General features: G+C 40.6%; 381 protein-coding genes, 18 tRNA genes, 1 other RNA gene, 4 riboswitches and 1 other annotated feature (1 of these 405 running past the window's edge). Of the genes, 58 read left to right on the top strand and 342 right to left on the bottom strand.

Annotated elements, in window-relative coordinates; all coding sequences use genetic code 11:
* Positions 1 to 386 (bottom strand): saccharopine dehydrogenase NADP-binding domain-containing protein (locus tag H8692_RS08060; RefSeq protein ID WP_187525411.1); only part of this gene is annotated, 386 nt, incomplete at its 3' end.
* Between the two features lie 365 nt (positions 387 to 751).
* Here H8692_RS08060 and H8692_RS08055 point away from each other — a divergent pair.
* Complete coding sequence (locus H8692_RS08055; RefSeq protein ID WP_177267833.1) at positions 752 to 1,696, top strand: cation efflux transmembrane domain-containing protein; 945 nt, start codon at positions 752 to 754, stop codon at positions 1,694 to 1,696.
* Between the two features lie 64 nt (positions 1,697 to 1,760).
* Here the strand turns inward: H8692_RS08055 and H8692_RS08050 are convergent, their stop codons facing one another.
* The 11 genes from H8692_RS08050 to H8692_RS08000 form a co-directional block, all read right to left on the bottom strand.
* Positions 1,761 to 4,067: a cation:proton antiporter gene (locus H8692_RS08050; protein ID WP_177267834.1), complete on the bottom strand. Its 2,307-nt coding sequence runs from the start codon at positions 4,065 to 4,067 to the stop codon at positions 1,761 to 1,763.
* Between the two features lie 22 nt (positions 4,068 to 4,089).
* The gene (locus H8692_RS08045) at positions 4,090 to 5,055 is read right to left on the bottom strand and encodes a sensor histidine kinase (RefSeq protein WP_177267835.1); all 966 of its coding nucleotides are present in this window, start codon (positions 5,053 to 5,055) and stop codon (positions 4,090 to 4,092) included.
* Entirely contained in the window at positions 5,052 to 5,741 is a 690-nt protein-coding gene (locus H8692_RS08040; protein ID WP_177267836.1) for a response regulator transcription factor, read from the bottom strand. Before H8692_RS08040 ends, H8692_RS08045 begins: the two co-directional genes overlap by 4 nt.
* Positions 5,742 to 5,809: 68 nt before the next feature.
* Entirely contained in the window at positions 5,810 to 7,480 is a 1,671-nt protein-coding gene (locus tag H8692_RS08035; protein WP_187525410.1) for a Na/Pi cotransporter family protein, read from the bottom strand.
* A 187-nt stretch (positions 7,481 to 7,667) separates the two neighbouring features.
* Positions 7,668 to 9,356 (bottom strand): Na/Pi cotransporter family protein, encoded by a 1,689-nt coding sequence (locus H8692_RS08030; protein WP_187525409.1) that lies wholly within the window; start codon positions 9,354 to 9,356, stop codon positions 7,668 to 7,670.
* 115 nt (positions 9,357 to 9,471) lie between these two features.
* Positions 9,472 to 9,948 (bottom strand): 6,7-dimethyl-8-ribityllumazine synthase, encoded by a 477-nt coding sequence (gene ribH, locus H8692_RS08025; protein ID WP_177267839.1) that lies wholly within the window; start codon positions 9,946 to 9,948, stop codon positions 9,472 to 9,474.
* 40 nt (positions 9,949 to 9,988) lie between these two features.
* Complete coding sequence (locus H8692_RS08020; protein WP_177267840.1) at positions 9,989 to 11,188, bottom strand: bifunctional 3,4-dihydroxy-2-butanone-4-phosphate synthase/GTP cyclohydrolase II; 1,200 nt, start codon at positions 11,186 to 11,188, stop codon at positions 9,989 to 9,991.
* 21 nt (positions 11,189 to 11,209) lie between these two features.
* Positions 11,210 to 11,863 carry a riboflavin synthase gene (ribE, locus tag H8692_RS08015; protein ID WP_187525408.1) on the bottom strand — a complete coding sequence of 218 codons (654 nt, stop codon included), beginning with the start codon at positions 11,861 to 11,863 and terminating at the stop codon, positions 11,210 to 11,212.
* On the bottom strand, positions 11,848 to 12,987 hold the full coding sequence (gene ribD / locus H8692_RS08010; protein WP_243206943.1) for a bifunctional diaminohydroxyphosphoribosylaminopyrimidine deaminase/5-amino-6-(5-phosphoribosylamino)uracil reductase RibD: 1,140 nt from the start codon (positions 12,985 to 12,987) through the stop codon (positions 11,848 to 11,850). Before ribD ends, ribE begins: the two co-directional genes overlap by 16 nt.
* A gap of 212 nt (positions 12,988 to 13,199) precedes the next feature.
* A riboswitch (FMN riboswitch) is annotated at positions 13,200 to 13,344 on the bottom strand.
* Positions 13,345 to 13,425: 81 nt separating this feature from the next.
* Positions 13,426 to 14,583, bottom strand: a complete 1,158-nt coding sequence (locus tag H8692_RS08005) for a P-loop NTPase family protein (protein ID WP_187525407.1) — start codon at positions 14,581 to 14,583, stop codon at positions 13,426 to 13,428.
* An 83-nt stretch (positions 14,584 to 14,666) separates the two neighbouring features.
* Positions 14,667 to 15,365, bottom strand: a complete 699-nt coding sequence (locus H8692_RS08000) for a ClpP family protease (protein ID WP_187525406.1) — start codon at positions 15,363 to 15,365, stop codon at positions 14,667 to 14,669.
* A 54-nt stretch (positions 15,366 to 15,419) separates the two neighbouring features.
* Here H8692_RS08000 and H8692_RS07995 point away from each other — a divergent pair, with 54 nt between their 5' ends.
* Positions 15,420 to 15,668 (top strand): YlmC/YmxH family sporulation protein, encoded by a 249-nt coding sequence (locus tag H8692_RS07995; RefSeq protein ID WP_177267845.1) that lies wholly within the window; start codon positions 15,420 to 15,422, stop codon positions 15,666 to 15,668.
* Positions 15,669 to 15,673: 5 nt separating this feature from the next.
* On the opposite strand, the gene H8692_RS07990 is transcribed toward H8692_RS07995, so the two are convergent.
* From H8692_RS07990 to H8692_RS07870, 25 genes are all read right to left on the bottom strand, one after another.
* Entirely contained in the window at positions 15,674 to 16,612 is a 939-nt protein-coding gene (locus tag H8692_RS07990; protein ID WP_187525405.1) for a metallophosphoesterase, read from the bottom strand.
* A gap of 433 nt (positions 16,613 to 17,045) precedes the next feature.
* Positions 17,046 to 17,354, bottom strand: coding sequence for a hypothetical protein (locus tag H8692_RS07985; protein ID WP_187525404.1), 309 nt, complete (start codon positions 17,352 to 17,354; stop codon positions 17,046 to 17,048).
* Positions 17,355 to 17,384: 30 nt separating this feature from the next.
* Positions 17,385 to 18,770 carry an APC family permease gene (locus tag H8692_RS07980; RefSeq protein ID WP_187525403.1) on the bottom strand — a complete coding sequence of 462 codons (1,386 nt, stop codon included), beginning with the start codon at positions 18,768 to 18,770 and terminating at the stop codon, positions 17,385 to 17,387.
* Positions 18,771 to 18,965: 195 nt separating this feature from the next.
* A complete protein-coding gene (rbr, locus tag H8692_RS07975) occupies positions 18,966 to 19,502 on the bottom strand; it encodes a rubrerythrin (protein WP_177267849.1) in 537 nt (178 codons plus the stop codon).
* Between the two features lie 76 nt (positions 19,503 to 19,578).
* Positions 19,579 to 19,953 carry a Fur family transcriptional regulator gene (locus H8692_RS07970; protein ID WP_177267850.1) on the bottom strand — a complete coding sequence of 125 codons (375 nt, stop codon included), beginning with the start codon at positions 19,951 to 19,953 and terminating at the stop codon, positions 19,579 to 19,581.
* A 164-nt stretch (positions 19,954 to 20,117) separates the two neighbouring features.
* Entirely contained in the window at positions 20,118 to 21,353 is a 1,236-nt protein-coding gene (locus tag H8692_RS07965) for an MFS transporter (RefSeq protein WP_177267851.1), read from the bottom strand.
* A 149-nt stretch (positions 21,354 to 21,502) separates the two neighbouring features.
* Complete coding sequence (locus H8692_RS07960) at positions 21,503 to 22,288, bottom strand: ABC transporter permease subunit (protein WP_187525402.1); 786 nt, start codon at positions 22,286 to 22,288, stop codon at positions 21,503 to 21,505.
* Complete coding sequence (locus tag H8692_RS07955) at positions 22,285 to 23,196, bottom strand: ABC transporter ATP-binding protein (RefSeq protein WP_187525401.1); 912 nt, start codon at positions 23,194 to 23,196, stop codon at positions 22,285 to 22,287. Before H8692_RS07955 ends, H8692_RS07960 begins: the two co-directional genes overlap by 4 nt.
* Before the next feature lies 1 nt (position 23,197).
* Positions 23,198 to 24,316: a helix-turn-helix domain-containing protein gene (locus tag H8692_RS07950; protein ID WP_187525400.1), complete on the bottom strand. Its 1,119-nt coding sequence runs from the start codon at positions 24,314 to 24,316 to the stop codon at positions 23,198 to 23,200.
* Between the two features lie 106 nt (positions 24,317 to 24,422).
* Positions 24,423 to 25,100 carry an MmcQ/YjbR family DNA-binding protein gene (locus tag H8692_RS07945; protein WP_187525399.1) on the bottom strand — a complete coding sequence of 226 codons (678 nt, stop codon included), beginning with the start codon at positions 25,098 to 25,100 and terminating at the stop codon, positions 24,423 to 24,425.
* A 47-nt stretch (positions 25,101 to 25,147) separates the two neighbouring features.
* Complete coding sequence (locus H8692_RS07940) at positions 25,148 to 25,555, bottom strand: cupin domain-containing protein (RefSeq protein ID WP_243206942.1); 408 nt, start codon at positions 25,553 to 25,555, stop codon at positions 25,148 to 25,150.
* A gap of 125 nt (positions 25,556 to 25,680) precedes the next feature.
* Positions 25,681 to 28,302 carry a pyruvate, phosphate dikinase gene (gene ppdK / locus H8692_RS07935; RefSeq protein ID WP_177267858.1) on the bottom strand — a complete coding sequence of 874 codons (2,622 nt, stop codon included), beginning with the start codon at positions 28,300 to 28,302 and terminating at the stop codon, positions 25,681 to 25,683.
* A gap of 29 nt (positions 28,303 to 28,331) precedes the next feature.
* Positions 28,332 to 29,735, bottom strand: a complete 1,404-nt coding sequence (locus H8692_RS07930) for a glycine--tRNA ligase (protein ID WP_177267860.1) — start codon at positions 29,733 to 29,735, stop codon at positions 28,332 to 28,334.
* Between the two features lie 25 nt (positions 29,736 to 29,760).
* Positions 29,761 to 30,483: a DUF4342 domain-containing protein gene (locus H8692_RS07925; RefSeq protein WP_177267862.1), complete on the bottom strand. Its 723-nt coding sequence runs from the start codon at positions 30,481 to 30,483 to the stop codon at positions 29,761 to 29,763.
* A 26-nt stretch (positions 30,484 to 30,509) separates the two neighbouring features.
* On the bottom strand, positions 30,510 to 31,256 hold the full coding sequence (recO, locus tag H8692_RS07920) for a DNA repair protein RecO (RefSeq protein WP_187525398.1): 747 nt from the start codon (positions 31,254 to 31,256) through the stop codon (positions 30,510 to 30,512).
* 9 nt (positions 31,257 to 31,265) lie between these two features.
* Entirely contained in the window at positions 31,266 to 32,165 is a 900-nt protein-coding gene (gene era / locus H8692_RS07915) for a GTPase Era (protein WP_187525397.1), read from the bottom strand.
* Between the two features lie 23 nt (positions 32,166 to 32,188).
* Positions 32,189 to 32,584, bottom strand: a complete 396-nt coding sequence (cdd, locus tag H8692_RS07910) for a cytidine deaminase (RefSeq protein WP_187525429.1) — start codon at positions 32,582 to 32,584, stop codon at positions 32,189 to 32,191.
* Between the two features lie 17 nt (positions 32,585 to 32,601).
* Positions 32,602 to 33,063, bottom strand: a complete 462-nt coding sequence (gene ybeY, locus H8692_RS07905) for an rRNA maturation RNase YbeY (protein WP_177267869.1) — start codon at positions 33,061 to 33,063, stop codon at positions 32,602 to 32,604.
* Between the two features lie 7 nt (positions 33,064 to 33,070).
* Positions 33,071 to 34,063 (bottom strand): PhoH family protein, encoded by a 993-nt coding sequence (locus tag H8692_RS07900; protein ID WP_465250896.1) that lies wholly within the window; start codon positions 34,061 to 34,063, stop codon positions 33,071 to 33,073.
* 86 nt (positions 34,064 to 34,149) lie between these two features.
* Positions 34,150 to 35,382 (bottom strand): sporulation protein YqfD, encoded by a 1,233-nt coding sequence (locus H8692_RS07895; protein WP_187525396.1) that lies wholly within the window; start codon positions 35,380 to 35,382, stop codon positions 34,150 to 34,152.
* Positions 35,330 to 35,593: a YabP/YqfC family sporulation protein gene (locus H8692_RS07890; protein ID WP_177267873.1), complete on the bottom strand. Its 264-nt coding sequence runs from the start codon at positions 35,591 to 35,593 to the stop codon at positions 35,330 to 35,332. The genes H8692_RS07895 and H8692_RS07890 overlap by 53 nt, the downstream gene beginning before the upstream one ends.
* A 61-nt stretch (positions 35,594 to 35,654) precedes the next feature.
* On the bottom strand, positions 35,655 to 37,193 hold the full coding sequence (locus H8692_RS07885) for an NAD(P)/FAD-dependent oxidoreductase (protein WP_187525395.1): 1,539 nt from the start codon (positions 37,191 to 37,193) through the stop codon (positions 35,655 to 35,657).
* The gene (locus H8692_RS07880; RefSeq protein WP_187525394.1) at positions 37,190 to 38,269 is read right to left on the bottom strand and encodes an NAD(P)/FAD-dependent oxidoreductase; all 1,080 of its coding nucleotides are present in this window, start codon (positions 38,267 to 38,269) and stop codon (positions 37,190 to 37,192) included. Before H8692_RS07880 ends, H8692_RS07885 begins: the two co-directional genes overlap by 4 nt.
* Complete coding sequence (locus H8692_RS07875) at positions 38,256 to 38,942, bottom strand: HdeD family acid-resistance protein (protein WP_177267879.1); 687 nt, start codon at positions 38,940 to 38,942, stop codon at positions 38,256 to 38,258. Before H8692_RS07875 ends, H8692_RS07880 begins: the two co-directional genes overlap by 14 nt.
* Before the next feature lie 15 nt (positions 38,943 to 38,957).
* On the bottom strand, positions 38,958 to 39,107 hold the full coding sequence (locus tag H8692_RS07870; RefSeq protein WP_177267881.1) for a hypothetical protein: 150 nt from the start codon (positions 39,105 to 39,107) through the stop codon (positions 38,958 to 38,960).
* Positions 39,108 to 39,319: 212 nt separating this feature from the next.
* On the opposite strand from H8692_RS07870, the gene H8692_RS07865 reads away from it, so the two are divergent.
* Entirely contained in the window at positions 39,320 to 39,853 is a 534-nt protein-coding gene (locus tag H8692_RS07865) for a hypothetical protein (protein WP_177267883.1), read from the top strand.
* 282 nt (positions 39,854 to 40,135) lie between these two features.
* Positions 40,136 to 41,368, top strand: coding sequence for a DNA polymerase IV (dinB, locus tag H8692_RS07860; RefSeq protein ID WP_177267885.1), 1,233 nt, complete (start codon positions 40,136 to 40,138; stop codon positions 41,366 to 41,368).
* 51 nt (positions 41,369 to 41,419) lie between these two features.
* On the opposite strand, the gene phnX is transcribed toward dinB, so the two are convergent.
* From phnX to H8692_RS07815, 9 genes are all read right to left on the bottom strand, one after another.
* Positions 41,420 to 42,205, bottom strand: coding sequence for a phosphonoacetaldehyde hydrolase (gene phnX, locus H8692_RS07855; protein ID WP_177267887.1), 786 nt, complete (start codon positions 42,203 to 42,205; stop codon positions 41,420 to 41,422).
* 30 nt (positions 42,206 to 42,235) lie between these two features.
* Positions 42,236 to 43,396 carry a saccharopine dehydrogenase C-terminal domain-containing protein gene (locus tag H8692_RS07850; protein WP_187525393.1) on the bottom strand — a complete coding sequence of 387 codons (1,161 nt, stop codon included), beginning with the start codon at positions 43,394 to 43,396 and terminating at the stop codon, positions 42,236 to 42,238.
* Positions 43,393 to 44,511 (bottom strand): 2-aminoethylphosphonate--pyruvate transaminase, encoded by a 1,119-nt coding sequence (gene phnW / locus H8692_RS07845; RefSeq protein ID WP_187525392.1) that lies wholly within the window; start codon positions 44,509 to 44,511, stop codon positions 43,393 to 43,395. The genes H8692_RS07850 and phnW overlap by 4 nt, the downstream gene beginning before the upstream one ends.
* Positions 44,486 to 46,168 carry a putative 2-aminoethylphosphonate ABC transporter permease subunit gene (locus H8692_RS07840; RefSeq protein ID WP_187525391.1) on the bottom strand — a complete coding sequence of 561 codons (1,683 nt, stop codon included), beginning with the start codon at positions 46,166 to 46,168 and terminating at the stop codon, positions 44,486 to 44,488. Before H8692_RS07840 ends, phnW begins: the two co-directional genes overlap by 26 nt.
* Before the next feature lie 2 nt (positions 46,169 to 46,170).
* Positions 46,171 to 47,172, bottom strand: coding sequence for an ABC transporter ATP-binding protein (locus H8692_RS07835; RefSeq protein WP_187525390.1), 1,002 nt, complete (start codon positions 47,170 to 47,172; stop codon positions 46,171 to 46,173).
* Positions 47,173 to 47,214: 42 nt separating this feature from the next.
* Positions 47,215 to 48,279 (bottom strand): putative 2-aminoethylphosphonate ABC transporter substrate-binding protein, encoded by a 1,065-nt coding sequence (locus tag H8692_RS07830; RefSeq protein WP_187525389.1) that lies wholly within the window; start codon positions 48,277 to 48,279, stop codon positions 47,215 to 47,217.
* A gap of 169 nt (positions 48,280 to 48,448) precedes the next feature.
* Positions 48,449 to 49,330, bottom strand: a complete 882-nt coding sequence (locus H8692_RS07825) for a MurR/RpiR family transcriptional regulator (RefSeq protein ID WP_187525388.1) — start codon at positions 49,328 to 49,330, stop codon at positions 48,449 to 48,451.
* Positions 49,331 to 49,736: 406 nt separating this feature from the next.
* Complete coding sequence (gene pfkA / locus H8692_RS07820) at positions 49,737 to 50,696, bottom strand: 6-phosphofructokinase (protein ID WP_187525387.1); 960 nt, start codon at positions 50,694 to 50,696, stop codon at positions 49,737 to 49,739.
* A gap of 24 nt (positions 50,697 to 50,720) precedes the next feature.
* Positions 50,721 to 54,278, bottom strand: a complete 3,558-nt coding sequence (locus H8692_RS07815) for a DNA polymerase III subunit alpha (protein WP_207722970.1) — start codon at positions 54,276 to 54,278, stop codon at positions 50,721 to 50,723.
* 187 nt (positions 54,279 to 54,465) lie between these two features.
* On the opposite strand from H8692_RS07815, the gene H8692_RS07810 reads away from it, so the two are divergent.
* The gene (locus H8692_RS07810; RefSeq protein ID WP_187525386.1) at positions 54,466 to 55,863 is read left to right on the top strand and encodes a L,D-transpeptidase family protein; all 1,398 of its coding nucleotides are present in this window, start codon (positions 54,466 to 54,468) and stop codon (positions 55,861 to 55,863) included.
* 73 nt (positions 55,864 to 55,936) lie between these two features.
* Here the strand turns inward: H8692_RS07810 and trpA are convergent, their stop codons facing one another.
* From trpA to typA, 16 genes are all read right to left on the bottom strand, one after another.
* Positions 55,937 to 56,710, bottom strand: a complete 774-nt coding sequence (trpA, locus tag H8692_RS07805; protein WP_177267903.1) for a tryptophan synthase subunit alpha — start codon at positions 56,708 to 56,710, stop codon at positions 55,937 to 55,939.
* The gene (gene trpB / locus H8692_RS07800; RefSeq protein ID WP_187525385.1) at positions 56,703 to 57,887 is read right to left on the bottom strand and encodes a tryptophan synthase subunit beta; all 1,185 of its coding nucleotides are present in this window, start codon (positions 57,885 to 57,887) and stop codon (positions 56,703 to 56,705) included. The genes trpA and trpB overlap by 8 nt, the downstream gene beginning before the upstream one ends.
* Position 57,888: 1 nt before the next feature.
* Positions 57,889 to 58,506, bottom strand: coding sequence for a phosphoribosylanthranilate isomerase (locus H8692_RS07795; RefSeq protein ID WP_177267907.1), 618 nt, complete (start codon positions 58,504 to 58,506; stop codon positions 57,889 to 57,891).
* A 5-nt stretch (positions 58,507 to 58,511) separates the two neighbouring features.
* A complete protein-coding gene (gene trpC, locus H8692_RS07790; protein WP_177268023.1) occupies positions 58,512 to 59,354 on the bottom strand; it encodes an indole-3-glycerol phosphate synthase TrpC in 843 nt (280 codons plus the stop codon).
* Between the two features lie 17 nt (positions 59,355 to 59,371).
* Complete coding sequence (gene trpD, locus H8692_RS07785; RefSeq protein WP_187525384.1) at positions 59,372 to 60,382, bottom strand: anthranilate phosphoribosyltransferase; 1,011 nt, start codon at positions 60,380 to 60,382, stop codon at positions 59,372 to 59,374.
* Positions 60,360 to 60,953, bottom strand: a complete 594-nt coding sequence (locus H8692_RS07780; protein WP_187525383.1) for an anthranilate synthase component II — start codon at positions 60,951 to 60,953, stop codon at positions 60,360 to 60,362. The genes trpD and H8692_RS07780 overlap by 23 nt, the downstream gene beginning before the upstream one ends.
* Positions 60,950 to 62,437, bottom strand: coding sequence for an anthranilate synthase component I (trpE, locus tag H8692_RS07775; protein ID WP_187525382.1), 1,488 nt, complete (start codon positions 62,435 to 62,437; stop codon positions 60,950 to 60,952). Before trpE ends, H8692_RS07780 begins: the two co-directional genes overlap by 4 nt.
* Before the next feature lie 484 nt (positions 62,438 to 62,921).
* Entirely contained in the window at positions 62,922 to 64,058 is a 1,137-nt protein-coding gene (locus tag H8692_RS07770; protein ID WP_187525381.1) for a toxic anion resistance protein, read from the bottom strand.
* Positions 64,059 to 64,075: 17 nt separating this feature from the next.
* Positions 64,076 to 65,335, bottom strand: a complete 1,260-nt coding sequence (locus tag H8692_RS07765) for a 5-bromo-4-chloroindolyl phosphate hydrolysis family protein (protein WP_187525380.1) — start codon at positions 65,333 to 65,335, stop codon at positions 64,076 to 64,078.
* A gap of 306 nt (positions 65,336 to 65,641) precedes the next feature.
* Complete coding sequence (locus tag H8692_RS07760) at positions 65,642 to 66,145, bottom strand: hypothetical protein (protein ID WP_177267919.1); 504 nt, start codon at positions 66,143 to 66,145, stop codon at positions 65,642 to 65,644.
* Between the two features lie 16 nt (positions 66,146 to 66,161).
* A complete protein-coding gene (locus tag H8692_RS07755) occupies positions 66,162 to 66,599 on the bottom strand; it encodes a cell wall hydrolase (RefSeq protein ID WP_177267921.1) in 438 nt (145 codons plus the stop codon).
* Between the two features lie 51 nt (positions 66,600 to 66,650).
* On the bottom strand, positions 66,651 to 68,048 hold the full coding sequence (locus tag H8692_RS07750) for a spore germination protein (protein ID WP_177267923.1): 1,398 nt from the start codon (positions 68,046 to 68,048) through the stop codon (positions 66,651 to 66,653).
* A gap of 183 nt (positions 68,049 to 68,231) precedes the next feature.
* A complete protein-coding gene (locus H8692_RS07745) occupies positions 68,232 to 71,675 on the bottom strand; it encodes a pyruvate carboxylase (RefSeq protein ID WP_177267924.1) in 3,444 nt (1,147 codons plus the stop codon).
* A 144-nt stretch (positions 71,676 to 71,819) separates the two neighbouring features.
* Positions 71,820 to 72,464 carry a Crp/Fnr family transcriptional regulator gene (locus tag H8692_RS07740; protein ID WP_187525379.1) on the bottom strand — a complete coding sequence of 215 codons (645 nt, stop codon included), beginning with the start codon at positions 72,462 to 72,464 and terminating at the stop codon, positions 71,820 to 71,822.
* A 138-nt stretch (positions 72,465 to 72,602) separates the two neighbouring features.
* The gene (locus tag H8692_RS07735) at positions 72,603 to 73,442 is read right to left on the bottom strand and encodes a mechanosensitive ion channel family protein (RefSeq protein WP_187525378.1); all 840 of its coding nucleotides are present in this window, start codon (positions 73,440 to 73,442) and stop codon (positions 72,603 to 72,605) included.
* Positions 73,443 to 73,445: 3 nt separating this feature from the next.
* Positions 73,446 to 75,335: a translational GTPase TypA gene (gene typA / locus H8692_RS07730; protein ID WP_187525377.1), complete on the bottom strand. Its 1,890-nt coding sequence runs from the start codon at positions 75,333 to 75,335 to the stop codon at positions 73,446 to 73,448.
* Positions 75,336 to 75,543: 208 nt separating this feature from the next.
* Between typA and H8692_RS07725 the strand changes: the two genes are divergently transcribed.
* The 4 genes from H8692_RS07725 (at position 75,544) to H8692_RS07710 (ending at position 78,375) form a co-directional block, all read left to right on the top strand.
* Positions 75,544 to 76,092 (top strand): N-acetylmuramoyl-L-alanine amidase, encoded by a 549-nt coding sequence (locus tag H8692_RS07725; protein WP_177267932.1) that lies wholly within the window; start codon positions 75,544 to 75,546, stop codon positions 76,090 to 76,092.
* A 79-nt stretch (positions 76,093 to 76,171) separates the two neighbouring features.
* A complete protein-coding gene (locus H8692_RS07720; RefSeq protein ID WP_177267934.1) occupies positions 76,172 to 77,323 on the top strand; it encodes a class I SAM-dependent methyltransferase in 1,152 nt (383 codons plus the stop codon).
* A 36-nt stretch (positions 77,324 to 77,359) separates the two neighbouring features.
* Complete coding sequence (locus H8692_RS07715) at positions 77,360 to 78,058, top strand: AzlC family ABC transporter permease (protein WP_187525376.1); 699 nt, start codon at positions 77,360 to 77,362, stop codon at positions 78,056 to 78,058.
* Complete coding sequence (locus H8692_RS07710; RefSeq protein ID WP_187525375.1) at positions 78,058 to 78,375, top strand: AzlD domain-containing protein; 318 nt, start codon at positions 78,058 to 78,060, stop codon at positions 78,373 to 78,375. The genes H8692_RS07715 and H8692_RS07710 overlap by 1 nt, the downstream gene beginning before the upstream one ends.
* A 5-nt stretch (positions 78,376 to 78,380) precedes the next feature.
* On the opposite strand, the gene H8692_RS07705 is transcribed toward H8692_RS07710, so the two are convergent.
* Positions 78,381 to 79,052 (bottom strand): uracil-DNA glycosylase, encoded by a 672-nt coding sequence (locus H8692_RS07705; protein ID WP_177267940.1) that lies wholly within the window; start codon positions 79,050 to 79,052, stop codon positions 78,381 to 78,383.
* Positions 79,053 to 79,149: 97 nt separating this feature from the next.
* On the opposite strand from H8692_RS07705, the gene H8692_RS07700 reads away from it, so the two are divergent.
* Positions 79,150 to 79,857, top strand: coding sequence for a DUF6873 family GME fold protein (locus H8692_RS07700; RefSeq protein WP_177267942.1), 708 nt, complete (start codon positions 79,150 to 79,152; stop codon positions 79,855 to 79,857).
* An 8-nt stretch (positions 79,858 to 79,865) separates the two neighbouring features.
* On the opposite strand, the gene H8692_RS07695 is transcribed toward H8692_RS07700, so the two are convergent.
* Positions 79,866 to 81,107 carry a polysaccharide deacetylase family protein gene (locus H8692_RS07695; protein WP_177267944.1) on the bottom strand — a complete coding sequence of 414 codons (1,242 nt, stop codon included), beginning with the start codon at positions 81,105 to 81,107 and terminating at the stop codon, positions 79,866 to 79,868.
* Positions 81,108 to 81,199: 92 nt separating this feature from the next.
* Here H8692_RS07695 and H8692_RS07690 point away from each other — a divergent pair, with 92 nt between their 5' ends.
* From H8692_RS07690 to H8692_RS07680, 3 genes are read left to right on the top strand one after another with little or no spacing between them, the layout of a single operon-like run.
* Positions 81,200 to 82,237: an elongator complex protein 3 gene (locus H8692_RS07690; protein WP_177267947.1), complete on the top strand. Its 1,038-nt coding sequence runs from the start codon at positions 81,200 to 81,202 to the stop codon at positions 82,235 to 82,237.
* A 46-nt stretch (positions 82,238 to 82,283) separates the two neighbouring features.
* Positions 82,284 to 82,547: an ACT domain-containing protein gene (locus H8692_RS07685; RefSeq protein ID WP_177267949.1), complete on the top strand. Its 264-nt coding sequence runs from the start codon at positions 82,284 to 82,286 to the stop codon at positions 82,545 to 82,547.
* Positions 82,548 to 82,573: 26 nt separating this feature from the next.
* Positions 82,574 to 83,932, top strand: coding sequence for a PFL family protein (locus tag H8692_RS07680; protein WP_187525374.1), 1,359 nt, complete (start codon positions 82,574 to 82,576; stop codon positions 83,930 to 83,932).
* A 65-nt stretch (positions 83,933 to 83,997) separates the two neighbouring features.
* Here the strand turns inward: H8692_RS07680 and H8692_RS07675 are convergent, their stop codons facing one another.
* The 14 genes from H8692_RS07675 to H8692_RS07610 form a co-directional block, all read right to left on the bottom strand.
* Positions 83,998 to 84,753, bottom strand: a complete 756-nt coding sequence (locus tag H8692_RS07675; protein WP_177267953.1) for a Rossmann-like domain-containing protein — start codon at positions 84,751 to 84,753, stop codon at positions 83,998 to 84,000.
* A gap of 3 nt (positions 84,754 to 84,756) precedes the next feature.
* A complete protein-coding gene (locus tag H8692_RS07670) occupies positions 84,757 to 86,469 on the bottom strand; it encodes a hypothetical protein (RefSeq protein ID WP_187525373.1) in 1,713 nt (570 codons plus the stop codon).
* A gap of 92 nt (positions 86,470 to 86,561) precedes the next feature.
* On the bottom strand, positions 86,562 to 87,353 hold the full coding sequence (locus H8692_RS07665) for an ABC transporter ATP-binding protein (RefSeq protein WP_187525372.1): 792 nt from the start codon (positions 87,351 to 87,353) through the stop codon (positions 86,562 to 86,564).
* A 5-nt stretch (positions 87,354 to 87,358) separates the two neighbouring features.
* Entirely contained in the window at positions 87,359 to 88,753 is a 1,395-nt protein-coding gene (locus H8692_RS07660) for an ABC transporter substrate-binding protein (RefSeq protein ID WP_187525371.1), read from the bottom strand.
* On the bottom strand, positions 88,753 to 89,766 hold the full coding sequence (locus tag H8692_RS07655) for a FecCD family ABC transporter permease (protein ID WP_187525370.1): 1,014 nt from the start codon (positions 89,764 to 89,766) through the stop codon (positions 88,753 to 88,755). Before H8692_RS07655 ends, H8692_RS07660 begins: the two co-directional genes overlap by 1 nt.
* Positions 89,767 to 89,778: 12 nt before the next feature.
* Complete coding sequence (locus tag H8692_RS07650; protein ID WP_187525369.1) at positions 89,779 to 91,998, bottom strand: hypothetical protein; 2,220 nt, start codon at positions 91,996 to 91,998, stop codon at positions 89,779 to 89,781.
* On the bottom strand, positions 91,967 to 92,884 hold the full coding sequence (locus H8692_RS07645) for an ABC transporter ATP-binding protein (RefSeq protein WP_187525368.1): 918 nt from the start codon (positions 92,882 to 92,884) through the stop codon (positions 91,967 to 91,969). The genes H8692_RS07650 and H8692_RS07645 overlap by 32 nt, the downstream gene beginning before the upstream one ends.
* Positions 92,885 to 92,886: 2 nt before the next feature.
* On the bottom strand, positions 92,887 to 94,107 hold the full coding sequence (locus tag H8692_RS07640; RefSeq protein ID WP_187525367.1) for a hypothetical protein: 1,221 nt from the start codon (positions 94,105 to 94,107) through the stop codon (positions 92,887 to 92,889).
* Between the two features lie 20 nt (positions 94,108 to 94,127).
* The gene (locus tag H8692_RS07635) at positions 94,128 to 94,940 is read right to left on the bottom strand and encodes a hypothetical protein (protein WP_187525366.1); all 813 of its coding nucleotides are present in this window, start codon (positions 94,938 to 94,940) and stop codon (positions 94,128 to 94,130) included.
* A gap of 576 nt (positions 94,941 to 95,516) precedes the next feature.
* A complete protein-coding gene (locus H8692_RS07630) occupies positions 95,517 to 95,792 on the bottom strand; it encodes a hypothetical protein (RefSeq protein WP_187525365.1) in 276 nt (91 codons plus the stop codon).
* 60 nt (positions 95,793 to 95,852) lie between these two features.
* Positions 95,853 to 96,008 (bottom strand): hypothetical protein, encoded by a 156-nt coding sequence (locus tag H8692_RS07625; RefSeq protein WP_177267973.1) that lies wholly within the window; start codon positions 96,006 to 96,008, stop codon positions 95,853 to 95,855.
* 102 nt (positions 96,009 to 96,110) lie between these two features.
* Positions 96,111 to 96,911 carry a delta-lactam-biosynthetic de-N-acetylase gene (gene pdaA / locus H8692_RS07620; protein ID WP_243206940.1) on the bottom strand — a complete coding sequence of 267 codons (801 nt, stop codon included), beginning with the start codon at positions 96,909 to 96,911 and terminating at the stop codon, positions 96,111 to 96,113.
* A 70-nt stretch (positions 96,912 to 96,981) separates the two neighbouring features.
* Complete coding sequence (locus tag H8692_RS07615) at positions 96,982 to 99,513, bottom strand: heavy metal translocating P-type ATPase (RefSeq protein ID WP_187525364.1); 2,532 nt, start codon at positions 99,511 to 99,513, stop codon at positions 96,982 to 96,984.
* 13 nt (positions 99,514 to 99,526) lie between these two features.
* The gene (locus H8692_RS07610) at positions 99,527 to 99,829 is read right to left on the bottom strand and encodes a metal-sensing transcriptional repressor (RefSeq protein WP_177267979.1); all 303 of its coding nucleotides are present in this window, start codon (positions 99,827 to 99,829) and stop codon (positions 99,527 to 99,529) included.
* A 147-nt stretch (positions 99,830 to 99,976) separates the two neighbouring features.
* On the opposite strand from H8692_RS07610, the gene H8692_RS07605 reads away from it, so the two are divergent.
* Complete coding sequence (locus H8692_RS07605; protein ID WP_187525363.1) at positions 99,977 to 101,014, top strand: YeiH family protein; 1,038 nt, start codon at positions 99,977 to 99,979, stop codon at positions 101,012 to 101,014.
* Positions 101,015 to 101,020: 6 nt separating this feature from the next.
* Here H8692_RS07605 and H8692_RS07600 read toward each other — a convergent pair whose 3' ends face one another.
* From H8692_RS07600 to H8692_RS07580, 5 genes are all read right to left on the bottom strand, one after another.
* Positions 101,021 to 101,776, bottom strand: a complete 756-nt coding sequence (locus H8692_RS07600) for an exodeoxyribonuclease III (RefSeq protein ID WP_177267983.1) — start codon at positions 101,774 to 101,776, stop codon at positions 101,021 to 101,023.
* Positions 101,777 to 101,811: 35 nt separating this feature from the next.
* A complete protein-coding gene (locus H8692_RS07595; RefSeq protein ID WP_207722969.1) occupies positions 101,812 to 102,744 on the bottom strand; it encodes a SufB/SufD family protein in 933 nt (310 codons plus the stop codon).
* 6 nt (positions 102,745 to 102,750) lie between these two features.
* Positions 102,751 to 103,485, bottom strand: coding sequence for an ABC transporter ATP-binding protein (locus H8692_RS07590; RefSeq protein ID WP_177267985.1), 735 nt, complete (start codon positions 103,483 to 103,485; stop codon positions 102,751 to 102,753).
* Positions 103,486 to 103,552: 67 nt separating this feature from the next.
* Positions 103,553 to 104,272 carry a peptidoglycan editing factor PgeF gene (gene pgeF, locus H8692_RS07585; RefSeq protein WP_187525362.1) on the bottom strand — a complete coding sequence of 240 codons (720 nt, stop codon included), beginning with the start codon at positions 104,270 to 104,272 and terminating at the stop codon, positions 103,553 to 103,555.
* Positions 104,273 to 104,300: 28 nt separating this feature from the next.
* Positions 104,301 to 104,762, bottom strand: a complete 462-nt coding sequence (locus H8692_RS07580; protein ID WP_177267989.1) for a low molecular weight protein-tyrosine-phosphatase — start codon at positions 104,760 to 104,762, stop codon at positions 104,301 to 104,303.
* A 154-nt stretch (positions 104,763 to 104,916) separates the two neighbouring features.
* On the opposite strand from H8692_RS07580, the gene H8692_RS07575 reads away from it, so the two are divergent.
* Complete coding sequence (locus H8692_RS07575) at positions 104,917 to 105,456, top strand: flavin reductase (RefSeq protein ID WP_177267991.1); 540 nt, start codon at positions 104,917 to 104,919, stop codon at positions 105,454 to 105,456.
* On the opposite strand, the gene H8692_RS07570 is transcribed toward H8692_RS07575, so the two are convergent.
* The 3 genes from H8692_RS07570 to H8692_RS07560 all read right to left on the bottom strand — a co-directional run bounded on the left by H8692_RS07570 (position 105,443) and on the right by H8692_RS07560 (position 106,882).
* Complete coding sequence (locus H8692_RS07570; RefSeq protein ID WP_177267994.1) at positions 105,443 to 105,607, bottom strand: hypothetical protein; 165 nt, start codon at positions 105,605 to 105,607, stop codon at positions 105,443 to 105,445. The two genes, H8692_RS07575 and H8692_RS07570, sit on opposite strands and share 14 nt — an antisense overlap.
* A 101-nt stretch (positions 105,608 to 105,708) precedes the next feature.
* The gene (locus H8692_RS07565) at positions 105,709 to 106,149 is read right to left on the bottom strand and encodes a hypothetical protein (protein ID WP_177268011.1); all 441 of its coding nucleotides are present in this window, start codon (positions 106,147 to 106,149) and stop codon (positions 105,709 to 105,711) included.
* A gap of 1 nt (position 106,150) precedes the next feature.
* Positions 106,151 to 106,882: a helix-turn-helix domain-containing protein gene (locus H8692_RS07560; RefSeq protein ID WP_187525361.1), complete on the bottom strand. Its 732-nt coding sequence runs from the start codon at positions 106,880 to 106,882 to the stop codon at positions 106,151 to 106,153.
* Positions 106,883 to 107,149: 267 nt separating this feature from the next.
* Here H8692_RS07560 and H8692_RS10880 point away from each other — a divergent pair, with 267 nt between their 5' ends.
* A complete protein-coding gene (locus H8692_RS10880) occupies positions 107,150 to 107,353 on the top strand; it encodes a hypothetical protein (RefSeq protein ID WP_283242300.1) in 204 nt (67 codons plus the stop codon).
* A gap of 29 nt (positions 107,354 to 107,382) precedes the next feature.
* On the opposite strand, the gene H8692_RS07550 is transcribed toward H8692_RS10880, so the two are convergent.
* The 6 genes from H8692_RS07550 to H8692_RS07525 form a co-directional block, all read right to left on the bottom strand.
* Positions 107,383 to 109,041: a recombinase family protein gene (locus H8692_RS07550; RefSeq protein WP_465250895.1), complete on the bottom strand. Its 1,659-nt coding sequence runs from the start codon at positions 109,039 to 109,041 to the stop codon at positions 107,383 to 107,385.
* Positions 109,042 to 109,159: 118 nt separating this feature from the next.
* Positions 109,160 to 109,687, bottom strand: coding sequence for a DUF6870 family protein (locus H8692_RS10785; RefSeq protein ID WP_242828773.1), 528 nt, complete (start codon positions 109,685 to 109,687; stop codon positions 109,160 to 109,162).
* A 207-nt stretch (positions 109,688 to 109,894) separates the two neighbouring features.
* Positions 109,895 to 110,137, bottom strand: a complete 243-nt coding sequence (locus H8692_RS07540; RefSeq protein ID WP_002604473.1) for a helix-turn-helix domain-containing protein — start codon at positions 110,135 to 110,137, stop codon at positions 109,895 to 109,897.
* Positions 110,121 to 110,558: a sigma-70 family RNA polymerase sigma factor gene (locus H8692_RS07535; RefSeq protein WP_003508282.1), complete on the bottom strand. Its 438-nt coding sequence runs from the start codon at positions 110,556 to 110,558 to the stop codon at positions 110,121 to 110,123. The genes H8692_RS07540 and H8692_RS07535 overlap by 17 nt, the downstream gene beginning before the upstream one ends.
* A 473-nt stretch (positions 110,559 to 111,031) precedes the next feature.
* A complete protein-coding gene (rlmN, locus tag H8692_RS07530; RefSeq protein ID WP_002584956.1) occupies positions 111,032 to 112,015 on the bottom strand; it encodes a 23S rRNA (adenine(2503)-C(2))-methyltransferase RlmN in 984 nt (327 codons plus the stop codon).
* A gap of 16 nt (positions 112,016 to 112,031) precedes the next feature.
* The gene (locus tag H8692_RS07525) at positions 112,032 to 112,217 is read right to left on the bottom strand and encodes a cysteine-rich KTR domain-containing protein (RefSeq protein WP_003431289.1); all 186 of its coding nucleotides are present in this window, start codon (positions 112,215 to 112,217) and stop codon (positions 112,032 to 112,034) included.
* A gap of 398 nt (positions 112,218 to 112,615) precedes the next feature.
* Between H8692_RS07525 and H8692_RS07520 the strand changes: the two genes are divergently transcribed.
* The 3 genes from H8692_RS07520 to H8692_RS07510 all read left to right on the top strand — a co-directional run bounded on the left by H8692_RS07520 (position 112,616) and on the right by H8692_RS07510 (position 114,798).
* A complete protein-coding gene (locus H8692_RS07520; RefSeq protein ID WP_002584957.1) occupies positions 112,616 to 112,972 on the top strand; it encodes a helix-turn-helix transcriptional regulator in 357 nt (118 codons plus the stop codon).
* Positions 112,973 to 113,173: 201 nt separating this feature from the next.
* Entirely contained in the window at positions 113,174 to 113,503 is a 330-nt protein-coding gene (locus H8692_RS07515; RefSeq protein WP_002584958.1) for a plasmid mobilization protein, read from the top strand.
* Positions 113,464 to 114,798, top strand: a complete 1,335-nt coding sequence (locus H8692_RS07510; protein ID WP_003508281.1) for a relaxase/mobilization nuclease domain-containing protein — start codon at positions 113,464 to 113,466, stop codon at positions 114,796 to 114,798. The genes H8692_RS07515 and H8692_RS07510 overlap by 40 nt, the downstream gene beginning before the upstream one ends.
* A gap of 199 nt (positions 114,799 to 114,997) precedes the next feature.
* On the opposite strand, the gene H8692_RS07505 is transcribed toward H8692_RS07510, so the two are convergent.
* The 17 genes from H8692_RS07505 to H8692_RS07425 form a co-directional block, all read right to left on the bottom strand.
* Positions 114,998 to 115,207, bottom strand: coding sequence for a transposon-transfer assisting family protein (locus H8692_RS07505; RefSeq protein ID WP_003508273.1), 210 nt, complete (start codon positions 115,205 to 115,207; stop codon positions 114,998 to 115,000).
* A 4-nt stretch (positions 115,208 to 115,211) separates the two neighbouring features.
* Positions 115,212 to 118,607, bottom strand: a complete 3,396-nt coding sequence (locus H8692_RS07500; RefSeq protein ID WP_003508272.1) for a YodL domain-containing protein — start codon at positions 118,605 to 118,607, stop codon at positions 115,212 to 115,214.
* A gap of 124 nt (positions 118,608 to 118,731) precedes the next feature.
* Positions 118,732 to 119,100, bottom strand: coding sequence for a cysteine-rich VLP domain-containing protein (locus H8692_RS07495; RefSeq protein WP_007860200.1), 369 nt, complete (start codon positions 119,098 to 119,100; stop codon positions 118,732 to 118,734).
* The gene (locus H8692_RS07490) at positions 119,097 to 121,172 is read right to left on the bottom strand and encodes a type IA DNA topoisomerase (protein WP_003508269.1); all 2,076 of its coding nucleotides are present in this window, start codon (positions 121,170 to 121,172) and stop codon (positions 119,097 to 119,099) included. Before H8692_RS07490 ends, H8692_RS07495 begins: the two co-directional genes overlap by 4 nt.
* Positions 121,169 to 121,900, bottom strand: coding sequence for a DUF4366 domain-containing protein (locus H8692_RS07485; RefSeq protein ID WP_003508267.1), 732 nt, complete (start codon positions 121,898 to 121,900; stop codon positions 121,169 to 121,171). The genes H8692_RS07490 and H8692_RS07485 overlap by 4 nt, the downstream gene beginning before the upstream one ends.
* Positions 121,890 to 122,156 carry a DUF4315 family protein gene (locus H8692_RS07480; RefSeq protein ID WP_003508256.1) on the bottom strand — a complete coding sequence of 89 codons (267 nt, stop codon included), beginning with the start codon at positions 122,154 to 122,156 and terminating at the stop codon, positions 121,890 to 121,892. Before H8692_RS07480 ends, H8692_RS07485 begins: the two co-directional genes overlap by 11 nt.
* A gap of 21 nt (positions 122,157 to 122,177) precedes the next feature.
* Positions 122,178 to 124,145 carry a C40 family peptidase gene (locus tag H8692_RS07475; RefSeq protein WP_003508254.1) on the bottom strand — a complete coding sequence of 656 codons (1,968 nt, stop codon included), beginning with the start codon at positions 124,143 to 124,145 and terminating at the stop codon, positions 122,178 to 122,180.
* Positions 124,142 to 125,098 (bottom strand): DNA-methyltransferase, encoded by a 957-nt coding sequence (locus H8692_RS07470; protein ID WP_003508252.1) that lies wholly within the window; start codon positions 125,096 to 125,098, stop codon positions 124,142 to 124,144. The genes H8692_RS07475 and H8692_RS07470 overlap by 4 nt, the downstream gene beginning before the upstream one ends.
* Positions 125,095 to 127,491, bottom strand: a complete 2,397-nt coding sequence (locus H8692_RS07465) for a VirB4-like conjugal transfer ATPase, CD1110 family (protein ID WP_003508249.1) — start codon at positions 127,489 to 127,491, stop codon at positions 125,095 to 125,097. Before H8692_RS07465 ends, H8692_RS07470 begins: the two co-directional genes overlap by 4 nt.
* Positions 127,451 to 127,843: a PrgI family protein gene (locus H8692_RS07460; RefSeq protein ID WP_003508247.1), complete on the bottom strand. Its 393-nt coding sequence runs from the start codon at positions 127,841 to 127,843 to the stop codon at positions 127,451 to 127,453. The genes H8692_RS07465 and H8692_RS07460 overlap by 41 nt, the downstream gene beginning before the upstream one ends.
* 1 nt (position 127,844) lies before the next feature.
* Positions 127,845 to 128,741, bottom strand: coding sequence for a radical SAM protein (locus tag H8692_RS07455; RefSeq protein WP_187372648.1), 897 nt, complete (start codon positions 128,739 to 128,741; stop codon positions 127,845 to 127,847).
* Between the two features lie 16 nt (positions 128,742 to 128,757).
* A complete protein-coding gene (locus H8692_RS07450) occupies positions 128,758 to 129,609 on the bottom strand; it encodes a VirB6/TrbL-like conjugal transfer protein, CD1112 family (protein WP_003431220.1) in 852 nt (283 codons plus the stop codon).
* Between the two features lie 82 nt (positions 129,610 to 129,691).
* Positions 129,692 to 129,838, bottom strand: a complete 147-nt coding sequence (locus H8692_RS11045; RefSeq protein WP_187525427.1) for a Maff2 family mobile element protein — start codon at positions 129,836 to 129,838, stop codon at positions 129,692 to 129,694.
* A gap of 36 nt (positions 129,839 to 129,874) precedes the next feature.
* Positions 129,875 to 131,485, bottom strand: coding sequence for a recombinase family protein (locus H8692_RS07440; protein WP_055222985.1), 1,611 nt, complete (start codon positions 131,483 to 131,485; stop codon positions 129,875 to 129,877).
* A 111-nt stretch (positions 131,486 to 131,596) separates the two neighbouring features.
* Positions 131,597 to 131,785: a transposon-encoded TnpW family protein gene (locus tag H8692_RS07435; RefSeq protein ID WP_118411736.1), complete on the bottom strand. Its 189-nt coding sequence runs from the start codon at positions 131,783 to 131,785 to the stop codon at positions 131,597 to 131,599.
* A complete protein-coding gene (locus H8692_RS07430) occupies positions 131,782 to 132,639 on the bottom strand; it encodes an ATP-binding protein (RefSeq protein ID WP_118411737.1) in 858 nt (285 codons plus the stop codon). Before H8692_RS07430 ends, H8692_RS07435 begins: the two co-directional genes overlap by 4 nt.
* Positions 132,636 to 133,385 carry a phage replisome organizer N-terminal domain-containing protein gene (locus H8692_RS07425; protein ID WP_117854429.1) on the bottom strand — a complete coding sequence of 250 codons (750 nt, stop codon included), beginning with the start codon at positions 133,383 to 133,385 and terminating at the stop codon, positions 132,636 to 132,638. Before H8692_RS07425 ends, H8692_RS07430 begins: the two co-directional genes overlap by 4 nt.
* 37 nt (positions 133,386 to 133,422) lie before the next feature.
* Here H8692_RS07425 and H8692_RS11040 point away from each other — a divergent pair, with 37 nt between their 5' ends.
* Positions 133,423 to 133,683: a hypothetical protein gene (locus H8692_RS11040; protein ID WP_187305733.1), complete on the top strand. Its 261-nt coding sequence runs from the start codon at positions 133,423 to 133,425 to the stop codon at positions 133,681 to 133,683.
* Positions 133,684 to 133,772: 89 nt separating this feature from the next.
* Here the strand turns inward: H8692_RS11040 and H8692_RS07415 are convergent, their stop codons facing one another.
* The 6 genes from H8692_RS07415 to H8692_RS07390 all read right to left on the bottom strand — a co-directional run bounded on the left by H8692_RS07415 (position 133,773) and on the right by H8692_RS07390 (position 138,668).
* Positions 133,773 to 135,404, bottom strand: a complete 1,632-nt coding sequence (locus tag H8692_RS07415; protein ID WP_465250894.1) for a relaxase/mobilization nuclease domain-containing protein — start codon at positions 135,402 to 135,404, stop codon at positions 133,773 to 133,775.
* A complete protein-coding gene (locus H8692_RS07410; RefSeq protein WP_002569238.1) occupies positions 135,367 to 135,765 on the bottom strand; it encodes a plasmid mobilization protein in 399 nt (132 codons plus the stop codon). The genes H8692_RS07415 and H8692_RS07410 overlap by 38 nt, the downstream gene beginning before the upstream one ends.
* 622 nt (positions 135,766 to 136,387) lie before the next feature.
* Entirely contained in the window at positions 136,388 to 136,591 is a 204-nt protein-coding gene (locus H8692_RS07405) for a helix-turn-helix domain-containing protein (protein WP_003505336.1), read from the bottom strand.
* Entirely contained in the window at positions 136,581 to 137,027 is a 447-nt protein-coding gene (locus H8692_RS07400; protein ID WP_003505338.1) for an RNA polymerase sigma factor, read from the bottom strand. Before H8692_RS07400 ends, H8692_RS07405 begins: the two co-directional genes overlap by 11 nt.
* A 204-nt stretch (positions 137,028 to 137,231) precedes the next feature.
* On the bottom strand, positions 137,232 to 137,999 hold the full coding sequence (locus H8692_RS07395; RefSeq protein ID WP_003505400.1) for a class I SAM-dependent methyltransferase: 768 nt from the start codon (positions 137,997 to 137,999) through the stop codon (positions 137,232 to 137,234).
* Positions 138,000 to 138,212: 213 nt separating this feature from the next.
* Positions 138,213 to 138,668, bottom strand: coding sequence for an XRE family transcriptional regulator (locus H8692_RS07390; RefSeq protein WP_003505401.1), 456 nt, complete (start codon positions 138,666 to 138,668; stop codon positions 138,213 to 138,215).
* A 510-nt stretch (positions 138,669 to 139,178) separates the two neighbouring features.
* Here H8692_RS07390 and tet(32) point away from each other — a divergent pair.
* Together tet(32) and tet(40) are read left to right on the top strand one after the other, a co-directional pair.
* Positions 139,179 to 141,098: a tetracycline resistance ribosomal protection protein Tet(32) gene (gene tet(32) / locus H8692_RS07385; RefSeq protein ID WP_187525360.1), complete on the top strand. Its 1,920-nt coding sequence runs from the start codon at positions 139,179 to 139,181 to the stop codon at positions 141,096 to 141,098.
* A 286-nt stretch (positions 141,099 to 141,384) separates the two neighbouring features.
* A complete protein-coding gene (tet(40), locus tag H8692_RS07380) occupies positions 141,385 to 142,605 on the top strand; it encodes a tetracycline efflux MFS transporter Tet(40) (RefSeq protein ID WP_109215034.1) in 1,221 nt (406 codons plus the stop codon).
* 142 nt (positions 142,606 to 142,747) lie between these two features.
* On the opposite strand, the gene H8692_RS07375 is transcribed toward tet(40), so the two are convergent.
* The 6 genes from H8692_RS07375 to H8692_RS07350 form a co-directional block, all read right to left on the bottom strand.
* Complete coding sequence (locus H8692_RS07375) at positions 142,748 to 142,921, bottom strand: Maff2 family mobile element protein (protein WP_465250893.1); 174 nt, start codon at positions 142,919 to 142,921, stop codon at positions 142,748 to 142,750.
* A gap of 30 nt (positions 142,922 to 142,951) precedes the next feature.
* Positions 142,952 to 144,736, bottom strand: a complete 1,785-nt coding sequence (locus tag H8692_RS07370) for a VirD4-like conjugal transfer protein, CD1115 family (RefSeq protein WP_187525359.1) — start codon at positions 144,734 to 144,736, stop codon at positions 142,952 to 142,954.
* Entirely contained in the window at positions 144,733 to 145,209 is a 477-nt protein-coding gene (locus H8692_RS07365; RefSeq protein ID WP_003508226.1) for a PcfB family protein, read from the bottom strand. The genes H8692_RS07370 and H8692_RS07365 overlap by 4 nt, the downstream gene beginning before the upstream one ends.
* Before the next feature lie 36 nt (positions 145,210 to 145,245).
* The gene (locus tag H8692_RS07360) at positions 145,246 to 146,190 is read right to left on the bottom strand and encodes a DUF6017 domain-containing protein (protein ID WP_003508224.1); all 945 of its coding nucleotides are present in this window, start codon (positions 146,188 to 146,190) and stop codon (positions 145,246 to 145,248) included.
* Positions 146,191 to 146,452: 262 nt separating this feature from the next.
* Complete coding sequence (locus H8692_RS07355) at positions 146,453 to 147,280, bottom strand: collagen-like protein (RefSeq protein WP_187525358.1); 828 nt, start codon at positions 147,278 to 147,280, stop codon at positions 146,453 to 146,455.
* Between the two features lie 130 nt (positions 147,281 to 147,410).
* On the bottom strand, positions 147,411 to 148,490 hold the full coding sequence (locus tag H8692_RS07350) for a tetratricopeptide repeat-containing glycosyltransferase family 2 protein (protein ID WP_187525357.1): 1,080 nt from the start codon (positions 148,488 to 148,490) through the stop codon (positions 147,411 to 147,413).
* A gap of 162 nt (positions 148,491 to 148,652) precedes the next feature.
* On the opposite strand from H8692_RS07350, the gene H8692_RS07345 reads away from it, so the two are divergent.
* On the top strand, positions 148,653 to 149,480 hold the full coding sequence (locus H8692_RS07345; RefSeq protein ID WP_177268823.1) for a DUF2238 domain-containing protein: 828 nt from the start codon (positions 148,653 to 148,655) through the stop codon (positions 149,478 to 149,480).
* Here the strand turns inward: H8692_RS07345 and H8692_RS07340 are convergent.
* From H8692_RS07340 to H8692_RS07260, 17 genes are all read right to left on the bottom strand, one after another.
* Positions 149,465 to 149,998, bottom strand: a complete 534-nt coding sequence (locus tag H8692_RS07340; RefSeq protein WP_243206939.1) for a GNAT family N-acetyltransferase — start codon at positions 149,996 to 149,998, stop codon at positions 149,465 to 149,467. The genes H8692_RS07345 and H8692_RS07340 overlap by 16 nt on opposite strands.
* The gene (locus H8692_RS07335; RefSeq protein WP_177268827.1) at positions 149,979 to 150,791 is read right to left on the bottom strand and encodes a prolipoprotein diacylglyceryl transferase family protein; all 813 of its coding nucleotides are present in this window, start codon (positions 150,789 to 150,791) and stop codon (positions 149,979 to 149,981) included. The genes H8692_RS07340 and H8692_RS07335 overlap by 20 nt, the downstream gene beginning before the upstream one ends.
* Positions 150,788 to 151,120, bottom strand: coding sequence for a DUF4064 domain-containing protein (locus tag H8692_RS07330; RefSeq protein ID WP_187525355.1), 333 nt, complete (start codon positions 151,118 to 151,120; stop codon positions 150,788 to 150,790). The genes H8692_RS07335 and H8692_RS07330 overlap by 4 nt, the downstream gene beginning before the upstream one ends.
* 81 nt (positions 151,121 to 151,201) lie before the next feature.
* Positions 151,202 to 151,477, bottom strand: coding sequence for a DUF2321 domain-containing protein (locus H8692_RS07325; protein ID WP_177268829.1), 276 nt, complete (start codon positions 151,475 to 151,477; stop codon positions 151,202 to 151,204).
* A gap of 105 nt (positions 151,478 to 151,582) precedes the next feature.
* Positions 151,583 to 154,447: a molybdopterin-dependent oxidoreductase gene (locus H8692_RS07320; protein WP_177268831.1), complete on the bottom strand. Its 2,865-nt coding sequence runs from the start codon at positions 154,445 to 154,447 to the stop codon at positions 151,583 to 151,585.
* Between the two features lie 198 nt (positions 154,448 to 154,645).
* A riboswitch (molybdenum cofactor riboswitch) is annotated at positions 154,646 to 154,769 on the bottom strand.
* 184 nt (positions 154,770 to 154,953) lie between these two features.
* Positions 154,954 to 156,096 carry an acyltransferase family protein gene (locus H8692_RS07315; protein ID WP_187525354.1) on the bottom strand — a complete coding sequence of 381 codons (1,143 nt, stop codon included), beginning with the start codon at positions 156,094 to 156,096 and terminating at the stop codon, positions 154,954 to 154,956.
* A gap of 133 nt (positions 156,097 to 156,229) precedes the next feature.
* Positions 156,230 to 156,538: an MGMT family protein gene (locus H8692_RS07310; protein ID WP_177268835.1), complete on the bottom strand. Its 309-nt coding sequence runs from the start codon at positions 156,536 to 156,538 to the stop codon at positions 156,230 to 156,232.
* The gene (locus H8692_RS07305; protein WP_177268837.1) at positions 156,538 to 157,326 is read right to left on the bottom strand and encodes a hypothetical protein; all 789 of its coding nucleotides are present in this window, start codon (positions 157,324 to 157,326) and stop codon (positions 156,538 to 156,540) included. Before H8692_RS07305 ends, H8692_RS07310 begins: the two co-directional genes overlap by 1 nt.
* Before the next feature lie 152 nt (positions 157,327 to 157,478).
* Complete coding sequence (locus tag H8692_RS07300; protein ID WP_177268839.1) at positions 157,479 to 159,368, bottom strand: heavy metal translocating P-type ATPase; 1,890 nt, start codon at positions 159,366 to 159,368, stop codon at positions 157,479 to 157,481.
* Positions 159,369 to 159,568: 200 nt separating this feature from the next.
* Positions 159,569 to 159,841, bottom strand: a complete 273-nt coding sequence (locus H8692_RS07295) for a metal-sensing transcriptional repressor (protein WP_177268847.1) — start codon at positions 159,839 to 159,841, stop codon at positions 159,569 to 159,571.
* A gap of 110 nt (positions 159,842 to 159,951) precedes the next feature.
* Complete coding sequence (locus H8692_RS07290) at positions 159,952 to 160,755, bottom strand: protein-ADP-ribose hydrolase (RefSeq protein WP_177268849.1); 804 nt, start codon at positions 160,753 to 160,755, stop codon at positions 159,952 to 159,954.
* A gap of 30 nt (positions 160,756 to 160,785) precedes the next feature.
* Positions 160,786 to 161,703 carry an SIR2 family NAD-dependent protein deacylase gene (locus tag H8692_RS07285; RefSeq protein ID WP_187525353.1) on the bottom strand — a complete coding sequence of 306 codons (918 nt, stop codon included), beginning with the start codon at positions 161,701 to 161,703 and terminating at the stop codon, positions 160,786 to 160,788.
* 19 nt (positions 161,704 to 161,722) lie between these two features.
* Positions 161,723 to 162,160, bottom strand: a complete 438-nt coding sequence (locus tag H8692_RS07280) for a PPC domain-containing DNA-binding protein (protein ID WP_187525352.1) — start codon at positions 162,158 to 162,160, stop codon at positions 161,723 to 161,725.
* 18 nt (positions 162,161 to 162,178) lie between these two features.
* The gene (locus H8692_RS07275; protein WP_187525351.1) at positions 162,179 to 162,919 is read right to left on the bottom strand and encodes an ATP-binding cassette domain-containing protein; all 741 of its coding nucleotides are present in this window, start codon (positions 162,917 to 162,919) and stop codon (positions 162,179 to 162,181) included.
* Entirely contained in the window at positions 162,916 to 163,803 is an 888-nt protein-coding gene (locus H8692_RS10935) for a glycine betaine ABC transporter substrate-binding protein (RefSeq protein WP_177268857.1), read from the bottom strand. Before H8692_RS10935 ends, H8692_RS07275 begins: the two co-directional genes overlap by 4 nt.
* Before the next feature lie 20 nt (positions 163,804 to 163,823).
* Positions 163,824 to 164,462: an ABC transporter permease subunit gene (locus tag H8692_RS10930; protein WP_187525350.1), complete on the bottom strand. Its 639-nt coding sequence runs from the start codon at positions 164,460 to 164,462 to the stop codon at positions 163,824 to 163,826.
* Between the two features lie 213 nt (positions 164,463 to 164,675).
* A complete protein-coding gene (locus tag H8692_RS07260; RefSeq protein WP_187525349.1) occupies positions 164,676 to 165,545 on the bottom strand; it encodes a nitroreductase family protein in 870 nt (289 codons plus the stop codon).
* Positions 165,546 to 165,801: 256 nt separating this feature from the next.
* Here H8692_RS07260 and H8692_RS07255 point away from each other — a divergent pair, with 256 nt between their 5' ends.
* Both H8692_RS07255 and H8692_RS07250 read left to right on the top strand, forming a co-directional pair.
* Positions 165,802 to 166,137, top strand: a complete 336-nt coding sequence (locus H8692_RS07255; protein ID WP_187525348.1) for a winged helix-turn-helix transcriptional regulator — start codon at positions 165,802 to 165,804, stop codon at positions 166,135 to 166,137.
* 152 nt (positions 166,138 to 166,289) lie between these two features.
* Complete coding sequence (locus H8692_RS07250) at positions 166,290 to 168,470, top strand: hybrid sensor histidine kinase/response regulator (protein WP_187525347.1); 2,181 nt, start codon at positions 166,290 to 166,292, stop codon at positions 168,468 to 168,470.
* Positions 168,471 to 168,485: 15 nt separating this feature from the next.
* Here H8692_RS07250 and H8692_RS10875 read toward each other — a convergent pair whose 3' ends face one another.
* From H8692_RS10875 to H8692_RS07225, 6 genes are all read right to left on the bottom strand, one after another.
* Positions 168,486 to 168,617 (bottom strand): hypothetical protein, encoded by a 132-nt coding sequence (locus H8692_RS10875; protein ID WP_283242299.1) that lies wholly within the window; start codon positions 168,615 to 168,617, stop codon positions 168,486 to 168,488.
* Positions 168,618 to 168,713: 96 nt separating this feature from the next.
* Positions 168,714 to 170,036: an MATE family efflux transporter gene (locus H8692_RS07245; protein ID WP_187525346.1), complete on the bottom strand. Its 1,323-nt coding sequence runs from the start codon at positions 170,034 to 170,036 to the stop codon at positions 168,714 to 168,716.
* Positions 170,037 to 170,113: 77 nt separating this feature from the next.
* Positions 170,114 to 171,154 (bottom strand): macro domain-containing protein, encoded by a 1,041-nt coding sequence (locus H8692_RS07240; protein WP_207722968.1) that lies wholly within the window; start codon positions 171,152 to 171,154, stop codon positions 170,114 to 170,116.
* Between the two features lie 35 nt (positions 171,155 to 171,189).
* Positions 171,190 to 171,477 (bottom strand): TfoX/Sxy family protein, encoded by a 288-nt coding sequence (locus tag H8692_RS07235; protein WP_187525345.1) that lies wholly within the window; start codon positions 171,475 to 171,477, stop codon positions 171,190 to 171,192.
* A 94-nt stretch (positions 171,478 to 171,571) separates the two neighbouring features.
* Complete coding sequence (locus H8692_RS07230; RefSeq protein WP_187525344.1) at positions 171,572 to 172,720, bottom strand: aldo/keto reductase; 1,149 nt, start codon at positions 172,718 to 172,720, stop codon at positions 171,572 to 171,574.
* Positions 172,721 to 172,758: 38 nt separating this feature from the next.
* Positions 172,759 to 173,412: a cyclic nucleotide-binding domain-containing protein gene (locus tag H8692_RS07225; protein ID WP_187525343.1), complete on the bottom strand. Its 654-nt coding sequence runs from the start codon at positions 173,410 to 173,412 to the stop codon at positions 172,759 to 172,761.
* A gap of 90 nt (positions 173,413 to 173,502) precedes the next feature.
* Between H8692_RS07225 and H8692_RS07220 the strand changes: the two genes are divergently transcribed.
* The 3 genes from H8692_RS07220 (at position 173,503) to rd (ending at position 174,797) form a co-directional block, all read left to right on the top strand.
* Entirely contained in the window at positions 173,503 to 174,204 is a 702-nt protein-coding gene (locus H8692_RS07220) for a 4Fe-4S binding protein (protein WP_177268875.1), read from the top strand.
* Between the two features lie 25 nt (positions 174,205 to 174,229).
* Positions 174,230 to 174,550, top strand: a complete 321-nt coding sequence (locus H8692_RS07215; protein WP_417494716.1) for a cupin domain-containing protein — start codon at positions 174,230 to 174,232, stop codon at positions 174,548 to 174,550.
* 85 nt (positions 174,551 to 174,635) lie between these two features.
* Positions 174,636 to 174,797, top strand: coding sequence for a rubredoxin (gene rd / locus H8692_RS07210; protein ID WP_177268879.1), 162 nt, complete (start codon positions 174,636 to 174,638; stop codon positions 174,795 to 174,797).
* Positions 174,798 to 174,947: 150 nt separating this feature from the next.
* Here rd and H8692_RS07205 read toward each other — a convergent pair whose 3' ends face one another.
* From H8692_RS07205 to H8692_RS07150, 12 genes are all read right to left on the bottom strand, one after another.
* Positions 174,948 to 175,421 carry a flavodoxin gene (locus H8692_RS07205; protein ID WP_187525341.1) on the bottom strand — a complete coding sequence of 158 codons (474 nt, stop codon included), beginning with the start codon at positions 175,419 to 175,421 and terminating at the stop codon, positions 174,948 to 174,950.
* A 377-nt stretch (positions 175,422 to 175,798) separates the two neighbouring features.
* Entirely contained in the window at positions 175,799 to 176,818 is a 1,020-nt protein-coding gene (locus H8692_RS07200) for a RhuM family protein (RefSeq protein ID WP_187525340.1), read from the bottom strand.
* Between the two features lie 203 nt (positions 176,819 to 177,021).
* Positions 177,022 to 177,402: a hypothetical protein gene (locus H8692_RS07195; protein ID WP_187525339.1), complete on the bottom strand. Its 381-nt coding sequence runs from the start codon at positions 177,400 to 177,402 to the stop codon at positions 177,022 to 177,024.
* Positions 177,403 to 177,410: 8 nt separating this feature from the next.
* A complete protein-coding gene (locus H8692_RS10995; protein ID WP_187525338.1) occupies positions 177,411 to 177,614 on the bottom strand; it encodes an HNH endonuclease in 204 nt (67 codons plus the stop codon).
* 65 nt (positions 177,615 to 177,679) lie between these two features.
* Positions 177,680 to 177,925 (bottom strand): 23S rRNA methyltransferase, encoded by a 246-nt coding sequence (locus tag H8692_RS07185; protein WP_187525425.1) that lies wholly within the window; start codon positions 177,923 to 177,925, stop codon positions 177,680 to 177,682.
* Positions 177,891 to 179,489, bottom strand: coding sequence for a 23S rRNA (uracil(1939)-C(5))-methyltransferase RlmD (gene rlmD, locus H8692_RS07180; RefSeq protein ID WP_187525337.1), 1,599 nt, complete (start codon positions 179,487 to 179,489; stop codon positions 177,891 to 177,893). Before rlmD ends, H8692_RS07185 begins: the two co-directional genes overlap by 35 nt.
* 12 nt (positions 179,490 to 179,501) lie before the next feature.
* Entirely contained in the window at positions 179,502 to 180,365 is an 864-nt protein-coding gene (locus H8692_RS07175) for a magnesium transporter CorA family protein (protein WP_187525336.1), read from the bottom strand.
* A gap of 4 nt (positions 180,366 to 180,369) precedes the next feature.
* Positions 180,370 to 181,311, bottom strand: coding sequence for a DNA-binding protein WhiA (gene whiA / locus H8692_RS07170; RefSeq protein ID WP_177268887.1), 942 nt, complete (start codon positions 181,309 to 181,311; stop codon positions 180,370 to 180,372).
* An 86-nt stretch (positions 181,312 to 181,397) separates the two neighbouring features.
* Positions 181,398 to 182,243 carry an RNase adapter RapZ gene (rapZ, locus tag H8692_RS07165; RefSeq protein WP_177268889.1) on the bottom strand — a complete coding sequence of 282 codons (846 nt, stop codon included), beginning with the start codon at positions 182,241 to 182,243 and terminating at the stop codon, positions 181,398 to 181,400.
* Entirely contained in the window at positions 182,240 to 183,001 is a 762-nt protein-coding gene (locus H8692_RS07160) for a PHP domain-containing protein (protein ID WP_187525335.1), read from the bottom strand. Before H8692_RS07160 ends, rapZ begins: the two co-directional genes overlap by 4 nt.
* On the bottom strand, positions 182,994 to 183,905 hold the full coding sequence (gene murB, locus H8692_RS07155; protein ID WP_177268893.1) for a UDP-N-acetylmuramate dehydrogenase: 912 nt from the start codon (positions 183,903 to 183,905) through the stop codon (positions 182,994 to 182,996). The genes H8692_RS07160 and murB overlap by 8 nt, the downstream gene beginning before the upstream one ends.
* A gap of 2 nt (positions 183,906 to 183,907) precedes the next feature.
* Entirely contained in the window at positions 183,908 to 185,155 is a 1,248-nt protein-coding gene (locus tag H8692_RS07150) for an AI-2E family transporter (RefSeq protein ID WP_177268895.1), read from the bottom strand.
* A gap of 205 nt (positions 185,156 to 185,360) precedes the next feature.
* Here H8692_RS07150 and H8692_RS07145 point away from each other — a divergent pair, with 205 nt between their 5' ends.
* From H8692_RS07145 to H8692_RS07120, 6 genes are all read left to right on the top strand, one after another.
* Positions 185,361 to 186,629, top strand: a complete 1,269-nt coding sequence (locus H8692_RS07145; protein WP_177268897.1) for an argininosuccinate synthase — start codon at positions 185,361 to 185,363, stop codon at positions 186,627 to 186,629.
* A complete protein-coding gene (gene argH, locus H8692_RS07140; protein WP_187525334.1) occupies positions 186,580 to 187,956 on the top strand; it encodes an argininosuccinate lyase in 1,377 nt (458 codons plus the stop codon). The genes H8692_RS07145 and argH overlap by 50 nt, the downstream gene beginning before the upstream one ends.
* A 1-nt stretch (position 187,957) precedes the next feature.
* Positions 187,958 to 188,659 (top strand): response regulator transcription factor, encoded by a 702-nt coding sequence (locus tag H8692_RS07135; protein WP_187525333.1) that lies wholly within the window; start codon positions 187,958 to 187,960, stop codon positions 188,657 to 188,659.
* A gap of 107 nt (positions 188,660 to 188,766) precedes the next feature.
* On the top strand, positions 188,767 to 189,684 hold the full coding sequence (locus tag H8692_RS07130; protein ID WP_177268903.1) for an ABC transporter ATP-binding protein: 918 nt from the start codon (positions 188,767 to 188,769) through the stop codon (positions 189,682 to 189,684).
* On the top strand, positions 189,677 to 190,516 hold the full coding sequence (locus H8692_RS07125; protein ID WP_187525332.1) for an ABC transporter permease: 840 nt from the start codon (positions 189,677 to 189,679) through the stop codon (positions 190,514 to 190,516). The genes H8692_RS07130 and H8692_RS07125 overlap by 8 nt, the downstream gene beginning before the upstream one ends.
* Positions 190,517 to 190,552: 36 nt before the next feature.
* Positions 190,553 to 191,437, top strand: a complete 885-nt coding sequence (locus tag H8692_RS07120) for a sensor histidine kinase (protein WP_346727762.1) — start codon at positions 190,553 to 190,555, stop codon at positions 191,435 to 191,437.
* Here H8692_RS07120 and H8692_RS07115 read toward each other — a convergent pair whose 3' ends face one another.
* Both H8692_RS07115 and H8692_RS07110 read right to left on the bottom strand, forming a co-directional pair.
* Positions 191,438 to 192,175 carry a Fic family protein gene (locus tag H8692_RS07115; RefSeq protein WP_177270450.1) on the bottom strand — a complete coding sequence of 246 codons (738 nt, stop codon included), beginning with the start codon at positions 192,173 to 192,175 and terminating at the stop codon, positions 191,438 to 191,440. It lies immediately after the preceding gene.
* Between the two features lie 5 nt (positions 192,176 to 192,180).
* Positions 192,181 to 192,615, bottom strand: a complete 435-nt coding sequence (locus H8692_RS07110) for a GTP 3',8-cyclase MoaA family protein (protein WP_187525331.1) — start codon at positions 192,613 to 192,615, stop codon at positions 192,181 to 192,183.
* Between the two features lie 94 nt (positions 192,616 to 192,709).
* Between H8692_RS07110 and H8692_RS07105 the strand changes: the two genes are divergently transcribed.
* The gene (locus tag H8692_RS07105; RefSeq protein ID WP_187525330.1) at positions 192,710 to 193,258 is read left to right on the top strand and encodes a metallophosphoesterase; all 549 of its coding nucleotides are present in this window, start codon (positions 192,710 to 192,712) and stop codon (positions 193,256 to 193,258) included.
* A gap of 137 nt (positions 193,259 to 193,395) precedes the next feature.
* Here H8692_RS07105 and H8692_RS07100 read toward each other — a convergent pair whose 3' ends face one another.
* Positions 193,396 to 195,630: a M28 family peptidase gene (locus tag H8692_RS07100; RefSeq protein WP_187525329.1), complete on the bottom strand. Its 2,235-nt coding sequence runs from the start codon at positions 195,628 to 195,630 to the stop codon at positions 193,396 to 193,398.
* A gap of 307 nt (positions 195,631 to 195,937) precedes the next feature.
* On the opposite strand from H8692_RS07100, the gene H8692_RS07095 reads away from it, so the two are divergent.
* A complete protein-coding gene (locus H8692_RS07095; RefSeq protein ID WP_187525328.1) occupies positions 195,938 to 197,677 on the top strand; it encodes a sensor histidine kinase in 1,740 nt (579 codons plus the stop codon).
* A 27-nt stretch (positions 197,678 to 197,704) separates the two neighbouring features.
* Entirely contained in the window at positions 197,705 to 198,466 is a 762-nt protein-coding gene (locus H8692_RS07090) for a response regulator (protein ID WP_187525327.1), read from the top strand.
* A gap of 19 nt (positions 198,467 to 198,485) precedes the next feature.
* Here the strand turns inward: H8692_RS07090 and H8692_RS07085 are convergent, their stop codons facing one another.
* The 12 genes from H8692_RS07085 to H8692_RS07030 form a co-directional block, all read right to left on the bottom strand.
* On the bottom strand, positions 198,486 to 199,319 hold the full coding sequence (locus H8692_RS07085; protein WP_187525326.1) for a TerC/Alx family metal homeostasis membrane protein: 834 nt from the start codon (positions 199,317 to 199,319) through the stop codon (positions 198,486 to 198,488).
* Between the two features lie 100 nt (positions 199,320 to 199,419).
* Positions 199,420 to 199,608, bottom strand: a complete 189-nt coding sequence (locus H8692_RS07080; RefSeq protein ID WP_177270430.1) for a hypothetical protein — start codon at positions 199,606 to 199,608, stop codon at positions 199,420 to 199,422.
* A gap of 120 nt (positions 199,609 to 199,728) precedes the next feature.
* Complete coding sequence (carB, locus tag H8692_RS07075) at positions 199,729 to 202,929, bottom strand: carbamoyl-phosphate synthase (glutamine-hydrolyzing) large subunit (protein ID WP_177270428.1); 3,201 nt, start codon at positions 202,927 to 202,929, stop codon at positions 199,729 to 199,731.
* A complete protein-coding gene (gene carA, locus H8692_RS07070; protein ID WP_465250892.1) occupies positions 202,922 to 204,046 on the bottom strand; it encodes a glutamine-hydrolyzing carbamoyl-phosphate synthase small subunit in 1,125 nt (374 codons plus the stop codon). Before carA ends, carB begins: the two co-directional genes overlap by 8 nt.
* A gap of 135 nt (positions 204,047 to 204,181) precedes the next feature.
* Positions 204,182 to 204,658 (bottom strand): PaaI family thioesterase, encoded by a 477-nt coding sequence (locus tag H8692_RS07065; RefSeq protein WP_177270426.1) that lies wholly within the window; start codon positions 204,656 to 204,658, stop codon positions 204,182 to 204,184.
* 144 nt (positions 204,659 to 204,802) lie between these two features.
* On the bottom strand, positions 204,803 to 205,522 hold the full coding sequence (locus H8692_RS07060; RefSeq protein ID WP_187525325.1) for a peptidoglycan-binding protein: 720 nt from the start codon (positions 205,520 to 205,522) through the stop codon (positions 204,803 to 204,805).
* Between the two features lie 2 nt (positions 205,523 to 205,524).
* Entirely contained in the window at positions 205,525 to 205,824 is a 300-nt protein-coding gene (locus H8692_RS07055) for a phage holin (protein WP_177270416.1), read from the bottom strand.
* Between the two features lie 147 nt (positions 205,825 to 205,971).
* Positions 205,972 to 206,850, bottom strand: coding sequence for an alpha/beta hydrolase (locus H8692_RS07050; protein ID WP_187525324.1), 879 nt, complete (start codon positions 206,848 to 206,850; stop codon positions 205,972 to 205,974).
* 17 nt (positions 206,851 to 206,867) lie between these two features.
* Complete coding sequence (gene ilvD, locus H8692_RS07045) at positions 206,868 to 208,562, bottom strand: dihydroxy-acid dehydratase (protein WP_177270412.1); 1,695 nt, start codon at positions 208,560 to 208,562, stop codon at positions 206,868 to 206,870.
* Between the two features lie 32 nt (positions 208,563 to 208,594).
* The gene (locus H8692_RS07040) at positions 208,595 to 209,482 is read right to left on the bottom strand and encodes a DUF6282 family protein (protein WP_243206937.1); all 888 of its coding nucleotides are present in this window, start codon (positions 209,480 to 209,482) and stop codon (positions 208,595 to 208,597) included.
* A 30-nt stretch (positions 209,483 to 209,512) separates the two neighbouring features.
* The gene (locus H8692_RS07035; protein WP_187525323.1) at positions 209,513 to 210,328 is read right to left on the bottom strand and encodes a carbon-nitrogen hydrolase family protein; all 816 of its coding nucleotides are present in this window, start codon (positions 210,326 to 210,328) and stop codon (positions 209,513 to 209,515) included.
* Positions 210,321 to 211,418, bottom strand: a complete 1,098-nt coding sequence (locus tag H8692_RS07030) for a YkvI family membrane protein (RefSeq protein WP_177270408.1) — start codon at positions 211,416 to 211,418, stop codon at positions 210,321 to 210,323. Before H8692_RS07030 ends, H8692_RS07035 begins: the two co-directional genes overlap by 8 nt.
* A gap of 174 nt (positions 211,419 to 211,592) precedes the next feature.
* Here H8692_RS07030 and H8692_RS07025 point away from each other — a divergent pair, with 174 nt between their 5' ends.
* The gene (locus tag H8692_RS07025) at positions 211,593 to 212,534 is read left to right on the top strand and encodes a LysR family transcriptional regulator (RefSeq protein WP_187525322.1); all 942 of its coding nucleotides are present in this window, start codon (positions 211,593 to 211,595) and stop codon (positions 212,532 to 212,534) included.
* A 132-nt stretch (positions 212,535 to 212,666) separates the two neighbouring features.
* Here H8692_RS07025 and H8692_RS07020 read toward each other — a convergent pair.
* The 24 genes from H8692_RS07020 to sfsA all read right to left on the bottom strand — a co-directional run bounded on the left by H8692_RS07020 (position 212,667) and on the right by sfsA (position 238,547).
* Positions 212,667 to 212,742: transfer RNA gene (locus H8692_RS07020), tRNA-Met, on the bottom strand.
* A 34-nt stretch (positions 212,743 to 212,776) separates the two neighbouring features.
* Positions 212,777 to 212,865 (bottom strand) — tRNA-Leu (locus H8692_RS07015).
* 42 nt (positions 212,866 to 212,907) lie between these two features.
* Positions 212,908 to 212,982: transfer RNA gene (locus H8692_RS07010), tRNA-Asn, on the bottom strand.
* 123 nt (positions 212,983 to 213,105) lie between these two features.
* Positions 213,106 to 214,215, bottom strand: coding sequence for a tetratricopeptide repeat protein (locus tag H8692_RS07005; RefSeq protein ID WP_177270404.1), 1,110 nt, complete (start codon positions 214,213 to 214,215; stop codon positions 213,106 to 213,108).
* Positions 214,216 to 214,231: 16 nt separating this feature from the next.
* Entirely contained in the window at positions 214,232 to 215,104 is an 873-nt protein-coding gene (locus tag H8692_RS07000; protein WP_177270402.1) for a radical SAM protein, read from the bottom strand.
* A gap of 20 nt (positions 215,105 to 215,124) precedes the next feature.
* Positions 215,125 to 216,837 (bottom strand): arginine--tRNA ligase, encoded by a 1,713-nt coding sequence (argS, locus tag H8692_RS06995; RefSeq protein ID WP_177270400.1) that lies wholly within the window; start codon positions 216,835 to 216,837, stop codon positions 215,125 to 215,127.
* A 38-nt stretch (positions 216,838 to 216,875) separates the two neighbouring features.
* The gene (locus H8692_RS06990; protein WP_187525321.1) at positions 216,876 to 219,245 is read right to left on the bottom strand and encodes an endonuclease MutS2; all 2,370 of its coding nucleotides are present in this window, start codon (positions 219,243 to 219,245) and stop codon (positions 216,876 to 216,878) included.
* Between the two features lie 6 nt (positions 219,246 to 219,251).
* A complete protein-coding gene (locus tag H8692_RS06985; protein WP_177270396.1) occupies positions 219,252 to 219,815 on the bottom strand; it encodes a cell division protein ZapA in 564 nt (187 codons plus the stop codon).
* A gap of 11 nt (positions 219,816 to 219,826) precedes the next feature.
* On the bottom strand, positions 219,827 to 222,298 hold the full coding sequence (pheT, locus tag H8692_RS06980; RefSeq protein WP_187525320.1) for a phenylalanine--tRNA ligase subunit beta: 2,472 nt from the start codon (positions 222,296 to 222,298) through the stop codon (positions 219,827 to 219,829).
* A 12-nt stretch (positions 222,299 to 222,310) separates the two neighbouring features.
* The gene (pheS, locus tag H8692_RS06975; RefSeq protein ID WP_187525319.1) at positions 222,311 to 223,333 is read right to left on the bottom strand and encodes a phenylalanine--tRNA ligase subunit alpha; all 1,023 of its coding nucleotides are present in this window, start codon (positions 223,331 to 223,333) and stop codon (positions 222,311 to 222,313) included.
* Positions 223,334 to 223,345: 12 nt separating this feature from the next.
* Positions 223,346 to 224,122 (bottom strand): TrmH family RNA methyltransferase, encoded by a 777-nt coding sequence (locus tag H8692_RS06970; protein WP_177270390.1) that lies wholly within the window; start codon positions 224,120 to 224,122, stop codon positions 223,346 to 223,348.
* Positions 224,123 to 224,184: 62 nt separating this feature from the next.
* The gene (gene ftsZ, locus H8692_RS06965) at positions 224,185 to 225,297 is read right to left on the bottom strand and encodes a cell division protein FtsZ (protein ID WP_177270388.1); all 1,113 of its coding nucleotides are present in this window, start codon (positions 225,295 to 225,297) and stop codon (positions 224,185 to 224,187) included.
* Positions 225,298 to 225,465: 168 nt separating this feature from the next.
* The gene (locus tag H8692_RS06960) at positions 225,466 to 226,218 is read right to left on the bottom strand and encodes a cell division protein FtsQ/DivIB (RefSeq protein ID WP_187525318.1); all 753 of its coding nucleotides are present in this window, start codon (positions 226,216 to 226,218) and stop codon (positions 225,466 to 225,468) included.
* A complete protein-coding gene (murA, locus tag H8692_RS06955; RefSeq protein ID WP_177270384.1) occupies positions 226,208 to 227,464 on the bottom strand; it encodes a UDP-N-acetylglucosamine 1-carboxyvinyltransferase in 1,257 nt (418 codons plus the stop codon). Before murA ends, H8692_RS06960 begins: the two co-directional genes overlap by 11 nt.
* Before the next feature lie 58 nt (positions 227,465 to 227,522).
* Positions 227,523 to 228,632 carry an undecaprenyldiphospho-muramoylpentapeptide beta-N-acetylglucosaminyltransferase gene (murG, locus tag H8692_RS06950; RefSeq protein ID WP_187525317.1) on the bottom strand — a complete coding sequence of 370 codons (1,110 nt, stop codon included), beginning with the start codon at positions 228,630 to 228,632 and terminating at the stop codon, positions 227,523 to 227,525.
* Positions 228,633 to 229,787, bottom strand: a complete 1,155-nt coding sequence (gene ftsW, locus H8692_RS06945) for a putative lipid II flippase FtsW (protein WP_243206936.1) — start codon at positions 229,785 to 229,787, stop codon at positions 228,633 to 228,635.
* Between the two features lie 9 nt (positions 229,788 to 229,796).
* Positions 229,797 to 231,176 (bottom strand): UDP-N-acetylmuramoyl-L-alanine--D-glutamate ligase, encoded by a 1,380-nt coding sequence (gene murD, locus H8692_RS06940; protein WP_177270380.1) that lies wholly within the window; start codon positions 231,174 to 231,176, stop codon positions 229,797 to 229,799.
* Between the two features lie 27 nt (positions 231,177 to 231,203).
* Positions 231,204 to 232,172 (bottom strand): phospho-N-acetylmuramoyl-pentapeptide-transferase, encoded by a 969-nt coding sequence (gene mraY / locus H8692_RS06935; protein WP_187525316.1) that lies wholly within the window; start codon positions 232,170 to 232,172, stop codon positions 231,204 to 231,206.
* 8 nt (positions 232,173 to 232,180) lie between these two features.
* Positions 232,181 to 233,575 (bottom strand): UDP-N-acetylmuramoyl-tripeptide--D-alanyl-D-alanine ligase, encoded by a 1,395-nt coding sequence (locus H8692_RS06930; protein WP_187525315.1) that lies wholly within the window; start codon positions 233,573 to 233,575, stop codon positions 232,181 to 232,183.
* Positions 233,576 to 233,585: 10 nt separating this feature from the next.
* Complete coding sequence (locus tag H8692_RS06925) at positions 233,586 to 235,577, bottom strand: penicillin-binding transpeptidase domain-containing protein (RefSeq protein WP_187525314.1); 1,992 nt, start codon at positions 235,575 to 235,577, stop codon at positions 233,586 to 233,588.
* Positions 235,578 to 235,690: 113 nt separating this feature from the next.
* A complete protein-coding gene (locus H8692_RS06920; protein WP_177270372.1) occupies positions 235,691 to 236,143 on the bottom strand; it encodes a cell division protein FtsL in 453 nt (150 codons plus the stop codon).
* Between the two features lies 1 nt (position 236,144).
* Positions 236,145 to 237,086, bottom strand: coding sequence for a 16S rRNA (cytosine(1402)-N(4))-methyltransferase RsmH (rsmH, locus tag H8692_RS06915; protein WP_177270458.1), 942 nt, complete (start codon positions 237,084 to 237,086; stop codon positions 236,145 to 236,147).
* Positions 237,076 to 237,519: a division/cell wall cluster transcriptional repressor MraZ gene (gene mraZ / locus H8692_RS06910; RefSeq protein WP_177270370.1), complete on the bottom strand. Its 444-nt coding sequence runs from the start codon at positions 237,517 to 237,519 to the stop codon at positions 237,076 to 237,078. The genes rsmH and mraZ overlap by 11 nt, the downstream gene beginning before the upstream one ends.
* Before the next feature lie 314 nt (positions 237,520 to 237,833).
* Positions 237,834 to 238,547, bottom strand: a complete 714-nt coding sequence (gene sfsA / locus H8692_RS06905) for a DNA/RNA nuclease SfsA (protein ID WP_187525313.1) — start codon at positions 238,545 to 238,547, stop codon at positions 237,834 to 237,836.
* A 149-nt stretch (positions 238,548 to 238,696) separates the two neighbouring features.
* Between sfsA and H8692_RS06900 the strand changes: the two genes are divergently transcribed.
* Entirely contained in the window at positions 238,697 to 239,188 is a 492-nt protein-coding gene (locus tag H8692_RS06900; RefSeq protein WP_187525312.1) for a hypothetical protein, read from the top strand.
* 101 nt (positions 239,189 to 239,289) lie between these two features.
* On the opposite strand, the gene H8692_RS06895 is transcribed toward H8692_RS06900, so the two are convergent.
* From H8692_RS06895 to metF, 7 genes are all read right to left on the bottom strand, one after another.
* Positions 239,290 to 239,430, bottom strand: coding sequence for a CDIF630_02480 family spore surface protein (locus tag H8692_RS06895; RefSeq protein WP_177270365.1), 141 nt, complete (start codon positions 239,428 to 239,430; stop codon positions 239,290 to 239,292).
* 68 nt (positions 239,431 to 239,498) lie between these two features.
* Positions 239,499 to 240,590 carry a redox-regulated ATPase YchF gene (gene ychF, locus H8692_RS06890; RefSeq protein ID WP_177270362.1) on the bottom strand — a complete coding sequence of 364 codons (1,092 nt, stop codon included), beginning with the start codon at positions 240,588 to 240,590 and terminating at the stop codon, positions 239,499 to 239,501.
* A gap of 312 nt (positions 240,591 to 240,902) precedes the next feature.
* Complete coding sequence (gene lgt, locus H8692_RS06885; RefSeq protein ID WP_187525311.1) at positions 240,903 to 241,649, bottom strand: prolipoprotein diacylglyceryl transferase; 747 nt, start codon at positions 241,647 to 241,649, stop codon at positions 240,903 to 240,905.
* A gap of 28 nt (positions 241,650 to 241,677) precedes the next feature.
* Positions 241,678 to 242,112, bottom strand: coding sequence for a TFIIB-type zinc ribbon-containing protein (locus tag H8692_RS06880; protein WP_243206935.1), 435 nt, complete (start codon positions 242,110 to 242,112; stop codon positions 241,678 to 241,680).
* Positions 242,109 to 244,526: a homocysteine S-methyltransferase family protein gene (locus tag H8692_RS06875; protein WP_346727761.1), complete on the bottom strand. Its 2,418-nt coding sequence runs from the start codon at positions 244,524 to 244,526 to the stop codon at positions 242,109 to 242,111. The genes H8692_RS06880 and H8692_RS06875 overlap by 4 nt, the downstream gene beginning before the upstream one ends.
* Positions 244,516 to 245,157 (bottom strand): vitamin B12 dependent-methionine synthase activation domain-containing protein, encoded by a 642-nt coding sequence (locus H8692_RS06870; protein ID WP_177270359.1) that lies wholly within the window; start codon positions 245,155 to 245,157, stop codon positions 244,516 to 244,518. Before H8692_RS06870 ends, H8692_RS06875 begins: the two co-directional genes overlap by 11 nt.
* Positions 245,158 to 245,168: 11 nt before the next feature.
* Positions 245,169 to 246,035, bottom strand: a complete 867-nt coding sequence (metF, locus tag H8692_RS06865) for a methylenetetrahydrofolate reductase [NAD(P)H] (RefSeq protein WP_177270357.1) — start codon at positions 246,033 to 246,035, stop codon at positions 245,169 to 245,171.
* 164 nt (positions 246,036 to 246,199) lie between these two features.
* Between metF and deoC the strand changes: the two genes are divergently transcribed.
* On the top strand, positions 246,200 to 246,865 hold the full coding sequence (gene deoC / locus H8692_RS06860) for a deoxyribose-phosphate aldolase (RefSeq protein WP_187525310.1): 666 nt from the start codon (positions 246,200 to 246,202) through the stop codon (positions 246,863 to 246,865).
* On the opposite strand, the gene H8692_RS06855 is transcribed toward deoC, so the two are convergent.
* The 6 genes from H8692_RS06855 to H8692_RS06830 all read right to left on the bottom strand — a co-directional run bounded on the left by H8692_RS06855 (position 246,866) and on the right by H8692_RS06830 (position 251,902).
* Positions 246,866 to 247,735 (bottom strand): MBL fold metallo-hydrolase, encoded by an 870-nt coding sequence (locus H8692_RS06855; RefSeq protein ID WP_177270353.1) that lies wholly within the window; start codon positions 247,733 to 247,735, stop codon positions 246,866 to 246,868.
* 20 nt (positions 247,736 to 247,755) lie between these two features.
* Complete coding sequence (hypE, locus tag H8692_RS06850; RefSeq protein ID WP_177270351.1) at positions 247,756 to 248,736, bottom strand: hydrogenase expression/formation protein HypE; 981 nt, start codon at positions 248,734 to 248,736, stop codon at positions 247,756 to 247,758.
* An 11-nt stretch (positions 248,737 to 248,747) separates the two neighbouring features.
* Positions 248,748 to 249,794, bottom strand: a complete 1,047-nt coding sequence (gene hypD, locus H8692_RS06845) for a hydrogenase formation protein HypD (protein ID WP_177270349.1) — start codon at positions 249,792 to 249,794, stop codon at positions 248,748 to 248,750.
* Positions 249,795 to 249,798: 4 nt separating this feature from the next.
* Positions 249,799 to 250,014: a HypC/HybG/HupF family hydrogenase formation chaperone gene (locus H8692_RS06840; protein WP_177270347.1), complete on the bottom strand. Its 216-nt coding sequence runs from the start codon at positions 250,012 to 250,014 to the stop codon at positions 249,799 to 249,801.
* A 278-nt stretch (positions 250,015 to 250,292) separates the two neighbouring features.
* Positions 250,293 to 250,400, bottom strand: a complete 108-nt coding sequence (locus tag H8692_RS06835) for a methionine/alanine import family NSS transporter small subunit (protein ID WP_177270345.1) — start codon at positions 250,398 to 250,400, stop codon at positions 250,293 to 250,295.
* The gene (locus H8692_RS06830; protein ID WP_187525309.1) at positions 250,397 to 251,902 is read right to left on the bottom strand and encodes a sodium-dependent transporter; all 1,506 of its coding nucleotides are present in this window, start codon (positions 251,900 to 251,902) and stop codon (positions 250,397 to 250,399) included. Before H8692_RS06830 ends, H8692_RS06835 begins: the two co-directional genes overlap by 4 nt.
* Positions 251,903 to 252,118: 216 nt before the next feature.
* Here H8692_RS06830 and H8692_RS06825 point away from each other — a divergent pair, with 216 nt between their 5' ends.
* Genes H8692_RS06825 through H8692_RS06805 form a run of 5 tightly spaced genes read left to right on the top strand, consistent with a single transcriptional unit; the run spans position 252,119 to position 256,882 of the window.
* Positions 252,119 to 252,475: a molecular chaperone Hsp90 gene (locus H8692_RS06825; protein WP_187525308.1), complete on the top strand. Its 357-nt coding sequence runs from the start codon at positions 252,119 to 252,121 to the stop codon at positions 252,473 to 252,475.
* Positions 252,476 to 252,507: 32 nt separating this feature from the next.
* Entirely contained in the window at positions 252,508 to 252,849 is a 342-nt protein-coding gene (hypA, locus tag H8692_RS06820) for a hydrogenase maturation nickel metallochaperone HypA (protein ID WP_177270339.1), read from the top strand.
* Between the two features lie 33 nt (positions 252,850 to 252,882).
* On the top strand, positions 252,883 to 253,551 hold the full coding sequence (gene hypB, locus H8692_RS06815) for a hydrogenase nickel incorporation protein HypB (protein WP_177270337.1): 669 nt from the start codon (positions 252,883 to 252,885) through the stop codon (positions 253,549 to 253,551).
* Positions 253,509 to 255,920 (top strand): Kae1-like domain-containing protein, encoded by a 2,412-nt coding sequence (locus H8692_RS06810; protein WP_187525307.1) that lies wholly within the window; start codon positions 253,509 to 253,511, stop codon positions 255,918 to 255,920. The genes hypB and H8692_RS06810 overlap by 43 nt, the downstream gene beginning before the upstream one ends.
* A gap of 20 nt (positions 255,921 to 255,940) precedes the next feature.
* Entirely contained in the window at positions 255,941 to 256,882 is a 942-nt protein-coding gene (locus tag H8692_RS06805; RefSeq protein ID WP_187525306.1) for a helix-turn-helix domain-containing protein, read from the top strand.
* A gap of 20 nt (positions 256,883 to 256,902) precedes the next feature.
* Here H8692_RS06805 and H8692_RS06800 read toward each other — a convergent pair whose 3' ends face one another.
* The 3 genes from H8692_RS06800 to nifJ form a co-directional block, all read right to left on the bottom strand.
* A complete protein-coding gene (locus H8692_RS06800) occupies positions 256,903 to 258,549 on the bottom strand; it encodes an APC family permease (protein WP_187525305.1) in 1,647 nt (548 codons plus the stop codon).
* Between the two features lie 13 nt (positions 258,550 to 258,562).
* Positions 258,563 to 260,281 carry an amidohydrolase gene (locus H8692_RS06795; protein ID WP_187525304.1) on the bottom strand — a complete coding sequence of 573 codons (1,719 nt, stop codon included), beginning with the start codon at positions 260,279 to 260,281 and terminating at the stop codon, positions 258,563 to 258,565.
* 230 nt (positions 260,282 to 260,511) lie between these two features.
* On the bottom strand, positions 260,512 to 264,054 hold the full coding sequence (gene nifJ / locus H8692_RS06790; RefSeq protein WP_187525303.1) for a pyruvate:ferredoxin (flavodoxin) oxidoreductase: 3,543 nt from the start codon (positions 264,052 to 264,054) through the stop codon (positions 260,512 to 260,514).
* A 406-nt stretch (positions 264,055 to 264,460) separates the two neighbouring features.
* On the opposite strand from nifJ, the gene H8692_RS06785 reads away from it, so the two are divergent.
* Positions 264,461 to 266,215 (top strand): hypothetical protein, encoded by a 1,755-nt coding sequence (locus H8692_RS06785; protein WP_187525302.1) that lies wholly within the window; start codon positions 264,461 to 264,463, stop codon positions 266,213 to 266,215.
* A gap of 137 nt (positions 266,216 to 266,352) precedes the next feature.
* On the opposite strand, the gene tuf is transcribed toward H8692_RS06785, so the two are convergent.
* The 23 genes from tuf to H8692_RS06670 form a co-directional block, all read right to left on the bottom strand.
* Positions 266,353 to 267,546, bottom strand: a complete 1,194-nt coding sequence (tuf, locus tag H8692_RS06780) for an elongation factor Tu (RefSeq protein ID WP_177267439.1) — start codon at positions 267,544 to 267,546, stop codon at positions 266,353 to 266,355.
* An 87-nt stretch (positions 267,547 to 267,633) separates the two neighbouring features.
* Positions 267,634 to 269,700, bottom strand: a complete 2,067-nt coding sequence (gene fusA / locus H8692_RS06775) for an elongation factor G (RefSeq protein ID WP_177267440.1) — start codon at positions 269,698 to 269,700, stop codon at positions 267,634 to 267,636.
* A 48-nt stretch (positions 269,701 to 269,748) separates the two neighbouring features.
* Complete coding sequence (gene rpsG / locus H8692_RS06770) at positions 269,749 to 270,219, bottom strand: 30S ribosomal protein S7 (RefSeq protein WP_177267441.1); 471 nt, start codon at positions 270,217 to 270,219, stop codon at positions 269,749 to 269,751.
* A 207-nt stretch (positions 270,220 to 270,426) separates the two neighbouring features.
* On the bottom strand, positions 270,427 to 270,840 hold the full coding sequence (gene rpsL, locus H8692_RS06765; RefSeq protein ID WP_187525301.1) for a 30S ribosomal protein S12: 414 nt from the start codon (positions 270,838 to 270,840) through the stop codon (positions 270,427 to 270,429).
* Positions 270,841 to 270,999: 159 nt separating this feature from the next.
* Positions 271,000 to 272,379, bottom strand: a complete 1,380-nt coding sequence (locus tag H8692_RS06760) for an MATE family efflux transporter (protein ID WP_187525300.1) — start codon at positions 272,377 to 272,379, stop codon at positions 271,000 to 271,002.
* Between the two features lie 62 nt (positions 272,380 to 272,441).
* Positions 272,442 to 272,552: riboswitch (FMN riboswitch) on the bottom strand.
* Positions 272,553 to 272,743: 191 nt separating this feature from the next.
* Complete coding sequence (locus H8692_RS06755) at positions 272,744 to 273,205, bottom strand: hotdog fold domain-containing protein (RefSeq protein WP_177267444.1); 462 nt, start codon at positions 273,203 to 273,205, stop codon at positions 272,744 to 272,746.
* Positions 273,206 to 273,354: 149 nt separating this feature from the next.
* Positions 273,355 to 274,707: an aldehyde dehydrogenase family protein gene (locus tag H8692_RS06750; protein WP_177267445.1), complete on the bottom strand. Its 1,353-nt coding sequence runs from the start codon at positions 274,705 to 274,707 to the stop codon at positions 273,355 to 273,357.
* Positions 274,708 to 274,969: 262 nt separating this feature from the next.
* A complete protein-coding gene (gene rpoC, locus H8692_RS06745; protein ID WP_177267446.1) occupies positions 274,970 to 278,689 on the bottom strand; it encodes a DNA-directed RNA polymerase subunit beta' in 3,720 nt (1,239 codons plus the stop codon).
* A 17-nt stretch (positions 278,690 to 278,706) separates the two neighbouring features.
* Positions 278,707 to 282,420: a DNA-directed RNA polymerase subunit beta gene (gene rpoB / locus H8692_RS06740; protein WP_177267447.1), complete on the bottom strand. Its 3,714-nt coding sequence runs from the start codon at positions 282,418 to 282,420 to the stop codon at positions 278,707 to 278,709.
* Between the two features lie 229 nt (positions 282,421 to 282,649).
* Complete coding sequence (locus tag H8692_RS06735; protein WP_187525299.1) at positions 282,650 to 284,344, bottom strand: APC family permease; 1,695 nt, start codon at positions 284,342 to 284,344, stop codon at positions 282,650 to 282,652.
* 618 nt (positions 284,345 to 284,962) lie between these two features.
* Positions 284,963 to 285,328, bottom strand: coding sequence for a 50S ribosomal protein L7/L12 (rplL, locus tag H8692_RS06730; RefSeq protein WP_177267449.1), 366 nt, complete (start codon positions 285,326 to 285,328; stop codon positions 284,963 to 284,965).
* A 174-nt stretch (positions 285,329 to 285,502) separates the two neighbouring features.
* Positions 285,503 to 285,994 carry a 50S ribosomal protein L10 gene (gene rplJ, locus H8692_RS06725; protein WP_177267450.1) on the bottom strand — a complete coding sequence of 164 codons (492 nt, stop codon included), beginning with the start codon at positions 285,992 to 285,994 and terminating at the stop codon, positions 285,503 to 285,505.
* A 32-nt stretch (positions 285,995 to 286,026) separates the two neighbouring features.
* Positions 286,027 to 286,150: a sequence feature (ribosomal protein L10 leader region), on the bottom strand.
* A gap of 9 nt (positions 286,151 to 286,159) precedes the next feature.
* The gene (rplA, locus tag H8692_RS06720) at positions 286,160 to 286,855 is read right to left on the bottom strand and encodes a 50S ribosomal protein L1 (RefSeq protein ID WP_177267451.1); all 696 of its coding nucleotides are present in this window, start codon (positions 286,853 to 286,855) and stop codon (positions 286,160 to 286,162) included.
* 63 nt (positions 286,856 to 286,918) lie between these two features.
* Positions 286,919 to 287,344 carry a 50S ribosomal protein L11 gene (rplK, locus tag H8692_RS06715; RefSeq protein ID WP_147593182.1) on the bottom strand — a complete coding sequence of 142 codons (426 nt, stop codon included), beginning with the start codon at positions 287,342 to 287,344 and terminating at the stop codon, positions 286,919 to 286,921.
* A 67-nt stretch (positions 287,345 to 287,411) separates the two neighbouring features.
* Positions 287,412 to 287,969 (bottom strand): transcription termination/antitermination protein NusG, encoded by a 558-nt coding sequence (gene nusG, locus H8692_RS06710; RefSeq protein ID WP_177267452.1) that lies wholly within the window; start codon positions 287,967 to 287,969, stop codon positions 287,412 to 287,414.
* Between the two features lie 49 nt (positions 287,970 to 288,018).
* On the bottom strand, positions 288,019 to 288,282 hold the full coding sequence (gene secE, locus H8692_RS06705; RefSeq protein ID WP_177267453.1) for a preprotein translocase subunit SecE: 264 nt from the start codon (positions 288,280 to 288,282) through the stop codon (positions 288,019 to 288,021).
* 12 nt (positions 288,283 to 288,294) lie between these two features.
* Positions 288,295 to 288,444, bottom strand: a complete 150-nt coding sequence (gene rpmG / locus H8692_RS06700) for a 50S ribosomal protein L33 (protein ID WP_177267454.1) — start codon at positions 288,442 to 288,444, stop codon at positions 288,295 to 288,297.
* Positions 288,445 to 288,627: 183 nt separating this feature from the next.
* The gene (locus H8692_RS06695) at positions 288,628 to 289,482 is read right to left on the bottom strand and encodes a 4Fe-4S binding protein (protein ID WP_187525298.1); all 855 of its coding nucleotides are present in this window, start codon (positions 289,480 to 289,482) and stop codon (positions 288,628 to 288,630) included.
* A 10-nt stretch (positions 289,483 to 289,492) separates the two neighbouring features.
* Positions 289,493 to 290,611 (bottom strand): hydrogenase large subunit, encoded by a 1,119-nt coding sequence (locus tag H8692_RS06690; protein ID WP_465250891.1) that lies wholly within the window; start codon positions 290,609 to 290,611, stop codon positions 289,493 to 289,495.
* Entirely contained in the window at positions 290,593 to 290,952 is a 360-nt protein-coding gene (locus tag H8692_RS06685; protein WP_177267457.1) for an NADH-quinone oxidoreductase subunit C, read from the bottom strand. Before H8692_RS06685 ends, H8692_RS06690 begins: the two co-directional genes overlap by 19 nt.
* Positions 290,952 to 291,422 carry an NADH-quinone oxidoreductase subunit B family protein gene (locus H8692_RS06680; protein ID WP_177267458.1) on the bottom strand — a complete coding sequence of 157 codons (471 nt, stop codon included), beginning with the start codon at positions 291,420 to 291,422 and terminating at the stop codon, positions 290,952 to 290,954. Before H8692_RS06680 ends, H8692_RS06685 begins: the two co-directional genes overlap by 1 nt.
* A 13-nt stretch (positions 291,423 to 291,435) precedes the next feature.
* Positions 291,436 to 292,305, bottom strand: a complete 870-nt coding sequence (locus H8692_RS06675; protein ID WP_177267459.1) for a respiratory chain complex I subunit 1 family protein — start codon at positions 292,303 to 292,305, stop codon at positions 291,436 to 291,438.
* Complete coding sequence (locus H8692_RS06670) at positions 292,305 to 294,233, bottom strand: NADH-quinone oxidoreductase subunit 5 family protein (protein ID WP_177267460.1); 1,929 nt, start codon at positions 294,231 to 294,233, stop codon at positions 292,305 to 292,307. Before H8692_RS06670 ends, H8692_RS06675 begins: the two co-directional genes overlap by 1 nt.
* 200 nt (positions 294,234 to 294,433) lie before the next feature.
* On the opposite strand from H8692_RS06670, the gene H8692_RS06665 reads away from it, so the two are divergent.
* On the top strand, positions 294,434 to 295,435 hold the full coding sequence (locus tag H8692_RS06665) for an NAD(P)/FAD-dependent oxidoreductase (protein WP_243206934.1): 1,002 nt from the start codon (positions 294,434 to 294,436) through the stop codon (positions 295,433 to 295,435).
* 30 nt (positions 295,436 to 295,465) lie between these two features.
* Here H8692_RS06665 and H8692_RS06660 read toward each other — a convergent pair whose 3' ends face one another.
* The 12 genes from H8692_RS06660 to H8692_RS06605 all read right to left on the bottom strand — a co-directional run bounded on the left by H8692_RS06660 (position 295,466) and on the right by H8692_RS06605 (position 309,193).
* Positions 295,466 to 295,738, bottom strand: a complete 273-nt coding sequence (locus H8692_RS06660) for a pro-sigmaK processing inhibitor BofA family protein (protein ID WP_243206933.1) — start codon at positions 295,736 to 295,738, stop codon at positions 295,466 to 295,468.
* A 98-nt stretch (positions 295,739 to 295,836) separates the two neighbouring features.
* Positions 295,837 to 296,436, bottom strand: coding sequence for a recombination mediator RecR (gene recR, locus H8692_RS06655; RefSeq protein WP_177267461.1), 600 nt, complete (start codon positions 296,434 to 296,436; stop codon positions 295,837 to 295,839).
* A gap of 3 nt (positions 296,437 to 296,439) precedes the next feature.
* Positions 296,440 to 296,793: a YbaB/EbfC family nucleoid-associated protein gene (locus H8692_RS06650; protein ID WP_177267462.1), complete on the bottom strand. Its 354-nt coding sequence runs from the start codon at positions 296,791 to 296,793 to the stop codon at positions 296,440 to 296,442.
* A gap of 20 nt (positions 296,794 to 296,813) precedes the next feature.
* Positions 296,814 to 298,406, bottom strand: coding sequence for a DNA polymerase III subunit gamma/tau (dnaX, locus tag H8692_RS06645; RefSeq protein ID WP_187525297.1), 1,593 nt, complete (start codon positions 298,404 to 298,406; stop codon positions 296,814 to 296,816).
* Between the two features lie 99 nt (positions 298,407 to 298,505).
* Positions 298,506 to 298,605, bottom strand: an RNA gene (gene ffs, locus H8692_RS06640) — signal recognition particle sRNA small type.
* 93 nt (positions 298,606 to 298,698) lie between these two features.
* Positions 298,699 to 299,700 carry an AIR synthase family protein gene (locus tag H8692_RS06635; RefSeq protein WP_187525296.1) on the bottom strand — a complete coding sequence of 334 codons (1,002 nt, stop codon included), beginning with the start codon at positions 299,698 to 299,700 and terminating at the stop codon, positions 298,699 to 298,701.
* A gap of 4 nt (positions 299,701 to 299,704) precedes the next feature.
* On the bottom strand, positions 299,705 to 301,675 hold the full coding sequence (gene ligA, locus H8692_RS06630) for an NAD-dependent DNA ligase LigA (RefSeq protein WP_346727759.1): 1,971 nt from the start codon (positions 301,673 to 301,675) through the stop codon (positions 299,705 to 299,707).
* An 8-nt stretch (positions 301,676 to 301,683) separates the two neighbouring features.
* On the bottom strand, positions 301,684 to 303,885 hold the full coding sequence (locus tag H8692_RS06625; RefSeq protein WP_187525295.1) for an ATP-dependent helicase: 2,202 nt from the start codon (positions 303,883 to 303,885) through the stop codon (positions 301,684 to 301,686).
* 16 nt (positions 303,886 to 303,901) lie between these two features.
* On the bottom strand, positions 303,902 to 304,618 hold the full coding sequence (locus H8692_RS06620; RefSeq protein ID WP_177267473.1) for a site-2 protease family protein: 717 nt from the start codon (positions 304,616 to 304,618) through the stop codon (positions 303,902 to 303,904).
* 245 nt (positions 304,619 to 304,863) lie between these two features.
* A complete protein-coding gene (locus tag H8692_RS06615; protein WP_187525294.1) occupies positions 304,864 to 306,516 on the bottom strand; it encodes an amidohydrolase in 1,653 nt (550 codons plus the stop codon).
* A complete protein-coding gene (locus tag H8692_RS06610) occupies positions 306,509 to 307,876 on the bottom strand; it encodes an APC family permease (protein ID WP_187525293.1) in 1,368 nt (455 codons plus the stop codon). Before H8692_RS06610 ends, H8692_RS06615 begins: the two co-directional genes overlap by 8 nt.
* A gap of 654 nt (positions 307,877 to 308,530) precedes the next feature.
* Positions 308,531 to 309,193, bottom strand: a complete 663-nt coding sequence (locus tag H8692_RS06605) for a DUF4097 family beta strand repeat-containing protein (protein WP_187525292.1) — start codon at positions 309,191 to 309,193, stop codon at positions 308,531 to 308,533.
* A 147-nt stretch (positions 309,194 to 309,340) separates the two neighbouring features.
* Here H8692_RS06605 and H8692_RS06600 point away from each other — a divergent pair, with 147 nt between their 5' ends.
* Positions 309,341 to 310,123 (top strand): MerR family transcriptional regulator, encoded by a 783-nt coding sequence (locus tag H8692_RS06600; protein ID WP_187525291.1) that lies wholly within the window; start codon positions 309,341 to 309,343, stop codon positions 310,121 to 310,123.
* 66 nt (positions 310,124 to 310,189) lie between these two features.
* Here H8692_RS06600 and H8692_RS06595 read toward each other — a convergent pair whose 3' ends face one another.
* The 24 genes from H8692_RS06595 to larC form a co-directional block, all read right to left on the bottom strand.
* The gene (locus H8692_RS06595; RefSeq protein WP_177267478.1) at positions 310,190 to 310,963 is read right to left on the bottom strand and encodes an ABC transporter ATP-binding protein; all 774 of its coding nucleotides are present in this window, start codon (positions 310,961 to 310,963) and stop codon (positions 310,190 to 310,192) included.
* A complete protein-coding gene (locus H8692_RS06590) occupies positions 310,956 to 311,888 on the bottom strand; it encodes an ABC transporter permease (protein ID WP_187525290.1) in 933 nt (310 codons plus the stop codon). The genes H8692_RS06595 and H8692_RS06590 overlap by 8 nt, the downstream gene beginning before the upstream one ends.
* Position 311,889: 1 nt before the next feature.
* Positions 311,890 to 312,930, bottom strand: a complete 1,041-nt coding sequence (locus H8692_RS06585; RefSeq protein WP_243206932.1) for an ABC transporter substrate-binding protein — start codon at positions 312,928 to 312,930, stop codon at positions 311,890 to 311,892.
* A gap of 686 nt (positions 312,931 to 313,616) precedes the next feature.
* Complete coding sequence (locus tag H8692_RS06580; RefSeq protein WP_187525289.1) at positions 313,617 to 315,575, bottom strand: bifunctional metallophosphatase/5'-nucleotidase; 1,959 nt, start codon at positions 315,573 to 315,575, stop codon at positions 313,617 to 313,619.
* Complete coding sequence (sppA, locus tag H8692_RS06575) at positions 315,576 to 316,742, bottom strand: signal peptide peptidase SppA (RefSeq protein WP_187525288.1); 1,167 nt, start codon at positions 316,740 to 316,742, stop codon at positions 315,576 to 315,578. It abuts the gene before it with no gap.
* 48 nt (positions 316,743 to 316,790) lie between these two features.
* Complete coding sequence (gene thrS / locus H8692_RS06570) at positions 316,791 to 318,536, bottom strand: threonine--tRNA ligase (RefSeq protein ID WP_187525287.1); 1,746 nt, start codon at positions 318,534 to 318,536, stop codon at positions 316,791 to 316,793.
* A gap of 14 nt (positions 318,537 to 318,550) precedes the next feature.
* On the bottom strand, positions 318,551 to 319,636 hold the full coding sequence (locus H8692_RS06565; RefSeq protein WP_177267484.1) for a D-alanine--D-alanine ligase family protein: 1,086 nt from the start codon (positions 319,634 to 319,636) through the stop codon (positions 318,551 to 318,553).
* Between the two features lie 17 nt (positions 319,637 to 319,653).
* Positions 319,654 to 321,186: an LCP family protein gene (locus tag H8692_RS06560; RefSeq protein WP_177267485.1), complete on the bottom strand. Its 1,533-nt coding sequence runs from the start codon at positions 321,184 to 321,186 to the stop codon at positions 319,654 to 319,656.
* Between the two features lie 113 nt (positions 321,187 to 321,299).
* On the bottom strand, positions 321,300 to 323,330 hold the full coding sequence (locus H8692_RS06555; RefSeq protein ID WP_187525286.1) for a GtrA family protein: 2,031 nt from the start codon (positions 323,328 to 323,330) through the stop codon (positions 321,300 to 321,302).
* Between the two features lie 5 nt (positions 323,331 to 323,335).
* Positions 323,336 to 325,057, bottom strand: a complete 1,722-nt coding sequence (locus tag H8692_RS06550; RefSeq protein ID WP_187525285.1) for a glycosyltransferase — start codon at positions 325,055 to 325,057, stop codon at positions 323,336 to 323,338.
* 18 nt (positions 325,058 to 325,075) lie between these two features.
* Positions 325,076 to 326,101 (bottom strand): alcohol dehydrogenase catalytic domain-containing protein, encoded by a 1,026-nt coding sequence (locus tag H8692_RS06545; protein ID WP_177267488.1) that lies wholly within the window; start codon positions 326,099 to 326,101, stop codon positions 325,076 to 325,078.
* Between the two features lie 13 nt (positions 326,102 to 326,114).
* Positions 326,115 to 326,822 (bottom strand): IspD/TarI family cytidylyltransferase, encoded by a 708-nt coding sequence (locus H8692_RS06540; protein ID WP_187525284.1) that lies wholly within the window; start codon positions 326,820 to 326,822, stop codon positions 326,115 to 326,117.
* 2 nt (positions 326,823 to 326,824) lie between these two features.
* Positions 326,825 to 328,789: an O-antigen ligase family protein gene (locus tag H8692_RS06535; RefSeq protein ID WP_187525283.1), complete on the bottom strand. Its 1,965-nt coding sequence runs from the start codon at positions 328,787 to 328,789 to the stop codon at positions 326,825 to 326,827.
* A complete protein-coding gene (locus H8692_RS06530; RefSeq protein WP_187525282.1) occupies positions 328,779 to 330,167 on the bottom strand; it encodes an O-antigen ligase family protein in 1,389 nt (462 codons plus the stop codon). The genes H8692_RS06535 and H8692_RS06530 overlap by 11 nt, the downstream gene beginning before the upstream one ends.
* Complete coding sequence (locus H8692_RS06525) at positions 330,149 to 331,276, bottom strand: CDP-glycerol glycerophosphotransferase family protein (protein ID WP_187525281.1); 1,128 nt, start codon at positions 331,274 to 331,276, stop codon at positions 330,149 to 330,151. The genes H8692_RS06530 and H8692_RS06525 overlap by 19 nt, the downstream gene beginning before the upstream one ends.
* 52 nt (positions 331,277 to 331,328) lie before the next feature.
* Positions 331,329 to 332,879, bottom strand: coding sequence for an oligosaccharide flippase family protein (locus H8692_RS06520; RefSeq protein ID WP_177267493.1), 1,551 nt, complete (start codon positions 332,877 to 332,879; stop codon positions 331,329 to 331,331).
* Between the two features lie 242 nt (positions 332,880 to 333,121).
* Positions 333,122 to 333,742 carry a single-stranded DNA-binding protein gene (locus H8692_RS06515; protein WP_177267494.1) on the bottom strand — a complete coding sequence of 207 codons (621 nt, stop codon included), beginning with the start codon at positions 333,740 to 333,742 and terminating at the stop codon, positions 333,122 to 333,124.
* A gap of 96 nt (positions 333,743 to 333,838) precedes the next feature.
* A complete protein-coding gene (locus H8692_RS06510; RefSeq protein ID WP_177267495.1) occupies positions 333,839 to 334,291 on the bottom strand; it encodes a GNAT family N-acetyltransferase in 453 nt (150 codons plus the stop codon).
* A gap of 23 nt (positions 334,292 to 334,314) precedes the next feature.
* A complete protein-coding gene (locus H8692_RS06505) occupies positions 334,315 to 335,235 on the bottom strand; it encodes a YegS/Rv2252/BmrU family lipid kinase (RefSeq protein WP_177267496.1) in 921 nt (306 codons plus the stop codon).
* Positions 335,228 to 336,535: a bifunctional folylpolyglutamate synthase/dihydrofolate synthase gene (locus tag H8692_RS06500; RefSeq protein WP_187525280.1), complete on the bottom strand. Its 1,308-nt coding sequence runs from the start codon at positions 336,533 to 336,535 to the stop codon at positions 335,228 to 335,230. The genes H8692_RS06505 and H8692_RS06500 overlap by 8 nt, the downstream gene beginning before the upstream one ends.
* A complete protein-coding gene (locus tag H8692_RS06495; protein WP_177267498.1) occupies positions 336,532 to 339,228 on the bottom strand; it encodes a valine--tRNA ligase in 2,697 nt (898 codons plus the stop codon). Before H8692_RS06495 ends, H8692_RS06500 begins: the two co-directional genes overlap by 4 nt.
* A 13-nt stretch (positions 339,229 to 339,241) precedes the next feature.
* Positions 339,242 to 339,715 carry a hypothetical protein gene (locus H8692_RS06490; RefSeq protein WP_187525279.1) on the bottom strand — a complete coding sequence of 158 codons (474 nt, stop codon included), beginning with the start codon at positions 339,713 to 339,715 and terminating at the stop codon, positions 339,242 to 339,244.
* Positions 339,716 to 339,732: 17 nt separating this feature from the next.
* A complete protein-coding gene (locus tag H8692_RS06485; protein WP_187525278.1) occupies positions 339,733 to 340,197 on the bottom strand; it encodes an SseB family protein in 465 nt (154 codons plus the stop codon).
* Positions 340,198 to 340,228: 31 nt separating this feature from the next.
* Positions 340,229 to 340,915: a nickel pincer cofactor biosynthesis protein LarC gene (gene larC / locus H8692_RS06480; protein WP_177268942.1), complete on the bottom strand. Its 687-nt coding sequence runs from the start codon at positions 340,913 to 340,915 to the stop codon at positions 340,229 to 340,231.
* A 198-nt stretch (positions 340,916 to 341,113) separates the two neighbouring features.
* On the opposite strand from larC, the gene H8692_RS06475 reads away from it, so the two are divergent.
* Positions 341,114 to 341,917 (top strand): helix-turn-helix transcriptional regulator, encoded by an 804-nt coding sequence (locus H8692_RS06475; protein ID WP_187525277.1) that lies wholly within the window; start codon positions 341,114 to 341,116, stop codon positions 341,915 to 341,917.
* A 255-nt stretch (positions 341,918 to 342,172) separates the two neighbouring features.
* Positions 342,173 to 343,792, top strand: coding sequence for a Na+/H+ antiporter NhaC family protein (locus H8692_RS06470; RefSeq protein WP_177268938.1), 1,620 nt, complete (start codon positions 342,173 to 342,175; stop codon positions 343,790 to 343,792).
* Between the two features lie 89 nt (positions 343,793 to 343,881).
* Here H8692_RS06470 and H8692_RS06465 read toward each other — a convergent pair whose 3' ends face one another.
* The 10 genes from H8692_RS06465 to H8692_RS06420 all read right to left on the bottom strand — a co-directional run bounded on the left by H8692_RS06465 (position 343,882) and on the right by H8692_RS06420 (position 354,200).
* Positions 343,882 to 344,733 (bottom strand): bifunctional 5,10-methylenetetrahydrofolate dehydrogenase/5,10-methenyltetrahydrofolate cyclohydrolase, encoded by an 852-nt coding sequence (locus tag H8692_RS06465; RefSeq protein WP_177268936.1) that lies wholly within the window; start codon positions 344,731 to 344,733, stop codon positions 343,882 to 343,884.
* Positions 344,734 to 344,736: 3 nt separating this feature from the next.
* Positions 344,737 to 345,369, bottom strand: a complete 633-nt coding sequence (locus H8692_RS06460; RefSeq protein ID WP_177268934.1) for a cyclodeaminase/cyclohydrolase family protein — start codon at positions 345,367 to 345,369, stop codon at positions 344,737 to 344,739.
* Between the two features lie 8 nt (positions 345,370 to 345,377).
* Positions 345,378 to 347,054, bottom strand: coding sequence for a formate--tetrahydrofolate ligase (locus H8692_RS06455; protein ID WP_207722966.1), 1,677 nt, complete (start codon positions 347,052 to 347,054; stop codon positions 345,378 to 345,380).
* 56 nt (positions 347,055 to 347,110) lie between these two features.
* A riboswitch (ZMP/ZTP riboswitch) is annotated at positions 347,111 to 347,195 on the bottom strand.
* A 106-nt stretch (positions 347,196 to 347,301) separates the two neighbouring features.
* A complete protein-coding gene (locus H8692_RS06450; protein ID WP_187525276.1) occupies positions 347,302 to 347,964 on the bottom strand; it encodes a ribonuclease HII in 663 nt (220 codons plus the stop codon).
* A 31-nt stretch (positions 347,965 to 347,995) separates the two neighbouring features.
* Complete coding sequence (gene ylqF / locus H8692_RS06445; RefSeq protein WP_187525275.1) at positions 347,996 to 348,841, bottom strand: ribosome biogenesis GTPase YlqF; 846 nt, start codon at positions 348,839 to 348,841, stop codon at positions 347,996 to 347,998.
* A 40-nt stretch (positions 348,842 to 348,881) separates the two neighbouring features.
* Positions 348,882 to 350,030, bottom strand: a complete 1,149-nt coding sequence (locus H8692_RS06440; protein WP_187525274.1) for an ABC transporter permease — start codon at positions 350,028 to 350,030, stop codon at positions 348,882 to 348,884.
* Complete coding sequence (locus H8692_RS06435) at positions 350,020 to 350,778, bottom strand: ABC transporter ATP-binding protein (protein ID WP_177268926.1); 759 nt, start codon at positions 350,776 to 350,778, stop codon at positions 350,020 to 350,022. Before H8692_RS06435 ends, H8692_RS06440 begins: the two co-directional genes overlap by 11 nt.
* 121 nt (positions 350,779 to 350,899) lie before the next feature.
* Positions 350,900 to 351,247, bottom strand: a complete 348-nt coding sequence (gene rplS / locus H8692_RS06430) for a 50S ribosomal protein L19 (RefSeq protein WP_177268924.1) — start codon at positions 351,245 to 351,247, stop codon at positions 350,900 to 350,902.
* Positions 351,248 to 351,384: 137 nt separating this feature from the next.
* Positions 351,385 to 352,920, bottom strand: a complete 1,536-nt coding sequence (locus H8692_RS06425) for an ABC-F family ATP-binding cassette domain-containing protein (RefSeq protein ID WP_187525273.1) — start codon at positions 352,918 to 352,920, stop codon at positions 351,385 to 351,387.
* A gap of 398 nt (positions 352,921 to 353,318) precedes the next feature.
* Positions 353,319 to 354,200, bottom strand: a complete 882-nt coding sequence (locus H8692_RS06420) for a site-specific tyrosine recombinase (RefSeq protein ID WP_187525272.1) — start codon at positions 354,198 to 354,200, stop codon at positions 353,319 to 353,321.
* Positions 354,201 to 354,487: 287 nt separating this feature from the next.
* Here H8692_RS06420 and H8692_RS10990 point away from each other — a divergent pair, with 287 nt between their 5' ends.
* The gene (locus H8692_RS10990) at positions 354,488 to 355,042 is read left to right on the top strand and encodes a stage II sporulation protein M (RefSeq protein ID WP_412265072.1); all 555 of its coding nucleotides are present in this window, start codon (positions 354,488 to 354,490) and stop codon (positions 355,040 to 355,042) included.
* On the opposite strand, the gene H8692_RS06410 is transcribed toward H8692_RS10990, so the two are convergent.
* Genes H8692_RS06410 through proB form a run of 3 tightly spaced genes read right to left on the bottom strand, consistent with a single transcriptional unit; the run spans position 355,008 to position 357,202 of the window.
* Entirely contained in the window at positions 355,008 to 355,556 is a 549-nt protein-coding gene (locus tag H8692_RS06410) for an NUDIX domain-containing protein (protein ID WP_207722965.1), read from the bottom strand. The two genes, H8692_RS10990 and H8692_RS06410, sit on opposite strands and share 35 nt — an antisense overlap.
* The gene (gene proC, locus H8692_RS06405; protein ID WP_177268916.1) at positions 355,553 to 356,368 is read right to left on the bottom strand and encodes a pyrroline-5-carboxylate reductase; all 816 of its coding nucleotides are present in this window, start codon (positions 356,366 to 356,368) and stop codon (positions 355,553 to 355,555) included. The genes H8692_RS06410 and proC overlap by 4 nt, the downstream gene beginning before the upstream one ends.
* 27 nt (positions 356,369 to 356,395) lie before the next feature.
* A complete protein-coding gene (gene proB, locus H8692_RS06400) occupies positions 356,396 to 357,202 on the bottom strand; it encodes a glutamate 5-kinase (RefSeq protein WP_177268914.1) in 807 nt (268 codons plus the stop codon).
* Between the two features lie 162 nt (positions 357,203 to 357,364).
* On the opposite strand from proB, the gene H8692_RS06395 reads away from it, so the two are divergent.
* Complete coding sequence (locus H8692_RS06395) at positions 357,365 to 358,258, top strand: YitT family protein (protein WP_187525271.1); 894 nt, start codon at positions 357,365 to 357,367, stop codon at positions 358,256 to 358,258.
* A gap of 57 nt (positions 358,259 to 358,315) precedes the next feature.
* Here H8692_RS06395 and H8692_RS06390 read toward each other — a convergent pair whose 3' ends face one another.
* A complete protein-coding gene (locus H8692_RS06390) occupies positions 358,316 to 358,576 on the bottom strand; it encodes a stage V sporulation protein S (RefSeq protein WP_147593236.1) in 261 nt (86 codons plus the stop codon).
* Between the two features lie 359 nt (positions 358,577 to 358,935).
* Here H8692_RS06390 and H8692_RS06385 point away from each other — a divergent pair, with 359 nt between their 5' ends.
* Together H8692_RS06385 and H8692_RS06380 are read left to right on the top strand one after the other, a co-directional pair.
* The gene (locus H8692_RS06385) at positions 358,936 to 359,916 is read left to right on the top strand and encodes a ribonuclease H-like domain-containing protein (RefSeq protein ID WP_187525270.1); all 981 of its coding nucleotides are present in this window, start codon (positions 358,936 to 358,938) and stop codon (positions 359,914 to 359,916) included.
* Complete coding sequence (locus H8692_RS06380) at positions 359,913 to 361,208, top strand: glutamate-5-semialdehyde dehydrogenase (protein WP_243206929.1); 1,296 nt, start codon at positions 359,913 to 359,915, stop codon at positions 361,206 to 361,208. Before H8692_RS06385 ends, H8692_RS06380 begins: the two co-directional genes overlap by 4 nt.
* 86 nt (positions 361,209 to 361,294) lie before the next feature.
* Here the strand turns inward: H8692_RS06380 and H8692_RS06375 are convergent, their stop codons facing one another.
* From H8692_RS06375 to H8692_RS06365, 3 genes are read right to left on the bottom strand one after another with little or no spacing between them, the layout of a single operon-like run.
* On the bottom strand, positions 361,295 to 361,708 hold the full coding sequence (locus H8692_RS06375) for a DUF3842 family protein (protein WP_177267595.1): 414 nt from the start codon (positions 361,706 to 361,708) through the stop codon (positions 361,295 to 361,297).
* Positions 361,709 to 361,740: 32 nt separating this feature from the next.
* A complete protein-coding gene (locus tag H8692_RS06370; protein ID WP_187525269.1) occupies positions 361,741 to 362,268 on the bottom strand; it encodes an FmdE family protein in 528 nt (175 codons plus the stop codon).
* Position 362,269: 1 nt separating this feature from the next.
* Entirely contained in the window at positions 362,270 to 363,352 is a 1,083-nt protein-coding gene (locus tag H8692_RS06365) for a PTS sugar transporter subunit IIC (protein WP_177267593.1), read from the bottom strand.
* A 211-nt stretch (positions 363,353 to 363,563) separates the two neighbouring features.
* Between H8692_RS06365 and H8692_RS06360 the strand changes: the two genes are divergently transcribed.
* Positions 363,564 to 364,115 (top strand): transcription repressor NadR, encoded by a 552-nt coding sequence (locus tag H8692_RS06360; protein WP_187525268.1) that lies wholly within the window; start codon positions 363,564 to 363,566, stop codon positions 364,113 to 364,115.
* On the opposite strand, the gene H8692_RS06355 is transcribed toward H8692_RS06360, so the two are convergent.
* The 5 genes from H8692_RS06355 to H8692_RS06335 all read right to left on the bottom strand — a co-directional run bounded on the left by H8692_RS06355 (position 364,105) and on the right by H8692_RS06335 (position 372,504).
* A complete protein-coding gene (locus tag H8692_RS06355) occupies positions 364,105 to 365,439 on the bottom strand; it encodes an MATE family efflux transporter (RefSeq protein WP_187525267.1) in 1,335 nt (444 codons plus the stop codon). The genes H8692_RS06360 and H8692_RS06355 overlap by 11 nt on opposite strands.
* A gap of 88 nt (positions 365,440 to 365,527) precedes the next feature.
* Complete coding sequence (locus H8692_RS06350) at positions 365,528 to 366,883, bottom strand: aspartate aminotransferase family protein (RefSeq protein ID WP_177267590.1); 1,356 nt, start codon at positions 366,881 to 366,883, stop codon at positions 365,528 to 365,530.
* Between the two features lie 32 nt (positions 366,884 to 366,915).
* Complete coding sequence (locus H8692_RS06345) at positions 366,916 to 368,706, bottom strand: sigma-54-dependent Fis family transcriptional regulator (protein ID WP_177267589.1); 1,791 nt, start codon at positions 368,704 to 368,706, stop codon at positions 366,916 to 366,918.
* A gap of 113 nt (positions 368,707 to 368,819) precedes the next feature.
* Entirely contained in the window at positions 368,820 to 370,496 is a 1,677-nt protein-coding gene (locus H8692_RS06340) for an MBL fold metallo-hydrolase RNA specificity domain-containing protein (RefSeq protein ID WP_177267588.1), read from the bottom strand.
* 109 nt (positions 370,497 to 370,605) lie between these two features.
* A complete protein-coding gene (locus tag H8692_RS06335; protein ID WP_187525266.1) occupies positions 370,606 to 372,504 on the bottom strand; it encodes an AraC family transcriptional regulator in 1,899 nt (632 codons plus the stop codon).
* A 181-nt stretch (positions 372,505 to 372,685) separates the two neighbouring features.
* Here H8692_RS06335 and H8692_RS06330 point away from each other — a divergent pair, with 181 nt between their 5' ends.
* Both H8692_RS06330 and H8692_RS06325 read left to right on the top strand, forming a co-directional pair.
* Positions 372,686 to 374,179, top strand: a complete 1,494-nt coding sequence (locus tag H8692_RS06330; RefSeq protein ID WP_177267586.1) for a carboxylesterase/lipase family protein — start codon at positions 372,686 to 372,688, stop codon at positions 374,177 to 374,179.
* A gap of 53 nt (positions 374,180 to 374,232) precedes the next feature.
* A complete protein-coding gene (locus tag H8692_RS06325) occupies positions 374,233 to 375,672 on the top strand; it encodes an MFS transporter (protein WP_187525265.1) in 1,440 nt (479 codons plus the stop codon).
* A gap of 158 nt (positions 375,673 to 375,830) precedes the next feature.
* Here the strand turns inward: H8692_RS06325 and H8692_RS06320 are convergent, their stop codons facing one another.
* The 25 genes from H8692_RS06320 to H8692_RS06200 form a co-directional block, all read right to left on the bottom strand.
* Entirely contained in the window at positions 375,831 to 378,395 is a 2,565-nt protein-coding gene (locus H8692_RS06320) for an Ig-like domain-containing protein (protein WP_187525264.1), read from the bottom strand.
* A 456-nt stretch (positions 378,396 to 378,851) separates the two neighbouring features.
* Positions 378,852 to 379,151, bottom strand: a complete 300-nt coding sequence (locus tag H8692_RS06315) for a DUF4491 family protein (RefSeq protein ID WP_177267583.1) — start codon at positions 379,149 to 379,151, stop codon at positions 378,852 to 378,854.
* A gap of 65 nt (positions 379,152 to 379,216) precedes the next feature.
* Positions 379,217 to 380,491 (bottom strand): histidinol dehydrogenase, encoded by a 1,275-nt coding sequence (gene hisD / locus H8692_RS06310; protein ID WP_187525263.1) that lies wholly within the window; start codon positions 380,489 to 380,491, stop codon positions 379,217 to 379,219.
* A 72-nt stretch (positions 380,492 to 380,563) separates the two neighbouring features.
* Positions 380,564 to 381,925 carry an MFS transporter gene (locus H8692_RS06305; protein ID WP_177267581.1) on the bottom strand — a complete coding sequence of 454 codons (1,362 nt, stop codon included), beginning with the start codon at positions 381,923 to 381,925 and terminating at the stop codon, positions 380,564 to 380,566.
* 55 nt (positions 381,926 to 381,980) lie between these two features.
* Complete coding sequence (spoIVA, locus tag H8692_RS06300; RefSeq protein WP_177267580.1) at positions 381,981 to 383,459, bottom strand: stage IV sporulation protein A; 1,479 nt, start codon at positions 383,457 to 383,459, stop codon at positions 381,981 to 381,983.
* 85 nt (positions 383,460 to 383,544) lie between these two features.
* Positions 383,545 to 385,392, bottom strand: coding sequence for a DUF975 family protein (locus tag H8692_RS06295; protein WP_177267579.1), 1,848 nt, complete (start codon positions 385,390 to 385,392; stop codon positions 383,545 to 383,547).
* 36 nt (positions 385,393 to 385,428) lie between these two features.
* On the bottom strand, positions 385,429 to 386,766 hold the full coding sequence (gene miaB, locus H8692_RS06290) for a tRNA (N6-isopentenyl adenosine(37)-C2)-methylthiotransferase MiaB (protein ID WP_187525262.1): 1,338 nt from the start codon (positions 386,764 to 386,766) through the stop codon (positions 385,429 to 385,431).
* Between the two features lie 4 nt (positions 386,767 to 386,770).
* Positions 386,771 to 387,769, bottom strand: coding sequence for an NAD(P)H-dependent glycerol-3-phosphate dehydrogenase (locus tag H8692_RS06285; protein ID WP_207722964.1), 999 nt, complete (start codon positions 387,767 to 387,769; stop codon positions 386,771 to 386,773).
* Entirely contained in the window at positions 387,770 to 388,393 is a 624-nt protein-coding gene (plsY, locus tag H8692_RS06280; protein WP_207722963.1) for a glycerol-3-phosphate 1-O-acyltransferase PlsY, read from the bottom strand.
* A complete protein-coding gene (der, locus tag H8692_RS06275; RefSeq protein WP_187525261.1) occupies positions 388,386 to 389,711 on the bottom strand; it encodes a ribosome biogenesis GTPase Der in 1,326 nt (441 codons plus the stop codon). The genes plsY and der overlap by 8 nt, the downstream gene beginning before the upstream one ends.
* A complete protein-coding gene (ftsY, locus tag H8692_RS06270; protein WP_177267576.1) occupies positions 389,704 to 390,603 on the bottom strand; it encodes a signal recognition particle-docking protein FtsY in 900 nt (299 codons plus the stop codon). Before ftsY ends, der begins: the two co-directional genes overlap by 8 nt.
* Positions 390,604 to 390,627: 24 nt before the next feature.
* Positions 390,628 to 394,164 (bottom strand): chromosome segregation protein SMC, encoded by a 3,537-nt coding sequence (gene smc / locus H8692_RS06265; protein WP_187525260.1) that lies wholly within the window; start codon positions 394,162 to 394,164, stop codon positions 390,628 to 390,630.
* A 3-nt stretch (positions 394,165 to 394,167) separates the two neighbouring features.
* Entirely contained in the window at positions 394,168 to 394,854 is a 687-nt protein-coding gene (gene rnc, locus H8692_RS06260) for a ribonuclease III (RefSeq protein ID WP_177267574.1), read from the bottom strand.
* A gap of 8 nt (positions 394,855 to 394,862) precedes the next feature.
* Positions 394,863 to 395,885, bottom strand: coding sequence for a phosphate acyltransferase PlsX (gene plsX, locus H8692_RS06255; protein ID WP_177267573.1), 1,023 nt, complete (start codon positions 395,883 to 395,885; stop codon positions 394,863 to 394,865).
* A 36-nt stretch (positions 395,886 to 395,921) separates the two neighbouring features.
* Positions 395,922 to 396,575 carry a ribulose-phosphate 3-epimerase gene (gene rpe, locus H8692_RS06250; RefSeq protein ID WP_187525259.1) on the bottom strand — a complete coding sequence of 218 codons (654 nt, stop codon included), beginning with the start codon at positions 396,573 to 396,575 and terminating at the stop codon, positions 395,922 to 395,924.
* A gap of 25 nt (positions 396,576 to 396,600) precedes the next feature.
* On the bottom strand, positions 396,601 to 397,545 hold the full coding sequence (gene rsgA / locus H8692_RS06245) for a ribosome small subunit-dependent GTPase A (RefSeq protein ID WP_187525258.1): 945 nt from the start codon (positions 397,543 to 397,545) through the stop codon (positions 396,601 to 396,603).
* Complete coding sequence (gene pknB, locus H8692_RS06240; protein ID WP_177267570.1) at positions 397,529 to 399,280, bottom strand: Stk1 family PASTA domain-containing Ser/Thr kinase; 1,752 nt, start codon at positions 399,278 to 399,280, stop codon at positions 397,529 to 397,531. Before pknB ends, rsgA begins: the two co-directional genes overlap by 17 nt.
* Before the next feature lie 20 nt (positions 399,281 to 399,300).
* A complete protein-coding gene (locus H8692_RS06235) occupies positions 399,301 to 400,029 on the bottom strand; it encodes a Stp1/IreP family PP2C-type Ser/Thr phosphatase (RefSeq protein WP_177267569.1) in 729 nt (242 codons plus the stop codon).
* A gap of 32 nt (positions 400,030 to 400,061) precedes the next feature.
* Positions 400,062 to 401,354, bottom strand: coding sequence for a 16S rRNA (cytosine(967)-C(5))-methyltransferase RsmB (gene rsmB, locus H8692_RS06230; RefSeq protein ID WP_187525257.1), 1,293 nt, complete (start codon positions 401,352 to 401,354; stop codon positions 400,062 to 400,064).
* Positions 401,354 to 402,058, bottom strand: coding sequence for a zinc metallopeptidase (locus H8692_RS06225; RefSeq protein ID WP_177267567.1), 705 nt, complete (start codon positions 402,056 to 402,058; stop codon positions 401,354 to 401,356). The genes rsmB and H8692_RS06225 overlap by 1 nt, the downstream gene beginning before the upstream one ends.
* Before the next feature lie 24 nt (positions 402,059 to 402,082).
* On the bottom strand, positions 402,083 to 403,009 hold the full coding sequence (fmt, locus tag H8692_RS06220; RefSeq protein WP_243206928.1) for a methionyl-tRNA formyltransferase: 927 nt from the start codon (positions 403,007 to 403,009) through the stop codon (positions 402,083 to 402,085).
* The gene (def, locus tag H8692_RS06215; protein ID WP_177267566.1) at positions 403,006 to 403,485 is read right to left on the bottom strand and encodes a peptide deformylase; all 480 of its coding nucleotides are present in this window, start codon (positions 403,483 to 403,485) and stop codon (positions 403,006 to 403,008) included. Before def ends, fmt begins: the two co-directional genes overlap by 4 nt.
* 12 nt (positions 403,486 to 403,497) lie before the next feature.
* The gene (gene priA, locus H8692_RS06210) at positions 403,498 to 405,522 is read right to left on the bottom strand and encodes a replication restart helicase PriA (RefSeq protein WP_187525256.1); all 2,025 of its coding nucleotides are present in this window, start codon (positions 405,520 to 405,522) and stop codon (positions 403,498 to 403,500) included.
* 3 nt (positions 405,523 to 405,525) lie between these two features.
* Positions 405,526 to 406,536: an aspartate--ammonia ligase gene (gene asnA, locus H8692_RS06205; protein ID WP_177267564.1), complete on the bottom strand. Its 1,011-nt coding sequence runs from the start codon at positions 406,534 to 406,536 to the stop codon at positions 405,526 to 405,528.
* A 1-nt stretch (position 406,537) separates the two neighbouring features.
* Positions 406,538 to 407,176, bottom strand: a complete 639-nt coding sequence (locus tag H8692_RS06200; protein ID WP_346727756.1) for an epoxyqueuosine reductase QueH — start codon at positions 407,174 to 407,176, stop codon at positions 406,538 to 406,540.
* A 79-nt stretch (positions 407,177 to 407,255) separates the two neighbouring features.
* Here H8692_RS06200 and mnmL point away from each other — a divergent pair, with 79 nt between their 5' ends.
* On the top strand, positions 407,256 to 408,215 hold the full coding sequence (gene mnmL, locus H8692_RS06195) for a tRNA modification radical SAM protein MnmL/YtqA (protein ID WP_187525255.1): 960 nt from the start codon (positions 407,256 to 407,258) through the stop codon (positions 408,213 to 408,215).
* On the opposite strand, the gene H8692_RS06190 is transcribed toward mnmL, so the two are convergent.
* From H8692_RS06190 to dprA, 25 genes are all read right to left on the bottom strand, one after another.
* Positions 408,205 to 408,789 (bottom strand): thymidine kinase, encoded by a 585-nt coding sequence (locus H8692_RS06190; protein WP_177267561.1) that lies wholly within the window; start codon positions 408,787 to 408,789, stop codon positions 408,205 to 408,207. The two genes, mnmL and H8692_RS06190, sit on opposite strands and share 11 nt — an antisense overlap.
* A gap of 17 nt (positions 408,790 to 408,806) precedes the next feature.
* Positions 408,807 to 409,196 (bottom strand): small multi-drug export protein, encoded by a 390-nt coding sequence (locus tag H8692_RS06185; RefSeq protein WP_187525254.1) that lies wholly within the window; start codon positions 409,194 to 409,196, stop codon positions 408,807 to 408,809.
* Positions 409,197 to 409,304: 108 nt separating this feature from the next.
* Positions 409,305 to 409,380: transfer RNA gene (locus H8692_RS06180), tRNA-Phe, on the bottom strand.
* Positions 409,381 to 409,400: 20 nt separating this feature from the next.
* Positions 409,401 to 409,477, bottom strand: a tRNA-Ile gene (locus H8692_RS06175).
* Positions 409,478 to 409,494: 17 nt separating this feature from the next.
* A tRNA-Pro gene (locus H8692_RS06170) sits at positions 409,495 to 409,571 on the bottom strand.
* A 17-nt stretch (positions 409,572 to 409,588) separates the two neighbouring features.
* Positions 409,589 to 409,664: transfer RNA gene (locus H8692_RS06165), tRNA-Trp, on the bottom strand.
* Positions 409,665 to 409,703: 39 nt separating this feature from the next.
* Positions 409,704 to 409,794, bottom strand: a tRNA-Ser gene (locus tag H8692_RS06160).
* Positions 409,795 to 409,857: 63 nt separating this feature from the next.
* Positions 409,858 to 409,946: transfer RNA gene (locus H8692_RS06155), tRNA-Ser, on the bottom strand.
* 59 nt (positions 409,947 to 410,005) lie between these two features.
* Positions 410,006 to 410,081: transfer RNA gene (locus tag H8692_RS06150), tRNA-Lys, on the bottom strand.
* Positions 410,082 to 410,085: 4 nt separating this feature from the next.
* Positions 410,086 to 410,161 (bottom strand) — tRNA-Gln (locus tag H8692_RS06145).
* An 11-nt stretch (positions 410,162 to 410,172) separates the two neighbouring features.
* Positions 410,173 to 410,249 (bottom strand) — tRNA-Arg (locus H8692_RS06140).
* 9 nt (positions 410,250 to 410,258) lie between these two features.
* Positions 410,259 to 410,332, bottom strand: a tRNA-Gly gene (locus tag H8692_RS06135).
* Positions 410,333 to 410,337: 5 nt separating this feature from the next.
* Positions 410,338 to 410,412 (bottom strand) — tRNA-Gly (locus H8692_RS06130).
* A 6-nt stretch (positions 410,413 to 410,418) separates the two neighbouring features.
* A tRNA-Tyr gene (locus H8692_RS06125) sits at positions 410,419 to 410,503 on the bottom strand.
* A gap of 77 nt (positions 410,504 to 410,580) precedes the next feature.
* Positions 410,581 to 410,655: transfer RNA gene (locus tag H8692_RS06120), tRNA-Thr, on the bottom strand.
* A 24-nt stretch (positions 410,656 to 410,679) separates the two neighbouring features.
* Positions 410,680 to 410,756 (bottom strand) — tRNA-Asp (locus tag H8692_RS06115).
* A 49-nt stretch (positions 410,757 to 410,805) separates the two neighbouring features.
* Positions 410,806 to 410,881 (bottom strand) — tRNA-Val (locus tag H8692_RS06110).
* A gap of 71 nt (positions 410,882 to 410,952) precedes the next feature.
* Positions 410,953 to 411,591, bottom strand: coding sequence for a YigZ family protein (locus H8692_RS06105; protein WP_187525253.1), 639 nt, complete (start codon positions 411,589 to 411,591; stop codon positions 410,953 to 410,955).
* Positions 411,592 to 411,593: 2 nt separating this feature from the next.
* Positions 411,594 to 412,880, bottom strand: coding sequence for a GTPase HflX (hflX, locus tag H8692_RS06100; RefSeq protein ID WP_177269224.1), 1,287 nt, complete (start codon positions 412,878 to 412,880; stop codon positions 411,594 to 411,596).
* Positions 412,881 to 412,904: 24 nt separating this feature from the next.
* Positions 412,905 to 413,570 carry a sporulation protein YunB gene (gene yunB / locus H8692_RS06095; protein WP_177269222.1) on the bottom strand — a complete coding sequence of 222 codons (666 nt, stop codon included), beginning with the start codon at positions 413,568 to 413,570 and terminating at the stop codon, positions 412,905 to 412,907.
* Between the two features lie 99 nt (positions 413,571 to 413,669).
* Positions 413,670 to 414,443 carry a GTP-sensing pleiotropic transcriptional regulator CodY gene (gene codY, locus H8692_RS06090; RefSeq protein WP_187525252.1) on the bottom strand — a complete coding sequence of 258 codons (774 nt, stop codon included), beginning with the start codon at positions 414,441 to 414,443 and terminating at the stop codon, positions 413,670 to 413,672.
* A 247-nt stretch (positions 414,444 to 414,690) separates the two neighbouring features.
* Positions 414,691 to 416,124: an ATP-dependent protease ATPase subunit HslU gene (gene hslU, locus H8692_RS06085; protein WP_177269218.1), complete on the bottom strand. Its 1,434-nt coding sequence runs from the start codon at positions 416,122 to 416,124 to the stop codon at positions 414,691 to 414,693.
* 10 nt (positions 416,125 to 416,134) lie between these two features.
* Positions 416,135 to 416,674 carry an ATP-dependent protease subunit HslV gene (gene hslV / locus H8692_RS06080; RefSeq protein WP_177269215.1) on the bottom strand — a complete coding sequence of 180 codons (540 nt, stop codon included), beginning with the start codon at positions 416,672 to 416,674 and terminating at the stop codon, positions 416,135 to 416,137.
* A gap of 43 nt (positions 416,675 to 416,717) precedes the next feature.
* Positions 416,718 to 418,775, bottom strand: coding sequence for a type I DNA topoisomerase (gene topA, locus H8692_RS06075; protein WP_177269213.1), 2,058 nt, complete (start codon positions 418,773 to 418,775; stop codon positions 416,718 to 416,720).
* Between the two features lie 57 nt (positions 418,776 to 418,832).
* Positions 418,833 to 418,970: the 3' portion of a DNA-processing protein DprA gene (dprA, locus tag H8692_RS06070; RefSeq protein WP_187525251.1), read on the bottom strand. It continues 735 nt past the right edge of the window; 138 of the gene's 873 nt are visible here — the last part of the coding sequence; its start codon lies off the right edge, out of view; the stop codon is at positions 418,833 to 418,835.

The following is a 418,970-nucleotide window of genomic DNA, read 5'->3' as shown; positions in this document are numbered from 1 at the left end:
TTTCCGATCTCTGCGAATTTCTTGCCATAATCATTGTACATGATCTCTACGCATGTAGGCCACCATGGATCCAGTACGTCTGTAGCCGCAAAGTCCTGATAGTTTGCCTTTACTGCCAGCGCCGCATCAAGTACTTTTGGTGCGAATCTAATTGGCAGTGCGTTTACGATAAGGTCTACACCTTCTGCTGCCTTCTTGATGCTTTCAACATCATCTGCATCTACGTAAGCTCCTTCTGCTTTCTTTAAGATCTTTACAAGCTCATCTACTGCTTTGTGATCGGCATCTGCACAGATAATCTTTTCAACATTTGCTTCTTCATCCATTCTCTGTGCTACTGTTGAACCCTGCGCGCCTGTTCCTAATACCAGTATTTTCTTACCCATTTTTGCTTTCTCCTTTTCTTTTTTCAGTTCATTGATTATGATTATTACCAACTTACAATGACTTCTCTATTAATAACAATACCACACTTATTATATCTAATGCAAGTCTTCCCTCCTTAATGGAAGACTGTACATCAGAAGCCCCTTAATGCCTTGATTTTATGCAATCAGAGGAGATTTTTCAATAACACTATAGTGTTATCTGCAGATTTGCAGCAATCTTATTTCTTTTTCTGCACAAAAAAATTATAATAATCATATTGCTGAAAAGCGCGCAACGCTTTTCAGCAATATAGTATTAAAATACAGCAATATAATAATATATGCACGATGTATAATTTATACTTGTAGAAAGGAGTGAAATTGTGGATGACAGTACGACATCACAAGATCTTAATTTAAAACAAAAACTAAAATCAGAAAAAAAAATTCTCAGATTATCTTTCATAGGCAGTACTCTCTTTCTCTTATCGGAATGCGCTGCCGCTTTCTTCACACATTCTCAAGCAGTCCTCATGGACTGCGTATACGATCTGGTGGATCTGGCCATGCTTGGGCCGTTCATGATACTTGTCCCCAAGCTATATAAACCTGTAACTGAAAAATGGCCATATGGTTTTGCTCAGATGGAATCTCTTTTTATAATAATAAAATGCGGAATTCTGTTTTTTCTCGATATACAGCTTCTCATTGACAGTGCTAAACTTATTTTGGACGGAGGTCATATTGTAAACGCAGGTGCTATAGCTGCATTCGAATTGTTCATATCAGTATCATGTATAGCCATGTATTTCATATTAAGGCATATGAACAGACATTTCTCATCACCTACGGTAAGCGCCGAGCTATATATATGGAAACTGGATGCTTACAGTACAGGCGGAGTAGGCCTGGCCTTCCTAATACAACTTCTTCTTCAGATAACACCTTTATCATGGATAGTCCCATATATCGATCCGGCCATAGCCATCATAATGGCTCTTCTTCTGGCAAAAGAACCTATAACTATGATATGGGATGCATTAAAAAGCCTTGTATTGATTGCGCCGGAAAAGGAAGTTGTCAGTGATATACGAACTGCCGCCAATGAAACTCTTGAAAGCTTTGACTTATATATTGATTTCCTTGATGTAGTAAAAACAGGAAGAAAGGTATGGGTAGATATATATATCACACAAAAGGATGATCTTATAAGCATAAATGCGCTTAAGCAGGCTCATAACGAAATAATCGAAAAACTGAAACCTCAATATCATGATATATTTGTCGAACTTATCCCCGAAATCGATCCTGATACGACACCCGCTTAAACATTATCATGTATAAAAAATAACGCAGCATTTTAAACTGCGTTATTTCTATATTTATTTTTCTTCACTGATCATCGAAGACTTTGCCCTTTACAAGAGAATCTGCCATTCGTTTGTTTCCCAGAGCCCATATGAGATCTCTCGGCTGTATTATCGTTTCCACATCAGGACTTATTATAGTCAGATTCCCTCTTTCTATACCTATTATTGTTCCTCTGTATTTCTCACGGATCCTTGAATGTTTTATAGATTTTTTACTGAATTCAGAACCCGGTTCAACATTTATAGGACAACAGATCAATTGTTCTTCAGGTGTGATACCATAGAAAGTTTGTCTGTATATATAATCTTTCAGGATTATATCGTCCTTATCGGTGTACTCGATACACTCATCCTTCTCCAAAAGTATAGTACATGCATCAATCTCGGCTTCTGTGCCCATCATATGAAGTATATCTCCCTCCATTACAGGTTCTGAAGATGTAGGGAGATTTATGTATTTATCCCCTCTTATGATCTTGATTATGGTTACTCTGAAAGCTCTGCTCTTTGTAAAATCATGAATAGTTTTATTTTCCACCGTATCTGTAACTTGGAATTCAGCTACTAACAATTCTTCATTAAGCCAGTGATACTCTCCTCTTATACCTCTTTCCCTTTTTTGTTTGGCCAAAGCTCTTTCTGAAAAGTTTTCAGTAAAACGCATTTCCATATTAATAGTCATTCCCTTTATATATTCAGATCTTACTATCAATATAATGCAGGCCAATGCGATGATCAAAAGTATTATAAACGGTATATGATATATTTTTCTGAGAACCATAGCCACAAATCCTGCCGCAATCAGTATTCTCACAGCCTTTAGAGTTAAAAGCGGAAGACGATTCGATCTCTGTTTCAACCATAACTTTGTAAACAGAGCATCATCAGCTCCATTCATAAGACTTACGAAAGGTACCATAGCTGCGCATATTACAACTGCTGTTACAAGATCAGCAAATATATCTGAAGAAATATACTGCAAAGCGATGGGCCTCAGCTGCTGTATGCCGAGCCAGTAAATTATATACATCACTACAGAACAGATCAGTGTTCTTGACAACACTTTCTTTATATAGGAAAACCAGTCCTTATCCTTATCCTTATTGCTTCTGTTTTCGGAAGTATTTTTCTTTATAAACACCCATAGGCCGTCAGGCAGTTTTTCATCCAAAAATTTATACACTTTTTCTGAGTTCTTTATGAACAGCGGCGTAGTAAACGTCGTTATTACGGATACACATACAACAACAGGATACAGAAAATCACTTATTACTCCTAAACTTGTTCCCAAAGTTGCGATAATGAAAGAAAACTCACCTATCTGAACCATACTGAATCCGCCTCTTATAGCTGTGTTGAGAGACTGTCCGGAAAGCAGTATGCCTATGGTTGCAAATACCATCTGTCCTAAAATAGTCACTATAGTAATTATGAGAATAGGAACTATATATTCCATAAGCAGATCCGGTTCAATCATCATTCCCACAGAAACAAAAAATATGGCGCCGAAAAGATCCTTTATGGGATTTATAAGTCTTTCTATATATCCAGCCTTGACTGTTCCTGCCAATATAGAACCAGCGACAAATGCTCCCAGAGCTTCTGAAAATCCTATAAAATTAGCTATGACCACCATACCCAGACAAATAGCTATGGATATTATAAGCATCATCTCATCATTCATCAGCCCTGAGATCTTTTTCAAAAGACTTGGTATCAGATATATACCTAAAAGCAGCCATATCACCAGATACATGAGAAGCATACCGATCTCCTGAAACATGGCAGCACCTGACACGCTCTGACTGACGGATATAGTGGAAAGTATTATCATCATAAATATCCCGACGATATCTTCTATCACCAGGGTACTTAAAACAAGCTGTGCAAACTTTTCATTTTTTAAATTATACTCTTCGTAAGCCTTTAGAATTATCATCGTAGAAGACATAGAAAGCATACTGCCTAAGAAAATACAGTCCATTTTGTCCCAGCCGAGAAGACTTCCCACACCGGTGCCTATTAAAATCATGGCCGTCATAACGGTCAATGCGACTATAAAAGCACTTCCGCCCACCGTTGCTAATTTTTTAAAGCTGAACTCAAGACCAAGTCCAAACATCAGAAATACTACACCTATATTAGCCCATACGTGTATGTCTGCAGATTCCACAACCGTAGGCATATATGAAAAATTAGGGCTTATCAGAAAACCCGCAACTATATACCCGAGTACTACGGGCAGCTTTATCTTCTTAAATATAAGAGTGACAACTCCCGCAGCAATAAGAATCAATGCTAAATCAGAAATCAAATAATCAAGATGCAATAAAGTTCTCCTTTCTGTTTATTTAAGTAATATCTTCTTCCTCCTTTTCAAATATGACAAAAAATGTCGTTCCCTTCCCCATCTGACTTTCAACTTTAAGTGATGCTCCGAAAAGAACAGCAATATGCTTTACTATGGACAGCCCCAGCCCGGTACCTCCGGCTTTTTTTGATCTCGACTTATCAACTCTGTAGAATCTTTCAAAAAGTCTTTCGTGATGTTCTTTCGATATGCCTATTCCTTCGTCCTTAACGCTTACAACCTTTTTCTCTCCGTCAAAAAAAGCGTTTACCCAGATATATTTTCCGTCATCTGAATATTTTATAGCATTTTCTATAAGGTTCATCATCATCTGTCGAAATCTGTCAACCGAACCGGTAATATCCATCATCTCATCCAGATCTGTCAGTATCGTTATATTTTTATGAGCTGCTATAGGTTTCAATGTTTCTACTGTACTTTCCACAGCAGTTTTTACATTAAACTCATCACAGCCTACGATTTTCTTATTCTCTATGTCAGACAGTACCAAAAGATCCTGTATAAGTCGTTTAAGTCTGGACGTTTCTATAGCTATTATATCTATGAATTTCGTACGTATCTCAGGATCATCAGCTGCTCCTGCCTGCAAAGTTTCTATGAATCCTGAAATGGAAGTAAGCGGTGTCTTAAGCTCATGACTCACATTAGCCACAAACTCTTTCCTTATAGCCTCGGACTTATTACTCTCCTCCACTGATTTTTCCATCTCGGATAACTTATCGGAATAAGGTTTTATTATGCAAAAATAGCCTTGGATACCTATCAAGGCCATAATTACTATATATATGATCGCAATAAATTTAACACCATTTCCGGTCAGTTCTAAAACATTGTCTGCCTGCTGGCTGCCAAATCCCGGTACAAAATAAAGTTTCCAAATAAGAAATACAGCCAATAAGTTTACTGCAGCAGCTTCTGCTATCAAAGCAATGTATTTGTTTTTCATCTGACTTTATAACCTTTTCCTCTAATGGTTTCTATATATTGCTCTTCATTTTCTCCATCTGAAAGTTTTTGTCTCAGATGTCTTATATGGACATCCACAGTCCTGGTTTCCCCTGCATAATCTATCCCCCAGACATTATTCAAAAGCTGGTCTCTGGTAAACACATGACCTCTGTTTTCCACCAGATATCTGAGAAGCTCAAACTCCTTTAGCGTAAGATCTATATGCCTTTCTCCTACTTTTACTTCATGACATTCCACATTCATACACAAATCGCCGACAGAAACAACAGTATCACTGCTCATATTGGTATCCGCTGTTACCTCATATCTTCTGAGGACAGCCTTTATCCTTGCCATAAGTTCACGTATACCAAAAGGTTTTGAAATATAATCATCAGCTCCGAACTCCAGTCCCAAAACTTTATCGACTTCTTCCGTCTTGGCAGTTATCATGATAATAGGCGTATTATTGCCTTCTTCCCTAAGCTCTCTACATATATCATATCCTGTCTTTCCGGGAAGCATTATATCCAGTAATATAAGATCAGGTTTTTCTCTGTGGACCATGGTTATACCCATTATACCATCTTCCGCAGCAATTCCGTCATATCCGTTAGTCTTTAAATTATAAAGTATAAGCTCCCTTATATTAGGCTCATCCTCTATAATAAGTATCTTTTTCATATTCGTATATCTCCTTGATGTACTCCGGAAGTCCACTATCTGATATTATTGTACCACGGTTTTTAAATTTACTCAACTTTATGATTCTCAATAACAGCATCTGCTATATTATTACAGTAATCGCCTATTTTCTCTATGTCATGTATAACATCAGTATATATAACTGTAAATTCCGGCGAACACTTTTTCTGTGTAAGTCTTTCCATGTGATGGGCTCTGAGTTCCTTCTCTCTTGTGTCCATCTCTGTTTCCATGATTCTCACACCTTTTGCTCTCTCCAAATCATCATTTTCAAGAGAAGATATGCTGTCTTCAGCCATTTTCTTGGCAAGATCAAAACAACTGTATATTTCAGAATATGCCTCTTCAGAAAATTCATACGAATTTTTTATTTTAGCATCTGCAAACTCTGCTATATTCTTACAATGATCACCTACATGCTCTATATCCGCAGCCACATGCATGAGCCCTGATATTTCAGCTCCCTGCTCTTCAGTCGTCTTTTCTCTGGAAACCATCGCTGAAAGATAATTTAATATTTTCCCCTGCAATTCATCTACTGTATCTTCTGTTTCCATAACCTTCTTTACAGCATCACTGTCATTGCCTATAAAGGCTTTCTGAGCAGAAACAATCATATCAAACGACATCCTCCCCAGTCTCACCAGTTCTTTTGTAGCAAGATGTATCGCCGCAAAAGGCTGTTCCAGCACATTGTAGTCAAGATAAACGGGATCTGCCGGCAGTTTGTCCAGTTCTTTTCCCGGTATTATTTTTGTGACCACTTTCACAAGAACTCCTATAAGAGGGATAAACCAGATAGTATTAAACAAATTAAATCCGAGATGCGCATTTGCTATCTGTCTTGAGATAACATCAACCTCTGCACCTTGTGGAGATATATACTGAATAAATTTAGCATAGTAAGGAATAAACCAGACAAACAACAATGTTCCTGTAAGATTGAATATAACGTGAGCCGCCGCTGTTCTTTTTGCCGTTACTGACGCTCCTATTGATGCCAGCACTGCTGTTATCGTGGTACCTATATTATCTCCAAACAATATAGGAAGAGCACCCTGAAGCCCTATTATACTGGTGATACCGTCAGGGCCTGCAGTTGAAGCAAGATTCTGAAATACTGCTATTGTAGCAGAACTGCTCTGTACTATCACAGTCATACAGGTTCCCAGTAAAACCCCCAGCACAGGTATATCCTGCACCTGCATCATAAGATCTACAAAAACCTGTGAACTTGCCAGCGGCTCCATGGTATCTCCCATAATATTTATACCGACAAACAGCACGCCAAAGCCAAATGTAGTCTGGCCTATATAAGAAATAAATTCTTTCTTCTTCATAAAGAAATACAATATAAATCCTACCGCCACGAAAGCCCATGCGTAATCGCCTATATTAAAAGCTATGAGCTGCGCTGTTATCGTCGTTCCTATATTTGCGCCCAGTATTATACTGATAGCCTGAGGAAGCTTCATAAGTCCCGCACTCACAAATCCGATCACCATAACTGTGGTAGCGCTGCTGCTCTGGAGTACAGCTGTTACAAGAGCTCCCGCTACAACTCCCAGTACGGGATTTTTCGTGAGCAAAGCCAGTATACTTCTCATTTTATCTCCCGCAGCTTTTTGAAGACCGTCACTCATAAAGTTCATACCAAATATGAACAGAGCTAATCCCCCGACTAATGTCATGATCATCTGTACCGTTTCGCCGTTCATTTTCTCTTTACTTCTCCTTCTTGATATTTCTTTCATATATTATTAATTAAACTTACTATTCTATGGTATATTTGTTAAATGTAAAGGAAAAGTGACTTAAAGTTAAATAAACATTAAGTTTTTGTAAAAAATTCAACAAAAAACGACAACCATTAGATGGCTGCCGTTTTATATCTTCCATATATCGTTATTCTTTTTCACCTATATCTTTGAAATTTATATCTCTCAAAACCGCATTCGCTATATTGTCGCAGCTGTCCCCAATCTTTCTTATATTTGCAATGACATCTGTATATATGACAGAAAATTCAGGTGAACATTTTTTAGTATTTAAACGTTTCATATGCATATGTCTTAATCTCTCTTCAAAGTCCTCCATAGCTTCCTGCTGTTCCTTAACATGTCTTGCAAGTAAAGTATTGCCGGTATTAAGAGCTTCTATAGAATCGCTCACCATCTTGCTTCCGTAATCAAAACACTGGTATATCTCTGCATATGCCGAATCCGAAAATTTATAGCCATAAGTTATCTTATCTATAGCAAATCCCGCAATATCCTTACAGTCATCTCCTATATGCTCCACATCTGATACCACATGCATAAGTCCCGAAATTGTCACCGACTGATGTTCTGTTACCGTTTCCACAGGAAATATAGATGAAAGATATTTTACTACCATATCCCTAAGGTGATTTATTACTTTATCTGTTTCAATGACATTATTTGCAGCCTCAAGATCATTGGCAAGAAACGCCTTTTTTGTGTCTACTATCATTCCCGAAGTTATCTCAGCCATTCTGGAGATTTCCTTGGTTGCCAAGTGTATAGCTGCGAAAGGCTGTTCCAGCACATTATAATCAAGATACACTGTTTCCATAAGAGTTTTTTCTTCATCTGTACCCGGAACAAGTTTTGTAACTACTTTCGCCAGTACATTTATCAGCGGCAGAAAAAGTATAGTCGTTGCCACATTAAAACAGAGATGCGCATTAGCTATCTGCCTCGAAATCACATCTAGCTGATGACCGCTTGGAGATATCATAGTGACAAAATCCGCTATATATGCAGTAAGCCAGATAAATATCAAAGTCCCGACCACATTAAAAATAGTGTGAGAAATCGCAGTACGTTTAGCGTTTACAGTTCCTCCTATAGATGCCAAAAGAGCTGTAGTAGTGGAACCTATATTAGTTCCGAAAAGAATAGGGATTGCACCTGTCAGCCCTATGAGACTTGTAACTCCGTCAGGCCCTGCTGTGCTTGCCAAATTCTGCAGTACCGCAATGGAAGCTGAACTGCTCTGAACTATAGTAGTCATTATAGCGCCTGCAATTATTCCCAAAATAGGAACATCCGCCACCTTCAGCATGAGATTTGAGAAAAATTCACTCTGAGCCAACGGCTCCATTGCAGCCGCCATTATATTAAGCCCTGAAAACAGAATACCAAAAGCAAATATAGCCTGTCCAAAATCTCTTATCTTCTCATACTTAGAAAGGAAAAAGTACATAATAAACCCGACGATTACAAATGCCCACGAATAATCTCCGATCTGAAATGCCACCAGCTGAGCTGTTATACATGTTCCTATATTAGCCCCCATTATTATGCTGATTGCCTGTTTAAGCGTCATAAGTTTTGCTGAAACAAAACCTATAACCATTACTGTCACTGCACCGCTGCTCTGAAGCACGGCTGTAGCTGCCGCACCCGCCAAAACACCGATAAATACATTCTTCGTGAGAAGGGCCAGTATACTCTTCATTTTGTCCCCGGCAGCCTTTTGTAATCCGTCACTCATGAAATTCATTCCATAGATAAATAATGCCAGTCCGCCCAACAGCTGCAATATGATCTTTAATATTTCAGTATTCATTCCTCCACCATTACATATACAAAATCTAACTGCTATAATATTATGTTGCTTTTATTATATTGTTAATTCTATATTAAATAAAGTATCGCAATGTTAAGGTTATGTTAAGGTTATGTTAACTATGTGAAGATGATATTTCTCTGAGAAGATTGACCATTTCTATGGCGCTTTCTGCACAATCAGCACCCTTATTTCCTGCTTTCGTTCCTGCCCTCTCCACAGCCTGCTGTATATTCTCTGTAGTCAAAACACCAAACATAACAGGAACTCCACTGGAAAGCGAAACTTGTGATATTCCCTTGGACACTTCACTGCACACATAATCATAATGAGTCGTATTACCTCTGATTACTGCTCCCAGACATATAACAGCATCATATTTTCCAGTTCCGGTCATTTTTGATGCCGCAAGAGGTATTTCAAAGGCTCCCGGAACCCATGCCACATCAATATCATTATCTTTCACATCATGCCTTTTTAAAGTGTCAAGAGCTCCCGAAAGCAGCTTTGAAGTTATAAACTCATTAAATCGTGCTGCTATTATTCCTACTTTTATTCCTTTTGAAACAAGTTTTCCTTCATATACTTTCATTTCTATTCTCCTTTTCTTTTTTATCAATGAAATATTCCCGTTAATAGTTGAGAATATGCCCCATACGTCTCTGTTTTGTTTTAAGATAAAACAAATCGTTTTCTGTAGCATCCATCTGTATGGGGACTCTTTCAATGATTTCCATACCATAATCAGAAAGCTGATATACCTTATCAGGATTATTAGTAAGAAGTCGCAGCTTCCTTGCTCCCAGATCCTTTAATATCTGTGCTCCTATAAAATACTCTCTCATATCTGCCGGAAAGCCCAGCTTCAGATTGGCATCTAAGGTGTCCATTCCCTTATCCTGTAATTCATATGCTCTAAGCTTATTTATAAGACCAATCCCCCGGCCTTCCTGTCTCATATAAAGGATTATTCCTCGGCCTTCCCGTTCCACCTGAGTCATAGCACTGGCAAGCTGCTGACCGCAGTCACAGCGTGCAGAACCGAATGCATCACCTGTAAGACATTCTGAATGCACACGGCACAAAAGATTTTCACCGCTTCCTATATCTCCCTTAACTAAGGCCATGTGATGTTCTCCGTTAAGTTTATTGACATAACCATATGCCATAAAATCGCCGTATTTTGTCGGCATTTTTACAACAGCTTTTCTTTCTACAAGCTTTTCATATTTTTTTCTGTAATCCTGAAGCATTTTTATAGTTATAAACTTCATATTATATTTTTCGGCAAGCTGAAATAAATCGCTTTTCCTCATCATAGTACCGTCGTCTTTCATGACTTCACAGCAAAGGCCGCATTCTTTCAATCCCGCCAGTCTGAGCAGATCTACAGTTGCCTCAGTATGTCCGTTTCTCTCAAGAACTCCGTTCTTTTTTGATTTAAGAGGAAACATGTGACCGGGCCGTCTGAAATCCTGAGGTTTTGCATTTTCTTTTGTACACGCTCTGGCTGTAAATCCCCGTTCCTGCGCCGATATACCTGTGGAGGTATTTATATGATCTATGGAAACAGTAAATGCAGTTTCATGATTATCAGTATTCTCACTTACCATCTGAGGAATCTGAAGCCTGTGACAAAACTCTTCACTCATAGGCATACATATAAGACCTTTTGCAACACTTGCCATAAAATTAACATTCTCTGTAGTAGCAAACTGAGCTGCGCATACCATATCCCCCTCATTTTCTCTGTCCTCATCATCTGTAACAAGTATTATCTTTCCTTTTCTCAGCTCATCAAGTGCCTCTTGTATCGTATTGAATTTCTCCATAATAACTTTCTCCTTTTCTTTCTAAAACCCATTTTCCATCAAAAATTTTTCTGTAATTTCCCTGTCTTCCTTCATATTAAGTACAGTATTATTAAACATCATTTTTTCCACATATTTTCCTATAGTATCATTTTCGAGATTCACTTTATCCCCTTCTTTTTTTACAGAAAATATGGTATTTTCCACTGTATGAGGTATCACCGAAACAATGAAGCTTTGTCTTTCGCACCGCACTACAGTCAGACTCGCTCCATCTATCGCCACAGATCCTTTCTCAACTATATATCTCATGATTTTTTCCGAAGTCTGTATTGTATACCAAATTGCATTATCATCAAGAGAAATGTCTGTTATTATTCCTGTCCCATCTATATGTCCCGATACTATATGTCCTCCAAACCTTCCTCCGGCTTTAATCGCTCGCTCAAGATTGACGAAACTTCCCGTTTCCAAATCTCCCATAGAGGATCTTTCGATAGTCTCATGCATAACATCCGCCTCAAATTGGCTGTCCGTCAGATCAGTGACTGTAAGGCAAACACCATTTACAGCGATACTGTCCCCCGGTGCCGTATCTTCCAGTATTTTATCGGCAGCAACAGTAAAAACCGCTGACGCTGGCCCCTTTTTTATCTCTTTTATTTTCCCTATCTCCTCTACTATTCCTGTAAACACTTTTTCATGACCTCGCTTTCCAACAGTATATCGTCATTAAAAAACGTTATTTTAGGCGGCGATGCCATAAAAGCCGCCGCCGGCATACTGACTCCTTTGCCGCCTATAGGAGACGGAGCTCTTCCTCCGCCAAATAATTTTGGAGATATATATACCTGTATCTTATTAACTATATCTGCTTCAAGCGCCGCCCAGTTAATAGTGGCTCCTCCCTCCAGCAAAACACTGTCTATATTTATTTCGCCAAGTTTTCTCATAAGTTTTTTAAGATCTATATGCCCGTTCTTTACAGGAATATGAAATATTTCACATCCTGCCTGCTGTATTTTCCGGTATTGTCTTACATCATTGGAAGCTGTAGCTATGATAGTTCTGATTTCTCGAGAAGTTTTTACTATCTGCGAATCTTCAGGAATCCTGAGGTCTGTATCGCATACTATCCTTATGGGATTTCTTCCTCCGGCAATCCTGCAAGTTAAAAGAGGATCATCTTTAAGAACAGTGCCTATTCCCACCATGACAGCACTATACCGGTTTCTGTCACGATGTACCTGTTTTCTCGCTTCTTTACCTGTTACCCACCTTGATTCTCCTGTGCGTACAGCGATCTTTCCATCCATAGTCATAGCATATTTCATTACCACATATGGAAATCCTGTACTTATAAAATTAAAAAACACATAATTCACAGAGTCACATTCCTCTCTCAAAAAATTTTCCGTCACCTTTATTCCATGTTCCTTCAACATTTGTATCCCTTTTCCTGAAACAAGAGGATTAGGATCATAAGACCCTACTATCACATGTTTTATCCCTGCCTGTATTATAGCCTCTGTACATGGCGGCTGCTTTCCCTGATGACAGCATGGCTCAAGAGTTACATACATATCTGCGCCCTCCGGGCATTCACAGCATGAAGAAATAGCTTCCCGTTCTGCATGAAAGCCTCCATATTCCATATGATATCCCTTACCTATCACTTTGCTGTTTTTTACTATCACAGCTCCTACCAGAGGATTGGGGTTTACCTTTCCGCAGCCTTTTTCCGCTAAATTCAGCGCCAGACGCATATATTTTTCATCCTTCATCTTAAATCCTTTCAAAATAAAAACTAATTTTATCATTTCTTTTCAGCATCAGATTTTTCAACGTTCAGCCAATCTCATAAAGCAATATTCACCTCATAAAAAATACCCTGAACATTTTTCAGGGTATTACAAAAAATATAGCCAAATCACTGTTCATGCCATATTTAACAACCAAAATATAAAAAACTCTGAAACAAAAATAGTTTCAGAGCCAATGGTTACACAAATATACGCATAAACTGCGTTTATCATATCTTCTCCCATCCAGACTATACTGTCGGTTTTGGAATCTCACCAAATCCTGATTCAGACAAAATATCTGCTGAATCCTGTGCTTTCACACTCGCGGACTTTACCGCCGATCGGGAATTTCACCCTGCCCTGAAGATAATATTCAATTATGTATAATATATTAGTCCTGTAAAGCATATCTGTCAAGAATTATTTAAAAAAATATTCTATCTGATACATACATCACTTTTCAGGTTCTGTAAGTTTTTCTACAAGTCTTTTAATACTGTTTCCGAATTTTCCGTCCAGAAATATGCGCATGATCTCCCCTTCCTGTAAAAATGTACTGCTTCGGTTTATGCATATGTCTGCATCTATCATGCAATTCTTTTCCCCGGAAATTTTATCTGTATTCGAAATCCCAGTTTTCAGATTTTCTACCTTTATTATTTTATCTATGACCTCTTCTCCACAGCGATATATGAGATGCTGCAGATATTGATTTTCTCTTGCGCCATTTCCCTGTCCTTTAGATACGAGACATATCCTTTCGCACATTTCCATACATGTTATATCAGTTTCAGACAGATTATCGCCCATATCTATTATAATAAAATCATATCGTCCGATATCTATGAGTGATGCCATAAAGACATTGAGCTCCTCATCCGTAATATCTCTTAAAGGATTCCTTCCAGCTGTAGGAGCAAAGGCCTCCACTCCGAAATCATCATGTACAAGATAACCTTCTACAACAGGGTACTCATTATCCCCGATGCCGTCTGATTTTATTACAGAAGACGAATTCTTAAAAAGATGATATAGATATACGCCCACTCCTTTTACTCCGATAGGACTTTCTATAAATTCACCTGTTGATTCTATTTCCTCAAAAGAAAGATACAAAACACGACTACCTCTGAAACGGCACAATTCCTGAGCTGCCGCCATTGCGGTTACAGTGCATCCTGAACCTCCCATCCATGAGGAGAAAACAAGTATACGTACTTTCTGACGCTGTATGTTAACCATACGCCGTCCTATCAAAAAACTGTATATCTCAAACAAAGACGCCGCTATGCACTGAGCCTGACTGTATTTGTAAATACAGAATTTTCCTTCATTAAAATCTTTTACAGACATAACCGGTTTCTCAGACAAAAGTATAATTCTGCCTCCGTAAGATGATTCTGCTTCTGCTCCATCCCATAATATCAAATCTACAGATTCAAGGAAAGATACTTCATCCTTCTCATTACCGTATTCCCTCATCTTTGAGAAAAACTCACTCTTTCCTATCATCTGTATTATCATACCTACACATAGGTGAATCAAAGCTTTACTCAGTGCCCTGCCATACGCTTTGTCATCTGTGACAATCATCAATGAAATATTTTCCATAATTCTCCTTTCAAATTAATGCATTATATGGAAATTAATTCCTTTTAATATAATACATCTTATGGAAAATATTGTCAATAATTTTATTTTTCTTCTATTCTTTTTCTCAGCTCTGCTATCGCCTGAGATACTCCTCCGATTTGATCGATTATACCAGTTTCCACAGCTTCTTTTCCGAAAAGTACAGTTCCCACATCATTAGACATATTGTCATTGCTGTTCATAAGCCGTATTATTTCATCACGTTTGGCTTTTGAATGTTCCTCTATAAAATTGATCACACGTTCTTGCGTTTTTCTCATATAATCAAAAGTAGTCTCTGATGTGATCACTATTCCGGTAGTTCTGATAGGATGCAGCGTCATGGTGGCAGTTTTGGCTATAAATGAATAATCCGTAGCTGTTGCAAGCGGTATGCCTATGCTGTGTCCGCCTCCCAGAACAAGAGATACAGTCGGTTTTGATAAAGTAGATATCATTTCTGCAAGGGCAAGCCCCGCTTCAACATCACCTCCTACAGTATTCAAAACAACCAAAAGACCTTTAAGCTTAGGATTTTCCTCTACAGCTATAAGCTGGGGTATTAGATGTTCATATTTTGTAGCCTTGTTATCAGGCGGAAGAACATTATGCCCCTCTATGCTGCCTATAATATTTATATATTGAACATCGCTTTCAAAATCCGTTCCGGTAGTTAAAAGGCCAAGCTCTGTAATAAGATCTCTCGTACTGTTTTCCTGCTCAGCAGTCTTTTTTTCTTTTTTTTCCTCTTTCACCTTCATAATCTCCTCTTAAACTTAATATCATTAATATTATCTGTATTTAAGGAGTATATTATGCGGTTAAGTGAAATCGGAAATAAAGAAATCGTTGATCTTTCAACGGGATGCAGTCATGGTCAGCTTTGGGATGCCGAAATGATTTTTGACAAAAAAACAGGGAAAATAAAATCAGTGCTTGTCCCGTCTATGGAAAGCACCGGTATTTTCAGAAAAAGCATAGGAGATATGTGTGAACTGCCGTGGAGCAGTATAGTGATAATAGGAGAAGACATGATAATATTCCAGTCTTCTCCTCCATGCTGATATCATTATCTCAAATCAATATCTATAACAGCAATCTCACTGTCGGTACCTACTCTCATAGCCGGTCCCCAGACTCCCACACCGGAAGTAACTATGGAATACATATCACCAACTTTAAGAAGACCATAAGGATTATCCCAGAAAAAATTTATAGTTATATTTCCAGGAAAAATCTGCCCGTCGTGAGTATGTCCGCAAAGATCAAGATCAACTCCCGCCGAGGCTTTTTCCTGAAGCTGGGAGGGCTGATGATCTATGCATATTATAAGTTTTTTCCTGTCAAGATCCTCAGTCAGTTGATCTATAGAAGCTCTTTTCCCGCTGCTGCTGTTTGGTTTGGATGCATCATATCTTCCCAGCAGGATAATATCGCCTGCCACAGTTTCAGATTCATCCTGAAGTATTTTTATCCCTGCCCTTTGAACAAATTCTTCAACTTCCGGAGGTATCTTTGCCTCTTCATCTAAAGATACAGTAAATCCTCCGATCAAAGTCTCTTTTACATCATGATTGCCATAGCATCCATAAACACCATATTTTGAATTTATGCGCGACAATGTTTCTGCAGTTTTTTCTGCATCAGACACTGCATAATAATCATTATCAACTATATCTCCGGCGAATACCACAAGATCTGGTTTCTGCCGGTTTATCAGATCCACCATCTCAGACATCATATCATTTCCCACAGAATAGCCGAGATGAGTATCTGCCACAAGAACAATTCTCATAGAATCACCAGCATGTGATGATTTGTCTATATCGATTTCATAATTATTTACTTTTATATTCTGATAATGAAACACTCCATATAGACTGAAACTTATCACCAGCAAGACTACTGCAGTTCCTCGCATAACAATATACCTGCGATAACCGTCATATCCCTTTCTCATCTTTTTAAAAGCCCATAGAATAAATGTGACAATTTCCGCAGCAGCCACAAAAATTAAAGCGTAAATAAATATTCCTATCCACACATTATTTATATATTTAAAAAAAGCCGTCCATATTGGATCATCGAAAATTACCCATATCCATATGCTATTTAAAAAAAACAGATATAACAAAGTAAATACAATCATAATCCACTTGTTTCCAAAAAAACCGTGGATATTTTTAAGAAGCCTTATAACTCTATGCCATAAGAAAAAATTTACCGCCAAATAAACCGCAGCCAATAATATCAAAAACCACATCTTTTATCCTACCCTCTGCTTTTTCACACTCTCATACCCTCTTTATTCCATATTCATGACTTTTTTCAGGCTGCCTCTGAAAGGAAGCCGACATATCCCTTGTTCTGTTAATATAGCTGTCATCTGTGACATCAAATGTGAAATTATAACATTTTACAGTTTTTGGAGCAACATATTTTCATAAAAACTTTCTTTTATTTCTCCTGTCCAAGCTATATAGGTATACAGTTTCCCTGCATTTACAAGCTCGTAAGAAAGCAGACCTTTCCTTCCACTGTGAAATATCCTTACATATTCGTATATCTTTCTCATGAATTTTCACCGCTTCTTTATTCATGATCTCTACTATGTCTTCTGCTTCGTCAATGTCATCTGAGGATTTGTTTTCAAAAATATCATAAGCCTTCTTCATTACTTTGTCCACTGTCCACGTCAAATTTACAGCAGTAAATCTCGATGATTTCAGATATTCAGCCGGCTTTTTCATTTTCCCTCAGTTTCACCTTTTCCATATATACTACATTTCACGTTTTTGATATCTTGCTCTATTCCCCTTTCTGCTTATTAACACCCCTGCAAACATTACTGCAGCGAAAACTATAAGATAGAACAATACATCTTTTTTATGAGAAACTACCGCCGCGACCATCATAAATATACAGCCGCATATAGAAGCCGCTGGCATCACAAATCTCTTAAACATTCCCCATTTTTTTTCTTTTTTCATTACCATTATGAATATTGGTATATAAAAAGCATATATGGTTATGATCGGCAACTCCGAACTGTCAAAAGAAAAAGGTCCGAACCACTCATTACTGAGATTGGCTCCGTAAAAGTACAAAAGCCATACGCTGCACAGCAGCACTCCTATGACAGCAGAATTAGTCGGCATATTAATAACCGGGTCCACCTGTCGGAATATATCTGGCCGCGGACCTTCATTCCTTACACCCAGAGCATACATCCCGCGTATACAGCCTAACATGAGCCCATTTAATGTTCCGAGACAGGATATAATGATAAACACGAACAAAGCCACTCCTCCGACCTGTGAAAATGCATTAATAAAGGCCAGCCTCGCTCCTGCTTCTCCACCTGCCATCATGATTTTATTTTCTACCGCGCCGGAAAGACCTATATAATAAACGACATACGTCAGCATAACTATAAAAGTTCCTATCACAAGGGCTTTAGGGAGAGTTTTCTTGGAGTCCTTAAGTTCCGAATTTATAGATGTGGCGATTATCCAGCCATCATAGGCAAACGCTGTAGCGCATACAGCGGTAAACAATATGTGTCCCGTACCTCCCAACTCCTTTGCCGGCACTACAACTTGTGTAAAATTCTCTATCATAAGACCGCTGGCAAGTCCTTTTACAGTCCCTATTACGGCCATAAATACAAGAGGAATCATTTTTACAATTGTAGTTGATACCTGAAATCTACCTGCAAGCATAGGAGATAAAGCATTTAAGGCATAACTCGCAATAAGACAGAACCCCGCTACTGCCATACAGGCGCCTCCTTTTATATCCCACCCTATGAGAACACAAATATATTTTGCAGATACCCATGCCAACACAGATGTCATAGCAGGATAATACATGACAGCCAGAAACCACGCTATATAATATCCATACTGGGATCCCAGCATTTCTTCAGCATAATCAACCACACCGTTAACCCTTTCATATTTTGCAGCCAGATTAGCAAATGTATATGCGCATACGATCATAATACTTCCTCCTATGATCCATGCGATTATGCCTATAGGAGTATTGCCTCCTGTACAGTTCAATATTTTTTCAGCTTTAAAAAAAATACCGCTGCCGATTGCGATCCCGACGACCATAGTGATTGCTGTCACCAATCCATAACGTTTTTCAAGTCTGTTTTCCATTTGATTTCTTTCCCAGTATATCTTTTTTCTGTTGACCTTAAAAATACTTTTATAAGTTTACTATATATTTTTCCGGAAAACAATCGACTTTACTCATATCACATAAAAAACAGTTACGGCTTTTTCTTTTATCAAGAATATAAAAAGAACATCCCACACAGGATGTTCTTTTCAAAAAAAACTATATACTTATTCCTAATAGTTTTCAGCATGTACTTCGAAATAGCTCTTAGGATGTCTGCAAGTAGGGCAGATCTCCGGAGCCTTAGTTCCTACTATGATATGTCCGCAATTACGACATTCCCAAACTTTTACTTCACTCTTTTCAAATACTGCTGCTGTTTCTACATTCTTAAGAAGAGCTCTGTAACGTTCTTCATGGTGCTTCTCAACAGCTCCTACAAGACGGAATCTTGCAGCTAATTCAGGGAATCCTTCTTCTTCTGCAGTTTTAGCAAATCCATCATACATATCTGTCCATTCGTAATTTTCACCTTCTGCGGCAGCTTTCAGATTCTGAGCAGTATCGCCGATACCTTCCAGTTCCTTAAACCACATCTTTGCGTGTTCCTTTTCATTTTCTGCCGTCTTGAGGAATAAAGCTGCAATCTGTTCGTAGCCTTCTTTTTTGGCAACAGATGAAAAATATGTATACTTATTCCTTGCCTGTGATTCTCCTGCAAAAGCTTCCATTAAATTCTTTTCTGTCTGTGTTCCTGCATATTTACTCATTACTCCCTCTTTTCTGCGCTGCTTCTGGCTTGTCTCGTAATGCGCATAACAGCGCTGATAAACGCATTACACCGGCTCAATGCTCTGGTGATGATTTCCCTCGGCACTTTTCACAAAGATAATGGATATTAAGATCATACGATACAATAGGCATTCCTATATCACGTTCTAATCTATTGGATAAATCATCCAGATGAATATCTGACAGCTTACCACATTTATCACAGATCAGATGATCGTGACGTGTAGGCTTATCGTAACGATCGGGACTGCCGTCAAGAGTTACACGCCTTATCAGTTTCTTATCAACAAGTCTTTTCAGATTGTTATATACTGTAGCCAGTACAATCTTAGGCGCCTTCTCCTTTGCCTGTATAAAGATCTGTTCAGCAGTCAGATGTTCCGCAGATTCATAAATGATCTCCATTATCATCTTTCCGTTTTTGGTCATGTCATCGCCTCTTTTAGAATTATTCTATTTTTAATTATATGCTTTTTACCTTTTTTGTCAACATGTTTTTCAAAAAATATTAGCATAATTTGCCTTTGTATATTAGAAAAAATTCCTTAATATATACAATACAGTTGATTCAGCCCTTTTATAAGGATCAAAAGTTATCTCTTTAATCGGCCAAACAGCCGCTCAGCCATTATTTTCTTTTTTACAATTATAATCCATATCAGTAAAGCCGCTGACATACAGCCTATACATATGACTGACAAAGCTGTAATATAACTGCTCCAACTTAGAGTTGCAAGTGATGCACCCACAGTACCTACGATGTTAAGTATGAAATTAATCATAGCGCTGGCAGCTCCTGCAACGCGGGAATACTGTTCCAGCAAAACGACCATTCCCAACGCACGTATCATTCCTTCAGCTACGATAAACGGCAACGTCGATAAGAGGAACAATATAGGGGCGCGGCCGCCTATCGCCACCAGCAGTATACCTGACATCAATATAAGCCCCAAGCATACTTCACAGGCTCTGCCGGTAGAAAACCGCTTCGTTATTACCATGTAAAGAAATGGTGATATACAGGAAACTCCCGCTCCCAGAGCATATAAAACACCATACTGCATATTGGAAACACCAAAATCAGTAATATAAATATACGAGCAAACTGAAATATATGCCCACATAGGAATGGTAAGTATCGCCATAACTGCGGCAAACATGGCAAAAGGTTTATCTTTAGCTGTGTTCAGTGTTTCTTTGATGGCCGTCAGCGTGCTGTCAGAAACTCTATGTTCTTTAGGCCATGTTTCTCTGGACATCAAAATAAAAACAGAAGGTATCACCGAAACCACGGCTATGAATACAAACATCCATCTCCAGCTGAGACAGCTTATAATTAAAGAACCCACAGAAGGCGCCAGAATAGGACCTATAATAGCTGCTGACTGTAAAACCGTCATCACGCTTTTAAACTTACTTCCGGAGAAAGTATCTTTTATCATTGCAGTTGTCACCGTCAGAATAATACCGTTACCCATACCGGCAAGACCTCTTACTACAATGAGAAACTCAACACTGCCTGCAAAAGTACACAAAAACGTAAAAACAAAACTTAATGTAATTCCCACTGAAAAAACAGGCTTTCTTCCATATTTATCGCTGAAGGGACCTCCGATCAGAGTACCTACAGCAGTAGTAATTATCCCTATAGTCAGTGTTAAATTCAAATAACTCGCCGATACATCAAAAACCTCTTTCAATATAGGCAGCGCCGGAAGATAAATATCTAAAGCCATCCATACTACCGCCGTTAAAATCATAATAGAAACAGAAAACAGCCTTACCCCAAGCTTAGGCTGCTCCATTATTACATCGTTTTTCTTTTTCATATTACCTCCATGATGTATTTCTTTTATTTCTACATTTTTAGTATAACATAAATTTATGATTTTGAAATCCATTGAAAAGGCAAGATATTTCACAAAAACCTTCCGAAAATTTTTATTTTTCAGAAGATTTGCAATCTCATCACATAACTTTATTTCAAAAGCATTTCATATGTGAAACGTCCCATACATTTTTTAAGAAGCAGCCATGCCAGAAGAGCACATACTGCTCCAATCCCTAAAAGAATCCATTTATTAAGAAGCAATACCCCTGTAAACTGTCCTGCAATCAGTAGAATAAGGGGGATGATAAGAAATACGGCACTTTGCTGTGACTCTTCCACACTCTGAGCCTTAGCAGATACACGAACTATCAGCGTCACCGCAATCAATGAAACAGCCGGAGAAACGATAAGAAGAATGATCAGCCAGTTTACACTGGGCAAAAGTAAATTTCCCATAAGAAAAAATGTCTCAAACTCAAGCACCAATATCATAGCTAAAAATGAAATCAAAGATACTGTCATGCTCAGTATAAATGATGCCGCAACCTTTGAACGAAAAATCTGCTTTACAGACATAGGACAATAAAGAAGCGTCTCCAGAGTATGTTTCTCTTTTTCTCCTACAAAAGAGCTGGCAGCCATAATGGAAGCTGTCATTATGGGGATTATCAAAAAGAAAACTGGAAGAATAAAGTTTAGAATCATTCCGGCAACCGTAAGTTCCAAACTGCCATATTGAGCCGACTGAGGCAGCAACTCCAAAAGTTTCTGTATATCAGGATCATTTGGATTAAAATAGATCAGAAATACAAACACAGAAGGCAGAATTATAGTAAGTACAAGAGGAACAACTAAAAGCCCCGTAAACAAATGTTTGTTAGTTGTAACACCGCGAAAATCTTTCTTGATGAGAGCCATCATAGAATCTCTCATAATATCTCCTCCTCTCTTGTCGTAAGAGCAAAATAAATATCCTCCAGCGAGGGCCTTTGAGCCGTAACAGAATAAATATCTCCTCCTCCCTCAACAATATTGCGAACAATTTTCGGAATTTCATCATCAGACCGTATAACTGTTTCATATTGATGCGTTCCTATTTCTTGGAGTGATGTTCCTTTTGGCACATTATCAGCATATATTTTTACTGCGGCACCGGGCTTCACCTTTTTCCGCAGTTGATCTAATGTTCCTTCAGCAAGCAATTTTCCCTCCTCGATCAAGCCATATTTGGTGCAGATCTCTTGAGCATACCGAAGCTGATGCGTACATAAGAAAATAGTAACTCCTTCCTGCTTCGCCATATTCCGAATCAGTCTGTTAACATTTTGAGCGCTTTCAGGATCAAGTCCCGAAGTCGGCTCATCTAAAAAAAGTACCTGAGGTCTATGGATCAGAGCCCTTGCCATGGAAAGTCTCTGTCTCATGCCGGTTGAATAAGTAGACAACCTCATGTTACCTGCTTCCTCCAGATTCAGCTGTTCCAGTAAAACTTCCGCACGCTTTAGAGAATCAGTTTTACAGACTCCATAAATAGAAGCGAAAAAAATCAGATTCTGCATACCGGTGAGATTATCATACATCTGAGCATGTTCTGTTACTACACCTGACAAAGCATGAACTTTTTCCGGCTTTTCCGCAGGATCAAATCCCATGACACTGCAATTTCCTTCTGAAGGAACAAGCATACCATTCAGCAATTTTACTGTTGTTGTTTTTCCTGCACCATTAGGTCCAAGAAAACCAAATACTTCGCCCCGTTCTAAAGACAGAGAGATCTGTTTAACCGCCTGCTTTCCTCCTGAATAAGTTTTTGAAAGATTTTGTAAAGTTATTGCCTTCATATCATTTCTTCCTTTCACTATCTTTTAATCGTGAAACCATTTCCTGAAAACGAGAATCTGTCCTCAGGCTTTTAAATGCCGGATTTGCTGTGAGAGCCTGTGTCATGCTCCGACGAATCACAGATTCATCTCTGGGCGGATAATTTCCCAGATTCGAAACCTCCCCAAGCCACTCATCAATCATATTAAAAAATATATCGCCATGCAGCCTCAAAGGATAAATATCTCCTGTTGCCAGATCAGTATATTTTTCTAAAAAAAGAAAAGCTCTATCTGATTTTCCCCGGACTGCCCAGCCCTGTGCCATCGCAAGATAACATGGAAGAACTATACCGGGATGTAATTTATCTAAATTAAAAACATCTGAAATTGCCTGAAATCGTTTGCATATCCCGTCAAATATCCCATCATCACTCTGAGACATGTTCATATAAGAAGAAAACAAATTACAAAGAGAAACTATATTCTTATAAATTCCAATCTGCAATATTTTTCCGGATTCCGTAAGATTACCCGTCATCTGATATGCCGCTGCCATCAGCGGTTCATTGCTTCCAAACCCATCCTCACCTTTATCCATAATCTCCAATGCTTTTTCAGGACATTTAAGAGCCAGCCAGCAATATGCTTCCATTTGAAGAACCTTTTTGCCAAGGCCGGGATCATCTGTTCCATTTTTCACATGCTGAAAAAATCCTCTTGCTTCTTCCAGAGCCCTCCGAGACTTCTCAATAGTCTCAGCAAGCATAAAATGATTAACCAGCAGAATACCAATATGAAACAAAAACAGATAACAAGAATAATATTTTCTTGCCATCCGGAGGCAATGTTCCAAAACTTCATCAAAGGGTAAATCAGAAAATTCCTTAGTAAATCTGCAATACCATTCTCTGATTTCTTCCTTTGTCATTTGCGGTCTATAGCCCATAAGCTCATCAATACTTATATCAAAATACGCTGCTAAGCGCGGCAGCAAAGCAATATCAGGATATGTCATTTGCGTTTCCCATTTTGAAACCGCAGCCTTAGAAACACCTATATATTCAGCAAGCTCCTCTTGCGTAATCCCCTTTTTATGACGATTCTCAATCAAAATACGTCCAATATTAATCTCTTTCACTATCCTTACCTCTTTCATACATAATAACAGGTCAGAAATCTGAGAACAATGGAGTCTTTTTTGACTTATTTTATAAAAATCAACCACCAGTAAACCATATACACTGCTATTTATCACCAACACATTCAAAACTGGACGAAATCAGAGAAAAAATGATATCATCCGAAATACTTTCATCTAAAAATACAGTGAACCAATGTTTTTTGTTCATATGATAAGCTGGATAAAACCCTTTTTCATCCAGCAAACATTTCACATAATGAGGATCTGCCTTCAAATCTATTATCTCAGCATTCTCATGTTTTGAGAAACCTAACTTGGCTTTATCTACTGTCATAATAAGAGCAAACCACTTATCGTTATCATATCTTCTGAAAACAGCATAATCAGGATACCTATCCCATAAAAACTCAGGCTCCGTTTCATGCTTTGACCTGATAAAATCAAGAATTCTCTTTGTCTGTTCTCCTTTGAACATTTCAGTATCAAAACACTTTTGTGATATTTCCAGCAAAAACTTCTCGCAAGCCTCGCGTATCTTTCCGATAAAGCTGCCTTCTGCACTTTTTACACTGACCGGAATATACTCTTCCCGTTCTTCTGTATCTACTACTTTATACTGTACAGACCCATCAGCATATATTGTAATAATCATATTAAATTTATTCCCTATAATAGGTATTTCTTTAATAAATCCAAAATTCGTTTTTTTAAAACCATAATCCAATAGCTTTAATTCATTTATCACCTTGTATTTAAAAATATCATTTATATCGATTATCATCTATTTCATCTTCCTTTTCGCAATATCAGATATAATAAAATCCAAAATTATCGTTCTGTTACCACTGTGAGAAGAACTAAATCCTCGCTTCCTGTATTCATAATACTGTGCTGAGAACCCTTTTTACATATGTGACACGATCCTGCTGTTAAAACCTCATCATTTCCGTCACAAGTTGCAAGCCCTGTGCCGGAAATAACATAATTGATATCATCGCTTGTCTTATGTATATGCAGACCTATAGATCCTCCGGGATGGATACAGCAAAAAATTATCTTCCCCTGTTGATCAGCAAACATTTTAGCAGTTATTTCTCCGTCTCCGCCATTCATTCCTGTGATAGTTCTTCCAGCCATTTCATTAAATTCTATAAGCATATCTATTCTCCCTTTTTTATTTTTCCTGATAATATTCAGTTGAAAATGTTGATTGATCTCTTCGTCATTATACTTCATATGTTGCAACATTTCTATATATTATCTCCGCTTCAATGTATATCTGTAAATATAACATTTGCCGCACAAAAAAAGCGTACCGCCATTTCTAATGGTACGCTTTTGATCTTTTAAATTATTTGAATCTATTTCTGTGCAATAGCTGCCTGTGCTGCCGCAAGTCTTGCAATAGGAACTCTGAACGGCGAGCATGATACATAATGAAGACCTATTTCATTACAGAATGCTATAGACTTAGGATCTCCTCCGTGTTCTCCGCATATTCCCAGCTTAATATTAGGTCTCGTTTGCTTTCCGAGATCCACAGCCATTCTTACCAATTTGCCTACACCTACTTGATCTATACTCTGGAACGGATCTTCTTCAAAGATACCCTTGTCTATATATTCCTTGATGATATTACCTGTATCATCTCTTGAGAATCCAAACGTCATTTGAGTGAGATCGTTCGTTCCAAAAGAGAAGAATTCCGCTTCCTGCGCTATCTCATCAGCAGTGAGAGCTGCTCTTGGTATCTCAATCATTGTACCTACCAGATAGTCAAATTTCACGCCTTCCGCTTCCATCACAGATTCTACGGTTTTGACAACTGTAGCCTTGACATCAGCCAGCTCTGACTTAAGGCCAATCAGTGGTATCATAATCTCAGGAACTATATCCAGACCCTTTTCCGCTCTGACTTCTATAGCAGCCCTTATGATAGCTTCTGCCTGCATCTCAGCAATCTCTGGATATGTTACTGCAAGTCTGCAGCCTCTATGCCCAAGCATAGGGTTGAATTCATGAAGTTCTTCTGCCTTTTTTGCCAATTTTTCATATGAAACATTTATCTGCTTTGCCAAATCATGAAGTTCTTCGTCTGTATGAGGAATAAACTCATGAAGCGGCGGATCCAACAGTCTTATAGTCACAGGTCTGTCACCCATAGCTTCGTATATTCCCTTGAAATCACCTTTCTGATACGGAAGGAGGAATTTAAGCGCTTCTCTTCTCTCTGCTTCTGTGTCAGCCATAATCATCCTTCTGATGGCAGGTATTCTCTCTTCTTCAAAGAACATATGCTCTGTTCTGCACAGACCTATACCCTCTGCACCAAACTCCACAGCCTGCTTAGCATCTCTCGGATTGTCGGCATTTGTTCTGATCTTCAGCGTTCTTATCTCATCAGCCCATGACATGATTTTCCCAAAATCTCCAGAAAGTTCAGGTGGAACAGTCTTTATCTGCCCTTTAAGCACATCGCCTGCACTTCCGTTAAGTGATATGTAATCTCCTTCAACAAATGTATACTCACCGATTCCCAGTTTCTTATTATCTTCATCAACCTTAATCTCTGAGCATCCTGACACGCAGCACTTACCCATTCCCCTGGCAACTACCGCAGCATGAGATGTCATTCCGCCTCTTGCTGTAAGTATACCTTCTGCAGCAACCATACCTGCAAGATCTTCAGGTGATGTTTCAAGTCTTACCAATATTACCTTCTCGCCATTGGCTGCAGCTGCTTCTGCATCTGATGCATTGAAGTAAATCTTACCTGTAGCCGCTCCCGGAGATGCCGGAAGTCCCTTTGCAAGTTTTTCCGCCTTAGCCAGCTCTGCTTCATCAAACATAGGGTGCAAGAGCTGATCTATCTGTGCAGGTTCTATTCTCATAATGGCAGTTTCCTTATCTATAAGGCCTTCTGCCTCCATATCAACTGCTATTTTTACAGCCGCAGGAGCTGTCCTCTTCCCGTTTCTTGTCTGAAGCATGTAGAGTTTTTCCCTCTCAACGGTAAACTCCATATCCTGCATATCTTTATAGTGGTTTTCAAGGAGTTCTGCAATCCTCACAAATTCTTTGTATACTTCAGGGAACGCCTGCGCCATTTCAGCGATCGGCTGAGGTGTTCTGATACCCGCAACAACATCTTCTCCCTGAGCGTTAACCAGAAATTCTCCAAACAGCGCCTTCTCACCGTTAGCAGCATTTCTTGTAAATGCAACACCTGTTCCGGACGTATCGCCCATATTTCCGAACACCATAGACTGTACATTTACTGCGGTACCGATGCTGTCAGGTATTTCATTGAGTTTTCTGTAAAGTATAGCTCTGTCGTTGTTCCATGATCTGAATACTGCCATTATGGCTTCCATCAGCTGATCTTTAGGCTGCTGCGGGAAGTCTCTCCCCATTTCTTCTTTAACAAGAGCCTTATACCCTGATATGATATCCTTAAGATCATCTGTTGTAAGATCTACATCAAACTCACATCCTCTTTCTTCCTTCTTTCCGTCGAATATAGCATCAAACTTTCTTTTGTCGATTTCCATAACTACATCGCCGAACATCTGAATAAATCTTCTGTAGCTGTCATATGCGAAACGAGGGTTTTCAGTAAGTGTTGCCAACCCTTCTACTGTCTCATCATTTAAACCCAGGTTCAAAATAGTATCCATCATTCCAGGCATTGATATCTTAGCTCCGGAACGAACTGAAACCAGCAGCGGATTGCCTACATCGCCGAACTTCTTGCCTGTCACGTTTTCAAGCTCTTCCAGCTTTTCGAAAATGGATTCTACGATATCATCTCCGATAGTCTTTCCTTCTTCATAATATCTGTTGCATGCTTCAGTAGTTACTGTGAATCCGAAAGGTACAGGCAGGCCGATCTTCGTCATCTCTGCCAGATTTGCGCCCTTTCCGCCCAACAAGTCCTTCATGTCCTTTGAGCCTTCATTAAATGAATAAACAAATTTTTTCATTTTTCCTTTTACTCTCCTCGCTTTAATAATTAAAAGACTAATCTTTGTTCTATATATTCTTTGACCTGTTCTACAGGTATGCGAATCTGTTCCATTGTATCTCTGTCTCTTATTGTTACACAACCGTCTGTCTCAGTATCAAAGTCAACACAGATAGAGAATGGGGTTCCTATCTCGTCTTCTCTCCTGTATCTTTTCCCGATAGATCCTGTAACATCATAATCAACAGGAAAATATTTTACAAGTTCTTCATAAATAGGTTCCGCAACAGGAGCCAGTTTCTTTGCCAGAGGCAGTACTGCAGCCTTAAACGGAGCCAGAGCAGGGTGAAGTCTAAGTACTGTTCTCACATCCTCTTTGCCTTTGCTGTCTGTGAGAACCTCCTCGTCATATGCATCTGTAAGGAATGCCAGAGCCACACGATCTGCTCCCAGAGACGGTTCTATACAATATGGCACATATTTTTCATTTGTTTCCGGATCAAGATAGCTCATATCCTGACCTGAATGTTCCATATGCTGCCTAAGATCAAAATCTGTTCTGTCAGCTATGCCCCAAAGCTCTCCCCATCCAAACGGGAATCTGTATTCTATATCTGTAGTAGCATTGCTGTAATGTGAAAGCTCTTCCTCATCGTGGTCTCTGAGCTTTATATTTTCTTCCTTCATTCCCAAAGATTTAAGGAAGTTTACACAATAGTCTTTCCAATAAGCAAACCACTGAAGATCTGTTCCGGGAGCGCAGAAGAATTCGAGCTCCATCTGTTCAAATTCCCTTGTTCTGAAAATAAAATTGCCCGGTGTTATTTCATTTCTGAAAGATTTTCCTACCTGAGCTATTCCAAAAGGCACTTTCTTTCTTGAAGTTCTCTGTACATTTTTGAAGTTTACAAATATTCCCTGCGCAGTTTCAGGTCTGAGAAAAATCTCTGCCTTTGAATCCTCAGTAACACCCTGAAACGTTTTAAACATCAAATTAAACTGTCTGATTCCCGTAAAATCGGCTTTTCCGCATTCAGGACACTTGATGCCTTTTTCTTCGATAAAAGACTGCAGCTTTTCATTTGACCATCCGTCTACAGTGATATCATCCATACCCTGATCTTTCAGCCATCCTTCGATGAGCTGATCTGCCCTGAATCTGGATTTACAGCTCTTACAGTCAATCAGAGGATCTGCGAAACCTCCCACGTGACCTGAAGCCACCCATGTTTGCGGATTCATCAATATTGCTGCATCAAGACCTACATTATATTTTGATTCCTGCACGAATTTTTTCCACCAGGCTTTCTTGATATTATTCTTGAATTCCACTCCCAGCGGACCGTAATCCCATGTATTGGCAAGGCCTCCGTAGATCTCTGAGCCGGGATATATAAATCCTCTGTTCTTTGCAAGGGCTGTAAGCTTCTCCATTGTTACTTCTCTGCTCATGTTTTATTACTTCCTTCTTTTCGTCTTATTTTTCTTCTTCCTGTTTTAAAGATTCTTCTGCCGACTCGCCTTCTGTCTTTGTGTCAGCAGTCGGATCTTCAGCCGTATCAGAAGCACTTTTCTCAACATCTATGCTGTCAACATCTTCATCCTCTGCCTTTATCTCCACATCCGAATCATTTTCCTCAAAACACTCTGAGAAATCAAACTCTTCAGTATCTTTCTTCATGCGACTCATGGCTTCTTCAGCCTTTTCTTTTCCCTTCTGATATATCTGTGAACTTTTTTCCTTCACTTCATCCACGACAGTACTGCTCTTTTCAACTACCGTTCCCATGGCATCAGTGACTGCATCGCTTACATCTATAATAGTCCCGTCATCTTTAATTACTTCTATGGTACACTTAAATCCAAATGCGGCGACTACTGCGACTACAGAAGCTAAAGGGGCTATCACTACTCCTACTATTCCTGCGTTTACGGGAACATTGAGAACTATTTCACCCTCCCTTTTCACCTGTATCTTTGAAACGTTTCCTTTGCTCACAAGTGCTTTGATACTTTCAAACAAGGCTTCTCCTTTTTTCCCGAAACCTCTCTTTTTCTGCCCTGCGTTTATTGTCTCCTCTATAGCTATTATTGCATCTACCACACTGCCGTCAGCCTCTTCCAATGCTGCTTTGGCCTCGGCATATGTTACCCCCGTTCTATCTTTCACCAATTCTATCTTCTCTAATGTGATTTCCATATTTTACCTCCTGTTCATATTTATACTTATATAAGTTTTTCACTTTTCAAATCCGAAGCATCCAGATAATATGCCGCATAATCTCTTATTATCTTCTGCAGCAGCTTACCTGCGTCTTCTTTCAATGCAAGGTTTTCCAGTTTTTTTAACGGATTCGCCGTAAAATACTTCAATATATCTAATATACCAAATTTAACATCATAAATCAATGTATGACGTTCTAAATTTTCAATACTTTGAAGGCAGTCACCACATACTATACCGCCCTCCTTCACACTGAATTTAACCGCAGCTTTCTTCTCTCCGCACACCGCACATCGTTCAAGCTGAGGCATAACTCCTGAATATTTAAAAACTTTCGTTTGATATGCCAGTACAAGTGTTCCGATTCCCTTTTTTCTCATTTCAAGCAAATCAAAAAAATCAATAAGAAGATTAAATATCGCAGGAGCAGGTACCTCTTCCGACAATACCCGTTCGGTAAATTCCAAAACATAAGCTCCGTTCATATATTTATCCACATCTTCTCCTATGCCGTAGTAGCTTTTTAGGACATCTGCGCTGTTTATATTATAACTGTCTCTGTTTTTAAACAGCTCATATCTGCCATAAGTAAAAGGTCTCAAAGCCAGAGAACTTTTATTTTTTCCTCTTTCGGCTATACTGGTCCCTGCACTTATCTTACCGTACTTTTTGGAAAAGAGAAGTATCATGCGCCTTCCATATGAAGTTTTCACTTGTCTGAGCACAATGCCCTCTGTATCCGTAAGCAATGTCCCCACCTACTCCTTATATCCAAAATTGGAAAGTGCGATATCGCTGTCTCTCCAGTTTTCTTTGACTTTTACCCAAAGTTCTAAAAATACTTTCTCTCCCAGCAGAGCTTCTATTTCTTCTCTGGCGCTTTTCCCTATTCCTTTCAGCTTTCTTCCGCCTTTTCCAATTATCATTCCTTTATGAGACTTTTTCTCACAGTATATTACCGCACTGATCTTTGTGATACTGCTTTCTTCTTTAAACTGCTCAATTTCCACGGCAACACCATGAGGGACTTCTTCCTGAAAATACATCAGAATCTTTTCCCTTATGATCTCGCTTACTATAAATCTCTCCGGATGCTCAGTGACCATGTCATCAGGAAAAAACATAGGTCCCTCTTCCATAAAACCCAGAGCGCATTTTATCACATCATGAACATTTATGCCTTCTTTTGCAGAAACGCCGAATATATTTTCAAATATCTCAAGCTGGTCATACTCATTGTATATCTTCTCAAACACATCAGGCTCCATCTTGTCAATTTTATTTATTACCAAAATCTTGGGAGTTGTCACCTCATTAAGCATATCTACTATATATTTGTCTCCCGGCCCTGCCGACAGTCTATCATCCACTATAAAAATAACAGCTTCTACTTCTTTAAAAGTATTGACTGCCGAATCTGTCATATATTTTCCGAGTTTTGTCCTCGGTTTATGGATGCCGGGCGTATCTATGAATACCATCTGAGTATCCTCGTTTATATTATCATCAGCATAATGAGTGTATATACCTCGTATGGCATTTCTCGTAGTCTGAGGCTTATCTGTGGTTATGGCTATTTTCTCACCCAGAATTGCATTAAGCAATGTGGATTTTCCTACATTGGGCCTTCCTACAATACCTACAAAACCTGTCTTCATAAATAATCTCCTGTTCTTTCACATCAGCGCTTTAAGACAAATCCAACAGGGAAAAGCTGACTAAGCTTTCTCACATTTAGATTTTCTCTATCTGTACCTGTAATAATATATAATTCACTTCCGAATTCATACATAAACTGTCTGCATATCCCACAAGGAAAAGATTCCGTACTGCCGGCCGCCACAGCAATGGCGACAAACTCTCTTTCTCCTTCCGATATGGCTTTGACAAAGGCGGTCCTCTCTGCACATATTGCGGCTCCGTAAGACGAATTCTCCACATTCACCCCGGTATATATACTTCCGCTTGAAGTTAAAAGAGCAGCGCCTACTTTAAAGCCGGAAAAGGGAGCATAAGCGTTTTCCGATATCTTTGAGGCAGTATCATATAATAATTTTTCCATTTTACTGCTGATCATTTTTTCTGTATTTTCTTTCACTTCATCTTCCTCTCAAGGCCCAGCTCAGACATGATCTCTTCTTCTCTTTTTCTCATATCCGCCTTTTCCTGTTCATTCATGTGATCATACCCCAGAAGATGCAAAACACTGTGAACAAACAGATACACGAATTCTCTCTCCTCACAGTGACCGTATTCTTCTGCCTGCCTCTTTGCCTGTTCCGTACAAATCACCACATCTCCCAAAAGTATCTCTTCACCATCATGTATCAGGTTGAAATCTTCAATCATAGGAAATGACAGCACGTCTGTATAATTATCTATATTTCTGTACATTTTGTTAAGTCTTTGGATTTCTTCCTGAGATACAAAACTCAGACTGATTTCTGCATTGATCGGAGACAGACCTTCTCCCTCCATACACAATGAAGCGGCTTTTGTAAATATATCCATAATCCTGCTGTTTTTTTCTATTTCACTGCTGCATAAGATTCTCATATGACTGTTATTCTTCCTCCTTAGGCGGATGAGCTTTGTAATATACATCATAAGCATTGATTATTTTCTTAACAAGCTGATGCCTCACAACGTCCACATCCTTCATATAACAGAAACTGATTTCTTTTACATCTTTAAGAATTCTTGAAGCCTCTATAAGACCTGATTTCTTTCCTCTGGGAAGATCTATCTGAGTAACGTCCCCTGTCACTACTACTTTTGATCCAAAACCCATTCTTGTAAGAAACATTTTCATCTGTTCCGGAGTAGTATTTTGAGCCTCATCCAATATTATAAATGAATTATCCAGAGTTCTTCCTCTCATATAAGCAAGAGGAACCACTTCTATCACTTCTTTTTCCTTCAGTCTCAGAGCACTTTCTCTTCCCAGCACATCATACAGAGCATCATACAGAGGTCTCAAATATGGATCCACCTTTTCCTGAAGATCTCCCGGAAGAAACCCCAGACGCTCTCCCGCTTCAACGGCAGGTCTTGCAAGTATTATCTTCTGCACTTCCTTATTCTTAAAAGCGTTTACTGCCATAGCTACAGCGATGTACGTCTTACCCGTTCCCGCAGGACCTATCCCAAATACGATATCTTTTTTCCTTATGCAGTCAACATAGACCTTCTGTCCTATGGTCTTGGGTCTTAACGGTTTTCCTTCATGAGTAAAACAGATTATATCTCCGCCGACGTTCTCCTTTTTATATGAGATTCCGTTATGACTCAGATCTGCAATATAGTTTATCTTCTGCTCGTCCAACTTTTCTCCTCTTTCCAAAACACCCATCATCTCTCTGATTATCTTTTCTGCTTGAGATGTATTGGCGCCCTTTAATATCAACTTATTGTCTCTTTGTATTATATCTACATTCAAATTGTCTTCTATCAATTTGAGATTCTTGTCAAGCCCGCCAAAAAGCTCTCCCCTGTCTATGGTATCGCTTATATCGACATTCACCATATCAGCTTTTTTTCCTTTGTGATCTTCCAAATAAATTCTCCTTTTGACATAAAATCCTTATTCCGTAATATTACACATTCTTATTATATTTTCTTACAGAGGAAAATTCAAACTATTTATTCCTCTAACTGATTTTCTTCTGTTTTTTCTTCTTCTTTAACCTTTATTATTTTTTCTGCTCCTATTTCTTCCAGCACTTCCAAAAGAACATCTGCCTTTATAACACCCTGACTTTCTGAATAATCTATATTCTGTGCCAAAATTTCTTCGCCTTCTTTCAGATTATCTTTCTGGTACTGCCTCACAGCAGCTTCCACTACTTCTTTAACCTTATTCATATCACGATGCCGCTCTTTTATTTCAACTTCTTGTATTTTAATAAGTGATATCTTTACAGGCAGAGGTTTCACAATATCAAGGATTTTTATTTCTTCTCTTTCCGAGACTTCATATTTATTTAACCCTGCTGCTGTATCTACCTCTGCATCACCGAATTTTATATATATACCGGGAATAAATTTCCCTGTTTTGTCTTTTATTCTCTGATTTTTCTCAACATAATATGTGAGTCTGAGAGGAGCTTTAGCATATACCTGTCCTGATGCATGACTGTACATTGTAAAAATATCATCTCCCCTGCTGTAATCACTGCTCTGATATTCAAAAGCTCCGCTTATAAGAACATCTCCTTTATTGACATATTCTCCTTTCTGAACACATGCATTGCCTTTCAGCGGAAGAATTTTCTCTATCATACCTGCCCGGTCTGCTACGATATCTACAGGAGTCTCATCTTCCACTTCAGCTTCTTCCTGTTTAGACGCCTCTGAAATATCGACTTCCACAAGTCGGCCATCTTCATATACACTTACCCATGTTATCTGCCCGAATTCTCTGTACAAGGCCTCTTTGATATGATTATAATCCTCAGACTTTCTGGCTCCCTCATAAAGGCCTGCATCAGCAATGACTTTCCGTAAGCTTTCCTCGCTTATACTTCTGTAACCGTCTATTCTTATTTCAGCAACAAACAGACTCTGATAAAAAATAAAAGCACCCAGTAAAAAGGCGCCTACAATTGCTGTTATATTGGCTTTCATGCTTTTGAAAAGTGGAATAACTCCGCCCTCTTTTAAAACAGTCACTTTATATGAATGTCCCGCCGTTTTTTTTAGCCCCTGAAAATCCTCCCCCTTTATCTCAACGGTAGATTCCAGGGGATCTTTCCACTTTAGGTTTCTCATAGAGATCCCGTTTTTCATGCACTTGTTGACAATACCATTTAGGTCAGTACCTTCAACCTTTATCTTCTTGTAATGACGCAAAAAACCGAATTTCTTCAACTTCACCTGACACCAGCATCCTTCCCTCTTTAAGTTCAGTTATGACAAACCCATCCCCTGTGACAGAAGTATACTTCTGTCCGTTAAAAACGACTATCTGACTGTCGGTCAGCAGCATCACTTTCTTAACATTGTCCAGTACAGTGGTTTTTCCTGTTACCAGAACCCTCGGCATATTCAGCGCAAAGTCAAACAGCAGCTCTTCCTTGATGGACATGGCATCTCCTTGATTTCGTATTTGCTAACACTCATATAGCATGATAAATTATATTCAGTTTTTAAAGAAATATCACATTCAATATTTTCTCTGCCGTCTTTATTCCATCGACTGCAGCAGACATTATGCCTCCTGCATATCCCGGCCCTTCACCGGCAGGAAAAATACCTTTTATATCAGACTGATGATCACTGTCTCTCAATATCCTCACAGGTGACGAACTTCTGGTTTCCACCGCTGTCAAAACAGCTTCATCACTGTCAAAGCCCAAAAGTTTTTTTCCGAAAAACGGCATGGCTTCTATTATCGATTCAGCAGCAAATTCCGGAATACTTTTTCTTACTGCATCATTATTATTTTCACGAAAATTTTTGTACTTAGTCTTAGGAAGATTTCCCTTTCCGTTTTCATATGCAAGTCTCTCATATTTTCTCTGAAACTCGACTCCCGCCAGAGGATGCTCCGATGGAAAATCTTCTCTCAATACATCCACAAGAAGCCCGCTGTTTGCATATATGCCCTTTCTGTCACTGTTGCTCATTCCGTTTGTCACGGCAGTATGTCTTTCAGATGCCGCATTTATCACTGATCCGCCGGGACACATACAAAAAGTGTACACACCTCTGCCGTTTTGACATCTGTGATTCAGCTTATAATCTGCTGCTCCCAGCGTTTCTGCCAATACTGCACTTCCGTACTGAGCTCTGTCTATATCCTTCTGAAGATGTTCTATCCTCACCCCTATGGAAAAAGGCTTCTGCTCCATTTTAAAACCTTCACGGAAAAGCATCTCGAATGTATCTCTGGCACTGTGGCCTATGGCGAGAACAAGGCTGTCTGTTTCCAGTTCAATGATTCCCGCTCCACGCTGCAAAAGCTTCACACCTTTAATCCGTCTTCCTTCGGCGCTTTCCTCTGTTATGATACCATCAAGCCTTGTATCAAAAAAAATATTGCCACCCAGAGACTCTATTTTATGTCTTATGTTCTTAACAATATCTCTCAGCTTGTCCGTTCCTATATGAGGTTTCTGCTTGTAAAGTATTTCCTCATGGGCTCCTGCCTCTGTAAATTCCTTCAAAACCTTAGATATCCTAATATCTTTTATTCCTGTAGTCAGTTTGCCGTCAGAAAACGTTCCCGCGCCTCCTTCTCCAAACTGAACATTTGATTCAGGATCCAAAACGCCTTCACTCCAGAATTTTTCAACAGACTTTACTCTCTCATCCACCGATTGTCCCCGCTCTATCACCACAGGCCTTTTTCCCGCCTCGGCCAGTATGAGAGCGGTAAACATTCCACACGGTCCAAAGCCTGCTATAACAGGTCTTTTGTCGTAATCCCACGGTCCTGTCTTTTTTGCCATACTGTCATAATCTCTGTTTGAAGGACTCTCAAGACTAAGCTTTTCCCTGCACGAAAAATCAACGGTGTACACCAGCCTGATATCGTGCTTCTTTCTGGCGTCTACCGATTCCTTTACAATCTGCATATCGTATATTTTAAGCTCTGGCTTTCTCAGCTTTTTTCTTATTGCCTTTGGGATATCATCCCTGCTCTGACCTACGTTAAGCTTTATCTGGTTTATTCTGTATCTCATTTCAACCTTCCATTCAAAGTTTCAGCGGCTCTTATTGCTGTCTCCCACGCATTCTGCAGATTATATCCTCCACACGGTCCCTGAACATTTATAATCTCTCCGGCAAAAAACAGCCCCTTTACTATCTTTGATTCCATGGAATCCATATATATCTCATTAAGGCATACGCCTCCCGCTGTACATTGGGCATTTTTCCAGCCTTTGACTCCTTTGACGGGAATCCTCCATCTTTTTATATTATCAAGGCTCACACAAGATGCCAGTTTATCCGATAATATCCCAAACGATCCTGATCTTTTCTCCAACTGTTCCTGTGTAAAATCAGGCGCCAAATCAAGCTCCAGCACATACCGCTTTAAAGCGGTATGAAACTGCTCTCCCTCATCAGCTTTTATATAAGGTGTAATATTAAATACACATATACCTGAAATCCCATCTTCGGTAAACTGTATTTCTCCTGTCTGTCTGCAGATCATATCTCCATCCTTATAAAGGCTAACTGTACCTCTGGCTCTTACACCTTTAATCGTCCTGAAATCTCCACACTGTATCGGCGCTAATATCGGATATACTTTTTCTATACTATGTCCCAATGACTTAGCAATGGAATATCCGTCACCCGTAGTTCCGAACTGGGGAGCTGCTTTTCCTCCCATAGCCATAATCACATTATCCGCCAATACACATTTCCCTTTTTCATAAGAAACAAAAAAATAGCCCTTACTGCATGAGATCCCGTCGACGCAAATATCCGTTATGAGATCCGCCCCTTTCCCTTTGATTGCTCCGAGCAATATTTTAACCACATCAGGAGCATGATTTGAATAGGGAAAATATCTGCCCTCATTATCACTGTAGGTTTCAAGTCCCAGCGATTTAAAAAAATCCAGGGTCAGATCTTTGCCCTCACAGGCGGCGTTAGTAATATTACATCGTCCTCCTCCTGTCGCCATGATCTTTTTCCCCGGAATCTCGTTCTTTTCCAGCATACAAATACTTATACTGTTATTTAAAGAGGCAGCGGCAGCCAAACCGGCAGCCCCACCCCCTATAATACATACATCATATTTTTTCATCTGTCCGCGCCTCTCCTGATCCTCCGTCAGTTTCAGATTCGGCAGCTTCTCTCATTTTAAGCCGTTCTGTAACTTTTTCGGGAGTCTCGTCTTCATCGGTGATCTTAATAGGTTCACGCTTTCTTTTATATATTTTTACATATGATTTCTTTTCATGAGGCATATGAATACCCAGCTCTATGATATTGACTCCTTGCATTACCATAAACATTCCCAGAAGCACTGCTGTAGTCATCCACATCACCAGAGGATTTATGAAGCCGAAAATTCCCACCAATACAGTAAGTACTCCTGTCGCCATAGTTACTCTGAAGTTACTGCGTTTCTTCTCTTTATTGATATGTGTAGCTGCTTCCACACGAAGAATTCCCGATACAAGCATCCACATTCCAAATACCATGGGAATCGCCGTATCAGCCACCAGCTGATTGCACAATACGAGTATCCCAAGAAGAAGTGTTATCAACGCGTCAGTCAGTATCCAACCATTGTTGTCTCCCTTGTTGTAAAGACCTCTTCCGATAAAATAAGCAAGCGCATGTATAAGGCCGTTTAAAACCATAACCAATCCAACGATGAAAGCCAGAGACAGAAAAGTCTGTCCGGGATTCATAAAACAAAACGCTCCCGTCAATACCATAAGGATACCGCTTAATATTGTCCAGATTCTCATATGTTACTTACTCCTTTACCAAATGTCATCAAATTCTTTCGTCTGGAAGCCGTCTTTTTCAGATTTTTTCTCGATCTTATTCTTTTCTGTCAGCTTAAAAACAAAAAACAGAGCTCCTGCAGCCAACAAAACTATTCTCATAATCCTGTTTATCTTTGCAAACATAATCGCTACCTCTCTTACTAACTTAGTCCAATACTTTTTTTAATTATAACACAAATCTCCTTTCAAGAAAAAGAAGATTATGTGTTTTCCCATAATTATCCTTTACGTTCATTCTTTCTCCCATCATACTAATAAAAACTGTAGATTTATGATGGATACATGATATAATTATTCAGAAAATATATAAACATTGAAAATGGAGGATAGAAGAAGTGTATATTACAAAAAAAGCAGACTTATCCGAAAAAAAACGCGGTATGATAGTCTGGGGCTATATAATAGGTATTATGGGCGTCATAAATCTGGCAATGGCGTTTTCAGATCCTCAGGCACGGAAGACTATACCTGTATCGATAGCCTTCATCGTTATCGGAGCATTCATGATATTGCGAGGCAGGAAAAACAATAATGAAAGAGTCAAATTAATCAATCTGGCAAAAGAGCTCAATATCTTTTTTCTCAACGAAGAAAATTATTCGATACCTCTTGCTAAAGTTGCCTCAGCTATATCAATGTCCAGAGATGAAGCCAGAGATGTACTGAAAGAACTCATAAATCAGGAATATATTACTAATCTTTATATAGATAATCTTAACAGTCAGGTAATATTGACCGCAAGCAAAACTGCTCAGGGCCATCCACATTTACAGGCCATCAGTGTCACATGCCCGAACTGCGGCGCTTCCTGCACTGTGATACAGGGGCAGAAAAACAAATGTGAATACTGCGGAACAATACTTGTATAATTTTTAGAGGAAGATATTTCGGTATCATCGTCCAATGGCAAAATATACACGGTATCACAATAATTCATATGGGAATTTCATCTGTACTGCCGATATATGGGAGACTGAAAACAGTAAAGAAGTCATCTAACTTCAGAAATCCCTTCAGAAATAAAAATTTAAAAATAACAGGATATGCCGATACCATAAATGCATATCCTGTTATTTTATCAAACGCGCTGCTTTCTCCTTTTTTTGATCATAATAACATTAAATAATTCAAAACATAAAGGAAACAAACTCATGGACAGAATCATACTTCACTGCGATATGAACGGGTTTTATGCATCTGTCGAACTTATCGACAAACCGCATTTAAAAAACAAACCCATGGCGGTATGCGGAAACCCTGAAAACCGCCATGGAATCATACTGGCAAAAAATGAAATAGCAAAAAAATACGGAATCATGACAGCGGAAACCCTGTGGCAGGCGAGAAAAAAATGCCCCGCCCTTCAGGTGGTCCCTCCTAATCACAATAAATACAGGCATTACAGTAAACTGATAAACAAAATATATCTCAAATATACCGATATGGTTGAGCCTTTTAGTATAGACGAATCCTGGCTGGATGTAACAGGAAGCACCAATCTGTTCGGAAGCGGCAGTCATATAGCCGATACCATCAGATCCACCGTGAAAGAACAACTCGGTCTTACCCTTTCAGCAGGAGTTTCTTTCAATAAAATCTTTGCAAAAATGGGAAGTAATTATAAAAAACCCGACGCTACTACAGTAATAACAAGAGAAAATTTCAGGAATATCCTCTGGCCCATGAATGTCAGGGCTATGTTCTTTGTCGGAAAGGCCACAGCTAAGAAACTCCATGAGTTCGGAATAAATACCATTGGACAACTGGCCATGTCAGACAAAAGCATGATATCAGATATATTAGGCAAGCAGGGCAGTGTAATACACGATTATGCCAATGGGCGTGACACTACTCCCGTACTGCATTACAATCAGCTGGAACAGATAAAATCCATCGGCAACGGAACTACTTTCAGAAGAAACCTTCAAGGTATGGAAGATATAAGAGTTGCCGTTATGGGTCTTGCCGATACTGTAGCCACACGCCTCAGAAAACATAAAATGAAAGCATTCGGAGTAAAAGTAGATATCAAAGATCCCAGCCTTAAAATCATTTCAAGACAGCAGCAGCTCAACAATCCGACGAACCTTACAGAAATCATATCAGACTGCGCTGTATCTATAATAAAAAAATCATGGAGACTGAGAGACCCCATCAGAATGCTGACCATAACAGCCATCAATCTTTGTGATGAAAACCAGGCCCAGCAGCTTTCCCTGTTTTCCGATGAAAATATAAACGTAGAAAAGAGCGAAAAAGCAGAGAGGGCGATGGACAGCATACGGGAAAAATTCGGATCGGGAGCCATCAATTTCGGATCAATCATCAACAATGACATAGGCCTGGATGTAAGCACCCTTCCTGATAAAGACACTAACGATTAGCAAAATACCGGTCTGCAAACAACATATCTTTTTGCAAACCGGCATATTTTTTTATTGTTTTTCTATTGTTTCTATCAACGCCGTAAGACTGCTCATATTATCTATGACATAATCAGCTCCTGCGGATAAATAAACTTCCGCGATTCTTGCCTTTTCTTTTTCCTTTTCTGCATCAGCCATCTGATTATATTCTTCTTCAGACATTCCCATAACCGAGCTGCCTTCAATAATACCTATAGATATCAGTCCGGCATTTTTCCCTTCTGTTATGTCTGCTACAGTATCTCCCACCTTTATGGCTGCTTCTGCCGAAGAAACTCCCAGCCTTTCCATGTTGCGAAATATCATGTAAGGATATGGCCTTCCCTTTCCTTCTGTATCATCAGGTGTAAAACAGGCATCAGGCTTATAGCCTTTTTTCGCAGCCTCTGCAGCAACTATCTTCATCATTTCCGCATTATACCCTGTAGTGGAACCGATCTTTATCCCTTTAGCTCTGAGCTCTGTCACAGCCTCCGTCACATATGGCTTTGGGGTGCCAAATTCAGAAAGTATATCCATGATAAGCTCCTCACTGAGCTTATATATGCGGTCCACATCACTGATTTCCCACGGTCTTCCTTTTATGCGAAGCCACTCCCCGGAAATCCTCGGCATCTGCATCACTGTATGAACATGATCCCACTTGGGAAGTCCCATAGGTTTTCTCACTTCATCAAGAGACGGCGTAATTCCAAACTGCTGAAATGCTTTTAAAAATGCCTGCACAGGAGCTATTGAACCAAAATCAACTGTAGTTCCTGCCCAGTCAAATATTACAGCTTCTATCCTTTTCATTCTTTCCTCCAAATCCTTATGGCCGGCTATCTACATATCCCACCATTCTTCATGCATGAAAATATCCCGCTTTTTTAACTCCTTAAAAATAATTTCAGGCTCAAAAGCATTCTCAGGTATCAAGATACCGCTGCTTTTTACCTTACCCTGCGCCAGCAGCTGAGCAGCTATGGAAAGAGGTATTCCCACATTTTTAGTGTATGCTCTAAGCCCCTCCCAATCCTTTACAGAACCGTCAGAGGCAGGATGCGTATGATATATGATACCGCGTTTTTTCACTCCGTCCTTTATGCCTGCCACCTCGACGTGAAGGCTGTAGCCGTAAAGTTCCGTCTTCTTACCCTCTTCACTGTTTACGAGATAATCTCCTATAAGAGTCATCAGTCCCACCTTCTGATTGCCCACCTGTATTTCAGGATTTCTAAGTATACCGTAATCGTAAAGTCCTCTGACCAGTGTCATATTCTGCTTAGGCCATGTGCCTCTTACCTCTATCAGTCTTACTCCCTTGTCCTTTAACGCCTGTGACAGGGTTATGGTTTCGGAATGAGGAATTATGTACTGGACAGTGTCCCCGTAAGGCTGAGGAAGCTTTATCTCCCTGGGTCTTGCAAAAGGCGGAACCTGAATAAATTCCCCGTCTTCAAAGACTACTCTCGATTTTAGCTCCGGGTCATACTCATATGTGGTAGTTTCCGTAATGGACTTGGAAAATGCGAAGGGTCTGAAGGCTCCGTGTGATACGTATACCTCCTCCACCGTGTCCAACTGATTGGAAAGGTGCATAGCCATCATCTGGGTTACTCCCGGCGTCATCCCAAAGCCCGGAACACAAGCCTTTCCTGCCGACTCAAACAGCTCATTCCACTGATTTTCCTCGCCGAATCCGTTGAGATTCACTCCACTGCAGCCTGCTTTGGCTATACACTCAGTTGATCTACCGTTAAGGGTTATTTGTGTGCCGTCCATGACGACATCGTATCCCCTCATAAGCTGGGCTGTTGCCTCAACATCATTGACATCCGCCTTTACAACATCAACTCTGTCATCATCAAGCCACTGTGCTACCTTTTCGGCTTCCTCAACATTATAATCTCCGATGGTTATTGTATCAAAATCCGAATACTGTACAAGATCCATTACAGACTCCCTGCTTATTCTTCCTGCTGCTCCCAAACAAAAAACCTTCACGCTGTTACCTCCCTGACTGCCTTAAGCAATCTTTCTATATCTTCGCTGTAAACCTCCCCTATATTTCCGATACGAAAGGTTTCGGCATCAGAAACCTTTCCCGGATATAGGACAAATCCCTTTTCCTTCATCTTTTCATAAAAATCCTTAAACTCAAAGGAGCTGTCAGGATAGCAAAACGCTGTTATTATAGGAGACTGCATACCCTCATCAAGCAGAGTCTCGTATCCTATTTCCTTCATACCCTCTCTGAGTCTTTGCTGATTCTTGCTGTAGCGACTGTATCTCTTCTCTATTCCGCCTTCCTTATCCAGCTCATTCAATGCCTGCTGAAAAGCCCTTACTGTATGAGTGGGAGATGTAAATCTCCACTTTCCTTTTTTATCCATGGTCTTCCACTGATCGTATACATCCAGACTGTGGGAATGAGCATTGCCTTCACATAAAGCAAGCTTTTGTACAGAAGCTATGATGAAACTGAATCCCGGCACGCCCTGTATGCATTTATTTGATGAGCTTATGAGATAATCTATCCCCCAGCCCTCCATATCCATAGGAATCCCGCCAAAGGCGCTCATGGCATCTACTATTGTCATCTTTTCTTTTTCCTTTGCCAAAAGACAGATTTCTCTCACTGGATTTAAAATGCCTGTAGTCGTCTCACAGAAAACCATTGCTACATGGCTTATTTCCTTATCCTTATCCAAAATCTCATTGACCTTATCTATGTCAGGCTGTTCTGTTTCAGAAAACTCTGCCAGTACATACGAACGTCCCATGGTCTGCATAAAGCTGACCATACGTCTGCCATAAGCTCCGTTTGCTATTATCAAAAGCTTGCCGTCTTCCGGTACCGCAGTTCCCAAACAGGCCTCAACCCCGAACGAGCCGCTTCCCTGCATGAGAACAGCCGTATATTTTTCAGGCTGTGATGTGGCATACTCTGTAAGCCTTGTTCTTATATCCTGAACTACTCCTATGTTATAATCCTCATCCCACGTACACCAATCCCTGAGCATGGCATTTCGTACTGCCGCAGATGTGGACAGCGGTCCCGGTGTAAGCAGAATATACGGATTGTCCGGAATATCAGACAACACTTTTTCTGTTTTCATTTGTTGATTCACCTTTCTTTCTTATCTTATATACAACTATTTCATACAATCCTCTGGCTATGATATTCACAAGAAGTATCAGCAGACTCATAGCAGCTGCCTGAGCTATATCTCCTGCCTCCTCCATGTGGGTTATAGCTATAGACGCCACCTTAAACTGCGCGCTGTAGAGAAATACCACAGCCGAAACAGTGACCATTGAATTCATAAAATAGTATAGGAATATCTCCAGTATAGCCGGCAGAGAAAGGGGAACTATGACTTTGGTAAAACTCTTCCATGCCGGAATCTTCATACTGTCTGCTACATTTTCATAATCCCTGTCATGTTTTTTTAGTGCACTGCTTGCTGTCACAAAAGGAACCGAATAAAAATGAACTATATTAGCAAGCACCAGAATGATAACTGTACCATATATGAAATTCAGCGGATTACTCTTACTGTTAAAGAAAAATATGAAACTGAGGCCTATCACCATCCCCGGCAGCGCCAAAGGAACAGAGGAAAGCAATCTGCCGATATTTTTCAGCACACGCGAACTTTTGCTTCTCTCTATTAAATAGGCATATACGAAGACAAATATAGTTCCCAATACCGCCGTCAAAAGACTCATGACGATGGAATTTATGAAACTCTGTATGCCGCCTGTCGATTCGCTGAATGAAAAATGCTCAAAGGTAAAGCCCATCTTATATGGGTAATATTCTGTAAATGCTCCCATAAACAAAACGCCTACCATGATGAACAGACACAGACTCATACCTCCGCACACGATATAAAAAACAAGATCTCTTGATACAGATTTTTTTATTTTAAGAGTGCTGGCCTTTGAACTTATACTGTCATCTGCTCCTCTTGATGTCAATCTGTCTATACCGAAGCTTATAATCGCAGGTATCAAAAGTAATGTTCCTACCACTGCGCCCATGTTCATGTCAAATTGTCCTGCCACCTGCTTGTATATATCTGTAGCCAGAACATTATAGCTTCCTCCCACAACCTTTGGGGCTCCGAAATCAGTAAATGCCAAGGTGAAACAAACAAAAAGACAATTTATAAGCGTATACTTCACCGACGGCATTGTTATGTATCTGAACTTTTTAAAATTGCCGCAGCCCATGGTCTCAGCCGCATCATAAAGTCTGCCGTCAGTATATCTGAATGCTATGTAAAACATTAGGAACGCCTGAGGGAATGTATAGATTATTTCCGAAAGAATTATTCCTGTGCGTCCATAAAGCTCTATATCCCATCCCATGTCTGTTATCACTCCCTGGGTTCCAAACAGGTATACGAGACTGAGCCCGTGTACTACAGTAGGAAGAAAAAGAGGTATAAGGGCTGTATATCTAAAAAATTGCTTTCCCTTTATATTAGTCCTCGTAAGCCCATATGCGTATACAAATCCGAGAATGGTGCTTATTAATGCCGTAGATACTGATACATTTATGGTATTTCCTATGGATACCGACAGAGATGGAGTTGAGAAATATTCTATGTAATTCTCAAGCCCCACAAATGTCCCATCAGCTGCAAGAAATGCTTTTGAAAAAAGGCTGTACAGCGGGCATACTAATATGACAACAAAACACATCGTCATCACTGTCATGGTTATACTCCCCGGTTTCAGCCCGCCAGTACCGTCAAGACGTCTCATAATCAACCCACCTCATTATTGACATATCTCAGAATGCCTGTTTTGGGTATCTGAAAAAATATCTCATCCTCTGAACGAAGCGCCAGCTTCTTTACAGTCTCCGATGATATATCCACACAGATAGGATCCTTTGAAGTAAGCTCTCCGTATACTCTTGTAAGAGGGCCTCTGAATTCTACTTCTTTTACCCTGCCCTCCCAGCTCTCTGCTCCGGAATTAGAAATTTCTCTTGATATACCTATTTTCTCAGGTCTTACACCAAGCATCTCTCCGTCGCTTGCTCTGTAAAGATTCATGGTTCCTATAAAATTGGCTACAAATATAGTTTTCGGATCGTTATAAATCTCATGAGGTGTACCGATCTGTTCTACCTGAGCGTTATTCATTACAACGATCTTATCAGCCATGGTCAGCGCTTCTTCCTGGTCATGGGTAACCATGATAGTGGTTATTCCCAGCTTTTTCTGTATGTGGCATATCTCGGTTCTAAGCTTTACCCTTACTTTGGCATCAAGAGCCGACAGTGGTTCGTCAAGGAGAAGATATTCCGGCTTAAGAGCTATAGCTCTTGCCAAAGCTGTTCTTTGCTGCTGCCCACCCGAAAGTTGTGACGGATATTTTTTCCTGTGACCCTCAAGATCCACCATTCGTATCACTTCTTCACATCTTGAACGTCTTTCCTCCTTGCTTAAGGCCTTCTGCTCTTTGAGTCCGAACATTATATTTTGCTCTACTGTCATATTGGGAAACAGTGCATAGGACTGAAACACTATCCCAAAATTTCGCTTTGAAGGAGGCAGTTTAGTACAGTCTCTTCCGTTTATCACAATTTTTCCGCCCGATGGCTGCTCAAGCCCTGCTATTATCTTAAGCAATGTAGTCTTGCCGCAGCCGGAAGGACCTAAAATGCTCACCATTTCTCCCTTTTCTATATCCACCGATACGTCCTTTAACACTGTCTGATCGCCGAAGCTTTTATTAACATTTTGAATAGATAAAAACATATGTCTTATTCTCCCTTCTTTTCTCCGGCTGAAGAGAATTTACTACTCCTCAGCTTCTGACTTAGCATCATACTTTTCCATCCATGTTTTCAGAATATCGTCTCTGCTTGAGGCTGCCCATGAGAAATCATTTTCTATCAGCTGCTCTAAAGGGTCTCCCTCGTATCCTTCGTATTCGCCTACGTCATTTGTAGTTATTATAGGATAATTCTCTTTATAAAGAGCCATGGCGCTGTCGGAAATAGCCCAGTCAAGGAATGTATAAGCCACAGGGTTTATCTCGTCCTTATTAATCAGTGCATTAGCTTCAAGATCCCAGCCTGACCCTTCCTCAAGGAAGATTACCTCTACAGGAGCCCCATCCTCTTTCTGGCTGAGTCCGGCATATCCAAAGCTTATTCCTACTGCACATTCTCCTGACGATGCCATCTTTGCAGGTTTGGACCCTGAATGAGTATACATAGCTATATTTTCATCAAGCTTATCCAGATACTCCCAGCCCTCATCTTCACCCATAAGCTGCAAAACAGCTGACACTGTAAGGAACCCTGTCCCTGATGAATTGGGATTTGACATTACTATATGACCTTTAAAAGCTGGATCCAGCAAATCATCATATGATTTTATCTCAGGCAAATTGAGCTTTTCAGCCTCTTCCGTATTCACTACGATTGCAGTTTCCCACGCATCTATGCCTACCCACGTAGGAGTGTCTTTATCCGACTTGAATTCCGGAAGAATTCTCTCTACTCCCTCGGGAGCATACCCTTTAAGCCCCCCTTGATCATCCAGCACCATCATAGATGAAGCGGCTGTTCCCCAGACAACGTCAGCCTGCGGATTGTCTTTTTCTGCAATCAGCTTAGCGGTGATTATTCCCGTAGATTCACGTACAACATTCACTTTTATATCAGGGTACTTCTTATTAAAATCTTCCAAATACGTACTGACCTGCTCGTCTTCCAGAGCTGTATATACTGTTAACTCTCCCTCCGTGGCCTTTTCATCTGTATTTCCGTTTTTATCTTTATCGGAACATGCCGTAAATGACAGAGCCGAAGCTAAAACTGTCACAGATAAAAGAACGCTGAGTAATTTCTTCTTCATTTCTTTATTTCCTCCTAAATGTCTTAAAATATGATCATGACATGAACACATCAAAGTTCATTGATCCTTACAGCTGCATTTTATCTTTTACTTTTGCTTCAAACAAGCAAGGATATGTAAAGCTTCTGTCAATTAAAGAATTCCGCCGGTTGTTTTTTATGTAACTTTTCTACATTAAAGGCTCTTTTTCTAAAGAGATCTCTTCCGATATACGGCTTTGCCGTTTTATTTTTTCTGAGTATTTTTCATAATCTGACGAGAGAATACCACAGTAAATCATATCCACTACGGCAAGCTGGCTGCATCTTGAATAAAGCGTATTACTGTATAAATGCTGTTGGTTGCCTGTGCATAAAATAATATCTGCATACCTGTTTATAAGTGAATCTTCAAAATTTGTGATTGCCACCGTTGCTGCGCCTGCATCTCCGGCTCTTCTCAAAGCTTTTACCGTGCATGAAGAATATCCCGTATATGATATGCCTACAGCTGCGTCACCCTCCGTCAGGCTGCCGGCAGCCATACTCTGCCTGTAAATATCCTGATGATACACAGCGTTGATTCCCAAATATATAAGCTTACTGGCCAGATCTTCCGCAGCAGCGGATGAATTTTCGGCTGCCAATATCAGTACCTGCTTGCTTGCTGACATGATTTTTGAAGCCTTCATAAGTTCAAATACCGACAGATTCTTCAGAGTATCCTCCATTTGTCTGATACTGGCACTTATCACTTTCATAGGAATATCTATAAATTTTTCTTTAGGAGAAATATTAAATGTAAGAGATTTTTCAATCTCAAGCTCTTCTTTTTCTGCCATAATACTTTCTTTCATTAAAACTGTTTTTACTTCCTTAAAGCCAGACAGTCCCATGGCCTTTGCAAAACGTATAACCGTGGGCTGGCTTACTTTTGCAGACTCTGAAAGTCCTTCAATAGTAAGCTTAGATGGATCAAAACCTCCTTTTATTATTTCATCTGCCACTTTTCTTTCTGAAGGACGAAACAAACAATAATTCTTTCTTATCTTGATAATAAATTCCGTGCTCATATATGTACCTTTCTTACAAAACTTAACTCTATTTTATCTCCGCATGTCACAGAACTGTTCACGTAACAGCTCCTCAGTACAACATAACGGTTTGTTTTAAAGAAAAAACAACGATCTTTTGTTAATTATAGATTCTTACGGTTAAATCCCCGTCTGTTCTACATTAAATGTAGGTAAAATAAAATAATAAAAACTTTGCAACTAAAGATATAAAAAAAGGCTGTCAAATTAAGGAAAATCTAAGCAATTCCCTAATTCGACGCCTTTTTCTTTAATGTCTGTAATTCTGTTGTCATCATCTGTTTCGGCTTTATTTTCTATATTCAGGAGCTGCCATAGTGTAAATCATTATAACAATTCCGTACTTTTTAATCATTTTTTTCACATTTTGCCCCTTTTATCATATCTATGCCAGAGTCTCGGCTATTTCATAAAGATCAGCTCTGAAATGCTTCTTCATAGACAAAGCCTCTTCCAAATCATATGCGATTATCTCATCGTTGCACGTACCTATCGCTTTGCTTTCCTCATCATCGTAAAGGAGCTTAATAGCCCTTGCTGCCATCATACTGGCAAGCATCCTGTCACGTCCTGTAGGTGTGCCTCCTCTCTGTATATATCCCGGCACAACCGCCCGAGCTTCACGCCCTGTACGCTCCTGCACTGTTTCAGCCAGCTGATGTGAACTTATTTCAACGCCTTCTGCCTTAACTATTATGCTGTGAAGCTTACCCGACTGCTGACCTCTGAGAACTCTTCTGCACACAGAGTTTATATCAAACTCCATCTCAGGCAGCAAAATCACATCAGCTCCTCCGGCAAGCCCTGAATAAAGAGCTATATCTCCGCACTCTCTTCCCATAACCTCTACTATAGTAGTTCTTTCGTGAGCTGAAGCTGTATCTCTGAGATTCGATATCATAGATAAAACAGTATTCACCGCTGTATCAAAACCGATAGTATAATCTGTATATGCCAGATCGTTATCTATGGTCCCCGGCACCCCCATAACGGTAATGCCGAGTGCGGCAAGCTCAGATCCGCCTCTAAAAGATCCGTCACCGCCTATTACTACAAGCCCCTCTATTCCAAAAGTTTCAAGAATATTAACTCCATGTTTTCTTCCTTCTTCTGTTCTGAATCTTTCACTGCGAGCAGTCCTAAGTATGGTCCCTCCACGCTGCAGAATATCACCTACAGACTGCCACTGCATCCTTTCTATCTCTCCGTCCAGCAAGCCTTCGTAACCTCTCTTTATGCCATACACTTCCATCCCCATGGAAATACCTGTTCTCACAGCTGACCGTACAGCTGCATTCATACCCGGAGCATCTCCTCCACTGGTGAGTATACCGATCCGTTTCATATCGCTTTCCTTCCTTAGTCTCTTTCAGCCTTTGTAATTTTCTTCTCCCACTATATTTATGACAGCCGTTCTAAACTCCATATCAGGGTTTACCCACAGCTCCGGCTCAGTTCTGAATGACCCTCCTGTAGGCATATATACGATAGTCTGATACATTCCTTTATGATTTCTCATGATCTGCTTGATATCTTCCAGCATAACAGAAACATCACCCGAAGGAAGCTTTATCTTCACCAGCCCCGCAGGCTCTGTTTTTTCCGGTTTCGATACGGTGAAATTCATTCTTTTCTTCCTCGGCTCCTCTCTGTCAGATGATAAACCGCTTATTTCCTTAAGATCGGTTATCCTGTCAGCCAGAAGTTTAGGTACTTCCCCTTCTTTGAAATTTATAGTTCCCGAAATAGATATTATTCTGTCTTCCGAAACAAATTTTGCGTATCTTTCATATACGTTAGGGAAAACCACCACTTCCACAGTTCCGTAAAGATCTTCCATATCTATGAAGGCCATCATCTTGTTGTTTTTTGTTATCAGCGTTTTCTTTCCTGTTATTATTCCCGCCATAACTACATGCATACCATCTGTGATAAAACTGTGACTCTCACCGCTTTCTTCACTTTCCAGTACATCTGCCAAATCCTGCGCCGTCACGGTAACTGATTTCTCTATGATTTTTTCATATTCTTTCAAGGGATGTTCTGTGATATATACCCCAAGCATTTCTTTTTCCTGCGCTATAAGCATCTCTTTTTCAAAATTCTTCACATCCGGAAGTCTTTTTACCGTTTCATTTTCCTCCATAGCCTCGGCATTTATCTGAAAAAGAGTTATCTGCCCTTCTATTGTATTTTTGGCATTTGACTGAGCCGACTCCACGAGCTGCTCATATACAGCCATATGAGCAGCTCTGTTATCATTGAGACGATCCAGTGCTCCTGCTTTTATGAGACTCTCCAGCGCCTTTTTATTAATCTTATGGATATCAAGATTATCTATAAATTGAAAAATATCCTTCGGCTCGCCTTTTTCCTCTCTTGCTTCTATTATGGCATCGATAGGCGCTTCTCCTACATTTTTTACACCCATCAGTCCAAATCTTATTTTTCCGTTAGAAACAGAGAATTTCTTATGACTTTCGTTTATATCAGGCGGAAGAACTTCTATACCCATTTCACTGCAGTTTCTTATGTATTTTGCTGTCGAATCCGGATCTCCCATTACACTTGTCAAAAGCGCCGCCATAAATTCTACAGGATAATGCACCTTAAGATATCCCGTTTCATAAGCAACCACTGCATAAGCTGCAGCATGCGATTTATTGAAAGCATATTCTGCAAAACTTACCATTTGGTTAAATATTTCCTCAGCAGCCTCTCTCGGCACACCGTTGTTCACACATCCGGCAATCTCAACATTCCCGTCTTCATCTGTCTTGCCATTTATAAAATATTCCTTCTCTTCCAGCATAACATCCATCTTCTTCTTACTCATAGCACGACGAACAAGATCCGACCTTCCATAAGAATAACCGCCCAAATCTCTTACAATCTGCATTACCTGTTCCTGATATACCAGACAGCCGTAAGTGACAGACAGTATAGGTTTCAGGCTCTCATGGATATATTGTATGTTTTCGGGATGTTTTTTATTGTCAATATACGTAGAAATCGAAGACATCGGACCCGGTCTGTAAAGAGAAATACCTGCGACTATGTCTTCAAAACAGTCAGGTCTGAGATTTTTCATAAATTGAGTCATTCCTCCGCTTTCAAGCTGAAATATTCCCTGTGTGTTTCCTTTTGCAATCATATCGAAGACATCTGCATCGTCATAATCCATCGATGAAAAATCTATCTTGACTCCATGGTTTTTCTCTATCATCTCCAGAGCATCTCTGATTATAGTGAGATTCCTCAATCCGAGAAAATCCATCTTCAAAAGCCCCAGTTCTTCTATAGTCGTCATATTAAACTGGGTAGAAAGCCCCTTATCCGCAAGATAAAGCGGCACATATTCGTCTATACTTTCCTTGGAAATAACAACCCCGGCCGCATGAGTAGAAGCATGCCTTGGCATACCTTCTACGGCCCTTGCCATATCTATGACTTTTCTTGTAGTCTCCTCGTTATCATACTTTTCCTTGAGTTCCGGACTCGTCTCCAATGCCTTATCTATAGTCATCTTAAGGGCAAACGGTATTGCCTTAGCAATGGCATCTGTCTCCGGATAGCTTACGTTTAGAACTCTTCCCACATCACGGACCGCCTGTTTAGCCTTCATTGTTCCGAATGTAATTATCTGAGAAACTTTATCTTCTCCATACTTTTCTATGACGTAATCTATGACTTCTCCTCTTCTTTCATAACAAAAATCTATATCTATATCAGGCATGCTGACTCTCTCCGGATTCAGAAATCTTTCAAATATCAATCCATATTTTATAGGATCTATATCCGTGATACGCAAAGTATAAGCCACTATACTGCCTGCTGCCGATCCTCTTCCCGGACCTACCATTATTCCCTTGTTCTTGGCATAATTTATAAAATCCCATACTATAAGAAAATACTCTACATAACCCATATTTTCTATAGTAGAAAGCTCATAATCCAGCCTTACCTGAAGCTCCTTCATATCATCTGCAGCCGCATCTTTATATCTCTGTTTCAGACCGTCTTCACACAATTTTCTCAGATATTCTCTGTTGGACATTCCGTCAGGAGCTTTAAAATCAGGCAAGTGAAGCTTGCCAAACTCAAAAGTAACATTACATCGCTCTGCTATCTTAGCTGTATTATCACATGCTTCCGGTATCGATGAAAAAATTTTTCTCATTTCATCTTCCGATTTCAGATAAAACTGATCGTTGGGAAATCTCATTCTGCCTTCTTCATCTATGGTTGCTGCCATCTGTATGCACATGAGTACATCCTGTGCCACAGAGTCCTCTTGTCTTACATAATGAACATCATTGGTGGCGACAAAAGGAATCCCTGTTTCTTTATGAAGACGCTTCATATCCGGAAGAATCCGCATCTCTTCTTCCAGCCCCTGATCCTGAAGCTCAAGGAAAAAATTATCCTCTCCGAATATATCGCGCATCTCAAGAGCCTCTCTTCTGGCCCCATCATAATCCCCATTGAGAAGCCTATGCTGTATCTCTCCGGCAAGGCAGGCAGATAAAGCTATTATCCCTTCGCTATACTTCCTGAGAACGTTCTTATCTATTCTCGGCTTATAATAAAATCCATGGCGGTATCCTTCTGACACTATTTTCATAAGATTTCTGTAGCCTTTATTGTTTTCAGCCAAAAGAACCAAATGTCCCATATGCTTATCTTTCTCTGAATCCTTGTCAAACAATGTTCTTGCCGCCGTATAAACTTCACAGCCTATGACAGGCTTTATGCCTTCTTTCAAACATTCTCTGTAAAAATCAATAACGCCGAACATCACTCCGTGATCGGTTATAGCTACAGAATCCATTCCCAACTCCTTGGCACGTGAGACAAGATCAGCAATACGTGATGCTCCGTCAAGTAAACTATATTCTGTATGTACATGAAGATGTGTAAATGCCATATCAATTCCTTCTTTTTATATGCAAAAAATATTTCGTTTATATAACTTATTTCTGTAATAATTATACCTTATTAGGTAAAAAAATCATACCGTAAAAAATTTTAAATGATTTCCCGGGAAAATGTATTTTTTTCCTTTAAAACTTATATTAAATAGAGTAGAATAAAAAAAGGTTTAAGGAGAAGATATGAAAAAATTTGTTATAACCATTTCCATAATTATTTTAATAATTATCATCGCATTCACCTGTGCAACGATAGCGTATTCAAAGACAGATTCTTATGAAAACAGTAGCTTCCCCGACAATACAACGATAAACGGTATCGACTGTTCAGGACTTACTTACGAAGAAGCTGAATCAAAACTTACAAAAGAATGGAACTCAAAACACATCGTGATAACAGGCCCGTTAAGCGATGACATGGCTACCTTCACGGATTTTGACTGCACATATGATATAATGAAAGATTTAAAAAAATCAAAAACTCATTATATGGTATTCGCTGCAGCTAACCATTTTGCCAAAACTCCACTGGTTATTCAGTTTCCTATGGTAGTCAAGGATTACGGACAGCAGTTCAAAGAACGTGTTATTTCTTCATCTTTCCTCAATCAGGAAAAAGCAAGTGCCAGCAAAGACGCATATGTGGATCTTTCCGATCCCGATTTTCCCATAGTTCCCGAAAAATACGGAGATAAACCTAATGCGGAAAAGTTCTTTACAGATCTGCTTCACCATATTCAGACCGGTGAAATAAAATTCATGTACGAAGAAAAAGATTATTATACACTTCCGAAAATAACTGCAGAAGATGAAAGCCTCAAAGAATATCAGAAATACTGCAAGAAATATCTCAGTCAGAAAATTACATATGATATGGGAGATGAAACTTTTACCATATCAGCTGAACAACTTGCCAGTCTTATGAAAGATAATAAATCAGGAAAAGCAGATAAGGAAGCTGTAAAAAAATATGTTGCTTCCTTGGCGGAAAAATACGATAATATAGGAGCCCAGAGAAACTTCACATCACTGAGCGGAAGACAAATCAACGTAAGCGGCGGTACTTACGGATGGAAAATAGATCAGGAAAAAGAAGCGGAACAGCTTACAGCTGACATTAATTCTCATAAAGATATCACTCGCGAACCGCTATTCTCCGAAAAAGGATACGGTAAATATTCCACAGATGTGGGAAATACATATATAGATGTAGATATTTCCGGACAGATTGTTAAATTATACAAAGACGGAAAGCTCCAGTTCAGTGCGAACTGTGTCACCGGATGCAAAACAGATGGAACCACCACAGATACAGGTACCTTTTACGTTCTCAACAAAGTACGGGATGTAGTATTAAAGGGAGATAATGCCGACGGCAGTAAATATGAAAGCCCTGTTAAATACTGGCTGGGTGTCACATGGGGAGGTCAGGGACTTCATGACGCAGACTGGCGAAATACTTTCGGCGGAAGTATCTGGATACGCGGGGGCAGCCATGGCTGTATAAACATGCCGCCAAATAAGATGCCTTCACTCTACAACGCAGCTGAAGTCGGAATGCCTGTAGTAATGCATTACTGAAGAATAAAAAGGACGCATATACTCGTCCTTTTTTATTACACACAGCACACCGTTACCGATGATTTTACTCTTTCTAAAGAAGAGACTTCTTCATTTTCTTTACATATTCTCTAATATAAAACACACTCTTATCTCCGTATTTTTCACATATTTTAACGATAGCCGAACCTACTATGGCTCCATCGCTTTTTTCCGCCATATTTTTTGCCTGCTCCGGCGTTGATATACCGAATCCGACAGCGCAGGGCAGATCACTATTCTCCCTGACCAGCTTTACCATTGTTTCCACATCTGTAGTTATATCTGAGCGCATTCCTGTAACACCTAACGACGAAACACAATATATAAATCCTCTGGCCTCTTTAGCTATCATCGCAATCCTGTCATTAGACGTAGGAGCTATCAGAGATATAAAGTCTATATTGTACTGTCTGCATACATCATCAAATTCTCTCTTTTCCTCAAAAGGTACATCAGGTAATATTATTCCGTTCATTCCAGCCTCTGCTGCTCTTTTTACAAACTTTTCAATCCCATAAGAAAATACTACATTAGCATAAGTCATAAACACCATAGGAATATCAGTATTTTTTCTTATCCTCTCTACCATTTTGAATATCTTATCAGTAGTAACTCCTCCTGACAGTGCTCTGACATTCGCCGCCTGTATCACAGGCCCTTCAGCTGTAGGATCTGAAAAAGGTATACCCAGTTCTATAAGATCAGCCCCCGCCTCTTCCATGGCATATACAATCTGCTCTGTAGTTTCCAAAGAAGGATCTCCGCATGTTACGAAAGGTATAAAAGCCTTTCCGTTTTTGAATGCATCTGCTATATTTTTACTCATATATATCCTCCCCTCTGTATCTGGCTATAGCTGCGCAGTCTTTATCACCTCGGCCCGATATCGTTATAACCACTATTTGATTTTTATCCATATGAGGAACTATTTTTCTCGCATATGCCACAGCATGCGCACTCTCTATAGCAGGTATTATCCCCTCCTTCTGTGAAAGATACTCAAAAGCCTCCACGGCCTCCTCATCAGTAACCGGTACATATTCAGCCCTCCCTATATCATGCAGATATGCATGCTCAGGCCCTATCCCCGGATAATCAAGCCCTGCCGATATAGAGTAAACCGGAGCAATTTGACCATACTTATCCTGACAAAAATAAGATTTCATTCCATGAAATATACCAAGGCTTCCCACAGATATAGTAGCCGCCGTTTCAGCAGTATTTATCCCTCTGCCTGCCGCCTCACATCCTATTAATTTCACAGACTCATCTTCTATAAAATGGTAAAAAGTTCCTATGGCATTCGAACCTCCTCCTACGCATGCCATAACTACATCCGGAAGTCTTCCCTCTTTTTCCATCAGTTGCTCTTTTATTTCCTTGGAAATAACAGCCTGAAAGTCTCTCACAATAGTGGGAAATGGGTGAGGTCCCATTACTGATCCCAGCACATAATGTGTATCCTCTATCCTATTGGTCCATTCTCTCATAGTTTCCGATACAGCATCCTTTAATGTGGCAGTTCCTGAAGTCACCTCATGCACGCAGGCTCCTAAAAGTTTCATTCTGTAAACATTTAAAGCCTGTCTTTCTGTATCTTCTCTTCCCATAAATATTTCGCATTCCAATCCCATCAGAGCCGCTGCAGTAGCTGTGGCCACACCATGCTGTCCCGCTCCTGTTTCTGCTATTACTCTCTTTTTTCCCATCTTTTTTGCTAAAAGAACCTGCCCCAAAACATTATTTATCTTATGAGATCCTGTATGGTTGAGATCTTCTCTTTTTAAATATACTCTGGCTCCTCCAAGATCTTTTGTCATATGAGCCGCGAGATACAGTCTTGACGGCCGTCCCGCATATTCATTGAAAAGTTCCGTTAATTCACTGTTAAACTGAGAATCATCTTTATATCTGTTATAAGCGTCTTCCAGTTCCAGAACCGCATTCATAAGTGTTTCCGGTATATACTGCCCTCCGTGAACACCAAATCTTCCTCCTGTCATATTATTTCCTCCTGTCATATTCCCGTACTGCTTCAACTGTTTTAATTATTTTCTTCCTGTCTTTTATGCCTTCTGTTTCAAGACTGCTGCTCAAATCCACGGCATAAGGCTCCAGTCTGGATATAGCTTCTTTTAGGTTATATAAATCAAGTCCTCCCGCAAGAAAAAATTTTCTGCCTGCGCTTTCAGCTAAAGACCAATCAAACGTTCTGCCGCTTCCTCCACTCCCCTGATCGAGCAGTATATAATCTGCGATACTGGATATGGCTTTTTCAATATCCTGCCTGCCAGTCACAGAAAAAGCTTTAATTATCTTTCCATCAGTCATTGATCTCAGACTGCGAATATATCTTTCGTCCTCATGTCCGTGAAGTTGTGCTACTGATATAATTCCGGCATTCATAAGCCTTGCCGGAAGCTGAAGCGGTGCATCTGCGAATACACCTACAGGCATTATATTCTTATCCAGCTTTTCCGCAAGTTTCGCTGCCTTCTGATAAGAAACAGATCTGTGACTCTTTGAAATCTCTATCACAAATCCGGCATAATCAGGTTTTGCCTCGTTGACATATTCTATATCCTCAAACCTCTTAAGGCCACATATCTTTATTTTAGTCATGGTTATTACCTCTCTGCCGCAGTCTTTGCTTTCCCACCTGCGTCAAGGCCGCCGCTCAGTTCCTTAAGGGCTGCTTTCTTATCGCTGCTTCTCATTAAAATTTCTCCTATAAGAACAGCATCCACATTATTGTGTCGAAGTTTTCGAATATCATCATTTGATCTTATACCGCTTTCTGATACAAATATGATGTTTTCCGGAACCAAGCTCCTCAGTTTGACACTGTTTTCCATATCTACCCTGAAACTTCTCAGATCACGGTTGTTGATTCCTATTATATTTGCTCCGGCATTTACCGCCTTTTTTACTTCTGCTTCATCATGAGCTTCTACTAAAGCATCCATCCCCAAATTCTGTGACAAACGTATATATTCAGACAATTTTTCTTCAGTCAATATAGAACATATTAGAAGTACAGCCGAAGCTCCGAGAGTTTTGGCTTCATATATCATATAATCGCTGACAACAAAATCTTTACGCAAAACAGGTATATCCACTGCTTCTGATATTTCCGCAAGATATCTGTCATCTCCCATGAAATAAAAAGGTTCCGTAAGGCACGATATAGCAGCTGCTCCCGCAGCCTCATATTCCATCGCTATATCAAGATATGGAAAATCATCTGTTATAATACCCTTAGACGGAGATGCCTTTTTCACTTCGCATATATAAGACATCCCCTCTTTCATCAGAGCCTCTCGGAAAGTTATCTTCGGTTTTTTCAACGTATCCTGACATATAGCTTCCGCTCTCATTTTTATTTCCTGCGGTGAAACAAACTCCTTCTTCTTTCTGACTCTTCCTCTTGCTTTTGCCGTTATCTGATCCAATATATTTTCTGTTTCCATCGTTATGTCCCTCGCTGTCATTTGTTGCTCTTCTCAATAAACTGATGCAGTTTTCTAAGTGCAGAGCCATTATCTATAAGATCCTCAGCATATCTTACCCCATCTTTTATGGAAGATACTGCTCCGGTTATATAAAGCGACGCACCTGCATTAAGACATACTGCATGTCTTTTCGCCCCCTTTTCCCGTCCTTCCAATATATCTAAAGTTATTGACGCATTTTCCTTCGGGCTTCCTCCTGTAAGCTGATCCCTGCCGCATCTTTCATACCCAAACTGCTCAGGCGTCAATTCATATGACTGAAACCATCCGTCCTTTATCTCACACACAGATGTAGGCGCACATATAGAGATCTCATCGAGTTTATCCCGACCGTATACTACCATTCCTCTCTGCACTCCCAGTTTTGCCATTACCTGCGCCAAAGGCTCTACCAGCGATTCATCAAATACACCCATGAGTTCCATATTCGCACCTGCCGGATTGCTGAGCGGACCCAATATATTAAAAACCGTCCGTATTCCCAGTTCCTTTCTTATAGGGGCCACATATTTCATAGCTACGTGGTAATTCTGTGCAAAAAGGAAACAGATATTTATCTCTTTCAAAAGTTCTGCACTTCTTTCCGGCGATATTGCAATATCCACTCCAAGAGCTTCCAGCACATCCGCCGCTCCTGACTTTGAAGATGCAGCTCTGTTTCCATGCTTGGCCACAGAAACTCCTGCCGATGCAATAACAAGAGATGCCGTCGTAGATATATTAAAAGAATTGGAACCATCTCCGCCTGTCCCCACTATTTCAAGAACATCCATATCATGAAGTAATTTTATACAATGAGACCTCATCCCTGCTGCCGACGCAGTAATCTCATCTATGGTTTCACCTTTCAAAGACAAAGCGGTCAAATATGCCGACATCTGTACCGGCGTAGCCTCCCCACTCATGATCTCGTCCATCACTTCTTCTGCCATTTTATATGTAAGGTCTTCTTTTTTAGCCAGTTTAAATATCGCTTCTTTGATCATTTCTCACTACCTCCATAAAATTTTCTATCATTTTCCGTCCATCAGGCGTCATCACCGATTCAGGATGAAACTGCACACCGAATATAGGATACATTCTGTGTTCCAAAGCCATTATCTCTTCATCATCAGCCTCCGCTGTTACCTCAAGCTCCTCCGGAAAATCATCTTCAAGTGCTGCCAGAGAGTGATACCTCGCAGCTTTAAATTGTGGCCCCAGCCCTTGAAATAACCTTCCTTTTCCTCCCTGATAAACTTTGCTCTGTTTACCATGCATCAACTTTTTTGCATACAAAACAGTTCCTCCGAAAGCTTCACATATCGCCTGATGTCCCAGACATACACCTAATATAGGTATCTTCCCTGTAAAATGCCTAATGGCTTCTATACATATACCGGCGTCTTTCGGTTTTCCCGGTCCGGGGGATAATATAAGCGCCTCAGGCTCCATATCTTCTATATCTTTAAGTGAACATTCATCATTTCTTACTACTTTTATATCTCTTTCCACTGTTCCTATAAGCTGATACAGATTATAGGAAAAACTGTCATAATTATCTATCAGCAAAATCATTTCAAGCCCTCCTTCGCCTTTTCTATGGCATTTATGACCGCTCTTGCTTTATTACCGCACTCTTTGAACTCATTTTCTGCAATACTGTCGGCCACCACTCCTGCACCTGCTCTTATGCATATTTTACCGCGCTTTTTATACACAAGCCTTATAGCTATACAGGTATCCATATTCCCTGTAAAATCCAGATACCCTATTGCTCCGCCATAAACACCTCTTTTATCTCCTTCCAATTCTTCTATTATCTGACAGGCTCTGAATTTAGGCGCTCCCGATAGTGTTCCTGCCGGAAGGATTGCATCAACCGCATCTATAGCATCTTTATCTTTGCGAATAGTTCCTGTAACCGTTGAACCTATGTGCATTACATGAGAAAACTTTTCTATAGAAAGATATTTCTCTACCTTAACGCTTCCTATCTCACTCACCTTTCCGAGGTCATTCCTTCCCAGATCTACCAGCATATTATGCTCTGCAAGTTCTTTCTCATCTGCAAGAAGCTCTTGTTCAAATGCTTTATCCTTCTTTTCGTTCTCTCCTCTCGGTCTTGTTCCAGCCAACGGGAAAGTACTGAGTCTACCATCATCAAGTTTTGCAAGAGTTTCCGGAGATGCTCCGGAAAGTTCAATATCATCACTTGAAAAATAAAACATATATGGAGACGGATTTTCTGTTCTCAATACCCTGTAAGTATCGAAAAGACTGCCTTCTGCCTCAGCCTGCATGGGATTGGAAATGACTACCTGAAAAATATCTCCTTCATGTATATGCTTTTTTGCTTTTTCTACCATACTGCAGTATTCTTTCTCTGAGAAATATGGTTTTATCTCCGATTTCAGAATAAGCGGATCAAATACTTCCTTTTCACCATTACTTATCAGTTCGGCCATATCATTCAGTGTCTTCTCTGCATTTTTGTAAGATCTCTCTATATCATCAGTCATAACTCCTGCTATAAGAAGAAGCTTCTGTCTGTAATGATCAAAAGCAATCACTTTATCAAAAAGCATAAGATCCATATCTCTAAAATCCTGATCTTTCTTTGATGCAAATTTAAGTTTAGGTTCACTATACTTTATGTAATCATATGAAAAATACCCTACCAGCCCTCCTGTAAATGTTGGCAATCCATTCATTACAGGTGCCTTGTATCTTTTAAGAATCCCTCTTAATATATCCCCTGGATGATTTACCTGAATAATCTTTTTCTGCTGACTGCCATCGTCCATAACTTCTCTTATAGTCAGTTCGCCATCAGTACAGGTGATCTCCATTCGAGGATCATATCCAAGAAAAGAATATCTTCCCCAGACCTCCTGCCTTCCGGCACTTTCCAAAAGATAGCAATGCCTACTGACTTTCCTCAATATCCTCATCACCTCTACAGGAGTACAGCTGTCTGAAAAAATCTCTCTGCAAACCGGTATCCTCTTATACTTCCCTGATGCGGCTATTTCTCTTATCTTGTTTAATGTCGGATACATGATACCTTACCTCCTTTAAATATCTTATTAATTGTAAACCACAGAGCACTGTAAAATCAGTACACTTTGAAACCCTCTGATTTTTGTGTTTGTCCTTACGCCAAAACAAATTTTTAAGCATGCTGCAATAAAAAACTCGCCCTCGACAGAATATAAATTCCATCAAGGACGAGTAAATACCCGCGGTGCCACCTTAATTCATGGTATGACCCATGCTTCTCTACGGAATACCAACATATTCCTGACAACTGACGTATGTCCTACGTCGCAGAATACTCAGCCTCCGTATAATTGTCTTCCGGCCTTTGACTGCGCCCTCAGCGGTCCATTTGGCAATCTGCTTTTCCGTCCGGCTCTCACCATCCCAGACTCTCTGTGGGTGCATTATTGCTTTGATCTCCGCTTCATCGGTTTACTATTTTCATTAAAAATATCATAAATTTATGTGTGTGTCAACAATTTTTTACTGTATGCCACAACTGACTTATTTATTCTCCACAACTTCCAGAAGTTTATTTTTAAGCTCATTTTCCATTTTTCTCAGTTCCGTCTCAGCCTCTGCCCTTTTCTGACGGCCTTCCTGCTGTATCGTCATCACCTCATCAAGGGTTGATATCAGGGTTTCATTAGTATGCTGAAGAGTTTCTATATCAACTATTCCCCTTTCTGTTTCTCTGGCAGTATCTACAGTTGCCATTTTCAAAGTTTCAGCATTCTTTCTAAGAAGCTCGTTAGTCATATCAGTAACTTCTCTCTGAGCTTTCACAGCTTCCCCTGAATGCGCAACTCCAAGAGCAAGAACCATTTGACTCTTCCATAAAGGTATAGTGTTTACAAGAGTAGACTGTATCTTCTCTACCATCATCGTATCATTGCCCTGTACCATTCTTATCTGAGGAGCAGTTTGTATTGATATCGTTCTTGTCAGTTCCAGATCATATAGTTTCTTTTCGAAACGCTGACATTTTGATTCAAGGTCTTTTGCAGCCTGCACATCTTCGGGAAGACCACTTACTTTAGCTTTCTGCGTCATCTCGGCAAGCTGCCCTGCATTAATTTGCGCAAGCTTCTTTTTCCCGGCAAGAATATACATGGTCAGTTCTTTAAAATATGTCAAATTGGCATCATACATCTTATCAAGAACCGCAATATCTTTTAAAAGCTGTACTTGATGATTCTCCAACACTTTACATATACTTTCAACATTAGTTTCAACCTTGGCATATCTTGCCTTAAGAGCCTCGATCTTATTCTTTCCTTTTTTAAAAAAGCCAAACAAGCCCTTTTCCTCTGTAGTATCAAATCCCTTAAGTTCCGTTACAACACCTGTAAGAAGGTCTCCTACTTCTCCCAAGTCCTTTGATTTGACCTTTTCAAGAGCCGTTTCTGAAAAATCAGCCATTTTCTTTTGAGTTCCCGCTCCATACTGAAGTATCGTCGCTGAATCTTCCAAATCAATTTGCTGCGCGAAATCATCTACTATCTTTTGCTCTTCAAGTGACAGCACATTGTCATCCATAGCCTCCGGTTCAGCAGCCTTCACCGGATTCACCTTCTCGGATTCCTTAAAAGGATCCAGTGTCAGCGTAGGTGTCGATGCTTCTTTAAATTCCATATCCATTTTTCTCTCCAATCTGTTTACTTATTAATAAAGCCGTCATCTGTCAGCCCTTCCTGTGCAAGCATAGTCTGCAATACTGAAATATCAGAGGAAACATCCCACGCCGTATCCTGAAATAAACTGTCCAGCAGTTTTTCAAAAGCAATATTCAACGTATCCAATGTACCTTCTATTTCATTTTTAGATTTTAAAATATTTTCTCCCTGGACAGGCTGTCCGTCAAGTTCTTCGTATGCCTTCAGCAATTTTACCGTCATTGGAAGATAATACTCCATCAGTTTCCTGAGATCCTGAGCATTTTCAGGATGAGCCTCCGTCTGACGAAATATACGTCTCACAAGCATCTCCATTCTGTATATCTTCTCCGATATCTGATCGCCGGGTATAGCATCATTACTTTTTCGTATACTTTCTATGTACTCATTGCCTTTTTTTATTATAGCCCTGACCTCAGGAGTCAGTCCTCCGTTTCGCCTTGCTTCCTCTTCCGCTTTTCTTCGAGTTTCCTCTTTTCTGATCTTTGCATTTTTCATAGTATCAAGATACTGTTCATACGCTTCATTGGTCACCATAAAACACTTTTCTCCGTCGTCAAAATGACCCTGAAGAAACCATCCTTTACGCATCATTTTCTTCAGCTCTTTTACAACATCTTTCTCCGTTCTGTGACAATAAAGAGAAAGCTTTTTTACATCGGCATAAGTATCCCCTCCGAGGCTTCTTATGTGCTGGTCAAATCGTGATGCAAGCCGCATTCCCAAAATCCCTTTTGTGATAAGTATTCCGCCTGATAAAATCATCAGAATAAATAATATCGAAGATCCTATCCCCATACTGTCTATATGCATTACAGCGCCTAACATAAACGTGACAAGAGGAACCAGACTAAATATCGCAAGCAATACCCCTCCTATGAGCATTGCCAATGACCCTGCCTTTCTCTTGCTGCCGCTGGCAAAGATCTTTACATCAAGATGTCCTGTATTTCGAAATGAATCTCTTCCACGTGTTCCAGTTCCCGAGTTCTTTTTATCATTGGCACTCTTAAAGTCGCTACTTTTCCATTGACTGTTTTTTATCGGCTGCCTGTCTTTCTTTTTGCTTAAGTCAAAATCCCATCCATCATTACTTCTGAACTCTTCTCCTGATCCTGGAAAAGCTTCCCGGATCGTATCATTTATGCTTTCATTAAGATGACCGAAATTCCCCATATGCACAGCATTTTCTATTATCCTGTTTAAATCATTTCCTAAATTGTTCCAATCTTGTCCCTTCATACTCCCTCCATCAGTTATCGTAAATGCTATATTAAAGAAAAATCTTTCTTTGTGTGCTTACCGGATCAAATCTCCTCACAATTAAAAAAAACAGATCCTCCTGCAGTTACAAGTATGTTATTTATTATATCTTACCCAATATTAAAAAGCAAGAAATCACCGATTCTCCGGATCTATAGATTAATCTCATTTATCTTTATCTGATTATACAGCAAAACAAGCCCCGGAGCATCCTGATTCGGTATGCTTTCCGAGACTTGCTTCTTCTTGAGTTAACTTTGTCGTATCACGAATGTTTAAAAAATTTTATTCGGTACTGCTTCTGTATGGATTCGTAATCTCTGCATAATAAACATACATACTCTTTATTCCGTAAATATCCAGAACCCTGATATTACCGTTAGCATAATCTTGCAATATGATGTAATTGATCCCCACTCCTATGAGAAATCCCTCATGATCCTCTAAAGTATTGGAACCCACTAACTGCTGCACTCTGACATATCTTCCGATCTGTGTCCTGAAAAAACCATTTAAGTACTGAAGAGAATTGTAATCTAAAAATTCACTGTACTCCTCCGGCAAAAGCGGATTTGCCGGTACTCTGAATACGGGACTGTTAGGGAAGATCATTGGGAATGTATTAATTTGATCAAGATCCCCTGTGGAAAGTATGTTTGTACCTGTAATATCGGATATAGGGATATCCCCTTCTTCTCTCTGCGGAACCTCTGTTCTGTCAGTATTCTGCATTACCTGAGTCATATCAGAACGCTCCAGCTGTGTGGCAACATTTTGTTCTACAGCCATTTAATCACCTCTTTATTTAAGTCTGCGCATAATAAACGGTCGGAATGTAAAAGCAGTGGTCGTTTATCCTATTGTGGATAACACCTACCCTGGTAGGAAAATACGTAGGGCAGACAGGGTTATACGGGTTATGGAAAAACAGCGAATGATCTACTCCTGCCAGTTTGCCTCCCTGCATAGCCCAATCTACTATATCATAATGTTCCTGCAGTGGAGTCATGTTATAAACGTTCTGAGGATTATAGCTTCCTCCCACAGAAGTTTTCATACAGGTAAACTGATTCTGCTGCTCTATTACATTCCTTATATTGCCTCCTTCATTTATCCTTGCAAACTCTCCGTAAGTGATAGTTGCTCTGTTCATTATAACCGTTGCGACGCCTTGCATTCCGGGATATCCTTCTCCTCCTGCCTCACATTGCACCAATCGTGCAAAAAGTTCCCTTGTATCCATTGCTCTTTGATTCCACCTTTCAATTATCGCTACGGTATTATATGCAAAAGGTTATTTTTTGGTTCTGAATATTAATTTCTTCAGTTTACTTCCATTCCACGGTATTACGGGATACAGATACGATGTTCCAACGATTGTTTTCGTAGTAGCCATTGCGATTATGGACAGCACAAAAGCCGCCGCCATGCCGGGCCAGCCAAAGACATGAGCTCCTATGAGCATCAAAACTCTTATAAATTTGATACCGTATCCAAGCTCTATACTTGGCTGTGTAAAGCTGGCAAGAGCTACAACTGCCATGCAAAGTATCGTCTGTGGTATAAACCAGCCCGATGAAACAGAAAACTCACCTAATATGAGTGCACCTATTACAGACAGTGACATTCCTAAAGATTCAGGTGTATTTAAGGATGCAAGCTTCAATCCATCTATAGCCAGTTCCAAAAGCATGAACTGCCAGAAGACACTTATTGCAAAATCTTCTTCTGTTATAAAAAATTTGATAGATTCATGCACCGGTATATCTCCCTCAGCAAACAGCAGATATACCGGTGTTGCAAACAATATCACCAACATGTTTGCTATACGAAGCATTCTGAAATAATTGCCTGTAAGCATAGGGAAATAATAATCATCCACATCTTGCACAAAGTCAAAGATTCCTGCCGGAACAAGAATAACTGTGGGTGAATTATCAACTATTATAGCTATCTTTCCTTCCTCGACATGCGCTGCTATTACGTCAGGACGCTGAGTATATCTAACCCTCGGAAACGGATTGAACCTTCCAAGCTTCTTGCCTATAAGCCTTTCCACAAGAGTTTGTTCCGTCACCGTAAGACCTTCTATCTTAAGTTTTTTAAGTTCTCCGTCAAGTTTCTTTACCATGCTCATGTCGGTTTTATCCTTCATATACGCTATTGAAACATCAGACTTAGTCAAGCTTCCCACAGAATATATCTTGAATATAAGATTATTATCACGTATACGCCTTCTTATAAGCGCTATATTTGTCATCATGGACTCTACAAACCCATCTTTGGAACCTCTAAGTGATTTTTCTTTTGACGGTTCGTTTATTCCTCTTAAGGGGTAACTCCTGCAGTCTATTATTATTATTCCGCCATACCCTGAAATAAACAAAGGAACAAGACCTGAATAAAGAAAAGTTATAGCCTGCTGCAGATCCTCTGTAACCATGGCATCAAGAAAAGGCATATTGCTTTCAAGAAATTCCTGAGCATTTTTTGCATTTTCTACCTGCTCAGGTTTCAGTGAAAATAAACTGAATATAACTCTCTGCATCATCCCTCCGTCCACCAGCCCGTCAACAAAGAACATGCTGGCTGATTTCCCGCCTATTTTCAGTTTCCTCTCCAGCAAGTCAAAACTTTCCCCGACAGGAACCTGTCTTCTAATTTTTTTAATCAATTCATTATATTTATCCATAAAAAAAACCTCGCATAATTTTGATATTATTTTTTACCAAAACTCTTAATATATGCGAGGTGTTTTTATCATTGAATGAATATCTCTTTTGATATCCACATAATACAGAAAATCTGCCGCCGTCTTTGGGCAGCAGATTTTCTTCATTTGTTTTTGCTCATATCTGATTCAGCAAAAAACGATCTACTTAAGCTTCGCGATAAGCTCGCCTGCTTTAACCTGCTGTCCTTCTTTTATGTAAATCTTGTCGACCACACCCTTGATAGGAGCAAGTATATTAGTTTCCATCTTCATAGCTTCTATTACGGCAATAGGCTGTTTTTCATCAACTTCATCACCTTCATTTATAAGTACTTTAATGATATTTCCCGGGATATTGGCGCCTATTTCCGTAGGATCATCTGCATCAGCATATACTATCTGTGACGCTGCTCCTGCCATGTTAGCCGCTTCATCCTTTATCTTTACAGCACTTCTGTTGCCGTTAACTTCAAACACAACATTTCTGAAACCTTCTTCATCAGTTTCTCTGATATCTGAAAGTCTTACCACCAGTTCCTTGCCTTCCGCAATCTTAACTTCACAAGTTTCGCCTTCGGCAAGTCCATGGAAGAATATATCGCTTCCCATAAGTCTGAAATTACCGTCCTTTTCAAGACTCTTGAGATAATCTTCAAATACCTTAGGATATAACGCATAACTCAGCGCTTCTTTTTCTGTTCCTTCCAAACCATACTTTTCCTTGAGATCTTTCTTTATCGCATCAAAATCCTCATCAGGCAGAAGTTCTCCCGGTCTGCATGTAATCGGTTCTTTTCCGTGAAGCACAAGTTTCTGAAGCTTCTCAGGGAATCCGCCTTCAGGCTGTCCCATCATACCCTCAAAATATGACACTATTGAATCAGGGAAATCCATATTGGCTGCTTTTTCATAGATATTTTCAGGAGTAAGCTCATTCTGTACCATGAAAATAGCCATATCTCCTACAGCCTTTGAAGAAGGCGTAACCTTTACGATATCTCCCAGCATTTCATTTACTGCCTTATACATTTCCTTAACATCATTGAATTTGTGACCGAGGCCAAAGCTTTCAACCTGTGACTTAAGGTTGGAATACTGTCCTCCCGGCATCTCGTATTTGTATATCTCTGCAGAGCCCGTCATCATGTCGGATTCAAATTCTTTATATACAGGTCTTACCGCCGCCCAGTAATCAGATATCTTCTGAATACCATCAGGTTCAATACCCGTATCTCTTTTGGTTCCTTCCATAGCTGCAACGATAGAATTGAGAGCCGGCTGACTTGTAAGTCCAGACATACTGTTAAATGCTGCATCTATAATGTCAACTCCTGCCGCACCCGCCATCATAAGAGCTGCAACGCCGTTTCCGCTCGTATCATGAGTATGTAAATGAATAGGAATAGATATCTCATTCTTAAGAGCATCTATCAGCTTCTTGGCCGCAACAGGTTTGATAAGTCCCGACATATCCTTGATTCCAAGTATATGAGTTCCTCTCTTCTCCAGTTCCTTCGCCATTCTTACGTAGTAATCCAGATTGTATTTATCTCTGCTTGAATCCAAAATATCTCCTGTATAACAGATACATGCCTCTGCCACTTTACCCTGGTTGAGAGTTTCATCAAGAGCTACTTCCATACCCTGTATCCAGTTAAGCGAGTCGAAAATTCTGAATACGTCTATACCCGATGCTGCAGATTCTTTAACGAATCTTCTTATTACATTATCCGGGTAATTCTTATATCCCACGCCGTTGGCTCCTCTTATAAGCATCTGGAACATAATATTAGGTATCTTGGCTCTGAGCGTTTCAAGTCTTTCCCATGGTGATTCCTTTAGGAATCTGTAAGCTGTATCAAACGTAGCTCCGCCCCACATTTCCAGTGAAAACAGATTCTGTCCATATAATGCCACCGCAGGAGCAATTTTCTCCATATCTACTGTTCTTACTCTTGTAGCCATCAAAGACTGCTGTGCGTCTCTCATAGTGGTATCTGTAATGAGCAGCCTTTTCTGATCTTTAATCCATTCAACAAGACCTTCAGGACCTTTCTCATCCAGGATCTGTTTGGTGCCTCTCAGCTTATTTATTTCATCCTGCTTGATTCTCGGGAAAACAGGAACGTCAAACTGAGGCTTGATTCCTCTGTTTCCGTTTACAAACTTTTCTCCCAGGAACGTAAGGACTTTCAATTCCTTATCTTCACGAACCATGATATTGAGAAGCTCAGGATTATCGGCAATGAATCCGGTATCACAGTTTCCCGCTCTGAAAGTAGGATGATTCAGCACGTTAAGCAGGAATGTCCTGTTTGTCTTAACACCTGTTATCTTCATCTCCTTTAGTGCTCTCTTCACTTTGTTTGCAGCATCCTCAAAACTTCTGGCCCATGAAGTCACTTTTACCAGCAAGCTGTCATAATAAGGCGAGATATTGGCATTCACATAAGCATTGCCCGCATCAAGCCTTATTCCGTATCCTCCGGCACTTGTGTATTTGGTAATAACACCTGTATCGGGTGCAAAACCGTTTATAGGATCCTCCGTAGTAAGCCTGCACTGGATAGCATATCCTCTCGGCTTTATATCTTCCTGACTTTTGATATTAATCTTATCTGAATCGAGACTGTATCCTTCGGCTATTAAGATCTGCGCCTGCACAATATCTATACCTGTAGTCATCTCTGTAACAGTATGTTCTACCTGTATCCTCGGATTCATCTCTATAAAATAGTGATTTCCTTCGTGATCCACCAAAAACTCAACTGTTCCGGCGCTTCTGTAATTCACTGCCTTTGCAATCTTCAAAGCATCAGAACATATATTCTGCCGCTGTTCTTCGGTTATTGAAAGCGCAGGAGTGAATTCCACTACTTTCTGATGCCTTCTCTGTATTGAACAGTCACGTTCATATAAATGTACCACATTGCCGTAACTGTCTCCCAAGATTTGAACCTCTATATGCTTTGGCCTTTCAAGATATTTCTCAATAAAAATATCATCAATACCGAATGCTTTCTTAGCCTCGCTTTTGGCACTTCTGAACTGATCCGGCATTTCTTCCTTGCTTCTTACAATTCTCATGCCTCTGCCGCCGCCGCCTGCAGCTGCCTTAAGCATTACAGGATATCCACATTCTTCTGCAAATTTAAGAGCCACTTCTTCCGATGGGATAGTTTCTGTTATTCCCGGTATAGTAGGTGCCCCCACCTTGTTTGCAACTATCTTGGATTTTACCTTATCTCCCAGATTGTCCATCATGTTGTAATCAGGTCCGATAAATACGATTCCTTCTTCTTCACATGCTTTGGCAAACTCCACATTTTCAGCCAAGAAACCATAGCCCGGGTGGATAGCATCAACGCCTTTTGCTTTCGCAAGTTCGATGATCTCATCTATCGCCAGATAAGCGTCTACCGGAGATTTTCCTCTCCCTACCTGATACGCTTCATCCGCTTTTGTTCTGAATAATGTGTTTTTATCCTCTTCAGAATAAATTGCAACACTTCTTATTCCTAATTCTTTGCAGGCTCTGAATATTCTAATGGCTATTTCGCCTCGGTTGGCTACCAATACTCGTTTAAACTTTCTGCCTTGCTTCATATTCCGAGTCTCCTTTCCTCTCGTTTATAATGTTTAGTCACTTGATTTTTTGCACACAAATAAAATGTCTATCGTGTTATTGTATCACTTTTCACAATTTTTTTCCACTCTATATTTATTATTTATGATGTTTTTGTGGTATTTTCACAGAAATCTAAACTGATCTTTCTCAAAATCTATAATTTTTTCCCGCTTCATCTTATTAAGCTCATTAGACAGGGCACTCCTGTTAACACAAAGATATTGTGCCAATTGTTCTCTGCTCATTTTAACACTTACTGTATCTGAACCCGCTTTTGTCCTGAGTATTTCAAGATACATCAGGATCCTTTTTCTCAGTCCTTTTTCCGCAAGTATCTCTATCTTGTGCATCTTCTTAATATTATCGCTGGCCATCTGCTGCATAAGAACTTCATATATCTGCTTGCTGAATCTTGAATTATTGATATTTTTTAAAGAAATAAACACAATCGTACTATCCTCATTGCAGATGTAATCAATGGGAGCTGTACGCTTTCTGGATACAGCTGTCTCTATTCCGAACACAGATCCCTCATCGTAAATCTGTATTATATGAAGCTCTCCGTTTGGATATGCCTTCTCACCTCTTACGCTTCCTCTGTCAATGATACATATTTTATTAACTTCATCGCCTTCACGGAATATAACATCATCTCTTCTCATGTTTTGTCCGATCACATTCAGCTCTTCAAAGGCTTGCAAATAATCAGATTTGCTCAGATTTTCGAATATTCCGCTGTCTATTGTAGTCCCCAGATATTTCATCATTTTTCCATTGCACAGATAACTTTTCTGTTTTTCCTTCTCTTTTATAATTTTTATGGCATTATCAAATCTTTAACACAATGATTGTATATTTTACCATATTTGCTTCCAGAAAAATGTTTTCAGGACAACGTTTTTCTCTTATTTATCATCCTTCTTCTCTATATGGATATCCATCTGAGGGTAAGGTATAGCTATATTGTTTTCATCAAAGACATGCTTCACCTCTTCTTCGAGAAAATACTTCAGAGTCCAATAATCATCAGTATGACACCATGCAAGAAGATCCATTATAACTGCGCTTTCTCCATGATCAGAAACTCCTATAACAGGTTCCGGATCCTCCAGAACCATATCGCTTCTGTCACAAATATCTTTCATAAGTTGTTTAGCCAGTACAATATCGCTGGAATATCCAATGTTGAACTTACAGTCCACACGCCTTATATCCTCTTTGCTGTGGTTTATCAATATAGATGTATTAACCAGTCCGTTAGGTACAGTTATCGTCTTATTATCATAAGTCATCAAAGTAGTTATAAAAAGATCAATGTCCTTGACTTTTCCCGATACATTCCCTATATCTATATAATCATCTCTGTTAAAAGGCTTCGTCACTATTATCATGACGCCCCCTGCTATATTGGCAAGACTATCCTTTAAAGCAAGGGCTATTGCCGCGCCTGCCGCGCCTATCACTGCTATTATTGTACTCATCTGAACTCCCAAAAGTCCCAGACACATAGTTATGAGTATGATAACAGCCACTGTTTTTATAGCGTTTATTATAAATGTATACAAGACCACATCAAGACTGCTTCTGTCCAGCGCCTTACGTGTTATTTTCAATATTATTTTCAGAACTATCAATCCCGCCAGCACCATTACGGCAAGTTTTATCATTACGGCAGCCAGATCCCACAGTTTATCGGATTCAAAGAACTTGCCGATAATTTTCTCGGCCCTCGTAAGCTCATCCATAGATTATTCCTCCGTTTTTATTTTCTTTCCGAGCCGTCTTCTTTCCAACTCTTTAAGATATTTTTTTCTGAGTCTTATATCGTCGGGAACTATTTCTACTAGCTCATCATCATCAATGAATTCAAGAGCCTCCTCAAGAGAAAAGACTCTGGCAGGCGCAAGTTTAATATTTTCATCGCTTCCCGCAGCCCTCATATTACTTGCCTTTTTTACTTTGCATGGATTGACCACCATGTCTTCTCCCCGGGCGTTCATACCTATTATCATTCCTTCATATACTTTTGTCCCCGGCTCTATAAACATCTGTACTCTTTCACTTATATTAAAAATAGCATACGGTGTAGAAACGCCTTCTTCTTGTGCTATGGCAACACCATTAACTCTTCCCGCTATATCTCCCATATATTCGTCAAACTTTTCGAATCGTCTGACCATTGTCCCCTCGCCTCTCGTATCATTAATGAATTCACTTCTGTACCCCAGAAGGCCTCTCGTAGGCACCAGATATTCCAGCCTTGTGAAACCATTTTCACTTTTCATCTCCTGCATCATACCTTTTCTGAGATTAAGCTTGGAAATGACCGATCCGGAATATTCATCAGGCACCGAAAGCACTACTTCTTCAACAGGCTCAAGCACCTTATTGTTCTCACCTCTTTGCATTATGACTTCAGGTTTTGAAACTGCCAGCTCATACCCTTCCCTTCTCATATTTTCTATCAATATGGAAAGATGAAGCTCTCCTCTTCCAGAAACTTTGAAACTGTCAGTGGAATCAGTTTCTTCCACTTTAAGTCCTACATTTACTTCCAGTTCTTTATCCAAACGCTCTCTCAAATGCCTAGATGTAACAAATTTACCTACTTTTCCCGCAAAAGGGGACTTGTTGACCATAAAATACATAGAAAGTGTAGGTTCTTCAATCTTAATCATCTCCAGAGGATGGGGATCTGAAGGATCACAGATAGTCTCTCCTATGGAAATGTCAGGTATGCCGGAAACAACGACTATATCTCCGGCTTCAGCCTGATCCACTGCCACCCGCTTAAGCCCTCTATATACAAAAACCTGATTTATCTTTTTCTGCTCTATCTGTCCATCGCCTCTTGCAACAGCAATAGTGCTTCCGGATTTCACTATACCCTTTGTTACACGTCCTATTCCCAGTCTCCCTATATAGTCGTCATATGCCAGCGCTGATATTTGCAACTGAAGAGGCTCTTCATTATAGTCAGGATATGGTTTTACATGGTTGATTATAGTTTCGAACAAAGGTGTGATATCAAAACCATTCATGCCTTTTGCGGATTTCTTTATCTTGCTTTCTCCGCCCTCTACATGTATATCCCTAATATCGTCAGGATCGTAAACCACTATACCCTGCCTTGCTACACCGTATAAAATAGGAAAATCCAGCTGCTGATCATTAGCCTCCAAATCCATAAACAACTCATATACTTCATCTACCACTTCATCTATACGGGCATCTTTCTTATCAATCTTATTTATCAAAAGTATTGGATTAATACCTTGTTCCAGCGATTTTTTAAGAACGAATCTTGTCTGAGGCATTGGTCCCTCACTTGAATCTACCAGCAATATAACAGTATCCACTGTTTTTATAATACGTTCGACTTCCGACGAAAAATCGGCGTGTCCCGGTGTATCCACGATATTTATCTTAACATCCCCATGCATGACAGAGCAGTTCTTGGAATAAATAGTTATCCCTCTTTCTCTTTCGATATCATCACTGTCCATGACACAGTCAACTACCTGCTCGTTATCTCTGAAAACTCCGCTTTGATTGAGAAATGCATCTACAAGAGTAGACTTTCCCGCATCTACATGAGCTATTACAGCAATATTTATTATCTTCTGTTTATCTGACATAAATTTCTCCTGCTTTCCGTTATTTTAACAATATATTATAGAATAATATCGTGACTGTGTCAAAAAATCTCTAAATCTATGAAATAACCTACAATATCTGATACTTATTATATCGCCAACTGTTTCGCGAAATCTTTAATATATATCAAACAGAAAAGGTCACAGCCTCCGGCATGCCAACATATGATAAAGGAAAAAGGAGATTTTTATGCCTAATTTATTTTTAAGTCCCTCCGTCCAGCAGTACAATCCATACATCAACGGACTGGGAAGTGAAGAATATTATATGAATCTCATAGCCGATGCCATGGAGCCATATTTGTATGCGTCAGGAATAACCTTTACACGAAACAATCCAGATGATACGCTTTCTCAAGCCATAGCACTCTCCAATGCGGGAAACTACGATTTTCATCTTGCGCTTCATTCAAATGCAGCTCCGGCCAATCTGTCAGGACAGATCCAAGGGCCAGACATCTATTATTATTCCACCAGCACCGAGGGAAAAAGAGCAGCTGAAATATTTCAAGAAAACCTAAAGGTGATATACCCCGATCCAAACCTTGTAAATACCATACCTAATACGACTCTGGGCGAGCTGAGACTTGTAAAAGCACCTTCCAACTTGATCGAACTTGCATACCATGACAATCTGGAAGATGCTATGTGGATAATAAACAACATAAATGTTATTGCCAGAACGCTGGTATTGTCTCTTACAGAATATTTCGGTATTCCTTTTGTCGATCCTTATTAACTTCCAACTTTATCTTTTCTGTGATAATATAATCAAAGCGGTTTCTTTTAACCCCTCAAATATATGAAAGGCACAAATCATGGAAAAAATAATTCAAACTCTGTATTCAGCTGTAAGCAGCGATAAACTGGTAAAAATCATCATAGCTGGGAAGCGCAGAAAATCGGTCCCTCAAAAAAAAGTAACTTTAAGACCTGTGGATATTAAAGGTGAATATATGTATCAGGCAGAATTCCATTTTGATAAAAAAGTCACCCACAAGAATATTCCATACTTTGAAGTCATAGATTTTGCAGAAAACTTGATACAAAAAGATTTCAAACAAATAAATATACTTATGGAAAATGAAGACATACAGATTCTTGCTGCCAAAGCGGATAACCCCAAAATAACCAGAAAACCATCTATACGTAAGGCAGGAGATCTGTCTCACGACAGAAAAAAACAATATATCATAAACGACGGAACACCTTGTGATTTTCTCATTGAGCTGGGCGTCATGTCCCCTGAAGGAAAAGTATATAAAAAACATTACTCAAAGTTCAGACAGATAAACAGATTTCTTGAAATAGCCGATGACTGTTTTGATTATCTTCCTAATCAAGGAACCCTTCGGATCATAGATTTCGGGTGCGGAAAAAGTTATCTTACCTTTGCGCTTTATTACTACCTCAAAATTCAAAAAAACCGTGATGTGGAGATTATAGGTCTCGATCTGAAAGAGGATGTCATAAACTTCTGCAGTGACACAGCCCGAAAGCTGAAATATGACGATCTGCATTTCATCACAGGAGACATTGCAGACTACGAGAGTGACGGAGCCGATATGGTCGTCACTCTCCACGCATGTGACACCGCCACAGACTTCGCGCTCATTAACGCTGTAAAATGGCACAGCAAAGTAATACTTTCCGTACCCTGCTGTCAACATGAACTCTTTTCTCAAATAAAAAACCATATAAATGAGCCGATGCTCAAATACGGTATAATAAAGGACAAGTTCACGGAGCTTCTAACAGATGCTTTGAGGGGACTTAGACTTGAAGCGGCAGGATATGAAGTCAACATGACAGAGTTCACATCTTTGGAACATACAGCAAAAAATATCATGATAAAAGCTGTAGTCCCTGAAAAGTCAAATAAATCTGCTGAAAAAAAAGCTTTGGATGAATACGAAGCACTCAAAGATTTTTACCATGTCTCTCCTGCCATAGATCATCTGAAACTTTAACGTTTTCCATTTTTTAAGAAAGGATATCCGATAATAATGAGTTTAAAAAAAGGTTTAGAAGACGGGATTCCTATTGCATTAGGTTACTTTTCCGTGTCCATAGCCTTTGGTCTCATGGCCGTCCAATGCGGCTGCACATGGATCGAAGCTCTCCTTATATCATTTACAAATCTCACCTCAGCAGGGCAGTTTGCCGGAGTCACAGTAATAGCTGGCATGGGATCATATATTGAAATGGCGGTTACTCAGCTTGTCATAAATTCAAGGTATGCCCTAATGGGAATTGCTCTTTCACAGAAAACCGACAGCAAATTCCACGGTTTATGGAGGGCTGTGTTAGGTTTCGCCATAACAGATGAAATCTTTGCCGTAGCAATAGGCCATGACAGCGAAATAGGCAGACGATATTTTGCAGGCCTGGCCTTCTTTCCCATAATAGGCTGGTCAGCAGGCACCCTCTGCGGTTCTGTGCTTGGAAATATAATGCCTGATATAGTGACAAACGCTCTGGGCATAGCACTCTATGGAATGTTTATAGCAGTAGTAGTTCCTAAGGCAAAAGAAAATGTCCATGTACTTATAGTTGTATGTATTGCCGTTGCCGTAAGCTCTGCCCTTTATTACATTCCGATATTTTCCGTCATATCGTCAGGATTCTCAATAATATTATGTGCTGTAGCGGCTTCTGTAGCTGGTGCAATACTTTTTCCTGTAGATGAAAAGGAGGCCGAATAATGGATTTTCTGAGATTTCTCCCCTATCTGTTTATAATGGCAGGTGTCACATATCTCATACGAGTGATACCTTTTCTTCTTATAAATAAAAAAATAGAGAACAAATTTATAAATTCGTTTCTCTATTACATTCCTTATACTGTTCTGGCATCTATGACTTTCCCAGCTATTTTATACGCTACGGGAAACATCATATCCGCCGCTTTTGGATTTTTGACAGCTATATTTATTTCTTTTAAAGGAAATGGCCTTCTGCCAGTAGCTATCGGTGCATGTGCATCGGTTCTTATATCAGAACTAATTATGACAATCTTTTAATATGTTCATTCGGGTATATCCCAGTTTATAGGCTCTGATCCCGCGGACATCAGAAACTCATTCGCTCTCGAAAAATATTTCCCTCCGAAAAATCCATTGCCGGCAGAATATGGACTCGGATGAGCCCCTTTTAAAATACAGTGTCTCGTATTGGTTATGAGAGTTTCCTTATTCTTAGCGTTCTTACCCCACAAGATAAACACCATAGGCTCCTCTCTCTCATTAAGAAGCTGTATTACTCTGTCGGTAAAAATTTCCCACCCCTTTCCGGCATGGGAATTAGGACTGCTTCTTCTTACGGTAAGAACTGTATTGAGCAGCATTACTCCATTATTAGCCCAACTTTCCAGATTGCCGTGACTTGGAGGATCTATCCCAAGATCGCTTTTTAGCTCCTTGAATATGTTGACAAGAGAAGGTGGTGTTTTTACTCCTTTCTGAACCGAAAAGCACAGTCCGTGAGCCTGTCCCGGCTGATGATACGGATCCTGTCCCAGTATTACGGCCTTCACCTTCTCATAAGGAGTAAATTTAAGCGCATTAAAAATATCGTACATATCCGGATAGATTACCCGGCTTCCATACTCTGATTTAAGAAATTCTCTCAGTTTCAGATAATAATCTTTATCAAATTCTCCCTGCAGGACTTTGTCCCAACTATTTCCTATATTAACCATATTACTATTATATTGATTTTTTCCGTCAAACACAAGGAAAATCGTGATATACTCATAAATAATGTTCTGTTATTTTAACAAAAGGCAGGTGTTAACAATGAAAAAACGAGTTTACCTTTCTTCTCTGGCAGGCGCACCATTGATCAAATATCTGAAAGAACACGGTCTGCAACCTGTTCTTCTGACAGGGAAAATGTCTGATGGAACCGTATCCCCTGTATACAAAGAGATATCTACCCATGCTGATATACATATGTGCCGTTTGGGTCTGTGGGAAAACAGCAAACTTTTCTCGGGAAATACAGCCTATCTTACCTCTGATTACCCGGGAAATATAATCTATAACGCAGTATGTACCGGGAAATACTTTATCCACAACCTTAAATTCACCCATAAGGATCTCTTAGCCGCAGCAGACCAATGGAGCCTTGAAAACTATCCGGGAACTACTCTCATAAAAATTCACGTATCACAAGGATATACGCGGTGCTGCTGCCTTCCTGTAGATGATTCATCATTCATAACATCCGATGAAGGCATAGCAAAAACTATGAAAAATTCCAAAACAGATGTTCTGCTCATCCAAAAAGGGCATATCCTGCTTCCCGGATTCAAATACGGATTCATAGGAGGCTGCTGCGGTCATATGATATTACAGGATAAAAAATCACTGATTTTCAACGGAAATCTGAAAGCTCATCCCGACTTCAAAAAAATTACGGCCTTTGCAAAAGACCGTAATATAGATATTGTATATTTCGAAAATTATCCTCTCACTGATATAGGCAGTATCCTTCAGGAGTAAAACGCTCTTTAAGGACTTACCTTATCCTTAAAGCTTTCAAGGCTCTGCCCCATCACCATCCTGATCCTCGGCAAAAGAAGCGGATCTGTTCCGGGTCTTGCCTTTCCGTATTCAGTCGTCACAGCACACAGGAAACCTGCTTCCTCGACCATGTCTCTGCTGCTGACATTATAATCACCGAAAGGATAAGCGAAGGCCTCCCCGCTGCCGCAGATCTTTATGGATTCTTTCAGATCTGCCATACCCTCTTCTTCAGAAATAGCGGTGAAAACCCCTCCATGCCCTATATTGCCTCCCGGTCTGTGCATATTATGAGAATGAGATTCATACACAAGATAATCACTCCTATATTCATCCACTTTCTCTTCCCCATTTTTCGAAGTTATCATAAAACATGTGGCCGGAATCTTATATTTTTCCAGTACAGGTATACCATTTTTAAGAAAACTCACAGCTCCGTCATCAAAGCAAAGAACTATACTCTTTTCCGGCAATATAAGTTTTCCGTCGATATATTCTCTGACCTCCTTCCATGTAGGATAATAATAACCTTCTTCATTGAGCCATTCGAGCTCTTCTGACAGATCCTTAATCGATATATAATTCCCGTATCTTCTGTTGAGATCGTCGGGAGGTTTTTTTTCATCATAAACATAATGATACATGCAGATAGGCAGCCCTGCAGAATCATAATGCACATTAGGCTCCACAGTTACCTCTCTTGAAACCTGGGTAATATTGCCTTTACCGTCGCTTACAGTATATGTAACTTTATTCTCCCCCGCTTTTTTAAAATTGTCTCCTGTGATCTTTACCTTCCCGGTTATATCCCGTCCGTCCTCATCTACTGCGTGATATCCGGGATCTTCATATTCTTCCCCCAGCTTCACCGTCACCGCTTTACCGCTGTCTTCCAGTATAATCTGCGGGTTCATTTCATCGAGAACTTTCACCGATCTTTTTACAGACAAGTGCCCTGCTTTGTATGTAAGATCATAAATACCGGGAGAGGATGTATCTATTTCTCCGATGACTTCCACCTCGTCTGAAACGTTCTTTCCGTTTATTATGGCCTTTGCTCCCGGGTCATCAAATACAGAATTAAGATTCACCGTCATATCTTTTTCACCATTAAGAGTCATGGAAAAATGTGTGATATAGTAAGCTGTTATGACAGCAAAGATCCCCAAGACCAGTATCGCTAATGCCAGTACCGTAAGTAAAGTTTTCTTGCTTCTAATGTTTTTCATATAAGCTGCACCATTTATCGCCAAATCATCTAAAGTAAATTATTTGCAATCAATTATACATATCATACCATGTTTATGATAGAATGTTAACTATGAAAACACATGCTATAATACCGGTTTTTATACCTCATAAAGGCTGTCCCAATGATTGTGTCTTCTGTAATCAAAAGGCTATAACAGCAAGGGGCGCCGATATAGGGCCAAAAGACGTTAAAAATTTAATAGAAAGTTATCTTCCCACACTGCAAGACCGAAATCTCAAGACTATCGAAATAGCATTTTTCGGAGGAAGCTTTACAGGAATACCCATGGAGGAGCAGTCAGCATTTCTGTCAGTGGCAAAAGAATATAAAGACATGGGTCTTGTGGACAAGATCCATATGTCCACAAGGCCTGACTATATAGATGAAAGGATACTTGATAATCTGAAGAAATATGATGCAGATATCATAGAACTGGGTGTCCAGTCCTTTGTACCGGAAGTTCTCTCAGCTTCCAACAGAGGTCATACCTCAGATGATGTATATAAAGCCTGCAGCCTTATAAAATCATACGGTTTTGATCTGGGTATACAGCTTATGATTGGACTGCCAAAAGATACAAAAGAGCGGTGTATATTTTCAGCCCGAGAAACAGTGAAGATTGCTCCTGCAATAGCCCGCCTTTACCCCACCATTGTTCTCAACGATACGGAGCTTTGCAATATGTATAAAAAAGGCCTGTATCAACCTCTGTCCGCAGACACAGCCGTTGATATCACAAAAGAAATGTATAAGATACTTGATGGAGCCGGTATCAACATAATAAGAGTAGGGCTTAAAAGTACTGATCTTATAACTGAAGGCGGAGAAATACGCGGCTCTACTTTTCATCCTGCATTCAGGCAGCTTGTAGAAGGCGAGATCGCAAAAGAACAGTTAGAGCTGCAGCTTAGAAGCTTCATTGGACAGAATTCCAAAAACCCATGTCTGTCATACGAATTTCGCTGCAGCAGAAACTCTTTTTCTAACATGGTTGGCAACGGCAAAAGAAACAAAAATTACTTTGCCGAAAAATACAAAGACCTCAAAATAAAATACAAGACAGATCAAAGTCTTGAAGACGGACACTATATTGTGATAAAATGTTAAATTAGTATAAATGGAATTTTCCAAGTTTGAATTCAGGAGGATATATATGAAAGCAGTTATTACAGTAATCGGTAAAGATATGGTTGGAATACTGGCAAAAGTCAGTACTACATGCGCTCAGGCCAATGCCAATGTCGTAGAAGTCACACAGTCGATACTTGATGAATATTTCGCCATGATAATGCTTGTGGACATTGATAATATGAACTGTTCTTTAGAAGAACTGAAAAACGATATCGAAACTACAGTACCTACAATGACTGTCCATGTCATGCATGAAGATATCTTCAATTCCATGCACAGAATATAACGGGAAGACAAAGGAGGTAAGAAATCATGCTGAACACTAAAGACATCATGGAGACTATAACCATGATACAGGACGAACACTTAGATATACGCACTATAACTATGGGTATCTCACTCATGGACTGCTGTGACAGTGATATAGATGTATCATGCCGAAAAGTCTACGACAAGATATACAATAAAGCGAAAAACCTTGTGAAAACAGGTGAAGAAATAGAGAAAAAATACGGAATACCTATCGTAAACAAAAGAGTATCTGTTACACCTGTTTCCCTTCTGACTGCAGTCTCCGGAGGCGATCCGGTCAAATATGCAAAAATTCTTGACAAGGTTGCCAAAGACATAGGCGTGAATTTCATCGGAGGCTACTCCGCTCTGGTACACAAAGGTTTTGCTGCAGGTGACAGAGCTCTCATAAATTCCATTCCAAGAGCCCTCGCCGAAACTAACTTTGTATGTTCGTCTGTAAATATAGGATCAACAAAATCCGGTATCAATATGGATGCAGTAAAAATAATGGGACAAATCGTAAGAGATACGGCAGAACTCACAAAAATGAATCAATGCATAGGCGCCGCCAAGCTGGTGGTATTCTGTAATGCACCTGAGGACAATCCTTTTATGGCTGGTGCTTTTCATGGTATAGGAGAACCTGACTGCGTAATAAACGTCGGAGTTTCAGGGCCGGGAGTCGTAAGATCAGCACTGTCAAAGATGCCAAAAAATTCATCGCTTTCGGAAGTAGCCGATCTCATAAAGAAAACCGCTTTCAAGATCACCAGAATGGGTCAGCTTGTAGGAAGTGAAGCTTCTCAAAAGCTGGACGTGCCTTTCGGAATAATAGATCTGTCACTGGCGCCGACACCTGCTGTAGGTGATTCAGTAGCATATATACTGGAAGAGATAGGCCTTGAGCAATGTGGTACTCACGGTACTACGGCAGCTCTTGCCATGCTCAATGATGCTGTGAAAAAAGGCGGTGTAATGGCATCGTCAAACGTAGGCGGGCTTTCGGGAGCCTTTATTCCTGTTTCTGAGGATGCCGGAATGATAAAAGCAGCCGAAAACGGAACCCTTTCTCTGGAAAAACTGGAAGCCATGACAGCAGTATGTTCAGTAGGTCTGGATATGATAGTTCTGCCGGGAGATACTCCTTCCGAAACCATATCGGCAATAATAGCTGATGAGGCTGCCATCGGTATGGTGAATTCAAAAACCACTGCAGTGAGAGTCATCCCGGCTATAGGACAAAAAGAAGGAGAGATGTTAGACTTCGGCGGCCTTTTAGGAAAAGGACCGATAATGAAAGTGAATAAAAAATCTTCTGCCATAATGATAAACCGAGGCGGAAAAATTCCCGCTCCTATGCAAAGTCTCAAAAATTAGTAAAAGTATAAATAACCGTCTTGTTCTTATAAAAACAAGACGGTTATTTTTATACTTTATATAAATCACTCATATAGATCGGCAAAGCATACTCTTTTCAGGTCCATCAGCACAGCACTTCCGGATAATGTAGTTCCGAAAAACAACACTTCAGTATCGATATCAATATAATCTACTATAGTTCCATTGCATACTGTACTGCCTGTGCACAAGATAAGATCTGCATATCTGTTCACTACATCATCATAGACCTTGCTTCCATCTTCTACAAGCACACCATACCTTATCTGTCCTATATTGGCAGGATTCAAATCAAGTACACGAACATCATATTCACTGTGAGACAGCATGTCCAAAAGGGCCGGCTGATACCCTATCAGTCCTATCCTTTTTCTGTCAGGATAGTTTTCTCTCAGAAATTGATACATATCTTTAGCGCAAAATTCAGGCCCCTCAGTACGGCAGTGGACTGCTCCTTTACACAGATCAAGATAACTCATCACAGCATTAACCGCCGCTATGAAAATTCCTCTTTCATGAGGTTCGTTTATTATATCCATGTTCATCACTTCCCAAAGGCCTCCCTTGAAAGATGTCGGAGCCTCAGTAAAGGCTTGGCCGAAACAATTTCGGAACTCTGCCTGTATCATTACATCCTTGCCTGTGATAATAGGAAAGTCCTGTCTTTTCGTTTTCCCTATAGCCTCTTCTGCCGTCAGAGAGCGACATATGATTTGCACAGGATCATTTTCTATATTATTTTCTTTCAAAACATCTGTGAATCTCTTTTTTAAAGTCTCATAAAAAGTTTCTGCTTTCATGGATTACGATGCCTTTCTGCGAATTACAGCCCCGACTGCCGTTCCTCCTGCCAGCATCAAAGCCAACATCAAAACTATTGGAGTTTCATCTCCCGTTGCTGCCGAATTATCCTTATCAGCATCTTCTCCTTTATTCGAGTCTTGGGTCTTCTCCCCTTCCTGCACTCCAGGCTTTTGTTCCTCCTGTCCCGGGTCTTTACCTTCCTCGCCTTTCTTAACAAGCGCATCTATATTGGTTTGTATCCTGTCAGCCGCACTGTTTACATCTGCTTGGGAATAGTAAGTCGTATCTTGCATTATTACACTTGCCAAATATGCAGCCGCTTCTACTTTATCAAAACTTTCATCAGTATACAGACTCTTGTCTATAGCCGACGCATCAGTTCCTGCTTTTTCCAAAACCGAAGTATCTATATTTTTGGATCCATTGTTCAGATATGATAATACATGTAATTCCAATACATCGCCTGCCTTGGAATCTTTGGCAGTTATGGTTATCTCATCGCCGTTTCCCGTAACAATATAATTTTCACCCAGTGTATCCTGGATTCCGCCACTATACATTTCCACAAATTCTGACGCTGTAATTTTCAGATAATCATGCCAATGTCCTGTATATGTTCCTCCGTATGAAGTCAGACTTCCTTCAGGAATCGGCTTTCCGTTTTTCAATACTACTAAATGGACCATTCCTCTTGTAGAACTTTCAGGAGCCACTATCTTTGTTGTCACAGAAGCGTTATTTTTCTCATCTGCCGCAACCTGTTTTATAATTTCCGTTGTAAGTCCGTTAGGCATCAGCATCGTTACATCTGATTCTGCCAGTTTGCTTCCGTCCTTTGTAGTAAGATTCTGCCAAATCCCTGAAGATGTTATCTGCCCGCTGTATGGTGCCACCCATCCGCTTATCTCAAAGCTGAAGGTTTTGCCGTCTGCACTCAAGGATACATTTTTCACTTCCCCCATTTTTCCTCCGAGGGCCTGATTATGTATCTTCACAGTCTTCATCAGTTCCTGCATAAGAGCATTTTCATCAACTATTTTCATTTCTTCTGCAAAATCCAGAGAAATATAAGCTGTCTGTGTATCCGTACCTACCGATCCCATAGAAAGCTCCGGAACATTAGGTCCTTTGTGATCTGAAGATACATCAAAATCAGATATAGATATCACATCATTTACCTTAACAGTAAATGTCTTTTCAGTTGTGACCCAGTCGCATAAAGACGCCGATACAGTTACCTCTGTCTCGCCTGTTCCTGTTGCTGTAAGCTCAATCTTACCATCAGCTGTGCTTCCTGCTTTGCTGCCGGCATCTTTGACAGCAGTCGCTTCCGAAGCTTTTACAATGGATTCATCATCAGATTTTACCGTAACTTTAGCTGTTCGCATCACAGGGCTACTCGCACACGAACACCCTAATCCTTTTTTAAAGCAAGAATCTCCCCCACACATGTCAGGGCAGGCGACATCACCCATCTCCATCTGACAGCCTTCATACTGAACATGAATATAAGGAGAAATACTGATAGATGCCGTACCCCCGGGCATCATTGATATCGTATCTCCCCCGCCATCTGCAGTCACTGCCATAGTGCCGTGATTATAGGTAGGACTTGTTACATTTTCATTTGCAAAAGCCATCGTTGCCGATAAACTGAGTACCAGTAAAGCACTCATCATCCATAAAAACATCCGTTTGGGAAATTTTTTCATCTTTCCGCTCCTCTCTTCTTTTAATTCCTATACCATAATAAATAATTTATTTAATCTCCGTAATGGAGTTTAAATCTTCTGAAATTACTGCTCTAATCTATCCCTGCTGCTATATATTTCATCATTTTTCCGTTTTTACCCGTATAAGTGTGAACAGATGCGTTTACATCATACATACATTTAAGCAGTTCTTCTGTGATGATTTCTTCTGCCGGTCCGAGGCTCCAGTCGTTTTTGCCTTTTAGCGCCAGTACTGATGCATTGACGAGAAAAGCCTGATCCGGCTGATGAGTAGAAAAGCACACTCCTATGCCCTCCTCCGTCAGTTTTTTTATTTCTCTCAAGAGTCTCATCTGATTGCCAAAGTCAAGGCTGGCTGCAGGCTCATCCATAAAGATATACTTTGTCTGCTGTGTAAGAGCTCTGGCTATGAGCGCCAGCTGCCTTTCTCCTCCGCTGATTTCTGTGTAAAGTTCATCTTTCAAATGAAAAATACCCATACGTTCCAGCATCCGGCAGGCGATTTTTTGATCCTCTTTTCCCGGTGAGCCAAACGGCGAGATATGAGCACCCCTCCCCATCAGCACCACATCATATACAGAATAAGCAAAGGGAGGGGTATGATATTGTGGTACATATGATATATATTTTGCAAGCTGATTACTTGAAATATCCTGCATATCCCTGCCATCTACAAATATGCTGCCTCCTAAAAGAGGAATAAAGCCCAGTATCGTCCTGTACATAGTAGTTTTCCCCGCTCCGTTGGCTCCTAAAAAGCACATCAGCTTTCCCGGCTCCAAAGCAAAAGAAATATTTTCAATCACAACTTTTTTCTTCTGTTTTCCTGTATATCCAAATACAGCTTCTTTTATCTCCAGCATTTTTATCAAGGATTCTCCCTGTTCAATATTTTTTCAGCATCTTCTCTTGTAAGAGAGTAATCAAAAAACTTTTCGTAAAAAATCATTATTTCCTCTTCCATATCCAGATCTTCAAATTCGTCAGGATGTAAAATCTTTGCCATATTCATGATTAACAGGATCTTTTGTATCCCCATATCCCAGTAAAATACCCCTGATGGGCTCGCATAAACCTGCTGATTTTTTACGGCGTTCAAAGATTTGTACACAGATTTGCTCTGTATTTCCTTTTTAAGTTCTTCTGCAGTCTTTCCGTCATTCATCCCTCCATGATCAATGAATATAATATCAGGGTTCCATGCCATAAGCTGCTCGTAATCTATCTGAGTTCTGTTTCCCGCATTCAGTTCGCAAGACACAGGATTGCCTCCGGCGCTTTCTATAACCTGTATTATATCCGAATGTTTTCCATAAGTTGTAAGTATGTCTACTCCTGCATAATAAACATCCGGTCTTTCTTTCTCATCTATTTTATCTGTCCGTTCTTTTATCCAGCTAAGTTTTTCATCAAAATATCTGCAATACTCCTCTGCACGTTCTTCCGCATCTTTTCCCAGTGTAGCGGCATAATTTCTTACTTGATTCTTAACTCCCTCAAGAGTCTCTTCCGTCTCTGCGGACAAAACCGCAACACCTGCTTTTTTCAGCTGAGTAAGCTCATTTTCTCTGGGAAATGTATAGACAATCTCCGGTTCATATTTCATAAGCTCCTCAAAATTTACAGACGTATGAACATTATTCAAAACAGGAATTTTATTAATTCTGGAAAATACTTTTTCTGCCCACGGAAAGTCAGCAGTCTGAACATCAGCCCGTACAACAATCTTATCTTCAGCGCCTAACATAGTCAAAAGTTCATAAGAAGGCCCATATACGGCAGCCAGGCGCTGGGGATTCTTCGGAAATTCAACCTCTGCCTCCTGCTGTTTCCCTGATATTACAGGAACATCTCTGCCGGATACTGTACCCGTAAGTGTTATCCCTTCAGGAGCAGACAGCATTCCTATACTATCTACAGTGCCGGCTTCCTTTTCTCTGAGAACAACTGTGTTCCCCTCGCATGACACGACTTCCCAGAGATCATCTGCACGTTCTACTACGTCTCCTATAGCTTCTGTAACTTCTTCAGAATCTGCTCCCGCATATAAATGTACCGGCTGATCCACACAGTTTCCGCAGCTGTTGCTTTCAAGATCCTTATACACATTTATGCTATAATCAAGAACAGTAACGATACCTGCTTCTGCCGAATCTCCGCTGGCCGTAACTTTATACTCCACTTTTTGCTGGCCGCATGATGACAGTATTGCTGCAACAGCTGCCATCAGACCGATACACCATATAAAACATTTCTTTTTCATTACAAAAACCCTTTCCTGCCTCTTGCCAGCAACACTACAAACACCGGAGCCCCCACAATGGCGGTCAATATTCCTATTGGAAGTTCCTGAGGAAACGCACACCTTGCCACATCATCTACCAGAAGAAGAAATATAGCGCCAAGAATCGCGCTGCACGGCAGCATATGCTTATAATCCGACCCTACCATCAGGCGAGCGAAATGAGGCACTATCAGACCTACCCATCCTATCATTCCTCCTACTGCCACACAGGCGGCAGTCATAAATGTAGCGCACAGAATTATGATTCCCTGATATTTTTTAACCGGCACCCCCATAGCTCTCGCCTCGTCTGCCCCGAAAGACAGCAGATTAATCCTCCACCTCAGCATCATGAGTATTGCTGTGCCTAAAATAATAGGAATCAAAAGAAACAGCATGTCTGACAATGTGACATATGTAAGTCCTCCCATAAGCCAAAATGCTATGGAAGGCATAGTATCAAAAGGATCCGCAACATATTTAATAATTGATATAAACGCCTGAAAAAGCGAACTTACTACAATACCGCTCAACACCAGAAGAAGCCTGTTATTATCTGTATGTCCTCCCACCATACGACTTATCAGCCTCGTGACCATTACAGCTGTTATTCCTGAAAAAAACGCCGTCAGCTGTACTGCTAAAGTAGGCATGCCGCACAAGAATCCTAAAGCGGCTCCAAAACCGGCTCCTGCTGAAGCTCCCAGAAGATCGGGTGAAACCATAGGATTCCTGAAAATACCTTGATAGCCGGCTCCCGATACTGATAATCCACATCCTATCAATATAGCTGCTGCTATTCTTGGAAGCCTTGATTGAAACAACACAGTTTCATGTCCTGAAACACTTAAACTACTTCCGTCTATTTTCGATCCCACAATCTCTACGATATCTTGTAATGATATGGAGAAACGTCCTGCCATCACCGACAGCATGACAAGCACCGCCAATATAATGCTGAGAAAAAACATAATATTTTTTCTTTTTTTCATTTTCGTCTCTCCTTATTTTCGAACGAAATCCGGTACATAAATCTCCGGAAGGAACATATATCTGTATCCATCTTGGCCATCCAGTTTCACTGCAGCCAAATATCCTCCCCTGCTCATATAATAACCGTTTCTCAAACCGGCAGTCACTTCCTGTATCTTGTCAGGATCATCTATCACATACTTGTTGCCGAAATCCTTTTGTATCATGAAGTCATCTGAGCTGTCAGCAAAATATGACATAAAGTACATTCCCATTGGATAATCCGGTATATTTATCCCTATATAAGGATTCATACGCTGAAGTGTAATTGATTCTATCTTCTGTTCTCCTTTCACATATTGAAGCAATTCATTTTCCTCAAGCCATTTAAGCGTATTTTTATATCGGCTGGTCAAATATAAAAATGTATTATCAAGATGGTAAGCAAAATATTTACTGTCATCCTCTCCTGTCTGGGAAAACATTAAAACTGCTTCTGTACTTTCCTCCGGAAAATACCTTTCATCAAGAGTCATCTGACTTATATCTTCGCCTATGGCTTTTAAAAGCTGTCTTCTCATATCTTCACCCAATGTCAGCTCATATGTTTCCGAAAGATATGGATCCGTTATATATATTGTCCCCACATCATAGGCTTGCTTTGTCAATACTTTCACGCTACCGGAATCGGAAGCTTCAAACAGGCCTTTCTGTCCGCTTTTCACTTCAGAAAGATTCTCAATCTCCAGCATACTTTCAAGCTGACCGTAAGAAGCTCTGTCATAATACCACGTACACTCTGTTCCATCTTCTTCGATATATGAAAATGATATGTCATAAGGAATGACTACTTCCTCCGGATTATCAGAACCCTTCATCGGCTTTCTCCCTGACTGCTGAAACATCATATGAAGATCCTTAGTTTTATTTATAGACTCAATGTCTTCAAGCTTCAGATGACTGACTACATAATATCCGTGTCCTGTACTGCTTCCCGTCGCCTCCTCATAAAGACACGACGGATCTCCTGTATAATTCACCTTGACTTGTGCTACTTCAGATTTTTTTATAAACCTCTCCGTCCCTCCAAAAAAGCCTGTGGAAAAAACCACACATATTACTGCTATGACTGATGCCTGCAGCAAAGCAGATATAAACTGACTTCGTTTTTTTACGCTTCCAAAAATCCCCGCTTTTTTCCAAAACATATGAGTGGCAGCAAAAGCAGCCAGTCCCGCCGCTACCGAAAGCCACACGCTTGAATCGAACAAATAAGAAAATACAAAAGAAAATACAATAAATCCTGTAAATGCCGCTGTCATTTCCGCCATCAATCTATTGTTACCTGTGATACCTGAATTTTCTGCTTTCCAACACCTAAGCAACCACCATGCAGCTGCAGTCATTATTATAAGTGCCGCAAACCACCCTGCTATGACAATCCAGGAAACATCCTCCGGAACATCTGTAGAAAGCGGCCTCATAAACTGAGAATGTGACGCAAGATCGTTTTTAAAAAACAATATAGGATTGAGAAACGAAAACTTTTCAAGCAGAGATTCTCTTATCTGTTCTGCCCCTGAATAAGTCGTCACTCCCCATGCATTACCCCAGTAAAGTTTTTTCATCAACATATTAAAGCCGAGACAGAGAACTGTAGGAGCCGACATCCCACATATCCAGTAAACCATCAACTCCATTAGGCTACCGGATATAAAACACATAATCACTGAAACGACACAACTGACAGAAGCCATAAGAAACAAACCCGCCCATAAAAATAAAGCATTTCTTATCAGCGCCTGATACATCCCCAAAGCGCTTACATTTAAGATTACAGACAGCAACATGGGTACAGCTGTCATAACTGCAAGCATTGAGAAAGCAACAGACATACGGTTGATGAATATTTGTGTACGAGTCATTCCCATTGAAAAGAAAATAGTTGTTTCTTTCTTATCCTGGACAAAACGAAATATACAGCTTCCAGTCATAAGTCCCATTATCACAGACACCGCCATAACAGCAGTGAAAATGTTTTCATTTATAAGTCTGAATTTCAACTGATCATGTGTTACTTCTATGTCAAATATAGAATCCCCCGGAAGTCCTGCTGTAAAAAAGGGAATCAATACCATGAAAACAGCCGTGCCCACAAGAAATATCCAGCCATTCTTTCCCAAAATAAACCCAATATCATGTCGTATTATATTCTTCTTTTCATTTGAAAATTTCTTTCCAATCAGCGTCACGTTCTTTCCTCTCTTTTAAGAAAAATTCCTCAAGCTGTATCGGCCGTATCTGTATATTTTCGGCTCCCACCTGTGAAAGGCTACGACAGGCTTCTTCCTCTGAGCCGTTGATTATACAATAATAACGATTTTTCCGATATTCCTCGTTAACACATTTTTTGATTTCCAAAAGCTCGTGTCTCACAGAAAGCAAACCGCTCATATCCTCTTTATAAATAAACTCGCAAGCTTGATAGTTTTCTCTCATATACTTCGTGGAACCATCAAATGCAAGTTTTCCATCACAAAGCATACCTATATGATCAGCCAAATCCTCCAGTTCTTTTAGATTGTGAGAAGATACAAGCATGGAAGCTTCCTCAGTCTCAACATAATATCTGAACATTTCACATATCTGTCTTCGCATAGAATAATCAAGACCATCAAAAGCTTCATCGAGAAACAAGTACTCCGGTCTTGTCGAAAATGCAAGAATTAAACTGGCCTGTCTCTGCATTCCTTTTGAAAATCTGCTAATTTTCATAACCGGATCTACTCCGAACCATTCTACGAGTCCTTTAAAAGTTTCATCACTCCATTTAGGGTAATATCCGGAATAAAACTTTCTCATTTTATTCAGAGAAAACTGATGAAAAAATGCCGCTTCTTCTGTCATAAAAAAACATTTCTGTTTCATCTGAGGATTCTCATACACAGATCTGCCATTTATCCTTGCTGTCCCTGAATCCGCTCTGTATATGCCACTAAGAATCTTAAGCAGAGTAGTTTTTCCCACGCCGTTATATCCTATCAGTCCATAGATTTCTCCTTTTTTCACCTTGAGACTGACATCCGACAAAACTGTAAAATCCCCGAAATTTTTAGTAATACATTCCGCCTCTATCATTTTTAATCAATGTCCTTTTTCCTTTTACGTTCCACGATAATTACTGCAGCAATCACTGCCGCGACAACAGCAACTACCGCACCTATTATCCACGCATATGAATTCTTACTTTCTTTAACTTTCTCTTTGCCTACATTCCATTTCTCTGTAGACAGAATATATCGCGACTGCTCTCCATACATAGCGTCAGAAGTAACATATCCGTTTTCCACGGAAAGGCCGGATTCCATCATTTTCACTCCGTCATCAGAAGCAAAAGAATAAAGATACAGTTTATCTGAATCCTTAAACCAATCAGACACTCTTATAAAGGTACTGGCCTTTCCTGGCAAAGCGTCCTCATCTCCCCGTTTCAAATAAACCGAATCTTCCTCAGATCCATACTTACAGCCTTCAAAAGCTTTGCGGCTGAAATCAAGATTCAGGTCCATATCTCTTGCTTCATTCAGATCTGTACCGAGGAATTCCCATGTGTACAATACTGTATCTGACTCATCTTTCTTTTGAAAATCCACGTACTCTTTTTTGCCCATTATTTTTTCAAGATACTCTTTTCCCATCTTGCCATCAGAGATCTGAACAAAATTTATGGTACCACGGTCGCTTTTCACAGTCTCACCATTTTCTCTGGCTTTAGTACTTTCATCATTCTTATTCTTCTTATCTTTCTTATCTACAGATTTAGCTGAAACTTTTCCCTGTGAGCCTCCCCCTGATGAGGAAGTCCCTGACGTAGCCGTTTCCGATCTTCCACTTACTGTCACATTAATGCTTGTGGATGTACTCGAAAACTGCCGCAGAGAAGCTCTCACTGTTATCGTGGCAGAGCCGGGAGATATTCCATTTATATACAATGCTCCTCCTCTGTAAGATGCGGTTGCCACACTTGTATTGCTGGAAGATACGCTGGCAGTAGGATAATATGTCTGATAAACTGTTCCGGCACATTTGCATTCGCCATTTGCATCAAGGCAATCTTTTTCACCGCATATTTGCGGACACTCTGCCATACCGCATCCCGGAAGCTGTCTACTTGAAGACGGTGAGAATGAAATACTCACTGACGCCGAACTGCCCTGTGTAACTGACACGCTTCCCCTTCCTGCATAAACATTTACACTCCCTCTCTGAAAATACGCAAAAGAATCCGCACATGTCATAACGCCTGTTATCGCCATTACCAGAGCTAACAACAGGCATCTTTTTGCTGTTTTTTTCATCATCTTCTCTCCTCCGATACTTTTTAATGAACCAGTTCGCCATTAATCTTTTTATATGTATAAATCTCTATATCGAGTTTCGCATCTGAACCTTTTTTTTCGGCAGTCACACGGTTTTTCTCGCATGAAAAACTATATTTGCTGTCATAATTATTACTCAGTGTTTCCGTTATATTCTCTGCAATATCATCTTCATTTTCCACAAGAAATTCATGCCCATGTACTGCTGCATATCCATCCAGCATCTCCAGCGGTCTGGTTTCAGATACCGGGATTAATTCGCCGTTTTCTGTGAGGCCTATCCATGCAATACTTCGTATACTCCAAAAGGAATCTACTGATTTCACCACCTTACCATTCCCTGATTCTGCTGTTGACAATGTTACTCCCGATGGAATCATAGCTTCTGCACTTAAATTCCATACAGCATATTTTTTATCATCGCTTCGTATTTCAGAAACAGATTTATCTTCTTTGACCGGCTGAATCCTAAGTATTCCCTCTGTTATAGCTCTTACCGAAATCTTAAATCTTGCCGTATTGTTTTCATCCCCCTTCTCCAACGTGTATTCATCATCCCCAATACGACGGTCTGCTATAGTTATCCTCAAACTATCGCATTTATCATCCGTTACCGCTATCTGACGGTCAAATATGAGATCTACTGTTACATATTGACTTTCTTCCGTACCTTCACTGTAAGAATCTACATTTATATTTTCAAGGCGTGGAGAATACTCGGCATCCGTTTTAGCAGTACCACAGGATGTGAAAGTCAGACAGGCTGTACATAAGATACTCAATATAATTAAAATATTAAAAAATTTTTTTATCATATCCGCATACTCCTCCGTCTCTGAAAAGGTACCATACTTTAAAAATCAGAAGACAGGATCATATTCCGATCTCCTGATCAATAAATATCATCTTATTATTTTATAAATTTTTTTCGCACAAATATTGTTACTCCACCTGCTGCCGGCATCATAATGCCTGTCCATATCATAATATTCGAATTATCGCCTGTAGATGCTGCACTGTCATCAAAATATGCATATGACAATAACAACAGATAACAAAAAATACAATTTGGCTTTACACGACATTCTCTTATAAAACATACTTAACTTCCTCATTCTCAACTCAACTTGTACAAGAGACGGACAAGGAATATGTTTCTACCCATAACAATGTTACACTAATTTTTCTCATACAGTTGTTGCCCCGGCAATCAGCGCAAGTTTTTTTGTTGCTTCCCAAACTTTTTGAACAGAACAGCAAAATTATAAATAAATAAAACCAAATATATAATGTCAAAAATTATAAAACGGAGCATATGCTCTGACATATGCTCCGTCAATTGATATTTGCGCGTGTTCAATAAAGACACGCTGCTTTATCCATAGCGATCACTATCTGCATCCACAGCCACATCCGCAATTACAGCTTGCAGATGAAGAGCAGCATCTGTCAGATGTCCACGCAGTTCCTGTATTCGAATTCGAACATCCGCAGCCACATCCGCAGCCACAATCATAATCATCCTCACATCCGCAGCCGCAGCCACAGTCAGGGATTATAGACTCACATCCGCAGCCACAACCACAGTGATTAGGTCTAGTAAATTCACAATTTTCACATGTTATATTAAATGCCGGACGGCCGGCACACCAATTACAATTTGCCATAAAAAAAATCTCCTTTCATATGCATGATTTATAATATGAAAAGAGACTCCATTTCGTTACTTATTTATTATTATCTTCAGCCGAATCATTTGCATCATCGGCCTGTTTCGCCTTTTTAGCCATCTGTATAAATCTGTCTGACTGTATCTTATTGATCTTAAATATAACTGTAGCTATTACAGCAACAATTATTCCCAACAGTATCAATAATGGCATTGCCTTCTCCTCCCTGCAAATCAAAATATATTTCTTAATATGTATTTTACAATAATATACCTGAAATTAACAGCAATTTGTTAATGCAGAAAGTCAAAATCTCTATTTCAGTTCTTCGGTAGATTTAAATTCATATCCCATTTCCTCCCATTTTGTTAAAAGCTCATCCAGTATCTCACTATTTGTTTTGGATGTGCTGTGCAGCAAAACTATTGCTCCGGGATGAAGTCTTGGTATAAGTTTATCAAAAGCTTCTTCTTTAGTAGGCTGATCAGACTCATACCAATCTACGTACGCAAGGCTCCAAAATATAGTTTTATATCCCATTTCTTCAGCCATCTTAAGGTTAGATTCACTGTATTTTCCCTGAGGAGGACGGTAATACTTTTTCATTTTTTCTCCCGTGACTTCCTCATACTTTTCTTCAAGCTGATTAAGCTCTTTTTCGAATTGCTCTTTTGTAGATATTGCAGACATATCGGGATGTGTATATGTGTGATTGCCGACTAAATGTCCTTCTTTTACCATTCTTTTAACAAGATCCGGACTCGTTTCTATATAATTCCCCACCAGAAAAAAAGTAGCTTTTACATTATGTTTTTTCAATACGTCCAATATTTTTCCCGTATATCCATTCTCATATCCTGCATCAAAGGTGAGATAAAGAACTTTCTTATCTGTCTTTTCCGCATAAAAAGCATTATACTCAGCCAAATACTCAGCAGTAGCATTAGCTACCGGAGCTTCCCCTTCCTGCTGAAAACTCAGTCCCCAATTTCCGTCAGCAACAGTATTTACAGATTTCTCCTTTGCCACGTTTACACCGGCAAAAAGAGCCGCGGCGAATACCCCTGCCGCGGCTACAGTACCAAGCATTTTAAGAATACCTCTTTTTCTCACCATAATAATCATATAATATCACCACCTGAGATATTATATTTACAGTGTCTGAAAAAAATAACAACTAAAGAAATTATTCTATGGAAGTCACTTTATAATCCTTATCTTCCACGGCTTTCTTAAGCACATTATCAGACAACGGAGATACCATATCAACGACAGCTGTTCCTTTCTCATGGCTTACCTGCGCACTCTTTACACCATCCAACTCTTCAAGAGTCTTTTTCACTGTCGCCTCGCAGTGCTGGCACATCATTCCTTCAATTCTAATAGTTTTTTCCATTGTTATTTCCTCCTCTTTTACTTGTTTATGTTTATTTTTCCTCTTATGGTCATGTTTTGTATTGCGTATATTGAACAGATTTAATGTCAGTGCATTAGTTACGACACAGAAACTTGACAAACTCATAGCTGCTGCTGCAAACATAGGATTCAGCTGCCAGCCCAGAAGATGTATCCATACTCCTGCTGCTAAAGGAATGCCGATTACATTGTATATAAAGGCCCAAAATAGATTCTGATGTATATTCCTTAAAGTCAGTCTACTGAGTCTTATGGCTGTAGGCACATCCATAAGACTACTGTTCATCAGTACCACATCAGCTGCATCTATAGCCACATCTGTACCCGCACCTATAGCTATACCCATATTAGCTCTTGTGAGCGCAGGAGCATCATTAATCCCGTCTCCCACCATAGCTGTCTTTCCTTCTTCCTGAAGGCCGCGTATCGCTTCTTCTTTGCCTTCAGGAAGTACTCCGGCTATCACCTGATCCACTCCGGCCTGCTTTCCTATAGCTTTCGCCGTCTGCTCATTGTCGCCTGTTATCATCACGACTTTTATTCCCATATTCTGAAGCTGTTTCACAGCTTTATGACTGTCTTCTTTTATTACATCGGCAACAGCTATCATACCTAAAACATCACCGTCTTTTCCGAAAAACAACGGAGTCTTTCCTTCACGAGCAAGTCTGTCGGCTTTATTTCTCAAATCAACAGATACTCCCATGCTGCTCTGTGCAAAGCTGAGACTTCCACCCACAATCAAAGCGCCATTCATTCGGGCAGACAGTCCGTTTCCGGGCATAATCTTAAACTCCGATACCTCTTCTGCCTTTACACCCTTTTCCTCTGCCATCTCAACCACCGCTTTAGCAAGAGGATGTTCACTCTTTATCTCAAGCGAATAAGCATAATGCAAAAGACTTTCTTCCGTTACAGACGAAGATACTACTATATCAGTAACCCTCGGTTCACCCTTTGTAATGGTCCCCGTCTTATCCAAAGCTACTATCTGCATTTTTCCCGTTTCTTCAAGGGAAACTGCAGTTTTAAAAAGAATACCGTTTTTAGCCCCTATTCCGTTTCCTACCATTATAGCTACCGGTGTAGCAAGTCCTAATGCACACGGACAACTTATCACCAACACAGATATACCTCTGGCTAAAGCAAAACCTATAGTCTGCCCTGCTATAAGCCAGCCTATTACAGTAACCGCAGCAATAGCTATGACAGCCGGAACAAATACTCCTGAAACTTTATCTGCTACTTTAGCTATAGGCGCTTTCGTAGCAGCTGCTTCACTTACCATTTTTATTATCTGTGACAGAGTCGTATCTTCTCCAACTCTCGTAGCCTCACATTTGAGAAAGCCTGACTGATTTATAGTAGCAGCTGAAACTGTATCCTCCGGCCCTTTATCTACAGGAATACTCTCCCCTGTAAGAGCCGACTCATTTACTGCACTGATACCGTCCTTTACAACTCCGTCCACAGGAATATTCTCTCCGGGACGAACCACAAATATATCGCCCTTCTTTACCTGCTTCACGGGTACCTGCATTTCTATTCCATCTTTAAGAATAACCGCACTTTTTGGCGCCAATTTCATGAGACCTTTCAAAGCATCAGTCGTCTTCCCCTTTGACCTTGCTTCCAACATCTTTCCCACTGTTATTAGAGCTAAAATCATGGCTGCTGACTCAAAGTAAAATTCGTGCATATATTTCATTACTGAATCCATATCCGCATCTATCTGAGCGCCGGTCATAGCAAACAGCGCATATGTGCTATACACAAAGGCTGCCCCCGATCCTAAAGCCACGAGAGTGTCCATATTTGGAGATCTGTGCCATAAACTTTTAAATCCGCTTATAAAAAACTTCTGATTTATAACCATGATAACTGCAGACAATATGAGTTGCAAAATACCCATAGCCTCATGATTTCCTTCCAAAAATCCCGGCAGAGGCCATCCCCACATCATGGCTCCCATGGAAAAGTACATGAGTACAGCCAGTACTGATACTGATGCTATAAGCCTTTTCTTAAGAGCCGGCGTTTCCGTATCTTTGAGCATATTATTTTCATATGAATCTGCTGTCGCATCATTTATAGCGTCAGAAGATCCTTTCTCCGCAGCTTCATATCCTGCCCTCTCAACTGCCGATATTATTTCATCGGGAGAAGCCGTGCCTTCTACACCCATAGAATTAGTCAAAAGACTTACAGAACAGCTCTCGACGCCCGGAACTTTGCTCACCGCCTTTTCAACTCTGCTGCTGCAGGCAGCGCAGCTCATCCCTGTAACATTATATTGTTTCAATATGATCTCCTCCTCATTTCATCAACTTCTGCAAAGTATCAACGAGTTCGTCTATAGTATCATCCTTACCCGCTCTTATATCATCTGCCACACACGTTTTTATGTGACTTGCCAGTAATTCCTTATTAAAAGAGTTCAGCGCTGCATTGACCGCCGCCACCTGTATCAATATATCCGTACAGTATGAATCTTCCTCTACCATTTTTTTAATGCCCCTTATCTGCCCCTCTATTCTGCTCAGACGGTTGATAAGTTTCTTATATTCCTGAGGTGACCTTTCCTTTGTCTTATGACAGCAATTTTTCTCATTATCCATCAGTACCGATTCTCCTTTGTCCTCTATTGTTACGTTTATATAGTATACCCCCGTACGGTATATGTCAATACTTTTTTATTTATAAACCTGCTTTACAAAATCTCTGAAATGTTTTAATATTTTCTGTGGAACAAAGGAGATTATTACATGAAAAATAAATTTTTTGAAAAAGAAACATTAATCGGTATTATATTCTGCTTTATAACAGCTATACCTGCATGGCTTTTGGGAATGAAATTTCCCATAATCGGCGGACCGGTCTTCGGTATATTGATAGGCATGATAATAGCCTTTTTCAAAAGACCCGAAAAGCTGGAAAAGGGCATAAAATTCACATCAAAATATATACTTCAGTACTCTATAATACTTCTGGGCTTTGAGATGAATCTGTTTAACGTTATAAAGGTAGGCGGCCAGTCTCTTCTCGTAATGCTGTTTACTCTCACATCTTCGTTTATAACAGCTTATATTATGGGAAGACTTCTTAAAACCGATGGAGATATAACCACTTTAATCGGTGTCGGCACTTCCATATGCGGAGGTTCTGCCATCGCTGCAACAGCTCCTGTTATCAGAGCTAAAGACGAGGATGTAGCCCAAGCTATTTCCACAATATTCCTTTTCAATATAATTGCTGTATTCATCTTCCCTGCTCTGGGCCATCTTTTGGATCTCAGTGATACCGGCTTCGGAATGTGGGCAGGCACCGCCATAAACGATACAAGCTCTGTAGTAGCTGCCGGAGCTTCATGGAGCAGCGCCGCAGGCAATAATACAGCCCTCGCTTTTGCTACTATAGTAAAGCTCACCAGAACACTTATGATTGTGCCTATCACACTTGTTCTGGCAGTATATACCACTCATAAGATTTCTCGCTCCAAGACAGAGGAAACTGCAAGTGATGACAATAATTTCAGCTTCATCAAAGTTTTCCCTTGGTTTGTTCTCGGTTTCGTACTGACTGCTATACTCAATACATTCCTGCCTATTGCCGCATCAGTATCCGAGACACTTGTTGCTGTAGGAAAGTTCATGATTATTATGGCCATGACGGCGATAGGAATAAACACCAACCTAAAAAAGCTTCTGACCAATGGTCTGAAGCCTATGATTTTAGGATTATGCTGCTGGTTTGTCGTAGCTGTAATCTCGCTGCTGGTACAGCATTTTATCGGTATGGTGTAGAGAATATCATATTTCTATCTCAAGCAATACAGGGCAGTGATCGCTGCCGTAAACATCGGTGAGGATTTCTGCTTTTTTCAGTTTATCATCCAGAGACTTTGACGTAAGAAAATAGTCAATACGCCATCCCGCATTATTCTTTCTGGCATTGAAACGATAGCTCCACCATGAATATATGCCTTCTTTATCGGGGTAAAAATATCTGAAAGTGTCCGTGAATCCAGCTTCCTGAAGCTGAGTCATTTTGCCGCGTTCTTCATCCGAGAATCCGGCATTTTTTCTGTTGGTTTTCGGATTCTTAAGATCGATCTCCTTATGTGCCACATTAAAATCTCCGCACGCGATAACAGGCTTAAACTCCTCAAGTTTTTTCAAATACGCCAGAAAATCGTCTTCCCATTTCATTCTGTAGTCAAGTCTTTTAAGTCCATCCTGTGAATTGGGAACATACACATTAACAAGATAAAAGCCATCATATTCGGCTGTTATGACTCTCCCCTCGCGATCGTGTTCATCTATCCCAATGCCGTATGATACGGATATGGGTTCTTCCTTAGAAAACACCGCTGTTCCTGAATATCCCTTCCTTTCCGCTGAACACCAGTACTGATGATAATTTTTCAGCGGTACTTCTGCCTGTCCCTCCTGCATTTTAGTCTCCTGAACACAAAGTATATCTGCATCCTGATTGTGGGCAAATTCAAGAAATCCCTTGCCCATAACCGCTCTTATCCCGTTTACATTCCAAGAAATCAGTTTCATTATGCCTCCCCTGCGGATATAACTCCGCTTGTAAATTAATTGAGAAACGCTTCTATAATAACGTTCTCTGCTTCTTCAGCCTTCATTCCCATAGTCCTCAGCTTTATAAGCTGTTCATCGTTTATTCTTCCTATAGCAGCCTCGTGTATTATGGCCGCATCAAGATGCTTGGCGTTTATCTCAGGGATGGAACGCACCTGAGCCTTGTCCATGATTATGGAGTCACACTGAATATGTGCGTTGCACTTGGAGTTGCCCACAGCAGCAGGATGGAATATCTGACCGGAGTTTTCTTTAGCGACCGATCTGGAAATTATCTGCGCAGAACTCCCTTCTCCATTAAGCCTTACCTCCATATTGGATTCAGCCATTTGATTGCCGTGAGTCATAAGCTTCTCCATTACGAAAAGCTTTGAATTCTTACCCAGCTCCACATAAGTCTCCCTCTTGGTAGAATCGACACCCCTTATCTGGGAAGTATCCAAGGTAAAAACACTGTCATCATCTATGAATATTTCTGTTACGGGATTCAGTATTCTCGCTCCCTCTCCGTCACCGGCCCCGTAATGATTCTCCCTATATGTGACATTGGCTCCTTTGCCTACGAAAAAGGAATGTACGCCGTCGTGCTGACTGTCAGCATGCCCATCATTATGTATACCACAGCCTGCTATAATCACTACCTTCGCCCCGTCGGCAATATGAAAATCATTATACACCTTATCAGTAAATCCTGAAGCATCGAGAACCACAGGAATATGAACCTCTTCACCGTTCGTCTCCGAGTCAATGTAAATATCTATACCCGGTTTATCCTTTTTTTTGACGATTTTTATATGCTCACTGTCACCATGACATAGAGCCATACCGTTATGCCTCAGATTAAAAGCTCCTTCCTGCTTAAATCCGGCTTCATCTATATATTTAAGTATCGCCTGCGTTACTTTATCAAGTTCTGCCACTTCCATATCCTCCTACATATCTTCCAGTCTCTTTAAATATGAACAGCATGACGGCCCCTGTTTCATAAGCTGCGGCAATATATCTTCTCTTTTTCCTATCCCTGCAACTTTGCCATCCTCTATGACCATTACTCTGTCAGCCATTTGCATAATTCTCTCTTGATGAGAGATCAATATAAGGCTCTGCTCTTTATCCTTCTTTATTTCCTCAAACTGCTGTATAAGCATAGAAAAACTCCACAGATCTATCCCCGCTTCCGGTTCATCAAATATACAAAGTTTATGAGGTTTAGCAAGAACTGTAGCAATTTCCAGTCTTTTCATCTCGCCGCCTGAAAGAGTATTGTCAACTTCTCTTTTGACATATTCCTGAGCACAAAGTCCCACTCTGCTCAAAAGTGAGCAGCATTCAGCCTCACTCTTATGTTCTCCCGCAGCAAGGGAAATAAGCTTGTCCACAGTCATCCCCTTAAATCGGGGCGGCTGCTGGAATGCAAATCCAATCCCTGCTTCAGCTCTTTCATCTATGTCATAATTTGTTATATCAGTACCATCTAAGATAACTTTTCCCGAGTCAGCTTTTTCTATACCCATAAGAACCTTCGCCAAGGTTGACTTGCCTCCTCCGTTAGGTCCTGTTATCACAAGCATTTCTCCGCTTCTCACATCAAAACTTATATCAGACAATATATTTCTATCCGTCCCTTTTTCGCTGACAGAAAAAGATAGGTTTTTTACTTTAAGCATTTGAAGTTCCTTCCTTATTAATTTTGTATACATAAATTATTATAATCCTTCAAGAAAAAAATAGCAATCATATCATGCAAAGCCCAGCGCCCATTCTTTTATCCGTGCCTCCCTCTCTTCTGTAAGAGCAGAAAAGACGGGGCTCACAGCACGTACAGTGGCTACTCTGCTGTATGTTTTCAGGCTTTATTCCGATATTCTCAAGCTGCCTTCGGTTTACGCTTTTAAGGTCTATATAGTATTTCGTCTCTCCGCTGTCATTAACCTTTTTATCTGCCAGTTCTTCCATAAAAAATGATTTTTTGCTGAATATATCATACACCTCTTTTCCTATCTCAAAGCAGCACTTACTTATTCCGGGCCCTATATATACGTGTATATCTGATTTTTCACATCCAAAAACCGCTGTCATCTTTTCTGCCGCTTTAGAAGCAATAGACGCCGCAGAGCCCCTCCATCCAGCATGAACAAGACCTATAACACCTTTTTCCGGATCAAAAAAATAGACAGGCAGACAGTCTGCATGCACCGTCGTCAAAAGTACATTCTTTAAATCAGTTATCAGACCATCTGTATCCGGAATCCTTATTGGCCCCTCCGGACGTCGGCTCACTACAGCTATATGGTCTTCATGTATCTGCTTGGGCCACACAACAGCTGCATCCTTAAGGCCAACCTCAGCAAAAACATCCTCTCTGCTATACGGATATCCTTCCGATGCACCCCTCTGTGTAGAAAAAAATCCCACAACATCATCAAACTGTGGAAAAACCTCTATATATTTCATGTCTATAGTATTCCTTTCACCTGATATTTTACTTAACCGCTTCCTTTAGATGATCCAAAAGCGCCGCACACCCTTGCCTCACATCATCATAAGTATCATCAAAATTACCTGTATACCACGGATCAGCAATACTTTCATCTCTTTCGCAAAAATCCAAAAGTTTCCTTATTTTGCCTTCAGGGTCACCGCCCGTTATTCTCATGATATTTTTGATATTGGCATCATCCATACCGATTATGTAATCAAACTCATCATAATCTTTTTTCATCATCTGCCGAGCACATCGCTTCGTAAAGCTTATCCCGTGCTCTGTAAGCTTACGCTTAGTTCTCGGATCTGTATCACTGCCTATCTCCTCTCTGCTCGTTGCTGCCGATTCTATGTGAAAGTCATGAGAAATCCCGGCCTTATCTACCATATCCTTTAAAACGAATTCCGCCATAGTACTTCGGCAAATATTGCCGTGGCAGATGAATAATATTTTTATCATATCTCAATCTCCTTAAATATTTTGTGTTATGATTTTCGTATATAAATCAACCTCTGCTTCACTTATATTAAGGCTCTTTTCGGATCATATTCTTGTAATATATTCTTTCCGGTTATATAATTAGCCCATCAAATCAATAAGGAGGTAATTATCAATGAAAAAAGAAATAAATGCACTGGACTATGCATCCGAAATAACAAATCAGCTGAGCAAAGGTATATTACTTACAACAAAAGCCGACGGAAAAGTAAACTCTATGACTATAGGATGGGGCATGATCGGAATCGAATGGGGAAAGCCTGTATTTGTAGCACTTGTACGAACGGGACGTTTTACAAAAGAACAGCTGGATAAAAACCCTTTTTTTACACTGAACATACCATGGGGAAACACGGACAGAAAAGCTATAGGGTTATGCGGTACAATATCCGGACGAAATACAAATAAAATAAACGAAGCCGGTCTAACCATAGAAACTGCTGAGAATATCGACGTTCCTGCCATAAAAGAATATCCTCTTACTTTAGAATGCAAAATCATATACAAGCAAGCTCAAGATCCATCGGAGATCCCACCTGAAGATGCCGCCAGATTTTATCCTCAAAATGTAGATTCTTCAAACACAGGAGCTAATAAAGATTATCACATATTATATCATGCCGAAATCGTAAAATCATATATTATTCAAGAGTAAAAATTACCGGAAGCAGTGCCTGATCCATATCACTGCTTCCGGCTATATTTCTTGTTTCATACCACACAATACTCACATATGATACTGACACCGCCCGGTTTCCCACTTTTGCAGCTCTGTTTCCTCCATTTCCCTTAGATAATGACTTCATCAGCATAAATTCATTTGACTTCAAATTATAACGGTCAATGCCTCTCTCATCTATCTATGTTTTATATTATATATGCTGTTTTGCGGCATGTAAAGTTTATATCATTTATCAGTTAAAAAGTCATTCAGATAGCCGGCTGTATCCTCTGAGATTTTAAAATTCATCTCTGAGTCAGCTATTTTAACTGATATATACGGAAGATCCTTATAACACGAAAATGAAAAAAACTCATACAATCTTTCATCGGCTTCTGCCTGCAGTATTTTTTCTGTTTTTTCCTGCAAAAAAGTAAAGTTTCCGGATTCTTGAGCATTTTCAGGCAGCTGACTGAGTTCCCAATCTTCTATTCTTAAATTATTTACAAATTTTTTTATTTCACCACTGTCGGAAATGTTATCTGAAAAAACAGAGTCTGCTGACTTTATACTTATCTGCTGCTCCTTATCTGCACTGTATAAAGAAATGTTGTGCACATTTTCCCGTGAATTACATCCACAAAGACACAGAATACACAAAAAAAACAAAATCAAAAATTTTTTCATCTTAAAGTTCCTCCTGACCTTTTTCATTCATTATAAGCAGACGATAAGACTTGATGACTCCCCAGACAGATACACATAAGTATACTCCTGCTCCGGCTAATATCACTCCCGAAGCAAAAATAACATCATCTGAGATGTATTTATCAATTACCGACATAAGAGGAAAAACCAGAACCCCCGCAGCAATAAAGGCCATGCCTGTTAGGATCAACATCTGCATGAATTTATCCTTCCTATCAAATTCAACAAGCAACTTTTCTCTGACTTCCTGATCAAAATAAAGCGTTTTTTTATTCAACTCCCTATATCGATCGCCGGATATTTTTGCAGAAATAAAAAGCACTGCCCCTACTATAACAAATGTCATAAATATTATCATATTGCTTTCGAAAGAAATAAATGCTAAAGAAAAAGATGCAGTCAATATGCCCGCTGCTGCTCCTATCTTTCGGTATTTTAATTTTTGAAATGATAAAAAACCATTTACATCTTTCATACTTACATACATACCATTCTTTTCTTGCCACACGCTGCTATTATTTTCTCCCAACAGATAATCTATAGTCACATTAAAAAGTTTACTCATTTTTATCAATTTCTCTGTTTCAGGATATCCGCTATTTCTCTCCCACTTACTTACTGCCTGCCTAGACACACCTAATCGGTATGACAGCTCTTCCTGTGAAAGTCCTGATTGTTTTCTCAGGCTCTGAATTTTTTCTCCAAAAGTCATTCCATTATATCTCCTTTTTTCATTTGTATAATATAACAATATCATTTAAACAGATAAAATTCCAGCAAGATATGGTTGCAATTTCGACACTTCAAGTAGCAACATCTCTACAGCCGCATGCTCGCCTTATTACTTAACCTTGTAAAAAATTTCATACTTTAAATCAAAAATGCCGGCTCTTTTGGAAACCGGCATTTTTATAATATTCTTATTTATTACTGGGCTAAGAAACCTGCATCTCTAAGACTTTCAAGAAGTTCATTGACTTTGTTCACTACATCTGTGAGCGATGCACTGGATGACAAATCAGTAACAGCTGCTGCCGGTGCCGGCACTGCTCCCGTCGGTCCGGTCGGACCTGTTGGGCCTGTCGGACCTGTCGCCCCATCTGTTCCTGCCGCTCCGGCTGCACCTTCTGCTCCGGTTGGGCCTGTTGGACCTGTAGAGCCGTTTATTTATGCACAACATTAGATTTTCCTTTGTGTTAAGTAGGCAAGCCGTTAGATTGCCTTGTTCTCAATCACTCGGATAACGTTGTGGTTATTCTCGATGTAATCAATAATTCGCTGGTACTCGTCGGCAAAATTGAAGTCAACCGTTATTTCCCCGTTCTCATGCACCCAAACCGCTTTTACGAGTTCAACCATAATCCCGCGGTTAAGGCTCTGAATGTTTTTGTATTTCAGAAAGGCGGTTAGATACGGGTCGTCGGTTCCGATACCATCAGCCATTACCTGCATTTCCTCTTTCAGATAGGAGATGTTCGCTTCAAGCTGTTGTATCTGTTCTGCAATCTTGCCTTTCAAGCGGCGGTATTCCTCTTTGGTAATCTCACCGCTTTTCCAATCAAGGTACAAGCTATCGGAAGCGTCATTGTACTGTTTTAGCTGCTTCTCTGCCTGTTTCAAGGAATGGGATAATCTCTTGCTTTCCCGGTTGATAACAGGCGCGTTGTTAATCCGTTCAATTTCTTCTGCAAGCCGATCTACAAGGACAATTTGCATTTGCAACGCTGCCAATACCGCGTTTTCCAACTTGTCTTGCCGGATAGAATGTTTGCTGCAAATCTTCTTATCGGTGTAGCTGCGGCAAGAGTAGTAGGCAATATCGCGGGCGGTTTTGCGCCGCATGGCCTTTTTACAATCCGCGCAACGGACAAAGCCGGACATGAGATAGACTTCCTGTTTGCCGGGGGCTGTCCTTGTGTCACGCTTATGTAGGGCTTGCGCTTTCTCGAATGTTTCCCTGTCAATAATCGCTTCGTGTGTGTTGGGGACGACAAACCATTCTTCTTCGGGGACGTTAATCTGCTTGTGTACTTTGTAGCTTATTACGCGATTACGGCCTTGCACCATTACGCCCGTATAAACTTCATTTTGCAATATCCTTGCAATCGTGCTGGCAGACCACAAACCATCGTTTTTGTCGGAATTAGGGTTGTTATACTTAAAGCCTTTTTTCTTCTTATAGGCTTCGGGGTTCGGCTCTCCCATCTGGTTAAGCCGCTTTGCAATCCCCATTTTACTGTACCCCTCATTGACAAACCAATGATAAATGCTTTTGACAACCTCCGCTGCTTCTTCATCTACAATCAAGCTGTTTTTGTCGTTTGGGTCTTTCTTGTAGCCGTAAGGGGCAAACGCGCCTATGAACTCGCCGCGCTCCCGTTTCATCTTGAATGTTTTGCGGATTTCTTCGGAAGTGGTCGCGGCAAACTGCTCGTTGAACATTCCCCTAATAGGTACTTCAAGGCCGCTTGCAGAATGGGGGTTTGCGTAAGTGTCAATAAATGGCGTGCCTGTGCAAATAAACCTTGCGCCGTTAATGGGTATGAACTCCTCCAAAAACTTTTGCTGGTCGGCAAGGTTGCGGAAACCGCGTGCAAGGGATTTGATAATCATGCAGTTTACTTCTTTGCGGACAATGCAGCCCTCAAGCCGTTTGAAGTTTGGTCGCGCTGTGTCGGTGCCTGTCAATCCGTCGTCGGCAAACACGTCTACAATCACATAGGTTCCCGGCTCAAAATAGCTGTCTACAAAGTCGCGGAGTATCTTTTCTTGGTTAATAACACTCTCGCTTTCGTCCTCGTTGTCGTCCTCTCTGGATAGTCGAATGTATAGCCCAATTTTCCAAAACGGCTCTGCATAACTGCGTGCCATTTTGTCTTTGCGTATGCGGGGCATTATACCTCCTTTCCCCCTATAATTACGAGTTAATTATACCATTTTCGCCCCGTAATCACAAGGTCTTACCCATAGAGTTAGGGAAAGTCGGCGGTTATTTCAGACTTAAAAAGTAATCGCACAATGATTGCTTTAGCGTTCTATCCTCTGCGACAAACCGTATTCTTACGGGTGTATCACCACAAAGAAAACAGTATGGATTTACAATCTGCTCAAAGTAGCTTTGCATTTTCTTTGCTGCTGGCAAAGAACTGTCAACATGGATATTACGAATATCAACCAAAGTGCTGCGGTCAACCTGTGTAATATCAAGGTTTCTCATTTGTTGAAGTTGTAACTTGGTAATCATCTTCTTTCCCTCCCGGTTAGCGGCATAATACAGAATATGCGCTCCGGCTTGTACGATATGAGAAATAAGGCTGAAACGGGCGGTTGTTAGCTGCAACCTCACGGGAGTTTCACCCCGGCCCATGCTTATGGGTGCGGCGCACGATGCTTTGAGGGCGTCCAATGCGCGAGTATCATTGTAGCCGTTTGTATGTCGTCGCCCACAAGCTGCCACACTTGCTTTACGGCGCGGTAGTTTTCGCTCGGCTTTTCCCCGTAGGGGAAAAGCTGTCATGGCGTACCCGCCGACTGGCTCGGTACAGACGGAATGTACCCGTTTGCCTGTTATGCTGCGCACCAAAGGCCGCTTTCTTTGTCAAAGAACAATAGGCTTTGTCGGCCTGCAAAAGCACATCAACAGCGGATATGCTTTTGCGGAACGACAAATAGCCCATAACGGGAAGCGTGGAAAGGGGACACGCTCCCCGCATGGGCTAAAAGATTATCCTACATGAAAAGCAAGGGTGCGGGTAATAAGGCGCACTTGCAGCCTGTTACGCATTTCCTCGTCCACATAGGAATAGGTATTGCCCGCGTCGTCTTTCAGCGTGCGGGTACAAAGTTTCGCTATGTAACCCTCGTAGTGCTTCAAGATCGCGCACATGGCGGTTGTGTCGCCGTTTGCCGCTGCGGAAATGACAGGGAACGGCAACAGATTTTCAGACTTCCTAACGGTATTCATCATCTGCTTTTCCCTCCAAATACTGTTTGATTTTCGCAAGCGCGGATTTCCTGTGCCGGAAAACCGTCGTGCGTACAACATTCAGCAGTTCGCCAATTTCCGCGTCGCTCATATCCAAAAAGTAGGACAACAGGATAATGTCGCGTTTTCTTTCGGGCAAAGCGTTAAGGGCTTCGGCAAGCAGTTCATTTTTGACGAGTACATCAAAACCGGACACTTGAAAACGGAAATAATCGCTTTCGTATTCGTCCGTTGTGAAAAGCTGCGCGAGTTCGCTTTCGCTCAAATCCGAAAAAGTAACTTCGCGTGCTGCGCGTTTCGCAAGAGTGCGGCGGTAGCTTTTCGCTTCGCCGACCAAAGTTTTCTTTGCTAATGCGTCGTACTGATGTTGTATTCTTTCCTTGTCGGAAGAAGATAGCTCCATAGAGTTCACCTCCTTCCCGCGTGGAGTAGAGGACGGGAGTTAAGGGCTTGTCCTCTCTGCCCCTTTCGCTCCGTACCCGTTTGGGAGATGGCTCTTTAGTGCGCTTTTCAGAAAAAAGTTGAAAAAAACAAAATGCGCCCGTCCGCAAGACGCGGACGGGCGCAAAGGAAATGTAAGCAGTAACTAAATGTATTGACAGTTCACATTCATAGCCGGAATATCCCGCTTGCGGAGCATAGCTTTTTTTGACCGCAAAGCATTAGGCGGGTTACAGTAAATAAAAATGGACACGGCGATACCTCCCCGATACCGCCGTATCCTTAAAAAAGGGCGACTTTAATACACTACCCGCAATCCATTCTATAATAGGGAACAGCGGCTTTTGCGCAATATTAAATAAAAAAGCCGATAACACATAGGTTTTTTGACCTAATGCGTTATCGGCTCTGCGTCTATGCGTCTGGCACTTTTAATCATTTTTTTTTGAATTTATTATATGTGTTAGCTAACTGTCCACAAGCCGCGTTAATCTCTCTGCCATGAGAAACTCTCATAGTAACTTCAAGTCCTGCTTGCTCTAATTGATGTTTGAATGCAACTATTTCCCGTTTCTGTGGTGCTTTAATTCTTGAATTGCTTGTTGGGTTGTATTGTAACACGTTAATCATAACTTTTTTGCCCCGAAACCATTTTGCAAGTTGTCTTACATCTGAGGGCCGGTCATTTATACCCGGTAAAAGCAAATACGCAAAGACAATTTTGCGATTATGCCTTTCAGAATAGGATAAGGCTTGCTTAACAACATCTTCAATAGCATATATGCGCATGTGAGGAATAATACGATTTCTTGCAGATTGTGTTGCTGCGTGTAAAGATATTGTCAACTGAATTTTAAGATGTTCCTCGCGCAATTTTTTTAATTGATCGACCGGACCAACTGTTGATATGGTAATGCCGTCGGTTGGAAAGTTGAGCCCATATCTATCTCGGAGAATATGGATTGCTTTTATCAAGTTGTCATAATTGAATAAAGGCTCTCCCATACCCATAAAAACGATACGGTTTACTTTTCGACGCAACAATATAATCTGTTGTACGATTTCTGACGATGTTAGATTACGAACAAAGCCATTTCGCCCGGACTCACAAAAAATACAACCAACAGGACAACCGACTTGTGTGCTCACGCAAACAGTTCCACCATCTCGCCGCTTGATAAAAACCGTTTCAATGTATTTGTTGTCTTTCAGTTCGTAAACATACTTTTCAGTATCACTGCTTTTGCAAATATTTTTTACCAACATTGATAGATTTTTTTTGCGTGGTAATTGCTTATATAATTCTTCATATAAGGCTTTTGCTTCATTCTCGCCAATAACTTCCGACATTTCTTTGTAAGTAAATCCGTATGGATCATTCCGTACTTCCGCAGGCGTATATTTAGGTAAACGTTTCATTTTTATATCCTTTCTTCTAAATAATAAAAGTTTGTTTTTCTGTATTTTTGATTACAATCTCTAATTTTTCTACATCAATGATATGCGTCAATTTGCATTTAGGGCAGAAAAGAGGAAAATCTTTTAATACAGTATTATGAAATACTTGAACTCTCGTCTTTCCGTTACAAATCGGACATTTTATCCAATATTTTTTAAGCATTATATTTCACTCGTCCTTTTTACACAAAAAAATGCAGGTCAATCCTCAACATGAGCATTGACCTGCATTTATAATGCACAGAGCAGTACAACAAAACTAAGGCATAGCTTGCACTATGTCTATACTATATCTATACGTCGTTAGTTTTTTGTATAGCATCCGCAAAATAAGCATGACAAAAAAGCCCATGTTGAAAATGGGAAAATCCTTTTTTTCAATGCTTATCTAATACGCATGCTATGCAACATAAACGCCGCCTCCTTTTACATAAATTTTATTTTATCAGAAAATCAGTCTACTGTCAATACACAACAGGAAGTATTTAACCTAATGATATGAATTGTGTGGACATATCCAAAAAGAAAGGTGAACTGTAAAATGTAACAGGGTGAATGAAAATGGCAAAAAGACCCGTACCATTGTACGACTTTAAGGCTTTCGGGGCAGCTATAAAAGCCGCGAGAAATGAATACGGCGAGAGCCGCAAAAAGGTAAGCGACGAGTTATATATTTCCCCGCGCTACCTTGCGAATATCGAGAACAAGGGACAACAGCCGAGTTTACAGGTATTCTATGACCTTGTAACCCGGTATCATATTTCGGTAGATCAATTTTTCTTCCCGAACAGCAATGCGGAGAAATCCACCGGGCGGCGGCAGCTTGACGCGCTGCTGGACGGTATGAGCGATAAAGGCATACGGATTGTAACCGCAACAGCAAGGGAGATAACGGAAGTCGAAAAAGCAGAGGATTAACCTCACAATATGAGAAATCGGGAGATTGCAGCGCATGGCGGCTGCAATCTTTTTTTGCGTCCAAAATCAAAGGAACGCGCAACAAATACCGCCTTTCGGTGGGGGTATGGAGTAGATAGCAAGCACAGCAAACGAGTACCCGTTTGCGGAAAATGCTTGTTGGGATAATCCCAAACCCTTATACCGAAAGGCGGTGCGGAAATGGAAAACCGAAAGAGAAATATACAGATGAAGTTTTACGTTACGGAAGAAGAAAAGCGGCTGATCGACGAGAAGATGAAGCAGCTTCCCATAAAGCAGTATGGGGCATACTTCCGTAAAATGGCGATAGACGGGTATATTCTTGTCGTTGACCGAAGCGACACAAAAGCATATATCCGGGAACTGCAAGCGGTGAGCCGGAACATCAACCAAATTGCAAAACGCGCCAATGCGACGGGGACGGTTTACAGGCAGGATATAGAGGACATTAAAAAGGCGGTGGACGAGATATGGCGGTTACAAAGACGCACCCTATTAAATCAACCTTAAAGGCTGCGATAGACTATATCTTAAATCCCGAAAAGACAGACGGGAAGCTGCTTGCGTCCTCTTTCGGCTGCGGGCTGGAAACCGCCGATATTGAGTTTGCATGGACGCGGGAAGCTGCCGGAGATCGCGGCACACATTTAGGGCGGCACTTGATACAATCCTTTGCGGTGGGAGAAACCACACCGGAAGAAGCGCACAAAATCGGCATGGAACTTGCCGGGGCGGTATTAGGCGGCAAGTATGAGTTTGTTTTGACAACTCACGTCGATAAAGACCATCTGCATAATCACTTGATTTTCAACGCGGTTAGCTTCGTTGACTACAAAAAGTACCATTCCAACAAGCAAAGCTATCACTTTATCCGGCGCACCAGCGACAGGATATGTAAAGAGCATGGGCTATCCGTCGTCGTACCGGGACAGGACAAGGGAAAAAGCTATGCAGAATACACCGCCGAAAAGCAAGGGACAAGCTACAAAGCAAAGCTGAAAACGGCGATAGATACTCTCATTCCCCAAGTGAAAGATTTTGACGAACTGCTGCGCCGCTTGCAGGAAATGGGGTATGAAATCAAACAGGGCAAATACATTTCCTTTCGCGCTGCCGGACAGGAACGGTTTACCCGCACAAAGACGCTCGGCGCGGCCTATACGGAAGAAGCGATAAAGGAGCGTATCAAGGGCGTGTATGTTGCCAAAACAAAAACGCTGCGGGAAGATAAGAAAATCCGGCTTGTCGTCGATCTTGAAAACAGTATCAAAGCCCAACAGTCGGCGGGCTATGAACGGTGGGCAAAAATCCATAATCTGAAACAGGCTGCTAAAAGCATGAACTTCCTAACCGAAAACAAGATTGAGTATTATAGCGAACTTGAAAGCAAGATAGCCGATATTATGACCGCTCATGACGCGGCGGCAAAGGCGGTTAAGGAAGTGGAACAGCGTATGTCTGATTTGTCGCTGCTTATCAAGCACACCACCACATACCGACAGTTAAAACCGATTTATGAAGAATACAGGAAGTCGCGGGACAAGGAAAAGTATCTGCGGGGGCATGAAAGCGAAATTATCCTGTTTGAAGCTGCGGCAAGGGCATTAAAGGAAATGCAGATAAAGAAGCTACCCGATCTCGCTGCGCTGCGCAAGGAGTATAGCAGCTTAAACGACAGGAAAAGCAAATTGTATGAGGATTACCGCCAAACGAAAAAGCAAATGCAGGAATACGGCATTGTCAAAAAGAACGTCGATAGTATTCTTTACCCGTCCCAAAGCAAGGCGCGGGAGCAGGAGCGATAAAGCGCAAAACATGGGGTAGCAAGTGGAACGTTAAGGGCTGAAAACGCCTGTGTTTCTGCGGCTTCCAGCGTGCGGAAACGGCATAGACGATACTTTATATTCAAACCCGCAAAAACGGCTTTCTAATTGTCCACGCAAGGGAAAAAAGAACAGGGGCGCGGTGCCGGAAGTCGGCAACCGCGCCCCTGTTTTCTATGGGCTATTCTTCGTCGGTCAAGATAAACTCCCTTTCGGAAAACTCGCTGTCCGTCATGGCTTGCAGCTTGTTCACCGCTGCGGCGGCAAGCTGGCGTATATCCTCGTCCATGTAGGGCATGGCGGCAAGGATATTTTCAAGCGTCGTTTCCCGGCTGTCCTCGGCGTAGATCGCAACAATGTTTTCTTCCTCAACGGTAAAGCGGATATTCATGCTATCAAACCTCCAAATCCTTTTTATGCTCTTTCTGCTTATCTTTCGGCTGCTGCGCCGCCTGTTTCTTGTACTCGTCCAGCTTCTTCAAAATGGACGGTTTTTTCTGCGGCTGTTCCCGTTTCTCGGCTTTTACCGCTTTTGCAAGGTCGGTAACGGAAATCGCTTCCCCCGCCTTTGCCCGCTGCTCCAAGTCTGCGACGGTGGGCGTTTGCGGTGTGTTATTGATAAGCCCGTCAAAATTGTTGTCGTTTTGCTCTATGGTGTCCTCGACGTGCTTTAAGGGATTATCCCGCTGTGGCTGCTCGGCGGCTATGGCAAACGCCTGTGTGCCATTTCCCATAATAAGATACTTCCCGTCCTCCGACGCATGATGAAAACCAAAGCCCGCTGCTTCGATCTGTTCGCGGCTCATGTCGGTAATATGAAAATTGCCCCTCGGCGTTCTGACGGTTTCGCCCGTCATAAGGCTTTCGGGGGTCGCTTCCGGCTGCTGCTTTTCAAGCTGCCCGTCCTTGTAGGAATACCCTTGCGCCGCGATTGCTTCAAGGGTCTTGCCCGTAACGTCGCCATAAATCCGCTTGTCCGCGTCTACAAGCAGTTGCAGCGTATCTTTTACGGTATCGGATAGGGCTTGCTGCTGTTCGGGAGATAGCTTATCAAATACGGGGGTCTGCTGCGCTTGCTCCTGTAAAAACTCCGGCACTTGCTGAAAACCTATGCTGTCTACATAATGGGCGGTGTTCTCGCCGTTCTGATGAAGCACAACAATGTCGGAAACGGAAAGGCTATGCCCCTTAAAGTCGGCGGGGTGGTCGATATTAAACTTTTCCCAAATGCCGCCAAGCGTCATATCCTTTGTAAGCGGCGCGGTATAGACGAGTTCATAATTTGCCCGGTCAACGGTATGCCCCGTTGCTTGCAGACGGTCGAACGGCTCAAAGCGCAAATCCATAGTTTCCTCTCTGCGGGCTAACTGATAAATCCCGTAGCTGTCCTCCTTGCCGTTGAGAAGCAAGGTTTCTTTTGTTTTCGCTTCCTGCTCCTGCTCGGCTTGCCGCTGCTGCTGCAATTCGGTAAAATGCCCCTCAATCTCGGTAATGAGTTCCTTTGCGGTCGCCTGTATCGTTTCAAGGGACGCTTTTAATTCGGTCATTTCCTTGCCGCTGCTCCAACCCGCCACATACCCGAAAGAGTAATCCGACGTATCAAGCCCGAAATGCTGACACACCGTATAGGCGACGCTTTCAGCCTGTACCTCGCGGCTGCGGCGGTCAACGCGGTTTTGTTCCTCCAGCGGGGCGTTTAAGTCCACGTCATGCAGCTTCGCATGGGCGATTTCGTGAATGGCGGTCTTAACCGCTTGCAGCTCACTCACACCCTCTTTGATAGCAATTCGCTTATCGGTCAAACTGAAATATCCGTTTGCGCCGTTTGTGATCTGCTCAAAAGCAATCGGAACGGGGGACGCTTTTTCAAGGGCGGCAAAAAAGTCCTCGTACTGTTCCACATCGGCAAGCAGCGGCTTAACCGAAAGATCGGGGAACTCCTTGCCCTCGGTCTGCGAAATGTCAAAGACGGTTACAACCTTAAAGGCGGGAACGGTAACTTCCTTTTCTTCCTTAACCGTCTTTCCCTCGCTGTCAAGTATGGGCTTTCTTGTGTCGGGGTCGATTTTATCCACCAGTTTTTTTACCTTGTAGGGTGCGGGGGCAAAGATTTTAATACCTTTCTCGCCGCTTTTCACATGGCGGTCAAACTCTTTCTGCCATTGTGAATAGCCCTTTACCAAATTGCCGCCCTGCATGGCAATTAGGATAGTGTTATTCAAGCTATAATCGTGAAACTTTGACATAGCCGTTAAAAACTCTTTGTAGCGGTCGCTGTCAAAAATCGCTTGTATGCCCTGTTCCAGACGGGCGGTGATCTCCTTTACCTTGTCGCCGGGTTTTTCAGAAGAAAGGATAATCGGCACGACGGGGCGGGGCTGCGGCGGCTCGGCGGGCGGCGTTTCTGTCTGCTGCGCTTCGGCTGCGTCCATAAAGACTTTATCCTGTTCGCCGCGCTCTTGCTGCGGGTAACTCATAATGCGGTATTCCTCCGGCACTTCGCGCCCCTCAAACTGACGCTCCCACTCGTCGCCGCTTTCGACGATATAGCCGTATTCGGTAAACGCGCCCTTTTCCTGCTCGGCGGCGTTCCTGCCAAACGCGGTAAGGTCAATCCCGCCTTTCCATTCTTCGGGCATTTGTACCATGCCGGATTGATTTAAGTAGTAGTCGCCCAAATCGCGGTAGGTATTTACTTCGGGAATATGGACGTAGAAATCCACGTTGTAGGTGAAGTCGATTACCTGTCCGATGTTCTCAAAGCCGTTTTTCTGCTGCAAGGCTGCGTTCAGCTTGCCGATCTCGGCGGGGTCCAGCTGCTCAATCCGCGCCGCAAGAAAATTGAGTTCGTCCACGCTGGCGGCGCATACCATGTCATAAGGCAAGGCAATATGTTTTTCCGGGTCGTCGGAAAAGCCGCGAATGGAAAAATCCTGCGGGTTGTCGGCGGTAATGCCGACGCTCTGCATAGCTTCGTGAAGCTGCTCCTTTGTGGCGGGCATATCCAGCCAATAACCGTCGGGGTCGCCCGCTTCAAAACGGCTGCGGTTGCCAATCATAATAGAAAACTGTTCGCTCATGTGTTCACGCTCCTTTTGCTGCCCGGTAGTTTCGGGGATAGTTGCCGCCTGTGGCTGCTGCGGGGGTTCCTCGCCCTCAATGGTGTAGCCCGGTAAGAGCATACCGTTTACTTTGAAATGCTCGGCGTACTCCTGCGGGATAGGCGGGGAGATTTCCGTAAACAGACGGTCATATGCTTTGATACGTCCATTCAGATACTTTTCCATAGCCGCCTTGTCGGAAAAAACCTTTCTGTCCTGTCCGGCAATCTTCGCTTGCCCGTTCCTGTTCGGGCTGTTGGTATAAACGCCCCATGTGAGAGAATAAGAGTAAGGGACGCTTTGCTGCTTCTCCCTGTCGTAACGGGTGTTCTCGTAAATGTGGTAGTTCATCTGATATACCCGGTTGCTGCGGGTATATCGGTCATATTCGCCTTTCTGCCACTCGTTAGAAGTGTGCTGCACAACGGTTGTCCTTGTGTATTCAATCGCTTTGTCAAGCAAAAGCGTTTTTCCCGCCTGTTCCTCCCAAGCGGCGGCGCGTCTTGCAAGGTCGTTAAAAATCGCCTGTTCCGCTGCCGCGCTTTCCTCGCGCATGGCGTGTAGCTGCTCCGGCGGCAAAGAAACATAGGGGGCAATCTCCCCGTCCTTTGCTTCAAAATATATCCGGCGTTCTATCCGCATGGTTTCGGCGGTTTCCAATTTGTCATGGTCGTATGAAGAATACGGCATATTGTTTCATCACGTCCTTTCTCGATTTTTAAGGGTTTGGGACTATCCCAACAAGCAAAATGTCCGCGCTCTCTATGGGAAGCGCGGGCATTTCTCGCAAACGGGTACTCGTTTGCTGTGCTTGCTATGTAGTTGTTTTTATCCGTAAACGCCTGTTTCTCTCGCTTTCCGCTTTCTGTCTGCGGCGTATCTTTGCCGCGCAATCGGGACAGTATTTCGCCCGGTTGCTGCCCGCCGCAAACGTGCTGCCGCATACCGCACAACGCTTCAAATCGGTTTCCCCGCTGCGGGTGATCTGTTCGCATAGCTGCCTGTCTGCGGGTAAAACCGCTTCGCGGAAATAACGGCATAACAGCGAATAGCTGATACTCTGCACACAAACGCAAGTTTCCCCGTCGTCCAATAGCAGACAGTTCCCGCAATCGTTGTTGGCGCACGCGGCGCGGGTCATTTTCTTAACGGCTCGATACTGCTTTTCATCAAGCCTAATCATTTTCGGTTCTGCTCGACGCGGAAGTTTACATACTTGCCGCCTGTGTCGGCAAGCAGCACAACCCCGTCAAAGGTCTTTCCCGTTTTGGTGGAGTACATACCCTTGATTTTTACCTTTCCGTCTTTCAAAAGGGCGGCGGCAATCGCCTTTGTGAAAGTCTTTTTGCGCTGCTGAAAGAACAAGTCATTTTTCCACATGACAAAGCTGCACGCCCTGTCGGAACAGTAGTAGTTTTTCTTGCCCTCGTAAACCGCCGCGCCGCAACGGGGACAAGTACCGATTGCTTCCCGCTGCGGGGCAAACAGCTTCGCTTTATCTTCGGAAATCGCGGAATAGGTTTTGACAAGCCCCGCTGTCATTTCTTCAATGCTGCGCATGAAATCGTCCGGGCTGTCGCTGCCTTTGGCAATCCCGGTAAGGCGGGTTTCCCATTCTGCCGTAAGCTGCGGGGACGTAAGGACTTCGGGCAGAATAGCGGCAAGGTTATACCCGTCCTTTGTGGGGATTAGCTTTTTGCCCTTGCGCTCGGCAAAGCCCGCGCTAATGAGTTTTTCAATGATACCCGCCCGCGTTGCGGTAGTGCCTAACCCTTTGCGCTCTGCGTCCTCCGGCGTTTCTTCCTTGCCCGCGTTCTCCATAGCGGACAGAAGCGTATCTTCGGTATATGCTTTCGGGGGCTGCGTGTAACGCTCGGAGATCTCCGCTGCCGGATTATCAAAGGTCTGCCCCTCGGCAAGCGGGGGCAAAACGGTTTCCGGCTCTGCGTCCTCGTCCTGTTCCTCGGACGCGGCGCGGGACAGCTTTTCAATCTCACGCCACCCCTCGCAAAGCGTCGTCTTGCCCTTTGCGGTAAAGGTATAGCCGCCGCAAGAGATAACCGCCGTAACCGCTTCGTATTCATAGGGCGCGGCTGCGGCGCAAAGCAGCTTCGCGCACACAAGGGTCATAAGTTTTGTTTCGCTGTCAGCAAGGGAAGAAAAGCCCGCTTTCAAAAACTCGGCTGTCGGCAAAATAGCGTGGTGGTCGGTTACTTTGCTGTTGTCGCAAACCCTTGTAAGGTCGGCTTGCAGCTTTACCCCCTGCATAAAGGGAAGCAGCGAACAAAGCCCGGTAATGAGTTCCTTTGTGCTGCTCTGCATATCGGAAGTGATATATTTACTGTCGGTGCGGGGGTAGGTCAAAAGCCGCTTTTCATAGAGGGCTTGCGCATAATCAAGGGTCTGTTTCGCCGTAAATCCATACAGGCGGTTGGCTTCGCGCTGCAATGCGGTAAGGTCAAACAGCTTCGGCGGGGAAACGGTCTTTTTCTCTTTTTTGAGGGAAGTACAAACGGCTTGCGATTTCTCGCAAGCCGCTTTCATCTGCTGCGCTGCCGCTTCGTCGTTCAGCCTTTCGGACAAAGCCGAAATACTGCCCGCGTCCAGACGGACAACATGATATTTTTCTTTCTTAAAGCTGCTGATCGCATAGTCGCGGTTTACCAGCATGGTAAGGGTGGGCGTTTGCACTCTGCCAACATTCAGCGTTTTGTGATAGAGGATAGAGAAAAGGCGGGTCGCGTTAATCCCGACAAGCCAATCTGCCTTTGCTCTGCAAAGCGCGGATTGATAGAGGTCGTCATAGCTGCGCCCGTCTTTGAGGTTTGAAAAGCCCTCACGGATTGCGCTTTCTTCCATGCTGCTAATCCAAAGGCGGGAAAAGGGCTTTTGGCAATTTGCCTGTTCGTAGACAAATCGAAAAATGAGTTCTCCCTCGCGCCCGCTGTCGCACGCATTGACAATCTCGGAAACGTCGCTGCGGTGCATAAGGTCTTTGAGTACGGAAAACTGCTGCTCCTTGCCGCTGGCAACGGTAAACTGCCAATCCTGCGGGACAATGGGGAGATCATCATACTTCCATTTTCGGTACTGCTCGTTGTAGGTCGCCGCGTCCGCAAGGCTAATCAAATGCCCGATACACCAGGACACAAGGTAGCCGCTGCCCTCAAAATATCCGCTGCGCTTTTCATTCGCGCCAAGTACGGCGGCAATCGCCGCCCCGACGCTCGGTTTCTCTGCAATTACAAGTTTCATACTTCCTCGTCCTCCTGCTCGGTTTCTAATTCTTCCTCGTCCTCGTCGTCCTCGTCAAAATCGAGATCGTCAAGGTTGCTGCTGCCTTTTGCCGCGTCCTTTTTAGGCTTCATAATCTTAAAGTAATAGAACGCGCCGCCGCCCGCTGCGGCAAGAAGCAGCACCACAAGCAGAATAGCACCGCCCATGCCGCCGCCTTTATCTTCCTCCGGCTCCGGCTGCTCGGTTTCTTCCGGCTCCGGCTCGGCTTCCTTGCCCGCGCACTCGCTCATATTGACGCTGCAAACGGGGCAATCGGTGTTGACGCTTCCGGGGGCGCATTTTTCAGTACAGCTACAAGCGGGGGTTTCGGTCTGTTCGTCCTCCATAAGCTGCAAAAGGTCTTTTTCATCAACTTGATTGAGGAAATGGACGGTGTTTTCTCCGTCCTCGGCGCGGTCAATGATGATGTAAAAATAGTTTCCGTTTTTCGTAACGACGGTAATAAACTGCTTATCGCCGGACGCTTCGCCTGTTATGTCGTCCACAAGGCTCATGTTGCCCTCCGGCGTTAAGGGCTGCGGCTCATAGCCGCCCGTCGTTTCTTCCGGCTCGGTTTCGGTTACGGGGGTAGGCGGCTCGTCGCTCACATCACCGCCGCCCGCAAAAGCGGTAACAGAAAAGCCGCCCATGAGTACAAGGGCGGCAAGCAAAGCGGTAACGCTGCGGAACAGTTTTTTATGCTTCATCTTCGGTTTCCTCCTGTTCGTCGGTATAGTCTGCGTCCGGCTGCGGCAAGGCAATTTCGCCGCTGGCGTAAGCGGAGAGGAACGCGGCAAGCTGCGCCCCGTCAAGGTGTACCGCTTTCACCATTTGAACGATCTGCGCGTTTTCTTCCTCGATTTTCTGCGCTTCAAGGTCTTTCAGCCTTTTTTGGTATTCAAGGATTTTCGCCCTCGTTTTCTCAATATCCCTTTCGATACGGTCAAGTTTCGTGTTTGCCATAGAAATAAACTCCTTTCAAAGTCAGTTGTAATGTAGCCGCCCATAGGCGTAAAAATGGGATTGCCAATAGCTTGTATCAAGTTTTGCGTATTGTATCGGGTCGCCACAATGCAGCATGACGGGGCTTCCGTCCCCGTCCTCGCCAACGTAGATACCCACATGAGATACGCCCGGTGTGTCGTATGTACCCGTAAAGAAAACCAAATCCCCCGGCTGCGGGTTGGAAACGCGGGTTGAGATGTTGTAAAGCCCCTGCGCCCCAAGTCTGCCCGTATTGTATAAGCCGCTGTTCGTCAGCACATAGCTAACAAAACCGCTGCAATCAAAAGAGGTTTCCGGGCTGCTGCCGCCCCACACATAGGGAAAACCGACATACTTTTCAGCTTCTTCAATCAATCGCGCAAACTGTTCATCTTCCAGATAGGCGGGCGGGATTTCATAATCTGCTGGCGGGTTTTCATAGTATTTTGAGATATAGCCGGATTGCGGGAAAAGGTCGGGTCGGTTTCCAAGCGACGACATATACATAGCGTACATGGATAGCTGTTCCTCGCCCATAATGTAAACGGGAACATGGGAGAGGTTGAAGTTTTCCAAATCCACATTGAGAATGTAATAGTTATAGGGTACTTCAACGTCGTATTCGTTGCCCTCGCTGTCCGTCCGCGTTTCGGTGCGGTAGCGTACCTCGACTTCCTCCGTAACCGTCAAGATATATTGTTTATCAAAGAGCATTTCAAGGGTGCTTTGCGCTTCATCGAGAGTAAACACGCCCTCATGCCACGCGGAGAGGATAGAGATTAGCACATACGGGTCATGCTCGATCTCGTCAGCCGTTACCCGGTATTCGTCATAGCCGGGGTATTCGCTTTCGATGTTATCCAGCATATCCTGTAATTCGGCTTCCATAGCGGCATACGCGCTTTCTGCGCCTGTAATATCCGCGTCCTCGGAGAGATAGGACGACGCAATCAAGCCGCTGCCGCTGTTGCCGCCGAACAGGGAACAAGAGGACAAGCCGCCGAAAAACAGAAGCACGATAAAGGCAATCCCGCCCACAATCAAACAGCCTTTCCAATGCCGGACGACAAAGAACGTCGCCCGTTTGGTTTCCTGCGCCGTTTTCTTCGCCGCCTTTGCGGTGGCTTCGGCGGTCTTTTTCACTTTGCCGCTCGCTTTCAGCGTTTTTGCGTATTGCTTTTTAATGCGCTGCTTCTGCCAAAAGCGGGAAATGGGGTTGGAGTGCGCAAGCGCGGGGTTATCGTGCAGCGCCTTTTGATAGAGGAAATCGGCGTTTGCCTTTACCGCTTGTTTTTCCGCTGCCGCCGCTGCCCGGTAGGGTTTCAGCTTGTGGCGGCGTATGCCGCCCTTAACCGCCCGCGCCGCCATGCCGCCCGCTTTCTCTCCGGCAAGTTCTACCCGGTGTCCACTCTCCACACCAACGTTTTCTTTCTCTACCTCGTAGATTTTCCCGTGTACGGTACTGTTTAACTCCTGCGTCGGACGGGATAAGGGGTTATGCCGCAACTTGCCGTTTGGGGGCTTATCCGTCTTTTCAAAGGAAAGGCGCGTTTTTGCCTTGCCTTTCGCTTCGTCAAAAACGCGCTCTTTTGTGATTTTGGTCTGCTTGGGTATAGCCGCCCGCGCCGCGTCTAAACGGTCTGCCGCCTTGTCCGATTTCTTAATTGCCTTTTGAAGTTCCGGCGTTGCCCGTTCCGCTTCGGAAAACTGCAAGCGGGAAGAATGGGTTTTGGGCTGCGCCGCGTCAATGGCTTTTTTCTCCGCGCCTTTTGCGGCGTGTCGCTCAACCTCTGCGCCGATATGCTGCACAACCTTTTCCGCTGCCGCCCCTGCGGGGGCTGAATAGTTTTCCTCCTGCGGCCTTTCGCTGATACTTGTTGTTTCGCCCGTCGTAAGGTTTTCCGCAACCGCACCGTCGCGGGTCATTTTCTGTGTTACCTTGTCGGGGGCTTTCAGTTCCTTGCTCAATCTTCATCACCTCCAATCCGCTGTTTTGCAAGGTCGCAATAGTCGGGGTTTAACTCAATGCCGATATAGCGGCGGTTAAGCCGTTTTGCTACCATGCCCGTCGTGCCGCTGCCGAAAAAGGGGTCAAGGACAATCCCGCCCACGGGACAGCCCGCCAAAATGCACGTTTCCGCAAGTTTCGGCGGGTATGCCGCGAAATGCCCGCCATGATACGCAACATTGTTGATCTGCCAAACGTTGCGGCGGCTGCGGACGGGGGAAATCAACTCGTCGGCGTATGCGCCCTTTTCGCGGGGGCGGTTGATTTTCTGCGGCTGGTTTTGCCCCGGAACAGTAACGTTATACTTGTTTCCTTTGCCAACTCCGCTTTTCAGCCGCCCCGCCGTTGTGGGGGCTATCGGCTCGGCTACTGCTTGCCAATCGTAAAAATACTTCTTTGACTTGGTAAGCAGAAACACATACTCATAGCAGCGGGTCGGCCTGTCCCGCGTGCTTTCCGGCATGGGGTTTGTTTTGTGCCAAATGATAGAACTGCGCAAATACCAACCGTCGCCCCGCAAGGCAAGGGCTACAAGCCACGGAATACCGATTAGGTCTTTCGGCTTGCAGCCGGGGGCGCGGTGGTTAAACGCCACTTGCTGCCCGTTCCTGCCTTTGGGGTATTTCGGGTCTTGGTGGTCGGCTTTGCTGCCTGTGCCGCAATAAGTGTCCGCGATATTCAGCCAACAAGTCCCCTCCGGCGTAAGCACCCGCTTTACCTCATGGAATACCGCCGTAATGCGGGAAACATATTCCTCCGGCGTTGCTTCCCGTCCGATCTGCCCGTCTGCGCCGTAGTCCCGCAAGGCGTAATAGGGCGGGGACGTTACGCAACAATCAACCGCGTTTTCCGGCAAGGTTTGAAGTACCTGCAAACTGTCGCCGCAATAGATTTTATCCGTTTCTATCCTCATGCCGACACCTCGCCGGGTTTGGTCGTCATGACGCGGTACAATTCCGTATCCTGCGGGAAACGGTCAATAAAGGGCAAAATCACGTTGCCATAGAAGATAAGCCCCTCGCCCGCTTCGGAATGGGTTACATAGGTCATTTGCTGCTGCGAAATGTTAAGCTGCTTTGCAAGGATTTCCCTGTCGCCCTGGGCTTGGTTGAGCATATACACAAAGTCCGAGTTTTCAAAGATATTCTGTACCTCGCGGGACGACAACAAATCTTTGACATTTTGGGTGATACCTGTCGGAATACCGCCCCATTTCCTAAACCTTTTCCATATTTCAACGGAATAGGCGGCGGTTTGTTCCTCTTTCAAGAGCAAATGAAATTCGTCGATGTAATACCGCGTCGCTTTGCCCTCGCTGCGGTTTATGGTAACTCTGTTCCAAACCTGGTCTTGGACAATGAGCATACCGAGTTTTCGTAGCTGGGTGCCGAGTTCTTTAATATCAAAGCAGACAAGGCGGTTATGAATGTCAACGTTTGTCCTATGGTTAAACACATTCAAGCTGCCGTTTACATAGAGTTCCAATGCCGACGCGATACGCTGCGCTTCCTTTTCCGGCTGCTTCTTGATTTCATTGTAGAGGTCGCCCAAAATCGGCATATTCTCCGGCTTCGGGTCTGCAAGGTAGCTGCGGTACACGCTGATAACGGCGCGGTCAATCAAGGTCTTTTCAACCGCTTCCAGCCCGTTTTTGCCGCCCATAATCAACTCACAAAAGGAAAGGATAAAATCGCTTTTTAAGGCTATGGGCGTGTCGCCCTCGCTGTAATTGAGATTTATGTCCATCGGGTTAATGTACTGCGTGCTGTTCTGCGAAACCTTGATAACCTGTCCTTTCAGCCGTTCCACAAGGGGATAATACTCCGCTTCCGGGTCGCAAATGATAATATCGTCTGCGGTAATGAGAAAAGCGTTGGTGATCTCGCGCTTTGCCGAAAAACTCTTGCCGCTGCCCGGTGTGCCGAGGATAAGGCCGTTGGGGTTTTTCAGCCGTTTCCTGTCGCACAAAATCATGTTGTTAGAAAGGGCGTTTAAGCCGTAATACAACGCTTCGCCGCTTTGGAATAGTTCTTGTACCGTAAAGGGGACGAAAATAGCGGTGCTGGAAGTTGTCAAGCCGCGCTGGATATGGATTAGGTTTTCCCCCAACGGGATAGAGGACATAAGCCCCTGTTCCTGCCGGTAGTCAAGGCGGGTGAGCATACAGTTGTATTTCTGCGCGATACTTGCGGCACTGAATACGTCGTTGTCCAATTTCTGCTTTGTGTCGGCCACATTCAAAACTAACAGCGTAAGCAAAAACATTCGCTCGTTCCGGCTCTGCAAATCCCGCAAAAGGTTTTTCGCTTCGCCGCCGTAGGTGGCAAGGTCGGACGGAATTATATCCATGTCGTAGCCGCTGCGGATTGCCTTTTTCTGTTCCTCAATCTTCATGCGGTCTAAATCGGTGATTTTCCGCTTGATGGTCTTGATTGCTTCGTTGTGGTCGATACTCTGAATGTGCAGATTAACGACAATCCCGTTTTCCGCTTCCATGAAGTCGGCAAGCATACGGTCTGAAAGTTCCGGTGCGGCAATCTGCAAAAAGGAAACCGCGCCAAACTTCCCGCCCATCTGAAACATTCGCCCGTCGCCAAAACGGAAAGAGGACGGGGCAATAAAGTCTTTGACGGAAAGGCCGCTTGCGGGTAGCCATTCCCACGCAAAATTAAAGCGTTCCCCGTCCGGGTGGAAAAGCCCATGCAGCACTTCAAGCCGCTGCTTCCCGTCCAGTACCCGCGCCGCCGCGCCGATCACCTTAAAATGGTTGAGGGTGTCCGTTTCGATACGGGCAAGCCGCGCCCGCGCCGATTTAATGTCTTTCGCTTCAATGGTAAAGGTGAGAAACTTGGTCTTGATAAGCCCGTTGTTGCCGCGCTCAAGCTGCGTCCTAAGCATTTCGGTGTATTCTGCTCTGATACTGTCGAAGTCGTCATTCTGCGGTGCAATCGTGATACTGTTCTTAAAATCGTCCTTGTTCGCATGGCGGCTGATTAAGGAAAGCTGCACGCCAATCGAAGCGTCGAACGAGTTATACATATCGCAAAGGGCTTCAAAAATGGCGGTTTTGTCGTCCGGCTGCGCAAGCTGATAGTTAATATCTTCAAACTCAATGCACTTGGAATACCGCCCGTTTGCAAGTCGGCAAATCCCGTCCTTATACATTCGCTCAAACGGTATGCTGTCCTGCGCCGTATGGGGCTTCCCGTCGCCCTTTGCCTGCCGGATAAGCGCGTCGATCTGTTTCTTTTCCTGCCGCGTAAGTTTACGCTTTTCGTTTTGGGTCTTTCCCTTTTCCTTTGACAATCGCCCGTACCTCCTTATCTAATCGCTCCTGCCGCGCAAGGGCGGCATAGAAATTGTTGGTCTGATAAGGTCGCTCTTTGGGGCGAAGAAACTTCACTTCCACAAATTGCCGTATAATCACTTCCAGCGGTTGCCCGTTCTTCTCATACATGGCGAGTAGGAACATGGGCAGCATGGCAAGCACCATGCACAATGCCGCTGCGCTCGTTCCAACGCTGCCTTTTACCAAAAAGAACAGCGGCAGTCCGATTGCTACCGCCGCGCTGAAACAAATTAGCTGTCGTTTGGTAAGGTTGAACATTACCTTGCTTTTGATTTTTGTTAAGTCCTTTGGGACGGTTACATACGCCATTTCAAACCTCCTTTCTGCCCGGAATGTAATCTTCAAAGCGGGGAACAGCATAGAAAAGCCGCTTGTTGTTTACCCACCGTTGCAAATGGCGGGTAACAGGCGGGGCGGTTGGACGCTCGTAAATCATCACATACGGGTCAAAGCCCATAGCCCGCAAGGTGTTCACGCGGTATAAATCCTGTTCGTGAGTGCTGCCGTAGTTGGTAAGAACATACACGCGCCGCTGGCGGCTGCTCTTAATAGCTGTCAAATCCAAAAAACGTTGGAAATACCCGGTCAAGTCCTCGTCGGGATTATCCCATGCAAAATGTACCGCTTTTATCCGTACCCGATTTAACAGGCTGACATTATCCCTGTTCACAAGGCGAATATCCAGCCCTTGCGAAAAATCCACCCATGCGCGGCTTCGTATAAGCTGCTCAATGAGATTTTCATGGTCGGGACAGGCAAGCAGATTAGCGTCCATGCTTTTTATTTCCGGCTGCCATTTCCAAAACTCGGACAAATCCGCAACCTTAACGCTTTTGCGTCCCTCTTTACCGCTGACAATGCAAAACCCGCAATTTCTCGGACAACCCCGGCTTAAAAAGCCGTAAGCAATCCCGAAAAACTGCGGGTAGATTGAATAATCCGGGTAACTGTGTTCCACTTCCGGCGGCAAGCGGTTTTTCGTGTCGTAGCCCGTACCGCCGAAAATGACCTGTTCCGCGTTGGTAACGGTTATCGTGTCTTTGGAATAGGTGTCCGTAAAGACGCGGCTTTTATATACAAGGTCGTACCGCTCCTTTGTGTTCCACCATTCCACCGTATGCCCCTTTGCTTTATGATACGCGGATAGCTTCATCAAGCAGAGGTTGGGGAAATTATGGCTGTCAACGTCGATTAAGCCGATTTTCAAATCATAACTCACCCCCTTAATGTGCCGAAAAGACGCTCTTTGCAAGGCTCCCTGTTTTGAAAAGGGTAAAGCACAAGAGGACGGTATAGCCCATGCAAGCCCAGATCGCGCCGGATATGTCGTCGGTCGCTGCGATTGTCTGTATCAACACCGCATAAATGCCGACACACACCAAAATCAAAAACGCTTGAAAACCAAGCGCAAGCAAAGATTTTAAGTAATTCTGTCCCATGCTGCCCCATTCGTGATTTACCATTGTTGCCATCGGGATAGGGGCAACGCTCGTTACAAGGTATATTTCAATCATGCGCCCATACACCACAAGCATAATGCAGATTGACAGGGCTTTCATGGTAAGCCCTACAAAGAGGGATTGAAACCATAACCCCAAAAGACCGCCCACGCTCATAGCGTCGAGTTTTGCTTCAATGTCGGTAATGACGGTGGTAACGTCTATGCTTGTATCGGATATGATAACCCCCGCGCTCTGATTGACGACGCTCTGCGTAACGTCGAAAACTCCCATGACGATGTTCCAAGTGTTTGTTACCAGCAGCACCGCAACAAAGGTCTTAAAAATCCATTTGAAGAAAATCCAAGTGTCGAGATCGTGCAGATTGTTTTTTTCAATTACAAGCTGGATTAGTTCGTAGCACATGACAAAGGTAATGATAACGCCCGCAATCGGTACAATGACATTTTCCGAAAGGCTGCGTATCATGTTGAATATGCCCGCGTTCCACCCGGCGGGGGTCGTGCCGACTTGCGTTGCGATTTCTCCAACCTCTGTATTTACGCTGTCAAACAAGCCGGAGAGGTTCGATAAAATCCCGTCTGTCAAAATGCCGCGAAACCAATCTTCAATCATCTGCCATATCAAAAGTTAATCCCTCCTTTCCCGCGCCCTCCCGTTTCCGAGAGGGCGCGGCGGGTGGTATTTGTTTTAGGCATTATCCAAAAAGTTTGGAAAGAAGCGGAACAAGGGTGCCGCCGATCAAAGCGACACCGCCGCCCGCCATGAGCTGCTTCATGCCCTGGCTTTTTACTGATGTGCGATAAAGAAGTAATAGAAGTGTAAAAAATTTTGCCGTTCCTATCCGGCACTTAGCTCTTGTGTCGGATAGGTCGGGCGGTTATTCGGGCAAGTCCACCTTGCCAACAAAAGAATAATAAATCTCAATGTCCTGTCTGCGGGTCTTGTTCTCGTCATAGCTGCACTCATGTACAACGATTTTCTCTACAAACTCCCGCAGCAGAGTAGGGGTAAGTTCTTCAAAGCTGGTATGCCGCCGAACAACATTCATAAACTTTTCTGCGTTCACGGTGGCTTCCTGTGCTTTGGAAAGCTCCGCTTGGATAGCGGCGGCTTTTTCTTTCAGTTCCCGTTGCTCTGCTTCATAGTCTGCCGACAGCTCTGTGAAACGCTCGTCTGATATGCGCCCGGTCACGCTGTCCTCATACAGCCGCTTGAAGATAGCGGATAACTCGGCTATGCGTTTCTCGGCGGCTTCCAGTTCCTTTTTCTTGGCGGCGTTCCTGCGCTTGCCCCCGTCCTCGTTCTGCTCAATCAAGAGCTTTATAAACCGGGCTTCATGCTTTGCCGCATAGCTGGTCACTTTCCGCAGATTGGATAGTACACCAGCGGTCAAGAGGTCGGTGCGGATAAAGTGCGCTGTACAGTCATGGGTGCGTTTCTTGTAGTTGCCGCAGATATAACAGTCCTGCTTGCGCTTGTCCGTCTGGTATCGCTGCTGATACATCACACTGCCGCAGTCTGCACAGAACAGTATGCCGGAGAACAAGCCCACTTCATCATAGCGGTTGGGGCGTTTGCGCTGCTTGCGAAGCTCCTGCACCCGTTCCCATGTTTGGGTGTCTATGATAGGCTCGTGGTGGTTCTCGAATATCGCTTGCTTTTCCTCCGGGTTTTCTACGCTGTGCTTGACTTTATAAGAGAGTTTTTCCGTCTTGAAGTTTACCAGGCAGCCCGTGTATTCCCGGTTTTCAAGGATATGCACAACGGTATTGGTTGCCCACTTGCACTCATAGCCGGGGTGGTAGCGGCGAGTGCTGCCCGTCCTGCGGTATTCCAGCGTCCCCGGCGTGGGGATTTGCTGCTCTGTGAGCATACGGGCTATCTTGGTCGGACCATTCCCGGCAAGGCAGAAATTGTATATCTGCTTGACTACGGGTGCAGCTTCCTCGTCAATGATGAAATTTTCGTCCTCGTCCATGAGGTAGCCATACACAGGCTTGCTTGTGATAGGCTTGCCACTCATGCCTTTTGAGCGTTTCACTGCTTTGATTTTCTTGCTCGTATCTCTCACCAGCCATTCGTTAAAGATATTCCGCAGCGGGGCAAAATCATTGTCGCCCTGTGCGCTGTCCACTCCGTCATTGATAGCGATGAAGCGGACACCTTTCTGTGGGAAAATCATTTCCGTGTACATTCCCACTTGCAGGTAGTTTCGCCCTAACCTCGACATATCCTTTACGATAACTGTCCCGACTTTTCCGGCTTCAATGTCCGCAAGCATGGCTTGAAAACCGGGTCTTTGAAAGTTCGCACCAGAATAACCGTCGTCCGTGTACCAGCGCAGATTGGAAAAGCCGTTCTGCTTTGCATAGGTTTCAAGGATACGCTTCTGATTGGAAATGGAATTGCTCTCGCCTTGCAGCTCGTCCTCATGGGAAAGTCTTGGGTAAAGGGCGGTAATTGGTTGTTGGTTGGTCTGTCTTAACATAAAATCCTCCGTTTCCGACAGCCAGCCCCACTATTCCGTACCTTGATTGTACCACATGGGGCGGCTGTCTGTATAGCGGCAAAAGCGTCAAATCTGCTTCTTTATGGTCGGTCAAATCGCCGTTTTTTGTGTAGTAGCTTCCGCTTCCAGCACTTTCATCATCTTGTCGGCTGCGGTGTCGGTTGCGCCCTGCTTGAAGAAGCCGGAAACGGTAAGGACGGAGTTGCCCATGCGGATTTCCGTTACACAGTCCGGGCGGCGGTCTGTTTTGGTGGTGCTTGTCTGTTTGGTTTCTGTCATAGGCTCTCCTTTCGCTGCTTCATCAGTTGCTTTAATCGTTCCAGCTTTTCCTGTGCGGTTTCCTTTCGGAAGTTGCTGCCCGTGAAGCGGACGGGGGCGCACATGGAAGTCAGCCTGTCATAGATACGGGCGTGGGGCGTGTCCTGCGGGTGCTGCAATTCCTCCAGCGTGAGGTTGGTCGTGGCGATCAGCGGCTTGCCGCTTCGGTAACGGCTGTCAATCACGCTATAAACCTGTTCCAGCCCGTATTCTGTCCCTCGCTCCATACCGAAATCATCAAGTATCAGCAGGGGGTAGCTGCAAAGGCGGGAATTATACTCATTCCTGCCCTCAAAGCTGGCGGCAAGGTCATTGAGTATTGTTGCAAAGTTTGTCATGCAGACGGCAACCTCTTTCTCCATAAGGGCGTTGGCGATACAGGCGGCAAGGTAGCTTTTTCCTGTCCCCACGCCGCCCCAGAACAGGTAGCCGATATTTTCAGCCTGCATGGTTTCCCAGCTCTCCACATAAAAACGGGCGGTTGCGGTCTGCGGGTTTCTGCCGTTGTCATGCTCAAATGTCCAGTTCCGCATAGCAGGGTCGGTAAAGCCCCGGCGTTTCAAGTCCTCCACTGTTTCAAGGTGCTTCTGTCGGCTTTCAGCGGCTTCCCGTTTTTCACGGGCTGCCCGCTGGCAGTCGCACTCTGTCGGGTGTCGGTCATGCCCTAACCATTGGGCGGTTTCTTTTGAAAAATAGGCTTCTTTTGGCGTATGGCACTTGCCGCAGTATAAAAGCCCGTCCTCGCCTGTGTAGTCCTCCGCTTCGGCGGTAGTGGCTGTAATGTCCGTAATCATAGCTTCAATCTCGTTTTTCATAAGCTCTCGCCCTCCTTGCATGAATAATCGGGTATGCCCTGTTTCGGGGCAGCCTTGCCTTTGGCAGCGTCCTCCTGCGCCCACTTGTAAATGGTGGCTGCATGGCTGTGGTACTGCTTCCCGGTGGAAGCGATATGGCAGGAAAGCCGGTCAATATAATACTCCCATTTGTCGGGCAGTTCCGCTTTCAGCTCGTCCAGTTCCGTATCGGAAAGAAAAACATTGTTGTATCTGCCATAGCTGCGGGCGGGGGCTTGTCCCGTTTCTAACTCTCTCTCTTTTTCTATCTCTATATCTATCTCTTTCTTTATCTCTATCTCTGGTGGACGAATGTCGGACAAATGTCCGCCGTTTGTCCGGGGTGGTGGCAAAGCCTTGTTTGCAAGCCTTGCCGCCCGTTTTCGCTCGGCTTCGGTAGAGGACTGTCCTATCATCAACTCAATGTCGGTCATATAGAAAGCCCCGCTGTCAAGCTGCTCCACAAGCCCCAACTGCCGGAAAATCTCCAAAGCCCTCTCAACCGTTCCTATCTGGTGGCGGGTCAGTGTCGCTATCATCTGCGCTGTGTAGGGGATATGCTCGTCAAGCTGCAATTTACCGCCGTTTTTCAGCGATTTTAAGTACAGCTTCAAGAGGATATTGGAGTATAAAATCCCGTCTTTCATATCTTCCAGCAGCACAATGGAGTCGCTGTCAAAAAAGTTCTCTTTCAGCTTGAGGTAGTAATACTTGCGGTTATCTGCCATTGTCACTGTCCTCCTTTTTCCGGCGTTTGGAGTAGTAGTGGGGGCAGAGTATGATAATCGCCCGGAAGCTCTGCTTGCAGCTATGGGTACAGCCCCGGCAGAGGTCATTGTATGTGATACGGTCGCAGGTGGAATTCCCGACTTTCACTTGCCGCAGGAAAAAAGACCATTCCAGCCGCCGTTTCTTGCTCATTCTTGGCATGGGTGCGCTCCTTTCTGCCGTTTCCGCTGGTGTGGCGGTATCGGCGGTAATTCTGTATCATCTCGGTATCATTTTCGGGGTTTTTCTGCCCTATAAGCCCGTTAAAAAATCCTTTGGTATTTGCGGATAGGGTACGGGGCAGCCCCCTTGTTCTGTATAGGTTCGGGTACATTTTGGGGCGGTTTTTATCGTTCCTGTTCCTGCCTTTTCACAGGCTTGCGCTCCCGGTGTAAAATCTGGTCGATATTGCCCTTGACAGTCTGTAAGCGGCGGTATTCCTCCCGTTTTGCCCGGTAATCGTTGTAGCCGCTGTTTTTCTCTTGGATAAGGGTTTCAATCTCTGCTTGCAGGGCTTTATAGCTCGGCAGCTTGGAAATGCCGTTTTCCCTGAAATAGCGGGCGGCTGCGTCTGCTATGATAAAGTCGCTTTCGTACTTCTGACGGTAGGCTGCTTTTGCTTTGGCGTTTTTCTGCTGTTTCAGCCCGTCCCGGACAGGGCGGGTCTTGGAATAGGCAAGCACCTGTCGTTGCAGCTCCTTTTTCCCGTTCAGCGTCTTTTCCACCTGCTTCAGCTCTGCAAGGCTTTCCTGCATGGCGGCATAGGCGGCAGAACAGGCTTCGTCCAGTTCCTCCGGGGAAGAAAAGCCGTACTGCTGGTAGGCAGTAACGGTAGCCGCCATCTGCTTTAGGTTGTGCTTTGCCGCCCAGCGGTCATAACCCACGCCCTTGCCCTCGGCTCGCTTGGCTTCCCGGTCAACCATGCGCTGCAAGATGTTGTCTGCCGGGGTGGTTTTTGCGGCTTTTTCCTCCTGCAAGCGTCCCTTTTGGGTGTGTGGGTATTCCGGTATGGCTTTGGTCTGTTCGGCGGCTCTGTGGGCGTTCTGCGTAAGCAGGGCAAGGACAGCAGCCTTGTCAAAATCGTCCCCCAGCTTCCGGGCTGTGATAGGCTTCGTCCTGTCCGGCGTGAGGTAGGAAAGCCGCCCCCGGCTCTCCTTGACGGTCACACCCTCCTGCAGCAAAAGGGAAGAAAACTCGTCAAAGCTGGCAGCTTGGGAAAGTGCCTGCCGTATCGTCCGGCGCAGCTTCGCCTTGTCCGTTTCAAACTTGGTGGGCTTGGTCGGCTGTCCTGCGGCTTCTCTGGCGGCGTTCTCTTTATCAAGGGCAAGCTGCCCTTTCTTTGCCGCCCAGTATTCCCGTTCGGTTATCCGTTCCTTGCTGCCGTTCAAGAGGTCGATTTGGTAAAGCCCCTCCCGGTGGCACATCTCCATGACTTCACTCTTGAAATATTCCATAGCGGCATTGGTACAGCGGTGCTTGCAGCCCTCCCTTGTGTCGGCTGGTCTGTCCATGTAGGGCAGAAGCGGGACTTCGTAAATCCGCAGGGAGTTGATGACGATATGCACATGGATATTCCCGCTGTGGTTATGCCCGTCCGGGTGGGTGCAGATTAGGGCTTGGTGTCCGGGGAAATGTGCCTTGCAGAACTGTTCCCCCAGTTCCTGCGCCCGGTCTGTGGTCAAGCCGTTGTCTGTCCCGTCCCGTGGGTCAAAGCTGATGATATAGTGGTGGCTTTTCACATCTTCCCGTTTTTGGTTTTTCTCATAGCGGAGATTAGCCCGCATACAGGCAACAGCGAAATCCTCGCCCCCGCAGTTAAGGGAAGAAATGCGGTAATCCTCCCTCGGTATCAGCCGCCCGTTTTCATCAAGGGTGGGCTTCATGGTAAACTCGTCATACTCAAATGTGAGGTAGGCTTCCGCTGCGCCATAGTCCGCATTTTTAGAGCTGATATGTTTGAATGTTGCCAACAGCGTCACCCACTTTCTGCAAGACTTCAAACTTTAGGGCAGCAAGGTCGGAAACCGCCGCCCGTACCTCCCCGGCAAGCTGCGGGTAGGGGCTGTGCCACTCGTTCAGCGTCCGGGCTATCTGGTTTAAGTTGCCGCCGATCCTGCCGTATTCGGCGGTCAGCTTCCCAACAGCGGCAAGCAGCTCATCATTGACGGGAGAAACGGTTATGATGGGGCGTATGGCTGCCCCGGTTATGGCTTGCCGGATAAACTCGGCTTGGCTCATGTTGTAGGCAGAAAGCCTTTCTGCAAACTCGGCGTATTCTTCCTCGGTCATGCGTGTTTTGACTACCCGGCTGCGGTGCGGTGTGTTGTATCGTTTTCGCATGGTAAAACCTCCTTTCTGTGCGTGGTGTCCTCTCACTAATAGGAGAAAAACGGGGTGTGAAGCGGAACTGTTTTTGAAAAATCCGAAAAAATATTTTGAAGGATTTTTAAGCGGCGCAAGCCGCATAAGCAGGGTTTGGGGAAGGCACTCCCCAACAAGATTCCCGCAGGGGCAAAATGAGCGAAAAGCGAATTTTGGTACTGCGGTAGAATCTTGCTCTGAAAAACTCCGGCGTTCCCCGGCTTCCGTACTTTCCGCTAACAAGACGTTTCAAAAGGGCTTTGCTACCCGCTATTCCGGCATATCTTGAAAATTTTCCTTTCACTACCTACAACACCACGCAAAGCAAAATGGACGGAGATTTTTAGAATTTCCCCTTATTCCCTACAACACCACGCAAGCCGAAAAAGGCGGACAATGGCAGTATTTTTTTCTTTGATACCCTCCACGGATAAGTAAGGGATTTTGCCAACTGCGGCGGCAATTTTCCCTTTTGTTTTTTCATACTGGGGATTTTCAAAAATGCCAAACAGGAACGAAAAAAAGCAGCAAATCTGTTGAATAGATTTACTGCTTTCTGGTTGCCGGCGAAGCGGCGGTTATTCAGTTGTAGGCGGTAGGGCTATCTCCCAAAGCGGAACTTGAAAATAGCTGTGAGAAGCGTCTGGGTGATGTAGTCCTCTGTATCTTGGTCTACCCGTCCATTCACACGGGCGGCACATTGTATGCGGCGGCGGTAATACTGCAATACAGTTCCCACCGCTTCCGGCTCCCCGCTGGTGGCTTGGACGATTGTTTCATAGGGGAGAAGCCTATTATTTCTCATATGCCATTCCCTCCATTTCCGCTTGGAGCTGCCGTAGGACTTTTCGGATATGGTAGCCCGCTGTGCTGCGGCTGCGCCCGTACTGTCTGCCAATTTCGTGCTGTGGAATACGCTTGAAAAAGGACAGGTAAATCATTTCCCGCTCCCGTTCGTCCAGCCGTGACAGGGCTTCCGCAAGTAAGCCGCTGCTGAAAATGACCGTATCGCCGCAAAGGGTAAGTATGTATTCCTCGTCCGGCTCCGGGGCTTGGAAATATTCATCTGTCGTGCCTAAAGGGTAGTGCTTTTCGTCTGTGAGGTATTCAAGGGATATTTCTCTTTTGTGCTTCCTGCTCCGTGTCCTCGCTGCGTTGATCGTTGCATTTCGGATAACGACTTTGCAAAAGGCATGGAAAGTGTACTCGATATGTTCCCGATATTCTTCTGTACAGGTCATGGAAAATCCCCCTTTCCTCCCAAAAGGGCTGTGGCTGGTTAGTAGTTGCTTTTTATGATAGTAAGGGGCGGCAGCACTTTAGGCTGTCGCTCCTTGACTGCCTAACTGCAAAACCGGGCGGGGCTGTCAACGGCGGGCGAAGCCCGTTCATCTTGACCGTTGACTGGCTCGGCCAGGTTTGCTATTTATCCGGCAAACTTGAATTTATTTTAAGCTATCACGTTTTACCTTTTTAAGCCTTACTATCATTACCATAGGAATTTCTTTGTTGTTTTTGAAACATTCTTCATAAAATCCATCAATGACAAATCCAGCTCTAAAACAAAGGTTAAAAATATCTTGTATGGAACGATGATAATAAATCTGCTCCTCCGGTTGCCCTTCAATCGCTATACCATAGTAACTGTGCGGTGTCATATATTTTTCAGTCAACGTGATAAAACAAGGGTGTTGCGTTGCAAAGACAAAAATTCCGCTTTCCTCCAACAGTTCATAAACAGCCATAAGAAGTGGTTCAATATCCGTAATATCCATAATTGCCATATTAGAAACTGCTTTCGTAAAGGCTCGATTTCTTTTTAATTCTAATATACTTTCTCTATTGGTCGCATCCGCTACACAAAATTCAATTTGTTTTGCATATTGTGATTGCCGTCTTTTAGCCAATTCTATCATTTTTTTGCTGTAATCAAAAGCGACAATCGAAGCGCCTCTTTGTGCAAGATACGAAGAATAATTTCCATTGCCACACGCAATATCCAAAATGTAATCCGCAGGATTAGGAGATAGAAGTTCCGTTACTTTGGGACGCACTACCTCTCTGTGAAATTCATTAGATTTGTCACCCATTGCATTATCCCAAAATTGTGCGTTTTTCTCCCAGATTTTTTTACTTTCCTCTGTTCCCATGTTCTCTCCCACTCCCAAAATTTGCCTTTTTGCTTCCATTAAATCTTCCTTACTATATTCCATTGTTACCCTCCATAACTTCTGATTGTTGCCGTCTTGACTATTATGTATCTTTTCTTTCCAAAATGGTATAGGCTTTTATTTTTATAATGCTGCAAAACTTTTCTTCTGTAAGGTATTCAAAGGATATTTCCCTTTGCCGCCGCTATTGGAAAGCCAAAAGCAGCGGCTTTTTTACGCGATATGACCGAAAAGTCTAGAAAGCAGGATATGTCATCATTTGTCATTTCTTCTCAATGTAATAACTGCATGGCATATCAAGCCAAATACAAGAGAAAAACAGCCACCGCCAAATAGTGATGCTCCCCACCCTGCACCCGACATTGTCATAAAACCGCCAACAAAGAAAATACCAATGCCAAGAAATATCCCGACACCATAAAAAAGTCCAATTGCCATATCATACTTATTAAATTGTCGTTTCTCTTTTTTTTCACATGTTTCCATTTTTGTTATTACCTCCTTCGCAAAATCGTCCATGTGGACTCCAAAAAGAAAACAAATTTTTTTCAACGTATTTAAATCGGGTTCATTAACATCTCTCTCCCAATTCGATAGCGCCTGCCGGGTAACATTCAATTCCCCAGCCAGTTCTTCCTGTGTCATTCCCGATTGTGTTCGCAGATGACGTATTTGCTTTCCTGTTGTAATATCCGTCTGTTTCTGGTTCAAAATGGTTCCTCCTCTCTGATGCTGATTTTATCAATATACGATACATTTATACAGACAACACCCCGGATCAGCTTTTGGTTGGACAATTCCAACCAAACACCACAGCAAACAGCAGAAACTATTCTGAACGCCAAGAAGCCGGTATGATTGTTAACATATAAGAGGAAGAAAAATTTCTTTTAGGTACTTGCTTTCCTAAAGCTGATGTGATATAATAGTTTCATTCCAGAAAAGGAGTAAAAAAATATGCGGCAAGGTATTCTTAAATAAAACTATAATCAAATAGTGGGAACAAAGAATTATGATAGTCCCTTTCACGGGGGCTTGGTTTTTGTACCCAATTTAAGAATACTTTTGCCTTATCAATTTTGACATATCCCAAAAAACAGCGATCACAAATAGGTGTATGCTGTATATGTGTATGTCCGCAAATTATAATCCCCAGTGGTAAAAGTATTTTACTGCTGGGGATTTTTATGCCCTTTAGGGCTGTAAAAGGAGGACAATCACATGAAAATAATAAATATTGGCATCCTTGCCCATGTAGACGCAGGAAAAACAACATTGACGGAAAGCCTGCTATACACCAGTGGAGCGATTGCGGAACAGGGAAACGTGGATAAAGGAACTACAAGAACAGACACTATGATTTTGGAACGGCAACGTGGAATTACCATTCAGACAGCAGTTACTTCTTTTTGCTGGAATGATTATAAAATCAACATCGTGGACACTCCCGGTCATATGGATTTTTTAACCGAAGCATACCGATCTTTATCTGTCCTTGACGGAGCTGTTTTAGTCATTTCGGCAAAAGACGGCGTACAGGCACAGACACGTATATTATTCAATGCGCTTCAGAAGATGAACATCCCGACAATCATCTTCGTAAATAAGATAGACCAAAATGGAATCGACCTGCGGCGTGTTTACCAAAGCATCAAAGATAAACTTACCAGTGATATGATTGTCATGCAGGAGGTTGCCTTGTCGCCCAAGATAACCATAACCGATATTTCTGATTTGGACAAATGGGATATTGTTATTTCTGGAAGCGATGAACTGTTAGAACGATATGTTGCAGAGGATCCTTTGGATATACAGGAATTACAATATGAAAAGTGCAAAAGAACCAGATGCTGCTCTTTGTTTCCTGTTTATCATGGGAGTGCAAAAGACAATTTAGGAACAGAAAAACTGATCGAAGCGATTACAGAAACTTTCATTACAGAAACAGACGATATTCAGTCTGAATTATGTGGATATGTTTTTAAGGTTGAGTATACAGACCGGAAAAAACGGCTTACTTATTTACGCCTGTATCATGGGACGCTCCATTTACGGGATGAGCTGCCGCTGTCAAAAAAGAAAAAAATAAAGATTACAGAAATGTGTATTCCGTTAAATGGTGAAATCGTCCCGGCTGACCATGCTGATCCGGGAGAAATTGTTGTTTTAGCTGATGATACTTTGAAACTGAACGACATTCTGGGAAACGAAAAACTCTTACCTCAAAAAACACGGATCGATGATCCCATGCCATTACTTCGGACAACCGTAGAGCCGCAAAAGCCGGAGCAAAGGGAAGCCCTGTTAAATGCCCTCGTAGAGATCGCTGATACAGATCCTCTTTTGCATTTTGACATTGATACTGTTACCCATGAGATCATGTTATCTTTTTTGGGAAAAGTACAGTTAGAAGTTATTTGTTCGCTATTAGAAGAAAAATATCATGTGGGCGTGGTTACGAAAGAGCCTTCGGTTATTTATCTGGAAAGACCGCAAAAAAAAGCGAGCTGCACGATTCATATTGAAGTGCCGCCGAATCCGTTTTGGGCATCTATTGGTTTGACTGTAACACCGCTTCCTATTGGAAGCGGAACACAATATAAAAGCGAGGTATCTCTCGGATATTTAAACCAAAGTTTTCAAAATGCCGTCATGGAGGGGGTGCGTTATGGAATGGAGCAGGGCTTATATGGCTGGGGAGTGACAGACTGCCAAATTTGTTTTGATTATGGAGTTTATTACAGTCCGGTCAGTACCCCCGCTGATTTTCGTTTTCTTGCACCTATCGTGTTGGAACAGGCATTGAAAAAAGCAGGGACACAACTGTTGGAACCATACCTTTCCTTTACTCTTTTTGCGCCGCAGGAATATCTTTCACGGGCTTATAATGACGCACCAAAGTATTGCGCAATCATTGAATCAACCAGACTTGAAAAAGATGAAGTTATTTTTAAGGGGGAAATCCCTGCCCGTTGTATCGGTGAATATAGGAATGATCTGAATTTTTATACAAATGGAAGAAGTGTCTGCATTACAGAATTAAAAGGGTATCAGGAAACTTCCGGCGAGCCTGTGTTTCAGCCACGCCGCCCGAACAGCCGTTTAGACAAGATCCGGCATATGTTTCAGAAGATAATGTAACATCTTGCGCAATGCAAGCGTTCATTGCTGGCTATTGCGAAATATCCCAGAAGGCCGGCTCCCAAGGAGGAAACGTCAATGATCCTGCCTTCAGTGATTATACCTCTATATTTTGTCTGGTGCATTAAGGAAACCTCAGACACGGTAAATATGTCCTATAACTTCTGATGGAGGGGGAACTCCTCCTTCCGTTATATCTATATAGATTTATTAGATTGGACTTTGTAACTATTAACCAGTAGTCGTTCTTGACTACACCATTATTATACTAGGAGAATGTAACTTCATGTTTGCTAAAAATTCAAAGGCATATTCTGTCTACCTGCTGTTCCGATTTGTCTGTTCCCTGGCGGTTTCTATGTCCACAGTGCTTTCCATCGTGTACCACCTGGAGGTGGTGCAGCTGGATGCTTTCCAGCTTGTCCTGGTAGGGACGGTTCAGGAGACCTCCTGCTTTCTGTTCGAGATGCCCACCGGTGTGGTGGCGGATTTGTATAGCCGTCGGCGCTCGGTGCTGATTGGAATGTTCCTCTACGGCCTGGGCTTTCTGATGGAGGGTGCGCTACCGTGGTTCGCGCCGGTTCTGCTGGCCCAGGTTGTCTGGGGTTGCGGTGATACCTTCATCACCGGCGCTCTGGAGGCGTGGATTGCCTCGGAGGAAGAGGACAAACCCATAGACAAGGTGTTCCTGCGGGGCAGTCAAATGGGGCAAATCGGCGGCGTTCTGGGCGTGGTGCTGGGCACACTGCTGGGAAACATAAACCTGCAAATGCCTCTCATCTTGGGGGGCAGTTTGTGCTTGTTGTTGGGGCTGGTGATGGTTCGCATCATGCCAGAAACCAACTTCTCCCCTGCTATTGAGGAACGGCAGGGCTTGCTTAAAGACTTTGTCTGCCTGTTCAAGCTCAACCTGGGCTTTGTGAAAGGCGCACCTGTGTTGCTGGCGCTCTTAGCAATCACACTATGCGGGGGACTTGCCAGTGAAGGCTTTGACCGGCTCTCCACCGCTCATTTTCTGGATGACACGGTAATACCCGTTATCGGGCCGCTGAACAGCGTCACTTGGTTCGGTGTTATCAGTCTTATCGGCAACGGCTTAGGTATTCTGGCTTCTCAGTTGCTCATCGCCCGCATGGAGAAAAAAGGGACTGTCAGCCGAACCAGTGTGGTCATGTCCACCAGCGCCGGGTATATCCTGTTCCTGGTTCTCTTCGCGGTGGGGCGGAGCTTTTGGTTCATGTTGTTGGTGTTCCTGCTGGCGGGGCTTATGCGCACCATCAAGGAGCCTGTGCTGGCCGCCTGGATGAACGACCAAGTGGATGAGAAAATGCGCGCCACAGTCTTTTCCACCAGCGGACAGCTGGACTCTTTCGGGCAGATCATCGGCGGGCCTATTGTGGGGCTGGTAGCCCAGCAGGTGTCCATACCCTGGGGGCTGGTCTGTACCGCTTTCCTGCTGTTGCCCGCGCTGTTCTTAGTGCCGGTGGCGGGAAAGAAGCGGGATTGATATGGCATAGTTAAGTTTACTGACGAGCGGGAGATTACTTCCGCTCGTCTTCATTTAGTAGCGCAAAATTTGAGGACTCTTTATTTCCTTATTCGGTATAGCGGAGGCGGCTGTCAATTCGACATAATTTTCTTGTGATACTTTACCGTACATGAGCATTGGCTCCGGGATTGTCGTTGCCGTAACCCTCCATTAAGTTAATGGCACCCCAAATGCCAAGACCTGCGCCAAGCGCGATAACCAAAGTCTGCAATACACCAACTGCGCTGTTAAAGAAATCCATATAAACCTCGCTTTCTGCCGCTGTGCGGCTCAAAAAATGTTGTTGAAAATGAAAATGCCGCCGTTATTCCTCGGCGGCTGCGTCCTCGTCGGACAAATCTATTTCGTATATGTCAAAGGCTTCATCGGGCTTTACTATTGCCGGGCGGGTAGACATATACCGTTCCACATCAAAAGCGTTTTTCTTGTCGAAGTCGGAAAGGTATTTGTAGTTCGGGTGTTTCGTTATATCGTATTTGTCGCTTAAAAAGGGACGTACACCGCGTAGCTGCAAAATACATTTCCCACCGTCCATAACTGCTATTTCGTCCTGTGTCATCAACTCCTTTCCTAATTTTTGATAAGTAAGTCCATGAGAAACCTGCGTGCCGCGATTTTCGGAAGTGTTGAAACTGTCGATTGTTTCCCGTCCCAAGTTATCCGAAATATCCTTTGCATTTTTCCCACGTCCTCCCAAAAACAAGGTGCTGTCGGCATTATCAAGTATGATTTCTGCCGCGTCCTTGTAAATGGCTTTTAGCTGGCTCTGCGATTGCAGAATGATAGAAGCGGACATTTCCCGGCTGCGGATTGTGGCAATCAGTTTATCAAATCGGGGTATCTGTCCGATGTTCGCAAACTCATCAAGCAAAAAGCGGACATGAACAGGCAATTTGCCGTTGTATTCGTCGTCCGCTTTATCACAAAGCAAATTGAAAAGCTGCGATTGCAAAATAGCGATAACAAAATTAAAGGTGTCGTCGGTATCGCTCATTATGAGGAAAAGCGCGGTTTTCCGGTCGCCCAATGTATCAAGTTCCAATTCATCATAGGACATGAGTTCCCGGAGTTCCTCTATATCAAAAGGGGCAAGCCGCGCACCGCAAGAAATAAGGATTGACTTTGCCGTTTTGCCCGCCGCCAATTTGTATTTTTTATATTGCTTCACCGCGAAATGGTCGGGGCTGCGTTCTTCCAAATCGGCAAAGAGCAGATCAACGGGGCTTTGGTATTCCTCGTCGTCCTCGCGTGCTTCGCTTGCATTGATAAGTTCAAGCAACGTTGTAAAGTTCATTTCCTCGGTGGGGGCTTCATACCAAATGTAGCCGATCAACGCGCAATATAATAACCTCTCGGCTTTTACCCAAAAATCTTCCGCGCTTTTTTCTCCCTCGCCTTTGGTATTGACGATAAGGGTATTGACAACCTTTAACACGTCCTTTTCGCTGCGGATATAGACAAATGGGTTATAGTGCATACTTTTCCGAAAGTTTATCGTGTTCAGTACCTTAATGCGGTAGCCTGCCCGTTGCAGCAGCTTTCCGCACTCGATTAGGACGGTGCCTTTCGGGTCTGTCAAGACATAGGAAGAATGAAGCTGCATTAAATTAGGCTTTACGAAAAACCTTGTTTTTCCGCTGCCGCTGCCGCCGATCACCACGACGTTTTTATTTCTCGCGTATTTCGGCTGCTTCGGGCGGCTGTTCATGGTAAGGCGTTCGGTCTGCGTCAAAATGATGTTGTTCTGAAAATCCGGGTCGATGTAGGGCTTTATATCTTCGGCGTTGCCCCAACGTGCGCTGCCGTATTCTGCGCCCTTGCGGTATTTCTTCGCGTTTTTCCCTTTGACATAGACAATCAGACGGATAACCACCGCGCCGACAATGCCGATAAGCAAATCCAGCGGGTGAACGCTCGGCAAGGCATTTGAAAACGCTTCGGAAAACCCCTGTGTGATATTGAGTATCTTTTCGGAAATATCCGCGCCGGGGGCAAGCCGCGCCGCCTGTCCGACTTTATCAAAGAGATAGACAAAGAACACATACGGGATATTCGGGATTATCAGCTTTTTGTAGTTCATCTGCTTCATATCTCGCGCCCCCTGTCTATCTTCTTTACCTTGTCGCGGGCGGCGTTAAGCTGCTTCGCCTTGTCCTTTGCTGCGGCAAGGGCTTTACGGATAGAGGGCTTTTTGTCCCTGTTTAGCTTCTTTGCGGAAAACTCTTGAAACGCTGCGGTCATAACGTCCGCGTCCCTGCCTTTGAAAAACACAAGGTAACGGGTCTGCTCGCCCTTAACCTTTTTCAACGAAAAATCTATGTTGTACTTCTTCGCGGTACTCTCAAAGGCTTTGATATTGCTGTCGGTGATCTCGATGTTGGAAACACCCACATTTTGCTTCATAAGCTGCCGCATGGTCTGTTTCCCATGCGGGGTATGGCTTTTGCGCTGCTCCAAAAACTTCTTGATTGCTTTCTGCAACGCCTGTTCGGTAAGCCTTGCCGCGCCTTTTCCCACGTTGACGGATAGGGCAATCGTTTTTTGGGTTACTTCCTCCTGCAAGGTATCAACTCCTTTCCCGGTAAACTGCGGCTATGCTCATTTGCTGCCGTAAAAGTCGTGATTGACAAGGGCGGTATAGTAGCTGTCAATGGTACTCGGCGCGTTGAACAGAACCGCTTTAAGATACTGCTTGATGTTGCGGATTTTGGTTGTGTTCTCCCTCATGCAGTCCAAAACAAACTCAACGTGGCTGCTGTTCAGCTTCATAAACTTTGACTTCACAAGTTCGGCGGGGTAGTCGTCCCCGGCGATACGGATTGTCTTTCGGGCTGTGCAGACGGTTTCCAGCATGATTTCTACAATCTCGTCCAAACGGTCTTTATCCATTTTGGGGTCTTGAATGAGAATATCATAGTCGATGTTGTCCTTGATGATTTCCCGATAAATCGCTATTGCGCTGTTTGTTTTCGCTTCCGTTCTTTTCCTTTCCGGCGGCGTAGCCGCTTCGTCCTGCTCATAAGGCAAGGGATTTAGGGAATGGAAAGGAATGGAATGAGTATTTAATAGATCAGTAATTGATTGTTCTTTACTTGATATATCTTTATTTAATTGCGTTGGATTTTCCAACGTAGGTTTTTCCTGCGTAGGTTTTTCCAACGTTGGATTATCCAATGTTGGATTTTCCAATGTAGGTAAATCCGATGTAGGCGGCTGTTCGCTGCTGGTAGCTGCTTCCGGCTCTTTGGGCTGCGGTTGCTCATATATGACATAATCCGCGCCGCGCAAACGTCCTTTCTCGTCGCGTTCCCGGCTGCGGACGATATATCCGGCTTTTTCAAGTTCTTTGACCGCTTCGCGGATTGCGTCGATCTTCTCCCGGTTGATGTGAGATAAGCCCGCAAGGGTATAATCCCAATCTTCGGGCAAAGACAGCATTTGCGAAAGCAAGCCTTTTGCCTTTAAGGTGAGTTCCTTATTGCGCAAGTGGTGGTTGCTCATAACGGTATAGCCCGTATTTCTCTCAACTCGGAAAACTGCCATTTTTTATCACTTCCTTTCTCGGTCTGCGTGGAATAATAGAAAGCCGTTTTCGGCGGTTTTGGTATTGCAGTATGCCTTTGCCGTTTTTGCGTCTGAAAAGCCTTGTATTATAAGGGCTTTTTCGCGCCTAACGTTCCACGTTACCGCCTGTTTTCGGGCATAAAAAAACCGCAACTCTTTTCAAGCTGCGGCGACATATCCTACTCACTTAAAAACGCCATATCAAGGCTTGTCCAACCTTGCTACGGCGTTTTAGGTGTAATTATAGGGGTTGTTTAATTGTCTTTAATGTGCTGAAAGCCGCATGGTTACGGCATTTTCCTTGTTGTGCATATATTGACGGGCCAGTTGGGCCTGTCGGACCTGTTGCCCCATCTGTTCCTGCCGCTCCGGCTGCACCTTCTGCTCCGGTTGGACCTGTTGGACCCGTCGGACCTGTCGCCCCATCTGTTCCTGCAGGGCCTGTAGCTCCGGTTGGGCCTGTTGGACCCGTTGGGCCTGTTGTTCCTGTCGCTGTAACAGTTACCAGATCAAAATCAGGAGATGTTCCCGGTGTTCCCACTGGATCATCAACAGCTGCCTGATAAAGAGCCCCGTTATAAAACAACATAGCACCTCTTGGATAAGGTGTTCCCTGCACAAACTCAGCTACAGTATCAATTCCGGCTCCTGCAGGACCTGTTGGGCCCGTAGCTCCGGTTGGGCCTGTTGGACCCGTCGGACCTGTTGGACCTGTTGGACCTGCTAAACCTGCCAGCCCCTGGGCTCCCGTCGGACCTGTCGCTCCGGTTACTCCAGTTGCCCCGGTTGGACCCTGTGGACCCGGGAATCCGGCAGGGCCTTGCGGACCTGTTGGACCTATTGGCCCTATATCACCGTTCAATCCGGCAGGGCCCTGCGGCCCCATTGGACCGGTTGGACCCGGAAATCCTATAGGGCCTTCCGGGCCCATTGGCCCCTGGGCTCCTCTTGGACCTCTCGGACCGGGACACCCTCTCGGACCTGTCGGTCCTGTCGGTCCTCTGTCACAGCAAGTATTATTAAAATTGTTGCAGCAACAATCATTATTATTTGGATTATTAAAAAGCATACACTTTCCTCCTTATTAGCATTTCTTATGCCTGACAAATATGAATATACTATTATTCATACGTCATCAGCGTCTATTCTAACGCCTATACTCTACCATATGCTTTTTTTCAGATCCGGTTACATTTTTTTCATGATTCTGAGAACAGGCGCTCAAAATATTTTTGATTTTTTAAAACTGCATCTGCTTTAGGTTTTAAAGATGTTGTGCGCAAATGATACTGCCATGCTTTATAATGATCTCCCAGACGGTCATAACATACACACAGTTGAATAAGCGGAATATAGTCATGATATTCTTTTTGTTCAAATCCTCCTTCTTGACTTTTATCAGGAACTGTAAGAGCCTGTTCATACCAATAAACAGCAATCTCAAAAGTCTTCTGTTCCATAAAAAATCTTCCAATTTCGCAGCAAACCTCAGCCCTTGGCGTATCGTATTTAAAACTATTAAGCAAACTGTTGAGACGATGCTCAGAATCACCTATTTTTTCATAACACAACGCTGTTTGCATACACGCATCTATTTTATTTTCTCTCCATCCTTCAGATGATTTCAAAAACTCCTCAAATACCGATAACGCTTCATCATATTTTCCATGATAATAAAGTTCTCTGCCGTAATAAAACTGATGTCGCGGTTCCAGACTCTGCCCTTCCGCTATTATAGACTGATATATCCTGAGATTTCTGTCTGCATCTGCCGAAACCATCTTCCTGTGTTCTATTTCTATATCTGAATGAATTATCTTACCCCTCGGTGTTACTGCTTCATGTACTCTACCCTCCCATAAAAAACCTTTTTTGTTTTTTATTAGCCTTTCTCTGTAATAAGAAAAATTAGCAGCGCCATCTTCTCCAAATCCAGCAAGATATTTCATCATCACCACGTCAATACTTGGGTCCAAAGTCTCCTTAAGCTCTTTTATCTTTTTCTGGTTTTCCGAAGTAACAACGTCATCGGCATCAAGCCACATCCAATAGTCCATAGACGCTTTACTGCAGGCAAAATTTCGCGCCGCTGCGAAATCATCGTGCCACTCATAATCAAAAACTCTTGAAGTATATTTTTGTGCGATATCTTTGGTAGAATCCGATGAACCTGTATCCACAATTATGATCTCATCTGCGATATCTTTCATCTGCTCAAGTATACGTCCCAGAACAGCCTCTTCGTCCTTTACGATCATGCATAAACTAATTCGAATCATATATGCCCTCCTTTGTTTTTAACGTATGATACATACTATTCGAAATGGGCTTACAAGTTTCATATCGGTACTTCCATTATCTAAAAAGTAGATTTATATTTTATCACCTGTTATAATAGTGTAGAATTTTATTTGATACTATCGACGTTACAGAGGAGAGCAATGAAAAAAAAGAAAGAAAAATTCCCCATCAGATTATATGAGGCAATGAAACATGAACTTAGAGAACATAAAAGCTCCTTCATCATATACAATATATTGCGCTTTTTAGTCATATGTATGATGATCTTTGAAATATTAAACAGAAGTTATGAAAGTGCCTTTTTATGTGTACTTACTTTGATTCTTCTCATAATTCCAAGCTTCTTTCAAGTAGCACTTCGTATAGAGGTTCCCACTGTGTTGGAAATCACCATACTTTTTTTCATATTCGCTGCTGAAATTTTAGGGGAAATATGTAATTTTTATAGTATTTTTCCTTTTTGGGATACCGTTCTTCACACTCTTAATGGCTTTCTTACCGCTGCCATAGGACTTTCTCTTGTACAATTATTAAACAAAAGCGATAAATTGCTGTTTCAGCTTTCACCGCTTTTTACTTCTATCGTAGCTTTCTGTTTTTCAATGACAATAGGGGTTATCTGGGAATTTTTTGAATTTGGAATGGATCAGATATTCAACCTGGATATGCAAAAAGATACTGTTATACATACTATATCATCTGTATCTTTAAACTCCTCAGGAGAAAACATTCCTATAATAATCAAGGATATTCAAGACGTTACTGTCTCCGGAAAAGATCTGGCACTTGGCGGATATCTCGATATCGGCCTCATTGATACCATGCAGGATCTTCTTGTAAATTTCATAGGCGCGCTTGTCTTTTCCATATTAGGATTCTTTTATGTAAAAAATAAAGATAAAGACTCGGTCATAGTCAAATTGATTCTTCATAGAAAAGATAAAGACAAAGACTACCTGTCATACTGAATTCTCTTTTCAAGGCATACGAGATTTACTCCTTTAATACCATTAAAAGAACAAGGTACTATGCCAACTTCATTGTATCCGTTCCTTTTATACATGCTGCGCGCCACTGTATTCTTCTCATTAGTGTCAATACGAAGATATCCGCACCCGTTCTTTACGGCATATTCTTCATAAAAATCCAAAAAAGATTTTCCGTAACCCTTTTTTGAACATTGAGGATCCACTACAAGAGTATGCATCACCATTATCTCATTATCAGGAGCATCAAATTCCCAATGACAGTCTGCATATTCACAGACCTGCTCCTGGTCTATCTTAGCTGCCGCTACTATTTCACCGTTTTCCTCATATACAAATAAGGTTCCTTTACGCAAAGCATCTTCGGCTGTCTGTTCTGTAGGATAAATTCCCCTTACCCATCCTATAAGTTTTTCTTCAGCTTCTTCTTCTCTATCCAATATAGCATCATATATACGTACTATAGAACTTACATCATCTTTAACTGCTTTTCTTATCATCTGTGACATTCCTTTCTGCCGGAACTTTTCTCTGTGAAATATAAATCATCACAAGAACCGCCGCTACCAATATTAAACTTATCCATTGAGATACAGAAAACATCAGAACACTCCCTCTTGCTGCGTCGCCTCTAAAAAACTCCAGGCAAAACCTCATAGGCGCATACATCAATATATAAATATATAAAACCGTTATCCTGTGACGAATACGTCTCGAAATATATACAAGAATAAAAAAAATAATCATTTCACCGACGAACTCAATTCCCTGAACAGGAAATAAACTGACATTATTAGGCGCAATCTGTGAGGAATTATATATGATACTCAAAGGACAGGATATCTCTATGCCATAACAGCAGCCAACCATAAGACATCCAAGTCTGGCTATGCCATGAGCAAGCGCAAATCCAGGCACCAGCACCGGCAAAAAATCAATTATATTTTTTTTATATCTGCCCGCTGTATACCAGCCGGCTGCCAGCGCTCCTAAAAGCCCTCCGTAAAACACCATCCCTCCACTGGCATATTTTATAAAAATCAATGTCAGCGGCATATCTCCCGACGATATATCCTTATATATCTCTCCCGATGAAACCATAAGGTACAAGATTTTCGCTCCTATAACAGCTCCTATCGCTGCGAAAATAAAAATATATACAGTATCATCTCTATCAAGAGCAAATTTTTTGCAAGAAAATAAGGCATATGCCAGTGCTAAGCATACGCCCAATATTCCAATCAAACCATATACAGGGATTTCCCTGCCTAATATCACTATTTCCGATATCACATTCCGGCTCCTATACCCGCGATTCCTAACATGCCTACACATGCAACGCATGCAATAAAGAAAAAGGCTCCGCCTATGGTTCCTATTATGGATAACACAAACCCTGCGGTTCTTAATCCTCCGTCAAATCCCGCTTCCTTGGATTTAGATGCAAGAACCAGCCCTATAATTCCCAATATTACAGAAATTATAGCCGAATAGCCAAAAAACCAGAGAACAACTGATATTATACCTAATACAAGTGATGCCACCGCCTGGTTCTTTCCCGGAATCTCCCCGTTGGGGCCCTGATTGTCATACATGTTCTGATTATTATTCTGTTGCTGCATTTTTACTTCTCCTCCTGTTAAGATATTACTTTTTATTTAGTATACCTTACAATACTTTGAAAGTAAAGATACTGTCTTATTTCATCTGTCTTTGTTCTGAAAACCGTTTGGTTTTCTGACAGACCATGGAAATAAACGGCCGCACCTCGTACAAGAATCCGGCCTCTTAACGCTTTCTGCTTTTGGCCCTCTGGGAACTGATCCATAATAATACCATTTTTTTATCAACTGCCCGCAAGCCGGACAAGAATCCAATAATGAAGAGCCGCATTCACTGCACACTTGCCCCGCTTTTACCCTTCTGAAATCCGTCTTTACATGTCCTTTCTCACATATATGGACATAAAAACTCGTCATATATTGATTTTCCTTTCCTCGCCATTCCTATATGATAAAATGATAGACCACTGAATATCAGCGGTCTATCGTCATTACTTTGCTTTTTAAAATCAATTCTGCATATTAATCCCAGCTTAATGGATTTGCCTTAAGTTTTTCCAGCTCTTCATACATATCGGAACCGAGGAAATACTTGCCAGGCTTAGAAGGTTCTTCTCCTCTGGCGATAGCGTCTATTCCTGCCTTTACTTTCTCAGGAGACGCCGGCAGATCATAAATTCTTACTCCACATGCATTATTAATAGCATTTATTACAGCTACATGATCTGATGACTGGAATGCCTCTGAAGCTCCGGATGAACCGAAAGGTCCTCTTTCATCGTATCCGTCAAGATGTATAGCCGTCATATCATCAGGAATATCCTTGATATAAGGCACTCCTGCTCTCAGCATATTAGTATCTTTTCTGACATCCTCATAGTTTTCGGAAAGAGCAAATCCTATAGAATGAGACATACCGCCGAACGCCTGACCGTTTACAGACTGAATGTTACCTACTTTACCTACCCAGTCAACGCAAGTCATCTTATCAACTGTAGTCTTTCCTGTAGCTGTCTCCACAGAAACTTCTGCCAGATACAGAGCATAAGTATAAGCATAAGTAGGTTCGCCGCTTCCATCATTAGGATCCAGAAAATCGAAGTAATCCCATTCATCTGCCGCTACCCAGTGTCCGTCATATCGTGTAGGAATGCCTTCCGCTATCATTTCATCATAAGTTCTGTAAGTTCCGTCTTCCTTACGCATAGCATCTGCCAGGTTTTTAGCCGCTACGATAGATGCTTTACCGTTTGCAAAGTGAGATCTTGAACCTGCTGATTCACCTGTATTAGGGCAATATTTACTGTCTGTCTGTATTACTTTTACATCATCAGGTGTAACTTCCGGGAAGTAAGGTCTGAGCGCTTCCAACGTACATACCAGTGAACCTGCGTCTCCACCTTGTCCCTGATCCTGCCATGTATCATACTTTCTGAATTTGCCGTCTCCTACAAGTTCGATAGCTACAGTAGCTTCATCAACTCCGCCAAGACCTACGTTGTATCCGCCCCATGCGATACCTACACCCTTTCTGATTTCAGGTGTGTCTTCTTCCTTGGCTCTCTTTACAGCTTCATCATAAATAGGTTTGAGAGTATCCATCATTTCTTCCATTGGATACTGTAGGAAGTTTCTCTGGTTGAGGTTTGTATCTCCCGGTCTTGCTATATTCTTATATCTGAATTCAAATGGATCCATTCCCATCTTTTCAGCCATCATATCTATCAAAGCTTCGCCGCATGTATAAGCCTGAGGTGCACCGTATCCTCTGTAAGGAACGCCGAAGTTGTGATTAGTAACGGCACTTCTTGCCAGTCCGACAACATTAGGAACATAGTAAGGGAAGAACATGAATCTCAGAATCTTAGTAAGCTTATCATCACCCATTTCAGGATATGCACCATTGTCAAGTCCTGAATCAAATTCGCCTGCCAGAATCTTACCGTTTTCATCACATGCAAGTCTTGCATTAAAGAATGCAGGAGAACGCTTACCGGAGAATGCCATGAATTCAGCATAAGTCATTGATAATGCCACAGGCATACCCGTAACCTTTGTTGCTGCTCCTGCCAACGCATATGAAGCTGCGTTCATTGCCCATCCGAATGAACCGCCTGTAGGATTCTCTATTACACGAAGATCTTCCACAGGTATTCCGATAGCTTCTGCCATATCATCTCTGTCAAAATACAGAGTCATTGTCTTACAATGTACACAAAGCTTACCATCTTCATCATAGTATGCCTGAACTGTATCTCCTTCTATGGACATATGAGGCTCTCTTGATGAATAGAAGCTTCCTTCAACTGTATACTCAGCATTATCTATCATATTGGCTACATTGTCATAATCGCCTTTGAGTACAGGCTGAGTACTGTATATATTGTCAAATGACGCGTGAATCCTCTGCGCATCCGGTTTAACTGCTTCAAGATAACTCATGTATTCAGGAAGCTGTTCCAGCTCTACCTTTACTTTTCCTGCAGCTTCTCTTGCATGATCTTTAGTATCAGCAACCACCATTGCGACAGGATCTCCCCATCTTACGATCTTTTCGTCCTGGAGAAGTTTATGAGTCTGCTCGAATTCAACTGTTCTCGGCGAGAACTGATATGCCATAAGTTTATTTGCGCCTTCCAGATCCTTCGCCGTGATGACTTTAACAACTCCCGGCATTTTTTCGGCTTCGGAGAAATCAATGTTCAGTATTTTGGCATGGTTAGTCTTCATTGGCATTACCAGAACCGCATGAAGAGTTTCAGCCGGCATCTTAAGCTCTATATCATCACCATAATCACATACTCCGCATGCTTTCGCCATAGCATTAGGTCTTACGAGAGGCTTTCCATAGAAACCTTCTTCGATATCTTTTGACCAATCATATGTAATATCTTCAAAAGTTTTCTCTCCGCGCATGATAGCAGCAGCTTCCATGACAGCATCCACTATCTGCTTGTAACCTGTACATCTGCACACATTCCTGTGCTTCTGGAACCAGTCACGAACTTCTTCTCTCGTAGGATCAGGATTTTCCTGCAGAAGCTGATAAGCTGAAACAATAAATCCCGGAACACAGAAACCACACTGAACCGCACCTAAATTTACCCATGCATACTGAAGCGGATGAGGGTGAAGAGCGGTACCAATACCTTCAATCGTCATAACAGAACTGTATTCTTCTATCCTGCTTATCTTTCTTGTACATGAGCGGACAACTTTTCCGTCTAATATCACAGAACATGCGCCGCACACGCCTGTGCCGCATCCTACCTTTGTTCCCGTCAGTCCCAGACGACGAAGTACGGATGCCAGTGTATCCTTTTCAGGATCACAGATGAACATACGGTCAGCGCCGTTGATGTTCAAGGTCATTTTCTTTAAATTCATAATAATTGCCTCCGATTTCACAACATTACTTTAACTACGCAACAACAAAATACCTGAGCGATACTTCTCGCATAATAAAAACCCTTTTCCGCACAGCGAAAAGGGCCTTTAAAATGCTAAAGACAGATGTCATCGAGCTTATGCTCTGTTAAAAACTATTGCTTCAGGGCATCGAATATGCACTTGTTCAGGTTTTATACAGAGCCGGCACTTTATCCTTTCCAAATGCGGGAGGAATGCGTGTTTCCACGCAGACCCTAACGTTCCTGATTCCATGCTTTGCCAAAGCGAAGGAAATAAGGACTCGGATCTTTATTCATTTATTACGTTGATAATATTTTATCAGTAAATACTGAAAAAAGTCAACTATATATAGTGACTTTTTAATATCCACTTGCTGTATTTGTATAATATATTTGCAATATTAAAATAATGCCGGATATCCTTCTGAATTTATGTTGTTCTGAAAACACTTTTACTGTTATCCGACAAATACTCCATATTTATCAGTAATCACTTTTTCTTTCATACCGTACTGGAGTCGATCCTTCTCTTCTATCTGTATTTTCCCCGAGATTATACTTTTTTCTTGTTTCTACTGCAATCCTATATGTTCTGTGAATAAGATTCATACATTTTCCAACTGCCCCTATTATCAATATATCATAACAAAAATACAATATTTTATTATAGTATAAGGAAAGTACAGGTCTTGACAAAACATATACAGACAGAACCACAGCAGCCGCCAATATTCCATGATACAAAACATTTCCCTCACCGGCTACCCCTGTGCTTTCTATTATATACCTTATCGGGATATGCAGCAAATACACCGTCATGGTATTCCTCCCTATACAGGAAAGCCAACTTTCTTTTTTTCCCGCAAGATTAATCAATACCATAATCCATCCCAAAGCTGTCACTGCTAAAACCAACCTGGCAAATATACCCTCAAAATTACTCATCCCAAATGCCAAATAGCATTCTTTCATCTGCCATACCTCGGTGTCCCAGACTTCACCATATGCCATAAATAAAGAAAATGCACCCAGAAATATCAGAACAATGATCATGATACCCTTCGGTATATCTCTTATTTTCTCAATGTGTTTTTCTTCGCATTTATACCCTAAAATAAAGAAAAAGAAAAAAGAACATATCCTTCCTAATGCTAATTCTTCACCTAAAAACGGAATACATCCAGAGATCAGCATTAAAAATACACTTATGTGTACAATATATGGAATCTTATAAATCGACTTAAGAAAAAACCTATACACAAACATTACCAGCATAAACCACAAAGCAAAAGATGGTTTAAAAAAATTAAGCTCCGCATTGCCTGAAAGTATATACCTGCTTATAAACATCAATGGCATCATAATTATATACGGTAAAAGAAAATTTTTCACAGCTCCGTCTCTGCATTTCTGCAGATTTTTGGAAAAATATCCGGAAAAGAATAAAAAGCCCTGCATTATGAAAGAGAACGCTGTGATATATACTGTCCCGTCAAAAGACGACAGCTGAAAGCTCCCTCCTACTCTCAAATAATGAGCCGTTATCACGGAAATCATCAATATTCCTTTGATATTATCCATCAGATGATTTCTTGTTTTTGTCTCTTCTGACGATATAACCTGCAAAGATACCTCCTATTAACATTTTTTACACAACAAAAAATCTACTATGTTATTATTCACAAAATAACATAGTAGTCAACATATCTCACATAATTTCCAAGAAACTTTCATAATATCTTAATTTAACAGAATATATTTATTCTTCCCACAGACATTTCTTTATATCTACATGGTTCAGATCCTTCATAGGAACACCTTCCTTCATCAAAAGCCCCCTTTGATCCTCCCATCCGGGAACAAGTCGACCTGCATGATTAACCACCCTATGGCACGGATATTCCCCATATAACTCAGACATTGAAAGAACCCTTCCTACAAGGCGAGCATTTTTTTCACGTCCTATAAGTCTCGCAATCTGTCCGTAAGTCGCAACACAGCCCTCCGGAATCTCCTCAACTACAGATAATATTTCATAAAGGAGATCTTTGTCTAAAAGCATCTTCATTACGATATCTTCCTATTTTCACGGATCTGAGAATAAACAAAATCAAAGAGTTTTACAACATTATCATTTAGAATACTCTCACCTTCTTTATATGTTTCATTTTCGCGGGCGTCCACAATATCCTTAGCTCTTTCTGAAGCTCCTGTCTGTGCCATATCAAGAACAAATGAATCTTGATCCCTTATAGCCGTTACCGCAATAACACAGCATCCTGCCAACTTGAGCTTGAGACCGTACTGGTCTTTCACATCTCCATCTATCTTCTGATATCTCCTCTGTAAATCGTCACACACCGCTATCCATTTATCTGCTACTTCTTCAAAAGTTCTTTCTGCTATACTCTCTCTGTACTCTGCTCGGCATGTTTCATGATCGTGATTAGAAAGGGTTTTCCATGTAAAATACTCAAGAATAGAAAATACACACACCTCATGAACTCCATACTCTATATTATCGAGCCCCTCGAACGGAGGAATCTGAAAAAAGTCTCCAATATCATCATATAATCTTTTGAAGGCATCATCAGCTTTATGATTCTTCATAAAGCTGTCAAAATCAGCTTTTATCGATTCAGTCTCCTCCATAAGCATATCCACATCGTAAAGCTTACGTTCTCCACTGCCTATCATGTTCTCATAATATTCTTCACATTTTTTTACAGTTTCGGGTTTCAGACCCTTTGTCAGGCTTTTAAGATCTATTATTTCACCTGCGATTTGTCCTCTTGTCAATTCTCGTTTTTCACCCGTACATATTCTCTGCATTTCCATAGCAATTTCATAATCCATAGCTTTTCTTTAAGCCTCCTGTTTTTAATATATAACACGTCTATATTATATCCAGTTTGCCAAGTAAAATCAATTATATTACATTCATAAAACCTATGTGCTTACCATGGATAAAATTAAAGGTGCAAAAAAACTAAACTCTGTTAATATGCCTAAACTTTAATCTTACTCCTCCAGTTCAAAAGTATAGCTGAGTTTACAATGACAATAATAGATCCGGCATTATGTACGAGTGCTCCTATCACAGGAGTAAGTATACCTGTAATAGCAAGTATGACAGCAATAAAATTCAATATCATAGAAAAGCTCATATTACACTTTATGGTTGCCATCATTCTTTTTGACAGAGCAAGAAGATGTGGAAGTTCTTTGATTTCATCATCTATAAGTACAATATCTGCCGCATCCACTGCTATATCGCTTCCAACTTCTCCCATTGCAATTCCCACATCGGCTTTCTTCAGGGCTGGAGCATCATTTATACCATCACCTATCATGCAGATCTTTTTTCCTTGTTCTTGATATTGCTCTATCATGCCAAGCTTATCTTCCGGAAAACATTCTGCGTATACTTCTTTGATATTTAAACGTTCCGCTATAGAAACTGCTGCACTTTTATGATCTCCTGTCAAAAGTACAGGTCTGATTTTAAGTGAAATCAGAGATTTTATCATATCAGGACTTTCCGATCTTACGGTGTCAGACAAAGCCAAATAGCCTGCAGGTTCTCCATCTGAAGCTACATATATACTCGTACATCCCCGATTTGAAAACATATTCACAGCAGCTTTCTGTACCTTTGAAAACAGAATATTGTTATCCTTCATCATAGCTTCATTTCCGGCCAACAGTTTTTTCCCTTTAATAACACAGGAAACGCCTCTTCCGGGGATCATTCTGAATTCATCCGGCTGTTCGGGAACCTTTCCCATCTCGTTAATATAGCACCTAACTACAGCTTTGCCCAGAGGATGTTCTGACAGCTTTTCCGCTGAAGCACAAAAACCATATATATCCTCATAGCTATATTGACTCAAAAAACTTCTTACTGCAGTTACTTCAGGTGTTCCATATGTCAAAGTTCCGGTCTTGTCAAAAGTTACTTCAGAAACAGATGCCAATCGCTCCAAAGCATCCCCTTCACGTACAAGAAATCCGTGTTTCGTAGCGTTCCCTATAGCTGCCATAATCGCAGTAGGAGTTGCCAGTACGAGAGCACATGGGCAAAAAACCACGAGAATAGTTACTGCTCTGATAAGCTCTTCTGATACAAGCCATGTAAATCCTGCTGCTGCCAAAGCCACAACAACTATCCACGTAGCCCATCGATCTGCTATGCCAACGATCTCTGCTTTCCCCGCATCCGCTGACTGTACAAGTCTTATCATTCTCTGAATAGAACTGTCTTCTCCTACTTTTACAGCCTTCATCTCAAAAGGGCCAAACTGATTTACAGTACCCGAAGAAACCTCATCACCTTCCGATTTGTCTACTGGTAAAGATTCTCCTGTCATAACAGCCTCATTCACCGACGTCTTCCCTGATAGAACAATCCCATCAACAGGAATAGTCTCTCCGGGCAATACTCTGAGAATATCATCGACAGCTACCTGCTGCGCAGATATAATCTTTTCTGAACCATTTTTTATAACTCTTGCAGTCTGAGGAGTAAGATGAACAAGTTTTTCTATCCCGGCTCTTGCCCGTTCAACGGTAATATCCTCCAAAAGCGCTCCCAGCTGCATAATAAATGCCACTTCTCCTGCAGCAAAATCTTCTCCTATAAACACCGCTGCAATAAGCGCCATTGAAACCAGTACATCTGCTTTTATATCAAATTCAGTGACAAGGCCTATGACAGCTTCAAGAATTATAGGAATTCCGCACAGGATTATAGCTATCCACGCTAAATCAAAAGAAAGGTCAAAAATATGAAAGATACTTAACAAAAGAGATATACCGGAAATTGCAAGCAATATTATCTCTTTTACAGTTCCTCCAACATTTAAAAAAGTTTCCACCTTTTTCATAAAAATCTTCATAATAACTCCTCTCGTTATACCTATGCTGGTATAAGTATTATAAGCAAATTATACCCATAGGGGTATTAGTTGTCAAGATGAATTTGTTTTATTATCCTCATACAATTTTCCCCAAAAAAAAAATGCTTATAAGAGCACTGTGTGTTGATTACCCTTATAAGCATACTTAAAAGCTTAAATTATCTGCTGACTAAACTCTATTACATATTGGCAAACCGCTCTACAGCTTTAGTAAAGTTTTCAATAGTCTGATCCGCGTCACCATGTTCTATGCCATCACGGACACAATGTTTAATATGTCCCTCAAGAACTACCTGCCCGGCTCTGTGAAGAGCTGATTTCGCAGCATTTATCTGCGCAAGTACATCCTCACAGGGAACATCTTCGTCCACCATTCTATCTATAGCCTGCACTTGGCCTATTATTTTTTTTAATCTTCTGTGCAGATTGTCTGCATCCATACACTGTCTCATATCATTCCTCCATATTATTCCCATCACTATACCTATATAGGTATATGTATTTATTATATGATAAACAAGCAATAAATGTCAATAAAATGCATTTTATTTAAAATCTGATATTACCCATTACAGATAATTCCTCTGTAAATATCATAATCTTCCTCTTTAAAAACATTAAATATAACTTTTTTTATTTCTGTACTTTTCTTTAAAAAATCAGTAACTGTCTTTATGGCTATTTCAGCTGCTTTTGCACGCGGAAATAGAAATTCACCTGTAGAAATACAGCAAAAAGCTACTGATTTCAGCTGATTTTTCGCAGCCAATTCAAGGCAGGAACTATAGCAGGATGAAAGCTGATGGCATTGTTTTTTCGTAAGTTCTCCCGATACGACAGGTCCAACTGTATGCAGCACATATTTACTTGGAAGATTAAAAGCAGAAGTTAATCTCGCACTTCCGACCGGCTCTTTATGTCCCTTCATCATTTCGTTACATGCAAGCCTCAGCTGTACTCCGCTTATGCTGTGAATGATATTGTCTACACACCCGTGACATGGAATAAAACATCCCAGCATGGTAGTATTGGCAGCATTCACGATAGCATCAGCATCAAGTCTTGTGATATCTCCTTTCCACAAACTGATACGATCTGCAGAAGGCAGTATTGACTCAAACTCATCTCTCACAGATAGAATTTTTTCAGCCGAAACAACTCCTTTTAATCTTACCTTTTCAGATAAATACTGATCCTGAATTTTAATAAATTCTGTACTTACAGGTTTTGGCAGGCGCACATTCATCAGTCCTCTTAAAAGCTTGTCCTGAAAATATGCCTCATCAGAAACTTCCATATCAGGATATTTCATTGATTCTGCTAAAAGCGCTTTTATCAGAAATAATCTTTTTTCATCGTGTGTCATATCGTGTTCCTCTCTCAACAACCACAGCCATCATGCTATCTTTTTAAGGATCTTGCCTATATCATCATTTATACATGTGGCTCTCTGTACTATGTTTTCCGGACATACTGCTTCACCTTGGTTAATACAAGCATATGATGCTCTGTGGTTTTTTGCTGCCATCCGCCAGAATGGATATTTTATTATACCGGGAGTGTTCATTCCCACTCCAAGCTCTAAAAACAATATTTTGCTTTTCCTGTGATTTCTCAGAAATGTCATATACCTTTCGTAAGCTTCGTGCCAGCTGTTATTTTCCACAAACGTACTGTCTGATCTCAAATTCATAGACATAGGACGGCCACAAATAGGACATTTCGGTATAAGACGTGAAGGAATCCTCATCTTCAGGCTCTGTTTTTCAGTTATATACAACATGCCTTTTGTATCAAAAGAAAACCCCTGAGCCCTGAGCATGGCTCTTACTTTGTGTTCATTATCATATGTCTCATTATGACAAGGTTTTGAACACTGCCAAAGACCATAATCTCCTTGAGTATAAAAAAGTCTCTTCTTAGCAAATCCTGCCTTTTGAAAGCAATGATCCACATTAGTTGTTATTACAAAATAATCTTTATTCTTAACAGCACTGTACAAATCGTCATATACACTTTTAGGGATTCTCTGATATCTATTGATATAAATATTCCTGCTCCAAAATGCCCATTGCTCTTCAAAAGTTTCAAACGGATAAAATCCCCCCGAATACATATCATGAAATCCGTATTTTTTCTCAAAATCAAAGAAATATCTACCGAAGGTTTCTCCGTCATATTCAAATCCTGCTGATGCAGAAAGACCGGCTCCCGCCCCAATTACAACGGCTTGCGTACTTTCCATGATTTTCTTAAAATGCTTTATAACTTCTGAGGTATTCTTTTCACTCTCATTAAAAACTTTAAAAAACATATTGTTAGCTCCTTCCATATCATGATAAATCCCATATGTCAATGCCTGTATCAATATCAGTCATTCTTCTGATTTTTTCATCTGCCGTCTTGATTATAATTTCCCCTGTATAATTTATCCTAGCATCCTGCAAATGTCCTGCCGCCACAATTATATTACCTTTTTCACTGAATGACGAAAATACTGCATGGCCATGAAGGAACGGTTCTCCTGAATCTCCTTCAGATATATTCCCCATAAGAGAAACCATTTCCAGCATTCCTTCAATATAAGACACATTAAAATCATTTTTTTCCGGCTCCCACGAAGAAATCTCAGCTTTATCACATGCACCGATTCCCTGAAAATAGCCTGTTAAAATATTTTCTTTTCTGCAGATATCATATATAGATTTTGTTACCGACTCGCCTTTATCTACACGAAGGTAGATTGTATTTTCTATCCTCTTATAATCCATAACTATTCTCCAAAATTATCATTTTACTGATCTGAATAAAAGTTTTTCCACAAATTCGTCAGCCGGATTTTTTCTTACCGCATCAGGACTGTCGTATTGCTTTACGCATCCTCTGTCCATAACAAGAACTTTAGTCCCCAGCCTCATTGCTTCATTAATATCATGAGTAACGAATAAAATTGTTATACCGGTCTGCTCATGTATACGTATTATCTCATCCTGCAGCATCCCTCTTGTTATCTCATCTACCGACCCAAAAGGTTCATCCATAAGAAGAATCTCAGGAGATACTGCCAGAGAGCGGGCTATACCTACCCTTTGCTGCTGACCTCCCGAAAGCTGATAAGGATATCTTTCTTTCATGGAAAATTCCAGTCCTACTATATTCATCCATTTATCGACTGCCGCATCTATTTTCTTTCTATCCCGTTTATTGAGAAGGTTCGGTACATAGGCAATATTCTTCGCTACCGTCATATGAGGAAACAGTACGCTTCCCTGAACGCAATAACCTATGCTGCGTCTCAAACTTGTAAGATCAGTCTGCCTTGTATTCTTACCATTCACTATCACATTTCCTGATGTGGGAATAATCAGCCCGTTTGCCATTTTCAGGAGAGTAGTCTTGCCACACCCGGATGATCCTATGACAGTAACAAACTCTCCTTTTTTCACTTCAAAATTAATATCACTTATCACCTGACTATCACTATATACCATAGAAATATTTTCATATCTTATTATTTTACTATCTGTCATTTTAAAAGCCCCTTTTCCTGCAAAAAATCTTTTGCCACATCTTCCGGAGACTGTCCATCTATTTCTACTTTATAGTTAAGCCCTGCCATTTCGTCATCAGTTATAAGGTTGTCCATCTTATCAAAGACACTCTGAAGTTCCGGATATTCTCTGATCAAATCATTCCTTACTACAAAACCGCATACATATGACGGGTATAGACCTCTGTCATCTTCTAAAACCACAGCATCTGCGGCTGAAAGCTGACCATCTGTTGTAAAGATATTCATAACATCTATTTTCTTCTGTCTGAGAGCATCATATTTAAGACCTATATCTAAATCCATAGTATCAGCGAACTTCATTCCATACGTTTCATACAGAGCCCTGTATCCATCTTCACGCTCAAAGAAATCATATTCTGCTCCGAATATCAAATCTCCTGATATAGCTGCCAGATCAGAATAAGTCTTAATATTATACTTTTCAACAACTTCCTTTGTCACCGCAATTCCATATGTATTATTAAAACCCGTCATACCACACCATGTCATCCCCAGTTTATCGTAGCCTTTCTGAAGTTCGCTGAACATACTTTCATCATATATGCTTTCCTCTTTCAACACAGCATTCCAGCCGGAACCCGTGTACTCAGGATAAAAATCAAATTCGCCTCTTTCCATAGCAGGCTGTATATTAGATGTACCGCCTCCCACTCCTTCCGTTATATTTACCGTAAGGTCTGTATCCTGCTCAATCAGTATTTTTATCATACTTCCCAAAATATACTGTTCCGTCATAGGTTTAGTAGCCATATTTATAACACCTGTTTTACTACTGCATCCTGTAAAACCTACAATAACCAATAAAATCCCAACTATCAAAACAACTGTCCTCTTCTTCATTTTATCCTCCCTGTTACTCTTTAAATTGCTTTATGCTTATAAGTATATTTCTCTATCTTTCCTATCACAAGGTCTGCCAAGACAGCCAGTAAAGCTATTAAAAAGCTCCCTAAAACAGTCATAGCTTTATTATTTGTAGTTATCCCTCTGTATATAGCAACGCCCAAACCTCCGGCCCCTATAAAAGATGCTATTCCTGCAAGAGCAATAGTCATTACTGCCATATTACGTATCCCCGCTGTTATCACAGGCATCGCCAAAGGTAACTTTACTTTAAAAAGAACCTGAACTTTAGTGCCTCCCATCCCTGAAGCTGCTTCAACTATCAGAGGACTGACATTCGCAATACCTATATAAGTATTGCGCACCATAGGCAAAAGCGCGTACACACTGAGAGCTATAACTGCAGTCGTATCTCCTATCCCTGAAAAAGGGATTAAAAATCCGAGAAGAGATATTGATGGTATAGTATAAATAAAATTGACTATTCCCATAACTATCTTTGAACTTTTTTTAAATTCACTGATCAATATGCCTATTCCCAGACCCGCTGCTATAGATATAAAAATAGATATAAAAGATATTTGTAAATGTTCTGTCAAAAGTCCTGCAAAAAAATCCCATCTTTCCATTAATAAGCCTACTGTTTCTTCAATCATGATTTCTCCTTTCTACATACTGCTGCGGACACTTTTCAAAACAAAATCCGCAAAGTAAACAATGCGCCTGCTTCATATAAAAATCCCTTAATATCTTCTTTAAACATCTCCCAATGTAAAACTCTTTCTGTATATCGGCCAAACACCTAAATCAAAGAATCCTTCCTTGTCTGAGGGTATATACAAAACACTTCTAATACTGATGGTCAAACATCATTTCAGAAATATTTCAGAAAAAGGTCTTTTTATCCTTTTCTTCTCAAGTTTTTTTTGAACACCTCTCTTATAAGTTATCTGTGGATATCCAAATCCGATTATCATCGGCACATAATGATCATGAGGTATTTGCAGAATATCCCTGATATCAGGCATCAGCTCCAGATAATCAAGAGAAAACGTCATCATCACTGCTCCTATCCCTTTCGAAACACATAAAAGTTCAAAATATGTTCCGGCAATCACTGCATCCTGCTGCGGAGTTCCGTTTCCCAAAGGTACATGAGGTATAAGCAAATGAGGAGCGCCGCAAAACAACATATCAGGTCTTACAGTCTTTTCCCACTTTTTCATCTGCTGATAAGATTGTCTGTCGAATCCTTTCGGATATATCCCATCTGCTGCAAGCTTCTCCATCTCTCTATATGCAAGCCTGCGAAAATATTCCATTTTATCTTTATCATCTATAAGAATAAATTCCACTTGTTGCTTATTGCCTCCATTAGGTATATTTGCCAGCAAATCAATCATATGATTGACTATACTTTTATCTACATTACAATTCTTATATCTTCGGCACGAATGTCTGTTTACAACTAAAGAGTCCATAATCTGCCCCGCTTTAGTTATATCAGGAATCATGATACTCTCCTCGGGTTTTAGCCCAAACACTGATATTGCCGCTGTCGGACATACAGCTAAACAATGCTGGCATTTCCAGCAGCCATTCCATCCAAACTCAGCGACTGATTCTATTTCAGGTCTATTGTTCTTATTCATATAAAGTATCCCGCCGGGACAAACCTTTACACATTTTCCGCAACCTATACACTTTTTTACATCTACCTTAAATTCTGCAATATTCATTTTTTCCCTCCCTTGTTTCAGGAGTTATTTTATAAAAAGCCTGTCTTTGCAACAAGTACGCACTTTTTTATAAGAATACGCACCTTTTTGTTACTTTTTCATGATTTCAGACTTTATAGTATAAAGTTTTTTAACAGCATGATATATACGTCAATCTGCCATACAGTCATCATTGCTCCAAACTTTGCCTTATGTTAAAATAAAAACAATATTTTGAAATTCATCACGTTAAATAAAAAAAGAGGGTAATGATATCATGAAAAAGAAAGACGAACTTCCCGCATGTCCTGTTGCAACAACAGTACAACTCATAGGCAGCAAGTGGAAACTTCTCATTATACGGAATCTCCTTGTAAAGCCATGGCGTTTCAACGAACTTCAAAAAGATCTCGAAGGTATAAGCCATAAAGTTCTGACTGACAGTCTCAGATCTATGGAATCTGATGGAATCATTAACCGTACGGTATACCCGGAAGTTCCTCCGCGAGTAGAATATTCTCTCAGCCATCTCGGAGAATCTATGCGTCCTATATTGGACGCCATGGAAAACTGGGGCAACGGATATAAAAAAACTTACAAAAATGAAAAATGATTTTCAGTCTCTTCGGCTTTTATAAAAGCCTTGTTGTACCCATAAGAATAATGCTATACTGTAACCCGTTGAAATTAAAATTCTATATTTATTTGTCGTATTGGAGAAACTCTATGTTTAAAAAAAAGCCACAAAAAAGGTCAATATCAAATATGCGGAGATTCTGGATCATCTCGACGGTGTTCGTCCTTGTGGCAGCCACTGCAGTCTTCGGAATTCTGAGAAACTATCTTGAAAAAATCAATCAAGACTCGGTAAGTAAAATCAATCAGGTTCATATGAAGGAGAGCAGCAGTGAAATACAACATCATTTTGACACTATTATCAATCTGCGTATCTCGCAAGCTCAGTCACTTTTATCAGAAGCTCAAAACGAAGATAATTATGATACCATCATGTACAATCTTTCAGTGGGAGCTGACGCATTTGGTTTTACTTTCATAGGTATGTATCAGGAGGACGGAAATCTTCTCACGATTTATCAAGACAAAGATGAAACCATCAACATTATAAACGAACAGCCGTTCCGCACATCGATAAAAAACGACATCGATAAAGTAGCTCTAGGAGAAACTCAATCAGGCGATTTATTGTTCTTACAGGGAGTACCTGCTGATTTTTCCATTGGAGAAAATAACGGAATAGCATTGGTTACCGGCGGTCCCATGGATTTTTTGAATGAGGAACTGTCCCTGCAGGACAATGGCGATGGATGTCTTTCTCACATCATCAGAAACGACGGCTCTTTTATCATCAAAAACGATGATAATGCAACAGAAAACAATTATTTGGACAGGGTATCAAAACTGGCTGAAGCCAGCGGCATGGACAGTGACAAAACGTTATCTGATATAAAGCAAAAAATGGCAGACAGGGAAAAATTTTCTCTGTATTTTTCTGACGGTACACTAAATCATCACTGTTTCTATTCTCCGCTCACAAATTCAGAATGGTATCTGGTAACCCTTATGCCTGAAGGCGCTACTGACAGTATCATACAATCCAACAGTGACCTGCGTCTCAAAGCTGTAATGATATCCGGTTCTATCATTTTGTGCATTCTTTTGGGAAGTTTTATACTTTATTATCTTTCGGAGAAGCATCAGAGGAGTATCGTTGAAAAAGCCAAAGCCGATGCTGAGGCTGCCAAAGCTGAAGCAGATCATGCCAATAAAGCAAAAAGTGAATTCCTCTCAAATATGAGCCACGACATCCGAACGCCTATTAATGCAATATTGGGCCTTGCTACACTTGCCCAATCCCGAACAGACAATGAAAACGATATGAAAAACTATCTTGAAAAAATAATACTTTCAGGAAAACATCTTTTAGGGCTTATCAATGATATATTGGATATGTCAAAAATCGAAAACGGTAAACTAACACTCAATATCACTCCTACTTCTCTTCGCGAAACAGTTAATACTGCCGCAGAGATAATAAAACCTCAGGCAAACGCAAAAAATCAATTATTTGATTTGTTTATTCATGATATTACTGAAGATATGGTCTTCTGTGACAATGTACGCCTTAATCAGGTCCTCTTGAATCTACTGTCCAATGCAGTTAAATTTACTAAAAAGAACGGAACTGTAAGGTTGACTGTATGGCAGGAAACACCTGAGGAAAACAGCGAATATACACGTACACACGTCATAGTACAAGATAACGGAATAGGAATGTCAGAAGAATTCCAAAAAATAATCTTCGACTCATTCTCACGCGAAAACAAAGAAAATATCATGCGCACAGAAGGTACAGGTCTGGGTATGGCAATTACAAAAAATATTATTGATGCTTTTGGCGGAACCATTACAGTGAAGAGCCACATTGATCAAGGTTCCGAATTTCATATAACACTGGACCTGAAACCATGTGTTCCGAAAAGAGAAGAACACAATCTGCCCGATGAAAACAACACTTTAAAGGAAGAAAAACACGGCCTTCAAGGGAAACATATTTTAGTAGCCGAAGATAATGAACTTAACTGGGAAATAGCATACGAACTTCTGACTGATTTTGGGCTTAAACTATATCATGCAGAAAACGGAAAACGTTGCCTCGAAATGTTCGAGGAATCAGAACTCAATTACTACAGCGCCATTCTGATGGACGTCAGAATGCCGGTAATGGATGGTTATGAAACTACAAGAGCAATCCGATCATTGCTCCGCCCGGATGCTGATCTTCCTATCATCGCCATGACAGCAGATGTTTTTTCAGAGGATATAAAACGTTGTCTGGACAGCGGTATGAACGATCACATTGCAAAGCCAATAGATATACAGCAGGTAATGGCAACTCTGGAGAACACTATAATAAAAAAACAATAAAACCATGATCTCCCATCATCTCCAGATATATGAAGATGATGGGATTCTATTTGCTTTCGTTATTTCGGTATTTACATAATCATCGACATCAGATTTACTGAGAGAAACTATTCCGCAAGACTTAGCACTGATAACAAAACATTTCATTTTCCTCCGAGTTTGTTTTTTGCTTTGAATTTATATCATAATATATAAACCCACTATCTTTAATAAGGTGATTATAACAGCAAAAATAAAAATAAATCAGCCCGGATGTTTAACAAAAACTCTTATTCCATACATTATCAATAGAAGTATCCATGCAAAAGCTTCAGCGTATGCTATAACCATATTCCCAAAAAAAGAAACAAGCCCATAAGACAATATAATACGAACTGCCAGAGAAACTATTCCTGCAACACTGGAGTATACCACATCCCCCAGCCCTTCAATATAGCCCCTCATAGCTGTAGCTATGCCAAACACAAGATAAAAGCTTGCCAAACGGTAAAAGAAATTCCGTCCGATATCTATAGCAGCCTCACTTGCACCAAATAGACTTATCAAAGAACCTCCGGACAATACGATCAGTGCTGTCAACACAACTGAAACTATCACCATCAAAGCAGTTCCCACAAAAAAAATTTTTCTGGTCTGCCTTATTTTCCCCGCCCCGTAATTCTGAGCCACTATAGTAGAAATTCCGGAACCGAGATTGATAATAGGCAAAAGCGCCATAGTATCTATACGATAAGCCGTAGTAATAGCCGCAACTGTCTGAGTCCCGAATCCATTCATAAAATTCTGCAATATTATACTTCCAAAAGCTGTTATACTGGACTGTATCATGGGAGGCAGCCCGAAATTAAATCCCTGAACCAAACACCCCTTGTCCACCAACTTTTCCCTGAATGAAAAACGAAGAGACGTATATTTGCTTGACGCATAAATTATTATGAACACAGCCATCGATATTTGTGAAAGAACAGTTGCAGCTGCCGCTCCTCTGACACCCCATCCCCATAAAGCAACAAATATAATATCAAGTACAATATTTACTATAGAAGATACGAGGATCGCGAGAAACGGAGCTTTGCTGTCTCCTGTTCCTCTCATAGCTGCAGAATATACATTATATACTGCCATAAAAGGGATCCCGGCAAATATGATCTGTAAATAATCCGCAGCCATATGTATCGTATCACCGGTAGTATGCAGAAGCTCAAGCAAGGGAACTGTAGTGAGTGCTCCCAGCAGAGACAATATAATAAAACTTGCCCCAAGAATTACTGTAAAAGTAGACAATACCTTCGGAATATAATCCAGCTCACCGCTTCCGAATTTTTGTCCAAAAAGAATAGCCAACCCCAGAGTAAATCCGGTAATGGCCATAATATAAAAATTGATAACTGTTCCTGTTGCACCTACTGCCGCCAGTGCCAGCTCTCCTTCTACATTTCCTACTATAAAAGCATCCACCCAATTATAAAGCTGCTGCAAAATACCACTTAAAATAAGCGGCAGGCTGAACCTTACCAGCGTATTAACTATATTCTTGAAATCATCGCCAAATATATGTTCAATCATAAAAGCTCCTTTCTCTCTCAAAAATAAAACCGTATGCAACAGCCTTGCATACGGTAGGTGCTCACCCGTTTCAACTCTTAATTTTTAATAAGTCTGAGATAGTTTTTATACTCATTTTCCGTAAAACTGCACAGATACACATTCATTACAACATCAGGATGTGCCTCAAACCATTCTACTACTGTTATCAGTGCAGTCAACGCTGATTTGCCTATAGGATATCCCTGCGCTCCTGCAGATATACATGGAAAAGCCACGCTGTCACAGCCCTTTTCTGACGCCAGATCAAGCGCTTTGTTATAGCATGATGCCAATAGTCTGCGGCTCTCTTCTTCAGTTTCATCACCCATATATATAGGTCCGACAGCGTGGATTATATATTCTGCATTGGATAATCCGTAGGCTCCCGTCATCTTCGCATCTCCCACGTTACATCCGCCCAAGGATCTGCATTCGTCAAAAAGAGCGCGCCCTGCAGCTTCATGCACCGCACCGTTGAGCCCTCCTCCGCACAGGAATGCTTCATGAATATTTTCATCCTCTGCAAGCAATATCTCATCTACTGCCTTACCTCCCAGAAGCGTTTTATTCGCTGAATTCACAACAGCCGATACATTTAGATCAAGAACACTTCCCTTCACGAAAGCCACATGGGATTTAGGTGAAAAAGTTATTATTTTTTCCCTGATATTGTGATCTATAAGAATTTTATTTGAATAAGGATTTACCACAAGACCTATGCAATCCGGCCACTGATCCAATGATTCCATCAAAATATTTATCGGCTGATTCATAGCCGGACTTTCCTCTCCCATTTTAAGCTGCTCTTCACTTGTAAAGACCGGTATAAGATAATGACCGTCTTCATCTACAGGAATATGTCCGAAACGTATCGGCAACTCTTCATTTATGGAAAAAGTCGTCCCCTCCTGCAAGCTTTCGGCATTCATCAGCTGCTGTAAAAGAGCTTCAGGTATTTCAATGGGAACAAGAAGCTGCATTCCATTTTTGCTGCCCTCACTGAGAGCATTAAAAACAGGCTCTGACGGAGCATTATCTCCTGTATAATACCAATTAAATAAAGCCCGCTCAAGAGCTTTAGCATATCTATCATTCATCTTAACTTCTCCTTTAATCATGCTTATTTATTATATCACAGCAAATATAACTCTTCAATTAACCCAAAAAAATCTCTCTCATCCAAATCATCCATAACAAAATATGACTTAGCTCCATCATAAGGAGGCGCCGTTTTAAGCTCAGCTTTAAAACACTTTCCAAAACTCGTGATTTTTACAAAAAACTGATTATCACATACCAAAGCAAATATTTTCCCATCGCAGTACAGTCCGTATTCTCCGAACATTTTCCTATACGTAATATTTCCTACTTTAGAACACTGCTCCGATACATGCCGAACAAAATCCTCACTGCTGGCCATCTCAATACACCCTCATCAAATACAGCAATTATTATTTACTGTTAAAAGTATACTATAGACAAAACAAAGACACAAGTTCACCTTGACTCCTGCTTTATCTGCCAAAAATCTTTTTGGCTTTCTTCATATTTTCTATTATATTCACTTCAAAAGGACACCTTTTTTCGCAGGCTCCGCATTCTATACACTCCCCTGCATAATGCCCCAGCAATTCATAATGTTCTCTTACCGTCTCAGGAATTCTTCCCTGCGCTACAGTGAGATTTAAAAATTTAGTAATGGAAGCCACATCAAGTTTTTTTGGACATGGAGCACAATGACTGCAGTACATACAATGGCCCTTCCAGCTTATATTCGGAAACGATGCCAGAGCAGAAGCATAATCCTTGTCCTCGTCTGAGGCCTCCTCATATGATGCACTTCGCCTCAGTTCACCGGCAGAACGAGCCCCCGCCAAAACTGTCGACACAGCCGGCCTTGTCATAGCATAATGAATACATTGATTAACGGTAAGAGCCCTGCCTGCCGGGGAAAGTTTCTCATCCAGCAAATCACCGCCTCCAAATGCTTTCATCACAGTAATTCCTACTCCAAGTCTCTGACATGTCTCATAAAGTTCTTGTCTCTGTGGATCCATATTTATAAGCGGCTTCTCATAATTTCTTTCATTCCACAGCTCCTCCACGTCTTCATCGGCAGGCATAAGATCATAGCAAGGATTTATACTGAACATCAGCACTTCTATATTTCCTTCTCTGACAGCCTTTAAAGCTACCTGTGGATTATGGCTGCTGAGACCTATATGATGTATAGTTCCGGCTTTCTTTAACTCCCTGGCAAAATCCATAACAGGCCCATTTGATATGTTGTCCCAATCTTTCATAGAATCACAATAGTGGATCATCCCCACATCAAGGTAGTCAGTCTCTATAAGCCTCATAAGCTCCATGAAACTTGATTTTACTTCTTCTATATCTCTGGATCTCTCATACTGCCCGTTTTTCCAGATAGAGCATATATGTCCCTGGATGATGAATTTTTTTCTTCTGCCTTTTATAGCTTTTCCTACGCTTTCACGCAGCTTCGGGTCAGATGAATAAAGATCAAAATAATTTATCCCCAGCTCTTCCGCCGCATCAAAAATTCTTCCGGCTTCTCTGTACTCATCTCCTGCAAAACCTTCGCATCCCATTCCGATCTCGCTGACATTAAGCCCTGTATTTCCCAAATTTCTGTATCTCATATTATTCTCCTTTTACTATTTATATTTTCATTGCCTGCTTATTCTTCAAGGCGAAAAAGTCTGAATCTGTTTTTTCTGAATTCCAGTATCCCTTCATCTCTCATTTTTCCCAGTTCTTTTGATAATGCACTGCGTTCAAGATTAAGATAATCAGCCATCTGCTGTCTATTGAAGGGAATAACAATATCCATACTGCCGCTCTTGACAGCCTCAGAAGAAAGATATGTCATCACCCGGCTTCTGATATTTTTAGAAGAAGTGCAGAAAATCCGATTTGACAGCCCCAGATTTTTATTTGTAGACATCAACAGCATATTATGGAGAAATTTCGGATACCACGATTTATCGAGATTACTCCAATCAAGAAGTTTATCCATATTGAGAAAAAGAACGCTGCAATCTTCTCCTGCCACTGCATCTACCATCATAGGCATTTTGCATATAGCATAGGTTTCAGCGAAAACCTGCCCCTGTGGAATATGATTCAGTATATTTCTGTTTCCCCACAGATCTATATTCTCAATATTTATACTCCCTGACGTTATTATACCGAATTCATTTACCACTTCTCCTGTATGAAATATTACAGCATCTTTATCATATTCCATCCTCCGTATACATCCAATATCTGTTATCTCGTTCATTTCTGATTCACTTATCCCTCTGAAAATAGGAAATTTATTTTTTTTCACTTTTGCCTCTTTTCCGTGGTTATAACCACCGAATTCTTTTAACTATTGTACTATACTCACATCATAAAAACAAGAAATGAGGTATTGACTATGATAAGAAAGATAATTAATATAGATGAAGAAAAGTGCAACGGTTGCGGAGCATGTGCAGAGGCCTGTCATGAGGGCGCCATCGGTATGGTAAACGGAAAAGCAAAACTTTTGAGAGATGACTATTGTGACGGTCTGGGCGACTGCCTGCCTTCATGCCCTACCAATGCTATCACTTTTATCGAAAGAGAAGCTGCCCCGTATGATGAAGCTGCTGTTTTGGAAAATCAAAGAAAAAAAACAAGCAAAGATGCCTTCCGCGGATGTCCGGGAAGTCAAGCACATAGATTAGACACAAAAAATGAAACCGCAGACCATTCTCCTGCCGAACCTTCTGTTTCACAGCTGGGACAATGGCCGTGTCAGATAAAGCTAGTTCCTGTCAATGCACCATATTTTGACGGAGCTAAACTTCTTATCGCTGCTGACTGTACCGCCTATGCATATGCTAATATGCATCAGGAATTCATGAAAGGCAAAATCACACTTATAGGATGTCCTAAACTTGATTCTGTAGAATATAGTGAAAAACTTACGGAAATAATAAAAAACAACGATATAAAGAGCGTTACCATAGTACGAATGGAAGTCCCATGCTGCGGCGGGCTGGAATTTGCCGCCAAGCAAGCTCTGCAGGCCAGTGGTAAATTTATTCCATGGCAGATCGTTACAATATCCATAGATGGTAAAATAAAAGAATAACGGAGAATCCGCCATGAGAGAAATCATGAAAAACATCAAAAAATCAGAAGTCCTTACACTGAAAGATCTCGTATCTTATCAGGAAGGCCAAGTAGTCAGCAAAACGCTGGCCCAAAACGATGCCGTCAGTGTGACCCTCTTTGCTTTTGCAGAAAAAGAAGAAATAAGTACTCATCAGTCAAATGGAGATGCCTTTGTAACATGCCTTGACGGAGTAGGAAAAATTACGATCGATGATGTGGATTATTCTCTTCACGAAGGGGAATCTATAGTTATGCCGGCAGGACATCCTCATGCAGTATCAGGCGAAGAAAACTTTAAAATGCTGCTTGTAGTTATATTTTAAGTAAGTTATGAAATAATAAAAATAGTTTAAAAATAAGATTGTACGGGCTTAAGGCTTTGAGCTGCAGCCGGACAGGAGGAAAGTTATGAAAAAATATGTTTGTAAAGTTTGCGGTTATGTATACGACGAATCAGTAGGCGAACCGGATAACGGAATCACCGCAGGTACAAAATTTGAAAATCTGCCTGATGATTATGAATGCCCTTTATGCGGTGTGGGAAAAGACGAATTCGAAGAACAGAAATAAAAACACTCATGAAACCATAAGCTGCCGATATTTACGGCAGCTTATTCATTGTTCGGATTTATATTATGTATACGGAACATTTTAAACTACTCAGATGAGATACTATAATAATCGCAGCCAAAGAACATACATGATTCTTCGGTTATTTACTTAAATACTATCTGCCCAGTCCAATAATTCTTTCTGAGAAAGCTTGCCGCTGAACATTCTTCCATTTTGTATATAAGCCCCCGGGCATATTGCCTGCAGTTCTTTATCTGTTTTTCCCAGTCCGCTTCCTCCCGACGTAGCAAATAAAATGATTTTTTTGCCGCTTAAATCATAACTTTCAAGAAATGTTTTTATTATTGCCGGAGCAGTATACCACCATATCGGAAAACCCAAAAATATAACAGAATATTCATTCATCTTATCATATTTTTCTAAAATTTTAGGTCTCGAATCCGGATCTCTCATTTCCAAAGTACTTCTGCTCTTTCTGTCATTCCAGTTAAGATCTGCTGCTGTGTATGGAATTTCCGGCTTTATTTCATACAGATCTGCTCCTGCAGCTTCAGCGAGCGCTTCTGCAACTCCTCTTGTCACTCCGCTTGCTGAAAAATAGGCAACTAATTTCTTATCCATAATTTCACCTCCGAAATATATTTACTATAATCTTTGATTCTATTATACTTTTCAAGCAAATTAATAGCAAATAGTTATATTGAATAGTTTATTATAATTATTAGGAATATCATAAAGGATAAAATATTGATAATGCGTGTTTTTTACATAATCATAACAACAATAAAAAATCCAGGAACCAAAACTGCTGCTCAAACAGTCCAAACTCCCGGAAATTTTTTGTTTCCTGCATTTTTTCAAGCTCTCATTTATCTTCTCGCAGCATCAATGCCACCGCCTCAATATGTTCTTCGTTGTCCAAACTCATATTTACCATTTGCATCTAAAGAAGCCACTAACCTTAATTTACCCCTTTTCGATTAGAAATCATTTTTCTATTAACTATCTCCTTTTTTCTTCACTATGCTTTGAATATTTTTAATGCTTTCCAAATATTCCTCTTCAACTGGTGACAAGTTCTGTGCCTGATATTTTCTATACTCTTTTGTTGCTTTCTCAATTGCCTGTGCATGACTAATCGTTCCAGCCCCCTGTAGCACCTTTTCGCCTGTGGTTTTTAAAACATTATCAATATGCTCCACGTAATCAGCCATATACATAGGATTATGACGCATAGCCTGAATTTCCGCAAAATCAAAATATCCCGATACAATATTATTCAATATTTTTAATTCTTCATCATTAAGGTAATTCTTTGCAATACCTATATCCTTTAAAGTAGGAAAGTCACCAGAAAAACTCTTCAATCCCATGAAAGGCTGACTCGCATTCGCACGCTCGTATATAACCTCTGCTGCTGTATGTCCGTGTGCTGCATAATGCAATTTGTTCTGCACCATTTTAAAAAAAGCAATAGATTCACTACTCTTAGGATCATAGTCAACACTCGTTGCATAAAGGTCAAGAACCTGTCGGTACATAACCTTTTCAGACGAACGTATATCGCGTATACGGTCTAACAGCTCTTTCCAGTAGTTACCGCCGCCCAGATTTTTCAGCCGCTCATCATCCATCGTAAAGCCTTTTATCATGTACTCTTTTAAGCGCTCAGTAGCCCACCGACGAAAATTTGTAGCAATTTTTGATTTTACTCTATACCCAAGAGAAATAATCATATCAAGATTATAATGTGTTGTATTATATTTTTTCCCGTCAGCAGCAGTTGTTCGGAATTTCCGAACAACTGAATTTTCTTCCAGTTCGCCCTCTTCAAAAATGTGTTTGATATGCTCACTGATATTGGATTTACTGGTTTGGTAGAGTTCACATAATTGTGCCTGTGTAAGCCAAACGGTCTCATCTTCAAGCTTAACGTCAATTTTTGTGAGTCCATCTTTCGTCTGATATATAATAATTTCGCTACCAACAATATTGAGATCGTCTCTTCTATCCTCCACCTTGCAGTCCTCCTTTTTCCATTTGATTAATTTTTAAATCAATATGTTCATAATCATTGCTTTATCAACTCATAAAATTCTCCTCGTCTTTTCTCTACCTGTTTTTCTTTTCCTCTACGTATAGCACCTTTACTCCAATTATTTTTAATTTTTTTAATGTCCACCCCAAGAATAATCTTATCAAAAATTTCGATGTCTATAGCTTATATCAGTTTTAGGAATTCCAAAAAATATTTCTTGTCAAAATCCAACGCAGTAATAGAATTTATTCTTTCAGTAATTTGAGAAACATTCTCTAAAAGTATTTCCTTTGTTTTCTTTACATCTATTTTATTGAATTCCTGTAAAGCATACAAGCTAACATCCCACCAGTACTCAGTTAGCAGATCAATCTTAATCCCTCTTTCAAAGGCTTCTATAGCACATTTAGGCGACATCATTATAAGTGACGAATACATTGTTTGGGTTTTATCTAAATTATTCTTGATAAATTCCTGTGCCACTTTATAATTGCCAATGTAAAGAATATCACATACCTCTGTTATTTCATGACTATGTCCCCAACTATCCTTTGCCCTCTCCACAAGCCTGCTTACATCAACAAAATCAATTGTAACTCTATAAGGTACTCCTTCACTTCATCATCAATTTTTTCTTGCCGATTAGAAGGAATAATATGATCAATATGCATATCACGTTGCTGAATTCTTCTCCCACAATATGCACACTTTTCTTTATATGACTTGAATATAGCTGTCCGCAAATATGAACTATCTTTTCTATATGAATGAAACATTTCACCAATCCTCCATCATAATTCTCAGCTAGGAAATTCAAATGTTTTCAATCTAATATAAGTTTTTAAATCATGCGAAAATACTCCAACGCCTCCCTTATAGCAGCCTCTTTCTCTGGAGGGCATTTCAGCTGTTTCGAATTATCCAACTTCGGCAGATTATAGTTTACCCTCTCAATAATACCACATTTGCGCTTTACCTGCGCAATATACAAGTTACTGACTTTCAATCCCGTATGCTTCATTACATACTCCTTAATCTCATCATAAGTCGCCTTACTCTCCGCCGCTGTCAGATCCATCTCCCTCATCTTTAATTCCACTTCTATATTCATTCCGTCTTGCATGAAGTTTGGAAAGCAAAACTACTGCCTCAATATTTCCTGTCCACGGAAACATGTCTACAGGTGTGACTTCTTTAAACTCATATCCAAGCTCCAAAAGAAACTTTATATCTCTTGCCAATGTAGCCGGATCGCAAGATACGTAGACAATCCGCTCTACGCCTGCCTCAGCTACCGCCTCGAGCAGCTGCGGCTTACATCCCGCCCTCGGAGGGTCAAGAATTGCGATATCAGCTTTTCTTACGGTTTCTGCTATTTCAGAATCATATGTTCCTTCTTCTTTTCCGCCAATATATGCCGGCAATACTTCTTCTGCCTTGCCGCATATGTATCTCGCATTCACTATGCCATTTATAACAGCATTCCTGTTGGCATCCACGACTGCCTCCTTTACAGCTTCTATGCCTATAATCATTTCTGCGCTGTCAGCACAGTAAAGACCTATGGATCCTACGCCGCAGTAAAGGTCTAATATAACATGTCTTTCTGCCGGTCCTTCTGAACAGACATCAAAATTTTCATGTTTTTTCAGGCCGCAGTACTCTCTTACTTTATCATAAAGTCGTTTTGTCTGTACCGGATTCACCTGATAAAAACTTGCAGGAGAGATTTCAAACTCAAGAGGTCCTAAAATATCTTTTATAACCGGCCGGCCGGCCACTATTATATTCTTATCTCCCATTATATCGTTAACGGCCTGTAATTGTCTGCCTGATTTACCGGCTTTTTTTACACTTATAACAAAACTTTCCATGTAATACCCTGCATCGTAGACAGCCTCATCCATCATTGAGACAAGTTTTTGTACATTAGGTATTCCGTTTCCGTTTATAATGACTATAGCCATCACCTCTTTGGTAGCAAATCCGGTCTTTACAACGAGATCGCGGATAAGCCCCTTCTCCCATTTAGGATCCCATGCTGTTATATTATCTTCCTCCATGAACCTGCGAAGAGCATTTGCAGCAGCCATTGCAGCAGGAGACTGAAGACAACATTCCTCGCAGTCTACTACATGATGACTTTTAAATCTAAAAAATCCTACTGTCGGCTCCCCCAGGTTTTCCACAACCCCACCTTTTCGTGTTATCACACCGCCTGTACTTACATGAAACTGCGCTTTATTTCTATATCTAAAAGTCCCGTTTCCTTCGTTGTCACTTTCTTTCATGCCTATGATATCTTTTACCTGCGGATCTTGTATATAAGCTATGCGCTGCAGCTTTTCTCTCACCTGTTTTTCTTTAAGCCTGAGCTGGGCATCATAACTTAATCTCCCATACTGACATCCGCCGCAGCCTTTACTTAAATATTCGCAGTCAAAATCATAAAACCTGTAAGGTGACGGCTTTATTATCTCCACCAATCTTGAAAAACCGTAACTTTTCTTTACTTTCGTCATTTCCGCTCTGACCAAATCCCCCACAACAGCTCCAGGCACGAAAACCACAAAGCCGTCGGCTTTGCCGATTCCTTGTCCTTGACTGCTCATATCTTCAATTCTTATTTCAACGATCATACCTTTTTTCATTAAGATACTCCTCTAAAACCATTTTTTTCTTTTAAAAAATATTATTTCTATTATTACAGTAACAGCCGCCAATATCCCTACCGCCAGATATCCATAATGGAGTTTAAGCTCAGGCATATTCCTAAAATTCATTCCATACCATCCCGCTATGAGTGTCAGAGGCATAAATATCGTCGTAACGATAGTAAGAAGCTGCATTACTTTATTCTGCTGAGAACTTATTCTGGACTGATGTATATCTCTTATCTGAAGCACATACTCAGACATAGCCATCGAGTCATGATACAGCCTGTCCGCTTTGTTTCCGAGAAAAGAAAAAAATTGCCGTGTTCTTTCATCATTTTCCTTTGCCAAAAATGCTTCCAATACATCTGTCACATCAGCAAGCAGCTTATAATAACTGATAAGCGTTCTGAGGTTCTTTCTGTGCCGAGACATAAATCCGCTGAAATCTTCGGGTATCTCCGCCCTTTCATCTGTGACAAGATCCTCTATAATATCAAGCTTCTTTTCATATTCTTCAAGATAAAGAAGATCATCTCGCAAAAGATATTCGATGAATCCAAAAAGCATAAACGGGGGATTGCCGATTTCAAAGCTTTCCTCTTTGGCCATTTCTTCAAAAACTTTACTGCTCCTGCCTTCATCATCTATTATAATAAGCCTGTCCGCATTCATATAAAACCCGCATTTCAGTCTTTGCTTTTCCAGATCATTCTTATCCGGCACCAGGAGAGTTCCCATTACACATTTTCCAAACATATTGGCGCTGCAATGTTTTACTGAAGCCATATGTCTGGTGAGAAGCTCATGTCCCGGCAGCTGTCTGTATTTCTCAAAAAAATCATCAGCTGATATCAATTCGAGATTTTTCATAAAACTACAACTCCTTTGCAATCTCTTCTATACGTCGCAGCCTGTTGTTGACTCCTGACTTGGAAAGGGGAGGAGACATCATTCTCCCCAGTTCTTCGATACCTGCATCGGGATTTTCAAGTCTGATACGTGCGGTTTCTTTAAGCTTCGCTGAAAGAAAATCCAAGCCTTTTTTTTCTATTATAGTATTTATACATTTTATTTGCTTTTCAGCTGCCTTTATAGACTTATCTATATTGGCGTTATCCAGATTATTCAACCTATACGTCTGTGATTTAAGGCCCTTCATCATCATAATCTCATCAAATTTAAAAAACTGATTTGATGCGCCCATGATTCCTATAACATCTCTTACCTGTTCTCCCGCTTTAAGATAAACGCCATAGCCCTTTTTTCTTTTAGTGATCTTGGCATGTATATCAACAAAGCTATTTAAAAGCTTTCTTATATCCTTTGCCAGCACCTCCCTTTCGGCGCCTATTTCAAAATGATATTCTTTTTCCGGGTTGTTCACCTTGCCGGTACCCAAAAATACTCCTCTCAAATACGACTTTCTGCAACATTTTGTTCTTACAAGACCGTCGTATATGCCGTCACTGATAGCATTCAGCCCTTCTTTTACCATAAGTATGCCGGTCTCTCTCAATATCTCTTCACTCCGGTTCTCGGGCCCTATATAAAGTATGTAAGAATTTCCTCCTTTTATGGAATTGTCCTGCCCCATTCCCACAGCAGTATCTATGGAAAAATAATTCTTTATCATCGTCTTATAATGTCTGGCAACTGCCGGGTTTGAGGTTGTCATAACTATTTTGAACTTTCCCCCTCCTGCAAGCTGAACGCTTCCGGCAGTACGCATAAACCCTGCGATTTCGGCCAGCATGCAACATTTCTTTTCCGGTACTATATGTGCCAGTTCATTTTTTGTATCAGATGCAAACGACATTTTATTCCTCCGACTGTATATTATCTATTATGAAAAACCTCCCCGATAATTCAGGGAGGCTTAATTTCCCGGCTTTTAAAATCTGCCTACAGATCTCTGTGTTCAAGAGTTGTTCTCTTACCACTGTCCTGAAGACGTCTGTGAAGTTCATTGGCTACAGCTACAGATCTATGATGTCCTCCTGTACAGCCTATACAAACATTGAGACTGTATTTCCCCTCTTTTATATAAAAAGGTATCAGCATTTCTATCATATCCATGGCTTTCTGCAGAAATTCATCGGTTATCTTATGTTTCAGCACATATTTACTGACTTTAGCATTATTGCCCGTAAGAGGTCTTAGAGATTTTACATAATATGGATTAGGTATGAACCTCATATCAAAAACCATATCTGCCGCCATCGGCGTTCCTCTCTTATATCCGAAAGACATAATATTTATTATAAAAGATTTGTTATTCTCACCTGATGTCAGCAAATGCTTTATCTCTGACCAGAGCTGAGCAGACTTCATATTAGATGTATCAATGACATAATCCGCTTCTTTTCTGAGGACTTCCAGCCTCTCACGTTCTCTGGCAAGACCTGCAGCCACAGGGCCTCCTTCAGAAAGCGGATGATTTCTTCTCGTTTCATTATATCGTCTCAGCAATGTCCTGTCTGAGGCTTCAAGGAACAATATCTTGTAATCTACAGCTTCTCTTTTGAGCTCCTCCAGAGAATCTTTAAGATCATCAAAAAGCCTTCCCCCTCTCACATCTATAACAAAAGCGGCCTTGTCTATCCCCTTTCCTTTTCCTGTAAGATCTATAAAGCTTTTTATAAGCGCCGGAGGCATATTATCTATACAGTAATAGCCCATATCTTCAAGGCAGTCTATTGCCTGAGTCTTTCCGGCTCCCGATAATCCTGTTACTATTATAGCTTTCATTTTACTTCCTCTGTTTTTTCTATGTTAACTATCCTGGAAAGATCAAGCCCCGCTTCCTCGGCTCTTTCAATACCCGCTTTAAAATCACCCACCCGGTCAGGAGTATGCGCATCACTGCTTATTATAAAATTAACACCTTCTATCTGCGCAGCAGTCTTTATCTCTTCCACCGTCATATGTCCATGCCATGTATTTATCTCCATTAAGGTATCAGTCTCAGCACATACTTCGGCTATGGCCTTTATATCAAAAGGCCCTTTATCTCCCGGATGAGTCAATATGGAGATATCGTTTTCCCGAAGAGCCTTTATTACCATCTCAGTATTGATTTTTCTGAGCCTTTCCTCGCCTTTCCTGAATCCCTTACTCCAGAGCCAGTTTCTTATACAGTAACAGCCAAACAAGCCATAATGATATCCTGCAATGACAAAATCAAATTCATCAAATTCATCAGGAGTTATGTCAAGGCCATTTCCGCCCTTTATGATATTGGCTTCAACGCTCATTTTGACACTGAGCTTAGGATACTTAACATTCATCCGCTCTATATCATTTCTCATATTCACCAGTTCATTTCTGTTTATACCGTAAAACAAATGCCCCGGACCGTGATCTGAAATAGCTATAAATTCCAGTTTCTTGTTGAATGCTTCTCTTACATTGTCCTCTACTGATCCTTTACCGTGAGAATACGTCGTATGAGTATGTAAATCGTAGACAAGTCTGTACTTGTCTGCTGCTTTTTCTTTGTTATCCAATTATCCTTACCTCCGTCTCCAGTTTTACCCCAAACTCATCAAATACCCTGGCCTGTATGATCTCCATAAGCTGGAGGATATCAGACGCAGTGGCACCTCCCCTATTTATTATGAACCCACTATGAAGTTCTGATACCTGTGCTCCGCCTACTGTAAGACCTTTCAGACCGGCATCCTGTATCAGCTTACCTGCAAAATATCCCTCAGGCCTCTTGAAAAAACTTCCTGCGCTTGGAAAATTGACAGGCTGTTTAGAATTTCTCCTGTCCATCAGCTCCGCTATTTGACTTTTTATCTTCTGTTGTTCTCCTTTTTTCAAAGCCAGCTCAACTTCAACTACAACATCCCCTGTTTCATGAAGGACTGTATGCCTGTATCCCATCTGAAGTTCATCTGAAGTCATCTGATATTCATTTCTGCCGTCCTTCGAAATGATATGCGCCTTCTTAAGTATGTCCTTTATCTCGCCGCCATATGCTCCGGCATTCATAAACACAGCCCCTCCTATGGAACCGGGAATTCCGGAAGCAAATTCAAAACCGGCTAATGAAGCTGAAACAGCCGCTTTTGCCACTACAGACATCAGCGAACCGCTTCCGCAGACAAGACAGTCTTCTTCCTGTCTCACATAATCAAATCCACTGCCAATCTTTACTATAATACCGTCATATCCACTGTCACGAACAAGTACATTGGAGCCATTTCCAAGTACCATATGCCGGCATGATTCACTGCCGAGCACACTGAGAACTGTTTTCAGATCATCGATACTTTGAGGCATCACCATCATTCGGGCACTCCCTCCTGCCCGAAAAGACGTATACTTTGACATAGGAACATTTTCTTCTATAATTATATTATCTATCTCATTTTTCAGGATCTTCTTTATCCCATCAAAACTCATTATTATTTACCGCCTTTTTTCATTTTACGAACATCCCTGTTCTTCACACTGTAACTGTCTACCCTATATTCATCCAACGCTGTAGAAAGCCCGCGTTTCCTCAGCTTTCCATTTACAGCTCTTGATACATAAGCATATATAACCGCAAAGATAGGTATCCCGACCACCATACCGATAAAGCCGAACAAACCTCCCCCGATCAGAACCGCAAACAGCACCCAGAAACTGGCAAGACCTGTACTGTCTCCCAATATCTTAGGTCCCAGGATATTACCGTCAAACTGCTGCAATATGAATATAAAAATTACAAAGTATACGCATTGTCTGTAATCCACCATTAGCAGCAGAAGTGCTGAAGGTATAGCGCCGATAAACGGTCCAAAGAAAGGAATTATATTAGTTATACCTATTATACAACTTATAAGCAGAGTATATTCCCAGCCGAATATACTCATAACTATAAAGCATATTATTCCTATAATGAGAGAATCTATCAGTTTGCCGTTTATAAATCCTCCAAAAGTCTTATTGGTAAAAGCTGCCCCCTGCAGGATCTCATCTGCCGTATTTTTTTTAAATACAGACAGGATTATTTTCTTTATCTGAGCTGCAAAAGTATCCTTACTGTTAAGAAAATATACGCATATTATTATAGCTATGAAAAAATTCTTGATGACGTTCAGTACTCCGATAACTCCTTCGGATATCTTCGTAGCTATGGAACTGTATTCCGGCAAAACCGTCTGTGTCACAAAATCTATAGCGTTTTTTGTAAAATTATTTATCCATCCGTCCAGTACATTCTTTACTTCCGGCATATTGGTAAGTTTGACATCCAGCCATGCTTTCAGCTCTTCCATACTCGAAGGAAGAATCTTTATTATCTTCGTTATACTTTCCACAAGGCCGGGTATTATCATCCATAAAATTCCGGTAATAATCACCAGCATCACAGTTATCGATACAAAAGTACCTACAGCTTTTGAAAAAGACAGAGACCTTGAAAACACCCGTTTTCTTCTGTTCAGCAGAGAGTAAACACCTCTTACTGTAAAGTTGTATACAGGACACAACAGATATGCCATAACCAGTCCGTATATAAAAGGAGTAAGAATTGAAACACATATTCCGAGAACTTTATTTACGCTGTCTATTCTGTATATTGCAAAAAATACAATAATACTGCATAAAACCACCAGGAATGCCGTAAGTCCCCATTTAATGTGTTTTTCGTCGAAACTCACTTTCATTTTACCACCTCTACAGCTCTATTCTACAATAATTTATATACAAAGTCTCCATATTTTTTATTTATATTATAATTTTTATATTTTTTTCATTATTAGGGTTGAATTTACCAATTTCTAATGTATAATAATAACAAGTTGTAAATTTTTATTCATAATTAGAGTGATAATATACAAATAGAATAAAATCGTTTAGGAGGAATAAAAAATGGCTAAGGAAAAAGTGATACTTGCCTATTCAGGTGGTCTTGATACATCTGTACTGGCTTGTTGGCTTAAAGAAACTTATGATTACGATGTTATAGCAGTATGCTGCAACGCCGGACAGCAGGAGGATTTCGATGCAATCGAAGAAAAAGCTATCGCAACAGGCGCAGTGAAAGCGATAACATTGGATATAAGAGAAGAATTCATTACTGATTACATATACCCTACTCTCAAGGCCGGGGCTATCTACGAAAACGAATACATGCTGGGAACTTCAATGGCAAGGCCGCTCATGGCAAAAAAACTTGTAGAAGTAGCAGAAGAAGAAGGTGCTTACATAATTGCTCACGGATGTACAGGAAAGGGCAATGATCAGGTTCGTTTCGAAACTACGATAAAAGCTCTGAATCCCGCCATCAAAATCATCGCCCCATGGAGATTCTGGGACTTCGAATCACGTGAAGATCTTATTGAATATGCTGCCGCTCACAATATCCCCATCAGCCAGACTACGAAAAAAATTTATTCCAGAGATGAAAACATATGGCATATAAGTCATGAAGGCGGAGAACTGGAGAATCCGTGGAACGAACACTTTGACACTATTCATGTACTGAGCGTGCCTCCCGAAAAGGCTCCGGATGAACCGACATATATAGATATAGATTTTGAAAAAGGTATACCTGTGGGACTTAACGGAAAAAAAATGGACCCCATCAACATCCTTACAAAACTCAATGAACTGGGAAGCAAAAACGGAGTAGGCACTATCGATATTATAGAAAATCGTCTCGTTGGCATGAAGTCAAGAGGAGTATATGAAACACCGGGAGGAACCATATTATTTACGGCACATTCGGGGCTTGAACAGCTCATTCTTGACAGAGACACAACACAGTACAAGGCTATAGTGGCTCAGAAATTCGCCCAGCTGGTATATGACGGACTGTGGTTCACACCTCTGCGCGAAGCAATCAGCGCTTTCGTGGACGTAACTCAGTCACAGGTTACCGGTACCGTAAAAATGAAGCTCTACAAAGGATGTGCAAGAGTAGCTGCCAAAAAATCACCTTACTCTCTTTACAACGAAGAGTTCGCTACATTCAGTAAAGACGAAGTATATAATCAGCAAGATGCGGAAGGATTCATAAACCTGTTCTCACTTCCGCTCAAAATACGTGCTATTCAGAAAGAAACAGTTGAAGGAGGATCCAAGAAACATGAAACTTTGGAAAGGAAGGTTCTCAAAGGCGGCGACTTCATCCGCTGATGAATTCAATGCTTCCATAGAGTTTGACCAGCGTCTTTACAAAGAAGATATAGCCGGCAGCATAGCTCATGCAAAAATGTTAGGCAAACAGGGTATAATCACTCAAGATGAATCTGAACTCATAATAAAAACATTAGGAGAGATACTCTCAGATATCGAAACAGGCAATGTGGAATTCACCATTGAATCAGAAGATATCCATATGAATATAGAATCTATTCTCACCGACAGGATCGGAGCCATAGGAAAAAAACTTCATACGGCCAGAAGCAGAAATGATCAGATCGCTGTGGATATAAGACTCTATCTGAAAAAAGAAACAGATGCCATAACTACTGCCATAAAAATTCTTCTTGATGCTCTGGAAAAGTTGGCGCGTCAGCACACCGATACGGTAATGCCCGGCTATACTCACCTGCAGAGAGCCCAGCCTGTAACACTATCCTATCATCTTCTTGCCTATTATCAAATGTTTTCAAGAGATCAGGAAAGATTCAGCGACTGTCTGGGAAGAATAGACAGACTTCCTCTGGGGAGCGGAGCGCTTGCCGGAACTACATATGACACGGACAGAGATTTCCTTGCTAAAGAACTGGGCTTTGCCTCAGTTCTTCCCAACGGCATGGATGCAGTAGCCGACAGAGACTTTGCCATAGAATTTATAAACTGCTGTGCAGTTACCATGATGCATCTGTCAAGATTCTGCGAAGAACTTATATTATGGAGTTCCGTTGAATTCAGCTTCGTGGAAATAGATGACTCCTTTTCTACAGGCAGCAGCATAATGCCTCAGAAAAAGAATCCTGATATGGCAGAGCTGATAAGAGGCAAGACAGGTCGCGTATACGGAGACCTTATGAGCCTTCTTACCATATGTAAAGGACTCCCTCTGGCATACAATAAGGATCTTCAGGAAGACAAGATCCCTGTATTTGATGCAGCAGATACTTTAAAATCTTCCATCGGCATATTCACTGAAATGATCCTTACAATGAAGGTCAGAGAAGACAAAATGGAAAACGCCGCTAAATATGGATATATGAACGCTACTGATGCAGCTGATTATCTTGTTTCAAAAGGTATTCCATTCAGGGACTGCCACGAGATAATAGGTAAAATAGTTCTTTACTGCATCAATAAAGGCATCGCAATTGAAGAAATGACAATGGATGAATTCAAATCATTTTCTGATAAATTCGAAGATGATATATATGATAAAATAGCAATCCGAAGCTGTATAAAAGCAAAACTTTCAAAGGGTTCCACTTCATTTGAAAGTGTTGACGAACAGCTGGCGGATATAGCAAATAAGAAACAGGCTCGCTAAAATGAAAACAATTGCTATAATAGATGATGACATTCACATAGGAAATATGCTTGAAGAAGTTCTTAGGCGCGAAGGTTATAACTGCCTTCGTGCCTACTCCGGAACGGAGGCTTTATACCTTCTTTCTGAAAATAAACCTGATCTTATTCTTCTTGATTTAATGCTGCCGGGGCTTGCCGGTGAAGAGGTTCTTCCTCAAATCACCGGCATCCCGGTAATTGTTGTGAGCGCCAAAGTAGGAATCGACGATAAAGTTCATCTTCTCATGAACGGCGCCTGCGACTATATAACAAAGCCTTTTGACATAAAAGAGCTGCTAGCCAGAATAGCTGTGCAGCTTCGTATGAGCTCCGGCGCATCTTTATCCTCTAAGGCAAAAAATTCGGATTCAGCACAAAACATCATATCTTTTAATGATCTTACACTTAACACTTCTTTACGGTCGGTCTCTGTATCAGAAGATGAAGTTAAACTTACCCAAACTGAATATGCCATTTTAAAATTACTTATGCAAAACCCCTCTCAAGTTATAACGAAATCCTTTATACTTGATCAGATAAGCACAGATACTCCGGACTGCACAGAAAACTCTCTAAAGGTGCATATCAGTAACCTGCGCCGAAAACTTAAAAATATAGGAGGCAAAGATTATATAGAAGCCGTGTGGGGCATAGGTTTCAAAATGAGAGAAAACAAATCTTAACTCTTTTTTTACTGTTTTCTTTACTGCCCTCTTAACCTTTTCCTGATAGAATAACGTCCGTAACAGAAAAAATACCGGTATCAAACCGGCTATACAGGAGGTTTCATATGGACTATATTCTTACAGCTGAATCACTCAGCAAACATTACAAACATTTTAAAGCTCTGGATGGATTCTCCATCCATGTTCCGAGAGGCGCCATCTACGGTTTCGTAGGGAAAAACGGCGCCGGCAAAACCACTCTTATACGTCTTATCTGCGGCCTTCAGGAGCCAACATCAGGAAACTATACATTATACGGAACAAAAAATACACAACCCGAGATCACAAAATGCCGCCGCAAAATGGGAGCCGTAGTAGAAACACCATCTATTTATCTTAATATGACGGCAGAGGACAACTTGAAAGAGCAATACCGCATTATTGGTCTGCCTTCATTTGATGATATCCCTAATCTGCTTCAACTCGTAGGCTTAGAAAATACAGGAAGGAAAAAAGTAAAACACTTCTCTTTAGGTATGAAGCAGCGCCTTGGTATTGCCATCGCTCTGGCAGGAAATCCTGACCTTCTGATACTTGACGAGCCTGTGAACGGTCTCGACCCTCAAGGAATCATCGAAATGAGAGAGCTTATTCTCAAACTCAACCAAAAACGACAGATCACATTCCTAATCTCCAGCCACATTTTGGATGAACTGTCCCGTCTGGCTACCCATTATGGCTTTATTGACAGCGGCCATATGGTAAAAGAAATAAGTGCAGAGGAATTGGAAGCGGCATGCCGCAAATGCTTACGCATACAAGTCTCCGATACTAACATACTGAGTCTGGTTTTGGATGAAATGGATATACAATACAATATATTATCCGAAAATACAGCCGATATTTTTGCTAAAATAAATATATCCAATCTAACTCTTACTCTGATGAATAAAGGCTGTGAAATCATATCTCTTACTGAACGTGGAGAAAGTCTGGAAAGCTTTTATCTCAACTTAATCGGAGGAGGAAAAACAAATGAATAAATTATTATCAGCGGATTTTGCTAAACTCAAAGTGAATAAATTTTTCTGGCTCTGTACAATAGGAATGTTTCTGTTTGGTATTTTCATGATGACAACACATTATATTGCAATGAATCAATACCATGAAAACGCCTATATCACAAATGTACTGTTCATCTACGCTACAGCGATAGCCATAATCATTCCTGCTTTTGTAAGTCTTTTCACAGGAACAGAATACAGTGACGGAACAATGAGAAACAAGCTTGTGATAGGTCACACGCGAAATCATATTTATACGTCAAACCTGATCTGCTGCTGCGCGGCAGGCTTAATTTTCTGTTTTTCCTATATAGTCGGAACTCTTATTATCGGCATCCCTCTGTGCGGCATTCAAGACGGAACGCTCCAAGGAATAGTCATATTGATCCTATGCAGTTTTGCCATGTCTATAGCATTTACAGCCTTCCACACCATAATATCAATGACATGCCAAAACAAAGCCCTCGCTGCAGTTGTTAATATCCTGATATCAGTTTTCATGTTAGTCATATCAATATATATTCTCAACAAATTAGCGCAGCCGGAAACTTATGAAAGTTTAAATCATGATCCTGACACAGGCCAAATAATGTCATCTGGAATAGTATCAAATCCCGATTATCTTGAAGGAACGATACGAAGCATCTATCAATTTTTCAACGACTTTCTGCCTACCGGACAGGCGGTTAATATAACTCAAAACGGAGGTCTTATTCAGGAGCCTTATCTATTGGCTATATACTCAAGTATAATTATTCTTGCCTCTATAGTAATCGGCATGTTAATATTCCGAAAGAGAGATATAAAATAAAAAACAATTTACCAATAATCAAAGGAGCGTATCACAGTGTTTTGGTTATCCTGCCTCATAAGTATTTTCATCATCATAATAGTATGCCTGTTATTAAAAATCCATCTTCTGAGAAAAACAGCAGATGAAATCAGAGAAGCTTTTGCAGACCGGATATCTTCAGATACCAATACACTGATAGATATCAGCAGCCGGGATTCACATATGATGAACCTGGCTGCTGATTTAAACGGGGAACTAAAAAAGCTTCAAAAAGACAGATTAAATTATCAACAAGGAGATCTTGAACTGAAAAATGCCGTCACAAACATTTCTCATGATCTTCGTACACCTCTGACAGCTATGTACGGATATCTGGATTTGATGAAAACAGAAAACAAATCAAAAAATATGGCACGATATATTGCTCAGGTTGAAAACAGAGCAGATGCTTTAAAAAAACTCATGGAAGAACTATTCAGATATTCTATAGCAGTTTCCATACAAGAATTTTCCAACGAAAAGACTGATATACGCAGCCTCCTGGAGGAAAGCCTTGTATCCTTTTATGCATCTATACAGCAAAAAGGGATTGTTCCTGATATTCGTCTTCCTGATAGACCAATTTACAGAATTCTTGACCCTTCAGCTGTTACACGTATTTTTAATAATATAATAAGTAATGCGCTGAAATACAGCGCTGATGATTTTAATATCCGTATGAATGAAGACGGAACCATCATATTTTCCAATAATGCTCCTAACATGAATACCGTAGCTGCAGGTCAGCTCTTCGATCGTTTTTATACGGTTGAAACAGACAGAAATTCAACAGGACTCGGCCTTTCTATAGCCAAACTGCTGACAGAACAGATGGGAGGCAGTATAAAATCTGAATACCGCGACTCTAAACTTTTTATAATCATATCATTTCCAGAATGATCAAGCATTCTGGTTCTTAAGATATTCTCTGCAGGCATCTATCGTTCCCTGCATCTTATCATAAACAGCCCTGCACAGGAAATTATAAAATTCTTCCTGCCGATGACCTTTAAGGCAATCACCTACAATATTAAAATAGTCTTCTCTTGAGATAGGCATATTTATCGGAGCAAGACCATTTTCCATCAGATAATAATTCATAGCAAATACAGCCAATTCACCGCTATATTGGCTGAATGGATATATCTCTATCAGCTTATTATGAATATACATAGCCTTAAGAATCACATTATTTCCGGCTTCAAGACTGTAAACACGTCTTAGAGCATCGTCAAGCTTCTCCTCTATATCCAGAGCATGCGTCGGTACATGATTATACGAATATACCACAGGATTGGTTTTTCTGAAATATCCGCTTTCATCCTCTATAAGTATCCTATAGGCGCTTATAAGAAAATATTTATCAAGATAATTTCCCATTTCCAGACAGTTATATGCAACATTTATGACTTTGCAGAAATTCTCCATAAACACATAGTCCTTGACAGGAACATCTCTTTGGAGGTCTCCTTTAAGTATCTCATCTACTGCGATCTTATCATGCCTTGGATTTCTTACAATAAGAGAGCCTTTGATCATATCTATCTTATTGACTTCCCTTACGGCAGACTTCAAAAGCCTGTCTTGTTTAAGCAGTCCTGTCAATTCCTTTTTCATATCATATAGCTTTTCATGCATATATTTTACTCCTGACCTTTCAAGAATCCGATTCTTCCTACTGATACCGGATATTTATACATTTCAATCTCGCCAAAATCCCCTTCGAGCTTCTTCAACGCAGGCATTTTGCTCTTTAAAAAATCATAGCTTATGGTAGGAAGAAATACGATATCAAATTTATGCTGGAATGTAAGCTGCAAAAAATCCAAGATTTCATCATCATTAAAATCTTCTTCTATAGCTACATCCAATCTTATATTAAGCTTCTGACCTACAGCACAATTCAGTCCGTCTATTACCGGCTGCAGCTCTTTTCCTCCGTTTGTTTTTTTATATCTGGTATGATTGAAAGTGTTTACAGTTATAATGACGTCAGTAACTCCCGATTTCTTAATTTCTTCAGCTTTTTCAGCCAGATCCTGACCGTCTGTTTTTATTGTTTTTTTATTTTCTGACATATGATGACCAAATCTTTCCTATTTTATCTTATTTTTCATTTTACTTTAAAATTAAAGTATAGTCAATGATACTTAATTATGATAAACTTAATTTATGAAAATTTTAGTTATCAGTGATACACACGGAAAACTCAATAAAATAAGAGATATATGGCCTAAACTCACCGATATAAATCTTATAATACATGCAGGGGATTTTATATCAGACGGAAACAAACTGGAAAGAGAACTTAAGGTTCCTGTCTTAGCAGTGAAAGGAAACTGTGACGGCGGATACAGCAGGAATGACTTTAAAACATTTGACACAGAATACGGAAAAATCATGATCACACACGGACACATGGAAAACGTCAAATACCAGCTGAATACTCTTATGTACAAAGCAATGGAGAATCAATGTAAAGCTGTAGTCTTTGGCCATACCCACAAAGCGCTTATAGAACATGAACAAGGTATATATCTCATTAATCCCGGCAGTCTTACACTTCCCAGGGACGGCAGCAGCGGATCATATGCTATAATCAGAACAAGCAAAGATAGTTTTGATGCTTCTATTGTATACTATTCCACCATAATGGGGAACAAGAAGCCTCCCCAGGCAGGATTTATAAGAAATCTGCTGAATTACAGCGACAGGTTTTAAGAAAATTCAGAGACTCTATTTTCAAAAAATGAATGACTTTGCATTTAACAATACCCCTATGTACGCTATAAACATCAGAAAGATAAAACAGCGGCTGTCTATGAAGCAGTCCGCTGTTTTTCTTATATACTATTCTTTTATATCATATCCTTCAGCTGTTTCATAGCCTCAGTCTCACTATTTACAAACTCCTGAAGATCTGCTTTCAGAATATCAATATATCCCTTATATTCTTCTGCAAATCCTTCATAAGCTGCCGGATCTGTAACACCTTCATTCCATTTGGCATACATATTTTTCGTTGTTTTCCACGAATCTTTTATAGCAAGTGTCATCTTATTGCTTCCCCAATTACTTTCCACTTTATCGTTCATCAACAGTCCGTTGGAAAGCGCACATACCTCATCACTGTAAAGATAAGCATAATATTCATAATATCCGTTTATTTCTGAAGCAAGCCATACGTCATCTTCTGTTATTTCACCGTCACTTATAGCATCCACAACTCCTGTATAAAGGTCAAGATTATTTTGAAGTCCTTTATGATGCAGTTCTATATCGCCATAATCTGCCAGCCCCATAAACTGATCCTGAACATATTTGAATGCAGCCAGAGCTTTAGTGTTGTGCTCTGTCCCTTTTTCTCTCGCTGCTTTCATAGCCTCCTTATCATCTTCTCTATAAGCTTTCTCATAATCAGAATTTATATCTTTTGCCGCAGCAAGATTTTCTTGTGCAGATTCTCTGAGTTCTTCAAGAGCATCTTTATATGCAGCTACTGATTCTTTTGAAGCATATTTTTCTGTATCCTCTATAGCTGCTTCAAAATCATCACATCTGCTGTTGAAGTCAAGTGCCAGAGCAGGTGTTCCGTCAATATACATAGCAAGGGCCGAATACAAAGACAGCTGATACTCAAGAAGTTCCTTGCTGTGAACTCCATCCCCTTTGTCATCATCTACATTATCATCATCTTTAGGAGTATGATATCTGTTCTGAGACCATTCGGTTTTATCCTCCTGTCTTGGCATAAATGCGGGAACCCCGTTAAACTGATATGATATGCAGTCCGTTCTCGGCAATTCCTGATCATCATTTTTAACCTCTACACCATCCTTATAAAAAGAATCCACTTCATTTATAAGGCCTGATGAGAACAGTGTATTTCCTATCTCCCCCAACTCATAAGAAGTACGCATAATACCTACATCGTTGAAACTATCCACACTTGGCATTTCAAAATTGATCAGGGCCAATGTACTTCCCTGCCACTGGGGATGAGCTGTCGTAATCATTTCCCATGAACCTATAGCCCAATCGGTGGAAGTGTCAAAACGTCCCCACTCCTCAGCTCCATGGGCTATGAATACTATATCATTTGCCGGCTGATAGCCTGAGTCTATAATAGCCTTGGCTATACCTGTTGCAAGACCTACAGCTGTGCAGTCATCCTCGAATCCGTAAAAATATTTATCATAGTGGCCGGCAACTATTATCCTCTGCCCTGTATTTTCTGTTCCTTTTATAGTTCCTGTGACATTATAGCTTGTTCCGTTTTGGCTTCCTACCTCATTGTCTACATAAAGCTCTGCCGATATATTCTTTCCTGATTTTAAAATCTTCTGTATCTTTTCAGCCTCATTCTTAGATATGGATGTACATGGCATCTTCATATCAGGGGCGCATATATCCTGTATATTGATAGTATCCTCATCATACTGAGCATAACCTCCAACAGAGTAACTTACTATCGCTTCAGCGCCTTGAACAGCAGCTTCCATATATGGACCGTCTATCCAAACTTCATTCCACTGATCTACACCTACGAGAACAATTTTCCCTGACATATCAGTACAATCGTTCTCTTCATAATAGGCCTGATACTCCGCTTCGGTACCTGTCCCCATATCAACAATCCCAAGACTACTGTAATCTCCGCCAAGCTGTTTTGTTCCCTGAGCAGCATAAGATACCATATCATCAATATTAAGTTCTTTCTTCTGTCCATTCTTATCACTGTAGCTGATATTCATATAAGCCTCATTAAACTGCCATTTATCCACTGTTACAGGTTCTTTCTTCACATCTGAAAGGCCTATTTTTTCAAATTCTTCTGCCAGATAATCTGCCGCTCGGTGTTCCGCATCAGATCCTGCCGTTCTGAATCCAGTGGAATCATCCCATAGTTCCTCATCATATGCCAGCTTATAGGCAACATCTTCAGCCTCATCTGTAGCATCAGCTGTAAGTTCCAGCATCTTGTCAATATCTTCCTGCATAGAAAGATCACTGGTCTTTGAACAAGATGTTGCCATCATCATTACAAACGCCATTAAAAGCGTAAGCGGCAAATAGGTTAAAAGTTTCTTCATTTTTCCCTCCTTAAAATATAATGATAAAAACAAAAAGATCAACGCAAAACAATGCGTTGATCCATAAAAAGCAATATAACTGCAATTCCTTCTTAGTCTCTCAACTTTCATATCCAAACCTTAAAGCATTGCCTCCTATACAATAGTCTGCAATCCTTCATAAAAGAATAGTACTATAAATCTTTAGATATGTCAATAAATTTTAAATTTTTAAAAATTTATTGACAACAGTAGTTAAACTTTCCAAAAGATGATATCATTTATCTTGAAATGCAATTGTCAAGAAGATTGGAGAACGTATCTCGAAATGAAAAAACCATTCACACGTGTAATCATTTTAATAATACTGAGTGCGCTTCTCATCGCTCTGCCTGTAGAGATCATCGGTCTTTTCCGAAATCAGCAAGCTTTTGAAATAGAAGCTGAAGATAAGACAGAGTATGCCATCAGAAGTGCAGGAACTGATCTGGATATGGTATTCAACAGCATGTCAAATCTGATAAACATGCTTCATTCTACCGTCCAAGTCACATTTTCCGGTAAAGATTATATTCATAACTACGATACCTTCCTGCAGCTGAAGAATCAGACAGGAGATATAATAAAACACTCATTGAAAAAAACGGAACACATATCCGGAATATATGTCACATTTTCTCCAGACCTTCATTCTGGTATGGAAGAGGTATGGTATGCCTACAAAGATGGTACTGTCAATTATATAGACGCACGCTCACTTGCTCCCAGCTGGCTTATCAAAGGCAATCCACGGGTAGATTATTACTATGATGCTATAAAAAACGGTGAATATTGGGGAGCCTTAGATTATGAAAGTTCCTTGAATGAGTATATGGCCACTCACACTAAATCGGTATATGACTATGACGGCAACCTTATAGGAATAGTAGGCTCTGATATGCTCATGACTGAAATCGATGATATTCTTAAATCCATGAAAATATACAGCGACAGTCAGATAGTCCTTTTCGACGGAAATATGAACTACTGTGCATCAAGTGAAGATATTGAAGATCCCATGAAACATTATTCCTCACTCTCTTCCCAGATACAAAAATCTTTTCCTGAAAATTCTCCTATCTGGTATAAGGCTTCTGACGGTAAAAAACATATAGCCGCATATACGACACTGAATAATGGATGGATTCTAGCTACAACGCAAACATCAGCAACTGTTATGACATCCGCCAATGAAACACGAAGAACTTTAATGATAACCATGCTTATGACAATACTTATAATCATAATCATGACCATCATACTCATAAAACGATATTACGATCCCGTCATAGAATCTGCCCAGCAAAATGAAATACTTCTTATTAACCAGTCCCGACAGGCAAAACTGGGAGAAATGATAGGCAATATAGCGCATCAGTGCAAACAGCCTCTGAACAACATTAATATAGATATTTCCAACATGAAGGATGATTATTATTCAGATGAGCTGACATCTGACCGTTTCAATGAGTATCAGGCCAAGATACGTGAAAATGTTTCCATCATGTCCGGTACCATAACAGACTTTGCTGATTTTCTCAAGCCGGACAGGCGCAAAGAGCGATTTTTTTTGAAAGACAGTGTCGATAAAGCGCTTTCCATAATGAATGAAAATCTGGTAATAAACCAGGTGAATATAATAAATGATGTAGCAGATGATATATCCATAACCAACTACAGAAATGAATTCATACAATGTATCTTTAATATACTGGAAAATGCCCGAGACTCTGTTATTTCCTCAAAAATAACACCCGGTATAATAAAAATTTCTTCAGAAATCAAAAATACAGCAGAGACCACACATATCTCCCTTAATATCTTCAACAGCGGAAAAAACATACCTAAAGAGGATGGTGAGAAAATTTTTCTGCCGTATTATTCCACAAAAGAAAAAGAAGGAGGAACCGGTATAGGCCTCTATATGGTCAAGCAGATAATAGAAAACCATTTCAATGGGCGCATATCATTTGTCAATAATAAGAATGGTGTGACATTCACCATATCTATAAAAGAAAGGAAAGAATGATCGCACCGGGTCATTCAGAACAAAATCATGAATACATTTAAAACCCTCAAAGTAATTTATATCGAAGATAATGATAATACACGTTCAAGCATAGAACGATTTCTGAAAAGACGTTTTGGCAAAGTTCTCCTTGCCGAAAATGCCGAGAAAGGGATCGAACTATTCAGCAAATATAATCCGGACATAGCTATTGTAGACATACTTCTTCCCGGAATGGGCGGTCTGGAGATGATAAAAAAAGTACGGGAAACGAATTCATCATGCAGATTTCTAATCACATCATCAGTCGCAGATGTAAGTACAATACTTGAAGCTGTCGATTTAGATATAGAAAATTATATAGTCAAACCCATAGATATGGAAGCGTTTGAAGAAAAACTGTACAGAATAGGTGAATCCATTCTATACAACAAAGAGCAATCTTCGACAACTCTCTGTTTCAAATTTGACAAAAAAAATGAAACAGAAGAAAGCATCAGAAAAGCTTTTATAAAAATATTGAAACTCAGATCCGGACGCGGTCCGAGAGATACTGTAGTATCCATATCAAATGACACTATAGAAATAACGGCTTACGGCATTCTTAATACTTTAGAAAAAACTCTGATGAATGATATCAGAAATACCGGACATGTAGAAGAAAGTCATCGTCTCTTTTACTATTCTATAGAAGAAGAGCTCTCCTGTATTATAAGCGAAATCACAGAAACTCTCGTAGAACTCCGCAGCATAAGAGCTGATGCCCGTAAAGATAAGGAGACCTCTGTATTCCGCATACGTGATATATAATGCTTTTACTTATTATTTCTTATGTCCTGTTTTGTCTGCCGGAGATCAGCATGGACAGTATTACACTCCATATGATCACAAAGAAAATAATACAGATGGATAATACGGTGGAAATATGAAGCCCAATAATCACCGCAAGAAGCTTTATTCCTGTAAACATAAGTATTATACCAACCCCATATTTAACATACTGAAAACGTTCCTGAAGATGTTCCAGTACAAAATACATCTGCCTTAGTCCCAATATGGCAAATATATTTGATGTATATACAATCAGCAGATTAGTAGAAACAGAAAATACAGCCGGAACTGAATCTATCGCAAAAATTATATCTGAGCATTCCACGAGGCAAAGTATCGCAAACAGTGGAGTAAAAACACGTCTCCCCTTAACTCTAACCATAAATTTTTTCCCTTTGAAACCTTCAGTCATTGGAAGAATCTTTCCTACGATTTTTATGATTCTGCTGTCCTGAGGCTTTATCTCTTCCTCTTTGCCGGCAAGCATTTTTATTCCGTTTATTATGAGTATAGCTCCAAATATGTAAAGTATCCACCCAAATGATGTAACTATCTTAAGCCCGAAGAAAATAAACAGAAACCTCAGTACTATTGCTCCCATTATGCCCCAGCTCAAAACCCTGTGCTGGGCTTCTTCTTTTATGCCAAACGCCATAAAGATAGACATGAATACAAACAGATTATCTACACTGAGACTCAGCTCTATAAGATATCCTGCAGCAAATTCAAGCCCGCTTTTACTTCCCATAAACATCCATACAGCTGTACAGCACAAAGCAGCCATAGCCATCCAGAAGCAGACCCATTTAATAGCATGTTTTATTTCATTCATCTATCCTTCTCCTCAAAATTTAATATCCGATTAAATCCGTTTAAAAAGGGCTGATTCACCATCAGCCCTTTACTTATATCTCTTAATCTTCAAACTTTTATCATGTTGCCATCGTCTTTATGATCACTATCACAAATATCACTATAAACACGATCGCTTCAATGGTAACTATAACTTTCAATATATTTACCAGTTTACTGTTTTCTTTATTCCTGCCTCTGATCATACTAGCAATCATAAATATCATTACAGCTATTCCGAATATCAATGCTAAGAAAAGTAATATCATTTTTTCATTCCTCCAATGCTACTATTAAAGCGTATATTAGTAACTTATTAATAATACCAGAGAATTATGTTGATTTCCAGTATAAATACCGAAAAATATTCTTGTTACTTTTCCTCAGCGTCAATCCAGCGTATTGTAATCCAGTCTGATCTCTTTCTGCTTCAGTTTTATTGCTTTTAGGAAAACTCTTGCAGTATCCATACATGTCATTACGGATATGCCTCTTTCAATGGCTTTTCTTCTTACCGGGAAACTGTCGTTTTCCTTTCTGTTGGCAACTGTCGGCAGATTTATTACGAGAGAAATATTCTCGCCGCTGCTGCTGTCATGGTTCATTATCCATTTCTCAGCCGTATCATAGTTCATAGCCTCCACCGGAATATCGTGAGCATTCATGAAATCTATCGTATCATCTGTAGCATACAATTTAAATCCGGCCTCTCCATACTCTTTAAGTATATCTGCCGTATATGTGTTCTGTTCTGATTCTCTAAGCGTAACAAAAATATTGCCTTCCGTCGGAATATCCATTCCTGCTCCTAAGAATCCTTTATAAATTGCTTTTTCCAAATTCTTATCTATTCCCAGCACCTCACCTGTTGATTTCATCTCAGGCCCCAGCGCTATATCCATATCTGTCAACTTTGCGCTGGAAAATACAGGAACCTTTACTGCAAATTCTTCAGTTTTTTTATAAAGTCCTGTACCGTACTGACTATCTTTCAGCTTATGCCCCAACATAGCGGCTACTGCCAGCTTTACCATAGGCACTCTTGTTACCTTGCTCAAAATAGGAACTGTACGCGAAGCCCTCGGGTTTACTTCTATAACATAGATTTTCTTCCCGTCATAAGCATACTGGATATTCACAAGACCTACCACATTTAACGCTTTAGAGATTCTCTTTGTATAATCCAGCAGCGTATTTTCCACTTCCTCGGAAAGAGAATAATTAGGATATACGGAAATACTGTCTCCCGAATGAACTCCTGCTCTTTCAACGTGCTCCATTATCCCCGGTATTAATATATCCTCTCCGTCAGCTATAGCATCAACCTCTATCTCTTTTCCCTGTATATATTGGTCAATAAGCACCGGATGTTCTGTAGAAAGTGACACTGCTTCTTTAAGATATCTCTTAAGCTCCACATCATTATAAACTACCTGCATAGCACGACCGCCAATTACATATGATGGCCTTACCACCAGAGGATAACCAAGCTTTCTCACAGCAGCAAAGGCATCTTCCTGATTTGTCACAGCTACACCCTCAGGCACTGCTATCTCCAGATCATCCAAAAGCTCACAGAACTTTTCTCTGTCTTCTGCCAGGTCTATATTTTTATATGATGTTCCCAGAATATTTATGCTTCTGCTGTTAAGTTTTTCTGCCAGATTCAGCGATGTCTGCCCGCCAAATTGCAGTATTACACCATATGGACGCTCTCGTTTTATTACATTCATCACATTATCTATATGAAGCGATTCAAAATAAAGCTTGTCCGATGTATCAAAATCTGTACTCACAGTCTCCGGATTGTTGTTCATAATGATAGCTTCATATCCAAGTTCCTTGATAGCCCAGACTCCTTGCACGCAGCAATAATCGAATTCTATTCCCTGACCTATCCTTATAGGCCCGGATCCTATCACCAAAATCTTTTCTTCAGGGCTTCTTACACTTTCATCTTCTTCATCATAGCAGGAATAATAATATGGGGTGAGAGCGTCAAATTCACCTCCGCATGTATCTACCATCTTATATACAGGGTATATATCGTTGTATACCCTTATATCCTGAAGCACATCTCTTGAAATCCCTGAAAGTGTTATTATATCCGTATCTGTGAACCCTCTGGCTTCTGCCTCATATACCAGCTCTTTTGTAAGAGGTCCTTCCTGAAGTTTTTCTTCCAGATCTATTATACCCTTTATCTTATTTAGAAACCATCTGTCTATCTTTGTCAAACTATAAAGGCCTTCGACTTCTATAAGCTTCCTTCTCATAACTTCCGCAATACAGAAGATTCTTTCATCATCACATGCTTTAAGTTTTTCTATGAGTTTTTCATCATCAAGCCCTGTTACAAAAGGAATATGAAGACCATCACATTTGATCTCTATAGAAGTAAGCGCTTTCAGCAATGCACTTTCAAATGTTCTATCTATGGACATCACTTCTCCCGTGGCTTTCATCTGTGTTCCCAGCTTCCTGGAAGCAGTTCTGAACTTGTCGAAAGGCCATTTAGGAAATTTAACAACAACATAGTCTAAAGTAGGCTCAAAGCATGCGCTCGTCGTCTGTGTCACATAGTTTGAGAGCTCATCTAAATTATATCCTATAGCAATCTTGGCAGCTATCTTGGCTATCGGATATCCTGCCGCCTTAGATGCCAACGCTGATGAACGACTTACTCTCGGATTTACTTCTATTACTATATACTTACCTGTATCAGGATCAAGAGCAAACTGTACATTACAGCCTCCTTCTATCTGGAGGTTTCTGATTATTTTTATGGATGCATCTCTAAGCATCTGATACTCAGCATCTCTTAAAGTCTGTGTCGGAGCTACAACAATGCTGTCACCTGTATGTACGCCGACAGGGTCAAGGTTTTCCATACTGCATATTATTATACAGTTGTCACGGCTGTCCCTTATCACCTCATACTCTATCTCCTTCCACCCTGCTACGGATTTTTCCAGCAGAATCTGGCCGATAGCGCTGTTTTCCATGCCTTTCATACACAAAAGCTCTAATTCTTTTTTATTTTCAGCGATACCGCCGCCTGTTCCCCCCAGCGTATAGGCGGGTCTTATTATTACAGGATAACCTTCTTGCTTAACAAATTCATAACACTCATCCATAGATGTCGCTATAACACTGCTGGGGATAGGCTCTCCGATTTCCTGCATAAGAGATTTGAATTCTTCTCTATCTTCGGCTTTTCTTATACTTTCCCTATTGACTCCCAACAGAGCTGTTCCATGTTTTTCAAGGATTCCTTTCCTCTCAAGCTCCATCGCCAGATTCAGTCCGGTCTGGCCTCCGAAACCTGCCAGCATGCCGTCAGGTTTTTCCTTCTCTAAAATCTGCTCAAGAGCTTCCTCTGTAAGCGGCTCCATATATACCTTATCAGCAATACCCTTGTCTGTCATTATAGTCGCAGGATTGCTGTTAACAAGTATCGTCTCTATTCCTTCTTCTCTTATGGCTTTGCATGCCTGAGTTCCTGCGTAGTCAAACTCCGCAGCCTGACCGATGACGATTGGACCGGAGCCTATTATAAGTATTTTTTTCAGATATGACTTCTTAGGCATTGTTTTTGTCCTCCTTCATCATTGCAATAAATTTATCAAACAGATAACCTGTATCATTAGGTCCCGGTGATGCCTCCGGGTGGAACTGGACAGAAAATATAGGCAGATCTCTGTGTTCCATTCCTTCTACAGTGCCGTCATTAAGGTTCAGATGTGTTATCTCCATTCCTTTAAGAATTATACTCTCATACTGAACTGCATATCCGTGGTTTTGCGATGTTATGTAAGAACGTTTAGTATTCTTGTCGAATACACCATGGTTACCGCCTCTGTGCCCGTATTTAAGTTTATATGTCTTACCGCCCAGAGCAATGGCAAGAACCTGATGCCCCATGCATATGCCGAACATAGGTATACCGCTCATATTTATAAGATGTCTGACTTCTTCTATAGCTTCCTCAGCTTTTTCCGGATCCCCCGGTCCATTAGTAAGAAATATTCCATCAGGCTTGCCTGCAAGAATCTGTTCCGCTAAAGTTCCGTAAGGATACAATGTAAGTTCGCAGTTTCTTTCTCTGAGACATGTAAGGATATTGCCTTTGACACCAAAATCTATGACCGCTACACTGAGAGGTTTTTCATCAGAATCAGAAAGGGATTTCATTACAGTTTTTTCCTTTACGGCTGCTTCTTTCATCCAGTCTCCTCTGATCTGACCTCTGTCACATATTTCAGCAGCTTCACTTATGGATATACCTTCGGTACTGATGACACATTTAACAGTTCCCTTATTTCTTATTTTCTTAGTTATCTGTCTCGTATCTACACCGAACACGCCCGGCACTCCCATATCTCTGAGCCATTTGTCTATAGTCATTATACTATTGCTGTTAGACGGCATATCACATAGATCCTTAACAACTACACCAAAGGCATGTACCTTTTCTGATTCATTATCTACAGAGCTGATACCGTAATTGCCTATAAGCGGATATGTCATATTTATTATCTGTCCTTTATACGATGGGTCTGTCAATATCTTCTGATATCCTGTCATCGCTGTATTAAAGACAAGTTCTCCAACAGCAGTTCCTTTAAATCCAAAACCTGTTCCCTTAAACACGGTCCCGTCTTCCAAGTAAATTAACCCTTCCATTTTTTCAATCGTTTTAATCATGATACTATGTCTAATCTCCTTACACATTCGATAAATAGCAATCTTGTCACTGATAAATAATTATACACTGTTATTAATGTTTATGCAACACTATTCATATGCTTTTTATGCATTATGTAAATTTTTACCGAAAAATCAAATCTGTCTTTCTTCTACGGTATCTACATTCATATATACAGATGCTCCTGTGGCTACCAGTTTACCGGTATTCTGGCTTACTGCCTCACATACGAGCTGTGTTATCCGCCTTCCTGCAGATGTTACTTTCGCTTTAACAAGCATAACATCTCCCACCTCCACAGGCCTTATATACTTCACATCCAGACTGACTGTCGGCGTAAAATTCTTACCGGCATAAAATCTGGCAAGAAAAGCTATCGTAAAGTCAAAAGCTGTGCATATCATACCTCCATGGAGCTGCCCTACTCTGTTCACCTGCCATCTGCGAACAGGAAAACCGAATGTAACAGATTTTTCTTCAAAAGAACAGCTTACTTTTCTAGCCTGCATCATGCCATTTATACTATCCTTCTGCTCCATATTATTCTCTTTAAGAGTTCTGTCAACATAAGCTTCCAACCGTTTCTGTCCGCTGGATACTGATTCCTGCATCACAACACCTCCCTATGCTGAAAAGCATCTTTTCTCATATAATAATACTACACTGCAGGTAAACAATCAAATAGTGAAATACTAAAAACATCATTTATAATACGAAAAGCCCCTGTCATGTCTTCACATTCCAGGGGCTTATAATCAAACATTGATATGCACTACATTACCCATTCCTTTTGTATTAGCATAAGAGTAAGCGGCTCCCAGAGAATACGCCTTAGATACAACCTGCCTTCGTCCGGCTGCAGTACTGCATATACCGGGTATATAAATATCGGCAGCCCTGCCATATTTATGAGCGGAATTCGAAACCCCTCCCACATTAGCATTATGCCTTGCGCATCTGAGTCCTGATGTGATGGTTATCGGTTTTCCATAATAGGCTCTCAGTGATTCCAGAATATTGATAAGTTTTGTACTTACAGTAGCCGGATATCCATTACAATACCGGCCGCCGCACTTACACTTAAATTCTGTTTTACTGAAATGAGAAGAGCCGTTCCATGTTCCGGAACCGGATGACCCCGAACTTCCTCCGTTAAGCTTTGCCATCGTCTTCGTACCTGCTATGCCATCCACCGTAAGACCGTATTTTTTCTGTGTCGCCTTTATTGCAGCGATAGTGTTATTCCCGATGATACCGTCACGTGTCACGCTTAATTTACCCTGCAGCGATTTTATTACCGATACCATTTTAGCATTCGTATTGACGCCGTAAATGCCATCGGCATAAACACTGTGCCCTCTCTGAAAGGCTTTTATCGCCGCAATAGTTCCGGCTCCCCTTATACCATCCACAGCTCCTGAATAGTAGCCATAATAATGTTTTAAATTACTTTGATATTGTCTTATGGTCAACATGGCTACTCCTCCGTTTCTATATCTTCATCACTCTCATTTACACCTGCCTCGCCGTCATCCACATGTTTTTCTTTTAAAACCTTCAGCGATTCCTGAGCATACTGAGCACTTTTAGTCACATTGTTATTCTTCCACCACACCCATATACAGCCGATACCGGCTGCGATCTGTGTTGCGATCTCAGTAAAAGTAGATTCATCAAATGGTATAGGATTTATACCCTTTGCTGTAAGAATAGCATTTATCAATAAAAAGGATGCTACGATCAGTCTGATGATCGACCTTGATACTTCTTTTTTCATAATAAAACCTCCTACATTACAAATATGCTGTAAGAGGTTTTATGTGATTGCTGAAGAATAACCTTAAGATCATCAAAATTCAAATTTAATACTAAAAATGACTTCAGCAATAAAATATACCTCCAAAGCCATTTAAAATATTATTTATTACATACATTCAAAAAATCTTGCAAGACGATCGTTCAAATCATGAAAAACCGGATTGTCATCAAACATAAAATCATTGTGCTTTCCATCTATTTCAAACATTTCTTTTTTACAAATAAGCTTATCATAAAAATTATAAGATTCTGAGATAGGATGCAGTCTGTTGCCCTTTCCATGACCCACAAATACAGGAACTTTGATATCTCGGATATTCTTTTCACAGTCAAATTCCATTATTGACTGTCCTATTTCAAGAGATATTTCCTGACCGTAACCACTATGAGAATACAAATCTTCTCTTACCACCCCATCAGTATCATTATCCAAAGGATAAAAATGGAAAGGATCATCATATTTTCTGATACCGCTGCATACCAATCTAATTCTCTCCGCCTCTATCTCCTTTTCCATCGCGGAAAATTCTTCCCGTGTAAATACAGTTTTCATCCATCGTCTGCCACAGTAAAACCCATTCAGTGCAGCAACTGCTTTTACTCTGTCATCTTTCTCAGCAACTTCAGCCGCTAATCCCCCGGCCATCCCCCAGCCTAACAAGCCTATTCTTTCTGCATCAATTTCATCAAGAGTTCCGGCAAAGGTAACCGCATTTCTTATGTCCTCAACCTGTTCATCCAGTTTGCAGACGCCAGCCGGTCCCTCATTGTCTAAAAAACCTCTATAATCAAACCCAAAGCATGCATACCCTCTGGCAGTCAACGCTCTCGCAAATAATGCAGGATAAATCTCATTAAGTCCCATATATCCCGAATTAGGTATTATACAAGGAAGAGCTCTGCCTTCTTCATAATTATCAGGAAGGTAAAGTACGGCAGCAAGCTTATAGCAATTACTGTAAAATATCAAATCTTTAGTTATCATCTTATCCTCCATAAAATTTATTTTTTCGGAATTTCAAGCACTGCGCCCTTATCTGCTGATGACACAAGAGCAGCATACTTTCGGAGTGCAGGGGTAGCTTCCTTCTCACATGGCTTAACGTGTTTGAGTCTGTCCTGTATAACTTCATCGGGAACGTCAAGATCAAGCCTTCCTGCAGGTATGTCAATAATTATTCGGTCTCCATCTTCTACAGCTGCGATAGGTCCTCCTGCGGCTGCTTCCGGAGATATATGTCCTATGCATGGACCTCTTGTGGAGCCTGAAAAACGTCCGTCTGTTACTAATGCACAACTTTCATCCATTCCTCTGCCTACTATAAGAGATGTGGTCATGTGCATTTCTCTCATTCCCGGACCGCCTTTAGGCCCTTCATATCTTATTACTATTACATCGCCTTCTTTTATCTGATCCCCTGATACTGCGGCGCTGGCATCTTCCATGGAATGAAATACCCTCGCTCTTCCCGTAAACTGATACATGGAAGGCTTAACTCCCGATTTTTTAACAACAGCACCGTTCGGCGCCAAGCTTCCATAAAGTACGGCTATACCGCCATCTCGATTCTTAGGCTTATCTATAGGATAAATAAGGTCATCTTCTACAATCTTCACATCCTTGATATTTTCCTTAATTGTTTTTCCCGTTACCGTCATATGTCCATCACACAGCTGTTTCTCTATAGCCTTAAGTACTACAGGCAGTCCGCCCCTCTCGTGAAGCTCCTGCACGGGATATTTGCCGGAAGGCTTCAGGTTGCATATATAAGGAACTTTCTTACTTACTTCATCAAAGTCTCTAAGGGACAGAGAAATCCCAGCCTCATTTGCAATAGACATCAGATGAAGCACTGTATTAGTAGATGAGCCCATAGCCATTACAGCGCTTATTCCGTTTAGCAAAGCTTCTCTTGTCAATATCTTCCTCACAGTGAGATTCTCTTTTATCATCTCTACTGCACGTTTTCCCGATTTTTTCGCAAATCTTCTTTTTTCTGCGGAAACAGCAGGAGCTGTACATGAATTGGGCAGCGCCAGGCCTAAGACTTCTGCCAGACAACTCATGGAATTGGCCGTTCCCAGCATAGCGCAAGTACCATAAGTTGGCAGCGCACGCTTCTCTATATTCAGTAAATCTTCCTCAGACATTTTTCCTGTCTGTGTCTGCCCTATAAACTCTCTCATATCAGTGAGAGTAATTATTTCCTTATCCTTGTAACTTCCGTTAAGCATAGGGCCTCCCGGAATTATCACTGTAGGAATATCCACTCTGGCCGCCGCCATAATCATTCCCGGGACTATTTTATCACAGCCCGGAAGCATTACCATGGCGTCAAAATGATGAGCCTCTATCATCATTTCCACTGCATCGGCAATGTTTTCTCTGCTTGGAAGCGGATAACTCATGCCCTTATGTCCCTGACATATGCCATCACATAAGGCTATGGTGCTGAACTCTCTGGGAACCCCTCCTGCTTCCCATATACCGTTCTTTACATGTTCAGCCAGTTCCCTCAAGTGTATGTGTCCTGGAACCATTTCCGTAAATGAATTTACAACAGCTACAAGAGGCTTTCGCAAGTCCTCTTCATCAAGACCAGTGCTGTAAAGTAGCGCTCTGTGGGCAGCTCTTTCTATTCCGTTTACGAGTTCTCCGCTTTTATATTTACTGTATTGAAATTTTGATTCTTTCAATTTTTATCCCTCCGGTTTTCTACATTACCATCTCATTTTCCTTTTACGATCCTTTCAGGAACCTCATGAGTCATCATCTCTATTTCAGATCTTTTAAACCCTTGCTGTAAAAGATTGGCTATAAAAAGTCTCATAGCTTCTACAGGATGTTCAAAACCTTTCTGTCCTCTGTCAGTGGCAAGAAAAACATTCTCCGGGCCTGCCGCTCTTATATTCTCTGCCATCTTTTCAACCGATACAGAGTATTCGGCAATATTTATCCAATTTTTCTCTATCAATACTCCGAGTTTTGCTAATTCGGCCTGTATTTCCGTATCTATGACAGTTCTCTGCCATTCCGGATGAGTCAATATCATATTAACCCTTCTTTTCCGCCCTTCTCTGCATAATATGATGCTTTCTTCAGGACTGAGATGTCCTGTTGCCATGAAAGCACCACTTTCTCCTACTATGTCCAGTATTTCATATACCTCATTCTTAAGCTTTCCGGCTTCATCAAGTACCGAAATACCGGGCCTTGTAAAGAAATCTCCCGGCATGAGTCCATATGAGAGACAGTTCGCCGAATCTCTCGTAGGCATCCATACAACAGATGCTCCCATACGCAACGAATCAATTACGGCATATGGATTTAATCCGCCGACAGGATAATTAAGAACAAGCCCCCCATAAGCTTTGGCCGTACATCCGCTTATACTGTTGATAAGGGCTGCTCTCGGCGCAGTAGATCCATAATGGGCCTTTATCATCACTCCTGCCATTCCCGCTTCGTCAGCTTCCATGATAAGTTCCAGATCGTTGAGCTCCCTATCAAATGCTGACGGAGCTGAATGGACATGAAGATCATATGCGCCCTGCATTATTTCATTTGTCAATTCTCTGTTAAGCATAGTCTCCATCTTCAATAATGACCAGAACATTATGTCAATGATCCGGTCATTAAATCCTTTTTATTTTTTCCATATCCCCGAATAAATCTCGGGTCTCCTGTCTGACAATACAGTATTGTCTTTTCTTACTTCATATACAAAATTCATATCTATATCCTGATATATGATTTCTGCTTCATCTGCAGAAGCCCTGCAGAGTACTTCTCCTATAGGACTCACCACCTGACTGCGTCCGCAGAAAGGTGAATCCGGAAGCTCACCAATATAATTAACATGAGCAACAAACACATTATTGTCAAGCGCTCGAGCTTCTGTAGCTTGATTGAGCCAATTCTCAAAATACGAACCTCCGCGCCACGCAGATGGACAAAGAATCAGATCTGCACCTTCAAGTGCAAGAAGGCGTGCTGTTTCAGGAAAACATATGTCATAACATATAACTATACCCACTCTGCCAAACTTTGTGTCAAACACAGGAAAATCATTTCCGCTGCGAAGATGAAACTGCTCCTGTCCCACCAGATGAGTCTTTGAATACCTGCCGATCATTTTTCCTTCGTCATCTATAAGAATAGCTGTATTCTCTACTATACCATTCTCCGCTAACATTATTATAGGCACAAGTATATGTACACTGAGCTCCTCAGCCAGATTCTTCATGACAGTCACCGTCTCTGCGTCAAGAGCTTCTGCTGCTTCCATCATGGCAGGATAATCAAAACAGTAATATCCCGTATTGAATCCTTCCGGAAGACATATGAAATCAGCTCCTCCATTATGAGCCTCACGAATCTTTTCTTCAGCTTTTTTTACATTGGCAGCTCTGTTACCGAGATCCCATTCATCCTGTATCAAAGCTATTTTAAACTTACACATTTTTAAGCTTTTCCTCTTTTCTGTCTCTCATTTGTTTTGCAAAAATAAAGATTACAAGAATTCCTCCCAACACCCCATATGTACCGTAAACCAATCCGAGAAGTCTGTCAAAAGGAAGAAGCATTGAACAAAGTACAGATGCTGTAACAAGACAGACAGCAAATTTATTGTAGCCCGGCGTCTTTTCTTTCTTAAATGATGCACACAGTGTAAACATAGCAGGTACACATGATGAATAAATAGCTAAGAATATAACTATGATAAATACAAATCCCAACGCAGGTGAAATAAGATTTGCTATATAAAGATTAGGTATCATCTTTTCACTTAAAACTTCAATATTGGAAAACAATGCACATGCCATTACTGCATCAGTAATACCGTAAAGAATGACCCCTAATACAGCTCCATACTTAAGTTCCGCTTTCACATCGAAATTTTTTGCCGTTGCCGCAAAAAACGGAGCTGACTGAAACGGAGTACATGTAGTATAATACAATCCTGCAAGCCACCAGTACGGAGCTATCTTCGCTATCCCTATCTGCGGAGCTTCTTTAATTCCCTCAGAAAGCCCATCTATATTATTAAAAAGATATATCAGACAAATCGCTATAGTAAGCATTATCATGAAAGGTCCTATACTGCCTGTTATATTAACAAGTTTTTTCAATCCCAGCAATATAGTGATAAGGCACAGTACTCCCAGCAAAATTGATCCCACCTGGGTAGGTACTCCGAAATGCTGATTAAGAGATGCCCCAAACCCCGAAATCATTACTACAGGTGCCGAATAAAGTAATATTATAGAAAGCACCTGAAAAATCTTGCCTATCTTTTCACCGCTGAAATATGTGTATATGGCAAGAGGATTTTCAAACTGCATCTTATGTCCGATACTGAAAAATGCCAGCAGCAAAAATAAATGAAGCAAACAGTCAATAACTATTCCCAGGAACCCCCATGCTCCGTACGCGCAAAAATACTGCAGTGACGCCTGTCCGGTTACTGAACCTGAACCTATCGCCCATGCGATGAACACTCCGGCAATCTTTACAACATTTAAAATTCTTACATTACTACTTCCTGTCATAAACGCCCAATCCTTTCTAAAACGACATATTATTCCCCTAAAATTATATCCCTTGCAAATTACAAATTCAAACAAGTATATTCTTTATAATAACAAGGTTTATCTTGTTATTTTTACTGTTTATATGATATATTTTAATTGTAAAAAACAGGATAATGTCGAGAAGGAGTTAAAATGCAAGTAAACCAAGAAATTTTTTTATATGTTGCCGAAGAACTGAGCATAAGCAAAGCTGCTAAGAGAGCCTTTGTCTCACAGCAATGTGTAAGTGATCATATAAACAGACTGGAAAAAAACTATGGAGTCAAACTCTTTACACGCAAACCGTTCGCTTTGACTGAAGCTGGAATATCACTTATGAATTCCCTTCAAAAAATAAAAGTGATCGAAAGCAGCACAAACGAAACCATACGGCAGCACGCAACAGGGGAAAGGGGCCGATTTACAGTAGGAATAGGAGCTTCCCGTGCTCAGATTATCCTCCCCGAGATCATGCCCCTTTATAATTCTCTTTTCCCTAAAGTTGAAGTATTGTTTCTTAACAATGATACTATGATATTGGAAGATAACTTAAGAAAAGGATACGTGGACCTTTTTCTCGGAGTCAATCCCCCTTATAAAAAGGATCTATCTTACATCCATGTGTGTGATGACAATCTTTGCATATGTATCTCAGAAGGTCTGCTGAATCAGTCCTTTCCGGAAATCAAAAAAGAACTCCTTAAAGGAGTCTCAAACCTGAAAGTATTTGAACATGTGCCTTTCATCAAAAGTTATTCTACAAGTGTCGTTAACAGGCTGCTCCAGGATTGTATGGATGCCCACCATGTTGAACTTTTATTCCCATATCAGATAAGTGATACTGCCACACAAATAGCACTGTGCGCTAAAGGGCTGGGCGCCATTGTAAGCTCCGACATGCTCTTGTCGCACATCTCATCCCATAACAGAATCTGCCGAAAAAATGAACTTATACATGTTATTCCTATCTATTCATTTGCTAAACCGCTTCGTCTCGAAATCGTCTCAATGCTTGATGCAGAAAAACCATTGTACATATTAGAATTCGAAAAACTTCTTATAAACACATTGTTGCAGAAGATAAAGAAACACTAAGAAACTTTATTCTCCAGCTTTTATAGTATACAAAGTTACTTTCCTTGCATCATAGCATTTTTACAATATAATTAAATTTCCCGAAAATAAAAAATAATAATGGCTGAATCATTGAGATTCAGCCATTTTCTATGGTTGCGGGGACAGGATTTGAACCTGCGGCCTCCGGGTTATGAGCCCGACGAGCTACCAACTGCTCCACCCCGCGACAATGCGATGCTTTTACATCTGATATTCTTTTTTGGTGCCGGAGACCGGGGTCGAACCGGTACGATCTGTTAGGATCGCAGGATTTTAAGTCCTGTGCGTCTGCCAATTCCGCCACTCCGGCAAATAATAATCTGAAGTCTATGCTTCAGATTATTATTTTATTTGGCTCCGAGGGTGGGGCTCGAACCCACAGCCTACCGGTTAACAGCCGGTTGCTCCACCATTGAGCTACCTCGGAATATTAGGTTGTTCTCCATAACGGCAATTGCTATTATACCGCAACCTATGGCTATATGTCAACCTAAAATTTACTATTTTAATATTGTTTTTTTCATAATATACTTTTACATATTTAATGGCTTTACTCATCAAAAGAAATAATCTCCGGGTCCATCTTCTCCGGCTTAGCTTGCTGGAGCTTTTCATCCTCTTTTTTTATCTCTTTAAGATTAGCCTTGCGATCTTCTTCCATTGCCGCCTTTATCATGTCTATTTTCTTGGAGTATTTCTCAATGCCTTCCCTATTATCTTCAGCTTTATATATGGAAAGAAGCTCCTCCATGGTTTCCAGATGGCTTCCGTTAAGCCTTAAAGCCTGTTTAAGTCTCTCAACAGCAGCCTGACGTCTTCCCACCATCTCATAAGCCACGCCAAGATAATAATGGAGAGGCCACCAGTCGCTAAACCTTGACGATAAAAAAGGTTGGAGAAGTTCTATCCCCTTTTCATATCTTCCGGCCATTATATGATTATAACCCGATTCGATGCGAAGAGGCTCTTCGATCTGAGACAATCTTGTCTTGATCTCCTTTTTATCCTTCCCGTTTTTACTCAATTTTATGAAACTTTTCCAGACAATATCGGCTTTAGCATAAAGTCCCATATTAAGATAGGCATATCCCAAATAATAATACCCCTGGGCAAACTTAGGATGTACCTCTGTCAAAATCTCGAACCAGTTCAGTGCTTCTGCTTTAAATCTGCCTGTGTATTCCTCGTTGCCGCTGGAAAGATACATGGCCCTGCACGCTCTGGCATAACTGTACATTCCGTGAAGATAATCAGGTTTCATACAGAGAGTAGCTCTGAAATGAATACATGCATCGTCCATATCTCCCCTTTCCGCAGCATCTCTTCCTGTCTTAAGTATCCCCTCATATATCTTATGATTATACAATTTTAATAGTATAGCCGCATAATCTTTTGTATGTTTAAAATGAGGATCACACCCCATCACCCATGCCATATTTTCTGCTATTTTAAACATAGAGACACCATCCCCACCGGAAAACTCCCGAACTTCTTCTTTTCTAAGAGGTATAGGGACGCCTTTCATCAGATCTTTTGCCTTGGACTTATTTATAAAATCCTCGGAAAACTCTGCGAATATAAATCTATTCAGGTATTTTCTGAAATACTTTCCTATACGATCATCTCTGAGCTGTATATCATATTTAAATTCTGCGCTCATAATCCTCCTCTTGAACTTAAAGAGCTCTGAACCTTTCATCTCTCAGCATATCATGATTCTTCATAGCTTTTCTCAACGTATTCATCATCTTTTCCTTGTCCTCGGGAAGGTCTCCCCTTAAAGAAACATAGTTTGACGCATGATTGCTCCTGAACACACATTTTTTTGTAACATTAGTATTTTCAAGCATAAGCAGAGTCTCTGCCATCACTTCATCAGGAGAAAGCAGTTTCAGCTTTCCTGATTCTATGTCTTCATACATAGGTACAGTAGGTTCTACGATCAGCGTAAGAAGACCCACGTATGAAGGCTGCATCTCACTTATCATTGTTCCCGTCTGAACAGCATGATCCTCCCATCCATCTTTGCCTGCAAGACCAGAGATAAATGTAACAGACGCCTGCATACCGCAAGCCTCAATTTTCTTTACGCCGTCAATTAGCTGCTGTCTTGTCTCACCCTTGCAGATGTCCTTGAGAACCTTATCACTTCCCGATTCGGCTCCTATATAGACCATAGTAAGCCCGGCCTCGTAAAGCTCACGCATTTCTTCATCTGTTTTTTTGAGAATATCAGTAGCTCTCCCATAAATGGTAACTCTTTCACATTCAGGAAAATTATCCGATATATATTTCAGAATCGGCATCAATCTCTTATTAGAAAGAGCAAGCGCATCCCCGTCACACAGAAACATTCGCTCAACCCGGCTGTATCTTTTTCTTGCCCATGCCAAATCTTCAAAAACTTCTTCTATATTTCTCACTCTGAACTTTTTATCCTTAAACATCTTACAAAATGTACATTTATTATGAGTACATCCTATAGTTACCTGTACAAGCAAACTGTATGCCTCGCTTGGAGGTCTGTATATATCTCCCTCGTATCTCATGTTTTCCTCCCTGTCAATCTTTACATTTTTTCAGGCGCTTTCATACCCAGCAGTCCAAGACCATTTTTAATAGCTGTTTTGGCTGCTGTAACAAGCGCTACCTTGGCAGTCTTTTCATCTTCATTATCTACCAGTATATGTTCATCATGATAAAATTTATTGAAAGCCTGCGCTATATCTACTATATGCCTTGTAACTACAGAAGGTTCATACTTTTCTCCCGCTTCAACTATTACTTCCGGCATCTCATATATCAGTTTCATAAGTCTGTGAGCGCTTTCTGATGTAATATACTTGGCATCAAAGCCTTCCTTGGCATTTGCCTGTATCTCTTCTCCGGCATTTCTCAGTATACTGCAGGCTCTTGCATGAGTATACTGAACATAAGGTCCTGTTTCCCCTTCAAAATTAAGGACTTTATCCCATGAGAACACATAATCCTTTATCCTGTAATTTGACAGTTCGTTAAATACCACAGCTCCGATACCGACTTCTCTGGCAGTCTCATCGATATTTTCAGTATTGACATTTTTCTCTACAATTATCTTCTTAGTCTGCTCTACAGCTCTATTGAGTACATCCTCAAGGAAAATAACTCTTCCTTGCCTTGTGGACATGGTACCCTCTTCCATGCTGACAAGGCCAAAAGGTACGTGAACACAGTCATTTGCCCATTCGTATCCAAGAAGCTCTATAACCTTTATCCACTGCTGAAAATGAAGATTCTGCTGAGATGCCACAACATATATGTTTTTATAAAAATCGTAAGTCTCTTTTCTGTAAACAGCTGCCGCTATATCTCTTGTTATATAAAGAGTAGAACCATCCGACTTTGTTATAAGCGCCGGAGGAAGGCCATACTCATCCAGTTTTACAATCTGTGCTCCGTCATCCTCTATGAGCAGTCCGGATTCCTTAAGTTCATTGACGAATCTCGGCATCTTGTCGGAATAAAAACTTTCGCCGTTATATGAATCAAAAGTTATACCCAGCATCTCGTATACCCTGTTGAATTCCTTAAGGCTTTCGTCTCTGAACCACTGCCAAAGCTCAACTTCCTCAGGCTCGCCCTTTTCAAGTCTTGTGAATATAGCTCTGGCTTCATCCTCTAAAGAAGGATCCTTTTCGGCTTCTTCATGAAACTTTGTGTAATATGAGAGCAGAGATTTTATAGGTTCCTTTATTACATCTTCCTTATTTCCCCACCTTCTGTAAGCACAAATCATCTTACCAAACTGGGTTCCGTAATCTCCCAGATGGTTGATTCTCATGGTATCGTATCCGAGAAAATCATATATCTTGTATATAGAGTTTCCGATTACCGTACTTCTGATATGCCCGATATGAAAAGGCTTGGCTATATTAGGTGAAGAATACTCAACGATAACTTTCTTGCCGGCTCCTATATCACTCCTGCCGTAATCATCACCTTTCTCAATTACTTCATCTACCACCTCTTTGGCAAACTCCTCCTTGGAAATGAACATGTTGACATAGGCGTTAACACTTTCCACTCTTTCAAATACGCTGTCTTCTCTTATATCCTCAGCTATGGATTTAGCTATCATAGGAGGCGCTTTTCGCAATATTTTAGCTAACTTAAAACATGGAAATGCATAATCTCCCATTTTGCTGTCAGCCGGTGTCTCTATCATAGACATTATCTCTTCTTTTTCCAGTCCTTCGATCTGCGGAGCCAAAATATCCGCAATCCTTTCTCTGTAACTGATCATTATTTTTCTCCTCTTCTTCTATATCAACATTTTAAATATCATTTCAAATTCACGATTGTCACACCGTCTCCACCTTCATTAAATCCACCGCTTCTGAAACCGTCTACATTCTTGTTTCGCTTAAGCATATCTCGAATTCCTTTTCTGAGTATACCTTCTCCTCTTCCATGTATCACAGTGACTTCTTTAAGGCCCGAAATAAAAGCATCATCTATATATTTTTCAACATCCATTACGGCATCATCCATATTTTTTCCTCTGACATCTACCGACATGGAAACTGTCTGTGCTTTTTTCTTATATAACTTACCGTAACCGGAGGCTTTCTTTTTTTTCTTTGGTTTTCCGTTATCAATAAGCATTATATCAGAGACATTAACGCCAATCTTCATGATTCCCACTTGTACCTGAAGCAAACCTTTCTCATCGGGAAGAGATATTATTTCTCCATTTTGGTTTAAGGTAAGAATTTTCACTCTGTCTCCCAAAGACAAACTTGCCGGGTCTACAGGATTATCATTTGTCTCACGCTTTATAGTATTCCTGTTTTTCTTTTCTATTTCCCGCAAGCGTCTTCTGTTTCTGTCAAAGCCTGCTGTTCTCTCTCCCATACTCTCAAGCCTTGCAAGGGCTTTTAATTCCTCTTGAACCTCTTTTGAAACTTCTTTTGCCTCATTTATTATTTCTCTCGCCTTTTCTTTGGCCCGTAAAATCTCCTTTTCTTTCTGTTCTTCAAACTTTATGGCCCTTTTTTCAAGATCTTCTTTCTGCCGTTTCATCTCTATATTTATCAAAATAGCTTCATCACGTTCTTCCTCGGCTATCCGTTTATCTTCTTCAAGAGCCGATATCACATCTTCAAAAGCAATATCTCCTTCCTGCAGAAGTTCTCTCGCTCTGTCGGTTATTTCCCGGGAAAGCCCCAGCTTGCGAGATATCTCAAAAGCATTGGATTTGCCCGGTACGCCTATAATAAGCCTATACGTAGGACTAAGCGTCTCCACGTCAAACTCCATGGAAGCATTTTCAACTCCATCAGTAGATATGGCATATTTTTTAAGCTCTGTATAATGTGTTGTGGATACGGAATAAGCTCCCATGCTGTAAAGACGTTCCAATATGGCTATTGCCAGAGCCGCTCCCTCAGTGGGATCTGTTCCCGCCCCAAGTTCATCAAGCAGCACCAAGCTCTCTTTATCAGCCTCTTGTACTATGTCGACAATATTGGTCATATGAGACGAAAATGTTGAGAGACTCTGCTCAATACTCTGTTCATCGCCTATATCTGCGAATATCTGATGATAAACCGGAAGCCTACTTCCTATTGCCGCGGGGATATGAAGACCGGTCTGCGACATCAGTGAAAGCAGCCCTGCTGTCTTAAGAGTCACAGTCTTGCCGCCTGTATTAGGTCCTGTTATTACCAGCGTCCTGTACTCTCCGCCGATGGATATATCTATGGGAACAACTTTATCCGCTGCTATAAGAGGATGTCTTGCGGACTTAAGATCCATTATTCCATCTTCATTTATCTCCGGCTCTTCTCCACCCATATCCATAGAAAGCTTACCCTTGGCCATAAACAAATCGAGAGTAAGCAAAAGTTTCTGATTATTGACAAGATCGTGATAATACTCAGACACTCCCTCGGAAAGCTCCTTAAGAATCCTGTTCATCTCAGCTTTTTCGTCAAGCTCCAGCTGTCTCAGTTCGTTGTTAAAATTCACTATTGCCTGAGGCTCTATAAAAAGTGTTGCTCCGCTGCCACTCTGATCATGTACTATACCCGGAACACGACCTCTGTGTTCCTGCTTTACCGGTATGACATATCTGCCGTTTCTCATGGTAACGATGGAATCTTGTAACATAGTTTTATTATCAGCAGAATTCAGAATATGATTTAGTTTAACTTTCAAAGCTTCATTCTGTCTTACCATGGCACGTCTTATGCTTCTAAGCTCACCGCTGGCATTATCTGACATTTCATCTTCTGAGAGAATACATCTGTCGATCTCTTCCGACAGTCGTTTATGAACAGCCAGAAGTTCTGTCACCGAACATATTATGGGAACTTCAGGTATATCGCCCTTCAAAAATGATACAACTCTTTCCGCAGTTTTCATATTATAGAGGATTTTCAAAAGCTGCGCCATAGTAAGTGTTCCGCCTTTTCTGGCAAATGATACACTTTCCTCAATATCATAAAAACCACCGACAGGTAATGGCCCTTTATAATTAATCAGCCTTACCGCTTCTGTGGTTTCACCTTGACTTTCTCTTATTTGAGACACATTATCAAAAGGCCTGAGCTCTGAAATGATTTTTCTTGTCATTTCAGAGCCTGCCTTTTCTGCAAGCATGTCTATTATTTTGTCATATTCTAAAACATTTAAAGTCTTTTCTTTCATTTAGAATTATCCGTTATTATTCTTATACTTTTCCAATTCCTTCTTCAACTGGAGGTTCTCCATTTGAAGATCAAAGAAACTGTTCTCCAGCTCTTTACATTTTCCTTCGATTTCTTTCACTACCTCGTCCATACTGGTCTGCGCCTGAGCTTTGGCATTTTCAGCAGCCTGCATTAATTTTTGGATGTCTTCATCCTTTTGTTTAAGTTGACTCATAAGCTCATCCTTTTGCAATACTATAGCCTGAGTCTCTTCTTTATAATCCATGTAGTTTTTCTTAGACTCGTCCCAGAGCTGAACATAATGCTGCGCATCCTTTTCAAGCTGCATATTCATACGCTTCAATTCTTCCATTTCTTCCAAAACCTGAAAATATTCGCTGGTTATATTTATAGCTGAAAGTACTGCTATGTTAGACGGAACAACTCCGGCAGTTTTTGCCGCTTGGGTGACTTCCTGCATCTTCATATCAACATGGGCAGCCACCTGCATAATCTCTTCTTTTGTCTTTTCCCCTGCTATAACGTATTCCTGACCGTAAATTTTAACCTTTACTTTATTATTCTCCATACGAAACTCTCCTATAATTCTCTCAAGACTGCGTTAAGTTTTTCCTTCAGCGCTTCAAGTACTTTTCCGTGTACAGATGTCACTTCTTCATCAGTCAGCGTCTTATCCTTATCTCTGTATATAAGATTGAAAGCAACGCTCTTCTTTCCCTCTTCTACCTGTTTTCCTCTGTAAACATCAAATAACCTGACATCCTCAAGTATTGATTTTCCGTACTTTTTGATAATTTCTTCTATTCTTCCTACCGCCATATCCTCATCTACAAGAAGAGCTATATCTCTTGAAGTGGATGGATATTTAGGAAGAGGTGTATAGGTCTTCTCCGTATCTGCATGCCTCATAATAGCGTCAAACATCAGCTCACAACAGTAAACTCTTACGCCGTCCATACCGTAAGTTTCCGCTACATCCGGATGTATCTCACCCATTATTCCCAACTCATCGAAAAGAGCCTCTCCGTCTTCATTCTTTCGTTCTGATGATACAGCAATTCTTGCGCATCTTCCCGGATGGTAAACGCCGTACTGAGACTCGGCCTCAAATACAGCCTCCTTGATTCCTAAAACTTTTAAAAGCTCAACAATTACGCCTTTTAAGCTGAAAAAGTCTTCGTCTTTTCCATACATACCTATACATAGTGAATACTGTTCATCAGGCAGAGCATCGCTGTCCAGCATATTGGCCATAAATGTATTTCCTATTTCAAATGCCTTTACCTTATCGATATTTCTTGAATAATTTCTTGCGAGAACCTCCATCATATTCGGGGTAAGTATCGTTCTCATCACTGAATTTTCTTCACCTAAAGGGTTTATAATCTTAACAAATGCTCTTTCCCATGCATCCTCGTCTATTCTGACATTATCCACACCCTTAGGACTCACAAATGAATAAGTCTGTATTTCATTAAGCCCCATTCCGCAAAGTGAATTTCTCGCAAGATCCCTGAGTGCTCTTTCATATGATATCCCTGCCTCACAATTACCTTTAGGCAATGTAACAGGAAGCTTATCGTATCCATATATCCTTGCAATTTCCTCAATATAATCTTCTTCAGCCACAAGATCCTGTCTTATAGTCGGCGGTGTTACCGTCATTGTGTTACCTATTCCGCCCACTTTTATTTCAAGGCTTTCAAGAATATCAACCATTTCCTTTCTGGAAAGCTCTATTCCCAAAACATGATTTATCCTGTCTACTCTTATGTCTATTTTTTCTGAAATTTCAGGGGAAGGATAATTATCCACGCTTCCCTTGCAGACTTTTCCTGCTCCGATAAGCTCTATCAGTCTGCAGACCCTGTCTGCAGCAACCTCACAAAGATTTGGATCGATTCCCTTTTCGAATCTTGAAGAAGCCTCTGTACGAAGTCCAAGTTTCTTGGATGTAGCTCGCACACTGTCGCCGCTGAAATTTGCCGACTCTACTATTATTGTAGTTGTATCCTCTTCTACCTCTGAATTCAGACCTCCCATTACTCCCGCTATAGCAATCCCTCTTTCGGCATCTTTTATCAGAAGCATATCTTTTGTCATTGTTCTCTCATTATTATCCAGTGTAACAAATTTCTCGCCTTCTGAGGCGTTTTCAACTATGATCCTGCCTCCTTTCACCTGGTTAATATCAAAAGCATGTATAGGCTGTCCATATTCAAGCATAACAAAGTTGGTTATATCTACTATATTATTAATAGGTCTCATTCCGGCATACATCAGCCTTTTCTGAAGCCACCACGGAGATTGTTCCACTTTTACATCTGTAACGACTCTCGCCACGTATCTTTTGCAGCTTTCAGGATTTTTTATGTCTACAGATATGTAATCCTTTGTTTTTCCCTCGCCATTTTCTTCTTTTATATCTGTATCAGGATATGCAAAAGGCTTTTTAAATGTGGCTGCTGCTTCTCTTGCCATCCCCACCATGGCTAAACAATCAGGTCTGTTAGGCGTTATCTCAAAATCAACTACAGCCTGCTTCAGCCCCAGAGCTTCTGCAAAATCCTGCCCTATACTGTAATCGCCTTCAAGTATCCATATGCCTTCTTTATGAGCTACCGGCACAACTTTATCTTCAAAACCCAGCTCCCCGGCAGAACAAAGCATACCAAATGATTCTACGCCACGAAGCTTTCCTTTTGTTATCTTCACTCCGCCTTCCTGCTTCGGCTGACCATGAAGAGGACCCGGTATCCTACTCTTATGAAGAGCCACCGGAACAAGTGCGCCTTCAAATACATTAGGAGCTCCCGTAACTATCTGAACCGGCTCATCCTTACCTACATTGAGACTGCAGATAACAAGCTTGTCAGCGTCCGGATGTTTTTCTATTTTCTCGATCTTTCCTACCACTACATTTTCCATTTCCTCACAGAAATGCTCACAGGTTTCCAGATTAGACCCTGACATGATCATCCTGTCACAGAATTCTTCTGTAGTAACATCCAGATCTATATAATCTCGCAGCCATTCTATTGGAACTAACATCTATTAACCCTCCTATTTGAACTGATTTATGAAGCGCATATCGTTCTCATAAAATAATCTTATATCATCGACGCCATATTTGAGCATAGCAACTCTCTCCACTCCCATACCAAAAGCGAATCCGGTGTACTTTTCCGTATCAATACCGCCTACTTCCAGCACATGCGGATGCACCATGCCGCAGCCTAATATTTCAATCCATCCGCTTCCTTTACACACTCTGCATCCTTTCCCGCCGCATTTAAAGCATGATACGTCCATTTCGGCACTCGGCTCCGTAAATGGGAAATGATGAGGTCTGAATTTAGTTTTTGTACTTGTACCGAAAAGCTGTTTTGCAAAACTGTCAAGAGTTCCTTTCAAATCAGCCATCGTGATCCCTTCATCTACCACCAAACCTTCTATCTGATGAAACATAGGTGAGTGAGTGGCATCAGGGGTATCACATCTGAAACATCTCCCCGGAGAAACAACTTTTATAGGAGGATCCTGCTTAAGCAGTGTTCTCACCTGTACCGGCGAAGTCTGAGTTCTCAGCAGTGTATCCTTTGTTATATAAAAAGTATCGGTCATATCTCTTGACGGATGATTAGGTCCGGCATTCAATGCGTCAAAGTTATTGAACACCGTTTCAACCTCGGGACCTTCTGTTATTGAAAATCCCATATTCATGAAAACTTTTGAAACTTCCTCTATAGTTATGGTAAGAGGGTGTTTAACTCCGAGATTTATTTCTTTTCCAGGCTCGGTCACATCAAGTCTTTCAATTTTAAACTGCGCTTCCTTTGCTGCTGCTTTCACAGTTTCAAATTTTTCCTCCAGGAGCTTTTCTATTTCGGCTCTGACCTTATTGGCCATCTGACCGGTTTCTTTTCGCTCTTCAGGAGACAGTTTGCCCATCCCTCTTAGGATTTCTGTAAGTCTGCCTTTCTTTCCTAAAACCTTGACTCTTATATCATCAGTCTGAGCCAGCGTGGACGCTTCTTTAAGCTGTACCTTCACCTCTTCTAAAATCTTGTTCAACTGAGCTTGCATTTTATCTACCTCTCATTTAAAATTTATCTTTTGTGACTGGTACATAAGTATGCCGGCAGCCACCGCCGCATTAAGCGACTCTATAGATCCCTCCATAGGGATCTTTATTTTTAAATCTGCGCTGTTTATAAAATCATCCCTTACACCTTGTCCTTCGTTGCCTATAACAACAGCAACATTCGATGTAAGGTCAACATCAAAACAACTGACATCCGTATCAAAACATGTAACGACCATTTTTTTCCCTGTAATCTTAATCAACTCTGTCGCCTCAGCAACTGTGTCTGCATTTATGACAGGCATTCTGAAAAGTGATCCTGCCGCAGCTCTTACAACCTTTGGCGAATACACATCTCCGCTCCCTCGCATCATGATAATTCCCTTATAACCTGCAGCCTCGGCAGTCCTTATTATCGTCCCTATATTCCCCGGATCCTGCAACCTATCCATGATCAATATATTACCATCTTTAACAGATTCAGAAAAACTTTTATTATCATACGAATATTTCTCAGCAACAGCTATTATCCCCTGAGACGACTCAGTATCAGAAAGCCTGTTAAATAAATCACGGCTCAGAATAATAGTATCCGTTTCCGTAAAAACCGGTCTGTTTTCCGTTCCTTCACGCAAAAATACCGTTTTTATTTTTACATCCATATAAAACGCATCCTCGAGAGGTTTAACGCCTTCAAGAAGATACATGCCTGTTTCATCTCTGTATTTCTTTTTTAAAAGCCTGAGAGCTTTTTTGTATATAGAATTATTCTTTGACGTAATAATTTTCATTATTTATGAAATCAGAACAATAGCCGGTCATAACCGGCTATTGGAATACTCTTTTCCTTTCTCTATCTCTGCAAGAAAGTAGGAATGTCAATGCGTGACGATCCTTTGTAAACATCATCCTCAGCAGCCGCAGTCTTCTGTTCCTGTGGTTCTTCCACATTTGTGCTGTTTTCCAGAGGACTTGTTCCAGGGATAACAGAACTGTTAAGCAAATCACTGTTGCTTTTCTCAAATCCGGCAGCAATTACCGTCACTGATATTTCATCCTGCAGATCTTCCTTGATGGACGCTCCCAAAATAATTATAGCATTTTTATCAGCTTCTTCATCAATCTGACTTGCGACTTTGTCCACATCAAACATGGTAAGATCCCTGCCGCCTGTTATATTGATAAGAACCGCTCTTGCTCCCGATATCTTGGTTTCAAGAAGAGGGCTGTCAATAGCATCTCTGACCGCATCGTTGAGCTTGTCCTCGCCTTTTCCGACTCCCACTCCCATATGTACGATTCCTCTATCCTTCATAATCGTAGTAACATCGGCAAAGTCAAGATTTATAAGGGCATCATCAACTATGATATCGGAAATACCCTGAACACCTTTTTTGAGAACCTCATCGGCGAGTTCAAAAGCCTCTAAAAGAGAGGTCTGTTCCTGAACAGTCTCAAGTAGTTTATCATTAGGAACCACTACGAGAGAATCAACATACTTTTTAAGAAACTTTATTCCAAGTTCAGCATGTTCACTTCTCTTCTTTCCTTCAAATCTGAAAGGCTTTGTAACAACACCCACGGTCAAAATCCCCATATCCTTAGCTATCTTAGCTATTATAGGAGCTGCTCCGGTACCGGTACCTCCTCCCATTCCGCATGTGACAAAGATCATATCAGAACCTGCGATGAATTTTTCAAGATCTTCCAGATTTTCTTCTGCCGATTTCTGACCTACCTCAGGATTTCCTCCCGCCCCCAGACCTTTCGTAAGCTTCTCACCTATCTGTATTTTGGTTTCGGCCTTACTCTTAGCAAGAGCCTGCTTGTCTGTATTTACGGCTATGAAAGAAACGCCTTTCATGCCTCCGTCTATCATCCTATTAACTGCGTTACATCCGCCGCCACCGACACCAATTACTTTTATCGTCTGCAGCGTCGAGTCATTCATCTCAAATTGTAACATCCAGAGGTACCTCCTATATTTTTATACTTCATAGTTTGAAAATGCAAATTTTAAAAGCATTTTTTTAAATTAAGAACAGGCCCCGGTTTACACGGTTGCCTGTCATATCGTCAAAAACGATATTCCATATTCCTACGTAATAAACATTTACATTATAACATACAAATTTTATGGCGTAAAGGAACAATAATTATTACTGCTTATATTGATAACACCGCTTTCCACGCTTTTCTGATATAAGTTGTAAATAACCGTTCTCAAAGCATCTGATCTTATCGCTTCCAATACATTATCATATTTTCCTTTGCATACAAGATCATCATAAACATATGCTTCTACATTATTTTTTTCGATTTTTATCTTTTTAAAATAAAGATCGTTCTCCTCTGTAGTCTTGATAAGCTCCATTACCTTATCATATATGCCTGTCTCTTCTACTTCTATATTTTTCTTGAGTTCAGCGTTCTTAACAGTTACATTTTCCACAAGAGTGACTTCCCGAGCTTCTTCAGCCACCTCAAGCACCATTCCATCATTGTCAGTAATCAAATATTTCTTTCCTTTGACAAACTGTGCCTTGCCGCTGCGCTCAGTAACATGTATTTCAATCTTATCGGGAAGCTTTCTGTCTACATCCACGTCTTCTACATAAAGATTCTTCTTTATTTTTCTCTGGACAAACCATGGATGCACATCAAAAAGATTCATTCCTATCTTAAGCTCTGAAAGCTTTATTATCTCTTCATCCGAAATTTCTTTATTCCCTACTACTGCAATACCGTCTACGTCAAAATAATCGATATGCGACGCAAAATATAACCCTGTACATATCATGATAAACAATATAAATCTCAGCAGATAATGTTTTTTACGCCGCTTCTTTTTTTTCGCCATTTTTTCCGTACGGTTATCACTTCTCATTTTCTCTAATTTCTCCGCCTAACAGTCTTATCTTTTCTTCTAATTTGCTATATCCCCTTTTAATATATTTAGTGTTTCTTATGACAGTATCTCCTTCAGCCATGAGACCTGCAATAATAAGAGCCGCACCTCCCCTGAGATCTTCGGCTTTGACATCTGTGCCACACAATATATTGTTATTATTTATTATAACTTTTTTTTCGGATATTTCAATATCCGCCCCCATTTTTTTCAGCTGTTTTACATATTCCATTCTGTTTTCAAAGATATTTTCCTCTACTGACGATCCTCTGCCGGCTTTAGTGAGAAAAGCTGTAAGCTGAGGCTGCAAATCCGTAGGAAATCCCGGATAAGGAGCTGTATGTATATGACATCTCACATGTTCGCTTCCACTGGCTTTCGCCCATATTTCATTTTTACTGTATCCTATGCCATAACCGCTCTGCTCCAGGATTGATATAAGTGGAGCTATTAACCTGCGGTCAGTCTCTTTAAGAAGTATCTCTCCTTCCGTAGCCAGAGCCATCAAAAGATACGTGCCCGCTTCTATTCTGTCAGAAATTATTTTGTGTTCGCATCCCTTGAGATCTTTACCGCCTATCACTTCTATCACATTAGTACCAGCTCCTTTCACGCATCCTCCGCAGCGATTTATATACTGCTGCAGATCGATGATCTCCGGCTCTCTGGCACTATTTTCTATTCTTGTGACACCTTCAGCGGCCATTGCCGCCAGCATTAGATTTTCCGTCGCACCCACACTGGGATAATCCAAACTGATATGGGCTCCTTTTAAATTTTCCGCCTGCAGCTTTATAGTCTCTGCTGTATGTACTACATGTACTCCCATCTTTCTAAGGCCTTTTATATGAAGATCTATAGGTCTTTCTCCAATCCTGCAGCCTCCCGGATTACTTATAACAGCTTCACCGCATCTGGCCAGAAGTGATCCTGCCAGAAAGACACTGGAACGCATCTCTTTCATCAGCTCATCCGGTATCCTGCATTCAGAAAGATACGATGCATTGACACACAAAGTATCTCCGTCACGGATTACTTTGCAGCCCAGAGCATTCAATATCTTTACCATGCTTTCTACATCCGATATATCAGGACACATAGTAAATATATTCTCCCCTTTAGTAATGACAGACGCTGCAAGTATAGGAAGCACCGCGTTTTTTGCCCCTGAGATCTTCACTTCACCCGAAAGCCGATTGCCGCCCTTTACATGATAATCACTCAAAAAAAACACCTCCGAACCATATTCTATAATATGTCGGAGGTGTCTTTATCGTTACTGTTTACTGTCTTATTTCAGAACCCATTATATTATCACATATTATTTTTGTTGCCTTTAAAGGCGCACATGAGCGACTTTTTTCTGACATATCTTTTAATATTCCTGAATTATTTTTGAGTTTAAGTATTTCAGACACCAGCTTATCATTATCAAGTTCCTTTTCTTCTATCACTATAGCTCCGCCTTTATCAGCAACTGCCTTTGCATTAAAAAACTGATGATTACCTGTTACAAGAGGCGATGGTATGAAGATAGCCGGTTTGCCGCAGACAGTAGCTTCAGCCACTGTAAGCGCCCCGCTTCTGCTTATGACCAGATCAGATGCGGCCAGATATTTAGCCATATCATAAATATACTCCATTATTCTGACATTGTTTTCTACTTTTATACCTTTGTCTTCAAGCTCTTTATTTATAGCGTCGTAATAATACCCTCCTGTGGCAAGACATATCTTAAAATCTTTTACACCATTAAAAGTTTCTATTATTTTAAGCATAGCTTTATTTACCCTGCCAGCGCCTTGACTGCCTCCGAAAGCCAGCAGAACAAAGTCAGCTGGTTTAAAACCAAGTTCAGCCCTTGCCTCTTCTCTGCTCGTCGTAATGAATTCACTCCTTACAGGATTTCCTGCAACCACATGTTTCTCTGGATATTTAAAATATTTGGATGCCTCTTCAAATCCCAAAAAAAGCTTTTTTACATTCTTTTCCAGCAATTTGTTAGCCATTCCGGGAACAGCATTCTGCTCATGGACATAAGTAGGTATATCCATCTTCTGAGCCGCCTTCATTATCGGAGCACTGGCATAGCCGCCGGTGCCTATGACCACATCAGGCCTGAACTCCTTAAGTATTTCACGGGAGCGTCTGCCCCCTTTCCTCAATTTTTTCATGACTTCAATATTTTTCAAAAGATGTTGTCTGTTAAATCCATCTGCCGATATAAGTTCAATATTATATCCGTTCTCCGGAACCAGTGTGCTTTCCAGCCCTATTTCAGAGCCTACAAAAAGTATCCGGGAATCGGGCTTTCTTTTTTTTATCTCATCAGCGATGGCTATGGCAGGATATATATGGCCTCCTGTACCTCCACAAGTCATTATTACTTTCATTTAATTCACTCCCATATTTTTCGGCCCATGCCTTGATATATTTATCAGTACTCCTGCGGAAAACATGAATATAAGCAATGCGTTTCCGCCGTAGCTTATGAAAGGCAGATTTATTCCTGTAGGAGGCATAGATGATGTTACCACCGCTATGTTCAAAATAACTTGTATGGCTACCATGAGAACTATTCCCGATGCCAGCAGCATACCGAACTGATCCGGCGCATTTATAGCTACATGTGTACCTCTCCATATAAAAAGACAGTACAGAACTATAAGCAAAAGAAGTCCTACAAAGCCGAGTTCTTCGCCTATTATGGCAAGAATAAAGTCATTTTGAGGTTCCGGAAGATACAGGTTTTTCTGCACGCTCTTACCAAGCCCCACACCGAACAAACCTCCTGATCCTAAAGCCAGAAGTGACTGAACTGCCTGATAACCTTCATTGAGAGGATCGGCAAAAGGATCTGTAAAGCTAGTCAACCTTGTATACCAATAGCTATCCTTCATAAAAAGCACTATGCTGAGTATACCTGCTATCCCTACACCTCCGGCAGTAACAACATACCGCCATTTCAGTCCTGCTACAAGCATCATGGCTATGATAATTCCACATACTGTTATAGCTGTGGACAAGTTAGGCTGCATTATTATAAGCCCGCCATATACACCTGCAACTCCAATGAGAGGCAATATGCCTCTCAATATGGACTTTATGCGATTAGTGTCTTCACTTAAAAACCATGCTACAAATAATATAGCCGCCAGCTTAGCTATTTCTCCCGGCATTATAGTAATCGGCCCCAGCCTCAGCCATCTCGTAGCTCCGTTTGTAGTCTGGCCGAGCGGAGTCAGAACCAATATGAGCAAAATGACACTTAGGATACAAACAGGTATAGCCAATTTTTTATACCTTCTGTAATCAAAGGCTGCGCCGAATATCATGGCACCCAGCCCTATAATCACCCACATGCCATGCCTCAGCAGATAACTGTATGCAGTCCCGTCCTGACTTATTGAATAATAATAACTTGCACTGAAAACCATTATCAGTCCGAATATCACCAGCATTAATGTAAAAAGCATCAGCCAGAAGTCCCCTGATTTAAGTTTTATTTTTTTTCTGTTTTTCTTAACCTTCTTTTCTGCTCTTTCCAATTATGTTCGTCACCTTTCCAAAGCTTGAACACAAGCTTTAAAATGCTTTCCTCTCTGTTCAAAACTCGTATACATATCCCAGCTGGCGCATGCAGGCGAAAGCAGCACAACATCCCCGGGCTGAGCTATTCTGTAAGCTTCCCTTACACAAGCTTCCATATCTTTTAATATTATAGAATTGGTAAATCCTTCTTTTTCAGCGACCTCTTTTATTTTTGTTGCGGTCTTCCCCATAAGAAGAAGAGTTTTTACTCTTCCTTCAAAGGCTTTTACAAATTCATCAAAAGAAGCATCTTTATCATATCCTCCCGCTATAAGTATTATATTTTCCTTCATGGCTTCTATAGCTTTTATGGATGCATCCGGATTTGTTCCTTTAGAGTCGTTGACAAACCTTATATCATCTATAGTATTACAAAGTTCTATTCTATGTTCCACTCCTCTGAATTCTCTTAGAACTTTTCCGATCACTTCCGGTTCTATTCCTCCGAAATACGCTATAGCACAAGCCGCAAGAGCATTCTCCAAATTATGTGCTCCTGGTATCTGCAGATCAACAGGTCTGCAGATCTCTGTTATTTTTCCATCTTCGTCTTTTATTATTATCGTATCTCCATCTACATAAACGCCAAAATCAAGAGTTGTCTTCCGGCTGAAAGGAACTACTTTGGCATTACAGTTTTCCGTCAGCCCAAGGCATTCTTTATCATCATAATTTACTACGCAATACTGATCAGGAGTCTGATTCTTAAAAACTGCGGCCTTAGCCCTTCCATAATTTTCCATGGTTTTATGTCTGTCTATATGATCAGGAGTCAAGTTTAAAATTGCTGATACTTCAGGTCTGAAATCCTTTATTGTCTCAAGCTGAAAGCTGCTTGTTTCTGTTATAAGCCAACTGTCCTCTTCTGCTGCCAAAGCCTTTGATATGACAGCTACCCCTATATTGCCGACCACATAAGTCTTCTTACCTGCCTCTTTATATATCTCTCCCACCAACGTAGTAGTGGTAGTCTTACCGTTAGTACCGGTTATAGCTACATATTGGCCGCTTCCTATTCGATACGCAATCTCAAGTTCACCGATTATCTCAGCACCTGCAGTCTTTGCTTTTTTTATAAAGTTCAATTCGGGAGATACTCCCGGGCTGAGTATAAGCATATCGAATATACTCATATCATCAGGTTCACAGCCCAGATAACATGTTACTGACTTGTCTCTGAGAAAAGCCAAAAGCTGGGAGTCTATGCTGTCTTCTGCTTTATTATCCTGAACCGATACATCAGCTCCGAGTTTAACCATCGCCTGCGCTGCTGCTTTTCCTGATTTGCCCATGCCTACTACAAGTATTTTCTTATTTGTTATATCTGTTACGTTTCCCTTTGACATTGTACCTTCTCCTAACCTAACGAATATTTAAATAATTCCCAAACCTATTACACAGCATATGACTGTAAATATCCAAAATGCTATAACTACATGAACTTCCTTAAATCCGCACTTTTCAAAGTGATGATGTATCGGAGCCATTTTAAAAATCCTCTTTCCTTTAGTCAGTTTGAAATAACCCACCTGAAGCACTACAGACAACGCTTCTATCACATATATAAGTCCTACTATAGGAAGAAGCAGCTCCATTTTCATGACTATTGCCGCCGCTGCCAGACCGCCTCCCAGCGCCAATGAACCTGTATCACCCATAAATATCTTAGCCGGGTTCTTATTAAAAACCAAAAATCCCAAGCATCCCCCACAGACAGCCGCACAGAAATATGTTCCTGAAGCTATTCCATAAGTAAGTCCGCCCACTGAAAAAAACAGCGTAACAAGAGCTGTAACACCTGAAGCCAGCCCATCAAGTCCATCAGTTAAATTCACAGCATTCGTCATGGCCAGTACCACGAAAACAATAAAAGGAATATACCATATGCCAAAATCCACATAAACATCAGCTATTGGAATATATACATTAGTGCTTCCCTGGGAGTAGTTGGCGAGAAATACTGCCAAAGCAACAGATATAACTATCTGCAGACCGAATTTTTGATATGCTCGCAGCCCCAGATTATTTTTCTTTATAACCTTAAGATAATCATCAAAGAAACCTATAAATCCAAATCCCAGAAATACGAAAAGAATAACCAGCATATCTGATACACTGCCACCCCACACAAGACCCGCAATAAGAGTGGCTGCCACTGCACTTATTATTATGGCTATACCTCCCATACTGGGAGTACCCGCTTTAGACAAATGGGACTGAGGACCATCTTCTCTTATATTCTGTCCCGCCTTAGCCCTCAAAATAGGAATCTCCAGCTTTGTCAAAACAACAGAGATTATAAACGCTATTATAATAATTATTCCGATATTAATGTAACTCATGGCGTCTCCTAAATTTTTAAAACTTTTTCTACTATCTGTTCCATCTTCATTGCTCTGGAACCTTTAACTAAGATTATGTCCCCAGGACCTATCAGTTGATTCATTTTATCATATAAATCTTCTTTTTTTTCAAAATAGATAACCTCAGGCTTTCCTCCTGAAGCCCCTTCAGCTATATACTTTGCCATACAGCCCACAGCTATCACTTTATTTATACGAAGTCCTCTTGCAAAAAGCCCGACGCTCAAATGCTGTCTCTGACTTTGCTCTCCAAGTTCATACATATCTCCAAGTATTGCTGTTTTACTGCCGCTGCAGGGGCTTTTTTCCAGAACTTTCATTGCGCTTTTCATGGAATCCGGGCTTGCATTATAAGTATCATCAATAACTGTAACTCCATGATTTTCAAGGCATTTAAGCCTGCTCCCCGTAAGTTCAACCTTTGAAAGGCCTATGTTCTCCTGATCTTCAGAAACTTCCAGAAGATCACCAACAGCTAACGCCAGTGTTCCATTTACAGCATTATGCCTTCCTGGAACAGGGATCCTGATCTTTCTGTTTTTTTCCATATGCTCAAGAGTAAACTGTATACCTTTTAACCCAAAATCATCAATATGGGATATTATATAATCACTTTTTCCATCCGATCCCACTACTATCTGACTATATTGGCCTTCTGTGTTTTCTCTGGTCAAAAATTCTCCATCCCACGGAAATATCAGTGTTCCGGGATTCCCTTTATAAGAAGTTATATGTTTTGTCACTTCCATCTTAGCTTTGAATATACCTTCACGGCTCCCCAGATTTTCTATATGTGAAACTCCGATATTTGTTATAACTGCTATGTGAGGTTTCACTATTTCTGCCAGTCTGTCAATCTCTCCGAATTTGTCCATACCCATTTCGAGTACAGCAGCCTGCATACTGCTGTCAAATTGAAATATTGAAAGCGGAAGACCTATATCATTATTAAAATTCTTCATATTTCTTCCACATGAGAATTTTTCTTTCAGGACATAGTATATCATATCCCTTGTGGAAGTCTTTCCCACGCTTCCCGTAACTGCAATCTTTATGAGATCTAAAGTATCAAGATAGTATTTAGCCAGCTCTCCCATGGCATAAACAGTATCATCTACTTCTATAACATTAAAATCTATTGCATCCACATCATCCGGCCATCCGTTTTGATGAGATACCAAAACAGTTCTGCACCCGGATCTTAATGCCTGAGGTATGTATTTATGGCCGTCCTGTTTCTCTCCCGACACAGCAACGAACATATCTCCGGCCCCGCACTCACGCGAATCATGCTTGACTCCTGTTATGAAATTTTCACCGCACTTTTTTATTAAAGAACCGTTTACTGCTTTAACAACAGCGTCTATTGATATTTTATCCATATATACCTGCTTATTTATATAAATAAATTTTACTGCCTTTTTTTACTTTAGTTCCTGCCGCAGGATACTGTTTCGTAACTATGAAATTACTTTCAGCTGCAGCATCCTCATCTGTATCATAAGACAATGAATCACCGGCCAATATTCCAATGGCTTCACTTATCTGCTGGCCTACTACGTCAGGCACTTCCACTTTTTCTTTATCTGCTTCCTTTTGGCTTTCTTCATCAGGAGAAATATTGAGATATCTCAGCGAATCCGAAAGGATCTGCTGCACTCCCGGAGCAGCAGTAACGCTTCCGTATCTTACACCTTCAGGACTGTCGGCTATTACAAGGACTGCAATCTGGGGATCATCCATAGGCGCCATGGCAATACAGGAAGAATAAGTATCTCCACTGTATCCCGAACCGTCTTCCTTTACTTTCTCAGCTGTACCGGTCTTTGCTCCGACTTTGTATCCTTCAACGGCAGCAGTTCCGCCGCCGCCTTCATCTACTACGAACTGCATTATATCACATATCTCGTCAGCAGTTTCTTTAGATACCACCTGTCTTACTACCTTTTCATCAAATTTTTCTACTGTATTGCCGTCGGAATCCTTGAGTTCTTTGACAAGCCGCGGTTCCATCAGTTTTCCTTCATTTCCGAAGGCGCTTACAGCTGTTATCAACTGTATAGGTGTCAGCGCAACACCCTGCCCGAATCCTATGGTAGCAAGACCAACAGGACCCGCCGTTTCCTTTGACTGCAAGATAGCAGTACCTTCACCGGGAAAATCTATACCTGTTGTTCCTGTTATACCAAAGGTTGCCATGTAATTATAGAATTTATCTATACCTATATCAGTTGCCAACTTGACAAAAACAGGGTTGCATGAATTACCGACTGCTTGTTTCAGGTTCTGAGTTCCGTGCGGATTCTCACTCCTCCAGCAGTGGATAGTCTGACCTGCTACTACTACAGATCCTGTACAAGTAAACGTAGCATCAAGATCAGTAATACCCTCCTCAAGAGCTATAGCAGTTGTAAGAAGTTTAAATGTGGATCCCGGCTCATATACGTCCGATATTAATGAGTTTCTCCACATTTTATTCCAATATGCTACTTTTTCACTGTCAGACATCTTTTCAAGCTTTTTCTGTTCTTCTTTATCAAGAGGTGTCTTAGGATCATTCAGATCGAACTCAGGAGTCTGTGCCATAGCCAGTATTTCTCCGTTTTTGGGGTTCATAACTATAGCCATGACTCTTTTGGAACTGGTCTTTTCCTGAACTTGCGCTATAGCCTTTTCCGTATAATGCTGTATCACCTGATCTATAGTAGTCACTATACTATATCCGTCCTCTGCCTGATAATACTTTTCTTTTCCGTAAGACAGCCTGTTTCCACTGGTGTCAGTATAATTTATCCACCTTCCCGAAACGCCGCTCAAATATGTATTATACTGCAGCTCTAATCCCGAAAGACCTGAGTTATCATCTGTTACTGTTCCAAGAGTGTGGGATGCAAAAGCTCCCAAAGGATAACTTCGTTTCGTATCTTCCGCTATTTCAATACCAGAAAGTTTAGCTTCTCTTATTTTATCAGCGGTATCCTTGTCTACACCTTTTTTTATTTTGACTATGCTCTGTTCTTTAGTTACCTGTTCTTTCACATCCTCATAATCAAGTTCCAGTGTCTGTGAGAGAGTTTTGGCAACCTTTTCTATATTGGCATTCTTCTCTTCCTTAGTTTCCCCTGATTTTACATCCGTAGGTCTTGCCCATATAGTATAACATGTCACACTGACAGCAAGCTCATTGCCGTTTGTATCATAGATCATTCCCCGTTCTGCTTCTATCGGCGTATCTCTTGTTTGCTGCTCAACTGCTTTTTCCGAATATTCGCTCCCCTTCACGATCTGTATCCAGCCTAATCTAATGCATAGTATCAAAAGGCAGATAAAAACAATAATCAAGATTATTATCAAATTTTTTTTACTGCTATTTAATGTCGTCACTTTACTCCCCTCTACATAAAAAGTGATCCCGGACATATTTATCAGTTTTATCTGTCCGGGTACCATAGTTACATTTTATTATCATCAACTACGACATATTATATTTTTTTTGATCAATTATATGCCTTTTCCTTTATTATATCGGAAAACCCTTCTTCGGGGATATCATCGCTTGTTATATATACCCTGTCTTTATCGCTCGGATATGCCATTTTCAGTTCGCTTGTCGCTTTGCTTTCTATGTAATCCACATTATTGGCACTGTAAACCTTAACTTGAAGATTCTCTATCTCTCCCATTAAAGCACTGTTTTCTTTTATCATAGAATTTATATTATATCTGAGATTAGCTGTATATGCTGTTATTATTATTAAGACTATCATTGCTATGCCTACAGCCAACACCATGGAAAACGCCACTTTTTTTCCGCTTCCTATAGGAAGAGTAATCTTTTTAGAGCTCCGTTTCCTCCTTGAGCGTATCCTGGTCTCAGGCTTCGGTTTCATATCCAGTCCATATTTTTGATAATTTTTTTGATATTCATACCATCTTTCAGGTGCTATCATCTCAATACCTCTTCTTTTCTATAACCCTCAGCTTAGCGCTTCTCGCTCTGGGATTATCATTCAGTTCATCTTTTCCGGAAACTATCGGTTTTCCTGTAACTTTCTTCATATCAGACACTTTTCCACAGACACATACAGGAAACTCTTTCGGACATGTACATGGATTAAGTCTTCTGTTAAAAGATTCCTTGACTATGCGATCTTCAAGAGAATGGAAAGTTATTATGCATAACCTTCCTCCCGGAAGTAATATGTCACAGAATTCATCTATGGCATGTTTCAACTGCTCCAGTTCACTGTTTACTTCTATTCTGATGGCCTGAAATGTCCTTTTGGCAGGATGGGGACCATCTCTTCTGGCTGATGCCGGAATTGCCGCCTTTATTATATCCACAAGCTGCCCTGTAGTTTCTATCTTGCCGTTCTTTCGTTTGTTAACGATAAAATCACTTATACGTGATGCCCATTTTTCTTCACCGTAATTTTTTATAATCTCGGCCAGATGATTCTTATCATATCCATTGACAACGTCATATGCTGAAAATTCATCATCTCTGTTCATCCTCATATCTAATGGGGCATCCTGCATATATGAGAACCCTCTGCCTTTATTATCAAGCTGAAACGAAGAAACGCCTATATCCAGAAGTGCTCCGTTTATGCCGTCTATTCCCAGATTTTCCAGCACTCCTCTTATGTTGGAATATGTATCATGAACAAGCTTCACTGCACAGCTTACATCTGAAAGCCTCTTTCCGGCTGCCTCTATTGCATCTGTATCTCTGTCTATACCTATGAGAGTACCGTCTTTACCAAGATGTTCTGCAATACCCAGTGCATGACCGCCCCCTCCCAGAGTGCCGTCAACATAAATTCCGTTTTCTTTTATCTTTAAATTTGAAATACATTCTTCGTAAAGAACGGGGACATGATTAAAATCCATATTGTTCCATGCTTTCCGCCACTTCACTGGCATTCATCAATTCTCCTGTGTCAGGATCAAGTTCATCATCCCAGTTCTGCCTGCTCCATATTTCAATGGTCTTATCGCTTCCTACTGTGATGAGATCTTTCTCTATTCCTGCATATTCTTTAAGTTCCTGCGGTATGGTAAGCCGTCCCTGCTTGTCCACATCACATTCTGCTGCCGATGAATAGAAATGACGTTTCAGTTTTCTGGCTTGAGGGTTTCCCGTCGGAAGAATATCCAGTTTTTCCTCAACGAATTTCTCCCATTGTTTTCTGGGATAAATGGTGAGACACTTGTCCAAAGATTTAGCTATGATACATCTGCCTTCAAGATCATCTCTGAATTTTGCAGGCACTATTATTCTCGACTTGCTGTCTATTGAGTTGTAATATTTGCCTACAAACATTTATTTAGTTCCCTCCCATTTTTGTTTTACTCCATTTTAAACCACTTCAAACCATTTATCAACAAATTCACTCCACTGATGATTAATTTTACTCCAAAAATAAAAAATACACAAGAATTCTTTTCCATTTACTCTGTCCACAATACTATATATCGTATCAGTAACAAAGAATACGGCACCATATTGTATTTTTATCAATTCCCCTTAAAGTGGTTCAATTCGGAAGTAAAAAAATGATATTTTCTACAAAAAAAGCAGAACGTTCTTTCCTTCGTTCTGCTCTCATAAACAACTCAATTTAGAGATATTATATTTTATAATTTCACAGCCACAGGCTCATCCAGCCAAAGAAAATCTTCTCCTGTAACGCAATCGTAAGCCAATATCCTGACTCCTGCAGTATCTGCCAAGCGCAGTACCTGTCCAAAATCTTCATGTGTCTTATCATTAGGAATAAACATATCCACACCTTTCATCTGTATGACAAATATCACATATGACCGGTACCCATCATCTGCAGCTTTAATCAGTTCTTTTATATGTTTTACACCTCTCTGCGTAGGCGCATCAGGAAACATGGCTACTCCATTGTTTTCCAGGGTCACACCCTTTACTTCCACAAGCGCTTTTCTGCCTTTTGAATCCTTCACATAAAAATCGAGCCTTGAATTTCCATAGCTATACTCACCTTTCACATATTCTGTCTTATCCATTGACGGAAGCACAAGTCTTCCGGATTCCAAAGCCTCCCTGACCACTTTATTAGGCGCCTGCGAATCCATGTTTACTATTACAGAATATTTCGAGATATTTTTTCTTACACCTATAAGCGAATACCTGAGCTTCCGAGTTCCCATTTTTGCATCAAAATCTTCCAAAAACACCTCTGCTCCCGGAACAAGCAATTCTCTGCACCGCCCTGTGTTTTTAACATGTACTTTGAAAATCCGACCTGACATTTCAACATCAGCAAGAAATCTATTGTGTCTTTTTATAAATTTTCCGCAACATACTTTTTCATACTTCATATAACAATTTTACCAAATACTAATGCTAAATGGAAAAACTTTCTTACAATTTTCTTATATTTTCTTTAATTCTCTTGAAAGGCTTCATTTTTAAGTGTAGAATATCGGTAAAGTATAGCATTTCATACAAAGACGTATATAGGAGAATTATGATGAACAAATTAAAGGGATTGAGTTTCGTGTTCCTGGCTGTAGTGATATTCTCAATGTCAGTTCTTACAGGATGCGGAGAAGAAAAATCAGGAAACACGATTAATGAACCTGAGATAACTGTCGATTATCTCAGAACAGACTATGCCCAGCAGCTTACTACTGACGGAGCCGAGATAATGCTGGGGACTGTGGAACTTAATAAAAACGAAGATTCTTATAATGTCACAATAACAGAAAAAGAAGTCGTTCCAAGTTCCAGTTATGACGAAGGATATTATATTGCCGACACAAATGTTACAAAAGGAGCAACGCTCGGTTCAGATGCCAGAATGACATGTCAAGTCGATGGAAAAGAACAGGTCATTAAAGCCGGCGATTTCATAAAAAACCATGAAAACAATCCGGAACAACTCTATACTGTATACCTTATGGGCGATTCTGCCGAACTAATACTTGCCACAGAACCCAAAGATGTAATTACGGAATAATATTTGCCTTCACTGTTTTTTTCAGCAGCAGTCTTTTGTAAATATTTCTCATATAATAAAATTTAAACCTTCTGAGAAAATTTTTCACAGAAGGTTTTTTTCTACATTTCTTTAAAATCGACCCATTCCTTGGCATCTTCCACATCCTGCTCCGAAGGAATCGCTACATTAGATCCCTTTTCTCTTTTTGCGGCATTAGCAAGAGGGAATGTCCTGAAAGCTTCTTTTAGATTTTCTTTCATAGATACTTCTCCTTTTAAGCTTATTCTGCCACAGAAAGTATTTCCTATTCTCAGGGATCTTTAGTTTTCTACACATTAAACAGAAAGTGCATCACATCTCCGTCTTTCACGATATATTCCTTCCCTTCTGACCGTACAAGACCTTTTTCTTTTGCGGTTGCCAAGTTTCCTCCGCACTCCATCAATTTATCATACGCTATTGTTTCTGCTCTTATAAATCCCTTCTCGAAATCTGTATGTATTTTTCCTGCTGCCCCCGGAGCTTTGGTTCCTCTTTTTACTGTCCACGCTCTTACTTCAGGCTCTCCTGCAGTAAGGAAAGAAATAAGATCCAGAAGCTTGTATGAAGCTTTTACAAGCTTATCCAGACCGGATTCATTTATTCCCATCTCTTCGAGGAACATAATCTTTTCATCATCCTCAAGCTCCGCCATCTCAGCTTCTATCTTAGCACATACCACAATAACATCAGATCCCTCACTCCTCGCAAAATCTCTGACTTGTCTGATATACTCATTATCCTCGGCAGCTGCGTCATCTTCTGAAACATTAGCTGCATAAATCACGGGTTTATATGAAAGAAGTTCAAGATTCTTTACAAACTCGGCTTCTTCCTCAGTAAGATCCATGGCTCTCGCAGATTTTCCCTCTCCAAGAAACTCCGCTATACGTTTAAGCAGATCCAATTCTTTCTGAAGACTTCTATCACCCTTCAAATTTTTTGTCGTTTTCTGTATACGTCTTTCCAAAACCTCCATATCAGACAAAATAAGCTCGGTATTTATAGTTTCTATATCCGATATCGGATTGATCTTGCCATCTACATGAACTACATTGGCATCATCAAAGCACCTTACCACATGAACGATGGCGGCTACTTCTCTTATATGCCCCAGAAATTTATTGCCAAGGCCTTCACCTTTTGATGCTCCTTTTACCAGTCCTGCAATATCGTAGAACTCTATAGTGGCATATACTGTTTTTTTTGAATTATATACCTCATGAAGAACCTTGATCCTTTCATCAGGAACAGTGACTACCCCTACATTCGGTTCTATAGTACAGAAAGGATAATTGGCCGCCTCTGCTCCGGCTCTTGTTATAGCATTGAAAAGTGTACTCTTTCCTACATTAGGCAAACCTACGATTCCTAATTTCATTTTATCTTCTACCTGTACGGAAATCTTTGATCTTTAAAGATTTCTTCCTTTCATTAAATTTATTGTACGCCTCTGCCACACCTGTTTTAGAAACTGTGTACTGCGTTTGCCAGTGATTCATTCATAACATGAACATATCTGCCCATTTCTGTCTCAATACTTGCGTGTCTTATTATATAGTATTGCTCTGGCTTTTTCAATGTGATACATTTAAAATACTGCGTCTTTGATTTTCAGAATTTCAAAAAATATTGAAGGCATTGAAAAAGTTCCCACATATCAACTTATATATGGGAACTTCCGACTTTTTCTTTAACTGTTTTTACTATGACGTCTGTATAATATAATATATGCAATGACGCAAAGTATTATCACTGTTGCGCTAAGTACCTGCGCCTGCCTGAATGGGCCTATCATAAGACTGTCAGTCCGCAGCCCTTCCACGAAAAACCTTTCTGCTGAATACAGCCCGCAGTACAGCAGTAATGTCTGCCCTTCAAATCTACGCCTGTTATCTATATATATGAGAAAAAGGAACAACAAGAAGCACCAGATAGACTCATATAAAAATGTAGGGTGAACCGACTGCCCATTTACAGTTATGGCCCAGGGCAGATCAGTAGGCCCACCATGAGCTTCTGAATTAAAATAATTTCCCCACCTTCCTATAGACTGAGCGACAGCTATACAGGGGGCCGCCAAGTCCAATACGTTAAGAGGCCGTATTTTCCATATAGAACAGAGTATCATCACAATGATGAATCCCATTATAAGCCCCCCATGTATAGCAAGGCCTCCGGCTCTGATATTTAATATGTCTTTTATATTTCCTGAATACATAGACCAGTTAAACATCACATAATAAATCCGTGAGCCTATTATTGCCAAGGGAATACATATTATAACAAAATTAAGAATCTGATCTGAAGTCAGATCATGTTTAGGAGCTCGTCTGCAGCATATTATTGTGGCAATGATCATTCCCGAAGTTATCAGAACCGCGTACCACATTATATCAATACCAAAAACAGAGAAAGCTACCGGATCAGGTGTAGGCATATTTTCCTCCTTCTACTGACAGTCTCGTTCAAACCTTCTTAATAAACTTAGTCCCGCAATGCGGACAGCTTATATTTATTTTCCCTGCCCCTTTGGGAACTCTGAGTTTCTCACCGCAGCCCGGACATCTCAATATCTTATGATCCTTGTCCTTTACTTTCCCATTCCATCTGGATGTACTGCCGCCGGCATATCCTCCTGCCCCCGATGACTTCTTTCTGAATCTTGCAGTCAACTGGAGGAATTTTTGATTCTCTCTGTATCTGGCATTTACGTTTCTCGAAAACATTCTGCAGTATACATATATCAACAGTATTACTGCGATCAGATACAAAACCCTCCATCTTATAAACATATCAGCTATCACAAGTATAAGAGCAATAACCAAAAGAAATCTATTTAAATTATCAGTCCCGTACCGTCCTCTCATTAAATTAGCAAACCACATTCCAAATCTGTTCATCCAAATACCTCCTGTGCTGCTTCTACGGATTTCATAGCATCTTTGCAGTAAAAATCCGCACCTATTTTTTCTGCATAATCAGCTGTAAGCACTGCTCCTCCCACCATAATCCTACAATCAGGAGCCGCTGTTTTAACAGCTATTATGGTTTCTTCCATACTTTTTAATGTAGTTGTCATCAATGCACTTAATCCCACCAATTTTATATTTTTTTCTACTACTGTCTCAACAATTTTCTCGGATGGTACATCTCTTCCCAGATCAATCATCTTATACCCGTAGTTTTCCATTATTACCTTCACTATATTCTTCCCAATATCGTGAATGTCCCCCTTTACAGTAGCAATAACAACTTCTCCCAGTGATACTGATTCCTTATCTGATTCGGCGAGTCTGGTTTTTATTATATCAAATCCCGCCTGCGCTGCGGTTGCCGCCTGCAGCATCTGAGGAAGGAATATGGTTCCTTTTTCGAACCCCTGTCCCACATTATCAAGAGCCGGAATCAGAAAATCATTTACCAACTCCATCTCACTGTGATTTTCAAGAAGTTTTTTAACAGCAGCTACAGTATCAGCTTTCATTCCTTTTTCTATACAATAAAATATATCCGAATCACTGTAAGAACTTGTATCTGAAGAATCTGCAGCTCTCTTTTTAACAGTTTTAGAAATTTCCGGCTGACAGTCTCCATATCTTTCTATGTATCTGACAGCATTTTCATCTACATTTTTAAGAACATTAAAGGCAAAAACCGCGGACATCATATCTTCATCATTAGGATTTATTATAGGCAGATCAAGGCCGCACTCCATAGCCATCGCCAGAAAAGTCCTGTTCACCAGAATCCTCATAGGCAATCCGAAACTAATATTTGAAACACCCAGAGCTGTTTTGAGGCCGAGTCTGTCTTTGATCATCCTGACAGCTTTAAGCGTCTCTCCTGCTTCTTTCTGCTGAGCAGACACTGTCAAAGTAAGACAGTCTATTATAAGATCTTCCCTGGGAATTCCGTATTCCAGAGCTTTATCAAGTATTCTTTGTGCTATGGCAAATCGGTCCTCAGCTTTGTCAGGTATACCTGCGCTGTCCAGAGTAAGCCCTATAACTGCCGCCCCATACTTCTTCACTATGGGAAATATACTGTCCATAACTTCAGGTTCTCCGTTTACAGAATTTACAATAGCCTTGCCATTATACACCCTTAATGCCGCTTCAATAGCCTTAGGATTTGACGAATCTATCTGAAGAGGCAGCCCGGTTACAGACTGAAGTTTTTTGATGACTTCAGGCAGCATTTCAACATCATCAAGAGATGGGACACCTACATTGACATCAAGTATTTCAGCGCCTGCATCTATCTGTTCTATAGCTTGATTAAGTATATAATCAAAATCCTTTTCTAAAAGTGCTTGTTTAAGCCTTTTCTTTCCGGTAGGGTTTATCCTCTCTCCTATCACCGTGACATGATCCACCGTAACCACATCAGTACTGCTGCATATACGGAGACCATGTTTTATACTTTCTTCTTTCTGCGGTTTCTGTACAAGGCTGTCTCTGTACCTGGCAATCCCCGATATATATTCAGGTGTTGTTCCGCAGCAGCCGCCCACCATATTTATTCCGCAGTCTATATATTCTTTCATGGTGTCTATAAACTGATCGCAGCTTATGTCGTATTTACCTGTTTCAGGATCAGGAAGACCTGCATTTGGTTTAGCAAACACCGGAATCGATGTAAGACTCCTGAGCTTTCTTGCCATAGGCAGTATCTCTACCGGACCTAATGAACAATTTATTCCCATAGCGTCAACACCTAATCCTTCAAGTGTAAGAGCCATCGCCTCAAGGCTGACTCCAGTAAAAGTTCTCTCATTTTCCTCAAAAGTCATGGATACCATAACAGGGAGCTTTGAATTTTCCTTTACAGCCAGTACAGCCGCCTTCACCTCATAAAGATCCGTCATTGTCTCTATGACCACAAGATCTGCGCCACAGTTTTTTCCGGCATTCACGATCTGCGAAAAAGCATCATAGGCTTCCTCAAAAGTCAATGTACCCATCGGCTCAAGCAATTCTCCCAGCGGTCCTATGCCAAGAGCTATCTTTACATCTCTTCCCGAAGCTTTTGACGCCTCATTCCGCGCTCGGTCTGCGACATTCATGGCACAGACAACCGCTTCCTCCAAAGACATATCAAGCTCATCCGCCTTGAACTTATTTATTCCGAACGTCCCTGCATATATTATATCCGCTCCTGCATTTATATATTGAGTAAAAATGTCATACCAAATTTCCGGATGTTTCAATCCAAACTGAGTAGTTGTTTCTTCCGGATTCATCCCCGCTTTCTGAAGCATGGTCCCCATAGCTCCGTCTAATATATATATCTTATCTCTAAAATCAATAGCCACAAAATTTTCCTTCTTTCCTGAGTGTACATTTATCTTTTAAAACACATTCCCCGCACGTAGCCAGCCGCCCTGTTACCGGATGTTCGGAAAGGCCGATCAGCGCCGTTACAGATTTTCTCGGTATCATCAAATTACTTGAAGTCACATTGAGACCTATCTTTCGCTGTCCATCAACATATGATATAACACTCTTCTGCATTCTGAGCGGTGAATCCCCGTATCCAGGACTGAATCTTGAAGTAACGTATTCATCAACATTGTTTCTGATGTATTCTTCAAACTTATCACAGAGGCTGTCCACCAAAACAGACGCACCACTGTCCATTATCACTGCTTCAGCCATATCAGATATCTGCATCTTTCTGATGGCATTATCCACACCTATGCCAAGCGTAAGAGCCATCACTGCAACTTTATGGCATCCTTCGAGATGCTTTTGAAGAGAAAACCCTTCTACTCTAACATCTTTCCTGTTCATCACACGATATACTGCTTTAGGTTTTGCTGACTCAAACAGAATTTTCTCAGCTTTATCCAGCCTCGCTATCAAAGAATAATCATCTTTATCTCCTGCTCCCAGCGCATTGAGCCATCTCTTTCTGGAAATAGGTTCTGTTATATCTATATTCATCGCTTAATACCTTATAAAAGATCCTTTATATTGTCATAAACTCTCAAAGCTACTTTAGGATTATTCATTATATAAAGATGTATCCCATCCACTCCGCTTTTTATCAGATCTCTTATCTGATCCGACGCATACTGAATACCTGCCTCAAAGAGTTCTTCCGGCTTATTTTCATAAAGGCCTATCATCTTTGTAAAATCATGAGGAAGACTCGCCCCGCTGAGAGCGACCGTTCTCTCTATTTGCCTTGAATTTATTATAGGCATTATCCCCGCTGATACAGGTACATTTATCCCCATCATTCTGGCTTTCCCAACAAATTCATAAAAAAGCTGATTATCAAAGAAAAGCTGAGATATCAAAACCTTTACTCCGGCGCCTATCTTATATTTAAGATTCTGAATATCCTCATCCAAAGACTTGCTCTCATAATGACCCTCAGGATAACATGCGCCTAAGATCTCAAGATCGTCATTGCATTTTCTCTGCACCTCTATAGCCAGCTCATTAGCGTGATGAAAATCCTTCTTTATATCCTGATCCGGAACAATATCTCCTCTCAAGGTAAGAACATTTTTTATATCGGCCGCTTGAAAGCGCCCTATCATCTCTTTAACATCTTCTCTGGATGAATTTATACATGTTAAATGTGCCAGAGTCTCTATGCCGAATCGCTTCTTAATATTGGATGCTATTTCACATGTATAATTGTCCGTCATACTCCCACCGGCCCCATACGTAACACTTATAAAATCAGGATCACACACTTTCAGTTTTTCTACAGTTTCATAAATCGAATCTATATTAGCCTTTTTTTTCGGAGGAAAAATCTCCATAGAAAAAACAGGTTTTTTTTGCTGAAACATTTCAGGTATTTTCATAATAATCACTTCCTATATTTTTTTATTTAAAATGCTGATAAAAACATATTTTACCGGTCATTATTTAACAATATATTATACATGCTAATATAAAGCAATGCAATGTTTTAGCAATTATGATATACTACATAGACCATTATAACAAGAGAAAAGAGGATATTGACATGAAAAAGTTCAGCAAATACTTTGATCATACACTTTTAAAACCTGAATCAACACAAGCGGATATAAAAAAACTCTGCAAAGAAGCCGCTGAATATGACTTTGCTTCCGTATGTATCAATAGCTGTTACGTAAAAACTGCCGCCGAAAATCTTAAAAATACCCATGTAAAAATAACCTCAGTAGCCGGATTTCCTCTCGGCGCTATGACTACTGAAGCCAAAGCTTTCGAAATAGAAAACGCTCTTTCAGATGGAGCAAATGAAATAGATATTGTCATAAACATCGGTGCATTGAAAGACTGCCGATATGACTATGTAGAAAATGAACTGTCTATGCTGTCAGATCTGTGTCATAAACAAAACGCACAGATCAAAGTTATCCTTGAAACATGCCTTCTTTCAAATGATGAGATCATAAAGGCATGCGAAATAGCCTCATCAACAGGAGTTGATTTTGTAAAAACTTCCACAGGCTTCAGCGAAGGAGGAGCCTACCCACATCACGTTGAACTGATGGCAAAATCTTCTTCAGACAATGTAAAGGTCAAGGCTTCCGGAGGCATCAAAACTCTTGAAGATGCATTAAAAATGATAGAAGCCGGCGCCGACAGACTTGGATGCAGCGCTTCAGTCTCTATCATGAAAGATTATCTTAACAAAAAATGATCACTTAGCTTTCCACATCATTATATTGTCTATGAATCTACATTCAAGCTCATCTCTATCCTGAAGATAAGTTATATAACTTTTTGCTGTAGATGAAAGCAACGCATGCTGAGAAACAGTTGATCTCATGCCCATTTTTTCATACATTTTTTTCAGAATACCGTCAATAGACATATACTCGGTACATATATCTTTTATCATTCCAATCATTTTCATTATATTGGCTGTATTCAAATCTGATATCTCTGTTATATCCTTTTCAGCTACACCATGGGCCGGTATAAAAAGGACTCCCTCAAGAGTTTTTATGCATTTCAGTGTATTCAAATATCCTTCTACATCATAAAGATATCCGAAACTTCGTTTTTGCAGATATTTTCTGCTGAGATATGAATCAGCCAAAAACCAGATGTCATCGGAAGTTTTCAATCCTATCATTCCAAATGTATGCCCCGGAAGATATATCCAGCTTATGCCTTCCAAGTGATTTCTTTCAATAGACTCAAATCCTATCATCCCGGGATGAGAAAATATATTGCGAAGTCTCCTGCATGGATATCCTCCATTCATATAGGCAGCCTCCAGATCTGAATAATGCGCAAAAGCCATATCATATTCCGTACAATATGCAGGAATATGATATTTTTTCATGAGATACTCATTGCCTCCAAGATGATCTATATGAGTATGGGTATTTATTATATAATCCACAGACCATCCCTGATTGCTTATGATCTCATCTATGCTCTCTCCGTCCCCTTTGGAACCTGTATCTATCAGACATACTCTGTCCCTGCCTGTCATATATACGCCTATATTGGTATCATGTTCAATATAATATGTCTTCTCCCCTACTTGTTTAAGCCTCATACCTCAGATCTCTCCTTGATTTAACATATTCTCGGGAGTCCCTCTCCGTAAAGCACATCAAACCTTCTGGTGGCTCCCAGTCTTGTTTTTATATAAGCTCCGCTCCCCGTTTTCACAGTTCCTATAATCTCAGCATTTTTTCCATGCTTCGTGTTTCTAATAGCCTCAAGAGCTTTATCTGCATCCTTTCCCGAAACGACTGCTATCATTTTGCCCTCGTTTCCCATATATAGAGGATCAAGACCAAGGATGTCACAGAATCCTCTTACCTCATCATCTACGGGAATACTTTCTTCATTCAATTCTATCATGCATCCCGAACTATCGGCAATTTCGTTGAGAACCGTACCAAGTCCTCCTCTTGTAACATCTCTCATCGTTTTAACATTTATACTGTTTTCAAAAAGACTGTCCACAACGTCATTTAAAGCTGCACAATCGCTTTTTATATGGTTTTCAATCTCCATTCTATGGCTCAATATACACGCATGATGATCTCCGAGGTTTCCTGACACTATCACCACGTCTTCCGGTTCACAGTTGCTGCTGCTGACATTTCTTCCGGCCGGTATCTCACCGATGCCTGTCGTATTTATATACAGCCCCCCGTTTCCTTCAATAACCTTTGTATCTCCTGCAACTATAACAACACCGGCTTCACGAGCCTGTCTTGCCATAGACTCCACTATTTTATCAAGAAGCCCCGTTTCAAGCCCTTCCTCCATGATAAAACCGCATGTTATATACTTTGGAACTGCACCCATCATCAGAAGATCATTGACTGTGCCGCATACACACAGCTTGCCTATATCCCCGCCGCTGAATATCAGCGGTGTAACTACGAATGAATCAGTGCTGCACGCAATTTTACCGCTTACATCAAGAACTGCCGCATCCTCCATTCTGTCCAAAATCTCATTTTTAAAATATTTTCCGAATATATCGCTCATAAGCTGAGCAGAAGATTTACCTCCGCTTCCGTGAGCCATAGTTATTTTCATCGCAATTCTCCTTAATGAACATTCCTGTACCATATGCCACATGCTCCCTCGGATGAAACCATACAAGGTCCGAAAGGATTCATAGGACTGCACTTTTTTCCAAACATAGGGCATTGATCCGGATTCATTCTTCCTACTATCACATCACCGCATCGACATTCTGAAGGAAGCTCCATATCTTCATACAGATCTCTGCTGCCCCCGTCATACCGGCTGAACGGTCCTGTAAGATACAGTCCCGAATCTTCTATTATACCAAGACCCCGCCACATAGCCGGACCTTCTTCAAAAGCGTATTCCATGACTTCTACCGCCTTTTCATTGCCGCTCTGTTTCACTGCGTTTTTATAAAGGTTCTCTGCTTTAGCCTCACCGCTTTCCAGTTGTCTTACAATCCTATATATGGCTGCCAGTATATGTTCAGCTTCAAAACCCGCTACCACAAAAGGCTTATTATAACATCGGGCCAAAGGTTCATAAACACGGCTACCTGTTATAACGCTCACATGACCTGGACATATAAAACCATCCACATCCTCTTGGTTTTCACATATCCACTGTAAAGCTGGTATAGCCTTTTTTAAAGCTGTAACCAGTTTTATATTCTCTATACCCTCCCGGCGAGCTTCCTTTATCATCAGAGCATATGCAGGCGCAGTAGTCTCAAACCCTACCGCAGCTATAACATATGTGATATCCGGATTTGCTTTTGCCTTATCTATAGCTTCAAAAGGTGAATACATTATCTGTATATTCACATTGCCATTTCCTTTCACCTCTGACAGGCTGCCTTTTTCCCCCGGTACTTTCATCATATCCCCAAACGTAAGCAGTGTATGGTTTTCTTTTGACGCATACTCTATACATCTGTCTATATATGCTGTAGGCGTAACACATACAGGACAGCCCGGTCCTGATATCAGCTTTATTCTGTCTGATATCAAGCTCCTTATGCCGTTTTTAAATATAGCCGCCGTATGAGTCCCACATACTTCCATTATTTTCAACTTTTTACCGTCATACGCCTTCAGATAATCAATTATCTCTTTTATATCCATTATTTTACTGTAATTCCTCCAGTTCGGTAAACAACTCTATCAATTCCTGAGCTTTATCCTGTTCCATAACTTCTATGGCACAGCCCGCGTGTACCAGTACATACTGCCCCACTTTAGGTTCCACAAGCCCTGTATTTACATCAACCGTATTTCCGTTAAAATCCACTTTTGCTTTACCGTCTGAAAGCTCCATAACCCTTCCGGGTATAGCTATACACATATTTTCCTCCTCAGGGATCAGAAAATATCAGATCCCTTAATATGATTTTCCAAACCTTCATCATTATACAATTATTTGCATGATTCGTAAACACATTCGGACCTTATATTTATTACCAATTGCACAGAAATACTCTTCTGAAAAATATTTATATTTATTTTCTCGATCTTTGAGATTTAAACGATTTTTGACATACTTACTGTATAACAAAAACACTCGGTATACTTATATACCGAGTGTATCAAAACTGTCAGAATTAAAATCCGCTTACCATGAAACTATTTTTCTTTTTTACTGTGTTTAAACGCTATGGCGCACGATACTGCGAAACCTCCCCATAATCCAACACATCCTATTACCATCAAAATGATTGCGCTTGTACTCATTTCGCTGCCTCCTTTTGTGAGATTTTATCAAGGTCCGCATATCCTTCCTTGCCTTTCATTGTTGTAAGAAAATCTGCAAGAACAACGACAAACAATATACATCCCCATCCAAAAACATTTACATCAGCAGATGAATAATTACCGTATCCATTAACAATAAAATCCTTTGTATTAAGAAACAGCATTACTCCCAGAACTATCGTCGTTACAATTCTCAGAGAGTATGTCCACCACTGACCTATACTGAAATTAGAAAACTCATTGGCCTCTTTACGCAGTTTCTCGGGGTTAAAGAATCTCGTGATAAGAATCACTTCTATAACTCCGCCTGATGCAACACCTATATTATTGATAAAGGCATCGACTATATCAAGTATATTCATTCCGGCTCCTGTAATAAACAGTATGCTGATAACAAATGTCGGAACAAGAACAATAGTCACAGCTTTTTTATGCTCTATATCAAATTTATCATGGAAGCCCGAAACAACTGCCTGAAGGATCGATACCATTGACGTTATCCCTGCTGTAAGCAGCGCTCCGAAGAAACAGATTCCAAACAATGCGTTCAGAGCGGGAAGTTCGCTTATAGCTGTCGGGAACGTCATAAACGCCAATCCTATGCCCGATGATGCTACTTCCTCTACCGAAACACCCTGCTGCATGGCCATAAATCCCATGATACTGAAAACTCCAATACCTGCAAATACTTCGAATCCATGATTCGCTGTAGCTGTTATAAACGCACTGTTTACCACATCTGTTTTTCGCGGTAAGTAACTGGCATACGCCAACATTATAGCAAAACCTATAGACAGACTGTAAAAAATCTGACCGTAAGCAGCTACCCATACTCCCGGATCCTTAAGCGCCTCCCAGTCAGGCTTAAACATATATTCAAGTCCATCAACAGCTCCGGGCAAAGTTATTCCCCGTATTACAAGCACAAGAGTAAGAACAAATAATATAGGCAGACATATCCTGCATATCATCTCTATTCCCTTGCTCACACCTTTATACATAACAAAGGCGACAATAGCCCATATTATTATAAACGGCAGTATCAAATTAGTTCTGATCCCTCCAAAGTTCAAAGCACCATCCGTAAGACCCAGATATTCCATAAAAAATCCGGAAGGATCAGCGCCCCACGCCTGTGTAAACGAAAATCCTATGTAACTGAGTACCCATACAATGATAGCGAAATAATATGTCCCTATGACAAACGCCACCATTACCTGAAACCATCCGATCCACTCGAACTTACGATTAATCCTTGCCCAAGTAACCGGAGCTCCTCCTCTGTATGTCTTTCCCATAGTATATTCCAGAATCAAAATAGGTATACCGGCCGTAATAATAGCAAAAAAATACGGAATCAAAAATGCTCCGCCTCCGTTGGTAGCTGCAACATACGGGAATCTCCATAAATTCCCCAGTCCTACTGCCGAGCCTATAGCCGCCATTAAAAAGCCCAGCTTGTTATTCCATTGGTCTCTCAAAATATTTCACTCTCCTCAAAAAAAAATAATGATGACAACAACCACATAATCATCACGTAATGTGTCCAATAATTATATATTGACAAAGCAGGAAATGTCAATATATTCAAAGATTATCCGATCAAAATTTCCCTCGATGACCATTTACATAATTGTACAGACCCTTATGAACATGATATAATATTACATAAAAAAGAAAGAAGGTGTTCTTAATTTATGAAAAAAGAAACTTTAGACTATATTGTCAAAAAAACTCACGAACTTATAAACGCTCCTACTTGCAGTGCAGAAACAAAAGAATCTGCAGAAAGATGGCTCAATGCAGTCGGAACCGATAACGAAAAGGAAGAAACCATAAGATACATTGCTGAGCTTGAAGCAGATATCATGCCTATAGATAATCTCATAAATTTTGCGAGTTCTGAAAAAGGGAAGGAATATTTCGGAGCTGATAATGCATTAAGCATAGAAAAACATGCCATACAGATAAAGGCCAACGGCGCCAAATACTGCGACTGCCCTGCATGCTTGATTGTTTCCGATATACTGGACAGAAAAAATGAAATGCTTTAAATCTATTTTACTTTTATGGGGAAAATACTGATATGCATGAATATCCAATAACAGAACAAATAATAAAAATAGCCACAGATCACTGCAAAAAATCCGGCGGAAAAAAAGTAACAACAGTAAATCTTGTGATTGGAGACTATTCCGGATACGTAGGTGAATCTGTCCAGATGTATTTTGATATAATAGCTCAGGATACTATATGCGAAGGTGCTCTTGTAAACATAAACCATATAAAACCCAAGCTCAAATGTCCGCACTGCGGAGAGCTTTTCGAAAAAAAGCCCATGTCCTTTGAATGCCCAAAATGCGGAGAGCAAGGAGAACCTACCGAAATAGGCAAGGAGTTTTACATCGAAAGCATAGAAATAGAATAGATTATTTAAGCAAATACAGCGGAGGGAATAAAAATGCATGACATAAAAAAAATAAACGTAATGGAAGGCATATTAGATGAAAATGATCACATAGCCGGACATGTCAATGAGCATATGACTGCTCACGGTATATTAGTAGTAAATGAAATGGGTGCACCGGGAGTAGGCAAAACCACTACACTGAAGAATTTAGCCAAACATCTGGACATCAAACCATATGTAATCGAAGGTGATATAGAGTCTGATATCGATACCAAAGATCTCAATTCACTTGGAATAGAAACTCATCAGATCAATACTCACGGCGAATGCCATCTTGATGCTCCTCTTGTGCAACACGCCACAGAACATATAGCATTTAGCGAACCGGGCATCCTCTTTATCGAAAATATCGGCAATCTTGTATGTCCTGCAGAATTCACCATAGGTGAACATATAATGATGCTGATTTCCACTGTTACTGAAGGAAGCGACAAACCCTATAAATATCCTCTGGCATTTGAAAAAGCAGATATAATCCTCCTTAACAAAATTGACCTGGTACCATATCTGGATTTTGATGAAGAATATTTTATGAAGGGTGTAAGAGCACTCAACAAGAATGTTCCCGTATTCAAAGTTTCGGGAAAGACTGGCGAAGGTTACGAGGAGGTAGCTAAGTGGCTGCAAAACAAAGCGAAAGAATTAAACTCTGGGGAATAGTCCAAGGAGTAGGATTCAGACCATATGTCGCAAAAATAGCCGATAAGTTCAATATGAAGGGGCAAGTTCTGAATATAGGCGGCCTGGTGGAAATAACCGTAACAGATACACCCCTTCGTATATCTTCATTCATAGATGAACTTGTCCGCAGCAAACCTGCACCTGCAGAAATTGTTCACATCAAACGCGAACCTATTAAATATTGTGATTTCGATACTTTCACCATTATCAAAAGCGACAGAGGAGATAATGAGGCAGCTATGCTTCCGGCAGATCTGGCTATATGCCCTGATTGTCTCCGCGAACTTTACACCAAAACAGATCCACGCTATCAGCATCCTTTTATAAGCTGCATGATATGCGGACCAAGGTACACCATCATAGATAAAATACCTTATGACAGAGAAAATACAGCTATGATGGATTTTTCTATGTGCAGTTTCTGTAAAAATCAATACACAGATCTTCACGACAGGAGATATCATGCCCAGACTATATCCTGCCACAACTGTGGACCGCAGCTTTTATGGAAGGAAAATCCCAATGCCTCAGACACTGTAATATCAAATTTAGAAGGTGATAGTGAAATACTGGACAATGCCTCGAAAATATTAAAAAATGGCGGTATAATAGCATTTAAAAGCGTCGGAGGCTATAATCTCCTTGCTGACCCTTTTAATGATAAAGCTACTGCAAAACTCAGACATATCAAAAATCGGGAATCAAAACCTTTCGCAGTGATGTTCAGAGATGTTGATCAAGTTAAAAATTACTGCAGCATAGACGATATTGAGGAAAAACTTCTGAATTCTTCAGCTCGCCCTATAATACTGCTGGAACATAAAGAACTTCCGTATGAAGAAATAAAAAAAAGCCGCTTCATAGGCAGCTTTCTGCCAAGCTTCGCCGCTCAATATATACTCCTTGACCGTATAAGTCCTCTCATATTTACCAGTGCCAATATTTCAGATATGCCTATGATAAAAGATGAAGGCGAAATGATTGAGATGATGAATGGAAACCCTCTTATAGACGGTATGATATATAATGCTCGCCAGATAAGAGTCCGAGCAGATGATTCTGTAGTACGCGTTATAGATGGCCAGCCTCAGATGATAAGAAGGTCAAAAGGTTATGCCCCTGTCCCGCTTTATATCGATATTTCAGACACAAAAAACAATAACAATGATTTCGCTATAAATTTTCATCAGAATCACCCTGATACCAATTCATCTCCTGTATCAGACAGCAATATCACCAAAAAATTAAAAAATGTTAAAAACAGCACTGATCCTCTTATGATCCTTGCATCCGGCAGCCAGCTGAAAAATTCTTTCGCTGTTACCAAAGAACATTTCGTTTATATGAGCCAGTTTTTCGGAGACATGGATACTGTTGAAAACCAGAATCTGTACAGTGAAAATATCGACAGATTTTGCGGGCTTTTCAGAATAAAACCCAATGCAGTCGTTTGTGATATGCATCCGCTCTATTACACAACAGGTTTTGCCGAAAATTACGCTAAAACTTATAATCTGCCGTTGATAAGAGTTCAGCACCACCACGCTCATGTTGCTTCGGTAATGGCTGAAAACAATCTGTCACAACCGGTTATAGGGATAAGTTTCGATGGTACAGGATATGGTACTGACGGATGTATATGGGGTGGAGAAATATTCATATGCCATAAATCAAAAGCCAAAAGAATTGCCCATTTGAAATATGTAGATATGATAGGAGGCGACTCATCTGTAAGAGATGCAAGACGCTCAGCTATAAGTTATATTCATGCATACGATAACGGATATCTTAAAAATAATCCTTCCGCTGAAGGCCACTGCAAAGATATAACAATAGATATTTCTGACATAATATCTTTTGGCAGAAAAAGTTTATTAGACCAACCTGACTCAAAACTTATAACCGCCGCTTTGAATTCCGGGGTCAATACAGTTCGCAGTTCCAGCATGGGAAGGCTTTTCGATGGGGTATCTGCTTTGCTGGGAATAAAAAACCACAATAACTACGAAGGCCAATGCGCCGTTATGCTTGAAGATGCTGCTTCATTTGCAAAAAAACATCCCGGAGTCGATACTGTTTCCGACCTCGCACTACAATTTCACAACAAAGTCATTGATGCCATCGTAAATCAATGTATTGCAACACGTAAAAAATATGGTCTTTCACAAATAGTTCTTACCGGAGGTACTTTCCAAAACAAAATTCTCATGGAAGGCGTACTTGAGAAATTAAGAGACTGCGGCTTCATACCATATTATAATATTTCAGTAAGCCCTAACGATGGAGGTATTGCATTGGGGCAGGCCTATGTGGCAATGCATGAAATACAAGACCTTCTAAAAAAATGATGATACAAAAGGAAAATATAATGTATACAAAAAATGAACGCCTCCGTTATATAGCAGGAACACCTGTAAATATCGCAATCGCAAATATAAGAAATTATAACCTTCACTGTCATGAAAATGCCATGGAATTCGCTTATTGTCTTTCGGGCAGCGCTGTTTTCAACATAGCCCATGAGCATATGATACTCAATGAAGGTGAAGTAGTTCTCATAGAACACGAAAATTTTCATTCTATACAAGCTGATTCCGACAATATTATTTTGCTGTTTCACATAGATATAAAAAACTGTATATATCCATGGGAGAAAATCAAATACATGTATTTTTCATGTGCTACCAAACTATGTAAGCCTCATCATATACCACATTTACAGAAAATATATGAAGCCCTTCTTACAGCCTCATATATTTATGCATCCCGCGATACACATTTTACAGAATCATATAACAAGATAGCCAATATCCTTTTAGATCTGGTCGTAAATTACTTTACTTGGTTTTCTATCGAAACATTCACATCTGAAGACAGCAAAAAATTTAAAAACAGGCTTGACCGTATACTTTCTTATGTACAAAAACACTATAACGAAAAAATAACACTTTCTCAGATCGCTCAAAACGAATATATCAACGAAAATTATTTTTCTCAGTTTCTAAAAAGAACATCCTTTCATTCGTTCACGAAAATGCTCAACTATATACGTTGTTTTGAAGCAGAGAAACTTTTACTGAAAACAGATCTGCCTATACAAGAGATTTCCGACATCTGCGGCTTTTCTTCCAAGAAATATCTTCATAAATATTTTAAAGAGTTTTGGAAAACAACGCCCTTCCAGCATAGAAAAAAAAGTCATGAAAATTCACTTATTCAAAATGACTTTTATTATTTTTCCCCGGAAGAATCTCTGCCTTTAATCGAAAAAAAAATTTGTGAATACTTAAAAAGCAAGTTGCTGAAATAAACAACTTGCCTTTTTCATTTTTATATTATAGGATCTTTTTTCTTTCCTACAATATACAAAATCGTTCCACCTAAAGTCAGTATTAAGCCACCTATCTTCGCAATGCTTATCATTAGCTTAAAATCACTCATTACACCCGATCCATACATTGTCATATAATATTCTGCGCCGTAATCCCCCTCGTACCAGTTTAGGAAAAACCCTCCTATAATAAGCAGTATCCCAAACAGCATGAAAAAAATCCCTATCCTCACAGAATCTCCTTTAGCCAGCCTTGTTTTCTCATTCAAAGGATATTTCTTGGGATCACATTTGGCCATGCCTCCATAAAAAAATTTAAATATTACATAAAACACCATACCCGATATTATTGAAATAAATCCTATAAGAAAATACTCTGTGCCATTGACAAGCAATGCCAATATCCCTACCAGTATCGGGCATACAACTATATAAACCTCTATAACTTTTCCGCCTTTTGCATAATATACATCTCCCCTGTTTTTCACAGGATACTTCCTTCGCATTTTTACAAATACAAAAGCAAGCACTACATAACAAATCAGTCCCAGAGGAGCTATTATAGTAAGCAACATTGAAAAATCCAGATTCATCAGCATCATTGTTACAGCCGCTAATATTAATATAGGCCAATATGGAATTTTTCTCTTTTTTGACAGCTTAGTAAGAAAATGCGGACACAATCTGTCATCTCCTAAAACAAAGAAACTTCTTGAACCTGCAGCTATATATGAGTTAAATATGCCGCATTGAGCAATTATCGCACATATGAGAAATACCACTCCCCATCCCTTTCCTATATTAGAGGTTAAAACACTGGCATAGTCAAATCCCCCATTACCTGTATCTATTCCCCAAAGCTGCCAATTGCCTAAAGAACATAAACCCGCTAAGGTGGGCAATATATAGCTTAAAGCTATTATCGGTATTATGATTTTGAATGCCTTTGGAATCACCTTAGGGTTCTCTATTTCACCCGCCATATTTGAAACAACGGCATACCCGCAATACATCCATATTCCTATGCAAAGACCTGTCCCTATACTTTCAAGAATTCCCTGTCCTTCCGGAATAAAGGGGCTCACCGGATTATAATTCCAGTTAGCAAACCCAACTACCGTAACAAGAGCAAATGCCGCAAGTATTATAGCAGAAAAAACAGTACTTATAATCCCAACCTCTTTTATCCCCAACAAATTAACCAAAGTAAATATCAATACCATTCCCATTTTGATACACATAGCCGCTGTCGGGCTCAAATCTATAAATTTCTCTACATACCCCACAACCAGAACTACATATGAAGCCATACCAAGATAAACTGATAAAGAGCCCCACCAGCCCATGCAGAATCCCCACGCCTCTCCGAAGGCTTCTTTTGTCCATACATACATCCCACTTTCTTCAGGCATGAATGCTGACAGCTCTGACACTGCAAGGCATATTGGTATTACCCATACTATTGGCAGCACGGTAAGAATCACAATAGTCATTCCCGGACCACATGATGGTATCATTGCTTCGATTCCGAATGCTCCGGCTGCTGTCATGCAGTAAATAATAAATGCTATTGCCCATACACTCATTTTTCTTTTTTTCAGCCCGTCAACTCCGCGAACGATATTTACAGAATTATTATGTTCCATTTTTTCTCCTTTCCTATGATGAATAAACAACTTTCCCTTTGAATACCGTCGCATTCACTTTGATATCATAAAGCTCATCTGCAGAACACTGTTCTATATCCCTATCCAGAACAATCAGCTCCGCCGATTTTCCTTCCTCAACACTTCCTGTAATATCTTCCGTGAACATCTGGTATGCTCCGCTCCATGAACTACTCTTTACGGCCTGTCTCAAAGATACGCACTCCTTTGCCGGATTATTTTCCGGCCCGAGAACATAGCCTTTATATTTTTCATATTCTTTACTATCTCCTACAAAAACACTTCTTGTTACTGCGCACTGTATCCCATGAAAAGGATTAGGCGGAGGTGTTACGGGAAAATCAGTTCCATATGAAACTACACAGCCTGAGTCAAGCAAACTCCCATTAGGATAACATCTAAGAGTCCGTTCTCTCCCAACAATTTTTTGATAAAACTCATCTGCATCTGAATCATATATCATCCATCGCGGCTGGCAGTTGGCAATAATATCATTATTTCCCATCATTCTCATGTCCTCTTCGCTGACAATCATTAAATGAGCTATCACATTTCTTTTCCTTATATTTGTTATATTCTGACCATAAACTATACTCTTGACTGCTTGTCTCACCGCACGATCTCCCATAGCATGTATATGTATCTGCAATCCGGTTTTCATTGCCTCGGTTACTGCCTTCATAATTACAGCGTCATCATAAAAAGCTTTTCCGCAATATCCATCCGAAAGATTCTGTTCTTTCAAAAACTTTTCTTCATATGGCTGCAAAGTCATGAATTCTCCTTCCGCAAAAATTTTTATCGTGTTTATCTGAAACATATCATTTACATCATATTTGCCAATATCTTTCTTAATATCATCTATTTGAGTTAAGTCACGGCAATCATTGAAATGATATACACCCCTTGCTCTAAACGTAAGCCTCCCTTCCTCTGCCAACTGTTTATAAGCATCTGCAGCATTTTTTGTATGCAAGCAGTCATTTATCAATGTTACTCCATACGGATTAGCCAACTCTTCTTGGAATCTCAAGATAGTATTTTTATATTGTTCTACCGAATAGTCATATCCGGGTAAATTTTCTTTTATTAAGTCCTGTGCTTCCATTTCAAAAAATATACCTGCCGGATATCCTGATTTTTCCCTTGTAAATCCTCCTGATTTAGGAGATATGGTTTTCTCGGATAATCCCGATAATTCTATCGCCTTCGTATTAACCCATAATACATGCTGACAATATGACTCCATCACCAATGGCTTATCCTTACAAACTTTATCCAAATCGTGACGTGTAGGCCATCGAGGTTCTTTGCATACTCCTGAAAAAAATGCTCTATTCCATCCCGTTCCCCTTATCACATATGCTTCTTTATTTTTATCCAAATACTCTTTTATCCTCTCCAGATATCTCTTTATTACATCATTGCTATATTCTTTTTCACTTCCATCTATATCAAAAAGCTGACATGATTCAAATATCCCGGCCGCCCAATTAGGATGGCAATGTGCATCGCAAAGTCCTGGCAATACAGAATTCCCTTTACAGTCAATTACTTCTGTATATTTATCGATGTATTCATAAACTTCTTCATTACTGCATACTTTCTTTATTATCCCTTCCTTTACCAACACAGCTTCTCCTCTCAAAATCTCCTCTCCTGCAATGGGAGAGTATACTTTTCCATTTATTAAAGCCAAATCCGCATACATAAAGGTACCTCCACAATCTAATGATTTTATTTAGAATTATCTGATTTTTTATTTTATGATATATTTACGATAAAAAAATTTAAAGACTCTTTTTATCTTAAAAAATCAGTTATTTTCATAAGAATTCGACTACTTTCTGAAATAAAAAACGACGTCTTATCACATGATAAAACGTCGTTTTTTATACTTTTAATTAATGGATTTCTGCAATCATCTGATTTTTTATGATGTTACAGCAATGCCTTATCTCTATCAGCTAATTCTTTATAAGTGTAGTACTTAGACTTAGCGTTTTCTTCCGTCATTTCAAAGAGTCTTTCCGCTACATCAGGAAATTCCTTAGCTAGTGAGGAATATCTTACCTGCCCCATGATAAAGTCTCTGAAGCTTTCTGTAGGCTCTTTTGAGTCTAAAATAAACGGATTCTTTCCTTCTTCCTTAAGCTCAGGATTGTATCTGTAAAGATGCCAGTAACCTGAATCTACAGCATCCTTGATGTTCTCCTGTGCCTTACCCATACCCTTCTTAAGGCCATGGTTGATACAAGGAGCGTAAGCGATAATGATGGACGGTCCGTCATACTGCTCTGCCTCTATTATAGCCTTCATAAGCTGGTTCTTATCGGAACCCATTCCTACCTGAGCTACATATACGTATCCATATGACATTGCCATGAGACCAAGGTCCTTCTTCTTCACTCTCTTACCTGCTGCCGCAAACTTGGCTATAGCTGCTACAGGAGTTGACTTTGACGCCTGACCGCCTGTATTGGAGTAAACCTCTGTATCGAATACCAAAATATTGATATTTTCGCCTGATGCCAGTACGTGGTCAAGACCGCCATAACCGATATCATAAGCCCATCCATCACCGCCGAGAGCCCAGAATGACTTCTTAACAAGGTGATCCTTAAACTCCATAATCTTTCCGCAAAGCTCTTTAACTCTTGCATCATCAGACTTAAGATTTGCGATAGCTGCGATTACGTTATCACTCTTTTCTCTCGTTTCGCTTCCATCGTTCTTATATTCTATCCATTCTGTCATTGCCGTCTTAAGCGCTTCATCAGCATCCAGCTCAAGCAACTCTCTCATCATTTCTTCAAGCTTATTTCTCAGCTGCTTATCTGCCATTACCATTCCGTAGCCGTACTCTGCGTTATCCTCAAACAGAGAATTTGCCCATGCAGGACCTCTGCCGTTCTCATCCTTGCAGTAAGGCATTGAAGGAGCCGAAGCACCCCAGATTGATGAACATCCTGTTGCATTGGCAATCATCATTCTGTCACCAAAGAGCTGAGTTACCAGCTTGATATAAGGAGTCTCTCCGCAACCTGCGCATGCGCCTGAGAATTCTATATAAGGTTTAGCAAACTGGCTTCCCTTGATTGTATGAGTATTTACCTTCTCTTCTTTTCTCGGAAGCTTAATACCGTAATCCCAGTTCTTGCTTTCCTTTTCCACCTCTGCAAACGGCTTCATTACGAGAGCCTTGTTCTTTGAAGGGCAAATGTCGGCACAGTTTCCACATCCTAAGCAGTCAAGAGCCGAAACCTGCATTCTGTACTGAAGTCCCTCCATACCCTTTCCTGTAGCCTTGATAGTCTCAAAGCCCTCAGGAGCGTTAGCTTTTTCCGCATCGTCAAGAAGCATTGGTCTGATTGCAGCATGCGGACATACGAATGAACACTGATTACACTGTATGCAGTTTTCAGGCTTCCATTCAGGCAAGTGTGCTCCTACGCCACGCTTTTCGTAAGCTGCCGTTCCTGAAGGGAACGTACCGTCTTCTATTCCGTCAAATGCGCTTACAGGCAGTGAATCACCTTCCTGCTTGTTCATAGGAATGAGAATCTGCTCTATGAATTCAGGCAGCTCTACCTTCTCGCCTGCAGGATCTTCTGCATTTGCCCAGTCAGCCGGAACCTCAACTTTTCTTATAGCTGTGATTCCCTGATCTACGGCAGCGCAGTTCATATCTACTATATTCTTACCCTTCTTACCGTATGATTTCTCGATACCCTCTTTAAGATACTTAACAGCATCATCAATAGGAATTACATTGGTAAGCTTAAAGAATGCAGCCTGCATTATCATGTTGATTCTGCTTCCCAGACCTATGCTGTCGGCAATTGCACCTGCATCTATAGCATAAAAATTAATTTTCTTGTTTGCAATGTCTCTCTTTACCTTAGCAGGCAGATGTTCATTCATTTCGGCATCTGACCACAGTGAGTTCATCAGGAATGTACCGCCCTCTTTCAGGTCTTTAAGCATATCATACTGTCTGATATACGCCTGATTATGGCATGCCACAAAGTCAGCTCTATTTATAAGATATGTTGACTGAATAGGTTTTTCCCCAAATCTCAGATGTGAAATCGTAACTCCGCCGGACTTCTTGGAGTCATAAGCAAAGTACCCTTGTGCGTACATATCAGTCTTATCACCGATAATCTTAATAGCAGTTTTGTTAGCGCCTACAGTACCGTCAGAGCCAAGACCCCAGAACTTACACTTGATCGTACCTTCCGGCTCCATAGCGATACCCGGTGTGTACGGCAGTGAAAGGTTAGTTACATCGTCTTCTATACCTACCGTAAAATGGTTCATCGGCTTTTCTTTATTAAGATTGTCATAAACAGCTTCAATCATACCAGGGTTAGTATCGTTTGAACCGAGACCGTAACGTCCGCCGTAAACCTTAGGAGCATTGTCCTCATCAAAGAGTAAAGTCTTTACATCCTGATAAAGCGGCTCTCCCAGTGAACCAGGTTCTTTAGTTCTGTCAAGAACAGCAATCTTCTTAACCGTTTCAGGAAGAACGTTCATGAAATACTCTTTTACAAACGGTCTGTAAAGTCTCACTTTAATGAGACCTACCTTCTGGCCTTGAGCGTTCATGTGGTTAATAGTCTCTTCTATAGTTTCACATACAGAACCCATTGCAACAATAATTCTGTCAGCATCAGGAGCGCCTACATAGTCAAATGGCTTGTAGCTTCTTCCTGTTATTTCGCTGACTTTATCCATGTATTCCACTACAATCTCAGGAACAGCTTCGTAGAATTTATTGGAAGCTTCTCTTCCCTGGAAGAAAACATCAGGGTTTTGAGCTGTACCTCTGATAACAGGATGCTCCGGATTAAGCGCCTTGTCTCTGAATTCCTGCAAAGCTTCCCAGTCCACTAATTTTTTAAAGTCATCATAACTGAAAACTTCAATCTTCTGAACTTCATGTGATGTTCTGAATCCATCGAAGAAGTGAAGGAAAGGAACTCTTCCTTTAATTGCCGCAAGGTGAGCGATACCGCCCAGATCCATTACCTCCTGTACCGAACCTGATGCCAGCATAGCAAACCCTGTCTGTCTGCAGGCCATAACATCGGAATGATCTCCGAAAATACAGAGAGCGTGAGTTGATACACTTCTTGCAGCAACGTGGAAAACTCCAGGTAAAAGTTCTCCGGCTATCTTATACATATTGGGAATCATAAGTAATAATCCCTGTGATGCTGTGTATGTAGTTGAAAGCGCACCTGCTGCAAGCGATCCATGTACCGCACCTGCTGCTCCCGCCTCTGACTGCATCTCAGCTACCTTGACTGTCTGATCGAATATATTTTTTCTTCCATAGGCAGCCCACTCATCTACTACTTCAGCCATAGTAGAGGACGGTGTTATCGGATAAATTGAAGCCACGTCAGTAAACGCATAAGAAACGTGAGCCGCAGCCGTATTACCGTCCATCGTCTTCATTGTTTTGTTTGCCATAATTACCTCCATTTAATTATGTATATTGCACGATTATTGATCTAAATTCTAATATCACGCAATTATTAAGCTATTTAAAATTATTCCTATTATAGCACATTACCATTAATTTTAACTTAATCCAGCCCCTCCGTCAACCGTGTACCAAAAATTATACAATATACATGCAAAATACAATCATACAAGAAATCGACCAAAATATTCCTTATAATCCCTATTGATAACCAATATAACAGTGCCCATTATAATGTAAATTTTTAACACGCTTTGCATGCTTGTTATAACAGCGATTTACTGGTATAATGAACGCTATGAATCAATACAGTTTTACCAGTATATTGACATCGGTAATTCTGTACATCATATTACTCAGAAAGTGTTTTAATAAATCAGGGAGCATAAAACGTTGAAAAAGATCAAAGGATGGAAACACGAAAAAGAATTTGATACAAGAACTCTCATGTCAGATATCACCTCTTTAGCTTCAGACGGCAATAACGATCAGAAAGATCCAGCCGAAAATTCAAGCGATTCCAATGACGAATGCAGGGAAACACGAAAAGCCATAGACTTGAAAACTCTTTCGGATATAGAAAACAAAGCAACAGAAGAAAAAGTAACACAAGTATATGAGCCTCGTCCACTTACTCCGGATGACGATATATATGAAGATATCATAGAACAATTTGCTTCAGCGCCCACAAAACCAAAATACTGGTTCGAGGAATTCGGAGATTACTGGTCATGTAGCTGTGGCCATATAAATAAAGGCGACCGCTGCAAAAGCTGCGGTCTGGAACGTGATCTTCTCAGATCTCTTTTTATTTTGCATAAACCTGCCGGCACTCCCGGAAAACTTAACAAAAAACTAAACAAAGCCGCGAAAGAAAAAATAGATAAAGAAGAACAGCAACTGGCAGCTAAAGAAAACAGAAGAAAAAAACGTGAAGAATCGGGAGATGATAGTCTCAAAGTCATTCCTATAGAGTCCTCCGAAAATCCGTCTGACGTACATGATACTCCGGAGTCCCAATTTCCCGAAAGCGAAACTCTTAAAGAAAATCCCGATGAAAATATCATATCCGATGATACCTCACCAATATCCTCTGATATGGAGTCTCAAAACAATGACGAATACAGAGAAAAATCCAACGAAGAAATATCTCAACCTAAAGATTCCAATGAACCCAACCAAAAAGCTGTAGCTGCCCTTCCGGCCCCCAAACACATTTCTCCGCCGCAGAAAAAACAGTACAGGCTGAATTTCAGAGCAAAACTAATTATCGCTATCATAGCATGTCTTGTTCTGATAGGAGGATGTGGTACAGCCATATATCATTATATGGCTGCTCCTGCTATGCAGTATCAGGAAGCTCAGCAGCTCCAAGCCGACGGTAAATATGAAAAGGCAATTTCAAAATACAAATCTCTGGGAGATTACAAAAATTGCGAAGAATTAATCTGGCAATGTTATATCAGCATGGGCGACCAATACTTTCAGTCAAAGGATTATGATAAAGCAATAGACACCTATAATATCGCCATAGATTTGAAAGATGACGAATCACTTCACGATAAAATTTGGCAGTGTTATTGCGGTATCGGTGACCTCCATATGGAAAACGGGGAATACGAAAAAGCTTTAAGTACATATTATGTGGCCGCAGATCTAAAAGATAATGACGAGATCCAGGAAAAAATAAATCTTGCCAAATTCAATTATGTAAAAACGTACCAGAAAGACAGAACAGCAAAAGTTGAAGAATATATGTCAGATCTTATGTCAATCAAATATTCAGGTATACAGGAAATATACGACAATTATTATGCATGGCATGTAAAAATCGTCGCCAATACTTCTGAAACTGATTATTCTACTGATATGGATACTGTCAGCAGAAAAGATACAGTATTTTTTCACGCTACACTAAGCGGAGGAGAACCCTCTGAACAAATTATGCTTTATTATGAAATCACATGGCCAAGTGGATCAAGCCAAATATATAATCTGGATTCCACCTGGAAAGACGGATCAAATATAACAGCTCGTTTTCAGTATCCTATACCATTATTCGGCAAAGAAGGAAAACTTACATTCAAGCTCTATGACAGAAGTACAAATGAAGTTCTTGGAAGCGACAGTATAATATTTAAAAATTAGTATATATAAATAAAAACCCTATAGCCAATTTCATTGCAATAGGGTTTTTATTATTCTATCGATAATAAAATCAGCACAGTTTAAGACACAAATAAAAACGAGCCTTAAGTAAGGCTCGTTTCCTATAGGTGTTACCCTTATTCTATGATCTCTGTTACTACTCCGGATCCTACTGTCCTTCCGCCTTCTCTTATAGCGAATCTCAGTCCTTCTTCAATTGCTATCGGTGTTATAAGTTCGATAGTCATTGTGATGTTGTCTCCAGGCATACACATCTCTGTTCCTTCCGGTAACTGAAGATCTCCTGTTACGTCTGTTGTTCTGAAGTAAAACTGCGGTCTGTATCCGTTAAAGAACGGTGTATGTCTTCCGCCCTCTTCCTTCTTCAGTACGTATACTTCTCCCTTGAACTTTGTATGCGGATGAATTGTTCCCGGCTGCGCCAGTACCTGTCCTCTTTCGATCTCATCTCTCTGTACTCCTCTTAAAAGAGCTCCGATGTTATCTCCTGTCTCAGCCTGATCTAACAGCTTTCTGAACATCTCGATTCCAGTTACTACTACCTTCCTCTTCTCTTCTGTAAGTCCTATGATCTCTACTTCCGCTCCTACTGTAAGGCTTCCTCTCTCTACTCTTCCTGTCGCTACTGTTCCTCTTCCTGTGATGGAGAATACGTCCTCTACCGGCATGATGAACGGCTTATCATTATCTCTTTCCGGTTCAGGTATATATGCGTCAATCTCTTCGAACAGCTCTACTATCTTATCTCCCCATGGACCTGCAGGATCTTCCAACGCCATCAGCGCTGATCCTCTTACTATTGGTGTGTCGTCTCCAGGAAATTCATACTGGTCGAGCAGTTCTCTTACTTCCATCTCTACCAGATCAAGAAGCTCTTCATCATCCACCATATCGCACTTGTTTAAGAATACTATGATGTATGGTACTCCTACCTGTCTTGAAAGCAGAATGTGCTCTCTTGTCTGCGGCATTGGGCCGTCTGTTGCTGCCACTACCAGGATCGCTCCGTCCATCTGGGCTGCTCCTGTGATCATGTTCTTTACATAGTCAGCATGTCCCGGGCAGTCTACGTGCGCGTAGTGTCTATTTGGCGTCTCATACTCTACGTGAGCTGTTGCGATTGTGATTCCTCTTTCTTTTTCTTCAGGCGCTTTGTCGATCTGATCGAATGCTACGTCTGATCCCAGTCCGTATCTCTGGTGAAGTACTGTTGTGATTGCCGCTGTGAGCGTCGTCTTACCATGGTCTACGTGACCGATCGTTCCGATATTGATATGCGGTTTGTTTCTTTCAAATTTCTGTTTTGCCATTTTCTTATTTCTCCTCTCTATTCAGATCCTTCTCTCGGATCCCAAGTTTTTTCCCCTCCGGCAATTCCGGCATTATATGAGAAAGGGTTACTTATTAATAGATTCAATTAAGCTGTCCGGTAATTTCTCAAAGTGGTCGAACTGCATTACATATACACCTCTGCCCTGCGTTTTGGAACGCAGATCTGTAGCATATCCGAACATTTCCGAAAGAGGTACATATCCTCTTACTGCTACTGCACCATTATTCATATCAGAGCCTTCTATTCGTCCTCTTCTTGAACTTATATCTCCGATAACATCTCCCATATATTCTTCAGGAACTGTTACCTCAACCTTGAATATAGGTTCAAGCAGTACAGGCTTAGCTTTCTTTGCAGCCTCTCTGAATGCCATCGAAGCAGCTATCTTAAATGCCATTTCTGAGGAGTCGACTTCATGATATGAACCATCGTACAGTTCAACACCTACATCTACTACCTGATATCCTGCTACAGGACCTGTCTGCATAGCTTCCTTAATTCCTTCCTCAATCTTAGGAATATATTCCTTAGGAATAGCTCCTCCTACGATAGAGTTCTTGAATTCAAAACCTTCTCCAGGCTCTCTAGGGTAAAGCTTAATCTTAACATGACCGTACTGACCACGACCACCTGACTGTTTAGCATACTTGTGATCCACATCTGCTGCAGCGGTAATAGTCTCTTTGTATGAAACTTGTGGTTTACCAACGTTTGCTTCAACTTTGAATTCTCTTAAAAGTCTGTCCACTATAATCTCCAGATGGAGTTCTCCCATACCTGCAATTATAGTCTGTCCAGTATCTTCGTTTGTATAAGTTTTAAAAGTAGGGTCTTCCTCTGCCAGCTTGGCAAGGGCGATTCCCATTTTTTCTTGTCCAGCTTTTGTTTTTGGCTCGATAGCGATCTCAATTACCGGATCAGGAAATTCCATTGACTCTAATATGATTTCATGTTTTTCATCACAGAGAGTATCACCTGTAGTGGTCACTTTAAGTCCTACCGCCGCAGCGATATCACCTGAGTATACCATATCGATATCCTCTCTCTTATTAGCGTGCATCTGGAGTATTCTTCCTACTCTCTCCTTCTTTCCCTTTGTGGAATTATACACATAAGATCCTGATTCAAGCGTTCCTGAATAAACTCTGAAAAACGCCAGCTTTCCTACAAACGGATCAGCCATGATCTTAAATGCTAAGGCTGAGAATGGACCATTATCATCGGCAGGTCTCTCTTCTTCATCCTCTGTACCCGGCACAACTCCCTTAATAGGAGGAATATCTACCGGTGAAGGCATATAATCGAGAACTGCATCCAGCATCATCTGCACACCTTTATTTCTATATGCTGAGCCACATGTCATAGGGATCATTTCACCTGCGATAGTAGCTGTTCTGATGACCTTTTTAATCTCATCCTGGGTGATTTCCTCACCTTCCAGGAATTTCATCATAAGCTCCTCATCGAGTTCGGCAACGGATTCGATCAATGCTTCTCTCCATTCGTTTGCCATATCCATAAGGTCTTCGGGAATATCGGTTTTTTCGAATTCCTTGCCCAGGTCATCTTTATATATCTCTGCTTTCATCTCTACCAAGTCGATGATTCCAACAAAAGAGTCTTCTTTTCCTATTGGCAACTGGATTGGCACTGCATTGGCCTTCAATCTATCCTTCACCATATTTACGACTCTGAAGAAATCAGCTCCCAGGATATCCATCTTATTTACAAATATCATTCTCGGAACACCATACTTTTCTGCCTGTCTCCAGACAGTCTCCGACTGTGGCTCAACACCACCCTTTGCACAAAGTACGGTAACAGCTCCGTCTAAAACTCTCAGCGAACGTTCTACCTCAACTGTAAAGTCCACGTGTCCCGGAGTATCTATGATATTAATTCTAGTGTCTTTCCATTGGGCTGTAGTAGCAGCAGAGGTAATTGTAATACCACGTTCCTGCTCCTGTTCCATCCAGTCCATAGTTGCTGCGCCTTCGTGAGTTTCACCAAGCTTATGCGTTCTTCCTGTATAAAACAGTATTCTTTCCGTGGTAGTAGTTTTTCCGGCATCTATATGCGCCATGATGCCTATATTTCTTGTCTTCTCTAACGGAAAACTTCGTTTTGACATATTATCCTCCTTTCTGCTCTGTATAAAACTGTCAATTTATCCATAAGATTACCAACGGTAATGTGCAAATGCCTTATTGGCTTCTGCCATCTTATGAGTATCTTCCTTCTTCTTAACTGATGCTCCAGTATTGTTTGCAGCATCTATAAGTTCCTTTGCCAGCCTGTCTGACATTGTTTTTTCGCCTCTTAATCTTGTATACTTAGTAAGCCATCTGAGTCCCAGAGTCTGACGTCTCTCAGCCCTAACTTCGATTGGGACCTGGTAGTTTGCACCACCTACACGTCTGGCTTTTACTTCAAGAACCGGCATAATGTTATTCATAGCTTTTTCAAATACTTCCAAAGGTTCTTCGCCAGTTTCATTCTTCACTTTTTCGAAAGCATCATAAACGATTTTCTGTGCAACACCTTTCTTTCCGTCCAGCATAATACTGTTGATAAGCTTCGTAACTACGAGGCTTCCGTATACCGGATCAGGAAGTACTTCTCGCTTTGGTACGTTTCCTTTTCTTGGCACGTCTCTTCCCTCCTTATTGAATTTTAAAGTCGGTACTCGAAAGCGGCACACGGTTTTCCTTCAGGCAGCCTATACCGCTCGCCTTACTCCGCCTGTCGTTTCCGTGGTGCCCTTATGAATTGCCTAAATCTCTGATTTTACCGCAATGATTGCCTGAATCTCCGATTTAGTGTCATCTATATCAAGGGCACTTAAATTTACCGATTACTACTTCTTAGGCTTCTTAGCTCCGTACTTGGATCTGGCCTGCTTTCTGTCCGCTACACCTGCGGTGTCTAAAGTTCCTCTAACGATGTGATATCTTACACCAGGAAGGTCTTTAACTCTTCCGCCCCTGATGAGTACAACACTATGCTCCTGAAGATTATGACCTATCCCCGGAATATAAGCTGTTACTTCAATACCGTTAGTAAGACGAACTCTCGCAACTTTTCTCAAAGCTGAGTTAGGCTTCTTAGGGGTAACAGTCTTTACAGAAGTGCATACGCCTCTTTTCTGCGGCGAATTAACATCTGTAGCAACTCTTTTTATAGAGTTCATACCCTTATTCAGAGCCGGAGCAGTTGACTTCTTCTCGCTGCTGGTTCTGCCTTGACGTACTAATTGGTTAATTGTAGGCATCCTTTTTCTCCTTTCTTGATATAATAAAAATACGTTAGCTTTGAACAATAAAGCCCAAAGCTAACATTTATTTTACCACGGTATTTATCATTATGTCAACATCAATTAAAAACTGATTTCTAAGACGAATATGAATATATTATCAGAAAGTTCTACGCTCTATTGTATCCACTGTTTCTTCTTCCATCCTCTAAACTCTCCCACAACTAAAGATATCGCCAGAATAAACACCAGTATATCTGCTATGGGTGCAGCAGCAAGAGCGCCGTCAAGACCAAACTTACTTGATAGTATTATTGAAAGAGGAATGAGAAAGATCGCCTGTCTGGACAATGGAATAAGCAGGGATTTTGCAGGCTTTCCAATTCCCTGAAAAAATGATGCTGTGACCATATGAACGCCATACACAAAGAACGCCATCATAAATATTCTAAAAATATGCTGCGAGCAATCAGCATACATAGAATCTCCGGATACAAACAGCATTCCTATTTGTCTTCCCAAAAGTTGATATACAGCGAACCAAACGAGAGAAACTACCACTGCTATGGTAACAGCCGTTTTGTAAGTCTGTCTGACTCTTCCATAATTCTTAGCGCCAAAATTAAAACCGTTTATAGGCTGTGTAGCAGAAGAAACTCCTACGAACATAGCATGCGCTATCTGATAGACCTTCATCATCATGCCATAGACTGACAAAGCCATATCACTTCCATATACACTCACGGCACCATAAATGGTCATAAGATTATTCATTGTTATCTGCACTACCGCAGTCATAATTTGAGTCAGAAGACTTGGAAATCCTAAAGCTAATATTCTTCCGGTTATATTTACGGAAAGTTTCAGATGAGCTTTACATATACGAACTGTTTTAAGTTTTCTAAGATACAACAGACAAAGTATTCCTGCTGCTGCCTGGCCTATAACAGTAGCTACACCTGCTCCAAAAACCCCCATCTTAAATCCGAAAATGAAAACCGGGTCAAGAACAAGGTTTATCACAGTACCTATTATCATACATTTCATCGTATACTTAGGGTTGCCGTCTGCACGTATAATAGCAGTCAAAGCCGCACTTATCATAAGAAACGGGAGTCCCCACGCAATAGTTTTAGTATAGACCAACGAATCAGCAAAAGCATTATCTGTAGATCCAAATAGTTTTACTATCTGGGGAGCAAAAATTAAAGAAAGCAGCAAAATCAAAATTCCGGATCCTATCAACAAAGTTACAGCATTGCTGACAGTACGGTTAGCATCCTCATATTCTTTTCTTCCCAGACAAAGACTTATATTAGCCGCACAGCCATCTCCAATAAGCAATGCAATTGACATAGCAATAATAGTTAACGGAAATGCTACATTTGTGGCTGCCATTCCCGTTACTCCCACTCCCTGTCCTACAAAAATCTGGTCAACTATATTATACAGATAATTGACCATCAAAGTTAAAGCTGTAGGAATAGAATACTTAACGATAAGTTTTTTTATTGGTTCTGTTCCAAGAGGGTTCTGGGTAATTTCTTGGTTATTCATAAAAATCTCTCCTTTATTTTAGGCAAAGAAAAAAGAACAAAGCATTCAGAAAATCAACTGAAAGCCTTCTTCTCCCATCCAGACTGTCTGTTGGCTTCGGAATCAAACCGAATTAGCTTATTGCTCGCGGGCTGTACCGCCAGTAGAGTAAAAACTCATTTCCGAAGAAAGGTTCTTTTATACGGATATATAAAGGATATCACAAGGTTTGCACTCCGTCAACATTCACTGTGTTTCAAAAACAAAATCGACTCTTTCATAACCTACAACAATACTTCCGATATGAAAAAACGGACAGAATAAATCTGTCCGTTTTATAACAAAGTAATGAATAATCTAATTCATAAGATTATTTAATTCTTTCTTATTTCTCGCCTGGGTGCTTTCTGTCTTTGAATGAAGACTCAGTAGCGCCTCTCTGGTCTTTCTTAGCGATGAATAAGCTTCCTGTTGCCTTACCGCAAAGTACTGGTGGCTCACAAGCTGTAGCAGCTGTTTCAGGAGTAGCTACGTTTGACAGATCTGCATCTGTTCTGTCTAACTGAGTAGCAACCTTCCAAGCTTCGAACTGGCAAGTGTATGACTGATTACCAACCTTTTCGATCCAGCCATGATATTCCATGAAGTCTCCAACATATACTGGAGCTAAGAATTCGATTTCTTTGTATCCTAAGAATAAGCTGATATCTCCATCAACATATACCATCAGTTCAGTACCAACGTCTCCCCACTGGTCAACGATTCTAGCACCATTTACTAATCCGCCTACATAATGTGCATCTTTTGCACTCATCATAAGATGATGAACTACTTTCTTACCAACCATAATTTTCCTCCTCTTTCTGCTATGCAGAATAATATTAAATGAGTAATTGTTTTTTCTATAAAGCAGTTTTGTCCATATCTTTTGGGACAAAACTGGTTTATGTCCCAAAATTTTTAATGCCTTTTCCGATTAATTTCAAACTGGCTTTATTAGTCAGCAAAAATCTTTGCAGGATCAAGCGGTTCTACGTCTAACTTCTTAACGATCTTAGAAACGTTTACCATGTGTATGTAGTCAACGTTACCAGCTAAGATATTGTTACCCCATGTACCGCAACCTTCTGATACTGCAGGTGACAGTGCGTTAGTTTCAGGTCCCCAAGCATCCGGTGTAGGCTGGTTAACCAGTACACGAGCTACAGGAATCTTTTCGCCGAAGTAAAGAATATGATCTTCATCATTTGAGAAGATACCAGCTGTATGTCCAGTACCGCCATCTTCTTCCATGTTTCTGATAGCCATGTCAACGGCTTCTTCAAACTTGTCGTAGCTCTTTAATACTACTACAGGTCCCATGATTTCCTTGCCGAGGATATCATCTTTACCAACGCCTTCTATCTTAAGACCTATAACCTTAGTTCCTTCTGGAAGAGTAAATCCAGCAGCTTCTGCGATTACGTCAGTATCCTTACCAACTAAACCTGAGTTGATCTTTCCATCCTGGAATAAAGCTTCACGGAACTTAGCAACATCATCAGCGCTTTCAAATACAACAGCACCGGCATTCTTAAGTTCTGCAAAGAAATCAGCTTCCAATTCCTGTGGGTAAAGGAGTAAGTTGTCTCCGTCGCAAAGGATTCCGTTATCGCTTGCTACAGCAACAATTGTCTGCTCAGCAGCATCCTTAAGGTCATATCCTCTGTCTACGATTACAGGAGGGTTTCCTGGTCCTACACCGTAAGCAGGAGTTCCGCTTGAGTAAGCAGCCTTAGTGAGGCCGGAACCACCAGTTGCGAGTACGAGGTCGCATTTTTCCATTAATTCCTGTGACTTTTCGATAGTAACATCGTTAACAATCTGAATAAGGTCTTCAGGAGCACCGTTCTTAGCTAATGCTTCACGAATTAAGTTAACTGTAGTAGTTGAAGTCTTTTCTGCACGTGGAGCAGGTGAAATGATAACTGCATTCTTACCCTTTAAAGCGTGCATGAAGTTTCCTAAAGGTGTAACTGTAGGGTTAGTTGCCGGAGTGATAGCACCGATAACACCGATTGGATGAGCAGCTTCAATAAGACCGATTGAAGGATCTTCATTGATGATGCCAACAGACTTCTTATCCTTGAGATAATCCCAGAAAGCAGCAGCTGTTCCAGTGTTCTTGCCAATCTTGTCTTCATAGCTTCCAAGTCTTGTTTCCTCAACAGCCATCTTTGCTAAAGGTTCTGCATTCTCGTAAATGATCTTTGCACTCTCATAAACAAGCTTATCCACCTGTTCCTGAGTATAATCTTTGATCTGTTCAAACGCTGCACGCGCTTTGTCAATTTGGTTTTGAATAGTCATACTTATCAATCTCCTTTTTAATTTTACTATTCTCGAAATTACTAAAAATCAAACTATTTACTTTTTTGATCTTTAAATTATCTCAATTTGATTATATTTTAGCATTCTGTCTACTTACTGTCAAGGCACATTATCAGTACACATTTAACTTTTTGTACAAAACAAAAACCTCTGAAAATTGAAAATGCTCTTTCAGAGGTCTGTTTTTGCTCACTATTTAGTTTAATATTTAACGAAAAATGACAAGCTCAGAAACTAATACTTATTCCCATTCAGCACTTTCTGATGTCTCAGAGATTCCCGAAGCAGATTCCATTTCTGATGCGAATTCCTCGGCTGCCGCCGCATCATCCCCAGTTCCCATTACAGGAACTATATCTTCCATATCCTCATCTTCTTCCTCTTCCATCTCCATTTCTCTCTGCATTGCTCTGTACGCTTCTATCAATGCTGTATTTACACCGTAATCCAAATCTATAGACCTATACTTCTTCATACCTGTACCGGCAGGGATCAGTTTACCGATGATAACATTTTCTTTAAGCCCTTGAAGTTTATCGTTCTTTCCTTTTATTGCAGCATCTGTCAGAACTCTTGTAGTCTCCTGGAAGGACGCAGCTGACAGGAATGAATTTGTAGCCAAAGATGCCTTTGTTATACCCAGAAGAAGCCTCTCTGCCTCCGCAGGTTTCCCTCCATCAGCAATAACAGCTTCATTAGCCTCTTCTATTTCGACTTTACTATACTGTCCTCCAGGAAGAAGCCCTGTATCTCCCGCATCATTTACCTTCATTTTTGAAAGCATCTGTCCTACGATAACTTCTATATGCTTATCATTGATATCTACACCCTGCTGCTTATACACTCTCTGTACTTCTTTAAGCAAGTACTGATATACGCCTTCAACACCGTTAAGCCTTAAAATGTCCTTAGGATCCAAAGGTCCTTTTGTTATATTGTCCCCTGCAAGTATATAGTCGCCTTCGGCAACACAAATCCTTGCTCCATAAGGAACTTCATATACCTTTTCTTCTTCGCCTCTCACTTTGACCTGTGTTTTATTATCCATAGTCGGATCAACAGAAACCACAGTACCGTCTGCTTCGCAGATGACCGCAAGTCCCTTAGGTTTTCTGGCCTCAAAAAGTTCTTCTACTCTCGGCAGACCGTGAGTGATATCAGAACCGGCAACGCCCCCTGTATGGAATGTTCTCATGGTCAGCTGAGTACCCGGCTCTCCAATGGATTGAGCTGCTGTTATTCCAACAGCCTCTCCAATATTGACGCCTTCTCCGGTCGCCAAATTCCTTCCATAACACTTAGCGCATACACCAGTTTTACTGTGGCAGGTCATCACCGATCTTATAGCCACAGACTCTATGCCCGCAGCTTCTATCGCTTCAGCAGCGTCCTCACTAATCTCGCAGTCTTGCTCAACAATAACTCTACCTGTCTCAGGATGACATATATCCAGCAAAGCAGTTCTTCCTATAATACGGTCCTTCAGTTTCTCAATGATTTCCTTTCCGTCAGTAAAGGCTTTTACTTCTATACCTTCATCCGTTCCGCAGTCATCCTCTCTGACAATTACGTTATGAGAAACATCTACAAGCCGTCTTGTCAAATAACCTGAGTCTGCTGTTCGCAGAGCCGTATCCGCAAGACCTTTTCTTGCACCGTTAGTAGAAATAAAGTATTCCAGAACCGAAAGTCCTTCTCTGAAGTTCGCCTTGATAGGTATTTCTATGGTCTTACCTGTAGCGTTAGCCATAAGTCCACGCATACCGCCGATCTGCCTGATCTGATTCTTACTTCCTCTTGCTCCTGAATGAGCCATGATAAATAAGTTATTTAAAGAATCAAGAGACTCCATAAGTGCATCAGCCACATCGTCTGTCGTTTTATTCCAGATATCTATAACCTTTTCATATCTTTCCTTATTAGAGACAAGACCTCTTCTGTAAGCCATCTCATACTTGTCTACCAGCTTTTCGGCCTCATCTATAATTACCTTTTTCTCTTCAGGTATCTCCATATCGGAAATACTGATGGTAATAGCTGCTATAGTAGAGTAATGGAATCCCATGTCCTTGATATAATCAAGCATTATAGCTGTTTCTGTATTTCCATGTATTCTGTAGCATCTGTCGATGATCTGCCCCAGCTTCTTCTTATCGCACAAGAAATCTATCTCCAGCGAATACGGATCAGCTTCTCTGTCTTCTACATACCCTAAATCCTGAGGGATATTCTGATTAAATATGAATCTTCCTACTGTAGACTCTACAAGTTTACCTCTCGTATCATATTCGTCCGCATACATTCTCACCTTTACTCGGGCATGAAGTCCCACCATACCGGTTTGATAAGCCATAAGCATTTCAGCTATATCAGTAAATACTTTGCCATCTCCTTTTTCAGCGTCTGAATTTCTTTTGCCTTCTTCCTGCCCAGGATGGGTAAGATAATAGCTTCCCAAGATCATATCCTGAGTAGGCGTCGTTATCGGAGAACCATCTTTAGGAGCAAGTATATTATTCACGGAAAGCATAAGAAATCTCGCTTCTGCCTGTGCTTCCACAGAAAGCGGAACATGCACAGCCATCTGGTCACCGTCAAAGTCAGCATTAAACGCAGTGCATGCAAGCGGATGAAGCTTTATAGCCTTACCTTCTACCAATACAGGCTCAAACGCCTGTATACCAAGCCTATGCAAAGTTGGCGCACGGTTCAGCATTACAGGATGCTCCTTAATAACACCTTCCAGCACATCCCAAACCTCAGGTCTTACTTTTTCCACCATTCGTTTGGCACTCTTAATGTTGTGAGCATTGCCGTTCTCCACCAACTTTTTCATAATAAACGGCTTGAACAGTTCCAGAGCCATCTTCTTAGGGAGGCCACACTGGTAAAACTTAAGCTCAGGGCCTACTACGATTACAGATCGTCCGGAATAGTCTACTCTCTTGCCCAGCAGATTCTGTCTGAATCTTCCCTGTTTACCTTTGAGCATATCCGAAAGAGATTTAAGCGGTCTGGATCCCGGACCCGTAACGGGTCTGCCTCTTCTTCCATTATCTATAAGAGCATCAACAGCTTCCTGAAGCATTCTCTTTTCATTTCTTACAATGATGTCGGGTGCACCAAGTTCAAGAAGTCTGTTAAGCCTGTTATTTCTGTTTATTACACGCCTGTACAGATCATTCAAATCGGAAGTTGCGAATCTTCCTCCGTCCAGTTGAACCATAGGTCTAAGATCCGGCGGAATAACCGGAATGACTTCCAGTATCATCCATTCAGGTCTATTGCCCGACAGTCTGAGAGCTTCAATAACCTCCAGTCTTCTTACAATCCTTATCTTCTTCTGGCCTGTAGCGCTGACAAGCTTGTTTCTCAGATCCTCTGAAAGTTCATCAAGGTTTATATGAGAAAGAAGTTCTCTTACAGCCTCCGCTCCCATACCTGCTTTAAACTTATTATCTGGATTGTCTTTAGCCTCTCTGTACTGATTCTCTGTAAGTACTTCTTTATAGGCAAATTCGGTATTTCCAGGATCAGTCACGATGAAATTTGCAAAATACAATATTTTTTCAAGAGTTCTCGGAGATATATCCAATACAAGACCCATTCTGGAAGGAATACCCTTAAAATACCAGATATGGGAGACGGGTGAAGCCAGCTTTATATGCCCCATCCTCTCTCTTCTGACTTTCGCTTTGGTAACCTCTACTCCGCATTTATCGCAGACGATACCTTTATATCTTATTCGCTTGTATTTGCCGCAGTGACACTCCCAGTCCTTAGTAGGGCCAAATATTTTCTCACAGAAGAGCCCGTCTTTTTCGGGTTTAAGAGTACGATAATTTATAGTCTCGGGTTTTGTAACCTCTCCGTGAGACCAGCCCATTATCTTTTCTGTAGACGCCAGCCCAATCTGCAGAGACTCAAAATTATTCAATTCATAATTGTTGTTATCATTCATTGGTCACTTCCCCTTTCCTACACTTCTTCAGTCGGTTCGGCTTCGATCTGACCAAGTTCATCATCCAGGCCGTCGTCCTCATCGAAATCATCCTCATCTTCTTCGACTATAGCGATCTCTTCTTCGTCAAATTCGTCGGCATCATCGACCTCTTCTCCCTCTATATCAACATCCACCATATCCTCTATTGCAGGAATATCTTCTATCTCACTGGTTTCCTTAATTTCTATCTCTTCATTGTCCTCTGTCAGAACTTTTACATCCAGACACAAGCTCTGCATTTCTTTTATCAACACCTTAAACGATTCAGGAATTCCAGGTTCAGGTATATTCTCACCTTTTACGATAGCCTCATAAGTTTTAACTCTGCCTACGATATCATCGGATTTTACAGTGAGTATTTCCTGAAGAGTATATGCTGCTCCATAAGCCTCCAAGGCCCATACTTCCATCTCTCCGAAACGCTGTCCGCCAAACTGCGCTTTTCCGCCCAAAGGCTGCTGCGTTACAAGCGAGTACGGACCTGTACTTCTCGCATGGATCTTGTCATCTACCAGATGGTGAAGCTTGAGCATATACATATAACCTACAGTTACCGGATTATCGAAATATTCTCCTGTCCTTCCATCTCTGAGACGCAATTTTCCGCTTTCATCAAAGCCGTTTTCTTTAAGCAGCTCTATTATATCTTTCTCGTTAGCCCCGTCAAATACAGGCGTTGCAATATACCAATCCTTATTTTTTGCAGCCAGACCTAAATGTACTTCGAGAACCTGACCTACGTTCATTCGTGACGGCACACCCAACGGATTAAGCATTACCTGCAGCGGCTGTCCGTTTTCCATAAACGGCATATCCTCTTCAGGAAGTATTCTGGAAATAACACCTTTGTTTCCGTGTCTTCCAGCCATCTTATCGCCAACGCTGATTTTTCTCTTTGTAGCTATATAACACCTTACAAGCTTATTTACCCCAGGAGGCAGCTCATCACCATTCTCCCTTGAGAAAATCTTTACATCGACAACAATGCCTGTCTCGCCATGAGGAACACGCAAAGACGTATCTCTGACTTCTCTGGCCTTTTCTCCGAATATAGCTCTGAGAAGTCTTTCCTCAGCCGTAAGTTCTGTTTCTCCTTTAGGAGTAACTTTACCTACCAAAATATCAGATGAATTTACTTCAGCACCTTTTCTGATGATACCGTCTTCATCCAAATCTTTAAGAGCATCTTCACCCACATTAGGAATCTCCCTGGTGATCTCTTCGGGCCCCAGCTTCGTATCTCTTGCTTCAGCCTCGTATTTTTCTATATGGATAGATGTAAGAACATCTTCCATAATAAGTCTTTCGTTAAGAATTATAGCGTCCTCGTAATTATATCCTTCCCATGTCATAAAGCCTATGAGCAGATTTTTTCCGAGAGCAATCTCTCCGTTTTCAGTTGATGGACCATCCGCTATGACCTCACCTTTTTCAACATGTTCGCCATTATAAACGATAGGCCGCTGATTTATGCACGTACCTTGGTTGGATCGCTTGAATTTGAGAAGCTTATATTCATCCGTACCTTCACCGTCATCCCTCAAAACCACAATCTTATCAGCATCTACAAAATCTATAGTTCCGGCATGCTTAGCTATTATAACTACACCGGAGTCTTTTGCAGCCTTATGCTCCATACCTGTTCCTACAATAGGAGCCTCGGTTACAAGGAGAGGTACCGCCTGACGCTGCATGTTTGCGCCCATCAGCGCTCTGTTCGCATCGTCATTTTCCAAGAATGGAATCATAGCTGTAGCCACAGACACCACCTGTTTAGGCGATACGTCCATATAATCCACAACTTCTCTCGGGGCCAGCTCCATTTCACCGCCCACACCTCTGGCAGAAACTCTCATATTGACGAAATGTCCTTCTGAATCCAGCGGTTCGTTAGCCTGAGCTATTATCTTATCTTCTTCATCGTCAGCAGTAAGATACTGTATTTCATCAGTAACTCTTCCTGTCTTTTTATCTACAACTCTATACGGAGTTTCTATAAATCCGTATTCGTTAACTATTCCGTATGTTGTAAGAGATCCTATAAGTCCGATATTAGGTCCTTCCGGAGTTTCTATAGGACACATTCTTCCGTAATGAGAATGGTGTACGTCTCTTACCTCAAAGCCCGCTCTCTCTCTGGAAAGGCCTCCCGGACCCAATGCCGAAAGCCTTCTTTTATGCGTAAGTTCAGCAAGAGGATTATTTTGGTCCATGAACTGCGAAAGCTGAGAGCTCCCAAAAAATTCCTTAACTGCGGCGGTAACAGGCCTTATATTCATAAGACCCTGAGGTGTGACTTCAGAAATATCCTGAGTAGTCATTCTCTCTTTTATTGTTCTCTCCATTCTGGAAAGACCTATTCTTATCTGATTTTGCAGCAGTTCTCCTACAGTTCGCAGTCTCCTGTTGCCAAGATGATCTATATCATCTATATTTCCTATGCCATAGTTGAGATTGAGAAGATAACTTACAGAAGCAATAACATCAGCAACGAGTATATGCTTAGGCGAAAGCTCATTCTTTCTCATTTTTATTGCTTCTTTCACTGACTCCTGATCTTCATTTTCTTCCAGAATCTCTTTAAGAACAGGATAATAAACCTGTTTCGGTATTTTAATATCAGAAATATCAAAATCTATATATGACGCCAGTTCTACAAACTGATTTCCAATTACTTTGGTTACCGCTCCTTCATCTATAGGGCTTTTAACCATTACAAATTCGATTCCGGAATTTTCTATCTGTCTTGCCAGATCCTTGTCAATGTTCTGATCCTTCTCAGCCAAAATTTCGCCTGTGTTGGGATCTATAACATCTTCAGCCACGGCGTTGCCTACCAAACGATTGAACAGCCCCAATTTTTTATTATATTTATATCTGCCCACCTTAGCCAGATCATAACGCTTAGGATCAAAAAACATGGAATTAAATAATGACTGAGCACTTTCCAGCGTAGGCGGTTCTCCCGGTCTCAGTTTCTTATATATTTCCTTAAGGCCTTCCTCATAGTTTGTAGTAGTGTCCTTCTCTAAAGTTTTAAGGAGGCGAGGTTCTTCGCCGAACAAATCAATGATCTCTTGATTGCTTCCTATTCCCAAGGCTCTGAGAAGTATGGTTACCGGCTGTTTTCTGGTTCTGTCGACTCTTACCGAAATTATCTCATTGGAGTCTGTTTCATACTCAAGCCAAGCACCCCTGTTGGGAATAACAGTGGTAAAAAATAAATTCTTACCGGACTTATCTATTTCTTTATCATAGTAAGGTCCCGGTGAACGTACGAGCTGAGTAACCACAACTCTTTCCGCACCATTGTAGATGAAAGTTCCCTTTTCTGTCATTAAAGGGAAATCTCCCATAAACACTTCCTGTTCCTTTACTTCACCGGTTTCTTTATTTACAAGCCTTACTCTTACTTTTAACGGAGCTGCATAGGTGACGTCTCTTTCCTTACACTCCTCCTGTTCATACTTGGGAGGATCTGTCAGGGAGTAATCAATAAATTCGAGAACAAGATTGTCCGCATAATCCTTAATCGGCGAAACGTCCTCAAAAACCTCGCGAAAGCCTTCTCTTACAAACCAATCATACGAATCTGTCTGTATCTGAATCAAATTGGGCATTTCTGCCACTTCATTGATCTTCGAAAAGGTCATTCGTTCTTTCCTACCTAATTTTATCGGATTTGGCATAGTCATCACTCCTTATATATTCAACAAATTACATTTGCAGGGCAGTTTATTATGTTATCACAAGTTTGTCAAATCGTCAAGGGCTTTTGGAATTTTTTTCTTCCCTGACCATCTATATCAACAAATAAACAAATTTATGTAATATTACTATAAAATTTAAAAGAGGTCAAAACCTTTATGGTTTTTGACCTCTTTCATCATTTTTTAAAATATATCGGTTAAATTTATGCTATCTTTGTTTTGCAGGTTCCACTTTCTTTGAAATAAAGAATGTAATTATGCAAATTACAGCGCATACTGCTGTGAAAACATAAAGATATGTTCCAATGACATTTACTATAGAGTCTACGTTTATATTTTCCACTATACCATCAAAGTAATCGCCGGACTCCCAAGCATCATCTGTTCCCCAAGCTTCATACCAAGGTACAAATACACAAGTTATAGCATTCATTATCGTCATGAATAAGAACAGCAGCGATATTCTCTTCACATCTCCTACAGCAAGCCCTGTTCTTGAATTTCCAGGGAAAGCTATTGGATCTTTCTTTGTAAGACCGCCGTACATCTTTCTCCAGATTATATAAAGTAAAGGACCTGTCGCCATTGCAGTCATACCACCTATATAATAATCCGAACCATTGATAAATATAGCAAACAATGCCACACAAATAGGTATTATACATATAACAGCCAGGAATCCGAATCCTCCCGGAACCTTAAATTTATATTCTTCTGAAGGAATTCTTTTTCTAAGTATCATAGCTGAGATGTAAACCAGAATATAAGATGCAATCAGCATATGTACATCCAAGATTATTACAAATCCAAACGGCAGCATACATAATATCATAGTTGAAATAGCTACTGTAAGTACTGCGATATAAGGTACTCCATGCTTCTTGTCACATTTTACAAGAACAGGCGGTGCTAAATTATCATCTGCCAGAGAGAAGAAACCTCTGCTTCCCGATGCTATATATGTATTGAATATGGAGCACTGTGCAAATATAGCTACCAAAACAAAGAACACTCCAAATGCCGGTCCCCAGAACTCCTGAACTACATCTGAATATCCTACTGTACCTGCTTCTGTTCCCCAGTTATCCCACTGGCCTAATGAGCCAAGTCCTGCTATAGTAGGAAGAATATATACCGCCATTATAAGAGGGATAGTTATAAGTGTTCCTTTAGGTATTACCTGAGGATTCTTTACTTCCCCTGCAATTGTAGACATGGACTCATATCCTGAGTACATCCACATACCTACGGAAATACCGCCTGCAATGAAGAATAACCAATCTGAAGCTCCTTCAGCTTCATATGCAGTAAGCTGGAAGGATATGGTCTCTGCTGTTTCAGCATTTCCGCCCCAGTTCATAAATCCACATACTGCAACCAGTCCGAATGCTACCATAACCAATATGGAAAGTATTGTACTTGCAATACCTACATCTTTAACTCCTCGGATATTTATCCATGTGAATACGATAACCATTGCAGCCTTTATGGCAAATTCGCCTGTCCACCCAAGATCCCACTGAGCTGCGGCGTATCCGCCTGCCAAAATAACGTATACAGCATTATCAATATAAATGGAAATCGTTCTCCACCATCCTGCCTGGAAACCCCAGAATTCTCCCAGAGCCTCTTGTACCCATTTGTAATATCCACCTTCCTGCGGTCTTACGGATCCTAATTCGGATGCCACTAAACCGAAAGGAAGTGCCCATACAAACGGTAATACACAGAGCATGATTATTGTAAGCCCCGGTCCGCATTCAGGTATCATTTCTTCGATGCCATAGCAACCTGCAGCTACCAAGCAGAAAATCATGAAAACTACCGTCGAAACTTTAATGTCGTGCTTTTTCAAACCATGTTCGCCAACTTGGGCAGCACTGTTGTTTTGCTTTTGAGTCATGTTATCCTCCTTTTTGTAAATATAATGAAAAATAATGAAAAATAATGATGCTGTACTCTATATTATACAAATTTTTCAGAAGATTTCAATGCTTTTAAATTATTCTTCTAATTAGACATCTTTATTACTTTTCTAAAGCAATTTAATTACTATTTTTGTAGTTAAAACCCACCTGTCTCTTATAAGAAAAACTATTTTGAATTATATGTGATTTAATAAATTAAATGAACCGTCCATTATTTTAGATGCCAAAAAGCAAGATTATATATGCCATATAATAAAGTAAGATTATAACCGATTCTAAAAAATATCGATTATTTTCAGCATTTCATTCTATTATATTAATTGTTTAAGAAAATATTTTTATTCTTGTAAAAAAATCTGCTTTTATTTTGCTCTGAATGCTCATATCCCACAGATATTACAAAACATTCTCATTAATATACCATCTTTCCGTATTAACAAAAAACATTAAATTCATATTTTCTTTTTTCTTAACTTTAATGCCAAAGCTGTATGCCGTTACTATACAGCCGAAAGAAAAAAACACTTTTTATTTGATATGTAAAAAGCAGCAGATGTATAACATCTGCTGCCAACTCATGTTCAATTATTAACTTATTTAAGTTCAACAACTGCTCCAACTTCTTCCAGCTGAGCCTTGAAACTTTCTGCTTCTGCTTTTTCACAGCCTTCTTTAAGATTTGAAGGAGCTCCATCAACCATTTCCTTAGCTTCTTTAAGTCCTAAACCTGTAATTTCTCTTACAGCTTTGATAACCTTAATCTTTTCTGCTCCAACTTCCTTAAGAACTACTGTGAATTCAGTCTGCTCTTCTCCTGCTGCCGCACCACCGTCTGCTGCTGCTACAACAACACCTGCTGCTGCAGATACGCCGAATTCTTCTTCACAAGCCTTAACCAGCTCATTCAACTCTAAAACTGACATTTCTTTTATAGCTTCTATAATCTGATCTTTGTTCATTTTATTTCTCCTTTTTACTTTTTAATTACACCATACTCTTCGCAAAGAGTCTACTAACCACTCACTTCACATCGTGGGGTTAGATCCCTCTGCCTCTTAGCGCTAGAACACCACGCGCTGAAGCGCTGTGTTCCTCGCAAAGGGCCTACCAGCCACTCACTTCGTATCGTGGGGTTAGGCCTCTTTCTGTTCTGCGATCTGTGCAAGTACTCTCGCGAAGTTCGCAACAGGTGACTGAATACTTCCCATAAACTTGGAAATAAGTGTATCTCTTGACGGAATTGAAGCCAGTGTCTGAAGACCATCTTTATCGTAGTATTCACCTTCTACAATACCGCCTTTAAACTCCATCTTTTTATATTCTTTTATCGCTTCGTTTAAAACCCTTGCAGGTGCTGTAGCATCATCGTAACTGAATGCAAATCCGCTTGGCCCTGCAAGCACATCTTTCATTGTCTCATATTCAGTTCCTTCAATAGCTCTGTTTACGAGAGTGTTTTTATAAACAGTATAGTCCACATTTGCTTCACGAAGCTTTTTTCTCATGTTGTCTGCTTCTGCTACTGTGATTCCAATATAATCAATAGCTACGACAGATGCAGCTCTCTCAAACTTATCTTTGATCTCGTCAATTATTACTTGCTTCTGTTTGTAAGCTTCTTTCATTATCGCGCATTCTCCTTTCTAAATAATTTAAGGTACGCTATAAAAAACCTTGCTGTCCGCAGGACAACAAGGCACATGTATTTACATTGTACCTCGGCGGGAAATTAAGGAATATCCCATTCCACCCGCTGTCTACGGTCGATTATTTTCTTATTTAATTTTGACCTATCCTAATTTCATAGGATTGATCTTTACTCCAGGTCCCATAGTAGAAGTAACTACTACACTCTTCAGATACTGACCTTTGGCAGACGCAGGCTTAGCTTTAATGATAGCTCCCATTATAGCATTGAAGTTATCAGCAAGCTTGTCAGCGCCAAATGAAGTCTTGCCTATTGGCGTATGAATTATGTTGGCCTTATCCAAACGATATTCTACTTTACCCGCCTTAACTTCTTCTATTGCCTTAGCCACGTCCATAGTTACCGTACCCGATTTAGGGTTAGGCATCAGACCTTTAGGACCCAAGACTTTACCAAGTCTTCCTACAACACTCATCATATCCGGAGTAGCTATAACAACATCGAAATCAAACCATCCCTCACTCTGGATCTTCTGAGCCATTTCCTCAGCACCTACAAAATCTGCACCGGCTTCTTCTGCTTCTGTAGCCTTAGGACCCTTAGCAAAAACCAGAACTTTTTTTGTCTTACCAACGCCGTGAGGCAGCACGATAGCTCCTCTGACCTGCTGATCAGCATGTCTTCCGTCAACGCCGAGACGTGCATGAAGTTCAATAGTTTCATCAAACTTTGCTTTGGAAGTTTTAACTACTATATCCATAGCCTGTTCTACATCATAAACTTCCGCTTTGTTATATTCCTTTACGGAATCCTGATACTTTTTACCTCTTTTAGGCATTTTATTCCTCCTTGTGGTATTAACGATCCTCTGACTTTTAAACAAAGAATCTCCCACTCTCGCTTAGTCTTCAATAACGATTCCCATACTTCTTGCAGTTCCCTTAATCATTTCGGTAGCTGCTTCAAGACTTGCCGCATTAAGATCCGGCATCTTTGTCTTCGCAATCTCCTCAGCCTGAGCTCTTGTCAGTGTAGCAACCTTTGTCTTGTTAGGTTCGCCTGAAGCTGACTCAAGACCTGCAGCCTTCTTAAGCAATACTGCTGCAGGAGGTGTTTTACAAATAAATGAAAACGAGTGATCTGCATAAACAGTAATTACTACAGGAATGATCATTCCGGGCTGATCCTGCGTTTTAGCGTTGAACTGCTTACAGAAATCCATGATATTAACACCATGCTGACCTAAAGCAGGTCCGACAGGAGGCGCAGGGTTTGCGTTCCCAGCAGGAATCTGAAGTTTTATATATCCTTCAATCTTCTTTGCCATTCAATCCATCTCCTTTCTTTATTATTCCCCTTATAATAGGGTAGATTTAATGTAAAAGTGTATTTTACTAAAGTTTGTCCACCTGAGCAAAATCCAACTCTACAGGCGTGTCTCTTCCGAACATAGATACTTTTGCTTTCAGTGTCTGTTTCTCCATATTAACTTCTTCCACAACTCCCATGAAGTTTTCGAAAGGTCCGTTAATAACCTTCACTGTATCTCCAACATCTATATCCAGATCGATATATATTTTCTCTATTCCCATTCTCCTTACTTCTTCCATTGTAAGAGGAATAGGATCCGAACCATGTCCTACAAATCCCGTAACGCCTTGTGTATTTCTTACGAGATACCATGATTCATTAGTTACTATCATCTTTACGAGAACATATCCCGGAAACATTTTTCTGGTCTTAACCTTACGCTGTCCGTTTTTAACTTCTACTCTATCTTCTGTTGGCACGATTACGTCGAGGATAAGGTTCTGCATACCTCTGTTTTCAACTATTTTCTCGATATTGACTTTCACCTTGTTTTCATGACCGGAATAAGTGTGTACGACATACCATTTAGCTTCGCCGTCACCTCTCAGGCCCTCAAGACCTTCCAGGTCCAATTTTTTCATTTCATTGTTTTCACACATTGTACTTCTGAGCTCCTTATCCATACATGCTTTAGAAACATACGGCTTTAATAGCTGCTAATACGCCTGTGTCAACTGCCCAGAATACCGCTGCAAATACCACACAAGTAACAAGTACTACCGCAGTAAAAGAGCCGAGTTCCTTTTTCGTAGGCCATACCACTTTCTTCATTTCCAGTTTTACACCCTTGAAATACTCTTTTATTCCGCCTTTTTTCTTTTTATTGCGAGTGGACGCCGCAACAGCTCTCTGCCTGGCTGTACTGGTGCCTTTTTCCTTTGACGTTTTTGCCATAGTAATTCTCCCTTACTTGGTTTCCTTATGAAGCGTGTGCTTCTTGCAGAACTTGCAATATTTGTTGATTTCTATACGGTCCGCAGTATTTTTCTTATTCTTTACCGTATTGTAATTTCTCTGCTTACATTCTGTGCAAGCAAGTGTAACTTTTACTCTCATTTTATCTGTCCTCCGTTTAACTTAAAGTAAGAGCAGCACCTGCCCTTATTTGATTATTCACACAAAGTCGCTAAATAATTGTATATTACAACGCTGTCAATGTCAAGATTTTTACCGAAAAAATATGCAAACAGGGCTAACCCTGTCTGCATATCACAATACTTTACCGATTATTGTTAATTCTTATTTTACTGTCTCCATCGTAAGGGCGTCAGCAGGGCAAACATCTACGCATGCTCCGCAGCTTACGCATTTTTCTTCTTCAAGAGTCCAGTTGTCAATCTCCGCTGAAATAGCCTCAGAAGGACATTCATTGGCACACATATTACAATAAACGCATTTTTCCTCATCTACTACAGGAACGGATTTAGCAACAGGTTCAGCATCCTGCTCCGCTTCTTTATTTTCCGAAGCTGCTGTATCAGAAGGCGCTCCTATGGACAAACACTTCTTAGGGCATTTATCTACACATGCTCCGCATTTTACACAAGCATCATCGTCAACTTTCCATACCTTGGCCTTTCTGTCAACCTCTAATGCATCACACGGGCAAGTTTTAGCACACAATCCGCAGTAAACACAGGCATCAAGATCACATACAAGCTTGTCATCATCTGATGCTTCTACTGCATTGCTATCCGTTTTCTTGTCGTCATTCTTTTTACCGTCTTCCTTATCAGCTTTAGGAGCAGGCTTTTTAACCTCGACATCAACGATATCAATAACCTTTTCGGCACCCGGCTCTGTATATTTAGGATTCATTTCAAGGCACTTCTTAGGGCAGGCTTCAACACATTCTCCGCACTGAACACACTGCATTCTGTGAATCTCCCATTTTCCGCCTTTTCTGTCTACATTTATAGCATCCGCCGGACATCTTTTAGAACATATACCGCAAAGGATACATTTTTCAGCTTCGATGTCGATGCTGCCTCTTGTCCTTTCCTGCCATTCTCTTTCCACTACAGGATACATGAGAGTCGCAGGCTTTTTGAATGCGCTTTTCAATACTGTCTTTGCAATTTTAAAAGCTCCCATTAACTCTCACCTACCTTTCTGTACAACTTATACAAGGGTCAATCGTAAGTACCATCATAGGCACATCTGCCAAATCACAGCCCTGCAGAATTTTAACCAATGCAGGAATATTCATATTGGTCGGTGTTCTGACACGCATTCTCTGTAAGAATTTAGTTCCGGCTCCTTTAGCATAGTAGTAAGCCTCGCCTCTAGGCTGTTCAAGTCTTACCATATATTCGCCCTCAACATTACCTTTCACAGGAACATCCACAGGACCATCAGGAATTTTATCTACAGCTTTCTTTATCAGCTCTATTGACTGAAATACTTCGCCAATTCTAACCTTACATCTTGCATAACAGTCTCCTGCTTCTTCAACCACAGGTTCAAAATCCAGATCTTTATAAACACCATGATTATCTGTCATTCTCATATCCTGACCTACACCGGATCCTCTTGCAACAGGGCCTACAGCACACAATTCGATAGCATCTTCTTTAGATAACACTCCGACACCACACAATCTGTTTTTAACAGAATCATCTTCTATAAACACTGTAGTTATATCTTTTAATTCCGCCTTGATACCTTCCAGTGTTTCTGAAATTTCCCTAAGAGTCTCATTATCTATATCTTTTCTAAGACCACCTACTTTGCAGATAGAGAAAATAACTCTGCCGCCTGTAGTTTTCTCGAGAATATCCAGTATAGTCTCTCTTATTCTCCAGCAGTGCATGAACAAACTCTCAAATCCAAATGCATCTGCCAGCAAGCCGAGCCACAGCAAATGACTGTGCAGTCTTGACAATTCATGAAGTATAGTTCTCAAATACTCTGCTCTCTCGGGAACCTTTACGTTCATAGCTCCTTCTATAGCTGAAGCCGCACCCCAACCATGTCCGAAACTACAGATACCGCAAATACGTTCTATAACATATACCATCTGGGTATAGTCCCTTTTTTCCACTAGCTTTTCCAATCCTCTATGGATAAATCCGATAGACGGGATAGCTTCCACAACCGTTTCATCTTCAACCACTAAATCGATATGAACAGGTTCGGGAAGTACCGGATGCTGTGGTCCGAAAGGAATTATAGTTTTCTTACCCATATCATTACCTTCCTTTCCTATTTCTTCGGACTCCATGGAGTAGGTTCAGCAACTTTAAAGAAGTTGCCCTGATAATCCAGTTCCATATGATTGAACTGAATGCCGAACAGGTCGCGCATTTCATTTTCATATATGAATGCAGGCCAATATATTCCTGTTATACTTTCTACTTCTTCTCCCTGGGAAATAACCAATCTTAAATTCAATAACTTATATTCCTTATCAAAAGAATACAATATTTCAAATTTATCATCTACCACAGTAGCGCATGCCTGCGCAAATCTATAGCCTTCATCTTTCAAGTCCTTAACTTTTGTAAGAAGTTGGGAAAGTTCTACAGGTGTAAAGTTCTGTTTAACGTCTACTCTCTCACTCATCAGTTCTCCCCTCCTTCTTCAGTCTTTTCTTCAGATATTCCGAGTTTCTTCATATTATCTCTCTTTTCCTGAAGAACAGCCAAACCCTTCACTACACCATCTATTATAGCTTCAGGTCTTGCAGCGCATCCCGGAACATAAACATCTACCGGTATAACACTGTCAACACCGCCCATAATATTATAGCACTGCTTGAAAATTCCCGCAGAACATGCACATATTCCAACAGCTACAACTACCTTGGGCTCAGGCATCTGTTCGTATATTTGTTTTACAACATCTTTATTCTGTTCGTTAACGGATCCCGTTACAAGAAATACGTCCGCATGTTTAGGATTTCCCGTATTTATTATACCGAATCTTTCCACGTCATACATAGGTGTAAGACATGCCAAGACTTCTATATCACATCCGTTGCAGCTGGATCCATCATAATGTATGACCCATGGTGATTTCGCAATATATGACATTTCCACACCTCCTTTACACTATCAAATACAATACGAAAATATTGATCACGCCGCAGACAAGAGCAACTATCCACGCCGCCTTAAAAGCAAACTGCCACTTCATTCTCGCAAAGCTGTTATCAATGAGAACTTCGAAGAAGTACGCTACTATAGCTACAACTACGCCTATAATAGTTCCCCAAACTGTACCGTTGGCAAAGAACAGGAACACAAATCCCAGCAGGAAAATGTTTTCATACCAGTGCGAAATCTCAATCCATCCTAATGTTCTTCCGGAAAATTCTGTAGTGAGACCTCTTACCAATTCCTGATGAGCATGGTGTGACATACTCAGGTCAAACGGAGATTTTCTGAACTTAATAGTCAGTATAAATACAAACCCCGCAAAAATACCGATAAGCGGAAGGAACGGCATTGATGTTCCGCCGATAATATCCGACACGGTAAAGCTTCCGCAGTACATATAGAAACCAATAGCTGTCATCAATACCATAGGCTCATATGCCATCATCTGCAGAAGTTCTCTTTCTGCTCCAACCTGAGCATAAGGTGAATTGGATGAAAACGCAGCTATTATCAGGAATGCGCTTGCTATAGTCAGCGTAAATATTACAAGAAGCAAATCACCTCCTGCAAAGAATATAGCTCCCGATGCCATCACGAAAATCACAAACAGCATTACATAATAATCCTGTACTTTCGTTACCGTCTGCTTTTCCTTTTCAAACAACTTCAGTACATCGTAGAAAGGCTGAAGAATAGGCGGACCCACTCTTCTCTGCATTCTTGCAGAAAGTTTTCTGTCGAGACCTGCCAGAAGTCCTCCTGCCAGAGGAGCCAGAATCAGGTATGCAATCACAGATATTATTGTTTTAATAATCATTATGCAACACCTCCCAACAGGCTGACAAGCGTTCCTATCATTATGCCAAGTCCTATTATTATCATGGCAGTAGTCAATATACCGCCGATAAGATTCATCTTCTTTTCTCCGAAGTATTTGTCCATATGCCAGTTTCTCAATGAGAACTGAACATCCTTACCCATTGATCCTTTATAAGTTCTGTTATCCCCTTCATTAACACCTGCAAGGTATATCGGAACAATCTTTTTCTTGGATTTTCCAAAGCAGAATCCTGTAATGAGTATGATGAATACGAGCATAACTACCATTATTATCATATTGTTAGACGAAAGAACTGCTGATGCCAAGCCTCCGAACACACCTTCCAGATAAGGAACCAGCATATACATGGAAACGAGAGGGAATATAAGACATACCAATATAGTAAGCACTACCAGCGTACCCTGAACAAACCATTCCTCTTTATGTACGTTCTGCTGTATGTTCTTTTCATTTGCAACAATAGCTGAAAGTTTGCCCATCCATTTGATCCAGTAGAACGCTGTGACAGCACTGCCGAAACAGATTATACCTACGAGTATCACATTCCCTGAATCAACAAATGATGTCATTGCTGCCCATTTTGAAATCAGCATACCGAAAGGAGCAAGGAACATACCCGCTATCCCGATCATCATAAATGCTGCCAGTCTAGGCATTCTTACAAACAAACCATCCATATCTTCGATATCTCTGCTGCCGATATTATGTTCCGCAGTTCCAACACACAGGAACAGCAGCGATTTTGTAACAGCGTGAAATATTATTAGCATAATGCCTGCCCATACTGCTTCGGCAGTTCCTATGCCTCCGCATGTTACTATCAAACCCAAATTAGCAATAGTCGAATAAGCAAGGACTCTCTTCGCATTGCTCTGAGATACGGCTGCAAATGTTGCCAGAAGGAATGTTATTCCGCCGACCATCATAGTCATAATTCCTGCAAAGTTTCCCATTCCTAAAACAGGGGACAATTTTATTATCATAAATACGCCTGCTTTTACCATAGTTGATGAGTGAAGCAGAGCAGATGTAGGCGTAGGCGCTACCATAGCTCCCAGCAGCCAACTGTTAAACGGCATCTGAGCAGCCTTTGTAATACCTGCGAAAGCAAAGAACGCTGCAGGAATAGCAATAAGATCACCGTAAACAGATCCGATCATAATCATAGTATTTAGTTCAATGGTTCCAAATACAGTTCCCAGTATAACGATACCTACAGCAAATCCCAGTCCGCCGAGAAGGTTCATTATTAATGCTCTGAATGCATTGTTTGTAGCTTCTTTCGTCTTTGTAAAGCCGATAAGCCAGAATGAAGATAAGCTGGTAATCTCCCAGAAGAAATACATCCAGATCATGTTGTTGGAAGTTACCAGACCGATCATCGCTCCAAGGAAAATAAACATTACGAAAAAGAACCAAGGTCTCCTGTCTTTTTCATCGGAATGATGATGCTGGAAATCTTTCATGTATCCCAACGCATAAACGGTTATCAAAGAGCCAATAATACCAATAATCAAAATCATGATTATCGAAAGTCTGTCAACGTACATGTTGTTCTGGACTTCAATGCCATGAGCTTTAGTAAGTTCAAACCAAATCAGCAAAGGTGTTTGGATGATAGCAAAAAGTGATGCCAGATATTTCTTGTGTTTTATGCCTATGATGACGATATACAGCGCAAGCAGCGCTTCAATACCCATCATAACATAATTAACAATTTCATTATGGAACGCAAATGTAGTTCCGCCTGATTTGAAATACTGGACAGCCACGACGATAGCAGTGGCCGCAATCACAAATGCGGCGATCTTTACTACTATGTCTCTGACCTTATCCTCTTTACTTACTAAAAGAATCAAGGCAATAATTATTGGAAAACCAATAAGAAAAAGTATAGTGCCCATATAATCCTCCTAATAAAAAATAACTGGTGAGATAAATTATCATGTTTATTATACATATATATATATGCAATAATCAAGCATAAACCAATATGCGGAATACTCTGAAAACTCCTTTTTATTTGTGTTTCAGAGTATAACAATTATTTCGCAAAATCATTAAAAAATCAAGGCAATTTTGTCTTATTTATGGAGGTAATATTTTGAAAAAAATCTACGATATAACAATCATAGGCGGAGGCATAGCAGGAATGACTGCTGCTATTTATGGATGCCGATCAGGTAAAGATGTACTGATCATAGAAAGAAGCGTTTTCGGAGGTCAAATAATTTCCACATCTGAAATAGAAAACTATCCGGGTCTTTCATCGATAAAGGGATATTCATTTGCTCTTGACCTTTATCAGCAAATTGACAGAATGAACGCTGATAAAGCAAATGATGACGTATTATCTGTCCGAACCGAAGATAACATAATAATCATAGAGGGGAAGAAAGATTCTTATAAATGTAGGACAGCCATAATAGCCGTGGGAACAAAAAACAGGGCTCTCTCACTTCCGGGAGAAGAAAAATTTATCGGAAAAGGAATCTCATACTGCGCTACATGTGACGGAGCCTTTTATAAAAATAAAACCGTAGCCGTTGTGGGAGGCGGAAATACAGCTCTGGAAGAAGCTCTCTACCTCTCCCTTCTATGTAAAGAAGTTTACCTGATACATCGGCGTGACAAATTTTCCGGAGAAAATACACTTCAGAAACGTGTATTTGAATCAAAAAATATAAAAATTTTATTCAATACAAAGGTAATCGGGCTTCATGGAAAAGATTTTCTTGAAAAAATAGAGATCCTCACAGAAAGGAAGTCTTCTGATCCAATTTCCGGCAGCAGTTACGAACAATCCTATAAAAACGTCGAAAACGGACATTCTCAGGAAACTTTCGCCGAAGTTCTTGAAATAGAATGTCTGTTTACAGCTATAGGTCAAATACCTCAGAACAGCTCATTTTCCAATATAACGGATCTTGACGAAAACGGATATATCATTGCGGATGAAACCTGTAAAACTCGTACAATCGGGGTATTCGCAGCCGGAGACTGCAGGTCAAAAGAGCTGAGACAGTTAGTGACCGCTGCCTCCGACGGGGCAGCAGCTGCCTCGGAAGCCATAAAACTTCTAAATACACAGACGACTAAGATATGATCCGCTTTTTATTATACTCGGGCATTTTATCTAAAATAAAGAAAAATATATTAAAAGCCCTGCTATACCGGGAACTCCCAAAAGTCCTGCTATAAATACGGTAATAAAATTCACGGGTACGGAAAGCCCCGCAAATCCTCCGATCAAATTTATAACAACGAGTAATATGCCTCCCATGACACCGTTGAACAATAGTTTGATAAGACTTTTAATAGGAACAATGAGTATCTTTCCAAAAAAATAAATAAGCATCAGACCCGCTGTATATGCCAGAAATATGCCTGCTTCCATTCCGAAATCCATTATAATCTACCTCCTGATGATAAAAAATAAGAGACGATAAATCTCGTCTCTTAAATATATTTCAGGTATGTACAATTTATTACAACTCACAGGCTTTATTATAGTTCCCGCCTTCCCTCCATAGCCTTAAGAAGAGTTACCTCATCAGCATATTCCAGATCTCCTCCTACAGGAATACCATGAGCTATCCTTGTAACTCTTATTCCGGAAGGCTTTATAAGTCTGGCGATATACATAGCTGTCGCTTCCCCTTCGATATTTGGATTGGTAGCTATCACCAGCTCTTTTACTTCCTCATTTTGAAGTCTGACTATCAGACTTTTGAGGTTTATATCATCAGGGCCTACTCCATCCATAGGAGAAATAGCGCCGTGAAGAACATGGTAATATCCTCTGTATTCCCTGATCTTCTCCATAGCTACAACATCTTTAGGACTTTCCACCACACAGATAATACTTCTGTCCCGACTTTCATCAGAGCATATTACACATGGATCTGTATCAGTAAGATTGCCGCATACGGAACAGTATGTCATTGATTTTTTTGCATCAGTTATAGATCCCGCCAGCTCCGCAGCCGATTTATCATCCATAGATAAAATATGGAAAGCAAGTCTCTGCGCCGTCTTTCCTCCTATCCCCGGAAGTTTTGACAGCTCATTTATCAGTTTATTTAAAGGTTTAGCATAATATTTCATTTTTTACAGTCCCGGTATGCCAAGTCCGGCGGTAAGCTTGTTCATCTCATTTTGCGAGATTTCTTCCATCTGTCTCAATGCTTCATTAACAGCCACCATAATAAGATCCTGAAGCATTTCGATATCATCGGGGTCGACAACATCAGGTTTTATTTGTATATCTTTTATTTCTTTCTTTCCGGAAACCTTCACTGTAACAGCTCCTCCTCCCGAAGATGCCTCCGTTTCCATTTCGTCTATCTCCGCCTGAAGCTCATCCATCTTTCTCTGCATCGCCTGCATCTGCTGCATCTGCTTCTGCATATTTCCCATACCCGGCGCCTTAGGCTTTTTACCGGCTCTCATTCCTTTGCCCATATCAATTTCCTCCAAATAAATTACTGTATCTCTACATCTATACCGAGAACGCTTTCAGCTTGTCTGGCCACATCCTCTATTGTTTTATTCTTTCCGGCAGTCATATTTCCGCCATTTAATTCAAGTCTCATGGCCCGTCTCCTACCTGTATGCTTTTCCATGAGATTTTCCAGAAGCTCCCGGTTCTTCTCTGCATGTTTTTTTACATGTTCAGATCCCGCTGTCACGGTAAATTCATGCTCGCCTATATCTGTCAGCATACTACCGCTGCCGATTATATAAAAACTTCCCTTAGCTGCCTCTCCATCTTCAAATACAGCCTTCCATACAGCATCATAATCAAACGAATGTTTGTCTGCGGATACTTCCGTATCATCTGAATTTTTACCGGAAGATATTTTATCAGCACTATGAATATCAGTATTCATCGTGTCCCCCGGTGTTTTAGCCGAAGCCTCATATTGGCTGTTATCATTGTTTGATGAATATACAGACCTCTGCGCAGATACGTCTTTTTCCGGAATATTCTTCATCTCCGAAGAAAGATTCACTACAGCCAACTCCAAGAGTATCCTTGGCTGAGTCGACCATTTGGCTTCCCTCATTGTCTTTGATAATTCCAATATCCCCTTGTTTATATCTGTAATATCTATGCTGCTGCTTTGTTTTCTTATCCGGTCTATATTCTCCGCAGACATATTTATGATATTCTGAGGATCCTTTATAAACTTAGTCATCAAAAGATTTCTGTAATGATTGACCCAGTCTCTCATAAACTGTCTGACATCCTTTCCGTCAGACAGCACTCGATCTATAAGGAGCAGTGCATCGGCCGTCTTTCCCTTTCTTGTCATATCTGTAAGTTCCATAAAAGTTTCTTCACCCGAGGCCCCGAGAAATTCCAAAACATCTTTTGCTCCGACCTCGGTATCTCCTCCCGAAATACACTGATCCAATATACTCAGACCATCCCTCACAGATCCGTCGGCATTAGCCGCTATTATTCTCAGCGCATCTTCTGACACATTTATATTTCTCTTCCTGCAGATATCGTCCATACCCTTTATAAGCAAAGTTTCAGGCACTCTTTTAAAGTCAAGTCTCATACATCTTGATAATATGGTTGCCGGAAGCTTTTGCGGTTCTGTAGTAGCCAATATAAAAACTACATATTCGGGAGGTTCTTCAAGGGTTTTAAGTAATGCATTAAAAGCTCCTGAAGAAAGCATATGAACCTCATCTATGATATACACTTTTTTTCTCCCCGATGCAGGAGGATATTTGATACTTTCTCTAAGTTCTCTGATATTATCAACACCGTTGTTAGATGCAGCATCTATTTCCACGACATCTAAATAAGTGCCTTCTTTTATACTCATGCATACACTGCATTTACCGCAAGGCTTGCTTTCTTCCTGTGAGATACAATTGAGTCCCTTTGCCAGTATTCTGGCGGTCGTTGTTTTTCCTGTTCCTCTGGTGCCGCAAAACAAATAAGCATGGCTCGTACTGTCCGTATCTATTTGGTTTTTTAAAATTTTTACGATATGCTCCTGCCCCAGTATCTCATCAAATACCTCGGGACGATAGGCTCTGTACAACGCTGTATACATGCTCTGTCCTCTCTTTTTAATTTGTTCCTGTACTCCTCTGTCTTATGGTTAAGAGAAAACAGGCAAAATATAAATTGCCCTTTGAAAGCTCCGCAGGCGTAGGAGAAGGCTTATCTGCGGCACATAAGAGCTTCCGCTTATTGCTGCTTCCTTCCGGACCTGACAAGGTTCACGGCGTCCTATTGCGCAGGACCCAAACCATGCAAGCGGAACCATCAAAAGGCAATTTATCTATGTAATTATATTATTTTTATGAATAAGAGTCAAGGGTTTTGATAATTCGGATTTTAAACTACTTTTTTCCGACTACTTTATATATCTCATCAGCATAGGGTGGCTCTATTTGAGAAAATCCGTCCGCCTCTTTTTTCATGATCCCGAAATCACCTTCTTCTACCCTGCCTACGACTGTACAACGTACTCCTGCCTCTTTCATAGCTGAAAGCATAGCATCCTTTTTCTCAGGAGATGATACTATAACCATGGAACCACTGGAAATCAAACGCATAGGATCTATATTAAAAATACTGCAGATCTTTTCCGTTTCAGGTTCTATCGGTATCTGATCCTGCCAGATCTGCGCACCGGTATGAGATATTTGGCACATTTCCCAGATGGCGCCCATTATGCCGCCCTCAGTTATATCATGCATACCGTGGGTGCCGACAATACCTGCAGCAACCCCTTCATCCACTACGCTCACCATATTGAGAAAAGATTTTGCCTTTTTGATCTCATCTTCCGTCAGTGCTTGCCTGAGTCGGTCCTCGTAATCACAAGCTATAATACCGCATCCTTCAAGCCCCACGGACTTACTCATCATTATGTAGTCCCCCGGCTTCATATCATTGCCGCTCTGCGAATGTCCTGAAATAGTCCTGCCTATTGCAGTAGACACTATTACAGGTTGTATAACAGCTGGTGTTATCTCAGTATGTCCTCCGATTATCTCCACCCCCAGACTTCCTGCTGTCTGGGCAGCCTGCCCCATTATATGCTCCACATCTTCTTCTGTAGTTCCTTCCGGAAGCATTACCGCCAGCATTATTCCAACAGGCCTCACTCCATTAGAAGCAATATCATTGCATGTTATATGAATTGAAAGCCGCCCTATATCACTTACAGCCGCCGTTATGGGGTCAGTAGACATAATACAATCGTATTGTCCGAAATCCACAACGGCACAGTCTTCTCCTATTCCCGGCCTGACCTTAACATTATCGCTTCTGTAAGTTATCTTATCAAATACCAGTTTCTTCAGCAGATCACTGTCTAACTTTCCTGTTTTTAGCATAATATCATTCCTCTATCATTTTCAAAAAATCTTCTTCTGTTATTATAGGAATACCCAATTCCTTTGCTTTTTTATTTTTAGACGAAACTGAAGATATATCATTATTTATAAGATAACTTGTCTTACTGCTTACGGAAGAAGAGGTTTTACCTCCTGCTTTTTCTATTTTATTCTTTACAGCATCTCTGTTTTCAAAATAATATACCTTGCCGGTTATGACAAAAGTAAGACCCGACAATTTATCGCTTTTCTCTTCCAAGTCGTCTCCTTGCAAATCAAGCATGGGCATCAGTGATTCTATTATCCTCAGCTTTTCCTCGTCATGAAAAAACTCTACATACCCCTTAGCCATTATATCTCCTATGCCGTCTATAGCAACAAGCTCATCTTCGGTAAGACTGCATATCTTACTCCAATCATTACCACATTCTTTAGCAATCATCTTTGCATTGGCCACTCCTATATTAGGTATCCCAAGACTGAAAAGAAGTCTGGCAGCCGTCGTATGACTTGCTTTTTTGGCCGCACTTATCAGATTTTCAAAGGATTTCTCTCCGAAACCTTCCATGGTGATGATTCTCTCTCGCCACTTTTCCAACTGAAACAGATCGGCAAAATCTCTTACCATACCCTCATCCACAAATTTTTCCAGCGTTGCTTCAGAAAGCCCCTCTATATTCATGGCATTCCTGCTGACAAAATGTGTAAAGGCTTTTATTCGTTTTGCGGGGCATTGGGAATTAGGACAGTGAAGAGTTTCAACTCCGTTATCATCTCTTATAACAGTATTGCTCCCGCATACAGGGCACTCATCAGGGGGGGTGACAGTTCCGCTCTTAGTCAGATTCTCTGCTACCTGAGGTATTATCATATTAGCTTTATAAACGCTTATCTCGTCACCAATCCCCAGCTTCAGTTCTCTTACTATACTGAGATTATGAACAGAAGCTCTGCTGACTGTGGTCCCTTCCAGCTCCACCGGCTCAAATATTGCGATGGGATTTATAAGTCCTGTCCTTGAAACATTCCACAATACTTCCCGAAGATACGTCTGCTTTGTCTCATCCTTCCACTTAAATGCTATGGAATCCCTCGGAAATTTAGCTGTGGCACCAAGAGAACGACCATAAATGATATCATCGAAAATCAGTACCAACCCATCTGACGGGAGAGGAAAATCCGTTATACGATCCTCAAAGTTTTCAACTTCACTTTCCACGGTTCCGGCTGATACTTTCACATAATCTACCGTCTCAAATCCTTGCCTGTTCATCCACTCAAACTGCTGATGCCGAAACTGGGCATCGTAACCCTCTGCAAGTGAAAATGCAAAAAATTTCACATGCCTTCCGGCTGTTATCTCATTGTTAAGCTGCCTTACCGTCCCGCTGCAAAGATTCCTCGGGTTTTTATACTTCGCATCCGCATCTCCTATGGCATCATTTATTTCATTAAAATCATCATAACTTATAACAGCCTCTCCTCTTACAACCGTTTTTTTCTTTTCCGGTATTTCCAGGGGAATATTGTCGAAGACTTTAGCGTTATTGGTTATTACTTCTCCGACCACGCCATCTCCCCGTGTAACAGCTTTTAAAAGCTTTCCTTCCTCATATGTCAAAACTATAGTCAGCCCGTCCAGTTTCCATGACAATAAGCCCTCCATCTCTCCGAGCCATTCTTTAAGTTCAGAAATATCCTTTGTTTTATCAAGAGACAGCATCGGTGAAGGATGCCGCTCTTTAGGAAGGTTGCTCACCACCTGATAACCCACATTAACCGTAGGGCTGTTCGAAAGAACTATTCCTGTCTCATTTTCCAGAGCCTGCAGTTCGTCATAAAGTTTATCGTACTCCTGATTTGATATTATCTCATTGCTTTCCTGATAATATACTTTGGCAGCTTTGTTTAAAAAAGCTACTTTTTCTTCCATCAGTTTTCGCTTGTCTTCCATATGACTATACCTCTTTTTCATATCTTCCTTTAAAGCTTTTTGAGAGGAGCGAATCCTACAGCCAGTTTTTTCACATCCCCGTCAAAACTGATCTGAACAATCTTTCCGTCGCAGGAAAGAACTTTTCCCTCTCCAAATTTAGGATGCGATACCATATCACCTGCAGACAAATCATCTGAGCTATCTTCCAAATTTTTCTTCATCTGTTGCCTTGCATATTTCAATTGATCAAAAGGCTTAAATGAACTTCCCTCAGTTATGCCGTCAGAAAATACTCCCTGACCCACATCCCTTTTCTTCTTCTCAAATATAGCATCTCCCTCTATCAAACTTTTATCCAGTTCACGCAAAAATTGCGATTCTCTCGTATAGTCAGTCTTGCCGTAAAGAGTCCTTCTCTCTGCGCTCGTCAGCCACAGACGTTCTTTAGCTCTTGTTATACCTACATAACAAAGCCTGCGTTCTTCTTCAAGACCATCTTCCCTATCAAAAGCTCGCCATCCCGGAAACAACCCATCTTCCATGCCGGGCATAAACACAAATGGAAATTCAAGTCCTTTAGCACTATGCATAGTCATGAGTACAACAGCGTTTTCCCCGGCATCATGATTATCTACCTCTGCCAGAAGAGCGATTCTTTCCATAAATTCCGGCAACGTTATATTTGGATCTTCATCTTCATAATTATATATAACTGATTTGAACTCCATCAGATTCTCTATACGACTCTCGGCCTCAAGAGTATTCTGTTCTTCAAGCGCCTTCAGGTATCCCGATTTGACAAGAAGTCCGTCATAAATATCTGAAATCCTCAAATTTTCCTTTTCTGAGCTGTATGAGTTTATCAGTTCTGTGAAACTCTCTATGTTGGAAGATATTTTAGAAGAAAAAGAGGATATTACTTCTCTGTCCATCAGAGTATTAAAAATACTTTCCTGCCTGACAGCAGCAAGAGTTCTCAGTTTCTCGAGAGTCTTTCCCCCTATTCCCCTTTTTGGTTCATTTATTATCCTAATAAGGGCAAGATCATCAGCCTTATTCTGTACCAGCCTGAGATAACAAGTTATATCCTTTATTTCTTTTCTGTCATAATATCTCAGACCTCCCAAAACCCTATAAGGAATCTCCCTCCTTGAAAGGGCCTCCTCAAAGGTTCTCGACTGTGAATTAGTTCTGTAAAGAATAGCGAAATCATTGTACTTCCTATCAGAAGACTTCATCCTGTTTATTTCACTGGCTATAAAATATGCTTCATCACGCTCGTCCTCTGCTCTATAATATACAATCTTATTTCCGGCATCCTGGTCAGTCCATAGTTTCTTTGATTTTCTACTCCTATTATTAGAAATCACTGAATGAGCTGCACCAAGGATATTTGACGTAGATCTGTAATTCTGCTCCAGTTTTACTACCTTCACATCTTTAAAGTCCTTTTCAAATTCAAGTATGTTCCTTATATCTGCTCCTCTCCACTGATATATGCACTGATCGTCATCCCCTACTACACAGATATTATTATGTGCTTCTGCCAGCATTTTGATAAACATATACTGCATCCTGTTAGTGTCCTGATATTCATCCACCATTATGTATCTGAATCTGTTCTGATATTTGAGCAATACCGTTTCATCCTTTTTAAAAAGTCTTACAGTATTCAAAAGAAGATCATCAAAATCCATAGCATTATTTTTCTTCAAAGCCCTTTCATACATTCCGTAGACCTGAGCCACTGTTTTAGCTTTGATATCATCGCCGTAAACGTTCGTATATTCTTCCGCCGTTATGGGCTTTTCCTTGCATTTGCTTATTATACCGAGAAAATAGGAAGGGGTATATCGCTTTGCATCTATACCAAGTTCCTTTATTATATTTTTTATCATGGTCTTCTGATCTGTAGGATCATATACTGCAAAATCTCTGCCGTATCCAAGCACTTCCGCATGACTTCTGAGTATACGCAGACACGCAGAATGGAATGTCAATATCCATGAATTGAGTCCATGACCAATAAGAGTTTCCACCCTGTCCTTCATCTCCTTCGCCGCTTTGTTTGTAAATGTAACGGCCAGTATATTATAAGGATCGATACCTTTTTCTTCTGTCATATACACTATACGGTGAGTCATGGTGCTTGTCTTGCCGCTTCCCGCTCCCGCCAAAATAAGGAGCGGCCCCTCTGTATACATGGCTGCCGCCCTCTGTTCTTTGTTCAGCTTATTCAAATACTCCATTTATCTATTACCTTACTTAAATTATGAAACTGCTCAAAATACCGAAAAGAAAGTTTACACATGGGGAAATTATTCTTCCTGTTATTCCGAAGATTATGAGTGCTATGAGTATCCAATCTCCGTATCTGTAAAGAGTCCAATAAATCTCTGTGTGCTTTATATTGAATATCTCAGATATAATCGAAAATCCATCAAGAGGAGGGCAAGGGATCAAATTAAAAATCATCAGAACAAGATTTATCTGTATAACATACATAATCATCATCCACAGTATACTGCCCACACTTCCCGACAGGAAACTCGGTCCCATAGTCATATATAATATCTTAGCAACGATAGCAAACACTATAGCTATTACGAGGTTCATGGTAACTCCCGCCAGAGACACAAGCAGTTCATCCCGTCTTCTTTTTTTGAAGTTAGAAGGATTTATCTGTACCGGTACACCCCAGCCAAAACCTGCAAACAGCAACGCCGCAAGTCCAACAGGATCTATATGTGCCAAAGGATTTATCGTGACCCTTCCCTGCATCTTAGGAGTGGGATCCCCTAACTTGAATGCTACCGCAGCATGGGCAAATTCATGAAATGCCAGACCGATTATTATTCCCGGAAGCATCATAAGCTCTCCCATAAGCCAGTTCATAGGATCTGAAAAGGCTCCGCGCCTAAATGCATTGGACAGAAGTACAACTATTAAAATCAAAAATGTAATATTAAAATTACGTCTCAATCGAATCCCCCCGATCTTTCACAATAAGTTTTGCCGTTTCTATAGTATATCATTTATCATAAAAAAATAACAGTTAAATATACAACTGCAAAAACGTACTGATTTGATCAAAAGATAAAAAACAGAATCATATTCGCTGATTATTTTCAGCATCTGATTTTATCGTACATTCATATCTATAAAAAAGGGCAGTTCTTCTACGATATATCATCGCTTCTGCCCTCTTTTTATTATAATTTATAATCTTAGCCCTTTTCTGCCCGAAAAGTCACTTTGCCATCCATCATAGTAAAAACTATTCGTGCATCTTTTATCTGGCTGCTGTCAACCTCAAAAAGATTCCTGTCTATAACGATTATATCAGCCAATTTCCCTGCCTCCAGTGTTCCCAGCTCATGTTCTCTATTGTATACCGTTGCAGAACCCAAGGTATTAGCAATAAGAGCTTCTGCTAAGGTTATATTTTCTTTGTTTCGTATACCTGCGTGAGAACCATCATAATTTTTTCTCGTAACAGCTGCATATATACCCGGAAATTGATTATAATGTACCACCGGAAAATCTGTTCCCAATGCCAGCGTTACTCCTGAATCAAGAATACTCCTCATGGGCCAAGCCCAGCGGCATCGCTTTCTGCCTACCCTTATGATTTTCTCGTTATTATCCAAAGCCAGATGTTCACCTTGCATGGACGCAATAACACCCAGCTTCGCAAACCTTTTTATATCTTCCGGATCTATCGTTTCGATATGTTCTATAGAATTTTTCAGTCCATGTCTTCCATTTACTTTCTCAGACGCTTCGAAAGCATCTAATGCCATTTTTACTGATCCGTCCGCAATACAATGTATCCTGACAGGAAGTCCTGCCGCATTTGCTGCTACAACACTGTCTTCCAGATCTTCTTTTGAAACGAGAGGCACCCCTTCTCCGCATGTTCCCGGCTTATCAGCATATTCCTCTTTTAAAAAACCTGTATAAGTAGATGTAACACCATCAAGAAACCCTTTGAGTCCACTGACCCTGAAAACATCCGATGAAAATTCCTTCGCCAGCTTTTTGGCATCCGAAAAATCTGTATATCCCATCAGAGCAGTATATACATGCACCCTACTGGTAAACTTCCCGGCCTCGGCCATTCTTTTAAACACCTTATATCTATCATAATTTGCACGACTATATTCGTCTGCACTCATTTCACTGAGGGAAGTAACTCCATAAGCTGCAAGTCCTTTCATAAACGATTCCATGATTTCTTCCATCTGTTCTTCAGGGAAATCATACATTTTTTCCCATGCATACGACAATGCTTCAGGTTCATAGACAAGACCATTCAGCTCTCCATTTTCATCAATTCCTACTGAGCCACTCTTTATTTTCATATCCGTATGGTATCCTGACTCTTTCAAAGCTAAACTGTTCAACCAACATGTATGTGCATCAGCACAATTCATATATACCGGTCTGTCTGGAATTATACTATCCAGCGAATTCTTGGAAGGCAACAGAGAATTCTTCCAATTGGCAGGAAACCAGCCGTAACCCCTTATACGTATTTCTTCCGGATGGCAGTCTGCATAATCCTTTATCATACAAACCGCCTCTTCCTCCGATGTCGAGGATGTCAGATCCACCATATGATCACTATCTGCTACAGCACCCCACCACAGATGATCATGACCGTCAACAAATCCAGGCATTATCAGATAATCTCCAAAATCATAAACTTCTGTATTTGCTGAAATATATCTATTTATATCTTTATAATTCTTGACAGCTATTATTTTATTTCCTTTTACTGCAATGCCGCCTTTCATCAATTTTTTATCTTTTACAGTAAAAATCGCATTTCCCTTTATTATTATATCTGCTGTAATGCTCTTAGTTGCGTCAATCAATTTTTACACATCCTTTTTTCTTCTTATTTATTGTCACAAGCAATACTATCCCGCCTATTACAAGCCATATGCTTCCTATAATAAGAGCTTTCCTCCCCAGATTAACCCACAAGGATATACACACTGACGCTCCGGCTGCCGGCAGCACTATATAATTTACAGCTGCCTTGATTCCTCTCCTGCATTCTTTCATCCAGTAATGGACAAATACTGATATATTTACCAGAGTAAACCCCAGCAATGCTCCGAAATTTATCATAGTAGTTCCCAGATCAAAATCTATGTACAAAGAAAGTAGAGAAACCACACCGATCAATATAATATTATAACTGGGAACCTTAAATCTTGTGCTTATATGTCCGAAGAATCTTGCCGGAAGCTGATGATCTCTTCCCATTCCAAAAAGAATTCTGGCGCATGACGCCTGAGAAGAAACCGCTGACGCAAGACATGATACTATCATTACTACACATAGAAAAGTCGCCATAAACTGCCCTGCAATATACCCAACAAGCTGATAAGACCCTCTTCCGGAATCAATCTGCATCCAGCCGTCAGGCCACGCCAACTGGAACAAATACGTAGAAAGCACAAAAAGTCCTCCGGCTGTCAAACATACTATTATAAGAGCTCTGCCTACTGTTTTCCCCGGATTTTTAGTCTCCTCTGCCAGCGTTGTCACCGAATCAAACCCTAAAAAACAAAGGCACAATACCGATGCACCTCCTATCACACCTGTTATTCCTACACTTCCCCATTCTGAAGCATTCCAGAGTCCGCTGATATCAATGATATCATAATTTTTTGATAAGATAGTTTTTACTGCAAAAATAACAACAGCAATGACAAAAGCTAATTGTATAACTATAAATATATTGTCAAATGCAGACATAATCTTCACTCCGGCTAAATTCACAACAGTAACTATCGTTATCAGTGCAAAAATATCAGCCCATATAGGTACTCCCGGCAGCAAGATGGGTATGTATCCTGACGCAATGATATAATTTATCATAGGAAGCAATATGTATCCCAAAAGTATCGCCCAGCCTGCCATAAATCCAATATTAGGATGCATTGTTTTGCCTACATAACTATAGACTGAGCCTGCTACCGGAAAAGCAACCACCATCTGTCTGTAACTTAAAGCTGTAAAAAACATAGCTATCGTGGCAATAGCATATGCCAAAGAGATCATGCCATGTGTACTTCCGTTTACAAGTCCAAAATACGAAAAGATCGTACATGGAGCCAGATATGCAAATCCAAAAAGACATACCCCCGGCAGTCCCAGCACTCGCTCAAGTTTTTGTTCATACCCAAATTCTTTCAGAGTATCAATCCGTCTTCCATCAATCATAGATAAAACTCCTTTCACCAAAACTGAAATAGTAATGATTATGGGTAAGATATTAACAGAATATTTAAATAAAACAAATTATTCATTTTATTTATTTTTTAAGAAGTTCAATAAATATTTTCCTAATCGTAATTATTAATTTGACAGGAAATCATTACTTTATTGTTATATAAAAAATTTTACTGATGCAATTTGTTTTATCCAATGTTTAGTTTTATGTTAACTAATATCACTATTTGATGTGACAACTTTCAACAAGTGTATAAGTCCCGATTTTTCAGCATTATAGGGAGTTATCCACAGAACTTCAACGATTGTATACAATTTTATCCAACGAAGGCTGTGCATAACTATTTTTTTAAAAAACCATATTTTTCAACGATTTAAGCTGTCAAGAATAAATTTGACATCATAGTTATCCACAGCTTTATTCATTTTATTTAACACTTAACAAAAAGCTCTGAATTTCAACGATCTAATGGCAATGAATACAATAAACGTTATAAAACATATACGTAACTAAAATCAATGGTCTCCAAAAATACATAAGTAAAACTTGTTAATAATACTTGTATGCATTAAGAGACGGCAAACCTCATTCACAAAAACAAATATGCGAAGAATGATCTTTGTAAAGACCTTCTTCGCATATTTTTATTTATCGGAAAACTCTATATCAGTATCTCCATTATTATTAGAAACCTTTAAAATTTTCGATCCTCCTTGCTTATCTGACGGCAGATTACTCTTACCTTTCTTTGTTTCACAAGTGATATCAAAATCATCATAACTGCCTATAATCAAGCCGGATATATTCCCGTTTTTTGAGATAAGTGTAATAGAATCATCTGCATCCAGTTTTTCAAATGATATATTGCCTCCACTTACCGAAACAGATATATTGCCAACTGCAGACAGCTCACAAAGTTTGATATCCTCATTGGTAGTAGATAAAATCAGTGTATCCAAAAGTTTATCCGGTATCCTCAAAGATATTATGCGATTTTCCTCTGATGGCTTAACTCCGATATAATCCGTCCATTCCTTGCTATTGTCCGCAGTCATAACCAAATGAGCATCAGAAACAGAAATATTATAGTACTCTTTACTGTTTTGTGAATAATCAATATGAATCTGATTATCATCCGATGATGATACTTCTATCAACCGGTCCTGAACGTTAATCTCGATCTTTTTAATCAATTCTGAATCAACTGTATAAACTTCCCGTTTAAAAGACTCGCCTTTATCATCACAACCTGTTAATACAGTTATTCCCAACATAAGAAGTATAAAAAATAGAATTGTTTTTTTCATAGCATACTACTCCTTTACATTTAAATTATTTTCTTTTTAATATTCCCGGAGATAATAAGAATCTTTATTATTGACATTATCGTTTCTCCATATTAAGATGTATTCTAAACCTTTGTGCAACACAAAAGTCAAGAGGACAATATACAAATGAAAAAATACTTTTCAATAAGTGCAGCTGCAAAAAAAACAAATGTTACAAGCGAAACGCTCCGTCATTATGACCGTATAGGTCTTTTAAAACCAAGCAAAAAAGATGAACGAACAAATTATCGCTACTATTCAGAAGAAGATATAATACGTTTAAATACAATATGCTCTCTGCAGAAAATGGATTTGCCTCTGAAAGCTATAAAAGAAGTTCTTGAATATGATGATTTAAACAAAGTGATCGATTTTTTGACAGAAGCAGAGAAAAAAGCCGATGAAAAAATTGCAGATTTGCAATACAGTAAACAAAAAATACAAGCTGCAAAAGCAGATTATAAAAGTAAGCTGCAATATCAAACTCCCGCAGAAGATGTTACTGTAAAATATTTCACAAAACGAGTAATCATGCTTTCTGACAATTTAAAATCTCCTGCACTTGATAATCTTTGGAACTATCTGAAACACTTTTACGACAAAATCGACCCGGAAGAAAAACAGTCTTTTTTATTTGAAGATCTGGCAGGAGTCTATACTGAAAATGGTATATCAAGATTATTTGCTCTATGTATCCGCTATGGTAATGCAGACGGTTTAAAAATACTTCCCGAAGGATACTATTTATGCTCTTCCTGCAACGAAGAAAATCGGATAAAAAAGATCGACGAGGTATTGCAGACAGTAAAAACCGATTATCATACAGAACCTGAATTCATCGTACAGCAAATCATCATATCCGGTATATTGCAGTGGCACTATCAAATACAAGTATATCTGCATAGATAATCAAAAACCAAAAACGGTATGACCAATCTGTAGGCCATACCGTTTCGTATAAATAACAATTCTTTATCAAAGCAGCATTCTGTCATTATCTATCTCAAACTTTTCAATTAGCTTTTCTACTGTCATTTTTTTCCGTTCATCGCCGCTGATATCCATTTTTATTTTACCTGACTGCATTAATATAGTCCTGTTCCCATGCTCCAAAGCAGCTTTCATATTATGAGTTATCATCATAGTGCATAATTTATCATTATCTGCAAAATAATCCGTCAACTCAAGCACCTTTTTAGCTGCGGAAGGATCCAGCGCCGCCGTATGTTCATCAAGAAGAAGAAGTTTAGGCTCTGCGATCACCGCCATGAAAAGAGTCAGCGCTTGTCTCTGTCCACCGGAAAGCAATCTGACTTTTTCCTTCATCCTATCCTCAAGACCCATCCCAAGCAATGCAAGTTTTTCTTTAAACAGTTCTCTGTCCGATCTGCTGATACCTGCCTGCAAACCCCTTCTCCGCTTTTTATTATAGGCTATGGAAAGGTTTTCTTCTATAGTCATATCAAAAGCAGTTCCCTTTAAAGGATCCTGAAAAACACGCCCAATCATTTTTGCTCTCTTATGTTCCGGCATATCTGACATATCTTTGCCATCCAGAACTATTTTCCCACTGTCCACAGGAAAAACTCCAGCTATAGAATTCATCAAAGTAGATTTACCGGCTCCGTTGCTTCCTATTATAGTTATAAAATCTCCGGAAGCTCCATGAAAATTCACACCATCTAGGGCAGTCATTTCATTTATGGTTCCTTTAGCGAATATCTTTGTAAGATTCTCTATTTTAAGCATTTCTTTCACCTGCCTTTGATCTTTTCTTCCTGAGAGAAAAATTTTCTCCGAGCATTCCCATGGCAAGTGCGATAGTTACTATAACCGCAGACACAAGTTTAAGATCTGTAGGCGGCATTCCCAGATAAAGTGCAACACCTATAACCATTCTGTAAACCACAGCCCCAAGCGCTACAGCTATAAGCCTTCTTAACAGTCCTCCGGTTCCGAACAGTACTTCACCAATAATAACAGAAGCCAGACCTATAACTACCATACCAGTGCCCATTCCTACGTCTGAATAACCCTGATACTGAGCGAGCATGCCTCCTGCCAGCCCCACCAGGCCATTTGATACCGAAAGTCCAAGAAGCTTCATATTATCACTGCTTATACCTGCTGCTCTTACCATCTCCTCATTGTCACCTGTAGCTCTCAGTGCAAAGCCTTTCCTTGTCTTCAAAAAAGCAAACATGAAGAATATCACAACAGCGGCTATGATAAGACCAAAAACTATAGAACTCCATCTGAATCCATTCATAGCGTTTTCTACTGTTTTATAAAGTGTAGGAGTACTGTTGAGATTAACATTGGCTTTGCCTTGTATCCGTAAATTTATAGAATATATCCCCAGCATTACCAATATGCCTGCGAGAAGTGACTGAATCTTCAGCTTTGTGTTGAGCAAAGCTGTTATGGCTCCTGCGCCCATACCAAACACAAAAGCCAAGATCAATCCAAGGATACACATCAGAGTCTGCGCTGTCGGTTCCATTCCGGAAGCCGCAGTACACATCACAGCAGAAACAGCGGCTCCTGTTACAATACTGCCATCTACTGTCAAATCCGGTGTATTGAGTGTCCGAAATGACAAAAATACTCCTAAAGCCAGTATAGAATATATCAGTCCCAGTTCTAACGCTTCAAGTAATGTAACAATTAACATTTTATAAATCTTCCTTTGCTAAATCAGTTGCTTTATCAAGAATATCCTGAGGTATAGTTATTCCCATATCAGCCGCAGTCTGGCTGTTGATATATATAGCCATCTCATCCATAGTTCTTACAGGCATTTCCCCAGGATCTGCTCCGTTAATTATCTCTGCCACCATATCTGCTGTCTGCTGGCCGAGATACTCATAATCAACGCCATAAGTGGCAAAAGCTCCGTCCTTTACCATTGAATCAGCACCTACATAAAAGGGGATCTTTGACTCTATGAAAACCTGATTGGCAGTTGCTATAGACGATGCTACAGTATTATCTGTAGGAGAGAATACTATATCACATTTCTTAGCCAGATTCTGAGCAGCCGGCTGTATCTCATTAGTACTTGTTATAGCTGATTCTATCACTTCCAAAGAATTTTTTTCTGCAAATTCTTTCAAAGCTTCTACAGCTGAAACTGAATTTGTCTCACTTGAATTATAAAGTGTCCCTATCGTCTTAAATCCTGGTGTTATCTCCTGCGCAAGTCCCATTATCTTTTCCACAGAAATAACATCCGATGTACCGGTAACATTCCCGCCCGGTTTCTCCATATCAGCGACCACTTCAGCGGCCACAGGATCTGTAACAGCTGAAAATACAATAGGAATATCTTTTGTTTCACCCATCGCTACCTGTGTAGCCGGAGTCGTTATGGAAACGATCACATCAACGTCATCTGCCACAAAGCCCTGACAGATAGTCTTGAGGTTTGACTGTTCATTCTGAGCGTTTTGATAATCTATTTCTATATTTTCTCCATCCACATATCCTTCTTCTTCAAGCTGAGCTATGATAGCTTCCCTTATCTGATCAAGAGACGTATGTTCAACAAGCTGAACTATTCCTATCTTAACAGTATCTTCTCCCCCTTTGCCGGATTCTCCGCAGCCTGCTAATACTATCGACATGGCTGCCAATATGGCTATAAAAATCGCTAAACTCTTCTTCTTCATTTCTTCTCTGCGCAAGCACCTGCCCGCGCTCTCCTTTCTCTGCATTTTCCGGTCTTTAACTGCTCTCGTGATTCTCTGCAAATTTTAAGATGATCCTGTGTTTTACCTGCCTTTTTTCCTAAGATCAAAGTAATTCGCTCGGGAAAACGGACAGAGCAGCAGCAAAGCTGCGTAGAAGCACCTTTAAGACACGTTCTCGCCGTATTTTACGGTAGATTCCTCCAAATCAAAAATTGGAGAAACCCTTACATGAGCCCTGCTGCGAAATCATAGATTTCATGCTATGGCTTCAAGATACGACCATGTCATAAAAAAACGCTCGTCCTCTCTCAAGGACAAGCGTTTGCCTGCGGTACCACCTTGTTTAATGCTAGATGCATTCTCTCTGCAGAGTGCCGTCACACTCCCTGCCCGTTACGCCGGCATCGCGTCTCAGCTACTCGAAAAAACCTTTCTATCTTTTCTTATCTATCAGGCTATTCTTTCACCTTGCCCTCGGAGGCCCATTTACTGAAACTGCATTTATCCGGCTCTCACCGTCCCGGACTCTCTTAAAAATCGTATATCAGTTTTACTTCCTCGTCTTCGGTTTAGTATTCATATGTCAATATACTATCATTTGAATTTTTAGATGTCAAGTGAGTTTCCACAGTAAAATAGATTTTTATCACAATAAGATATAATATTTTAATAAGACTTAGCCCTCTCAAATGTTAAACATTCTCATATAATTATAAATTCCTTATCCGATTACCTACCATACGTATGACAATTACTATAACAATAATTAATACCATTACTGCTGCAGTAACTATAAAGAAAATTTTATTAGGCTGTTTTAGAATTTCCGTCGGCATCCAACTTTCTATCTTTACTTTTCTTTCATGAGTCTTGCTGTAATACGATGGGATCCTGTTATCTTCAAAAGAATCTATATATGATGCCAGAGCATACCACGCTTTAAGCTCACTGCTTCCGGCATAAACTATATGTTCTTCAAAATCCTCTATTATATCGCCATTTTCATCTTTAGGTTCTATTTTTAAAAGGCCTAAAGATTTATCTTTAACAGCTCCTAACATTTGACAGGAATAAAGGTCTGCAGTTACGCTGTACAATTTGTCATCTTCGACATAGCCAGCTTCTCTGCCGTCATTATATCTGACATCAACAGCCCTATTCAGTATGAGTCTATGTGGATTCCATGAATACTCAAGTCCTGATAAATACAGTCTCGCCACCCCCATAAAATCAGAAATGCTGACATCGACCTCTGCTACAGCTTTCAATTCTTTACCTGTAAGATACGCTTTCACAAGGGGATATCCGGCTTTTCCATCCTTTCCATATCCGAGAGAACTCACATTAAATACATCCGAAACAGTAATGTCACCTTTAAGCAGACTCCCTCTGACAACTCCATGAGGGACAATGGCCACATCCACATCACTTTCTGTATACTCCTTTACAGCATATCTATATGAATCAGCAATAAGATTTCCTAAAGGCTCCTCACCCTGCATAAGACCAAACTCATCTATTGAAGAAAACTCCACATCATTATTAGCGATTACTTGTCCAACACTGTATCCATAATTACTGAAATACTTCTTATCTGCCGAAAGACGATATTCTTCCAGTTCATTTTCAATATCATTATCGCTTTCGACATTCTCATCCAAAGGAATCAGCTCATATGACTTTATATTAAATCTTCCTGTATTCTTATCCCTTTCCAGTACCGCATGTCCCACATTTTTATTATAGCTGCCGCACGAAACAATATATGTCTCTCCCACCTTTATCGGTTCGTCAAAAATAGTATGAGTATGTGCACTGATTATCAGATCTATATCGGGGATCTCTTCAGCCAGCACATAATCTTCTGTGTTTTTCAAACTGTCATTTTCGTTCTCTATAGTGCCGCAATGAGAAAGGCATATTATCATATCCACATCTTCACTCTTTTTTATTGTATGCACCACTTCTTCAGCTGTTTCAGATGCATCTTTGAATATCAGTCCACTCTCAGGAGCATATTCAGCGGCAGATTCGCCCATAAGGCCGAAAACTGCAACTTTTACTCCATTGTGTTCTATTACAGCATAATCCGAAATGCCATAGTCACTGCATGCTTTTTTTAGTTTTTCGGCATTCTCCCTAAGTTCTGAATCTCTTACAGTTGCCTCCCAGTCAATATTAGCTGCCAGAATCATGGGAATATCATCGCCTGATAAAACCGCTGCTTCTAACATAGATGCAAGACCTTCTGCTCTGTAATCAAATTCATGATTTCCCAAAGTCGTAGCATCAAACCCTAAATATCCCATCATTCTCAATTCAGGAGCCTCTTCTGAAAATATTGTCTGATACGATGTTCCCATAGAAAAATCGCCTCCATCTAAAAGAAAACTCTCAGGATATGTATCCTTTATATTCTTCACGACAGTACTCAGCCTGCCAAAACCCCCTGTCTCAATTATTCTCCCATTTTCTTCATTCTTGTCTCCATCCATATGTGAATGCATATCATGAGTAAAAATGACCGATACCTTACTGGCACCGGTCATCGAGTCACTCTTCTCATCTGCAGCAGATACTGTAAAAACACTAATATTTACAAAACTCCCAAACATCACCGTCAGCATAGTGATAACAGCTACAATTATTGATTTTACTGCGTTCTTCATTTATTTTATCTCCTCACACATATACTGCAGTGGAAGCTGATTACTATCGTTTAAAAAATCAGTTATGGCATTAATATCACTGTTCCCGGATAACGCCTCCGTAAATTTATCTACACTCTCAACAAATCCCGAAAACAGACTTTGCTGCGGCTGATAACGAAATTCATAAACATCGCAGCCAACGAGACCACAGTCATAAATCATTTCCTCCACGGCCTCATCATATGTCCCTACTATGTCATCTATCAGTTTATTGCTCTCTGCCTGTTTAGCAGTATAAATCCTGCCGTCTGCAATGGTTTTAACATAATCTGTATCAAGATTTCTTCCCTGCGCTACAACAGATACAAACTGATCATAAGATTCGTCTACAAGACTTTGAAATATATTTCTTTGCTGGTCGCTCATCGGAACTGTAATATCTCCCATCGCCTTATTAGCTCCCGATGTTATTGTCTCAGTTTTTATACCATACTTCTGAAGCAGACCTGATATATCGTAAAGAGTCCCTATGGTAACTCCTATAGACCCTGTCCAACAGTTTCGGTTAGCTATGATCTTATCTGCCGATGACGATACATAATACCCTCCTGAAGTCGCCTGAGATGCAAAATAAGCATATACAGGTCTTTCTGTATATTCCTGATACTCTTTTATCTTAAGATAAAGCTCATCGCTTTCATACACTCCACCTCCGGGAGTATTGACAAATAACATCAAAGCTTTATTGCTTTTATTGTTCATCATACCGTCAACTGCATCAAGTGCGTACTGATGACTGTAGGTACCGCTGTCTTCACTTATAGTCCCTTCTATATAAAGAACTCCTATATGAGAACCTCTTACGCCGGAAGCCCCACTTATATCTCCTCGCTCATGATCCGGATTCACTCCTCTGAAAGCAGCTGTGATACAGCCAAGGAGCAAAACTCCAGCCAGAATGCATCCAAACAGCAATAAGGCCTTCTTTCCTCCGGACCATTTGCGCGGTGTTTTGCCATAATATACAGTCTGAGAACCGCCAAGCGTTCCGGAAGCTTCTGCGGCCTCAGCATCACATCTGCCGTATAGCTTTTTATGCCATGCGTCTCTCGCAGTTATAGGAGTAGACTGCTCTGAACCTTCGCCCAGATTCTTTCTTTCGTTAAAATTTCCATTATCCATCATAGTCTTCCTTTTTCAACACTTCCGAGATCACAATTAATGACTGTATCATCAAATACTTTTATCAGCGATCTCCTGAAGAAGCTTTTCCCGAAGCTCATCTGGGAACATTTCACCGAGTTCTCCGGCTTTGCTTGAACGAACAGTTAGATTTCCCGCCTCTACTTCTCTCTCACCTATAATACAAATGTACGGAGTTCTTTCATTTCTCGCTTCTCTCAGCTTATAGCCTATCTTTTCATTTCTGATATCGGCCTTGACTCTCAGTCCCGCCTCTTCAAACTGCTGGGCTATTTTCAGCGCATAGTCTGTGAACTTTTCCGTTACAGTGAGAAGCTTTACCTGTACGGGAGCCAGCCAAAGAGGGAATTTCCCGGCAAAATGCTCAATAAGAATTCCTATGAATCTTTCAATTGAACCAAATATAACTCTGTGTATCATCACCGGTCTGTGCTTTTCACCATCCGGCCCTACATATGTTATATCAAAACGCTGAGGCATCTGCATATCGAGTTGTATAGTCCCACACTGCCACGTCCTTCCAATAGAATCCTCAAGATGAAAATCAAGCTTAGGCCCATAAAAAGCTCCATCCCCTTCATTTACCACATAAGGAACTCCTATAAACTCCATCGCCTCTCTGAGAGCTGTTTCCGCCGTTTCCCATTCTTCATCTGTTCCCATGGAATCATCCGGTCTTGTGGAAAGCTCTATATGGTAGGTAAACCCGAACATTTTATATACATCGTCTATAAACTTTACGACTCCAATCACTTCGTCTTTTATCTGCTCCGGAAGCATAAATATATGAGCATCATCTTGCGTAAATGTTCTCACTCTCATAAGCCCGTGAAGAGCCCCTGAAAGTTCATGCCGGTGCACCTGCCCCAGTTCACCCATTCTTACAGGAAAATCCCTGTAAGACCACATTTTTCTTTTGTACACCAACAGAGATCCCGGACAGTTCATAGGCTTTATTGCATAATCCTCATCATCTATTTTGGTAAAATACATATTGTCTTTATAGTGATCCCAATGTCCTGAAGTTCTCCAAAGATGTTCATTGAGAATTAACGGCGTCTTGATTTCCTCATATCCTCTTTTTCTATGTTCAGTCTTCCAAAAGTTCTCCAGCTCATTTCTTATTATCATACCGTTAGGCATAAAAAACGGAAATCCCGGACCTTCTTCATAAAGAGCAAATAAATCCATCTCTTTTCCTATTTTGCGATGGTCTCTTTTTTTGGCTTCTTCAAGTTTAGCCAGATACTCATCGAGTTCCTTTTGGCTCGGGAAACATGTTCCGTATATTCTTTGGAGCATAGGCCTGCTGGAATCACCCCTCCAGTAAGCTCCCGCGACACTCTGAAGCTTCACAGCTTTAATCTGTCCGGTCTTTTCCATGTGAGGCCCTGCACACAAATCCACAAAATCTCCCTGCTTATAAAAAGAAATCGTTTCATCCTCAGGCAGGTCTTCTATAAGCTCTACTTTATATACCTCTCCCTTCGCCTTCATGAGTTCTACAGCCTCTTCTCTGGGAAGGACAAACTTTTCCAAAGGATAATTAGCCTGTATTATCTTTTTCATTTCCTTTTGTATTTTCAAAAGATCCTGATCATTAAGCTTATGTTCCATATCAAAATCATAATAAAAACCGTTATCTATGGCAGGCCCTATCGCCAATTTTGCATCAGGCCAAAGTTTTTTCACAGCCTGAGCCATTATATGTGATGTAGTATGTCTGTAACATAATCTAACCTGTTCATCTTCAAAATTTATTTTTTCTTTTGCCATTTCTTCTTCTCCTCTTATCCGTGGTATTTCTCAAGCGCAAGTGTTATCAATCTATCTATAAGTTTATCATATGGTATGCCGGAAGCTTCCCAAAGTTTAGGATACATACTTATATGGGTAAATCCCGGCAATGTATTGAGTTCATTAAATACTACCCTTCCATCTTCTTGAAGGAAAAAATCCACTCTTGCAAGGCCTTCACACCCCATTGCCTGATATATTCTCACAGCTTTACTCCTGATCTCAGCTTCCTTTTCAGCAGTAAGATCCTTAACTATAGCTGTCTTTGATTGATTATTTTCATATTTTGCATTATAATCATAAAATTCATTGGCCGCAAAAATCTCACCTATACATGAAGCTTCAGGATATTCATTTCCCAGAACTGCAACTTCTATTTCCCTTCCTATTATAGTTTCTTCTAAAAGCACTTTTTGATCTTCGCAAAACGCCTTTTCTAAAGCTTCCGGAAGAGCTTCCGATGTTTTTACTTTACTTATTCCTACAGATGAACCTGCATTGGCAGGTTTTACAAACAGAGGAAATTTACAATCAAAAAACTTTTCTATGCTGTCAAGCTCTTTATCGGCATCTTTTTCACAGAGACTTTTATATACAACTAAGCTCTTCGCCTGATCCACAATCGAACTCTGATTTATTATAGCCTTTGTTATCGCTTTATCCATAGATGCAGATGAAGCGGCAGCACCCGAGCCTACGAAAGGAATCCCTGAAAGCTGTAAAAGCCCCTGAATAGTACCGTCTTCACCATTTCTTCCGTGAAGAACCGGGAATATGACATCTGCTTTAAGAATGCTAAAAGATTTATCATCCTCTTGGATCATCACCCCGCCAACACTTTTATCGGGAACTATAAAAGCTTTTTTATTATTTTTATCCTTTTCCCATAAGCCACTATCAATATTAACAATAGGGGAACGTGTCAAAAACCAGTTCCCCTCCTTTGTAATGCCTATGGTATTTATATGATATTTTTCTTTATCCACATGTTCAAGCAATGATGCTGCCGATACACACGAAACTTCATGTTCCGACGATTCTCCGCCGAATAGTATCACAAGAGATGTCTTATCTTTCATATACATTACCTTTCTTTTTAATAATACCCTGTTCTAACAGATATGCTTTCACTGATACTTTGAACATCCTGCGTAGGCTCATAATCCTCCTGTCCGAAGAATTCCTCATGAAGCCGGCTTACGTTGCTTTTAAGTGTAGTCGGGATATTATAATAAGCACCGCTGTTCCAATCACTGTGGTCGTAAGGCCATCCAACACTGTCAGTCATTTTATATGATGTCAGCTTCATGATCATTCCCATCATGTCTGCTGATGTCATATTGGTTTTTATATCGGGAAGAATTTCATTTGAAATTTTCTTAAGCGCCTTGGTATCCATGGATTTAGCTTTTTCAAAGGCCGCCTGTACTACTATCTTCATTCTTTCATTTCTTCTGAAATCACCCGTAACAGCATCTTTTCTTATTCTGGCATATGTAACCGCCTGATTGCCGTTCAAAGTCTGCATACCCGCCGACTCAATTTTAGCATTGGATCCGCCTATATTCTTATAGGTGTCCTGTATATATTTATTCATCTCATTTATTTCTGATTCCTGTATTTCTATATCAAGACCCCCCAGGGCATCGACAGTATCTGCTACTGACTTCCAGTTCACTACCACTACTTCTTTTATATTAAGATCAAGGTTTTTATTGAGAGAATAAAGGACTTTTGTAGGCCCTCCATAATAATATGAATGTGTGACCTTGTCCAATCCCACATCATCACCGAGATCAAGATATGTATCACGATATACGGAAAACATCTTTATCTCATTTGTTTCTTTATTTATACTGGCCACTATAATAGCATCACTTCGCACATCCTGATCATTTGTCATATCTCTGGCATCTATACCCAGCAAAGCTATATTTCTGTAATTCCGAAGATCCGAATCCACTTGAGGATTTATTCCTATCATATCCGGATCAAGCTCAACACGCCCTACATTATCAAGAGTGTTCTTTACAACAGTAAAACCCGCCGCTATAACCCCTCCTATTCCCAAAACCAATATGAGAACAACTAATAATGCTACCTTTAAGCCTCTTCCGTTTTTTCGTCTTTTACCGAATTTTCCCGCTGCCTTTTTTTCATCGCCGGACATTATGTCCATATCATCTTTATTCTTTCTGCCCGGCCTTGCTATACTCTTCTTACCTCTGGCGCGTTCTTCAAGATATCTCTCACGTTCAAGATCGGCACGATGCCTTTGTTTCCTCATTTGCGAATTGCCATAAGGAGTATTATCTACAGAACTTCCGCTCCTGTAAGGTTCTGAATTTATATCCGATCGCCTCGCTCTTTTGCTCTCAGACACGTAATAATCGTTTCCCGATAGACTGCTTCCGCGGCTTGTCCCTTTATTTCCGCCTGACTTTCCTGACTGAAAATACGCTCCATACAGGTCATCATCTTTCACATAATGTCCCCTGTCGCTGCTTCTATTTTCTCTCAGCCTTAAATATTCCTGATAAGCCTGCTCTTTGGCACGCTGTTCATTATTTTTATTCTGTCTTCTTCCTGATGTGCTGCCGTAATCTCTTCTGCCTTTGTCATCACTCATTCATTTGCTCCTTTCACATCACTGACCATTATACCAACAGGATGCCAGTAAATCAATAAAAGCGGAGGTTTTAGCTATGAAAGTTATGTGAAAATTCATCTTTTATTTTCATTTCATATCTCATCTGTTAATTTTTTTACCTTGTCTTTAAGTTTGTCATGGATATCTGCTGATTTTAAACGATCGTTGCCTTTTACACAGCAGTAAAATTTTATCTTGGGCTCTGTACCTGAAGGTCTTACGGCAAGCCATGATCCGTCCCTGAATATATATTTGAGTACATTTGCCTCAGCAAGGCCTTCTGCACCTTTACTGTAATCAAGGACTTCTTTTACTTCCTCGATATCTGAAAATACAGACTCTCCTTTATTTCTTAAAAATCTCATTATCGCTGATATTTTTTCTGCTCCTTTAGCACCCTCAAACACAAAAGAACTCTGATCATCTATATAATATCCGTATTCGCCGGACAACTGATTAAGGACATCTATAAGTGTGAATCCCTTCTGCTTCCAATAAGCTGCCATCTGGCACATAAGCATAGAAGAAGAAATTCCATCCTTATCCCTTATATGAGTTCCCAAAAGATACCCATAACTTTCTTCATACGCCATAAAGATTTCACTATCTTTAAGCTTATTCATCTCCGCAGCCAGATCTTTAAATCCCGTGAAAGTCCGTATCGTACTTACTCCGTAGCTTTCAGCCACATCAGGTCCCATATCCCCTGTAACTATAGACGTTATCAGAAATTTCCCTTTTGACGGTCTCATTCTCCCTAAAAAATCTGCAAAAAGTACTCCTATCTGATTGCCCGACAAATAGACAATCTCCTCATTATGCCTTATGCCAACGCCTACTCTGTCACTGTCAGGATCAGTTCCTATTATTACATCTGCATCAATATTCATAGCTATCTTTTCCGCTATATGAAAAACTGCTTTTTCTTCAGGATTCGGTTTTTTGACAGTAGGAAAATCCCCGTTGTAATCTGCCTGCTCACATACAAGAGTAACATCACCAAAACCGCATCTTTTTAAAGTTTCAAGAACATAATCTCTTCCCGAGCCGTGAATAGGTGTGTATACGATTTTCAGAGCGTCCATCGCTTTCTCATCAACCTGTACTCTGCATTGCAGTACCGCATCCATGAATCTGTCTACCACATCCTGTCCAATATAACTGATATTGCAATCTTCCAAATCCGCTACAGCTACGTCAAGTTCATCCTTCATGTTTTCCACACTTTCGGAGATCTTATGCGCAAGGCTGCTGTCAAGCTGACATCCCGTACTGTCGTAAACTTTAAATCCATTATACACAGGCATATTATGACTTGCTGTTATCACTATACCTCCATCACATCTCATATTTCTTACCGCAAAGGAAAGAAGCGGTACAGGTGAATATCTATCGAAAATAAATGCTTTTATATTGGCGGCAGCCAGCACTCTTGCCGCCTCTTGGGCAAAATATTTTGAATTGTTTCTTGTATCATAGGCTATAGCTACTTTGGATCCCTCTCCAAGAAGGTCTGCCAGCCCTTTCGCTGCCATTCTTATCGTATATTTATTTATACGGTTAGCCCCCAGCCCCATTATTCCTCTCATGCCTGCAGTTCCAAAGCTGAGTCTTTTGTAAAAAGCTTCATAGATTTCCTCATCCGACATCTTTAAAAGTCTTTTTTTATCACTGTCATCAAGATGCGGACTGTTTACCCACTTTTCATATAATCTTTTATGATCCATGATTTTTCCTCCAAACACAAAAAATCTTTGCCCCAAATAATTAAGGCCAGTAAATATGCACATCCCCGTAAACATTGCTATATTTTCCCTCATATTGACAGATGCACCCACTGCAAGCCATGCTACAGCTGGTTTTGCCGCTCCATAAGCGATAAAATAGCACACCACTATGTTCACAGCAAATTTTACTCCGCTTGCCATTACACCGCCTTTATGTCTGAATGTGAATCTCTTGTTCAGTATATAACTGAGTATACTACCAAAAATATAATTTGCCGCTGATGATATCCAATATGAGCACCCCAGAAAATTATAAAGACAAAACATTACAGACGTTCCGAATATAGTATTGATGATACCTACGAAAATGAACCTATACAATCTTTGGACAGACATATTTATCATCTTCTCAAAATACCTCTTAAAAATTTTTTTATTCCTTTTCCCGCGAAATATTCTAAAACTCTGTTTTTAATATAATTTTTCCTGATTACAGTTCTGCTCACTTTTCTGCAGGAACGCATTATAAAATCTTTATCCGTTAGTGGTGTCAGTACTGATGTTATGCGGCTTTTTTCAAATCTAAGTTCCTTATATATTTTATCTATATCAGAGATATCATCACCTGAAAACCTCAATCCATCTAAGGCGTCTTTCCTGAAAAGTTTATTTGTAAAAGAATTGTCCAATACATTTATTGTCATTTTTTCAAACCGCTCTCTGTCACCATAGCCAAATATAGCATCTATTAAATTTATACGAGTGTTGATTCTGTCATTCTTGCAAAGGTCACCAAAATAAAACCCTCTCATATATACCGAAATAAAATCCAGTTTGCCATTATTTCGAAGTTTATCAGCCATCTTTTTAAATGTATGGATATCAAGAATAACAGGTTCATTAATAAAATAGATGTATCGCCCTTTAGCATCCCTTAGAAGCTCATTACGATCAATATTTTCCGCATCCGTAACAACGATATTAGACATCTCTTTAAAACTCTCTGCCATCCTGTCAAAATCTTCTTTAGTCATAATAACTTCAAAAGAAGGAAATTCCTGATTATATAAACTTTCCACTGAAAGATCCAAGCCCGCTTTATCCATGCCAGATGAAATAACTACCGATATAAGCGGCTCTGCCATTATATCTTCCTTCAGCTTATCTTCTTTTGTAAGTCTCTTATCAGGAACTATATCCCAGTCTTTTTCTACAATATCTTCCCATGCATCTTGGGAAAGCATGGGGCGATATAATAACAATGTATCTGAAAGTGCAGATTCTACATTTTCACACCGCCATATTCTTCTATAAAAAGCCTGTATTATACCTCCACTTATAAATCTTGTAACAAGCCTGTCTTTGTATTCGATTTTTTTTGTGTCAGTCTGATTTTCAGTTATTTGTTCTGAAAACTTCAGTATGTCTTTATATACACGTTTTCTGTCATCCAAATACTTTATTCCCACCTTCTTGGATGCAGTATGTTCACCTTGCCAAAAAGGACGTCTGATATAATCATAAACTATATGCTTACAACCGCATATACGAGGACTTGCTGACAAAACCTGAAACAAAAAATGTCCATCCTCAGCAACTTTTACATCCATAAATTTCACACCGTTATCTCTTAAAAATGATAATCTGTACATTTTATTGCACTGAGACCACGTATTTATAAAATTTATATCATCAGGATCTATTTTTCTTTTTTTTGACAGAGCCTTACTTTGGCGATTTACAGAAGCTTTTCCGTAATTATAGGTTGTCATAATTCCTACTGTCATATCAAAGTTATCTGAAACTATTGAAGCATACATGTTTTCAAGGGATTTCTGAGGAATATGATCATCTCCATCAAAAAATATTATATACTTCCCTTGCGCCAGCTCCATTCCTCTGTTTCTTGCAGCAGATACCCCATAATTTCCCTGTTTGAATATCCTAAAACGACTGTCATCTGATAAAACAGAACACATCCTTTCATAGGAATGATCTGAGCTTCCATCATCTATCACTATCGCTTCAAAATCTTTGAAGCTTTGACCTTTTACCGACATAAGCATTTGGCATATATCATTTTCAAGGTTATAAACAGGTATAATTACAGAAATTTCAGGCACCGTTTCATCTCCTCTTTTCTATACATTCCACTTCATGATAGTCTTTCCTCCGGCCTTTTTTATATCAGATTCAAAGGCTCTATTCATATCTTCTACAGATCTTACATCTATTACAGAATCTATCAAATTGGCAATAAGCTGCGCTGCTTTATCATTCTGTGATAAAAATTCAACAGTATTTTTAAAATCCTCATAGCCGGATCTGCTGCTTCCAAAAATTTTTAATCCCTTTTCGAGTACCATTCTCGTATTGAGAGGGACTCTATTCTCACTTACACCCATTAAAGCAATGGATCCCTCCGGTCTTATATAATCAATTATCTGATTATCAGCCATTTCGCAGCCCTGACCGCCTACACATTCAAAAGCATGATCAAATGTCATGTTCTCCGGAATTTCATTTACATGAAAAGTATCTTCTGCGAATACGAAACCTGCCATTTTATCATCATGAATACCCATAATATAAAGTTTTACATCAGGCAGCTCGTGTTTAAGTATTATGGAAACGAGAAACGCAAGGTTCCCATCTCCCCAGATAGCAATGGAATCTTTTCGCCTATGACTGAATTTCAAAAACCGCTGCACTGTATGATAGCTTACTGATATTATCTCTATAAATGCTCCGACTCTTAGGTCAATATTGTCAGGTAGTTCTATAAGCCTGTCTCTCCTCATGGCCACATTGTCCTGCATAAAGCCATCAAATCCACTGGCTCTGAATTTACTGCTTCTCAAATAATTCTCCGCAATGACACTATCTTTTTCAAACGGCGTATTAGGTATCATCACAACCTTCTGACCCACATCAAATTCTTCTCTGCTGTCATAAACCACTTCACCTACGGCTTCATGGATTAATGCCATTGGAAGCTTTTTTTTAAGTACTTCCGGCGCTCTTTTTCCCTGATAATATCTCTGATCAGCATTACATATACTCAAAAAAGAAGGTCTTACTATGACTACATCATCATTAAGATCTATCTCTTCAAATTCAATCTCAAAATTTCTCGGTTTAACTAACCTATATATAGTATTTAACATAATTATCTTCCACCTAAATCTCATTCTTTATCAGTGCTTCCGCTACAGTAATATCATATGGATATGTTATTTTGATGTTATACGTTTCCCCGCTGACAAGATGCACCTTCTGACCCTTGATAGCAAATATCTTAGCAGCGTCTGTAAGTATGTCTTTCTCTGCTTTTGTCAGAGCTTCATAAAGTTCCCACAGTTTTTTTGCTTTGAATGTCTGAGGTGTCTGCCCCTGATACAAAAACTTTCTGTCAGGTATCTGAGATATAGTTTGCCCGTCGAATGATTCAACAATGGTATCAGTAGCAGCAACCACAGTATCACAAGCATCACAAAAATCCATAGATTCAATATTATCCTTTAATATCCTGGTGGTCACAAAAGGTCTGACTGCATCATGCGTTACAATAACAGTCTCATCATCCAGTACACCTTTCTCATCAATATATTTTACAGCATTCATCAAAGTCTCGTTTCGAGTATCCCCACCTTTTAGAACAACTATTTTTTCTCTGTTTTTTATATATTTGCTGATAATCTCATCTGTATACTCGATCCAATCCTCTGGACAAAGCACTATGATTTTCTCAAATCTGCTAATCATCATAAACTTTTCCACAGTGTGTATTATTATAGGCTTTCCGCCTATATTTATAAACTGTTTTGGTTTTTCCACACTGCCCATTCTGCTGCCTATTCCTCCGGCTAAAATCACTCCATATACCATAATCATTCCTCCCGGCGCAAATCACCTTCATTATCTTTTTTTATAAATACAGCTCCAAGACACCAGTACCACCACAGCCATTCCGTTGCCAAAAATGGACGCTCAAAATTTTCGACCAACATGCACAGGGAAATTCCTATGGCACATATCCAAAAATAAAATGCAGGCGACGTTTCTTTTCTTTCCCGTAAATATCTTTTAAAAGATATTACACATACATTTATAAACATGATAATGTATGGAACTGCAGTAAGTATACCATATCTGTAAATTATTCCCAGAATACCGTTATGAGGATATCTTGCTCCTCCCCAGATTATAGGATAATATTCGTGCCCAAAAAAGTTTATTTCTCTCAAGTATTCCATCCAATAAAGATTTCTCGCTGTCAGAAACGACGTAACCCTTTCGTCAAAGGCTATACGTTGAATAGACGGCGCTTCCATACCTATGGATATTATGGCCTGCATCGCTTCATTGGGAGGCTGGCTATCCCACGAAAATACGACCTGTACTATCGGAAGATTAACTGTTGCCCATGCACAGAGTATATGAATACAATAAAACATGACCACAATGGCAACTGCCGATAAAATGCCTTTCACCGGTTTAACAGCGCCACTTGTAATCATCGACACATATTCCGCCAGAAAAAATATCAACCCCGGTACAGCGAGTATAAATCCCGCTCTGGAACCTGCCAGCAATACAAATGACAATGATACCATCGATCCTACCATATCTGCCGCAAACACCAATCTATAATTTCGATTTATAATATGATTCCTTATAGATGCTAAAAATCCCATCAGCACTATTGCGCAGAATATACCATATATATTAGGATTCCATGTATGACCTACAAGCCCGCCAAGTTCACCCCTCGGTCTGCACAGCAATGTGAAACATACAGAAATTAAAAATGCTATTTTAAATGCTGTTATGATCTCCTTAATCACCTTAGCTTTATCTGTTAAATTATCCCATGTGAAATAATAAAAACCCAGCACAGTGAGGTTAACATAACCTATCATGCAAAATCTTTTGCTTATAAAAAATTCCGATACACACATACAAATGCTGAGCCAGAGCCATGCATGAACCACTGGTCTGTTCCAGTCTTTCTTTTCAAGAGGTTTTTCTATCATGCTGACTGCTATAAGCAGCATAAGCACACAGAATATCGCCACATTATATTTGAAATATGCCGTAAGCATATACTTGCCTGTATTATAAATAAACATTATCCAGAACATCCAAAAAATAAGTGCCGCTATTCTCAATGCCGACTTCACTTTTCGCGGAACTTTTAAAGAAAGTGTGACAAATCTATTTCCAAAAGACAGATAAATGTCCTGAAGAAAATCTATAGGCCCGTACCAATCTATCTTTAACTTCTTCCTTCTAAGTATCAATATGACTGTCCCGCTTATCAAAACAAACGTAATTATGAAAGCACCTACATAATGAAGATATTTGCTCATGGAAAAAAACCATTTGCTCTCTCTCAGTTCAATAAATTTTACCGTAAATGATATTGATTCATCATCCGATAAGCTTACCTTAAAAGAGCTACATTCGTCTCCGTCAATTTTGATTTCATTATATCCTTCTTCTATTTCCCGAACCATGGGACGTCCCACTTGTTTGTTTTCATCATACCCCTGTATCTCAAGTGAAGCTTTGTCAAAATTCGCATCTTTTATATCCATATAGATATAATTCCATGCAAAAGGTTCATCAGAAGTACTTATCCAGAAATAGCTGTCATCAGTCCCGGGGCTAAGCACATTATATCCTGTACCTATAGTAGTATCGCATACCTTGCCTGAATCATAGGTATTGGTAAAGGAATGAGACCCACTTATAGCCGCAAGTCCACATGCTACAGACAAAAAAATTATTATAAGTACATATGCTATTGCTTTATTAAATTTGACAAAACGATTACTGTTCTCAAACTGCATTTAACGTCCTCTCACTTTCATCAGCACCATCGGAACCCCATGCCAATATTATAAATACCATCAGTATAGTATAATATCTGCTGGTAACCAGAAGAGCTTCAAAATTGCTTACCATAAAAGCAAAAATTACCGTTGATGCCAGTACCATATTGTGCGTACTTCTCGCAGACAGAGCTCTGGCTTTCCGTATTTTATCAAGCATTATTATCATAAACAGCCCAAATCCTATCCATCCTGTTATAAATATCGTAGCCAGATACCCATTATGAACACTAAAGGTCGTCGGCAGATATCCTTCTTCGGTCCCATAATTGCTTATATATTGACTTTTTAGATATTCGTTCCTTTCATCCTTTTCCAATGTAGGACTACCTGTACCCAAAGCCCATTTATCACTATGGGAAATATAGCAGTCCTGCCATATAATGTATCGTCCTGTACTCAGACTATTTATCTTTTCCTCAGAAGATGACAGAGTCCTATCATTATCATTCATATTGTATGCTATATATCCATATATAAATACTGCTGCCATTGAGCTTGCTATAAGACAAATCGCAACAAGCCTTTTAGGGGTAAAGAACCTAAATGCTTTCATGAGCAAAATACAGATAAGAGATACCACAAAGCTAAGTATAGCTCCCCGTGAATCGTATTTCCATAAAACATATAAAGAATATATCCAGTATAACGTCATTATAGGGATGTATTTTCTTTTCTTTATAAAAAGCAAACTCAGCAGTATAGCCATTCCTGTCATTATGCCAGCTGAATTAGGATTGCTGTACAAGATTGCATTATTATATCCTGATGCACCTGCATCATAATATGTACTTAGTCCGGTAAGAAATTTCAGCAAGCCTCCTTCTGATGTTCCTTCCTGAAAACTGATATCCAGGATATGAACACAATATGTATTAGCAATATTCACAATAAAATTGACAGCACAAAAAACAAATGCAAGTAATTCGACTTTTACCTGCCTTCCCACAGTCCATCCACATATAACAACGAGAAAAACAAATTCAAAAAATATCTCTCTTAAAACGCCATACTGAAAATCTTCCACAGCAAAGCATAGACATCTGACAGCAAAAAATAATATCAGCCAAACAGCCGAAGGTACATATAAGAATCTGTCAGTGAACCATCTCTTTCTTTGCTGCTTAGATACTGTAATAAAACGATATATGAACAACACAAATAATGCCAACATAATAAGATTTTTTAAAGGAGAAAATATACTTCCCCTTACTATACCGATAACTGTATAGTTCAATGTGAATATAAGCATCGCAGATATAATGATAATATTTTCCGACACATTCAGCCATATCGGCATTTTTTCCCGTCCATCTTTTATTGTTTCACGTTCCATAACAATCTGCAAACCCTCTCTGTTGAATGACCATCACAACCATCTAAAAATAAATTATAAAAATCCTCGCGTTTTTCTCTACATAAATCCTCAGCTTTAACAGATTCTACAAGACTCTCAAAATCTTCTGACACTCTTCCGAACAAATATTTATCGAAACTGTAATAAAGACCTCTGTCCCCTGCGTAGTCATCTTTATCGTATACAAAATATATTATCGGTTTGTCAAGAGGAAAATAATCAAATATTATAGATGAATAATCTGTAATCATAATATCACATGCTATAAGAAGATCATTTACATCCTCATAATCAGTAAAATCTATTATACGTTCTCCAAAATCACAGCATTTTACTACAGCTATTCCTCTTTTTACATTATTTTTAAGAGCCGGATGCCATCTTGTCAATATAACATAATCATCGCCTAAACGTTTTATAAGTTGATTTAAGTTTGCTTGCTCAAATCCATAATCAGCATCTCTCACATGAGTTCCCCTATATGTAGGTGCAAACAATACTATTTTTTTATTTTTCAATTCCGGATATTGTTCCAGAAACCGTTCTTTTGTATCTTTTACATATTTATTATCAAACAGCTCGTCCATCCGGGGAGAACCAGTTGCATATATCTTCCCCTCATCCATTCCGAAGGCCTCCGAATAGCACCACGCTATTCTGCTTCCGCTTACAATCGCCTTAGTATATTTTTTATACCCTTTATGAACACGCATTTTCCCACTAACATTAACATGTAGATCCTTTCTGCTATGACCGAATTTTTTATATGCTCCTGCTCCATGCCACAGCTGTATAATTTCCTGTCCTCTTCTGACTTTCATATGAGAAGTTGCCGTATACAAATCGTCCAAAAAAATATATCCCGATACACTTATTGCTTTCCATATACTGAGTACCGCTTTTATACCGTGTCTTTCTCTTCTATCTCCCTTTGTATACGATACGAGGTGTAAATCATGTCTACTGTTGTCGAGATAATCGTACACTGCTTTTAAGTTGCCATTTAGCCCTTTATGTGTCTCTGCCAAAAAAAGAACCTGATCTGATTTCAAAGGTATGAAAACACAGCATAATCTGTTAAAAATCATGAAGCATACCGAACTTATTAAACCTCTTATTCTTTGCAAAAAATTCATAATACTATTTTTTTAAAACCTTTTTCTTTACAACATTCAACAAATATTTATAATTATCACTTTTTCTGTAAATAAGCCATAAAAATCCATTAGAAATAATCACTGTAAATATAAATTGAACAGCAAACACACCTATAGCTTTAGCCGAACGTAAATCCCCTGCTCCACCAAACGCTATATCAATTCCTTTACATGCTCCCAAACAAAGAAATACGGCTATAAGAAAAACTATCATATATTCAATATATTTTTTTACGTACTCTTTAGCACTTTTTTTAAAACCATACTTGTACAGAACATGAGGCTCTATCCATACGCATGTCGTAAGCGAACTGATGATAGTCCCTATCATGACGCCTGCTATTCCTATGAATTTTACAAAAATTACAGATAGTATCAGGTTTATGAGTGACTCATAAAGAGGCATGTATTTATTATACCAATACAGACCTTTAGCATTTTTAAAGGTTTGTGCCGTCTTCCTCATCCCAGTCAGATAATCTTTAAAGACGAGAAGAAAAACTACAGCCATGCCAAACGTGTACTTTCCTCCAAGCCAAATATTTCCTATAAAAGGATTCAATAGAGCAAACAATCCGCAACAGGAAAAGGTATACATCCAGAAATTCATAAAAAGTATTTGGAACAGGGTTTTCTCCTGTTTCTCAACATCCTCTGAAACAGCCAGATTACCCACACTGGCAGATATTCCTGTAAAGAATTTATTCACAAAAGACGTAAGAGCACTAGTCAACGTATAGTAATTAGAATATAAGCCAACACTCACAAGACCAAGAAATTTAGAAATTATCATATTATCTGTTGCAAAAACAATTATACTGCCTATTTTATGAAGAATCATTGCCGCAGTGTTTTTCTTGATCTGCTGAAATATTTCCTTAGGCATTTTCTCTTTTGATTTATGTTTAAGATACGGATATTTTTTATTTGCTATCAAAGTAATATTTACATTTTGCAAAAACAAAATAATTATTCCAAGCCCCATAAACAACAGATAATTCTTAGTTATTATCAGAAGTATTGACCTTATTATTATAGAAGCTATATTAAATATCTCATCGTTTATCGTAACTATATAATTCTTCTGATTTGCTTTTATAAATGTAGCCCTGTATGAAAAGAAATATGACATAGCAGAATTCATTACGTACATTACATATATCACATGTATATATGGTATATCAGGAACACCCTTTATCAAATATTCTATCACAGGTGTAAAGGAACATCCTACAATAAGGATAAACAGCCCTACCCCCACATAAACTTTTTGATAGAATGTCATAATGACACTTATCTTATCTTTCTCCCCTCTTGCAATAGGACCGTAAAGGCTGAACACTATAGCCTCTCCTATTCCCAGTTCTGCCAGAGAAAGCATCGACAGAACATTGCTGAACAGACCGCTCAAGCCTACATATTCTACCGAAAGAACCATAATTATAACAGTTCTCGATATAAACTGACCAAAGACATGCACTATATGCATCATCCATGCAATTTTTACATTTTTAGCAGAATTTTCTAAACGCACAGCAACACCTCTGTATTTTAATATCCAAAACCTATATTATTAATTACTTTCTAAAAATATCCAAGCTCTGCTTTAAACATGCTACAGACTCTTTATTATATATCTAAAACGGCTTAAAATCAAGGATTTGGGCTTTTCTACATATATGTTTCACATTAAAACACTCGCTTCAGACATAATATAAATTCTATACCGTCTCTGCGAGTGCTTTTTTTATATCATATAAAGATTTTGACTGTGCCCTATAAAACCTCTTCCATCCTGATGACAGAAACTTCGTATGCCGTCTTGGTTATCGGTTCGCCTTCATCATTGTATTTTCTGTATTCCCTGCTCTGGATCCTGCCTTCTACAGCTATTTTATCTCCCACCTGAAGCTGCCCGCTGTAAATTGCATTACGCCCCCACGCTATAGTAGGTATGTAATCAGATTTGTTATACATTCTGTTTACGGCAACCATCAGATCACATATCTCTCGCCCCAGAGGAGATGTCCTTCTCACCGGAGCTTTGCAAATAAAGCCTTCGATGGCCACATGATTCTCATACTCAAACTCTTCATCACTGCAATACTCCATTCTTCTTGTAAAAACAGTTACCTCCAGTTTACTTCTTCCGTCAACTTCTCTGTTATATGTCCTTATTTGACCTGAAATCTCAAGCAGTTCACCAACCTTAGGCGAGCGCCCTCCAAGAAGTTTCTCCGATATAATCAGCCTTATCTCATCCTCATATCCGCTTTTTCTCATTATTCCCAACATCACCAGATAAAATGCTTCTCCGTATGTTTTATGATTGAAGACAGGCTCAGATAAAACTCTTCCGGATAAATAAGCCATATTTCCTTCCGTTAATTTCTCCATTAAAAAATCCCCCTCCAGGCATATTCTATTAAATCATATGCACCCGCAAGGGGACTTTATACATACATTGTTCTTATTTTATATAAGCATCACTGTCTACAAATCGAGTCTCATGACCTCAGGATGACATGAAACACCATATTGAGGACATGTAAGACATTCAAAAAAGTTTGGAGCATCTTCTCTCGGAACAGTTACAAACCCTTGCTTTCTGAAGAATCCGGGAGCTCTCGCCACAAGAAATATGCGTTTTCCTCCCAGCCTTTTAGTCTCTTCTATGCCTTTCTCCAGCAAAGCTTTTCCTAAATGATATTTTCTGTATTTGGGATCTATAGCAATACCATCTACTATGAATTCTCCTTCGCGCTTTGCCAATACGAAAGCCCCTATAATTCGTTCCCCATCCTCTCCTTCATCATCCATGATATTCCAGCATTTCACAAGATCCGTCGGTACCGGCTCATCTTCTGAAAACTCAAGTTCATTTTCAATAAAAAACGGAACTAATCTTTCATAATCTCCGGTGACTGATATCTTAAAATCTTTCATCTCTTTCCTCCCTTTTTTATATTCTAATCATAATTCCATGTATCCTTGGATACAAAAACATCAAGCCTCTTATTCAATACGCTGAACTCAAGAGGTAACTTTTCTCCATGTTCCCCATCTATATCTGTACTTATATCAGCCTCTGACTCAATAGTAAGTTTATCCGTCTGAAAATAAAGCACATGTTTATTATTGGGATGTCTTCCGTGAACGACTTCAAACAGCAGCGGTGCCAGCTCAACAATAGGCATTTTCTTAAATGCTATGACATCCAGTTTTCCGTCATTCATATTAGATTCAGGTGAAAGTTTTCTGAAACCTCCCGCTGATTCGCCATTCATGACTACCATAAAATAAATATTTTCCTCGTACACCTGCTCAGGAGTAGTCAATTTCACAGGAAGTGCTCTTATCTGAGGAATCTCCGTAACAGCTTTAAGATAATAAGCCAGTGTGCCTATAGCATTCTTCAAATTCGGATCCGTCTTCTGGCTGACATCTATAAGCGCTCCGAGAGCAGCCACATTTATAAAACATCTATCGTTTACAACACCTACATCTGCTTTAGTTGTTTTATTGCCAAGAGCTATATCCAGCTGATAATCTATATCCGAAGGAAGTTCAAAATAATACGCAAAATCATTAGCTGTCCCTGCCGGCAGTATAGCAAGAGGTAAATGTATATCATATTTAACCATGGCATTTACACACAGGTTCATCGTACCGTCTCCGCCGGCTGCAATTATACGACTGAACTGATTTTGATCTATCTCTGACAGAACGTTATCTATAACTATTCCTTTTGCAGCTCTTACCGGCACTACCTGATAACCAGCCTGCTGACACCTGTCAACTATGTGATCAAGATTATTCTTAAATACCCCGCTTCCCGAATATGCATTGTAATAGAGCAATATTTTATTAGCGCTGCCTTTATCATTCATCTTTCAACATCCTCCTAACATGACCTATCAGATACAGGGAGCCTGCAAACAACACAACATCATAATTCTTCCATATGCTTATGGCCAGTCTCACGCTGTCTTCAACATCGTCTGAGATAATAGGCTCTATCCCCATACGTCTTATTTGAGCAGCCAGCTCATCAGTCTTCAATTTCCTCGGGCTGTCAGGCTCTGTCACTATTATGTCATGAGTTATATCTATAAAGGCTTTCAGAATCTTATCTGTTTGTTTATCAGCCAGCATACCTGTAACCAGAAGTATTTTCTTATCGCGAAAATTTTCCTTCATGGTATCACACAGAGCATATGCTCCTGCTTCGTTATGCGCACCATCAACTATCACCACAGGAGTCCCTGTTTCTTCAGAACCTTTTTTCAAGACCTCAAAACGCCCCGGCTGAACAGCTTTCTTCAGTCCTTCATACAACAGAGATCTTTCAACTTTTATCTCTCCCGATTTTCTGAGGACTTCTATTACAGACAGCGCCGTCTTAAGATTCTCGCTTTGATGTCTGCCCACCATGGATATCTCCACATTACTGTAATCAGTACCATAAATCTCCATAGTTACAAACTGCCTAAAAAGCGATTTGTCAAATATCTCCGGTTTTATATCCGATATATCATATAAACGGCTCTCTTTCTCATAAGCTGTACGCGCTATGACGGCAGCCGCAGCATGGTTATCCACATTGGATATCACAGGTACCGATGGCTTGATTATCCCTGCTTTATCGGCAGCTATTTCCTCAATAGTATTGCCCAAACGGTCCATATGATCATACGAAACAGAACATATGGCACATATCAAAGGCTTGTCCACAACATTGGTAGAATCACCTTTACCACCCAGTCCGACCTCCAATATGACTATATCCGCCTCCTTTTCAGCAAAATACAGCAGTGCTACAGCTGTTACCACCTCAAATTCTGTAGGGGAATCATCTCCTTCCGCAACCATTTCCTCGGCCGCAGACAGAACTTTCATTGAAAAGCCTTCAAGATCTTCATCCGAAATATTCTTCCCTCCCAGTCGTATTCGTTCGTTAAAACATTCTATAAAAGGAGAGGTATACAATCCCACATTGTAGCCGCAGGAAGAAAGTCCTTCCTCCAAAAATTTACAGACAGAACCTTTACCGTTTGTACCTGCCACATGTATCACTCTAAGATCTTTATGGGGGTCTCCTAATTTCTCAAGAAGTATATTCATTCGCTCAAGACCGAGAACGCTTCCGAATCTGTTGAATTCATGTATTTTATCTATAACATCAATCATTTTACCTTTTTTTCGACAACTGTAAGTCTGTCACAGACTTTCGCCAGCATCTCCTCATATTTAATTTTCTTTTCTCTTTCTTCGTTTATTACTTTTTCCGGAGCCTTGTTTACAAAACCTTCATTAGACAGCTTGCCCACTACACGCTTAACTTCGCTTTCCAGCTTTTTCTTTTCCTTCTTAAGCCGTTCAAGCTCTGCTGCATAGTCCATAATATCATCAAGAGGGATGAAAACTTCTGCTCCCGCCACAACTGCCGACATTACTTCTTCAGGAACATCTGCTTTACTTTTAGCAAATATTATCTCCGTTATATTGGCAAGCTTTTCTATATAACGTTCCCCTGCTTTTACAACTTCTTCTTTCCCGTCAGCGCACAAAATCACTGCACGAAGCTTTTTGCTTGGAGCCGCATCTGCTTCCGCTCTGATATTTCTTATACTCTTTATTACAGCCATTGCCATCTCAAGCTTTTCAGTCTCATCAGAGAATGTGAAAGTTTCGCTGTAAACAGGCCAGCTCTCTTTTATCAGGAAATTATCAGGATTATCTTCAGATGTTTCCTTCTTAGGCAAATATGTCCAGATTTCCTCTGTTATATACGGCATAAACGGATGGAGAAGCCTGAGCATGTCCTTAAGAACCTTGACCAGAACTGCTCTGGCAATCTGCTTATCACCTTCATCATCACCATAAAGCCTTCCTTTAACGATTTCTATATACCAGTCACAAAACTCATTCCAAATAAGATCATATGCTCTCTGACCTGCAAGAGCCAAATCAAATTTTTCCATAGTTTCAGTGATGTATTTCACCGCATCATTAACTCTTGAGATAATCCACTTATCTTCATCCTGAAGATCCGACAAACCAATATTCTTAAGATCAGCCATCTTTTTAAAACTACCGTTATTGTCCTGGAGATTCATAATAACAAACCTTGAAGCATTCCAAAGCTTATTGGCAAAATTTCTCGCTGATTCCAGTTTATCTGTTTTAAACCTCATATCATTTCCCGGTGTTATTCCTGTGGTCAGCATGAATCTTAGAGCATCCGCTCCGAAACTGTCTATTATCTCAAGAGGGTCTATTCCGTTTCCGAGAGATTTGCTCATCTTTCTTCCCTGAGCATCACGAACCAACCCATGTACATATACATGTCTGAAAGGTACTTTACCGGTAGTTTCCAGTGCAGAAAATACCATTCTGACTACCCAGAAAAATATGATATCGTATCCTGTAACCAATACATCTGTCGGATAAAAATATTTAAAATCCTCAGTTTCATCAGGCCATCCCAATGTAGAAAACGGCCATAAAGCTGACGAAAACCATGTATCAAGAACGTCTTCATCTTGCTTTATATTTGTACTGCCACACTTATCGCACCTATCCGGCTCTGTCTCCGCAACCATTATTTGGCCACATTCCTGACAATAATATGCAGGTATTCTGTGTCCCCACCACAACTGCCTTGAAATACACCAGTCTCTGATCTCTTCCAACCAATGAAGATACGTTTTCTCAAAACGCTCGGGAACATGCTGCAGTTTGCCGCTCCTTGCCGCTTCAATTGCAGGTTTTGCAAGCTCCTCCATCTTCACAAACCATTGATCAGAAAGCATAGGTTCCACTACTGTACCGCACCTGTAACAGCCCCCCACAGGAATTACTTTTTCTTCTGTCTTAACCAGATAGCCTGCTTCTTCCAGATCCTTTACCCATGCCTTACGGCATTCATATCTGTCCATACCTTCGTATTTGCCCGCATAGCTGTTCATAGTGGCATCGGGGTTTATACAGGAGATATGCTCAAGATCATGTCTCTGCCCCACTTCAAAATCATTAGGATCATGAGCAGGTGTAATCTTAACGGCTCCTGTTCCCTTCTCAGGATCAGGATAAGGATCTGCTATAACTGGAATCTCCCTTCCCACAATAGGCAAAACTACGTTCTTACCTACGATATCTTTATATCTTTTGTCACTTGGATGTACAGCTATAGCCACATCTCCAAACATAGTTTCCGGTCTGGAAGTAGCCACAACCACATCCTCTCCTCCGTCAGCTGCCGGATATCTGAAATACCAGTACATGCCATTTTTATCCTCATGCTCAACCTCAGCATCTGACAAAGATGTTCCACACTGAGGACACCAGTTGATAAGTCTGTTGCCTCTATATATCAGACCTTTTTCATACAACTTTACGAAAAAATGTTTTACCGCTTTATTGCAGCCTTCATCCATAGTGAAGCGCTCTCTGCTCCAGTCACATGAATCCCCCAATTTACGGCATTGCTTCGTTATCTTTCCTCCGAATTCCTCTTTCCATGCCCATGCTCTCTTGAGAAATTCTTCTCTTCCAAGCTCCTCTTTTTCAAGGCCTTCTTCCTCTCTTATTCTGTTCACAACTTTCACTTCAGTTGCTATACTGGCATGATCACTTCCGGGAAGCCATAAAGCGCTGTATCCTTGCAGCCTTTTAAATCTGGTAAGAACATCCTGCAATGTCTGATCCAGAGCATGTCCCATATGAAGCTGCCCCGTTATATTAGGCGGAGGCATCACTATAGTAAAAGGTTTCTTGTTAGGATCACATTCTGCTCTGAACGCACCGCTTTTCTCCCACATTTCATATATCCTGTCTTCAAATTTCTTAGGATCATATGTCTTAGCTAAATTCTTCTCCATATTCTATATCTCCTTACTGCCTTAAGCCTTTTTTTCTCTGTTCTTCGTATTTCTTTTTCGTTCTTATCCCGTATATGCCTCCCACTATACTGAAAATCACCATCACAGCTGCGATCATGGCATATACCTTATATATACCGCCAAACCTGTGAAACGCCACCTGCTCTGCTCCTTCGGCAGTCAATTTATACTCATATACATCCCATCCCGTATCCAGATTCACATCAATATGATCTTCATCATTGGACATGGTACCTTCCTGATAATTGTAATTATCACCAAAATGAGAAAAAATAGCAACTCCAAAATCCTCACCCGCTGTAAAAGCATACATCGATTTATTCCCATGTTCCTCTGATGCTGTCACCTTTATATCATCAGCTTCCGATTCTTTTTCTATTATAGATACGATTTCGCTTTCCGGACTGCCGGACATATAGTTGCTCGCTATAGGGAACAGAAAAAATGCCGTAAATATGACCCACATAAATATTATAAAGTTTTTCACTGCTTTTCCTCTCTTTCCTTTTCCATGTCACGCTTCATAGAAGCAACCATTTCCTTACTGAAACACAAATTATCACTCATAGGATTTATAGCGAATCCTGCTATGCCGCTTTGAGGCATCAACAAAATAGCTGCCAAATCATCAAAATTAACTATCATGCTGTGCTGATCTTTTTCTATTTCACACTTTATCATTTCTTCCCCATCGGTGAATACCGGGTAATAAAGGTCTCCACTGGCAGCTTTTATAAGTTCAAAACTGATTCTCGTATCTTTCTCCAATACGACCTCTTCCAGCTTTCTGTCATATTGCGGATCTTTATCCATGGAAACCGGAATGAGAAGTCTTGCTTTTACGACCTCATTCAAAAGTCTGATTGAATTTTCCATCCCCGGATCCTTCTTTGCTTCTTCCATGGCTTTTTTCAGCTCAGGATTCCTAACTGGTTTTGCCTGCTGCATACGATTTCCCTCCTGTATCGGCTCTTCACCTTCATATTTTCAAGATATACGCTGTAAGCCCGGGACGGCCCGTATCTCTACTTCCTTTAACCACGATTTTATCCATAACCGCTGCTTTTTTTACGATATCTTCATCCTCAGCCGCTTCTGCGCCGATACCCATAAGACCTGCAAGACCTGACGGAGTCACCATCTCGGTATTTACATCTGCAGTTTTAAAACAGTATCCGCAGTTCTCTCTCAGCGCCATAACTGCCGGAACAGGTACGTCTATTTCTCCATGGCTGCATATTATCTTCCCTTTTCCATCGTATATAGGCGATACCATAATTTTATCAGGGCATATGTACTCTATAGCCATTCCTACAGCCAATGCATTTTTTACAGCTTCATTTCTTCCAACCTCATGAAAATGTACTGTTTCAAGAGTCTCTCCATGAACTTTAGCTTCAGCTTGTGCTATATACTCGTATATTTTCAGAGCCGTTTTCTTCGAAGCAAACGAAAAACCGCTATTTTCTATTAATTCTCTGACTTTTTTATAACTTCTCCCGTGATGATGTCCGTCATGAATATGATTCTGTTCTTCCTGACTGCCCATAACCTCATGCCGCATTACTTCGTATATTTTTTCCTCATTTCGGCTCAAACGACTTACAGCTTTTAAAAGCATATCTCCGCTTATGCCATTACTGCCGTCAAAATATAATATTTTCATATATAAATATCCTTTTCTTAAAAATCTACTACCCTTAAATATACATTGAATATCAATAAAAGTAAAGTGTCAAAAGCTGTCGTTATAAAACTGGCGACTACTGTATTTACAAGATCTTCATATGACGGTATAATATTATAAATATTCAGACTTATGTCCACATTATAAGATATAACACCGAATAATGGAGGATACTTAATGAAAAAACTTGAACAAAGAGAATGGGCTTTTATAGATGATATTGTTTACTTCATTTATAGCAACGATAATTTTATTAATGACAGGAAAACATTTCTCTCATATATAAATCAGCTGATCCCCAACAATTTTTCCGTATTCCACATGCCTGACAAAACTGGAGAACATCTACTATGTGATCCCATAATATACATTCCCGGTGAAGCCAATGGCGCAAACAGTTCACATATCGAAGCAATAAACCGGTATATCGAGGAATACGAAGAAGAAGATTTCGGCAAATGGATCATGCTGGTGGGCAAGAGAGATGTCTACAGAGAAATGGACCTCATAGATGATGATGAAATAAGAACCACAGGTTATTTTAATGATACGTACGCTGCCTTCAACATTAAGTACAGCCTGCAGGTGATAAGCGCCTTCAACAACCAGTTTCAGGCTGCTATTGTACTGGGAAGAAGCAAAGAAAACGGTGACTTCTCAGACAAAGAGATCTATATGATGGAGCTTATAAACAGACATCTCAGTCTCAAGCTTTATCAGGATTCTCTGAAAAATAACACTGAAAATAATCATGCTTACACCCATCTTGATGAAAAAATCATGAAAATGGCGGATAAATGTATGCTGACAAAAAGAGAAACAGAAGTGGTTTTCAAAGTAGTCAAAGAAAGCCTCACAAACGACGAAATATGCAGTTCTCTTTGTATCGCAGGACATACCCTCAATAAGCACCTGAGCAACATATATATTAAATGTGACGTTAACAGCAGAGTTTCACTGATACATAAAGTGCTTTCTTAGAAAAATCAAATATGCCGCTTATAAAGAGTAAAGTCTCAAGGCTTTGCTCTTTATTCTTTATATTGCAGGTTCAAATAATCAATTATATGTACTCTGTCAATTAAATCAATTATATAAAGACGATAAGTAACTTGTTAACATTAGTAATTCTCAAATTTCATCCAAAGTTTAAACATTTAAAATGATTTGTTTTTTGGAAATATTCTGTTAATATTCCTCTTGTAATAATTTTATCATTTGAAAGGAGCCAGAAATATGAACATTATGGAATTATCTTTTTGGTCTGTTATTCCTCCTTTGCTGACGATCTTTCTCGTTCTTAAAACCCGAAAGATACTCTTATCAATGGCTATAGGCATTACCCTCGGCTGTTTTATCATCGGTAAATTCAATCCTGTAAACGCACTTAAGAGTTTTGACAGTATTTTCATAGGAACATCAACGCAAGACGGTACTCTGATACCAGGATCAATCACCACCCCCGACAACCTCATGGTTCTTCTGTCTATGGTAATGATCGGCGCTCTCATCGGTCTTCTTGTAAAATCAGGAGGATCCCATGCTTTTGCAGAATATATGTCAAAACGCATCAACAGTAAGAAACGTTCAGGACTCATGACTTGTATAATATGTACAGTTCTTATGATTGACGATTATTTTGACAATCTTACGACCGGAGCAACTATGCGGGCAATCTCAGATAAAAATAAAGTCCCCCGTGAAAAGTTTTCTTATTATCTTGATTCTACAGTATGCGGAATCAACTCAATATCTCCTATCTCCAGCTGGTCTGCATTTCTGGCAGGACTTTTAGCCACCGGGATGATCGCAGCAGGAATGGAAGGAAACTCATATCAGTTGCTTCTCAAGTCAATACCTTACAATTTCTTCATATTCATATGCCTTATTATGGTATACTGTGTGGCTGTATTTAACCTCAATATAGGCCCCATGGCTAAGGCTGAAAAAAGAGCAGATACCACAGGTAAACTAATAGAACATTCTTTCAGCGGAGATGAAGATGAACAGGACTCCTATGGAGAAGTGAAGCCGGCAAAAGGTAAACCTGTTGATCTTATATTTCCTATAGCGTTGCTAATTTGTCTCGTACTCTTTTTTATGCTTTACACAGGTGATTTCTTCAGACACCATGATATAGTAAGAACAGTGAGTCAGATGGAGGGGATACGTTCATTGATGTATGGTCTTGTATTTACCATAATAATCACCACCATATATCTTCGTCTGAGAAAAGCCGCTCCCGTAACTCAGCTCGCCAGCGCAGCATTTATCGGAGTCAAGTCTATATTATACGCTAATCTGGTACTTATCCTTGGCTGGACCCTTGGGGGAGTTTCCGACAGACTTGGCATCACAGAATTCATGATATCAGTCTTCCAGGGAAACATTCCTCCTGTGATAACTCCTACAATTCTCTTCCTGCTCTGCGCCGCAACAGCATTCGCTATAGGAGGAGGCTGGACGACATTCGCCATTATGATACCTGTCGTAGTGCCTTTTGCAGTGGCAACCAATGCAGATCTTTTACTCTGTATCTCTGCCATAATAGGAGGTGCGGGAATGGGAGCAACATGTTCACCTCTGGCTGATACTTCTATTGTTTCAGCAACATCAGGAGAACTGTCCATCATCGATCACATCAAGACTCAAGCACCATATTCTCTAATATGCGGAGCTATAGCTATCGTAGGATACCTGATTACAGGAATAACAGAAAGTCTTTCTTTAGGATATATAATCATTGCAGCATTATTTATCCTTACCATCATAATTATGAAAAGAATAAGTATAAATCAGCCTGCAATACCATTAACCCCTGATAAAGAGAAATTCAGTATAGCTGAGAATCAGTAATCTTGTACGCCATAATATGGCGCCTCCAAAAACAATACCTCTAAAGGAGGGTATCTGCAAAGATCCCGCTTTTAGAGGTATTCTCCTTTTTACTGTTTTTCCGCAGCTTCTGCCACATGTTTCATCAAAATAGCCGTAGTCACACTGCCTACACCTCCCGGTACCGGTGTTATAGCAGATGCTATTTCATACACTTCATCAAAATCCACATCGCCGCAAAGTGATCCGTCTTCTTTAACATTGATACCCACATCTATGATAACCTGACCTTTTCCCAGCCAGCCGCTTTTTATCATGCAGGCCTTTCCCACAGCTGCTATAACAATATCAGCGTTTTGACCTAATTTCCTAAGATCTTCATTCGATGTCCTGCTGTGACACACACTGACGGTCGCATTCCTTCTCATGGCCATCATTGCTGCAGGTTTTCCTATCACAAGACTTCTTCCCATAACCAAAACACGTTTTCCTTCAAGATCATATCCATAATGATCCAGTATCTCCATGCATGCTTCCGCAGTACATGGCGGAAACCCTATATCACTGTCCATAAAAACGCCTGCCATAGATCCGGACGTTATCCCATCCACATCTTTTGCCGGAGACAATGCGGAACAAATCTCACTTTCATTTATATGGCCGGGCAAAGGTCTGAATATCAGCACTCCATGTATGTGTGAGTCATCATTGAGCCTCTGTATCTCCTCTATCAACTCTCCCTGCGAAATCTTTTCATCGTAAACAAATTGTCTTACCGTTATACCAAGCTGAAAAGCGCGTTTTACCGCTCCCCTTTCATATGATATATCCTGAGGATTATCTCCCAGCCTCACTATAGCAAGAGTGGGGAACACTCCCTTTGCTTTAAGCTCTTTTACTTTCTCGGAAATCTTTTTCATAAGGCTGTTCGCTACAGATTTACCCTTGAGTATTTTTGTCATTATCTAACCTCGTAAACTTTCAGCAACGCTCTCGAATATCTCGTCAGCCATAGCTGTATATTTCACCATGTACATAGCGCACATGGAATCCAGCTCGTCAGCACGTTTTCTGTCTTTCATAGACTTTGTATTTATATAAACATTTAAACTTGCAGCCTGCAAAGCAGCTTTACATATGATTGCTCCCGCTCCTGCATCGCTGACTGCAAGCTTTGAACCTTTACAGGCAAACCGACCCGATAATTCTATCGCCTTTCCGCAGGCTTTCATAATTTTAAGAGGAACACCACAAGCATCATCAAGCGCATTTTCAAGAAGCCTTTCCTTTTTTTCTTTTTCTGTTTCTGTATCCGCTTTCATACCATAAAGATTCGACAAAGGTTTAAATATATTTATATCTGCCTGAACCAGTTCCATTAGTTCCTCCCTTAAACCATCAGCTTCTTCAGCCAATGCTGTGATTTCTTCTTCCACAGCTTCATATTTTTTCTTTCCTATGGTAAGCGAGGCCACCATTCTCCCCAAAGATGCACCCAGAGCACCCACAAGAGCAGATACGCTTCCGCCGCCCGGTACCGGTGATTTTCCTGCCGTTTCATCGACAAACTGACTGCAAGTTTTATCGGTATAAAGCATATTCCCTCCTAAAATAATCCCGAAATCTTTCCTGTTCTGTCAACATCTATTTTCTCAGCCGCCGGTCTTTTAGGAAGTCCCGGCATAGTCATTATATCACCTGTGAGAGCAACTATGAATCCAGCTCCTGCAGAAACCTTAAGATTTCTCACTGTAAGCACAAAACCTTCAGGAGCTCCCAAAAGTGAAGGATCATCGGAAAAGCTGTATTGAGTCTTGGCGATACATATAGGAAGTTTGCCGAATCCCAGCTTTTCCAGCTGTGCGAGCTGCTTCGCAGCGGCAGGAAGTATGTTGATATCATCAGCATGATATACTTTCTGAGCTATAGCTCTTATTTTCTCTTCAATAGACATATCTATGTCATAGGAAAATCTAAAGTCATTGGGTTCTTCACACAGACGAACAACTTCCTCTGCCAGAGATATTCCGCCTTCTCCGCCTTTGCCCCACACTTCACTGAGCGCTACGTTTACACCAAGCTCTCTGCACTTGTCCTCAACAAGTTTAAGCTCATTTTCAGTATCTGTAGGGAATCTGTTTATAGCGACAACTGCAGGCAATCCATATACATTAGTTATATTGCCCACATGCTGCAGCAGGTTAGGGAGTCCTTTTTCAAGAGCTTTAAGATTCTCTGTTCCCAGGTCAGCTTTCGCCACACCTCCGTGATGCTTAAGAGCTCTTACCGTAGCCACAACAACGACTGCAGAGGGCTTTATTCCGGACATTCTGCACTTTATATCCAGAAATTTTTCCGCTCCCAGATCTGCGCCAAAACCTGCTTCCGTCACCACGTAATCAGCCATCTTCATGGCCATCCTCGTAGCCATCACCGAATTACATCCATGCGCTATGTTGGCAAAAGGTCCTCCGTGAATAAATGCAGGAGTATGCTCAAGAGTCTGCACTAAATTAGGTTTAAGAGCATCCTTAAGAAGGGCCGCCATCGCTCCCTGAGCATTAAGCTGGCCCGCTGTCACAGGCTCATCATCATAGCTGTATCCTACGATAATACTCGATATCCTCTTTTTAAGATCTTCAATATCATCTGACAGACATAAAATAGCCATTATCTCACTGGCAACCGTTATATCAAATCCGTCTTCTCTGGGCATTCCGTTAGGCTTTCCTCCCAGACCGTCTGTAATAAACCTGAGCTGTCTGTCATTCATATCCACACATCGCTTCCATGTTATTCTTCTCGGATCTATCTTAAGCTCATTGCCCTGCTGAATATGATTGTCCAGCATAGCCGCAAGCAAATTGTTTGCGGCTCCGATAGCATGCATATCTCCCGTAAAGTGTAAGTTTATATCCTCCATAGGCACAACCTGCGCATATCCGCCTCCGGCAGCTCCGCCCTTGACGCCGAACACCGGTCCTAAAGACGGCTCTCTGAGTGCTACAAGCACATTCTTATCTATCTTTCGCAAAGCATCTGCAAGACCGACCGTTGTCGTAGTCTTCCCTTCTCCCGCAGGAGTAGGCGATATAGCTGTAACAAGGATTACCTTTCCGTCCGCTTCATCTTTCTTATCTTCCAGCAGATTATAATCCACCTTAGCCTTATAATTTCCGTAAAGTTCAATGTACTTGCTGTCCAAGCCTGCGGAATTCGCTATCTCGTTGATATTTCTCATTTCCGTCTCTTGCGCAATCTGAATATCGCTTTTAATTTCCATCTTCTTCTCCTTTTTAATCAAATATTATTAAATGCGAAAAGAGCCTGACAATCCGGACTCTCTGCCCAGACGGTCGGCTCACTGTTACATTATACTTCACGTGGTTGATTCCACTTGATCCCGTCAGTCGTATAACAAATTTATTTTATCATGAAAAAAAGGTTTATGCAAGTGGTTAGATCGCCTAAGCAACGGCAATCAGATCATTATCAAATGCCAAAAATTATCTTAAATTTCCTTAAAAATACTACAGCACTTTTTTCAAAAACGTCTTTCTGTGGATTGGGCATATCCCCTGTTTTTTAATCCCCTCATAATGCTGCTTTGTACCATAACCCTTATTTTTTTCAAAACTGTACCCGGGATATTCCGCGGCGTACTCTGCCATAATTCTGTCTCTTGTTACCTTTGCTATTATCGAAGCTGCTGCAATGGCAAGAACTTTGGCATCGCCCTTTATTACGGATTCTTGGGGAATCTTGATATCATCTATTTTCATAGCGTCAAACAATATATAATCCGTCTGTCGACTGCCGTTTGCTTCCAACATTCTATTAAGTTCATCCACAGCCATCGTCATAGCTTTTTTAGTAGCCTGCAAAATATTTATATCATCTATAACTTTGTTATCCACCATCCCTATGCCAAAAGCAATCGCCTTTTCCTTTATCACAGGAAAAAGCTTCTCACGCTTCTTTTCAGAAAGTTTTTTTGAATCATCTATTCCCAAAACGTCAAAATCCTCGGGAAGAACTACCGCAGCAGCTACCACAGGACCTGCTAAAGGTCCTCTGCCCACTTCATCAACTCCTGCAATTTTTTCATACCCTGCGCAGCGAAGCTCCTTCTCTTTCACTTTCATCTCAGCAAATCGTTCTCTCAATTTTTCCATTCTCTCCTGCTTTGTCATAGCTTTATAAACGCTCCTTTTTCATCGCAATCTATTTACTCTGTCCCGGATTTTCAAGAGTTATTCTGCCTATCTTTCCTCCTCTGAATTCATCCAGTACAATTCTTCCGATCCTTTCGTAATCTATTCTTTTTCCCGGCAGTATGCAGCCTCTTTTAACGGCTATACTTTCCATATTTTCAAGAGGAGTTTCTGCTGTTTCTTCCAGTTTATATCTTTCTTTAAGCATCTGTGGATAGTTTTCCGCAAGAATACCTATGAGTTCCATAGCAAGAGTTGGCACATCCAGAACCTCATCTTTTATGCATCCGCAGAATGCCAGATCAAGGCCTACCTTGGGATCTTCAAATTTAGGCCACAAAATCCCGGGTGTATCAAGAAGCTGCATATTGTTTTTAAGCTTAAGCCACTGCTTACCTTTTGTTACTCCCGGTCTGTCTCCCGTCTGCGCGCTTTTTTTCCCTGTCATTCTGTTTATAAGAGATGATTTACCTACATTGGGAACACCTACTATCATCAGCCTGAAAGGCTTCTGCATAAATCTGTCCCTGTTTTTCTCCTCTGACATACTCTCAAGAATTCTAAAGAGATTTTTTATTCCCAAGCCACTCATACAATTCATGGAAAAAGCTCTTATACCTTTTTGACGAAAATAATTTTCCCATTCTTTGCTCACGCTTCCATCAGCAAGATCACTCTTATTAAGTACTATCAATTGCGGCTTACCTTTTATCAGCTCATCTATTATAGGATTCCTGCTGGAAAGAGGAATTCTGGCATCAATCACTTCAATAACTGCATCTACCAGTTTTAAGTTTTGCTGTATCAACTCCCTTGTTTTCTTCATATGCCCCGGGTACCAGTTTATATTGTTCATAAAGATTTTCTCCTTTTAATCGCCTCACCTGTATATCTAATTATTTAACCAGTAAAACTTTTTCTGACTTATACTGTTTTATTATATAAACCAGAACTATACTTATATAAACTATAGTAGATACAAACATCAGCGTAATATTCAGCAAACTTATATCTCCATTATTTATATCTGTAAATAAGACCACGTAATTCAAAAACGGTATTATAGATATAAGAGGTGTTCCTGTCACTCCTATCATAAAGGCTATCATACCCGGAAACAATGATATAAATGTGAGCGGTGTCAGCGCGCTCTGCGCCTCCTTAAAGGTCTTGGATTTGCTGGCTATAGCAATACACAGACCACTTATAAAGAAAGAAAAAGCAACTATCACAATCACCGCAAACACTATACTGACAGGCGAATACATAGTATCTACACCTTTATATATAGAAAATATATTTTTTGCTGCCGCTAAAGATATGATAGATAATATCAGACTTATCACTCCGGTCACAATAGCTGATATTGTCACCCCTAAAAATTTACCTATAATTATATCCCTGCTTTTTATAGGAAAAGTCAGCAAAGTTTCCAGTGTTCCCCGTTCCCTCTCTCCTGCTGTTGTATCTGTAGATGGATACGTGGCTGACACAGTTATAGCCATTATTATAAAAAGGAAGGCATAATTTTTTATGTATCCTGCAAAAAAATTATCTTCATCAGCAAAGCGTTCTTCCACTGTTATAATATTCATCATCTGATCTGCATCTATATTATTCTCTCTGAGAAAATCCTGCTGCAGATACTCCTTATATGTATTATAATATGACTCCATAAGTTTGGCTGAATACGTGCTGGTGTCAGAACTGTCCCCGTTTATGATATAACTTTTTCCGTCTCTGGCTACATATAAATCGATATCACCATCTGCAAACTTCTTTTCCAATTCTTTTTCAGTTCCCTTTACAACGTCTATATCCATTGTCTCAGCAATACTTTTTTCTGCTTGTGACATTTCATAGGCAAATCCTATCCTATTATATTCTGTCACGTCTTTATTTGCCTGCGATTCAAATAATGCAGACATTCCCAAAATTATTAAAGGTATGGATACAGGTATTATCAGCATCATGGACAATGATTTTTTATCTCTGAAAAGTTCTCGCACTTCTTTTCTGAATATATTCCACAAATTATTCCTCATCTGCAACACCTCCTATCATTGCGAAAAAAGAATCTCTTAAATTCGTCATGCCTGTATCTGCTTTAATCTCATCTGGTGTTCCGCTGTTTATTATCTCACCTTTATTAAGCATGATAACTCTGTCGCAAATATTCTCAGCCTCTTCCATATAATGAGTAGAATACAAAACAGTCTTTCCTCTGGATCTTTCGCCTTTTATAAAATTGAGTATTATCTGGCTCGAGATAATGTCTAATCCTGATGTAGCCTCATCTAAAATATAATATTCCGGATCGTGTACCATGCATCTGGCCAAATTTACTTTCTGTGTCTGTCCTGTAGACAGATTGGATATTTTATTATAAAGAAACTGCCTCATTCCCAGTATATTAGTTATTTCATCGATTCGTTTAGTCATTTCATCTCCGTCTACACCATATATATCACAACACATTTTCAAAAGCTCATATGTAGATAATGTATCATATATCTTGGTGTTTCCCGACAAGTATGCAATTCTTTGTTTTATCTTGATCTCATCATCTGCGTAAGTCATTCCGTCAAAAGTAATCTCCCCTTCTGTCGGCTCCAAGATTCCTGCTATCATCCTCAAAAGCGTAGTCTTTCCGGCTCCGTTCGGCCCCAATATTCCTATTATTTCTCCATTCCCTGCTTCAAAACTAATATCTTTATCAGCACAAAATTCCTCTTGTTCTTTTTTGTTTTTGTTTCTTAAAAACTTTTTAGTTACATGTTTTACTATAATCATAATACTCCCTCACTTTTTATATTACGATTTACAGGTTGTATTCTTAAATCGTAAATATTCCCTCCGCAATCTATTACTGACTCCATATAATCGAAAAGGCACCGTAAAGGTGCCTCTGTGATTACATGTCTTCTTTTGTTTTGATCTTTGCTGATTTACCGGTTCTTGCACGCATATAGTGAAGTCTTGCGCGTCTGACATCACCTTTTCTTACAACCTCGATCTTTTCCACAAGCGGTGAGTGAATCGGGAATGTCTTTTCCACACCTACACCTGACGCGATCCTTCTTACCGTAAAAGTTTCGCCTATTCCGCCATTCTGTCTCTTTAAGACAAAGCCCTCGAAGATCTGTATTCTCTCTCTGTTTCCTTCTTTAATTTTAACATGTACCTTCACGGTATCTCCAACGTTAAAAGCAGGGATATCAGCTTTCAGATAATCCTGTACAACTGAATCTAATACGTTCATTGAGTCTTCCTCCTTCCCTCCAAGACGTTCTTGGCTATGACCTTTTCATAAGACCAGAGGACCGCCCGTAATACTGAAATATTATACAACAAAATGGTCATGCTGTTCAAGAGATTTTTTTCATATTTGCTGTACAATCACGACTTTGCCGATATTTCAACAACTCGTTGTATCCAGCCAGAGTAAAATGATTCTTCATGAGACACAAGCAGCACAGCTCCCTCAAACTCATCCAGAGCAGTTCTGAGCGCCTCTTTCGCCCAGATATCAAGATGATTAGTCGGCTCATCAAGTATAAGGAAATTGCATGGAGATACGGAAAGCAGACATATCTTTACTTTAGCCTGTTCACCCCCACTGAGTGTCCCTACTGACTGTGCGGCATGCTTACTTGAAATTCCACACTTTGCAAGGCGTTGTCTCACTTCTTTTACTGAAAAATGAGAACAAGTATCCGATATTATCTGAATGGGGCTCTTTCCGGGATCACGCCACGTCATTTCCTGTTGAAAATATCCTGTAACAGTCATCTGTGAGAAAGAAAAAGCTCCTCCAAGAGCGGGAATCTTCCCTGTTATGGTTTTAAGCAATGTAGATTTTCCTATCCCGTTAAATCCCCTGACTGCTACTTTTTCTCCGCCCTTTACCGTAAAACTTATATCTGTCAAAACAGGATAATGATATCCTACGGTAAGATGACTCACTTCCAAATGTCCGGAAGCAGGCTGGCCTACAGAAGAAAAATTAAAAATAGGTTTTATTTCTTTCTGCTTCGGAGCCTCCATAAGTTCCATTCGATCAAGCTGTTTCTGCCTGCCCCTTGCCATTCTGGATTTTCTTCCGGCAATATTCTTTCTTATAAACTCCTCTGTCTTTTTCACTTCTTTTTGCTGTGCCGCATATTGTCTCATATAATCCTGACGAAGCAAAGTTTTTTTCTTTGCAAAATCAGAATAAGAACCGAAATATTTATTAATTCTCTTATTACCAATATCAAGTATCCTTGTAGATATTTTCTCCAGAAAATCATAATCGTGTGATACTACCAAAAATGCTTTTGACAGATCTGATAAATATCCAGCAAGCCACGTTATATGCTCTCTGTCCAAAAAATTAGTAGGTTCATCTAACAGCAGCACATCGGGGCTTTCAAGCAGGAGTTTAGCCAATATTACTTTAGCTCGCTGTCCGCCGCTCAAGTTTTCTATAAAGCTGTCCAAACCCATAGCTGTCAGTCCCAGCCCCGATGATACCTTATCTATTTTAGTATCTGCCGAATAAAAATCTTCACGTTCCAGCTCCTCCTGACATTTTGCTGCAGCTTTCAGTTTTCCTTCATCGCCATTAGCCGCCTGTTCATAATATCTGTTCATTTGAGATTCTATTTTATATAACTTCGAAAAAGCAGATCTCAAAAAATCTCTTATGGTAACAAATTTTTTTATCTGCGCATATTGATCAAGATATCCTGTTTTAACACCGGGTTTCCACGTAATCATCCCCTCATCGGGAATGATTTGACCTGCACATATTTTTATAAGTGTACTTTTTCCCGTACCATTCTGCCCTACAATACCTGTATGTTCACCTCTGTTCAAAGAAAATCCGGTATCCCTGAACAGCAAATCATCTCCAAACGAATGCGTCATCGCTGTAATTTTTAATAAACTCATAACTAACAACCTCTCTATCGATATTTAATATAAAAAACAGAAGGTAGATGTCTCAGACATCTTGCCTTCTGCCAAACTCTTAATTCATAAAAATAACAAAAGGCTATGGATAAACATTGTCCATAGCCTTTAAATAATTAAACCGGTACGGGAAAATAAGCAATAATAGGAAACTGCTGCAGCTTACCTTTTAATCGCTGTCATTCCCGACGAAATCTCAGTACACTATTATGCACTGTACTCTGTACAATGTTTCATCGGATGTAATTGTACAGAGCTGATCTTCTTTACAGATGGTAGTTCATTATTTATATAAAAATTCATTATCTTTCTCCTTTTACCGTACCGACCATATCATAAAATGCATTCAATGTCAAATATATATTCTTTAATGCACATTATGCTCTTGGATGGGATTTATCATAAACATCCTTTATTCTGTTTTTCGTAACAGACAAATATACCTGTGTAGCCGTTATATCTTCATGACCCATAAGTTCCTGCAAAGTCTTAAGGTCTGCTCCGTTCTGAAGCATATGAACAGCAAAAGATGTTCTGATTATATTAGGAGTCAGCCTATGTTCTATCCCGGCCTTATTACCATACTCCTTAAGTATCTTCCACAGCCCCTGACGAGTTATACGTTTTCCGTAATAATTGACAAAAAGAGCCTTTTCTGCGGTATTCTCTTTTACAAGTTTTTTTCTTCCGTCATATATATAATCTTCCAGAGCTGCTCTTGAAGGTCTTCCCAAAGGCACTATTCTCGGATTGCTCTGCTCCCCTGTACATGTTATAAAGCCCATTCTCAGATTAATATCCTCCACGTTGGCTTCTATCAGTTCACTGACTCTGATACCGGTGGCATAAAGAACTTCCAAAATGGCTCTGTCTCTCACACCTTTTACTGAATCATCAGGAGTTGCAAGAAGCTTGTCAATCTCATCCATCTCCAGATATTCTATTTCTTTACGCTCTATTTTAGGTGACTTTATGTTAGCTGTGGGATTATTTTTCATAAGCCCTGCTTCTATCAGATAATTAAAAAAGGCTCTTACTGAAGCCAGCTTTCTGTTGACAGTCACCGCCGATTTCCCTGCTATCTTGAGATTGTGAAGAAATGCTATTATTTCAGTGCTGGAAGTATCAAGAATATCCGACATACCTCTGGACCCTTCAAATGCCATGAATTCTAAAATATCACGGCTGTACGCCTCCAGCGTATTCTTAGACATTTTTCTTTCTTTTTGCAGGTATTCTATAAAATCTTTTGTATACATACTGCCCTCCCTGTCAAAATCAATGGTGACTATGCTTTGAATTATACTACTGATATATTGGGTTTACAATAATCAAATTTTATTGATTATCGAAATAAATGTATATTTATAAAGAATAAAAACAAACTCTTTACAGCTCATCCTGTTTCAATTCATGCTTTCCATACTTTAACATACTCATAAAGTTTTCTGATAATAATTATTGTCATAACAGAGGTTTGTCCGTCATATCTTTTATATGAACTGAGGCTCCAAAGGGGCCGCTATATGTCATATTTGACAGATAGATGAAAGGGGACATACTTATGAAAAAATCAGCAACTATATTCATATTCATTTTTATGACAGGCCTATTTGCCGGAATATTTTTCAGTACGAATCTGTCATACGAAAATAACGAATATCTTTCTTCTCTGCTGCTTGCAAGCTTTACAGACAATGCAGCCGGTTTCGGTAAAATATTCTTCTCTGCTCTTGTATCTAATTTCATCCTAATGTTAATAATGCTTCCTGCTATAGTAACAAAATTTCTCTGCCCTATTCCGCCTGTCATTTTATGGTTTAAAAGCTTTTCCATCGGGTTCTGCAGCGGACTTGTATATCTCAACGCCAATAACGCCATACTGATCTCCCTTACAAAAATATTTCCCCCAAACTTATTTATTATACCTGCTTTTTTAATCATATCAACTGTTATATTCCACTGTTCCACGTCTGAAGCCATCAAAAAAAACAGACCTTATCAGGAAAATAAAAGTCTGCTGATTCTGACCGCTATTTCTGTCATTCTTGTATTGGCAGGCTGTATTACAGAATCAATATGTCACTCAGCTGCTCTTTAGCCATAAGAAGCCCTGCAACAGTTTTAGCATCTATGAGTCGGCCCTCATATGCCATCTTATAGACTTCTTCAAAAGGCATCTCAATTACATTTATTGCTTCATCATCATCAAGATCCTGCTCCCCTGCATTTAAGCCTGTCATAGCATACATGTGAATAACTTCTTCCGAATAAGCGACACTCGTATTTATCTTTCCGAGATATCTGATATTCTCTGCAGTGTACCCGGTTTCCTCCTTAAGCTCTCTTGCAGCTACCACTGCAGGATCTGTCTCGCCTTTGTCCACTTTTCCGGCAGGCAGCTCCAGTACTTTCATCCCACAGGCATATCGATACTGTTCCACCATGACTATATTCCCATTATCTTTAATAGGCACTACTGCCACAGCCCCATTATGTTCTATTATTTCTCTGTAGGCATAACCTTTCACTGCAGTTACTTTATCCCGGCGCACATTCAATATAGCCCCTTCATATATACGCTCGCTGCCTATTTTCTTTTCTTCAAAAATCATTGCTTTTCTGACCCCATTTCAATAGATCTGTCAACAGCTGCCTGAAAACCTTCTTTTACATCCTCCATAAATCCGTTTTCAAATAACTTATTGACAGCTTCTATAGTTGTCCCATTAGGAGAACATACATTTATTCTAAGCTGCTCAACAGATTCCGGACTTTCAAGAACCATTTTTGCAGCCCCCAGTACTGACTGCGCGGCAAATATTCTTGCTGTTTCTGCATCCATCCCGTTTTTTACAGCCGCTTCTATAAGCGCCTCTATATACATATATGTATATGCGGGACTGCTGCCACTGACCCCTATTACGCAATCCATCAAACGCTCTTCTACAAACTCCGCTCTTCCTATGACCGAAAACAAAGATTCTGCCAGATTAAATACGTCGTCATCAACATTGCCGTTCCGGCAAATAGCAACCATAGCTTCACCTACTTTTGCAGGCGTATTAGGCATTATCCTTATGACTGCCGCGTCATTCCCCAAATAGCGTTCCACAAACTCCATACTTACTCCGGCGGCCATAGATATCACTGTCTTTTCATCTGTATATGCCGGAGCTATTTCTTTCATAACCGATTCTATGACCTGAGGTTTGACTCCTAAGACCACTATATCCGACTTCTCACACAGCTGTCTGCCGCTTTCGCAGATAGTAAGCTGTGAAATTTCTTCCTTAGTCTTTTCACAAAGTTCACTATTCATATCAAATGCCAGCAACTGATTATGCCCGGTCTTTCCGGACTGCGCATAGCCGGATAAAATAGCTCCGCCCATATTGCCAATACCTATAAATCCTATTTTTTTCATAGTGATCACCTCATATTTATTAATCCACTATTTTCCTATAGTACCTAAAAATAACGTACCTCGTCCTTCCCCCCGAGTACTGTCTCTGATAATATCATGCTTCGTTCCGTTAAGCAGTATCATAGGGATACCAAACTTGTTCACTCGAGCTGCAGCTTCTATCTTGGTACGTATACCGCCTGTTCCAAACGAGCTCTTTTCTCCTATACTTATAGAAGATATCAGCTCTTCTGCATTATCAACAGCCTCAATAAGAGAAGCATCATCGCTGTTTTTGGGATCTTTATCAAACACACCATCTATATCACTTAAAATTATCATTAAATCAGCATTCCAGAGAATAGCCGTAAGAGCCGCCAAAGTATCATTATCACCGATTTTGATTTCTTCAACACATACGCTGTCATTTTCATTAATAATGGGAACAACACCCTCATCTATAAGGGTAAATAAGGTATTTCTGATATTAAGTGTTCTGTGATGATCGTTAAAATCATCTCTGGTCAGAAGAATCTGGGCCACATGCACATCGTAATCGGCAAAATACTCTTTATAAGCCATCATAAGCTCTACCTGCCCGATAGCACAGAAAGCCTGCTTATAATTAAGATCTCCTCTCCTGTTCCATCTGTTTATAGCGCCAACACCGCATACCCCGGCCCCCGAAGAAACTACCATCACTTGTTTACCCATATCTATAAGGGAATTAACCTGTTCCACGATATTATACAAAACATTTCTATCAACAGTCCCATCTTCGGCAGATATAACGTTGCTTCCTATTTTAACCACTATTTTTTTACTGTTCAGAATACATTCTTTTAACTGTTCCATTTCTTTACTGCCTCCTACTCGACCAGAAAATTATACAACATAGAGAAGAAAAGGTAAAGGGGAGGCTTACATACAGTATTTCTGATTCATTGCGCAGCATAGACAGCTGTGATATACTTACTTAAAATTATAATTGTTTTAGGCTGCCAGAAGGGAAAATTAATGAAATCAAAAAATGAAACATGTGACCAGAAATTAAAATCTGACGTGAAAAAAGAAATAAAAATTCTGATTTTCGGTCTTATAGGAGCGCTTATAATGGCAGTAAACATAAAAAGTTTTGTACACGCAGGTGGTCTTTATCCGGGAGGCTTCAACGGTGTAACATTGCTTTTGCAGTCTATCTTCGAAAACTTTTTCGGTATCACCCTGCCTTTTACTCCCATAAGTCTCATCCTTAATGCTGTTCCTGTTGCTGTGAGTTTTCTTGCTATAGGAAAACGTTTCACAGTCAATACTACTGTGATCATTGTCGCCACAAGTATTTTCACTGATATTGTCCCGGCCATACCTATAACACACGATATCCTTCTCATAAGTATATTCGGAGGGATAGTAAACGGCATAGCAGTGAGTCTCTGTCTTATAGGAGGCACCTCCACCGGCGGAACTGATTTTATCGCAGTTTTCTTCATGGAAAAAAAGAACACAGATGTATTCAACTATATACTTCTTGGCAATGCCATAGTACTTATAATAGCCGGTATTCTTTTTGGCTGGGACAAAGCACTATATTCTATCATTTTTCAGTTCACATCTACCCAGATGATACATCTTCTCTATCAAACACATAATAAAGTAACTCTGTTTGTAGTCACCGATCATCCCGAAAGGGTTTATGAGATCATCAGGGAAGTAACTCACCACAGCGCCACCGAGCTCACTGCCACCGGTATGTATTCACAGCAGGAACGAGGCATAATATATTCCATTGTATCACGTACAGAAGCCAAGGTCGTCATAAGGCAAGTTCTTGAAAGCGACCCGCATGCCTTTGTAAATGTAGTAAAAACAGATATGTTCACAGGAAGATTTTATATGGACGATATACACTGAAAATGAAAAAAAGCCCTGCGCTCCTCCGGAGACAAGGCTTTTGTCTTTTTTTTTACTTTATCTGGGTTCTACGATAAGTTTTATCGCAGTTCGTTCTTCCCCTTCAATCTCTATATCGGTAAACGCCGGTACCGATACAAGATCTATTCCGCCGGGTGCTACGAATCCTCGTGCGATAGCGATTGCTTTAACTGCTTGGTTCAATGCTCCTGCACCGATCGCCTGTATCTCGGCTCCTCCCTTTTCCCTCAAAACACCGGCTAATGCGCCTGCTACTGAATTAGGATTTGACCTTGCTGATACTTTCAAAACTTCCATTTTTAATTCCTCCATAAATTATTACAGTATTTTGTTGTTTCCCGGGTTCTCCCCTTTGTTAAATAAATTATATATCCTGTGAAGTTCTTTTTATATCCGATTCATTCGACATTTACGTCTAAAAATAGCCATAAAACAGTATTATTGAAATTTTTTCGACTTTTACTTGCTTTTTTCAAGCAAGTAACTTATAATTTATCTGAGGTTATCCCCCTGATAGCCTCATTAATCTCTAATCCCAATACCCCTTTTAACAAAAGAGACCTGTTAGGTCTCTTTTGTTTTTATTATCTGTGATGACTTGATTACGTCATTTTCACTTTATTTTATCCCTGTCCCTTGCTATAATACTAATTACTATGAAACATTTAACCGCAAAATACAATGAACCTATTTATACCAGCAGTATACTTGATTTTTATTTCCGCGATGTGCGTGCAGGAGTCTTGGATATAGAGACTACAGGGCTGAATTCGTCACGAAACAAATTCATACTGGGAGGACTTCTGGATTTTCAAAATAAAACACTTCATCAGTTCTTTGCAGAAAACAGGAATGAAGAAATTCTGGCTCTTGAGAAGTTTGCCGAGGAAGTATCAAAGCTTGACATGGTGATCACATATAACGGAAAACATTTTGACATGCCATTCATCAACAAACGGTTAAGAATGTTTTCCATGAAAAACTGCACACCTTATAATCTTGACCTCTACCTTGTTTTGAACGGCCATTCCCCAATAAAAAAATTCATTCCCAATCTTAAACAAAAGACTGTGGAAAATTACATGGGACTGTGGCAGAACAGGTCAGACGAGATTTCAGGTGGGGAAAGTGTGGAGCTTTACAATAGCTATGAAAAAACAGGAAATAAGCAGCTTGGTGATAAAATATTGCTTCATAACAGCGATGATGTACTTCAGCTTACAAGACTTCTCAAGGTTATCAGCAAAGCGGATTTTCATAAAGCTATGTTTCATTTAGGATTTCCGGCCGGTCCTTTTACTGTGGAAAAAATCAGAATCGACAGTGATTCCATATCAGTTTCAGGAACTCAAAGAAAATTTAATATGGATTATATGGGATTTTCATTCGGAGATTATCCGGCAGAAATTCGCCTCACCGGAAAAACATCTGATTTTTGCATGAAGCTTCCGATAATACGAGACTCCGGACTTGCTATAATAGATTTGGAGTCTGTCGGAATTTCCTGCAAACCATTCAGCATTTATCCTTCATACAGCAGTGGTTTTTTAGTATTGGAGGATCACAACAAAAAAAACTATATGGAAATAAACCATTTTATAAAAGATTTTATCCGATTGTTTATGGAGAATTTATGAGAAAGGACATTTATATGGATTTTATCGACAGTATTAAAAAAGTTAAAGAAGACAGTTTCGCTATGGCTTCCCTATCGGAAGATGTGAGAAACAATGCACTTGAAGCAGTCACAAAAGCGCTGAATGAAAACAAGGCTGCTATATTTGACGCTAATAATCGCGACCTGGAAGCTGCCAAGGAAAGTTCTCTTGCAGATCCCATCATAAACAGGCTTAAATTTGACGATCATAAGCTTTCCACATGCATATCAGGAATATATGATCTTATCGATCTCGATGACCCTCTTTTCAAAGAACTTTTAAAACGTGAGCTTGACAAGGATCTTGTTCTGACAAAAACAACATGCCCTATAGGTGTTATCGGAGTGATATTTGAATCCAGACCTGATGCTCTCGTTCAAATAGCAGCTCTCTGCATCAAAAGCGGAAACTGTATAATACTGAAGGGCGGAAGTGAAGCAAAAAACACAAACAAAGCGTTATTTGACGTAATCTACAAAGCTTGTGTCGCTGCAGGACTTCCTCAGCATTTTGCCGTACTCATAGAGGACAGAGCGGAAATCAATGAACTCTTAAAGTGTCACGATTACGTGGACCTTCTTATCCCAAGAGGTTCAAACCAGTTTGTTCAGTATATAATGGACAATTCCAAAATACCTGTCATGGGTCATGCAGATGGTATTTGTCACATCTATGTTGATGGGGCCGCCAACGTTGAAAAAGCTGTTCCCATAATTATTGATTCCAAGACTCAATATGTAGCGGCATGCAACGCAGCGGAAACATTGCTTGTACATAAAGACATAGCCGATGTCCTTCTTCCGCTCCTTTCAGATGCTTCCGGAAACAATATAAAGTACAAATGTGACGCAAGATCAATGGGAATGATTTCATGTGAACCGGCTACAGAAGAAGATTTTAAAACAGAATATCTCGATTATATCCTTTCGGTAAAAATAGTGGATAATATAGATGAAGCCATAAACCATATAAACAAATACGGTTCCCACCATACTGACTGCATTATAACAGAAGATAAAGATTCAGCAGACAAATTCATGTCGCTGGTAGATTCAGCAGGGGTATATCAAAACTGTTCCACAAGATTTGCTGATGGCTTTAGATACGGATTCGGTGCAGAAGTAGGCATCAGTACAGGGAAAATACATGCCAGAGGACCTGTAGGGCTTGACGGACTTGTAACATACAAATACAAGCTTGTTGGCACCGGTCAGATAGTAGCCGACTATGCCAGCGGTAAATCTACATTCAAATTTCATGATCTGATCTGAAAAATATTTTCATACTTATCGATCAAAAATCGGAAAAGCCGGCTTCGCTGATTTGTTTCAGCAGCCGGCTTTTTTAATATTGTCTTCTATAAACTTTTCAAATAGCTGCCCAACGCTTTTACAGCATTATCAACATGCTCTGACACCGACAGCTCCTCTACACTTACTACATGAATGTGACATCTGTTTATAGGCAAAAGTATTTTGTATGTATGACTGCCGCCTATGGCCGATGCCATTGCAGGCGATAATTCTCCCATCATGGAATTGGCGTTAAGTATCCCGATGACACCTATGACAATATCCACATGCTGCATATTATGAATTATAGCATTCTCTCCTGTGGCACCGTCATCCGCACCGGCTCTGAGCATCTGTCCTGTAGCTACAGAATTTGTTCCAAGCGCTATCACATTTATATCGGGAAAAGCCTTCTTTACCCTATCAACTATTGCTCTGCCTATTCCGCCTCCTTGTCCATCCACAACCGCTATGTTCATTCTGCTTTCTCCTCTTCCACTTCCGTGATTTTTTAGTCCCAACCTCTGTCATATCCGCTGTAACAGTCCATACATACAGGAAGACCATCCATAACTCTCATCTTTGTTTCCGCAGCACTCTCCCCGCATACACTGCATTTGACAGATTTTAAAGATAATGCCGGCCCCGGCATATTCATTCTTGGTTTACCGATTTCAAAAATATCTTCAACAGGAGCAGTCAGTACAAACTTTATATACTCACCGCCATGAATTCCTGACTTTTTATCCTTTGCCATCAGCCTGAAACATTCCCCGGTATTTCTTTTAAAAAAATTAAAAGCAAATTTCCCTGTACCTCGGTAGATAAGATTTCCCTTACCTAAAGTACAACCTAATACCGATTGTATCCCATCTACTCCACATGCGTCATTCTCCGTGACACATACTATCTCTTCATCTTCCGCTCTTTCTATTCCAAATCTTTTCTGAGCTTCAATGGCCGCCCGCACACCTAAGGCGAGCCCTCCACACGTATGACCGTGAAAATCTACAGCTTTATCCCAAACATTTTTACTCATATTACAGCTCCAGTTTATAATCTCCGTCTTTTATCTTTCCTGCCCTACGCAGCAATCTGTCTATAACAAAAGACAGTACTGCAGGAAGGGCGATCTGCAGCAGCATCACCTTCCACAGGGTATCAAAAGAAAAGCCCATGTCATTAAAAGTTCCTATCTGTCCCACAAGACCCGATGTCCCCATACCGGCTCCTACAGCTATATTTGTCATCTTAAACACACAAGTAGACAGCGGCCCTATTATAGCTCCCGCTAATGTAGCCGGAACCAGTATCCATGGATTTTTTATGATGTTGGACACCTGAAGCATAGAAGTGCCAAGTCCCTGAGCCACCAAACCGCCTACACCGTTTTCCCTGTAGCTTGCCACAGCAAAACCTATCATCTGAGCGCAGCAGCCTACTGTGGCAGCTCCTGCCGCAAGCCCACTCAAATCAAGCATTATACACAATGCTGCACTGGAAATAGGCGCAGTAAGAACAAGACCAACTATAACGGATATAACTATACCAAACACAAACGGCTGCCATTCTGTGGCGGTCATAATAAGATCGCCAAGCCTCATCATACACCAGCCTATAGCCGGTCCGGCAAGCTTTGCTACTATAGCCCCTGCTGTTAATGTTACAGCAGGAGTAACCAATATGTCAACTTTTGTTTCTTTCGAAACCATCTTTCCCAGTTCTGCTCCTACGGCAACTGCCAGAAACGCTCCTGCAGGCCCCCCTGACACTTCAATACCGAATCCCAGCATATTCGCTCCCATCATACCTGTCACCACACTGGTAAACAGAACAAGTGGAGGAGCTTTCAAACTCCATGCCACGGCCACTCCTATGGCAGCTCCCATATAAGCTTTTGCCTGTCCTCCTACCTCCACGAAAAATGAAGATATGACATTATCCCCGAAAAGATTTGCCGTCTGTACACCGATAGTATCAAAAATAACTCCTATAAGCAAAGACCCGAACAATCCGAGCGCCATTGCCGACAGTGCATCCTGTAAATACCGCTTTACGGAAATCTCAATGTTCTTGCGTTTAAAAAAACTTTCTTTAGTCTGTACTGTTTCTTTCCCTTTCATATCATCTGCGCCCCTGCCGGCTCCTATCTGCCGAAAAAGGCACACTCCTTTCTCAAATATAAACGAATTTTAACCTACCGTCTGATTGTACCAGAGTGTATATACATATATCAAGATACTTGTATATATTATTTGATTGAAAATTAATGGTGTGATATTATGATATGAGAATCATTACTTACCAACATCCATAAAGGAGGTCTCTGTAACTATGAAGAATACAAGTACACAAAAAGAATGGTCAGCTTTTGACCGGAGAAATCATATAAAAAATACTCTCGAAAATTCTTCAAAACCTGTCACGGCTGCCCGGTTTGCCGGAGAGCTTTCCGTAAGCAGGCAGATAATAGTAAGTGATGTTGCGATACTGAGAGCTTCAGGATTAGATATCCTTGCCACACCGAAAGGATATATACTCAACAGCCTTGACAGTTCTGACAATTTTCCTTTCACCGGCATTATAGCATGCAGACATTCATCAAAGCAGCTTCAGGATGAGCTCTATACCATCGTCGACTTCGGTGCCACTGTTATAGACGTATCCATAGAACATGCCATATATGGTGAACTTTCAGCAAATCTTGGACTGTCATCAAGATATGATGTGGATCAGTTCATATCAAAAGTAAGCAGTGATAAAAATTCTGCTCCTATAAGTTCTCTTACAGATGGGGTCCATCTCCACACAATAGGTTGCCGTGATAAAGAAACTTTCCTGCTTATCAAAAAATCTCTCTGTGACAAAGGCATAATTATAAAATGATTTTCTCTTTTATCTTTTTGTAATAAAACACACCTATAAAATCAGCAAGAAGCCAGCCTGCAGGTACTGACCACCATATACCATTTACTCCTATAAAAGGTACGGATGAAAGAACATATGCCAGACATACTCTCGTACCCAAAGATAAAACCGTCAGTATCAGTGACATCCCGGGCCTGTTGAATGCTCTGTATAAACCATACAAAATAAATAATCCTCCTATACCGAAGTAAAATATACTTATAATATGAAGATAAGAAATTCCCACAGCTAAAATCGCTGTTTCATCCGAATGAATAAACAACAAAAGAAGCTGTTTTGCAAATGAAAAAACAAGAATAGAAATAACAGCAGAAAAAATCAGCATACTTATAACAGCAGAACGTATTCCCTTTTCAATACGTTCTTTTTTACGCGCGCCATAATTCTGTGCCGCAAATGTGGAAAAAGAATTTCCGAAATCCTGAAGCGGCATATATGCAAAAGCATCTATTTTAGTAGCTGCTGCAAATGCTGCCATGACAACAGCGCCAAAACTGTTTACAAGCCCCTGTACCATCAATATCCCCAGATTCATGACTGACTGCTGCATACAAGTCAGAAAAGAGGCACCCATTATTTCATTAAGTCCTATCCATGTTATACGCATATGCCTGCGTGCCGGTCGCAGCTGAGGGCACTTTACCAATGTATAGATCATGCTTCCTATCCCTGAAAACCACTGCGAAATTATAGTGGCTAAAGCTGCACCTTCTACACCCCACTCAGCCACCAGTACGAATATAAGATCCAAAATAATATTCATGACAGCCGAAATGCCAAGAAATACCAGAGGTGTCACTGAATTTCCCACAGCCCTGAGCAAAGATGCGAAAAAATTATAAAGAAAAGTGGCGAATATTCCGCAAAACATCACCATTAAATAATTTCTCATCAAATCATAAACCTCTTCAGGTACCGAGAGCATCTTCATCACAGGATCTATAAAGACCATTACTGCAATATTCAAAAGCACAGAAAAACATGCGATCATCACAAAAGCAGTAAATATATTTCCTTTCATGTGATCCAATCGCTTCTCACCATATCTTATAGAAAAAATCGCTCCGCAGCCCATGCACATTCCCAAAAGTATAGACGTTATAAAAGTGACCAGCGTATATGATGATCCAACTGCCGCTAAAGCATCAGAACCTAAAAAACGACCTACGATCAGTGTATCTACTACATTATAAAGCTGCTGGAGCAGATTCCCACATATCATGGGGAATGCAAAAGCTAATATTCCTTTTGTGACTGAACCTTTTGTCAAATCTATCTGCATATTATCTCCTGATGATTCTTTTTCATAAAAAAATAACGGCGCACAAACCCGCGCCGTTATTTAACTACTTTAATACATGCGCACAATCTTATTTTGCACAAGTCTTGATAGCGTTTTCTAAGATTTCCAAACCAGCATCAAGCTGAGCATCAGTAACGCACAGAGGGCAGAGGAATCTGATAACGTTTCCATATGTTCCTGCTGCTTCAAGCATAAGACCCTTGCCCATAGCTTCCTGAACGATAGCATTTACAAGAGCTGCATCCGGTTCTTTTGAAGTCTTGTCTTTAACAAACTCGATACCCATCATAGCGCCCAGACCTCTTACATCTCCCACGCACTCATACTTATCCTGCCAGCCTTTGAAAGCTTTCATGGCCACATCAGCTATGTGCATAGCTTTTGCAGGATAATCATCTCTTTCCATAACTTCTATTACTTTGAGAGCTGAAGCTGCTGATACAGCATTTGCGCCAAATGTTCCGCCGATTGTTCCCCCTGTTACAGCATCCATAACTTCTGCTCTTGCAGTTACCGCTGATAACGGCAATCCTGCAGCAATGGATTTAGCTGTGGACAAAATATCAGGAGCACATCCTGCATCTGCAAAATACTGTGAAGCAAACATTTTACCACTTCTTGCCCATCCACACTGAACTTCATCGCAGATCATCATGATTCCATGCTCGTCACAGATCTTTCTGACAGCTTTTACCCATTCGATAGGAGCCGGAACAAATCCGCCTTCACCTTGTACAGGCTCGAATACGATAGCAGCGCATGAATCATATGGAGTAGCTTCTATGAACACTTCTTCCAGCTTTTTCACATAATAGTCTATAGCTTCTTTTTCGCTCATATTGCCAGGAGCTCTGTAAAGGTTAGGGAACTCTGCTCTGTATACACCGTCAGGGAAAGGACCCATGCCTACCGCATAAGCCTTTTTAGCGGTCATAGTCATTGTAAGAGAAGTTCTTCCGTGGAAAGCGCCTGTAAATACTATGATATTAGGCCTTCCTGTATAGCTTCTTGCGATCTTAACGGCATTTTCATCTGCTTCGGAACCTGAGCACACGAACATAGTCTTTTTCTTATCTCCTTTTACAGGAACGATTCTGTTCATTTCTTCCGCAAGTTTCACATAGCCTTCGTGAGTTGTAATGTTGAACATTGAGTGGAAAAATTTATCAGCCTGTTCTTTAACCGCTTCAATGCATTCAGGATTGCTGTATCCTATATTGAGTACACCGACACCGCCGATCCAGTCGAGGAAAATATTTCCGTCAACGTCTTCAAACATAGCTCCCTCGCCTCTTTCGATAACTGCTTTGTAAGCAGTTCCGATTCCGTTTGGAACAGCAGCAGCCCTTCTGTCCAGTACAGCCTTAGCCTTAGGTCCAGGTAATGTTCCGGTAACGATTTTAGGTAATGCTTCTCTTAACATAACAAACCTCCATAATAAAATATTTATAAAAATTAATTTATACCTAATTCAGAGAGCTTCCTGTAAAGTGTTGCTCTCGACAGTCCCAACTCCTTCGCAACAGTATCTTTAATACCGTTATGCTGTTTCAGTTTTTTTCTAATTATTTCTTTTTCGTAAAGTTTCACCTGCTCGGCAAGAGGTCTGTCCAGATTCTTAAATTTGACCATCTCTTCCTCTTTTTTCAAAATACGTGCGGGAACTTCCTCCATGGTTATTACATTTCCAAAAGCCATGTTCGTACCGTATTCAACAGCATTCTCAAGTTCTCTCACATTTCCGGGCCAATCGTGATTAGTATAAAGTTCTTCTACCTCAGGAGAAAAACGCTCTATCTTTTTATTCATAAAACTATTATATTTTCTAAGGAAATGATACATAAGCAGTTTTATATCGTCTTTTCTCTCTCTCAGCGGCGGTATAGAAAGCGGTATAACGCTAAGCCTGTAATAAAGGTCTTCTCTGAAACGATCTTCTTCAATAAGCTTTTCAAGATCCTTATTGGTAGCAGCAATTACCCTCACATCCACAATTATGCTCTTGCTTCCTCCTACTCTGTCAAATCTCATGTTCTGAAGAACATGGAGAATCTTGACCTGAAGATGAAGGGGCATATCACCGATTTCATCGAGGAAAATGGTGCCACCGTCAGCAAGCTCGAATTTACCTTCCTTACCCTTTTCACTAGCCCCTGTGAAAGCTCCTTTCTCATATCCGAAAAGTTCGCTTTCCAGCAGATTCTCAGGAATAGCTCCGCAATTCACCGTTATAAAAGGCTTATCTTCTCTCGGACTTGCGTAATGAATAGCTTTAGCGAACATTTCTTTTCCCGTGCCGCTCTCACCTGTTATGAGAACGGTGGAATTGCTTCTCGCTGTTATCAGAGCCTGCTGTTTGGCTCTCATTATCTTGTCACTGCTGCCGATTATATCGTCTACTGTGTTTTTTATCTTTCGTGTATTGAAATTGTAAACCAGCTTCTGTGCTTCCTCTATATCTCTGAAGGAGATCACTACTCCATCTATGTCATCGCTTGACATAAAAGGCTTCACTGTTACTATGAAATGATGCTGCTTTCCGTCGACTTTAAAGATTTCTTCATTTTCAGTATACCCGGTTCCTGTATCAAGAACTTTTATAGCAGGGCTTCCAGGCATAATATTGCTTATGTGTTTGCCTATAAGGTCTCCCTTATTTGTCCCGAACAGCCCCGCAGCTCTGTTGTTACAGTGCTTGACATAGCCCTTTTGATCAAGCGCGAATATACCTTCGTGAGCAGTCTCCAATACTATAGACATTTCATCTCTTGAAACCTCGACATTTTCCAAAGTTTCCTGCTGGTCCGCCTTTGCCGACAGCAGATCTGCCATCTTTTCAACAAACACGGTCATGCTTTCCCTCTTATCGAGAAGGAGATGTTTTTGCTCATCAGTAAATGCCACAAGCCCGATTATTCCTATGATCTCGCCTTTCAAAACTATGGGAGTACATATCTCTGCAAGCTCTCCAAGTCTCGTATTGCCTACAATAGGCCTGTCATAATCTTTGCAGTTCTGAGCATCCTCTACATACTGCGTCTTACCTGTTCTCAGAACTCTTGCATAAAGGTAGTTTCCTTCAAGATTTCCATCTTCTTCCTTCTTGCCTATCCTCCTGTGATAATAACCGGTACCGCCCAGTATTCTCAGTTTGTTGTCCACTATTTCAACTTCAAGACCGACAGCGATGCTGATGGCCTCTGCAACCTGTTGTACACTTTCTTTAATGCCGCTTAAAACAGACATTCTTATCACCTTTATCAAATATAATATCTACTAAATACCTATTTCTATTTTACCACATGCACAACATGTTTTTAAAAGTTTTTTCCTGCTTTTAATACTTTTATAGCTGTTATTTAAATATCATTTTGCTGTGTTTTATCCCTGCCTTCTCCGTCACTGACTTCAGCGCCCAGATTCATAGTTGATTTTTCCAGCTCAAGTACCATATTATTAATCTTAGACAGTTTTTCAGGAGAAATATCCTGCCCTACAGCCAGTTTAGTATTATACAATATATCTTCTATTCTTCGGTGTATATCAAACAGATTAGCTCTCAGACTGTTTAACACTTCCTCATCCACTTCCTCTTTCATGGCCTGCTCCATATTGACAAGTTCATCCTTTTCAAGAACAAATTCAGAATTCCCTCTGACCACTATAGGATGATATCCCAACTCAGCTTCAACGGTCTGTGCGAAATCTTCCTTTGCCTCAGGTTCACCGTGAACAAGGAAAATATGCTTCGGCTCAGCCTTAAATCCTTTAAGCCATTCCAGAAGACCGTCTCTGTCAGCATGTCCCGAAAAACCCTCAAGATTATATATGTTGGCATTTACCTTTACCTTTTCACCAAAAAGCGTAACTTCCTCCGCACCGTCCAGTATCATCTTTCCGAGGGTTCCTTCAGCCTGATACCCCACGAAAACTATGCTGGATTTTCTGTTCCAGAGGTTATGCTTAAGGTGATGTCTTATCCTTCCTGCATCACACATACCGCTGGCGGAAATTATCACTTTAGGCTCCGGATCAGTATTAAGCCATATTGACTCTTCACTCGTTCTTGTAAATCTGAGGTTCTTAAAATCCAGAGGATTATCTCCCTTTGTTATAAATTCCTTCGTTTCTTCATCAAATACCTGCGCGTTGCGTTTAAAAACTTCTGTCGCGGTAGTTGCCATAGGACTGTCCACATATACCATTATATTGTCAAAGTCCCTGCGGTATTCATTATCTGTTTCATACACCCGATTTAATTCATATATAAGCTCCTGAGTCCTTCCTACGGCGAAAGAAGGTATAACCGTTGTGCCGCCCTTTGCCGCCGTGTCCCGGATTATATCCATAAGTGCCTTGACATCCATAGAATTGGCCGGGTGCAATCTGTTGCCGTATGTCGTTTCCATGATAACATAGTCGGCTTTCTTTATGATGGTCGGGTTCCTTAAAATAGGCCTGTCCATTACTCCCAAATCCCCTGAAAACACTATCTTTGACACGTTATCATTTTCCGTTACCCAAAGCTCTGTTATGGCTGAGCCCAGAATATGTCCAGCATCATTGAAAACAATCTTCATTTCCTCATTAAGCTCCACCAGCTGATCGTAAAGCACAGGCTCTACATATTTAAGAGAATCCGCCGCATCATTATATGTGTACAAAGGTTCCACCAGAGCTCTCCCTGCTCTCTCGTTTTTTTTGTTTTTCCATTCGGCCTCTCTTTCATGAATATAACCGCTGTCCTTAAGCATAACATCTAAAAGATCTGCTGTAGCGTCGGTACAATATATCTTCCCCTTGAATCCTCTCTTTACCAAAAGCGGAATCCTTCCGCAGTGATCTATATGAGCATGACTTAAAATCATGTAATCTATCTGGGCAGGATCAAAAGGAAATTCCTCGTAATTCAAAGCCTCCTGAGCCTTTCCGCCCTGAAACTGTCCGCAGTCCAGTAATATCTTATGATTCTCTGTGGTTATAAGATGACAGGACCCTGTAACGCCTGTCGAAGCTCCGCAAAATTGTATTTTCATATCTGCTCCTTTCACCTGAAACAAGTGGCTTAGCCTAATTTTATTATACTACTCTGCTAATGTTATTTACACAAAATACTATTATAAAATCATATTTTTCTATAAAATTCTATGCTTTATCATTTTTGCATTCTATCGTAATAAGTGCACATTGCCCCCGATACAGGGGAATGAAAACATCATATTCCGGACATGCAGGTACATATCTTATATCTGCGAGCAGTGATGCAGCCGCTGTTATATATTCCATGGTATCTTCGCTTATAAGTTCCGGTGAATTGATGCTGTGCCAAATGGACTCTTCGCTGATATCGAAATCTTTCAGATGTTTTATTTTTAATATACACCCTCCGTGATTTACCAATTTTAACAAAAACTCACTACATTGTGATTCTGTATCTACTGAATCCCGGATGCTGTAGTATATCATTACATGCATCGAATTCCCTTCTCTGGTGACAATACAGTTTTCTGCAGCCTCGATAATATGTTCATCCAGCGAGCATACTATTTCATACAGATAATACAGAGGCTTCTTCAGCCCTGCCCTATTAAAAAGCGATTCTATGGATACCGCCCGTATCACATCAGTACCATCCAGCAGATGCCTCATCATATCAGCCGGATTATCACCATGGAGGGAAATAATCTCCACTGATGCAATATCTTCTATACACTTCACACCGATAGAGTATTTTTCCATGCACCAGCTTTCGAAAGACCTTACGGCATCATCAAAAAAGCAAGTATCGTTTCTGTCATCAATTACACATATATCCATATCCAGCATTTGCAGACTTCTCAAAAACTCATGCAGAAAATCAAAACATTTTAAAGCCTCATAGGCATCTAAAAGCTGCTTTACGCTTACAATAATATGAGAAAACCCGAACCGTTCTCTGCAAAAAGACAGATTTGCTCTATATCTTTCCCTCAGACATTCAAACAGGCTTTCTACATAAATATAATTCCATGTTCCTTTAAGCTCTGCATTCTGCGACTTCGAAAAGTCAAGAATATAATTCCTCAGGTTTTTTCTTCCTGCAAGAGTCACCGGATATGTATAATGTTGTGTGTCGGACAACAATGCCACTATATCTGATACATTGTCAATATGTGTTATATCAGGCTTCATAACTTCGATCGTTCTTGATTTAAAATAATTTCTGACTTCAAACGGAGAATACCCTGTAATATCTTTATAACGTCTTCTAAAAAATGTCGGAGAGGAAAAACCTGATTCAATGGCAACTTCCTCCAAATTCTTGCTAGTATCTGCTATACCCATAAGTGACATTTCCACCCGGAGTCTCGTGATTATATTTTGATATGACTCACCAAGCACTGACGTAAAAAGATGAGATATGTAATATTTGCTCAGATATTCATGTTCCGCAATATCATCCAGAGTAAGCTTTTTCTGATAGTTCTCATACATATATCTCACTATATTACGTATTCTGTTTACCTGTATCGGCTTATCCTTATAAGGGTTGGTAGGCTGAATTTTATTGTCTTTAATATACCAGTATTGAAAACTATTAGTCAGGCACAGCAAAAGGGAAACAAGATTTTCATGAATATTATTGAGTGGATTATGATCTATATCTATATCGAAAAACTGTTTGGAAATATTTCTAAGAAGATTTTTCACATACTCTATCAACTCCGGAACATCATTGTTATAAGTTGTGTTCAAAATAAAAAGAACCTGAGAAAATTCAGCATAATAATCAGAAAAGGCATCGAGATATATATGATATATTTGAACAACATTATCGTCAGAACAATCATGAATATAGTGAAGATTGGCTTCATTTACTATGAAAACATCATCTGCTTTCAAACAGATGTCTTCTGTACTTATATATAGATTTATGCTTCCTTTCAAAACATAAATTATTTCTATATACCCATACTCATGCATATGAAGGGGATATTCATTTATATGAAGTATCTCCACATTCAAAGGGTATTCATTATTACATTTAAGATTCTCTAAATACATATCCATCCCTCATGTCGCTTTTAAAAACAGGGTCGCCTATCGGCTATATCTTGTCATAATATTATAATTTACAAAAAGCAACGCTGCAAGTAAAGAAGCATAAAAAAGCAAAGAATAATCTGAAAATTTAAATTTATTTCAGTTATGCTGTATAAAAATTAATTTATCAGGAGGAAGAACAATGCAAATTAAAACAAAAACAGGAACTGTAATAGGTAAAACGGACCACAACAATATGAGTGAATTTCTGGGGATACCCTATGCACTGCCGCCCGTAGGCGAATTGAGATTCAAAGCCCCCGTTCCCATACCGGAGTCGGATCAGCAAATATTGGCCTATAACTTCGGCCACACAGCAGTACAGGAAATAGATGAGATAGAATCAGCCTCCATTTCTTCTCAGGGACAAAGTGAAGACTGTCTGACACTGAATATATGGAATCATAATATGGCATCCGGAATTCAAAAACCTGTTATGGTATTTATTCACGGCGGCTCATACTCATCAGGTGGTTCCTCTGATCCCCTTTATAATGGATATAATTTTGCTCTAAATCAGGATGTCGTCTTTGTAACACTCAACTACCGTGTAAATTTCTTCGGTTTCATGAATTTTGAGGAATACGGTGGTTCTGAATATAAAACAAGTGGATACAACGGTCTCCTCGATCAAATATGCGCTTTACAATGGATCAAAGAAAATATATCCGCCTTCGGAGGAGATAATGAAAACATCACTATATTGGGTGAATCAGCAGGAGGCGGCTCGGTTTCTCTTCTGATGACAATGCCGAAGGCAAAAGGGCTGTTTCATAAAGTAATCGCCCAAAGCGGATCATTGAACCTTTGTAAAGGAAGCTTTTTAAGCAAACAACATGCCGCTGATTTCGCATCACGTTTAGGCTGTGAGACCATTGATGAGCTTTTAAAAGTACCCACCGAAGAAATAAGAAAAATATATCCGGCGTGGGCAGAAAACTATGGTCCCAAGTACAGCATACTATTTGCTCCGGAAGCAGATAATGAAGATATTCCGAGAGACCCTTTCAAAGAACTTGCCGGCGGCTGCGCTTCAAATATAAAATTGATGCTGGGTACCAATGCAAACGAATTTAATTACTGGAAGCTTTATTTTGACAACTTTGACGATATGGCAATAAAGTTTCTTGAAGACCAGCTCTACATAACAACTCCGCCTCTTATAAACGAAATTGCTGTACGGGAAGAGTTTTTCCGATACAGGCAAAATCATAACATGAAGGAAAATAATATAGCTCTTAATGATGAAATACTGTTCAGGCTCCCTGCTATACATATGGCCGAGAAACAGTCCCGCTACAATGACGTTTACATGTATTACTTTACATGGAAATCAAGAATAAAAGGCTTAGGTGCATGTCATGCTTTAGAGCTCCCTTTCGTATTCGGAAACATGGAAGAGGAAGAAAGTTTCACAGGATTAGATGTGCCTGACAATCTCTCCTCTATGATGCAGGAAGCATGGGCGTCCTTTGCAAAAGCCGGCAAACCTTCTGCAAAAGGTGCACCACAATGGGCAGCCTATAATGACGCTGACAGAAATACCATGATCATAGACAGTCAGTGGACGATGGAAAAAGATCCTGAGGGTGCGTCCAGGTGCATAATAGATAAAATGTTTTCCGATAACCGTTAGGTACACATAAACGTAATATACAATTACTATAGTTTAAAAAGGAGAATCAACTGATGGAAAATGTAAGAATCAATAGAAACAGCGCTCATGTTCCTATATCAGTAAAAATAGGTTACGGTCTGGGCGGTGCAGGGGATTCGATACCTTACAACCTGTTTTTCACTTATTTTCTGTTTTTTTTAACCGATGTTGCCAAAGTTAATCCGGCTATAGCAGGAACAATTTCTTTTATAGCAATCTTATGGGATGCCGTTACTGCTCCCATAGCGGGGTTCTTATCCGACAAATCAAAAAACCCAAGAGGAAGACGTCGTCCGTGGATGTTCAGAAGCATCTGGCCTCTGGCCATTATCGTTTTCCTAATGTTCCTGCCGAATGAGTTTACCGGCCTTGGTCAGAGTATTTACTACCTTCTCATGGCTGTATTGATGTGGACATTCTACACAACTTATTGTGTACCATATGCGGCTCTCGGTGCAGAAGTCACTCACGATTATAACGAAAGAAATACAATGCGTATGATTGTAGGCTTGTTTTCATATCCGTTTGTAGCCCTCTGCAATTCCGGTCCTATGTGGATAATGGCAGTCCTCGTTCCTAAAGGAGTAGATATAAAAACATGCTGGTGCATATCCGGCAGTCTTGCCGCAGCAATAATAATACTTTGTTGTCTGATATGCTGGTTCTCAACCAGAGGCCGGGAAGACTCTGCAGCCGATCTCCAAAGAGAGATGGAAAAGCAGGAAAAAAGTCAGGGTTTTATAAATACATACAAAGATATATTTCGTATGAAGGCATACAGAAATCTGATTTTCACAGGGCTGTTTTATATCATCGGGTATACTCTGTTCAGTGGTATCGGAGTATATATGTTCACATACTGCGCTCATATGACAGAAGTACAGCAGGCAGCCTTCTGGAGCATATACACTGTAATCGCATTATGCTGCACGCCAATATCAATAATTATAGCCAATAAGATCGGAAGTAAAAAGAAAACACTTTTTCTTTTCAGTATAATGTTTGTTATAAACTGTGTAGTATTCTATTTCATGGGTCTTTCAAATTTCTCTCAGGTGATTATTAACGGAGCTGTCGTCGCATTGACAACCAGCGCATTTTGGGGACTGTATTACTCAACAGTATATGATTGTGCCGAAATTGATACATTCATAAATGGACATCACAGAGAAGGCAGTATCGTTGCCTGTGCACAATTCGTTCAAAAATTAGGAGGTGCTATCGCCACCAATGCTGTCGGATGGCTTCTGAGCGCTTTCGGATACATCGGTGCAGCACAGCAAACACAAACTTCCGTACACGGAATACTTCTTATAGCTACATTGCTGCCGGCACTATTTATACTAATCAGTATGATAATATTTTCCAAATATCCTGTAAATAAAAAGAACCATGATGCACTACGTGAAGCTCTTGCAAAAAAAGAGGCTGGAGAAAGCTATACAACAAAAGATTTCACAGAAATACTTTAAACCGCTCTTACTTAAATAACATAATACATTAAATTTTTAAAACTTTAACCAATATAAAAAAGTTCCCATTCAAATATAAGATAATTCTATATTAATGGGAACTTTTAAATTCGTTCAAAAAATTTTATTTGTTTTTAATCGAAAGAACCACACATTTATTATACTTTTTTCCTTCTGCTGTAAAGACCTGACGCAACTACGCCCGCTCCCGCTGCAAGAATTAATACTGCCCAAACAATAATATTGCTGTCATCACCTGTCTTCGATGAGCCGGTGTCAGTCTTATCACTGACATTCCCATTTTGACCAGGTGTATCATCTTTAATATCATCAACATCTATCCAGCCGCTTCCGCTCTGGTCAATATTCTCTTTGATTTCCTCAGAAGTATATGCAAGTGCATAGGTCGAGAACCTGTCTGTTGTAAAAGTCAGTGTCCCGTCAGCATTTACTTTCGGAGAAATTACTGATGTCTCGATATTTCCGTCTGTATTCTCATGATTCCTTATTATAAAATAGGTTTTCGCAACCTTTTGTACCTCCTCAGGAATTGCAATGGTGAACTCTACAGGACTGTCAAGTTCTGTGATCGTTCCGGCTTTTTTTCCGTCAATCAGTAGATTCACTCCTAAATCAAGATACTGCTCAATCTGAAAATTCACATCGTATTTAGCTGCAAGCTTCTCCACAGCGCTTGTAATATTTTCGAAATCTGCAGGTTTTTTATCAAGCACTTCGGAAGTAATTTTCGTCGTTATAATCTCTCCCTTTTCCACAGCTTCCCTTATAGCTTTTTCTGAAGTCTTATCAATACCGGAAACTGCACCGCCTGCGATTACCTTTTCAACCATAGAGGTCAGCACTTCCTCAGCTTTTTCCGCAGCTTCCTTTGACATACCAGACACAACTTCTTCTACAGTTCCATCCGGAACGGCTGGAGCTTCCGCAGTTACCTCATACACAGTCACTTCGCATTCAGCCTCTTTATTCCCAGCTTTAGCTTTAACCTTCGTGATTCCGTTTGTTATTCCCGTAACCTTTCCATCTTTATCAACTTTAGCTATTTTCTCATCGGCCGATTCCCATGTTACGGTTTTGTCTGTGGCATCATCAGGGGTAACTTTTACGGTCAGAGTTTTTTCTGTTCCCTTTTCAAGATTTAACTTTTCTGCATTAAGAGTTATTCCTTCAACTTCTATCTCACCGACAATCTTTACAGGGGCTATTTCTGCACCTTTCTTTGCAAAAGCTATCTGTCCTCCTGACACCACCTTTGTATCAGGGGTTACCCAAGACCATCCGTCAGATAAATTTATTTCAGATAAATCCGTTCCCGCAGATGCTTTCTGTGTGTCAAAGGAAGGCAATGAAAAGTCTTCCGAAACAGCGCTGCTTATGATATTAATAAGTTTATTATTCTTGTCATAGACAGATACTTTTACCATATTCGCAACTCTTGATGTATTGGATACCTTTGCCTCCTGACCGAAAGTATATATCATGTCATCATCTCTGTGTGTAAGAGTATAATAAGTTTCGCCGTCTACAGTAATAGTATCAAGACTGCCGCTTAATCCCGCAGTCCCCGGTTCCCCGTTCTGGCCGTCATAAAATTTCACCTTTCCCAGACTTGAATAATATGTATCCACGCCGTCGGCCACATCTATTTTCTCACTTATCGAGTGTTTCATGGTACCGTTTGTTTTCCCGCTGCTGAAAAATACATTGCTGTAAACCTCCGCCGATACCACAAAGTAGCCTACCTTATCATTTGCCTGAGACACATTTATCTTGAGATTACCACTATCATTAAGTGAAAAACTATATCCATCAAGCTTTTCAGCTTGTACCAGCTTATCATATCCTGTTACTTTTGCAGCAAGTTCATTTTCCAAAGTCTCCATATCAGAAGCTTTATAGCTTATGCCGCACAATAAATGGGGCTTTGATGATATTCCTATGATCTCTGCCTCAGAAAGATCCATGTTTGATACGGTAATTTCAGAAGTTGCAGTCTCTCCATTTACTCCTAAGACATGCTGCAGTCCGTAATCACTGCCTCCTGCCTGAGCCATGGAACCGTTTCCGTACAATATACCGATATGATCTCCGACATAAGTTCCCTTTACTTTGCAGTTTTCAAAAACATAATTTGACTCTTTAGCCGGCTCATATCCTATGAACAGCCCGTTATATGTAGGAGAAGTCAAGTTCATATCTATAGTAACATTCTTCATAGTTGTATTCCCACCTGCATATACGAGAAGAGGCCCTTCATTATTATTGCTTGATGTCAGTGAAATATCTCCCTTGGCAGTTATACCGTCATATACATAATCACTGCCGCGAAACTGCTCCTCTACCATATAGGAATACTCCGACAGCTCCCATGTATAATTCTTTAACTCGCCTCCATAAAAAGATTTTATAAGAGATCCCGACTTATTATTGGTAATAGTAAATCCTTTGCCATCCAGTTTCCCTTTAAAAGAATTCATTGTATATCCATCTGCAGTAAGCTCGATGTTGTTTCCAAGCTCTGCATAGATATACTTCTGCTTCTGGTCTAAGATTTTAAAATCAGCTTCATTCTTGATAATATACGGATCGGCTTCAGTTCCGCTTCCGCTCACTGTCGCAGCATCTACCTTAAACATCATGCATGGCGCGATAAGTGATAATACCAAGACAAATGCAAGAACCTTGCTTATTATCTTCTTCATACGTCCTCCTGTGAATTATTGATTTATATAAATAAATTTTGTCAGGTTCATTATACCCCCCCCCTCAGTTTTTTTGCAAGAAAAATTATGCTCTTTTAAAAAACTTCTTTTTACAGAATAGGCAGCTGATTTATTAATTTTTCAAAAGCAACTTTTTCTGCTCTCCCTTAACATCTCAAAATAATATTTTTCAGTATTACAAAAAGATTCCCTGACATTTTTACAGGGAATCCCTACTTTATACTCCTTCACAAGATCTCGCCTTATTAATTTAGCTGTAGTATATCTGATCTCTCCTTGGGTTTATACAACATATCCGAGAGCAGCAGTATTAGCGATCCAAATCAAATCGCTCATCACCGACAACAGCTGTCAGAATATTAACAGCGCAAAGACATATAAATATATAATAATACAAAAAACAGCCCGGCGTTTTTTATAAGCAGAGCTGCCCTATCAATATCTGTCATTGTGTCTTCTTCGAGGATTTTCAGGAAACCATCCCTTCTCTACACGTTTTTCCTGTTCAAAAATTTCCTTTATGCTCCACAAGCATGAAATACCGAAAACAGCCAGTATGCCACTCCAAAGATTTACTTTTACAAAAAGTGAGCCGACCAATGCTGCCAATCCCAACAGAAGAAATATAGGCCAAATATTTTTAGAAAAAAAATATTCACATTTTATAACTATAACATGAAAAACACCAATGAGCATAAACGTTGTTACACCAATTATAATCCCAAAAAAATTCATTTTGCTCCGATCCTTAAAAGTTTGTGCTTATTAAAATTTAACAATTTTCCGAAAAAGACGCAGACTCAATGTTTTTCCATTCTTATCTCTGCCGCTCTCGCATGACCTGTAAGGCCCTCACCTCTGGCAAGATTCGAAACAAGCGGAGCTATACTCATCATTGCATCAGCAGTCATACTCTGATATGTGCATATTTTAAGAAACGTTCCGACCCAGACGCCTCCAGTATATCTTGAAGCGCCAAGTGTAGGCAGGGTATGATTAGGACCTGAAGCATAATCACCGAATACTTCGGCAGTATTGCCGCCTATAAACAGCGAGCCGAAATTTCTTAGACTATCAGCCACATAATCTGTCCTGCTTTCAGATACATTGACTTCCAGATGTTCAGGAGCATATTCATTCGCATATTCGATCGCTTCATCTAACGTATCGGCTATAAGAATCTCCCCAAAATCATTCCATGAACTCCTTGCAATCTCTTCGGTATCCAATGTCGGAAGCTGCTTTTCCACAGCATTCCATACAGCCTTCCCCAACATCTCATCAGTAGTCACAAGAATTCCTTTTGCTTCTCTGTCGTGTTCGGACTGCGCCAACAAATCCGCTGCAATTATCTCAGGGTCCGCTGTATTATCTGCTATTATCAGCACTTCACTCGGTCCTGCCACAAAATCTATACCCACTTTTCCATAACACTGTCTTTTGGCTTCCGTCACAAAGCTGTTTCCCGGCCCTACTATAAGATCAACAGGCTCTATCTGATCCGTTCCGTATGAAAATGCAGCTACAGCCTGGGCGCCCCCTATGGCATATATTTCATCTATACCTGCAACATCCATCGCTACCAGAGTCTTAGGATGAATACTATCCGTTCCTTTTATAACAGGAGAACATGCTGTCACACGTCTGACTCCTGCCACCTTTGCCGGTATTCCCAGCATAAGTGCTGTAGAATAAAGTGGATATCCTCCTCCCGGAACATAACAGCAGCACGAATCCACAGGGATCACTCTATGACCGAGTATTATTCCTTCAGATGGGGAAAAATTTTTCAAAGATCCTACAGTTCCTTTCTGTGCTTCGGCAAAAGCTCTTATATTGTCCGCAGCTTTTTTTATATCCTCTACTTCACCGGCCGGTACCTTATCGTACGCTTCTTTTATCTCATCGGAAGATATTCTGATAAACTCCCTTTTGCAGCGGTCAAATCTACTGTTATACTCTTTAAGCGCTTTATCTCCGTTTTTTATTACACTGTCTATTATCTTTCCCACTGTTTCTCTCAATCGACTTCTGTCTTCTTCAGATCTCGTCTTTGAAGTCTTTAATTCTATCATTGCTGCATCCCTCCTGTGTTTATCACTTTATCATAATACTATATAATAGTGAAAATATATTGTCAACTATCCTTATTTTCTCTTAAGGGAAATAAAGACTCCTGCCGTACAAATCAATGTAAATACTATAAAGGAAATCCTTATGACTTTTATAAGAACCTCTGCAGGAGCATCCGCCAGAGGCATGTCCTCTATCAGCATCGTAACAGTTATAGTTACAATCACCATACTCAGCGTATGTCCTATAGATCTCATGGTAGCCAATATAGAGGATGCCACTCCATATTCAGCTTTATCCACACACGACATTACAGCATTGGTATTAGGAGATGAAAAAAGTGAAAATCCCAGACCTGTAATTACCAGAGCCATGATTATAACAAAAATTTGCGTTTCCCGTCCTATGAAGATAAATATAAATGTTCCTGCTGCACAGAATGCCATTCCCACAGAAGACATTTTGAAAGGAGAGATCCTATCTGAAAATCTACCCATGACAGGTGAAAGCACCGCCATGATAATGGGCTGAAATATCATAATAAGCCCCGCTGTCTGTGATGAATATCCCATCACCACCTGCAGATATATAGAGATAAGATAACTTATTGCAAAAGTAGCTCCGTAATTGAGCATAGCCGATATATTAGAAAAAGCATATCCTTTGTTCTCTCTGAAAAGAGTAACATTTACTATGGGATCCTCGCTTCTGGATTCATGTATTATAAACAATATTCCCAATATAACACCAACAGCAGTAATTAATACATAAATCATTCCCTTACCGATTTCCGAAAGACCATACATCATCATTACTATGAATATTACATAAAGAATGTTTCCCGACATATCCGGTGATTTTCCGCGATTTTCAGATTTTTCTCCGGGGAGCTTAAAGATGGCTGCAAAAAATGCAATAGCCCCCAGAAGTCCCGTAAGCATAAAAATTGATTTCCATCCGAAATTATAATTGAGAAAACCTCCTATAACAGGGCCTGCTGAAAGCCCCACATAAGTCGATGCAAGGGAATATCCAAGAACTCTTCCTCTTCTTTCTCCGGGAAAAGCACTGATAAGCACTGCTGTATTAGTACTGAATATCATAGAAGCGCCGATCCCCTGTATTATCCTTACAGCAAGAAGCATAACCATAGACACGGAAAAAACGGCTGCAGCGCAGCAGACTACAAAAATCACTATCCCCGCCACAAGAACCGTTTTTCTGCATGTTATATCAGCCAGCCTGCCAAGCGGCACCGAAAATGCCGCCACAGCAAGTGTATACCCTGTTATGAGCCAGCCTACCGTTCCGGCGCTTACACCAAACTGGTCTCCTATGTCAGGAACCGAAAGATTAAGCGCGCTGCCTGTAAATGTAGTGATAAAGGCTGTTATTATCACTACTGTTATTATTGCTCTCTGTTGATTCTTTTCCATATTGTTATTATATACTATATGGCTGTTAAATACTATTTTTTCTAAAATAAACCCATCAGATTACAATACATATAAAATATTCTTTTCCTTCATCACTTATTTTCTGCAATGACTTCTGCATCTTTACTCTTATATTATCGGGAACTCCTGCGATCTTATTTTCCATTTGTTCGGCAACCATCTCATATAAAGACTTCCCGAATATATTGGTATCCCATATACTGTTAGGAGAATTTTCCATCTCTTCCTTAAGGCTGTTCACAAGATCCTCAGACTGTTTTTCACTGCCTACCACCGGAGATATCTCAGTAGTTATATCAGTTCTTATTATATGAAGAGTAGGTGCTTTAGCTGTTATTTTTATTCCATATTTATTCCCCTGTCTAAATACTTCAGGTTCGTCAAGAACCATTTCACTCAACTTAGGCTCTACTATGCCGTATCCCCGCTCTTCTACTTGCTGCATAGCACTTCTCAGTTTATCATAAGCTTTTTTTGCGTCTGCAAACTCACCAAGAAGATTAAAGAATTCATAATCGTTGTCCACCCGGGTACCCATCAGCTCAGTGATGATTCTATAATAAAGATCTTCTGCCATATTAAGCCTCAGTTCTATTTCTCCGGTACCCATATCTATGTTTCTGATCTCAGTACTTTCTATTGTATCTCCGTCAGCCAGTTCACCGGCCATTTTCTTGAATTCCTCTATGGTGTCAAAACTTTGAGCCCAATATCTTATATCATCTGTTACCTGTTCTTTGAGCCAGTGATCTGAAGCCAAACCTTCCATATATCCAGGTATGCGAAATGTTATCTCCTTCACAGGAAATCTGCCCAACATCTCCGTCATAACCTTGTTAAGCTCTGCCTCTGTAGCTTTAGCACAGTCTATTCTCATAACGGGAACTCCATATTTTTCTGACATTCTGTCGGCAAGTTCCTTAACACTGTCTGATGAAGGCTTTACAGAATTAAGCAGCACGACAAATGGTTTATTAAGCTCTCGCAGCTGATTTATAACTCGTTCTTCTGCCGACTCATAGCTGCTTCTTTCCATAGTTCCTATAGAACCATCAGTAGTTATTACAATACCGACAGTAGAATGATCTTTTATTACCTTTTCAGTGCCTATTTCAGCAGCCTCTTCAAATGGGATCTTTTCATCATTCCAAGGAGTGGATACCATACGCATCTGTCCGTCCTCCATATGGCCCATCGCTCCCGGAACCATATAGCCTACACAATCCACCATCCTCACTTTTAAATTAAGACTACTGTCAAGCTCAAGCTTGACAGCTTCCGCAGGGATAAACTTAGGTTCAGTAGTCGTTATAGTTCTGCCTGTACCGCTCTGCGGCATTTCATCCAGTATTCTTTGTTTTTCATACGTATTTTTTACATTGGGGATTACCATCAGATCCATAAACCTCTTTATAAATGTAGATTTACCTGCCCTTACAGGCCCCACTACTCCTATGTAAATATCGCCGCCTGTCCTTTTGCCTATGTTTTCGTAAATATTTATATTTTCCAAAATAAATACCTCCCCATGTCCTTGACTGTAAATCAATATAGTATATGAGGAGGCTTTGTTTTTATTCTTGTTTTTAATGTTTATATCATAATTTTTGATAATAGTCTCTCCCGTCTCCAAACTGAGCTATTATCCTGACATCCGAATTGGTGATTCCCTTTCCTGAATTAGGATGCTTCGATGAATACCAATGATCAAAAGAAAAAACACATACTAATACAATGCAGACAGGAATCAGTACATTAAGTCTGATTTTACGTATAAGATTATCGAGTGCCGGAGCCAGAGCATATACCACCGCCATAGCCCCCACTCCAAAAGTCAGAAGACCTTCCGCGCATATACGCCCATTCAAATTGAGGAAATATCCGCTGTAATCCCACCATTTGTGTCCCAAAGCAACTTCCAGATACAGAGATGTAAAATATTCCACGATCCCACATAATATGACAGCAGCAATAAATTCCGCAAGAGGATTTTTTCGGAGTCGGTTAAGCATTACTAATATCATAATGCCGCCCGATCCATATATAGGAAGCCACGGTCCGTACATAACACCCCGATTGACAAACACGCCGTCTCTCACAAGATGAAGACTCACTTCCCATGCCCATCCTATAAAAGAAAACACAAAAAACAGAATTATCAGAGAGGGAACAGAATAATTTCTCATATAATTCGGTGTATCCAGATTTATCTTTTTTCGGCGCACTTTTATAGGTGACAATCTCCAAGGATACGAGTTTCCGTCAAAGATATGTCTCAGCCTTTGAATATTATATATTTTATTTTGTTTTTTCTCATATTCAAGATCTTTTGGAGTACCCAAAGGCATTATTCCGAGCCAATTTTCCAGTATCCCCCTTATTCCTGTTGCCTTCTGCATTTCGAGAACCGGTTCCCTTGTATATTCCAATACGTCTGCGTAACTTTTCTCCATCACTGACATATCAGGCTTCTCGAAAAGATATGTATCATTTAACAATTCTGTTCCGGGGACACTTTTTTCTTTGGCAAGCCTTCGTACTTCCTTATAAAATTCACAATATACTGCACTTCTGTAAGCATTGGTGTAAAACAATGCCGAAAGGCCCAATGTAACTCCGTCCAGAATAAACCACGGAATAAAGCTTAAGAAGATCTTAAAACATTCCCACTTATGACCTTTCATTATCCGCCTGGATAATGTTATGGCCTCATTAGCTTTTATATCAGGATTCTCCGCCACGATATACGGAACCATATAATACGAATAATATTTAACAGGCAGACCTACAATAGTAAAAGTCCATAAAGTACCGTAAACGGACAACATCAGCATAGTAAAGGCTGACTTTATCCACTTGCCGGATCTCGGCAGGAATCCAAAAGTAGATATGGGGACCTTATCATATATCCTTCCTTCAAGAAATATACGCCTAGAAGTCACAATAAAACAATCTCTCAGCATAAAAAGAAGTATCAGATGTATGAAGACAGCAACGATAATAAAAGATATTATCACAGCATTTTTAGACTTAAATACATGTTCAGCCTTGTCAAATATATTCACATATATTTTCCCGGAATTTACAGAGTTGGCTATGCTCGAAAATACACCTTTATCCCGTCCTAATATCTCACTGTTATTCTTAGCTTTGATATTATACTCCACTTCTTTTGACAACGCTTTCCCCGAATCAAGCCCCCCAATCAGCATTGCAGATATGACTCTTTCCGCTATATCTCCGCCATTGAGCTCAACGCCTTCTTCCGACTGCAGATCAGAATATTCGCCGCCTATATAGTAATTCTCATTATATCGAACCACATCCAAAGATGTGACAAACTCTGCCCCTATGAATGCCGCAAAAAGACATATGGCGACAAACAGCCAATAATGCTTTTTAAGAGATCGTCTGCCGTTACGTTTAAGTTCCTTTCTGTCTATCATCTATATCTCCTGATATGATTGCTGTTTCAAATATCTCTATAATACCTTGCCCGCTAAACTGAAAGTTTTTCCTTCAGTTATCTCTACATCTATAATCTGTCCTATTAAATCTCTGTCACCTTTAAAATCAACAAGCTTAAATCCTTCCGTTCTTCCAGTCAGAGTATGCTCATTCTTTTTGCTCACACCTTCAACAAGAACTTTTTCCACACGCCCCTTATAAAGGGCATTCCTCCGTGCGCTCCCTTCGTTAACTGCGTCTACCAGACTGTCAAAGCGCCGGTGTTTGATTTCTTCAGGGATCTGATCTTCATATTCAGCGGCGGGAGTCCCCTTCCTCACTGAATAAAGAAATGTAAATGCCGAATCATATTCAACTTCTCTCACAAGAGATAATGTCTCCCGGAAATCCTCATCTGTTTCACCCGGAAATCCGACTATTATATCAGTGCTTATTGTTATATCCGGAACAGCCTTCCGCAGTTTATGAACCAGCTCCAGATACTTTTCTCTTGTATAATGTCTGTTCATCCTGCTAAGAACCGTATTGCTTCCGGCCTGAACCGGCAGATGTATATAATTACATAATTTTTCGCAGTCAACATAAGCCTGAATCAGTTTATCTGACAGGTCTTTGGGATGAGATGTCATAAATCTGATACGCTCGAGCCCCTCTATATCATTTATCATATATATTAGATCCGCAAAATCATAAAATTTGCCATTACCGCCCGCCCCCCTGTAAGAATTTACGTTCTGTCCAAGAAGAGTTACCTCTTTTACGCCATCTCCCGTAAGAGTCCTGATTTCTTTAACTATATCTTCCGGACTCCTGCTTTTTTCTCTTCCTCTGGTATACGGAACTATACAATATGTACAGAAATTGTTGCAGCCATACATAACATTTACAAAAGCCTTATGCTTATATAACCTCTTTGACGGTAATCCTTCAACTATCTCAGGGCTGTCTTCAAATATTTCAGCCATTTTTTTCTTTTCTCCGTATACTTTTTCAAGAAGCTGCGGAAATCTATGTATATTATGAGTTCCGAATATTATATCCACCCATGGATATTTGCTTTTTACAGTATCTATTATATGCTGCTGCTGCATCATACAGCCGCATACGCAAGCTACATATTCCGGGTTCTTCTCTTTTAGCTTTTTAAGCTGTCCAAGTGTGCCGAAAAATCTTTTATCAGCATTCTCCCTTATGCTGCAAGTATTTATTATTGTTATATCCGAATCATCTTTTGAAAAGGTCTCCTGACATCCTCTTTCCTGAAGCATTCCCGATATCGTCTCAGAATCATGTTCATTCATCTGACAGCCAAATGTTATGATATTGTATTTTTTGCCCTTCAATAAATCCATTTTCTTATCCTTGTTCGTGCTTTTTATTTCTGCCCATCAGAATCTCTACAGCTTCTGCTGCCGTGACTTCTCCCTTTACAGCTCTGTAAATTGCCTCTGTAATAGGCATCTCCACACCCTCTCTTTTAGCCAGCTCATAAGCAGCCTCTGTCGTGAACATTCCTTCCACTACCATGCCTACCTTCTCTGTCGCTTCATCAGGGCTCATACCTTCTCCTATCATTATTCCGCATCTCCTATTTCTCGAGTGCATACTTGTACATGTGACAATCAGATCTCCTGTTCCTGTAAGTCCTGCAAAGGTCTCAGGTCTGGCCCCTAATTTCAGTCCCAATCTCGTTATTTCCGCTAAACCTCTCGTCATAAGAGCCGCTTTGGCATTATCTCCAAAACCCATACCATCTGATATTCCGGCGCCCAAAGCAATGATATTCTTAAGGGCTCCTCCCAGTTCCACCCCTACAACATCTTCAGTAGTGTATACTCTGAATCTGTCAGTCATAAACAGATCCTGAATCTTCTCTGCTGCCTGCAGGTTATATGATGCAGCCGCCACAGTAGTGGGAAGTCTTCTTCCTACTTCTTCCGCATGAGACGGTCCTGAAAGAACAACATATCTATCCATGTCAAGAACCTCGGAAGCTATCTCCGACATTCTGGCAAGACTCTTTTGTTCTATTCCCTTAGCCACATTTATCACTACAGATTTATCATCTATATATTCGGCAGCAGACTGCAAAGCACTTCTGAAGTGCTGGGCCGGAGCAGAAAACAACACTGTATCAGCACCGATAAGAGCTTCCTCAACTGTATATGAAATACCAATATTATCATTTAAAGCTACTCCCGGAAGATAATCTACATTTTCCCGGTTATCTTCCATAGATTTAAGATGTTTTTCATCTATGTCCCATATTCTTACTTTATTTCCTTTTCCTGCAAGAACTGTGGCCAGCGCTGTTCCCCAGCTGCCTGCTCCTATTATACCTATAGTACTGATCATTTATTTTTCCTCCTGTTTCTTCGTGTCTGTTTTTCTCTCAAATATACTCATTACAGGCTCCTCTCCTCTGAAAAGCCTTATGATATTAGCTCTGTGCTTTATCAGAACTATAACAGCCACTACTATTCCCAGATATATAAAATCTTTCTCCATAAAAAATGAAAGTACAGGAAAACATACAGCCCCTAATATAGAACCTACCGACATCCGTCTCGTAATCAATACTCCTGCCACCACTATTGCCAAAGTAGCAAGCCCCAAAAGAGGATTAAGTCCCATAAGCGCTCCAAATGCTGTAGCTACGCCCTTTCCTCCTCTGAATCCGAAAAATACAGGCCAAACATGACCAAAGAAAACAGCGACAACACACCACATCGCCCCCGTATGTCCAGCCAAAAGACTTCCCAGCAAAACAGCGCAGGTTCCTTTTAAAACATCAATAATGAGGGTCACGGCACCCGCCTTCTTGCCCATAACCCTGAGGGCATTAGTAGTTCCGGCGTTTCCGCTGCCTTCGTTTCTTATATCTATACCTTTAGCTTTTGCCATTAAAATAGATGGAGAAATATTCCCTATAAAGTATGCTATTACAACAGACAATATACAAAGCCACATATCACTCATTTTCTTTTTCTCCCTTTTCTCTGAATACAAATTTTATTGAAGTTCCTTCGAAACCAAACGCTTCTCTTATTTTATTCTCCATATATCTGGCATATGAAAAATGCATAAGAGATCTGGAGTTTACTTTAAAGGAAAACAGAGGAGGCTTCACGCCCACCTGAGTGACATAATATATCTTAAGCCTTCTGCCCTTATCTGACGGAGGCTGTTTCATCATCATGGCATCTGAAACCAAATTGTTGAGCTGCCCTGTAGGCACTCGCATAGCTCTGTTTTCAGCTACATATCTTGCCATTTTTATGACATTATCCACACGCTGCCCTGTCAGTACAGATATAAAGACAATGGGTGCATACGACATAAATGCCAATTCCTTGGCTATCTCTTTTCTGAAGGTATTCATTGTATTGGTCTCTTTGTCTATAAGATCCCATTTATTTACTACAATAACTATACCCTTTCCCGCATCGTGTGCTATACCGGCTATTTTCTTATCCTGCTCTGTTATACCGTCCTGAGCATCGATCATGAGCATACATACATCGCACCGTTCTATAGCTGCTACAGCCCTTACTACACTGAACTTTTCTATATTCTCACTGACTTTACTCCTTCGCCTTATTCCCGCAGTATCTATGAGAAGATATCTTTCGCCGTCCTTTTCAAATGGAGTATCTATAGAATCACGGGTGGTGCCCGCTATAGGAGATACGATCACTCTATTCTCCCCTAAAAGCTTATTTATAAGAGATGATTTTCCGACATTGGGTTTTCCTATCATAGCTATTTTAACAGAGTCTTCCTCTTCTTGTCCCGCTCCTTGAGGAAAACTCTCTATGATACGATCCAACAGATCTCCGAGATTGAGCATATTCGCTGCTGAAACGGGTATGGGCTCTCCCAGTCCCAGTTCATAAAAATCATAAAAATCATCAGGGATCTTTGCTGTATCTATTTTATTTACTGCCAGTACAATCTTTTTTCCTGTCTTCATCAGCATAGCTGCAACTTCTCTGTCGGAAGCTGTTATGCCGTCCTTTCCATCCACCATGAAAAGTATAACATCTGATGTATCCATAGCAGCTTCCGCCTGTTCTCTCATCTGAGAAAGTATTACGTCTTTGCTCTCCGGCTCGATTCCGCCCGTATCTATCAGAGCAAAATGTATGCCCGACCATTCGGCTTCAGCATATATCCTGTCTCTGGTAACACCGGGAGTATCCTCTACTATAGATACTCGTTTCCCTACTACTTTATTGAAAAATGTGGACTTTCCTACATTAGGCCGCCCCACTACTGCTACTAACGGTTTACTCATAAGTGATTCCTTCCGCAAATTCAGCCGGATCAAATTCTTTCAAATCTTCCAGCCCTTCTCCTACTCCGATAAATTTTACCGGCATATCAAATTCATCAGCTATAGTTATTACTATACCACCCTTTGCTGTTCCGTCAAGTTTTGTCAGGATTATACCTGTTATATCAGTGACATCTCCAAATTCTTTCACCTGAGATACTGCATTCTTACCTGTTGTAGCGTCCAGAACCAGTAAATTTTCTCTGGCTGCCTCAGGGAATTCCCTTCCTATAACTTTATTCATTTTATTTAACTCATCCATAAGATTTTTCTTGTTTTGAAGTCTTCCTGCAGTATCACAAATAAGTACATCTATATTTTTTGCCTTGGCCGACTGAATAGCATCGTAAATAACAGCAGACGGATCTGAGCCTTCTCCATGTTTAACAACATTAATACCTACCCTGTCTCCCCATATACAAAGCTGTTCTGCCGCTGCAGCTCTGAAGGTATCGGCAGCAGCCAGCATGACAGTCTTTCCTTCATTTTTAAGTTTATATGCTATCTTACCTATGGAAGTCGTTTTTCCTCCTCCGTTTATTCCTATCATCAAAATCACCAGAGGTATATCCTTGCAAAGAGTATGGTCGGCATCTTTATCTATAAGTCTGGTTATTATCTGACTGAGACTCTGCTTTATATCTTCCGGATCGGAAAGTTTATTTGATCTTATCTCGTCACGAAGTATATCTACGATCTTCATGGTCGTTTCCATTCCTATGTCAGATGTTATTAATATTTCTTCGAGCTCTTCAAGAAAATCTTCATCCACTGCTGCTCTGCCCATAAGAGCATCACCTATCTTCCGTGAGAGCTTTCCTAAAAAGGAACGTTTTTTTCCTTCACTAAGCATTTTAATTCTCCCTTTTCATTATATTTAAAAATCACCTTCAAGGTTAAGTGAGAGTACTTTGGAAACTCCCTTTTCCGGCATCGTTATACCATACAGAACATCAGCATGCTCCATAGTGGCCTTCTGATGTGTAACCAGAGCAAACTGTATTCCGGTAAACTTCCTAAGGCAATTTATGAATCTGTCTATATTAGCATCATCAAGTGCTGCTTCCACCTCATCTAAAATACAAAAAGGCGTAGGCTTGGCCTCAAGAACAGCAAACATCAATGCTATGGCTGTAAGAGTTTTCTCACCGCCGGACAGAAGATTAATATTCTGCAGCCGCTTTCCGGGCGGCTGTGCCACTATATCTATATTGGATCCAAGGGGATCTTTTTCATCTGAAAGACGAAGCTCTGCATGGCCTCCGCCAAACAGTTCTCTGAATTTCCTCTCAAAATTAACTACTATCTTATCAAAGCTTTCTTTAAACTTGATCTTTATGGTTTTATCCATATCATCAATCATCTTGGTAAGACCGTTAACAGCTTCCTGTATATCTTCTCTCTGGCTCATCAGAAAATCATATCGCTCTCTGACAGTCTCATATTCTTCAATAGCGCCTACATTGACCTCCCCAAGGTCCTTAAGCCTGCTCTTTACCTCTCTGTTTTCCCTGACAGCAAGAGACATAACAAATTCATCACTTTTAAATTCCATGGCCTGGATATATGAAACCCCAAAATCCTCCCACAGTTTATTTTTATATGTATCCAACTGGGTTTCATTTTTAGCATTCTTTATTTCCAGCTCATATTTCTGATTTTGGACGCTTTCAAGTCTGCCTGTAACTGCCTCTTTTTCCGAATTAAGCTCAGAGATTCTTCCTGCAAGATCAGCTTTTTCTTCCGATATCTCATTAAGACAACTTTCAAGGCGCTTTTTTTCCTCTTCTTTTTTCCTAATGACTCCATCCGCATCGCTATTATCCGATATAAGACGCTGTCGCTCTTCTCTTAGAGATTCAAGCTGACTTCCTTTCAGCGATATATCTTTTTCCAGCTGCCCTGCAGAGCTCCTAACTCTGTTCTCCATAGACTCTATATGAACTTTTTCACTTTCTAATCTGCTGACAGCTATTCTGTCTTCCGTAATTTTTCTGCTTATAACCTCAAAAGACTCTTTTCTCTTCAGATAAAGTTCCTGATGCTCTCTTCCAAGTCGTTCAGCCTCTTTTAAAGCTTTCTCATCTTTTTCTATTTTGTTTTCTATTTCCAGAACCATTTTTCTGGAGTTTTCTTTCTCAGCGTTAATATTATCAAGCTCTTTTTCAAGCTTGTCTGTTCCTGATCTTATATCTTTCAGTATTGTCTCTGTCAGCTTTATTTCATTTTCCAGAGATAAAAGCTCCTTCTCCTTTTGCCTGATAGCCTTCTCTGATTCAGCAATAGTTTCAGAAAATCTCCCGAGTTTTTCTCTGAGTTCTTCCATCTGCATCTCTTTGGATTTCTGTTCATCTGATTTTAATAATATCTCTTTTCGAAGAGATATTATCTCTGCTTTTCTATCGAGAATATTAGCCGTCTTGTTTCTGTACTTTCCTCCGGTTATTGCTCCTCTGGCATTTATTACGTCTCCATCTAAGGTTACAAATCTAAAATCCGATACTATCTTTGACATTTTAAGAGCATTATCCATATTATCTACGAAAACAACTCTGCCCAGCAAATAATCTATAATATTTTTATACTGCTCATCATAGTCAAGACAATCAGGAGCAAAACCTATAAAACCATTTTCACCTTCAAGCCTATTATTTTTATAAGCTCTGCCTCTTACTGAACTTACCGGCAGGAAAGTCATTCTTCCTGCACTGTTTTCCCTCAGCGATTTAATAGCTTCTTTGGCACTTCGGTCATCTGTGCATACTATATTCTGTAAAGATGCCCCCAGAGCTGTTTCCACAGCTGTCTCATATCCTGAAGGAACCTTTATAAGATCGGCCACAACTCCGTGTATACCTCCAAGCCCTGACTTCATAACATGTCTTACAGCATAATTATATCCTTCATAATTGCTTTCCATCTCCTCAATGGTTTTTACTCTTGACGAAAGACGTCCCAACAGGATTCGCAGTTCCTCCACGATCTTTGAAAGATACCGTTCTTCTTCCTGATCCCGGCTAAATTTTGCTTTTTCATCTGCTGCCCTTTCTCTCAAATCATTCAAATCACTGACTATATGCTCTCTCTGATTTTTTATCCGGTTAAGATTGTCCAGAGCTTCTTTATTACTATCTTCGCCTGACATCTTATCTTGTGACAATGCGTCTTTTCTTTTTTCAAGAGTCTCCTGAAGTCTTTTTAGGCTGTTTTTTTCTGCTTTTCCGGAATTTATCTTCCCTGACAGTTCAAATACATCATTCTTATATTTTTCTGTTTGCTCTGTCAAAACAGAAAGCTCGCTTTCCGCAGCGCTGTAAAGCTCGCTTTTTTCCCTCAGAACACCGGCAGCATCCGAAAGAGCCTTGTCTATTTCAGCTTTTTTTTCAATATACTGCTGCTCTGTCTTCTTCTCAATATTCAATTTCTCTGTCAAAGAGCTTATTTCATCCTTAAGCCTTTGTATATTCTCATCTATCGATGCTGCACGTTCACTATCCAACTGACATTTGTTTACAGTTTCATTCAGTTCATCTATAGCAGTAAGCAATTTAATGCGAGTTTCAGATGATAATGTCTCAAGATTTTCATTTCTGGAGTTATATTCCTCAAGACTTTTTTCAAAGCCGATTTTCTTATCGCCTAAACTATCCATAGTAAGTTTCAGCTCTGTAAGATCATCCTTGATATACTCATTCTTAAGTTCAAGATTTTCTATATTCTTAAGAGTGATATTTATTTCAAGTTCTTTATACCTCTCTCTCAGTTTCAGGTATTCCTTAGCTTTCAGGCTGCTTTCCTTAAGACTTCCTATCCTGCCTTCCAATTCACCTATTATATCACTCAGACGTTCCATATTAGCGCTGGTTGACGCCAGTTTTCTCTCGGCTTCTGCCTTTTTTGTCCTATATGTGACAATACCCGCAGCCTCTTCAAATATCTCTCTTCTGCTGTCAGTCTTATTGCTCAGTATATCTGATATTTTACCCTGTCCTATTATAGAGTACCCATCTACACCTATTCCCGTATCCATAATGAGGTCTCTTATATCTCGAAGTCTGCACTGATTTCCGTTTATCCGGTATTCGCTCTCCCCCGATCTAAACATACACCTTGTAAGAGCTACCTCTTTATAGTCTATAGGCAGACTTCCGTTTTCATTGTCTATTACAAGGGTGACTTCTGCCATCCCTCTTGATTTTCTGCTGTCTGTTCCTGAAAAGATAACTTCTTCCATCTTTCCTCCGCGCAGCATTTTAGGACTTTGCTCTCCCAGAACCCATCTGATGGCATCACTTATATTACTTTTGCCGCTTCCATTAGGTCCGACAATGCATGTTATACCCTGATCGAATTCTATTGCGACAGGTTCGGCAAAAGATTTAAACCCATGCATTTCTATCTTTTTAAAATACATTGATTACAGCTCCCTTTCAAGCATGGCCTTTGCCGCACTCTGTTCAGCCTGCTTTTTGCTTTTTCCCGTTCCCTTTGTCATTGCTCTCCCATTTACCTCAAGCTGAACCTGAAAAGTCTTATCATGATCCGGCCCGGATTCTTTAAGCAGCACATATTTTATATTTGCCTCGCCCTTATTCTGCAGCTTTTCCTGCAATGTAGTCTTATAATCAACGATAATAAATTTACCGCGTTTTACATCTTTTATGGATTCATCAAACAAACTAAGGACCACAGTCTTTACTGCATTAAACCCTCCGTCCAAATATACGGCACCTATCACAGCTTCCATAGTATCTGCCAATATAGACTCTCTGAATCTTCCTCCATTATGTTCCTCGCCGTTTCCAAGCATAATATATTTCCCCAGATCCAGCCGCCTTGCTTCATTAGCCAATGACTTTTCACATACAAGAGTAGCTCTTGTCCTCGACAAAAAGCCTTCCTCTTTTTCAGGAAAGCTTCTATATAGTTCTTCACCTATTATAGCGTCAAAAAACGCGTCCCCCAGAAACTCAAGACGTTCATTGCTCTTGCTGTTTCTGTCATGCTCTTTGATATATGAACTATGAGTAACAGCATTTTTAAGAACATCTATATCATTAAAATGATAACCGATCTTCTGTTGAAGCTGTCTGATATCCTCCATATATTCATCTACTCCTCTTCATCTTTTTCTATTATTTCTTCCAGATCAAGCATGGACTGTCTAATGATCTCCACTACATTTTCCTGTCCATATGGAATGCCTTTTAGAATAGCATTCTTAACAGCATTCACTCCGGACGAACCATGTATCTTAATGACAGGTCCATTCACTCCCAATATGGGCGCTCCGCCATACTCCTCATAATCAAATTCCTGTTTCATAGATTTGAGGTCGGATTTCAGCATAAGCGCCGCCAGCTTATTTTTTACATTTCTCATAAGCTTATTCTTTATAAGCTTTAAAATGTTCCATGCTACTCCTTCTGTGAGTTTAAGGATAACATTTCCCACAAAACCATCGCATACAATCACTTCACATGCTCCTACAGGCACTTCTCTGGCTTCTACATTTCCTATAAAATTAATAGATGCCGCTTTAAGCTGCTGATAAGCGTCTTTTGTTACACTTGTTCCCTTGCTTTCTTCTATTCCCAGATTTACCAATCCCACTTTGGGCTGCTGTCTTCCCCAAACTTTCTCCATATAAATACTTCCCATAAGTCCATACTCCAGCAGATTCTGAGCCTTTGCTTCGGAACTTGCTCCTGCGTCCACGAGAAGAGACGGTTCCCCGCCCAGGCATGGATATATACTTGCGAGAACGGGCCGATCTATTCCCTCAATTCTTCCCAAGATCATTCTTGCCCCCACAACCAGAGCTCCTGTATTTCCTCCCGAAATAAAGATATCTCCCTGGCCGTCTTTTACCATAGTAAGACCAACTACCATAGAAGATTCGGTTTTTCTTCGTATAGCCTTCACCGGACTGTCATCCATAGTTATCACTTCTCTGGCATCCACTATTTTTATATTCTTGCCTTTAAACTTACTCTTTTTCAATTCAGCTTCTATATCTTCTTTTCTTCCCACAATATATATATCATGTTTTATCAGCTTGGCAGCCTCGACAGCTCCCTTAACTATTGCACCCGGTGCGTTGTCTCCTCCCATTCCGTCCAATACTATTTTCATATTGCCCTCCTTAACATTAAAATAAGCAAATTCCTCTTATTTAAACTCAGTAATGAATTTTTTCACACTGCCTGCCACATCTTCGCAACCGAAAACTGATGAACCGGCAACTACTATTTCCACTCCGGCATCAGTCACAGATCTTACATTTGAAAGATTTATCCCTCCGTCAATCTCTATCTTAAGCTTGGGGTTTCTTTCATTCTTCATTCTGTAAAGCCTTTTTACTTTATTTAATGCTGAAGGAATAAACCTCTGTCCTCCAAACCCCGGATTCACTGACATTATCAAAACCATGTCCACATCTTCCAAGCAATATTCCAACACTGACAAAGGAGTTGCAGGATTAAGTGCAATTCCTGCTTTTACTCCCAGAGATTTTATATGCTGAAGAGTTCTGTTCAAATGCACGCAGGCTTCCTGATGTACTGTTATATATTCTGTCTGTTCCGTAACGAAATCTTCAAGATATCTATCAGGCTCCTCTATCATCAAGTGAACATCAAAAGCCATCGACGTCTTCCCGGCAAGACTCTTCATTACCGCCGACCCAAAGCTTATATTAGGTACAAAATGCCCGTCCATAACATCCACATGTATCAAATGCGCCCCTGCTTTTTCTATTGTTTCCACACTTTTCCCAAGCCTTGAAAAATCTGCCGATAATATGGATGGCGCCAGCTGTATCATATTAAGTTCCTCCTGTCAACGCTGTTTAATATTGTTTAGATTTTTTTATTTCATCAAGCATAGATACATATGATTCGTATCTGCTTTCGCTTATCTTATTCTCTGAAAGAGCTTTTGCAACGCCACATCCGGGTTCAGCCACATGCCTGCAATTGCTGTATCTACAGGCTGCCGCACTGTGCATTATCTCCGGAAAAAAATGTTGAAGTTCTTCCTCGCCAGCCTCGAGAACATCAAATGATGTAAACCCGGGAGTATCGAAAATCATAGTCCCTGTCTTAACATCTATGGTAAACAGTTCTGAATGTCTCGTAGTATGCCTGCCGCGCTGTGATTTTTCACTTACTTTGCCAGTCTCTGCACCTGCTTCAGGAATAAGCCTGTTTAGTATTGTCGACTTTCCCACTCCCGAAGGTCCTGCCAAAGCAGAAGCTTTGCCTTTTATGAGTTTTTTCAGCTCGTCAAAACCAATTCCGTTCTTACTGTCAAGACACACTACCGGATACAAAGAACTGTAGATATTTTTAAGCAGCTCTATATTTTCTTCAGCTTTTTCGGCTTTCTTACTCTGCAAAGAATCAGCCATATCACACTTATTGATACAAATAACTATATCTGTTCCGGACTTTTCTGCCATCACAAGAAATTTATCTATCACTATAGGCGCCGGAGACGGCCTTGCCGCCGCAGCTACAATTATGAAACAGTCCACATTCGCAACAAATGGTCTTATAAAACTGTTTTTTCTCGGTAACATATCTACTATAAGACTGTCATCATTATCAGGTATTACTTCGATAACAACTTTATCGCCTACTGCAGGTTTAATATCGCGCTGTTTAAATATTCCCCGCGCTTTACACCTATAAACTGTATCGCCGGATTTTACATAATAAAACCCGGCGATACCCTTTACAATCAGCCCTTCCAGACAGCCGCTGCACTTAACGCCTTTACTCTTCATCTTCATCGTCTTTTGAAGGTTCTGTAGGCGCAGTAGTCTCTTCAGGTTTGTTGCCCTTACTTACTCTTATCTTTACAGATGTACCCTTATCAAGCTGTGCATTTGCATCATACTGCTGCCACATTACTTCTCCTTCGGCATAAGTACTGCTGTAATCATAACTTATGCTTCCTACCGAAAGACCTGCATTGAGAAGAGCTGCTTGAGCATCTCCCAAACTTTTACCGACAAGATAAGGAACTACCGCTTTCGCTTTAGACCCATCACTGACAACTACATTTATGGCTGTACCTTTCTCAGCCGTTGAACCCGCCTTAGGATCCTGTCTCAAAACAGTACCTGCCTCTTCCTCGCTCGCCTCTTCTGTCACAGATCCCAATGTGAACCCTGCCGCTTCAAGATATGAAGCCAATTCATCCTGCATCTTACCAGTAAGATCAGGTACATCTCCATCACCAAGTCCTTTGCTTATATTGACTTTCACAGTACTTCCCGTTTTTATCTTAGTTCCGGCCTTAGGATCCTGAGAAACGATTTTTCCTTTTTCTACGTCTTCACTTACAACTTCATCAGCCTTTTTAATTTTAAGATCATATTCTTTAGCAGCATCCTTTGCCTCTTCCAGTGTCATATTTTTAAAATCAGGCGCTTCTATCTCCTCACCGCCGAAAATACCTGCGGCAAATGCTACGATCAGTCCAAGCACAATGGCCCCAGCCACCGATGCGATTATAATAATCATCTTTTTCTTTTTATCCATAGGCTTTTTCTTACGTTTTCTGCCGTTCTTTTCGTCTTCAGCCTCATCGTAATCTTCGCCGTCATCGTAATCAGTCTCTGCTATAGGTCCGTTTCCGCCTTTTATATTGTTCATCGTACCTGTAGCCCCGCCCATCAGCACAGAATCACCTACTACGCTTCCTACAAATTCAAGATTATTCAACGCCTCTATCAGTTCTTCGGCGGAAGCATATCTGTTCACCGGATACTTATCTGTACATTTCAGAATTATATGTTCAAGAGCAGGCGGAACTCCATCCACCAGTTTTGACGGAGGAACCATTTCTCCGTTTATATGCATGAGAGCAATATTTACAGGATTATCTCCGTCAAAAGGAACTCTTCCTGTAATCATTTCATACATTACGATACCAAGAGAATATATATCCGATTTCTCATCCACATATCCACCCCTTGCCTGTTCAGGGGAAAAATAATGTACAGAGCCTATAATACCGTCCGTATTATCCACAATAGTAGCTGCATTAACTGCTTTTGCTATACCAAAATCCGTTATCTTAGCGGTACCGTTAGGTGTTATCATTATATTATGAGGTTTTACGTCCCTGTGTATTATATGATTCTTATGTGCGAAAGCCAATGCTGCAGCTATCTGTTTTGACAGCGCTATCACCTTGGGATAGGACATGGCCCCCTGTTCTTTGATATAATCACTGAGAGTTTTTCCCTCTATAAGCTCCATTACTATGTAGTGAATGTTTCCTTCTCTTCCCACGTCATAAATATTAACTATATTGGGATGCGACATGCTTGCAGCCGCCTGAGACTCTCTCCTGAAACTGTCTATGAATTTGCTGTCATTGATAAATTGAGGCTTCAATATCTTTATAGCAACAAAACGATTAAGAAGTTTATCCTTCGCTTTGTATACCACCGACATTCCGCCCTCGCCTATCCGCTCAAACAGTTCATATCTGCCTGCAAGAACTTTATTGCTCATAACTTCCTCCTATAAATCATCTATATCTTCAAACAAACCACTGTGATATTATCTCTCCCGCCGCATTGCAGCGCCTCATCCACAAGCTGTGTGCAAATATCATTCATACTTTCATCTCTCTCCAGTATCTCTGCCATGTTTTCCGGAGAAACTTCTCCGTAAAGTCCATCTGAACACAGCATCAGAATATCATCTCTTGAAACCTCAAGCCTATAAAAATCCGGTTCCACAAATTTATCAGCGCCAAGAGCCTTTGTTATCACATTCTTTTGTTTGTGATTTTCTGCCTCTTCTTCTGTAATGACTCCCTTATCTATCAGCTCATTCACATAAGTATGATCCTTGGTGATTCTGCTGAGCATCCCGTCTCTAAACAAGTATGCTCTGCTGTCCCCTAAGTTTGCTATATAGGCAACCCCTTTGAAAATGTATGCCAATACAATTGTAGTCGCCATTCCCCTATTGTCTTCATTTTCTATTCCCAATCTATATATCTTTTCATTAGCACTTTCTATAGCCTCCGAAAAAAAACCGAATATATCGTCCGGTTCCTTAAATTCTTGCAGATCGTTATTATTGACATAGTGGGCTATTTCACTGACAGCCGTTCTGCTGGCAACTTCTCCAGAATTATTGCCGCCTACACCGTCAGCCACAATATACACATCCTGACTGGGGATAACAAAACAAGCATCTTCGTTTTTCTCACGAACAATACCTTTATTACATTTAAATCCAATCTGTACCATTACTGCTTTCGCCTTTCACTTTAATTGCGGACCTATAACAGACTGTCATCTCGTTTCATGACACATATAAAAAATCCATCAGTTCCGTTTATATTAGGCAGCAGAAGCGTTCTTTCCACCTTTTCAAAAGACGGATTCCTTTTTAGAAACGCATCTGTGACTTTCTCGTTTTCAGCCGGGTTTATAGTACATGTACTGTATACCAGTGTTCCGCCCGGTTTGACATAATTCGAAGAAGCAGAAAGTATAGCCAGCTGTTTTTTTGGCAGCAGATCCATTTCTTCCGTAAAAGCCTTATATTTTATCTCAGGCTTTCTTCTTACTACACCTAATCCCGAGCATGGAGCGTCTACCAGAACTCTGTCAGCTCTATGTAACATCGAAGAGTCCACTCTGGTAGCATCCCATGATCTTGTTTCTATATTGGTTATGCCTAATCTCCTCGCTTCTTTATCTATCAGATCAAGCTTTCTTCTGTAAATATCCGAAGCTATGATCTTTCCTGTATTATTCATTCTCTCAGCTATAGCTGTAGTTTTGCCTCCCGGGGCTGCACATACATCCATAACTGTCTCGCCATGCTTGGGCGCAACCTTTTCAGCTACCAGCATAGAGCTTTCATCTTGAGGAGTAAACATACCTAACTTATACATTTCTGTTTCTAACAGTCTGTTGCCTTTCACATTAAGAGCATTCTGGCAAAGCTTTCCTTCACTGACCTCAAAACCCTGTTCCTCCAGCTTGGCAATGAGATCCTTTTTCATTATCTTCAGCCAGTTAAGTCGTATGGTCATAGGAGGAGTTTCATTCCCCGCCCGCATAAGTTCTTCTACAAAATCAACATTATAATATTCAAGCCAAAGTTCGACTATCCAAGGCGCATAAGAATACTTGATCGACAGATATTTTACTTCATCATCAGCTCTGTCAGGTAGCCTAAGCTGCATCTTTTTATTGAGATACTCTCTCAGCACTCCATTTATAAGCCCACTCTTACTTCTGCAATATTTCTTTGCCAGCATTACGCTCTCATTGACAGCAGCGTACTCCGGCACTGAATTCATACATCCAAGCTGATATATACCCATTCTGATTATAGTAAGCTCGGGTATCTTCAGGCTTTCTATACCGTCATTTAAAAGCTGATCTATATAATAATCAAGAGTAAGTTTGCTCTCAAGAACTCCATATACAAGTTCCCTTACAAAGCCCTGTGAATTAGGCTTATTGATTATTACCTGGTGGTTGATCGCCAAATTTGAAAACGCTTTCTTAGACTCCACGTCTACAAGCGATAAATACGCTGTTTTTCGATTTGCATCCATCAGTCGCGCCCCCTAATCATTAAAATTCTGATTAAATTAGCTATTGATGTAGCCAATGCAGCTACATATGTCATCGCCGCTGCGGACAATACCTTTTTGGAACCTCTGGCTTCCTGATCATCTACGATATTTAAATCTACAAGCTGTTTTATAGCTCTTTTACTTGCATTAAGTTCCACCGGAAGTGTAACCGTATGAAACAAAACAACCGCGGCAAAGAATATGATCCCCAGATCAAATATAAAATTCCCCGTAGCTCTGTTCCCCTGCCATATTATTAAAAGACCTATCAGCATCAGCGGCCAGGATACCGTCGAAACAAGGCTCACTACAGGGGCTATGGCATTTCTGAATTTCAAAAATCCATAAGATGTACCATCCTGTATCGCATGGCCGGACTCATGTGCCGCAATACTTACAGAAGCTATAGATGTACCATTGTAAACCTGGCTGGACAGTCTCATTATATCCTTAGACGGATCATAATGATCTGTAAGAGTCCCCGCCACCATTTCTATGGAAACATGTTGAAGTCCGTTGCTGTCCAGAATCATCCTCGCCGCCTGTCTTCCTGTTATTCTTCTTCTGTTTTCTATTCCCGAATACTTTCTATAAGCATTTTTCACCTTAGCCTGCGCATATAAAGCAAATATAATAGCAGGTATCAATATTATAAACGTAGGATCAAATACCCCAAAATACATATAATTCCCCCTCCGGATTTAATTTTATCCTAAAACCCTTCCAATTTCAATGGAATTGCCTTTTAAATATTCTTTGACTTCTATTCTTTTTTTACCCGACATCTGTATCTGAGTAACTCTGAGCACTTTACCACCCGCTGCTATATCAAGCCCATCCGGGCCGGCTCCCAATACAGTACCGTTCACTTCATCGGTTTCAACCGCCAAATCCTCTGCTTTCCAAAGTTTCATCATTTTATTCTCATAATAAGTATATGCTCCAGGCCATGGATCAAAAGCCCTTATTATACGTTCTATTTCGCCCGGCGACTTCGAAAAATCTATACAACCTTCATTCTTTGAAATCATGGAAGCATAAGTGGATTCTTCATCGTTTTGCTTCTCACCTTTTATTATATCAAGCTTAGGGATAGTATCTGCCAAAAGCTCTGCTCCCATACGAGCCAGTTCATCATGAAGCTGGCGCCCTGTTTTATTCGCAATAGGAGTTGATCTCTTAGAAAGCATATCCCCTGTATCAAGCCCCTCTTCCATATACATTATGGTTATACCTGTTTCCTTATCTCCCGCCATTATAGCTCTTTGTATAGGAGCAGCCCCTCTAAATCTCGGGAGCAGTGATCCATGAATATTGATGCATCCCTTTTGAGGTATATCCAGAATCTCTTTAGAAAGTATCTGTCCATAAGCCGCAACTACTATAAGATCAGGCTTCGTATGTTTTAATATATCTATAAACTCTTTATCATTTTTAACTTTCTGAGGCTGCAAAACTTTTATTCCCAGCTCCAAAGCCTTTTCCTTTACCGCCGAAAACTTTACTTTCCTGCCTCTGTCCCTTGATGTGTCAGGCTGTGTGACCACAAAGGGAATCTCATATCCTTCATCATAAAGTTTCTGCAGCGCAGGAACTGCAAAATCCGGTGTGCCCATATATACAACTTTCATCATTTACCCTCGTTCTCCTCTGTTGGCAATTGATACATTTCTTTTGCTTTGTCTATATACAGTATTCCATCCAAATGATCAAACTCATGGCACATGACTACCGCCTTAAAGCCTTCAAACTTATACTCCTGAGGTCTTCCATCCCTGTCCAAACCTTTTATGGTTATTCTTTCAGGCCTTTCCACAAGCCCCGAATATCCAGGCACAGAAAGACAGCCTTCTTCGCTTTCCTGACTACCTTCTTTCTCTGTGATCTCAGGATTTACGAAATAATAAACTTCGCCCGGTTCAGGTTCAGCCACAAATATACGTCTCATCATTCCTATCTGAGGTGCCGCAAGACCAACACCGTTAGCGTCTCTCATAGTCTCTACCATATCATCCAGTATCATTCTGATTCTGTCATCTACTTTGTCCACTTCTCTGCAATGCTTCCTCAGTATAACATCGCCTTCTTTTACTATATTTCTCAGTGCCATCAGCCTCTCCTCCTAAACAAAACTGTATGGATTTATATCTACTACCGCTGTATATTTTTTCTTTCTGTTTTTTCTGTCCTGTTCCTTCAGCGAAATTATCAGATCAGAATATTTTTTCCTTTTGCCTCTTAAACATTTTATGAGCATTGAAAATCTGTATGTTTCCTTTATCTTGCTCATATACGCTTCCTGAGGAGAAAAAACATTTCCTCTTTCATCTTCCGGAAGAAGCTCCTTTATCCTCTCGTACCAGTCCTCTGCTCCAGCAAGAGCCGCTTCCCGATCATCTGAAGAAAACACTATCTGAAACATATCGCTGTAAGGTGGATATCCCATATATTTTCTAAACTGTATCTCGGTATTGTAAAACCCTTCATAATCCTGTCTGGAAGCAAACTCCAGAGCATAATGCTCAGGACTGTATGTCTGTATCACCACACTGCCTTTCTCACTTCCTCTGCCTGCTCGTCCCGAAGCTTGGATGATGAGCTGAAGAGTTCTCTCAGGAGATCTGAAATCAGGTATATTCAATGAAACATCTGCCGAAATTATCCCAACCAAGCCTACATTTTTAAAATCAAGTCCCTTTGCTATAAGCTGTGTACCTATAAGAATATCAGTCTTTCCTTTTCTGAAATCCCTTATTTTGCGATCCAACTCCCCTTTTTTTCTTACGGAATCAAGATCCATCCTTTCTACTGAAAATTCAGGAAACAATTCTAAAATAGTTTCCTCTACTTTTTCCGTACCACTGCCAAAATACCTTATATATTTACTTCCGCACTCAGGGCACCGATTCAATGCACCCTGACTGTATCCACAGTAATGACATACAGCGCTGCCTGTCTTCTTATGGTAAGTAAGAGACAGTCCGCAAGCAGGGCATTTCGCCACATATCCGCATTCCCTGCATGATATAAAAGTTGAATATCCTCTTCTGTTGAGAAACAGCATAACCTGCTTCCCGTCTTCAAGCTTTTCTTTCATTTTGCGATAAAGTTCTCTGCTGATTATTGACTTGTTTCCGTTCTTTAATTCAGCCCTCATATCCACGACTGCAACATGTGGCATATCAACTTTATTATATCTTTCTGTAAGCTTTATTATCTTATATATGCCCTCTTTTCCTCTGCTGTAAGTGGATACGGACGGAGTAGCACTCCCCAGTATTAATATACCCTTATTATCCTTATCCTGAAGTCGCTTTACTGCAACTTCTATAGTATCATATTTCGGTGTGTGATCCGATTTATATGTTGACTCATGCTCTTCATCCACCACTATCAGTCCGATGTTCTCAAGCGGAGCAAAAACAGCTGATCTTGCCCCTATTACTATCTTCACCTTATCATCTCTGATCTTTTTCCATTGATCATACCGTTCTCCAAGAGAAAGCCTGCTGTGAAGCACCGCAATACTCTCATATCCGAATTTACCTATAAACCTGTCTATTATTTGAGTCATAAGAGATATTTCAGGCACCAGTACAATAACTTTTTTCTGCTCAGCTAATACAATCTCGGCTGTTCGAATATATATTTCAGTTTTCCCGCTTCCTGTAACACCATGTATAAGAAATCTATCATGTTTTCCTCTTTTCACAGCATTCCCTATGCGCTCCATCGCAGATGTCTGCTGGTTAGTCAATTTTTTTAAGGAATATTCTTCTCCCTGTCTTTCACTGAACGGATCTTTACGAACTCCTCTTTTTGCTTTGCTTCCTACAGGAGTAAAACACTTTATCGCATCTATATACCTGCACAAATATCGATTTCTCATCCACACTGCAGTTCTTATCATCTCAGGCGTAAGCGATATCTCCTCATCAACTTTCTCTACATACTTGAGCCTGTCTGCCATATCATCAGTCACCTGAGATGATACAGATATCACATAACCTTCTCTCAGTCTGTTGCCTTTAGCAAAGGGAACATATACCTTATTTCCTGCGGACACATTTTCACAATTACATCCATATGTATATAAACTGTCTGTACTGTCACTTCTGTTATCTATTACTATATTCAGATATTTCATCAGCTACAGAAGGAAAATATCATTTTCCTTACACTCCTCAATCATTTCTTCAGGCCATATGGACGCCTGAACTTCTCCTATATGCGCCTTTCTTAAAAAATACATACAGAGCCTGCTCTGCCCTATTCCCCCGCCTATAGTATAAGGCAACTCTCTGTTCAATATTTTTTTATGAAACGCCATATTCCTTCTGTCATCTGCACCGGCTTCCTTAAGCTGTCTATCCATAGCCCTTTCATCTACTCGTATCCCCATAGAAGAAATCTCAAATGAACGATCGAGAACATCATTCCATAAAATTATATCTCCGTTCAATTCCCAGTCATCATAGTCGGGAGCTCTTCCGTCATGCCTCTGTCCGGATTTAAGTACACCTCCTATTTTCTTGATGAAAACAGCCCTCTTTTCCTTTGTTATGGCATCTTCACGCTCCTTAGGCGTCTTTTCCGGATACATATTTTCCAGTTCTTGAGATGTTATAAAAAATATCTCATTAGGGAGCTCTGTTTTTAATTCATTATAAAGCCTGTTAACATAATCATTGAGATTCTTAATGGCATTGTAAAGCGTCACTACGGTTTCTTCCAGATACTCTTCCGTACGGTCCTCTTTATTGATAACCTTTTCCCAGTCCCACTGATCAACATATATAGAATGGAGATTATCCAGTTCTTCATCACGTCTTATGGCATTCATATCAGTATACAGCCCCGTTCCGGGCTTAAAATTATATTTACCCAAGGCCATTCGCTTCCACTTCGCCAAAGACTGAACTATTTCGACAGTTTTTTCTCCCATATCTTTAACAGTAAAACTCACCGTTCGTTCTACACCATTAAGATTATCGTTAAGGCCTGTTTCAGGAGCAACAAACAGAGGGGCCGATACCCGTCTCAATCTCAGACCATATGCCAATTCCTGCTGAAAGAAATCTTTGATTTTCTTTATAGCCCTCTGACTTTCCATATAATCAATAAAAGGTGTATAGTTCTTAGGTATAATCAGTTCATGCATATCAATCATCTCCCTCACGCTTTGAATACTTGCAGCCACAATAATTCTGGCGGTACAGTCCATATTTTTTCGAAAGTTCCACCGAACGTTTGAATCCATCCTTTTTCTTGAAATCTCTGTCGAGAAATGAAATCCCATACCGCGCCGCTAATTCTCTTCCCAGTACGGAAATCACTTTGAAATCTTTATGAGGACTCACCGTTAATGTTGTGCCAAAACAATCATATCCCGAAAGACTTGCGCTTTCTGCAGTTTTTTCCAGTCTCTGGCTGAAGCATACACGACACCTCGCTCCCCCTTCAGGCTCATTTTCCAGCCCTTCTACCGCTGTTATAAACTCTTTAGGTCTGTAATTTCCTTCCGCAAAGCCTATTTTCGCAATTCCGATATTCTCTCTGTTGAATTGATCTATAAACTCTATCTGAGCAGCACGTCTTTTTTGATATTCCTGTTCTTCCGTTATACACGGATTATAAAAAAATACTGTAATCTCAAATTCATCAACAAGCCGTTCCACTACAGCTGTACTGCATGGTCCGCAGCAACTGTGCAGTAAAAGTCTGGGCTTTCTGACAGTCTCATTAAAATCATCTTCCAGTATGAAATTTTTTTCATTTTCCAACAAACACTTGTTACTCACAATCATAATGGTTTATTATATCATATATTTAAACTATTGAAAATGAACTTATAACGAATTTTTAAAGGAGAAAGCGACAATGAAAAATATCCATACCCCTCTGATTTTTGACAGTTCTGACGGTCAGGAACTTCGGATCAACACCATCAGTACATACCTCAAGAAAAAGTTCGGGGGAAAAATAGTCAAACTCTCCCTTGACGGTGGATTCACATGCCCTAACAGAGATGGAAGCAAAGGAACAGGCGGCTGTCTTTTCTGTTCGGCAAGTGGATCAGGAGATACTGCCTCCGGATCAGGAGATATAACATCAGATCTCAACAGCCAGATAAAACTTTTATCTGATAAATGGCCACAAGCTAAATACATAGCATATTTTCAAAGCCATACCAATACCTATGCTCCTGTAGAAGAACTCAAAAGCAAATTCTATGCTGCCCTAAAGCATCCCGATGTGGTTGGAATCGCCATAGCAACAAGACCTGACTGTCTGTCCGACGGCATCATAGATCTTCTTTCAGAAATAAACAGAAAAACATTTATGTGGGTAGAATTAGGTCTTCAGACTATTCATGAAATAACCGCAGAAAAGATGAATTTATGTTATACGATAAAAGATTACGATGACGCTGTCGACAGGCTGATCTCCGGAAATATACGAACAGTAACTCATTTAATTATGGGACTCCCGGGAGAAACCGAAAGTATGATGCTTGATTCTGTAAAACATATCTGCTCAAAAAAAATATTCGGGATAAAACTCCACATGCTCAACCTTGTCAAAGGTTCTCAAATGGAAATATTGTATCCCGACTATGTATCATTTGAAAATATTGACGATTATATAGATCTTATAATATCAGCACTTGAACTAATACCTCCCGATATAACACTTCACAGAATCTCCGGAGATGCACCCAGATCAACGCTGATCTCACCTTCATGGAGTTATAGAAAACGAACAGTATTAAATAAGATCCACAAAACCTTAAAACAGAGAAATACGTGGCAGGGGAAAAACTCCCACATCACTCCTTAGGGCCTATACGCCCTTCATTATAATGCTTTCTGCAAAGAGAGACGTACATATCATTGCCGCCCACCATAATCTGCTCACCGCTTTTGACAAACTTTCCGTCAATAACTCTGGCTACCATAGTAGCTTTTCTTCCGCACCAGCAAATTGTTTTAATTTCCTCTATCTTATCAGCATATATAAGCATATAATAAGATCCTTCAAAAAGTTCATTTTTAAAGTCGTTTTTTAGACCGTAAGCCAGTACAGGTATATTAAAACTATCTACTATCTCCACAAGTTCTTCCACATGATGTCTTTTGAGAAACTGGCATTCGTCAATCACTACGCAGTCTATAGTCTTCCTGTCATTTTCGCGCATGAATATCTCTAATATATTTGTATTCTCGTTAACTATAGTCGCTTCTCTGCTCAGACCCACACGGGAAGTTATCTTCCCTTTGCCATATCTGTTATCTATACCCGGTACCAATGCCAAGACCCGTTTTCCTCGTTCTTCATAATTATACGCAACTTTAATAACTTCGATAGATTTACCAGCATTCATCGTACTGTATCTGTAATATAATTGTGCCATTTTACCTCCCCGTCTGCCTATGCTAACGATATCGCCAACGCTGCCCCGGTTGACACGAGAGCCCCGAGACAGATTACTGCCAGAGATTTCTTTATTGACACCCCTGAGACTGCAGCTACTGCTGCCCCTATCCATGTCATACCGGGAAGAAAAGGTACAGATGTCAATATCAGCACTATAAACTCCTTCTTTACAGGTAGTTTTCTTCCGATTTTCTCACCTAAACCAAAATGATGTACTATAACATTAAAAACAATGAGAAGAAAAGGAACAGGTAGTAATACACCTAACACAACCATCAAATAACTTTCCCATATAGGAAGTCTAAAATCCATACCCAGCATAATTCCTTCTCTGACACTTTTCACCGGCAACAACGCAAGGCTGAATACAGCCAGAAGATTCATCTCTATTCCCCCTTTTCAGAAACAAACAGCCGCCATAACATCTTCAATTAAGTCAGAAAAAAATAATCCCTCGGACAGAGTCAGCAAGAGATTATTTTTATAAATAAGTGGTGCCCAGACTCGGAATCGAACCAAGGACACGGGGATTTTCAGTCCCCTGCTCTACCAACTGAGCTATCTGGGCAAACTACTTATACAATATTATGGTGGGCCATCAGGGACTTGAACCCCGGACCTGCCGGTTATGAGCCGGACGCTCTGACCAACTGAGCTAATGGCCCATCTGTTGTTGGATTAATGGTCGGGGTGGCAGGATTTGAACCCGCGGCCCACTGGTCCCAAACCAGTTGCGCTACCAAACTGCGCTACACCCCGATATATGTTTAGTTATTTGGCAGGGGCAGTAGGATTCGAACCCACGGCACGTGGTTTTGGAGACCACTGCTCTACCAACTGAGCTATACCCCTATGACTGCGAAACGTTTACTAAACCCGCTTCGCAATGAATGGCGGAGAAGATGGGATTCGAACCCATGCGGCCCTTGCGAACCCTAACGATTTAGCAAACCGTCCTCTTCAGCCTCTTGAGTACTTCTCCAGGCTAAACTAAACTCTTATTAACTTTTCATGCGGTATCCACCAATATCAGCTTTCGCATATGTGGCGGAGAGGGTGGGATTCGAACCCACGGCCCCTTTCGGAGTCACTGGTTTTCAAGACCAGCTCCTTAAACCACTCGGACACCTCTCCTCATGCTTTCTATGGTAAGTCCGTGTTCCTATTTTCCAGATGACCCCATGCCTATGTAATGGTGACCCATCGGAGATTCGAACTCCGGACACCTTGATTAAAAGTCAAGTGCTCTGCCGACTGAGCTAATGGGTCATGTTGGCTGGGGTAGCAGGACTCGAACCTACGCATGACGGAGTCAAAGTCCGTTGCCTTACCGACTTGGCTATACCCCATCTTAAAAAAATGGCGAGCCCACAGGGATTCGAACCCCGGACACACGGCTTAGAAGGCCGTTGCTCTATCCAGCTGAGCTATGAGCCCTTAAAAAATTGGAGCGGATGATGAGAATCGAACTCACGCCATCAGCTTGGAAGGCTGAGGTTCTACCATTGAACTACATCCGCAAAATTGGAGCGGAAGACGAGATTCGAACTCGCGACCCTCGCCTTGGCAAGGCGATGCTCTACCCCTGAGCCACTTCCGCATATATTGGTCGAGGGAGGTGGATTCGAACCACCGAAAGCTCAGCTAACGGATTTACAGTCCGCCCCCTTTGGCCACTCGGGAATCCCTCGATAAAGTCTGCTTTGCTATTATATCATATTTCTGGTAAATGTCCAGTCTTTTTTACAGCTTTATTCTGTTTAAAAGTTGGAGCTGGCGGAGGGAATCGAACCCCCAACCTGCTGATTACAAATCAGCTGCTCTACCGTTGAGCCACGCCAGCATATTATATACAATTTTTTAAAATTGGCGATCCGGAACGGGCTCGAACCGTCGACCTCCAGCGTGACAGGCTGGCATTCTAACCAACTGAACTACCGGACCGCATCGTCTTTGCGTTTACTGCTTACTTCATCAGCAGCGACAGATTATTTGGTGGGCGCTATAGGGCTCGAACCTATGACCCCCTGCTTGTAAGGCAGGTGCTCTCCCAGCTGAGCTAAGCGCCCACACCCTTTAAATGTCTTGCTCGACACATTTACTTACTATACAGTATGTTCTCTAATATGTCAACATTTTTTTAAATTTTTTCTTTAATTATTTTTTCATCCAATATTTCTGCCGTTCCGGATGTCATATTTGACAGAAGAAGCACAACATTATTCCTGTATTCCGGTAAAGCCATTATATCAATAATGATCTTATCGCTATATTGTATTTTACCTACCATAAAACCCTCTCTGTCATCTATTCTATCAACAGATAAATTCTGTATTTTCGCAAGAAACGTGTAATCCGTTTTTACCTTCATGAAGCAAATCTCGCACACTCGGCATACACCCGCCGCTTCCAAGCCAAGCTTAGCGCTGCTGGTATACGCTCTTACCAGCCCGCCTGTTCCCAGCTTTATCCCGCCGAAATACCTAGTAACCACTACGGCAATATCAGTAATCCCCTCTTTGACCAGCATCTGAACAATAGGCGCTCCTGACGTCCCCTGAGGCTCCCCGTCATCACTGGCCCATTGTATCTGAAACTTATCTCCTATCACCATGGCAGGTACGTTATGGGTAGCATCTTTATATTGTTTTCTGATCAAATCAATAAATTCATCGCCATCTTCTTTTGAAACAACAGGCTTTACATGAGCTATAAATCTTGATTTTTCTATTATCTGCTCTGCCTCTGCTTCCGCTCGGACTGTTTTATAAAGCTCCATGGTTACTTTTCTCCATCTTTTGTAAAACTTTTATATTTTTCATAATCATTACGGTCAAATCTTCCTTCAATTAATGTTCCCTCAGCTTCATATTCCATAGATATAATCTCTGCATTTTCACACAAATATGATGTGACTGCACCTCTGTCATACGGAATTAACAGCACAGCATGAATCCGCTTCCCGAAGATCTTCTCTTTTACGGAAGAAAGCAGCAGCTCCATATTTTCTCCTGTTTTTGCTGAAATATATACTGCATCATGGCCGCTGACATCCAGGGGAAGTTCCTCAGCAATATCTATTTTATTGTATGCCATAAGCTTTCTTTTACTGCCGGCCCCCAGTTGATCTATAACCTTATCCGTAACCTCTATCTGAAAATCTCTGTTATCATAAGAACTATCCACCACATGTATGAGAAGATCCGCGTATTTGACCTCTTCAAGGGTAGATTTAAAGGCTTCTACCAGACTATGAGGAAGTTTACTTACAAAACCCACAGTATCTATCAGAATAAATTCACTCCCGTTTTCAACGGAAATCTTTCTGTGCTGAGGATCCAGTGTGGCAAAAAGCATGTTCTGTGATGAAACTGTTTTTTCTTCCTTATCAGTCATAGCAAGAAGCTTATTCATAACTGCCGATTTTCCGGAATTTGTGTATCCCACCAGAGCAACAACGGGTATATGTGACTTTTCCCGCCCTGATCTCTGCGTCTGTCTGTTTTTTGCAGCTTTCTTAAGCTCAGCTTTTATATCATCAATCCTCTTAGATATATGACGTCTGTCGGTCTCCAGCTTTTTTTCACCGGGACCTCTTGTCCCGATCCCTCCTCCAAGACGGGATAATGATTTACCGAATCCCGTAAGTCTTGGCATCCTATATTGAAGTTGCGCAAGCTCTATCTGTAGTTTTCCTTCTTTAGATATCGCCCGGTCGGCAAATATATCGAGAATCAGAATAGTCCTGTCTATCACTCTGACACCGATAGAATCTTCAAGATTCCTCATTTGCACTCCGGAAAGTTCCTCATTAAATATTACCATATCTATCTCCATATTGGAACACATCTGCGCAAGCTCCTCAACCTTGCCCTTACCTATCAGTGTGGCAGTGTTTGGTTTTTCCAGAGACTGTATGATACGGCCGGATACTTCTATAGAGTCTGCTTCTGCAAGTCCTTCCAGCTCATCCATTGAATAGGAAACATCTTCTTCAATCTGTATCCCCACCAGTATGGCTTTATATTCTTCTGTAATTATTTCGTTACTATCATTAAATCTAAGCATGACATTATATTACCATACTTTTGTTTATGTTACATCTAAAATATCTTCTTTAGGCACCTGTACGAAACTATCAGGAACTTCTCCCAGTATCACAGTCTCTGCAAGGAGTATAGTACTGGATGTATTAAACGTACTTGAACAAAACGGCGCCATCACTTTTACCCTGCATTTAAGAATTATGTATATCTTATATTTTGTCTGATTTATGGCTTTAGATTCAAATTCCGTTTTAAAATCAGTTGACAGTACACTTGTGGGAACCACTTTGAGGTCCATAGATGGTCCCGTCTGCGAAAACAGTTTACTTCCGATAAGCGTACCTATCGGTACTTCGAGAGGTTCTTCATCCATACTCTTAAAAGACTTTTGCAGATTAGCAGTAAGCTGTGTCATCAGCACATTTATAGCCATGGAATCTGCCTGAACCATCTCAGTTTTTCCTTCTTCATTCTTTTTAACTATGAACAGCTCATCCTGTCCTCCTTCTTTTTGAAACTGCTCTGTAAGAGCTTTATTAACGGCTCTTGAAACGAGAACTTCTGCTCTCATCTTAGAAACCTCTTCCAAATTAGGCTCCACTACAGTTTTAATCCATATAAACACCCCAATACAGATGAATGCTGTAATAATCATTCCTATAGACGCGCCTTTCCAGATGCTGCGTCTTTTTTTGAATCTTTTTCTGGCCATAATCTCCTCCAATACAGAAGAATGAAATACTTAACCAAATATAAAAAAACTCCTGCTTTACATAATATGCAAAACAAGAGTTTTTGTTATCTTTTATTCTTATATAGTCATTTTATTCAGTTCATCTTTAAATTTGGAATTAGTAATTTTGATTCTCGTACCCTTCATTCCCAAAGATCTTGATTCCACTACGCCGGCGCTTTCAAGTTTTCTTAAAGCATTAACTATAACAGATCTCGTTATTCCTGATCTGTCCGCAATCTTACTTGCAACCAGCAGTCCTTCATCTCCATCAAGTTCAGCAAAAATCTGTTGAACAGCTTCGATTTCCGAATAGGAAAGAGTCCCTATAGCCATCTGTACCATTGCGATTTCTCTTTCTTCTTCTCTTTCAAGAGATTTCTTTCTCTGTATCTCCATACCTACAACCGTAGCGCCATATTCTCCTATGACAAGATCCTCCTCCGAAAACGAAGGTGAATATCTGGTAAGAACCAACGTTCCCCATCTCTTGCCGCCTCCCAGAATAGGGATTATAGTGTGCAGCTTGTCCGATGTGTCATAATCATATTTGAAGATTTTAAGAGCTTCTTCGCCAGACAAATTGGCAGTAGTCTCTCTGACTCTCATCAGTTCTTCATTATATTCTTCCGGAAATACTTTTGTTCCTTTTTCCGTATCAGTCATTACAACACTGTCAGATTTGATTTTATAGCCCACGCCGATAACTTTGCCGTTTCTGTTTGTTATATAAACGTTGGCATCCATAAATTCACTCATAAGTCTGCACATTTCGTCGAATGAAAACGCTCCTGTAGGGCTTTCCTGTAGCATCCAATTCAATCTTCTTATTTTCTTTAAAATATCGCTCATTTTATTACCTCATCTGTTTAGATTTGAATTTTTTTACATATTTAATAGTATTATATATATTTTCCCTCAATAAAGCAACGATTTTTTTGATTTTTCAAAAAAGTATTGTATTTTCACACAACTAACACAAACCTGCTGTTTTTCTACAACTTTTCTTGCTTATATCGTTATCGCACCAACATAACGAAACTCCATAGCCATCTGAAAGTTCGCGGATTTCTATGGAGTTTAACCATAAACAAAATGATTACAGTATATATTTATCTATATCATCCGGATGTATCTTCTCAGCAAATTTTTCTTTTACATATTGCTGGTCTATCGTGATCTTTTCTTCATCCATGTCCGGAATATTAAAGGATATATCTTCCAGCAGTTTCTCCAATATAGTATGCAGTCTTCTTGCTCCTATATTTTCTGTCTGCTCATTCATTAAAAATGCCATGGTGGCAATCTCATCAATAGCCTCTTCTGTAAATTCTATTTCTATGCCTTCAGTCTCAAGTAATGCTTTATGTTGTTTTAGAAGTGCGTTTTCAGGAACTGTCAGTATCTTGACAAAAGTATCTTTATCAAGATTCTCAAGTTCCACTCTTATAGGAAAACGCCCCTGAAGTTCAGGTATCAAATCTGTAGGCTTCGCCGTATGAAATGCACCTGCGCCTATAAATAGTATGTGATCTGTTTTTACCGGTCCATGTTTAGTGTTTATCACACTTCCTTCAACTATAGGAAGAATGTCTCTTTGAACGCCCTCTCTGGAAACATCTGCTCCGCTTCTGTAACTGGATCCGGAGGCTATCTTATCGATCTCATCTATAAAAATTATCCCGTTCTGTTCTGCATTCTGCAATGCATCATCCGTCACCTGATCCATATCTATGAGATTTTGGGCCTCTTCCTCTCTTAAGATCTTTCTCGCATCTTTGACTTTCACTTTTTTATTTTTCATCTTTTTAGGCGCCATATCACCGAAAATATTTCCGATGGCTATGCTCATACCTTCATTTCCCATATCTAATGAGTTTGTCTTAGGAGCATCAGTTACTTGTATCTCTATATACTGCTCTTCCAGCAGCCCTTCCCTAAGCTGCTGTCTAACCTGCTCTCTTGCCAGCATATCAGGCTGTTGATCTTTTTCATCGCTTGCCTGTTTCTGCTGTTCATACTGTTCTTTCTGAGTAAGATACCCTGTATTTCCCAATATAAAATCAAATGGTCCTCTGTTTTGATTATTGGAAGCGGATTTCTTCTTGCCGGGTATTATCGCTTCTATGATTTTTTCTTCTACTATCTCATCGGCAACAGAATATTTTTCTTCCAACATGGCCTGTTTCGTAATTCTGACAGATGCTTCAACCAGATCTCTGACCATCGAATCCACATCTCGTCCCACATAGCCCACTTCAGTAAATTTAGTCGCTTCCACTTTGACAAATGGTGCATCCATGAGTTTCGCAAGCCTTCTGGCTATCTCTGTTTTACCGCATCCTGTAGGCCCCATCATCAAAATATTCTTAGGGGTTATTTCCTCCCGCATCTCTTCTGAAAGCAAGCTTCTTCTGTATCTGTTTCTCAAAGCGATGGCTACAGATTTTTTTGCTTCATCTTGCCCTATTATATATTTATCCAGTTCGCCTACTATTTCTTTAGGCGTCATCTGATAAAGTTTATTGGCCATACTTCACCTCCTATAATTTTTCTACAGAAATATGATCATTGGTGTATACACATATGGACGCCGCTATCTCCAATGATTTTCTCACAATTTCTTCCGCACCCAAATCTGTGTTGTTGTAAAGTGCATTAGCGGCTGAATATGCATAATTACCTCCCGAACCTATAGCTACAAACGGCTGATCAGGTTCAATAACTTCTCCCGTCCCGGAAAGCACCAGCATATCTTCTTTATCAGCCACTATCATCAGTGCTTCCAAATTTCTCATGGCTTTATCCGAACGCCAAAGCTGAGCCAGAGCCACCGCAGCTCTCTTTAAATTTCCTCCGTGCTCATCCAGTTTGCTCTCAAACTTTTCTGTAAGCGAAAAAGCATCAGCTACAGACCCCGCAAAGCCCGTAACTACAGTATTCTTATATATTTTTTTTACTTTTTTCGCGCCATTTTTCATAATGGCGGTTTCTCCCATTGTCACCTGTCCGTCTCCGCCTATGCAGATATCGTCAGGTCCTCTCTTTACTGCCACAATTGTTGTTGCATGAAATTGTACCATATTTACCTCCTTTTTCATAATTCATAACAGGACTCTGATGCCTTTATTCTTTGTAATCACACTCACTGTTAGAACAAGCATATTTGCTATCTTTACTTTTTTTCTCCACAAGAAGCGAGCCACATTTCGGACATTTCTTATCTACCGGCTTATTCCAAAAAACCTGAGTACACTCAGGATACCCGCTACACCCATAGAAAAGTCTTCCTCTTTTACTTTTTCTGGCAACTATATCTTTGCCGCATTCGGGACATTTGACATCGATAGATTGAACGATCGGCTTTGTATTCTTACATTCCGGATATCCTGTACATGCCGCAAATGCTCCAAAGCGTCCATGTTTGATAACCATAGGTTTGCCGCATTTTTCACAAAGCTCACCTGTCGGTTCCTCTTTGAACTCAACCTTTTCAATCTGTTCATCAGCAATCTGAAGCTCATCTTTGAGAGTATCATAAAATCCTTCAATTACAGATTTCCATCTGACACCCTTTGTTTCTATATCATCGAGATTTTCTTCCATTTGAGCTGTAAAACCTGTGTCTACTATCTCTTTGAAATATTGCTCCATCATATCAGTTACTATAAACCCAAGCTCTGTAGGAATCAATGATTTTTTTTCTTTTGAAATATATTTTCTATCTATGAGAGTCGCCACGATAGGAGCATATGTGCTGGGACGACCTATATCTTTTTCTTCAAGATCTTTAACAAGACTGGCTTCTGTAAATCTTGCCGGAGGTTGTGTGAAATTCTGCTGACCTTCCACATTTACAGCTTTTAACTCTTCCCCCTTTGACATGTCAGGAAGAAGCCTGTCCTCTTCATCATCTTTTGCAGATGAGTAAATTTTAAGAAATCCGTCAAAGAGCATTTTTGAACCGACTGCTTTAAAGTCATACTCACCGTTCTCTATGACAGCATTTACAGATTTGAATTTAGCAGGCGCCATCTGGCTGGCGACGAACCTGTTCCATATAAGGCTGTACAGCTTGAACTGATCCTTACTCAAAGAATCTTTTATGATTTCCGGCTCAAGTTCTACATAACTTGGTCTTATAGCCTCATGAGCATCCTGAACATCCTTTTTTTTATTTTTATATATATTACCTCCGTAATACTTTTCTCCCAGAGAATTTATGATAAATTCTCTGGATGCAGCCCTTGCTTCATCCGATATTCTCACCGAATCCGTTCTGATATACGATACAAGGCCTATGGTTCCTCTGCCTTTTACTTCAACACCTTCATAAAGCTGCTGTGCTATCATCATGGTCTTTTTAGTTGAAAAATTAAGTTTATTGGCAGCATCCTGCTGAAGGCTGCTGGTTGTAAACGGAGCAGCAGCTCTTCTCATCCTATCTTTTTCTTCAAGATCCTTTACTATATATTTTCCCTGTTTAAGAACTGCCAATATCTCATCGTTATGAACTTTGTTCTCAATTAAAAGCTTTTTTCCTTTAAACTCTACGAGTTTTGCTATAAAATTTTTCTCCTTTTCAAACTCAGCTGTAATAGTCCAAAATTCCTGAGGCTTAAATTTTTTTATCTCATTTTCTCTGTCACAAATTATCTTTAACGCTGCGGATTGTACACGTCCGGCGCTCAAGCCTCGTCGTATCTTTCTCCATAAAAGAGGACTTATTTGATATCCTACCAATCTGTCGAGCACCCTTCTGGCCTGCTGCGCATCTACAAGACTCAGATCTATAGGTCTCGGCTTCTTTATCGCATCCTTAATTGCTTTTTCGGTTATTTCATTAAACACAATTCTGCAAGGCGTTGCTGCATCTATTCCCAGCAAAAACGCCAAATGCCAAGATATAGCTTCTCCTTCTCTGTCCGGGTCAGTTGCAAGATAGACTTTAGATGCATTCTTGGCTTCTTTCTTTAATTCTTTTATTATATCCCCTTTACCTCTTATCGATATGTATTGGGGTTCAAAATCATTCTCTATATCTATGCCCAGCTTACTTTTAGGCAGATCACGCACATGTCCCACCGAAGCAATGACTTTATAACGTCCCCCTAAAAATTTCCCTATTGTCTTAGCCTTCGATGGTGACTCGACAATTACCAGTATTTTTTTTGCTGCAGCCATGAAGACCCCTCCTTTTTACCTAAGTTTAGCTTCTAGTATTTGATTATATGTATATTTTTATCCTTTTGCAATAAAAATTTTTCCAAGATTCGAAAAAACAAAGCCCTTCATTTCCATTACAGTTACAATTCCCGCAATGTATGAAGGTGGTTTTGACAAGATCTCACAAAGCTGATCAAGTCTTAATTCTCCATG

This window comes from Lentihominibacter hominis (genome assembly GCF_014385065.1).
Taxonomy (GTDB): domain Bacteria; phylum Bacillota; class Clostridia; order Peptostreptococcales; family Anaerovoracaceae; genus Lentihominibacter; species Lentihominibacter hominis.
Note: the sequence above shows the minus strand (reverse complement) of the source record. Positions and strands in the feature narration are given on the sequence as shown.

Coding starts and splice junctions, on each gene's coding strand:
- H8692_RS08045 (WP_177267835.1), bottom strand. CDS start 5,055: ATGAAAAACAAATACATTGCTTTGATAGCAGAAGCTGCTGCAGTAAAC.
- H8692_RS08040 (WP_177267836.1), bottom strand. CDS start 5,741: ATGAAAAAGATACTTATTATAGAGGATGAGCCTAATATAAGGGAGCTT.
- H8692_RS08035 (WP_187525410.1), bottom strand. CDS start 7,480: ATGAACGGCGAAACGGTACAGATGATCATGACATTAGTCGGGGGATTA.
- H8692_RS08030 (WP_187525409.1), bottom strand. CDS start 9,356: ATGAATACTGAAATATTAAAGATCATATTGCAGCTGTTGGGCGGACTG.
- ribH (WP_177267839.1), bottom strand. CDS start 9,948: ATGAAAGTATATGAAGGAAAACTTGTTTCAAAAGGAATAAAAGTAGGA.
- H8692_RS08020 (WP_177267840.1), bottom strand. CDS start 11,188: ATGGAGAAATTCAATACGATACAAGAGGCACTTGATGAGCTGAGAAAA.
- ribD (WP_243206943.1), bottom strand. CDS start 12,987: ATGATAAAATTAGTTTTTATTTTGAAAGGATTTAAGATGAAGGATGAA.
- H8692_RS08005 (WP_187525407.1), bottom strand. CDS start 14,583: ATGGAAAATATTTCATTGATGATTGTCACAGATGACAAAGCGTATGGC.
- H8692_RS08000 (WP_187525406.1), bottom strand. CDS start 15,365: ATGAAGGTGAAAGAGGAAAAAAAAGAAAAAAAGACTGCTGAGCAGGAA.
- H8692_RS07995 (WP_177267845.1), top strand. CDS start 15,420: ATGCGGTTAAGTGAAATCGGAAATAAAGAAATCGTTGATCTTTCAACG.
- H8692_RS07985 (WP_187525404.1), bottom strand. CDS start 17,354: ATGAAAAAGCCGGCTGAATATCTGAAATCATCGAGATTTACTGCTGTA.
- H8692_RS07980 (WP_187525403.1), bottom strand. CDS start 18,770: ATGGAAAACAGACTTGAAAAACGTTATGGATTGGTGACAGCAATCACT.
- rbr (WP_177267849.1), bottom strand. CDS start 19,502: ATGAGTAAATATGCAGGAACACAGACAGAAAAGAATTTAATGGAAGCT.
- H8692_RS07970 (WP_177267850.1), bottom strand. CDS start 19,953: ATGACCAAAAACGGAAAGATGATAATGGAGATCATTTATGAATCTGCG.
- H8692_RS07965 (WP_177267851.1), bottom strand. CDS start 21,353: ATGAAAAAGAAAAACGATGTAATAATGGAGCAGCCTAAGCTTGGGGTA.
- H8692_RS07960 (WP_187525402.1), bottom strand. CDS start 22,288: ATGAGAGATTCTATGATGGCTCTCATCAAGAAAGATTTTCGCGGTGTT.
- H8692_RS07955 (WP_187525401.1), bottom strand. CDS start 23,196: ATGAAGGCAATAACTTTACAAAATCTTTCAAAAACTTATTCAGGAGGA.
- H8692_RS07945 (WP_187525399.1), bottom strand. CDS start 25,100: ATGATAATCGATATAAATGATATTTTTAAATACAAGGTGATAAATGAA.
- H8692_RS07940 (WP_243206942.1), bottom strand. CDS start 25,555: ATGAAGTATAATGACGAAGAGATCAATCAACATTTTCAACTGAATATT.
- ppdK (WP_177267858.1), bottom strand. CDS start 28,302: ATGAAAAAATTTGTTTATTCATTTAATGAAGGCTCAAAGGACATGAAG.
- H8692_RS07930 (WP_177267860.1), bottom strand. CDS start 29,735: ATGAGCAGAGAAGTAACAATGGAGAAGCTTACAGCCCTTGCAAAGAAC.
- H8692_RS07925 (WP_177267862.1), bottom strand. CDS start 30,483: ATGGAAATCACATTAGAGAAGATAGAATTGGTGAAAGATAGAACGGGG.
- era (WP_187525397.1), bottom strand. CDS start 32,165: ATGAAGACAGGTTTTGTAGGTATTGTAGGAAGGCCCAATGTAGGAAAA.
- cdd (WP_187525429.1), bottom strand. CDS start 32,584: ATGATCAGCAGTAAAATGGAAAAATTATTATATGATACTGCCTCAAAG.
- ybeY (WP_177267869.1), bottom strand. CDS start 33,063: ATGAGAATCTTATGCAGCAGTGAAATAGAAAAAAACAGCAGGATTATG.
- H8692_RS07890 (WP_177267873.1), bottom strand. CDS start 35,593: ATGTCCATCAAGGAAGAGCTGCTGTTTGACTTTGCGCTGAATATGCCG.
- H8692_RS07885 (WP_187525395.1), bottom strand. CDS start 37,193: ATGAGATACAGAATAAACCAGATAAAGCTTAACGTAGGTCAGAGCAGG.
- H8692_RS07880 (WP_187525394.1), bottom strand. CDS start 38,269: ATGAAAAAATATGATGTATGTATTATAGGGGGTGGGGCTGCCGGTTTG.
- H8692_RS07875 (WP_177267879.1), bottom strand. CDS start 38,942: ATGAGAATCTGGACAATATTAAGCGGTATCCTTATGGTATTGACGGGA.
- H8692_RS07870 (WP_177267881.1), bottom strand. CDS start 39,107: ATGTTTGCAAAGATAAACAGGATTATGAGAATAGTTTTGTTGGCTGCA.
- dinB (WP_177267885.1), top strand. CDS start 40,136: ATGGACAGAATCATACTTCACTGCGATATGAACGGGTTTTATGCATCT.
- phnX (WP_177267887.1), bottom strand. CDS start 42,205: ATGAAAAGGATAGAAGCTGTAATATTTGACTGGGCAGGAACTACAGTT.
- phnW (WP_187525392.1), bottom strand. CDS start 44,511: ATGAAAACAGAAAAAGTGTTGTCTGATATTCCGGACAATCCGTATATT.
- H8692_RS07840 (WP_187525391.1), bottom strand. CDS start 46,168: ATGAGACGTCTTGACGGTACTGGCGGGCTGAAACCGGGGAGTATAACC.
- H8692_RS07835 (WP_187525390.1), bottom strand. CDS start 47,172: ATGTTTTTATCTATTCAAAATGTTAATAAAAGCTTCGGCGATCAGACA.
- H8692_RS07830 (WP_187525389.1), bottom strand. CDS start 48,279: ATGAAGAAGAAATTACTCAGCGTTCTTTTATCTGTGACAGTTTTAGCT.
- H8692_RS07825 (WP_187525388.1), bottom strand. CDS start 49,330: ATGAGCACGGAATTTATTATCAAGATAAGAAAGAATTATTGTTTGTTT.
- pfkA (WP_187525387.1), bottom strand. CDS start 50,696: ATGAAACGGATCGGTATACTCACCAGTGGAGGAGATGCTCCGGGTATG.
- H8692_RS07815 (WP_207722970.1), bottom strand. CDS start 54,278: ATGGCATTTACACATCTTCATGTACATACAGAATATAGTTTACTTGAC.
- H8692_RS07810 (WP_187525386.1), top strand. CDS start 54,466: ATGAAAAAATTTGTTATAACCATTTCCATAATTATTTTAATAATTATC.
- trpA (WP_177267903.1), bottom strand. CDS start 56,710: ATGAGTAAAAATATAGCAGATGCATTCAAAAACGGAAAGGCTTTTATA.
- trpB (WP_187525385.1), bottom strand. CDS start 57,887: ATGACAGGAGGAAGATTTGGTGTTCACGGAGGGCAGTATATACCGGAA.
- H8692_RS07795 (WP_177267907.1), bottom strand. CDS start 58,506: ATGACTAAAATAAAGATATGTGGCCTTAAGAGGTTTGAGGATATAGAA.
- trpC (WP_177268023.1), bottom strand. CDS start 59,354: ATGGAAACAGAAAATATATTGGATCAGATAACGGCAAAAGCAAGAGGA.
- trpD (WP_187525384.1), bottom strand. CDS start 60,382: ATGATCAAAGAAGCGATATTTAAACTGGCTAAAAAAGAAGACCTTACA.
- H8692_RS07780 (WP_187525383.1), bottom strand. CDS start 60,953: ATGATTTTGCTGATAGATAATTATGACAGTTTTTCCTATAATCTGTAT.
- trpE (WP_187525382.1), bottom strand. CDS start 62,437: ATGTATCCGACATTAAACAAGATAAGAGAAATAGCCGCATCAGGGAAG.
- H8692_RS07770 (WP_187525381.1), bottom strand. CDS start 64,058: ATGGATATGGAATTTAAAGAAGCATCGACACCTACGCTGACACTGGAT.
- H8692_RS07765 (WP_187525380.1), bottom strand. CDS start 65,335: ATGAAGGGACAAGATTGGAACAATTTAGGAAATGATTTAAACAGGATA.
- H8692_RS07760 (WP_177267919.1), bottom strand. CDS start 66,145: ATGGCTGTAGAACAAAATGTTGCCACACAGCTGGAGCGTTCTGATATG.
- H8692_RS07755 (WP_177267921.1), bottom strand. CDS start 66,599: ATGGATACAAGGGAACTTTTTGCACGATTGGTGCAATGTGAGGCAGGA.
- H8692_RS07750 (WP_177267923.1), bottom strand. CDS start 68,048: ATGGATAAATATAATGAATTGATTAAAAAAATTAGAAGACAGGTTCCT.
- H8692_RS07745 (WP_177267924.1), bottom strand. CDS start 71,675: ATGAAGCAAGGCAGAAAGTTTAAACGAGTATTGGTAGCCAACCGAGGC.
- H8692_RS07740 (WP_187525379.1), bottom strand. CDS start 72,464: ATGATGAAATATCTGGGGACTACAATAGACAGCGGAATATTCGAAAAT.
- H8692_RS07735 (WP_187525378.1), bottom strand. CDS start 73,442: ATGGATGAGCTTACGAGGGCCGAGAAAATTATCGGCAAGTTCTTTGAA.
- typA (WP_187525377.1), bottom strand. CDS start 75,335: ATGTCAGATAAACAGAAGATAATAAATATTGCTGTAATAGCTCATGTA.
- H8692_RS07725 (WP_177267932.1), top strand. CDS start 75,544: ATGCCTAATTTATTTTTAAGTCCCTCCGTCCAGCAGTACAATCCATAC.
- H8692_RS07720 (WP_177267934.1), top strand. CDS start 76,172: ATGGAAAAAATAATTCAAACTCTGTATTCAGCTGTAAGCAGCGATAAA.
- H8692_RS07715 (WP_187525376.1), top strand. CDS start 77,360: ATGAGTTTAAAAAAAGGTTTAGAAGACGGGATTCCTATTGCATTAGGT.
- H8692_RS07710 (WP_187525375.1), top strand. CDS start 78,058: ATGGATTTTCTGAGATTTCTCCCCTATCTGTTTATAATGGCAGGTGTC.
- H8692_RS07705 (WP_177267940.1), bottom strand. CDS start 79,052: ATGGTTAATATAGGAAATAGTTGGGACAAAGTCCTGCAGGGAGAATTT.
- H8692_RS07700 (WP_177267942.1), top strand. CDS start 79,150: ATGAAAAAACGAGTTTACCTTTCTTCTCTGGCAGGCGCACCATTGATC.
- H8692_RS07695 (WP_177267944.1), bottom strand. CDS start 81,107: ATGAAAAACATTAGAAGCAAGAAAACTTTACTTACGGTACTGGCATTA.
- H8692_RS07690 (WP_177267947.1), top strand. CDS start 81,200: ATGAAAACACATGCTATAATACCGGTTTTTATACCTCATAAAGGCTGT.
- H8692_RS07685 (WP_177267949.1), top strand. CDS start 82,284: ATGAAAGCAGTTATTACAGTAATCGGTAAAGATATGGTTGGAATACTG.
- H8692_RS07680 (WP_187525374.1), top strand. CDS start 82,574: ATGCTGAACACTAAAGACATCATGGAGACTATAACCATGATACAGGAC.
- H8692_RS07675 (WP_177267953.1), bottom strand. CDS start 84,753: ATGAAAGCAGAAACTTTTTATGAGACTTTAAAAAAGAGATTCACAGAT.
- H8692_RS07670 (WP_187525373.1), bottom strand. CDS start 86,469: ATGAAAAAATTTCCCAAACGGATGTTTTTATGGATGATGAGTGCTTTA.
- H8692_RS07665 (WP_187525372.1), bottom strand. CDS start 87,353: ATGCTGGAGATAAAAGAAGCTGTATTTGGATATACAGGAAAACAGAAG.
- H8692_RS07660 (WP_187525371.1), bottom strand. CDS start 88,753: ATGAAAAAGAAATGTTTTATATGGTGTATCGGTCTGATGGCAGCTGTT.
- H8692_RS07655 (WP_187525370.1), bottom strand. CDS start 89,766: ATGAAAAAAAGAAAAAATATTATGTTTTTTCTCAGCATTATATTGGCG.
- H8692_RS07645 (WP_187525368.1), bottom strand. CDS start 92,884: ATGATAGAGGCGGAATGTATTACTAAAAATTTCGGGGATTTTACAGTT.
- H8692_RS07640 (WP_187525367.1), bottom strand. CDS start 94,107: ATGATGAAAAAAACAGCAAAAAGATGCCTGTTGTTAGCTCTGGTAATG.
- H8692_RS07635 (WP_187525366.1), bottom strand. CDS start 94,940: ATGATAAAAAAATTTTTTAATATTTTAATTATATTGAGTATCTTATGT.
- H8692_RS07630 (WP_187525365.1), bottom strand. CDS start 95,792: ATGGCAAATTGTAATTGGTGTGCCGGCCGTCCGGCATTTAATATAACA.
- H8692_RS07625 (WP_177267973.1), bottom strand. CDS start 96,008: ATGCCATTATTGATACTGTTGGGAATAATTGTTGCTGTAATAGCTACA.
- pdaA (WP_243206940.1), bottom strand. CDS start 96,911: ATGGTGAGAAAAAGAGGTATTCTTAAAATGCTTGGTACTGTAGCCGCG.
- H8692_RS07610 (WP_177267979.1), bottom strand. CDS start 99,829: ATGGATAATGAGAAAAATTGCTGTCATAAGACAAAGGAAAGGTCACCT.
- H8692_RS07605 (WP_187525363.1), top strand. CDS start 99,977: ATGAAAAATAAATTTTTTGAAAAAGAAACATTAATCGGTATTATATTC.
- H8692_RS07600 (WP_177267983.1), bottom strand. CDS start 101,776: ATGAAACTGATTTCTTGGAATGTAAACGGGATAAGAGCGGTTATGGGC.
- H8692_RS07595 (WP_207722969.1), bottom strand. CDS start 102,744: ATGGAAGTGGCAGAACTTGATAAAGTAACGCAGGCGATACTTAAATAT.
- H8692_RS07590 (WP_177267985.1), bottom strand. CDS start 103,485: ATGCTTAAAGTAAAAAACCTATCTTTTTCTGTCAGCGAAAAAGGGACG.
- pgeF (WP_187525362.1), bottom strand. CDS start 104,272: ATGAAATATATAGAGGTTTTTCCACAGTTTGATGATGTTGTGGGATTT.
- H8692_RS07580 (WP_177267989.1), bottom strand. CDS start 104,762: ATGATAAAAATATTATTCATCTGCCACGGCAATATTTGCCGAAGTACT.
- H8692_RS07575 (WP_177267991.1), top strand. CDS start 104,917: ATGAAAAAAGAAATAAATGCACTGGACTATGCATCCGAAATAACAAAT.
- H8692_RS07570 (WP_177267994.1), bottom strand. CDS start 105,607: ATGAAGTCATTATCTAAGGGAAATGGAGGAAACAGAGCTGCAAAAGTG.
- H8692_RS07565 (WP_177268011.1), bottom strand. CDS start 106,149: ATGAAAAAATTTTTGATTTTGTTTTTTTTGTGTATTCTGTGTCTTTGT.
- H8692_RS07560 (WP_187525361.1), bottom strand. CDS start 106,882: ATGACTTTTGGAGAAAAAATTCAGAGCCTGAGAAAACAATCAGGACTT.
- H8692_RS07550 (WP_465250895.1), bottom strand. CDS start 109,041: ATGGCACGCAGTTATGCAGAGCCGTTTTGGAAAATTGGGCTATACATT.
- H8692_RS10785 (WP_242828773.1), bottom strand. CDS start 109,687: ATGACAGCTTTTCCCCTACGGGGAAAAGCCGAGCGAAAACTACCGCGC.
- H8692_RS07540 (WP_002604473.1), bottom strand. CDS start 110,137: ATGATGAATACCGTTAGGAAGTCTGAAAATCTGTTGCCGTTCCCTGTC.
- H8692_RS07535 (WP_003508282.1), bottom strand. CDS start 110,558: ATGGAGCTATCTTCTTCCGACAAGGAAAGAATACAACATCAGTACGAC.
- rlmN (WP_002584956.1), bottom strand. CDS start 112,015: ATGAAACGTTTACCTAAATATACGCCTGCGGAAGTACGGAATGATCCA.
- H8692_RS07525 (WP_003431289.1), bottom strand. CDS start 112,217: ATGCTTAAAAAATATTGGATAAAATGTCCGATTTGTAACGGAAAGACG.
- H8692_RS07520 (WP_002584957.1), top strand. CDS start 112,616: ATGGCAAAAAGACCCGTACCATTGTACGACTTTAAGGCTTTCGGGGCA.
- H8692_RS07515 (WP_002584958.1), top strand. CDS start 113,174: ATGGAAAACCGAAAGAGAAATATACAGATGAAGTTTTACGTTACGGAA.
- H8692_RS07510 (WP_003508281.1), top strand. CDS start 113,464: ATGGCGGTTACAAAGACGCACCCTATTAAATCAACCTTAAAGGCTGCG.
- H8692_RS07505 (WP_003508273.1), bottom strand. CDS start 115,207: ATGAATATCCGCTTTACCGTTGAGGAAGAAAACATTGTTGCGATCTAC.
- H8692_RS07500 (WP_003508272.1), bottom strand. CDS start 118,607: ATGCCGTATTCTTCATACGACCATGACAAATTGGAAACCGCCGAAACC.
- H8692_RS07495 (WP_007860200.1), bottom strand. CDS start 119,100: ATGATTAGGCTTGATGAAAAGCAGTATCGAGCCGTTAAGAAAATGACC.
- H8692_RS07490 (WP_003508269.1), bottom strand. CDS start 121,172: ATGAAACTTGTAATTGCAGAGAAACCGAGCGTCGGGGCGGCGATTGCC.
- H8692_RS07485 (WP_003508267.1), bottom strand. CDS start 121,900: ATGAAGCATAAAAAACTGTTCCGCAGCGTTACCGCTTTGCTTGCCGCC.
- H8692_RS07480 (WP_003508256.1), bottom strand. CDS start 122,156: ATGGCAAACACGAAACTTGACCGTATCGAAAGGGATATTGAGAAAACG.
- H8692_RS07470 (WP_003508252.1), bottom strand. CDS start 125,098: ATGAGGATAGAAACGGATAAAATCTATTGCGGCGACAGTTTGCAGGTA.
- H8692_RS07460 (WP_003508247.1), bottom strand. CDS start 127,843: ATGGCGTATGTAACCGTCCCAAAGGACTTAACAAAAATCAAAAGCAAG.
- H8692_RS07450 (WP_003431220.1), bottom strand. CDS start 129,609: ATGATTGAAGATTGGTTTCGCGGCATTTTGACAGACGGGATTTTATCG.
- H8692_RS07440 (WP_055222985.1), bottom strand. CDS start 131,485: ATGTTAAGACAGACCAACCAACAACCAATTACCGCCCTTTACCCAAGA.
- H8692_RS07435 (WP_118411736.1), bottom strand. CDS start 131,785: ATGACAGAAACCAAACAGACAAGCACCACCAAAACAGACCGCCGCCCG.
- H8692_RS07430 (WP_118411737.1), bottom strand. CDS start 132,639: ATGAAAAACGAGATTGAAGCTATGATTACGGACATTACAGCCACTACC.
- H8692_RS07425 (WP_117854429.1), bottom strand. CDS start 133,385: ATGGCAGATAACCGCAAGTATTACTACCTCAAGCTGAAAGAGAACTTT.
- H8692_RS07410 (WP_002569238.1), bottom strand. CDS start 135,765: ATGCGAAAACGATACAACACACCGCACCGCAGCCGGGTAGTCAAAACA.
- H8692_RS07405 (WP_003505336.1), bottom strand. CDS start 136,591: ATGAGAAATAATAGGCTTCTCCCCTATGAAACAATCGTCCAAGCCACC.
- H8692_RS07400 (WP_003505338.1), bottom strand. CDS start 137,027: ATGACCTGTACAGAAGAATATCGGGAACATATCGAGTACACTTTCCAT.
- H8692_RS07395 (WP_003505400.1), bottom strand. CDS start 137,999: ATGGAATATAGTAAGGAAGATTTAATGGAAGCAAAAAGGCAAATTTTG.
- H8692_RS07370 (WP_187525359.1), bottom strand. CDS start 144,736: ATGAAGCAGATGAACTACAAAAAGCTGATAATCCCGAATATCCCGTAT.
- H8692_RS07360 (WP_003508224.1), bottom strand. CDS start 146,190: ATGGCAGTTTTCCGAGTTGAGAGAAATACGGGCTATACCGTTATGAGC.
- H8692_RS07355 (WP_187525358.1), bottom strand. CDS start 147,280: ATGCTTTTTAATAATCCAAATAATAATGATTGTTGCTGCAACAATTTT.
- H8692_RS07350 (WP_187525357.1), bottom strand. CDS start 148,490: ATGATTCGAATTAGTTTATGCATGATCGTAAAGGACGAAGAGGCTGTT.
- H8692_RS07345 (WP_177268823.1), top strand. CDS start 148,653: ATGAAAAAAAAGAAAGAAAAATTCCCCATCAGATTATATGAGGCAATG.
- H8692_RS07340 (WP_243206939.1), bottom strand. CDS start 149,998: ATGATAAGAAAAGCAGTTAAAGATGATGTAAGTTCTATAGTACGTATA.
- H8692_RS07330 (WP_187525355.1), bottom strand. CDS start 151,120: ATGCAGCAACAGAATAATAATCAGAACATGTATGACAATCAGGGCCCC.
- H8692_RS07325 (WP_177268829.1), bottom strand. CDS start 151,477: ATGACGAGTTTTTATGTCCATATATGTGAGAAAGGACATGTAAAGACG.
- H8692_RS07320 (WP_177268831.1), bottom strand. CDS start 154,447: ATGAATTTAAAGAAAATGACCTTGAACATCAACGGCGCTGACCGTATG.
- H8692_RS07310 (WP_177268835.1), bottom strand. CDS start 156,538: ATGAAGATGCTTTTAGACAAAGATCTCCTTTATGAAATATTATCTGTA.
- H8692_RS07305 (WP_177268837.1), bottom strand. CDS start 157,326: ATGGATTATGAAATTGCTATGGAAATGCAGAGAATATGTACGGGTGAA.
- H8692_RS07300 (WP_177268839.1), bottom strand. CDS start 159,368: ATGAAGATTTTTATGAAAAAGGTGGAAACTTTTTTAAATGTTGGAGGA.
- H8692_RS07295 (WP_177268847.1), bottom strand. CDS start 159,841: ATGAGACAGTGTATGGATGCAGACAATCTGCACAGAAGATTAAAAAAA.
- H8692_RS07290 (WP_177268849.1), bottom strand. CDS start 160,755: ATGACACACGATGAAAAAAGATTATTTCTGATAAAAGCGCTTTTAGCA.
- H8692_RS07285 (WP_187525353.1), bottom strand. CDS start 161,703: ATGTTTTTTAAAGTTTTTAATGAGAGTGAAAAGAATACCTCAGAAGTT.
- H8692_RS07280 (WP_187525352.1), bottom strand. CDS start 162,160: ATGGATTATAAGAGGATAGAAAATACAATCTACCTTCGTGTAGATAAA.
- H8692_RS07275 (WP_187525351.1), bottom strand. CDS start 162,919: ATGACAGATAGTAAAATAATAAGATATGAAAATATTTCTATGGTATAT.
- H8692_RS10935 (WP_177268857.1), bottom strand. CDS start 163,803: ATGAAGAAGAGGACAGTTGTTTTGATAGTTGGGATTTTATTGGTTATT.
- H8692_RS10930 (WP_187525350.1), bottom strand. CDS start 164,462: ATGATTGAAGAAACAGTAGGCTTATTAATGGAAAGATGGGATTTTTTT.
- H8692_RS07260 (WP_187525349.1), bottom strand. CDS start 165,545: ATGAATATTGCAGAATTTAAGGTAGATGTAAAAAAGTGTATAGGTTGC.
- H8692_RS07255 (WP_187525348.1), top strand. CDS start 165,802: ATGAAAAAGAAAGACGAACTTCCCGCATGTCCTGTTGCAACAACAGTA.
- H8692_RS07250 (WP_187525347.1), top strand. CDS start 166,290: ATGCGGAGATTCTGGATCATCTCGACGGTGTTCGTCCTTGTGGCAGCC.
- H8692_RS10875 (WP_283242299.1), bottom strand. CDS start 168,617: ATGAAATGTTTTGTTATCAGTGCTAAGTCTTGCGGAATAGTTTCTCTC.
- H8692_RS07245 (WP_187525346.1), bottom strand. CDS start 170,036: ATGATTGAACATATATTTGGCGATGATTTCAAGAATATAGTTAATACG.
- H8692_RS07240 (WP_207722968.1), bottom strand. CDS start 171,154: ATGAATGATAGATATGCTAAAGCTCTTGAGCGGGCTTTATTTAATTGG.
- H8692_RS07235 (WP_187525345.1), bottom strand. CDS start 171,477: ATGGCCAGCAGTGAGGATTTTGTTCGGCATGTATCGGAGCAGTGTTCT.
- H8692_RS07230 (WP_187525344.1), bottom strand. CDS start 172,720: ATGAGATACAGAAATTTGGGAAATACAGGGCTTAATGTCAGCGAGATC.
- H8692_RS07220 (WP_177268875.1), top strand. CDS start 173,503: ATGATAAGAAAGATAATTAATATAGATGAAGAAAAGTGCAACGGTTGC.
- H8692_RS07215 (WP_417494716.1), top strand. CDS start 174,230: ATGAAAAACATCAAAAAATCAGAAGTCCTTACACTGAAAGATCTCGTA.
- rd (WP_177268879.1), top strand. CDS start 174,636: ATGAAAAAATATGTTTGTAAAGTTTGCGGTTATGTATACGACGAATCA.
- H8692_RS07205 (WP_187525341.1), bottom strand. CDS start 175,421: ATGGATAAGAAATTAGTTGCCTATTTTTCAGCAAGCGGAGTGACAAGA.
- H8692_RS10995 (WP_187525338.1), bottom strand. CDS start 177,614: ATGTTTCATTCATATAGAAAAGATAGTTCATATTTGCGGACAGCTATA.
- H8692_RS07185 (WP_187525425.1), bottom strand. CDS start 177,925: ATGAGGGAGATGGATCTGACAGCGGCGGAGAGTAAGGCGACTTATGAT.
- rlmD (WP_187525337.1), bottom strand. CDS start 179,489: ATGAAAAAAGGTATGATCGTTGAAATAAGAATTGAAGATATGAGCAGT.
- H8692_RS07175 (WP_187525336.1), bottom strand. CDS start 180,365: ATGAAAAATCTCGAATTGATATCAGCTGATGATTTTTTTGAGAAATAC.
- whiA (WP_177268887.1), bottom strand. CDS start 181,311: ATGTCGTTTGCATCTGATACAAAAAATGAACTGGCACATATAGTACCG.
- rapZ (WP_177268889.1), bottom strand. CDS start 182,243: ATGAAAGCTATAATAGTAACAGGATTATCGGGAGCCGGAAAGACTCAG.
- murB (WP_177268893.1), bottom strand. CDS start 183,905: ATGAGTTTTGATGGGATAAAGAAGATCCTGAAAAATGAGATAGATAAT.
- H8692_RS07150 (WP_177268895.1), bottom strand. CDS start 185,155: ATGAAAGTGAGTTTCGACGAAAAACACATTAAATGGGGACTTACGGCA.
- H8692_RS07145 (WP_177268897.1), top strand. CDS start 185,361: ATGGCTAAGGAAAAAGTGATACTTGCCTATTCAGGTGGTCTTGATACA.
- argH (WP_187525334.1), top strand. CDS start 186,580: ATGAAACTTTGGAAAGGAAGGTTCTCAAAGGCGGCGACTTCATCCGCT.
- H8692_RS07135 (WP_187525333.1), top strand. CDS start 187,958: ATGAAAACAATTGCTATAATAGATGATGACATTCACATAGGAAATATG.
- H8692_RS07130 (WP_177268903.1), top strand. CDS start 188,767: ATGGACTATATTCTTACAGCTGAATCACTCAGCAAACATTACAAACAT.
- H8692_RS07125 (WP_187525332.1), top strand. CDS start 189,677: ATGAATAAATTATTATCAGCGGATTTTGCTAAACTCAAAGTGAATAAA.
- H8692_RS07115 (WP_177270450.1), bottom strand. CDS start 192,175: ATGCATGAAAAGCTATATGATATGAAAAAGGAATTGACAGGACTGCTT.
- H8692_RS07110 (WP_187525331.1), bottom strand. CDS start 192,615: ATGTCAGAAAATAAAAAAACAATAAAAACAGACGGTCAGGATCTGGCT.
- H8692_RS07105 (WP_187525330.1), top strand. CDS start 192,710: ATGAAAATTTTAGTTATCAGTGATACACACGGAAAACTCAATAAAATA.
- H8692_RS07100 (WP_187525329.1), bottom strand. CDS start 195,630: ATGAAGAAACTTTTAACCTATTTGCCGCTTACGCTTTTAATGGCGTTT.
- H8692_RS07095 (WP_187525328.1), top strand. CDS start 195,938: ATGAAAAAACCATTCACACGTGTAATCATTTTAATAATACTGAGTGCG.
- H8692_RS07090 (WP_187525327.1), top strand. CDS start 197,705: ATGAATACATTTAAAACCCTCAAAGTAATTTATATCGAAGATAATGAT.
- H8692_RS07085 (WP_187525326.1), bottom strand. CDS start 199,319: ATGAATGAAATAAAACATGCTATTAAATGGGTCTGCTTCTGGATGGCT.
- H8692_RS07080 (WP_177270430.1), bottom strand. CDS start 199,608: ATGATATTACTTTTCTTAGCATTGATATTCGGAATAGCTGTAATGATA.
- carB (WP_177270428.1), bottom strand. CDS start 202,929: ATGCCTAAGAAGTCATATCTGAAAAAAATACTTATAATAGGCTCCGGT.
- carA (WP_465250892.1), bottom strand. CDS start 204,046: ATGATTAAAACGATTGAAAAAATGGAAGGGTTAATTTACTTGGAAGAC.
- H8692_RS07065 (WP_177270426.1), bottom strand. CDS start 204,658: ATGCAGGAATCAGTATCCAGCGGACAGAAACGGTTGGAAGCTTATGTT.
- H8692_RS07060 (WP_187525325.1), bottom strand. CDS start 205,522: ATGTTGACCATAAGACAATATCAAAGTAATTTAAAACATTATTATGGC.
- H8692_RS07055 (WP_177270416.1), bottom strand. CDS start 205,824: ATGAAAAAAGAAGTATCAAGGTCGATCATCAGACTGATCGTAGCATCC.
- H8692_RS07050 (WP_187525324.1), bottom strand. CDS start 206,850: ATGATAACTAAAGATTTGATATTTTACAGTAATTGCTATAAGCTTGCT.
- H8692_RS07040 (WP_243206937.1), bottom strand. CDS start 209,482: ATGTTCTGGTCATTATTGAAGATGGAGACTATGCTTAACAGAGAATTG.
- H8692_RS07035 (WP_187525323.1), bottom strand. CDS start 210,328: ATGTGTAAGTTTAAAATAGCTTTGATACAGGATGAATGGGATCTCGGT.
- H8692_RS07030 (WP_177270408.1), bottom strand. CDS start 211,418: ATGACAGGAAGTAGTAATGTAAGAATTTTAAATGTTGTAAAGATTGCC.
- H8692_RS07025 (WP_187525322.1), top strand. CDS start 211,593: ATGCAAGTAAACCAAGAAATTTTTTTATATGTTGCCGAAGAACTGAGC.
- H8692_RS07005 (WP_177270404.1), bottom strand. CDS start 214,215: ATGAGCGCAGAATTTAAATATGATATACAGCTCAGAGATGATCGTATA.
- H8692_RS07000 (WP_177270402.1), bottom strand. CDS start 215,104: ATGAGATACGAGGGAGATATATACAGACCTCCAAGCGAGGCATACAGT.
- argS (WP_177270400.1), bottom strand. CDS start 216,837: ATGATCAGTTACAGAGAAAGGATTGCGGATATTTTGGCTCCGCAGATC.
- H8692_RS06990 (WP_187525321.1), bottom strand. CDS start 219,245: ATGAAAGAAAAGACTTTAAATGTTTTAGAATATGACAAAATAATAGAC.
- H8692_RS06985 (WP_177270396.1), bottom strand. CDS start 219,815: ATGGAGAATAATAAAGTAAAGGTTAAAATTTACGGTCAGGAATACGTT.
- pheT (WP_187525320.1), bottom strand. CDS start 222,298: ATGTTAGTTCCAATAGAATGGCTGCGAGATTATATAGATCTGGATGTT.
- pheS (WP_187525319.1), bottom strand. CDS start 223,333: ATGCAAGCTCAGTTGAACAAGATTTTAGAAGAGGTGAAGGTACAGCTT.
- H8692_RS06970 (WP_177270390.1), bottom strand. CDS start 224,122: ATGAAAATTATTACGTCAAAGAATAATTCTATATACAAAAAAGCTCTC.
- ftsZ (WP_177270388.1), bottom strand. CDS start 225,297: ATGTTACAATTTGAGATGAATGACTCGACGCTGCAGACGATAAAAGTA.
- H8692_RS06960 (WP_187525318.1), bottom strand. CDS start 226,218: ATGAGAAGTGATAACCGTACGGAAAAAATGGCGAAAAAAAAGAAGCGG.
- murG (WP_187525317.1), bottom strand. CDS start 228,632: ATGAAAGTAATAATGACTTGTGGAGGTACAGGAGGCCATATATATCCT.
- murD (WP_177270380.1), bottom strand. CDS start 231,176: ATGTCAAAGGGAAACGTAACAGATATAACAAATAAGAAAATACTTGTA.
- mraY (WP_187525316.1), bottom strand. CDS start 232,172: ATGAGTTACATTAATATCGGAATAATTATTATAATAGCGTTTATAATC.
- H8692_RS06930 (WP_187525315.1), bottom strand. CDS start 233,575: ATGGATAAAATATCAATAGACGCTGTTGTTAAAGCAGTAAACGGTTCT.
- H8692_RS06920 (WP_177270372.1), bottom strand. CDS start 236,143: ATGATAGCACCTGAAAGATGGTATGAATATCAAAAAAATTATCAAAAA.
- rsmH (WP_177270458.1), bottom strand. CDS start 237,086: ATGGATTTTAATCATGTCCCCGTTCTTTACGAAGAATGTATTTCAAAT.
- mraZ (WP_177270370.1), bottom strand. CDS start 237,519: ATGTTTGTAGGCAAATATTACAACTCAATAGACAGCAAGTCGAGAATA.
- sfsA (WP_187525313.1), bottom strand. CDS start 238,547: ATGAAGTATGAAAAAGTATGTTGCGGAAAATTTATAAAAAGACACAAT.
- H8692_RS06900 (WP_187525312.1), top strand. CDS start 238,697: ATGATGAACAAATTAAAGGGATTGAGTTTCGTGTTCCTGGCTGTAGTG.
- H8692_RS06895 (WP_177270365.1), bottom strand. CDS start 239,430: ATGAAAGAAAATCTAAAAGAAGCTTTCAGGACATTCCCTCTTGCTAAT.
- ychF (WP_177270362.1), bottom strand. CDS start 240,590: ATGAAATTAGGAATCGTAGGTTTGCCTAATGTAGGAAAGAGTACACTT.
- lgt (WP_187525311.1), bottom strand. CDS start 241,649: ATGCCTACACCTGATCCGGTAGCTTTCTCTGTTTTTGGTATTGATATA.
- H8692_RS06880 (WP_243206935.1), bottom strand. CDS start 242,112: ATGAACAGATTTGGAATGTGGTTTGCTAATTTAATGAGAGGACGGTAC.
- H8692_RS06870 (WP_177270359.1), bottom strand. CDS start 245,157: ATGAATATAGATATAACAGAACCTATTTCCAGAAAGAGATGGCTCAAT.
- metF (WP_177270357.1), bottom strand. CDS start 246,035: ATGAAAATACCTGAAATGTTTCAGCAAAAAAAACCTGTTTTTTCTATG.
- deoC (WP_187525310.1), top strand. CDS start 246,200: ATGAAAAAGTTCAGCAAATACTTTGATCATACACTTTTAAAACCTGAA.
- H8692_RS06855 (WP_177270353.1), bottom strand. CDS start 247,735: ATGAGGCTTAAACAAGTAGGGGAGAAGACATATTATATTGAACATGAT.
- hypE (WP_177270351.1), bottom strand. CDS start 248,736: ATGAAAATAACTATGGCTCACGGAAGCGGAGGTAAATCTTCTGCTCAG.
- hypD (WP_177270349.1), bottom strand. CDS start 249,794: ATGGATATAAAAGAGATAATTGATTATCTGAAGGCGTATGACGGTAAA.
- H8692_RS06840 (WP_177270347.1), bottom strand. CDS start 250,014: ATGTGTATAGCTATACCCGGAAGGGTTATGGAGCTTTCAGACGGTAAA.
- H8692_RS06835 (WP_177270345.1), bottom strand. CDS start 250,400: ATGAGTACAAGCGCAATCATTTTGATGGTAATAGGATGTGTTGGATTA.
- H8692_RS06825 (WP_187525308.1), top strand. CDS start 252,119: ATGAAAAAAGAAACTTTAGACTATATTGTCAAAAAAACTCACGAACTT.
- hypA (WP_177270339.1), top strand. CDS start 252,508: ATGCATGAATATCCAATAACAGAACAAATAATAAAAATAGCCACAGAT.
- hypB (WP_177270337.1), top strand. CDS start 252,883: ATGCATGACATAAAAAAAATAAACGTAATGGAAGGCATATTAGATGAA.
- H8692_RS06805 (WP_187525306.1), top strand. CDS start 255,941: ATGTATACAAAAAATGAACGCCTCCGTTATATAGCAGGAACACCTGTA.
- H8692_RS06800 (WP_187525305.1), bottom strand. CDS start 258,549: ATGGAACATAATAATTCTGTAAATATCGTTCGCGGAGTTGACGGGCTG.
- H8692_RS06795 (WP_187525304.1), bottom strand. CDS start 260,281: ATGTATGCGGATTTGGCTTTAATAAATGGAAAAGTATACTCTCCCATT.
- nifJ (WP_187525303.1), bottom strand. CDS start 264,054: ATGGCAAACAAAACAATGAAGACGATGGACGGTAATACGGCTGCGGCT.
- tuf (WP_177267439.1), bottom strand. CDS start 267,546: ATGGCAAAACAGAAATTTGAAAGAAACAAACCGCATATCAATATCGGA.
- fusA (WP_177267440.1), bottom strand. CDS start 269,700: ATGTCAAAACGAAGTTTTCCGTTAGAGAAGACAAGAAATATAGGCATC.
- rpsL (WP_187525301.1), bottom strand. CDS start 270,840: ATGCCTACAATTAACCAATTAGTACGTCAAGGCAGAACCAGCAGCGAG.
- H8692_RS06760 (WP_187525300.1), bottom strand. CDS start 272,379: ATGAATAACCAAGAAATTACCCAGAACCCTCTTGGAACAGAACCAATA.
- H8692_RS06755 (WP_177267444.1), bottom strand. CDS start 273,205: ATGGTTGGTAAGAAAGTAGTTCATCATCTTATGATGAGTGCAAAAGAT.
- H8692_RS06750 (WP_177267445.1), bottom strand. CDS start 274,707: ATGACTATTCAAAACCAAATTGACAAAGCGCGTGCAGCGTTTGAACAG.
- rpoC (WP_177267446.1), bottom strand. CDS start 278,689: ATGAATGATAACAACAATTATGAATTGAATAATTTTGAGTCTCTGCAG.
- rpoB (WP_177267447.1), bottom strand. CDS start 282,420: ATGCCAAATCCGATAAAATTAGGTAGGAAAGAACGAATGACCTTTTCG.
- H8692_RS06735 (WP_187525299.1), bottom strand. CDS start 284,344: ATGACTCAAAAGCAAAACAACAGTGCTGCCCAAGTTGGCGAACATGGT.
- rplL (WP_177267449.1), bottom strand. CDS start 285,328: ATGAACAAAGATCAGATTATAGAAGCTATAAAAGAAATGTCAGTTTTA.
- rplJ (WP_177267450.1), bottom strand. CDS start 285,994: ATGAAAGAAGCTTACAAACAGAAGCAAGTAATAATTGACGAGATCAAA.
- rplA (WP_177267451.1), bottom strand. CDS start 286,855: ATGCCTAAAAGAGGTAAAAAGTATCAGGATTCCGTAAAGGAATATAAC.
- rplK (WP_147593182.1), bottom strand. CDS start 287,344: ATGGCAAAGAAGATTGAAGGATATATAAAACTTCAGATTCCTGCTGGG.
- nusG (WP_177267452.1), bottom strand. CDS start 287,969: ATGAAAAAATTGGACCTGGAAGGTCTTGAGGGCCTGAGAGGTGACGGC.
- secE (WP_177267453.1), bottom strand. CDS start 288,282: ATGGCAAAAACGTCAAAGGAAAAAGGCACCAGTACAGCCAGGCAGAGA.
- rpmG (WP_177267454.1), bottom strand. CDS start 288,444: ATGAGAGTAAAAGTTACACTTGCTTGCACAGAATGTAAGCAGAGAAAT.
- H8692_RS06695 (WP_187525298.1), bottom strand. CDS start 289,482: ATGGGAGCTTTTAAAATTGCAAAGACAGTATTGAAAAGCGCATTCAAA.
- H8692_RS06690 (WP_465250891.1), bottom strand. CDS start 290,611: ATGGAGTCCGAAGAAATAGGAAAGGAAGGTAATGATATGGGTAAGAAA.
- H8692_RS06685 (WP_177267457.1), bottom strand. CDS start 290,952: ATGAGTGAGAGAGTAGACGTTAAACAGAACTTTACACCTGTAGAACTT.
- H8692_RS06680 (WP_177267458.1), bottom strand. CDS start 291,422: ATGTCATATATTGCGAAATCACCATGGGTCATACATTATGATGGATCC.
- H8692_RS06675 (WP_177267459.1), bottom strand. CDS start 292,305: ATGATTATTAAAACAATAATATCTGTGATTGCATACCTGATTCTGGCT.
- H8692_RS06670 (WP_177267460.1), bottom strand. CDS start 294,233: ATGGGCACTATACTTTTTCTTATTGGTTTTCCAATAATTATTGCCTTG.
- H8692_RS06660 (WP_243206933.1), bottom strand. CDS start 295,738: ATGGATTTCGGAATGGAAGCAGGCATATTTCTGGCATATACAGCGGGT.
- recR (WP_177267461.1), bottom strand. CDS start 296,436: ATGAAATATTATGCTAAACCTTTAAATAAACTGATAAATGAGCTGTCA.
- H8692_RS06650 (WP_177267462.1), bottom strand. CDS start 296,793: ATGGGCAAAGGAATGAGAGCCGGTAAAAAGCCTAAGGCGCCGGGTATG.
- dnaX (WP_187525297.1), bottom strand. CDS start 298,406: ATGTATACAGCGTTGTACAGAGCCTATCGTCCCGAGGTATTTGATGAG.
- H8692_RS06635 (WP_187525296.1), bottom strand. CDS start 299,700: ATGCTAAAAACAGGAAAGTTAGACAGTGATCTGCTGAAGAAACTGGTA.
- ligA (WP_346727759.1), bottom strand. CDS start 301,675: ATGAAAAAGAGGTATAGTCATATGGAAGACAAGCGAAAACTGATGGAA.
- H8692_RS06625 (WP_187525295.1), bottom strand. CDS start 303,885: ATGGAGTATTTGAATAAGCTGAACAAAGAACAGAGGGCGGCAGCCATG.
- H8692_RS06610 (WP_187525293.1), bottom strand. CDS start 307,876: ATGATTGATGGAAGACGGATTGATACTCTGAAAGAATTTGGGTATGAA.
- H8692_RS06605 (WP_187525292.1), bottom strand. CDS start 309,193: ATGAAAAAAACAATTCTATTTTTTATACTTCTTATGTTGGGAATAACT.
- H8692_RS06600 (WP_187525291.1), top strand. CDS start 309,341: ATGAAAAAATACTTTTCAATAAGTGCAGCTGCAAAAAAAACAAATGTT.
- H8692_RS06595 (WP_177267478.1), bottom strand. CDS start 310,963: ATGCTTAAAATAGAGAATCTTACAAAGATATTCGCTAAAGGAACCATA.
- H8692_RS06590 (WP_187525290.1), bottom strand. CDS start 311,888: ATGTTAATTGTTACATTACTTGAAGCGTTAGAACTGGGACTGATATAT.
- H8692_RS06585 (WP_243206932.1), bottom strand. CDS start 312,930: ATGCAGAGAAAGGAGAGCGCGGGCAGGTGCTTGCGCAGAGAAGAAATG.
- H8692_RS06580 (WP_187525289.1), bottom strand. CDS start 315,575: ATGAAGAACGCAGTAAAATCAATAATTGTAGCTGTTATCACTATGCTG.
- sppA (WP_187525288.1), bottom strand. CDS start 316,742: ATGATGGATAATGGAAATTTTAACGAAAGAAAGAATCTGGGCGAAGGT.
- thrS (WP_187525287.1), bottom strand. CDS start 318,536: ATGGCAAAAGAAAAAATAAATTTTGAAGATGAACAGGTTAGATTATGT.
- H8692_RS06565 (WP_177267484.1), bottom strand. CDS start 319,636: ATGAAAGATAAGACATCTCTTGTGATACTATTCGGCGGAGAATCGTCG.
- H8692_RS06560 (WP_177267485.1), bottom strand. CDS start 321,186: ATGAGTGATGACAAAGGCAGAAGAGATTACGGCAGCACATCAGGAAGA.
- H8692_RS06555 (WP_187525286.1), bottom strand. CDS start 323,330: ATGTCTGTCCAAAGATTGTATAGGTTCATTTTCGTAGGTATCATCAAT.
- H8692_RS06545 (WP_177267488.1), bottom strand. CDS start 326,101: ATGTTAAATACTATATATAGGTTAGTTAAACCGAGAAATTTTGAGATT.
- H8692_RS06540 (WP_187525284.1), bottom strand. CDS start 326,822: ATGGTATATGGAGTGATTTTAGCCGGAGGAATAGGCAGCAGAATGGGC.
- H8692_RS06535 (WP_187525283.1), bottom strand. CDS start 328,789: ATGCAGTTTGAGAACAGTAATCGTTTTGTCAAATTTAATAAAGCAATA.
- H8692_RS06530 (WP_187525282.1), bottom strand. CDS start 330,167: ATGGAACGTGAAACAATAAAAGATGGACGGGAAAAAATGCCGATATGG.
- H8692_RS06525 (WP_187525281.1), bottom strand. CDS start 331,276: ATGATTTTTAACAGATTATGCTGTGTTTTCATACCTTTGAAATCAGAT.
- H8692_RS06515 (WP_177267494.1), bottom strand. CDS start 333,742: ATGGAGAAATTAACGGAAGGAAATATGGCTTATTTATCCGGAAGAGTT.
- H8692_RS06510 (WP_177267495.1), bottom strand. CDS start 334,291: ATGAAAGATTTTAAGATATCAGTCACCGGAGATTATGAAAGATTAGTT.
- H8692_RS06505 (WP_177267496.1), bottom strand. CDS start 335,235: ATGAATGATAAAGGCAGCGCTAATAAAATATTGCTCTATTACAATGCA.
- H8692_RS06500 (WP_187525280.1), bottom strand. CDS start 336,535: ATGATTGATGTTATAGATAAAATACATGAATTCAACAGATTCGGAAGC.
- H8692_RS06495 (WP_177267498.1), bottom strand. CDS start 339,228: ATGGAGAAGAATTTAGCTAAGACATATGATCCTAAGAAATTTGAAGAC.
- H8692_RS06490 (WP_187525279.1), bottom strand. CDS start 339,715: ATGTGGGTCATATTTACGGCATTTTTTCTGTTCCCTATAGCGAGCAAC.
- H8692_RS06485 (WP_187525278.1), bottom strand. CDS start 340,197: ATGCAGCAGGCAAAACCAGTTAGGAATCCTGAGCTGAAAAAAGCCATG.
- larC (WP_177268942.1), bottom strand. CDS start 340,915: ATGAAAATATTATATTTTGACGGCAGTAATGGCATAAGCGGAGATATG.
- H8692_RS06475 (WP_187525277.1), top strand. CDS start 341,114: ATGAAAAAACTTGAACAAAGAGAATGGGCTTTTATAGATGATATTGTT.
- H8692_RS06470 (WP_177268938.1), top strand. CDS start 342,173: ATGAACATTATGGAATTATCTTTTTGGTCTGTTATTCCTCCTTTGCTG.
- H8692_RS06465 (WP_177268936.1), bottom strand. CDS start 344,733: ATGACAAAAATACTCAAGGGTAAATCTGTAGCGAACAGCCTTATGAAA.
- H8692_RS06460 (WP_177268934.1), bottom strand. CDS start 345,369: ATGCTTTATACCGATAAAACTTGCAGTCAGTTTGTCGATGAAACGGCA.
- H8692_RS06455 (WP_207722966.1), bottom strand. CDS start 347,054: ATGGAAATTAAAAGCGATATTCAGATTGCGCAAGAGACGGAAATGAGA.
- H8692_RS06450 (WP_187525276.1), bottom strand. CDS start 347,964: ATGACAAAGCAGGAGAGAATGGAAAAATTGAGAGAACGATTTGCTGAG.
- ylqF (WP_187525275.1), bottom strand. CDS start 348,841: ATGAACAATATAAACTGGTACCCGGGGCATATGAAGAAAACAAGGGAG.
- H8692_RS06440 (WP_187525274.1), bottom strand. CDS start 350,030: ATGAGGAATAATTTGTGGAATATATTCAGAAAAGAAGTGCGAGAACTT.
- H8692_RS06435 (WP_177268926.1), bottom strand. CDS start 350,778: ATGATTATAGTAAAACATGTAACTAAAAAGTTTTTAAGAAACAAAAAC.
- rplS (WP_177268924.1), bottom strand. CDS start 351,247: ATGAACGTATTAGATTCAGTTGTACAGGATTATCTGAAAGCTGATATC.
- H8692_RS06425 (WP_187525273.1), bottom strand. CDS start 352,920: ATGAGTTTATTAAAAATTACAGCGATGACGCATTCGTTTGGAGATGAT.
- H8692_RS06420 (WP_187525272.1), bottom strand. CDS start 354,200: ATGTATACAAAAGATTTTATAGAATACCTGCAAAAAGAAAGAAAAATG.
- H8692_RS10990 (WP_412265072.1), top strand. CDS start 354,488: ATGAAAGGGGACATACTTATGAAAAAATCAGCAACTATATTCATATTC.
- H8692_RS06410 (WP_207722965.1), bottom strand. CDS start 355,556: ATGATTTTTGAAGAAAAGAAAATAGGCAGCGAGCGTATATATGAAGGG.
- proC (WP_177268916.1), bottom strand. CDS start 356,368: ATGAAAAAAATAGGATTTATAGGTATTGGCAATATGGGCGGAGCTATT.
- proB (WP_177268914.1), bottom strand. CDS start 357,202: ATGGAACAGTTAAAAGAATGTATTCTGAACAGTAAAAAAATAGTGGTT.
- H8692_RS06395 (WP_187525271.1), top strand. CDS start 357,365: ATGAAATCAAAAAATGAAACATGTGACCAGAAATTAAAATCTGACGTG.
- H8692_RS06390 (WP_147593236.1), bottom strand. CDS start 358,576: ATGGAAGTTTTGAAAGTATCAGCAAGGTCAAATCCTAATTCAGTAGCA.
- H8692_RS06385 (WP_187525270.1), top strand. CDS start 358,936: ATGAAACATTTAACCGCAAAATACAATGAACCTATTTATACCAGCAGT.
- H8692_RS06380 (WP_243206929.1), top strand. CDS start 359,913: ATGAGAAAGGACATTTATATGGATTTTATCGACAGTATTAAAAAAGTT.
- H8692_RS06375 (WP_177267595.1), bottom strand. CDS start 361,708: ATGAACATAGCGGTTGTGGATGGACAAGGAGGCGGAATAGGCAGAGCA.
- H8692_RS06370 (WP_187525269.1), bottom strand. CDS start 362,268: ATGAGTAAAAATGTTTGGGATAAAGCTGTAGATTTTCACGGTCATACG.
- H8692_RS06365 (WP_177267593.1), bottom strand. CDS start 363,352: ATGAAAGGGAAAGAAACAGTACAGACTAAAGAAAGTTTTTTTAAACGC.
- H8692_RS06360 (WP_187525268.1), top strand. CDS start 363,564: ATGAAGAATACAAGTACACAAAAAGAATGGTCAGCTTTTGACCGGAGA.
- H8692_RS06355 (WP_187525267.1), bottom strand. CDS start 365,439: ATGCAGATAGATTTGACAAAAGGTTCAGTCACAAAAGGAATATTAGCT.
- H8692_RS06350 (WP_177267590.1), bottom strand. CDS start 366,883: ATGTTAAGAGAAGCATTACCTAAAATCGTTACCGGAACATTACCTGGA.
- H8692_RS06345 (WP_177267589.1), bottom strand. CDS start 368,706: ATGTCTGTTTTAAGCGGCATTAAAGAAAGTGTACAACAGGTTGCAGAG.
- H8692_RS06340 (WP_177267588.1), bottom strand. CDS start 370,496: ATGAAAATACAATTTTGCGGAGCTTCGACAGGCGTTACAGGGTCCTGT.
- H8692_RS06335 (WP_187525266.1), bottom strand. CDS start 372,504: ATGTATTTAGAGAATCTTAAATGTAATAATGAATACCCTTTGAATGTG.
- H8692_RS06330 (WP_177267586.1), top strand. CDS start 372,686: ATGCAAATTAAAACAAAAACAGGAACTGTAATAGGTAAAACGGACCAC.
- H8692_RS06325 (WP_187525265.1), top strand. CDS start 374,233: ATGGAAAATGTAAGAATCAATAGAAACAGCGCTCATGTTCCTATATCA.
- H8692_RS06320 (WP_187525264.1), bottom strand. CDS start 378,395: ATGAAGAAGATAATAAGCAAGGTTCTTGCATTTGTCTTGGTATTATCA.
- H8692_RS06315 (WP_177267583.1), bottom strand. CDS start 379,151: ATGAATTTTTTTGGGATTATAATTGGTGTAACAACGTTTATGCTCATT.
- hisD (WP_187525263.1), bottom strand. CDS start 380,491: ATGATAGAATTAAAGACTTCAAAGACGAGATCTGAAGAAGACAGAAGT.
- H8692_RS06305 (WP_177267581.1), bottom strand. CDS start 381,925: ATGGAAAAGAATCAACAGAGAGCAATAATAACAGTAGTGATAATAACA.
- H8692_RS06295 (WP_177267579.1), bottom strand. CDS start 385,392: ATGATAGACAGAAAGGAACTTAAACGTAACGGCAGACGATCTCTTAAA.
- miaB (WP_187525262.1), bottom strand. CDS start 386,766: ATGGATTTATTGAAGGGCAAAAAATACAATATCATAACATTTGGCTGT.
- H8692_RS06285 (WP_207722964.1), bottom strand. CDS start 387,769: ATGATCAGTACTATAGGTATAATAGGAGCAGGCAGCTGGGGAACAGCG.
- plsY (WP_207722963.1), bottom strand. CDS start 388,393: ATGAGTGATATGTGGCTTTGTATATTGTCTGTTGTAATAGCATACTTT.
- der (WP_187525261.1), bottom strand. CDS start 389,711: ATGAGTAAACCGTTAGTAGCAGTAGTGGGGCGGCCTAATGTAGGAAAG.
- ftsY (WP_177267576.1), bottom strand. CDS start 390,603: ATGCTTAGTGAAGGAAAAAAACGTTCCTTTTTAGGAAAGCTCTCACGG.
- smc (WP_187525260.1), bottom strand. CDS start 394,164: ATGTATTTTAAAAAGATAGAAATGCATGGGTTTAAATCTTTTGCCGAA.
- rnc (WP_177267574.1), bottom strand. CDS start 394,854: ATGGAGGATATCAGACAGCTTCAACAGAAGATCGGTTATCATTTTAAT.
- plsX (WP_177267573.1), bottom strand. CDS start 395,885: ATGAAAATAGTATTGGACGGAATGGGAGGAGACAACGCACCGGGTGCA.
- rpe (WP_187525259.1), bottom strand. CDS start 396,575: ATGATACAGCTGGCGCCATCCATATTATCGGCAGATTTTTCAAGGCTT.
- rsgA (WP_187525258.1), bottom strand. CDS start 397,545: ATGAAGATGAAGAGTAAAGGCGTTAAGTGCAGCGGCTGTCTGGAAGGG.
- pknB (WP_177267570.1), bottom strand. CDS start 399,280: ATGAGCAATAAAGTTCTTGCAGGCAGATATGAACTGTTTGAGCGGATA.
- H8692_RS06235 (WP_177267569.1), bottom strand. CDS start 400,029: ATGGTACAGATTGGATTTAAATGTAATAAAGGTATTGTTCGTGAGAAA.
- rsmB (WP_187525257.1), bottom strand. CDS start 401,354: ATGGATGCAAATCGAAAAACAGCGTATTTATCGCTTGTAGACGTGGAG.
- H8692_RS06225 (WP_177267567.1), bottom strand. CDS start 402,058: ATGTATTTTGGGGTATTTGATCCTACGTTTATAATATTGATACCTGCT.
- fmt (WP_243206928.1), bottom strand. CDS start 403,009: ATGATGAAAGTTGTATATATGGGCACACCGGATTTTGCAGTTCCTGCG.
- def (WP_177267566.1), bottom strand. CDS start 403,485: ATGGCACTGAGAAATATAGTAAAAGAAGGCGATGTTATACTGAGGAAG.
- priA (WP_187525256.1), bottom strand. CDS start 405,522: ATGAAATATCTGAATATAGTAATAGATAACAGAAGTGACAGTACAGAC.
- asnA (WP_177267564.1), bottom strand. CDS start 406,536: ATGCATGAACTGATTATACCTAAGAACTATACACCTTTTATTGATTAT.
- mnmL (WP_187525255.1), top strand. CDS start 407,256: ATGAAAAATATCCATACCCCTCTGATTTTTGACAGTTCTGACGGTCAG.
- H8692_RS06190 (WP_177267561.1), bottom strand. CDS start 408,789: ATGGCACAATTATATTACAGATACAGTACGATGAATGCTGGTAAATCT.
- H8692_RS06185 (WP_187525254.1), bottom strand. CDS start 409,196: ATGAATCTTCTGGCTGTATTCAGCCTTGCGTTGTTGCCGGTGAAAAGT.
- H8692_RS06105 (WP_187525253.1), bottom strand. CDS start 411,591: ATGGAGCTTTATAAAACAGTCCGAGCGGAAGCAGAGGCAGAGCAGATA.
- hflX (WP_177269224.1), bottom strand. CDS start 412,880: ATGCTTAGATTTAATGATAGTAACGAAATAATTACAGAAGAATATAAA.
- yunB (WP_177269222.1), bottom strand. CDS start 413,570: ATGGCCAGAAAAAGATTCAAAAAAAGACGCAGCATCTGGAAAGGCGCG.
- codY (WP_187525252.1), bottom strand. CDS start 414,443: ATGAGCGATATTTTAAAGAAAATAAGAAGATTGAATTGGATGCTACAG.
- hslU (WP_177269218.1), bottom strand. CDS start 416,124: ATGGCCAATAAACTTTATCAGATGACGCCTAAAGAAATAGTAGGCGAA.
- hslV (WP_177269215.1), bottom strand. CDS start 416,674: ATGGTACAATTTCATGCAACAACAATTGTGGCAGTAAAGAGAGGACCT.
- topA (WP_177269213.1), bottom strand. CDS start 418,775: ATGGCTGCAGCAAAAAAAATACTGGTAATTGTCGAGTCACCATCGAAG.